This is a genomic window from Pedobacter sp. UC225_61 (assembly GCF_044452285.1).
Classification (GTDB): domain Bacteria; phylum Bacteroidota; class Bacteroidia; order Sphingobacteriales; family Sphingobacteriaceae; genus Pedobacter.
Window position 1 is genome coordinate 2,191,519 of sequence record NZ_JBIOAL010000001.1, and the last position, 461,373, is coordinate 2,652,891.

General features: G+C 34.8%; 377 protein-coding genes, 9 tRNA genes and 1 pseudogene (2 of these 387 cut by a window edge). 252 read left to right on the forward strand and 135 right to left on the reverse strand.

From position 1 onward, the window contains the following. Nucleotides 1-1,238, forward strand: partial view of a Glu/Leu/Phe/Val dehydrogenase gene (locus ACHMWN_RS10160; RefSeq protein WP_397300460.1) — the 3' portion only. The gene continues 184 nt to the left of window position 1, outside the view; the window shows 1,238 of its 1,422 coding nt (coding positions 185-1,422); its start codon lies beyond the left edge, outside the window; its stop codon occupies nt 1,236-1,238. Nucleotides 1,239-1,305: 67 nt separating this feature from the next. Here ACHMWN_RS10160 and ACHMWN_RS10165 read toward each other — a convergent pair whose 3' ends face one another. Further along, nucleotides 1,306-1,764, reverse strand: coding sequence for a hypothetical protein (locus ACHMWN_RS10165; protein WP_397300462.1), 459 nt, complete (start codon nt 1,762-1,764; stop codon nt 1,306-1,308). A gap of 150 nt (nt 1,765-1,914) precedes the next feature. Between ACHMWN_RS10165 and msrA the strand changes: the two genes are divergently transcribed. The 9 genes from msrA (at nt 1,915) to ACHMWN_RS10210 (ending at nt 8,854) form a co-directional block, all read left to right on the forward strand. Further along, nucleotides 1,915-2,553: a peptide-methionine (S)-S-oxide reductase MsrA gene (gene msrA / locus ACHMWN_RS10170; RefSeq protein WP_397300465.1), complete on the forward strand. Its 639-nt coding sequence runs from the start codon at nt 1,915-1,917 to the stop codon at nt 2,551-2,553. Nucleotides 2,554-2,723: 170 nt separating this feature from the next. After that, entirely contained in the window at nt 2,724-3,140 is a 417-nt protein-coding gene (locus ACHMWN_RS10175) for a cytochrome c maturation protein CcmE (RefSeq protein ID WP_173268499.1), read from the forward strand. Beyond that, on the forward strand, nt 3,140-5,611 hold the full coding sequence (locus ACHMWN_RS10180; RefSeq protein ID WP_397300468.1) for a heme lyase CcmF/NrfE family subunit: 2,472 nt from the start codon (nt 3,140-3,142) through the stop codon (nt 5,609-5,611). The genes ACHMWN_RS10175 and ACHMWN_RS10180 overlap by 1 nt, the downstream gene beginning before the upstream one ends. 1 nt (nt 5,612) lies before the next feature. Further along, nucleotides 5,613-6,371, forward strand: coding sequence for a Rossmann-like and DUF2520 domain-containing protein (locus tag ACHMWN_RS10185; protein WP_397300470.1), 759 nt, complete (start codon nt 5,613-5,615; stop codon nt 6,369-6,371). A gap of 42 nt (nt 6,372-6,413) precedes the next feature. Next, the gene (locus ACHMWN_RS10190) at nt 6,414-6,746 is read left to right on the forward strand and encodes a 2Fe-2S iron-sulfur cluster-binding protein (RefSeq protein ID WP_182920938.1); all 333 of its coding nucleotides are present in this window, start codon (nt 6,414-6,416) and stop codon (nt 6,744-6,746) included. A gap of 103 nt (nt 6,747-6,849) precedes the next feature. Then, nucleotides 6,850-7,095 (forward strand): Fe-S cluster assembly protein IscX, encoded by a 246-nt coding sequence (iscX, locus tag ACHMWN_RS10195; RefSeq protein ID WP_397300473.1) that lies wholly within the window; start codon nt 6,850-6,852, stop codon nt 7,093-7,095. A gap of 9 nt (nt 7,096-7,104) precedes the next feature. Continuing rightward, complete coding sequence (locus ACHMWN_RS10200) at nt 7,105-7,632, forward strand: KdsC family phosphatase (protein ID WP_397300476.1); 528 nt, start codon at nt 7,105-7,107, stop codon at nt 7,630-7,632. A gap of 166 nt (nt 7,633-7,798) precedes the next feature. Further along, nucleotides 7,799-8,209 carry a hypothetical protein gene (locus ACHMWN_RS10205; RefSeq protein WP_397300479.1) on the forward strand — a complete coding sequence of 137 codons (411 nt, stop codon included), beginning with the start codon at nt 7,799-7,801 and terminating at the stop codon, nt 8,207-8,209. 75 nt (nt 8,210-8,284) lie between these two features. Beyond that, entirely contained in the window at nt 8,285-8,854 is a 570-nt protein-coding gene (locus ACHMWN_RS10210; protein ID WP_397300482.1) for a Maf family protein, read from the forward strand. 6 nt (nt 8,855-8,860) lie between these two features. On the opposite strand, the gene ACHMWN_RS10215 is transcribed toward ACHMWN_RS10210, so the two are convergent. The 12 genes from ACHMWN_RS10215 to ACHMWN_RS10270 all read right to left on the reverse strand — a co-directional run bounded on the left by ACHMWN_RS10215 (nt 8,861) and on the right by ACHMWN_RS10270 (nt 19,786). Further along, on the reverse strand, nt 8,861-9,781 hold the full coding sequence (locus tag ACHMWN_RS10215) for an exopolyphosphatase (protein WP_397300485.1): 921 nt from the start codon (nt 9,779-9,781) through the stop codon (nt 8,861-8,863). After that, entirely contained in the window at nt 9,768-10,481 is a 714-nt protein-coding gene (locus tag ACHMWN_RS10220; protein WP_397300487.1) for an SDR family NAD(P)-dependent oxidoreductase, read from the reverse strand. The genes ACHMWN_RS10215 and ACHMWN_RS10220 overlap by 14 nt, the downstream gene beginning before the upstream one ends. Before the next feature lie 50 nt (nt 10,482-10,531). After that, nucleotides 10,532-11,521, reverse strand: a complete 990-nt coding sequence (locus ACHMWN_RS10225) for an ABC transporter permease (protein ID WP_397303567.1) — start codon at nt 11,519-11,521, stop codon at nt 10,532-10,534. After that, complete coding sequence (locus tag ACHMWN_RS10230; RefSeq protein WP_397300490.1) at nt 11,490-11,864, reverse strand: ABC transporter permease; 375 nt, start codon at nt 11,862-11,864, stop codon at nt 11,490-11,492. The genes ACHMWN_RS10225 and ACHMWN_RS10230 overlap by 32 nt, the downstream gene beginning before the upstream one ends. Further along, nucleotides 11,857-12,768, reverse strand: a complete 912-nt coding sequence (locus ACHMWN_RS10235; RefSeq protein ID WP_397300493.1) for an ABC transporter ATP-binding protein — start codon at nt 12,766-12,768, stop codon at nt 11,857-11,859. Before ACHMWN_RS10235 ends, ACHMWN_RS10230 begins: the two co-directional genes overlap by 8 nt. Before the next feature lie 322 nt (nt 12,769-13,090). Continuing rightward, complete coding sequence (locus tag ACHMWN_RS10240; protein ID WP_397300496.1) at nt 13,091-13,807, reverse strand: DUF72 domain-containing protein; 717 nt, start codon at nt 13,805-13,807, stop codon at nt 13,091-13,093. A gap of 97 nt (nt 13,808-13,904) precedes the next feature. Further along, on the reverse strand, nt 13,905-15,074 hold the full coding sequence (gene dnaJ, locus ACHMWN_RS10245) for a molecular chaperone DnaJ (RefSeq protein WP_397300499.1): 1,170 nt from the start codon (nt 15,072-15,074) through the stop codon (nt 13,905-13,907). A 2-nt stretch (nt 15,075-15,076) separates the two neighbouring features. Continuing rightward, complete coding sequence (locus ACHMWN_RS10250; RefSeq protein WP_397300502.1) at nt 15,077-15,658, reverse strand: nucleotide exchange factor GrpE; 582 nt, start codon at nt 15,656-15,658, stop codon at nt 15,077-15,079. 160 nt (nt 15,659-15,818) lie between these two features. Next, on the reverse strand, nt 15,819-16,502 hold the full coding sequence (locus tag ACHMWN_RS10255; protein ID WP_397300505.1) for a cell division ATP-binding protein FtsE: 684 nt from the start codon (nt 16,500-16,502) through the stop codon (nt 15,819-15,821). A gap of 2 nt (nt 16,503-16,504) precedes the next feature. After that, nucleotides 16,505-16,708, reverse strand: a complete 204-nt coding sequence (locus ACHMWN_RS10260; RefSeq protein WP_173268513.1) for a fructose-6-phosphate aldolase — start codon at nt 16,706-16,708, stop codon at nt 16,505-16,507. A 50-nt stretch (nt 16,709-16,758) separates the two neighbouring features. Next, nucleotides 16,759-18,669 (reverse strand): gliding motility-associated C-terminal domain-containing protein, encoded by a 1,911-nt coding sequence (locus ACHMWN_RS10265; protein WP_397300508.1) that lies wholly within the window; start codon nt 18,667-18,669, stop codon nt 16,759-16,761. A 97-nt stretch (nt 18,670-18,766) separates the two neighbouring features. After that, nucleotides 18,767-19,786, reverse strand: coding sequence for an acyl-CoA reductase (locus tag ACHMWN_RS10270; RefSeq protein WP_397300510.1), 1,020 nt, complete (start codon nt 19,784-19,786; stop codon nt 18,767-18,769). A gap of 77 nt (nt 19,787-19,863) precedes the next feature. Here ACHMWN_RS10270 and ACHMWN_RS10275 point away from each other — a divergent pair, with 77 nt between their 5' ends. Continuing rightward, entirely contained in the window at nt 19,864-20,214 is a 351-nt protein-coding gene (locus ACHMWN_RS10275; protein ID WP_397303570.1) for a 4Fe-4S dicluster domain-containing protein, read from the forward strand. 113 nt (nt 20,215-20,327) lie between these two features. Here ACHMWN_RS10275 and ACHMWN_RS10280 read toward each other — a convergent pair whose 3' ends face one another. Beyond that, nucleotides 20,328-20,771 carry a universal stress protein gene (locus ACHMWN_RS10280; RefSeq protein WP_397300512.1) on the reverse strand — a complete coding sequence of 148 codons (444 nt, stop codon included), beginning with the start codon at nt 20,769-20,771 and terminating at the stop codon, nt 20,328-20,330. Nucleotides 20,772-20,865: 94 nt separating this feature from the next. Between ACHMWN_RS10280 and ACHMWN_RS10285 the strand changes: the two genes are divergently transcribed. Beyond that, nucleotides 20,866-21,645, forward strand: coding sequence for an NlpC/P60 family protein (locus ACHMWN_RS10285; protein ID WP_397300514.1), 780 nt, complete (start codon nt 20,866-20,868; stop codon nt 21,643-21,645). 62 nt (nt 21,646-21,707) lie between these two features. Here the strand turns inward: ACHMWN_RS10285 and ACHMWN_RS10290 are convergent, their stop codons facing one another. From ACHMWN_RS10290 to hisG, 10 genes are all read right to left on the reverse strand, one after another. Next, nucleotides 21,708-22,349 carry a YceH family protein gene (locus ACHMWN_RS10290; protein ID WP_397300516.1) on the reverse strand — a complete coding sequence of 214 codons (642 nt, stop codon included), beginning with the start codon at nt 22,347-22,349 and terminating at the stop codon, nt 21,708-21,710. 53 nt (nt 22,350-22,402) lie between these two features. Continuing rightward, complete coding sequence (locus ACHMWN_RS10295; RefSeq protein WP_397300519.1) at nt 22,403-23,311, reverse strand: WD40 repeat domain-containing protein; 909 nt, start codon at nt 23,309-23,311, stop codon at nt 22,403-22,405. Between the two features lie 8 nt (nt 23,312-23,319). Then, nucleotides 23,320-23,907 (reverse strand): bifunctional phosphoribosyl-AMP cyclohydrolase/phosphoribosyl-ATP diphosphatase HisIE, encoded by a 588-nt coding sequence (gene hisIE, locus ACHMWN_RS10300; protein ID WP_397300522.1) that lies wholly within the window; start codon nt 23,905-23,907, stop codon nt 23,320-23,322. Further along, complete coding sequence (hisF, locus tag ACHMWN_RS10305; RefSeq protein ID WP_397300524.1) at nt 23,904-24,659, reverse strand: imidazole glycerol phosphate synthase subunit HisF; 756 nt, start codon at nt 24,657-24,659, stop codon at nt 23,904-23,906. Before hisF ends, hisIE begins: the two co-directional genes overlap by 4 nt. Before the next feature lie 94 nt (nt 24,660-24,753). Beyond that, a complete protein-coding gene (hisA, locus tag ACHMWN_RS10310) occupies nt 24,754-25,503 on the reverse strand; it encodes a 1-(5-phosphoribosyl)-5-[(5-phosphoribosylamino)methylideneamino]imidazole-4-carboxamide isomerase (protein WP_397300527.1) in 750 nt (249 codons plus the stop codon). Between the two features lies 1 nt (nt 25,504). Further along, nucleotides 25,505-26,098 (reverse strand): imidazole glycerol phosphate synthase subunit HisH, encoded by a 594-nt coding sequence (hisH, locus tag ACHMWN_RS10315; RefSeq protein ID WP_397300530.1) that lies wholly within the window; start codon nt 26,096-26,098, stop codon nt 25,505-25,507. A gap of 7 nt (nt 26,099-26,105) precedes the next feature. Further along, a complete protein-coding gene (gene hisB / locus ACHMWN_RS10320; RefSeq protein ID WP_397300532.1) occupies nt 26,106-27,239 on the reverse strand; it encodes a bifunctional histidinol-phosphatase/imidazoleglycerol-phosphate dehydratase HisB in 1,134 nt (377 codons plus the stop codon). Further along, a complete protein-coding gene (gene hisC / locus ACHMWN_RS10325) occupies nt 27,239-28,279 on the reverse strand; it encodes a histidinol-phosphate transaminase (RefSeq protein WP_397303573.1) in 1,041 nt (346 codons plus the stop codon). The genes hisB and hisC overlap by 1 nt, the downstream gene beginning before the upstream one ends. Nucleotides 28,280-28,380: 101 nt before the next feature. After that, complete coding sequence (gene hisD / locus ACHMWN_RS10330; protein WP_397300535.1) at nt 28,381-29,667, reverse strand: histidinol dehydrogenase; 1,287 nt, start codon at nt 29,665-29,667, stop codon at nt 28,381-28,383. A gap of 67 nt (nt 29,668-29,734) precedes the next feature. Beyond that, nucleotides 29,735-30,586, reverse strand: a complete 852-nt coding sequence (hisG, locus tag ACHMWN_RS10335; protein ID WP_397300538.1) for an ATP phosphoribosyltransferase — start codon at nt 30,584-30,586, stop codon at nt 29,735-29,737. A 270-nt stretch (nt 30,587-30,856) separates the two neighbouring features. On the opposite strand from hisG, the gene ACHMWN_RS10340 reads away from it, so the two are divergent. Then, nucleotides 30,857-32,434, forward strand: coding sequence for a L,D-transpeptidase family protein (locus tag ACHMWN_RS10340; RefSeq protein ID WP_397300541.1), 1,578 nt, complete (start codon nt 30,857-30,859; stop codon nt 32,432-32,434). A 39-nt stretch (nt 32,435-32,473) separates the two neighbouring features. Beyond that, entirely contained in the window at nt 32,474-34,009 is a 1,536-nt protein-coding gene (locus tag ACHMWN_RS10345) for a L,D-transpeptidase family protein (protein WP_397300543.1), read from the forward strand. A gap of 51 nt (nt 34,010-34,060) precedes the next feature. Here the strand turns inward: ACHMWN_RS10345 and ACHMWN_RS10350 are convergent, their stop codons facing one another. After that, complete coding sequence (locus ACHMWN_RS10350) at nt 34,061-34,852, reverse strand: murein L,D-transpeptidase catalytic domain family protein (protein ID WP_397300545.1); 792 nt, start codon at nt 34,850-34,852, stop codon at nt 34,061-34,063. A 285-nt stretch (nt 34,853-35,137) separates the two neighbouring features. Here ACHMWN_RS10350 and ACHMWN_RS10355 point away from each other — a divergent pair, with 285 nt between their 5' ends. The 13 genes from ACHMWN_RS10355 to ACHMWN_RS10415 all read left to right on the forward strand — a co-directional run bounded on the left by ACHMWN_RS10355 (nt 35,138) and on the right by ACHMWN_RS10415 (nt 48,719). Beyond that, nucleotides 35,138-35,977: a TlpA family protein disulfide reductase gene (locus ACHMWN_RS10355; protein ID WP_397300548.1), complete on the forward strand. Its 840-nt coding sequence runs from the start codon at nt 35,138-35,140 to the stop codon at nt 35,975-35,977. A 52-nt stretch (nt 35,978-36,029) separates the two neighbouring features. Beyond that, nucleotides 36,030-38,078 (forward strand): BatA domain-containing protein, encoded by a 2,049-nt coding sequence (locus ACHMWN_RS10360; protein WP_397300550.1) that lies wholly within the window; start codon nt 36,030-36,032, stop codon nt 38,076-38,078. Between the two features lie 41 nt (nt 38,079-38,119). Further along, nucleotides 38,120-39,382 (forward strand): dihydroorotase family protein, encoded by a 1,263-nt coding sequence (locus tag ACHMWN_RS10365; RefSeq protein WP_397300553.1) that lies wholly within the window; start codon nt 38,120-38,122, stop codon nt 39,380-39,382. Continuing rightward, on the forward strand, nt 39,375-40,049 hold the full coding sequence (locus tag ACHMWN_RS10370; protein WP_397300555.1) for a hypothetical protein: 675 nt from the start codon (nt 39,375-39,377) through the stop codon (nt 40,047-40,049). The genes ACHMWN_RS10365 and ACHMWN_RS10370 overlap by 8 nt, the downstream gene beginning before the upstream one ends. A 23-nt stretch (nt 40,050-40,072) precedes the next feature. Further along, nucleotides 40,073-40,627, forward strand: coding sequence for a DUF4199 domain-containing protein (locus tag ACHMWN_RS10375; RefSeq protein ID WP_397300558.1), 555 nt, complete (start codon nt 40,073-40,075; stop codon nt 40,625-40,627). Nucleotides 40,628-40,762: 135 nt separating this feature from the next. After that, the gene (locus ACHMWN_RS10380; protein WP_397300559.1) at nt 40,763-41,716 is read left to right on the forward strand and encodes a glycosyltransferase family 2 protein; all 954 of its coding nucleotides are present in this window, start codon (nt 40,763-40,765) and stop codon (nt 41,714-41,716) included. Between the two features lie 40 nt (nt 41,717-41,756). Continuing rightward, nucleotides 41,757-42,725 (forward strand): glycosyltransferase, encoded by a 969-nt coding sequence (locus ACHMWN_RS10385; protein ID WP_397300561.1) that lies wholly within the window; start codon nt 41,757-41,759, stop codon nt 42,723-42,725. After that, entirely contained in the window at nt 42,722-43,600 is an 879-nt protein-coding gene (locus ACHMWN_RS10390; RefSeq protein ID WP_397300563.1) for a hypothetical protein, read from the forward strand. The genes ACHMWN_RS10385 and ACHMWN_RS10390 overlap by 4 nt, the downstream gene beginning before the upstream one ends. Nucleotides 43,601-43,644: 44 nt before the next feature. Then, nucleotides 43,645-45,141, forward strand: coding sequence for a GH3 auxin-responsive promoter family protein (locus ACHMWN_RS10395; RefSeq protein WP_397300566.1), 1,497 nt, complete (start codon nt 43,645-43,647; stop codon nt 45,139-45,141). Nucleotides 45,142-45,151: 10 nt separating this feature from the next. After that, nucleotides 45,152-46,330, forward strand: coding sequence for a 1-deoxy-D-xylulose-5-phosphate reductoisomerase (locus ACHMWN_RS10400; protein WP_397300568.1), 1,179 nt, complete (start codon nt 45,152-45,154; stop codon nt 46,328-46,330). 7 nt (nt 46,331-46,337) lie between these two features. Continuing rightward, the gene (rseP, locus tag ACHMWN_RS10405; protein ID WP_397300570.1) at nt 46,338-47,729 is read left to right on the forward strand and encodes an RIP metalloprotease RseP; all 1,392 of its coding nucleotides are present in this window, start codon (nt 46,338-46,340) and stop codon (nt 47,727-47,729) included. 87 nt (nt 47,730-47,816) lie between these two features. Further along, nucleotides 47,817-48,344 (forward strand): Fe-S protein assembly co-chaperone HscB, encoded by a 528-nt coding sequence (gene hscB / locus ACHMWN_RS10410; RefSeq protein WP_397300572.1) that lies wholly within the window; start codon nt 47,817-47,819, stop codon nt 48,342-48,344. A gap of 45 nt (nt 48,345-48,389) precedes the next feature. Next, the gene (locus ACHMWN_RS10415) at nt 48,390-48,719 is read left to right on the forward strand and encodes a DUF3817 domain-containing protein (protein ID WP_397300574.1); all 330 of its coding nucleotides are present in this window, start codon (nt 48,390-48,392) and stop codon (nt 48,717-48,719) included. 4 nt (nt 48,720-48,723) lie between these two features. On the opposite strand, the gene ACHMWN_RS10420 is transcribed toward ACHMWN_RS10415, so the two are convergent. From ACHMWN_RS10420 to ACHMWN_RS10430, 3 genes are all read right to left on the reverse strand, one after another. Continuing rightward, nucleotides 48,724-49,500, reverse strand: a complete 777-nt coding sequence (locus ACHMWN_RS10420; RefSeq protein WP_397300576.1) for a sensor histidine kinase — start codon at nt 49,498-49,500, stop codon at nt 48,724-48,726. Further along, nucleotides 49,493-49,963: a hypothetical protein gene (locus ACHMWN_RS10425; protein ID WP_397300578.1), complete on the reverse strand. Its 471-nt coding sequence runs from the start codon at nt 49,961-49,963 to the stop codon at nt 49,493-49,495. The genes ACHMWN_RS10420 and ACHMWN_RS10425 overlap by 8 nt, the downstream gene beginning before the upstream one ends. Nucleotides 49,964-50,128: 165 nt before the next feature. Continuing rightward, on the reverse strand, nt 50,129-50,539 hold the full coding sequence (locus ACHMWN_RS10430; protein WP_397300580.1) for a hypothetical protein: 411 nt from the start codon (nt 50,537-50,539) through the stop codon (nt 50,129-50,131). Nucleotides 50,540-50,632: 93 nt separating this feature from the next. Between ACHMWN_RS10430 and ACHMWN_RS10435 the strand changes: the two genes are divergently transcribed. Together ACHMWN_RS10435 and ACHMWN_RS10440 are read left to right on the forward strand one after the other, a co-directional pair. Then, nucleotides 50,633-51,298: a response regulator gene (locus tag ACHMWN_RS10435; RefSeq protein WP_397300583.1), complete on the forward strand. Its 666-nt coding sequence runs from the start codon at nt 50,633-50,635 to the stop codon at nt 51,296-51,298. 277 nt (nt 51,299-51,575) lie between these two features. After that, nucleotides 51,576-52,262, forward strand: a complete 687-nt coding sequence (locus ACHMWN_RS10440; protein ID WP_397300584.1) for a hypothetical protein — start codon at nt 51,576-51,578, stop codon at nt 52,260-52,262. A gap of 8 nt (nt 52,263-52,270) precedes the next feature. Here the strand turns inward: ACHMWN_RS10440 and ACHMWN_RS10445 are convergent, their stop codons facing one another. Beyond that, nucleotides 52,271-53,845: a Na+/H+ antiporter gene (locus ACHMWN_RS10445; protein WP_397300586.1), complete on the reverse strand. Its 1,575-nt coding sequence runs from the start codon at nt 53,843-53,845 to the stop codon at nt 52,271-52,273. A gap of 284 nt (nt 53,846-54,129) precedes the next feature. On the opposite strand from ACHMWN_RS10445, the gene ACHMWN_RS10450 reads away from it, so the two are divergent. The 3 genes from ACHMWN_RS10450 to ACHMWN_RS10460 are packed head-to-tail and all read left to right on the forward strand — an operon-like array spanning nt 54,130 to nt 57,248. Then, on the forward strand, nt 54,130-55,122 hold the full coding sequence (locus tag ACHMWN_RS10450) for an ATP-binding protein (protein ID WP_397300588.1): 993 nt from the start codon (nt 54,130-54,132) through the stop codon (nt 55,120-55,122). Nucleotides 55,123-55,139: 17 nt separating this feature from the next. Continuing rightward, nucleotides 55,140-55,577, forward strand: coding sequence for a response regulator (locus ACHMWN_RS10455; protein ID WP_397300591.1), 438 nt, complete (start codon nt 55,140-55,142; stop codon nt 55,575-55,577). 39 nt (nt 55,578-55,616) lie between these two features. After that, the gene (locus tag ACHMWN_RS10460; RefSeq protein ID WP_397300593.1) at nt 55,617-57,248 is read left to right on the forward strand and encodes an ATP-binding protein; all 1,632 of its coding nucleotides are present in this window, start codon (nt 55,617-55,619) and stop codon (nt 57,246-57,248) included. A gap of 16 nt (nt 57,249-57,264) precedes the next feature. Here ACHMWN_RS10460 and ACHMWN_RS10465 read toward each other — a convergent pair whose 3' ends face one another. From ACHMWN_RS10465 to ACHMWN_RS10480, 4 genes are all read right to left on the reverse strand, one after another. After that, entirely contained in the window at nt 57,265-57,792 is a 528-nt protein-coding gene (locus tag ACHMWN_RS10465) for a DUF892 family protein (RefSeq protein WP_397300596.1), read from the reverse strand. Nucleotides 57,793-57,809: 17 nt separating this feature from the next. Further along, nucleotides 57,810-58,172, reverse strand: coding sequence for a response regulator (locus tag ACHMWN_RS10470; protein ID WP_397300599.1), 363 nt, complete (start codon nt 58,170-58,172; stop codon nt 57,810-57,812). 58 nt (nt 58,173-58,230) lie between these two features. Further along, on the reverse strand, nt 58,231-59,064 hold the full coding sequence (locus tag ACHMWN_RS10475) for a PAS domain S-box protein (protein WP_397300601.1): 834 nt from the start codon (nt 59,062-59,064) through the stop codon (nt 58,231-58,233). 252 nt (nt 59,065-59,316) lie between these two features. Further along, a tRNA-Leu gene (locus ACHMWN_RS10480) sits at nt 59,317-59,396 on the reverse strand. Nucleotides 59,397-59,620: 224 nt separating this feature from the next. Between ACHMWN_RS10480 and ACHMWN_RS10485 the strand changes: the two genes are divergently transcribed. Then, on the forward strand, nt 59,621-61,900 hold the full coding sequence (locus ACHMWN_RS10485; RefSeq protein WP_397300604.1) for a glycosyltransferase: 2,280 nt from the start codon (nt 59,621-59,623) through the stop codon (nt 61,898-61,900). A gap of 19 nt (nt 61,901-61,919) precedes the next feature. Here the strand turns inward: ACHMWN_RS10485 and ACHMWN_RS10490 are convergent, their stop codons facing one another. The 7 genes from ACHMWN_RS10490 to ACHMWN_RS10520 form a co-directional block, all read right to left on the reverse strand. Beyond that, nucleotides 61,920-63,389: a glycoside hydrolase family 130 protein gene (locus tag ACHMWN_RS10490; RefSeq protein WP_397303574.1), complete on the reverse strand. Its 1,470-nt coding sequence runs from the start codon at nt 63,387-63,389 to the stop codon at nt 61,920-61,922. A gap of 119 nt (nt 63,390-63,508) precedes the next feature. Next, nucleotides 63,509-64,240 (reverse strand): DNA-formamidopyrimidine glycosylase family protein, encoded by a 732-nt coding sequence (locus tag ACHMWN_RS10495; protein WP_397300607.1) that lies wholly within the window; start codon nt 64,238-64,240, stop codon nt 63,509-63,511. A gap of 9 nt (nt 64,241-64,249) precedes the next feature. Next, on the reverse strand, nt 64,250-64,426 hold the full coding sequence (locus ACHMWN_RS10500; RefSeq protein WP_397300609.1) for a hypothetical protein: 177 nt from the start codon (nt 64,424-64,426) through the stop codon (nt 64,250-64,252). A gap of 11 nt (nt 64,427-64,437) precedes the next feature. Then, the gene (locus tag ACHMWN_RS10505; protein WP_397300611.1) at nt 64,438-65,340 is read right to left on the reverse strand and encodes an SDR family oxidoreductase; all 903 of its coding nucleotides are present in this window, start codon (nt 65,338-65,340) and stop codon (nt 64,438-64,440) included. A gap of 85 nt (nt 65,341-65,425) precedes the next feature. Continuing rightward, nucleotides 65,426-66,196 (reverse strand): Ku protein, encoded by a 771-nt coding sequence (locus ACHMWN_RS10510; protein WP_397300613.1) that lies wholly within the window; start codon nt 66,194-66,196, stop codon nt 65,426-65,428. 71 nt (nt 66,197-66,267) lie between these two features. Then, entirely contained in the window at nt 66,268-66,390 is a 123-nt protein-coding gene (locus ACHMWN_RS10515) for a hypothetical protein (RefSeq protein ID WP_397303576.1), read from the reverse strand. Continuing rightward, on the reverse strand, nt 66,368-67,255 hold the full coding sequence (locus ACHMWN_RS10520) for a GlxA family transcriptional regulator (RefSeq protein ID WP_397300616.1): 888 nt from the start codon (nt 67,253-67,255) through the stop codon (nt 66,368-66,370). The genes ACHMWN_RS10515 and ACHMWN_RS10520 overlap by 23 nt, the downstream gene beginning before the upstream one ends. Before the next feature lie 149 nt (nt 67,256-67,404). On the opposite strand from ACHMWN_RS10520, the gene ACHMWN_RS10525 reads away from it, so the two are divergent. Together ACHMWN_RS10525 and ACHMWN_RS10530 are read left to right on the forward strand one after the other, a co-directional pair. Continuing rightward, on the forward strand, nt 67,405-67,815 hold the full coding sequence (locus tag ACHMWN_RS10525; protein WP_397300619.1) for a VOC family protein: 411 nt from the start codon (nt 67,405-67,407) through the stop codon (nt 67,813-67,815). Nucleotides 67,816-67,856: 41 nt separating this feature from the next. Continuing rightward, nucleotides 67,857-68,354 (forward strand): very short patch repair endonuclease, encoded by a 498-nt coding sequence (locus tag ACHMWN_RS10530; protein WP_397300622.1) that lies wholly within the window; start codon nt 67,857-67,859, stop codon nt 68,352-68,354. Nucleotides 68,355-68,381: 27 nt separating this feature from the next. Here the strand turns inward: ACHMWN_RS10530 and ACHMWN_RS10535 are convergent, their stop codons facing one another. Beyond that, nucleotides 68,382-68,825, reverse strand: coding sequence for a hypothetical protein (locus ACHMWN_RS10535; RefSeq protein ID WP_397300625.1), 444 nt, complete (start codon nt 68,823-68,825; stop codon nt 68,382-68,384). A 329-nt stretch (nt 68,826-69,154) separates the two neighbouring features. On the opposite strand from ACHMWN_RS10535, the gene ACHMWN_RS10540 reads away from it, so the two are divergent. The 8 genes from ACHMWN_RS10540 (at nt 69,155) to ACHMWN_RS10575 (ending at nt 80,061) form a co-directional block, all read left to right on the forward strand. Then, nucleotides 69,155-69,622: a hypothetical protein gene (locus ACHMWN_RS10540; RefSeq protein ID WP_397300627.1), complete on the forward strand. Its 468-nt coding sequence runs from the start codon at nt 69,155-69,157 to the stop codon at nt 69,620-69,622. A 320-nt stretch (nt 69,623-69,942) separates the two neighbouring features. After that, the gene (locus ACHMWN_RS10545; RefSeq protein WP_397300629.1) at nt 69,943-70,185 is read left to right on the forward strand and encodes a helix-turn-helix domain-containing protein; all 243 of its coding nucleotides are present in this window, start codon (nt 69,943-69,945) and stop codon (nt 70,183-70,185) included. Beyond that, nucleotides 70,175-71,737: a DNA cytosine methyltransferase gene (locus ACHMWN_RS10550; RefSeq protein ID WP_397300631.1), complete on the forward strand. Its 1,563-nt coding sequence runs from the start codon at nt 70,175-70,177 to the stop codon at nt 71,735-71,737. The genes ACHMWN_RS10545 and ACHMWN_RS10550 overlap by 11 nt, the downstream gene beginning before the upstream one ends. Nucleotides 71,738-71,747: 10 nt before the next feature. Next, a complete protein-coding gene (locus ACHMWN_RS10555) occupies nt 71,748-73,271 on the forward strand; it encodes an ATP-binding protein (protein WP_397300634.1) in 1,524 nt (507 codons plus the stop codon). Between the two features lies 1 nt (nt 73,272). Further along, nucleotides 73,273-76,251 (forward strand): Z1 domain-containing protein, encoded by a 2,979-nt coding sequence (locus tag ACHMWN_RS10560; RefSeq protein WP_397300636.1) that lies wholly within the window; start codon nt 73,273-73,275, stop codon nt 76,249-76,251. A gap of 2 nt (nt 76,252-76,253) precedes the next feature. Beyond that, nucleotides 76,254-77,219, forward strand: a complete 966-nt coding sequence (locus ACHMWN_RS10565) for a PD-(D/E)XK motif protein (RefSeq protein WP_397300637.1) — start codon at nt 76,254-76,256, stop codon at nt 77,217-77,219. Next, nucleotides 77,220-79,628 (forward strand): AIPR family protein, encoded by a 2,409-nt coding sequence (locus ACHMWN_RS10570; RefSeq protein WP_397300639.1) that lies wholly within the window; start codon nt 77,220-77,222, stop codon nt 79,626-79,628. It begins immediately after the preceding gene. 7 nt (nt 79,629-79,635) lie between these two features. Beyond that, nucleotides 79,636-80,061, forward strand: coding sequence for a hypothetical protein (locus tag ACHMWN_RS10575; protein ID WP_397300642.1), 426 nt, complete (start codon nt 79,636-79,638; stop codon nt 80,059-80,061). A 157-nt stretch (nt 80,062-80,218) separates the two neighbouring features. Here ACHMWN_RS10575 and ACHMWN_RS10580 read toward each other — a convergent pair whose 3' ends face one another. The 3 genes from ACHMWN_RS10580 to ACHMWN_RS10590 all read right to left on the reverse strand — a co-directional run bounded on the left by ACHMWN_RS10580 (nt 80,219) and on the right by ACHMWN_RS10590 (nt 83,423). After that, entirely contained in the window at nt 80,219-80,536 is a 318-nt protein-coding gene (locus ACHMWN_RS10580; protein ID WP_397300645.1) for an HPF/RaiA family ribosome-associated protein, read from the reverse strand. 175 nt (nt 80,537-80,711) lie between these two features. Next, nucleotides 80,712-82,487 (reverse strand): aminopeptidase P family protein, encoded by a 1,776-nt coding sequence (locus tag ACHMWN_RS10585; RefSeq protein WP_397300647.1) that lies wholly within the window; start codon nt 82,485-82,487, stop codon nt 80,712-80,714. 54 nt (nt 82,488-82,541) lie between these two features. Further along, entirely contained in the window at nt 82,542-83,423 is an 882-nt protein-coding gene (locus ACHMWN_RS10590; protein ID WP_397300649.1) for an AraC family transcriptional regulator, read from the reverse strand. Nucleotides 83,424-83,649: 226 nt separating this feature from the next. Here ACHMWN_RS10590 and ACHMWN_RS10595 point away from each other — a divergent pair, with 226 nt between their 5' ends. The 16 genes and pseudogenes from ACHMWN_RS10595 (at nt 83,650) to ACHMWN_RS10670 (ending at nt 102,532) form a co-directional block, all read left to right on the forward strand. Continuing rightward, the gene (locus ACHMWN_RS10595) at nt 83,650-84,567 is read left to right on the forward strand and encodes a dihydrodipicolinate synthase family protein (protein ID WP_397300652.1); all 918 of its coding nucleotides are present in this window, start codon (nt 83,650-83,652) and stop codon (nt 84,565-84,567) included. A gap of 4 nt (nt 84,568-84,571) precedes the next feature. After that, the gene (locus ACHMWN_RS10600; protein ID WP_397300654.1) at nt 84,572-86,056 is read left to right on the forward strand and encodes an aldehyde dehydrogenase (NADP(+)); all 1,485 of its coding nucleotides are present in this window, start codon (nt 84,572-84,574) and stop codon (nt 86,054-86,056) included. 29 nt (nt 86,057-86,085) lie between these two features. Next, a complete protein-coding gene (locus ACHMWN_RS10605) occupies nt 86,086-87,084 on the forward strand; it encodes a 4-hydroxyproline epimerase (RefSeq protein ID WP_397300657.1) in 999 nt (332 codons plus the stop codon). Nucleotides 87,085-87,186: 102 nt separating this feature from the next. Continuing rightward, a complete protein-coding gene (locus tag ACHMWN_RS10610; RefSeq protein ID WP_397300659.1) occupies nt 87,187-88,455 on the forward strand; it encodes an NAD(P)/FAD-dependent oxidoreductase in 1,269 nt (422 codons plus the stop codon). 344 nt (nt 88,456-88,799) lie between these two features. Beyond that, a complete protein-coding gene (locus ACHMWN_RS10615; RefSeq protein ID WP_397300661.1) occupies nt 88,800-90,026 on the forward strand; it encodes a sterol desaturase family protein in 1,227 nt (408 codons plus the stop codon). A 90-nt stretch (nt 90,027-90,116) separates the two neighbouring features. Beyond that, entirely contained in the window at nt 90,117-90,545 is a 429-nt protein-coding gene (locus ACHMWN_RS10620; RefSeq protein WP_397300664.1) for an RrF2 family transcriptional regulator, read from the forward strand. Nucleotides 90,546-90,692: 147 nt separating this feature from the next. Beyond that, on the forward strand, nt 90,693-92,786 hold the full coding sequence (locus ACHMWN_RS10625) for a HEPN domain-containing protein (RefSeq protein WP_397300667.1): 2,094 nt from the start codon (nt 90,693-90,695) through the stop codon (nt 92,784-92,786). After that, entirely contained in the window at nt 92,783-93,559 is a 777-nt protein-coding gene (cobA, locus tag ACHMWN_RS10630) for a uroporphyrinogen-III C-methyltransferase (protein ID WP_397300670.1), read from the forward strand. The genes ACHMWN_RS10625 and cobA (ACHMWN_RS10630) overlap by 4 nt, the downstream gene beginning before the upstream one ends. Continuing rightward, nucleotides 93,543-95,054: a TSUP family transporter gene (locus tag ACHMWN_RS10635; RefSeq protein ID WP_397300672.1), complete on the forward strand. Its 1,512-nt coding sequence runs from the start codon at nt 93,543-93,545 to the stop codon at nt 95,052-95,054. The genes cobA (ACHMWN_RS10630) and ACHMWN_RS10635 overlap by 17 nt, the downstream gene beginning before the upstream one ends. Before the next feature lies 1 nt (nt 95,055). Next, nucleotides 95,056-95,760, forward strand: a complete 705-nt coding sequence (locus ACHMWN_RS10640; RefSeq protein ID WP_397300674.1) for a phosphoadenylyl-sulfate reductase — start codon at nt 95,056-95,058, stop codon at nt 95,758-95,760. A 29-nt stretch (nt 95,761-95,789) separates the two neighbouring features. Then, nucleotides 95,790-96,695, forward strand: coding sequence for a sulfate adenylyltransferase subunit CysD (gene cysD, locus ACHMWN_RS10645; RefSeq protein ID WP_397300676.1), 906 nt, complete (start codon nt 95,790-95,792; stop codon nt 96,693-96,695). Nucleotides 96,696-96,786: 91 nt separating this feature from the next. Continuing rightward, nucleotides 96,787-98,037: a sulfate adenylyltransferase subunit 1 gene (locus tag ACHMWN_RS10650; protein WP_397300679.1), complete on the forward strand. Its 1,251-nt coding sequence runs from the start codon at nt 96,787-96,789 to the stop codon at nt 98,035-98,037. A gap of 134 nt (nt 98,038-98,171) precedes the next feature. After that, nucleotides 98,172-98,966 carry a uroporphyrinogen-III C-methyltransferase gene (gene cobA / locus ACHMWN_RS10655; RefSeq protein WP_397300681.1) on the forward strand — a complete coding sequence of 265 codons (795 nt, stop codon included), beginning with the start codon at nt 98,172-98,174 and terminating at the stop codon, nt 98,964-98,966. 194 nt (nt 98,967-99,160) lie between these two features. Continuing rightward, the gene (locus ACHMWN_RS10660; protein WP_397300684.1) at nt 99,161-100,567 is read left to right on the forward strand and encodes a glycogen synthase; all 1,407 of its coding nucleotides are present in this window, start codon (nt 99,161-99,163) and stop codon (nt 100,565-100,567) included. Between the two features lie 12 nt (nt 100,568-100,579). After that, a pseudogene (locus tag ACHMWN_RS10665) lies at nt 100,580-101,852 on the forward strand (glucose-1-phosphate adenylyltransferase). Between the two features lie 80 nt (nt 101,853-101,932). Beyond that, complete coding sequence (locus ACHMWN_RS10670; RefSeq protein ID WP_397300687.1) at nt 101,933-102,532, forward strand: CDP-alcohol phosphatidyltransferase family protein; 600 nt, start codon at nt 101,933-101,935, stop codon at nt 102,530-102,532. A gap of 8 nt (nt 102,533-102,540) precedes the next feature. Here ACHMWN_RS10670 and ACHMWN_RS10675 read toward each other — a convergent pair whose 3' ends face one another. Beyond that, nucleotides 102,541-103,899: a sensor histidine kinase gene (locus ACHMWN_RS10675; protein WP_397300690.1), complete on the reverse strand. Its 1,359-nt coding sequence runs from the start codon at nt 103,897-103,899 to the stop codon at nt 102,541-102,543. 75 nt (nt 103,900-103,974) lie between these two features. After that, the gene (locus ACHMWN_RS10680) at nt 103,975-105,345 is read right to left on the reverse strand and encodes a sigma-54-dependent transcriptional regulator (protein ID WP_397300691.1); all 1,371 of its coding nucleotides are present in this window, start codon (nt 105,343-105,345) and stop codon (nt 103,975-103,977) included. Between the two features lie 163 nt (nt 105,346-105,508). On the opposite strand from ACHMWN_RS10680, the gene ACHMWN_RS10685 reads away from it, so the two are divergent. The 16 genes from ACHMWN_RS10685 to ACHMWN_RS10760 all read left to right on the forward strand — a co-directional run bounded on the left by ACHMWN_RS10685 (nt 105,509) and on the right by ACHMWN_RS10760 (nt 131,730). After that, a complete protein-coding gene (locus ACHMWN_RS10685) occupies nt 105,509-106,753 on the forward strand; it encodes an efflux RND transporter periplasmic adaptor subunit (protein ID WP_397300694.1) in 1,245 nt (414 codons plus the stop codon). An 89-nt stretch (nt 106,754-106,842) separates the two neighbouring features. Beyond that, the gene (locus ACHMWN_RS10690) at nt 106,843-107,541 is read left to right on the forward strand and encodes an ABC transporter ATP-binding protein (protein ID WP_397300697.1); all 699 of its coding nucleotides are present in this window, start codon (nt 106,843-106,845) and stop codon (nt 107,539-107,541) included. A 45-nt stretch (nt 107,542-107,586) separates the two neighbouring features. Then, complete coding sequence (locus ACHMWN_RS10695; RefSeq protein ID WP_397300699.1) at nt 107,587-109,959, forward strand: ABC transporter permease; 2,373 nt, start codon at nt 107,587-107,589, stop codon at nt 109,957-109,959. Nucleotides 109,960-110,042: 83 nt separating this feature from the next. Beyond that, nucleotides 110,043-112,412 (forward strand): ABC transporter permease, encoded by a 2,370-nt coding sequence (locus ACHMWN_RS10700; protein ID WP_397300702.1) that lies wholly within the window; start codon nt 110,043-110,045, stop codon nt 112,410-112,412. Between the two features lie 15 nt (nt 112,413-112,427). Then, nucleotides 112,428-114,800 (forward strand): FtsX-like permease family protein, encoded by a 2,373-nt coding sequence (locus ACHMWN_RS10705; RefSeq protein ID WP_397300704.1) that lies wholly within the window; start codon nt 112,428-112,430, stop codon nt 114,798-114,800. A gap of 34 nt (nt 114,801-114,834) precedes the next feature. After that, on the forward strand, nt 114,835-117,231 hold the full coding sequence (locus ACHMWN_RS10710; protein ID WP_397300707.1) for an ABC transporter permease: 2,397 nt from the start codon (nt 114,835-114,837) through the stop codon (nt 117,229-117,231). A gap of 26 nt (nt 117,232-117,257) precedes the next feature. Beyond that, a complete protein-coding gene (locus ACHMWN_RS10715) occupies nt 117,258-117,941 on the forward strand; it encodes an ABC transporter ATP-binding protein (protein WP_397300709.1) in 684 nt (227 codons plus the stop codon). Nucleotides 117,942-117,988: 47 nt separating this feature from the next. Then, nucleotides 117,989-120,376 carry an ABC transporter permease gene (locus tag ACHMWN_RS10720; RefSeq protein WP_397300712.1) on the forward strand — a complete coding sequence of 796 codons (2,388 nt, stop codon included), beginning with the start codon at nt 117,989-117,991 and terminating at the stop codon, nt 120,374-120,376. Nucleotides 120,377-120,457: 81 nt separating this feature from the next. Then, entirely contained in the window at nt 120,458-122,878 is a 2,421-nt protein-coding gene (locus tag ACHMWN_RS10725; RefSeq protein WP_397300714.1) for an ABC transporter permease, read from the forward strand. 39 nt (nt 122,879-122,917) lie between these two features. Next, nucleotides 122,918-125,389, forward strand: coding sequence for an ABC transporter permease (locus ACHMWN_RS10730; RefSeq protein WP_397300717.1), 2,472 nt, complete (start codon nt 122,918-122,920; stop codon nt 125,387-125,389). Nucleotides 125,390-125,937: 548 nt separating this feature from the next. Next, nucleotides 125,938-126,741, forward strand: a complete 804-nt coding sequence (locus ACHMWN_RS10735; protein ID WP_397300719.1) for an ABC transporter substrate-binding protein — start codon at nt 125,938-125,940, stop codon at nt 126,739-126,741. A gap of 98 nt (nt 126,742-126,839) precedes the next feature. Next, nucleotides 126,840-126,921 (forward strand) — tRNA-Leu (locus ACHMWN_RS10740). Between the two features lie 141 nt (nt 126,922-127,062). Continuing rightward, nucleotides 127,063-128,409: a trigger factor gene (gene tig / locus ACHMWN_RS10745; RefSeq protein WP_397300722.1), complete on the forward strand. Its 1,347-nt coding sequence runs from the start codon at nt 127,063-127,065 to the stop codon at nt 128,407-128,409. Nucleotides 128,410-128,718: 309 nt separating this feature from the next. After that, the gene (clpP, locus tag ACHMWN_RS10750) at nt 128,719-129,405 is read left to right on the forward strand and encodes an ATP-dependent Clp endopeptidase proteolytic subunit ClpP (RefSeq protein WP_173268590.1); all 687 of its coding nucleotides are present in this window, start codon (nt 128,719-128,721) and stop codon (nt 129,403-129,405) included. Between the two features lie 86 nt (nt 129,406-129,491). After that, nucleotides 129,492-130,730, forward strand: coding sequence for an ATP-dependent Clp protease ATP-binding subunit ClpX (gene clpX, locus ACHMWN_RS10755; protein WP_397300726.1), 1,239 nt, complete (start codon nt 129,492-129,494; stop codon nt 130,728-130,730). 139 nt (nt 130,731-130,869) lie between these two features. Further along, nucleotides 130,870-131,730 (forward strand): AMP nucleosidase, encoded by an 861-nt coding sequence (locus ACHMWN_RS10760; protein ID WP_397300728.1) that lies wholly within the window; start codon nt 130,870-130,872, stop codon nt 131,728-131,730. Between the two features lie 84 nt (nt 131,731-131,814). Here the strand turns inward: ACHMWN_RS10760 and ACHMWN_RS10765 are convergent, their stop codons facing one another. From ACHMWN_RS10765 to ACHMWN_RS10805, 9 genes are all read right to left on the reverse strand, one after another. Continuing rightward, nucleotides 131,815-132,366 carry a nucleotidyltransferase family protein gene (locus ACHMWN_RS10765; protein WP_397300731.1) on the reverse strand — a complete coding sequence of 184 codons (552 nt, stop codon included), beginning with the start codon at nt 132,364-132,366 and terminating at the stop codon, nt 131,815-131,817. Nucleotides 132,367-132,444: 78 nt separating this feature from the next. Next, nucleotides 132,445-132,825, reverse strand: a complete 381-nt coding sequence (locus tag ACHMWN_RS10770; protein WP_397300734.1) for a hypothetical protein — start codon at nt 132,823-132,825, stop codon at nt 132,445-132,447. A 1-nt stretch (nt 132,826) separates the two neighbouring features. Beyond that, entirely contained in the window at nt 132,827-133,891 is a 1,065-nt protein-coding gene (locus tag ACHMWN_RS10775) for a tetratricopeptide repeat protein (RefSeq protein ID WP_397300736.1), read from the reverse strand. An 81-nt stretch (nt 133,892-133,972) separates the two neighbouring features. After that, nucleotides 133,973-134,491 (reverse strand): MepB family protein, encoded by a 519-nt coding sequence (locus ACHMWN_RS10780; protein WP_397300739.1) that lies wholly within the window; start codon nt 134,489-134,491, stop codon nt 133,973-133,975. A gap of 1 nt (nt 134,492) precedes the next feature. Then, nucleotides 134,493-134,831 (reverse strand): DHCW motif cupin fold protein, encoded by a 339-nt coding sequence (locus tag ACHMWN_RS10785; protein WP_397300741.1) that lies wholly within the window; start codon nt 134,829-134,831, stop codon nt 134,493-134,495. Nucleotides 134,832-134,859: 28 nt separating this feature from the next. Beyond that, nucleotides 134,860-135,360 carry a SixA phosphatase family protein gene (locus ACHMWN_RS10790; protein ID WP_397300744.1) on the reverse strand — a complete coding sequence of 167 codons (501 nt, stop codon included), beginning with the start codon at nt 135,358-135,360 and terminating at the stop codon, nt 134,860-134,862. Beyond that, entirely contained in the window at nt 135,353-136,387 is a 1,035-nt protein-coding gene (locus tag ACHMWN_RS10795; RefSeq protein ID WP_397300747.1) for a glycosyltransferase family 9 protein, read from the reverse strand. Before ACHMWN_RS10795 ends, ACHMWN_RS10790 begins: the two co-directional genes overlap by 8 nt. Continuing rightward, nucleotides 136,387-136,992, reverse strand: coding sequence for a DUF4254 domain-containing protein (locus tag ACHMWN_RS10800; protein ID WP_397300749.1), 606 nt, complete (start codon nt 136,990-136,992; stop codon nt 136,387-136,389). Before ACHMWN_RS10800 ends, ACHMWN_RS10795 begins: the two co-directional genes overlap by 1 nt. A gap of 1 nt (nt 136,993) precedes the next feature. Beyond that, nucleotides 136,994-138,679 (reverse strand): DNA polymerase/3'-5' exonuclease PolX, encoded by a 1,686-nt coding sequence (locus tag ACHMWN_RS10805; protein ID WP_397300752.1) that lies wholly within the window; start codon nt 138,677-138,679, stop codon nt 136,994-136,996. Between the two features lie 40 nt (nt 138,680-138,719). Here ACHMWN_RS10805 and ACHMWN_RS10810 point away from each other — a divergent pair, with 40 nt between their 5' ends. Beyond that, nucleotides 138,720-139,367 carry a hypothetical protein gene (locus tag ACHMWN_RS10810; protein ID WP_397300755.1) on the forward strand — a complete coding sequence of 216 codons (648 nt, stop codon included), beginning with the start codon at nt 138,720-138,722 and terminating at the stop codon, nt 139,365-139,367. Here ACHMWN_RS10810 and sppA read toward each other — a convergent pair whose 3' ends face one another. Then, a complete protein-coding gene (gene sppA, locus ACHMWN_RS10815; RefSeq protein ID WP_397300758.1) occupies nt 139,368-141,131 on the reverse strand; it encodes a signal peptide peptidase SppA in 1,764 nt (587 codons plus the stop codon). Between the two features lie 109 nt (nt 141,132-141,240). Here sppA and folK point away from each other — a divergent pair, with 109 nt between their 5' ends. Continuing rightward, complete coding sequence (folK, locus tag ACHMWN_RS10820; protein ID WP_397300760.1) at nt 141,241-141,753, forward strand: 2-amino-4-hydroxy-6-hydroxymethyldihydropteridine diphosphokinase; 513 nt, start codon at nt 141,241-141,243, stop codon at nt 141,751-141,753. Between the two features lie 17 nt (nt 141,754-141,770). Further along, nucleotides 141,771-142,148 carry an Hpt domain-containing protein gene (locus tag ACHMWN_RS10825; protein ID WP_397300763.1) on the forward strand — a complete coding sequence of 126 codons (378 nt, stop codon included), beginning with the start codon at nt 141,771-141,773 and terminating at the stop codon, nt 142,146-142,148. Here ACHMWN_RS10825 and pssA read toward each other — a convergent pair. Then, complete coding sequence (pssA, locus tag ACHMWN_RS10830) at nt 142,145-142,846, reverse strand: CDP-diacylglycerol--serine O-phosphatidyltransferase (RefSeq protein WP_397300764.1); 702 nt, start codon at nt 142,844-142,846, stop codon at nt 142,145-142,147. The two genes, ACHMWN_RS10825 and pssA, sit on opposite strands and share 4 nt — an antisense overlap. Before the next feature lie 92 nt (nt 142,847-142,938). After that, a complete protein-coding gene (gene rho / locus ACHMWN_RS10835) occupies nt 142,939-144,744 on the reverse strand; it encodes a transcription termination factor Rho (RefSeq protein ID WP_397300766.1) in 1,806 nt (601 codons plus the stop codon). A gap of 270 nt (nt 144,745-145,014) precedes the next feature. Between rho and pyrF the strand changes: the two genes are divergently transcribed. The 4 genes from pyrF (at nt 145,015) to ACHMWN_RS10855 (ending at nt 148,359) form a co-directional block, all read left to right on the forward strand. Further along, nucleotides 145,015-145,845: an orotidine-5'-phosphate decarboxylase gene (gene pyrF / locus ACHMWN_RS10840; RefSeq protein WP_397300768.1), complete on the forward strand. Its 831-nt coding sequence runs from the start codon at nt 145,015-145,017 to the stop codon at nt 145,843-145,845. Then, a complete protein-coding gene (locus tag ACHMWN_RS10845; protein ID WP_397300770.1) occupies nt 145,842-146,747 on the forward strand; it encodes a DMT family transporter in 906 nt (301 codons plus the stop codon). The genes pyrF and ACHMWN_RS10845 overlap by 4 nt, the downstream gene beginning before the upstream one ends. 108 nt (nt 146,748-146,855) lie before the next feature. Continuing rightward, the gene (locus ACHMWN_RS10850) at nt 146,856-148,136 is read left to right on the forward strand and encodes a DUF2851 family protein (RefSeq protein WP_397300773.1); all 1,281 of its coding nucleotides are present in this window, start codon (nt 146,856-146,858) and stop codon (nt 148,134-148,136) included. Between the two features lies 1 nt (nt 148,137). After that, nucleotides 148,138-148,359, forward strand: coding sequence for a PspC domain-containing protein (locus tag ACHMWN_RS10855; protein WP_173268611.1), 222 nt, complete (start codon nt 148,138-148,140; stop codon nt 148,357-148,359). 3 nt (nt 148,360-148,362) lie between these two features. On the opposite strand, the gene ACHMWN_RS10860 is transcribed toward ACHMWN_RS10855, so the two are convergent. Beyond that, nucleotides 148,363-149,019: an ankyrin repeat domain-containing protein gene (locus tag ACHMWN_RS10860; protein ID WP_397300775.1), complete on the reverse strand. Its 657-nt coding sequence runs from the start codon at nt 149,017-149,019 to the stop codon at nt 148,363-148,365. Between the two features lie 423 nt (nt 149,020-149,442). Here ACHMWN_RS10860 and ACHMWN_RS10865 point away from each other — a divergent pair, with 423 nt between their 5' ends. The 25 genes from ACHMWN_RS10865 to ACHMWN_RS10985 all read left to right on the forward strand — a co-directional run bounded on the left by ACHMWN_RS10865 (nt 149,443) and on the right by ACHMWN_RS10985 (nt 179,826). After that, nucleotides 149,443-151,884: a DNA translocase FtsK 4TM domain-containing protein gene (locus ACHMWN_RS10865; RefSeq protein WP_397300776.1), complete on the forward strand. Its 2,442-nt coding sequence runs from the start codon at nt 149,443-149,445 to the stop codon at nt 151,882-151,884. Nucleotides 151,885-151,941: 57 nt separating this feature from the next. Beyond that, complete coding sequence (locus tag ACHMWN_RS10870) at nt 151,942-152,592, forward strand: outer membrane lipoprotein carrier protein LolA (protein ID WP_397300777.1); 651 nt, start codon at nt 151,942-151,944, stop codon at nt 152,590-152,592. A 126-nt stretch (nt 152,593-152,718) separates the two neighbouring features. Beyond that, the gene (locus tag ACHMWN_RS10875) at nt 152,719-153,918 is read left to right on the forward strand and encodes a redoxin domain-containing protein (RefSeq protein ID WP_397300778.1); all 1,200 of its coding nucleotides are present in this window, start codon (nt 152,719-152,721) and stop codon (nt 153,916-153,918) included. 9 nt (nt 153,919-153,927) lie between these two features. After that, nucleotides 153,928-154,692: an MBL fold metallo-hydrolase gene (locus ACHMWN_RS10880; RefSeq protein WP_397300780.1), complete on the forward strand. Its 765-nt coding sequence runs from the start codon at nt 153,928-153,930 to the stop codon at nt 154,690-154,692. A 17-nt stretch (nt 154,693-154,709) separates the two neighbouring features. Next, nucleotides 154,710-154,793 (forward strand) — tRNA-Leu (locus ACHMWN_RS10885). Nucleotides 154,794-154,976: 183 nt separating this feature from the next. After that, nucleotides 154,977-156,683, forward strand: coding sequence for a PAS domain S-box protein (locus ACHMWN_RS10890; protein WP_397300782.1), 1,707 nt, complete (start codon nt 154,977-154,979; stop codon nt 156,681-156,683). A 120-nt stretch (nt 156,684-156,803) separates the two neighbouring features. Beyond that, nucleotides 156,804-157,691, forward strand: coding sequence for a serine hydrolase domain-containing protein (locus tag ACHMWN_RS10895; RefSeq protein ID WP_397300784.1), 888 nt, complete (start codon nt 156,804-156,806; stop codon nt 157,689-157,691). A 4-nt stretch (nt 157,692-157,695) separates the two neighbouring features. Further along, nucleotides 157,696-157,947, forward strand: coding sequence for a hypothetical protein (locus ACHMWN_RS10900; RefSeq protein WP_397300787.1), 252 nt, complete (start codon nt 157,696-157,698; stop codon nt 157,945-157,947). A 639-nt stretch (nt 157,948-158,586) separates the two neighbouring features. Then, the gene (locus ACHMWN_RS10905) at nt 158,587-159,951 is read left to right on the forward strand and encodes a glycoside hydrolase family 105 protein (RefSeq protein ID WP_397300790.1); all 1,365 of its coding nucleotides are present in this window, start codon (nt 158,587-158,589) and stop codon (nt 159,949-159,951) included. 13 nt (nt 159,952-159,964) lie between these two features. Continuing rightward, nucleotides 159,965-161,224, forward strand: a complete 1,260-nt coding sequence (locus tag ACHMWN_RS10910; RefSeq protein WP_397300791.1) for a DUF2264 domain-containing protein — start codon at nt 159,965-159,967, stop codon at nt 161,222-161,224. A 51-nt stretch (nt 161,225-161,275) separates the two neighbouring features. Next, on the forward strand, nt 161,276-163,594 hold the full coding sequence (locus ACHMWN_RS10915; protein ID WP_397300793.1) for a beta-galactosidase: 2,319 nt from the start codon (nt 161,276-161,278) through the stop codon (nt 163,592-163,594). Nucleotide 163,595: 1 nt separating this feature from the next. Next, complete coding sequence (locus ACHMWN_RS10920) at nt 163,596-164,795, forward strand: glycoside hydrolase family 27 protein (protein WP_397300795.1); 1,200 nt, start codon at nt 163,596-163,598, stop codon at nt 164,793-164,795. Between the two features lie 20 nt (nt 164,796-164,815). Then, the gene (locus tag ACHMWN_RS10925) at nt 164,816-166,324 is read left to right on the forward strand and encodes a M60 family metallopeptidase (protein WP_397300798.1); all 1,509 of its coding nucleotides are present in this window, start codon (nt 164,816-164,818) and stop codon (nt 166,322-166,324) included. Between the two features lie 131 nt (nt 166,325-166,455). Continuing rightward, entirely contained in the window at nt 166,456-168,693 is a 2,238-nt protein-coding gene (locus ACHMWN_RS10930) for a glycosyl hydrolase family 95 catalytic domain-containing protein (protein WP_397300800.1), read from the forward strand. A gap of 238 nt (nt 168,694-168,931) precedes the next feature. Continuing rightward, a complete protein-coding gene (locus tag ACHMWN_RS10935) occupies nt 168,932-169,426 on the forward strand; it encodes a DinB family protein (protein WP_397300803.1) in 495 nt (164 codons plus the stop codon). Between the two features lie 9 nt (nt 169,427-169,435). After that, nucleotides 169,436-169,948, forward strand: coding sequence for a DinB family protein (locus ACHMWN_RS10940; RefSeq protein ID WP_397300805.1), 513 nt, complete (start codon nt 169,436-169,438; stop codon nt 169,946-169,948). Nucleotides 169,949-170,047: 99 nt separating this feature from the next. Next, nucleotides 170,048-170,440, forward strand: a complete 393-nt coding sequence (locus ACHMWN_RS10945) for a DoxX family membrane protein (RefSeq protein ID WP_397300808.1) — start codon at nt 170,048-170,050, stop codon at nt 170,438-170,440. A gap of 84 nt (nt 170,441-170,524) precedes the next feature. Next, nucleotides 170,525-170,812 carry a hypothetical protein gene (locus tag ACHMWN_RS10950; protein WP_397300811.1) on the forward strand — a complete coding sequence of 96 codons (288 nt, stop codon included), beginning with the start codon at nt 170,525-170,527 and terminating at the stop codon, nt 170,810-170,812. Between the two features lie 95 nt (nt 170,813-170,907). Continuing rightward, nucleotides 170,908-171,342 (forward strand): DUF2147 domain-containing protein, encoded by a 435-nt coding sequence (locus tag ACHMWN_RS10955; RefSeq protein WP_397300813.1) that lies wholly within the window; start codon nt 170,908-170,910, stop codon nt 171,340-171,342. Nucleotides 171,343-171,385: 43 nt separating this feature from the next. Further along, entirely contained in the window at nt 171,386-172,399 is a 1,014-nt protein-coding gene (locus ACHMWN_RS10960) for a WD40/YVTN/BNR-like repeat-containing protein (protein WP_397300816.1), read from the forward strand. 159 nt (nt 172,400-172,558) lie between these two features. Beyond that, a complete protein-coding gene (locus ACHMWN_RS10965; protein ID WP_397300819.1) occupies nt 172,559-173,143 on the forward strand; it encodes a TetR/AcrR family transcriptional regulator in 585 nt (194 codons plus the stop codon). A 35-nt stretch (nt 173,144-173,178) separates the two neighbouring features. Further along, nucleotides 173,179-174,348: an efflux RND transporter periplasmic adaptor subunit gene (locus ACHMWN_RS10970; protein ID WP_397300822.1), complete on the forward strand. Its 1,170-nt coding sequence runs from the start codon at nt 173,179-173,181 to the stop codon at nt 174,346-174,348. 46 nt (nt 174,349-174,394) lie between these two features. Further along, nucleotides 174,395-177,568 carry an efflux RND transporter permease subunit gene (locus ACHMWN_RS10975; RefSeq protein ID WP_397300825.1) on the forward strand — a complete coding sequence of 1,058 codons (3,174 nt, stop codon included), beginning with the start codon at nt 174,395-174,397 and terminating at the stop codon, nt 177,566-177,568. 10 nt (nt 177,569-177,578) lie between these two features. Next, entirely contained in the window at nt 177,579-178,982 is a 1,404-nt protein-coding gene (locus tag ACHMWN_RS10980; RefSeq protein WP_397300828.1) for an efflux transporter outer membrane subunit, read from the forward strand. Nucleotides 178,983-179,325: 343 nt separating this feature from the next. Next, nucleotides 179,326-179,826 (forward strand): 2OG-Fe(II) oxygenase, encoded by a 501-nt coding sequence (locus ACHMWN_RS10985; RefSeq protein ID WP_397300830.1) that lies wholly within the window; start codon nt 179,326-179,328, stop codon nt 179,824-179,826. Here ACHMWN_RS10985 and ACHMWN_RS10990 read toward each other — a convergent pair. Further along, on the reverse strand, nt 179,823-180,551 hold the full coding sequence (locus ACHMWN_RS10990; protein WP_397300832.1) for a LytR/AlgR family response regulator transcription factor: 729 nt from the start codon (nt 180,549-180,551) through the stop codon (nt 179,823-179,825). The two genes, ACHMWN_RS10985 and ACHMWN_RS10990, sit on opposite strands and share 4 nt — an antisense overlap. After that, entirely contained in the window at nt 180,548-182,044 is a 1,497-nt protein-coding gene (locus tag ACHMWN_RS10995; RefSeq protein ID WP_397300835.1) for a sensor histidine kinase, read from the reverse strand. The genes ACHMWN_RS10990 and ACHMWN_RS10995 overlap by 4 nt, the downstream gene beginning before the upstream one ends. A gap of 212 nt (nt 182,045-182,256) precedes the next feature. Here ACHMWN_RS10995 and ACHMWN_RS11000 point away from each other — a divergent pair, with 212 nt between their 5' ends. The 5 genes from ACHMWN_RS11000 (at nt 182,257) to ACHMWN_RS11020 (ending at nt 191,038) form a co-directional block, all read left to right on the forward strand. Continuing rightward, entirely contained in the window at nt 182,257-183,153 is an 897-nt protein-coding gene (locus ACHMWN_RS11000; protein WP_397300838.1) for an ABC transporter ATP-binding protein, read from the forward strand. 5 nt (nt 183,154-183,158) lie between these two features. Then, nucleotides 183,159-186,671, forward strand: coding sequence for a M1 family aminopeptidase (locus ACHMWN_RS11005; protein WP_397300840.1), 3,513 nt, complete (start codon nt 183,159-183,161; stop codon nt 186,669-186,671). Between the two features lie 112 nt (nt 186,672-186,783). Further along, nucleotides 186,784-187,587 (forward strand): LuxR C-terminal-related transcriptional regulator, encoded by an 804-nt coding sequence (locus tag ACHMWN_RS11010; protein ID WP_397300842.1) that lies wholly within the window; start codon nt 186,784-186,786, stop codon nt 187,585-187,587. 138 nt (nt 187,588-187,725) lie between these two features. Beyond that, a complete protein-coding gene (locus tag ACHMWN_RS11015; RefSeq protein ID WP_397300844.1) occupies nt 187,726-188,493 on the forward strand; it encodes a metallophosphoesterase family protein in 768 nt (255 codons plus the stop codon). 100 nt (nt 188,494-188,593) lie between these two features. Further along, nucleotides 188,594-191,038 (forward strand): bifunctional YncE family protein/alkaline phosphatase family protein, encoded by a 2,445-nt coding sequence (locus tag ACHMWN_RS11020; protein ID WP_397300847.1) that lies wholly within the window; start codon nt 188,594-188,596, stop codon nt 191,036-191,038. 54 nt (nt 191,039-191,092) lie between these two features. Here the strand turns inward: ACHMWN_RS11020 and ACHMWN_RS11025 are convergent, their stop codons facing one another. The 4 genes from ACHMWN_RS11025 to ACHMWN_RS11040 form a co-directional block, all read right to left on the reverse strand. Further along, on the reverse strand, nt 191,093-191,521 hold the full coding sequence (locus ACHMWN_RS11025) for an SRPBCC family protein (RefSeq protein WP_397300849.1): 429 nt from the start codon (nt 191,519-191,521) through the stop codon (nt 191,093-191,095). Nucleotides 191,522-191,682: 161 nt separating this feature from the next. Further along, nucleotides 191,683-191,767, reverse strand: a tRNA-Leu gene (locus tag ACHMWN_RS11030). 54 nt (nt 191,768-191,821) lie between these two features. Continuing rightward, nucleotides 191,822-191,894 (reverse strand) — tRNA-Gly (locus tag ACHMWN_RS11035). Nucleotides 191,895-192,018: 124 nt separating this feature from the next. Next, on the reverse strand, nt 192,019-192,549 hold the full coding sequence (locus ACHMWN_RS11040) for a regulatory protein RecX (protein WP_397300852.1): 531 nt from the start codon (nt 192,547-192,549) through the stop codon (nt 192,019-192,021). A 17-nt stretch (nt 192,550-192,566) separates the two neighbouring features. On the opposite strand from ACHMWN_RS11040, the gene ACHMWN_RS11045 reads away from it, so the two are divergent. Further along, nucleotides 192,567-195,026 carry a bifunctional UDP-N-acetylmuramoyl-tripeptide:D-alanyl-D-alanine ligase/alanine racemase gene (locus tag ACHMWN_RS11045; protein ID WP_397300855.1) on the forward strand — a complete coding sequence of 820 codons (2,460 nt, stop codon included), beginning with the start codon at nt 192,567-192,569 and terminating at the stop codon, nt 195,024-195,026. A gap of 9 nt (nt 195,027-195,035) precedes the next feature. Then, the gene (locus ACHMWN_RS11050) at nt 195,036-195,626 is read left to right on the forward strand and encodes a DUF502 domain-containing protein (RefSeq protein WP_397300858.1); all 591 of its coding nucleotides are present in this window, start codon (nt 195,036-195,038) and stop codon (nt 195,624-195,626) included. A gap of 79 nt (nt 195,627-195,705) precedes the next feature. On the opposite strand, the gene ACHMWN_RS11055 is transcribed toward ACHMWN_RS11050, so the two are convergent. Both ACHMWN_RS11055 and ACHMWN_RS11060 read right to left on the reverse strand, forming a co-directional pair. Beyond that, nucleotides 195,706-196,413 carry a TIGR00730 family Rossman fold protein gene (locus ACHMWN_RS11055; protein WP_397300861.1) on the reverse strand — a complete coding sequence of 236 codons (708 nt, stop codon included), beginning with the start codon at nt 196,411-196,413 and terminating at the stop codon, nt 195,706-195,708. Between the two features lie 103 nt (nt 196,414-196,516). Further along, complete coding sequence (locus ACHMWN_RS11060; RefSeq protein WP_397300863.1) at nt 196,517-198,025, reverse strand: sodium:solute symporter; 1,509 nt, start codon at nt 198,023-198,025, stop codon at nt 196,517-196,519. 178 nt (nt 198,026-198,203) lie between these two features. Here ACHMWN_RS11060 and recR point away from each other — a divergent pair, with 178 nt between their 5' ends. From recR to trpA, 8 genes are all read left to right on the forward strand, one after another. Continuing rightward, on the forward strand, nt 198,204-198,821 hold the full coding sequence (recR, locus tag ACHMWN_RS11065; RefSeq protein WP_397300866.1) for a recombination mediator RecR: 618 nt from the start codon (nt 198,204-198,206) through the stop codon (nt 198,819-198,821). Nucleotides 198,822-198,827: 6 nt separating this feature from the next. Next, nucleotides 198,828-199,577 carry a phosphatidylinositol-specific phospholipase C/glycerophosphodiester phosphodiesterase family protein gene (locus ACHMWN_RS11070; protein WP_397300869.1) on the forward strand — a complete coding sequence of 250 codons (750 nt, stop codon included), beginning with the start codon at nt 198,828-198,830 and terminating at the stop codon, nt 199,575-199,577. Further along, nucleotides 199,577-200,392, forward strand: coding sequence for an SDR family oxidoreductase (locus ACHMWN_RS11075; protein ID WP_397300871.1), 816 nt, complete (start codon nt 199,577-199,579; stop codon nt 200,390-200,392). Before ACHMWN_RS11070 ends, ACHMWN_RS11075 begins: the two co-directional genes overlap by 1 nt. 20 nt (nt 200,393-200,412) lie before the next feature. Further along, the gene (locus ACHMWN_RS11080) at nt 200,413-201,234 is read left to right on the forward strand and encodes an alpha/beta hydrolase (RefSeq protein ID WP_397300873.1); all 822 of its coding nucleotides are present in this window, start codon (nt 200,413-200,415) and stop codon (nt 201,232-201,234) included. Nucleotides 201,235-201,456: 222 nt separating this feature from the next. Further along, a complete protein-coding gene (trpD, locus tag ACHMWN_RS11085; protein ID WP_397300876.1) occupies nt 201,457-202,449 on the forward strand; it encodes an anthranilate phosphoribosyltransferase in 993 nt (330 codons plus the stop codon). 2 nt (nt 202,450-202,451) lie between these two features. Continuing rightward, nucleotides 202,452-203,090, forward strand: a complete 639-nt coding sequence (locus ACHMWN_RS11090; RefSeq protein ID WP_397300878.1) for a phosphoribosylanthranilate isomerase — start codon at nt 202,452-202,454, stop codon at nt 203,088-203,090. A 22-nt stretch (nt 203,091-203,112) separates the two neighbouring features. Beyond that, on the forward strand, nt 203,113-204,294 hold the full coding sequence (gene trpB, locus ACHMWN_RS11095; RefSeq protein ID WP_397300880.1) for a tryptophan synthase subunit beta: 1,182 nt from the start codon (nt 203,113-203,115) through the stop codon (nt 204,292-204,294). A 105-nt stretch (nt 204,295-204,399) separates the two neighbouring features. Then, the gene (gene trpA / locus ACHMWN_RS11100) at nt 204,400-205,170 is read left to right on the forward strand and encodes a tryptophan synthase subunit alpha (RefSeq protein ID WP_397300883.1); all 771 of its coding nucleotides are present in this window, start codon (nt 204,400-204,402) and stop codon (nt 205,168-205,170) included. 97 nt (nt 205,171-205,267) lie between these two features. Here the strand turns inward: trpA and ACHMWN_RS11105 are convergent, their stop codons facing one another. The 5 genes from ACHMWN_RS11105 to nhaA all read right to left on the reverse strand — a co-directional run bounded on the left by ACHMWN_RS11105 (nt 205,268) and on the right by nhaA (nt 210,218). Then, nucleotides 205,268-205,762 (reverse strand): hypothetical protein, encoded by a 495-nt coding sequence (locus ACHMWN_RS11105; RefSeq protein ID WP_397300886.1) that lies wholly within the window; start codon nt 205,760-205,762, stop codon nt 205,268-205,270. A gap of 26 nt (nt 205,763-205,788) precedes the next feature. Then, on the reverse strand, nt 205,789-206,202 hold the full coding sequence (locus ACHMWN_RS11110; protein WP_397300889.1) for an OsmC family peroxiredoxin: 414 nt from the start codon (nt 206,200-206,202) through the stop codon (nt 205,789-205,791). Between the two features lie 84 nt (nt 206,203-206,286). After that, nucleotides 206,287-207,141 (reverse strand): helix-turn-helix domain-containing protein, encoded by an 855-nt coding sequence (locus tag ACHMWN_RS11115; protein WP_397300891.1) that lies wholly within the window; start codon nt 207,139-207,141, stop codon nt 206,287-206,289. Nucleotides 207,142-207,149: 8 nt separating this feature from the next. Beyond that, nucleotides 207,150-208,994 (reverse strand): glycoside hydrolase family 2 protein, encoded by a 1,845-nt coding sequence (locus ACHMWN_RS11120; protein ID WP_397300894.1) that lies wholly within the window; start codon nt 208,992-208,994, stop codon nt 207,150-207,152. Nucleotides 208,995-209,051: 57 nt separating this feature from the next. Beyond that, nucleotides 209,052-210,218, reverse strand: coding sequence for a Na+/H+ antiporter NhaA (gene nhaA, locus ACHMWN_RS11125; protein WP_397300896.1), 1,167 nt, complete (start codon nt 210,216-210,218; stop codon nt 209,052-209,054). A 107-nt stretch (nt 210,219-210,325) separates the two neighbouring features. Here nhaA and ACHMWN_RS11130 point away from each other — a divergent pair, with 107 nt between their 5' ends. After that, the gene (locus ACHMWN_RS11130; protein ID WP_397300899.1) at nt 210,326-210,616 is read left to right on the forward strand and encodes a hypothetical protein; all 291 of its coding nucleotides are present in this window, start codon (nt 210,326-210,328) and stop codon (nt 210,614-210,616) included. Nucleotides 210,617-210,723: 107 nt separating this feature from the next. Here the strand turns inward: ACHMWN_RS11130 and ACHMWN_RS11135 are convergent, their stop codons facing one another. The 3 genes from ACHMWN_RS11135 to ACHMWN_RS11145 all read right to left on the reverse strand — a co-directional run bounded on the left by ACHMWN_RS11135 (nt 210,724) and on the right by ACHMWN_RS11145 (nt 218,397). Beyond that, nucleotides 210,724-211,644: a PorP/SprF family type IX secretion system membrane protein gene (locus ACHMWN_RS11135; RefSeq protein WP_397300901.1), complete on the reverse strand. Its 921-nt coding sequence runs from the start codon at nt 211,642-211,644 to the stop codon at nt 210,724-210,726. A gap of 15 nt (nt 211,645-211,659) precedes the next feature. Next, a complete protein-coding gene (locus tag ACHMWN_RS11140) occupies nt 211,660-217,608 on the reverse strand; it encodes a lamin tail domain-containing protein (protein ID WP_397300902.1) in 5,949 nt (1,982 codons plus the stop codon). A gap of 168 nt (nt 217,609-217,776) precedes the next feature. After that, a complete protein-coding gene (locus ACHMWN_RS11145) occupies nt 217,777-218,397 on the reverse strand; it encodes an L-threonylcarbamoyladenylate synthase (protein ID WP_397300905.1) in 621 nt (206 codons plus the stop codon). Between the two features lie 111 nt (nt 218,398-218,508). Between ACHMWN_RS11145 and ACHMWN_RS11150 the strand changes: the two genes are divergently transcribed. Continuing rightward, the gene (locus ACHMWN_RS11150) at nt 218,509-220,149 is read left to right on the forward strand and encodes an FMN-binding glutamate synthase family protein (protein WP_397300907.1); all 1,641 of its coding nucleotides are present in this window, start codon (nt 218,509-218,511) and stop codon (nt 220,147-220,149) included. A gap of 161 nt (nt 220,150-220,310) precedes the next feature. Here the strand turns inward: ACHMWN_RS11150 and asnS are convergent, their stop codons facing one another. After that, nucleotides 220,311-221,747, reverse strand: coding sequence for an asparagine--tRNA ligase (gene asnS / locus ACHMWN_RS11155; RefSeq protein WP_397300910.1), 1,437 nt, complete (start codon nt 221,745-221,747; stop codon nt 220,311-220,313). Nucleotides 221,748-221,889: 142 nt separating this feature from the next. Here asnS and ACHMWN_RS11160 point away from each other — a divergent pair, with 142 nt between their 5' ends. Further along, nucleotides 221,890-223,200 carry a sensor histidine kinase gene (locus tag ACHMWN_RS11160; RefSeq protein ID WP_397300912.1) on the forward strand — a complete coding sequence of 437 codons (1,311 nt, stop codon included), beginning with the start codon at nt 221,890-221,892 and terminating at the stop codon, nt 223,198-223,200. Here ACHMWN_RS11160 and ACHMWN_RS11165 read toward each other — a convergent pair. The 6 genes from ACHMWN_RS11165 to ACHMWN_RS11190 form a co-directional block, all read right to left on the reverse strand. Then, complete coding sequence (locus ACHMWN_RS11165; RefSeq protein WP_397300914.1) at nt 223,193-224,392, reverse strand: ATP-binding protein; 1,200 nt, start codon at nt 224,390-224,392, stop codon at nt 223,193-223,195. The two genes, ACHMWN_RS11160 and ACHMWN_RS11165, sit on opposite strands and share 8 nt — an antisense overlap. 641 nt (nt 224,393-225,033) lie before the next feature. After that, complete coding sequence (sucC, locus tag ACHMWN_RS11170) at nt 225,034-226,227, reverse strand: ADP-forming succinate--CoA ligase subunit beta (protein ID WP_397300917.1); 1,194 nt, start codon at nt 226,225-226,227, stop codon at nt 225,034-225,036. A gap of 340 nt (nt 226,228-226,567) precedes the next feature. Next, on the reverse strand, nt 226,568-226,786 hold the full coding sequence (locus ACHMWN_RS11175; protein WP_397300919.1) for a hypothetical protein: 219 nt from the start codon (nt 226,784-226,786) through the stop codon (nt 226,568-226,570). 29 nt (nt 226,787-226,815) lie between these two features. Continuing rightward, nucleotides 226,816-227,328: a hypothetical protein gene (locus ACHMWN_RS11180; protein ID WP_397300921.1), complete on the reverse strand. Its 513-nt coding sequence runs from the start codon at nt 227,326-227,328 to the stop codon at nt 226,816-226,818. 411 nt (nt 227,329-227,739) lie between these two features. Next, a complete protein-coding gene (locus tag ACHMWN_RS11185) occupies nt 227,740-228,036 on the reverse strand; it encodes a winged helix-turn-helix domain-containing protein (RefSeq protein WP_397300924.1) in 297 nt (98 codons plus the stop codon). Further along, nucleotides 228,036-228,665, reverse strand: coding sequence for a hypothetical protein (locus tag ACHMWN_RS11190; protein ID WP_397300925.1), 630 nt, complete (start codon nt 228,663-228,665; stop codon nt 228,036-228,038). The genes ACHMWN_RS11185 and ACHMWN_RS11190 overlap by 1 nt, the downstream gene beginning before the upstream one ends. A 122-nt stretch (nt 228,666-228,787) precedes the next feature. Between ACHMWN_RS11190 and ACHMWN_RS11195 the strand changes: the two genes are divergently transcribed. Genes ACHMWN_RS11195 through ACHMWN_RS11210 form a run of 4 tightly spaced genes read left to right on the forward strand, consistent with a single transcriptional unit; the run spans nt 228,788 to nt 232,211 of the window. Beyond that, on the forward strand, nt 228,788-229,438 hold the full coding sequence (locus tag ACHMWN_RS11195) for an ABC transporter ATP-binding protein (protein WP_397300928.1): 651 nt from the start codon (nt 228,788-228,790) through the stop codon (nt 229,436-229,438). Between the two features lie 8 nt (nt 229,439-229,446). Then, nucleotides 229,447-229,938 carry a hypothetical protein gene (locus tag ACHMWN_RS11200; RefSeq protein WP_397300931.1) on the forward strand — a complete coding sequence of 164 codons (492 nt, stop codon included), beginning with the start codon at nt 229,447-229,449 and terminating at the stop codon, nt 229,936-229,938. Between the two features lie 12 nt (nt 229,939-229,950). Continuing rightward, nucleotides 229,951-230,559, forward strand: a complete 609-nt coding sequence (locus tag ACHMWN_RS11205) for an HAD hydrolase-like protein (RefSeq protein ID WP_397300934.1) — start codon at nt 229,951-229,953, stop codon at nt 230,557-230,559. Between the two features lie 35 nt (nt 230,560-230,594). Then, complete coding sequence (locus ACHMWN_RS11210) at nt 230,595-232,211, forward strand: S41 family peptidase (protein WP_397300937.1); 1,617 nt, start codon at nt 230,595-230,597, stop codon at nt 232,209-232,211. A 67-nt stretch (nt 232,212-232,278) separates the two neighbouring features. Here ACHMWN_RS11210 and ACHMWN_RS11215 read toward each other — a convergent pair whose 3' ends face one another. After that, on the reverse strand, nt 232,279-233,226 hold the full coding sequence (locus tag ACHMWN_RS11215) for a M28 family peptidase (RefSeq protein WP_397300940.1): 948 nt from the start codon (nt 233,224-233,226) through the stop codon (nt 232,279-232,281). Between the two features lie 146 nt (nt 233,227-233,372). Between ACHMWN_RS11215 and ACHMWN_RS11220 the strand changes: the two genes are divergently transcribed. After that, nucleotides 233,373-234,356 carry a potassium channel beta subunit family protein gene (locus ACHMWN_RS11220; RefSeq protein WP_397300942.1) on the forward strand — a complete coding sequence of 328 codons (984 nt, stop codon included), beginning with the start codon at nt 233,373-233,375 and terminating at the stop codon, nt 234,354-234,356. 49 nt (nt 234,357-234,405) lie between these two features. Here the strand turns inward: ACHMWN_RS11220 and ACHMWN_RS11225 are convergent, their stop codons facing one another. From ACHMWN_RS11225 to lpdA, 7 genes are all read right to left on the reverse strand, one after another. Beyond that, on the reverse strand, nt 234,406-235,191 hold the full coding sequence (locus tag ACHMWN_RS11225; RefSeq protein ID WP_397300945.1) for a PhzF family phenazine biosynthesis protein: 786 nt from the start codon (nt 235,189-235,191) through the stop codon (nt 234,406-234,408). Between the two features lie 113 nt (nt 235,192-235,304). Continuing rightward, nucleotides 235,305-236,753 (reverse strand): glyceraldehyde-3-phosphate dehydrogenase, encoded by a 1,449-nt coding sequence (locus ACHMWN_RS11230; protein ID WP_397300947.1) that lies wholly within the window; start codon nt 236,751-236,753, stop codon nt 235,305-235,307. A gap of 136 nt (nt 236,754-236,889) precedes the next feature. Next, nucleotides 236,890-237,750 (reverse strand): RNA polymerase sigma factor RpoD/SigA, encoded by an 861-nt coding sequence (locus ACHMWN_RS11235; protein WP_090992569.1) that lies wholly within the window; start codon nt 237,748-237,750, stop codon nt 236,890-236,892. A 259-nt stretch (nt 237,751-238,009) separates the two neighbouring features. Continuing rightward, a complete protein-coding gene (locus ACHMWN_RS11240; protein WP_397300950.1) occupies nt 238,010-238,618 on the reverse strand; it encodes a hypothetical protein in 609 nt (202 codons plus the stop codon). Continuing rightward, entirely contained in the window at nt 238,584-239,390 is an 807-nt protein-coding gene (locus tag ACHMWN_RS11245) for a metallophosphoesterase family protein (protein WP_397300952.1), read from the reverse strand. Before ACHMWN_RS11245 ends, ACHMWN_RS11240 begins: the two co-directional genes overlap by 35 nt. A gap of 44 nt (nt 239,391-239,434) precedes the next feature. Continuing rightward, nucleotides 239,435-240,274, reverse strand: a complete 840-nt coding sequence (locus ACHMWN_RS11250) for an MBL fold metallo-hydrolase (RefSeq protein ID WP_397300955.1) — start codon at nt 240,272-240,274, stop codon at nt 239,435-239,437. 107 nt (nt 240,275-240,381) lie between these two features. After that, nucleotides 240,382-241,770: a dihydrolipoyl dehydrogenase gene (gene lpdA, locus ACHMWN_RS11255; protein WP_397300958.1), complete on the reverse strand. Its 1,389-nt coding sequence runs from the start codon at nt 241,768-241,770 to the stop codon at nt 240,382-240,384. Nucleotides 241,771-242,099: 329 nt separating this feature from the next. Between lpdA and ACHMWN_RS11260 the strand changes: the two genes are divergently transcribed. The 3 genes from ACHMWN_RS11260 to ACHMWN_RS11270 all read left to right on the forward strand — a co-directional run bounded on the left by ACHMWN_RS11260 (nt 242,100) and on the right by ACHMWN_RS11270 (nt 247,055). Next, complete coding sequence (locus tag ACHMWN_RS11260; RefSeq protein WP_397300960.1) at nt 242,100-245,447, forward strand: TonB-dependent receptor domain-containing protein; 3,348 nt, start codon at nt 242,100-242,102, stop codon at nt 245,445-245,447. 61 nt (nt 245,448-245,508) lie between these two features. Next, the gene (locus ACHMWN_RS11265) at nt 245,509-246,090 is read left to right on the forward strand and encodes a hypothetical protein (RefSeq protein WP_397300963.1); all 582 of its coding nucleotides are present in this window, start codon (nt 245,509-245,511) and stop codon (nt 246,088-246,090) included. Nucleotides 246,091-246,203: 113 nt separating this feature from the next. Next, complete coding sequence (locus tag ACHMWN_RS11270) at nt 246,204-247,055, forward strand: dienelactone hydrolase family protein (protein ID WP_397300966.1); 852 nt, start codon at nt 246,204-246,206, stop codon at nt 247,053-247,055. A gap of 119 nt (nt 247,056-247,174) precedes the next feature. On the opposite strand, the gene ACHMWN_RS11275 is transcribed toward ACHMWN_RS11270, so the two are convergent. After that, nucleotides 247,175-248,356 carry an AIR synthase related protein gene (locus ACHMWN_RS11275; RefSeq protein ID WP_397300968.1) on the reverse strand — a complete coding sequence of 394 codons (1,182 nt, stop codon included), beginning with the start codon at nt 248,354-248,356 and terminating at the stop codon, nt 247,175-247,177. A gap of 268 nt (nt 248,357-248,624) precedes the next feature. Then, nucleotides 248,625-250,808, reverse strand: a complete 2,184-nt coding sequence (locus ACHMWN_RS11280; RefSeq protein ID WP_397300971.1) for a glutamine synthetase III — start codon at nt 250,806-250,808, stop codon at nt 248,625-248,627. A gap of 366 nt (nt 250,809-251,174) precedes the next feature. Here ACHMWN_RS11280 and ACHMWN_RS11285 point away from each other — a divergent pair, with 366 nt between their 5' ends. Further along, nucleotides 251,175-251,858: an energy transducer TonB gene (locus ACHMWN_RS11285; RefSeq protein ID WP_397300974.1), complete on the forward strand. Its 684-nt coding sequence runs from the start codon at nt 251,175-251,177 to the stop codon at nt 251,856-251,858. A gap of 58 nt (nt 251,859-251,916) precedes the next feature. On the opposite strand, the gene asnB is transcribed toward ACHMWN_RS11285, so the two are convergent. Together asnB and purL are read right to left on the reverse strand one after the other, a co-directional pair. Continuing rightward, nucleotides 251,917-253,758 carry an asparagine synthase (glutamine-hydrolyzing) gene (gene asnB / locus ACHMWN_RS11290; RefSeq protein WP_397300975.1) on the reverse strand — a complete coding sequence of 614 codons (1,842 nt, stop codon included), beginning with the start codon at nt 253,756-253,758 and terminating at the stop codon, nt 251,917-251,919. Between the two features lie 230 nt (nt 253,759-253,988). Beyond that, nucleotides 253,989-257,675: a phosphoribosylformylglycinamidine synthase gene (gene purL / locus ACHMWN_RS11295; protein ID WP_397300978.1), complete on the reverse strand. Its 3,687-nt coding sequence runs from the start codon at nt 257,673-257,675 to the stop codon at nt 253,989-253,991. A gap of 116 nt (nt 257,676-257,791) precedes the next feature. Between purL and ACHMWN_RS11300 the strand changes: the two genes are divergently transcribed. From ACHMWN_RS11300 to ACHMWN_RS11325, 6 genes are all read left to right on the forward strand, one after another. Continuing rightward, complete coding sequence (locus tag ACHMWN_RS11300; protein WP_397300980.1) at nt 257,792-258,175, forward strand: VOC family protein; 384 nt, start codon at nt 257,792-257,794, stop codon at nt 258,173-258,175. 141 nt (nt 258,176-258,316) lie between these two features. Continuing rightward, nucleotides 258,317-258,709 (forward strand): GIY-YIG nuclease family protein, encoded by a 393-nt coding sequence (locus ACHMWN_RS11305; protein ID WP_397300983.1) that lies wholly within the window; start codon nt 258,317-258,319, stop codon nt 258,707-258,709. Between the two features lie 286 nt (nt 258,710-258,995). Continuing rightward, entirely contained in the window at nt 258,996-259,697 is a 702-nt protein-coding gene (locus ACHMWN_RS11310) for a tRNA1(Val) (adenine(37)-N6)-methyltransferase (RefSeq protein WP_397300986.1), read from the forward strand. A 225-nt stretch (nt 259,698-259,922) separates the two neighbouring features. Beyond that, complete coding sequence (locus ACHMWN_RS11315; protein ID WP_397300989.1) at nt 259,923-260,414, forward strand: metallophosphoesterase family protein; 492 nt, start codon at nt 259,923-259,925, stop codon at nt 260,412-260,414. A gap of 24 nt (nt 260,415-260,438) precedes the next feature. Continuing rightward, a complete protein-coding gene (gene fbp / locus ACHMWN_RS11320) occupies nt 260,439-261,515 on the forward strand; it encodes a class 1 fructose-bisphosphatase (protein ID WP_397300991.1) in 1,077 nt (358 codons plus the stop codon). Nucleotides 261,516-261,624: 109 nt separating this feature from the next. Then, nucleotides 261,625-262,215: a hypothetical protein gene (locus ACHMWN_RS11325; RefSeq protein WP_397300993.1), complete on the forward strand. Its 591-nt coding sequence runs from the start codon at nt 261,625-261,627 to the stop codon at nt 262,213-262,215. Between the two features lie 71 nt (nt 262,216-262,286). On the opposite strand, the gene ACHMWN_RS11330 is transcribed toward ACHMWN_RS11325, so the two are convergent. After that, nucleotides 262,287-262,922 carry a DUF6266 family protein gene (locus ACHMWN_RS11330; protein WP_397300996.1) on the reverse strand — a complete coding sequence of 212 codons (636 nt, stop codon included), beginning with the start codon at nt 262,920-262,922 and terminating at the stop codon, nt 262,287-262,289. Between the two features lie 229 nt (nt 262,923-263,151). Further along, nucleotides 263,152-263,616 (reverse strand): ribonuclease HI, encoded by a 465-nt coding sequence (rnhA, locus tag ACHMWN_RS11335; RefSeq protein WP_397300999.1) that lies wholly within the window; start codon nt 263,614-263,616, stop codon nt 263,152-263,154. Nucleotides 263,617-263,794: 178 nt separating this feature from the next. Here rnhA and ACHMWN_RS11340 point away from each other — a divergent pair. The 4 genes from ACHMWN_RS11340 to ACHMWN_RS11355 all read left to right on the forward strand — a co-directional run bounded on the left by ACHMWN_RS11340 (nt 263,795) and on the right by ACHMWN_RS11355 (nt 266,577). Beyond that, nucleotides 263,795-263,868, forward strand: a tRNA-His gene (locus tag ACHMWN_RS11340). A 139-nt stretch (nt 263,869-264,007) separates the two neighbouring features. Continuing rightward, nucleotides 264,008-264,859 carry a chromate resistance protein ChrB domain-containing protein gene (locus ACHMWN_RS11345; RefSeq protein WP_397301002.1) on the forward strand — a complete coding sequence of 284 codons (852 nt, stop codon included), beginning with the start codon at nt 264,008-264,010 and terminating at the stop codon, nt 264,857-264,859. Between the two features lie 47 nt (nt 264,860-264,906). Next, nucleotides 264,907-265,401: a hypothetical protein gene (locus ACHMWN_RS11350; RefSeq protein WP_397301005.1), complete on the forward strand. Its 495-nt coding sequence runs from the start codon at nt 264,907-264,909 to the stop codon at nt 265,399-265,401. Between the two features lie 3 nt (nt 265,402-265,404). After that, nucleotides 265,405-266,577 (forward strand): chromate transporter, encoded by a 1,173-nt coding sequence (locus ACHMWN_RS11355; protein ID WP_397301008.1) that lies wholly within the window; start codon nt 265,405-265,407, stop codon nt 266,575-266,577. Nucleotides 266,578-266,645: 68 nt separating this feature from the next. On the opposite strand, the gene ACHMWN_RS11360 is transcribed toward ACHMWN_RS11355, so the two are convergent. Beyond that, complete coding sequence (locus ACHMWN_RS11360; protein ID WP_397301010.1) at nt 266,646-267,209, reverse strand: hypothetical protein; 564 nt, start codon at nt 267,207-267,209, stop codon at nt 266,646-266,648. Between the two features lie 268 nt (nt 267,210-267,477). Between ACHMWN_RS11360 and ACHMWN_RS11365 the strand changes: the two genes are divergently transcribed. The 14 genes from ACHMWN_RS11365 to ACHMWN_RS11430 all read left to right on the forward strand — a co-directional run bounded on the left by ACHMWN_RS11365 (nt 267,478) and on the right by ACHMWN_RS11430 (nt 287,053). Further along, nucleotides 267,478-269,076, forward strand: a complete 1,599-nt coding sequence (locus ACHMWN_RS11365) for a tetratricopeptide repeat protein (RefSeq protein ID WP_397301013.1) — start codon at nt 267,478-267,480, stop codon at nt 269,074-269,076. 229 nt (nt 269,077-269,305) lie between these two features. Beyond that, nucleotides 269,306-272,395 (forward strand): TonB-dependent receptor, encoded by a 3,090-nt coding sequence (locus tag ACHMWN_RS11370; protein ID WP_397301015.1) that lies wholly within the window; start codon nt 269,306-269,308, stop codon nt 272,393-272,395. A 39-nt stretch (nt 272,396-272,434) separates the two neighbouring features. Continuing rightward, nucleotides 272,435-273,052: a hypothetical protein gene (locus tag ACHMWN_RS11375; protein WP_397301016.1), complete on the forward strand. Its 618-nt coding sequence runs from the start codon at nt 272,435-272,437 to the stop codon at nt 273,050-273,052. Then, nucleotides 273,043-274,245, forward strand: coding sequence for a cytochrome-c peroxidase (locus tag ACHMWN_RS11380; RefSeq protein ID WP_397301018.1), 1,203 nt, complete (start codon nt 273,043-273,045; stop codon nt 274,243-274,245). Before ACHMWN_RS11375 ends, ACHMWN_RS11380 begins: the two co-directional genes overlap by 10 nt. 10 nt (nt 274,246-274,255) lie before the next feature. Beyond that, nucleotides 274,256-275,692: a purple acid phosphatase family protein gene (locus ACHMWN_RS11385; RefSeq protein ID WP_397301019.1), complete on the forward strand. Its 1,437-nt coding sequence runs from the start codon at nt 274,256-274,258 to the stop codon at nt 275,690-275,692. A gap of 137 nt (nt 275,693-275,829) precedes the next feature. After that, nucleotides 275,830-276,780: a phytase gene (locus ACHMWN_RS11390; protein WP_397301021.1), complete on the forward strand. Its 951-nt coding sequence runs from the start codon at nt 275,830-275,832 to the stop codon at nt 276,778-276,780. Nucleotides 276,781-276,874: 94 nt separating this feature from the next. After that, nucleotides 276,875-278,212, forward strand: coding sequence for a sigma-54-dependent transcriptional regulator (locus ACHMWN_RS11395; protein WP_397301023.1), 1,338 nt, complete (start codon nt 276,875-276,877; stop codon nt 278,210-278,212). 247 nt (nt 278,213-278,459) lie between these two features. Continuing rightward, nucleotides 278,460-278,537, forward strand: coding sequence for a potassium-transporting ATPase subunit F (locus ACHMWN_RS11400; RefSeq protein WP_397303579.1), 78 nt, complete (start codon nt 278,460-278,462; stop codon nt 278,535-278,537). A gap of 2 nt (nt 278,538-278,539) precedes the next feature. Continuing rightward, the gene (gene kdpA, locus ACHMWN_RS11405; protein ID WP_397301026.1) at nt 278,540-280,258 is read left to right on the forward strand and encodes a potassium-transporting ATPase subunit KdpA; all 1,719 of its coding nucleotides are present in this window, start codon (nt 278,540-278,542) and stop codon (nt 280,256-280,258) included. A gap of 8 nt (nt 280,259-280,266) precedes the next feature. Next, nucleotides 280,267-282,294: a potassium-transporting ATPase subunit KdpB gene (gene kdpB / locus ACHMWN_RS11410; protein ID WP_397301028.1), complete on the forward strand. Its 2,028-nt coding sequence runs from the start codon at nt 280,267-280,269 to the stop codon at nt 282,292-282,294. 95 nt (nt 282,295-282,389) lie between these two features. Then, complete coding sequence (kdpC, locus tag ACHMWN_RS11415) at nt 282,390-282,950, forward strand: potassium-transporting ATPase subunit KdpC (RefSeq protein ID WP_397301030.1); 561 nt, start codon at nt 282,390-282,392, stop codon at nt 282,948-282,950. A gap of 120 nt (nt 282,951-283,070) precedes the next feature. Beyond that, the gene (locus tag ACHMWN_RS11420; RefSeq protein WP_397301032.1) at nt 283,071-284,141 is read left to right on the forward strand and encodes a porin; all 1,071 of its coding nucleotides are present in this window, start codon (nt 283,071-283,073) and stop codon (nt 284,139-284,141) included. A 10-nt stretch (nt 284,142-284,151) separates the two neighbouring features. Beyond that, entirely contained in the window at nt 284,152-285,264 is a 1,113-nt protein-coding gene (locus ACHMWN_RS11425) for a sensor protein KdpD (RefSeq protein WP_397301034.1), read from the forward strand. A gap of 10 nt (nt 285,265-285,274) precedes the next feature. Continuing rightward, nucleotides 285,275-287,053: an ATP-binding protein gene (locus tag ACHMWN_RS11430; protein WP_397301035.1), complete on the forward strand. Its 1,779-nt coding sequence runs from the start codon at nt 285,275-285,277 to the stop codon at nt 287,051-287,053. 223 nt (nt 287,054-287,276) lie between these two features. Here the strand turns inward: ACHMWN_RS11430 and ACHMWN_RS11435 are convergent, their stop codons facing one another. Further along, nucleotides 287,277-287,846: a DUF1003 domain-containing protein gene (locus ACHMWN_RS11435; RefSeq protein ID WP_397301037.1), complete on the reverse strand. Its 570-nt coding sequence runs from the start codon at nt 287,844-287,846 to the stop codon at nt 287,277-287,279. Between the two features lie 540 nt (nt 287,847-288,386). On the opposite strand from ACHMWN_RS11435, the gene ACHMWN_RS11440 reads away from it, so the two are divergent. The 3 genes from ACHMWN_RS11440 (at nt 288,387) to ACHMWN_RS11450 (ending at nt 293,596) form a co-directional block, all read left to right on the forward strand. Further along, on the forward strand, nt 288,387-290,489 hold the full coding sequence (locus tag ACHMWN_RS11440; RefSeq protein WP_397301040.1) for an ice-binding family protein: 2,103 nt from the start codon (nt 288,387-288,389) through the stop codon (nt 290,487-290,489). Continuing rightward, nucleotides 290,489-292,489: an OmpA family protein gene (locus ACHMWN_RS11445; RefSeq protein WP_397301042.1), complete on the forward strand. Its 2,001-nt coding sequence runs from the start codon at nt 290,489-290,491 to the stop codon at nt 292,487-292,489. Before ACHMWN_RS11440 ends, ACHMWN_RS11445 begins: the two co-directional genes overlap by 1 nt. Nucleotides 292,490-292,771: 282 nt before the next feature. Beyond that, nucleotides 292,772-293,596 carry an SDR family NAD(P)-dependent oxidoreductase gene (locus tag ACHMWN_RS11450; RefSeq protein ID WP_397301043.1) on the forward strand — a complete coding sequence of 275 codons (825 nt, stop codon included), beginning with the start codon at nt 292,772-292,774 and terminating at the stop codon, nt 293,594-293,596. Between the two features lie 56 nt (nt 293,597-293,652). Here ACHMWN_RS11450 and ACHMWN_RS11455 read toward each other — a convergent pair whose 3' ends face one another. Continuing rightward, nucleotides 293,653-294,348: a DUF421 domain-containing protein gene (locus ACHMWN_RS11455; RefSeq protein WP_397301045.1), complete on the reverse strand. Its 696-nt coding sequence runs from the start codon at nt 294,346-294,348 to the stop codon at nt 293,653-293,655. A 283-nt stretch (nt 294,349-294,631) separates the two neighbouring features. Between ACHMWN_RS11455 and ACHMWN_RS11460 the strand changes: the two genes are divergently transcribed. After that, nucleotides 294,632-295,618 (forward strand): SDR family NAD(P)-dependent oxidoreductase, encoded by a 987-nt coding sequence (locus ACHMWN_RS11460; protein WP_397301048.1) that lies wholly within the window; start codon nt 294,632-294,634, stop codon nt 295,616-295,618. A gap of 37 nt (nt 295,619-295,655) precedes the next feature. Here the strand turns inward: ACHMWN_RS11460 and ACHMWN_RS11465 are convergent, their stop codons facing one another. From ACHMWN_RS11465 to ACHMWN_RS11480, 4 genes are all read right to left on the reverse strand, one after another. Then, nucleotides 295,656-296,687 (reverse strand): threonine aldolase family protein, encoded by a 1,032-nt coding sequence (locus ACHMWN_RS11465; RefSeq protein ID WP_397301051.1) that lies wholly within the window; start codon nt 296,685-296,687, stop codon nt 295,656-295,658. Next, nucleotides 296,684-297,919 (reverse strand): S41 family peptidase, encoded by a 1,236-nt coding sequence (locus tag ACHMWN_RS11470; RefSeq protein ID WP_397301054.1) that lies wholly within the window; start codon nt 297,917-297,919, stop codon nt 296,684-296,686. Before ACHMWN_RS11470 ends, ACHMWN_RS11465 begins: the two co-directional genes overlap by 4 nt. A gap of 79 nt (nt 297,920-297,998) precedes the next feature. Further along, nucleotides 297,999-298,787 (reverse strand): AraC family transcriptional regulator, encoded by a 789-nt coding sequence (locus ACHMWN_RS11475; RefSeq protein WP_397301055.1) that lies wholly within the window; start codon nt 298,785-298,787, stop codon nt 297,999-298,001. A gap of 55 nt (nt 298,788-298,842) precedes the next feature. After that, nucleotides 298,843-299,112 (reverse strand): DUF4242 domain-containing protein, encoded by a 270-nt coding sequence (locus ACHMWN_RS11480; protein ID WP_397301058.1) that lies wholly within the window; start codon nt 299,110-299,112, stop codon nt 298,843-298,845. Between the two features lie 241 nt (nt 299,113-299,353). Here ACHMWN_RS11480 and ACHMWN_RS11485 point away from each other — a divergent pair, with 241 nt between their 5' ends. Then, a complete protein-coding gene (locus ACHMWN_RS11485; RefSeq protein WP_397301060.1) occupies nt 299,354-300,202 on the forward strand; it encodes an NAD(P)-dependent oxidoreductase in 849 nt (282 codons plus the stop codon). 237 nt (nt 300,203-300,439) lie between these two features. After that, nucleotides 300,440-300,889, forward strand: coding sequence for an Hsp20/alpha crystallin family protein (locus ACHMWN_RS11490; protein ID WP_397301063.1), 450 nt, complete (start codon nt 300,440-300,442; stop codon nt 300,887-300,889). Nucleotides 300,890-301,000: 111 nt separating this feature from the next. On the opposite strand, the gene ACHMWN_RS11495 is transcribed toward ACHMWN_RS11490, so the two are convergent. Both ACHMWN_RS11495 and ACHMWN_RS11500 read right to left on the reverse strand, forming a co-directional pair. Further along, the gene (locus ACHMWN_RS11495) at nt 301,001-301,861 is read right to left on the reverse strand and encodes a hypothetical protein (RefSeq protein ID WP_397301064.1); all 861 of its coding nucleotides are present in this window, start codon (nt 301,859-301,861) and stop codon (nt 301,001-301,003) included. A 139-nt stretch (nt 301,862-302,000) separates the two neighbouring features. Continuing rightward, complete coding sequence (locus tag ACHMWN_RS11500; protein ID WP_397301067.1) at nt 302,001-302,825, reverse strand: hypothetical protein; 825 nt, start codon at nt 302,823-302,825, stop codon at nt 302,001-302,003. Between the two features lie 984 nt (nt 302,826-303,809). On the opposite strand from ACHMWN_RS11500, the gene ACHMWN_RS11505 reads away from it, so the two are divergent. From ACHMWN_RS11505 to ACHMWN_RS11565, 13 genes are all read left to right on the forward strand, one after another. Then, nucleotides 303,810-306,479, forward strand: a complete 2,670-nt coding sequence (locus ACHMWN_RS11505; protein ID WP_397301068.1) for a TonB-dependent receptor plug domain-containing protein — start codon at nt 303,810-303,812, stop codon at nt 306,477-306,479. 46 nt (nt 306,480-306,525) lie between these two features. Further along, nucleotides 306,526-306,843, forward strand: a complete 318-nt coding sequence (locus tag ACHMWN_RS11510; protein WP_397301069.1) for a hypothetical protein — start codon at nt 306,526-306,528, stop codon at nt 306,841-306,843. A gap of 10 nt (nt 306,844-306,853) precedes the next feature. Further along, nucleotides 306,854-308,422 carry a RagB/SusD family nutrient uptake outer membrane protein gene (locus tag ACHMWN_RS11515; protein WP_397301071.1) on the forward strand — a complete coding sequence of 523 codons (1,569 nt, stop codon included), beginning with the start codon at nt 306,854-306,856 and terminating at the stop codon, nt 308,420-308,422. 23 nt (nt 308,423-308,445) lie between these two features. Next, nucleotides 308,446-309,126: a hypothetical protein gene (locus tag ACHMWN_RS11520; protein ID WP_397301073.1), complete on the forward strand. Its 681-nt coding sequence runs from the start codon at nt 308,446-308,448 to the stop codon at nt 309,124-309,126. A gap of 11 nt (nt 309,127-309,137) precedes the next feature. After that, nucleotides 309,138-310,163, forward strand: a complete 1,026-nt coding sequence (locus tag ACHMWN_RS11525; protein ID WP_397301076.1) for a DUF5007 domain-containing protein — start codon at nt 309,138-309,140, stop codon at nt 310,161-310,163. A gap of 1 nt (nt 310,164) precedes the next feature. After that, nucleotides 310,165-313,374: a SusC/RagA family TonB-linked outer membrane protein gene (locus ACHMWN_RS11530; RefSeq protein ID WP_397301078.1), complete on the forward strand. Its 3,210-nt coding sequence runs from the start codon at nt 310,165-310,167 to the stop codon at nt 313,372-313,374. A 17-nt stretch (nt 313,375-313,391) separates the two neighbouring features. After that, the gene (locus ACHMWN_RS11535) at nt 313,392-314,900 is read left to right on the forward strand and encodes a RagB/SusD family nutrient uptake outer membrane protein (protein WP_397301080.1); all 1,509 of its coding nucleotides are present in this window, start codon (nt 313,392-313,394) and stop codon (nt 314,898-314,900) included. 67 nt (nt 314,901-314,967) lie between these two features. Further along, nucleotides 314,968-315,678: a fasciclin domain-containing protein gene (locus tag ACHMWN_RS11540; RefSeq protein WP_397301083.1), complete on the forward strand. Its 711-nt coding sequence runs from the start codon at nt 314,968-314,970 to the stop codon at nt 315,676-315,678. A gap of 28 nt (nt 315,679-315,706) precedes the next feature. Beyond that, nucleotides 315,707-317,410, forward strand: coding sequence for a DUF5008 domain-containing protein (locus tag ACHMWN_RS11545; RefSeq protein WP_397301085.1), 1,704 nt, complete (start codon nt 315,707-315,709; stop codon nt 317,408-317,410). Between the two features lie 18 nt (nt 317,411-317,428). Further along, the gene (locus ACHMWN_RS11550; protein ID WP_397301088.1) at nt 317,429-319,186 is read left to right on the forward strand and encodes a DUF4983 domain-containing protein; all 1,758 of its coding nucleotides are present in this window, start codon (nt 317,429-317,431) and stop codon (nt 319,184-319,186) included. Between the two features lie 8 nt (nt 319,187-319,194). Next, nucleotides 319,195-321,165, forward strand: a complete 1,971-nt coding sequence (locus ACHMWN_RS11555; protein WP_397301090.1) for a M60 family metallopeptidase — start codon at nt 319,195-319,197, stop codon at nt 321,163-321,165. Between the two features lie 25 nt (nt 321,166-321,190). Continuing rightward, nucleotides 321,191-322,879, forward strand: coding sequence for a LamG-like jellyroll fold domain-containing protein (locus ACHMWN_RS11560; protein ID WP_397301093.1), 1,689 nt, complete (start codon nt 321,191-321,193; stop codon nt 322,877-322,879). Between the two features lie 104 nt (nt 322,880-322,983). Continuing rightward, entirely contained in the window at nt 322,984-324,048 is a 1,065-nt protein-coding gene (locus ACHMWN_RS11565) for a phosphotransferase enzyme family protein (RefSeq protein WP_397301096.1), read from the forward strand. Between the two features lie 199 nt (nt 324,049-324,247). Here the strand turns inward: ACHMWN_RS11565 and ACHMWN_RS11570 are convergent, their stop codons facing one another. After that, on the reverse strand, nt 324,248-324,484 hold the full coding sequence (locus tag ACHMWN_RS11570) for a hypothetical protein (RefSeq protein WP_397301098.1): 237 nt from the start codon (nt 324,482-324,484) through the stop codon (nt 324,248-324,250). 520 nt (nt 324,485-325,004) lie between these two features. Here ACHMWN_RS11570 and ACHMWN_RS11575 point away from each other — a divergent pair. The 3 genes from ACHMWN_RS11575 to ACHMWN_RS11585 all read left to right on the forward strand — a co-directional run bounded on the left by ACHMWN_RS11575 (nt 325,005) and on the right by ACHMWN_RS11585 (nt 326,724). Then, a complete protein-coding gene (locus tag ACHMWN_RS11575) occupies nt 325,005-325,394 on the forward strand; it encodes a response regulator (RefSeq protein ID WP_397301100.1) in 390 nt (129 codons plus the stop codon). Between the two features lie 566 nt (nt 325,395-325,960). After that, the gene (locus ACHMWN_RS11580) at nt 325,961-326,389 is read left to right on the forward strand and encodes a nuclear transport factor 2 family protein (RefSeq protein ID WP_397301102.1); all 429 of its coding nucleotides are present in this window, start codon (nt 325,961-325,963) and stop codon (nt 326,387-326,389) included. 104 nt (nt 326,390-326,493) lie between these two features. Then, nucleotides 326,494-326,724 (forward strand): hypothetical protein, encoded by a 231-nt coding sequence (locus tag ACHMWN_RS11585; RefSeq protein WP_397301105.1) that lies wholly within the window; start codon nt 326,494-326,496, stop codon nt 326,722-326,724. Nucleotides 326,725-326,727: 3 nt separating this feature from the next. Here the strand turns inward: ACHMWN_RS11585 and ACHMWN_RS11590 are convergent, their stop codons facing one another. Further along, complete coding sequence (locus ACHMWN_RS11590; protein WP_397301107.1) at nt 326,728-327,744, reverse strand: LacI family DNA-binding transcriptional regulator; 1,017 nt, start codon at nt 327,742-327,744, stop codon at nt 326,728-326,730. Nucleotides 327,745-327,978: 234 nt separating this feature from the next. On the opposite strand from ACHMWN_RS11590, the gene ACHMWN_RS11595 reads away from it, so the two are divergent. The 21 genes from ACHMWN_RS11595 to ACHMWN_RS11695 all read left to right on the forward strand — a co-directional run bounded on the left by ACHMWN_RS11595 (nt 327,979) and on the right by ACHMWN_RS11695 (nt 357,672). Beyond that, complete coding sequence (locus ACHMWN_RS11595) at nt 327,979-331,161, forward strand: SusC/RagA family TonB-linked outer membrane protein (protein WP_397301109.1); 3,183 nt, start codon at nt 327,979-327,981, stop codon at nt 331,159-331,161. Nucleotides 331,162-331,182: 21 nt separating this feature from the next. After that, the gene (locus tag ACHMWN_RS11600; RefSeq protein ID WP_397301112.1) at nt 331,183-332,979 is read left to right on the forward strand and encodes a RagB/SusD family nutrient uptake outer membrane protein; all 1,797 of its coding nucleotides are present in this window, start codon (nt 331,183-331,185) and stop codon (nt 332,977-332,979) included. 10 nt (nt 332,980-332,989) lie between these two features. Next, nucleotides 332,990-334,543 (forward strand): DUF4957 domain-containing protein, encoded by a 1,554-nt coding sequence (locus ACHMWN_RS11605; RefSeq protein ID WP_397301115.1) that lies wholly within the window; start codon nt 332,990-332,992, stop codon nt 334,541-334,543. Nucleotides 334,544-334,700: 157 nt separating this feature from the next. Further along, nucleotides 334,701-335,438 carry a rhamnogalacturonan acetylesterase gene (locus ACHMWN_RS11610; protein ID WP_397301118.1) on the forward strand — a complete coding sequence of 246 codons (738 nt, stop codon included), beginning with the start codon at nt 334,701-334,703 and terminating at the stop codon, nt 335,436-335,438. A gap of 8 nt (nt 335,439-335,446) precedes the next feature. Further along, nucleotides 335,447-336,463 (forward strand): pectinesterase family protein, encoded by a 1,017-nt coding sequence (locus tag ACHMWN_RS11615; protein WP_397301120.1) that lies wholly within the window; start codon nt 335,447-335,449, stop codon nt 336,461-336,463. Between the two features lie 100 nt (nt 336,464-336,563). After that, nucleotides 336,564-337,511 (forward strand): pectinesterase family protein, encoded by a 948-nt coding sequence (locus tag ACHMWN_RS11620; protein WP_397301123.1) that lies wholly within the window; start codon nt 336,564-336,566, stop codon nt 337,509-337,511. Between the two features lie 87 nt (nt 337,512-337,598). Next, nucleotides 337,599-339,215 (forward strand): glycoside hydrolase 43 family protein, encoded by a 1,617-nt coding sequence (locus ACHMWN_RS11625; protein WP_397301125.1) that lies wholly within the window; start codon nt 337,599-337,601, stop codon nt 339,213-339,215. A 179-nt stretch (nt 339,216-339,394) separates the two neighbouring features. After that, a complete protein-coding gene (locus ACHMWN_RS11630; RefSeq protein WP_397301128.1) occupies nt 339,395-341,065 on the forward strand; it encodes a glycoside hydrolase family 28 protein in 1,671 nt (556 codons plus the stop codon). A 1-nt stretch (nt 341,066) separates the two neighbouring features. Continuing rightward, complete coding sequence (locus ACHMWN_RS11635) at nt 341,067-342,992, forward strand: glycoside hydrolase family 88 protein (RefSeq protein WP_397301131.1); 1,926 nt, start codon at nt 341,067-341,069, stop codon at nt 342,990-342,992. A 76-nt stretch (nt 342,993-343,068) separates the two neighbouring features. Beyond that, nucleotides 343,069-344,103, forward strand: coding sequence for a pectate lyase (gene pelA, locus ACHMWN_RS11640; protein WP_397301133.1), 1,035 nt, complete (start codon nt 343,069-343,071; stop codon nt 344,101-344,103). Nucleotides 344,104-344,131: 28 nt separating this feature from the next. Then, nucleotides 344,132-346,111, forward strand: a complete 1,980-nt coding sequence (locus ACHMWN_RS11645; RefSeq protein ID WP_397301136.1) for an alpha/beta hydrolase family protein — start codon at nt 344,132-344,134, stop codon at nt 346,109-346,111. 173 nt (nt 346,112-346,284) lie between these two features. Further along, nucleotides 346,285-347,799, forward strand: a complete 1,515-nt coding sequence (locus ACHMWN_RS11650; RefSeq protein WP_397301138.1) for a tagaturonate reductase — start codon at nt 346,285-346,287, stop codon at nt 347,797-347,799. Then, entirely contained in the window at nt 347,799-349,442 is a 1,644-nt protein-coding gene (locus ACHMWN_RS11655) for a UxaA family hydrolase (RefSeq protein WP_397301140.1), read from the forward strand. Before ACHMWN_RS11650 ends, ACHMWN_RS11655 begins: the two co-directional genes overlap by 1 nt. Before the next feature lie 96 nt (nt 349,443-349,538). Continuing rightward, nucleotides 349,539-350,369: a 5-dehydro-4-deoxy-D-glucuronate isomerase gene (gene kduI / locus ACHMWN_RS11660; RefSeq protein WP_397301143.1), complete on the forward strand. Its 831-nt coding sequence runs from the start codon at nt 349,539-349,541 to the stop codon at nt 350,367-350,369. Between the two features lie 90 nt (nt 350,370-350,459). Further along, nucleotides 350,460-351,272 carry an SDR family oxidoreductase gene (locus ACHMWN_RS11665; protein ID WP_397301146.1) on the forward strand — a complete coding sequence of 271 codons (813 nt, stop codon included), beginning with the start codon at nt 350,460-350,462 and terminating at the stop codon, nt 351,270-351,272. An 81-nt stretch (nt 351,273-351,353) separates the two neighbouring features. After that, nucleotides 351,354-352,754, forward strand: a complete 1,401-nt coding sequence (gene uxaC, locus ACHMWN_RS11670; protein ID WP_397301150.1) for a glucuronate isomerase — start codon at nt 351,354-351,356, stop codon at nt 352,752-352,754. 1 nt (nt 352,755) lies between these two features. After that, entirely contained in the window at nt 352,756-353,775 is a 1,020-nt protein-coding gene (locus tag ACHMWN_RS11675; RefSeq protein ID WP_397301152.1) for a PfkB family carbohydrate kinase, read from the forward strand. Then, nucleotides 353,765-354,427, forward strand: a complete 663-nt coding sequence (locus ACHMWN_RS11680; protein ID WP_397301155.1) for a bifunctional 4-hydroxy-2-oxoglutarate aldolase/2-dehydro-3-deoxy-phosphogluconate aldolase — start codon at nt 353,765-353,767, stop codon at nt 354,425-354,427. Before ACHMWN_RS11675 ends, ACHMWN_RS11680 begins: the two co-directional genes overlap by 11 nt. Nucleotides 354,428-354,467: 40 nt before the next feature. Beyond that, nucleotides 354,468-355,739 (forward strand): MFS transporter, encoded by a 1,272-nt coding sequence (locus tag ACHMWN_RS11685; protein ID WP_397301158.1) that lies wholly within the window; start codon nt 354,468-354,470, stop codon nt 355,737-355,739. A 40-nt stretch (nt 355,740-355,779) separates the two neighbouring features. Beyond that, nucleotides 355,780-356,043: a hypothetical protein gene (locus ACHMWN_RS11690; protein ID WP_397303619.1), complete on the forward strand. Its 264-nt coding sequence runs from the start codon at nt 355,780-355,782 to the stop codon at nt 356,041-356,043. 3 nt (nt 356,044-356,046) lie between these two features. Beyond that, nucleotides 356,047-357,672: an NADP-dependent glyceraldehyde-3-phosphate dehydrogenase gene (locus tag ACHMWN_RS11695; RefSeq protein ID WP_397301161.1), complete on the forward strand. Its 1,626-nt coding sequence runs from the start codon at nt 356,047-356,049 to the stop codon at nt 357,670-357,672. Between the two features lie 256 nt (nt 357,673-357,928). Here ACHMWN_RS11695 and ACHMWN_RS11700 read toward each other — a convergent pair whose 3' ends face one another. Beyond that, complete coding sequence (locus tag ACHMWN_RS11700; RefSeq protein WP_397301164.1) at nt 357,929-358,114, reverse strand: hypothetical protein; 186 nt, start codon at nt 358,112-358,114, stop codon at nt 357,929-357,931. Nucleotides 358,115-358,462: 348 nt separating this feature from the next. On the opposite strand from ACHMWN_RS11700, the gene ACHMWN_RS11705 reads away from it, so the two are divergent. The 5 genes from ACHMWN_RS11705 (at nt 358,463) to ACHMWN_RS11725 (ending at nt 362,489) form a co-directional block, all read left to right on the forward strand. After that, nucleotides 358,463-359,035 carry a UbiX family flavin prenyltransferase gene (locus tag ACHMWN_RS11705; RefSeq protein WP_397301166.1) on the forward strand — a complete coding sequence of 191 codons (573 nt, stop codon included), beginning with the start codon at nt 358,463-358,465 and terminating at the stop codon, nt 359,033-359,035. A gap of 66 nt (nt 359,036-359,101) precedes the next feature. Further along, nucleotides 359,102-360,421 carry a tRNA (N(6)-L-threonylcarbamoyladenosine(37)-C(2))-methylthiotransferase MtaB gene (mtaB, locus tag ACHMWN_RS11710; RefSeq protein ID WP_397301169.1) on the forward strand — a complete coding sequence of 440 codons (1,320 nt, stop codon included), beginning with the start codon at nt 359,102-359,104 and terminating at the stop codon, nt 360,419-360,421. A gap of 120 nt (nt 360,422-360,541) precedes the next feature. Further along, on the forward strand, nt 360,542-361,699 hold the full coding sequence (locus tag ACHMWN_RS11715; RefSeq protein WP_397301172.1) for a prolipoprotein diacylglyceryl transferase: 1,158 nt from the start codon (nt 360,542-360,544) through the stop codon (nt 361,697-361,699). A 2-nt stretch (nt 361,700-361,701) separates the two neighbouring features. Continuing rightward, nucleotides 361,702-362,229 (forward strand): inositol monophosphatase family protein, encoded by a 528-nt coding sequence (locus tag ACHMWN_RS11720; RefSeq protein ID WP_397301175.1) that lies wholly within the window; start codon nt 361,702-361,704, stop codon nt 362,227-362,229. Then, nucleotides 362,226-362,489, forward strand: a complete 264-nt coding sequence (locus tag ACHMWN_RS11725) for an inositol monophosphatase family protein (protein WP_397301178.1) — start codon at nt 362,226-362,228, stop codon at nt 362,487-362,489. Before ACHMWN_RS11720 ends, ACHMWN_RS11725 begins: the two co-directional genes overlap by 4 nt. Before the next feature lie 88 nt (nt 362,490-362,577). On the opposite strand, the gene ACHMWN_RS11730 is transcribed toward ACHMWN_RS11725, so the two are convergent. The 3 genes from ACHMWN_RS11730 to ACHMWN_RS11740 form a co-directional block, all read right to left on the reverse strand. Continuing rightward, nucleotides 362,578-363,129 carry a NifU family protein gene (locus tag ACHMWN_RS11730; protein WP_397301181.1) on the reverse strand — a complete coding sequence of 184 codons (552 nt, stop codon included), beginning with the start codon at nt 363,127-363,129 and terminating at the stop codon, nt 362,578-362,580. 117 nt (nt 363,130-363,246) lie between these two features. Beyond that, the gene (gene purB, locus ACHMWN_RS11735; protein ID WP_397301184.1) at nt 363,247-364,593 is read right to left on the reverse strand and encodes an adenylosuccinate lyase; all 1,347 of its coding nucleotides are present in this window, start codon (nt 364,591-364,593) and stop codon (nt 363,247-363,249) included. A 136-nt stretch (nt 364,594-364,729) separates the two neighbouring features. Further along, nucleotides 364,730-364,942: a hypothetical protein gene (locus ACHMWN_RS11740; RefSeq protein WP_173268726.1), complete on the reverse strand. Its 213-nt coding sequence runs from the start codon at nt 364,940-364,942 to the stop codon at nt 364,730-364,732. A gap of 439 nt (nt 364,943-365,381) precedes the next feature. Here ACHMWN_RS11740 and ACHMWN_RS11745 point away from each other — a divergent pair, with 439 nt between their 5' ends. From ACHMWN_RS11745 to ACHMWN_RS11765, 5 genes are all read left to right on the forward strand, one after another. Next, nucleotides 365,382-365,948, forward strand: coding sequence for an RNA polymerase sigma factor (locus ACHMWN_RS11745; RefSeq protein ID WP_397301188.1), 567 nt, complete (start codon nt 365,382-365,384; stop codon nt 365,946-365,948). 1 nt (nt 365,949) lies between these two features. Then, the gene (locus ACHMWN_RS11750) at nt 365,950-367,035 is read left to right on the forward strand and encodes a S1C family serine protease (protein ID WP_397301191.1); all 1,086 of its coding nucleotides are present in this window, start codon (nt 365,950-365,952) and stop codon (nt 367,033-367,035) included. A gap of 75 nt (nt 367,036-367,110) precedes the next feature. Continuing rightward, nucleotides 367,111-368,034, forward strand: coding sequence for a DUF72 domain-containing protein (locus ACHMWN_RS11755; RefSeq protein ID WP_397301194.1), 924 nt, complete (start codon nt 367,111-367,113; stop codon nt 368,032-368,034). A gap of 55 nt (nt 368,035-368,089) precedes the next feature. Next, on the forward strand, nt 368,090-368,725 hold the full coding sequence (locus ACHMWN_RS11760; RefSeq protein WP_397301197.1) for a peroxiredoxin: 636 nt from the start codon (nt 368,090-368,092) through the stop codon (nt 368,723-368,725). A gap of 86 nt (nt 368,726-368,811) precedes the next feature. Continuing rightward, entirely contained in the window at nt 368,812-369,009 is a 198-nt protein-coding gene (locus ACHMWN_RS11765; RefSeq protein WP_397301198.1) for a cold-shock protein, read from the forward strand. 53 nt (nt 369,010-369,062) lie between these two features. Here the strand turns inward: ACHMWN_RS11765 and ACHMWN_RS11770 are convergent, their stop codons facing one another. Genes ACHMWN_RS11770 through ACHMWN_RS11790 form a run of 5 tightly spaced genes read right to left on the reverse strand, consistent with a single transcriptional unit; the run spans nt 369,063 to nt 373,493 of the window. Then, entirely contained in the window at nt 369,063-370,241 is a 1,179-nt protein-coding gene (locus ACHMWN_RS11770; protein WP_397301200.1) for a hypothetical protein, read from the reverse strand. Between the two features lie 21 nt (nt 370,242-370,262). Then, the gene (locus ACHMWN_RS11775) at nt 370,263-371,537 is read right to left on the reverse strand and encodes an aspartate kinase (protein WP_397301202.1); all 1,275 of its coding nucleotides are present in this window, start codon (nt 371,535-371,537) and stop codon (nt 370,263-370,265) included. Continuing rightward, nucleotides 371,537-372,340: a DUF3298 domain-containing protein gene (locus ACHMWN_RS11780; protein ID WP_397301205.1), complete on the reverse strand. Its 804-nt coding sequence runs from the start codon at nt 372,338-372,340 to the stop codon at nt 371,537-371,539. Before ACHMWN_RS11780 ends, ACHMWN_RS11775 begins: the two co-directional genes overlap by 1 nt. Continuing rightward, on the reverse strand, nt 372,337-372,807 hold the full coding sequence (locus ACHMWN_RS11785; protein ID WP_397301207.1) for a GNAT family N-acetyltransferase: 471 nt from the start codon (nt 372,805-372,807) through the stop codon (nt 372,337-372,339). Before ACHMWN_RS11785 ends, ACHMWN_RS11780 begins: the two co-directional genes overlap by 4 nt. Then, nucleotides 372,807-373,493, reverse strand: a complete 687-nt coding sequence (locus tag ACHMWN_RS11790; RefSeq protein WP_397301210.1) for a YggS family pyridoxal phosphate-dependent enzyme — start codon at nt 373,491-373,493, stop codon at nt 372,807-372,809. Before ACHMWN_RS11790 ends, ACHMWN_RS11785 begins: the two co-directional genes overlap by 1 nt. A 72-nt stretch (nt 373,494-373,565) precedes the next feature. Here ACHMWN_RS11790 and ACHMWN_RS11795 point away from each other — a divergent pair, with 72 nt between their 5' ends. From ACHMWN_RS11795 to ACHMWN_RS11810, 4 genes are all read left to right on the forward strand, one after another. Then, a complete protein-coding gene (locus ACHMWN_RS11795; protein WP_397301212.1) occupies nt 373,566-374,033 on the forward strand; it encodes a DUF4296 domain-containing protein in 468 nt (155 codons plus the stop codon). A gap of 4 nt (nt 374,034-374,037) precedes the next feature. Continuing rightward, complete coding sequence (locus ACHMWN_RS11800; RefSeq protein WP_397301215.1) at nt 374,038-376,407, forward strand: endonuclease MutS2; 2,370 nt, start codon at nt 374,038-374,040, stop codon at nt 376,405-376,407. Between the two features lie 162 nt (nt 376,408-376,569). After that, the gene (locus tag ACHMWN_RS11805) at nt 376,570-377,268 is read left to right on the forward strand and encodes a CoA transferase subunit A (protein ID WP_397301217.1); all 699 of its coding nucleotides are present in this window, start codon (nt 376,570-376,572) and stop codon (nt 377,266-377,268) included. Nucleotide 377,269: 1 nt separating this feature from the next. Then, a complete protein-coding gene (locus tag ACHMWN_RS11810; protein WP_397301220.1) occupies nt 377,270-377,929 on the forward strand; it encodes a 3-oxoacid CoA-transferase subunit B in 660 nt (219 codons plus the stop codon). Between the two features lie 82 nt (nt 377,930-378,011). Here ACHMWN_RS11810 and ACHMWN_RS11815 read toward each other — a convergent pair whose 3' ends face one another. Together ACHMWN_RS11815 and ACHMWN_RS11820 are read right to left on the reverse strand one after the other, a co-directional pair. Beyond that, on the reverse strand, nt 378,012-378,650 hold the full coding sequence (locus ACHMWN_RS11815) for a uridine kinase (RefSeq protein ID WP_397301223.1): 639 nt from the start codon (nt 378,648-378,650) through the stop codon (nt 378,012-378,014). Further along, entirely contained in the window at nt 378,640-379,944 is a 1,305-nt protein-coding gene (locus ACHMWN_RS11820; protein WP_397301226.1) for a LysM peptidoglycan-binding domain-containing protein, read from the reverse strand. The genes ACHMWN_RS11815 and ACHMWN_RS11820 overlap by 11 nt, the downstream gene beginning before the upstream one ends. 174 nt (nt 379,945-380,118) lie before the next feature. Between ACHMWN_RS11820 and ACHMWN_RS11825 the strand changes: the two genes are divergently transcribed. Both ACHMWN_RS11825 and ACHMWN_RS11830 read left to right on the forward strand, forming a co-directional pair. Continuing rightward, nucleotides 380,119-380,598, forward strand: a complete 480-nt coding sequence (locus ACHMWN_RS11825; protein ID WP_397301228.1) for a Dps family protein — start codon at nt 380,119-380,121, stop codon at nt 380,596-380,598. A gap of 96 nt (nt 380,599-380,694) precedes the next feature. Beyond that, nucleotides 380,695-382,533, forward strand: a complete 1,839-nt coding sequence (locus ACHMWN_RS11830; RefSeq protein ID WP_397301231.1) for a UbiD family decarboxylase — start codon at nt 380,695-380,697, stop codon at nt 382,531-382,533. Nucleotides 382,534-382,587: 54 nt separating this feature from the next. Here the strand turns inward: ACHMWN_RS11830 and ACHMWN_RS11835 are convergent, their stop codons facing one another. Beyond that, on the reverse strand, nt 382,588-384,096 hold the full coding sequence (locus ACHMWN_RS11835; RefSeq protein ID WP_397301234.1) for an OmpP1/FadL family transporter: 1,509 nt from the start codon (nt 384,094-384,096) through the stop codon (nt 382,588-382,590). A gap of 18 nt (nt 384,097-384,114) precedes the next feature. Further along, nucleotides 384,115-385,038 carry a hypothetical protein gene (locus tag ACHMWN_RS11840; RefSeq protein ID WP_397301237.1) on the reverse strand — a complete coding sequence of 308 codons (924 nt, stop codon included), beginning with the start codon at nt 385,036-385,038 and terminating at the stop codon, nt 384,115-384,117. Between the two features lie 105 nt (nt 385,039-385,143). Between ACHMWN_RS11840 and proS the strand changes: the two genes are divergently transcribed. From proS to ACHMWN_RS11865, 5 genes are all read left to right on the forward strand, one after another. Continuing rightward, the gene (proS, locus tag ACHMWN_RS11845) at nt 385,144-386,616 is read left to right on the forward strand and encodes a proline--tRNA ligase (protein WP_397301239.1); all 1,473 of its coding nucleotides are present in this window, start codon (nt 385,144-385,146) and stop codon (nt 386,614-386,616) included. A 9-nt stretch (nt 386,617-386,625) separates the two neighbouring features. Then, nucleotides 386,626-387,318, forward strand: a complete 693-nt coding sequence (locus ACHMWN_RS11850; protein WP_397301242.1) for a hypothetical protein — start codon at nt 386,626-386,628, stop codon at nt 387,316-387,318. A 2-nt stretch (nt 387,319-387,320) separates the two neighbouring features. Next, nucleotides 387,321-388,460 (forward strand): cystathionine gamma-synthase, encoded by a 1,140-nt coding sequence (locus tag ACHMWN_RS11855; protein ID WP_397301244.1) that lies wholly within the window; start codon nt 387,321-387,323, stop codon nt 388,458-388,460. A 90-nt stretch (nt 388,461-388,550) separates the two neighbouring features. Continuing rightward, nucleotides 388,551-389,405, forward strand: coding sequence for a TIGR02757 family protein (locus tag ACHMWN_RS11860; RefSeq protein ID WP_397303582.1), 855 nt, complete (start codon nt 388,551-388,553; stop codon nt 389,403-389,405). 75 nt (nt 389,406-389,480) lie between these two features. Beyond that, nucleotides 389,481-389,996 carry a YdeI/OmpD-associated family protein gene (locus tag ACHMWN_RS11865; RefSeq protein ID WP_397301247.1) on the forward strand — a complete coding sequence of 172 codons (516 nt, stop codon included), beginning with the start codon at nt 389,481-389,483 and terminating at the stop codon, nt 389,994-389,996. Here the strand turns inward: ACHMWN_RS11865 and ACHMWN_RS11870 are convergent. From ACHMWN_RS11870 to ACHMWN_RS11900, 7 genes are all read right to left on the reverse strand, one after another. Continuing rightward, nucleotides 389,984-390,712: a polyprenol monophosphomannose synthase gene (locus ACHMWN_RS11870; RefSeq protein WP_397301250.1), complete on the reverse strand. Its 729-nt coding sequence runs from the start codon at nt 390,710-390,712 to the stop codon at nt 389,984-389,986. The genes ACHMWN_RS11865 and ACHMWN_RS11870 overlap by 13 nt on opposite strands. Before the next feature lie 108 nt (nt 390,713-390,820). After that, entirely contained in the window at nt 390,821-392,404 is a 1,584-nt protein-coding gene (locus ACHMWN_RS11875; RefSeq protein WP_397301252.1) for a peptide MFS transporter, read from the reverse strand. A 107-nt stretch (nt 392,405-392,511) separates the two neighbouring features. Further along, nucleotides 392,512-393,441, reverse strand: coding sequence for a hypothetical protein (locus tag ACHMWN_RS11880; RefSeq protein ID WP_397301255.1), 930 nt, complete (start codon nt 393,439-393,441; stop codon nt 392,512-392,514). A gap of 6 nt (nt 393,442-393,447) precedes the next feature. Beyond that, entirely contained in the window at nt 393,448-394,626 is a 1,179-nt protein-coding gene (locus tag ACHMWN_RS11885) for an acetyl-CoA C-acyltransferase (RefSeq protein ID WP_397301258.1), read from the reverse strand. Between the two features lie 680 nt (nt 394,627-395,306). Next, nucleotides 395,307-395,486 carry an Arc family DNA binding domain-containing protein gene (locus ACHMWN_RS11890; protein WP_397301261.1) on the reverse strand — a complete coding sequence of 60 codons (180 nt, stop codon included), beginning with the start codon at nt 395,484-395,486 and terminating at the stop codon, nt 395,307-395,309. Further along, a complete protein-coding gene (locus tag ACHMWN_RS11895) occupies nt 395,470-396,006 on the reverse strand; it encodes a hypothetical protein (RefSeq protein ID WP_397301263.1) in 537 nt (178 codons plus the stop codon). The genes ACHMWN_RS11890 and ACHMWN_RS11895 overlap by 17 nt, the downstream gene beginning before the upstream one ends. Continuing rightward, a complete protein-coding gene (locus ACHMWN_RS11900) occupies nt 396,006-396,863 on the reverse strand; it encodes an SPFH domain-containing protein (protein WP_397301266.1) in 858 nt (285 codons plus the stop codon). Before ACHMWN_RS11900 ends, ACHMWN_RS11895 begins: the two co-directional genes overlap by 1 nt. 235 nt (nt 396,864-397,098) lie before the next feature. On the opposite strand from ACHMWN_RS11900, the gene ACHMWN_RS11905 reads away from it, so the two are divergent. From ACHMWN_RS11905 to ACHMWN_RS11920, 4 genes are all read left to right on the forward strand, one after another. Continuing rightward, nucleotides 397,099-399,105: an HD family phosphohydrolase gene (locus ACHMWN_RS11905; protein ID WP_397303585.1), complete on the forward strand. Its 2,007-nt coding sequence runs from the start codon at nt 397,099-397,101 to the stop codon at nt 399,103-399,105. A gap of 64 nt (nt 399,106-399,169) precedes the next feature. Beyond that, nucleotides 399,170-399,256, forward strand: a tRNA-Ser gene (locus ACHMWN_RS11910). A 100-nt stretch (nt 399,257-399,356) separates the two neighbouring features. Beyond that, nucleotides 399,357-399,430, forward strand: a tRNA-Pro gene (locus ACHMWN_RS11915). A 54-nt stretch (nt 399,431-399,484) separates the two neighbouring features. Further along, nucleotides 399,485-399,558: transfer RNA gene (locus ACHMWN_RS11920), tRNA-Pro, on the forward strand. Between the two features lie 1,061 nt (nt 399,559-400,619). On the opposite strand, the gene ACHMWN_RS11925 is transcribed toward ACHMWN_RS11920, so the two are convergent. Both ACHMWN_RS11925 and ACHMWN_RS11930 read right to left on the reverse strand, forming a co-directional pair. After that, the gene (locus ACHMWN_RS11925) at nt 400,620-401,294 is read right to left on the reverse strand and encodes a LytR/AlgR family response regulator transcription factor (RefSeq protein ID WP_397301268.1); all 675 of its coding nucleotides are present in this window, start codon (nt 401,292-401,294) and stop codon (nt 400,620-400,622) included. Next, nucleotides 401,291-402,355, reverse strand: coding sequence for a sensor histidine kinase (locus ACHMWN_RS11930; RefSeq protein WP_397301270.1), 1,065 nt, complete (start codon nt 402,353-402,355; stop codon nt 401,291-401,293). The genes ACHMWN_RS11925 and ACHMWN_RS11930 overlap by 4 nt, the downstream gene beginning before the upstream one ends. 178 nt (nt 402,356-402,533) lie before the next feature. Here ACHMWN_RS11930 and ACHMWN_RS11935 point away from each other — a divergent pair, with 178 nt between their 5' ends. Next, nucleotides 402,534-403,715 (forward strand): redoxin family protein, encoded by a 1,182-nt coding sequence (locus tag ACHMWN_RS11935; RefSeq protein ID WP_397301272.1) that lies wholly within the window; start codon nt 402,534-402,536, stop codon nt 403,713-403,715. A gap of 101 nt (nt 403,716-403,816) precedes the next feature. On the opposite strand, the gene ACHMWN_RS11940 is transcribed toward ACHMWN_RS11935, so the two are convergent. Next, a complete protein-coding gene (locus tag ACHMWN_RS11940; protein WP_397301275.1) occupies nt 403,817-404,707 on the reverse strand; it encodes a winged helix-turn-helix domain-containing protein in 891 nt (296 codons plus the stop codon). Nucleotides 404,708-405,528: 821 nt separating this feature from the next. On the opposite strand from ACHMWN_RS11940, the gene ACHMWN_RS11945 reads away from it, so the two are divergent. Beyond that, complete coding sequence (locus ACHMWN_RS11945) at nt 405,529-406,086, forward strand: YceI family protein (RefSeq protein WP_397301277.1); 558 nt, start codon at nt 405,529-405,531, stop codon at nt 406,084-406,086. 928 nt (nt 406,087-407,014) lie between these two features. On the opposite strand, the gene ACHMWN_RS11950 is transcribed toward ACHMWN_RS11945, so the two are convergent. The 4 genes from ACHMWN_RS11950 to ACHMWN_RS11965 form a co-directional block, all read right to left on the reverse strand. Continuing rightward, nucleotides 407,015-408,115: an NADH:flavin oxidoreductase gene (locus tag ACHMWN_RS11950; RefSeq protein WP_397301280.1), complete on the reverse strand. Its 1,101-nt coding sequence runs from the start codon at nt 408,113-408,115 to the stop codon at nt 407,015-407,017. A 4-nt stretch (nt 408,116-408,119) separates the two neighbouring features. Continuing rightward, the gene (locus ACHMWN_RS11955) at nt 408,120-408,422 is read right to left on the reverse strand and encodes an ArsR/SmtB family transcription factor (protein WP_397301281.1); all 303 of its coding nucleotides are present in this window, start codon (nt 408,420-408,422) and stop codon (nt 408,120-408,122) included. A gap of 942 nt (nt 408,423-409,364) precedes the next feature. Continuing rightward, complete coding sequence (locus tag ACHMWN_RS11960) at nt 409,365-409,895, reverse strand: peptidoglycan-binding protein (protein WP_397301283.1); 531 nt, start codon at nt 409,893-409,895, stop codon at nt 409,365-409,367. Between the two features lie 732 nt (nt 409,896-410,627). After that, nucleotides 410,628-411,239 carry a DUF6266 family protein gene (locus ACHMWN_RS11965; protein ID WP_397301285.1) on the reverse strand — a complete coding sequence of 204 codons (612 nt, stop codon included), beginning with the start codon at nt 411,237-411,239 and terminating at the stop codon, nt 410,628-410,630. Nucleotides 411,240-411,646: 407 nt separating this feature from the next. On the opposite strand from ACHMWN_RS11965, the gene ACHMWN_RS11970 reads away from it, so the two are divergent. The 14 genes from ACHMWN_RS11970 to ACHMWN_RS12035 all read left to right on the forward strand — a co-directional run bounded on the left by ACHMWN_RS11970 (nt 411,647) and on the right by ACHMWN_RS12035 (nt 438,837). Continuing rightward, nucleotides 411,647-412,756 (forward strand): hypothetical protein, encoded by a 1,110-nt coding sequence (locus ACHMWN_RS11970; RefSeq protein ID WP_397301286.1) that lies wholly within the window; start codon nt 411,647-411,649, stop codon nt 412,754-412,756. A gap of 97 nt (nt 412,757-412,853) precedes the next feature. Beyond that, nucleotides 412,854-413,111 carry a helix-turn-helix domain-containing protein gene (locus ACHMWN_RS11975; protein WP_397301289.1) on the forward strand — a complete coding sequence of 86 codons (258 nt, stop codon included), beginning with the start codon at nt 412,854-412,856 and terminating at the stop codon, nt 413,109-413,111. A gap of 116 nt (nt 413,112-413,227) precedes the next feature. After that, the gene (locus tag ACHMWN_RS11980; RefSeq protein WP_397301291.1) at nt 413,228-416,047 is read left to right on the forward strand and encodes a type I restriction-modification enzyme R subunit C-terminal domain-containing protein; all 2,820 of its coding nucleotides are present in this window, start codon (nt 413,228-413,230) and stop codon (nt 416,045-416,047) included. Continuing rightward, on the forward strand, nt 416,047-417,993 hold the full coding sequence (locus ACHMWN_RS11985) for a restriction endonuclease subunit S (RefSeq protein WP_397301293.1): 1,947 nt from the start codon (nt 416,047-416,049) through the stop codon (nt 417,991-417,993). The genes ACHMWN_RS11980 and ACHMWN_RS11985 overlap by 1 nt, the downstream gene beginning before the upstream one ends. A gap of 11 nt (nt 417,994-418,004) precedes the next feature. After that, nucleotides 418,005-419,831 carry a DUF262 domain-containing protein gene (locus tag ACHMWN_RS11990; RefSeq protein WP_397301296.1) on the forward strand — a complete coding sequence of 609 codons (1,827 nt, stop codon included), beginning with the start codon at nt 418,005-418,007 and terminating at the stop codon, nt 419,829-419,831. Nucleotides 419,832-419,835: 4 nt separating this feature from the next. Next, nucleotides 419,836-421,368: an N-6 DNA methylase gene (locus tag ACHMWN_RS11995; protein WP_397301298.1), complete on the forward strand. Its 1,533-nt coding sequence runs from the start codon at nt 419,836-419,838 to the stop codon at nt 421,366-421,368. A 10-nt stretch (nt 421,369-421,378) separates the two neighbouring features. Next, complete coding sequence (locus ACHMWN_RS12000; RefSeq protein WP_397301301.1) at nt 421,379-421,675, forward strand: hypothetical protein; 297 nt, start codon at nt 421,379-421,381, stop codon at nt 421,673-421,675. 249 nt (nt 421,676-421,924) lie between these two features. Further along, nucleotides 421,925-423,766, forward strand: coding sequence for an ATP-binding protein (locus tag ACHMWN_RS12005; protein WP_397301303.1), 1,842 nt, complete (start codon nt 421,925-421,927; stop codon nt 423,764-423,766). 50 nt (nt 423,767-423,816) lie between these two features. Further along, nucleotides 423,817-424,509 carry a response regulator gene (locus tag ACHMWN_RS12010; RefSeq protein WP_397301305.1) on the forward strand — a complete coding sequence of 231 codons (693 nt, stop codon included), beginning with the start codon at nt 423,817-423,819 and terminating at the stop codon, nt 424,507-424,509. Between the two features lie 589 nt (nt 424,510-425,098). Then, nucleotides 425,099-433,636 carry a YDG domain-containing protein gene (locus ACHMWN_RS12015; protein WP_397301308.1) on the forward strand — a complete coding sequence of 2,846 codons (8,538 nt, stop codon included), beginning with the start codon at nt 425,099-425,101 and terminating at the stop codon, nt 433,634-433,636. A 13-nt stretch (nt 433,637-433,649) separates the two neighbouring features. After that, on the forward strand, nt 433,650-434,558 hold the full coding sequence (locus ACHMWN_RS12020) for a type IX secretion system membrane protein PorP/SprF (RefSeq protein WP_397301311.1): 909 nt from the start codon (nt 433,650-433,652) through the stop codon (nt 434,556-434,558). Nucleotides 434,559-434,778: 220 nt separating this feature from the next. Continuing rightward, on the forward strand, nt 434,779-437,478 hold the full coding sequence (locus tag ACHMWN_RS12025; RefSeq protein ID WP_397301313.1) for a PAS domain-containing protein: 2,700 nt from the start codon (nt 434,779-434,781) through the stop codon (nt 437,476-437,478). 140 nt (nt 437,479-437,618) lie between these two features. After that, nucleotides 437,619-438,089, forward strand: a complete 471-nt coding sequence (locus tag ACHMWN_RS12030) for a hypothetical protein (protein WP_397301315.1) — start codon at nt 437,619-437,621, stop codon at nt 438,087-438,089. A gap of 286 nt (nt 438,090-438,375) precedes the next feature. Further along, nucleotides 438,376-438,837, forward strand: a complete 462-nt coding sequence (locus ACHMWN_RS12035; RefSeq protein WP_372820465.1) for a MaoC family dehydratase — start codon at nt 438,376-438,378, stop codon at nt 438,835-438,837. Nucleotides 438,838-438,840: 3 nt separating this feature from the next. Here the strand turns inward: ACHMWN_RS12035 and ACHMWN_RS12040 are convergent, their stop codons facing one another. After that, on the reverse strand, nt 438,841-440,016 hold the full coding sequence (locus ACHMWN_RS12040; protein ID WP_397301318.1) for a chondroitinase-B domain-containing protein: 1,176 nt from the start codon (nt 440,014-440,016) through the stop codon (nt 438,841-438,843). 114 nt (nt 440,017-440,130) lie between these two features. On the opposite strand from ACHMWN_RS12040, the gene ACHMWN_RS12045 reads away from it, so the two are divergent. The 10 genes from ACHMWN_RS12045 to ACHMWN_RS12090 form a co-directional block, all read left to right on the forward strand. After that, nucleotides 440,131-442,056 carry a 7TM diverse intracellular signaling domain-containing protein gene (locus ACHMWN_RS12045; RefSeq protein ID WP_397301321.1) on the forward strand — a complete coding sequence of 642 codons (1,926 nt, stop codon included), beginning with the start codon at nt 440,131-440,133 and terminating at the stop codon, nt 442,054-442,056. Nucleotides 442,057-442,500: 444 nt separating this feature from the next. Beyond that, the gene (locus ACHMWN_RS12050) at nt 442,501-445,551 is read left to right on the forward strand and encodes a SusC/RagA family TonB-linked outer membrane protein (RefSeq protein WP_397301323.1); all 3,051 of its coding nucleotides are present in this window, start codon (nt 442,501-442,503) and stop codon (nt 445,549-445,551) included. A gap of 77 nt (nt 445,552-445,628) precedes the next feature. Then, a complete protein-coding gene (locus ACHMWN_RS12055; protein ID WP_397301326.1) occupies nt 445,629-447,293 on the forward strand; it encodes a RagB/SusD family nutrient uptake outer membrane protein in 1,665 nt (554 codons plus the stop codon). Between the two features lie 34 nt (nt 447,294-447,327). Continuing rightward, nucleotides 447,328-450,405 carry a SusC/RagA family TonB-linked outer membrane protein gene (locus ACHMWN_RS12060; protein WP_397301329.1) on the forward strand — a complete coding sequence of 1,026 codons (3,078 nt, stop codon included), beginning with the start codon at nt 447,328-447,330 and terminating at the stop codon, nt 450,403-450,405. 11 nt (nt 450,406-450,416) lie between these two features. Beyond that, on the forward strand, nt 450,417-452,165 hold the full coding sequence (locus ACHMWN_RS12065) for a RagB/SusD family nutrient uptake outer membrane protein (protein ID WP_397301332.1): 1,749 nt from the start codon (nt 450,417-450,419) through the stop codon (nt 452,163-452,165). Nucleotides 452,166-452,260: 95 nt separating this feature from the next. Next, a complete protein-coding gene (locus tag ACHMWN_RS12070; protein ID WP_397301334.1) occupies nt 452,261-454,090 on the forward strand; it encodes a glycoside hydrolase family 2 protein in 1,830 nt (609 codons plus the stop codon). A 34-nt stretch (nt 454,091-454,124) separates the two neighbouring features. Then, on the forward strand, nt 454,125-456,812 hold the full coding sequence (locus ACHMWN_RS12075) for a glycoside hydrolase family 2 TIM barrel-domain containing protein (RefSeq protein ID WP_397301336.1): 2,688 nt from the start codon (nt 454,125-454,127) through the stop codon (nt 456,810-456,812). Nucleotides 456,813-456,840: 28 nt separating this feature from the next. Further along, entirely contained in the window at nt 456,841-458,016 is a 1,176-nt protein-coding gene (locus ACHMWN_RS12080) for a DUF5009 domain-containing protein (protein ID WP_397301338.1), read from the forward strand. Between the two features lie 134 nt (nt 458,017-458,150). After that, the gene (locus ACHMWN_RS12085; RefSeq protein ID WP_397301340.1) at nt 458,151-460,610 is read left to right on the forward strand and encodes a glycoside hydrolase family 2 TIM barrel-domain containing protein; all 2,460 of its coding nucleotides are present in this window, start codon (nt 458,151-458,153) and stop codon (nt 460,608-460,610) included. A 1-nt stretch (nt 460,611) separates the two neighbouring features. Next, nucleotides 460,612-461,373, forward strand: the 5' portion of a protein-coding gene (locus ACHMWN_RS12090) for an alginate lyase family protein (RefSeq protein ID WP_397301342.1). Its footprint extends 399 nt past the window's final position; only the first 762 of its 1,161 coding nucleotides appear in the window; the start codon lies at nt 460,612-460,614; its stop codon lies beyond the right edge, outside the window.

Consider the following 461,373-nt stretch of genomic DNA (forward strand, 5'->3'; position numbering starts at 1 on the left):
TAGAACATTCTCATCACATGAGTCCAACTAAAGGCGGTATCCGTTATAGTGATATGGTTAATGAAGACGAAGTTATGGCACTTGCTGCTTTAATGACTTACAAATGTGCTATTGTTAATGTTCCTTTTGGTGGTGCCAAAGGCGGAATTTGTATCAATCCAAAAAATTATTCTGTTGCTGAGTTAGAAACAATTACGCGTCGTTATACAACAGAGTTGATTAAAAAGAATTTTATTGGTCCTGGCATTGATGTTCCCGCTCCTGATTATGGATCTGGTGAACGTGAAATGAGTTGGATTGCAGATACTTATATGACCATGAACCCAGGTTCTTTAGATGCTTTGGGTTGTGTAACTGGTAAACCAATTGCGTTACACGGGATTCGCGGTAGAAAAGAAGCAACCGGTCGTGGCGTAGCGTATGCAGTACGTGAGTGTGTAGCACATGCAGATGATATGGCTAAAATTGGCTTAAAAGCCGGTTTAGGTGATAAAAAAGTAATTGTACAAGGTTTAGGTAACGTGGGTTACCACTCTGCTAAATTTTTAGCAGAATTTGGCGCAACAATAGTTGGTGTTGCCGAATATGAAGGTGCAATTTACAATGCAAATGGTTTAAATATAGATGAGGTTTTTGCTCACCGTAAAAACACAGGTTCTATTTTAGGCTTCCCTGGAGCAACAGACTTTAAAAATTCTATGGAAGGTTTAGAGCAGCCATGTGATATTTTGGTTCCAGCAGCTTTAGAAAATCAAATTACAGCAACTAACGTTCGTAACATTAAAGCAAAAATTATTGCTGAAGGTGCAAACGGACCCTGCACTCCAGAAGCAGAAGAAATTTTTACTGAAATGGGCGGTATGATTATTCCAGATATGTATTGTAATGCAGGTGGTGTAACAGTTTCGTATTTCGAATGGTTAAAAAATCTTTCTCACGTTGCTTTTGGTCGTATGGAAAGTCGTTATGCGGAAAACTCTAATGCAAACTTGATTAATACATTAGAGAACTTAACAGGAAAGAAAATTCCGAATGAAAATCGTTTAATGATTGTTAAAGGTGCATCTGAAATGGAATTGGTAAACTCAGGATTAGAAGATACGATGATCCATTCTTACAGAGAAATTAGAGAAACTTTAATTAACAAACCAGAAGTTAAAACATTAAGAACAGCAGCTTTTGTAAATTCTATAGATAAAATTGCTATTTCTTACATGAACTTAGGTATTTGGCCATAGTTCAATATATTCTATATAAGAAAGCCCCGATTTATTGGGGCTTTTTTTATGTAGTTAGTTCATAGTTTTAAGTGATGATATGAAAAACACATGTTAATTGCAGGAGAATTGCGATGATAAGACAAATCATCCATCCGAAATACCATTGAAGCCCAACACGGCTTTTCTTAACTGCAATAAAATAAAAGATCAACATGGCAGCCACACAAATTATTAACGTTAATGCAAATTGTTGCCAATTAGAAAGCGGAAATAATGCAATAACATAATAGGAGAGTAGTGAAATAGAACCAATAAGACAAACCAAACTTATTCTTCTAATAAATTCGAATTTCTTTTTTCTTAAAAAAATTAAGGCAGCTACTATTTGAATGCCCCATTTTGCACCAGCAATACTTGTAGATAAGATCATTTGATTTGCATCAATATATAACAAATCGTTTTGACTAATAAATACAATACTGATGAACAGAGATATTAGAAAATAAAGAATCGCCAGACTAATATCTTTTTGAACGTTTTGCATTATTTATTAAAGTTACTTGATAAACAGGTCAATACATATACCTACTATTGGGTATTTATACTAAAAGAGCAATTCATTTATTATTTAATCATGACAATTAAGAAAAACTATTTTTAATTTCTAAGCGTATATTGTATAAAAATAATCAGCATGAAAAATCTAATCGCACTTTTATTTGTAACCGTATTTTTCTCTTGTACTAATGCAGATGAAAAAGTAAAAGCAGAAGTTCCAAAAATCTCAAAAACTCAACGAGTAGCAGTCTTTGCTGGCGGATGTTTTTGGGGGTTACAAGAAGGTTTTTCAGAATTAAAAGGGGTAATTAAAACAACAAGCGGTTACGCTGGCGGTACAACTAAAAATCCAACGTATGAAGATGTAAATACAGAAACAACAGGTCATGCAGAAGCTGTTCAAATTGTTTATGATCCTTCAGTAATCAGTTTTGCTCAATTATTAGATGTATTTTTTGTGGTGCATGATGGAACTCAATTAAACAGACAAGGTCCAGATATTGGTACAAGTTATCGTTCTATTGCTTTTTACAGCAATCCAGAAGAGAAAAAACAGATTGAAGCCGCTATCTTAAAAAGTAATCGTTCACAATTGCACCCAGGGCAAATTGTAACAGAAGTTAAGCCAATGGCAACTTTTTATCCGGCAGAAAAATACCATCAAAATTTTGTGAAACTTAATCCTAATCAAGGTTACGTAGTAAATGTCTGTGGACCCAAAATTCAAAAACTAAGAAAAGCCTTCCCTAATTTGTTAAAAGACGAGTTTAAATAGTTTTTTGGTTATTAGTTTTTTGGTTTTTTTGATAAGTTACCTAACAAATTAACCATCCGACCAACTAATTAACTAATAATATCAATTAATTGTCACGTTGTATATTACCAATAGCCTGCTACAGTAGTTTTTTTATCTTTGTGGTCTTGGATTTTTAATTTAAACCCCACATGAGAAAAAGTGCTATTATCGGTTTAATTACAATTGCCATTTGTATTGGCTTTCTAGTAAGTCTAAATGCAGATACTGATACCTATTCTAATTTTACAGAAGCTGCTTCTTCCAATAAAGAAGAACATGTAATGGGACATTGGGAAAAAAGCAAAGGCACACAATACGATGCACTTAAAGATCCAAACCATTTCGCTTTTTACATGAAAGATGAAAAAGGCAAAGTGAAAAAGGTGGTGCTAAATGGCACTAAACCACAAGATTTTGAACGTTCTGAGAAATTGGTTCTAATTGGTAAAATGGAAAATGATACCTTTTATGCAACCAAAATATTAATGAAATGCCCTTCTAAATACAATGATAATTTGGTTGAAATAAATCAAGACGGTCAAGTAAAACAATACAAGAAACCTTAATGGATATACAATTTATAGGAGAAAACCTCCTTCCAGGTAAAATTGGACAGTTTTTTATTGTTCTAGCGTTTGCTGCATCGCTACTATCAACTATCGCTTATTTCTTCGCGGTAAAAAACAAAAATTTAGAAGATAAATCTTGGGTTAAACTGGGTCGAATTGGTTTCTTAATTAATTTTGCAAGTGTTATTGGTATTGGGGTAACCTTGTTTTTCCTTATTTTAAATCATTATTTCGAGTATTATTACGTTTATCACCACTCCTCAAAAACACTTCCCGTATATTATATTGTTTCTGCTTTTTGGGAAGGTCAGGAAGGAAGTTTTTGGCTTTGGGCATTTTGGCAATCTGTTTTAGGTACCATTTTAATTTGGAGAGCAAAAACCTGGGAAAACGGTGTAATGACTGTAGTCGCATTTTCTCAAGTATTCTTAACTTCTATGTTATTAGGGGTTGAGATTTTCGGGCAACGTATTGGTAGTTCTCCATTTATTCTGTTAAGAGAAGCGGATGACTTAAAATCATTTGCACCTGTGATTTTTGCAGATCCAGAAAATTTTAGAAATTATTTAAAGTTTATCACCGATGGTAAAGGTTTAAATCCATTATTACAAAACTATTGGATGGTGATACATCCACCAACATTGTTTTTAGGTTTTGCAAGTATGGTAGTTCCTTTTGCCTATGGCATAGCTGCTTTATGGACAAGACGTTACAAAGAATTCGTTAAACCTGTATTGCCTTGGGTTTTATTTGCAGTAATGATTTTAGGTACTGGTATTATTATGGGTTCATTCTGGGCATATGAAGCACTAAACTTTGGTGGTTTTTGGGCTTGGGATCCAGTAGAAAATGCTTCGATAATTCCTTGGTTAACCTTAATTGGCGGATTACACGTAATTATCGCATACAAAAATACTGGTCATGCTTACTTCACTGCTATGGCTTTGGTATTAATTAGTTTCCTTTTAGTACTATATGCATCTTTCCTGACCAGAAGCGGTATTTTGGGAGATACTTCAGTACATGCATTTACCGATTTAGGGATGTTCGGTCATTTGATTGCCTATAACGTAATCTTTTTAATCATTGCAATTTATTTTGTAGCCACAAGGTGGAGTGAATTACCAATCACCCATAAAGATGAAGAAACTTATTCTCGTGAGTTTTGGATGTTTATTGGCGCTTTAGTACTTACAGTATCTTGTATTCATATTATTTTCGCCACTTCGGTACCAGTATTTAACAAAGCATTTGGTACAAACTATGCACCAATTAAAGATGCAATTAGGTTTTACAATCAATGGCAAGCGCCATTTGCCATATTAATTACCTTGATTTCTGGCTTCTCTCAATTTTTGAAATACAAAAGAACAGATCCACGTAAGTTTTATAGCAGTTTAATCTCATCAATCGTTTTTGCACTGGTTTTAACTGGCGGTTTTGCATGGTTAACCGGTGTTTATACTAATTTGATGTATATCTTCCTAACGTTCAGTTGTATTTTTGCAGTGCTATCTAATGCCAGATTATTATCTACAGCATTTGCTGGAAAAGGAAGCAAATTAGTTGGTTCTGCAGTAGCACACATTGGTTTTGCTATCTTATTATTAGGGGCCCTAGTGGCAGCTGCAACGAGTAATCCAATTTCTATAAATGAAACTAACTTTATCCCTGTTAAGGATTTCGAAAAAGCCGCTAAACCTGGAGAAAATATTATGCTGTATAAAAATGAGCCTAAGAAAATGGGCAAATATACAGTTACCTATATCAGTGATACCACTATTGCACCAAATACATATTACAAACTTAATTTTAAAGTAATTGATGCACAAAGTGGAAAAGTTAAAGAAGATTTTGAAGTAAATCCTAGTATCCAAGAAAACGGAAAAATGGGTCTAATTGCCTCTCCAGATACTAAACATTATGTAACATCTGATATTTACACACACATTACTAGTGCTGCTGTAAAAGAGGAAGAACATAGTGATCACGAAGGTCATTCTGAAGAAGAAAATTATAAAGCACCTAGAATTGTAAACTTAAGCGTTGGCGATACCATTCATGTAAGCAGCGGTGTGTTAACGGTAAAACCAATCAACAATAAACCTGTAGTTAGAGATTTAAAAATTGATGCTGGTGATTTAGCTGTTGGCTTACCGTTAGAAATTAATGTGAGCGGTAAAATTTATAAAACCGAACCTTTATTTTTAGTAAAAGGAAATAACACATTCGATTTTGCTAGAAAAATTGAAGAATTAGGATTGAGAATTAGATTTACCAAAATAATACCGGAGCAAGGAAAGTTTGAAGTGCAGATTTACGAAAAGCCACAACAAGCAAAAGATTGGTTGGTGTTCAAATCTATCGAATTTCCATACATCAACTTATATTGGATAGGGACAATTGTAATGGTAATCGGTTTCTTAATCTCTATTTTTAGAAGAAAGAAAGAACTGAAAGCGAATTAAAATGAAAGTTGTAATTGTAGGAGCTGGAAATGTTGCTACACATTTGGCTAAAGCATTGCTTGCGGCAAATGTGCAAATAGCACAAGTCTGGTCTTATCATTATGCAAATGCAAAACTGTTAGCAGATCAAGTACATGCAACTGCGATTGAAAACTTAGCAGTGCTTGATAAAACTGCTGATATCTGTTTAATTTCAGTTAAAGATGATGCGATTGCAGAAATAGCTCAACAGTTAATTGATTTTAAAGGTGTAATTGCACATACATCTGGCAGTGTTAATATTGATGTTTTAAGTGGTAGCGCAAACTACGGCGTATTTTATCCACTACAAACTTTCTCAAAGGATAAGGAATTAAGCTTTTCAACTGTTCCACTTTGTATAGAAGCAAACAATGACATTACTTTACAGCTTTTAAAAAAGCTGGCAAACCAATTGAGTAACCGTGTGGTGGAAATTGATAGTGAAAAACGTAAAATTTTGCATTTAGCAGCAGTATTTGCATGTAATTTTACTAATCATTTTTATGCATTAGCAGAAGAAGTTTTAACAGCGCATCAATTGGAATTTGATATTTTAAGACCATTAATTACCGAAACTGCGGCAAAAGTTCAACAGTCTTTGCCATTAACTGTGCAAACCGGTCCGGCAATTAGAAATGATGAACAAACGTTAAAAAAGCACGAAGAATTGTTGTTACAACAACCACAATTATTAGAAATATATAAAATAGTAAGTGAGAGCATTAAAAAAACCAGATAATTGCACAATTGCGGTTTTAGCTCCTTACTTTTGCAACTAATTATGAGTATTTTTAAATTAAAGATAAATTTTGAAGAACAAGGCAAAACGCCAATAGAACTACCCATTGCAGCTGGCGAAGATGTTTTAGACATTTGCTTGGATAATGGGATAGAACTACAGCACAATTGTGGTGGCGTTTGTGGATGCAGTACATGTCATATTTATGTGAACAAGGGCATGGACAATATTCAGGAAATATCAGATAAAGAAGAAGATTTTATTGATAGAGCGGTAAGACCGAGAATTACTTCGCGTTTAGCTTGCCAATGTATAGTTTTAGATGGCGATATCGAAGTAACTATACCAGATCAATCAGAATTTTTAGGACATTAAGTTAAGTCTAAAGTCTTTAGTAACAGTCTAAAGGCTTTTAGTCGAAAATTTTATAACTCCCGATAGTTATCGGGATCAACTTTTAGAACTTTACAATAGTAGTATGAACAACGATAAATTTGCATTACCGATTTACTGGAATGACCACGAAGATATAGCTCAAGAACTGTACGAAAAGTTTGGTGATGAATTTAACGAGGCTAAAATATACCGTATTAGATTTACAGAACTGTTAGATTGGGTACTTGCGCTACCTAATTTTAAAGGTACTCGTGAAGAAAGTAATGAAGGACATTTAGAGCAAATTCAATCTGCTTGGGTTTACGAATGGAGAGATAATCAAGATTAGTTAACTACAATGTTCCTAGAAAACCTAAAAAATATCACCACTTTTATTTTCGATGTAGACGGTGTTTTAACCGATGGAACTGTTATTGCATCAGAATCTGGAGATCTTTTGCGCACTTTTAATATTAAAGATGGTTATGCCCTGCAATTGGCATTAAAGAAAGGATATAACATTTGTATTATATCAGGAAGTGGTGGTGCTGCAACAACAAAACGTTTTGAAAATTTAGGATTGCCTGATGTTTTCTTAAAAGTAGTTGACAAGGTTGAGGTTTTTGAAACTTATCTAAAAGAAAAAAATATTTCACCTTCGCAGGTTTTATATATGGGCGATGATATGCCCGACTACTATGTAATGAAGTTAGTAGGCATTGCTACATGTCCACTTGATGCTATAGATGAGATTAAAAAAATCTCACATTATATCTCTCCAAAAAAAGGAGGGGAAGCTGCAGTTAGAGATGTAATTGAAAAGGTATTAAAAGTACAACAAAACTGGTTCGACCTTCATCCATCTGCTGCTGATTCGAGTAAATAAAAATTTATTTCATTGTCTCCTAAGTGTTTAAGATTGTTACAATTATTTGCTGACAATCAATTAAACTTTCTAATACTTTTACGTTCTAAGAAATACAAAAACATAAAGAACCAAGGGATTTTTATGCTTAAACATGAGATCTCAAAACACGTAAAACAAAAACAACATGAAAAAATTAGTATTATCATTAGTGCTTGTAGCAGGATTAGCATTCGCAGCAAATGCACAACAAGGTGGTCAAGGTGGTCAAGGTCGTCGTATGATGGCTCCAGAAGACAGAGTGAAACAATTAGATGAGAAAGTTAAATTAACTGATGATCAAAAAACGAAAGCAACAGCAGTTTATACTGAGGCTGCAGAAACTCAGAAAAAAATGCGTGAAGAGATGATGGCTGGTGGTGGCGATAGAGATGCGATGATGGCTAAAATGCAAAAAATGCAATCCGATCTTGACACTAAAGTAAATGCTATTTTAAACGATGATCAGAAAAAAGCCTACAAAACTTGGCAAGATGAAGTTAAAGCAGCAAGAGAAAAAATGATGAAAGAACGCCAACAAGGTGGCGGTGGTCAATAATTAAACCATCACATTTTATAAATAACGAAAGCGACTTATAGTCGCTTTTGTTATTTTAGCACAAATTTATACCACATGTACCAACAACAGCATCCTATAATTTTAGCCTCAAAATCACCACGTCGTCAAGAATTAATGAAATTGATTGGCTTAGAATTCACTATCGAGTTGAAAGAAGTAGACGAAAGCTATCCTAAAGGATTAAGCCCTGCACAAGTTGCTGTATATATTTCCGAACAAAAAGCGAAAGCATTTGGAAACGCTGAACATAAAATTGTAATTACTGCTGATACCATTGTAGCTTTAGATGGTGAAATTTTAGGTAAACCAAGCGATAAACCACATGCACAAGAAATGTTGCGCAAATTATCTGGTCGTACACACGAGGTGTATACTGGAGTAACCTTAATTAAAAATCATAAACTAGTATCATTTTATGATTTAACCAAAGTACATTGCAAAGAAGTAAGTGATGAAGAAATCGATTTCTATATTGATACTTACAAACCTTACGATAAAGCTGGTTCTTATGGTGTACAAGATTGGTGGGGATTGGTTATAGTAACACGTATAGAAGGCTCTTATACCAATGTGATGGGGTTGCCAACAGAAAAATTATATCAAGCGTTAAGCGATTTGGGATAATTTTTCCTAAAATTTTAAACTCTGTAAAACACCCATTTTTAAATCATAGGTGGAAAGTTTTATCTTTTTAATATCCAGCTCTTCTAAAATATAATTCGTTAACAAACTCGCCATAACAATCATATCTACACGAAGCGGAATTAACCCTTTCATGTTTGTACGTTCATCGTGATTAGCCTTAATTAAAGTATTAGCTAATTCAGTATACGCAGGTAAGGAAATGTTCGTCGTACTTATTTTAGCAATATCAATCTTAGGTGAAATCATACCTGCAAAGGTTTCAAATGCACCGGCTGAACCAATGAGTGTTTTAGGTTTATAAGCAGCACAAATTATTTTAAGCGCTTTTAATTCCTCATCTAAATGTTCTATTATTGATTGCTGATCAGCTTCATTAATCGGGTCAGATTTAAAGAAACGTTGCATCAATCTTGCTGCACCAATGTTATAACTCTTTTTCCAAACTAACGTCTCCTCATCACATAAAATAAATTCAGTACTACCTCCACCAATATCCATAATCAAAGATTTGCCTTTAATAGCTCCACTCCATTTTACACCTTCGTAAATATATTGTGCTTCCTCATCACCATCAATAATATCAATTTCAATATGAGCTTGTTTTTTTGCAGCCTCAACAAATTCTAATCCATTTTTCGCACTTCGAACACCAGAAGTAGCCGTTGCTTTAATAACATCAACTTCATGTTTATCCAGCTCTGCTCTAAATTCTTTCAAACATGTTATACCACGTTTAAATGCAGTAGGAATTATTAAATTATTGGTAGTAATATTTTCGCCTAATTTTACTGGCTGATTGGTTTTATAAATTACATGAAGTTCGTTTGCATGCTGTTCTGCAATTATTAAATGAAAAGTATTAGTTCCTAAATCTATTACAGCTAACTTCATATTATATTCTTTCATATAAATAACTGGGCATCAATTTTAAAAACCAAGCTATAATTCGCCAACGCTTAGTTATATAGATAACGTTCTTTTTGGTTTTAATTGCATTAAATATTTGTAAAGCTGCTTTTTCAGGGGTTGCCATCCAAAATTTTTCTTCAGCTTTTGCCATTGCAGTATCTACAAAACCTGGTCTTGCATCAGTTATTGAGATAGCTAATTTTTGTTTTCTTACTTTTTGCCTTAATCCTTCTAGGTAATTAATTTGATAAGCTTTACTGGCATTGTAAGCTGGAGCAATGCCACCGCCTCTTAAACCTGCAATAGAACTAATGACAGCAATTTGTCCAGTTTTTTGCTTTTCGAAATAATGAAAAGCCCAAATAACAACTTTATTAAACGCTTTCACATTCACATCAATGGTAGGCAATTCTAAATCTATGTTTAGATCTTTATTTAACTCCCCAATTCCAGCACTAAAAATTAATAGGTCTAACCCGTCTAATTGTTTAGTTAAAATCTGTAGATTTTCTTCTAAACCATTAGCTGTAACATCAAACGCTAAACTATAAAAGGTGTTAGGCTTTTCAGTATGCAGTTCGGCAAGTAGGTTTTCTCTACGACCAATTATACCAACTTTATATCCATTATCTGCTAATAGTAGAGCTAACGACTTTCCAATGCCAGAAGTTGCACCAACAATGATTGCTTTTTGCATATTAGATCTTAACGGCACAGATGCTCCGTATAAAAACTAGATAAAAAATGCTAGTTTTTATACGTAAACCATTTAAACATTTCTTTAAACGTAGTTTTCTTCCCGTACATTAAAATACCAACTCTATAAATTCTGCTTGCAATCCAAACCGTTCCTACAAAGCCAACTACTAAAATCACCATAGATAAAGCAAGTTCCCAATTTGGAACACCATACGGTAAGCGTACAACCATGGCAATAGGAGAGGTAAATGGTATCATCGAAAGCCAAAAGGCAACATTCCCATAAGGATCATTGGTAACCACACTTAACGATAAAGCATAACCCAATAATAATGGCATCATCACAGGCATCATAAACTGTTGGGTTTCCGTTTCACTATCAACCGCAGAACCAATAGCGGCATATAAAGCACTGTAAAACAAATATCCACCAATAAAGAAAAAGATAAATACCGAAACAATTTTACTAAAATCAAGTCCTGCTAAGCTCTTCTGAATATCCATCATAGGACCTTGTGCTGGCGATACTACTTGTGTTCCCGTTGTTACCTGACTTCCACTTTGTGCAGATGCGGCTATTTTTTTAACATCAGCTTTATCTACTAAAACAGTTACAGCAACCGTACTAATGGTAAGCGTTAGAACAATCCATAAAATAAACTGCGTTAAACCTACTAAAGCAATACCAATAATTTTGCCCATCATTAACTGAAAAGGCTTTACAGAAGAAATCATGACCTCAATAATTCTGCTTGTTTTTTCTTCAATAACTCCACGCATTACCTGTATGCCGTACAGCATAATGAACATAAACATTAATATCCCAGCTATAAACGCAATAATCGTACTTGCTCCAGCGCTACTTGATTCTTCTTTTCCAGTTTCAGCAATCTTTTTAGTTTCAATATCAACAGATGTTTTCAACTGATCCAAATCACTTTGTGCGATACCAGATTCTTTCAATTTTTGGTTGCGAATCAACTCTTCAATATCCCCAGAAATTCTACTATTTAAGGATAAACCAGCCTGTTTTTGCACCAAACAACTCAATGCCCTTTGGCGCTTTTAAATCAAACTCAGGTAAATACAACACGTAATCATAATCAGATTTTTTTAGCGATTTCTTCATCTCATCCAAATCCTTGTTTACATAATCGTATTCAATGTTTTTATCTGTGACCAATTTTTCCGTTAGCGTTTTATTAGTACTAACTACAGCTATTTTATCATGTGTATCTTTTATGCCTTTATAAGTGAAGTAACCAATTAAGCCATAAATTCCGGCAATTAAAAGTGGAGTTAAAAAAGTCATAATAATGAACGATTTTTTCTTCACTCTCGATAAATATTCCCTGCGTATAATTAGTAAAATCTTATTCATAATCTTGTCTTTTAACTTTGTCAATAAAAATATCGTTCATGGTTGGTATCACCTCATCTAATCGATGAATAGCAACATAAGGTAACAATAAACTAAGCACCTCATTAGCAGTTTTATCTTGCTGCAATTGCACTTTAATTAAAGTTTTTCCCTTAACATTTTCAGTTTGTAACACGTCAAATATTCCTTTAGCACTTACTACATTATACTCGCCTTCATATTCAATCCAGTACGTATTATTCCGATAAGTACCTTTAATTTCATCCACACTACCATCTAAAATCTTCTTAGATCTATCAATCAATGCAATATGATCACAAAGTTCCTCTACACTTTCCATTCTATGCGTAGAAAATATAAAAGTAGCTCCCTGTTTGTTCAATTCTAAAATTTCATTTTTAATAATATCAGCATTAACAGGGTCAAAGCCAGAGAAAGGTTCATCTAAAATAATCAACTCAGGTTGATGCAAAATGGTAGCTACAAATTGTACTTTCTGCTGCATACCTTTACTCAAATCTTCTACTTTTTTACTCCACCAGCCCGCCATCTCTAGCTTTTCGAACCAATATTTAATGCGTTTGGTAGCTTCAGCAGTGCTTAAACCTTTTAATTTAGATAAGTATAAAACCTGTTCGCCAATCTCCATTTTCTTGTACAAACCACGTTCTTCGGGCAAATACCCAATTTGAGAAATGTGTTCGGCATTTAACCGTTCGCCATTAAAAAGAACTTCGCCACTATCTGGTGCAGTAATCTGAGTAATAATTCTAATTAAAGAAGTTTTGCCAGCACCATTAGGTCCTAAAAGACCAAATATTTTACCTCTTTCTACTTCCAAGCTAACTTGGTCTAAGGCACGGTGCGTTGCATATTGTTTCACAATATTTTTTACGCTTAGCATTTTACGATGTTTGTTTTAGTTAGTAAATATAAGATGCTGGCCGGTTAAAAATGTTACGGTTATGAACAGTTTGTTTTAAACCTTCACTTATATGTTCTATTTTGTTAATAATCTTTAGAAAAACAAGGTCAGCATTCTATCGCAATTTCAATCCCGTTTTCCGTTACAATCTTTTTGTGTTAACATTCATCGTCATTTCGACCGTAGAGGAGAAATCTTTGGATTATGCACTCACATTCGAGATGGTTCACCACAAAAGTATTTTCACTTTAATCGGGTTTAGCATCTAAAGCAAGCAGTTCTTTTGAACATTTCAAATGTACTATTTAACAAGCTTTTGCAATTGCCTTGAATTGATTAAAGCACCAGTTCCCCAAGTATTATTGAAGTAAATAAAGACCTCTTCAGTTTCAGTAGGAACTTGTAGGACCAAATTTTTCATCACTTCTTCAGCATATTCCGATTTATATAGAACTGGTTTACCATGCAATCGATAATACACTGTAGGATTATTTTTCACTACACTATCAGATAATGCAGAAGGATAACTTTGTCCGCAAAAAATGATGTTATACTCAGCAAGTTTCGCATAAATTTCCTCATCCCACCAAGAAGCATGTCTAAACTCTACCACATTTTTGAAAGTTGGATCTAACAAATCAATTAATAACTGTAACCGTTCAGCAGTATAATTAAACTTTGGTGGAAACTGAAATAATACACATGCCAGTTTATCTGTTAAGCCATTACCTATTGCTAAATAAAAATCAGCCAATAGCTCTTTACAAATTATTAGTTGTTTGTAATGAGTAATTAACCGTGGCGCTTTAATCGTAAACACAAAATCAGCTGGACTTTCAGTATACCACTTCTCAAAAGATTTTTGAGTTGGCATTTTATAAAAAGTAGAATTAATTTCTATGGTATTAAAATGTTGACAATAAAATTTAAACCAATCTTTTTGTGCCAATCCTTTTGGATAGAAAACCTCTTTCCATTCACTATAATAAAACCCAGAACAACCAATACGCCAATTCATGTTAACTTAACAAAATTGGTTTTTAAATGTTTAGTATTACAAGAATAGACTAGGGGGAGGTTAAAAAAAATCCCAACCATTTGGTCGGGATTTTCTCTTATTCAAAATATTCTTTCATTTTATCAAAGAAACTCTTGTCGTTTTTACCAGGTTGCGGCTTAAAGTTTGGAGATTCTCTTAAACTCTCTAAAATGGCTCTTTCTTCACTACTTAACGCTTTAGGAGTCCAAATATTTACATGGATAATTTCATCACCTCTATGGTAAGAATTTATTTCAGGAATACCTTTTCCTTTTAAGCGCAATAGTTTTCCACTTTGCGTACCAGGCTCAATTTTAATTTTTGCCTTTCCATCAATAGTAGGCACTTCAGCACTATAACCCAAAGCAGCATCAACGATACTTACATGCAAATCGTACACAATATTATTGCCTTCGCGTTTTAATGTATCATGAGGTAATTCTTCAATCAAAATGATTAAATCGCCAGGAACACCACCATTCGGAGCAGCATTACCTTTGCCAGCCATGCTTAATTGCATACCTTCACTTACACCGGCAGGAATATTTATGGTAATTGTTTCTTCACCACGAGTAGTTCCTTCACCATGACAAACATTACATTTAGCTGTAATTTGTTGTCCACTACCATGACAAGTAGGGCAGGTTGCAGTAGTTTGCATCTGTCCTAAAATAGTATTAGTTACCCTACGAACTGCGCCGCTACCACCGCAAGTTTTACATGTACTTACAGACGATTTATCTTTCGCACCGCTACCATCGCAAGTTTTACAAGTGATTTGTTTATTAACTTTTATCTTTTTCTCAGCGCCATGAGCAATTTCTTCAAGTGTTAATTTAACCTTAATACGTAAATTACTACCCTTAGCTACTCTACGACCACCACTACGAGATTGTTGGCCACCACCAAAGAAACTATCAAATGGACTTCCGCCACCACTACCGAAAATATCGCCAAATTGGCTAAAGATATCTTCCATATTCATGCCGCCACCGCCATAGCCGCCGCCACCGCCTGCGCCGCCAACACCCGCATGACCATACTGATCGTAACGTTGTTTTTTCTCTGGGTTACTTAAAATCTCATATGCTTCTGCTGCTTCTTTAAATTTATCTTCTGCAACTTTGTCATCAGGGTTCTTATCCGGGTGATATTTAATAGCCAACTTGCGGTAAGCTTTCTTAATTTCCTCCGCCGATGCGTTTTTGGCTACGCCAAGTATATCGTAAAAATCTCTTTTGCTCATTGTTAACTACCTACTACCACCTTTGCAAAGCGAATTACTTTGTCATTTAGCGTATAACCTTTTTCTAATTCATCAACTACTTTACCTTTTAAATCATCAGATGGTGCAGGTATTTTAGTAATTGCTTCGTGTATATCTGTATCGAAAACAGTATGAATGCTTTCCATTTCTTTTAATCCTTTTTGACCTAAAATGTTCTTCAACTTAGTTTGCACTAACATAATACCATCACGAATGGCACTTACTTCTGTTGCATTTTCAGTCGCTTTAAGCGCACGTTCAAAATCATCTAAAACAGGCAATAAAGAAACCACTACATCTTTTCCAGCTGTTTGCAATAATTCTACGCGTTCTTTTTGTGTACGGCGTTTATAATTATCAAATTCTGCAAATAAGCGTAAATATTTATCGTTCAAAGCAGCATTTTCTTGCTGTAATTTTTCCTCTGCAGAAAGCTCTACTACAGGTTCTGTAGCTGCATTTTCTTCACTATGAGTTTCTTCGCTTTGTGCGTTTTCTATTTCTTGCTCTACCTCGTTATTTTTAATAACTGGTTCTTCTTCCTTTTTCTTCTTATTAAACATGTTGTATACTCGTGTTTTTCCCAAAGGGATTCCTTTGGATTGTTCAAACTCAAAAGTGTTGCCAATACCTAAAATCAGCCATGCTGTCAGTTTTAATTAGGTATGACTGAACAGAATGGCTGATTGACTGACAATGAATTTATGATGTTAATTTAATTGATTAAGCAATTTGTGCATCCTCATGTACAACCCCACCTTCACATTTAATAATTCGTGAAGGAAAAGTGCGGATGATATGATAATCGTGAGTTGCCATTAAAACAGCAGTTCCGCTTTGGCTAATTTGCTTTAACAACAACACAATTTCTTCAGATGTATCTGGATCTAAGTTTCCTGTTGGCTCATCGGCCAAAATAATTTCTGGATTATTTAACAATGCTCTAGCAATAACAACACGCTGTTGCTCACCCCCTGAAATTTCGTGAGGCATTTTTTTAATTTTAGAACGTAAACCAACTTTCTCCAAAACATCTTTAATGCGTTCGTTAATTAGGTTTTTATCATTCCAACCAGTTGCTTTTAAAACAAACTCTAAATTTTGCTCAACTGTTCTATCGCTTAACAACTGAAAATCTTGAAACACAATCCCTAGTTTTCTACGCAAGTAAGGCACATCCTTATCAGCTAGGTTTTTTAAATCGAAGCCTGCAATTGTACCACTACCATTTCCAATGTGTAAATCGCCATAAATTATTTTCAACAAACTACTTTTTCCAGAACCTGTTTGACCAATTAAAAAAACAAATTCGCCTTTGGCTATGTCTAAATTTACGTTTGATAAAACCAAGTGTTTTTGTTGAAAAACATCTACTTTTTGTAAGTTGATAACTATGTTTTCTGCCATGTTTAAATATCTAATTTGGTAACCTGTCCAAAAGGTAAATCATTTATAATGTTCATAATGTAAGGCAGCTTATCGCCAAAGCCTAATTTCTCTAAAGATTTATCAGGGCGATCTACTCTAAAATAAGCTAATAATGTAAACTTCTCATCCCTTAGCTGTACGTAATCGGGTATTTTGGCAATGCCTTTTACTTTTATGATATACATTTGCCCAAAAATAACATTTCTAGCTGATAATTGAATTGAAATAATCGATTTTATCTGGTTAATAAAACCCATCCAGAATATATCTTAAAATCTTCATTCAAATAAAGAGTATAGTAATAAACGCCTATTGGCAAATTTTTACCGTGAGATTTTCCATCCCATGGTTGTGGATTTGAACTTTCAAAAACCAACTGACCATTTCTGTTCACTACTTTTAATTTTGGATTAGTAAATGCAGCTATCGATGGAATATTCCAAGTATCATTAATTCCATCTCCATTGGGTGTAAATGTATTCGGTATTTCTATTTTTGGGTAAACTTTTACAAACACATCATCTGTGCTCACATTGCAATTAGAGTTTACAGTTAGTGTGTAGGTGATGTCATTTGGAGGGGTTGCAATTGGATTAAGTTTGGTTGGATCATCTAAATAATCAATAGGTGACCATAAATAGGTAATATTATCTCCTGTAGCATTCCCTTTTAATGTAACTGACTGACCAAGAAATAATTTTTTGTCTCCTCCAGCATTTGCTGATGCATTTTTTAAAACAGTAATAAGTATTTGTTTAGTAGTAAAGCAAGTGCCATTTGAAACTTTTACAGTATAAATTGTGGTTTGTTTTGGAGTTGCGATCGGGGTTGCACTATTTGGATTTGATAAACCATCTGTAGGAAGCCACGTATAGCTAGAACCACCACTCGCTTCTAATTCGAAGCTTTCGTTTTCGCATATTGTGGCGGTTGTAATATTAGTATAAGCAATAACTTGCGGTAAAACTTGCACCTGAGTTTGACTTGTATTAGAACAACCGGAAGCATTAAAAACGGTTACAGTATATATACCACTTGAGTTTGCGCTTACATTTGGTATAATTGGATTTTGAAACAGAGACGTAAATCCATTTGGTCCAGTCCAGCTAAAAGAAATACCCTGATCAACATTTAATTGAATAACTGAACCAACACAAGCTGCACCACTATTACTAGCAATAGGGTTTGGTTTCTCGTTTACGTGTATGGTTAAAATTGCCGAAGAAGTTCTACAATTTACAGAATTGATATTTGGTCGCTCCGCTACTGACAAACGATATTTATAGGTTCCAACAACAGCATTTGTAAAAGTTACGGTAGTTTGAGTTGTGTTTTCTCCAAGAATATCTATCCAAGTTGAACCATTAAACGATTGCCATTGATATACCGGATCGCTATATCCTGCAGAAACTTGTGCAGCAAGGTTGTAGGTTTTGCTTTGTCCAACGCATAAATCTGCATTTACACCAACGACATTATTAATTGAAGGCGTAATTGTTGGTCCACATGCTCTAAATGTGATATCGTCTAAAGCAATATCATTTCCATTACCGCCAGGACCGTTATTTATCATTTTTAAAACAATATCAGCATTGCTGGATGTAGTAAATGTAGTCGCATATTGTTTCCACGTAGCGGTTGTATTTTCTAAAATATCGCCAGTATCGTAGCTTTTTAAAACTGTCCCACTTATAGTTTCTATCTGAAAAGTAACATTAGGTTTAATACCAGAATAGTTTAAAATATTAATAATCCATGCGGCAAACTCATAAGTTGTACCCGGACATAAACCAGTAATAGTTGTTTGATAAAAAATACCTGGGTTATTAGATGCATTAACCACCATCATGTACCCATTTGCATCATTTGGCGTATGATTATTGATTTGAAACCAACCATTCCCACTGCTATGCATTCCGAAGGTGTTTTGTGAAATGGTGTAATCACCATCATTTGGTGTACCACCCACAAAATTATAATTAGTAGTTCCAAATGTTAAAGGAGAACCAAATGCATTAGCGCCTTTTCCAAAATCAATATTAATTACAGGATCTCCCAATGTGCCATTGCACACTTGAGCGTTAATTTCTGAAAAAGAAAAGAATAAAATAAGCGCAATAAAATACTTGCAAAATGTTGGTTTCAATTGCTATTAGATAAATTTTAAACAAAGTAGCAATTTTTTATAGTCTATTAGATATAGATCAACTTTGTTGTGTAAATGTTGTGGTAATTATAGGCTATTACAGTTTTTGCAAAAACTCAATTGTATTAACATTATCTGCATAATCCCAAAGTTTAGGACTTTGACTTTCACCAAATCCAATTTTTTCTTTGCTAATTTCCAATTGGACATTTGAAACTACACATTGAATTTGTTCATCTTGTGCATTTAATTTCGCTTCTACATCTTCGATAGAACTATATTCTTCGTAAAACAGAACTGCCAAAGGCGATACAAACGTTTCATCCTCTTTCACTAAAATAAAACCATTATCAAAATGTTTTACGCCGTTTACCAAATAAATGGATTTATTGTAATCGTAATTATTGTTGTATTTGAAATGATTAATAATTGGTTGATATTTTTCAATCGGCTCGAAGAAATTCTTCAAATCGTAATTTTCAGGAACATAAATTTTAGATACATTTCTACATCCTAAACCAAAATAATCAAAAACATCATAGCCTAAACTTTCTAATTCAGTTATACTTTCTTTACCATTTAAAACAGCAACACTATTTCTATTTTTACGGATGATGTTAGGGACTCTGCCAAAATAGTAATCAAAATAACGAGAAGTATTATTGCTGCCAGTGGCGATGATCGCATCAAAATCTTTTAATCGCTCTGCATATTCAATATGATTTTCGAGTGCTGGTTCAAAAGAAATTAATTGTTTTAATAAAGCAGGTAATAATTTATCATCAGATGATGACATTTTAATCATAGCAATATTTCCAGTCGCTAACACACAAATTACATCATGCAAGCCAACTAAAGGAATGTTGCCGGCTAAAATCAATCCCACTTTTTTAGGATCCTCATTAAGCTGAATGTGCTCAAACCATTGTTCTAAATCATGATCATTCAGCATATTACTTAAGGATTTAAGCGCTTTTTTTACTTCCTCTGGAGTAAACCATGCATTGCTATGGCTAACAGATTGTACTATTGCATTAAATTCTGAACTAGTGTTAACCATAAATTCGCTTAGCTTTTTTAATGCAATAATTAATTTTCCTTTGGTAAGTGATGACATATTTAGAACTATTATAAATGAATATGTGTTATATTTGCAGTGCAAAGTTAAACTTAGCAATAGATTTATACGAAGACATGGCGATTAAAATAACAGACGAATGTATTAATTGTGGAGCATGTGAGCCAGAATGCCCAAATAATGCAATATACGACGCAGGTACAGCCTGGAGATTTTCTGATGGTACTAATTTAGATGGTATTATTGATTTTGGTGGACAACAGATAGATGCTAGCGCTTCGCAAGAAGCTGTTTCAGATGAAGTTTACTATATAGTTTCTGATAAATGTACAGAATGCAAGGGTTTTCATGATGAGCCTCAATGTGCTGCGGTTTGCCCGGTTGATTGCTGCGTTGACGATGAAGATGTTCGTGAAACAGAAGAAGAATTATTAGCTAAAAAAGCTTGGTTACACCAAGAAGGATAGTTTAATTCACTATTTTCAATTAATTTATAATATAAAAGGAGATTTTTATTTAAATCTCCTTTTTTAATGCTCATTAATTTTCTGTCAATTGAGAATTGCAATTGAAAATTTAATTAATCCTTATTAGGTACAATTAAAACTGGGCAAGCAGCTTTTCTAGCCACGTGTTCTGCTACACTACCCATTAAAAAATGGTATAATCCAGATCGACCGTGTGTTCCAATTACAATTAACTCAGCGCCCCATTCCTCTGCTTGTTGAATAATGCCGTGGGTTGCTGTATCTAAGCTTGTTAAATAAGTAGTTGGAATTCCGTTTCCGTGTTTATATGATATTTCTTTAAGTAAAGTGTGACTATTTTCCTCGCTATTGTCATACATCTCCATAAAAACTGGTGCTAATGTAAAATCTGGATTTACAGTTGCTGGAGCAGGCTCTATAATATTCAAAAGCGCTACTTCTGCACCAAATTTTGTTGCCATTTCGTAGCCAGCTTTTGCTGCTTTTTCAGAACATGTACTGTTATCTACAGCAATTAATATTTTTTTGAAATTCATGGCTCAAGCATTTAAGTACATAAAAATAACAAATAAAAAATGTAAATGTTTATGTTGTGATGTTAATCACTATTTTTGGAAATACATTTTATATATGGATAATTACCACGTTTGTCGAATTGCTGTTGCGCCATTAAGAAAGGAACCATCTGATAGAAGTGAAATTGTATCTCAATTATTGTTTGGAGATAGAGTTAAGATTTTAGAGAAAACTGAAAAATGGTGTTTGATCAAAACTCATCATGATAATTATGAAGGTTGGATGGATTATAAGCAACTACAAAAGATTTCTGATTTGCAATTTGCAGCCGATAATGATCATGTTTACGTTACTCCAATTCAGTTGAATAACACTTTAATTGCAAACGATGGAAGTGCTTACTATTTAAGCCCTGGTAGTACATTGCCCTTTTACGAAGATGGATTTTGTTACTTAGGAGATGAAAAATTTGAGGTAAAATTTACGCCAATACATCCTGATAAAACAAATTTTAAGACAAAAGTTGAAAAAACGGCTAAGTTTTTTGAGAATTCTCCGTATTTATGGGGAGGTAGAACTTTGTTTGGTATAGATTGCTCTGGTTTTGTACAAGCTGTTTATAAATTAAATGGATTACAACTTAAAAGGGATGCTTCTCAACAGGCAGAACTAGGGGAGTTAGTTGATTTTCTAGCATCAGCTCAATTGGGAGATTTAGCTTTTTTTGATAACGAGGATGGGAAAATTACTCATGTAGGTTTAATGCTAAGCAATGATAAAATTATTCATGCTGCAGGAAAAGTAAGGATAGACCCAATTGATGATCAGGGGATTTATAATGCGGAATTAGGTAAATACACTCACAAATTGAGAATTATAAAGAGGTTCGTGTAAAAGTGCGAAAGTTTTTAGTCTAAGAGTCCGAATGATAATGTTTAAATCAAGGTGCTAAAGGCCTAGTCAGTCATTAACTTGGATAAATTTTCTTTCAGCTCGGCAAGTTCTTCTTCAACTTTTGTTAAACGTTCTTCTAAATCACTAGTAGATTTTGGACTTTCGTCTGCAATATATTCTTCTTCGAAAGTTTCGATATCACCAGCAAATAAATGCATGTAACGTTGCTCTTTCTGTCCTGGTTTACGAGGTAATTGTTTAATGTAAGCTGGTTCTTCGTTGGCTAATTTTTCTAAAACTTGTTGAACTTCTTCTAAAGTTTCAAATTCATATAATCTTCCGGAATTTGTATTGATTTCGCCAGGAGTTTGTGGTCCTCGTAAAAACAACAGGCACATTACTGCAACTTCCGAAGGTACAAGAGGAAATACGATAGCGAAGTTATGTTTGTATTTAATGCTTCTAATCGAGCCACCAGTTGCAGTAGAGATTAATCCGGCAATTTTTAAAGAATTGAGTGCAGTAGTTATCGTCGAATCATCATATTGAACAACTGGTTTACGAGATGTTTTTTGATTACAAGCAGCAGCTAACCCATTCAAAGTCATTGGGTAATAATCTGGCGTAGTTTTGCACTTCTCCATCAAAGCGCCTAAAATTCTTATTTGTGCTGCATCTAAAACTGGTAAATTTTTTGTGTCCATGAGGCCAAGATATAGTAATTCGTTAAAACTAAAAATAATTAGCTAATTTTCAACTAACCTTCCATCTCCCAAACCATCACTTTCCTGTCATCTCCTGTAGAAATCAAAAATTTTCCATCATTACTCCAACTAATCTTGTTGATAGAATGAGTGTGCCCAACTCCAGTTTTTTCTAAACTTAAAATTTTATAAAGTTTAAAGCTTTCAGCATCCCAAAGTTTAATGCTTTTATCTTGACTACTTGTAGCAAAATAGGGTAGCGATGGGTGAAAAACAATATTATAAATAGTAAATAAATGTGCAGCAACAGTTTGTGTCAACTCATAATTTGTGCCATGGACCAAACTCCATATGTTTAATTGCGCATCTCGGCTACCCGAAATTAAATATTTCCCAGTGGGATGATAAGCCAAAGAGGTTACACCGAATTTGTGACTTTCTAAAGTTTGCTTTAAACTATAATCGGCCAAATTGTAAATACGAATTAAATGATCTTTGCAACCAAGGGCGATTTCGGTTTCATCTGGAGAAATTGCAATACATCTAACGGTATCGTAAGCTACTTGAAAACGATAAATTTCAGTAAAATCTGTTAACGACCAAATGGCGACAGCACCGTCTTCTCCTGTAGTTAATAACTCATTTTTACTTTTGATAGTTTTTATATCAAAAATAGGCTTCGCATGTGCATTTACACGAGCTATAATTTTCTGTTCTATAAAATCATATACACTAAAGGCACCACTTCTTTCACCAATAAATAGTTTATTATTGTAATTGTGTAGCACATAAACAGAGCTTTGGACAGGCACTTTAACCATTACAAAAGCCATGTTTTTAAGCGACCACTCTACAACCCCTTTATCATTTCCAGCACTAAAAAATATACCATCTTTATCTGAAAATGCTAAAGCATACACAGGATTTTGATGACCAGAAAAGGTTTGTAAGTGTTTAAGCATGAATTCGACTATTTATGTCTTCTCTCTAAATTCTTAGCAATATGTTGAATGGATAGCCCTTTTTCTTTTAATAAAAATAGTAAGTGGAAAAGTAAATCTGATGCTTCTCCGATAAAATCTTCTTCAGTTTCTGCAAGCGCTGCAATAACAGTTTCAACTCCTTCTTCTCCAACTTTTTGCGCAATTTTATTTAAGCCTTTTTTGCGCATTTTATTGATGTATGAGTCCTCAATAGGATTTTCATAACGATCATTAATAATATTCTCTAATTCAAAAATGAAGTTCTGATTATAGTCTGTTTTAAAACAGCTTCTGCTGCCAGTATGGCAAGTTGGCCCAATAGGTTTTGCCTTTATAAGTATTGTATCGTTATCACAGTCGATATGAATAGATTTTACAAAAAGGAAATTTCCACTTTCTTCACCTTTAGTCCATAAACGGTTTTTAGAGCGAGAATAAAACGTTACTTTACCTTCATTTTGTGTTTTTTCAAATGCTTCTGTATTCATGTAGCCTAACATCAAAACTTCTAACGTTTGATCATCTTGTACTACAACAGGAACCAAACCGTCTCCTTTATCAAAATCTATTTTCATATCCTTACTGGGATGTTATTTCTTTTTAATTCTTGTTTCAAATCTGGGATTAATATTTCTCCATAATGAAATACAGATGCTGCCAATGCGGCATCAACTCCAGCTTTTTGGAAAACTTCTGTAAAATGTTCAGTGTTTCCCGCTCCACCAGATGCGATAATAGGAATATTAATCATCTTATTTATCTTTCCAAGTAAATCGCAATCAAAACCTTGCTTGGTACCGTCATGATCCATGGAGGTTAATAGAATTTCTCCAGCTCCTAAATCCTCGGCTTTCTTAATCCAACTTTCTGTTTCTAGCTCGGTAATTAATCGACCGCCGTTTAAATGGACAATGTTTTTGCCATTAATATGCTTGGTGTCGACTGCCAAAACCACAAATTGAACACCAAACGTTTTAGCTAAATCCGCAATTAATTGAGGATTTTTAACCGCCGCAGAATTGATGCTTATTTTGTCTGCACCTGCATTTAAAAGTGCTTCTGCATCAGCGATTTCAGTAATGCCGCCTCCAATTGTAAATGGAATGTTTAATTGTCTCGCAACAGATTTTACCATCTCAATCATCGTTTTACGACGTTCATGAGTGGCAGTAATATCTAAAAATACCAACTCATCTGCTCCTTGTTTTGCATATTGAGCTGCTAATTCAACTGGGTCGCCAGCATCACGTAAATCAACAAAGTTGATGCCTTTTACTGTACGGCCATCTTTTACATCAAGGCAAGGAATAATTCTTTTCGAAAGCATTTTATTATAGTTTCGTCAATGCGAGGAACCAAGCAATCCTAAAGGACTAAGCTATCGTTGAAAGATTGCTTCGTGCCTCGCAATGAGGTTAATTTTATATTGATGATAACGCTTTCAAATTCCACTCCTTAATTTCTTCAATAGAAATTCTGTTTTCATAAATCGCTTTGCCTACAACAACACTTCTGATGTCATATTGCGCTAATTCCTTGATGTCATCCATAGAACTTACTCCGCCAGATGCGATTAATTTAATGAAAGGAGAGTGATCAAGTAATTTCTTGTATAAATCTACAGCTGCACCTCCTAATTTTCCATCTTTATTAATATCAGTACATAAGAAGCGGAAGAAACCTAAAGCAAGACATTTATCAACGTAATCCATTAATTTTATCGGAGAACTTTCCATCCAACCAGAATATTTAATTACCTCGTCTAACACATCAATGGCAATTACAATTCTATTGGCATAGCCATCTTTTTTAACAAAAGCGGCACTCAATTCTGGTAAAAAATCTGGATTGCTAATGGCTTGTGTACCAACAATAACGCGATGAATTCCAGAATCTAATAAGTTGTTTACTTGCTGAATAGTTCGTATCCCACCACCGTATTGAACCCGCATATCGGTTTTTTTAATAATGTCGAATAATGCTTTTTGATTGCTAAAATCGCCTTTTGCTCCATTTAAATCAATAATATGAATAAAATCTGTACCGTTTGAGCGGTAGCGTTCTATCATTTCCTGAATGGAAACATCATATTCTGTTTTCTGGCTATAGTCGCCTTCACGTAAGCGGACAACTTTTCCATCTAAAATATCAATTGCAGGGATAATGTACATTTTATGAATTTATGTTTGAGAAGTTTTTCAATAAGTGTTCGCCTGCTTCGCCAGATTTTTCTGGGTGAAACTGAACGCCATAAAAATTATCTTTTTGTATTGCTGCCGAAAATTTGTTTCCATAATTAACAGATGCAATATCAAAAGTAGGGTTATATTCAATAAAATAAGAATGCACAAAATAAAACTGTGTACCCACAGAAACATCTTTAAATAATGAATTGTTTTTAAATTCCACAGTATTCCACCCCATGTGAGGAATTTTAATACCTAAATCTTTGTTAAAAAGTTTAGTTTTTAATGGAATGATATCCAATAAATTAGCGTCACCTTCTTCCGAATGTTGAGTAATTAACTGCATGCCAACGCAAATACCAAGTACAGGTTTTTTTAGGGATTTAATAGCAGTTACTAAACCAGTTTGTTCTAGCTTTTTCATTGCTGCACCAGCATGTCCAACTCCAGGAATAATAATGTGACTATAGTTATCTAAATCAGTTTCTAAATTTACCATGCCATAGACGATGTTTTGCCTTTCTAAAGCAGCAGTTAAAGAGAAAATATTTCCAGCTCCGTAATTAACTATTCCAATCATTTTTCAGTTATAATAACCCTTTTGTGCTCGGTAAAACTAATTTTTCAGCATCACGTTTAACCGCCATTTTAATTGCTTTTGCAAAAGCTTTAAAGATAGCTTCTATTTTGTGATGTTCGTTTTCGCCTTCTGCTTTAATGTTCAAATTACATTTAGCTGCATCGCTAAAGGATTTAAAAAAGTGAAAAAACATTTCTGTAGGTACATCGCCTACTTTTTCACGTTTAAAATCTGCGTCCCAAACAATCCAGTTTCTGCCACCAAAATCTATAGCAACTTGTGCCAAGCAATCATCCATTGGTAAACAAAAACCATAACGTTCTATACCTAATTTATTACCTAAAGCTTGTGCAAAAGCTTCACCTAAAGCAATTCCAGTATCTTCAATCGTATGATGTTCATCAATATGTAAATCGCCATTGGCAATAATATCTAAATCCATACTTCCATGTCTAGCAATTTGATCTAACATGTGATCGAAGAAATTTAGACCAGTTTTAATCGTTGCTTTACCAGTTCCATCTAGATCTAAATTAATCGTAATGTCAGTTTCATTCGTTTTGCGGACATGATTTACTTTTCTCGCCCCAGCTCTTAAAAAAGTGTAAACATCTTCCCATTTTTGAGTTTCTAAGGCAATTACATCTGTTAGCTCTTCAATTTTAGCCATTCCTTCAGCACTACCTAATGCATCATTCTGACGCAAGAAGATAGCTTTTGCACCTAAATTTTTTGCTAAAATCACATCATTTAATCTGTCGCCGATTACAAATGAATTTTTCAAATCGTAGTCTTCTCCCAAATATTTAGTCAACAAGCCTGTTTGAGGTTTGCGAGTAGGGGCATTGTCTTTTGCAAATGTTCTATCAATTATAATTTCACTAAAAACCACACCTTCATTTGCGAAAGTGTCAATCATAAAATTATGCACCGGCCAAAAATTTTCTTCAGGATTTGAAGGAGTACCCAAACCATCTTGATTAGTAACCATAACTAACTCAAAATCCAACTCTGTTGCAATTTTAGAAAGGTAATACAATGATCTTGGATAAAATTTTAACTTCGCAAAACTATCAACTTGTTCATCCGCAGGTTCGATGTTTAATGTGCCATCGCGATCTATAAACAATACTTTTCTCATTATAATTTTTCTAAAATATTTAATAATTGATTGTTTTCGTCAATTGTACCCACAGTAATTCTTAAGCAACCTTCGCAAAGTGATACTTTTGAACGATCACGAACTATTATTCCCTTATCTACCAGTAAATTATAGGTATTCAACGCATCTATCACCTCTACCAATATAAAATTAGCATCAGAAGGATAAACTTTTTTTACAAGCGTTAATTTGGCCAATTCAGTATTCAATCTTTCACGCTCTGAAACAGTTATTTTAATCCACTCATTTACTTGCTGAATATTATTTAAAGCTGCTAAGGCTAAATCTTGAGTAGCTTGGTTGATGTTATAAGGCGGTTTTACTTTATTTAGAATATCAATTACTGGGCGTGATGAAAACGCCATTCCTAAACGTAAAGCCGCTAATCCCCAAGCTTTAGAGAACGTTTGAAGGATGACTAGATTAGAATATTCAGTTAATTCTTGAATAAATGTTTTCTGTTTTGCGAAATTGATATAAGCTTCATCAATCACTACCAAGCCTTTAAAATTCGCTAAAATCGTCTCAATATCTGTTCTGTTAATTGAGTTCCCGGTAGGATTATTTGGTGAACAAATAAAAATTATTTTTGTATTTGCATCAATCGATTCTGCAATTTTCTCTAAATCTAATTGAAAATTAGGCAATAAATCAACCTTTCTAATTTCAACATCGTTGATATTTGCAGAAACTTCATACATCCCATAAGTGGGAGGAAGAATAATGACGTTGTCTTTTCCAGGATTGCAAAATGCCCTATATAATAAGTCAATGGCCTCATCACTACCGTTGCCTAAAAATGTATTTTCAATAGGTACACCTTTAATTTTGCTAATTGCATCTTTTAAATCTAGTTGCAATGGGTCAGGGTAGCGATTATAGTTTGCAGGTAATGGCGAACCAAAACTATTTTCATTTGCATCTAAAAATATGCTTGCTTGTCCTTTAAACTCATCTCTAGCAGTAGAATAAGGTTTAAGGGTTTTTATATTTTCTCTTTGTAAGTCTTTAATATCCATTTTATTCGTTTTTTCGTCATCTCTACCTTGTGGAGAGATATTTTTCATTTGTTTTAAACAGAGTTCAAAGATTTTTCGGCTTTTCTCGAAATGACGATCTATTATTTAATCAAATTCAATCGTATACTTATCGCATTTTTGTGTGCTTGTAAACCTTCTGCTTCAGCCAAAACCTCAACTGTGTTGCCAATGTTTTGTAAACCTTCGGCTGATAAATGCTGAAAAGTGATTTTTTTAAGGAAAGTATCGATTGAAACCCCTGAAAAGGCTTTAGCAAAACCGCTTGTAGGTAAAGTATGATTTGTGCCTGACGCGTAATCGCCAGCACTTTCTGGAGTTAAATTTCCCAAAAACACTGAGCCCGCATTCCTAATTAATGAAATAAGGGGCTCAAAATTTTCTGTAGCCAAGATTAAATGCTCAGGAGCATAAGTATTACTAAATTCCATTGCCTCATTTAAATTTTCGGTGTAGACGATGTAAGAATTCTCAATTGCTTTTTGAGCGATATTTTTTCTTGGTAAATCAAGTAATTGTTTTTCAATTGCTGAAATTACTTCACCACTAATTTTTTTTGAAGTTGTAACTAATACGGCTTGACTGTCAATTCCATGTTCAGCTTGTGCTAATAAATCAGCAGCAACAAATGCAGGATTTGCAGTTTCGTCCGCTACTACTAAAACCTCTGATGGGCCAGCTGGCATGTCAATAGCAACGGTGTTTTGAACTAGCTTTTTTGCCTCGGTTACATACCGATTTCCAGGCCCAAAAATCTTGTCAACTTTCGGTATAGTTTTAGTCCCAAATGCCATTGCTCCGATTGCTTGAGCGCCACCAACTAAATATACTTTTTCGATGTTTAGAAGTGTAGAAACATAAGCGATATACATATTGATTTTTCCATCACTTTGTGGAGGAGAACACACCACGATTTCTTTGCAACCGGCAATTTTCGCAGGAATGCCCAACATCAAAAAAGTGCTTGGTAAAACTGCTGTTCCCCCTGGGATATATAGCCCAACTTTTTCAATAGCTCTAGCTTCTCTCCAGCAATTTACACCAGGCATCGTCTCGATTTTTCCTTCAGTTTTTAGCTGCGCTTCGTGAAATTTATAGATGTTTTGATAAGCAACATCAATGGCATTTTTTACTTCTTTTGGGATTTGTTTTGCCAACTGGATTAGCTCATCTTTGCCGATAAAAAGTGATGATAATTTTACTTTGTCAAATTGTGCAGCGTAGGAGAGGAGTGCAGAATCGCCATCAGATTTCACAGTAGAAATGATACTTTGAACTCTCGAATAGACTAAAGTATCATCTTCCACCTTACGTGAACATAATTCCTCTATTTCTTGTTGAGTTAAATCTTTATAATCGTAGATTTTCAATGCTTTATGTTTTGTATTTAACTAATAGTTAATAAAAAATTACTTATTTTTAGCGTTTTAAGCTAAATTATGTAATGATTTTTTCAATTGGCATCACTACAATCCCTTGAGCACCTGCTAATTTTAATCCATTTATTTTTTCCCAGAAATCTTCTTCTGCAATTACAGAATGTACAGCGACCCAGCCTTCTTCAAACAATGGAACTACAGTAGGACTTTTTACTCCTGGTAATAAATCTACCACAGCTTGTAAGTTTTCTTTAGCTACATTTAATACCACATATTTTGTAGCTTTTGCTCTAAGTACAGATTGTATGCGTTGCAATAATTCTAATACTTCAGGATTTAATTCCACCCCTTTGCTAGCAATTAAAACAGCTTCAGAATCCATCACATTTTTGAATGCTTTTAGGCCGTTGCTTTTCAAAGTGCCACCTGTAGAAACGATGTCGAAAATCGCATCACTTAATCCTAAACCTGGACCAATTTCTACCGATCCAGAGATGTTTCTAATCTGGGCATCGACGTTATTTTCTGAAAGATATTTTTGTAAAATTACAGGGTAGGAAGTGGCAATTGCTTTGCCATTTAATTGTGCTAATTCGGTGATATTACTGGTGCTTTGAACAGCAATTTTTAGGGTGCATTTTCCAAAGCCTAGCTTCTGCAAATAAGACACATTTGCACCTGCTTCGATGATTACATTTTCTCCAACAATACCCAAATCTGCAATGCCATCTTGAACGTATTCTGGAATATCATCATCTCTTAAAAAAAGAATTTCTAGAGGGAAATTAGCTACGGTTGCTATTAATGAACTTTTGTAGTTTTCGAAAGAAAGACCACAATTTTTAAGAATTTCTACTGATTTTTCGTTTAACCTACCCGATTTTTGGATAGCGATTTTAAGTGTTTTCACTTTGTATAAAATTAGGAATAAGAATATTGAATCTGTTTAAAAACCGTTTTGCGTACAAAACATATATCTATCTATCGCCACAATGGCGATGATGTAAATGTACGTGATGGTTTAAAACTTGGATCATATATTGCTTTTCTTTCCGTAATTTTGGGCAGAAGATGATGCAAATATAGCTTTGTTAATGTGAAATCAAAAAAATATGGCATTTTATTTGAAGCAATCAATATAGTTACCTTAAGAAACTATCATCTAAATACTAATTATACTTTGAAGAAAACGCTCCTATTGATCCTTTCATGTTTGTTTTTGAACTCTTGTGGATGGTTTAAAGAAAAACCACAAATAGCCACTGTATTAGCAAAACATTTTGAAAATAAACTCTATTATAAATTCGATACGGCATTTTATAATCCCATTTTCAGTAAAAAAATGAACGAATTGAGCAGTAGTTTGTCCAATCCAAAAACTACAAAGGCTTTTTATGCCGCCCACGAAAATAACCCGTTACTAATTACACGATTTTATACCAATGGTGGTTTAGATACTTTAAAAAATTATATAGAAAGGAGCACTGCAGATGGTTTTAATCCAGAAGTATTTAAAATAAAAGACCTAACAGCTCTTCTGACAACATTAAATGAGAATAAATTTAAAAGTATTGAGGAAGTTTATCCACTTATTGCTGAATTAGAAATTAAAACTGCTGATGCTTTTTTAAAATACGCTAGTTTTATCAAATATGGAATTGTAAATCCTCGGAAAATATATAATCGCTATTACATTAATGTTCATCGTCCGGATAGTTTAAGAATGGATTCGCTCTTAAATACAACTGATATAATTTCTTCATTAAAAAATGCTCAACCAAAATCAAAAGGCTATTTAGACTTAAAAGCAATGTTAGCTTTTTATCGCGATAGCATTAAAAATGAAAATGATCCTGCAATAAGAACTATAAAGTTAAATATGGAGCGTTTGCGCTGGCAATTACCGGTGAAAACTGATGAGGTTGTGGCGGTAAATATTCCAGATTTTTCATTGACATGGTTTAATAAGCAAGATACCTTAGCTCATATGAAAGTATGTGTTGGTGGCAAAAGAGAAGCGACTTACACAGAAAAAATGAAACTGTTCTTAAAGTCTGGCAACTTAGATGATAAACCAAAGAATCACGAAACACCTCAATTGGTAAGTGTTTTTAATTCGATACAGGTAAATCCAATTTGGAATATTCCTGTAAGTATTGCACAAAGTGAGATCTATTGGATGGCAAGAAAAGACCCTTACTATTTATCAAATAGTAACATAAAAGTATATTACAAAGGAAAACAAGTGCTTGATCCAGATACTATTCAGTGGAATAAATATGCTAGAGAAAAATTGCCATTTACGTTTAAACAAGGCTCTGGAGAAGGAAATGCATTAGGGAAATTCAAATTTATTTTTGATAATAGTTCAAGCATTTATCTACACGATACGAACAACAAATATGGGTTCAAGTTAACCAATAGAGCAATTAGTCACGGTTGTGTACGGATAGAAGAACCATTAAAATTTGCACAATTAATGGTTAAAGATAAAAATCAATACGACGAATTAAGAATGGAAGTTAATTTGCCTCCAATTGATACAAACCGCAATAAAAGATATAGAAAAATATTAGCCAAAAAAGCAGATACACTAAATACTTTTCAACTCAAACCATCTTGGTTCTCTACTAGGAAAAATGTAGCTGTTGTAATTGGCTATTATACCGCTTGGGCAGAAAAAGGAAAAGTTCAATTTAGACCAGATGTTTATGAATATGATGGAATTCTTTGGGAGGCCATTAAAAAATTTATGTAAAATTTCAAACAAAAGAGGATGTAATTTTATTAGGTGTACATGACATCTAAAAATTATCCTAAATCTATCGCTCAAAAGTTGTTTTTATTGGGCGCATTATGTTTATTTATTTTACAATCTTGTAAGAAAAGCCACTCTGATATTGGCGCAGTAGTTTTTAAAGAAACTAGAAATAAAATCTTTAAAGATATAGAAACTGAAACCTTCGTTGAGAAATTCAAATCTACTTTTGAGAAACAAAAAAGCCAGTATAGAAACCCTAAGTTTTTAAAGGCATTTTATGAGGCTAATGATTTTGAACCGGTCATTTTAATGAAGAACTTACCTAAAGACAAGTTAAAAGAAGCAGTTGAGGTACTTAATAGTTCTGTTGATCATGGTTTAGATCCGGCTATATTCCGAACAAATGAATTAAACGAGCTAATTGAAAAAACATATAATAAAAAAGAGATCAAAACAGTTGATGAAGCCTACCAAGTCTTAATTGATTTAGAACTTTCTGCAGCAAATTCTCTTAGTAATTATAGTAATGCCTTGCAATTTGGAATAATTAGTCCTAGAAAGATTTATGCGCAATATTACACTGCAACAAAAAGGCCTGATAGCATTAGTTTTTTACAAATTTTTCAAACGAATGACATTAAAAACTTTTTGGACAGCATCCAGCCTAAAGAAAAACAATATTTGGCTTTACAAAAAGCATTAAAGGACAAAGTTGTTATTCCTGGAATAAGTCAGGAAGAAGCAGAAAGAGTTTTAAAAGTGAATTTAGAACGTTTAAGATGGAAAAATCTCCCTACAGAAGATAAATACGTTTGGGTAAATATCCCTGATTTTAAATTAGATGTGGTAGAAAATGGAAAATCTGTGTTAAATATGAAAGTTTGTGTAGGAGAAGGTAGAAATAAGAATAACACGGATAATTTAGTGGAGTACGACGAAAATGATCTCAAAAAAGACAGACCATTTAATAGAGAAACACCTCAGTTAAAAAGTATGATCCATAGTGTTCAGGTTAATCCGGTTTGGAATATCCCCGAAAGTATTGCTACAAATGAGATCTCAAAATATGCTGCTAAAGACCCTTATTATTTAGCAAATAACAATATTGATGTTTTTGATAATGGACAGCTTATAGAAGATCCAGAAACAATTGATTGGTCGGATGGAAATGTGGGTAAGAAATATTCATTTAAACAAAGACCTGGAGATGATAATTCTTTAGGTAAAATTAAATTCTTATTTAATAACGAGAGCAGTGTTTATTTACATGACACACCAGCAAAAGCACCTTTTACATATGAAATGAGAGCTGTTAGCCATGGATGTATAAGATTAGAAAAACCTTTAGAACTAGCGGAGGCCTTGTTTGGTCAGGGTGCTAAATATGATAAAATTAAAGCAGGAATGGAAAGTCCAAACCCTGTTGCAACTGACATCGGCTTGCCAAAACAAGTACCTGTATATTTAACTTATTTTACGTGCTGGGTTGATGAGGCAGGAAAACTCCAATTCAGAAAAGACGTATATGGATTAGATATTGTATTGTATACGTATTTACAACGATTGGCATAAAAAAAAAGGAGGAATTCAATTCCTCCTTTTCTATTTTTAATTTATAGATAATTAATCCATTAAATGTGTAGCTGAGTCTACAGCAAAATTTGCAGCTAGTGTTTCATCTAGATATTTAGATGAATATGTCTCAACACTTTTATTGATAAACAAAACAGTTTTATCTCCAATTGTATTAATTACTTCATCAGCAACTTCAGGTGCAACAGCTGGGCAACCTTGACTACGACCTAATCTGCCTAATGCGTTAATAGTTCCCTGGCTTACATAAGATGCACCGTGAACAACTATAGAACGACTTCTTGCAAGATCATTAAAGCCTTGATCCATTCCGTCCAATTTAAGCGATCTACCATGTATGCCTTTGTAAACCTCTCCAGTTACATAAAAGCCTAAACTACTAGTAAAAGAATCGTTCCTATTGGAGAAATTAATTGCAGCATCATCCCCACTTTTTTGTCCGTGTGCAACCCAAGTATTTAATAAAACTTCTTTTTTATCTAAATCAATAATGTACAGTCTCTTTTTTGTACTTAGTTGATCAAAATCAGCAATGCTTAAAATTGATTTATTTGAAAGCTGACCAGATTTTTTCAGATTGTAAAAACCTGTTAGAGCTTTTTCGAACACAGGAAAACTTAACCCTGCTTCTTTTAAATGAGCAGCGTTATACAAATCGTTAACGTGTTTAATGTAAATGCTATCCACCCCAGCAATCGTACTGCTTTTAACTACTTTACTTTTAATAGTGGGTTCTTTTTTCTTAACAGCTTTCCATCCTGTAATGGTAAGGCAAAATGCGATTGATAAAAATCCTGCGGTTCTTAAAATGTATTTTCTCATAATTTTCGGTATCTCGTTCACTAAAATCTAAGTATGAGTTTTTTATATAGGCGCTTATTTTATGTTTGAATTGTAATACAAATATACGCAATATTTTACTTCCAATAGTTATGAACTTCTATTATTGCCTTTTCATGACTAATTCAACTTATTGATTTAAAGCATTTTGAAGAAAATACTCCAAATAGGAGTTAAAGTTTTTGAGTTCAATTTTAATGGAAAGCTTTTTAAAGCTCTCTTCTCCTATATTTATAGTTATTTGCTATCTTGTATTAAAATAAAATTATGAGAACTGTTAAACTGTTACTTTCTTGCTTATTTGTGTTTTTAATCTCTTGCACTCAAGCGCCTAGAAAAACAGAGGTGCATAGGAAGAACGTAAAGAAGATAAAATCTCCCGAAAAAGCAAATGTTAGAATTGGTTTGCCAAAAATTGCTGAAGCAAATATTACTGTAAACTTTGGTAAATTTTGGGAGTATTATACAGGAAATATAGAATTACATAAAGATTTTGTTGCTTTTAATTCAAGTGGTAAGCCTATCAGTAAATTACAGTTCTTAAGCCAACTAAAATCGGGGTTATATTTTCCGTTAATTCTTAATTCAAAAGATGAGCAGTTAAATTATCAACTTGCTAAAATACCAGTAAAAGCAGATCCTAACATTTCAGCATATATGAAACAATTCGCACGCAATGAATTGATTTTCTTCAAAATGCAAGGAAAACCCATTCCACACTTTGATTTCACTGATATCAATGGAAAAAGATATACTTCTGAAAATACAAAAGGAAAAATTGTATTGTTCAAATGCTGGTTTATTGGCTGTGTTGCCTGTGTAAATGAAATGCCGGCATTAAATGAAATTGTAAAAAAGTATCAAGATAGGAAAGATATACTCTTTATTAGTTTAGCAATGGATAATAAATCAGCATTACAGCAATTCTTTAAGCGAGTAAAATTTGATTATGCTACAGTACCAAATCAAGAAAATTATATGGCTAAACAATTAAATGTGCAGGTCTATCCAACTCATTTTTTAATTAATAGAAAAGGAATTATGGTTAGAGCTTTGCCAGATGATATTCAATTAGATGAAGCATTGGCAAAGGAGATTGCAAAGTAAGTTTTATTTATCAATTCGCTAATTTCCATAATTTTTCTATCTTTGATTTTTAATGAATTTCCTGTATCCGGGCTTTCTTTTTGCACTTTTTGCGGTCGCTATTCCGATCATCATCCATTTATTCAATTTTCGAAAATTTAAAAAAGTTTATTTCAGCAATGTTGCTTTTTTGAAAGAAATTAAAGAGCAAAATTCTTCAAGAGAAAAACTGAAAAATCTACTTATTCTGTGCTGTCGGATACTAGCAATTGTGTTTTTGGTGTTTGCTTTTGCCCGTCCATTTTTGCCATCTGCTAGTAAAATCGATCAAAATAAAGGGAACAGCGTAAGTATTTACATTGATAATTCTTATAGCATGGATGCTGTAAATAAGGAGGGAAGTTTGCTTGATGAAGCCAAGCGCAAAGCAAAGGAAGTCATCAAAGCTTTTCAAATAAATGACAGGTTTCAGGTATTAACGAATGATTTTGAAGGTAAACACCAACGTTTAGTAAATGCGGATGAAGCGTTGCAAGCCATTGATGAAATTAAAATTTCTTCCGCAAGTAGAAAATTACAACAAGTATTGAATCGACAACAAAGTGTTTTTACAGGCGTAAGCAATCGATTTGCGTATGTAATCTCAGACTTTCAAAAAGGATTTTCTGGAGATGAACGTATAAAAACCGATGCAAATACGAATATATCTTTAGTTAAACTGAATGCTAATAATTTGCCAAATGTTGCAGTAGACAGCGTTTGGTTATTATCTCCAGTGCACCAAGCTAATACCACAGAAAAATTGGTGGTTCAACTACGCAATTATGGCGATGAGGTGGCTAAAAATATTCCGCTAAAACTGAATATAAATACACAGCAAAAAGCAATTAGTAGTTTAACAATTGAAGCGGGTAAAACAAAAAACGATACACTTTCATTTAGTGGTTTGGGTTTAGGCTGGCAAAAGGGGACAGTGAGTTTGAAAGATTTTCCATTAACTTTTGATGATGAACTTAATTTTAGCTTTAAAGTAAGTGCTGATCAAAAAGTAGTAAGTATAAACGCAAAGACAGACGAAAAATACATCAAAGCATTGTTTAGCGCTGATTCTTATTTTAAATTGACAGAAATGCCAGAAGCGAATATCAATTATTCAGCTTTGTCAAGTTATAGTTTAATAATAATAAATAGTTTAAAAAGCCCATCAAGTGGATTAGCACAAGAACTTAAATCCTATGTTTCAAATGGTGGTTCGGTAGTTATTTTTCCAAATTTAGATGCTGATAAAAATAATTATTCAGCATTTTTAACAGCCTTAAATCTTCCGGCAGCTGCCGAATTAAATACAACACCAACGAAAGTAAGCGGCATAGAATTAAAACATCCGCTATTTAAAGATGTATTTGAAACTTTACCTCAAAATCTAGATTTACCACAAGTAAACAGATATTTCAGCTTTGTGGAAAGTAATACTAGTAACAGGGAAAATTTATTGCATTTACCTGCTGGCAAATTGTTTTTTGCTCGATATCCTATTGGCAATGGCCAGATTTATTTATCAGCTACAGATTTATCAAACGAAGATAGTAATTTTGCAAAACATCCAGTTTTTGTGCCGTTAATGTATAAAATCGCTTTTGCAAGTGCTAAAGAACAACCTATTTATTATACGGCCATGAAAGATAATATGTTGGAAAGTCAAAAAATAAATGTAGGCGCCAACCAATCTTTAAAACTAGTAGCAGATAATTTTGAAGTGATCCCAGAATTACGTCAAGCGAATGGAAAAACGTTATTGTGTGTTGCAGATCAAGTTAAAAAAGCAGGCTTTTACAAAATTGAAAAAGGTGATTCGACTTTAGCAGTTGTTGCTTTTAATGATAACAGAACAGAATCAGATATGCACTATACTGCACAAGGAGATTTACAAAAATTGTTTGATAAACAGCAAGTCGCATTTTTAAATCCAAAATCCGATAACATTGCATCAGCTGTTGCCGCAAAAAATAATGGAACAGAGTTATGGAAACTTTGTCTAATTTTGACATTAGTTTTTTTAGCGATTGAAATACTATTAGTCCGATTTTATCATATCTCAAAACCGAGCTTGCGAGCTCATTGATACAAATAATTAATATATGCTAATCAATAACATAAAAATTCATGAACCTCTTAGTTAAGGGAATTACCATAGTCGATTCTAACAGCGAGTTTAATCAAAAAACCTGCGATGTACGCGTTGAACAAGGAAAAATTACCGAAATTTCAAAAAGTTTAACAGCAACCAAAGGCGAAAAAATGTTTGAAGGAAAAGGTGCTATACTTTCTCCTGGATTTTTCGATTTAAATTGTACCATCGGAGACCCAGGTTTAGAAACTAAAGAAGATATCGAAACCGGAACTGCAGCAGCAAAAGCTGGAGGATTTACTGGGTTGGCAGTTTTGCCAAGCACTAAGCCTGTCGTTCAATCTAAAGGCGAAGTAGAATATATCTTAAACAAAGCCAAAGGTAATTTGGTAGATGTGTTTCCAATTGGTGCAATTAGTCGTGATTTAGAAGGAAAAGAATTGGCCGAGCTTTTTGATATGAGAAATGCTGGTGCAGTTGCTTTTTCTGATGGGAGCAAAGCAATAAGCGATGATGGTTTTGTAAGTCGAGCTTTGCAATATTGTTTGGGTTTTAATGGCTTATTGATGCTTTATCCAGAAAATAAATCTATCGCTGGCAAAGCACAAATAAATGAAAGTAAAAATAACGTGTTGTTGGGCATGAAGGGCATTCCGGCATTGGCAGAAGAAATGCAGATTTCCAGAGATATATTTTTAGCAACTTATCATGATGCACCAATTCACATTAGCAATATTTCTACTGCTGGTTCGGTTGCGATTATAAAAAAAGCTAAAAAAGATGGTGTAAAAATTACGTGTGATGTTGCTGCTCATCAGCTGGTGTTTACAGAAGATTTGTTGAATGACTTTGATAGTAATTACAAAGTTAAACCCCCATTACGTAGCAAAGCAGATCAAAAAGTATTAATAGCTGGTTTAAAAGATGGAACTATTGATGCGATTTCTTCACAGCACCGTCCGCATGAAATAGAATTTAAAGATGTAGAATTTGAAATTGCAGCTTACGGAATTATTGCTTTGCAAACAGTTTTACCATTATTACTGCAAGCAGGTTTAGATACAGTTACAATTGCAGAAAAACTTTCAATCAATCCACGACGATTACTAAACTTGCCTGTTCCAACAGTTAAAGTAGGAGAAGATGCAAACTTTACAATTTATCATCCAACCCAGAAATGGGAATACAATTCGTCTAATAATGCCTCAAAATCAAACAATTCTCCTTTATTAGGTAAGACTTTAATAGGAAAAGTGCAGTTAATTTACAATAACAAACAATATCAAGTATATGAATAATAGTGTAGAACAAGCTTTGGTTGCATCTTTAGATCAATTTGCGGCAGCTAATAATATAGATTCAATTGCTATAGAACAACGTTTAATTGAGGTTTTTGGTAAGGATATGAATTTCTTAGAAAAAGTTGCAGAGTTTGATGAAGTTTTTGACGAACATCCAAAATTTGATGAACTAAGAGAAGTTTATTTCGATTTATTGATGATTAATTTCTTCACAAGCGATGTAAATAAATTAGAAGAAGATTACTTGGAATCGAAAGAATGGGAAAACATAGAGGAAGAAACCATAGAGCGTGGAACTGAGTTGTTGAACTTGTTATTGTACATTAATGAGTGCCATGACGAAGAAATTAAACCAGGTTTAGAAGACTTTTTAAAAGAGTTTTTATTAGTAGAAGAAGACGAGTTTCAAGATGAATTTCATATTTATGAAGATTTAATTAGTAATCAGCAACTAGCAGAAAGTAGTGTAGAAGATATTTGTACTAATGCAGATTTATTAGAATTAAGCGAAGAAATGGAAGAGCTTTTTGTGCCTTTCATGACATTCTTTTTGCAACCAAATACAAGTGAAATCATACAAAAAGAAATACTTAAATTTAGTAACAATAAGAGTTTTGATGTTGCAGTATATACTTTAATTACTAATTTTAATAAAAATAGATAAACCTAAAACTAAACTAAATAAAAATGGAACAACAATTATTACAAGAACAGAAAAAACCTAATGCGTTGGCATTTCAGGTTGCTATCAGCTTTGCTATTTACATCTTGATTCTTACCGTGGTAATGAGGATATTAAAAATTGATCCACAAGCATTAAATGTACCAGTTTATCAAACAATTTTATCAGTTTTATTAGCATGGGGTACTTTTATTTTTGCAATTTATTATGCTCAAAATAAGCATAAACAAGAATTAGGTGGTTTTATTACTTACGGGAGAGCATTCTCTACAGGTTTTAAAGTGGCAGCTTATGCAGGTTTATTCATCGGTATTTTAATGTTCATTTATTATCAGTTTGTAGATCCAGCTGCCATGACACAAATTATGGATAATGCTATTGCGAAAGCAGACGGTGATGAAAATAAAATAAAAGGCATAGAAATGATGTCTAAATACATGATTATTTTTACCGTTTTTGGCGCTGCAATTATGTATGCAGTTGTGGGATTGTTTATTAGTTTAATTACTGCAGCAATTGTTAAAAAAGATCGCCCTGTGGATTTTGATAACGCACAATAAAATTCATTAACATAAGTTTGTCAACGTGCAGGTTTTATCATATAATTTGATGAAATTTGCACGTTGTTTTTTAAGTGCATTTTGTTTTAAGTTAATTACCTAAATACTTGATGCCAAATACTCGATACACATTACATGGATATATCAGTTGTAGTACCTTTATATAACGAAGAAGAATCTTTACCAGAATTAATTGCTTGGATAGATAAAGTGATGGGCGAAAATAGTTTTTCGTATGAAGCTGTTTTTGTAGATGATGGCAGTACAGATACCTCTTGGGCTGTAATTGAAGAATTGAAAAAAACATACAATACCGTAAAAGCAATTAAATTCAGAAGAAATTACGGTAAATCTGCAGCGTTAAATGTAGCTTTTGAAGCCGCACAAGGGGATGTAATTATTACAATGGATGCTGATTTACAAGATAGTCCAGATGAAATTCCAGAATTGTATCGTCGTATAAAAGAGGAAAATTACGATATCGTTTCTGGTTGGAAAAAGAAACGTTACGATCCAATCACTAAAACCATTCCCACAAAATTATTTAATGCTGCAACACGTAAAATGAGCGGTATTCAATTAAATGATTTTAACTGCGGATTAAAAGCGTACCGAAAAGATGTAGTTAAAACCATAGAAGTATATGGTGAAATGCATCGTTATATCCCTGTAATTGCAAAATGGGCAGGTTTTAATAAAATAGGCGAGCAAGTTGTAGAACATAGAGCAAGGAAATACGGAACGACTAAATTTGGTTTCAGTAGGTTTGTAAATGGTTTTTTAGATTTGCTTTCTATTTTCTTTGTAGGTAAGTTTGGCAAACGTCCAATGCACTTTTTCGGTTCTTTAGGTGTGTTAAGTTTCCTTTTAGGAACAATTATGGCCTTGTGGATGATTGGTGTGAAGTTATATCACATTGCAGCTCATATCCCTTATAAGAGAGAAATCACAGATCAACCTTTATTTTATATTTCTTTAGTAGCAATTATTGTAGGTTCTCAAATGTTCTTAGCTGGATTTATTGCTGAACTTTTATCTCGTAACGCACCAGAAAGAAATCAATATTTAATAGAAAAAGAAATTATATAAGCTAAAAGCTCAAGCAGCTTCTAGCCCTCAGCTTAAGAACATGTTTTTTTCCATTATTATTCCACTTTACAATCGCCCACAAGAAATTGATGAGCTTTTAACAACCTTAACTGAGCAAACGTACACACAGTTTGAAGTATTGGTTATTGAAGATGGTTCTGTAAACGATGCAAAAAATATCGTAGCTTCTTATTCAGATAAACTAGATGTTAAATACTTTGTAAAGCCAAATGGAGGGCAAGGTTTTGCTCGTAATTTTGGCTTTGAGCGAGCCAAAGGCGATTATTTTATCATTTTCGACTCAGATTGTTTAATCCCTGAAGATTACTTAGAAATTGTTAAAAACTACCTTTTCGAACATCAGTTAGATGCTTATGGTGGTCCGGATGCTGCACACGAAACGTTCACGCCTGTTCAAAAAGCAATTAGCTACGCCATGACATCTCCATTTACAACTGGCGGGATTCGTGGTAATAAAAAACATATCGGACAGTTTCACCCACGTAGTTTTAACATGGGTGTTTCTAGAGAGGTTTACGAAAAAGTTGGCGGTTTTATCTTAACTCGTTTAGGAGAAGATATCGAATATAGCATTCGTATACATGAAAATGGATTTAAAATTGGATTAATACCAGCAGCAAAAGTTTTCCATAAACGAAGAACAAGTTTTAGTCAATTTTATAAACAATTGCATTTCTTTGGCAGAGCTCGAATTAATATTTACAAACATTTTCCAAAAGAGTTAAAGCTAATTCATTTTTCCCCAGCAGTAGCCACAATAGGAATGATTACAACAGTGCTTTTGAATATAATTTATCCACCTTTAGCTTATATTTTTGATTTCATTGTACTGCTTTACTTTTTGTTAATATTTTTTCACGCTTGGCAGGTTAACAAATCAATAAAAATTGCACTTTTGAGTGTTGTTGCATCATTTATACAGCTAACCGCTTATGGTTTAGGTTTTATACAAGATTTTTTTAAAAGAATAATAGTTAAACAATCATGATAGATTATTTAAAGGAAAGTACTTTCGCAGTAAAAGATGTAATTATGCAAGCGTGGAAAGTTACCCGTGATAACTATTTCTCAATTGCTACACTCTGTTTTTTAATATTTATTACTGCATTTACCTCGACATTTATGGCTTTTTTTATGGGCGAATTAAATATAGGTATTAGAGTTTTTATGCTACTCATTTTTATTATGAGTTATTGCGTAGTAGAGCTATGTCTAATTAAATATATTTTCAGATTGCTAGATCATCAAGAAGAAACAGACATAAAAATTATCGATACACTACCTACAAGAACTGAAATTATACGATTTCTTATCGGAACTGTTTATTTCGGACTAAGTATCTTTTTAGTAGGTATTTTATTAATGCCAGTTCTTTACATTTTAGATTTAATCTTAAAATTTGCAGTAAATCAAGGTCTGATTGATAATTTTACCTATGCAGGAAAAGTAATTGTAAACGTTGCAGTTGCAATTGCGATGTTAAGTATATTTTTCACATTTATTCGAATCATATTCTTTCCGTTTTTTATTATCGATAAACACAGCCCCCCATTCGAATCTCTTAAATTAAGTTTAGCTACAACAAAGGGTAATTTCATTAAATTACTATTTATATTATTAGGTTTGGTATTAGTCCAGGCAATTGTTTTTGGCTTTTTTTACATCGTAATTATGATGGGATTTCGTCTAATTAATTACTTTTTCGATTATGATATCAATCAATATATCTCTTTAATTGTTGTTATATTTAGTTCATTTGTTATTGTACCATTTAGTACAGCATTTTTTACTGTTGCTTATCGTAAAATAATGAACGAATACAGAGGCGATGAACACCCTGATATTATACATAACATCGTTTAATGCAGATTACATTCACAAGTTCTCTCATTTATTAAATTAACAACATGGGAATAAAAGCGGCACTAAGTAAACCATTTGCTGCATGGGTTGTAAAAGGCATCAATAAATGGAAAAGGGATGCATTAAAAGCACAAGATGATGTCTTTCATTCGCTTATCAAATCAGCAATGCCTACTGTTTTTGGTAAAGAGCACAACTTCAATTCCATTAAAAATTACGAAGATTTTAAAACAAATGTTCCGATACGAGATTATGAAGGTTTAAGACCTTACATAGATAGAGTAGTGTCAGGCGAAACAGATATACTTTGGAAAGGTAAACCAAAATATTTTGCAAAAACATCTGGTACTACCTCTGGCGTGAAATATATTCCCATTTCTAAACAATCAATGCCAGAACATATTAAAGCAGCTCGTAATGCTCTATTAACCTACATTCATGAAACTGGCAAAGCCGATTTTGTAAATGGTAAAATGATTTTTCTACAAGGAAGTCCGATTTTGACTAAAAAAAATGGAATTAATGTAGGTCGTTTATCTGGAATTGTGGCGCACTTAGTTCCCGCATATTTACAAAAGAACAGATTGCCATCGTATGCCACTAATTGTATCGAAGATTGGGAAGAAAAAGTAGAAGCAATTGTTGATGAAACGGTAAATGAAGATATGACACTCATTTCAGGTATTCCACCTTGGGTTCAAATGTATTTTGATAAGTTGAGCGAGAAAACAGGCGGAAAGAAAATCAAGAATATCTTTAAGAATTTTAGCCTATTTGTATACGGAGGAGTAAATTACGAACCTTATCGAGCTAAAATTGAAGCAAGTATTGGGCGAAAAGTCGATGCCATTGAAACCTATCCAGCATCTGAAGGTTTTATTGCTTATCAGGATACACAGGAAGATAAAAGTTTATTGCTTTTAGTTAAAGCAGGAATTTTCTACGAATTTATTCCAGCAGATGAATATTACAATGAAAACCCAACTCGTTTAAGTTTAGCGGAAATAGAGTTGGATAAAAACTATGCATTAATTTTAAATACAAATGCAGGTTTATGGGGTTATAGCATTGGTGATACGGTAAAGTTCGTTTCTAAAAATCCTTATAAGATTTTAGTTACTGGACGCGTTAAACACTTTATATCTGCATTTGGCGAACATGTAATTGGAGAGGAAGTAGAGCAAGCGATTTTATCTGTAGCAAATGAAGAAGGAATAGAAATTACAGAATTTACAGTGGCTCCACAAGTAAATCCACCTGCAGGTGAGCTCCCTTACCATGAGTGGTTTGTAGAGTTTGTGGATGTGCCAAAAGATATCAAAGTATTTAGCGAGAAAGTAGATCTTGCTTTGCAGCAAAAAAATATTTACTATTTTGACCTCATTGAAGGGAAAATCTTACAGAAGTTGATTATTCGTCCACTACAAAAAGATGCATTTGTGAATTATATGCGAGCAGAAGGTAAGCTGGGCGGACAAAATAAAGTACCTCGATTAAGTAACGATAGAAAGTTAGCAGAGGTTTTAGAAAAGTATATTTAGAAAAGGAAGTTTGAAAAACATATCAATATTAGGTTCTACAGGTTCTATTGGAACACAAGCGTTAGAAGTAGTTCGTGCAAATCCGAATTTGTATAAAGTTGATGCTTTAACTGCTCAAAATAATGCAGAGCTGTTAATTCAACAAGCCTTAGAATTTAAACCAGAATTAGTAGTAATTACTTGCGAAGATCATTATCAGAATGTAAAAGAAGCATTGCCCAATGTGAATGTATTATGTGGTGAAGATGCATTAATTGCTGCGGTTCAATTACCACAAACTCAATTTGTATTAACAGCAATTATGGGAGCTGTAGGTTTAAAACCAACAATTGCTGCTATTGAAGCTAAAAAAGATATCGGGCTTGCCAATAAAGAAACATTAGTAGTAGCTGGTGAACTAGTAATGCAATTGGCAAAGGAAAATGGAGTGAAAATAATTCCAGTTGATTCTGAGCATTCGGCTATATTTCAATGTTTGGTTGGTGAAGAAAATAATCCAATAGAAAAGATTTTTTTAACCGCTTCTGGCGGACCATTTAGAGGTAAAGATTTAGATTTTTTAGCGAACGTAACCAAAAAAGAAGCTTTAAAACATCCCAATTGGGTAATGGGTGCAAAAATCACTATCGATTCAGCTTCCCTTATGAATAAAGGATTGGAAGCAATAGAAGCAAAATGGTTATTCAATTTATCTGCAGAACAAATTGAAGTTGTAGTTCATCCACAATCTATTATTCATTCCATGGTGCAGTTTACAGATGGATCGATTAAAGCACAAATGGGTTTACCAGATATGAAATTGCCAATTCATTATGCATTAGCATATCCAAAAAGAGTAAAGAGCAATTTTGAACGGTTTAATTTTTTAAACTATCCAGAGCTCACATTTTCTGATGCAGATACAAAAAGTTTTCGTAACCTTGAGCTTGCCTTCGTGGCAATGAAAAAAGGCGGAAATATGCCTTGCGTCATTAATGCAGCAAATGAAGTTGTAGTAGAAGCTTTTTTAAAAGACCATATCGGCTTCTTAGAAATGAGCGTTGTGATAGAAGAATGTATGCAGAAAATGGATTTTATTGCCAAACCAACACTTAATAATTATTTAGAAACCGATAAGCAGACACGTATATTTGCAAGTCAACTCGTAACAAAACAAAGTTTAACAAATCTAAAATCAAAAACACACTAAATACTATATGAACGGACTGATTATGGCGGGCCAGCTTTTGCTGGGGTTATCGATACTAGTAATTTTACACGAATTAGGACATTTTTTAGCGGCACGTGCCTTCGGAATAAAAGTTGAAAAATTTTATCTTTTCTTTGACGCTTGGGGATTTAAACTCTTTAGTTTTAAAGTTGGTGATACAGAATATGGAATTGGATGGCTGCCTTTAGGGGGCTATGTGAAAATTTCTGGAATGATTGACGAATCTATGGATGTAGAGCAAATGGCATTACCTCCTGAACCTTGGGAATTCCGCTCAAAACCAGCTTGGCAACGTTTAATTGTCATGCTAGGCGGTATTATAGTAAATATTATTGTAGGTATTTTCATTTTCTGGATGCTTACATTTAAATACGGAGAAACTTATATTCCAAATGATAAGCTTGCTAATGGTGTACATCCAGGTATAATAGGACAAGAGATTGGCTTAAAAGATGGAGATAAGATCTTAGCCATTAATGGACAAAAAGTTATTCGTTTTGAAGAGTTAATTAGTTCTAAAGTTCTATTGAGCGGTCCGAAATTAACTATTTCTCGTGATGGTAAAGCAATTGACTTAAAAGTTCCTGAAACGGTTTTAAACAGCATTAGCAAACATGGAATCGAAGAATTTGTAGAGCCAAGAATTGTTGCTCAAAAAATATCACAAGTAGATAAGCCTACAACTGCAGTAGAATCTAAAGGATTGTTAAGCCGTTTATTTTCTAAAAAGGAACCAGCAAAAGTATATACACCTGCTTATGATGCAGGAATGAAAGTTGGTGACAGTGTAATTTCAGTTAATGGCAGACCTGTTCATTTTTTAAATGATTTTACAACAGAAGTGCAAAAATCTGCAGGAAAAACGATTACCATTAAAGTATTACGTAATGGTAATGTAATTGATTTAACTCCAAAGGTAACAGCAGAAGGTACGATAGGTATCGCAATAGCAAAAGCTAAATTACCAATTAGCCATGTCGATTATAATTTGTTTGAATCTTTCTCAGTAGGTACTTCTAAAGCATGGACAACTTTTGCTGATAATGGTAAAGGAATTTGGAAAATGATAACCGGTAAAGTGAGCGCTCGTAACATTAGTAGTCCAATTGGTATTGCTAAAGTATATGGTAGTGAGTTCGATTGGGCAAACTTTTGGCGCTTAACAGGCTTAATTTCTATGGCATTGGCCTTTATGAATTTATTACCAATTCCTGCTTTAGATGGCGGTCATGTGGTATTTTTAATAGTAGAAATGATTAAAGGAAAGCCACTAGGAGATAAATTTATGGAACGTGCTCAAGTAGTTGGTTTTGTAATTTTATTAAGTTTAATGGTATTTGCCTTTGGTAACGATATCCTTAAAATATTTGGTAAGTAAATCTTCCTGTTAAGATAAAAAGATAGCTACAGATGCGCAGATCATTAAAATCTGCGCATCTGTAGTTTAAATCATAATTTAAATAAAATGAATTATTTTGAACTTTACGATTTGCCAGTTAGTTTCAACCCCGATCAACAACTTGTAAAACAGAAGTTTTACGAATTGAGCAAGAAACATCATCCTGATTTTTATATTAATCAAAGTCAAGAAAAGCAAGATGAAGTTTTAGAACTTTCTACACTCAATAACAAAGCTTTCCAAGTATTAAAAGACCCACAAAAGCGCTTAAAGTATATCCTTAACTTAAAAGGAGAGTTAGTTGAGGGTGAAAATTACGCGTTGCCACAAAGCTTTTTGTTAGAAATGATGGAAGTAAACGAAGCTTTAATGGATTTAGAATTCGATCTTGACCCAGTAAAACTAGCTGAATTAAAGACTCAAACTGAGCAGATAGAACAAGAACTTACAGAAGAACTAAAAGCTTTAACACTAGTCTATGATACTGCTACAGAAGAAAATCAACAAAGTACATTAAAAGCAATTAAAGATATTTATTACCGCAATAAATACTTACATCGCATTAAAGAGAGTTTAACTCGCATGGCTTCTTAAATGCCCAAGGTTTGCTAAGTGTAAAAAAGCAAATCAACAATTTTTATGCAAGTGTCATTAATTACATTTGTAGCAAAGCCAAAAATCATGACTTCATTAAATATATTCAGAAAAGTAGCGGTAGCAGAAGGCATCTCTTACCTTTTATTGTTGTTTATCGCAATGCCATTAAAATACTGGGCAGATATGCCGTTAGCAGTAAAGTATACAGGTTGGGCACATGGTTTACTTTTCGTGTTGTACGCTGCAAGTTTGGTTTTAGCTTGGCAAGAAACAAAATGGAAATTTGGAAAAGCAGTCTTAATTTTTTTAGCTTCATTATTACCATTTGCTCCATTTGTAGTGGATAAAAAACTAGGAGAAGACCCTAATTAATCAATCAAATAGGGCAACTAATTTGCATTTTAAAGCCTTTATCTAAACTGGTTTCAAGTGTATAGGTAGCATTAATCATTTGTATTCTGCTAATAATGTTCTGCATGCCAATGCCTTTCTTTGCATCTAAAATGGCAACATCAAAACCTTTCCCATTATCGTGATAGCTAATTTCAAAACTGTTGTCTTGCTGCTTAAAGTAGATCTCAATTTTAGTAGCATTCGCATGTTTCAACGTATTTGCAATTAACTGAGTAATTACCCTAAATAATGCCAATTCTTCTTTCTCAGAAAGTAGCTTTTCTTCAGTATTTAATTCGTTAGCAAGAATAATTTCAATTTCTCCAGTTTTATTAATAAGTGAAGCAAAACCCTCAATAGAAGTATAAAGTCCAAACATAGCCAAGCCAGGAGGAGAAAGATCGTGAGCAATATTTCTTACATCCACAATCATTTTATCTATTAACTGTTTAGCAGGTAAAATAACTTCTTGGTCAGCCTCATTATATTGCCTCATTGCAGCATTTAACATCAGCTTAATAGCAGATAATGTTCCACCAACTTCATCATGCAAATCCTCTCCAATTCGTTTACGTTCTATTTCCTGAGAATCAATTACCGCACTAAGCAATTGTTTCTGTTGAGCAATTTCTGTTTCCTGAAACAATTTCCGCTGCTGCCAAACCATATTTTGATTTCTAATATACAGCACCAAGAAAAAAGTAACCAATATAAAAATGGCTAATACGCTATAAAAAATAAGTAAATAGATGTTATCCATCTTTTTTAATTAAGCTGAAACCTCTTGCCCAAGCTAAATACATTAACATAGACATAGCCCCATGAAAATACCAAATCATCAAGTTCAATCCTTTGTTTTTGGTTACAAAAGTAAAATAGTTAGACAAGATAAAAATGATGCAAACTACGGGGAAATAAACTAAAATGCCCATATTAAACCAACTACTTGGCTTTTCAATCCAGTTTTCTGTAAAACCACTTTTATACAGATAAAATAAGCAGAAAAAAGTAACTAATATAGCTTCCAGAGGTCTGGTATAGGTATTAAAGGTAAAAATGCTTTGTATAAAACTGAAATTTATAATGCATAATAAAGGAAAAAGTATAATAATATATAGAAGAACTTTTTTTAATAAAAGATCGGCAAACAATGTTCGGAAATAGCTTAAAATAAAAACAGCTTCTACAATTGTGTATAAATGCAACAAAGGCAAATTCTTCATTCTATACATGATGAGAATTATTGCAGCCAAGTTAATTAGACCAGAAGCCACCAAATAATATAAAAGAAGTCTAGGCCCAGCCTTTGCGGCTTTAAAATTAAGTACCCCAAAAAGTATAGGTATCAATATACTAAGGGGTACAATATAAGTTAAAAACATAATAGATTAAGGTACGTATAATGGACTTTCTGGATCACAAACATCAGGACAAGGTTTTGTGAAATCATATATTTCCGAATCATCACCAGGGTTACCTAAACCAGTATCTGTAGTAGGAATAATATCTTTTCCATTTTTGTCTACTGCAACAATTAATGCAGTTACATCATCATCTAATTGCTCGTCAGTTAATTTAACCGCAAAATAAGCTCTTACTCCTTGTAACTCGTTGGTAATATTTCCTGCCTCATCAACAGAAGAATATTTTTCTACAATCGCCATCAAATCATTAATAGGGATAAGAATTGCTCGAGGAATAGTAGATTCAGGAGCTTGTTTTGAAAGTTGCTCTCTAAAACGAGTAACTCTGGCAACAGCTGCCTTTAGCGGAATTGTGGGAACGTTAATTGGTTTCATGATTTTTTAAATTTTCACTAATCTAAAAAAAAATCAACATTGTATAACTTATAGCGCACAAATTTTATAATTTCAAGCTTTCAATCACGCTCAATGAACATCAATATTGCAATAGCCGACGATCAAAAACTTTTTAGAAGAGGAATGGCTGCGCTTGTCAGCACCTTCCAAAATATGTCGTTAATTTTCGAAGCCGAAAACGGTAAAGAATTGCTATCACATTGTGAAAGTGCTATTGTAAAACCCGATATTATTTTATTAGATCTTTCCATGCCCGAAATGAATGGATTAGATGCTTTAAAAATACTAAAAGAGAAATATCCAAAAATTGGCGTTATCGTGTTAACTATCCACGAAGCTGAAAATTTTATTCTTGCTACTGTACAAGCAGGTGCAAATGGCTATTTAGCTAAAAATGCAGAACCAGAAGAAGTAGAGCTGGCCATTAGAGAAGTGCATAAAAACGATTTCTATTTTACTGTTCCCATGTTAGAAACAATGAGGAAAGGCCTAACTCAAAAAACAAATACCGCTTCTTTAGAAAACATAAACAAATTAACCAACCGCGAAAAAGAAGTATTGCAATTAATCTGCAAACAGTTAAACAGTAGCGAGATTGCAGAAAAACTATTTCTTAGCACCCGCACAGTAGAGGGGCATAGAAATAATCTTTTAATAAAAACAGGTAGCCGCAATATAGCTGGCTTGGTTTTATATGCACTCAAGCATAAACTGTATTTAGATATAGCCACACAATAAATACGTCTATCCCGAAGATAATTTTTCGAAAGCACAAGCAGTAACATCTATTTAAGCAAGCCCTGCTATCCATTCCAATCTTTTTGAGTAAACGTTCACCTCATTTCGATTGTAGTTTGAGCTGAAAATAATCAGGTATTTCTACCTGATGCATGCGTATATATACCTGATTATCTCTTTCAGCAAAACTACGCTCTAAATTTTGCTGTTTATTCTGTCATTTAGCTTCGCTAAGCAACCAAACAATTGCTCAACAATAACTAATACCAATAAAGACATGGAATGTTCAGAGAAAATTAAAGCCTTACAAGAAAAAGCTGGTATTGAAGCAGATGGTATTGCCTCATCAAAAACATGGCTTACTATTTATTACTTATTATTTAACTCTTTACCCTATAATATTAATGTAAGTGCAATTATTAAAGCCATACAAGAAAAGATAGAAGTTAGAGCAGATGGTTACCCTTGGACTAGAACTTGGGATGCTTTATACCAATTATTAATTATTGACCAACAAAGTGAAGTAGTCGATGATTTAGAATCTATTAAACAACACAATGAAAAGGTACTTACCACTATGACAAAAGAAGTAGTGCCTTTTGCCAAAGAATTAATACAGCTTGCTACAGCTCAAGGCATTCATGTTCGGTTAATTAGTAATGGATCAGGCAAAACAAAAACAGCAAAAAACAATGAGAACTTTGGACTTACTTTTGGAATTGCAATAGTTGAAAGAAACTCGATAGGAGAGTTGGTAGATAAAGATCAATCGCCATTGTATGAGGAAGTAGCAAAGCTTGGAGAATTTATAGGACTTACCTGGACAAGAGATCTTAAAACATTTACCAGCCAACAACATTTTCAATTAAGACCAGCTTGGGCAGTTGCAATGAAAGAAAGCGACATGGTAAAAGAACTTGAAAGAAGAAAGGAACATAATCTCAACTTTCTCGCTTTTTTGTAAAACAACTACTATATAAATCGTAAGCGTTCTTCCTCTAAATCTAGGTGTAATAGATGTTTACGAATAATTTCTTCGTCCAATGTTTGCTCTTCCTCGTTTTTATCATGTAACCATTTTCTTTGCTGTTCCAAAATATCCAGATAGATTACCTTACAATCCTCAGCCATCACCTCATCATTAACGATCTCACTTTTATCTTCCCATTTCTTTGCCATTTGTTGCAATGCAGGGTGAGCATCTAATTGCTCACTATACTTATTTTTCAATAGCAACACAGCTTGTTCCGCAAGCTGTTTTTTTATGGTGTGATACACCTTATCTTCAGGTAAGGCATTGTCAAGATTAGGGATGATTAAGCGTCTAATTAAATAAGGTAAAGTTAATCCCTGCACCAATAAGGTTAACAGAATAACAATAAACGTAATAAATAAAATGAGGTTGCGCTGAGGAAAAGGGGTGCCATCACTAAGCTGTACTGGTATAGACAATGCTGCGGCTAAAGATACCACACCACGCATACCGGTCCATCCTAATACCAAAGGAACTTTATAACCTGGATTTCTTGAATCAGCTACAGTAATAAAATTTCGCATAATTAAAGTAACTAACACAGCACCATAAGCCGATAATATTCTCCCTACTATTAATACACCTGTAATGAGTATGCCGTAACCAATTGCCGTAGAAAGGCTTGTTTCTTCTAATCCTGCTATAATTTCTGGTAAGGCAAGACCAATTAACATAAATACCAAACCATTCAGCACAAAACAAAAACTTTCCCAAAAATTTATACCTCGCATTCTTGAAGTACTGTTTAAAAAAAGATGTCGCTTATTAGATAGCAATAGGCCACCACTCACTACCGCCAATACACCAGAACTGTGGGCCTCTTCTGCAGCAATATACATCACATAGGGCGCAACAATAGACAAAACGATATCTATATTCACATCTGTAGGTAAGTGTTTATGAGCCTTCATAAAAATCCAGGCTACTAATAAGCCAATACCAACACCACCTAATAGCATCCAGCTAAAACTTAGGGCAGCTTCATACCATATAAATTGACCTGTTGCTACAGCTATTAATGCAAAGCGAAAAATAAGGAGCGATGAAGCATCATTCAATAAACTTTCACCTTCTAAAATTGATGACATCCTTTTCGGTACTGTAACAAATTTTAAAATCGCACCAGCACTCACAGCATCTGGAGGTGATACAATGCCGCCCAATAAAAATCCTAAAGCCAAAGAAAAACCAGGAATGAAATGATTAGTTACAAATGCAACCGACATGGCACTAAGAAACACTACTACAAAAGCAAAGCTGCTAATAATCCTTCGCCAGCGCCACAATTCTTTCCATGATATAGCCCAAGAAGCTTCGTAGAGTAGCGGTGGCAAGAAAATAATAAAAATAAGCTCGGGGTTAATATGTATAGTAGGTATACCCGGTATAAAACTAATTAATAAGCCGGCTAGCACTAGCAATACTGGATAAGCTACTTTTATTCTTTTCGCCAACATAATTAGCAATAGAATGGCAACAATAAGACTTAGATAAAAAGGAAAGTGATCGAGCATTATTTTTAGTTTAAGCAAATATAAATTTCAACGTAATAAGCAGTAACTTATTTGTTAAACAATTTAATACAATTTTTTATAAACCGCTAAAGAAAATTAAGTTCAATTCTATTTATAAAACTTACAACAAGTCTTAATCCTACTAAGAAGATATATCACTCTTTTGCTCTAGAGTTCGCTTTATTATGTTAGCTTTAGAAACTTACAATAGGAAAGCATTCATTCTACTTCATTATCCTATACATAATTCGCACAATATAAAAAACAATCTTGTTTTTAAGGATATGAAAAATACCGATTCCGATCAGCTTGTCATTGCCAATAAGGAGCTAGCCTTTCAACTGCAAGAAAAGGAAAATAGGGCTGCAGAGCTCATTATCGCCAATAAAGAGCTTGCATTTCAAAATGAAGAAAAAGAGAATCGTGCAGCCGAACTTATTATTGCGAATAAAGAATTAGCTTTTCAGAACAAAGAAAAAGAAAAAAGGGCTGAGGAATTAAGTATTGCAAATAGGGAACTAAAAAATGCAGAAGATGATATTCGTAAACTAAATGACGAATTAGAACAAAAAGTAATTCAGCGCACTGCACAATTAGAATTAGCAAACAAAGAACTTGAAGCCTTTTCTTATTCTGTATCTCATGATTTACGTGCCCCAATTAGAGGGATTAACGGATACACTAGAATTTTGGTTGAAGATTATGCAGAAAAGTTAGATGCAGAAGGTGTGCAAATTCTGCAAGCTATTATAAATAACTCAAAAAAAATGGGCTTGCTGATTGATGACTTACTTGCATTCTCAAAATTGGGAAGAAAAGAGGTGGCATTTTCAGAAATTGATATGGCTGAATTGGTTGATGTAGTTAGAGAAGAGTTATTATTTGAAGAAGAAGGAAATACCCCCGAATTTAATATTGCTGTATTGCCACCAGCAAAGGGAGATAAATCACTTATAAAACAAGTATGGATTAACCTAATCACTAATGCAATTAAATATTCTAAGCATAAAGAAAAAATTACTGTTGAAATTGGTGCTTACACAAAAGATAATCTAATAGTGTATTATGTGAAAGATGAAGGTGCAGGGTTTGATATGCAATATTATGATAAGCTTTTTGGGGTTTTTCAGCGACTACATTCTCAAGAAGAATTTGAAGGAACGGGTATTGGTTTAGCTATCGTACAAAAAATAGTGCATCGCCATCACGGAAAGGTGTGGGCCGAATCAAAAGTAAATGAAGGAACTTGTTTCTCTTTTAGCTTAGAAAAAGTATAAATTTTAAAATTAAATACATGTATAATAACGTTGAAATTTTATTTGTTGAGGATAGTGCAGATGATGCTGTATTAACCATTAGAGCGCTAAAAAAAAGTGGCTTTACTCATAAACTACATCATGTTACAGACGGCGCATTAGCACTTGATTTTATTTATTGCAGAGGTGTTTATGCAGATAGAGATAAAAAAGATTATCCCAAACTTATATTGTTAGATGTAAAAATGCCAAAAGTATCGGGCATACAGGTGTTAGAAGCACTAAAATCAGACCCAGCGTTAAGATCTATTCCTGTGGTGATGCTTACCTCATCAAATGAAGGTCCAGATATAGAAAAATGCTTTGCTCTTGGTGCTAACAGTTATATCGTAAAACCAGTTGATAGCGACAATTTTTATCAAGCAATTAAGGAAATTGGATTGTATTGGATGATTTTAAACCAGCAATCTCATTAATCAACCCACAAATTTATAGTGAGGCAATTTGCATATAAAATGACACCAAATCTTAAAATACTTATTCTTGAAGACAATAAAACTGATGCAGATTTATTGCTTCGTGAGTTGAAGAAATCTGGATTGAATTTTATAGCTGAAATTGTTCAGTCAAGATTAGAATTTGAGCATGCGTTACATAATTTTAATCCAGATTTAATATTATCAGATTATTCCCTTCCTTCATTTGATGCAGTGACCGCATTTCGTATAAAGAAAGATAAACATCCACACATTCCTTTTATTATTGTTTCTGGAATTATTGGAGAGGAAAATGCTGTTGAGTTAATTAAAGATGGAGTTACAGATTATGTCTCCAAGCAAAAGTTATTTACGCTGTCAACAAAAATTAGTAGGGCTTTAAACGATACGAAGATAAGGCAAGAAAAAATTAGTATTGCTGAGAAATTAAGACTGCAAACTGTAGAGTTAATTAGCGCAAATAAGGAGTTAAAAATACAACAGCAGGAATTGCAAAAATCACACGATCTATTGATTGAACAGGAAGAAAAGGTTAAGATAATTAATCTTGAACTTTCAGAGCTGAACCAAGGATTGGAAATAAGAGTACTTAATCGAACAAAGGCATTGGCCGACAGCGAGAGTCGATTTCGTAATATGATGGAAACCATTCCTCAAATAGCTTGGACTAATACAATAGAAGGCGAAGTTATTTTTTACAATCAACGCTGGTACGATTATACAGGATTAGCAAAAGAACAAACTAAATTACAAGGATTTACTATAGCAATTCATCGCGACGATCTTAAAACTTGTTTCGCCCAGCTCAAATCAATCCTCCAAACTAGTGATGGAGGTGAATTCCAGGTTCGCGTAAAACGTGCAGATGGTCTTTATCGTTGGCATCTTATTCGCTTAATGCCGATTTTAGATGAGCAAGGGCAAATACAACTTTGGGTAGGAACAGCAACTGATATTCAAGAACTGAGGATAGTACAACAACAAAAGGACGATTTTATAAGCATTGCTAGTCATGAGCTTAAAACACCGATCACGAGCTTAAAAGCAACCCTTCAACTTTTAGATCGACTAAAAGAAAACCCTTCTTCAGCCATGCTGCCTAAACTTATTGTGCAGGCAAATAAAAGCTTAGGGAATGTTAATACGCTTATAGATGATTTATTAAACGCAAGTAGGGCTAATGCTGGTCAGTTACACATTAATCCACATTATTTTGTACTGGCTGATAGCATTGAAGAGTGTTGTCAGGCTATATGTTCAGATGAAGTTTTTACCATTAAAATAGAAGGCGATAAAGAGTTGCAAGTGTATGCAGATGCAATTAGAATTGATCAGATTGTGATTAATTTTATAAATAATGCAATAAAGTACGCACCAAAATCCAAAGAAATCCAAATCCGTATTGAACAGATAAGTGATATGGCCAAAGTATCAGTTATTGATAAAGGTCCTGGTATTCAGCCAGAAAAATTAGGCTATCTTTTTGATCGTTATTATCGTGTAGATAGTAGCGGAAGTCAATACACAGGCTTAGGGCTAGGCCTTTATATTTGCGCAGAAATCATTAAAAAACATAACGGGCAAATTGGCGCTGATAGTGAATTAGGAAAAGGCAGTACTTTTTGGTTCACACTGCCTCTTAAGTCATAGTCTAATCTATTCTTTTTTAAGTAGTAATGTATTTTGAAGAGATCAACAAAAGCAGTGTGCGGTCAGCTTTAGCCTCGTCATAGTTTTCCTTTAGCAATTGATTGATGTGTTTGTTTTTAAGCTTAACAGCGGCCATTTGCAGGATTTGAAAAGAGGCCATTTCAATACTTTCTATGTTTTGTAGATAAAAAATTATAGATAGGTCACGAAGCTCAGGTTCGCCCATCTGTTCATCAATTGCTTCAAAAGCATCTTGAATAAGACCAGTTAATCCGTGAATACTTCCTCTAGAAACCTCAGCGTCGAGAAGGGAATAGATAACTTCCATCCTTGCAATTTGTTTTTCTACATCATCAACAGTCTCATTAATTGCATTCTTTAAATCGGCAAATTCTACTTCGCTTGCAAGACTTGGGAGCTTGGAAACCAAATGCAACTTTGCACCGTAAATGCGATCAAGATGCTTGATGAAAAAAACTTTAAGCTTATCAGAACCAAGGTTGATTTTTTTCCAAGAGCGAGATTTATCAGGTTTTTCAGACATAGTAGCACGTTAGCCTACTAAGTTATAAATTCTTTCACTTTTTCAACAAGTTTATTTATTTCAAATGGTTTGCTCAGATAGCTGTTTGCACCACATGAATTAGCCCTTTGATGTATATCAGGCTCAGCAGAAACTAGTACTACAGGAATAGTAGTTAGTTCCATCTCGCGTTTAATTTCAGCGCAAATTTCATCTCCACTTTTAGAAAAGCCAATTATTGTAATATCTAGCAGGATAAGGTCTGGTCCAATGAGCTTTACCTCATTGGCAGTCACACCAGTATTTTTCACAATAACCTCAAATCCCTCTTCTTCAAAAATGATACTTAAGATAGAAAGAATATCCTCATCATCATCGATCACTAGTATGCGTTTACCCATTAGTATATGTATATGGTTAGATAATGTTTGTCAACAATCTCAATCTTTTACCAAACCCCTATAGCAACTCCGTCACGTGTATACCGTATACCTCGTAAAAAAGTCGGTTAAAGTGCCCTCTTGAATTATAACCAGCAATGTTTGAAATCTCTTTAACCGTACGGTACTTGCCAGATGCTATTGCTTCCCATGCCAGTTGTAGGCGAATTATTCTCACAAGCTTGTTGGGCGTAATGCCTAATATACTGTGCACTCGGCGGAATAACTGTCGCTGGCTAAGTGCCAATTCATTGCTAATTAGATGCAGATTGAGGTTTGCTTTTCCTACATGCTCGCGAACAATTTTTTCAAAACTATTCAGCCAGAGCTGATCGGATTGAGATGGTTCCTCAATGGATTTCTGGCTTTCATTTGTATTAAAAGCAACAAAAGTTCTATCCACACTAGGCTTCGGCTGCCTAAACCTAGAATGATGATCATCGTTGATCATTCCAAGTATTGAGGAAATTCGCTCGTACTCCTCTAGTTGTCTTCTATAAGTGATATCCTTTGCAATGGCAAAGATTAAGCTGTCCTTTTTAATCGGCACTAAAGTCCAACTCAACCAAACCACTATGCCATCCTTAGTAAGATATCTATTCTCAAAGTTTAACAACGAACGCCCCTCTAATAAAGCTTTATGTTTCTCAATTGTCCTTAATCTATCTTCAGGGTGAATGAAATCATTTATAGGTGAAGCAAATAATTCCTCCTCTGAATATCCAAGAGCCTTGCAAACTGCAGGGTTGATTTTCTTGAAATACCCATCAAATCCAGCAATGCAAAAAAGGTCGGGCGCAACTTCAAAAAAATAATCTAGGTCAAAGACCTTCTGAGGCTTTAACTTAACCACGGCATGTCTGGTTCATATTACTACGCGTTAAATAACTGTTAATTGTTGACATCATTGAAATACAAATTTTGTCTAAATTGTTTTCAATTAATTACTAATGCATTGATTATGTCAATTTTGCGAACACATTCGGCAATTCTGTGACTAGCTACAGTAATCTCAATCAGAAAGCCAAATTAACTAGCCGTGGCTTATTCGATTTAAGTAGATTTTAAATAAAAAAACCCTCTTCACTTTCGTAAAGAGGGGCAGTACCCAGCGCCGGAGTCGAACCGGCACGGTTTCCCACAGGTGTTTGAGACCAGCGCGTCTACCAATTCCGCCAGCTGGGCATTTGCTTATTCAGCGGGATGCAAATCTATCGATTACAAGACATATAAACAAACTATTTTTCTAAAATATTTATATGCTATATCAAGCATTTCTCCTTTTAGGAATACGATTTTATACTTAAAAGTACTAGAAACTAAAACAACATTGTTATATGGTTGTTAAACAATTGATCTCTCAATTTTTTTAGTTAGTTCTTAATTCTTAAAGCATAATTTCCTGAGATATGAAAATAGCATATATTTCTACTTACCCACCACGTGAATGTGGTTTAGCTACCTTTAACCATAACTTAATTAAGGCTATTTGTAGTAATTTTGATGATGAAAATCTGATAGAAACGAGTGTTGTTATTGCCATGAATAATGGTGATGACAAGGAGGAATATAATTATCCAAAAGAAGTAAAGTTTGTAATTAGGCAACATGTTCAAGAAGATTATAATGAGGCAGCAGCATTTATAAATGCTAGTGATGTTGACGCTTGTATTGTACAACACGAGTTTGGAATTTATGGAGGTGAAGATGGATTGTTTGTATTGCCTTTCTTAAATCAATTAGAAAAGCCCATCATTTCTATTTTACATACCGTTTTAAATTCACCTACTTTTTTGCAAAAAGCTATAATTAAAGAGGTTGCTAAAAAATCAGCTAAAGTGGTTGTAATGGGTGGCAAAGCAGTTGGGTTTTTAACTGATATTTATCACGTGCCTGAACAAAAAATTCAATTGATTATGCATGGAGTACCTGATTTAGAAGCTCCAACACTTAATCCTGTAAAGACATTACCTCAGTTAAAGGATAAAAAAATCTTATTGACATTTGGTTTGATTAGCAGAAATAAAGGTTTAGAAACTGTTGTAAAAGCATTGCCAGCCATTGTAAAAGAACATCCAAATGCTGTATATGTAATACTTGGCAATACGCATCCTGGAGTTGTAAAAAATTCCGGAGAAGAATACCGTGAATACCTTAAAAATTTGGCAGAAGAACTAAATGTAAGTCAGCACTTGGTGTTTATGAATAAGTTTGTAGAGGAGGAGGAGTTAATCAATTACCTATCTGCTGCGGATGTTTATATCACACCTTACTTTAACGAGGCTCAAATTACAAGTGGTACGCTGTCTTATGCTGTTGGTGCTGGAGCTGCGGTTGTTTCCACTCCTTATTGGCATGCACAAGAACTTTTAGCTGATAATCGTGGTCGTTTATTCAATTTTAAAGATCATGATGGATTAGCAACTATTGTTAATCAATTGTTGGATAATCCGGAAATGATGAACACATTAAAAAAGAATGCTTACACTTTCGGATTAAATACCAGGTGGCCTAAAATTGGCAAAACGTATATCTCTTTAATAGAAAAAGCAGTTAAACATCCAGATTATAGCGATAAGATTTTAAGTCAAATTATCGATCCAGGTTTAATGCCTGAATTTACTATCGATTATGTGAAACGCTTAACCGATGATACTGGGATTTTTCAGCATGCTAAATTCGGAATTCCAAATAGGAAGGAAGGCTATTGTGTTGATGATAACTCTAGGGCTATCATTATGGCTTTAATGGCATATAAAGAGAACAATAATGTTGAAGCTTTAGAACTTTTACCAATTTATTTGAGCTTCACCCATGATATGCAATTGGAAGATGGAAATTTTAGAAATTTCATGAGTTTCAATCGCCAATATTTGGATGAAGAAGGAACAGATGATTCATTTGGACGTACCATTTGGGCATTAGGCTACCTCATTCATGAAGCGCCAAACCGCTCTTATATTGAATTTGGAAGAGAACTATTCTTTAAAGCAGTGCCTCATTTTAAAAAGCTAACGCATTTAAGAGGGATATGTAATACCATAACTGGGTTAAGTTATTATTTACAATCACATCCTTATGATGAAATGATTTTAAATGAACTAAAAGCATTAACAGATAAAATAGTATCCGCTTATAAACTTACCAAAGGCGATGATTGGCATTGGTTTGAAGATAAATTAACGTATGACAATGCTATCTTCCCATTAGCGCTATTCCATTCGGCAGAAATTACTGGTAATGAAGAGGTAAAAGAAATTGCAAATGAATCATTAAATTATTTAGAAAAGTTAACATTCAATTTAAGTTCTTTTAGCCCAGTAGGAAATGATGGCTGGTATAATAGAGATCGTAAAGTGATGCCGATGTATGACCAACAAGCCATTGAAATCATGGCAATGGTTTTAATGTATCATCAAGCATTTATTGTAACTAAAGATGCCGCTTATATGAAGAAAATGTTTTCGAGTTACTTATGGTTTATGGGGGAAAACTCACTTCGAATTCCATTATATGATTCAGAAACTAAAGGTTGTGCAGATGGCCTACACCGTGGAGGTGTGAACAGAAATCAAGGTGCAGAAAGCACGTTAGCTTATTTAATATCTCACTTAACGGTTGTCAAGGCATTTAAATATGACCAACTCTTGAGTGGGGTTAAAGAACAAAAAAGTCTGGTTTTTAAATAAACCAGACTTTTTTTTATCATTAAGGTTTTGCAGATGCTTTTAATTTATCTAACAAGGCTCTTAACTCTACTGAAGCAAACGACGATGAATAATCTGACAAACCATAAGGAATAATCAGATGGTCATTGTTTATAATTGAGCCACAAGAATACACCACATTAGGTACATAGCCTTCACGTTCATCAGGATTTGGAATAAGTAGGGGTTCTTCTAATCTGCCAATTTCTATCGTAGGATCTTCAAGATCTAACAAGCAAGCACTTAAGCAATACCTGCGCATTGGTCCAACAGCATGTGTAATAATTAACCAACCGTCTTCAGTTTCAATTGGTGAGCCACAATTGCCTATTTGCACAAATTCCCAATTGTATTTAGGCTCTTGTAATTTAATAGGATTTTCCCACACGTTTATTTTATTCGAATACATGATGTAATTGTTTACTCCATCAATTCGGGATAACATGGCGTATTTACCATTTATTTTACGTGGGAAAAGTGCTAAATTTTTGTTTTGTGCGCCATCGCCAAATAAGGGGCCTACTGTAAAATCGTAAAAGTCTTTAGTTTTTAAGAGCTTAGGAATGATAATATGTCCATCGTATGCTGTATAGGTAGCGTAATAGGTAATAGAACCATCATCATTTATAAATTTAACGAATCGAGCATCTTCAATTCCTTTTCTTTCAAACTCAGAAATTGGGAAGATCACACGATCAGAAATATCAGTATCCATAGAGAAAATAATCTCATAATATGAATCCGATAGCCACAATACTTTCTCTAATTCGATATCTTTTGCTGGGTTTGGTTCTAAAAGCTGATTTTCTGCAATTACATTTTTCAGCGTAGCATAATCGAATTGGTCGGCTAATTTCTTGTCTAATTCATTTAATACATCTTCATTAATGAGCGCAATTAATCCTTTATCTAAAAAAAGCTTTTTGTTGTACGTGGCATTTCTTATAATTTCAGCTTCATCAATATAATTTCCTGAAGGGATAACCGTAATGTTATTATTTCTATCTATTAATGCTCTTCTAAATACAATGGACGAAATATGGCCTTCTCCAACTGCTCTAAAACTAATAATCAATCGTTTTTCACCTTCTTCCAAATTGCTTTGATCTGGATCTTCAATAATAGAAGGATTAAAAAAAGCTGCTGATTCTATAGAATATTCATGTGTAAAATAGGAACCAATTAAAAGACTGCGATGTGTGTCGAGCTCTTTATAATTAATATCCATCTTTTCGAACAAAGGCTTTAATTTTTTGCAATGCCTTGATAAAATCTTAGTAATGTTACGGTGTCGTTTAGAATATTCCTGCAAAAGAGGAGAAATGATATTAAAAACCTGTTCATCAGTTAATGTCATTACTTTGTTAATCACTTCTCTGCCACGCTCATCTCCATTAAAAAAAAATCTTGCAATTACTCTTTTAGGATCAGGGTAAACTTTTACATGTTTACGTTCTATTGGAAGTCTCATCATATAAATTGATTTTGCGCTCAGCTAATTAACGGTTAAAATTTAATCAATCGTACTTTCATCAAGTACATTAAGTTAATAAATATAACAATAAACGGTTGCTAATGTTTGTTTGGCAATTATTTTAGCGGCTGACACTTGGAACAATAAAACGTGCCTCTATTGGTTTTTCCTAATGTTTCTTTCGTAATGGGATGATTTTTTGGGCATAGTTTTTTACTATACACTAGCCAATGTTTTTTGAGTGTATACTCTTTTTTCCAATGAAGAAAATCAAAGCTATAGTTCCTCGCTTCTTTAATGAGTTCTTTTAATTTAGGTGTAGAAAGTGAACCCACAGTGCATAAAGGGTGTACGCCAATACGATATAACACTTCGTTTTTAATGATATTTCCTACACCTGCAAATGTATTTTGATCTAAGAGGATATCACAAACCAAAACATCTTCCTTTTCTTTTACTTTTTTAAGCGCTTTTGATGGGTTCCAATCATCCGATAGTACATCGGCTTCCCAATCGTAAACTTGATTGATATCTCCTTCAACAAATTGCAGTGAGCAGGTATAGAAATTCAATACATCGTTTTTAAAAACCAGACTAATTCTAGGCGTACTTGCTTTTTCCTCATTAATGCGATACGTACCAAACAACATGAAATGGATACGTAATGCAAAATCACTAAAGCATATTAAGAAATGTTTCCCCCAACTTTTAAATGAAATCACTTTTTGGTGAAGCACACGATCTTTATCTAATTTGGTATTGCCAGAAACCTCTATAATTTCAGCACCTTCTAAATGAAGATTTTCAATTAATTCTCTAAGTATAACAATAGACGGTCCCTCGGGCATATGACTTAATTAGAGCGTTTTCTTATTATTCTTCGCACTTTCTCCTGATTCATTTGGTGCATCTCCAGCTTGTCCATATTTAGGTGCAGCACCTTGTCCATTTTGATCAAAAGAAGCTTTGCCTTTGGCGTCACCACTTGTTTTCGGTTGCTCTTTATCTTTCGATTTTACAGTTGGCTTTTTCATAGTTCTTATATTTAAATTGTAATTCTTCCGCCAGTAACTGGTAGTGTAGCCCCAGAAATATAACTGGCATCATCTGATGCTAAAAACACATAAGCAGGGGCAACTTCAACCGGTTGGCCTGGTCGTCCCATTGGGGTATCCTTACCAAACTCTTCTGGATTAGGCATCGTAGATGGAATTAAAGGCGTCCAAATTGGGCCAGGTGCTACTGCATTTACACGAATTCCTTTACCACCAGTCAATAAAATTTGACTTAAGTTGGCCGTAAAGTTTTGAATAGCAGCTTTGGTAGCCGCATAAGGTAATAATACTAAGCTAGGATTATAGGCATTTACAGAGGTTGTATTGATAATGCTACTTCCTTTTTTCATGAAAGGTTCAGCCGCTTTACTTAAATAAAACATAGGATGAATATTCACGTCAAATGTTTTAACCCATTCTTCTGTAGGTATTTCCTGCAAGTTTTCTCTTCCCATTTGAAAAGCAGCATTATTTACTAAAATGTCTATTCGTCCAAATTCTTTTACTGCCCTATCTATAATTTTCTTGCAATGACTTTCTTTTCTGATATCTCCTTTAACCAAAATTGCTTTTTGTCCTGCCTCTTCCACCCACTTAGCAGAATCTTCCGCATCTTTAGTTTCTATATCGTCTAAGTAACTAATCAATACATCAGCACCTTCTCGGGCAAAGGCAATAGCAATGGCTTTTCCAATACCCGAATCACCACCTGTGATGATGGCTTTTTTACCTCTTAACTTGCCTGAACCCTTATATGATTCTTCTCCGTGATCAGCTAAAGGCTTCATTTGATCTTCCGTACCAGGAACTTCTTGTTTTTGCTTAGGGTAAGGGGGGGTAGGATATTTAGTGTCGGGCTTTTGAGGTGGTTTTTGTTTTTTTATCTTTTCCATAGGTGTAGTATTTGATAGCAAAACATCAACGGGGTTTTAAACTGGTTGACTATCTTTATTTTTAACAGTTTAAAAAAGCAATTGTTTAGGCTCTTTTTTTAGAACCCAAACTTTGCATCAATTGATCGTATAAATTATCACTCGTTGCTTTTTGTGGTTTCATTTTCTTAACAATGGCTCGTTTTCCTTTGGCTTTTGCTTTAATGATTTTTAAGAGTTCACTCGTATATTCATCTTTAAATGCAGCGATGTCAAATTTAGAACTGTATTGGTCTATTAAGGCTAAACCAACTTCCATTTCTTTCTTCGTGATCGTAACGTCAGTTACTTTCTTTATCTCCGCTAAACTTCTTATTTCTTCTTGAAACCTCATTTTAGTAATCACAATGACGTTATCCATAGGATGGATAACGCATAAGTTTTCTGTGCTTCGTAATACGAAACGACCAACTCCGGCTTTTTTAGATTTAATTAGTGCTTGTAACAGTAAGGCATAGGCTTTTGTACCTTGTTTTTCTGGTTCGGTATAGTATGAGGTTTCGTAATAAATAGGATTGATTTCTTTAATATCTACGAAGTTCTCTAATTCGATAATTTTGGTTTTTTCTGGAGCTGCTTCTGCGAAATCATGTTCATCTAAAACCACATACCTATCTTTTAAAAAATAGCCACGCACAATTTTATCGTACGGAACTTCTTTGCGACTATCTTCATTAATACGTTGAAACTTAATCTTCGCATGGTCGCGTTCATCCAGCATATCTAAATCTAGATTGCTATTTTGTACACCCGAATACAATTTAACGGGAATATTAACCAAGCCAAAACCGATGGCGCCTTTCCAAATAGATCTCATAGCATAACTTTTCTATATAAACAGCTATACTAGGGTATTGTTTGTAAGGTTAGTGTTGTTATTAAACTAGATTAGTTTAGTAAAACAGGTACTTTTTTGTGGTATTTATTTCTGTAATCGATAGGGGTGAGGCCTGTTATTTTCTTGAAAACATCTCTAAAGGCTTTGGTATCAGTATAGCCCACATCGAACATCACTTCTGTAATGTTTTTTCTGCTCGAATTCGAAACTTCGCTTTGCAGCTTCAATTTTCACTCGCTGTAAGTACTCAATTACGGTATTATTGGTTGCTTTTTTAAATCTGCGCTCAAAACTTCTTCTGCCTAAGGCTAACATTCCAGCTAACTGGTCTACCGTAATTTTGTCGTAGTAATTGTTATCTATAAATTCTTGTGCTTTTTTAATTTCAGGGTCTTCATGTTTTTTCTGTCCTTGAAACATCATAAATGCCAATTGACTTTCTCTATCAATATCAATAGCAAAGTATTTTGACGCTAAAATTGCCGTATCACGATCGGTGTATTTCTCTACTAAATACAGCAATAAATTCCAATACGAATTAGCTCCACCGCTAGAGTATAAGCCTTTTTCTTCAGTAATAATACTTCCATCTACCAATTCTACCGCCGGAAACATCTCTCTAAAATCTGTTGCCGATAACCAATGCGTAGAACACTTTTTCCCATCAAGCAAACCGGTAGACGCCAATAAAAAAGCCCCTATACATAAGGAAACTACCTCGGCACCTTTATGGTACTGTTCAATAATCCAAGGTTGTAAATCTTTATTTAATTCAATAGCCCGTTTCATATCGCCACTTAAGGCCGGAATGAAAATCAGGTCTGTTTTTGGAAGCTCATCAATGAGCAAATCGGTATGAACCGAGAAAAGATTGTTATTTAATTTTATTTCCCTTTTTAGCCCGACTAATTGAATGGTAAACATGGGCGCTTTGCCAGCTGCAGCTAAAAAATCATTTACAGCCGTAAACAAATATCTCGGATCTGCGATAGCTTCTATCACAGCCGTTTCGGGAACTAAAATTGTAACATGCTTCATTAAACAAATATAATTGATGTGTTTGTCGTAAACAACCCCTTCAATTGTCCTTTATGCACTATTTAGCTGATAAACGGAGCGATTATCTTTGGTAGACAATTGTATTTCGTTAGGGATATATTGAATTGTTAACATTTAGTACTCTACACATGGCACATATCTATTCATATCTAACATTTAGCGGTAATTGTCGCAAGGCGATGACCTTTTACCAGCACTGTCTTGGCGGAAACCTAAGTTTTCGAACGATTGGAGAAACACCTGTATCAGCTGAAATGACGGAAGAAATGAAAGGATATGTGGTGCAAGCTACGCTTACCAAAGAAGACTTGATTTTAGTAGGTACAGATTTAGTGGCAGATGAAGGTTTGACCAAAGGGAATGCCGTTTCATTACTACTCAATTGCAATTCGGAAGAAGAGTTGACTACCTATTATGCGAAACTTTCTGTTGGCGCTAAAGCTACACAAGCCATTGAGGTTAATTTTTGGGATACCTTGGTTGCTTCAGTAACCGATGTATTTGGAAATAACTGGTTGTTAAATTACAAGAGAAATTAGCTGCTAGTAAACAATTTAACCTCTAATTGAGTTTTAGAGGTATGGGAAGAAAATCCTATCCTATAGAGAAAGACATTATCAAAGTTCCTCGTTTCGAAGAAAGTGCTGGCTTTTATACCACCAAGCAACGCAGTAAAACGATGTCGAAGATTAAAGGGAAAAACACAGTTCCAGAATTACTATTGAGACGCTCGCTATGGGCAAAAAATATACGTTTTCGTACGCATAAAAAAGGCTTGCCAGGAAGACCAGATGTTATCATTGGTAAATATAAACTTGCTGTGTTTGTAGATGGAGATTTTTGGCATGGATACCAATGGGAACATAGAAAACCAAAGAATAACGCTGCATTTTGGATACCTAAAATAGAACGGAATAGGCAACGTGATAAATTTGTAAATGAAAGCCTTGCTTTAATGGGGTATACGGTAATGCGTTTTTGGGAGCACGAAATTAAAGAAAACTTATCCGCTTGTGTTAATCAGATTATGCTATATATAGAAACTGCAAGAGTGATTAAAGTACCAATTAAGGATTAAATAAAAAGAAGGTTACCAGAAATCAGCCTAAGCTATTATTCGTTTCTTAGCTATTACATAGGCACCCATGCCGCCGAAAGCTAACAGAATTACCCAAACATAATCGTCTAAAGGAACATTACATACGTCTAATGTATACCGAACATTGGAACCGTAACTCACGCCACTTTGGTTATTGCTTGGATTAACGTAGGTATTTACCCAGCATTGTCCACCCTGATCAATGAGATCGTTACTTTCAATATAATTACATTGCTCTCCTGGACTATAATCTATGTTATAATATTGACCATTTCTGTTGTAGACTTTGTAGGTGGTGCCATAAAAGCTTGTATTTCCCATGTATTGGGTATAAACAACATCTCCAACTCTACATCCGTATCCAGATATAGTACTTGTACCATGTGCAAATGAGGTATTGCCGAATAGAGTTAAAAGCGTTAAAATAAATAGTGATCTTAAAAATCTCATTAAAGGAACTGATTGTTATAACACTTATGCAATAGCTATGCCATTTGCACCATCAATTTGTATTATTTTAGATGTTTTGAGTTATGTGAAAATAACTAAATGTTTAAACATTAAATATTACCTTGAGCTTACACAAGATAAATATTTTGCTCAAAAAAAGTAAATAAAAATTTAATACGGGGAAAATTGGGTAATATTTGGTTTATTTTTCCCCATTATTACTTTCTTTAATTTGCAGATTAAAAGCAAATAGTAGTTTGATTACATGAATTGTAAACAATTTCTAAATAATCATGTAATTTTAAATTGTTAATCAAAATCTATTCCGAATGGTAAGATATACTTCATTTACCTACTTGATCGTAGTGGTATTCAGCATACTTATTGGCTGCAGACAAGAACAAACGATGGAAGAACAAATGGATACTAAACATACCGTTTGTTATATGGCAATTAGTCAGAGCGATACGGCATGGCTTAAAATTGATACATCTGGCAAACAAATTAAAGGTCTTTTGAATTTTAGCTATGCCAACGCGAAAAAATTTGAAGGGCAGTTTAAAGGAACAATCAATGGCGATACGTTAAAGGGCCATTATGATTTTAAAGTGAACAAAGTTGATAAATGGTATAGAAATCCTGTTGCTTTTCTTAAAAGGGACAATAAATTAACCATGGGCCTTGGCGAAATCTCTATGGTTTGGGGCTCTGCTTTTTTCGATGATAAAGTGCCTATCGATTATCAAAAGGGACGATTTGTTTTTGAGCAAACGAACTGTTCGAATGCTGCAAAGTAGTGTTGTACATTTCATAGCTCAAAAGAACAGTAAATTTTTCGAACTATGAGCTTAGTGATTTAGAATGTCCGAAATTGTCTGTGGATGTCCGAACATGTCAGTATAAAACTTATTTTCTCCTAGTGTTGTTCGAGGTTTACCCTAGGTTTGTTCTTCTCAAACCGCGTTTTGTAGGAGAAATGCAGGAGGATACTGGGAGGAATGTGGGAGGAATGAGGTGTGATTTTTTGAGTTTTTGTTGCAATAACCAACTTTTAATAACTTTATAAAGTTCACTTATATCCGATTGACTTATAGTCGAATTTCACATAGCTTGCAATGTGGACATCAAGAAAAAAATAGGCTCAAGGATCAAAGCATTACGCTTGATTAATAAACTCACTCAAGAGGCACTTGCCTTTAAGGCAGGGATTGATAAAACTTATGTAAATGAAGTGGAGAATGGCAAAAGAAATATTTCTATTGTCAATCTTGAAAAGATAATAGTTGCTTTAGATCAAGAGTTTAATACATTTTTTGATGATTTAGTATTCTCCAAAAATAGTCCGACTAATGGAGAATAAAAGGATTCCCATTATAGATTTATTTGCTGGACCAGGTGGTTTAGCTGAAGGATTTAGTTCTCTTGTTGATGATAAAAATAATAGGTTTTTTAATATTAAATTATCAATTGAAAAGGATAGCCATGCATGTGAGACATTAAAACTAAGATCTTTTGTTAGGCAATTTCCTTTCAAACAACTTCCTGAACAGTATTACGAATTCTTGCAAAAAAAAATAAGCATAGAGACGTTATATAAAACTTACCCCGATGAAACTGTAAAGGCAGAGGCAGAAGCATGGCAAGCTACATTAGGGGAAACCGCTGAAGAAGAAATCGATAAAAGAATAAGCGATGGACTTGAAGGTGAAAAAAACTGGGTTTTGATTGGCGGCCCACCTTGCCAAGCTTATTCTTTAGTAGGAAGGTCTAGGGTTGGGGGTATAGATAAAGATGATCATCGAGTTGAGCTTTATAAGGAATATTTAAGAATTATTGCTGTACATCAACCAGCTGTGTTTGTAATGGAAAATGTAAAAGGTCTTTTATCTGCAAAGGTTGATGACATCAAAATATTTGATAATATTCTAGCAGATTTAAAAGACCCATCAAGTATTTTTCCTGAAACAAAATCTATAAAATATAAAATTCATTCGCTTGTTAAGCCAACAGTAAAATTTGACACAGATTATTTAATCAAATCTGAAAAATATGGAATACCACAAAAAAGACATCGTGTGATTCTGTTGGGAATTAGAGAGGATATTGATGTTTTACCAACTTGTCTTGAAGAAACTGGAAATGTAAATTTAGGTATCACAATTGGTGATTTACCTAAAGTTAGAAGTGGTTTATATAGAGAGTTTGTTAGTTCAGAAGAAGTTTTTGTTAAAGGTATTTTAAAGAAAAAAAGGAATTATAAGCCAGTTCAAGATTCACAAGAAGCTTGGCTTAAGTTGATAATATGTTATGCTAATGAACTAAATAAATTATTGCCAGATAATTTTAGAGATAACACAAATCATCCTAAAACAATAGGTAGCGAATATTTACAAGAACAAACTTCCGTAGAAATTTGTCATCCTCTTCATGATTGGTTTACTGATAAAAAGATAGAAGGTACCATAAATCATCAATCTAGAGGCCATTTAACTTTAGACTTAAAGAGGTATTTGTTTTCAAGTTTATACACTAGGAAATTTAAGAAATTTCCAAGAATGGATGATTACAGAGCATATGGTGAAGACTTATTGCCAGATCATTTAAATGCAGAAAGTGGGAAGTTTAATGATCGATTTAGAGTTCAATTACCGAATGAACCAGCCACAACAATAACAAGTCATATATCAAAAGATGGGCATTATTTTATTCACTATGACCCAATTCAATGTAGAAGTTTAACTGTTAGGGAAGCCGCTAGGATACAAACATTTCCAGATAATTATTTTTTCTGTGGAAGTAGAACGCAGCAATTTCATCAAGTTGGAAATGCTGTACCGCCTTACTTGGCATTTCAAATTGCAGATGTAGTAAAAGACTTAATAATAAAAGCACTAATTAAGCCAAAAAATTAATACTCTCAAAATGAATGAACTTATAGAAAAGGATTTCGAATCAGCTACTCCATATCCAGAATATCTAATTAAATCAATTGCTGAGCAAGGATATTCTTTAGAAACTTCCTTGGCAGATCTAATTGACAATTCGGTCAGTGCAGGTGCTAATAGAATTGAAATTTTAATTAATACCGATAAAATTCCTTTCACTTTATTTCTGGTAGATGACGGAAATGGAATGGATGAAACCACATTAAAAAAATGTATGCAGTTTCCAAGTACATCGTTGGAAGCCGACAGAGAGTCAAAAGATCTAGGCAGATTTGGTCTTGGTATGAAAACCGCATCATTTGCTCAAACTAGAAAATTTACAGTTTTATCTAGACTTAATTCATCTAGTAGTTTTGCCGCTAGAACATGGGATGTAGAATATCTAAAGCTTAAAAAAGAATGGCGGATAATTAAAAATAGTTTAAGCGACATTAGTAATATTGTTTCAGAATACGAAGCATTAAGTAAAGGATTTTTAAATGAGTTTAAAAATTATATTCCTAAAACTATAATTGCTTGGCAAGGGCTTTACAAATTTGAAGATTATCTAGATGGAGAAGACAAAAGTAATTCATTAAAAACTCAAATAACCGAAACTACAACCGAATATCTTTCTCTAGTTTTCCATAGGTTTATGGAGCGTGCTCAAAACCCATTAATAATTCGAGTCAATAATATCTTAGTCAAGCCCTTTAATCCATTTCCTCCTGATCAACCAGATTTAAGGCTAATAGAGTCAAGGCAAAGAAGTATCAAATCTGACTTTATTAAGCTTGAAGGATTTGTCTTACCCTCTCGTAGCATCGAGGAATGTAAAGAGATTAATAATATCTGGACAACAAAAACAAAGGGGTTGCTTGATATGGAAGGTCTATATATTTACAGAGCTGATAGAATAATATTATTTGGTGGATGGAATGGCATAATAAGAAAATCTCCCCGACTACAATTAGCTGGACTCAGAGTTGAAGTAGGAAATAAGATTGACAATCTTCTTCACCTGAATGTAGCCAAGTCTCAAATATCTATACCATATGATCTAAAAATTGGCTTTTTAAAGTACATGTCAGATCTGAAGGAACAAGCTGAAAAGGAATATCATAATAGAGGCATTAGAAAATTTAGTTCAAAAAAAACTGATAGGCTACCACAGCTCTTTGATCGCAAAGCATCAAATAAGGGAGTGATTTTAGAAATTAATAATGACTATCCATTGGTTAAAATCATCATGGAAAATCTTGATAAAGAGCATAAAAAAACATTTGAAATCTTTAACAAGATGATTAATACCACTATTAACAAAATTAGGCAAGTACACCAAGACAAAACATATGTTGATATTGAAGTAAAAGCTGATAATGAGCCTTTATTAATAGATATAATTAATGGTCTCTTGAAGAACAATACAAGTAAAGAAATCATCAAACACTCCATTCTTCCCTCATTAGGATACAAGATGGAAACTATACCAAGCGAAATTATGAACCTTTTAGATAATTAAAATGGAAAACTTTGAGTGTGTAGAGATGGTAAAAACTCTTTTAAAGGGAAAAGCCAGTGAAAGAGAAAATATAACTATTTCATTTTTTAATGAGGTGAGAACTGAAATAGTTTCTATCCTTAAAATTTTGCCAGGCTATTCTTCTTTTGACGAAAATAGCTTAAATCACTTCTATGATATCGGTGTAAAGGAATTTCAGTCGATTAATCCTATCGAAATTGATCCATCTTATTCCTTAAATAAAAAAGGTTTCATAACATGGCTTACTGATAATAGAAAGACCGAATTAAAAGATGATTATATTAAAAGATATTTAGCTCATTTAAAAACAAAAGGTAGATCCGATAAGGTTCTTGAAGAAATCGCTAAGTCTAGTGAAAAAATACTTTCGAAACTTGGCGATCCTAAAGCAGATCATCCTTTTTACGTTAAGGGTTTGGTTGTTGGAAGTGTACAATCAGGGAAAACTGGAAATTTCAACGCTGTGATAAATAGAGCTATTGATGCTGGGTATAGTTTAATAATTGTTTTATCTGGTATTATGGAGGATTTAAGAAGCCAGACACAATTAAGAATCGAAGAAGACATTATAGGTGACGGAACATTAGATATTTCAAAAGATACTAAAGGAGATAAAGGGGTTGGGAAAATAAGAAAGTTCGGAGAATTAGGTGATAAAAATGTTGCTCAAGTCTATTCAATAACATCATACAAATCAGACTTCAAAAAGTCAGTTAAAGAAGCTGATTTTTCATTAAATCATAAAAACATTTTAGTTTGTAAAAAAAACACAGGTGTTTTAAAAAATTTATTGATCTGGCTTAGCGATTATTTAAGAGAAAATGCAGAAAAACATGATATACCTTTTCTAATAGTGGATGATGAAGCGGATAATGCATCTTTAAATAACTTAGGCAAAAAAGGAGCAGATTATGCAAGTATTATCAATGGACATATTAGAGCATTGCTGGACCTTTTCACCCGAAAAACCTACTTAGGTTATACGGCAACACCATTTGCAAATGTACTCCAAGATAGAAATAATACAAGCGCTCAAAAATGGCCAATAAATTATAAAATTGCTGGTAATACGGTCTATAAAGAATTTACTCAAGTTTCTAATATATTCCCAGATGATTTTATTGAGCTACTCAATAACCCAACAAACTATATTGGTGCTAAACAGATTTTTGAGACAGTTCTAGATGATAATCTAAAATTGCCGTTAGTAGAAATTGTGAGGGACTCAGATGTTGCTTTTCCAGCAAGAATAACTTTAGATGATGGAAAAGAGCGTGCAACTGCACGCAACGATCATTTCCCAGTTACCCTTCCGAAATCCCTAGAAGAAGCTACAGCTTGTTTTATTTTGAGTATTGCATTGAGATTAAGTAGAGTATCTGACATGTTAGATTCTGGGTTTTTGAATCCTCATCACACGATGTTAATCCACGTTTCTAGATTTATACCATGGCAAAATAAAACAAAAGACCTTATTATAACTTACATTGAGAAGTTGGAATCTAAATTGAACAATGAACTACCTAATAATAAACAGCTAATTTATGGTCAATTAGAAATAATTTGGAATAGATACTACTCAACCATCGTTTTAAACATCAAAAGCTACTTACCGGCAGGATATGTCGATGAATTTTTATCTCCAAAATCATATGAAGATATAAAGCCACATCTTATCGATGCAATTAGAGGTGTGGAAGTAAAAGCTATAAATAGTGAAACAGGCGATAAAGTTGTATATGCAAAAGATGCATCAGGTAATGGGAAAAAGATAATTGCTGTAGGAGGAAATAGATTATCTAGAGGATTTACATTGGAAGGGCTAACGGTTAATTATTTCATAAGAAATACTAATTTTTCCGATACTTTATTGCAAATGGGAAGATGGTTTGGATATAGACCCGGATACCTTGATGCATGTAAGATATTCACAACAATCGATGCTGTTAATAAATTCGATTCAACAACTAGGGCAATAGAAGAACTTGAGGCAGAGTTTATTAAAATGAATAGATTGGACAAATCTCCAGCAGAATTTGTTTTGAGAGTAAGAAAACACCCAGGTGCCTTGAAAATTACTCGCCCAGCTATATTGAAAGACACTAAAATTGTTAATTGGTCTTATCAAGACACACTAGTCCAAACAACAAAATTCAAAGTTAATAGTAGTCAACTATTAGAAAGTGCTTGGGATAGGCTAAGAGAATTCATCAGAGGTAATAATTTTACGGAAGATAAAGGCTTTTTAAAAACCGAATTATCAGCTCAAGATGTGATTGAGTTTCTAGAGTTACCCAACACATTTGAAGATTTTGAAATGCAATCCATAATTAAATTCATTCAATTATGTGTTCAAAAAAATAAACTGAAAAATTGGACAATCGCAATCAAAATAAAAGGAAACGGTAGAGTCTTGCGAAGTGATATTTCTGGACTTGATAGAGATATTGAATTATCAGTTAGATCTGGACCTCGAGAAGGTCATTTCCGAACGTTGTTTACAGATTTTGGAGTGTTTGCTGCTGCAGGAAAATCGGCCAATATTGTTTCAGCAGGATCTGATTTTGATCTATTATTATCAGAAGACCAAAAACAATCAGCTATAAACAAGTTTAAAATAGAAAGGCAGGAATATTTTAAGTCAAAAAATAAAATCCCAAAAAACGAGGATGTAACAATTCCCGAAAGAGTTTACAGGGAGGCGATGACTGATGATCAATGCTTGCTTAATATTTATCTTATGGACATCAAATCTGTCTTTCTGAGCAAAGACAATGATAAAGTTATGGATGACATGTTTATTAAAAATAATATCAATGAATGGACACCTTTAATTGGATATGCAATAGGGTTTCCAAAAATATCACCGGACCCAGGAGGAGAATATGTTCATGGTGGATATGATCTAGATATCGAGGTAGAAGAATGGGATCAAACACTGGACTCAACTGAAGAATAATAATGAATTTAGAAGCACTAGTAAACAAATGGTCAGCTTTTGAGCTTTCTTCATCAACCACATATAAATCTTTACGGATTGATTCTGTTTGTATGCCTGATCTATTTATTGGATTTGACAAAGATGAGAATAGGTGTTTAATACTTAAACTACCAACAAATTATCTTCCTGATTTTCAGTCCTCAATTAGGCAAAATCTGTCGCTCTATTTGTATAATGAAACGAAATGGATAGTTCTCTCCCTACTAGATGATAGTTTTAAAGACCTATTTAATGATCTGATTCTGTCAATATACAATAAGATATTTGAGCTTTCCGAACCCGACAGGTATGTATCAGAATTACTAAAGACTTATTACAAATGGAGTGAGTTTTTCCAAGAAAACTCAGGTAATTTATTATCCGATCAGCAAGTAAAAGGGGTTTTTGGAGAGCTGATAGTTTTAAAAAACTTATTAGAGTCTTCATTATCAAATGATATAAATGATATTTTAAACTCATGGAAAGGATTATATGATACTGGTCATGACTTTATTAATGAAAATCAAACCCTAGAGGTGAAAACAAAAGATTTGAATGCATCAACGATTAAGATATCCAGTGAGTATCAATTAGAACCAGAAATTGGAAAAGAGTTAGAACTATTGGTAGTTAATGTTTTAATGGAACCATTGATTGGAATTTCTTTGAAAGATCTTTTCATATCAATAAGAGAATACGTGATTGTGCACTTAGCAGATTATACACTTTTACTAAAAGCAATTTCTCAAAAGGGGCTAACTATAAAAAAAATGGAGGATTTTGATCATTTAAAATTCAAACCTGTTAATATTATTTCTTACAACTGTATGGCTGAAGATTTCCCCAAAATAATAAGATCATTTATACCAACATCCATAAATTCAGTTTCATATAAAGTGAATTTGAACGATCTACAATCATTTATTAAAACTGAAATAACACTTTAAATGGAAATTCAAGAGTATTTAAAATATCGTGCTGACTTATTAAATGAGGCAAAAGATGAGGATGGTTTTGTTACAGAATCCAATATTCTAGAACTTATATTACCTTCTTTGACTGATGCAAAGTTGATCGATTCAGATGACTATAATGAATGTTATTTTAATCACAAAAGCGATAATATAAAAATTAATGGCTTTAAGACGAATGAATCTCAAGAAAGATTGCAGTTATTTATTGTAAATGAAGACTCAATTAGTCTCAGTAATACGGAAAGTGATTTGTTCATATCCGTAAAATCATATTATGACAATATCTTTTTCAAAGCTACTAAGTTCATAAATAAATCAATTAAAAAGAATTTAGATGATGAGGTGCAAGATGCGAGTCCGGTCAAAGGCTTAATCAATTTTATATCTTCATCTCATCTTGGCCTATCTCAGATTGATGTCATTGAAATTTTTCAAATATCGTTAACTGCAACAGTAGAAAAGAGAGGAAATGAACCTCAGCCTAAAATGATTGAGTTTGAAGATGAAAATATCTCAGTTACAATCAACAATTTAGACCAGGGCCTTGTTAAGAAAAATATTGTTGTCTATAAAAGGTTAATTGATTTAAATTTTCTCTTTAATGTTCTGATATCACAAGGCAATCGAGAGTTGCTTGAGGTAGATTTCATGAAATTGTTTGATACTGGTATCGAGGCAATTCAGGCTGCTAATGAAGAACATTTCGAATCTTACCTATGCGTATTACCAGCTACAATATTAGAAGATTTATATAAGCGGTACAGCACTAGGATGCTTGAGAAAAATGTCAGGTCATTCCTTCAATTTAAGGGTGTTAACCAAGGAATTAAGGATACCATTAAAAAAACACCAGAATATTTTATTGCGTACAATAACGGCATTACCATCACTGCTGTGGGCGGTGATATACTCAAACATGAGAAAGGCTCAACTATTTTATCTCTAAAAGACTTTCAGATTGTTAATGGAGGACAAACAACAGCAACAATTTATTTCTCAAAAAAGGAAGGACTCGATATAAGTAAAATTAAGGTAATGGCTAAAATTAATATAGCCAAATATGATGATGAAGATAAATTAGATGACTTAATTTCAAACATTAGCAAGTTTTCAAATGCTCAATCGAAAGTAAGTAGTGCAGATTTGAGATCTAGAAATAGTCAGTTGATTAAACTAAAATCTGTTTCAGAAAGCACAATGACACCATCAGGCAGAAAGTGGTTTTTTGAAAGATTTAAAGGGGAATTCAATACTTTACTACGTAAAAATCCGAGAGCGAAAACAAAAATTGATAACGAATATCCAAAAAGACGCCGGTTTACTAAAGAAGAACTGGCTAAATATTACATGTCTTGGGGCTTACTGCCATATTTAGTTAAAAAAGGAGGTGATAAAATCTTCAAAGATTTTATTGATGCAATTTCAGATACAGAAAAAGGAATTAACGCTCCCGTTATAAATCGTGATTTCTATGAAGAAGTTGTAGCCAAAATAATCATTTTTAAAGAGTTAGAAGCAATTTATGGTGCAGGTAAAAATTCCATGGGGCAATTAAGATCAGCTGTAGTTCCATATTCAATAGCTGTATTATTTGCTAGCACAACAGGTTCCAAATCAAAAGATTCATTTGATCTAAGAAAAATTTGGCAAGATGAGCGTATTGACGACAACCTTATACAAATGTTAACAGAGCTAATGTCTTTAATGAATATCCTTATTAAACAATATTCTGAAAGTGAAGATTATGGAGAATATTCAAAAAGAAAGGAACTATGGGAAAGGATATTATCATCCAAAGAAATAGATAATTTCACAAACACAGCTAATTATTTAAAGGCCATTTCGAAGTATACTATATCTAAAGATGAACTTAAAAAGAGAGCATTAAAAAATTCTAAAGTAAAAGAAATTGATTTTAGTAATGTTTATGATAATGCAATGATATTTACTAGAACTGCAGGTTATTATAAAAAATTAGGGTTATTGCTTTCAGATGAATTGACTCAATCGCAAAGAAACAAACTCGATCATATAATCTATTCTATCAACAACAAACAAGATTTAGATTTTTCTTATTGTGAATTTGAAAAAGTGCTAACACAAAAGATAAGGGCCGAGAAACCAGAATTATTTGATTCTATTAATGTAGAAACTGATGAAACTTGGATAGATTCTTTAGACCATATAGTAAGTATTTACAACAAATGCATTGATGGCTCATTAGATATTGCATCGGAATTCCAAAAACATCGTGAAATCGCCAAAATTAAGGGAGCCAAATTTTACGCAGTATTTGATGAAATAAGTAAAGGGTTTATTAAAGGTGTATGTCCAACCATGAAACAAATTCAAAGTGTCGGAAACATCCAATTCATTAAATGAGTTAGTTATGATGAACCAAGTTTTGACAGCCATTAGATCTGTCGAAGAATATCAATACAGTGTCTGTAAATTCATTACAAAAAATGAGTCCACTCATACGCAATCTCATCAAGGTGGTCTTTGCATTAGTAAGAATTCGTATAAACTTTTATTTGATGAAAAGGGCAGTAAAGATGATAAGAAAACAAGAGATGCTTCGATTCTCTGGTATGACGGTATTAGGAGTATATGTAAGTTTTATTATTATGGTTCAAAGAATGAATATCGAATAACTAGATTGGATAGAAGATTTGAGATTGAAACTTTTATTATAATTGTCAAAATATCTGATGATGAATATTTGGGTTTTATTCTAACAAAAGAAATAGATGTGAAAAAATTCCTAGAGCATTTTAAATTGTTCAAGAATAATTTAAATAAATTAATTATCTAAACCTCAATAGCCATCTTTCCTAAAAACACTTTTCTCTTCATTTAAAAAATGGACTTCAATTACCAAATATGCGCAGGATGCCCATCAAAAAAAAAGACCGAATAACTCGGTCTTTGAATAGATATGTTTGTGATTCTAACTAGAATCAAGCAAATAATTAAACTTTCGCTTGCAATTTACTGATTACAGTAGTTAGCGCATGTTTTAATTTTTCAGTTGCACCTTTTAAAGCAAGGTCATACGTATCACCTAAATCGCTAGCTACAATAGGTGGTTTGCCATCAAATCTCGCTTCTAGCAAGCATTTTTTATCATTAATGCCACCCTTACTTCCATTTTCGTCGCTTAAGTGGACCTCTACACGACTGATGTGTTCGCTATATCTTTCTAAGTCTTTGGTTAGTTTCTCCGTAATTTGAGATTCGTATTCGTTGTGGATCGTTAAGTTTTTGTCGGCGTTGAGTTGAATAATCATAATGGTTCTATTTTATATTTCTAATAGAACGTTTAAAGCTTAGGGATGTTTGGCGTTTGAGCGCAGAAATTTGAAAGCCTAAAGCTAAAGGTTTCATTTCTAGGATATAAAATATCTTAGTGAAAATAAATTTACACTGAAACTATAAAATACTAATGGCTAATGAACTGATGATCTAAATCTCACTCGTCATCTTTCCTAAAAACACTTTTTCTTCCTCATTTAAAAATGGACTTAATTTCGCATAGACATTGGCATGGTAGGTATTTAGCCAATCGATGTGCGCTTTTTCTAAGAGTTCTTTTTTAACTAAGGTCGTATCAATTGGGGCTAGCGTTAAGGTTTCGAAAGCATAAAACTCATTAAATTCATTGGTTTGGTCGGCAATGGTTAACACCAGATTTTCAATACGGATCCCATATTTGCCAGAACGGTAAATGCCAGGTTCTATAGAAGTAATCATACCTAACTCTACAGGGATAGGAGTTGCCGTCGCATTAAACACTTGCGGTCCTTCGTGTACGTTTAAGAAATAGCCCACACCATGACCAGTTCCATGCCCGTAGTTCAAGGCATAGTCCCACATTGGTCTACGTGTAATGGCATCAATTTGATACCCACACGTTCCTTTTGGAAAACGAGTTTTACACCCTTCAATCATCGCTTTTAGCACTAGGGTATAATCAATTTTCTCTTCTTCGGTATTGTTTCCCATTGGGATCACACGTGTAATATCGGTAGTGCCATACCTATACTGACCACCAGAATCCACTAAAAATAAACCATCGGCTTGAATGGCTACATCACTTTCTGTTGAAGCGGCGTAGTGAGGTAAAGCGCCATGTGCTTTGTAACCTGCAATAGTATTGAAGCTCTCGCCGATAAAACCATCTTGATTGGCTCTAAATGCTTTCAATTCAGCAGCTGATGATAGTTCTGTTATTTCTATTTTACCAATATTATCCTGTATCCATTTTAAAAATTGGGTAATCGCAACACCGTCTTTAATCATTGCTTGACGGGTATTGGCAACTTCTATGTTGTTTTTTACTGCTTTTAACAGCGTAGAAGGATTGGTATCTAGAATACGTTGAACAGAAGCAGGGATCAGTTTATATAAGCCAAAACAATTACGCTTTGGGTCGACTAATATGGAGCTTTCGGCGGGTAAAAAGCGTAAGTCGTTTGCAATGTTATCGTAAGCTAAAATCTCTACACCACTTTGAGCTAAACTTGCTGTATCAGCGGCGCTTAGTTTATCGTGTTGAATGTATAAGGTAGCTTGATTTTCAGCAATCAATGCAAAACTTAACACCACTGGATTGTAACTTACATCTGCTCCGCGAATATTAAATAACCAAGCTAAGTCATCTAATGAGGAGATTAAATGGTAAGTCGCATTGTGCTGTTTTAAGGCTTGTCTAACTGCTGTAAGTTTAGCGCTAACCGACTGACCAATAAATTCATCTGCTACTAAAAATGCAGGGTTAGTAGGGAGTGCTGGTCTGTTTTCCCAAATTGGACTGAGGTAATCTTTATGTTGAAAATTGATGTGTTTGTAGGCTAATTCTTTGTGTAAAAGTTCTCCTAATAGGATAGACACTAATTTTTCATCGAAACCAACGGTGGCTCCTTTAGGTAAGGTTTGCCCAAGCCACTGGATATATTCTGGATTGCCCTGAATTTTAAGTTTGACTAACTCGAAACCACTATCTTTTAATTGCTCTTCTGCTTGTTCGAAATACCTGAAATCTGCCCATAAACCTGCAAAATCTTGTGTAATCACCACTGTACTTACCGAGCCTTTAAAGCCTGTTGTAAAGGCAATGCACTTGTAATGATCAGGTAAATATTCACTAATGTGAGGGTCTGCAGAAGGAATGATGTAAGCAGCTACGCCATCAGTTTTCATTTGTTGGCGAATGGCATTCAGTTTTTCAGGATAAGTCATGTGCAAATGTGAGAAAGAAATTAAGAAATGAAAAATTGTTTGAACATTTATTCGTCAAACCTTTAAGTTTTTAAAATATTGGTTGAGGTATGTTTTAGGCGCTTCGCCTTTTACCGATTTAAATACTCTGTTAAAATTGGTTACACTATTAAAACCACAGGTATAAACTACAGTTGCAATGTTTTCAAACTTACCACTGGTTAATTTCTTGCAGGCTTCGTTAATGCGTAATTCATTTAAGAAAGAGACGAACGTTTGTCGGGTATGTTTTTTAAAATACCTGCAAAATGCTTGCGGCGTCATGTGTGCTTCTGCAGCTACTTCATCTAAACTAATTTGTCGCTCGTAATGTTGCATCAAATAGTTAAATATGTTTCCAATACGAATACCCTCGCTTTCAGAAAAGCTAGCCATTTTTGCAGTAGATAAGGTTTCGCCTTGATTTCCAATTTGATACAAGGTTTGAAGTAGATCTAAAAACTTAATAATCACCTCTTGGTTTTTAGCGTACTGCACACTCAACATGCGTTGAATAATACTTTCTGTATGTGCTGTTGGGATTTTATAACCGTTTTGCTTTTGCTGTAAAAAGGAATGGAGCAATTGCATTTCGGGTAATGCCAAAATAGGCGCTAGTTTCCCATTGGGATCAAAGAATATCATTAAGGCTTGGATTTTTAAGTCGCTTCCTTCTTCAAAATATTCAGGATTACTTTTAAATAAATGAGGTTGATTGGCACCTAACAAATAAATATCATTCTTTCTAAACGCATGCATGTTATTGTCTACCACTAGGGTGCCTTCGCCCTCTTTTATCCAAATTAATTGCGCCTCTTTATGTCGGTGTAAGTAAGGGTAAAAGTGCTCCATATGATCTTCCTGCACAATAATTGTACGGTCTGGCGCAACAGGAATGGTAAACTGTAAAACTTTCATTTTATGAATTTAAGCTAATATTACCTTATTTAATCAATTAGAATAAATTTTTAGGTTAAAATAGGATAAATTAAGCAAATTATTTGCCTTGTTTAGCAATGGCTTGTTAATATTAGTGCATTAAAATGAAAAAAAGCAGTTAAAGTTAATATCCGTCTATTATTCATTAAATCTGGTTAAATACGGTATATCTTCTCACATTACATTTGATTAAAATTAATTGACTATGAAACATGTTGCTTGGCAAGGCGTTTATCCAGCGCTTTTAACACCTTTTACAGAAAACGATACCATTGATTATCCCTTATTCCAAAAAAACTTAGATGCTCAATTAGCAGCCGGTGTTGATGGAGTGATTATTTGTGGCTCTTTAGGAGAGGCTAGTACCTTAACAAAAGAAGAGAAAGCTGAATTTTTAACGTATACAGTTAAAGCCGTAAATGGTAAAGTACCTGTAATTATTAATGTAGCTGAACAAATCACAAGCGTAGCTGTTGCGATGGCGCAAGAAGCACAAGATTTGGGTGCAGATGGAATTATGTTATTGCCACCATTAAAGTATAAAGCAGACGATAACGAGGTGGTAACGTATTTTAAAGCAATTGCTTCCGCTATTCAAATTCCTATTTTGATTTATAATAATCCGGTAGATTATGGCATTAAAGTGTCTTTAGCAATGTTTGAAGAGTTGATGCCGTATGAAAACATTCAAGCCGTAAAAGAAAGCACGCGAGATTTGGCAAACGTAACCAATATGATCAATAAATTTGGCAACAGATTTAAGATTTTAGGTGGTGTTGATACCATTTCATTAGAGTGTTTGGTGTTAGGAGCGGATGGGTTAGTGGCTGGTTTAGTGGATGCTTTTCCAGCTGAAACAGTAGCTATTTATAGATTGGTAAAAGCGAAGCGATACGATGAAGCAGTAGCAATTTATAGATGGTTTATGCCGTTGTTAGAATTAGATATTCATCCTAAATTAGTACAGTATATAAAACTCGCTGCAACGGCTGTAGGTATTGGTTCTGAATATGTAAGAGCACCGAGACTTATGGTAAAAGGAGCAGAGCGAGAACGCGTAATGAAAATTATAAACGATGCTTTAGCAAATCGTCCGCAATTACCTGATTACTTAAATTTATAATACCATGTATAAAGACACCACACAGGCAGAGTTAGATAACGTGTTGGCAGGAGCTGTAAGTGCTTTCCATCAGTATAAAACCTATTCGTTGGCGCAACGTGCAAATTTTATGCGCACCATAGCTCAAGAGATCGAAGCCTTAGGTGATGAATTGATTCAAACTGCTATGTCGGAAACCAATTTGCCTGAAGCAAGATTGTTAGGCGAAAGAGCAAGAACACTATTTCAATTGACAAGTTATGCCGCTGCGGCAGAACAAGGTAATTGGTTAGAGGCAAGTATTGATACAGCTGTACCAGAAAAAACTCCACCTAAACCAGACTTGCGTAAAATGTTGGTTCCATTAGGTCCTGTGGTTGTATTTGGTGCTAGTAATTTTCCTTTTGCGTATTCAACTGCTGGCGGAGATACAGCTTGTGCATTTGCTGCGGGTTGCCCAGTTATTGTTAAAGCTCATCCAGCGCATGCTAAAACATCTACATTAATGGCAAATGCTATTTCAACTGCAGCTAAAAAGTGCAATATGCCTGATGGCATTTTTAGTCATGTATATGGTGCAGGATTTGAAGTTGGAGAATATTTAGCTAAACACGATGCGGTAAAAGCCATCGGTTTTACAGGTTCTTTTGGTGGTGGAAAAGCATTATTTGATTGGGCAAATCAACGTAAAAACCCTATTCCTGTTTTTGCAGAAATGGGGAGTGTTAATCCAATATTTATTTTACCTGAAAAAATAGAGGCAGAATCTGAAAGTTTGGCTAAGCAGATAGCAGGCTCTATTACCTTAGGAATGGGACAATTTTGTACCAATCCTGGCTTACTCATTACAATCAACAGCGAAAGTTTAGAGCGATTCATTCAACACCTAAAGAGAGAGTTAAAAAGTGTAAGTCCTGCAAAAATGTTGCATCAAGGCATTGCTGCAAATTATGCGGAGAAATTAACAAAGGCATTGGCGCAAAAAGGGGTGCAATTGATTTCTCAAACTGATGAGGAGATACACGATGGTAAAGGTTTAATTACGCTAGCAACGACAAATGGGAAGACCTTTTTAGAAAATCCAATTTTACACCAAGAGGTTTTTGGTCCATATTCTTTGATTATTCAATGTGCAGATGAGAAAGAATTACTGGCAGTTGCTAAAGCCTTAGAGGGGCAATTAACCGCGACCTTAATGGCTACATCAAACGACATTAGAGCGCATCAAGAATTGTTAAATTACATACAAGATATTTGCGGCCGTTTTATTTTGAACAATGTGCCAACTGGCGTGGATGTAAGTTTACCAATGCATCATGGTGGACCTTTTCCTGCAAGTACGGATAGTCGTTTTACGTCTGTAGGTGCTGATGGAATTAAACGTTTTGCTCGTCCATTGGCGTATCAAAACTGGGATGATGAGTTTTTGCCTGATGAATTGAAAAACGCAAATCCATTGCATATTTGGAGAACTGTAAATAACGAATTAACAAAGAATCAAATTAACTAATAATTAAAGCTCCTTTAGGAGTTTGGGGTATGAAGAAAACATTTAGTTGTATAGATGCTCACACTTGTGGAAATCCGGTAAGAGTAGTAGCAGGTGGCGGTCCGTTATTGGTAGGCAATAGCATGATGGAGCGTCGCTTACATTTCCTTAAGGAATACGATTGGATTCGAAAAGGCTTAATGTTTGAACCTCGTGGCCATGATATGATGAGTGGCAGTATCTTATATCCACCCATAGATTTGGCTAATGATATTGGCGTATTGTACATCGAAACCAGTGGTTGTTTGCCGATGTGTGGTCATGGTACAATTGGCACCGTAACGATTGCAATTGAGGAAGGATTAGTTATTCCTAAAGTACCTGGAAAGTTGCGTTTAGAAACTCCAGCAGGATTAGTTTTAGTAGAATACGTACAAGTTGATGGAAAAGTTAAGTCGGTAAAACTGATCAATATAAAGTCTTTTTTAGCTGCTGAGGGATTAACTGTAAACTGCCCTGATTTAGGCGAGTTAATAGTTGATGTGGCCTATGGTGGGAATTTTTATGCCATCGTTGATCCACAAAAAAACTTTAAAGGATTAGAAAATTATACGGCAGATCAATTGATTAGCTGGAGTAGAACATGTCGTAAGTTGATGAACGAGCAGTACACTTTTGTACATCCAGAAGATCCAAATATTAATGGGTTAAGTCACTTTTTGTGGGCTGGCGCTACAATCTCACCTGAGGCAACAGCAAGAAATGCTGTTTTTTATGGTGATAAAGCAATTGATCGTTCGCCTTGTGGTACAGGAACATCAGCCCGTATGGCACAATGGTTTGCCAAAGGGAAATTAAAAAAAGGTGATCGCTTTGTGCATGAAAGCATTATTGGTTCTCAATTTATCGGTACAATTGAAGAAGAAACGACGATTAATGGTCAACCAGCAATTGTGCCTGGTATAGAAGGCTGGGCGAAAGTGACGGGGTATAACACCATATTTATAGACGATGATGATCCGTATGCACATGGTTTTCAAGTAATTTAAGCCTCACCCCAACCCTCCACAAAGGGGGGAGTAGCAAATTCTCTTAATAACACCATTGTAAACTTGAGACATAGTTTAATGAACAATTGAACCAATGAACAAATGAACGAATTATCACCAACAAATAAAGGCAATATTACCATCATCGGCGCAGGAATTATAGGCTTGTGTGCTGCGTATTATCTTACGAAGCAAGGATTTAAAGTGACGCTCTTAGAACAAGGTGATTTACTCAATAACTGCTCTTCTGGCAATGCTGGTATGATTGTACCAAGTCACTTTGTACCCTTAGCTGCGCCTGGGATGATTAGTAAAGGCATAAAATGGATGTTTGATAGTAAAAGTCCTTTTTATGTGAAACCATCTTTAAATCCGAAACTGATTTCTTGGGGGTTAAAATTCTGGAAATACTCGAATCAACAACACGTAGATCGCGTTGCAGAACCGTTAAGAGATTTACATCTATTGAGTAAAGAATTGTACGATGAATTAGCTAAAGAACCTGAACTGAATTTCGGTTTAGAGAAAAAAGGCATTTTAATGCTATATAAAAACCAAGCTACAGGTGATGAAGAAATACATTTGGCTAAAAAAGCTCAGCAGTTAGGATTAGATGTTGCCATATTGAATGCCAAAGAAACACAAGCATTAGAACCTGATACTCAATTGGACATATTAGGATCAATACATTATCGTTGTGATGCACATTTATATCCCAACAATTTGGTAAAACAATTGATAGCCTATGTAAAAGCTAACGGCGCTGAAATCATTACTGATTGTAAGGTGAATGGCTTAGAAACAGTGAACGGAGAAATCAAAACTATTCATACCACAACAGGTGATTTTACTGCAGATACAGTCGTTATGACAGGCGGTTCGTGGTTGCCAGAGTTAGCGCAACAAGCGCATATGAATATTCCAATTATGCCGGGTAAAGGATATTCTTTTATGGTAAATCCGACTAACCCAATTCATCATCCAGCCTTATTGTTAGAAGCGAGAGTAGCAGTTACCCCAATGAATGGTCAGGTACGTTTTGGTGGAACGATGGAAATTGCGCCAATTAATTACAAAGTGAATATGAATAGGGTACAAGGCATTGTCAATTCTATACCTCAATATTATCCAGATTATCAGGTTCCTGTTCCTCAAATCGATAAAATATGGTATGGATTTAGACCTTGTTCGCCAGATGGTTTACCGTATATAGGTTATAGCAAAAAGTTAAAAAATCTAATTGTAGCTGGTGGGCATGGTATGATGGGGGTAAGTTTAGCACCTATTACTGGTAAATTGGTTTCAGAATTAGTAACGGATGCTAAGTTATCAACGGACATAAGTATTTATTCGCCAAACCGTTTTAATTAAGTTATATTTCTTTTCAAGAGTAGGCATCCCATCCTAGAGGTTGGTGTCTCGCCGATTTACTTAAGTTAGCGTTTAGGTTGATGAGAAAAGAATCGATAGAGAAGGCATTTTCAAAGATCTCTCCGCTACGGTCGAGATGACGTATTGTTTTTATATATCACAGTCAATTACTTCTTTAGGGTGGCGTGGAGGCTAGCTAAAATAAAGTCTATAATTTTAGTAGTCTTTATTAAAATATTGCTATGTTTGGAAAGTGTTGTAATTAAGCCCGTCAAATTTTCAGCTAATGCGAGTACAAAAAGATCAGATTCAAAAAAGTTTAGTTCACGTTAATCAATTATAAGATGGAACATATTAACTACTTAGCATTTGCCATTCCTGCCTTTTTTATCTTCTTGTATTTAGAATATGCTTTAGCGGTTCATTTAAAAAAAGAGCATTTATTTAAGTATGAAAGTTCGGTTTCTAATGTGAGTATTGGTATTGCAGAGCGATTATTAAATCTGTTTATCGCCGCTAGTTTCTATGATTTATTTAATTACATCTATAAAAATTATGCGGTGTTTAACATTCCGAATACATGGTGGGTTTGGGTGTTACTAATTTTAGCTACAGATTTAGTTTGGTATTGGTATCACCGATTAGGTCATCAAATTAATTTTTTATGGGCAGCGCATATTGTGCACCATCAAAGTGAAGAATTCAATGTAAGTGTCTCTGCAAGAATTACCACTTTTCAGGCGTTAATACGAAGTGTTTTTTGGTGTGCATTGCCCTTTGTTGGCTTTCACCCTGTGATGGTAATTACTATTTTAACTGTACACGGTGCATATTCTTTTTTTACCCACACGCAATTAATTGGTAAAATGGGTTGGCTAGAACATATTTTAATCACACCTTCTTTACACGGTATTCATCACGCTAGCGATGAAAAATATTTAGACAAGAATTATGGTGATGTTTTTGTTTTTTGGGATAAACTATTCGGAACTTTTCAAAAGGAAGAAGAGGCTCCAAAATATGGTTTAACACATCCTATTAAAAGCTATAATTTTTTATGGCAGCATTTCCATTATTATTTCGAAATAATAGAAGCTGCTAAAAGAGAAAATAGCTGGAGAAATAAATGGAAAGTAGTGTTTGGCCATCCATCTATGCTTAACCAAGATATTAGACCTCTTTTAGAAAAGCGATTTTTACAACATAAATCCAAGGATCAGTATCGATTTAAATTTAAAAAGTACCTTAATGGTCAACTTATAGTTTGTGTAGCATTTTTAACGTTTACAACTGCTTTTTTTACTTATTTAGGTTTGTCTGATAAGCTTTTTATCTTATTGTTTGTTTTGCTAACCTTAATTAATTGTGGCGCATTATTAGAACAGCGCAAGTGGATTTATTATTTGGAGTGCTTCCGATTAATACTTGCATTTGGTTATGTGTTTTTAAAGTTCGATTTATTAGGGCTAATCTTTATTCCAACATTGATTTTAATCCTTTTAGAAAGAGCATTTTTATTAAGTAATGTGTATCGAAATTGTGTACTTAAGTACGAAAAGGTAACTAATTGACTTAGGTTGAAATGCTCCAAGAAACATGTTGACGCCACTTCCGACGAATTTTTTTCAAAACTCACATTTAAATATTAGCTTTGTTTTTATATGCTATCCAAGAAAACAAAGTACGCTATAAAAGCGCTGGTAGTTTTAGGAAAAAACCTATCACAACCACCAATGCAAATCGCTCGTATCGCAGAGGAAGAGCATATTCCCAAAAAGTTTTTAGAGCAAATATTGCTAGATCTTCGCAATGCAGGATATTTATACAGTAAAAAAGGAGCTGGGGGCGGGTATAGTCTAAATAAAAACCCAGAGGACATTTACTTAGTAGATATTTTGCGTATTACAGATGGTCCAATTGCAATGGTCCCATGTGCCAGCTTGAAATTTTACCACAAATGTGAAGAATGCCACGATGAATTAACTTGCGGAATTCGTAAAGCATTTATTGATGTTAGGGATGCGAGCTTAAAGGTTTTAAGTGAAACCAGCATTGCTGATATTATCGAAAGAGAAAAACTCCCAGCCTAAATTAAATACTATTTATTCTTTTTAAAAATATTTAGAAATAAAGTCTACTATTTCTATGTACTTTATATATATTTGCCAAATCATTGTTTTGTTTTGCTCATGAATTGACGAAATAAAACAAATGATATTTGGTAAAACAATAATTTTATGCAGAGCTTTAGAACAGAATTAGAAAATCCTATTGTAGAAAAAGATATTATCGATCTTGAAAAGAAGATCAATGATTTTCGTTCTGGTAAAATTCATGACGAACGTTTTAGGAGTTTGCGCTTGGCTCGTGGTATTTACGGACAAAGACAGCCAGGTGTACAAATGGTTCGCATTAAATTGCCTTTTGGTAAAGTAACTTTTAAACAATTTCTTCGCATTGCGGATATTGCTGATGAGTATGGAAGTGGAAATTTGCACTTAACAACTCGTCAGGATATACAAATTCACTATGTGAGTTTAGATAGAACGCCAGAACTTTGGGCTAAATTAGAGCAAGACGATGTGACCATTAGAGAAGCCTGTGGGAATACCGTCCGAAATGTAACTTCATCGCCAACTTCGGGCATTGATCCAGAGGAGCCTTTTGATGTTTCACCTTACGCACATGCCGTATTTGCTTATTTCTTGCGTAATCCAATATGCCAAGAGATGGGAAGAAAAATTAAAATCTCATTTTCTTCTAGTGATAAAGATACCGCATTTAGCTATATCCACGATTTAGGTTTTATTCCTAAACTAAATGAAAAGGGCGAACGAGGTTTTAAAGTTTTATTTGCAGGTGGATTAGGTGCACAACCTTTTTTAGCAGCTGCAATAAACGAGTTTTTGCCAGAAGATCAGTTAATTCCATTTTCTGAATCGGTATTACGTGTTTTTGACCGTTATGGCGAACGTACCAATAGAAATAAAGCTCGCTTAAAATATTTAGTTCAAAAATTAGGACTTGAAGAGGTTTTACGTTTGGTTGAAGAAGAACAATTAGCCAATAAAGTAAAAACCTATAAAATAGATTTAACCACAGTTCCTCAACCTGTTTTACCAGTAAATCAAGATTATCCACCAGTAGAAATAGTAAACGAAAAGCATTACCAACATTGGTTGGCTACAAATGTATTCGAACAAAAACAGCGTGGATATTTCGGCGTATATGTAAAAGTGAAAGTGGGCGATATTAAAACTGATAAAGCTAGAATTTTTATAGATGCGATTAAACCGTACGTAGCAGATGAAATAAGAGTTACTCAAAATCAGGGTTTATTGTTAAAATTTGTGAATGAAAAGGCGTTGCCATCGTTATACAATGCATTATTCAACATCGGTTTTGCAAATGCAGGTTTTGATAGTTTAGCAGATATTACGACTTGTCCAGGTACCGATACCTGTAATTTAGGTATATCAAACAGCATGACTTTAGCGGAAGTTTTAGAGGAAGTGATTTATGAAGATTTCCCCGAGTTTATTTACGAGAAAAACATCAAAATAAAAATTAGTGGCTGTATGAATTCTTGTGGTCAGCATGGTTTGGCTGAAATTGGTTTTCACGGCAGCTCGGTAAAAGCAGAAGGCAAAGTAGTGCCGGCAGTACAAGTAATGTTGGGCGGTGGTACAGTTGGCGATGGAGTAGGTAGAGTAGCCGAACGTGTAATTAAGGTTCCATCAAAAAGAGCAACCCAAGTTTTACATTTTATTCTGAACGATTTTAAGGCTAATAATTTAGCGGATGAAAACTTTCATCAGTATTATGATAGAAAAGGAAAAGATCATTTTTACCAATTATTGAAGCCTTTGGCAGATTTAACGGCATTAAAAAATGAAGAGTTTGTGGATTGGGGACATGAAGAAGTTTTTCAAACTGCAATTGGTGTGGGAGAATGTGCGGGTGTGGTAATTGATTTGGTAGCGACCTTATTATTAGAAGCAGAAGAGAAATTTAGTTGGGCAAAACAGGCTTTAAATGAACAGGCATTTGCTGATGCAATTTACCATGCCTATAGTGTATTTGTGAGTGGAGCTAAAGCTTTATTACTCGATAAAGGCATTAATAGTAGCACACAAATTGGTGTAATTCGTGAATTTGAAAATCACTATGTAGCCACTGGAGAATTTAGTTTTGAGACCAGTTTTTCTGATTTGGTTTTACAGATTAACAAGAACGAACCATCCGCTGCATTTGCACAAGAATATCTTGCAGCTGCAAATCAATTTTTAGAACAAGTTAAAGCCGTTAGGGCAGGAGCATTATTATCATGATAGAGCGAAAAATTAATAAAGAACCAAAAATAACACTTTTAGGAGCCGGTCCTGGAGATCCAGAATTGTTAACCTTAAAGGGAGTAAAAGCCTTGCAAACTGCCGATGTGGTATTGTATGATGCCTTAACAAACGAAGCTTTACTAACTTATGCACCTAAAAATGCGATTAAAGTATACGTTGGTAAACGTTCTGGAGAGCATTCGTATTCGCAAAATTCGATTAATAAATTAATGATAGATTATGCTTTAAACTATGGCCATGTAGTAAGATTAAAAGGTGGTGATCCATTTGTTTTTGGTAGAGGTTACGAAGAACTAGATTATGCTGCTTCTTATAGCATTCCAGTAAGCGTTATTCCTGGTATTTCAAGCTCTATTGGAGTTCCTGGGTTGCAACAAATTCCAGTTACTCATCGTGGATTAAGCGAAAGTTTTTGGGTTATTACAGGCATGACGTCATCGGGTGAAATTTCAGAAGACATTTATCAAGCAGCTAACTCAAAAGCAACTGTACTTATATTGATGGGGTTAAAGAAACTACCTCAAATTGTAGAGATTTTTAAAGCTTCAGGTAAACATAATTTACCAGCTGCGGTAGTTCAAAATGGCTCATCTGAAGATGAAAAGCTGGTAGTTGGTACAGTTGATTCCATTTACGACATCGTTAAGAGAGAAAGAATTGAAGCGCCAGCCTTGTTAATTTTTGGAAAAGTAGTGTCACTTCATCCATCGTTTAAATCGCTAATTAAAAAGTATGCTGCCATTGCCTAATATACAAACTGATGGTGTAGCTTTTTCTCGAAAGGAAGAAGGAAATCAGCTGTTTCCAGTTTTTATAAAACTGAATCAGTTACGTACATTATTAATTGGTGCAGGTACTATTGGTTTAGAAAAGTTAAATGCGATCTTAAACAACAGTCAATATGCTAGAGTTACAGTGGTTGCCGCCGCAGTTTCTCCAGAGTTTCGCTTGTTTTTAGCAGATCATCCAAACATCAAATTAAAAGAAAAAAGCTTTGACGCAGATGATTTGAATAACATAGATATCGTATTTGCTGCAACTAATGATAATGACTTAAATGAAGAAATAAGATTTGCTGCACAAAATAGAGGTTTGCTAATTAATGTTGCTGACAAACCAGAATTATGTGATTTTTATCTAGGTTCTATTGTACAAAAAGGAGATTTGAAAATTGCAATTTCTACCAATGGGAAATCGCCAACCATAGCTAAACGTTTAAAACAGATTTTAAATGAGAGTTTGCCAGCAGAGTTAGATACAACCTTGCAAAACATGAGTGCTTTACGTCAAACCTTAAATGGAGATTTTGCTGTAAAAGTAAAAAAGCTGAATAAGGTTACGGAAAGCTTAATTAATCCGAAGAAAAGCTTTTTAGCTACCAACATTAATTGGTTAATATGGCTGTCCCTTGTGTTTTTATTAACTACCGTTGGTTTCACCTTGTGGAATACAGAACCTGAATTTCAATCGTTCTTGATTCACATTGATCCATTATTCTACTGGTTTTTAGGCGCCGGCTTTGTTTTTGCAATGATAGATGGCGCCATCGGAATGTCGTATGGTGTAACCTCTGCATCTTTCTCATTAGCAATGGGTTTGCCGCCAGCATCGGCAAGCATGGCTATTCATATTTCTGAGGTTTTAAGTAATGGTATAGCTGGCTGGATGCACTTTAGAATGGGAAATGTAAACTGGAAATTATTCAAATTATTAATTATTCCAGCGATAGTTGGTGCAGTTCTTGGCGCTTACTTATTATCGTCCTTAGAGCATTATAGTCAGTACACCAAACCTATTGTGGCTATTTATACGCTTGTTTTAGGTGGAATTATTTTAATGAAAGCCTTCAATATCAGAAGGAAAAGAGCAGAAAATAAAATAAAAAAGATTGGTGTTTTAGGTTTTTTCGGAGGATTTATTGATGCAGCATTTGGTGGTGGTTGGGGTTCAATTGTACTTTCATCATTAATTGCGGGTGGTCGACACCCTTTGTTTTCATTAGGAACCGTAAAAATTAGTCGTTTTTTTATTGCCACACTAAGTTCATTAACTTTTTTCACCATGTTAGGTGGTAGGTATTGGGAAGCAGTTCTAGGTTTAATTATAGGAAGTGCTTTAGCATCGCCAATTGCGGCAAAAGTATCTAATAAAATTTCTGCAAAAACCATTATGGTAGCCGTAGGTATTATTGTAATGTTGGTAAGTGCAAGAAGTGTAATTCTTTTCATTTTAAAATTGATTTAAGATGGAGCATTTAGAGAAAAATATAAAAGAAGAGTTAGCAGGTTTAACTACTATAGATAAGTTGTGGTATTTGGCTCGCAAATTTGAAGGAAAAATAGTGTTTAGTACTAGTTTTGGATGGGAAGATCAAGTGATAACGCATCTTATTTTTGCGAATAACATTCCGATTAAAGTATTTACGTTAGAAACAGGGCGTTTATTTCCAGAAACTTATTACGTGTGGAATAGAACGTTAGAAGTTTATCAGCAACCTATTCACGCTTATTATCCGCAAACAGATGTAGTGCAAAATATGGTCAACGCAAAAGGACCAAATAGTTTTTACGAATCGGTTGAAAACAGAAAAGAATGTTGCTATATCCGTAAAATAGAGCCCTTAAAGCGAGCACTTCGTGGTAATGAAATTTGGATTACAGGAATTAGAGCGGAACAAAGCCCAAATAGAGAAGACATGAAAGATGTGGAGTGGGATGAGGGTAATCAGCTCTTAAAATTTCATCCAATTTTTGAGTGGACTTTAGAAGAAGTAAAACAATACATTAAAGAAAACAACATTGTTTACAATACGCTTCATGATAAAGGTTTTCCGAGTATTGGTTGCGCACCATGTACACGAGCTGTACAACCAGGAGAAGATTTTAGAGCAGGCAGATGGTGGTGGGAAGATCAATCAAAAAAAGAGTGTGGGTTGCATCAAGCATCTTAAACCCGAAGTGAATTTTAGAACAAAGAGAAATGAGTAAATATAATTTGGATTATTTGGATGAATTGGAGGCCGAGGCTATACACATTTTACGTGAAGTAGCGGGGCAATTTGAGAAACCTGCATTGCTTTTTTCAGGCGGCAAGGATTCTATTACACTTGTACGTTTAGCTGAAAAAGCATTTAGACCTGGTAAATTTCCTTTTCCATTGGTACATATTGATACTGGACATAATTTCGAAGAAACAATTGAGTATCGTGATAAAATGATTGCTAGAATTGGCGAAAAATTAATTGTTGGTTCAGTACAAAAATCAATAGATGAAGGAAAAGTAATAGAACAAACTGGTAAAAATGCTAGCCGTAATGCACTACAAACCGTTACACTTTTAGATACGATTTTAGAAAACAAGTTTGATGCTTGTATAGGTGGCGCTCGGAGAGACGAAGAAAAAGCCAGAGCAAAAGAGCGTATTTTTTCAGTGAGAGATGAGTTTGGTCAATGGGATCCAAAACGTCAACGTCCAGAATTGTGGAACATTTACAACGGTAAAATTCATAAAGGTGAAAATGTCCGTGTTTTCCCGATAAGTAACTGGACAGAACTAGATGTTTGGAATTATATCCGCAGAGAAAACATTGAATTGCCAAGCATTTATTTTGCGCACCAACGCGATTGTATTACCAGAAACGGTCAGTTAATGGCAGCTTCTCCATTTTTAAATATGGATGAAGAAGATATTGTAGTGAATAAAAAAGTGCGTTTCCGTACAGTTGGAGACATGTCTTGTACGGCTGCAGTAGAATCGGATGCAGATTTAATCGACGATATTATTCAAGAGATCAGTGATTCTAAAATATCAGAACGCGGTGCTCGTATGGATGATAAAGTTTCTGAAGCCGCAATGGAAGACAGAAAAAAGGGAGGATATTTTTAATCTAGTTGGTTAGCTGTTTTGTTTGTTAATTGGTTAGAATCCATTTCCTTCCAAACAACCAAACAACTAATTATCTAAACAACCAACAATCATGAATATATTAAAATTTTTTACAGCAGGCAGTGTAGATGATGGTAAAAGTACCCTTATCGGACGCTTGTTATACGATACAGATTCCATCTTAGCAGATCAATTAGAAGCGTTACAAAACTCTAATCGAAAAAACGATGATGGAACAATAGATTTAGCCATTTTAACCGATGGACTAAGAGCGGAACGCGAACAAGGAATTACTATTGATGTGGCCTATAAGTACTTTCAGACCGAGAAGAGAAAATTTATTATAGCCGATACTCCGGGCCACATTCAATATACTAGAAACATGGTTACGGGTGCTTCTACAGCAAATTTAGCTATCATTTTAATTGATGCTAGAAACGGAGTTGTAGAGCAAACTATTCGTCATTCTTATTTGGTTTCCCTACTGGGAATTAAACACATTGTAGTGTGTATTAATAAAATGGATATGGTTGATTATAGTGAAACCATTTTTAATGCGATTATCAATAAATATAAAATACTAGCACAACAACTAAATTTAGAGAATGTAACTTATATTCCTGTAAGTGCATTAAAAGGTGATAATATTGTGCAACCTTCAGCTAATATGCATTGGTATGAAGGCGAAAGTTTGTTACATTTTTTAGAAGAAGTAGATACCGATCATCAAGAAGCTTTAACCCAAGCTCGTTTTCCAGTTCAATGGGTAATTAGACCTCAAACAGACGAATTACACGATTATAGAGGTTATGCTGGTCGTGTGTTAAGTGGTACGTTTAAAGTGAACGATAAAATAACAGTGCTGCCATCTGGAGCCAGCTCATCCATTAGTAAAATTGAATTTTTTGACAATGAATTAAAGGAGGCTATTGCTGGTCAATCGATTACTATTCATTTAAAAGATAATGTTGACATTAGTAGGGGAGACAGTATCGTAAATTCATCTGCTTTGCCACACGATACTAAGCTTATTGAGGCAGATTTATGTTGGATGGATAGCCGAGCATTAGATACTTCCTTAGTGTATTTAATTCAGCATAATAGCAAAACTACTAAATGTAAAATCAGTGAAATTTTGCACAAAGTGGATATCAACACACTAGAAAAACATAGTGCAGAAGAGTTTAAATTAAATGATATTGGCCGTGTAATTCTTAAAACTGCTGAAGCTTTATCTTTTGATCTTTACAATGAAAATCGCACAAATGGTTCAGCAATTTTGGTGGATAGCCGCACAAATTTAACAGTTGGTGCTTTAATGTTTAGGGCTGCTGTTGAGTAATCATTTAAGTAACTACTAATTTTAAAAATGTAAATACTTCATTTATAATGAATTGAAGTTATTTTAAAATAAATACTACTAGTTCTATAGATTTTATATAAATTTGTATTATTGATGTATTAATTTGTTGAGCAATGATAGTAAAAGAGATTCAAAAAACCACAGTTGAGCCAAAAATAACGTTGGTTGGCGCTGGTCCTGGAGATCCAGATTTGTTAACCTTGAAAGGCGTAAAAGCTTTAAAAACTGCAAATGTCGTTTTGTACGATGCTTTAGTAAATGAAGCTCTGTTAAATTATGCCCCAGAAAATGCCATTAAAGTTTATGTAGGTAAACGATCTGGTGATGAATCATTCTCACAAGAATTAGTGAACAAATTAATGATAGATTATGCTTTAAACTACGGACATGTGGTTCGACTTAAAAGCGGTGACCCATTTGTTTTTGCTCGTGGTTATGAAGAAATTGATGTTGCAGAATCATATAGCATACCAACCGAAATTGTTCCTGGCGTTTCAAGCGCATTGGGTGTGCCGGGTTTGCAAAAAATCCCAATGGTATATGGTACGCTTAGCGAAAGTTTTTGGGTAGTTACAGGTACAAATTCTGCTGGAGAAATATCACCAGATTTGTATGTTGCTGCAAAATCGAACGCGACTATTGTTGTATTAATGGGTATTGAAAAAATAAAAGAAATTACTTCAATATTTAAAACTGAAGGAAAAGATAATTTGCCAGTTGCTGTAATAGAAAACGGTTCTTCTGTTAAGGAGAATGTTGTGATTGGTGTGGTAGAAACGATAGAAGAACTTATTGCCGAAAAAAATATTAGTTCCCCTGCACTATTGGTATTTGGTAATGTAGTATCTCTGCATCCTCAATTTAATGCAATAAAAGAATTTTACGCTATTCTTGCACAAGAAGAATAGTAGGTTATTATGATTTAATACTTATTTTTTTGTTTTGTTGTGAAGGCTCTGGTAATTTATCGGGGCTTTTCCTTTTTGTATATTTTTGAGAAATTTCCTTTTTTCATATTAAATTTTCGAAAATTATTTTTTAGAAATGTTTGCAATACTCAATCTATTGCCTATTTTGACTAAGTTTTCTCAAAACTCTACTTATGGAAATTATACACTTCAGTGCAGAATGTTATCCGGTTGCTAAAGTCGGCGGATTAGGTGATGTTGTTGGAGCGCTACCTAAATATCAAAATAAGTTAAATCATGTTGCTAAGGTGGTGATGCCCGCCTATAATACTAAATTCTTGCATCAAAATGAATTTGAAGTGGTATATGATGGTTGGGTAAGATTGGGTTCTGCTAATTATCAAGCTAGAATATTTAGAGAGAAAACAAATAAACTTGGTTTCGATTTATTTTTAGTCCATATCGCCGATTTATTAGATCGAGATAAGGTGTATGGGTATGAAGATGATACAGAACGTTTCTTAGCTTTTCAAATTGCTGCATTAGATTGGATTGCACAATGGGAGCATAAACCAAACGTAATTCATTGTCATGATCATCATACAGGTTTAATTCCTTTTATGGTGGGGAATTGCCATAATTATCGCCATTTAAATCATATCCCTACTATTTTAACCATTCATAATGCTCAATACCAAGGTCAGTTTGGTTGGGATAAATTACACTATCTACCATCTTTTGATTTACGTAATGCCAATAAATTGGATTGGGATAATGCAATCAATCCATTAGCATCTGCCATAAAGTGTGCATGGAAAGTTACCACAGTTTCCCCAAGTTATTTAGAAGAAATTAGTCATAAAGCCAACGGATTGGAAAGTCTATTTGCGCAAGAACGCGGAAAATCGGTAGGAATTTTAAACGGCATCGATAATGAAGTTTGGAATCCTCAAAAAGATCCCATGCTAACTAAAGGATTTGCTGTTCGCACAGTAGATAATGGAAAAAAAGCAAACAAAGAGGCACTATGTAGTGTTTTTAATTTAGATCCAACAAAACCGCTTTATACATTTATTGGGCGATTAGTTGGTGAAAAAGGCGCAGATCTATTGCCAGAAATTTTTTATAATGCATTACAGCAAAGCGATGGTGAAATCAACATTTTGGTATTAGGTTCAGGAGAAACAGACGTGGAAGATAGATTGAATGCTTTAACCCATCAGTTCCCTGGAAAATATAACGCATATATAGGATACAATGAATCACTATCGCATCAAATTTATGCAGGAGCAGATTTCCTATTAATGCCATCGAGAGTAGAACCTTGTGGCTTAAACCAAATGTATGCACTGCGTTACGGCACAATTCCAATTGTAAGACGCATTGGCGGATTAAAAGATACGGTGATTGATATTGGTGATGGAGGATTTGGAATTTGCCATGATCAAACTAGTATTTGGGACGTAGGGCATGCCATTGGAAGGGCTTTTGATTTGTTTTTAGATCAGAAAAAAGTGAAAGAAATTCGTAAGTTTATCATGACTTTGGACCACTCTTGGGATAGAGCTGCTCAACAGTACATTGATGTATACCAAATGTAAAACTAATTAGATATGACCGACAAAGTATTGGGTGTAATTCTTGGTGGTGGCCAAGGATCAAGATTATCTCCACTAACACAAACCCGCTCAAAACCAGCTGTGCCAATAGGAGGTAAGTATCGTTTGGTGGATATTCCAATTTCAAATTGCATAAACTCTGGTATTCACCGTATGTTTGTGCTTACTCAATTTAACTCAGCTTCCCTAAATAAACACATTAAAAATACCTATCACTTTAGCCATTTTTCTAAGGCGTTTGTAGATATTTTAGCAGCAGAACAAACGCCAGAAAATCCAACTTGGTTTCAAGGTACAGCAGATGCAGTGAGACAATGTATGCATCACATTGTGAAATCATGAATTTGATTATATTCTGATATTATCTGGTGATCAATTGTATCAGATGGATTTTAGATCAATGTTGAAAGCACATATTGATAAAAAAGCAGAGATTTCCATCGCTACCATTCCTGTAAACGCTTCAGATGCTACTGAATTTGGGATTTTAAAAACAGATGAAGAAAGTTTTATCACTTCTTTTATCGAGAAGCCTAAAGCAGATTTACTACCAGATTGGACTTCTGAAACAAGTGATGAAATGAAAGGTGCAGGAAGAAATTACCTAGCCTCAATGGGTATTTACATTTTTAATCGTGATTTGCTGATTAAATTGTTGAATGAAAACCCCGAAGAGAAAGATTTTGGCAAAGAAATCATTCCGAGATCATTATTAAGTAATCATGTTTTAAGTTATCAATATGAAGGATATTGGACAGATATTGGTAATATTTCTTCGTTTTTTGAGGCTAACCTAGGCTTAACAGATGAGCTTCCTCAGTTTAATATGTTTGATAATGCACATACTATATTTACACGAGCAAGGATGTTACCACCATCAAAAGTATCAGGCACAACTTTAGAAAAAACGATTGTTTCTGAAGGGTGTATCATACAAGCTAGTAGAGTAGAAAGAGCAGTTTTGGGTATTCGGTCTAGAATTGGAAGGGGAACCACTATTGCAAATACTTACGTGATGGGCAGTGATCATTATCAAACGTTAGCAGAAATACAAGAAGCAACAGAGACTGGTCAACCATTATTAGGTATTGGTGACCGTTGTTATATTAATAATGCAATTGTAGATAAAAATTGTCGCATAGGAAATGATGTACGCATTAATGGAGGTACTCATTTAACTGAAGGCGATTATGGATTATACGTAGTGAAAGACGGTATTGTTGTGGTTAAAAAAGGTGCAACTATACCAAATGGAACTGTGATTTAATCATTCATTTATGAATAAATATTAAGCCTTTACTTAAAGTAAAGGCTTTTTTGTTATCTTGAGAAATCAATCATCCTTATATGAGCATCCCTTATTTGCTAATTCTGTTTAGATTTTTATTGGCACCGATCATATTATTCCTTTCTTATTTTATGACAGAGAGCGCTGCTTATATAGTTTTGGTGTTAATGTTTTTGGGCCTAATTTCTGATATTTTTGATGGAATTATAGCTAGGAAAATGAAAATTGATACCGAAAAAATGCGAAGGTTAGATAGTCAGACAGACTTAATTTTTTGGCTAAGTATAGCTGTAAGTTGTTATTTGATTTATCCAGAATTAATTAAAGAAAATTTAATTGGTGTGCTTGCAGTCGTACTAATTGAAGCACTTTGCTATGGTGTGAGTTTAATCAAATTTGGAAAAGAAACTTGTACTCATGCCTTTGTTTCTAAAATTTGGGGACTTACTTTGCTTGCGACTTTTACATGTTTATTAGGTTTTGCCTATGGCGGATGGATGATGAAAATCTGCATTATTTTGGGATTAATTTCACAATTGGATGTGATTTTAATCATCTTGTTTTTACCAAAATGGACGCATGATATTCCGAGTTTTTACCATGCTATCTTAATAAGAAAAGGAATTGAATTTAAGAAAAGCAAATATTTGAATAGCTAATCGCAATGCTATGCATAATTAAACACCAAAGAAAAAGTTGTTTGCTGATTTGGGATAGAGTTCACTTCTAAACTACCACGATGCATTTTCATGATATTACGGGTAATGGTTAGACCAATTCCAGAGCCATTTTTGCGTGTCGTATAAAAAGGAACAAATATTTTCTCAATATTACTTGCTTCTATTCCTTTTCCATTATCAATCACATCAACATAAACTTTATTGTGTGCTAAACGATAAGTAATTTCAATTAGTGGTTGTTCCACACCTTCTAATGCATATAAGCTATTGGTAATTAGGTTAATTAATGCTTGTTCAACTAGTTTAAAATCTACTTGCAATGAAATTTTAGATGAAGTTTGTAAAACTTGTAATTTAATGTGTTTAGCACTTACCATTGGCTGCATTAGCACTTTTACATGCTGCAAAATTTCACCAACACTATGCTGTTCAGCATTTGGAGTGGGTAATTCTGCAATTAATCGGTAATCTTTAACAAAATCTAGCAATCCCTCAGAACGCCGTTTAATGGTTTGTAAGGCTGGTTTTAGATCCTCTAAATCTTCATAATTTAAGCTGGTTTTATCGCTAATCATTTGGTTCACGGTAGAAGAAAGTGAACTAATAGGAGTGATGGAGTTTAAAATTTCATGAGAAATTACGCCAATTAAACGGTTCCAGGCTTCGGTTTCTTTTTGTTCAATTTCATCTTTAATATTTTGAAATGAAATGATTATATGATCAGCGCCATACAGATTAAGCGGAATAACTTCTATGGAAAGTTGGATAAATTTATCTTGTATTTTTAGTTCTAGAAAGCGTTTGCCACCTGTATTTATCTTTTCTATTTCTTCAGCAAAAATGGGTAAATGTTGTTCAAATCGATGCCAATAACTATATGCTGGAACATTTAATAAATTGCTTGCTGCCAAATTGAAAAATGAAATTTCAGATTTTTCTTTTTCGGTTTTATTCTTTTTAACCACAATTACACCAACAGGAACCTGCTCTAATATGGTTTTAATAAGCTGAAAAATTGCATCCTGCTCTAGCTGGATATCTTTGTGAATTTGAATAATCTCATTAAATGATTCATACAGTTCTGGGAAACTGCCTTTAGTAACTTTATTCTTGAAATTTAAGGTATGATCTCTTGTTTTAACAGCTAAAATAAAACGTTTAATATCCTCTCTAATTTGATTAATATAAAAATAGAGTGAAATAACGGTTCCCAATAAAATTAAACTTACACCTGTAATGGTAAACCATAATTGAGTACTGCGAACAAGATAAACCAATAATATGGCCAGCAAATTGATAAATAATAAGCGGCTTATTAAACGAAAGGTAAATCTTTGATAGAACATTGTTATAAAGTTATAAGACTAAGCTAAAAGATTAAAGCACAAAGAACAAGACTAAAATAAGCTTTCAGTTTTAGCTCAAAGTCCAAATTTCTCAATTCTACGATACAAAGCCGCACGGGTTAAACCTAATTCGGCAGCGGCTTTAGAAATATTACCTTTGTGCTTTTCTATTGCTTTATTTACCATCATTTTCTCCATTTCTTCTAAAGGCATATCGGCTTGTAATACGGATTGTTGACCAAATTTTTGCGGAGATAATTGCAAATCATTTTCATTAATTTCCAATCCATCTGCCATAATTATAGCTCTTTCTATCACATGTTGTAACTCGCGAATATTACCTGGCCAACTATAGCTAAGCATAATTTGCTCAGCCTTGTAAGTAATTTTTGTGATCGTTTTATGATATTTAGTACCAAATACTTGTAAAAAATGAGAAGCTAATAGCACAATATCATTGCCTCGTTGCCGTAAAGGTGGTAAAAGTAATTCTACAGTATTGATGCGAAATAATAAATCTTGTCTAAACGTACCTTTTGCAACCATTTCATTTAGGGGCATATTCGTCGCACTAATTAAACGTACGTCAATTTTTCTTTCTTTGTTTTCACCTAACCGTGTAACAGTGCGATTTTGTAAAACACTTAATAATTTCGCTTGTAATGGTAAAGAAAGATTACCAATCTCATCTAAGAAAATTGTTCCACCATCAGCCATTTCAAAACGGCCAGGTTTATCTTCCCTTGCATCTGTAAAAGCGCCTTTTGCATAACCAAATAGTTCACTTTCAAACAAGTTTTCATTTAAGGAACCTAAATCTACGTGCATAAAGATTTGCTTCCTTCTTAGTGAATTCTTATGTAATTCATATGCGAAAACTTGTTTACCGGTACCATTCTCCCCTAAAATTAAAACATTCGCATCTGTAGGTGCTACTTTTAATAAGGTTTTTTGGAGTTGTTGTACACTAGCATCATTACCCACAATATGCTCAAATTTTCGAGCCATATCGCCTTGTATGGAAGTATGAATTTTTTCTAATTTCTTAACTTTTTTATTTGATTGTCTTAATCGAGCAGCAGCTGAAAGCGTAGCATATAATTTTTCGTTCTCCCAAGGTTTGAGTATAAAATCTATTGCTCCCTTTTTAATAGCCTGAACTGCTAATTCTACGTTACCAAAAGCGGTCATCAAAATAACTACATAATCTTTGTCAATAGATAAGATATGTTCTAACCAATATAATCCTTCACGACCATCACTTGCACCTTTTTGGTAATTCATATCTAGTAAAATGATATCTACATCATTTTTACTTAGTAATACATTAATTTCTCGTGGCGATTTACACGTTAATATTTGATTAAAATGCTGCTTTAAAAAAAGTCTAGCACTTAATAGGATGTCATCGTCATCATCAATTACTAAAATATTGGCATCTATCATATTCAAAAATAATTGAAACTGTTCGATGGTGTACAACTACTGTTCGATATTGAACATTAAATTTTATATATTAATTTTAATTTATTGATTTACAGATAATTAAAATTTATTTCGCTCTTGGCATAAACTTGGCAAATGGCTTAACAATAATAGCAATATCTAAATGGACAAAGTAATACAGAAAAAGAAATTTAATAAGAAGTCAATATTAATTATAGTTGGCGTTGTGATTTTTATGGGCTTGGTAGCTTATGGATACAGTTTATCCTTAAATAAAGTATATAAAGCTGATGCTGATAAAATTACTATTAGTAAAGTACAATATGGAGATTTTGAAGATGTAGTGTTATTAAACGCTAGTGTAGTACCACTAACTTCAGTAATTGTAAGTTCTTCTGAAGGTGGAACAGTTGCTCAGATTTTTACTGAGAATGGTGCTACCGTTGTTGCAGGAACCCCATTATTGCGCATTGCAAATCCAAATGCACTATCTAATTATACCGCTAGCGAAACCAGTATTACTGAGCAAATTAATCAATTACGTAAGTTGAGATTAGACTTAGAGCAAAACCAACGAGTAATGAGCCAAGATATGATGGATATTGAAAATAGCTTAAGGACTGCTAGTCGAAAATATAAAATAGATAGCGCCTTGTTTTCAAAAAAGGTAATTACTAAAGAAGAATTCAATACATCAAGCCAAGATTATGAATATTATCAAGGTAGAAAAGCGCTGTTAAAGCAAGCAGTTAAACAAGAAAATCAAAGTCGTGTAATGCAATTACAGCAAATTGAGGTTTCCATTTCGAGAATGAACGAAAGTTTGCAAACAATTAGACAGAATATTGAGAATATGACGATTAAAGCACCAGTCTCTGGTCGTTTATCATCCTATGATCCTATCATCGGAAAATCGTATGGAGCCAATGAGATGCTTGGAAAAATTGATGTGTTGCAAGGATATAAATTACAAGCTGGGGTGGATGAATACTATCTAAACCGCGTAAAAGAAGGACAAACTGCTCAATGTGAATTTAATGGTAAAACGTATTCACTTACCGTTAGAAAGGTAATTCCTGAAATTATTTCGGGTCAGTTTCAAGTAGAGTTATCATTTGAAGGAAAATCGCCAGATGAGTTAAGGCGAGGATTATCAATGCAGGTAAAATTGACCTTATCCGACAATAGTAAATCACTTCTATTGGCCCAAGGACAGTTCTTCCAAAGTACTGGAGGAAGTTGGGTATTTGTTGTAAAAGATGGAAAAGCAACCAAAAGAAATGTGAAAATTGGGCGAAAAAACTATTTGTATTATGAAGTTTTAGAAGGATTACAAAAAGATGAGGACGTAATTACATCATCATACGATCAGTTTAATCAGTACGATGTGATAGAAATTAATAAATAAAAAAGAAAATTTAGGTTGGTTAAGCTCTGTATCAGGTGCGTTGATCGGAGCACCAACCTTTAAAAATATAAACCGATAAAATTACAACAATGATAAAAATTGAAAATCTGGAAAAAGTTTACAAAACCGAAGAAATCGAAACTACTGCGTTAAATGGAATTAATCTTCATGTAAAAGAAGGTGAATTTGTTTCTATTATGGGACCATCAGGTTGTGGGAAATCAACTTTGTTGAACGTAATGGGGCTTTTAGATAAGCCTGAAAGTGGTAGTTATAAATTTGTAGAAACGGAACTCCTAACCTTAAATGATAAAGAACGTTCAAATTTTAGAAAACGAAATATGGGTTTCGTATTTCAGAACTTCAACCTAATTGATGAGTTAACTGTATTTGAAAACATTGAATTGCCTTTAATTTATAATAAAGTCCCTGCAAGTGAACGCAAAAAATTAGTGAATGAAATTATTGGGCGAATGAATATTGTAAATCGTTCAGGTCATTTTCCACAACAATTATCAGGTGGTCAACAACAACGTGTTGCCGTTGCTCGTGCCTTGGTTACCAAACCAAAATTAGTTTTAGCTGATGAGCCAACAGGAAATTTGGATAGTACGCACGGTAATGAAGTAATGGAATTGCTTTGTGAGTTAAATGAAACTGGAACAACGATCGTAATGGTTACACACTCTAGTCATGATGCGAGTTTCTCGAACAGAATTATCAACCTAAAAGATGGGCATGTAATTTCTGAGAAAATTAACAAAGGAAGAACAGAAGAACTCATTTAGTTCATCACCATAACCAACTATTGCTTTTAACCAATTGGTATAAAAATGTTTAGACTCAACTTAAAAATCGCTTTGCGCAACTTGTGGAAGAATAAAACTTCTTCATTTATAAATTTAATAGGCTTAGCTATTGGTTTAGCTGCATGTTTAATGTTATTGGTATATGTTACTTACGAGTGGGGTTTCGATAAGCAAGCTAAAAATTCGGAAAATGTATATACTGTAATGACGAATATTCCTGATGATAGTGGGAACATTGCAAAAACATTTGAGGGTACAACAACTGCTTTAGGGCCATTATTGAAAGAAAGAGTGCCAGAAATTAAAAACCTGGCTAGAATGAATTACATCAAAAGAAGCTTAATTGCCAATGGTGAAAATGGGTTTAAAAAAGATGCGAAATTTGCTGAACCAAACATCTTAAAATTATTCGATTACGAATTTATAGCTGGAAACGCTGCTACAGCAATGCAAAATCCAAAATCGGTTATTCTTACCGAAACTATGGCTAAGATTTTATTTGGTACTGCAAATGCACTAAATAAAATAGTACGTTATCAAGACCAAGAAGACTTGACAGTTACTGGTGTAATTAAAGATATGCCAGATAATACATCTATGAAGTTTGATTTCTTAATGCCATGGGCATTTTATGAAATGGTGGATGCCGATGCTAAAACTTTGGGATGGGGTAATTATAGTTATGTAACGATGTTTTCTCTCGACCCTGGTGCTGATATTAATGTGGTTAATAAGAAAATTGAAGAAGCTGTTAAAGCAAATAATAAAACAACAGCGCAGCCATTTATGGCATTTCCGTATGCAAAACTTCATTTATATGGAAAATTTGAAAATGGAAAAAGTGTAGGTGGTGATATTGAACAAATATGGCTGTTTATGGGCTTAGCTTTTGGCATTCTACTTATCGCTTGTATCAATTTTATGAATATGGCTACGGCTAAATCAGAAAAAAGAGCGAAGGAAGTTGGGATAAAAAAGACCATTGGCGCAAATCGGGGCTCATTAATTATGCAGTTTTTAACTGAATCAATGGTACTTACTGTACTTGCCATTGTTTTAGCAATTGCATTGTTAGAAATTTTATTGCCAACTTTTAACCAAATGCTTCATATAAAATTAAGCATTGGGTATTTCAACACATCAAGTTGGATTGGAATTATTGCCATCGTTTTAGCAACAGGATTATTAGCGGGTAGTTATCCTGCATTTTATCTATCATCTTTTAATCCTATTCAAACATTAAAAAAGAAAATAAGCTCAAACTCTATTTTCTCAATTAGTTTAAGACAAGTATTGGTAGTGGGGCAATTTTGCTTTGCAATTATTCTAATTATTTCAACATTAGTAATTTATCGTCAAATCCAATACATTAAAAACAGACCGCTTGGTGTGGATATTAATGCACTTGTCGAAATCCCTCAAGATGGTCAATTACGTCCTCAATTTGAAGTATATAAAGAGAAATTATTAAGATCAGGCGCTATCACCAGCATTAATAAGTCGTCTACTAAATTAGCACATCATGGCTCAAACTTTATCGATGTGCGTTGGCCAGGCATGGTGCAAGAAAATAACCTCACCATGTTTAACAAGGTTGAAGCAGGTTATGATTTCATTAAAACCAATGGAGTAAAATTAATAAGTGGACGAGATTTCTCGGAGAAATTTGCTTCTGATACTGCAGCTGTTTTAATCAGTGCATCTGCTGCTAAAATAATGAATTTAAAAAATCCGGTCGGTCAAAACCTAACTATATTTGGAGATAAACGTACAATTGTAGGGGTTTTTGATGATTATGTCTTTGATTCTCCCTACAAATCAAATAACCCAATGATACTTTACTTTAATAATAAGTATACAAGTTTCATTACCATGAAGTTAAATCCTGCTAATAATTTGCAGCAAAATGTGGCAACAATTACAGCGATTACAAAAGAAATAAATCCAGCATATCCAGTAGAAATTAATTTTTTAGATCAAACCTATGCGACCTTATTAGAAAAGGAAAAAACATTGGGGATTTTATCTAACCTTTTCGGTGGACTTGCAATTTTTGTGTCTTGCTTAGGCTTATTTGGCTTAGTTGCATATAGTGCAGAACAACGTACTAAGGAATTTGGTGTGCGTAAAGTACTTGGTGCATCAGTTACTAATTTGATGCAATTGCTTTCGTTATCCTTTATCAAAATGATAGTTGTAGCAATTATTATTGCTGTTCCGCTAAGTTATTTTGCGATGGGAAAATGGCTATCAAATTTCGAATTCCATACCGAAATAAGCTGGTGGATTATGCTACTAGCAGCATTTGGAACTTTAATAATAGCATTGTTTACGGTAAGTTTTCAAGCCTATAAATCGGCTAAAGCCAATCCCGTTGATGCTTTAAAATATGAATAAAAGGTTGAAGATAAAGGTTGTAAGGCGTAAGGTTAACACGTCACAACCTTCTACCTTCCGCCTCACACCTTTAACCTTAAAATATGTTCAAATTAAATTTTAAAATCGCATTGCGAAACCTTTGGAAGAATAAAGGATTTTCGCTGATAAATATTGGTGGATTAGCGATTGGTTTAGCTAGTTGCATGATTTTGTTAATTTATGTAGCATATGAATGGAGTTACGATAAGCAGTTTACAAATAATGATAAAACCTATGTGGTTTATCAAAATGTAGTTGCAAGTGGTAAAACCTTTAGCTGGGCATGGACGCCTAATGTGATGGCAAATGAAGTCCAAGAAAAGATTCCCGGGGTTAAATACGCATCTCATTCTACTTACCCAAGACCAAGTTTAATTGCTGTTGGAGATAAAAGAATAAGCAGTAAAGTAGTCTTTACAGACCCAAACTTTATTAAAATACTAGATTATAAATTTATTAAAGGCAATCCTCAACAGGTTTTAAAAGATATAAACACAATCATCCTTACTAAATCTTTTGCGAAAAAGTTATTTGGGGATGAAGATCCTATAAATAAAACAGTAAAACTCGAAAATCAAGATATTTTAAAAGTTGAAGCAGTTATTGAGGATGCACCAGCTAATAGTAGCATCATCTTCGAATGTATCATGCCATGGGCCTTATTTGAAAAACGAGAATCTTGGGTAAAAGAGGGTAATTGGGGTAATAATATGTGTTTAACTCTTGTTCAGTTAAAAGATAACAAGTTCTTTGAAGCTGCAAATTCTTCAATGTACGGGATTTACAAACGCAATCAAAAAGATAATTTAGCAGTTGCTTTATTACATCCCCTAACAAAATGGCATTTATATGCTGATTTTGAAAACGGTAAATCTGTAGGTGGTAAAATAGATCAGCTTAAAATTTTCCTGCTGCTAGCGTTTTGTATATTGTTAATTGCCTGCGTAAACTTTATGAATCTGTCAACAGCCCGTTCTGATGGCAGGGCAAAAGAAGTTGGTGTTCGCAAAGCAATAGGTTCCAGTCGTAAATCATTGATCAGCCAATTTTTGCTAGAATCTGTTCTTTTAACTTTTATTTCTACAGTTTTAGCATTTATTCTGGTCGAAGTTAGCTTGCCATATTTTAACAATTTATTAAATATTAAGCTGACAATAGATTACAAAAATACTGGGTTTTGGTTGGCACTATTATCCTTAATGACTTTTACTGGTTTTATTGCAGGAAGTTACCCAGCATTATATTTATCTTCTTTTGAGCCTATAAAAGTACTGAAGGGTTTTAAAATTAAAACAGATTCCTCGGTTTCAGTGAGAAAAGTACTAGTAGTAGGTCAATTTGTTTTTGCTGCTTGTTTAATCGTTTGTACGGCAGTGATTTATCAACAACTTAATTACGTTAAAAATAAACCAATTGGTTATAATCAAGCAAATCTAGTTCAAATAGCAGTAGATGGAAAACTACACGAAGGTGCTAAACGTGATTTGCTTAAAGATCAACTTTTAAAATCTGGAGCAGTAACCGATGTTTCATCTTTTAGTTCAGATGTTACTGAAGGAGGAAATAACACAACGAATATTGAGTGGGAAGGGAAAAATCCTAAAGAAGTAATTTCATTTAACCATAGAGCAATAACTTATGATTTTATAAAAACTATCGGTACTAAATTAATTAGTGGTAGAGAATTTTCGCCAGCATTTAAAAACGATACGAATAACGTAATGCTTAATGAGGCTGCGGTGAAAATGATGGGATTAAAAAAACCACTCGGCGCTGTGATTACCTTTTGGGGCAATAAACTTACCAATATAGGTGTTGTTAAAGATTTTGTGGTAGAAAATGCCTATCAAAAAGTAGCTCCGATGATTTTTTATTTAGATAATCAAGATAATGCTACAGTTATGCTAGCACGTTTAAATCCAAATCAAAATATCAGTTCATCATTAGAAAAAATAGATGAACTGGTTAAAGGGATAGAGCCTAATTATCCAGTTAATCGAAAATTTGTAAATGAATCATTCGAAGTTAAATTCCAAGATGAAAAACTTTTAGGGACACTATCTAACTGGTTCGGTGGTTTTGCCATCTTTATTTCTTGCTTAGGTTTACTTGGTTTAGCTTTATTTATGGCAGAACAACGTAAAAAAGAAATTAGCATTCGTAAAGTTTTAGGAGCAAGTACAGGAAATATCCTCACGCTGTTAAATAAAGATTTTATAAAATTGGTAACCATCTCAAACGTAATCGCTTTTCCAATAGCTTATATCGTTATTAATAAATGGCTTTCTGCTTTCGAATACCGGGTGCCGATTTCATTCGTGCCTTTTGCATTGGCCATTGTAATATCAATCTTAATCGCAGTTTTAACAGTAAGCATCCAATCTATAAAAGTGGCCAAAGCAAACCCAATAGATGCACTTAAATACGAATAATTATACTTAAAAAAGATGTTCAAATTAAATCTAAAAATCGCATTACGAAACCTTTGGAAAAATAAAGGAATTACAGCAATAAATATTGGCGGATTAGCAATTGCCCTAGCAGCATTTATACTGGTAATGTTATATGCTGCTTATGAAACTAGCTTTGATAAGAAACTTCCAAATTATAAAAACATTTATTTGGTAGGTAGAATATACCCAGATTTTAAAACAAATTTTACTGCTCCACCATTAGCAAAAGCAATTAAACAAAATTTTGGTGAAGTAGAAAAAGCAGGCGTTACAAAAGCTGCGGGTTTCGAGTTTGCATTGTCAAAAGGTGCACAGGTTTTCTTTATGAAAAACTGCTTAATTCTCGATTATAATGCAGCGCAGATGTTTAATCTTCAACCAAGCGGAGGTTTAACCGAGCCACATGCAGATAATAGGTTGATGTATGTTAATAATGAGGGCATGAAAACCCTATTTCCTAATAAGAAAGATAACAAACCAGAAATTGTAGCAGTAGGCGGTAAATCATCTGGACAAACTGCAACTATAAGTGGTGCCATTTCAACTAATCCGCAATCTAATTTACTATATGATGGTGTAGCTATTGCTAAGGAATTAGATACTTACCTTAATTATGGATATAACAATTACAACACCTATATACAAGTAAAAGAAGGAACAGATATTGAAAACCTTCAAGCAAAAATAACAACCTTATATAGAAAAGAATTATTAAAAGGAGAAACCGATCAAACAACTATAAATGAAACTAAAGCAATAAGCATCTTTCTTGACCCTTTAAAAAATCTTCACCTTAAGCCAAAAGCAGGTAGTGATGCTAACTATAAAATATTAATTGCTATCTCAGTTTTAGGATTTTTGATTTTGGTTATTGCTGGTATCAATTTTACGAATTTAAGCATTGCCCAAGCGACTAAAAGAGCTAAGGAAGTTGGTGTTAAAAAGGTAATGGGTGCCTATCGTTTCCAATTAACTATTCAGTTTTTATTGGAAATCTTTATGCAATGTTTTATTGCCACCCTATTAGGATTAATATTAGCAGAGCTCGTATTACCTAAGTTTAATTCACTTTTTATGGTCAATTTAACCATATGGCGATTTGAAAATAACCTGTTTTGGCAATTAATTTTAGTATTACTCTTTATTACCATTGTAGCAGGACTATACCCATCAATGGTATTATCAAAATTCAATCCGGCAGCAGTTTTAAAAGGCAATTTCTCTACAACTAAAAAAAGCTATTGGTTAAGAAATGGGTTGTTGGTAATGCAATTTACTATTGCTGTAATTTTTATTATAGGATTGCTAACCATCAATTCTCAATTAAAATACATGCGTACAGAAGATGTTGGCTTTAATACCAATCAAGTAGTAAACATAAAAAACCTTACCTATTTCAATACAGCAAAAGATTTTGAACCACTGCGAGAAAAGATGTTAAAAATCGAAGGTATAAAATCGGCAACAGTAGCTTCAGAAATTCCTGTAGGCGCAGAAAATGGATCTAATAGTTATAGCATTGAAGGTAATGAAGCAAACATTGAGTTTCTAGATGTTGATTTTGATTACTTTGAAACGCTAAATATTAAATTAAAAGAAGGAAGGTTATTCTCAAAAATCTTTAATGCCGACACAGCGAATTCTGCAATTTTAAATGAAAGTGCGTTAGCAAAATACAACTTAAAAGATCCAATTGGAAAAGTAATTAGAGGTTGTAATACCGATTATAAAATTGTTGGCGTCATTAAAGATTTTAAAACACAAGGATTTCAAGAGGCTGTAAAACCAACAATATATGCCATGAAAAACCCATGTGGAAATAGTAAAACGCAAATTTTACTCAAAATAGAAGCACAACACATGGCAACCGCATTAGCAACTTTAAAGTCGCAATGGCCTACTATAAATAAAAAGGATGGTGAAAATTTTAGATACGAGTTTTTAGATGAGCTTTATGGTAAACTTTTCAAAAAACAAGAGCAACTACAATCGGTGTTTTTTGTAGCGGCACTAATTACTATTTTCATTGCTATACTGGGTTTATATGCCTTTGCAAAATACATCACCAATGGCAGAATAAAAGAAATCGCAGTACGAAAAATACTTGGTGCAGATAACCTGCAAATTTTTAAACTAATCAATACATCGTTTTTTGTAATGGTAATCATAGCCAATTTAATTGCTTGGCCACTAGCCTATATTTTAACAAAAAAGTGGTTGGAAACTTTCGCCTATCGAATTGATATGCCAGTACTTCCTTTCGTTTTAAGTGCGATGATAACCATTCTTTTAACAGTAATTACAGTAAGTATCCAAGCACAAAAGGCGGTAAAATCAAATCCTGTAGATGCTTTGAAATACGAATAATAAACCAAACAAACTATTTAACTACAATAACAAGATGTTTAAATTAAACCTAAAAATTGCCCTTAGAAATCTTTGGAAATATAAAGGATATACAGCAATAAACGTTTTCGGCCTTTCAATAGGCTTAGCTAGCTGTATTCTCATCTTTATTTTTGTGAGATATGAAACTAGCTACGACAAAGGTTTTGCAAATAGCGACCGCATTTACCGAGTGGTTAGTGAGTGGAAATATACAGATGGAAATGAGTTTTACTCTCAAGGAGTTCCACTTCCTATGGCTGCAGCATTACGTAATGATTTCTCTCAATTCGAAAAAGTAGCAGCCATACAACACGATGGTGGCACGATAAAAGTTAAAGCTGAAGCGGGTAGGTCAGAAATAAAGAAAGCTGGAGATGTATACTATGCAGAACCGAGTTTCTTCGAAATTTTCAAATATAAGTGGCTGTACGGAAATCCAAATCAATCTTTGAGTGCACCAAATCAGGTAGTATTAACAGAAGAAACAGCCATTACTTATTTTGGAGGTTGGCAAAAAGCGCTAGGGAAAAGTATCAACCTTGATAATAAAACAGATTTTAAAGTTACAGGTATAATTAAGGAAAATGGACCTAATAGCAGTTTTCCTCTTAATATTGTATTTAGTTATGCAACCTACCAAAGTAGAAATTTAAAAGAATGGAATTCGGTATCTTCAAATTCAGAGTGTTACACATTGCTTAAACCTGGTGTTACCACTAATCAAGTTACTGGCCAACTTCAACAATTTATTAAAAAATACGAACATGATCCTAATGCACCAGGGCAAGTCGGACATCAGCTCCAACCTTTAAATGATATCCATCATAACGATAAATATGGAAACTTTGCAGATGTAACTACACCATACAAACAGCTATGGGGTATAAGTATTATTGGGCTTTTCTTGCTACTTACCGCTTGTATCAACTTTATTAATTTAGCAACTGCACAAGCTATAAGCCGCTCAAAAGAAGTAGGTGTGCGTAAAGTAATGGGCAGTCGACGTAAACAATTAATTACACAATTTTTAAGCGAAACCTCATTAATTACATTAATTGCATTGTTAATTGCATGTGTATTAACCGAGTTGGCACTTCCGGGAATGGAAAGTCTATTCGGGGCAAATGTTAGCTTCGAATTGTTTAGCCACCCCATCGTTTTTGTTTTCTTATTAGCTATGTTAATCCTGGTAAGTTTTCTTGCAGGATTGTACCCAGCACTAGTAATGTCTGGTTTTAGCCCAGCATTAGCAATTAAAAACAGAGTAAGCACTGCAAATGCAGGAGGAGTAGGTTTACGTAAAACCTTAGTAGTGGTGCAATTTGCAATTACCGCAATACTCATTGTAAGTACTTTAATAATTATCAGACAGATGAGTTACATCCGAGATAAATCATTAGGATTCAATACAAAAGCCATTGCCATTATTGATATACCAAGAGACAGTATTAGTCAATTAAAATTTGAAACGATTAAAACCCAAATCCTTGCAAAAAAAGGAGTAAAAAATGTATCGTTCAATAGCGCTGCCCCTTCATCTCAAAACAACAATGAAACAAGTTTTACGTACAACAACTCTAAAACTGCCGATTTTCAAGTAAATATAAAAGTAGCCGACGAAAAATATTTCGATACGTTTGGCTTATCCATTGTGGCAGGTAGGCCATTGGCTAAAAGTGACACTATTAAAGAATTCGTAGTTAACGAAACCCTCCTTAAAAAACTAAACGTAAAAAACCCTAATGAGGCCATAGGTAAAATTATGGGCTTAAATGGTGCTAAAGGGCCAATTGTTGGAGTAGTAAAAGACTTTAATAATTACTCACTACATGATGCCATAGCCCCAATAGCTATTTTCTCTCGTAAGAGTAGATACAATGCAATTGCCGTAAAACTCGAAGCAAAAGATCTGGTAAACACCATGAAAGAGATTGAAGGAACTTTTAATGCTAACTTCCCAAATAATGTATTTGATTCTAAATTCTTAGATGATGAAATCACAAACTATTACCACACAGAACAAGTAATGGGCACCTTATTCAAGGTTTTTGCAGGTGTAGTCATCTTCATTTCGTTTATTGGTTTGTTTGGACTAATCTCATTCGTTGCAACACAAAGAACGCGTGAAATCGCTATTCGTAAAGTCTTAGGCGCATCAAATATGGAGCTCATTAAAATGCTAAACAGCTCATTTATGTGGATGGTTTTAATAGCCAATATGATCGCATGGCCAGTGGCTTATATCTTCGTAAAAGAATGGTTGTCAGGTTTCCAATATCGAATAGAGTTAAATGTTTGGCCATTTATAGTCGCTATGATTATTTCAATGACAATTACTTTAATTACAGTAACATTAAGATCGTATAGAGCAGCCAAAGCAAATACAATTGATGCCTTGAAATACGAATAGACATTAATACGTAAAATCCAAAGAAAATGATCGAATTAAAAAACATAGAAAAATATTACGCCAATAAAGGTGTAAAAAGCTACATCCTTCGCCATGTAACAACCAGTATAAAACAGGGTGAATTTGTTTCCATTATGGGCCCATCTGGCGCTGGAAAATCAACCTTGTTAAATATTTTGGGAATGCTTGAAGAACCAACCTATGGCGAATATCATTTTATGGGAGAAGATGTAACTGCTATGAATGAGCGCAAAAGAATAGAGCTGTACCGCCATCACATTGGTTTTGTATTCCAAGCCTATCATTTAATTGATGAAATGACAGTTGCCGAAAATATTGAAGCACCATTATTATACAAGAAAATTCCTGGAGCAGAACGTAAAAGCCGCATAGCGGATGTGTTGGATAGATTTAACATCGTAGCTAAAAAAGATTTATTCCCTAACCAACTTTCTGGCGGACAGCAACAATTAGTTGGTATTGCAAGAGCTTTGGTAGCACAGCCTTCCATAATTTTAGCTGATGAACCAACGGGGAATTTGCAGTCTGCACAAGCAGAACAGATCATGGATTTATTTAAAAAATTAAATCAAGAAGAAAATATCACTATTCTTCAAGTAACGCACTCAGAAAAAAATGCACAATACGGAAATAGAATATTAACCATCGAAGACGGAGTAATTAAAGAAGACGTTTCGGTAAACAGCTAATAAAGTGAACTAACCAACCAAACATCCAACAAACTAAACAACCAGCTATGTTCAAACTCAACCTAAAAATCGCTTGGCGAAATATCTGGAATAATAAATTAACATCGTTAATTAAGCTTGTTGGATTAATTGTGGGTTTGAGTACGGTTGTACTTTTAGTGGCTTATGTAATGTTCGAACTTTCCTTTGATCAGCATAACACAAACGTTAATCAGATTTATCGTTTGCAATCTATCAATAGCAAGAATCAAAAGGAAGAAATTAGTTTGCCATCTGGTTTAGCAGATATGTTAATAAATGAGTTCCCAGAAGTGAGCAAGGGAATAATGATGGGAGGCAAGGAAGTAAAAGTTAAAGTAGGTGAGAATTTTTTTAAGGAGAGATTGTTAAGTACTGAAAATGCTTTCTTCGAGATGTTTACGGCTCCATTAATTATTGGCGATGTTAAAAATGCATTAAAGCAACCGAATACACTCATCATTTCTGAAAGTTTAGCGAAAACTGCTTTTCCAAAGGGTAATGCAATTGGTCAACGTATGAATATGTCCAATGATCAAAATGTGTATCAAGTAATCGGGATAATGAAAGATTTGCCAAAAAATTCGCATTTTAAGGCAGATTTGATAACTAGAGAAGGCTCTCAAAAGTTAGATTGGGGAGCTTATTCGCCAGTTCCGCAATATATACAATTAAAAAAAGGAGTTTCACCAGCCGCTTTTGAACAAAAGATGAAAACGGTGTATCAAAAATATAATTTTCCAAAAAATATTAAAATAACCTTAATGCCTTTAAGTAAAATTCACTTGTATTCGCATACAGAGAGTGAGATGGAGGCAAATAGTGATATTAAATACATTTATATTTTCACTACAGTAGCATTTTTTATTTTACTTATTGCAATTGTAAACTTCATCAATCTTACCATAGCTGCATCTATAAAAAGAGGGAAAGAAATAGGAGTTAAGAAGGTATTAGGTGCCTCTACAAAGCAATTGAAATTACAATTTTTGAGTGAGAGCTACCTGTATTTTATTTTAGCGGCATTATTTGTCTTAATTTTGACACATGATTTAATACCTTTTTTTGGTGCTAAACTAGGTATCGATATTTCACTTTCAGGAGTGCTAAATTTTAAAACCGCCATCATATCCGTATTAATTATTATTGTTGCAGGTTTTGTTGCAGGTCTGTATCCAGCCATTATTCTTTCTAAACTTATGCCCGTAAAAACCCTTAAAGGATATACAGGTCATACACCAGGCAAATTTGGTTTTAAAAAGGCTTTAATGGTTTTTCAATTTTCTATATCAGCATTTTTAATCGTATGCACACTAGCAATTTACGCTCAATTAAATTTTATTAGGGATAAAAAATTGGGTTTCGATAAAGATCAGGTTTTGGTATCACCTTTTACTATATTCAGAGGAAATTACATCAATTTTAAAGAAGAAGTTCAGCATTTAGCAGATGTAAAAGGGTTTAGTATGTCCACTTTTAACATAGGTGAAACCTACGGTGGTGGTGCTTCTTGGACAAATAACAAAGATACCGCCACTTATACAATCGATTTTATTGGTGCAGATATAAACTTCCTAAAAACACTGAATATCAAAGTCCTAAAAGGAAGAACATTTTCTCCAAAATTTGGGGGAGACCTAGTTGATTATGATAAGTATATGGAACTCCCAGGTGAAGAAATTCAAAAAATAACTGCGCAAAGGCCAATGTTAGTGAATGAAGCAGCTGTTAAAAGATTCAATCTTACGCATCCAATAGATACCGTATTGAAAGAGGGCGGTTTAAGAGGTAGAATTATTGGAGTAGTAAGCGATTTTAACGGTATGTCATTACATCAGCAAATTACCCCATTAGCAATTAAATTAACACCAAGTAGAGATGCTGGTTACATATATATAAAAATAAATTCAAGTAACATATCTTCAACTAAGGCAAAAATAGAACAGTTATGGAAGAAATATTTTCCAAACATCCCTCCCGATTTACAGTTTGTTGATACCCGGTTACAACAGCTTTATCAATCAGAAATGAGATTAGGCACTGTATTTATAACATTTGCTAGTATCGCTATCTTTTTATGTTGTATAGGTTTGTTTGGAATGGTGTTTTTTGAGCTAGAACAACGAACCAAAGAAATTGCTATTCGCAAAATATTAGGTGCTTCAGTTAAAGATTTATTAACCTTATTGAATAGCAGTTTTTTCAAAGTAGTTATTGTAGCAAATTTATTAATATGGCCAGCATCATATTACATGCTTAAAGAATGGTTAAACAGTTTTTACTATCGTATAGAGTTGTCTTATATGCCTTTTGTAATTACGTTGGGAATTTGTTTAGTGCTTACCATAATTACAGTTTCATTACAAGCGCTAAAAACCATTAAAAAATCACCAGTTAAAGCTTTAAAATACGAATGATAATAAGAATTAAGTTAATAGCTAACAATTTTTATTTATCAACCTAGCCAACCAAAAAACCAATAAACCAAATAACAAACTATGTTCAAACTTAATTTAAAAATCGCACTGCGTAATTTATTTAAAAACAAAGTTTATGCAGCAATAAATATTGGAGGGTTAGCACTTGGATTAACCGCCTTTGTGCTTTTGTTGTTGTTTGTAAATCACGAATCAAATTATGATAAATGGAGCCCTGAACTAAAAAATGTATATCAAGTTAGGGAATACCATGATTTTTTTACACCAGATAATAAACAGTATTGGCAGCAGATAAATGAATCAAGAATTGCCGGAGTGTTAAAAGAAAAGGTACCTCAATTCAAATATGTAACCAAAGCAAGTAAAGGTTGGGGAGACGGGTATTCGATAAAAATTGATAGAAATGCTCCTGTGATCGTGAAGGATATTGTTGATGCAGATTCACTATTCTTCAAGGTGTTTCCTTATCAATTCGTTAATGGAGACGGATTAACAGCCCTCAATGCACCTCACACTATTGTTTTAAAGCAAAGCATAGCTATTCAGTTATTTGGCACTGATAAAGTAGTTGGTAAACAGTTAAAGTTAGTAAGATGGAGAAGCGACGAAGGAAACTTGATGACTGTTACCGGTGTGGTTAAAGATCCATCTACTTCAGAGAGTTTAGCATTTAATGCCATTATACATACTGGAGAAAGAGAAAAAGATCCAGACCAAATTGGTAACTCAAATTATACTGGAATTTACGTTAAAACAGAAAAAAAAATAGACACCAACGTGTTAAACAGAACACTGTTAAATGTATACATAGATTATAAAAAAGCACTACTAAAAGCCAGAGGTGAAACTTTCAACGATTTTTATAAGGCAAAAAGCAGAAAACCAGGCTTAAAAGCACTTCCATTAAGTAAGGTATATTCAACCCCGTCATTTTCAGAAAATTGGTTAGATAAAATAAAACCCATTATCGCACTTTCTATCTTTTTGCTAATTATTTCGGTCATCAACTTTGTAAATTTAGCTACAGCCCAATCTGTTCAGCGTGCTAAAGAAGTTGGCGTAAAAAAGGTATTAGGAGCCTACAAAAAGCAGTTAGTACTGCAGTTTTTAATCGAATCAGCCATCCAAACACTTACCGCTTTATTTGTAACCATTATATTAGTAGAGTTATTATTGCCCTCATTTAGCAGGCATTTCGATGTGCAACTTAGCTTTTGGCATAGCAATCATCTACTCCCTATTATAGCTCAATTAGTTGGCTTATTTATATTCATCACCTTCTTAGCAGGTTTTTATCCAGCAATAATCTTAGCCAAATACAATCCTGTTAAAGTATTAAAAGGTAATTACGAAAGTGGTTTTAGTGGCATGGCTTTAAGAAACGGTTTAGTGGTGTTACAATTTATAATTGCCGTAACCTTTATAATTGGCATTGGTGTAATGTACAAGCAAAACAATTACATGGCTAATAAAGATTTAGGTTTCGATAGAGATAAACTGATTAATATATCTACAAACTACGATACCGACGATCCCTTTGTAGAAAGTGTGAAGCGAATTGCTGGAGTAAAATATGTGGCAACCACCACACAAGTAATGGGCAATACATTCAATACACCTAGAGAAATCACCTATAACAATCAAAAGTTTGATATAAATACAGTAACAGTTACCATGGATGCATTTCCTGCACTGGGAGTAAAACTAGTAAGCGGAAGAATTTTTGCCAAAGAATATGCACAGGATACCATTAACACAGTCGTTTTAAACCAATCGGCAGCAAATTTATTAGGCAAAAATGTAGTAGGCAAAACGTTTAATAACGGTCCTGGCACTTCATCATTTCAAATTGTTGGTGTAATTAAAGACTACAACAACGAAAGTTTCGAAAAAGCAGTGCTACCAACCATCTATAAGGTTACCCACTTAGGCGGCTCTTCAAACACTAACAATTTACTAGTTCGTTTTGATAACGACCATTATCAATCGGCAATAAAAACAATAGCAGCAGAATGGAGGAAAGTATATCCAGATTTTCCAATGATGTATACATCGGTAGAAGATTCCTTTCAAAAAGAACTAAAACCATCCCTTCGATTAATGCAAATAGTAGTCCTTTTTAGCATTATTTCTGTAATCTTATCACTACTTGGTTTGTTCGCCCTTTCTACGTTCATGGCAAAAAGAAGAACCAAAGAAATAGCCATTCGTAAAATATTAGGTGCATCGAATTTAGAGCTCATCAACATGTTAAACCGATCATTTCTAATCTTAGTGATTATCGCAAATTTAATTAGTTGGCCAATTGCCTTTATTTTAACACGTAAATGGCTAGAAGGATTTGCCTATAGAATTGATATGCCGTTTTGGCCTTTTGCAATAGCAACAATAACATCAATAGTGATAGCAGTATTTACAGTGAGTTTGCAAGCTAGAAAAGCCGCAGTAAATAATCCAGTAGATGCTTTAAAATACGAGTAAAGATGTAAACCAAACAACCAACAAACTAACCAACTAAATATGTTCAAACTTAACCTCAAAATCGCTTGGCGAAGTCTTTGGAAAAACAAAGCATATAGCGCCATTAATATTTTTGGCTTAGCAGCTGGCTTAGCCGGATTTATGATTATCCTATTGTATATTAATAAAGAAACAGGATACGATAAGTGGAATCCAGATTTGAAGAGAACGTATATTGTAGCAGCAGATTTCACTAAAAATGGTTCAGAAAACAAAGGATCTAAAATAAAAGGACTGCTTTCTACAGTAATTAGTGAACAAATTCCTGAAGCAGAAGCGGTAAGTATTGGGAACATAAATGGAAGAAAAGAAGAAGTTAGAGTTAAAAAAGAAGATAAAGAAAATAACACATTACTCGAATCTGCCAGCGTAGATAGTAATTTCTTCAAGGTTTACCCATTAGAAGCAGTATATGGTAAAATGGAAGATGTTTATCTAGGTGAAACTTTCATTGCCATTAGTTATACCGCTGCCGAAAAATTGTTTGGAACAGCAGATGTAGTAAACAAAGTGCTATTCAATAATAGGGGAGTAAATTTTCCAGAAGTTCCGTTAGTAATAAAGGCAGTTTGGGACGATAGAAAACAACCTTCGTCATTCGGTTTCGATTTAATTTTTAAAGAAAACCTTGAGGAGTACGGTAATCAATTAGCAATGACACCTTTTACCACCATTTTTAAATTAAAAGATGGAGTAGATCAAAAGAAAACTATCCAAAAAATTAATGATGCCTATATTATCGCCTTCGCAAAAATGCAAAGCGGAAATAGTGATGCTAATTTTAACCCCACAAAAAGTCAAGCCCTTAAAATTTTAAATGAAAAAGAAGGAATTACTGCCATTAAATTAATTACAGAACCCATTTCTAACCTTAACTTAAGTAGTTTTTACACCACTAACCCTAAGCAAACTACAATTTACATTTTATGTGCGCTAGCCTCTTTTCTTATTATCATTTCTTGCATTAATTACACAAACCTAGCTTTAGTATTAGCACAAACAAGAGCTAAAGAAGTAGGCGTAAAAAAAGTTTTAGGAGCGTTTAAATCAAGTTTAATCCAACAATTTTTTGCTGAAACAGGCATTCAGTGCGTCATCTCATTTTTATTAGCATTAATTTTTGCCGAATTGCTTTTGCCTCAAGTCAATCAAATTTTATCAGATAATTTAACGTTGTTTAGCTCTGCTGATATTTGGTTAATTCTTGGCCAAGTAACCCTTATTTTAATCGGTATTATGTTTTTATCTGGAGCATATCCAGCTATGGTTTTAGCGGGGTTTTTACCAGCAAAAGTGTTAAAAGGAAATTTCTCTACATCAGCTCATATTGGGAGTTTAAGAAAAGTACTAGTAGTTTTTCAATTTACAGTAGCTATTGCTTTGGTAATAAGTTTTGGGGTAATCTATGCTCAATTAAACTTCATGAAACAGAAAGATCTGGGTTTAATGAAAAACCAACTCATGTCCATCCGAGTAGCAAAATATGAAACAAGACATTTAAATCCCGCAGGCTTTGAAGGAATTAAGAACAGATTATTGGCTATAAAAGGTGTAGAAGACGTAACAAGAGCCACCGAACAACCAATTAACGATTCTGGTTTTTCAGATGATATTTCCTTTAACAACACAACTCTAAGCGTAGAATCTAGATACGTTGATCCAAACTATCTTGAAACCATTGGAGCAAAAATAGTTCAAGGCAGATCCTATAATTATACGTTATTAGCTACAGATTCCGTACAGAGCATTATAATAAATGAAACCGCATTTAAACAACTAGGGCTATCAAAAAACGACAATCAAATTGCCATAGATAGAAACGGCGAAAAAGTAAAAGTTAATGTTGTTGGTGTGGTTAAGGACATTCAGGCTTACGGTTTTGACCAAGCAATCGTACCAACTGTTTATTTAGTAAATGATTATCCAACACATTGGAGAGCCAATGTTATTTTTCGTTTAAGTACACAAAATTTACAACAAACAACTGCCGATATTAAAGCCGCTTGGGCAGTTATAGACCCTGGTGCGCAACCAAAATTCGTTTATGCAGATGAAGTTTTTGCAAAAATGAATAACAGTTACGAAATCAGCGAAAAAATAATCTTTTCTTTCGGCATGGTAACACTTATCGTGTCAATTTTCGGATTAATTGGATTTGCTGCATTCAACGCTAAAATGAGAATAAAAGAAATTGCAGTGCGAAGAATTTTAGGTGCCACAACTACTTCCTTACTTAAATTACTCAATTTAGATTTTGTAAAGTTGGTAGTAGTTTCTATGCTATTAGCAGATATTTTAGCATATATCTATATGCAAAAATGGTTCAATGGCTTTGCGTACCGCATTAATATGCCATTTGGTATTTTTATAATAGTTAACCTATCCATTATTCTCCTAACCATTTTAACCGTGAGCTTACAAAGTATCAGAGCAGTTAACGAGAATCCTGTAAAAGCACTTAAATACGAATAAGTAATGTAAGCAAGCAGTTGAAGTTGGAAATCAAGTGCTTTATAATTTAAACTATTTAACCACCATCTGAAAGTATACAACTACTAACTACCATTTTAATTCTTTAACCAGATATAATGGGCCAAGCAAAAAAAATAATGGATTTTTTGAATCTAAAAGCCTCATATTTTTTTATAAATTATCTAGAAAAACATAGTAAGATTTTATCATTTAATCTTTGCTTTACTCAGTTTTTTTTAAGCAAAAACTAATGTAGGCAATGTGAAATAAATTAAGGTTAGGTTCGAGTCTCCCTTATGTTAAGTCCGCATTAAGTCCGCGTATAGTCCGCATTATTTCAGAAAAATGCGGACTCACTGCGGATTTATTATGGCTTTAATATCACCTTGACACAAAGCACACCTTAAGGCAAAAAATAATGTTCCCTTTTTGTTTAATTTTAACCAAGGAGTTCTTGATAATCAATTTGCCTTTGAGCTTTTAACACAGCAATTGCAAGTATGCAACTATAAGCCATAAGTATGCAACTAAACCCATAACTTTGCCAAATGCAAAGAACCTTCACAGATCAGCTTGGCAACGAAATAATAATCAATTATCCACCTAAAAGGATTGTTTCCATTGTACCATCACAAACTGAATTGTTGTTTGATTTGGGTTTAGATGAAGAAGTGATCGGTATAACTAAGTTTTGCATTCATCCAATAGAAAAATTTGCAGCTAAAACTAAAATAGGTGGAACAAAAAAACTCCTTATAGAAAAAATAAGAGATCTAAAACCAGATCTAATTATCGGTAATAAAGAAGAAAATACACAGCGTGAAATAGAAGAATTAATGCAGGAATTTCCCGTTTGGATGAGCGATATTCATAATTTAGAAGAAGCTATGAAAACCATTACCGAAATAGGAGAGTTGGTCAACCGAGAACCTGAAGCAGCTTATTTAAATCACCTAATTCATGCTGGCTTCACAGATTTACAAACCTTAGCAGTTACCAAAAACATTCATCAAAGCGTAGCCTATTTAATTTGGAAAGATCCCTATATGTTTGCCGGTCAACATACATTTATTGATGATATTCTACGGAAAATTGGCTTAAACAATGTAATAGTGCGAAGTAGATACCCCGAACTAAATATCTCGGAACTCGCAACCCACAACCCGCAAATCGTATTTCTTTCTTCAGAACCCTATCCCTTTAAAGAAAAACATATCAAAGAAATTGAATCGGCTTTGCCAAATGCAAAAGTTAAACTAGTAGATGGAGAAATGTTTTCATGGTATGGAAGTAGGCTAGTTAAAGCAGTAAATTATCTTTTTCATTTACAAGATGACTTGATAATTAGCTAATTAGCAAACTGAGTAATTGGCTAATAAAAATAATTGAGCCTTACTTTTTGATTATTGATGCAAAACGCTATCTTTGCAATCCAAAATAAGTCCTAACTGCGGATGTGGCGTAATTGGTAGCCGCACCAGACTTAGGATCTGGCGCTTCACGGCGTGGGGGTTCGAGTCCCTTCATCCGCACAAACAAATGAAGCCGTTCCGATGTAAGTCAGAACGGTTTTAATTTTATAAAGACATTGATAAGAAATTAAATGTAAATCGATGTGCATTTTGAGCTTAAATAATAGATCTCAAATCATATCTCCATACTCAAATTAAGAAATGAACATCACACAGGAAAAAGTTGACGATTTAAATGCAGTAGTAAAAATTACTATCGCACCTGAAGATTATAGTCCAAGAGTAGAAAAAGCACTTAAAGAGCAAGCAAAAAAAGCAAATCTACCTGGTTTTCGTAAAGGAATGGTTCCAGTTGCCCACATGAAAAGAATGTATGGCAAAAGCATTTTAGTTGAAGAAATCAACAACATGTTAAGCGAAAATTTATCTAAACATTTAACAGATAACAAAGTTGAAGTTTTAGGTCAACCCTTACCAGTAATGGATGACACTAAAGAATTTAAGTGGGATAATACAGACGAATTTGAATTTAACTACGAATTAGGTTTAGCACCAAAGGTAGATGTTGAAATTACATCAAAAGATAAATTCACAGCATACAATGTAAAAGCTGATAACGAAACATTAGAAGCTCGCATCAAAAACATCCGTAAAAGCTATGGCAAAATGACAAATCCTGAAGTTTCGGCAGAAGGAGATGTACTTTATGCTGATTTGGCACAACTTTCTCCAGATGGAGCAATTTTTGAAGGGGGAATTACAAGCACAGGCTCTATTCGATTAGATTTAATAACTGATAAAAAGATTTTAAAATCGTTAATAGGTGTAAAGAAAGATGATGTGTTAGAATTAGACATCCAAAAGGCTTTTGATAACAATGAAACAGTAATTGCAAAATTGTTAAACATTGGCGAAGAGGATGCAAAAGATTTAAAATCGAAATTTCAAGTAACGGTTAAAAATGTAAATCGTTTAGAAGAATCAGATTTAAATCAAGAGTTCTTTGATAAAATATTTGGTGCGGGAGTAGTAACTGATGAAGCTGGTTTTAGAGCTAAAATTACTGAAGAAATTGAAAGCATGTTTAAGCAAGATGCAGATCGTAAATTACAAAACGATATTTACACGCAATTGACTGAGCAAACTAAAATGCAGTTACCTGATGAATTTTTACGTAAATGGTTAAAAGCTACAAACGAAAAATTAACAGACGAAGAGTTAGAGCAAGGTTACGCTGATTTTGCAAAGAACCTTAAATGGACTTTGATTGAAAATAAAATCATTACAGATAACGAAATTAAAATTGACTATAAAGATGTTTTCGAAACTGCTAAGCAACGTTTAGATGCACAGTTTAGAATGTATAGTCCACAACCAATGCCAGAAGATCAGTTAGCACAATACACAACTACCTTCTTGCAAGAAAAAGAAAATGCAAATCGTATTTTCGATGAGGTTAAAGCATTAAAAGTGTTCGAATACATACAATCGATAGCAACTTTAGACAAAAAAGACATTGATTATAACAAGTTTATAGCATTGAAATAATTTAGGTATAAGTCGTCATGCTGAATTTATTTCAGCACCTTCTTTGCAGGAAAGACCCTGAAATAAATTCAGGGTGACGGAACTTTAAGATAATATCTTTTTAAGAGCAGCTTTTTAGCTGCTCTTGCTTTATCTAATTGACTGGTTAATCACCGTCAGCTTACTCAAATGCTAGCTTTAAAAGAAGATTGCATATAACTGACCAATATTTGTTCATTTATTCGAAGATTTAAATAATTTAGCATTAACGATAATCGTTTTTAGTACACCAAATTAGATAAAGCATTTAAAAGAAATATTTCACATATTATGAAGATAGATAAAGAAGAATTTAGAAAATACGCAGTTAAACATCATAGAATTAACGGATTAAATGTTGACCGTTATATTGGAGCAACTAACAATTCGCCAAAATCAATGACACCTTACATCATTGAAGAACGTCAATTGAACGTAGCACAAATGGACGTTTTCTCACGTTTAATGATGGATCGTATCATTTTTTTAGGAGATGCAATTTATGATCAAAATGCAAATATCATTCAAGCTCAATTGTTGTTCTTACAATCAACAGATGCCAACCGTGATATTCAAATTTACATCAATTCGCCAGGTGGTTCGGTATATGCAGGTTTAGGTATTTATGATACCATGCAATACATCACACCAGATGTGGCAACAATTTGTACAGGTATGGCAGCATCAATGGGTGCAGTTTTATTGGTAGCAGGAGCAAAAGGTAAACGTGCTGCATTAACACATTCAAGAGTAATGATTCACCAACCATCTGGTGGCGCACAAGGTGTGGCTTCAGATATGGAGATTAACCTGAGAGAGATGTTAAAATTGAAAAAAGAATTATACGATATCATTTCAACTCATTCAGGACAAAGCTACGAATGGGTAGAAAAAGCTTCTGATCGTGATTACTGGATGAAAGCTGATGAAGCTAAAAGTTTTGGTATGATTGATGAAGTTTTAGGATCTACGAAATAAAAATAGTTGCGGGTTGCGAGTTATAGTTGAAGGTTTAGGCTTTCAAACGCACAACACGCAACATACAACTCACAACAAAAAAGAAAATGGCTAAACAAAATAAAGAATCACGTTGCTCTTTTTGTAACTCCCCAAAGCAAGAAACTTTAATGCTTATTGAGGGGTTAGACGCATATATTTGCGACAAATGTGTAACGCAGGCTAATGTTTTACTTGCCCAAGAATTAGGTAATAAAAAAAGTAAGGCATTCGACGAATCGTTTAGGTTGTTAAAGCCCGCTGAAATTAAAGCACATATCGATCAATATGTTATTGGTCAGGACGATGCTAAAAAAGTACTTTCTGTAGCGGTTTACAATCATTACAAACGCTTAAGTCAAAAAATTGATAAAGATGAAGTAGAGATTGAAAAATCTAACATTATGTTAGTTGGTGAAACCGGAACAGGAAAAACATTATTAGCTAAAACTATTGCCAAAATTCTACATGTACCTTTTTGTATAGTAGATGCCACTGTTTTAACCGAAGCTGGTTATGTTGGAGAAGATGTAGAAAGTATTTTAACGCGTTTATTGCAAGCTGCAGATTACGATGTAGCATCTGCAGAACGTGGCATTGTTTATATTGATGAGGTGGATAAAGTTGCCCGTAAGAGTGATAATCCATCCATTACTAGAGATGTATCTGGAGAAGGTGTACAACAAGCGTTACTTAAAATTTTAGAGGGGACAATTGTAAACGTACCACCACAAGGTGGAAGAAAACATCCTGACCAGAAAATGATACCTGTAAACACCAACAATATTTTATTTATTTGCGGTGGTGCATTTGATGGAATTGAACGTAAAATTGCAAATCGTTTGCGTACACAAGCAGTTGGGTATAAGGTTAAAAAAGATGATGTAGATTTAGATTTAAAGAACCTATACAAATACATTACGCCGCAAGATTTAAAAGCTTTTGGGCTAATACCGGAATTAATTGGTCGTGTGCCAGTTTTAACACACCTTAATCCGTTAGATATACAAGCATTACGAAACATTTTAACAGAGCCTAAAAACTCTCTATTAAGACAATACACGAAGTTATTTGAATATGAAAATGTAAATCTTCAATTTGATGACGAAGTATTGGATTTCATTGTAAATAAAGCAATGGAATATAAGCTAGGAGCGAGAGGATTAAGATCAATTTGCGAAGCAATTATGTTAGATGCAATGTACGATACCCCATCTGATGAAAGTGTAAAAGAATTACATATTACATTGGATTACGCGATAGAGAAATTTGAAAAGGCCGATTTTAAAAAGCTAAAAGCTGCATAAAATTTAATCCTCTAGAAAATCTAGGGGATTTTTTTTAACTTACAAACTACGTCATGCTGAATTTATTTCAGCATCTGTTTAACAGGGTACTGAAACAAGTTCAGGGAGACGATTTATTGATATAAAAAGGAGTACATATATGAACGAAGAAAAAGACGTAAAAAAAGACGCAATAGTTGGTAAAATAAAGAAAGTAAAAGAAGTAGAAACTCCGGTAAAATCAGGCTTAAAATCTAAAGACGATATCGTAAAAAATTGGTTGCCGCGTTATACCGGCCGACCATTAGAAGATTTTGGCAAATATATTTTATTAACCAATTTCAGTAAATACTTAACTATGTTTTCTGAATGGAATGATAATGCACCAATTATGGGCTTAGATAAGCCAATGCAAAGTTGTACAGCCAATGGAATTACCATTATTAACTTTGGTATGGGCAGCCCCCTTGCTGCTACTATGATGGATTTATTAACTGCAATAACACCAAAAGCGGTTTTGTTTTTAGGGAAATGTGGTGGCTTAAAAAAGAAAAATCAATTAGGGGATTTGATCTTACCAATTGCAGCCATTAGAGGAGAAGGAACATCAAATGATTATTTGCCAGCAGAAGTACCTGCATTGCCATCATTTGCTTTACAAAAAGCGATTTCTACAACAATTAGAGACCATTCTAGAGATTATTGGACAGGAACATGTTATACTACAAACCGCAGAGTTTGGGAGCACGATAAAGAATTTAAAAAGTACTTAAAAACTTTACGTGCAATGGCTGTAGATATGGAAACAGCTACCATTTTCACTACAGGTTTTGCTAATAAAATTCCAACTGGTGCATTGTTATTAGTTTCAGATCAGCCAATGATACCAGAAGGTGTAAAAACTGCAGAAAGTGATAGCTCTGTAACCACAAATTACGTAGAAAGTCACCTTAAAATAGGAATTGATTCGCTTAAACAATTAATTAATGGTGGATTAACAGTTAAACACCTTAAGTTTTAAGAAACAATTATTTCTAGATGATATAAACCTACAATAGAGAAACTTAGAAATAAGTTTCTTTTTTTTTATGGATATATTAAGCGCTTAACTTATTTGCGAATGAATTACTAATTTATTCCACTTGTTTTTCCATTTTTTATCCTCAATTCTATGTTGATAGGTATCTAAATTAAAATTAGGTGTAGGCCTAACCTGTAAATTAAATAAATCATCCAATCCATAAGGAGCAATGTGTTGAATTTGCACTTCTTTATCCAATTTTATTGCAATTGCGGTAGCAGTTTCTGGCCAAAATGAAATAGCATGCTTACAGTCAATATATGGCGCATGACCATTCCTTAAATGCATTAATGCCTGGTTTTTAACTGACCAATTAATTGTAGTATTTATTAGCTTAAGCTTTTCTTCAATTAGTAAATCCTCTTGTTTGTCTAGTTTATTACAATCGAAATAAATAACATCAACATCATTAAGTGCCGTTGGTCCCATTTGATGTTTAACATCCCAAATTTTATTTCTTACAAATCCAGCACCTACCCAGCAATCGTTTAAACCTAAATTCCTAATAATGCTTAAAATATTCATCATCCACTTATCTGAAGTTATAATTTCATTAAATTCTTTATTAAAATTCATTTCTATTTAATTCGATTATCATTTACTTATAGCTGATGATGCTTTGTCTTTGATACTTCTTTAAATTTTAAGAAGTTGCTAATTAGCTTTTTTCTTTTTAGGTTTTGGAATTTTTCCAATCCGAGGATCATTATTCTTAATCATCTCACAGATCTTAATTGCTTGTTCTTCAAAATAATCATCAGCAGAAGATAAGATTTGCCATCCAGTTTCTCCATCTCCTAATAAGGGAATAGACGTTATTGATGGCAAATCTTTTCTTAAACTTTCATGATGATCTTTACTCGTTGCAATCCAGATCCCATTACTTTCTAGAGCTTGGGGCTTATCTCGCAATGCCAATACAATTTTATGGTGTACATAAAGTGTTGACACTCCAAACATAGATTTGATTTCTATCTCTAATGGATACAGATAATCAAGTACAAAGTCGAATGGAAGTTTCTTGCCTAAGCTCATTCTATTTTGGCCATTTAAAATTAGAAGACCAAGTCGCAAATTCGTTAAGCTTAGGCTGATTATCTTGAAAATATTTTGTTACTTCTGGTTTTTTTAAGGAAGCAAAAACAACATGAGCAAACATTTCCGAATAGCCTTTTTCTTTAAGCTCTAAAAAATAGGGTACATAATAATCCCATAAAAAGCCATAATTTTCTTTTTTACTTGTTGCAAGAGCAGCACAAACAATGTCGAATTTTCTAGTAAAACGTTGAATTTCTGTTTCATTCTTAAAATCTGCTCCATTATCTAATGCAGCTGCCATTGATAACATCAAAAAAGTAGTGCTAAACGTATTTTCTTTAGGCTTTTCGCCTTTTTTAGAATCAGTTAATAAGCTTGAAGGAATAGAAATATTTACATTTTTATCGCCATTTGTAGTTACGCCACCTTTCATTATTTCTTGAACTTGCGTAAAATTTGATGATGCTCTACTACTTATTGGTTCAAGCGTAAAAAATCTCCAATAAGCAAGAAGAGCTCCAATCGCATTATTTTGCTCTTTTAATGTTAACCCCATTACATGGTGAGAACCTGGATGATTTGGATTGAGGGTAGCCGCTTTTTGTAAAGATAATAGCGCTTCTTCGCTTTTCTTTAAAGTACGCAATGTTACCGCTTTGTTGAAATATAACATCTGATAAGTAGGAAATAATCTAATTCCTGCATCATAAGCAGCAACTGATTCAACAGATTTATTCACCATATCGAGTGCATTACCGTATGTAACGTACAATGTTTGGAGCTCATTGCCAGTTTTATGCTTTGCTAAAGCAATTTCAGATACTTTAATGCATTCTTCATATTTTTTTTGAGCGAGTAAGCTGAATGCCTTTTCAGTTAAAGCAAATAAATTATCCTTATCAAGTGCTAAAGCCTTATCATATTTTGCAATGGCATTATCATACTCAGCCTTATCATGGAATGCAATTCCTTCATCAACAATTTTTTCTGCTTCAACTTTATTTTGTGCAAATGAAGTAGTCCACAATAGTGGAAGTAAGAGTGTTAAAATAAATTTTTTCATAAAAAGTTTTTTAAGATGATGCAGAAAATTATCAGTTTTCACAAATTATTTAATTCTCGCTTATCTCCTTAAAAATAATATTTATAAAAGTAATTGTAGCAAGGATTTCAATAATTGACAAATATTTTTATGATTGTCGTTTGAGTTCGGAATCTCAAGAAAATAATTTAATTGCCATTCCTGTGTATTTTGAGCTTGTTTATTAATAGTTACATCCCAAGGTGGATAAACTCTAATTCCTCTTTTCCCTTTCTTTTTGTTACTAGAAACTATTCCTTTTTCTAATAAAATGGATTTTGGAAAGATAAATTGTCCGAATAAATTGTTGTTTTTTGTGCTTATGATAATTAAGTCAAAATCATCATCAATATGAAAAGGTTCAGTTTGTCCAGTATGGTTTCTTTTCCAAATCGTAACAAACTGACCAATTTTAGTGGGTGTTATTTTTGCAGTTCTATGTAGAATTAATTTTCCATTCATTTGAAAACTACAAGCGTCATATTCTATACTTTCTTTCTCTAGTTTTAAATCAGTAAAATCTAAAGCGCAAGTATCGTATACTAGATTTTTTACAAGAAATAGAAACTTGGGAATGCCCATCTTATTTTAAAAAATCACCATCGATGATTAATAATTTAACTCCATTCTTGGATATCGAACGATGAGAACTTAAATTGTCAGAAACAATATAACTCATCCCTTTGGTTAAGATAAATACATCGCCATTTTCAAGTTCACTACTAAACTCTCCTTCCAAACAATGCACTATATGTCCTTTCTTACACCAGTGATCTGCTAAATAACCTGCAGAATATTCTACTAAACGAACGCGAATACCTTCAAATTGAAGCGTTTGCCAATATGAAATTCCAGTTTCTCCTTGATGTTCTGTTTTTTCTATTTTGTTCCAATCTATGGATTGGAAGGGAATATTACTCATTATTTGCTTGAGTTAAGGAATGAAGCATTTAATCATCCAAACTCTTCGGATAATCGAATAGCAAAACTTTTCCTGTATTAGCGCTTATTTCTTCCCAATCATCAAATGGAAATTCTATCAGGACCACACTACACGTAGGCATATTGTAAATATGAGCATTGCTTAAATAGTTTGCGAAATCTGTTAAACCTGGATTATGTCCAAATAGGGCAATTTGGTTCAATTCATCATCTAAATTAGTAACAACTGACAAAAGTGTTTTTACATTTGCTTCATAAATTTCAGATTTTTGTCTAATATCATCAGATGGAATTTGCCAAGCTTTTGCAAAATAGTTGGCTGTAGTTAATGCTCTTAATGCTGGACTGCTAACTATTAATTCGGGCAAAATTTGTTGGTTAACTAAGCGTTGCGCCATTTCTGGTGCATTAGTATGGCCTCTTTTATTTAAAGGTCGATCAAAATCATGTAAGCTTGCATCACCCCAATCAGATTTTGCATGTCGAACTAGTAGTAATTGTTTAGCCATTTTCTACCCTTTCTTTTACTTTATTTAAAACGCTTTCTGGACTAATAAGGTCTATACAAGGGAAAACACCACACAAGCAAGGTTTGTTTCCATAAATAGAATTTGGTCTGTTAGGGTGATCAATTTGGATGCAATCGGTTATAGATTGGCCATAACCTAAAAATCCAGCATATGGATGCGTTGGCCCCCAAATAGAAACTACTGGTATACCCATTAAAGATGCCATATGCATTCCGGCTGAATCCATGCTTAGCATTACATCAAGATTAGCGATAATATCAAGTTCTTCTCTTAAGGTAAATTTACCAATTAAATTTTTAACATTTTTAAATTGATTTTTCCAGCCCTCAGCAATTGCTTTTTCTTCATTTCCACCACCAAAAATAAAGATTTCGAAACCTAAGCTATCTAAACCTTGGATAACTTTTTCCATTTTATTATAGGAATAAACCTTAAAAATATGTTGTGCAAAAGGTGAAATGCCAATTCTTTTTACATTTTTCGCTAATAATAATTGCTCAGCAGTTGCTGGCATTTTTTTAACTAACCTAACTAACTGATGGCTCAATTTCAGGTTAAAGCCTAAAGCTCTGAAAACATCTGCATAACGTTCTACAGTTTGTTTTAAAGGTTTTAAAATTTTGTTTTCTGACCGAGTTAATTCTCTTTTTTCTAACCTACCTTTATCTATTCGTTCAATTTTGTAAGCGCCTAAACGGAAAAGAGTGGAAAGTATTCTGCTTCGTAAATTGTCGTGTAAATCTGCTATTGCTGTAGGCTTGTATTTGCGTAATTCGTTATACAATTTATATAATCCTAAAATACCCTTATGTAAAGTTTTAGGTTCAATAGCATGAAAGGTTAGCTTTTCTATTTCATCAAAAAAAGGTTTAAAAGCAGCACGACTTACCATGACCAACTTAACCTCTGGATTCTGAACTGAAAATTCTCGTAAAACCGATGCTACCATAGCAACATCGCCCATGGCAGAAAAACGTAAAACGATGATTTTACCTTTTAAAGGCATTATTTAGAATTGTTGTAGAGTATAGGATTTAAACTTGGATCGTTATACATTTTCATTTGTTTATACACCTTCATGTACTTTTTGCCTGCTTCAATATCAGCCAATAATTCATCAATACTAGTGGATAAATCTGTTCTTTGTGCTAATAAGGTGTTTAATTTTTGTAAGCAATTTTGGCGATGTTCTTCTGTTGCAGTAGGTCTTTCGGCCTCTTCTTGCATATGATATATCTTAAGCGCCAAAATAGATAAACGGTCTATTGCCCAAGCGGGACTTTCAGTGTTCACTTTTGCATCAGGTAAAGGTGTTATGCTTTTATATAAGTCTAAAAAATAACCGTCAATAAATTCAACCATATCGGTACGTATCTGATTTTGTGCATCAATCCGTCTTTTCCAATTTAAACCTTCAACAGGATCAATTTCTGGATTTCTAACTACATCTTCCATGTGCCATTGTGCGGTATCAATCCAGTTTTTTAGATAGAGTAAATGGGCCAAACTAGAAGTATCATGTGGGCTAACGGCTACCTGATCGATATTATCAAACTTGTGATAATCAATAATGGATTGGTTGAAAATTGTATTGGCTAATTCACTTATCATCTCACAAAGATATTTTTTTTTGATTAAAGTAATCGGTAATCTCTGCTAAAGAAAAAGCATTTAAGCATTTTTGTGGTGTTAATCCTCCTTTACGAGCTACCATAACACCAAATCGCATGTCATGAAAGCCTTCTTTACGGTGAGCATCGGGATTAATTGAAAGTAAAACACCTTTTTCTAATGCATAATGATGCCAACGCCAATCTAAATCTAATCGTAGTGGATTTGCATTAATTTCAATAACTACATTATTAGCAGCACATGCATCAATTACTTTTTTGTAATCAATTTCGTACCCTTTACGGCTCAATAATAATCTCCCAGTTGGGTGACCTAAAATAGTGGTATATGGGTTTTCTATAGCTTTAATTAATCTAGCAGTAGCTTTTTCCTCACCCATTCGTAAATTACTATGAACAGATGCTACTACAAAATCGAATGTTGCCAAGGTATCGTCGCTGTAATCTAAAGAGCCATCGTTTAAAATATCGCTTTCAATTCCTTTAAGAATTTTAAAAGGAGCAAGTTTTATATTCAACTCATCAATTTGTTGGTGTTGGGCATAAACGCGTTGCTCATTTAATCCTTTGGCATAAAATGCAGATTTAGAATGGTCGCAAATACCTAAATATTCTAGTTTTAAATCGTCTTTACAGTACACTGCCATTTCCTCTAGCGTATGCACACCATCGCTCCAATCAGAGTGATTATGTAGACTTCCTTTTAAATCGGCGTAAGTAATTAAATTTGGTAATTGATGTTTTTTAGCTAGCTCAATTTCGTCTAAACTCTCACGTAATTCAGGTTCAATGAAATCTAATCCAGCTTTTGTGTAAATTTCTTCTTCACTTTCAAACGGCCCATTTCCAGCTAATTTTAAAACTTTATTCACATGATTTTCATTTCCAGTCATCTTAAAATACTGAAAATAAAAATCAGATTTTTGTACAATTGACAAACTAATTTGCAAACCACTTTCTGTATAGGCTGTAAATGTATTTACTCCGTCGTTTTTAAAGGCTAAAAGTTTAAATGAATGAACTTTTTCTACCAAACTAGCTGCATCATCAGTTCCAATAATAATTACTGCTTCTTCTATAATTTCTACACAACGTCTAAATCCTCCAGCAATGCCGAGTAAAGGCAAAGTGTCAACCTTGTTTAGCCAAAGCAATAGTTCAGTATATAGTTGAGTGATAATTCCTTCGACATGTGCATACAGAAATTTACCATTGGCAGCCATTCTGAACTCAATCTTTTGTTTAATTTCTTCTTGAGTTTTTAGTCCGAAACCTTTGGCTTCAATTAAACGGTTTTCGTTGCAAGCGTAATACAATTCACCAACATTTTCTATTTTCAGATCGTGCCAAATAATACCTACTTTTCTTGCCCCAATACCTTTTATACTTAACATTACTACCACACCTGGTGGGATTTGTTGCAAACTATCTTCTAGTTCTTGTATAGTTCCAGTTTCTATTAGTTCGATAATTTTCGCTGCGATACTTTTGCCAATCCCATCAATTTTATCAATCTCTTCAAAAGGTTTTTTGGCAATTGGAAAAGGAAGTTTGTCTATTTTAAATGCTGCATTAGCTATAGATCTGATTTTAAAAGGATTTTCATCGTTCAACTCCATTAGTTGCGAAAAAAGCCTTAATGTACGCGATATGGTTTTGTTTTCCATTGTTGTAAAATTATAAAACTAAAACCTTAAAATTAAATTTATGAACACAATAAGGGAGTTATTTTGTTTTTTAAGGATGAAACTTAAATATCTCTTAATTCCTTGCATAGCAATACTTTTTTCATGCAATTCAAATTCTAATTCAATCAAGTTAAATGCTGATAGTTTAGAAACGGATAGTGTAAAAGCAAAATTTTTGGTGACACCTGGTAAATCTATTGGTCGAATTTATTTAGGACAAAATGTGAATGAATTAGATAGTATTTTAGGTAAACCAGATGCCGGAGATGCGGCAATGGGAAAGGCCTGGGGTATTTGGTATGGTAAAAAGAATACTAATTACGGAAGAAATGAAATTGCAGTTTACTCTTCTTATATTGATAGTACAATGACTGGAAAAGACGTGAAGCAAATTAGAGTAAATTCAAGTAAATTCACAACAATTACCGGTTTAAATACCGAGAACTCCCTTGCTAATTTTACAGAAAAATATAAAGACTTTAAGAAAGTTGCAACGTATGTAAATGATGGAATAGGAGATACAATTTTAGTATATGATTCGAAATCAAATGGAATTGCTGTAGAATTTATTAGAGATATAAGTAGGGCAGTTATTGTTCATAAAAAAGGGGAGGCAGTTAATGAAACCTATCTCACCCTTTATCCCGAATGGAAAAAATTAGATTAACTATTTTATTTTAATTTCATAATCCATTCTAGCTTGAACACCAGAATTTACAATTGCTTTTTGCATTTGCTTGAAGAGTAGATAGTTTTCCCCTAGTTCTTTTTTAGTGTAATGTATACTGATATTTTCTTTTGCGCTAGCTAAAAAGCCTTTCAATGGATCTATTTTTTCAGGATATTCGACTACTTTAAAATCTGATAATTTAGCTTTCTTAGCTGCTGCCTTTATCGCATCGTTAAAACTACCCAAACGATCTGCTAATCCGTTTTTTACAGCATCTGTTCCAATCCAAACATGACCGCCACCAATGCTATCCACTTGTGCCTTTGTTTTTTTACGACCATCAGCTACGCGAGTAATAAAACTATCGTATACGTGGTTTACATCGGTTTGAATAATAAATCGTTCTCCAGCAGTTAATGGACGATTTACACTCATAATATCAGCGTATTTGCCAGTTTTAACTCCATCAAACGTAATTCCTAATTTATTATTTAATAGGTTTTGGAAGTTAGGAATAATACCAAACACACCGATTGAACCTGTAATGGTATTCGGCTGAACGAAAATACTATCAGCTGCACAACCAATGTAATATCCACCAGATGCGGCCACATCGCCAAAAGAAGCAATAACTGGCTTCACTTTTTTGCTTAAAACAACTTCTCTCCAAATCACGTCAGATGCTAATGCACTACCACCACCTGAGTTTACACGTAAAACAATGGCTTTGATATCATCATCAAAACGAGCTTTTCTAATTGCTCTAGAAATACGCTCAGAACCAATTTGTTGATCAGAACCTTCGCCACCAACAATATCTCCGTTGGCATAAATAACTGCTATTTGATTTTTGCCTGAAGTTACTTCTGCTGGTAAATTGGCAATATAATCGTTAATGCTAACGGTATTTAAGTTGCTTTTTTTGTCTTTACCCGTAATATTTTTTAATTCATTTAAAATTTCATCCTTATAACGCAAACCATCTACCATTTTATAAGTTAAAGCGTCTTTTGGAAGCTGTATTTTATAATCGTTAGCTAACATGAAAAGACTATCTGTACTGATATGTCTAGTTTCTGAAATTCCATTTAAAAAAGTTTGATATAAGCCACCTACATATGCCGTTACTTGTTGTCGATTATAGTCGCTCATTTTAGTAGTAATAAAAGGCTCAACTGCGCTCTTATAATTACCAACTCTTATAATTTGAGCTTCAATGCCTAATTTGTCTAATGCGCCTTTAAAAAACGTAAGTTCAGAGCTAAAACCTTTGAATTCTAATGCGCCTTGAGGATTTAGATACACTTTATTTGCTGCTGAAGCTAAATAATAAGCACCTTGACTATAAATCTCGCTATAGGCAATGACTGGTTTTTTACTTTTCTTAAAATCTAATATTGCGTTTCTTACTTCAAGCATGGTAGCCATACCTGAATTTGGAGCGCTTACATTAATATATACACATTCTATGTTATCATCAGTTTTTGCTGCTTTTAATGCTTTAATAACATCATAAAAGCCAATGCTTTTTTCTTCACCGCCAACAAATTTGTCAATTATTGAATTTTCTGGAGTACGTTCTGTAATTGCCTGATCTAAATCTAAAAAGAGAACAGAATTATTTTTAACAACTACTGCTTTTTCTTCACCCATAGAGGCTACAAAACCCATAATAATAAAAAAGAACAATAAAGTTATAATGAAGGTTGAAATTACAATTCCAACTACTGTTGCAAAAACATATTTAAAAAATTCTCTCATGTGCTAGGTAAATATTTAATTTGTAAAGATATAAAACGGATTGGGCATCTTATAGTAAATTTATGCCGCCATTGGTAAATTATAAAAATTGATTTTTTAATAAAAAGTTTTGAAAAAAACCGCAAATATGCATTTAGATATAAATAGAACTTATTTGTTACTCGGTAGTAATTTGGGCGACCGTGAATTATATCTAGAAAGGGCAATACAATTGATTTCGGAGAAGGTTGGTGTTGTGATTGTTAAATCTTCTGTTTATGAAACTGAACCTTGGGGCAATGCAAATCAGCCAGGTTTTTTAAATTTAGCTTTAGGAGTCGATACACAATTATCGCCTTTAGGATTGCTACAAACAGTGTTAGAAATTGAAAAAACGCTAGGACGAATTAGACATGAGAAATGGGGATCGAGATTAATTGATATCGATATTATTTTATATGGCGATGAAATTATTACAATTGATAATCAACTTCAAATTCCACATGCTGAAATGCAAAATAGAAAATTTGTATTAGAACCCTTGACTGAAATTGCACCGAATTTAATTCATCCCGTTTTTGGGAAAACTATAAGAGAAATATTAACTACTTTAACAGACAGTTTATCAGTATCAAAAAGATAATTATTAGCTTTACATAAATGATTGATTACCAAAAGAACAACCAGCCCCTTAATTTATCTTATTTAAGAGATATGTCTGGCGATAGTGCCGACTTTATGATTGAAATGTTAGATGTTTTTCAAAAGCAAACGCCACTTTATTTGGCAGATTTAGAAAAAGCAATTGAAGCTAAAGATTGGAAAACAACATCTGAATGTGCACATAAAATGAAACCTACTTTTTATTATGTAGGTAGAGAAGATGTTAGAGATCATATCCAAGAAATTGAACGCAACGCTCGTGAGTTGAAAGAAATTGAGCATATTCCAACAGCTTTTCAGGAAGTAAAAGATTTTATGGGCGTGTTGTACAAGCAACTAGACGATGCAAAAGTTGAATTGCAAAAACAACTTTAAGAGATACTTTTTTTAGATTTTAAGCTCTCATTCTTAAAATGTAGAATTGATAACGCTATATAAAGTACTAGCACAAACGGTACTGCAGCAAACTGTAAAAAAGTAATCAGCAACGCTGATAAAATGAGGAAAATAAATTTGAATTTATTTTTCGCCCATGTCATGTTGCTAAACTTTAGCGAAAATATTTTGATTTCACTTACTAATAGGAAACTAGTTATAGCAACAATTGCTAATAGCAAAATTGTAGAACCTATAACCGTTGGATAATCTTTTGCTATAAAAGGTAGGGAAACAATAAATAATGTATTCATTGGTGTGTTCAATCCAATAAATTCTTCTGTTTGTCTTTCGTCTATGTTAAATTTTGCTAAACGTAAAGCGGAAAAAACAGTAATAATAAAGCCAAAATAAGGTAAATATTCAGAACTGTAATCACTAACTTTTAACAGTTGAAACATGACTACGCCTGGCAAAAAGCCAAAGCTAATCATGTCTGCAAGGGAATCTAGTTCTTTTCCAATTGCTGATTTTACATGTAGCAAACGAGCAACCATTCCATCAAAAAAATCGAAAATACCAGAAAGTAAAACGAAATAAGCGGCGATTTCTAGTTCACCTTTAAAAGCGAAAACAATCCCTACACAACCAGAAAATAGATTGGCGCAGGTAATAACATTAGGGATGTGTTTTTTCATTTTTGAAAGATTTAGAGTGTAAGGTTTTGGGCTTAAGGTTTGTAAGGCAATAGAAATATACCTTCTGCCTACCTTAAACCTTTTACCTCAAATTATCCGTTCATTCCCATTAAAAATTCTTCGTTGGTTTTGGTGCCTTTTATCTGCGCTTGTACCAACTCCATCGCTTCTTGAGAATTCATATCTGCTAAGTGATTACGTAAAACCCAAACACGTTGCAGGTTTTCTCTATCTAACAATAGATCATCTCTACGCGTACTTGATGCAGTGATATCGATAGCAGGGAAAATACGTTTGTTAGATAATTTACGATCCAACTGAAGCTCCATGTTACCAGTACCTTTAAATTCTTCGAAAATTACCTCATCCATTTTAGAGCCTGTATCTGTTAAAGCAGTTGCTAAAATAGTTAATGAACCACCTTTTTCAATATTACGAGCAGCACCAAAGAAACGTTTTGGTTTGTGTAATGCATTTGCATCGACACCACCTGATAATATTTTACCAGATGCTGGTGCAGTTGTATTATACGCTCTCGCTAAACGAGTAATCGAATCTAAAAGGATAACCACATCATGACCACATTCTACCAAACGTTTAGATTTCTCTAATACAATATTGGCAATTTTCACATGGCGTTCTGCTGGCTCATCAAAAGTAGAAGCAATAACTTCTGCTCTTACACTACGAGCCATATCGGTAACCTCTTCCGGACGTTCATCAATTAACAGAATAATTAAATAAACTTCTGGGTGATTTTTAGCAATCGCGTTAGCAACTTCTTTTAATAAATTGGTTTTACCAGTTTTTGGCTGTGCCACAATTAAACCACGTTGCCCTTTACCTATTGGGGTGAACAAATCCATGATGCGTGTAGAGTAATTAGACGCATCAGTAAATAAGTTTAATTTTTCTGTAGGGAAGAGAGGAGTAAGGTAATCAAAAGGAACGCGGTCACGCACATCAGCAGGGATACGGCCATTGATGCTTACTACTTTTACCAAAGGGAAATATTTTTCACCTTCTTTTGGTGGACGAATACTTCCATTAACGGTATCGCCAGTTTTTAAACCAAATAATTTAATTTGTGATTGCGATACATAAATATCATCTGGTGAAGATAAATAATTGTAATCTGCCGAACGCAAAAAGCCATATCCATCTGGCATAATTTCTAAAACACCTTCGTTAGTAATGGTATTATCAAAATCAAGATTGGAATAGCTGGTCTCGTTTTGTTTATGATTTCCGCCGTTTTGATTTGGGTTATTTTGCCCTTTTTGCGGACGGTTATTGTTATTGTCTTCTCTTGGAGCTCTTTCTTCTCTAGCTGGTTTTTCTTCACCAACTGCAACTTCTTTAGCAGCTCTTGCTTCTCTTGGCAACCTGTCTTTTTTATTTTGTTGATTAGGATTAGATTGAGCAGGTTTATTTGCTTGATTTTGCAATTTTTCTGCAATGGTTTCTAAACGTTCCGGATCATTTACAAAATCTGGAGGTAAAGTAACTACTGGCGGTTCAACTTCAGCAATTTCAATTGTTGGTTCAGTTTCAGGTTTACGCGTTTGCGGTTCATCAAATAATGTTATCCTTTCGCGTTCTGGTTGTTGTAGCTGAGTACTTTTGTCATCTTTAGAGATACGAGCTCTCTTTTTTGCCAATGGTTTATCAGAAGCAGCAGTATTTTCTTTAACCACTTTAGGTTTAGTAGCGGTTACAATTGGTCTTGCAGTTTCTGTTACTACCTCAGCAGTTGTGCTTTTGCTTGCTTGTTGCTGTAGAATTTGTTCAATCAGGTCGTTTTTACGCAAATCATCTGCGTTATTTATGCCTTCATTTTTTGCTAACTCACGTAATTCTGCAGTAAGCTTTTCAGTTAATTCTGTTTTATTAAACATTTATATGTGTTTGTCGAGAAATTTAAATTGGGTTTATCAAAAGAATATAACGGAAAAATGCCTTTAAAAACATTTATAGAACAATATTGGTTGAGATTTTTCTGGGATATTCAGATAAACATTCGGAAATTATGGCACAATTGTATGTATTTGAAAATTAATAACCAACTAAAATTGAAAATTGTTTAAAAAAAGTTTTGTTTGTGCAAATATAGTAGCCCTAAAAATCGTTAAAAATTGACATCTTTGTGCACCAATTCTCCCATTAAAATGAACAAGGAACAGCTTTTTGAGCAGATACAAAAGAAAAAATCTTTTTTATGTATTGGTCTAGATCCAGTGCTAGATAAATTACCAAAGCATTTGTTAAAGTACAACGATCCAATTTTAGAGTTTAACAAACAGTTAATTGATGCTACTCATGATCTTTGCATTGCCTATAAGCCAAACACTGCATTTTATGAAAGTAGGGGAGTTAAAGGTTGGGAAACATTGGTAAATACTTGGAAGCACTTTCCAAAAGATGTTTTTACCATTGCTGATGCGAAACGAGGAGATATTGGTAATACATCTGCTATGTATGCTGAAGCTTTTTTTAACGAAGAAAGTTCGCAAATGAGCTTCGATTCCATTACTGTAGCGCCGTATATGGGTAAAGATTCAGTTTCTCCTTTTTTAGATCATCCAAATAAATGGGTTATCCTTTTAGCGTTAACTTCCAATACAGGAAGTCAAGATTTTCAAATTAAGGAAAGTGATGATCAAAAACTATATGAACAAGTAATCACCACTTCGCAAAAATGGGCAACTAGTAACCAAATGATGTACGTTGTTGGTGCAACAAAACCTGAAGAGTTTCAAAATATACGCCGATTGGCGCCTGACCACTTTTTATTAGTTCCAGGAATTGGTGCACAGGGTGGAAGCTTATCGGCAGTTTGCCAAAATGGTTTAAACTCACAATGTGGATTATTAGTGAATTCGGCTAGAAATATAATTTATGCTAGCGACGGTTTAGATTTCGCCGAAAAAGCAAGAGAAGAGGCATTGGTTTTACAACAAGAAATGGAGCAAATTTTAATAACCGCCAACTTAATATGAAATCAAAACCCGATTTCAAGTTAATTGTAGCGTTACTTGCCGTAGCAATTGTTTGGGGTACCACCTATTTAGGTATTCGAATTGCTGTGCAAACTATACCGCCTTGGTTTGTAACTGCCATGCGTCAAACTATCGCATCACTTATTTTATTAATCGTTTTATTACGTAAACAAGAATTAAAATGGATTGGCTGGCCGGCTTTTAGACGACAAATGCTACTCTCTATTTTGATGATTGTAATTGCGAATGGAATGACAACCGTAGCCGAACAGAGTATTCCTAGTGGATTAACTTCATTGCTAAATGCACTATCACCAATTATAGTTTTTATTGGAAGTGTACTAATAGGATTGCAAAAACCAAGTTTAAAAGGCTTTGTTGGGGTAACTATTGGATTTTTAGGGGTAGCTTTTATTTTTAGGGATGGGCTAAGTGATTTATTAGATCCTAATTATAAAACAGGAATTATGTTTTTAGCGGTGGCTATTTTGGGCTGGGCAAGTGGAACGATTTACACTAAAAAATACACACATAAAAGCTCAAATATATTCCTTGATTTATTTTATCAATTTGTTTTTTCGGCCGTAGTTCAGCTTGTTTTAGCATTGTTTTTTTCAGAAAAAATACAACCAAGTACATGGAGCGTTGAAAGCCTTTCGGCAGTGGTATATTTAGGTTTGTTTGGATCTGTTATTGGTTATTTTTGTTATAACTATGCGCTTAAAAAAGTAACTGCAACTGAGGTTTCAATACTTTCTTATTTTAATACCATTATTGCCATATTTTTAGGGTGGCTTGTTTTGGATGAAGTAATTACATTTGATTTACTTATCGCAACCGCACTTATTATTAGCGGAGTTTTTATTACTAATTATAAGAAAAATCAAGAAGGAACTGTTTAGGTAATCTCGTTAAAAGTAATTTCATTAATTAATACTATATTTTTAATATCTACTAGTTAAATTTTGTAATAAAGTATTCCAAATACATTTTATTGCATAATTTCATTCATGAACTTTCCTGAAGAATTTTTGCATTTTATTTGGCAATTTAGATTATATGGTGCCCAAAAATTGTACACTACACATGGTGAAGCCATTGAAATTATACAACAGGGTATTTTAAATAAAAATGCAGGGCCAGATTTCAATAATGTCAAGCTAAAAATAAATACCACCACATGGGTTGGGAATGTAGAAATTCATCTTAAATCATCAGATTGGTTAATGCATAAACATGAACTTGACAGTGCTTATGAAAATGTAATTCTGCATGTAGTTTATGAAGACGATGTCCCTGTTTATCGAAAAGATGGGACTTTATTACCTGTTCTTTTGCTAAAAGGACTTTTCCCATCGCATTTGTTAAATAATTATGAACAGCTAATTACTTCAGCAAATAATTTCCCATGTGAAAAACAAATTCACGAAGTGGATGAGTTTCAAGTCAATGGATTTCTATCTCGTGTTTTGGTAGAACGATTGGAGCAAAAATCTACAGAAGTTAAAGAGAAATTAAACGTTTTAAAAGGTGATTGGGACGAAACATTTTATCATTTTATGGCCAAAAACTTTGGCTTTAAATTAAATGCTATCCCGATGGAAATATTGGCTCAATCTTTACCGCAACACCTATTTGCTAAGCATAAAGATAATCCTTTACAAATTGAAGCCTTAATTTTTGGTCAAGCAGGGTTTTTAAATCAATACTTTGAAGAGGAGTATCCACAACAACTCAAAAGAGAATATCAGTTTTTACAAAAGAAATATAACCTCATGCCAATAGATATTTCGCTCTGGAAATTCATGCGAACTCGACCTCAAAACTTTCCAACCTTAAGGTTAGCTCAATTTGCGGCACTTATTGTAAATTCTAATCATTTGTTCTCTAAAATTTTACTGATTAAAAATCACCGAGATTTACAGCAAATCTTCGAAAATTTACCTGTTCATCCATTTTGGAAAACGCATTACCATTTTAATAAACAAACTGAAGATGTTGGATTGCAATTAGGCCAAAAATCAATACATAATATCCTTATTAATACATTGAGCTTATTTCTTTTTACCTATGGGAAAATAATGGATCAATACAAATTGATTAACAGGTCGTTCGCATTATTAGAAAATTTATCTGCAGAAAATAATGCAATTATAAAACAATATACATCTGCAGGAGTTAATATTAAAAATGCATTTAACTCACAAGCAATATTACAATTGAAAAAAGCATACTGTAATGAAAAAAAATGCTTAAATTGTGTTATTGGAATTAAAATTTTAAAACAATAAGATGTTTCAACGTATTGTTACCTTTTTCGAACAGCAAAGCTTTGGGGTTTCTACTTATTTGGCGAATAAGTTTAACATGAGTACAAGTAAAGTACGTTTATTCTTTATTTACTCATCTTTTTTGGCGGTAGGATTTCCAATTCTATTTTACATTTTAGCAGCCATAGTTTTAGACATTAGAAACTATATGAAAAAAGTGAGGTTAAGAGTTTGGGATATTTAAGAATTAATCCTCAGGCATCAAAATCTCAGCAATTTCATGAAATCCCTTATCCTCAGCTAAATCGGCTGGTAATTTACCTCCTTCCATGCGCAAAGAAACTTCTGCGCCATGTTCTAACAATAAAATAATCAGCTCAATATTGCCCAATTGTGCCGCAGAATGTAAAGGTGCAACACCAGATTTTTGACAAACATTTGGATAAGCTCCTGCATCTAATAACATTTTTGTAATGTTAAAGTTATTTGCAGCTACCGCAGAATGAATTGGGAAAACATTAAAACCATTTTTGCTGGGAACATTTACTTCTGCACCTTTTAAGACCAAAAACCGAGCAATATCTTCATGTCCAAAATAACAAGCTAATCCCAAAGGTGTAAAACCATCTACAGAATGTGAGTTTATGCTTTGAGGATTTTTAAAAATCAACAATGTCACGTCGTCAAATTTTCCTAACGCACACGCTTCAAACAAGTCTAATTCTTGAACAAATTCTGCAATTACATTCGCTATTTCTTGTTTTTTATAATAACAAGCCAACAAAACTGGAGATATTTGATGAGAAGTAGTTTTAGTTGCCAACTCTGGTTTTTGTGTAAGCAAGGCTGTAACTTCTTCTATTTGATCATTTTCTATAAGCGTTTCGAGATGCGTAATATCCATTTTTAGATAGCTTTAAAACCAATATGTTAAATTAACAAAAATAAATTGAGATTTTAAGACGAAAAAAATCCTGCTCAATAAAAATCAAGCAGGATTAACCTAAAACAAAACTATTCAAACCGATATTATTCAGCTTTTAATTATGACAGTTGTTTTTACAGAAAGTTTAATACTGCTTAATAAATTTTAAAAAAGGCTTTTGGCAATTCAAAATAATTTGTTTAAATCGTATTCGTTTTATACATCACAAACAAGTATATGTTTTATATTTGTTGATTAATATAGTAAACGAAAGATGTCTGTAAAGGGGAATCAATTTAGGTCAAATTCATTTAAACAAGATACTGAACCATCTAAAATTGGTCAGAAACAAACTACAAGTAAGGCACCCGAGCTAAGGCAGATATTTTACCTTCCTTTGATTTGCAAAATGGCAGATTTGTAAAAATCGTAGGACTTTTCTTCGTAATTATTTCTATTTATTTTTTAGTTGCTTTTACTTCTTATTTATTTACTTGGCAGGAAGATCAAAGCTATGTAATTGATGCAAATGGCGGTTGGAGTAATTTGTTTAAAACTGTTGATGAACTAAAAAATAATGGAGTAGATGCGCCAGTAGTCCAAAATTGGTTGGGTAAAATCGGCGCTTTATTGTCACATCAGTTTATATACGAGTGGTTTGGAGTTGCTTCATTCCTGTTTATTTTTGTGTTTTTTGTAATAGGGTATCGTTTATTATTCAAGGTTAAAATATTTGCAATTGAGAAAGTATTAGGATATAGCTTTTTCTTTTTATTGTTCATTTCTTTAGCTTTCGGTTTTGGACATTCATTTTTTAAAGATACACCACACTTTTTAGAAGGGGAATTTGGATATTGGACTAATAAATTATTGGTCGCCCAAATTGGACAAGCAGGTGTCGGTGGGCTAATTGTCTTTTTAGGTTTAACTATTTTAATTATTGCGTATAACATCGATTTTAAAATCACAAAACGAACTAAAGAAGTTTATTTAGAAAATGAAGTTCCTGATTATGTGAATGATATTAGAGCCGATGAAGCGAAAAATAAAGAAGAAGAACTAGCAGCAATACCAGTTGAATTTAATATAAACGATAGATTTAAAAACGAACCTAAAAAAGATCAAAATATTGTTTTAACACCTAATCGCTTTGAGAAAAGAGAAGAGGATGAAGAAGACATCATAGCAGCTCCACTAGGTACAAACGTGTTATTAACGCCAATGGCTGCTGCAGCGGCCACACCATTAGAAGTTGCACCAGAACCAGCTTTTAGTGTAGAGAAAAGTGAAGATGAAGTAAAAGCAGATGGATTAGTAGAACAGTTTGGTAATTACGATGAGAAATTAGATTTATCAGGTTACCAGCACCCACATTTAGATTTGTTAGAAAACTACGGCACAAATAAAATTTCGGTAAATGCCGAAGAATTAGAAGCCAATAAAAACAAAATTGTAGAGACCTTAAATCATTACAATATTGAAATTGATAAAATTAAAGCTACAATAGGTCCAACAGTAACTTTGTACGAAATTATTCCAGCCCCTGGAGTTCGTATTTCAAAAATCAAAAACCTAGAAGACGATATTGCATTGAGTTTAGCCGCATTGGGTATTCGTATTATTGCTCCAATGCCTGGTAAAGGTACAATTGGTATAGAAGTACCAAATCAACATCCAGAAATGGTGTCGATGCGGAGCATTTTAAACACAGAAAAATGGGCAACAAATACCATGGATTTACCAATTGCTTTAGGTAAAACAATTAGTAATGAGGTCTTTATTGCAGATTTAGCTAAAATGCCACACTTATTAGTGGCTGGAGCAACTGGCCAAGGTAAGTCGGTTGGTATTAATGCTATTTTAGTTTCGTTATTATTTAAAAAACATCCAGCGCAGCTGAAATTTGTATTGGTAGACCCGAAAAAAGTAGAGTTAACTTTATTCAATCGAATTGAAAGACACTTTTTAGCCAAATTACCTGGTGAAGCGGATGCTATTATCACAGATACTAAAAAAGTTGTAAATACCTTAAATTCATTGTGTATAGAAATGGATCAGCGTTATGATTTATTAAAAGATGCACAAGTAAGAAACCTAAAAGAATACAACGATAAATTTATTAAACGTAAGCTTAACCCTAATAATGGACACCGCTTTTTACCTTTCATTGTTTTGGTGGTAGATGAGTTTGCCGATTTAATGATGACAGCTGGTAAAGAAGTAGAAGCACCAATTGCTCGTTTAGCACAATTAGCTCGAGCCATCGGTATTCATTTGGTTTTAGCCACACAACGCCCATCTGTAAATATCATTACAGGTACTATTAAAGCCAATTTCCCTGCGAGGTTAGCGTTTAGAGTGCTTTCAAAAATAGACTCAAGAACTATTTTAGATAGTGGTGGTGCCGATCAATTAATTGGTAGAGGAGATATGCTTTTATCAACAGGTAGCGACTTAATAAGGCTACAGTGTGCTTTTGTTGATACACCTGAAGTAGATCGTATTTCTGAATTTATTGGCAACCAACGCGGCTATCCTGATGCATATCAATTGCCAGAATATATAGATGAAAATGCAGAATCTACCAGAGGTGATTTTGACCCTGATGATAGAGATCCATTGTTTGAAGAGGCGGCGCAATTGATTGTGACACACCAACAGGGCTCTACTTCGTTAATTCAACGTAAAATGAAATTAGGGTATAATAGAGCTGGTAGAATTATTGATCAGTTAGAAGCCGCAGGAGTTGTTGGCCCTTTTGAAGGTAGTAAAGCTAGAGAAGTTTTATTACCTGATCAGTACGCTTTGGAACAGTTCTTGAATACTCTAAATAACAAACAATAGATGTATAGCGCTGCTAACCAGTCAATGAAGTGTTGTTAGCGGTTAATTAAAGAAAACATGAAAAAGATAATAGTAGGATTAGTAATGGTAAGTGCATTTAGTTTTACGGCAAATGCACAAACAGATGCGAAAGCAAAAGCGATTTTAGCTGAGGTAAGTAAAAAATATCGTTCGTACGATGTCGTGAAAACTGATTTCACATTTACGTTGAACAATGCACAAGCTAAAGTTAAAGAAACTCAACAAGGTACTTTATATGTAAAAGCAAATGCTAATAAATATAAAGTAGCAATGACTAATCAGGATTTGATTAGCGATGGGAAAGTGCAATGGACTTATCTTAAAAGCGATAAAGAAGTACAAATATCTAATGTAGATAATAGTGGAGATGCTATCAATCCTGCAAAGATATTTACGATTTATGAGAAAGGATTTAAATATTTATATACTGGCGAAAACAAGGTTGGCACTAAGGTGTATCAAATGATAGATTTATCTCCAACGGATGCTAAAAAATCTGTATTTAAAATTCGTTTAAGTATAGATAAAGCGTCTAAACAAATCGCTAATGTGGTTATTTTCGAGAAGAATGGAAATACGTACACCTATAACGTTAAAACCTTTTCACCTAATGTAAAAGTACCAGAGACTACTTTTGCTTTTGATGCCAAAAAATATCCTGGTGTTGAAGTGGTAGACTTAAGATAATTTTATTCTCCGGATACTATAGGGTTTACATGTTAAAAGGGTTTGGACACTTGTTCAAACCCTTTTTATTTTAATCATTTTTAGGTATAATTGCTGAAGCCCCATCTTTAATTGCTTAATCATTACATGAAAAAAATAGGATTGTTATTAATTGTCGCTTTATACTGTTTATCCGCCAATTCGCAAAACACAATATTTACGATAAACGGCACAATAAACGGCAAAAATGAAGGCTACATCTATCTTAGCTATACAGATAAAAATGGACAACCAAAAACTGATAGCAGCGCAATTACTAACCAATCTTTCCTATTTAAAGGAGAAATTAACGAACCGCAGAGTGTTTCTTTAAGAAGTTCTTTAAGGATAAGGAATATGGATGATCCTAATTTTGCAACGTTCTTTATAGAACCAAGCAATATGAAACTAGAGATTACCCAAGGTGATTATAAGAATTTTATTCTAAGGGGCTCAAAAACACAAGAAGAACTTAATGAGTTAACCAAACTCAAGGCACCAATTAATACAGAATTAAAAAAATATACTGATGCTTATAAGTTTGCAAATGATGCATATATCAAAGCAGTACAAGCAAAATTACCGCAAGACCAACAAGATGCACTTCATAAAAAAGCAAATGATATTAGAGATCAATTCGCACCTTTTACTGCAAGAAAGAATTTAGTTGATTATGCATTTATATCAAAAAACCCGAATTCATACATCTCTGTCTATTTTTTAAGATTTAAGCTATCGGGTTTGCCGTTAGATTCTATTCAGCTATTTTATAATGCGTTTACACCAAAGATTAAAGAAAGTGCTTTTGGGAAACAGATTTCAGCAGAAATTGAAAAGCTTAAAAAAGGATCCCCTGGAGCAATAGCAACAATTTTTACCAGCACAGATATCAATGGACAGCCTTTAAGTTTAGCTGATTTTAAAGGTAAATATGTGCTGCTCGATTTTTGGGCTAGTTGGTGTGTACCTTGTCGAGAAGGTAATCCACACTTGAAAACTTTGTATACTACCTATAAAGACAAGGGATTTGAAATAATTGGAATTTCTGATGATGATACAAAACCTGAGAATTGGAGAAATGCGGTTAACCAAGATCAAATTGGAATTTGGAAACATGTTTTGAGAGGACTAAAGCGAACTTCAACTGGTTTTGACAGAACAAATGATATCAGTGAAAACTTTGGTATTTATACCTTGCCTACTAAAATCTTGATTGATAAAGACGGTAAAATTATTGGTCGTTATGGAGAGGGTGAAGTTGATGTAGTTGCAATGGATAAAAAATTAGCAGAAGTCTTAGGCAAATAATCACTTATTTTGAAAATCACATTTTTAGGTACAGGTACATCACAAGGCATTCCAGTAATTGGATGCAATTGTTCTGTATGCCAATCTTCAGATAAACGTGATAAAAGATTACGAGTTTCAGTGTTGATAGAAACTGGAGATAAAATTATAGTAATTGATAGCGGCCCTGATTTTAGGTACCAAATGCTGAGGGCAGGAGTAAAAGATTTAGATGCTATTTTGTTTACTCATGAGCATAAAGATCATGTTGCAGGTTTGGATGACATCAGACCTTTTAATTATATTCTTAAAAAGAAAATAGATATTTATGCAACTGAAAGAGTACAAGAAGCTTTAAAAAGAGAGTTTTCCTATATTTTTGCCGATACCAAATACCATGGTTTACCACAAATAAATCTACATACAGTAACGGATAAGCCTTTTAAGATAGGCGAAACTAGTATCACACCAATTGAAGTTTTACACTATAAATTACCTGTTCTTGGCTATAGATTTAAGGATTTTACTTATATCACCGATGCTAAAACAATTTCTGAAGAGTCGTTATCGAAAATAAAAGGCAGTAAATATTTAGTGATCAATGCCTTGCAAAAGGAAGATCACATTTCTCATTTTACATTAAATGAAGCAATTGCTTTCGCAAATAAAGCAGGGGCTGAAACAACCTATTTCACACATATGAGCCATAACTTAGGCTTACATGTTGATATTGAAAAGGAATTACCAGCTCACATCAAATTAGCTTATGATGGTTTGAGTTTTGAACTAGATTGATATATTTGCAACCGCTTACCCAGGTGGCGAAATTGGTAGACGCACCAGCTTGAGGGGCTGGCGCCCTTATGGGTGTGGGAGTTCGAATCTCCTCTTGGGTACAACAGAAACCTTCTCATTTGAGGAGGTTTTTTTGTTTAATAGCATAGACTAAATCCTATTCGGTCTTTTAATTAGATCATCTGATTCATCTTTTTTATTGACTTAATCCTATTTTCTTTCGATAATTTCTGGAACATTCACTACCTTACAAGTGAGACCCGCCATCCTTTCAATCGCCAAATATGAATAATACCGATCTATATAGTCTTTTTGAATTATGTCCTGTGCCAATGTGGGTTTTTGAAGTGAAGAGTTTACGTTTTTTAGACGTAAATGTTGCTGCAACATTAGAGTACGGTTATACAAAAGAAGAATTCCTCTCAATGGATATTATGGCTATTCGGCCAGCAGAAGACGTGCAAGAGGTGAAAAATATCGTAGAAGCCAATTCAAAAACAGGAGCTTTTTTTAGGAATGTATTTCGACATCTGACTAAGAAAGGAAAGTTGATCTATGTACAAATAGCTAGTAATGCGATTATCTACCAAGGTATTCCTGCTAGAGTAGTACTAGCAATGAATGTGACCGAAAAGTTTGAAGTACAACAGGCACTTCTTACCAACGAAAGGCGCTTTAAAGCACTTGTTCAAGACGGTTCGGACATGATCACTATTATTGATAGAGAATTTAGATATAGTTACGTTAGCCCTGCTTCGCAAAGAGTATTTGGTGTCGTACCAGAATTTTTTATAGGAAAGAAGGCATTTGATTTTATCCATAAAGATGACATAGCGAAAGTAGAGCAAGAAGCAGTAGAGATATGGGATAAAAAGACCATTCAATTGTCGCCATATCGTTATAAAGATGCAAAAGGCGGATGGTTGTGGATAGAAACGAAAGCCACTAACCTTTTTGATGATCCTGCAGTAACAGGAATAGTTTGTACCTCTAAAGATATTACGGAAAGAATAATAGCTGATCAGCGAGTTGCAGAAAACGTAGAACGGTTTAATATCGTTTCCAAGGCTACAAGTGATGTGATCTGGGACTGTGACATCCTAAAAGGAACTATTCTATGGAATAGGGCGATTGATGGGATTCTAAAGTATCCTTTGAAAGAGCGAACTAGCCTCGATTGGTGGAAAGAGCACATTCACCCTCAAGATCGTGAAAGGGTATCAGTAAAGCTTGATGAACATATATCCAATGGGATTTCCAGATGGATGGATGAATATAGGTTTCTCTGTGGAGACGGAACGTATAAGAATATATTTGATAGGGGATTTGTAATGGTTGATGAGGCTGGTAAAGCCTATAGAATGATTGGAGCAATGCAGGATATTACTGATCGGAAAAGAGAAGAGGAGTGGTCTAAGCTCTTGGAATCAGTGGTTGTAAATACATCAGATGGAGTGCTTATAACAGATGCATCCAATTCCTCTCCAAAAATTATTTACGTCAATCAAGCAATGGTAAAAATGTCTGGTTATTCTAGAGAAGAATTAATAGGTAGTTCTCCTGATGTTCTTCACGGTAATAACACTAGTCAAATGGAACTTTTAAAACTAAAGTCAGCTATCGAAACTCGTACTTCCGCAAAGGTTGAATTAATTAATTATACTAAAAATGGTGAGCAATATGATGTTAGTGTAAGCCTCACGCCAATTTTCGGCGAGAATGGTCAACTTATGAGGTGGATTAGCATTCAGCGTGATGTTAGTGAGCAACGTAGATATGTGGAGCAAATCGAGGATAAAAACAGAAAGCTTCAGGATATTAGCTGGTTACAGTCGCATGTAGTACGGACACCTCTCGCCAGAATAATGTCTCTAGTAGAATTGATGGAGAATACAGAAGCTAACCCTAAGCAACTTGAACTTTTAGCTCATATGAGAACTTCAGCCGATGAACTGGATAAAATCATAAAAGAGATTGCCAATAATCATTAATACAAGGAAATCCTGCTAATCGTGAAGGGTTTTTGGTTTCTATCCTTGTAACATTTAAACGATATCGTTTGACCATTTACCCAAAATGTTTAAGTTTATTAAACTAATTTATACGTAATGATGAAAACAATTTCCCCTTATTTTTTAACCTTCCTATTCGTAGTTTCATTCTTTTTTGAGGGTTTTAGTCAAGTTGAAAAAGCAGAAACCGATATACAGCAAATCATGAAGCAACTTGAAGTTGTGGGCATGAGTGTAGCTGTTGTAAAAAAGGGTGAAATTATATACACGCATTCTTTTGGGTTAAAGAATATCGAGCAAAATACTCCGCTTAAAGATCAAGATATTTTCAGAATTGCATCTATATCTAAATCTTTCTCGGCAACATCTATCATGCAATTGGTGGCAGCTGGTAAACTTTCTTTAAATGATGATATGAGTAAGCTTGTGGGGTTTAAAATAAGAAATCCAAAGTTTCCAGAAACTGTAATTACACTTAAAATGGCCATGTCACATCGCTCAAGTTTAAATGATAGCGAAGGCTATTTAAATCTTGATGTGATTAATCCCGACAAAAATCCGAATTGGGCTAAATGTTATAGTGATTATGAACCCGGTACAGGTTATGCTTATTGCAATTTAAACTATAACTTAATTGGAACTATTATCGAAAAGCAATCAGGGGAGCGTTTTGATACCTATGTAAAGAACCATATTTTAAAACCATTAAATTTAAACGCAGGGTACTGTGTCGATTCATTGGATAATAATTTGTTTACAACCCTGTATGAATACAATGGGAAAACAAAGCAATTTACTGCTTCACCAACAGCCTATGCACCGCGTAGAGAAGAAATAAAAAACTATGTTATGGGATACAGTACACCAGTTTTTTCACCAACTGGTGGAATGAAAATTTCTGCAACCGATTTGGCAAAGTACATGACCATGCACATGTATTACGGGAATTACAAAGGCAAGAAAATCATTTCAAAAAAAGTATGCTAAAATTATGCAGACTAAAATATCTGATGAAGAAGGATATGGCTTAGCTATTCGCACAGTTGATGATTTAATTCCTGGTAAAGTAATGAAAGGTCATACTGGATCAGCATATGGTTTATACAGTGCCATGTTTTTTCAACCCGAGGATAAATTTGGTTTTGTAGTGATCACAAATGGTTGCAACCCGATTTATACCGATGGGATGAATAATGTTTTAAAACAAACAATGGTTGTGCTGTATAACAATTTCATCAAATAGTTTTTTTGCTTCGAAAGAAATTTCTTGTGCACTTAAGGAAACAGCTGTATAAACTGTTTCCTTTTTTATGGCAATAATTAATCCTATGTGCACTACTATTCGTATCTTTAAACAATCCCTTCAAGTGACAAACAATCTTGTCAAAATTCAAAACATTTTTAAAGGCTTACTGCGACGTTATGGCGACATTACGGCGACCTTACCGCGACTTTTGCTTTAGTCTAGTTCGAGAATACTTCAACTCTGCTTCGTCTGATGATTAGGTTTTGTTGCAGTGATGATGCTCGAAATTTAAATTATCTGAACAAAGGACGACTATGACACGAACTTGGTACAACGAGATTAATAATTAGGTAGTTTGGTGTGTGTATAAATCTGGCCTTGTAATTTTTATTACACAAACGTTTGATTTTAGGTAAATTTAATTTAATAATGTGAGCTGATAATTGAAAAATGCTTCTTGTATAACATTGAATTACAACAGCTAATATAAATTGATACCCTTAATTGGCAATCTTACTCAACTTGTAAAAGATTGAATGTTTCAATTGTAGAAAAAAACAAACGTTTGTGTTGTGATTAAATCTTATAAAAGAAATTACATGTTTAATTTGGAAGCTCCTAACCGAACTAAACCAAATGATTAAACGAACAATTTTATTTCTTTTAAGTGTGTTTTCTATTCATGTAGCACATGCTCAAAATCAATCGAATGCATTAAATGGCGACTCTATTTTCTATCAAATGAAAAAAGTGGCCGACTGGCAATGGAAAAATTTAGAAACAGTAGGATGGAAAAATCCAAAAAAAGACTGGACCAGTGGTGCAATGTATACCGGCATGATGGCTTGGGCTAAATTAGCTAATGATGAAACCTATTATCACAAATTAATTAAGGTAGGAGAAGACAATACATGGCAGATAGGGAAGTACCGTCATTTTGCAGACGATTATTGCGTAGGTCAATTGTATTCTCAATTGTATACTATTTATAAAGAGCCAAAGTACATTGCCGATTTTAAAGCATTAGCAGATACCATTACCCAATTGCCACATACCGAAGGCTTAGAGTGGAAAAAAAATATTCATTTAAGAGAATGGGCTTGGTGCGATGCCTTGTTTATGGGCCCACCAGCATTGGGTTATTTAACCGAAGCAACCGGAGATGCCAAATACGTAGATAAATCTGTTGAGTTATGGAATAAAACAACCGAATACCTTTATGATAAAGAAGAGCATTTATATTATAGAGATAGTCGTTATTTTAATAAGAAAGAAAAAAATGGAGCCAAAGTATTTTGGAGCCGTGGTAACGGATGGGTAATAGGTGGTTTAGTAAGAGTACTTTCTGTACTGCCAAAAAATCATCCAGAACGTAAAAAGTTAGAAAGTTTGTTTATTGATATGTCTACTAAATTAGCCTCAATACAGCAAACAGATGGCAGCTGGCATGCAAGTTTATTAGATCCTGAAAGTTACCCCTCAAAAGAAACCAGTGGTACAGGATTTATCTGTTATGCGATGGCATGGGGCATTAACAATGGATTGATTTCTGAGAAAAAATACCTTCCTATAGTGAGTAAAGCTTGGTTAGCCTTAACTACTTCTGTACATCCAGATGGAAAATTAGGCTTTGTACAAGCACAAGGTGCTGCACCAGATAAAGTAGGTTATGAAGATACCGATGTATATGGCGTAGGTGCTTTCCTTTTAGCAGGTAGTGAAATGCTTCCTCTATACTTGAATCACAAAAATAATGTATTAATTAAAACAGTTTACAACGGAACGGCTACCACAAAACAACAGGTTATAGCATTAAAATGGACAGCTATAACTAATAAAATAAAAAATGCCAATCAGAAAAAAGTGGTAGTTAGAGATGGTGCAACTCATGCTTTAATTCCTTCTACTATTGTGTATAAAGGTAAAAAACCACAGGTATTAAAGTTTACTGTTGACATCTCTGCAGGCACTAATCGATTTTTTGAAATCAGTACTAAATAAAGAACCACATAACATGAATAAACTTAAACATGTGTTTTTAACGGCATTAATTTTTGTTAGCGCAACCGTTGTTACTCAAGCACAATCTCAAAAGAAAACCAAGCAAAATCCTATAGTTACTGGTGTTCAAGATCGTGAGTATTGGGTAAATTTACTATACAAAATATCTTCCCCGGTCATCTTAAATCTTTCAAATAGCACCTTAAAAAAGAATATGCCATTAGAAGTACCTCCAGGTCAAAAGCCAGACTTCTTTAAAAAGGTGACTTATCTTGAAGCTGTTGGTCGTACGATGGCGGGCGTTGCGCCATGGTTAGCATTGCCAGATGATGATACGAAAGAAGGTCAGATGCGTAAAACGCTACGTACTGCACTTTTAAAAGGTATCGCAAATGCTGTTGATCCAGCAAATCCAGATTATTTAAATTTTAGAACTGAAAGTCAGCCAATAGTTGACGCAGCTTATATGGCTCAAGCATTTTTAAGAGCACCAAAAGCCTTGTGGGAACCATTAGATGCGGTAACCAAAGCAAGAATTGCGGAAGAATTTAAAGCGTTACGCACACGTTCAGGAGCATATAACAATTGGTTACTTTTTGCAGGAATAAATGAAGTTTTCTTATTGAGTATTGGCGAACAAGCAGATCCAGTACGCATAGAATTTGCAAAAAGAAAAATCTTAGAATGGTATCAAGGAGATGGATGGTACAGTGATGGCCCTAGTTTTAGTATGGATTATTATAACTCTTATGTAATTCATCCAATGTTAGTTGATTTTTTTAAAGTACTGGCGGATAAAAAAAGAGTTCCTATAGAAATGTACGATACTGCTGTAAAACGCATGACTCGTTATTCAGAATTTTCTGAACGAATGATTAGTCCAGAGGGTACTTACCCTGCAATGGGGAGATCTGTAACCTACCGTACCGCAGTTTTCCAAGCTTTAGGACAAGTAGCGCTGATGAACAAATTGCCTTCGCAAATTAGCCCAGCACAAGTGCGTAGTGGTGTAACTATTGTAATGCATCGCATGTTCGATCAATGCACTAATTTCGATAAGGATGGTTGGTTAGTTTTAGGTTTTTGCGGTTCACAACCAGGCATTGCAGATGTATATACCTCTACTGGTAGTTTGTACATGGCAACTCTAGGGTTTTTACCATTAGGTTTACCAGCTGATAATGCGTTTTGGACAGCACCTGCAGAAGATTGGACCGCAAAAAAAGCTTGGAGTGGACAGCCATTTAAAAAGGATTACCATGTGGAATACTAAATCACATAATTGCCTGCTGTCTTTTCTTAACAATAAACACTTTATTGCATAATGAAGAATTTTAAACTAGTACTCATCGCGTTTGCACTATTTCTTAATAGCGAAGTAAAAGCCCAACAAGCGAAAACCTTTGCTATAGGTACCGAGCATTTTGAGCTTAATGGTAAACCGTATGTAATTCGCTGCGGTGAAATGCACTTTGCTCGTATCCCAAAAGCCGAATGGCGTGATCGTTTAAAAATGGCCAAAGCAATGGGCTTAAACACAGTTTGTGCGTATCTTTTTTGGAACATGCATGAAAATCAAAAAGATCAGTTTACATGGAGCGGTCAGGCGGATGCCAAAACCTTTTGCAAAATAGCACAAGAAGAAGGGTTATATGTGGTTTTAAGACCCGGACCTTATTCATGTGCAGAATGGGAGTTTGGTGGGTTTCCGTGGTGGTTATTAAAAGATAAATCGATTAAATTACGTACACAACATCCGTATTTCTTAGAGCGGAGCAAAAAATACTTAATGGCAGTTGGTAAAGAATTGGCTCCTTTACAGATTAATAAAGGCGGCAATATTTTAATGGTTCAGGTAGAAAATGAATACGGCAGTTATGGCAACGATAAAGCGTACATGAACATTATTAAAGCTGATTTACAAGAAGCTGGATTTACTGTTCCTTTATTTCATTGCGATGGACCCTCTCAATTAAAAGCAGATCATCCTGACGGTTTATTTGCTGTTGTAAACTTTGGTAGCAACCCAGAAGCAAATTTTAAAGCATTGAGAGCAATTCAGCCTACTGGACCATTAATGAGCGGAGAATATTATCCAGGATGGTTTGATAGTTGGGGTCGCCCACACCATACCGGCGATACTAAAAGAATTGTAAATGAATTGAAATACATGTTAGATCAAAAAGCATCTTTCAGTATTTATATGGTACATGGAGGTACAACTTTTGGCACGTATAGCGGTGCAAATGCACCACCGTATTTACCACAAACGAGTAGCTACGATTATGATGCTCCGATTGATGAAGCAGGAAATCCAACAGCAAAGTTTTATGCATTACGAGAATTATTTAGCCAGTATTTACAGGAAGGAGAAACTTTACCTGAAGTTCCGGCAAAACATAAATTCCAAACCTTAGCGCCTGTTAAATTCACAGCCTTTGCTAGTTTAAATCAGAATTTACCAAAACCTGTGTTAAGTGATACCACTATGTTGATGGAAGATTTGAATCAAGATTTTGGTTGTGTGCTCTATAAATCTACTCTCCCGGCAGGTGCAAAAACGACGTTAACTTTTGATGAAATTCACGATTACGCATTGGTTTATATCGATAACAAGTTAATAGGAAGTTTAGATAGAAGAAAAAGTAAATACAGTTTAGAAATTCCTGCACGGGTAAAAGCCGCACAACTTTCTGTTTTAGTAGAAGCGACTGGTCGTGTAAATTACGGTGGACATATGCACGATAGAAAGGGTATTCATGGACGTGTATTTTTAGTTGGCACGAACAAAAAAACTGAAATCAAAAATTGGAAAAACTATCCAATTCGCCTAGGAGATGTGACTATTCCAGTTAACTATCAAGCTTATGCTAAACAAAAACCAGAAGCAGGTTTTTACAAAGGCACTTTTACGGTAAACACTATCGAAGACACCTATTTGGATGTAAGTAAATGGAATAAAGGCTTGGTTTGGGTAAACGGACATTGCTTAAGTCGTTTTTGGAGTATTGGACCAACACAAACCATGCTTGTACCAGAAAGCTGGTTAAAAAAAGGAGCTAACGAAGTAATTGTTTTTGATTTATACGGTTCGGCAAAACCAACATTAACATTCTTAGATCATCCAATATTAGACCAAGTAAATGAGCCACAGCCAGAAAAACATAGAAATGCTACCCAAAAGTGGGATGCAACCAATTTAACAGCTTGGGCTGAAGGTGCTTTCGAAAATAATAATAAATGGCAAACCGTTACTGCAAAGCCAACTTTAGCAAGATACTTGGCTGTAGAAGCACTTTCAGAACAAAAAGGTCAGCCGTTTACCACCATTGCCGAAATTAATGTATACGATAAAAATGGCAATGAAATACCTCGAACCAATTGGAAAGTTGTATTTGCAGATAGTGAAGAAATAGGTGGAGAAGATGGAAGTGCGGTAAATGTTTTCGACTTGCAGTTTACAAGCGTTTGGCACACCGAATGGGAAAATCGTTCGCCAAAACCACCTCATCAATTGGTATTAGATTTAGGCAAAAACTACGAAATAGGCAGCATTAAACTCTTACCAAGACAAGATAATGCCAACGGGCGAATTAAAGAATACAAAATCTATGTATCAACCACTTTATTTAAAGGATTGTAACATGAAGATAAAGTTAATCATCGCTCTGCTTTTAGTACATACAATTGCTTTTGCGCAAGAAGTAAAATTAGCCCCAACACCACCAATGGGATGGATGAGTTGGAACATTATGTCAGAAAATCCGAATGAAAAGGATATCAAGGAAATGGCCGATGCTATGGTTGCAAGCGGAATGGTAAAAGCTGGTTATCACTATATTTTCTTAGATGATTGTTGGCAAGGTGGTCGTGATAACAAAAACAACATCATCGCTGATCCTAAAAAGTTCCCGTCAGGAATTAAATCACTATCAGATTATTTACATAGTAAAAGCATGAAATTAGGTATTTATTCTGATGCTGCGCCATTAACATGTGGAGGTTTTACCGCTAGTTTTAATTTCGAAAATCAAGATGCCAAAACATTTGCATCTTGGGGAGTAGATTATTTGAAATACGATTATTGCAATGCACCTGAAGATGTTGCCACAGCAAAAATTCGTTATGGAAAAATGGCTCAAGCTTTACGCAACTCAGGTAGAGAGATTTTATTAGGAATTTGTGAATGGGGTCCACGTGAGCCTTGGAATTGGGGTGCAGAAGTTGGTGGGCAAAGCTGGCGAACTACTTACGATATTAGAGATAAATGGATAGATATTGAAGGGAAAGGAGGCGTTGGAATTTACAATGTGGTTGATAAAAATGCTGGATTAGCGCAATACTCTGGGCCAGGGAAATGGAATGATGGCGATATGCTGGTAGCGGGTTTGCACGGTGTAAAAGGTCCATCATCTGCTTTTAATGGTAAAGGTTGCACACAGGCAGAATACCAAAGCCAGATGAGTTTATATGCCATGCTTAATTCACCATTGTATGCAAGCTGCGACATTCGTAAAATGGATGATGAAGCAAAAACTATTTTCACAAATGAGGAAGTGATTGCCTTAAATCAAGATGCATTAGGCAAACAAGCTGAACGTAAACTAAAGAATGAAATTTGGGATGTTTTCGTTCGTCCTTTAGCCAATGGCGATTATGCGATCGCCATTCTAAACAAAGCTGGTGATACACAAAATGCTAAAATAAACTTCGCTGATTTAGGTCTAAACGATACATACGAAATCAGAGATTTGTGGCAGCATAAAGTAACAGGAAAAGGTAACAAATGGGTTGGTCAGGTAGCACCACATGAAACCAAAGTTTTTCGATTAAAGAAAATATAAAACGCACATAAAACACACAAATGAAACACGTATTTACATTCGCATTATTGGCTATAGGATTAACTACCTTTGCCCAAAATGCAACAAAAGATCCCGCAACGGTGTTAATTACACCGCAACAAACGCTTTCTAAAAATGATACTGTTTTTAGAAAAGAAATTTCAAAATGGAGTGATCAGGTTTTAAAAAGTACGGATTACAAAAACATTAAAGCACAACCTTCATCAGCCAATTTCCCAGGTTCAGTTAAAGAAGGGTACAAATTTGTAAGTCAGCCTGTAGCTATTACCCATCAAAAAATTGCCGATAGTTTAGTGTCTGTCGTATCAACTTTAGGTTATTCTGGATACGACAGTGATGTGATGTACAGTACAGGTTTATATGCTGCTGCTGGTGAATATATAGAAGTTGATGTGCCAAAAGGTACAAATGTTGACGATTTATCAGTGCAAATTGGTGCACATAGCGATAGATTAAACTATTGGGTTGCTGGTAAGGAAGACTGGCGTCGTATGCCTATCATCACCAAAAAACAAAAACTGGTAATTGGTAAAAACTATTTAACATCCCCATTTGGCGGATTGATTTACATTGATATTAAACCAAAAGGAGAAAGTAGAAGTATTGATTTTAAAATCAGTCATGCGGTTACAGCACCACTTTTTATATTGGGTAAAACTTCGCAAAGCGATTGGCAAGCGCAGTTAAAAAGCAATAAAGCACCTTGGGGCGAAATGGCAACACAAAATATAATCTTAACATTACCAGATAGTGTTTTGCAAACCATTAAAAACCCTGATGAAGTAATGAAATTGTGGGACTTAATTGTTGGTGGAGAAATGGAATTAGCGCAAATGCCTTTGCCATTTTACAGAGCACAACGTTTAGTGCCAGATGAGCAAATTGGTGGCGGTTATATGCATAGTGGTTATCCAATTATGATCCATCATTCGCCAAGTAAACACCTATTATCGACAGAAATTATGGCTGACCCATCTTTATTGATGAAACCAAATGGTGGAGGAGCTAACTGGGGCTTTTTCCACGAAATTGGGCATAACATGCAAAACTTAAATTGGGTTTTTGGCGGTACAACAGAAGTGAGTAATAACTTTTTCTCTTTATACATGTTCGATAGATTGATTGGAGGCCGAGACAATGCACATTCAGCTATTTCTAATGCAAATACCCAAAAGCAAATGAAAAAATACTTTGCAGAAGGTCCGAGTTATGATAAATGGAAAAGCGATCCTTTTCTAGGCTTAATTATGTTCCGTCAAATGCAAGAAGGTTTTGGATGGGAAAGCTTTAAATCTTTCTTTATCGCTTATCAAAAAATGGGAGCTACCATTGGCAGGTTAAACGATCAGCAAAAACGAGATTTATGGGTTAAAACTTATTCGAATATTGTAAAAAGAAACTTAGCACCATTTTGGAATACGTGGGGTGTAACAATTAGCAATGCAACTACTAAAGAATTATCAGTTTATCCGCAATGGAAACCGTATAATTTTCCTCCACAGAATTAGTTAATTGAACTCGTCATTGCGAGGCACGAAGCAATCTTAAAGCTATGGTACATCCTAAAGGTGTTGTAAGATTAATTCGTGACTAGCAATGACGAAACGCTTTATAAATGATTCTTTTATAAATAAAAACGATGAAAAAAATAACCCTCATTCTACTCATCAGCTTTGCTTACCACCTTAGCTTTGCGCAAAATCTAAGTAAATACAACCTTAGCTTTGATCAATTAGCAACAAAATGGGATGAAGCTATGCCCTTGGGCAATGGCATGTTGGGCGCTTTAGTTTGGGGTAAGAATGATAAATTACGTCTTTCATTAGATAGAGCAGATTTATGGGACGAACGCAAGGCACAACCAAATCTCAATACCTATAACTGGAAATGGGTGCAAAATCAGGTGGATAAAAAGGAATATGGCATTGTTCAGAAAACATTAGATGATCCCTATCACCAAACCACACCCACTAAAATTCCAGCAGCGGCAATCGAATTTAATATTAGTGGTTTAGGTAAAGTACTATCAAACGTCTTGGATATAAAAACTGCATTAAATACCGTGAAATTTCAAAATGGTGTCGTATTTAACTGTTATATCCACGCGACGAGAAATGAAGGTTTTTTCGGATTTGAGAACCTGAGAAATACAGCTATTTTAACCGAATTAATTGTTCATAATTATGCAGGAAATGAAAAAATAGCGAATGATAATAGCCATTCTGGAGAAGGTCTTCAAAAGTTAGGTTATGCCAAAGGCGATGTAACCAAAACAACAAATACCATCCGTTACAGACAACCAATGACTGATGGACATTTTTACGAAGTATTAATCGTATGGCAAAAAATAAACAATCGTATTATAGGGTCATGGACAGTAACTAAAGATGCTGCGGCAATAATTCCACCTATTTCAGCAACAGCTAAAGAACCAACTGGGTGGGATACACATATCAAATGGTGGGCAAATTTTTGGAGCAAATCTTCCATTTCTATTCCCGATGAATTGGTGCAAAAACAATATTATTTAGAGCAATACAAATTAGGTGCTGTAGCAAGAAAAGGAGCGCCAGCCATTACTTTACAAGCAGTATGGACAGCCGATAATGGCAATTTACCACCTTGGAAAGGAGATTTTCATAACGATTTAAATACCCAATTGAGTTATTGGCCAACCTATACTTCAAACCATTTAGCAGAAGGTAAAACCTTTACCGATTGGCTGTGGAAAGTTAGGGGCGAGAGCGAAAAATATACGAAAGCCTATTTTGGTGTAACTGGTTTAAATATACCGGGCGTTGTCACATTAAACGGTTATCCAATGGGAGGATGGATACAATATTCAATGAGCCCAACAGTAGGCGCTTGGTGTTCACAACATTTTTATTGGCAGTGGAAATACAGTATGGATAAGCAATTTTTAAACGAGCAAGCCTATCCTTACATTACGCAATCGGCCACATTTTTAGAGAACATTACTTTTTTAAAAGATGGAGTGCGAATGTTGCCCCTAAGTTCTAGTCCTGAGTATAACGATAATTCTATCACTGCTTGGTTTAAAAATTGGAGCAATTTCGATTTAGGTTTAGCTAAGTTTTTATTTAAAGCTGCAAAAGAAGTTTCACTAGCCAAAGGCGATAAAAAAGGTGCAGCACACTGGCAAACTATCGCTAATCAACTGCCAGATTATGAAGTCAACGAAACAGGATTTACAATTGCGCCTGGTCAAAACCTTACTTCATCTCATCGCCACATGTCGCAATATATGGCTATCTATCCACTAGCATTGTTAGATTATAACAAACCTGAAGATAAAGCTCGCATTGATAATTCGTATAAACAATTAGAAGCCAAAGGAACAAGAGCTTGGTGCGGGTATTCTTTCAGTTGGATGGCATCTTTATATGCGAGAGCTTACCAAGCAGATAAAGCACTTAAACAATTGCAAATCTTTGCTTCAAACTTCTGTTCACCAAATAGTTTCCACTTAAATGGAGATCAAAAAGGTGGGCAATATTCTGGTTTTACCTATCGTCCGTTTACATTAGAAGGAAATTTTGCTTTTGCCCAAGGTGTAAATGAATTATTGTTACAAAGCAGAAATGGCTATATCGAAGTTTTTCCAGCGATACCAAGTACGTGGAAAGAGTGTTCTTTTAAAGATTTAAGAACAGAAGGTGCATTTTTAATCAGTGCCAGTTATAAAAATAGCAAGACCGATAATATTACAATTTTTGCTGAGCAAGGCGGAGAATTAAACCTAAAATTGCCTAAAGGGAATTTTACCGTTGCAGGAAAGCAGGTTAAAACTATTAATGGAATTGTTAATTTAACTACCAAAAAAGGAGAAAAAGTAGTTTTCCTAAACAAAGAGTAAAAAATAAATCTCAATCCTGCTCGCATCCCAACTTGAGCCAATAGCTATCGGATGAGAATCGTAATGCATTAGCAAGTTTTTTACGCATACGATTCCCGTTCTCACGGGAAAGACGAGTTTAACGTGAATTCTAGGGGCATATAATCTTGTCTTAATTGCCCCCTAACGTTGACTTTTTTACCAACCATTTTTCAATTTAAGTTGTCATATCTTAGTATAACCTTAAATCAATTAAAAAATGGAAATCAAACCAGTAAGCAATCGCCTATTCGCTCTTATCGTATTGTACGATATGCATACCACCTATTTCGGTAATGCAATTGATGGCATTTCTAATGAAGATGCACATCAGCGTTTAAACACAAAAGCTAATCACATTGCATGGATTAGTGGAAGTTTAGTACAAGGAAGGTACGAATTAGCTGATTTATTAGGATTAGATCTTAAACAAACAGCCCACGAACTTTTTGCAAATTTCAAAGGAATTCAAGATCATGAAACTTATCCAGCATTAGCTGATTTTAAAAAAGATTGGGAAAAAATTACTCCAATTTTAAGAGAGAAACTCATGCAAGTTACCGATGAAGAATTGGATAAAATATTAGAATTTCCCGATATGAGTTTCCCTTTGTTTGAAATGATCTCTTTTACAATTTATCGGGAGGCAAATTGCATTGGCCAAATCGCATTATGGCGTAGGTTATTAAATTATGATGCAATGAAATACATGTAATTATAAGTTATGATGAAAACAATGCAAGTTCAAGATGATTTAAACAATACCTTTTCTGATTTGGAAAAAGCAATTTCATTAATTGACCAAGAAAATTTTAATACAATTCCTTTTCCAAATAGCTGGACAGCTGGCCAAGTAGTGCAACATATTATATTAGCTAGTGGGGGTTTTGCAGAAATTCTAAATGCAACTGTTAAACCTAGCGATAGGGCTGCAGATGAATTAATTCCTAGAATTAAAACTGATTTTCTAAACTTTGGTATAAAAATGAAATCTCCTGATTTTATCTTACCCGATGACAAAACGTACACTAAAGATGAATTATTGAACACTATACAGGGAATTAAAACTAGTATTAGTAAAGAAATAGAAACGTTAGATCTTACCCAACTTTGCTTAGCTTTCGAATTACCAGTCTATGGATTTTTGACACGATTGGAAGCTATCTATTTTGTGATTTATCATACGCAAAGACATGTACATCAATTAAATAACATAGCACTTCAATGGGCTGATTGAAATTAAAACCTAAAGAAATAGTGAAAATTTTCGGTTTAAAAAATCAAGATAATTTTTAAAAAATGAATTATCTTGTAGTAAACTTAAAAACCAAATAATATGAAAATTGCAATTATCATTGTTAGAAGCCTATTAGGCTTAATGTTTGTTTTTGCTGCCGTTGTTGTTCTTTTTAAAATTCCAATGGAGCAACCACCAATGACACCTGGCGCAACAGCTTTTATGACTGGATTGATGTCTGGAAATTATTTTATGACGTTATTAAAAGTTATTGAATTGATTTGTGGCATTTTACTGCTTATTAATTTTTGGGCACCCTTGGCAACCGTGGTATTATTTCCAATTACGGTAAATATTCTGTGTTTCCATGCATTTCTTGACGAGCCTAAAAATTTGCCAAGTGCCTTATTTTTAATCGTAGCAAATCTGTTTTTAGCCTATGCCTATCGTAAAAACTATGCTGGGTTGTTACTATCTAAACCTATTCAATAAATTTCGCTACAAAATTGTAACGTTTCGCCTGTCGGTGGTCTAAATAGTAGAAAGGATGATCGGCAGGTTAATAAAAATTAAATCATGGTTGAGGTTTTTAAAACAGATGTAGCAAATTGTGAGGATGCCAAATGGTTGATTGCTCAGCTACATGAAAACTTTAATGATCATTTGGCAAACTTTGATTTAGAGGATTGCGACTTAATTCTCAGGATCGAATGCCCTAACGGTTCAGTAAATGCTGAATCAATTATCAAATTCTTAAAAGAAAGAGGATTTGAGGCAGAAGTCTTACTAGATGATTTAGAGCCTACAACGAATGTAAGCGCTCATTTTTCTGCACTACAAAGTGCAGGCTTTTCCGAAAAATAATCTCATTGCAGCATCATTTTCTAGTTTGAACTAATACGTAAATTTTATTTTCAAATCCTATTCGTTAACTTTATGAACAGTTAAAAGCTATTCCTATGTTCAAGAATCTATGTCTATTGTTCGTATTTGCTAGTTGTACGCTCTCCGTTTTTGCACAAAAAAAAGACGATATTTTAGGTAAATGGGTTAATCCTTCGGGCGAAGGACAAGTTGAGATCTATAAAAAAGGCGATAAATATAACGGCAAATTAGTTTGGATTAAAGACCCAAATGATGATAATGGCAAACCGAAATTGGATATAAAAAACCCAAATTCGAGTTTACGCTCAAGACCTGTGATGGGATTAGAGATTTTAAAGAATTTTGTTTTTGAGGATGGAAAATGGACGGATGGAACAATTTATGATCCTAAAACAGGTAAAACGTATAGCTGTAATTTATCATTAAAAGAAAATGGACAACTAAACATCAGAGGATATATTGGTATTTCGATAATTGGTAGATCTGAAAGTTGGAAAAGAGTAAAATAACTTTCCTACCTTCAATTGTTTAGTTCAAATTAATAAAGCTATTATGAAAAACATTTTCTGGTTCTTTTTACTTTTCTCTACCACCAGCTTTGCGCAAAGTTATACGCTAAAACCGTTAACATCTGGAAAAAATACAAGCATGCGTGGTTTATCAATCGTATCTGATTCCGTAGCGTGGGTGAGTGGAAGTAATGGACAAGTTGGAAAAAGTTTAGATGGTGGTAAAACTTGGGAATGGACTCAACCAAAAGGATATGAAAAATTAGATTTTAGAGATATTGAAGCCTTTGATCAATTGAAAGCAATTGTGGTAAATGCAGGTTCTCCGGCCTATATTCTTTCTACCATTGACGGAGGAAAGAGCTGGAGAGAAGTTTATAAAAATACTGATTCGGCTATATTTTTAGATGGAATGGGTTTTTGGGATGAACAACAAGGAATTATATTTGGCGACCCGATTAACAATAAAATGCAACTTTTAAAAACTACGGATGGTGGTTTAACTTGGCAAAATATTTCAGGAAACTTGAAAAAAGAGTTAAAGGTTGGAGAAGCAGGTTTTGCTGCAAGCGGAACAACCATTAGAACCACTACAGATGGTAAAGTGTGGATTGCTAGTGGAGGTTCTACATCTAAAATCTATTACTCGAGCAATTATGGTCATAAATGGAAAGTATATGATTGCCCAATTATACAAGGTGAAAGTAGCACAGGACCATTTTCAATTGCATTTTACGATGCAAAAAAAGGGATCGCAGTAGGTGGCAATTACTTAAAAGATAAAGAAAGTATAAACAACGCAGTACTCACTACCAATGGTGGTAAAACATGGTCTAAACCACAAAAATCTGTGAGCGGTTATCGCTCTGCGGTAGAATATATTACAGATCAATTGTGCTTTGCAACAGGTTCTTCTGGTACCGATGTTTCTACGGATGGTGGTAAAAACTGGACTAATATTTCATCATTAAATTTTAATGCTCTTCAAAAAGCAAAAAAAGGTAATTTAATTCTGTTAACAGGAAACAGAGGAAGCATTTATCAATTAACTTGGTAGAAATAATCATAAAGTCATTGCTTCGTTCCTCGCAATGACGTAACTCATACGTATTATCAATCCTTTGTCATAAATCAGCTACTTTTTTGATAGAAAGAGCATGTATTTATTTATATATCTACTTTTGTCGTTTAACAAAAATGTTAAACACAATTGTAAATGGCACAGAGAGATACAGGAACAGAGCAATTAATTAAAGATACCGCTAAGCGGATTTTCTTTTCTGAGGGAAAATTACATGCTACTACACAAGATATTGCAGATGCAGCTGGTGTAAATAGAACGCTAGTTAATTACTACTTTAGATCACGCGATATTCTTTTTGAACAGGTTGCAGAGGAAGCTAGGGCAGAAATGTCGGCGCAATTGGAATCAGTTTTTTCAGCTAAACTAGAATTTAAAGAAAAAGTACATCGATTGATTACAGTTTTTATGGATCAAGCTATTAAATTTCCTTACAGAGAAATGTATGTAGTTACGGAATCTAAGCGTACAGAGAGAGCCGTTCCAGATGAAAAGCGGAATAGAATTCGAAAATTTCTAGCAGAAATAAAAGAGGAAATGGAACTTGGCCGAATTAAAAAAATGGACCCTAGACATTTTTTAATGAATTTATTTTCCTTAATGGCATATCCATTAATTACTACCTGCATAAATAAATCACTTTACAATATTAACGATAAAGAATACCTGAAATTAATGAAAGAGCGTAAGCAATTAATTTTCGAAATGATATATCAATAATTAAAAACAGAAACACAAAAGCAACACCATATAACATGAAAACAACAATCCGACTATCAATTATTCTATTTTTAGGAGCTATACTTGCTTCTTGCGGCGGCAAGGATGAGAAGGCGGCACAAGCAGCTGCAGCAGCAGGTGAACCCCAACCATACCCTGTATTTGCAGTAAATACACAGAGTACAACATTAGATTCTGATTACCCTGCAACAATAGAGGGAATTGAGAATGTAGATATCAGACCAAAAGTTGATGGATTTATTGAAAGAATTTATGTAGATGAAGGTGCTGTTGTAAGAAAAGGACAATTGTTATTTACCATTAATGCTCCACAATACGAACAACAAGTTAGAACTGCCAGTGCTGCTATTAGTAGTGCAGAAGCGGATGTGAATGCGGCCCAACTACAAGTAAATAAAACTAAGCCACTTGTAGATAAGGATATCATTAGTAAATATGAATTGGAATCTGCTCAATTAACATTACAAAGTAGAAGAGCAGCATTAGCACAAGCAAAAGCAGCTTTAGTAAACGCAAAAGTTAATTTAGGTTATACGAGAATTACAAGTCCGGTAGATGGAGTAGTTGGTAGTTTGCCATTTAAAACCGGTAGTTTAGTAAGTGGCACAAGTGCTCAGCCATTAACTACCATTTCTAATACGTCTAAAGTTTACGCTTACTTTTCGTTAAACGAAAAGCAATTACTTGATTTTTCAACGATTTATAAAGGGAAAAATTTAACTGAGCAAATGAAAAATATCCCTGCTGTTAGTTTAATCCTTGCAGATGGAACAGTATATGCTCAAAATGGGAAAATAGAATCTATAAATGGACAGATCAATACAACAACTGGTTCTGCTAGTTTAAGAGCTACTTTTCCTAATGCAAATTCGATATTAAAAAATGGTGCAAGTGCAATGGTTCGCATTCCTCAGCACATTAGCGATGTAATTTTAATCCCTCAAAAATCTACAACAGATTTACAAGGAAAGAAATTTGTATATCTATTAGGAGATTCGGCTAAAGTAGTTAATACACCTGTAGAAGTGATGGAAATTACAAAAGGCAAATTTTATGTAGTAACAAAAGGTTTAAAAGCTGGAGATAAAGTGGTTTTAGAAGGTTTTCAATCTTTAAAAGAAGGAACGAAAATTAAGCCTCAAGAATTAAACACTGACTCTGTATATGCGGAAATTAAAAAATAAGACTGTCTAAATCTAAAATCAAAATCGTACATCGTAAATATAAATTATGTTTAAGAAATTTATAGATAGACCAGTTTTATCAACTGTAATATCAATTATCATTGTAATATTAGGTATACTGGGGCTCATCACTTTACCCGTTTCTCAATATCCTGAAATTGCACCGCCAACTGTACAAGTTTCTGCATCTTATCAAGGTGCAAATGCAGATGTGGTGATGAATAGTGTGGTTATTCCACTCGAAGAACAAATAAATGGGGTGGAAGACATGACTTACATGACTTCTTCTGCCAGTAACGATGGTACTGCAACCATAACCGTAAACTTTAAACTAGGTACAAACCCAGATTTAGCGGCTGTAAACGTACAAAACCGAGTGGCTAGAGCAAGCAGTTTACTACCTGCAGAGGTGACACGTTCTGGTGTAGTTACTGCAAAAAGACAAGCAAGTAATGTGTTGATTTTTGGTATTTATAGTGATGATCCATCGTATGACCAGAAATTTTTACAGAACTATGCAAACATCAATATCATTCCTCAAATTAAACGTATCAACGGAGTAGGAGATGCAAGTGCATTTGGACAAATGGATTATACCATGCGTTTATGGCTTAAGCCAGATGTAATGGCAACTTATGGTTTGGTGCCAAATGATGTAAGCGTTGCTTTAGCAGAACAAAATATTGAAGCTGCACCAGGACAATTTGGTGAGCAAGGTGAGCAATCATTTCAATATACTTTAAAATATACAGGTAGATTAAAAGACGAAACAGCATTTAGTAACATCATTATTAGAACTGGTGCTAATGGACAGGTTCTTCGTTTAAAAGATATCGCAAGAATTGAGCTTGGCGCATTAAGTTATGGAAGCTCTGTTAAGTTTGATGGTAAACCTGCTTTGGGTATTGCAATTAATCAAACTGCAGGTTCTAATGCAAAAGAAGTAATTGAAAACTCAATTAAAGCGCTAGATGAAGCGCAAAAATCTTTTCCTAAAGGAGTTCATTATACTACATTAATTAACGTTAACGATTTCTTAGATGCCTCTATCGAGAAAGTATTGCACACCTTAATAGAAGCCTTTATTTTGGTGTTCTTGGTTGTGTTTATTTTCTTACAAGATTTCCGTTCTACTTTAATTCCTGCTATTTCTGTACCAGTGGCGATTATTGGTACTTTCTTCTTTTTAAGTCTATTCGGGTTTACCATTAACTTATTAACGCTTTTTGCATTAGTACTGGCAATTGGTATTGTGGTAGATGATGCCATTGTAGTCGTCGAGGCAGTACACGCCAAGTTGGATCATGGGTATAAATCTGCCAAAAAAGCAACAATAGATGCGATGGATGATATTAGTGGCGCTATTGTTTCGATTACTTTAGTAATGGCTGCGGTATTTATTCCAGTAAGTTTCATTCAAGGTTCATCAGGAGTATTCTACAAACAATTCGGTTTAACATTAGCTATTGCGATTATTTTATCGGCAATTAATGCGTTAACATTAAGTCCGGCATTGTGTGCTTTATTATTAAAACCACATGCAGAAGATCATGAAAAACCTAAAAACTTCTTACAGCGTTTTTATGTAGGTTTTAATACCTCATTCGATTTAATGACGAATAGGTATAAAAGATCAGTTAGCTTTTTGTCTCGTAAAAAGTGGGTAGCTATTGCTGGTATCTTAGCTTTCGTAGGCATATTAATTTGGACGATGAATACTACTCCAAAAGGATTTGTACCTAATGAAGATTTAGGAACAATCATGTCTGATATTTCATTACCAGCAGGAACATCACAAGAAGAAACCGCAGTTGTAATTACACAAATTGATGAGATCGTTCACACTATACCAGAAGTTAAAAATTCACTAAGAATTGTAGGTAGAAGTATGATTAGTGGTAGTGGAAGTTCATATGGAATGGTAATTTCTCGTTTAAAGCCATGGGATCAACGTAAACGCGATGTGAAAGCGATTATAGGCGAACTATTTGCGAAAACGGCGAAAATAAAAGGAGCAAAAATCATTTTCTTCGCACCACCTACCATTCAAGGTTTTGGTACAAGTGGGGGTTTTGAATTCCAGTTACAAGATAAAACAGGTGGAGAAATTAAAAAATTCACAGAGGTTGGAAATACATTTTTAGCAGCATTGAGTAAACGACCAGAAATTCAATATGCATCCACTTCTTTTAACCCAAATTTTCCTCAATATCAAATTGATGTGAATGTGGCAAAAGTTAAGCAAGCTGGTTTAACTGTAACTGATGTGCTAGGCGTTTTACAAGGTTATTACGGCGGTGTTTACGCATCAAACTTTAATAAGTATGGCAAACAGTTTAGGGTAATGTATCAAGCAGATGCACCTTACCGTGCCAATGAGCAGACATTAAACAGCATTTATGTGCGTAACAATACAGGTAGTATGGCTCCAATCACTGAGTTCATTACTCTTGAAAGAGTTTACGGCCCACAAGCAATTTCTCGTTTTAATTTGTATACATCACTTGCAGTAACAGGAGCGCCAAAGCCAGGTTTTAGTTCTGGAGATGCGCTTAAAGCAGTACAAGAAGAGGCTGCATTACACTTGCCAGCTGGTTATGGCTATGAATTTTCAGGCTTATCTAGGGAAGAAATGGCAGGTGGCAATCAGACCATTTTTATCTTCTTACTCTGTGTAATTTTCGTTTATTTCTTGCTTTGTGCGCAATACGAAAGCTATATTTTGCCTTTAGCAGTTTTAATCTCTTTGCCAATAGGTTTAGCCGGTGTATTTATTTTCGATAAGATTTTTGGAGTGGATAATAACATCTACACCCAAATTACACTGATTATGCTGGTTGGTTTGTTAGCTAAAAATGCCATCTTAATTGTAGAGTATGCTGTAGATAGAAGAAGAAGAGGAATGAGTATTGTTAATGCTGCAATTGAAGGTGCAACAGCTCGTTTGCGCCCAATTTTAATGACATCTTTTGCATTTATATTAGGATTATTACCACTTATGCTTTCGGCAGGAGTAGGGGCAGCTGGAAATAAATCAATTGGTACAGGTGCCGTAGGAGGAATGTTAATTGGTACTATTTTCGGAATTTTTGTAATCCCTGCATTATTTATCATTTTCCAAACCTTACAAGAAAAAGTAAGCAATAAATCTCCTTTTATAGAAGGTGCGGATCTAGAACCAAAATTAGAATTTCCGGAAGTTGATAACCGTGAACATTAATAGTAAACACATGAAATTAAGATATAAACATTCATTTCTCATCATCGGCTTTGTTGTATTAACTTTAAGCGCTTGCGTAACTCAAAAATACGAACGCCCAAAAGTTGTAACCCAAGATTTGTACCGTGATCAGAATACAACAGATACCGCAACACTAGCAAATTTACCTTGGCAAAACTTGTTTACAGATGCTAATTTGCAAACGTTAATTCAACAAGGTTTAAATGAAAATTTAGACTTAAAACAAGCAATTGAACGCATTAAAATTGCACAAGCAACTTTACAACAAAGTAAATCGGCTTTCTTACCAAGTTTGCAAGGTGATGTTTCTGTAACGGATGCAAAGCAATCTAAGGCGGCATTAAATTTTCCAGCAGGAGTAAACATCAATCTAGAAACACAAACTTATAGAGCGCAGTTAAGTACAAGTTGGGAAGCTGATATTTGGGGTAAATTAAGTAGTGCAAAACGTTCTGCCTATGCAACTTTATTACAAACTGATGCTGCAAAAAGAGCGGTTCAAACGCAATTAATTGCAAACATTGCGAACACGTATTACAATTTATTGGCTTTAGATAAACAATTAGCAATTACGTTGCAAACTATAAAAAGCAGAACAAATAATGTAGCAACCATGAAAGCTTTGAAAGAAGGAGCTAAAGTTAATGGAGCTGCAGTTGTGCAAAGCGAAGCAAATTTATACGCTGCAGAGGTTACCATACCAGATTTAAAAAGAAGCATTAGAGAAACCGAAAATGCCTTAAACATTTTGTTGGCTAGAGCACCAGGAAGCATTCTTCGTTCTGATTTAGATAGTCAATCTGCATATGGCAATTTAGAAACTGGAATTTCTGCTCAATTATTGCAAAACAGACCAGACGTACAGGCTGCGGAATTTAGCTTTAGAGCTGCTTTTGAAAATACGAATGTAGCTAAGACTTATTTCTATCCTGCTTTAACGTTAACTGCAAGCGGTGGTTTATCTAGCTTGCAATTGAAGGACTTCTTTAACAATTCTGTGTTTTATAATTTAATTGGAGGATTAACCCAGCCAATTTTTGCGAAAGGACAAAATAAAGCTCGTTTAACTACGGCGCAAGCACAACAGCAGCAAGCATTTTATACATTTCAACAAACACTTTTAACAAGTGGTCAAGAGGTTTCTAATGCATTATATGCATATCAGACCGCGACAGAAAAAGAGACCACCAGAGCGAAGCAAATCGCTTCTTTAACTAAAGCAGTAGACTTTACTCAAGAATTATTGCGTTACAGTTCAGCAACGAATTATACTGATGTTTTAACTTCTGAACAAAGTTTATTAGCTGCTCAATTAAGTGGTGTAAGCGATAAATTGCAAAAATTACAAGCTGTAGTTAATTTATACCGTGCCTTAGGTGGGGGTTGGAAATAAGAATTTTCATTTAATTTGTTTTCGGAAGAGGTTCGTAGAGATACGGACCTTTTTTATTTTAGAAATGGTTGTAGTGTAGTGAGGTTTTAAGGTAATCGCATGGTGCTGGATGCTAGGTTTCTTTCTGACAGTGCTAGGTTTCTTTTTGACAATGCTAAGTTTCTTCTAACACTGCTAGGTTTCTTTATACAACTTAACCATTTATTAAGACTACCTTACCAATCGGCGATTTGCCAAATAAATCCATTTTATTGGAAAAATTTTTAATGCCCTAATCGATAGTTTTATTGAAAGTAAAGTAGGCATAGCCAACAATTTTTTAAGTGTTGAACTTGCTGCACAGTTGAAAAGTAATTTAATTGGTTTATACAACGACAAATCAATGGTTTCTGCTGGCATTGGGAATGAAACTATAATCATTCATAATAAGTTGGTAAGAAGTGATGTGATTTATTGGCTAGATCGTAAACATAATAATAAACATGAAAATGACTTTTTCGATTTGATGGATGATTTTGTGATTTATTTAAATAGAACATGCTATACTGGTATTACAGGCTATGAATTTCATTATACCTTGTACGAGAAAGGAAGTTTCTACAAAAAACACATCGACCAATTTCAGCAAAATGGAAGTAGAGCCTATTCAATGGTGATGTATTTAAATGCAGATTGGCAACAAAATGATGGTGGAGAATTGTGCATTCATCATCTTAATAACTTGCAAAATATATCGCCTGTAAATGGAAAATCTGTCTTTTTTAAAAGCAACGAATTGGAACATGAAGTTTTGGTAACTCATCAACCAAGAATGAGTATTACAGGGTGGTTAAAAACTAACTAATCTTCAATATCAAGCAAATGCTTAATAACAGACTTGTAATTTTTGCCTACAGGGATTTGTTGATTATTCTTTAGAAAAATCATGTTTCCTTCCATGTAATGGACAAATTTTTTATTGATAATAAAAGATTTATGGATCCGAATAAACACTTCCGAAGGTAATTGTTCTTCAAAACTACTCAGCGTTCTTGGCGTTAGTAAGAAATTCAAATCGCCCCAAACTTTCACATAATTTCCTAAACTTTCTAAGTAATAAATATCGTTTAACTTAATCAATACATGTTTTTTATCTGATTTGATAGAAATCTGTTGATTATTATTAATAGGAGATGATGAAGAACTGCTAGATTTAATGGACTGATTTTTTAAATTGTGGCTTTCCAACGCTCGGTTAACCGCTTTTAAAAACCGATCAAATCGAAAAGGTTTTAAGAGATAATCGCATACAGCTAAATCAAAACTTTCTAATGCATATTCTTCGTATGCCGAAGTGATTATGACCAAAGGTTTATGTTGTAGCGTTCTCAAAAAGTCTAAACCATTTAATTTGGGCATTCTTATATCTAGAAATATCAAATCTATTTCATTGCTGCTTAAAAACTCAAGGCCTTCAGTTGCTCGATAACATTGTCCGCAAATCTCTAAAAAATGGATATCCTTACTGTATTCTAAAATCACCTCATGAGCTAAGGGCTCGTCATCTATAATTAAACAGCGTAAACTCATGATAATTTTAAATGTAGGTCTGCTTTAAAAATAGCATTATTCGAAGTGATTTCAAATGAATAAGCGTTTGGATACAGCAATTCTAAACGTTTTTTCAAATTATTAAGTCCGATTCCCGGCTTTTTATCAGTTTTATATAATTCAACAGAGTTTTCACAACTAAAGGTAAGTTCCTGCTGGGTGCAACTTAACGATAAACTCAAAAAAGCAGTTTCTTCTGCAGGTTCAATTCCATGTTTAAATGCGTTTTCTAGCAAAACAATAAGCAATAAAGGCGCAAATTGTACATCCTCATTGAGGATATGCTTTTCGAACTTTAAACTTAAAGGTTTTTTTAAGCGGATTTGTTGTAAGGCTATGTAATCTTCTAAATAATTGATTTCTTGAGTAATGGTAACCCTTTCTTCCTGCCCTTTGTAAATGGTATAGCGCATTAGTTCTGATAATCGCAAAATGCTTTCTGAGGTTTTCTCAGATTTCTGTAAACTCAATGCATATAAATTATTCAAGGTATTGAAAAAGAAATGTGGGTTTAATTGTTGCTTTAATAAATCTAATTCGGTTTGCGATTTTTCTTTCTGTAGAGAGAGGATATGTGTGTTTTGTGCACCCCATTGGATCGCCAATACAATAGGTAAACTTAATGCAATTATCGCCATGGCACCAAAACCATTTTCTAATAAAAAAGGGTTGAGCGAAAAAATATCTCTTCCAAAAATCTGATTTATAGGCAATAAAGTTAATAACTGCCCAACTATTGGATATAAAATGGCAATACAGACTAAAGCACTTAAAATATATAAAATGAGACCTTTTTGTTTTAATATTTTCGAAACTAACAATCTACTATTCACTAGAAAAAATAGATAACCACATAGATACATGAATAAAAATTGAAACGTAAAGCTTACAAAGGTCCAAAAATGAGTGATCAGCTTTGCTGGTGTAAACACAAAACCAATTAACAATTGCTCTTTTGTGTCAAAATTTGGATTGCCAATACTTGATACCGCCATAGCCGAGATAACAATAGACAATAAAACAATACTAAGTAGAACTGCATTTTCAAGGCCTATTTTCTTAATCCATTTAATGTGTTGTACCTTTTTTAAGTAGTAATAATTAGCAACTAAAATCAATTCTAAGGATACACTTGCTAAGGCTGTACCTATAAAGAGCGAAGAATCATAATTTGGATATAATAAAATGCAAACATCAGTAACAATAGGTAGGCAAATTAAAAAACAAGTTGTCCAATAGGCTAAAAACTGACGGTGAGTAAGATTGGTTATGAGAGTTGATTTATACCACGAAAAAATAAACCCTGGTAATTGAATTGGAAGAAATACGACTAAAGCTCTTAAAAATGATTTCCAACTCTCTGCATCTTTTTCTTGAACCTGAAAGATTCCTATCCATAGCCATAAACCAACAAAAGCCAAAAACTCTGCATGTTTAAGTAGGAAATTAGATAAGCTAAAGGATTTATTCATGGTGTTAAAATAATAAAAGAACAACAAATAGATTAATGGATAAAATTTAAGTGATGAAAGGTAGTTTATTCATGACAAAAGGATTTTTTATAAGAATTGAACATTTATAGTTCATGTAAACAACGTTCATCATCATTTTCGTTTCCTTCATCACATATATTTATGTAGTGCAAGTCTGTCTGCTAATTTGCATCCATCTTATTCAAAATAACATGGCAAGACTTACTATACAAAACCTTAGCAAAAGCTATACGAATGGTGTGAAAGCATTAGATAATGTGTCATTAAGCATTTCTAATGGAATGTTTGGTTTACTTGGGCCTAACGGAGCAGGTAAATCATCATTAATGCGCACCTTGGCGACTTTACAATTGCCAGATACTGGAAAAATATTTTTTGATGGAAACGATGTGCTTGAAAATCCACAACAAATGCGTACACAGCTTGGTTATTTGCCACAGGATTTTGGCGTGTATCCTAAAATATCAGCTGCCGAGTTACTGAATCACATGGCAATTTTAAAAGGATTGCAACATAAAAGTGAACGAAAAGAACAGGTATTGGCTTTGCTGCAACAAACAAACTTGTACGAAGTAAGAAAACGTTCAGTAAGTACTTTTTCTGGTGGGATGAGACAACGATTTGGTATTGCGCAGGCATTGTTGGGTAATCCGCAATTAATTATTGTTGATGAACCAACGGCTGGTTTAGACCCGCTAGAACGTAACCGTTTTCATGATTTGTTAAATGAAATAGGCGAGCAAAAAGTAGTGATGCTTTCTACACACATTGTAGAGGATGTGAATGATCTTTGTCCAGAAATGGCGGTTTTAGCAAATGGAAAACTCATTTTACAAGGTAAACCAGCAGATTTAACTTCAAAATTAAAAGGTCTGGTTTGGCATAAGGAAATAGAAAAATCAACATTGGGTGAATACACATCAGCATACAATGTAATTTCTACTCGAATAATTGCAGGTAAAATACAATTATATGTATTGGCAGATAATTGTCCAAGTGTAGGCTTCGAACCATTTTACCCAGGATTAGAAGAAGTTTATTTTGCTGCTTTATTTGGCGTTCAAACTAAGGAGGGAGCAGCATGTTAAAGTCTATGTTAAAATTTGAACTTAAATATCATTTTAGTCAGATTTCTTTTAGTATAGCAGCACTTTTGTTTTTTATATTAGGTTGTTTTTCTGCTATTCAAGGAGGTTTTGGCGGTAGCGAAGTTCACAAAAACTCGCCATATGTAATTACTAATATTGTTGCGTTATTTTCTTTGTTCTCGATATTTGCAGGTACTTTATTTAGTGCGAACGTAGTATTAAGAGACAATATTTATAAAATGGAGTCTGTAATATTTACAACTTCTGTTAAACGTTTTCCTTATTTTCTGGTTAGATTTTTAGGCTTACTAATTACCGTATTGTCCTTACTTGTACTAACTGTTTTAGGAATTTATATAGGTAGTTTTTTTGTAGATCATGAAAACCTAGGTGCCTCTAATCTCTTTAATTACCTACAGCCACTTTTTGTATTTGGTTTTCCAAACGTGCTTTTTGCCACAAGCTTAATTTTTTGCACAGCCATATTAACTAAAAATGTTCGAGCAATTTATGCTGCAGGTGTATTGCTATATATTTTATACATGGCAGCCTCTATTTTAGGCAATTCTCCATTATTAGCAACCTCAACACCAAGAGCGGAAACTTCAACTATTTTACCATTTTTAATAGACCCATTTGGCTTAGCATCTTTCTTTAGTGATACACGTAGCTGGTCAGATGTACAGCGAAATCAACAATTATTTCCAGTAAAAGAAGTGTTTTTAGCTAATCGATTGCTTTGGTTATCAGTTAGTGCGTTAGTGATTACCATAAGTTATCGGTTTTTTAATTTCAGAATACAAAACCAAAGTCAATCCAAACAAAAAGATAAAACTCAAAAACAGATTAAACTAATTCCGTTTAGACATTTCAACGTTCTTCCTGTTGGATTTAACTACAACTTTTCTACTTTCAAATCGCAATTTAAATTAGAAGTAGTTTCCTTATTTAAGCACATCCCTTTTATGGTGATGCTTTTACTCTGGATATTTATTTTCTCTGTAGAATTAAAAGATTCCATTTTATATGGGCCTTATGGTATTAAGTTTTATCCAACAACTGGCGCTATAATAGAAGAAATGAGGTCGATGAAATTTAGCCTAGTGTTACTTATTTTTTATGCTGCCGAATTAATTGCCAGAGAAAGAACAACGAATATCCAATCGTTAATTTATAGTACACCCGTTAAAAATTCGACATTGTGGGCAGCAAAATGTTTAACTCTTGGTGTTTTGGTTATAGTTTTAGTAACAGCGAATATTGGAATTGGTATTGCTTTACAAGTGTTTAATGGTTATTTAGATATCGAATTACCTAAATATCTTTCTTTATATTATTACAGCGCATTTCCGTTATTCTTGTTCATTATTCTTATTGTTTTTATTCAAAACTTAACAGCAAATAAATACTTAGGGATGATGTTAAGTATGGTGGTGGTGTTTGCGATTGTCTTTGCATCAAGACTAGGCATAGAACATTTTCTATTAAGATTTGCAACCTTACCCGACCTCCAATTCTCTTACTTCAACGGTTTCGGACATTACGCTAAAGCTTTTAATTGGTATACGTTATATTGGTTTGGTTTTGCAGGTATTCTTTCAGTTTTAACAATAGGAATGTGGCAAAGTAGTATTCAATTCACATTTTTAGAACGTTTAAAATCAATTCCAAAATCCATTTACAAATCAAAATTTGTAGTATTAACAGCAACATTAATTTGGATTTCTTGTGGTGCATTTATCTATCAGCAAACTAATATTGTAGGGAAATATAAAAACAAAAAAACACAGCTTAATTGGAGTATTAACTACGAGAAAAAATATAAACCGTTTGCTAAACTTCCTCAACCAACTATAAAGGCAATTAAAATACAAGTAGATTTATTTACAGATCAAAGTAAGTATACTGTAAAGGGAAGTTATCTTTTAAAAAATGAAACCAACCATCCAATTATTAAACTGTTGGTTTATGTAAGGCAAACAGTAAATCATTTCGAAATCTCTGTGCCAAATGCTACGAAACACGAAGTAGATGCAGAATTTAATCAACAGTTTATAGATTTAAAAACTCCATTAGAGCCTGGGGCAGAACTAAATATGGATTTCTCATTGGAAGTAATACGATCTGGTTTTGTGCCTTTTGATCCTGAAAACACAGTAGTTTCAAATGGAAGTTATATCGAATTAGAAAAATTTGTTCCTCAGTTTGGGTATAATGAAAGTATAGAAATAGACGACAACAGGTTAAGGAAAAATGCAGGATTGTCGTCTTACACTACTTCGAATTCTTACGATAGTACGTATCATTTGATAGATCTAGAAACGACTATTTCTACCGCACCAAACCAACACGTAGTTACTGTGGGTACTTTACAAAAATCATGGTTAGCCAATAATCGGCGCTATTTTAATTATAAAACAACAACACCAATTAATTTTATGTTTGCATTGAGTTCGGCGAGTTATCAAGTTAAAAAAGAGCAATATAAAGGGGTAACATTAAGCGTGTATTATCAATTAGGACATGAGTATAATGTGAAAACCATGTTCAGCGCAATAAAAGATGCATTGGATTATGGAAATAAGAATTTCAGTCCTTATCCATTAAAGGAATTTACCCTTGCCGAAATTCCTCAATATAAAGGAGCAGCAACGGCTTATCCTGGATTAATTTTTAACGCTGAAAGATTAAACTTTTTAACCAATTTCAGTGATAAGAATAAAGTAGATCAAAGTTATGCCATTACCGCACATGAAGTTGCGCATCAATGGTGGGCAAACATTCTAAGCCCAGCATATGGTAAAGGTTATGCCATGCTCACAGAATCGCTAGCCAAATACACAGAAGCTATTCTTTTAGAAAAAAAATATGGTAAAATGTATCTAAGCAATTATTTAAGAGACGATAATAACATGTATTTCTTATACCATAATCCTAATATGCCAGAGGCTCCATTAGCACAAACCATGGGGCAAAACCAAGTTCATTATCAAAAAGGCGGATTAGTGATGTACGCTACAAAAGAAATTTTAGGCAAAAAAACCGTTAACCAAGCGTTGAGTAATTTAATCGCAAAACATACAAACCCAAATCCAAGAGCTAAAACTCAAGATTTAATTGGAGCATTCTATCAACTTGCACCAGCAAATCAAAAGAAGTTTATCGACGATAGCTTTAATCAAGTGGTAAATTATCAGATGAAGGTTAAAGTTTTATCCTGCAAAGCCCTAGATAACGGAAAGTTTAGCATTGATTTACAAATAAATATAGGCGAGAATAAACAAGGAGTAGATAAATTGCTTCCACCAGATATGGATGTAGACCTTGCCTTTTTTAACAAACCGCAAATAGATTGGGATAGAAATACTAAACCTTTTTACCTAAAAAAGCACCGCTTTAATCAATTAGAAACAAACCTCACTATTGTGGCAAATCAAAAACCCAAAACAGTTGCTTTAGATCCTTATGCTTATCTATTGGACGAAAATTTAGCAGATAACATGCAAGAGATTAAATAAGTTACAGGCTTTAACCCTAAATAATTGAAGGTTAAAGCCTGTCTTTTTTCTGCTAAATTTATCTTAAATTTATCCTTAAGATAAGCCTATAAAGAGCGGAAGATTTTAAAGCATGGAAATAAAGCAATACAAAGAATTATTAACATACTGGCATCAATTTACATACTTTACGAATCGTGTAATTGGTAAAAAATCTACAATCTTAGCTAAAACTACTTTCGATTTAGATGAACATCTTAAATTGTATCATTGCATTGATAACTTTTTTTATGTTTTAGCAGATAGCGTTAATCATACTATTGTTAAAGTAGGCGGTGGGATAGAAAGCCTAACTGGTTATCAACCATCAGATTTTGAAGGAAAAGGATATTACAGTACTTTAAAAACCCATTCAATTTGGGAATTGTTAAAAATCACCAAAGGCGGAGTAAAATATTTCGAATATCTTTTTAGTAGACCAGCAGAAGACCGAAAGTATATTAAAGTGAATTATACATTTGAGTTAAAAAGAAAAGATGGCAGAAGATTTCAATGCATGAATCAAAGCATTCCTGTCTTATTTAACGATGATATGGAACCCATTTATTTTCTAAATATCATCACAGACATCAGCCTAATAAAAACAGATAAAAACGTACTGCATTACATTATAGATAGCTCTGATATTCAAAACATCAAAAGAATTGATATCAACGTTGCCATCAATTTACCAATTAACGATGATGAACTAATTTCTAAAGCCGAAAAAAGAGTATTAAGACTTATAGCAGATGGGTTAAGCAGTAAGCAAATAGCCAGCGAACTATTTCTTAGTCAACATACCATAAATACCCACAGAAGAAATATGTTAGAAAAATTAAATTGCACTTCTTCAAGCGAAATGATTAAAAAGGGCATTTTAAATGGTTGGTTATAACATGCTTGATTAAAGTTGCTGCTTTTTAGTATTATATTTAAGTATAATTAACTTAATCATAACATAAATGCTGTTTTAATTAAAAGCTAGAATCCTACTATTGGCTTTTCTTTGTTAGCACTTTAAATCATTCTTAGAATGGCAAACAGACGTTTTTTTATTAAAAGCAGCGTAGCCAGTTTAGCAATCGCTAGCCTCTCTCCGGTAGTTACCGCATTGGCGGATGCCAGTCATAATGCAGTAACAAAATCAAAGCAAAGACCTAAACTACGCTTCGCCATCGCATCTGATGGACATTATGGGCAACCAAATACAAACTACAAAAAAGACCATGAAAACATAGTTCGTTGGTTAAATGAAGCACATGATCAAAACCCATTAAACTTTGTAATTATAAATGGTGATTTAGTTCACGATAGACCAGATTTATTAGCGGAAGTTAAGAAAGAACATTACGATAAATTAAAAGTCCCATTTTACGCTCTTCCTGGAAATCATGATCATGCTGATGCTGCGATTTGGAAAACTGTTTTTGGTTACGAAGATAATTTCTCTTTCGAAAAAAATGGGGTAGGCTTTGTACTAGCCAATACTTCAGATACAAAAGGAGCTTATCTATGTCCTAACAAAGATTTTTTAAAGAGAGAGCTTGATAAATTTAATACACTTCAAACGGTATTTGTGGTTTTACATATTCCACCGCACTTTTGGGTACCCGAAAGCCCATTTGTAGAGTGCCCAGATACCATTAAGTTAATGCATAGCTATCCAAATGTAAAGGCTGTATTTCATGGGCACGATCATAGCCTCGATTCTGTTTTTTACACTGAAAAATTACCACATTTCTTCGAATTCCCACATAGGCGGAAATTGGGGCACCGAATATCGTGGTTATCGAATAGTTGAAGTAGATGAAAATAATAAAATTAGCACGTATCAAGTAAACGCTAGCCAAAATCCAACATTAAACTCAACTAAATTCTAAATCAATCTGAGTTCTATTAATATGAAAAAATCATCAATCATACTCTTTATACTAACCTTTATAACAACACCTATCTTTGCTCAATGGCCTGGAAAAGTTGCAGAAACTAATCAAATATTATTGCCAAATGGATGGAAATTAAGCCCAGCTGGGCGTTCTTTGCAATTAGGAGATTTGCCATTAAACATGCAAATAAGTTCATCAGGTAAGTATTTGGCAGTTACTAATAACGGACAAAGTACGCAGTCACTTCAATTAATTGATCCTAAAACAGAAAAAATTCTCGATGAACGTATACTCACTAAATCTTGGTACGGTTTAGCTTTCAGCAAAGATGAGCAGCACATTTACGCGTCTGGCGGAAACGATAATTGGATCCTAGATTTCCAAATAAAAAATAACAAACTAGCAAAAAGTGATACCATTAAATTAGGTCCAATTTGGCCAAAAGGCAAAATAAGTCCAGCTGGTATTGCTGTTAATAAAAGCAACACTAAATTATATACTGTAACCAAAGAAGATAGCAGTCTTTATATTATTAACCCCACCAAAAGAGAAATACAAAAAAGAATACAGTTACCAGCAATAGCATATAGTTGTGTTCTTTCTGCTGATGAAAGTAAACTATATATTTCCCTATGGGGAGGCCGTTCAGTTGCTGTAATTAACACGAGTGCAGAAACAATCACTCAAACAATCCACGTGGGCGATCATCCTAACGAACTTTTATTGACCAAAAACAGCAGCTATTTATTTGTAGCAAATGCCAATGATAACACCGTTTCTGTTATCAACACCACCACCAATAAAGTAATAGAAACCATAGCAACTACACTTTACGCAACACAATTAACAGGTTCTACTACCAACGGATTAGCGTTAAGCTCAAATGAAAAGACATTATACATCGCCAATGCAGATAATAATTGCTTAGCCGTATTCGATGTTTCGGAACCAGGAGAAAGTAAAAGTCAAGGTTTTATCCCAGTAGGATGGTACCCAACGAATGTAAAAACATTAGGCTCTAAAATAATAGTGACTAATGGCAAAGGAAATACTTCTTTAGCCAACCCACAAGGACCACAACCAATTTCTAAAGCAGATAATAGTGGTTACCAAATGGGCAGCACTGCAAATAACAGATTACAATACATCGCAGGTTTGTTTAAAGGCACGCTGTCTTCTATTGATGCCATAAAACCAGAACAATTAAAAGCATACACTAAACAAGTTTATGCCAATACACCATTTAACGATAAAAAAACAATTGAAGCAGACGGAGAAAAAGGAAATCCAATCCCGAGAAAACAAGGAGGAAAATCGCCTATTAAACATGTGTTTTATATCATTAAAGAAAACCGTACCTACGATCAAGTATTAGGTGATCTCCCACAAGGTAATGGAGATACGTCTTTGGTACTTTTCGGAAGAAAAATAACGCCAAATCAACATGCTTTTGCTGAAAATTATGTTTTGCTTGATAATTTTTATGTAGATGCAGAAGTTAGCGCCGATGGGCATAATTGGAGCATGGCAGCTTATGCAACAGATGTTGTAGAGAAAACATGGCCAACAAGCTATGGCGGTCGTGGTGGTTCAACTAGTTACGAAGGTGGTCGACCAGTTACCTACCCAAAAGGAGGCTTTATTTGGGATTATTGCCAACGAGCAGGGGTTACGTATCGCAGTTATGGTGAGTTTGGTGATTATGCAAAGGCAAACATCAAATCACTTCAAGGTCACATGTGCCCAAATTCTCCAGGCTTTGATATGGATATAACTGATCAGGTTAGAGTAGATGCATGGCAGCATGATTTCGATTCATTACTAGTTGCAGGTACAGTTCCTCAATTTAATACGCTACGTATATCAAATGATCATACTAGTGGACAGAAAAAAGGTAAAATATCACCACAAGCTGCCGTTGCAGATAACGACTTAGCCGTTGGACGCATTCTCGAACATCTATCACATAGTCCAATTTGGAAAGAATCAGTTGTTTTTATTTTAGAGGATGACGCTCAAAATGGGCCAGACCACGTAGATGCACATCGTTCTCCAGCTTATGTAGTAGGTCCATATGTAAAACGAAATAAAGTAGTGCACACCATGTATTCAACCTCTGGCTTTTTAAGAACTATGGAATTGATTTTAGGTTTACCACCAATGAGCCAGTATGATGCAGCTGCAATGCCCTTGTTCGAATGCTTTACAAGTACACCAGATTTTACTCCATATACTTTAAAACGGCCTTTGATAGATTTAAATACCCGGAATGTTGCTGTAAACGAAAGTAGTAAAAAATCAGAATTCTTCAATTTCGCAAAAGAAGATTCAGTGCCAGATTTAGAGCTAAGTGAAGTGGTATGGAAATCGGTAAAAGGAGAAAATTCAATTATGCCAGCTCCTAAAAGAAGCGCTTTCGTTATTTTAGAAAAAAAGAAAAAAGATACCGACGATAAATAAAATAATTAAAAGGGATTATCATAGACAATCTGTGTTAATCCCTTTTATCTGTGGCTACACATTCGCCTCAGCGTATTTCTTAAAACTATCTAAAATTGCTTGCCAGCCCCCACGTTGCATTTCTAAAGAATTCATATCCTCAGGTTCAAACGTCTCTATAATTTCAGTTGTATTCCCCACACTTTTAAAAGTAACGCTTACTTTTCTGCCATCGGCAATGGTGTATTCAATTAAGCTGGGTTCAATTACGTTGGTGTATACACCTTCAAAATCAAAGCTAAAACTACCATCTTTAGCAGCCATCGTAGTTTTAAAGGGACTATTTGTACGCAACTCGCCTTCAGCATAAGGAGCATGCCAATCATCAGAAGCAAAAGCCCATTGTGTAATATGTTCAGGTTTTCCCCAAAATTCCCAAACTCGTTCTATTGGAGCATTTACTACGCTCTCTATAGTAATTGTTGTCTTATTTGCTGTTTCCATGTTTAAGGTTTTAAATTAATAAGATAAAGGTAAAGCAACATTTTTAAACCCGTTAAGGGTAAATACGACAAATTTAGGGTGTGATTGTTTCTTGCAAAGCAATACTAATTAGAAACAAAAAAAGCTATCATTTCTGATAGCTTTTTAGTCGATTTTGTTTGTACTCGGAGCGGGAATCGAACCCGCACGCCTGTTGAGGGCACAGGATTTTAAGTCCTGCGTGTCTACCAGTTCCACCATCCGAGCTTAAAAGCTGATAAAGCTTTTAAAATAAATGCCTCCTGGTAGGAAGGCATTTAGAGCGAAAGACGAGATTCGAACTCGCGACCCCGACCTTGGCAAGGTCGTGCTCTACCAACTGAGCTACTTTCGCATTTTTAACACCATCCGATGTTTCCCTATTAGCAAGTGAATTTTTAAAAATCCTCTTTCCGTTTGGGAATGCAAATATAAACAGATTTATATTCCCGTCAAGAAATATTTTATAATAAATTTCACTATACAGTTAAGTTATTGGCTTTCAGTACATCAAAAATTAAATCATTTTCAAAACCTTTGCTTTGAAGGTACGTAATGAGCTTATATTTCCTTTTTACAGGTTCTTTTTCACTTAACACCCTTAGTTTTTTTTCTGCAGTTGCTAGTAAATTTGCTAAGTATTTATCACCATCAATACTACTTAATGCTTTTTGAATCAATTTATCAGGTACTTTTTTAAGCTTTAAGCCTTGTTTAATTTTTATTCTTCCCCATTTTTTGATGTTTACTTTGCCCGAAACATAAGCCATTGCAAATCTTTCTTCATTAATAAAGTTGGTTGTAATCAGTTCAGAAATTAAATCTTCAACCTCGTTTTGATGTAAACCGTATTCATACAATTTATTGCGGACTTCCTGCTGAGAACGCTCTTGATAAGCACACCAACTTTCTGCTTTAAGAAGAGCGGTTTTTTTATCTAAAATGAGTGGCTTATCTTTATGGGTATTCATAATTAATTGTTGAAATTCGTAAAAAATAACAGCAATCATGCATTTTTCTTTTTATAATGAGCGAAGAAATTAATTCCATTCAACATATTGTCCAAATATTAAAAGCAAAGGCAATTTTACCTCAGCCTGAAACTGTAATTAGAAAGCTTTTAACAGATAGTAGAACTGTAATTGATCCGGAAGGTTCTTTATTTTTTGCAGTAAAAGCACAACGTGATGGCCATGAATTTATAAGTAATGCGTATGAAAGCGGAATTAGAAATTTTGTAATATCTGATTCAGGTTATATGCAAAAATACATGGATGCTAATTTTTTGCAAGTAAACGATGTACTTCAAGCTTTACAAGAATTAGCTACGTACAAAAGAAAAGCTAATGATTTAAAAGTAATAGGTATCACAGGTAGTAATGGAAAAACCATTGTTAAAGAATGGCTATATCAATTATTAGCATCTGATTATAACATAATTCGTAGCCCTAAAAGTTTTAACTCACAAATTGGTGTGCCATTATCGGTTTGGCAAATTGAACCAGAACATACTTTAGGCATTTTTGAAGCAGGAATTTCTACAAAAGGGGAGATGGAAGCCTTGGCCGCTATCATTACTCCAACCATTGGTGTACTAACAAATATTGGAGAAGCACATGCCGAAGGTTTTGAAAATAAAACAGAGAAATTAACCGAAAAACTCAAACTATTTAAAGACGTTGAACTCTTTGTTTATGCCCCTGAATACGTTACCGAACTAAATGCAACTGATTTGCCTGGAAAAACAAAATTTTCTTGGAGTACAACTCAACCCGCAGATTTACATGTTTCTTTTATAGAACCAATTGAAGGCAAAAATTATATTAGGGCGACTTATCAGGATAGGGAAATAGAGTGTTTAATTCCTTTTAGCGATAAAGCTTCGGTAGAAAATGGAATTATTTGTTGGGCAACTTTACTTGCTATGGGTTATACGCCCGAAGAAGCAGATCTGCGTTTAGAGAAATTAACGCAAGTAAGTATGCGTTTAGAATTAATTAATGGTATAGAAAATTGCTCCATTATAGATGATTCATATAGCGCTGATATTTCTTCCTTAGCCATTGCATTAGATTTTTTAAACCTGCAGAACCAACATCCCAAGAAAACATTAATCCTTTCTGATATTTATGAAACAGGAAAGAATAATGAGGTTTTGTATACAGAAATTTCAGCTTTGCTAGAGCAGAAAAACTTAAATCGTTTAATTGGTATTGGTCCAAATATTTCGGCTTTTGCCAATTTATTTAAAATTGAATCATCATTTTATGAAAGCACACAAGCTTTTATAGAACAACTTCCAGGCATTCATTTTGCAAATGAAACTATTTTAGTGAAAGGTGCTCGTCGATTTGAATTTGGCAGAATAAGCAAGTTGCTTACTCAAAAAATACACGATACGGTTTTAGAAATTAATTTAAATGCCTTAGCATCCAACTTGCAATTTTATCGTTCTAAATTAAAATCTGGAGTAAAAGTGATGGCGATGGTTAAGGCTTTTTCTTACGGAAGTGGAAGTTTTGAAATCGCTAATTTATTGCAATACCAAAAAGTAGATTATTTGGCGGTTGCTTATGCAGATGAAGGCATCGCCCTGCGAAAAGCTGGAATTACTTTGCCAATTATGGTGATGAGTCCAGAGCCATCAGCTTTTGAAGCAATGGTTAAACATAAATTAGAACCAGAAATATACAATACAAGCATTTTAAAAAGTTTTCTGAATTTTTTACCAGAGTTCGAAGTGGATTTTCCAATACATTTAAAATTAGATACAGGAATGCATCGACTTGGTTTTGAAAAAACAGATTTGCCAGAATTAATGGATGTTTTAAAAAGCACCACTAAACTTAAAGTGATTTCCATTTTTACGCATTTAGTTGCGAGTGATAGTGCACAACACGATGGGTTTACTAGGCATCAATTAGATGAATTTTCATCATTATACACCACCATAACCAACTTGATTAATTATTATCCTTTAAAACATGCATTAAACACATCTGGTATTACTCGTTGGCCAGATGCACAATTAGATATGGTACGAATTGGCATTGGTTTATATGGTTTTGATAGTGCGTTAGATCACAATGCTGGCTTGCAAACCGTAGCTATTTTAAAAACAACGGTTACTCAGGTTAAAGTACTAAAGCCCGGAGAAACGGTAGGTTATAGCCGTAAAGGTGTTTTGCCAAATGGCGGAAAAATTGCGACTGTAAAAATCGGTTACGCTGATGGCTATAATCGAAATTTTGGTAATGGAGTAGGTAAAATGCTCATTAATGGAAAATTGGTTCCAACCATTGGCTCTATTTGTATGGACATGTGTATGCTTGATATAACTGGTTTAAATGTGAAAACTGGGGATGAAGTAATCGTATTTAATCATCAACAAACTATAGTTGATTTGGCGGGCCAAATTAATACCATTCCATATGAAATCTTAACCAATATCTCACAAAGAGTAAAACGCGTATATTTTTATGAGTAACTTTGCAGTATGAATAGGATAGGAAAGGCGATATTAAATTATCTGATTAAAGGATTATTGATTGTTGTGCCAGTTGCCTTAAGCATTTTTATTGTAGTTTGGGCGGTTACAACGGTAGATAGCTGGCTGAATGTAAATAACATTCTAGGTGTAAATCCAATTACTGGAGCAAATAGAAACATTCCAGGTTTAGGCTTAGGCTTAGTTATATTTATCATTTTAATTGCAGGTATTTTTGTAACCAATTTTGTAACTGAACCGATGTACAATTGGTTTCAGCGCATATTGAATCGGTTACCCTTACTTAATTTCATTTTTTCTTCCATTAAAGATTTAACTGAGGCTTTTGTTGGCGATGAAAAGAAATTCAATAATCCGGTGTTAGTAGAAGTTGAAGGAGGAATGAAAAGAATAGGGTTTTTAACCCAAAGTGATTTATCAAAGTTAAATTTGCCGGGAGACGTTGTTGTTTATTTTCCTTTCTCTTATTCTTTTGCAGGACAAGTTTACATTGTAAGTAAAGAAAAAATAAAACCTTTAAAAATGACAGCTGCCGAAGCAATGAAGTTAGTTGTGAGCGGTGGAGTAAGTCATTTCTAGTAGAAAATATAAAATCATTATAAAATAAAAAAGAGCCGAAATTATTCGGCTCTTTTTCGTTGAAAGATATGTGTAATCTTTAAAAATTCGGTTTCAATACATATTTATCATAGAATCTAAAGATGTGTTCTGCTGCATCTTCGGCAGTATCAACTAATCTAAATAAATTCAAATCTTCTGCATGTATATTATGCTCTTTTTCTAACATAGTTGATTTAATCCAATCAACCAATCCACCCCAGTAAGCTTTACCTACTAAAACAATTGGGAAACGAGCAACTTTACCAGTTTGAATTAAAGTTATCGCTTCAAACAATTCATCCATCGTACCCATTCCGCCAGGTAAAACAATAAACCCTTGAGAGTATTTCATGAACATTACCTTTCTAATAAAAAAGTAATCAAACTCTAATAACTTATTATGATCGATGTATTTATTATGGAACTGTTCAAAAGGCAAATCGATATTTAAACCTACAGATTTACCGCCATTCATGTGAGCTCCTTTATTACCAGCTTCCATAATACCAGGTCCACCACCAGTAATTACACCATACCCACGCTCTGTCAATAAACGACCGCATTCTACAGCCATTTCATAATATGGATTAGTTTCTGCAGTACGAGCAGAACCAAAAATACTTACACATGGCCCAATTTTAGCCAATTTCTCAAAACCATCTACAAACTCTGCCATGATTTTAAAAATCTGCCAGCTATCTGTTACTTTTATTTCTTGCCAATCTTTATTTGCAAAAGCACTTCTTATCTTTTCTTCACTTGTCATTCTTAGATATATTATGTGTTGTTCATTGGTTCATTAGCATCATTTGTTCAGTGGTGTGATGATTAGACGTTCTATACAAATGAACTAGTTAAATTGAACCAATTTAAAATTTAGTTTGTTGATCTGTTTTCTTGCTGATCAGTAATAAGCCTACAAATGTAATCAATCCGTTTACTAATATCAGTTCTACGCTAAAAACATAACCTCCCAATAACGTTTTTGAATATTCATTTAAAAAATAACACACCGCCGGAGAAAGTACACATACAAGTGGAACAAATTTATCATGAACACCACGGTTTTTAACGAATAATCCGAATGAATATAATCCTAAAAGCGGACCATAGGTGTAAGAAGCTACTTTAAAAATACCTTTTACGACAGATTCGTCATTCACTGCATTGAATAAAATTATAACGAAAAACATCAGTAGAGAGAATCCAACATGTACTAAATGTCTTTGTTTAACTGACTTTTCATTGTTCACATTTTCTTTTTTATCCATGCCTAAGAAATCTACACAGAATGATGTTGTTAAGGCAGTTAACGCACTATCAGTAGTGGCGAAAGTTGCGGCAGTTAATCCCAACATAAATACAATGGCCGGAATGGTAGCCAAATGATTTAAGGCAATTTCAGGAAATAAAAAGTCGGTACGAGGTTTTCCAGTTAGGTGATCTAATGGAATTTCTATTCCATTTTTTGTAGCATAAACATATAATAAAGCGCCAACACTTAAAAAGAAAATATTTAAGATTACAAATACACCGGTAAAGGTAAACATGTTCTTTTGAGCTTCCTTAATAGTACCCATACTAAGATTTTTTTGCATTAAATCTTGGTCTAAACCTGTCATGGCGATTGTTACAAAAATTCCACCTAACAATGCCTTACTAATATGGAAACCATTGGTCAGGAAATCTTCATAAAAGAATATTTTAGAATAACCACTATTTTTAATGGTTTCAAATGCTTGAGGAATGCTTAAATCTAAACTATTGCAAATAAAATAAATAGTTAAGAAAACCGATAATACCAAGAAAAAGGTCTGCAAAGTATCGGTTATAATGATTGTTTTTAAACCTCCTTTAAATGTATAAGACCAAATTAAACCTAAAGAAATTAGTACAGTAGCCCAAAAAGGAATGCCATAGCTATCAAAAATGAAACGTTGCAAAACAATAACTACCAAATACAGTCTAAATGCAGAACCAATTGTACGGCTAATTAAAAAGATGGAAGCTGCAGTTTTATAGCTATAATAACCTAAACGCTGTTCTATGTAACTATAAATTGAAGTTAACTTCATTCTATAGTAAAGAGGAAGCAGTACTGTGGCAATAATAATAAAGCCAATTGCGTTTCCTAAAACAAACTGAAAGTACTGAAACTGGTTCCCGGTAGGAGCACCAACTTCTCCAGGAACGGAAATAAAAGTTACTCCAGATAAAGCTGTTCCAATCATTCCGAAGGCAACTAAATACCATTTAGAATTTCTATTGGCAATAAAAAAAGTCGAGTTGTCAGAAGATTTTCTTGATGTAGCGAACGCGATAATAATTAAAAGGACAAAATATCCGATTAAGAAACAAAGTAATATGGTTGGACTCATAATTTATATTTAGCTTCTAAATGTAAGAATTTACAATTTTAAATCAATTGCTTGGTTAAAAATAATTAAACGATAGTGTAATAGTCCATCAAATTCTAAGCTATGTTGATCGTTAAATCTTTTTGTAATATTTCATATCTTGGCTATCAATCCACACCATTTTAATTAAATTTGTAAAATGAACTTTTCTTCTCAGCTGCTTGAAGATGCAGTAAACGAATTTGCAAAATTACCAGGTGTGGGCCAAAAAACTGCACTGCGTTTGGTTTTACATTTATTGGGGAAAGAGCAAGAAGAAGTTTCTCACTTTGGCAATACCTTAATTAGACTAAAAGAAGAAATTAAACATTGTAGTGTTTGTCATAACATATCCGATCATCATACTTGTAGTATTTGTACGGCTGTAAAACGCGAAAAGGAAATTATTTGCGTAGTAGAAGATACCCGTGATGTGATGGCAATAGAAAATACCAATCAATTTTTTGGTGTGTACCATGTTTTAGGAGGATTAATTTCTCCAATGGATGGTATTGGTCCATCAGATTTATTTATTGATAGCCTAGTACAACGTGTAGCTACAACACCAGTAAAAGAAATTATTTTAGCTTTAAGTGCAAATATGGAAGGAGATACTACGCTGTTTTACCTTCATAAAAGATTAAAAGATTTCCAAATTCCTATCACCACAATTGCCCGTGGTATCGCCTTTGGCGGAGAATTAGAATATGCTGATGAAATTACTTTAGGCCGTTCTATTTTGACTAGAATTCCTTATGAAGGCTCTTTTATTAAATAAAATTGGATGAAGAAATTAACTGGTTTTACAGTATTAGTATTACTCGCTATCTCGAGCTTTGCGCAGATTAAAATACATTCTCATAATGATTATACTCATGCTCAACCTTTAACAGAAGCGTACTCCAATCAAGCATATGAAATTGAAGCTGATGTTTTTCTAATCAAGGATTCGCTGATTGTTGCACATAGTAAAAAGGATAAAAACCTAACTAGAACGATTGGTGCGATGTATTTGTCGCCGATTGCCCAATTGCAAAAAGATAAAGGCAAAAAGTATAGTTTCCGTTTAATGATTGATATTAAGGATAATTGGGATTTAACGTATCCCGCATTGCGAAAAGAAATAGAAAAATATGGGGCTGTCTTTAATAGAAGTAAGTATAAAAATGCTATTCAAATTGTAATTAGCGGGAATAGACCTTCAGATTCAACTTTCCGCACATATCCTAAATGGCTATTTTTTGATGGCTTACCAAACATCAGTTATTCGAAAGAAGATTTGAAACGCGTAACTATGATTAGCGATAATTTTGTAACCTATTCAAAATGGGGAGGAAATGGTGAAATTCCGACAGAAGATAAAATTAAGCTGAAGGCAGTTATAGAAAAAGCACACAAACTGAATAAACCAATTCGTTTTTGGGGAGCACCTGATACAAAAGAATGTTGGCAGCAATTACGTGATTTAGGCGTAGATATTATAAATACAGATAAAATAAGCGAGTGTAAAGCTTACTTTGAACAACGTAAATAATGGATTTTAAGAATAAAGTAGTCATCATTACTGGCGCCTCATCGGGTATTGGTAAAGCATTAGCAGAAGAATTAGCAAAACGTGGCGCAAATTTAGTTTTAGGTGCTCGTCAGTACGTAACACTCTGTGAAATTACAGCAGAGCTGGAAAAGAACTTTCAAATTAAAGCATTAGCTGTGCAAGCTGATGTGAGTAAAGAAGAAGATTGTGCTGAATTAGTTAAACAAGCCATCAATACATTTGGTAGAGTTGATGTACTCATTAATAACGCTGGACTTTCCATGCGTGCTTTGTTTAAAGATTTAGATTTATCGGTAATCAAAAACTTAATGGATGTGAATTTCTGGGGGACTGTATATTGCACAAAATATGCTTTACCAGAGATTTTGAAAACCAAAGGTACCATTGTTGGCGTATCTTCTATTGCAGGATATAGAGGCTTACCAGGAAGAACGGGTTATTCATCTTCAAAATTTGCTATGAATGGTTTTATGGAATCTTTACGTACTGAATTATTAAAAACAGGTGTACATGTAATGGTTGCTTGTCCAGGTTTTACAACATCAAATATCCGTGTTGCAGCATTAGCAAAAGATGGGATGGCGCATGGCGAAACAAGTATGGAGGAAGGGAAAATGATGACAGCCGAAGAAGTAGCGATTAGAATTAGTGATGGAATTACAGCTAGAAAACGCACTTTAATTATGACCGGGCAAGGTAAATTGGCAGTTTGGATGAATAAGCTTTTTCCTGCATTCACCGATAAAAAAGTATTTGAACTTTTTGCTAAAGAGAAAAATCCATTGATAAAATAATGCGCTTTAAATTAATACTTATGATTTTCGCTTTCCTCGGTCAGATTTTTACTGGCTCTGCCCAAATACGTGTCGAAAAAAATATTAATTATGCAGGCAATACCGACGAAGCAAATACTTTAAATATTTACCATAAAAAAGGAGAACTGCAAAACCAAGATGTAATTGTTTTTATTCATGGAGGTTCTTGGAGCAGCGGTAAGAAAGAAACCTATTGGTGGTTGGGTAGAAATTTAGCAAAAAATAATATCGTAACTGCCGTAATTAATTATCCTTTAGCGCCAAATGCAACCTATAAAGAAATGGCTTTAGCAAGTGCAAAAGCAGTGAAATGGGTTAAGGATAGTATTATAAATTATGGAGGGAATCCAAATCGTATTTTTGTGATGGGGCATTCTGCAGGTGGACATTTATGCGAACTAATTAATGCAGATCCACAATTTTTTGCGGCTGTTGGAATCTCAAATCCAATAAAAGGTGTGATATTAAATGATGCTTTTGGATTAGATATGGACGAATACTTAACTAAAGCAGCAAGAGATGAAAACTACGCCGATTTTATTAGAACGTTTAGTGCTGAACAAAAGACCTGGCAGTTAGGTTCACCTTTGTTTTATATAAAGAATAGTACAAATCCTCATCTTATTTTTTATGGCACTAAAACGTATGAAGCAATACAGCTTCAGTCTGAACGAATTTACAAAACACTTCAATCTCAAAATGTGCCTGTAAAACTAGAAATAATTGAAGGTAAGAAGCATGTAGGCATGATTAGTCAGATGGTTTTTGGTAGCAACCGATTATATAAAAGTATTATAGAATTTTTGAAGGAAACAAAATAACCTATGTTAATCTAATTCTATATTCTTAATTAATTTGAAGAAAGATTTTGTAAATACTAAAAACTATTCCATATTTGTGGCAGAATGATACAGATAAACGTAAATAAAAACTGGTGGTGGCATAACGCAATAGCGTGATGTAACCTTTTTTTGTACGTTTTATTTTTTATAAAAATATAGTAAAGGTTGCTTGTAAAAGGCAACCTTTTTTGTTTTATACCCATGAAGAAAATACTTAACCACTTATTCGAAAACAAAACCTTTAGCAGAGGAGAAGCACAAAAAATTCTGACCTCAATTTCTTTGGGAGAGTTTAATAGTTCGCAAATTGCAGCATTTATTACGGCCTATGGTATGAGAAATATTACTGTAGAAGAATTGCAAGGCTTCCGCGATTCGATGTTAGATTTATGCTTAAAAATTAATTTCTCTGACTACGAACTAGTAGATCTTTGCGGTACAGGTGGCGATGGGAAAGACACCTTTAATATCTCTACTTTAGCATCCTTCGTTGTAGCAGGTGCAGGTCATAAAGTAGCTAAACATGGTAATTATGGAGTTTCTTCGGGCTGCGGATCAAGTAACGTAATGGAATACTTAGGCTATAGGTTTACCAATGATGAAGCTAAACTAAAACGTAGTTTAGACCAAGCTGGTATTTGTTTTTTACATGCACCATTGTTTAATCCAGCTATGAAAACTGTAGCGCCGATACGAAAAGAATTAGGTGTGAAAACTTTCTTCAATATGCTAGGGCCAATGGTAAATCCGGCACAACCGAAAAACCAAATTGTTGGTGTTTTTAGCTTAGAGTTAGCACGTTTATATGCCTATTTATATCAACAAACTGATAAAAATTATACGATAATTCATGCAGTAGATGGATTTGATGAAGTTTCTTTAACCTGCGATTTTAAAACTTTTAGTAAAAAAGGAGAAGCATTACATAAAATATCAGATTTAGGCTTCGAAGAAATTAGCGAAAAAGAAATTCAAGGTGGTAATGCAGTTGAATCATCTGCAGCTATTTTTACCAATATATTAAGTGGAAAGGGCACTGATGCGCAAACTAACGTGGTTTTATGTAATGCTGCTTTGGCAATTCAAACCATAAAACAAGGTAGTAGCTTCGCTGATTGCTTTTACGAAGCAGAAGAATCGTTAATGAATAAAAAAGCGTTGAATAGTTTTACAAAATTGATAGCTGTTAATTAAAGATGAGGTTGAAAATAAAAGTTTGCGGAATGACACAAGCAGCTAATATTGCTACCGTTGCAGAATTGCATCCAGACTATTTGGGTTTTATTTTCTATCCAAAATCCCCGCGTTTAATAAGTGAGGTGACAGTAGAGCTTATTAAATATATACCCTCAACGATAAAGACAACAGGAGTTTTTGTAAATGAAGGGCTAGAAGTTGTTAAAGCTTATATATTCAGATGCAACTTAAAAGCAGTGCAATTACATGGAAATGAAAGCGTAAGTTATTGCGAAGAAATAAAATCTACTGGCGTGGAAGTAATTAAAGCTTTTGGAGTGGATGAAAACTTCGATTTCTCTTTATTACAAGCTTACTTAAATGTAGTTGATTATTTCTTATTCGATACACAAACACCAGCTCATGGAGGTTCTGGCAAAGTATTCGATTGGAAATTATTAGAGAAATACTCATTTGACACGCCTTACTTTTTAAGCGGAGGCATTGATTTATCACACGCAACAACACTAAAAGAAATAAATGATCCAAGGCTTTATACTATAGATGTAAATAGCAAATTTGAACTAGAGCCAGGATTGAAAAACGTAGAGAAATTAAAAGAATTTTTTGCAGCAATGCATTCATTACCGTTGGCTTAACCACGGCTAGAAAATAATAATTATGAACTATTTTGTAAACGAGAAAGGTTATTACGGAGATTTCGGTGGAGCATATATTCCGGAAATGCTATATCCAAATGTTGAAGAGTTAAGACAACAGTATTTGTCAATTATTCACGAAGAAAGCTTCCAGCAAGAATTTAAAGCTTTGCTTAAAGATTATGTTGGCCGCCCATCGCCATTGTATTTGGCTAAACGTTTGTCTGAAAAGTATGGCGCAAATATTTTCTTAAAACGAGAGGATTTAAACCATACAGGTGCGCACAAAATAAATAACACCATCGGACAAATTTTACTAGCTGAGCGCTTGGGCAAAAAACGTATCATTGCAGAAACTGGCGCAGGTCAGCATGGCGTAGCAACCGCAACAGTTTGTGCGTTACGCGGTTTAGAATGTGTGGTATACATGGGAGAAGTGGACATTAAACGTCAAGCACCAAACGTGGCACGAATGAAAATGTTAGGCGCAAAAGTTGTTCCAGCAACATCAGGTAGTAAAACCTTAAAAGATGCCACTAATGAAGCCATGAGGGATTGGATTAACAACCCTGTTGATACACATTATATCATTGGTTCAGTAGTTGGTCCACATCCTTATCCAGATATGGTTTCTATTTTTCAATCCATAATTTCCGAAGAAACAAAAAAACAATTACTGGAGCAAACTGGCAAAGATCAGCCCGATTATGTAATGGCTTGTGTAGGCGGAGGTAGTAATGCAGCTGGTATGTTTTACCATTTTATCAACGATGAAAATGTAAAGCTAATCGCTGTAGAAGCTGGGGGTAAAGGTGTTAATTCTGGTTTATCTGCCGCAACAACCTATTTAGGTAAAGAAGGTGTTTTGCATGGTAGTAGAAGTATTTTAATGCAAACACCAGATGGACAAGTAGTAGAACCGCATTCGGTTTCTGCAGGACTAGATTATCCAGGTATTGGCCCACAACACGCACATTTATTTAAAACTGGCCGTGGAGAATATGTTTCAATTACCGATGATGAATCGCTAAATGCAGGTTTATTATTAACTCAATTAGAAGGAATTATCCCAGCTATTGAAAGTGCTCATGCCTTAGCCTATTTAGAATACATGAAATTTAAAGGAGACGAAAACGTAGTCGTTTGTTTATCCGGTAGGGGAGACAAAGACATGGAAACATATATGCAATATTTTGGATTGTAAAACCGTCATGCTGAATTTATTTCAGCATCTTTTTAGCAAGGCTCTGAAACAAGTTCAGAGTGACGCACCAATGAACAATGAACAATTGAACAAATAAACCACACAATGAACCGATTACAACAACTCTTCCAAAATAAAAAGAAGGATATTCTCTCAATTTATTATACCGCAGGATATCCGAATTTAAATAACACCTTGCAAATTGCTGAGGCTTTAGAAAAATCTGGTGCAGACTTCTTAGAAATTGGGTTTCCCTATTCAGATCCTGTTGCTGATGGACCAATTATACAGGCTAGCAGCAAACAAGCTTTAGATAATGGCATGACGTTGCATTTGCTTTTCGAGCAATTAAAAGACCTCCGAAAAACCGTATCTATCCCTATTTTATTAATGGGTTATGTGAATCCAGTCTTACAATTTGGAGTAGAAAATTTCTGTAAAGCTTGTGCAGAAATAGGAGTAGATGGCTGTATTATTCCAGATTTGCCAATGTATGAATATGAAGAATTGTATCGACCTGCGTTTGAAGCCAACGGAATTAGCAACATCTTTTTAGTTACACCACAAACTTCAGAAGAACGCATTCGCAAAATAGATAAATTGAGTAATGCATTTATTTATCTTCTATCATCAGCGGCAACTACAGGTAAAAATCTTGATGTTTCAGCAAATGCCAGAACTTATTTTGCCCGCATACAAGAGATGAAACTAAATAATCCATTGATGATTGGTTTTGGTATTTCTGATAAACAAACATTTGATGCAGCTAACGAATATGCGAGTGGAGCAATTATAGGAAGTGCTTTTGTAAAATGTTTAGCTAATGGCGATGTAGAAGAAAATGTAAAAACGTTTATGAAGGAGTTTAAGGGTTAGTTTATTAGTTCAATTGTTCATTCTAATTGAAAATCCCTGCCCAATTTCAACTTGAACAAGGATTTTTATTCCAAAATAATGTAAACTCCTCTATTTTTTATGGATTAACTGTTAGATTAATTCTCTTTTGCTTTAAGAACTGAAGAACAGAACCTACAATAAACAATATCAAAAGAATCAGCAATGTTTTTCCTATCAATGGGTCGCTAATATCTTTTGCCAATGGATGTTTAAGAGGAACACGAGTTAAGGTCTCATTAACTGTAGGAATCAAGGATAGAAAAAAGCTAAATGAAAGACAAAAATTTTCAAAATGTCGACTTCTATTGTTGCCTATCTTTTTTAAATAAAGAAAATAGGCAACGAGAACTAAAACAAGAATTAAGATAGAAAAAACATGCCCTGGATTAAAGCCGCCATGTTTTGAAATGCCTAATGCTGTTAATGCAGTAACTACTGTACAATAGAAATATATTTTTCCTGATAATACAGCTAAATTGATTTTACCAAATTTTATATACGATACAATTGCTGATACAATGGCGATTATGCCAATGAGTGTATGAAATATGCCTAAATTGGATAGTCCCATAATTTTAATTTTTAAAATTTGTTGAATTAAGCTAAATGAGCTTCTGAGCTGATCGGGATATTTAAAACTTTAGAGATCAGACAATTCTGCTCTGCACTTTTAGTGATGGCTTCAAAATCTTCTGCACTAACATTAGGAATTGTGCCAGTAATAGTAAGATGTACACCTGTAATAGATAAACCCTCCATTGTAACTGCAGCCTCAGTATCCAATGCTATCGCATTTAATCCTTTTTCTGTTAATGCTGCACTAACAGCCATGGTAAAACACCCTGCATGTGCAGCAGCCAACAACTCTTCTGGATTAGTGCCTGTTTCTCCCTCTGCAAAACGAGTTTTAAAACTGTAGTTTGTTTGGTTTAAAATACCACTTTGTGTTGTTAATTCGCCTTTACCTTCTTTTAAGTTACCTTGCCAATGTGCTTTTGCGTTACGTTTCATTTTTTTTAAGTTTAAATTGTTTGTCGTTATTGACAAGACAAAAGTAACTCTGAACGAAGCAAGGTATTTTGTGGATTAGTCCAATTATTTGTCAATTTGGTTCAATCGATATTTGCTTGGAGTAGTGTTGTATTTATCACGAAAACTTTTGGTAAAATTTGATAAATCATTAAATCCACATTCAAATGCTATATCTGAGATGCCCTTATTCGATAATAACAATAAATCTGTTGATTTTTCTAAACGTTTAGTTTTGATATAGCTAGCAGGTGTGTCATTATAAATTTTTGCAAATTCCCGCTTAAAAGATGATAAACTAAGATTACAATAATCAGCAAGTTCTTCAATAGATACAGCCGTAAAAAGATTTGCCTCTATTATTTGTTTGAAAGAATAAATAGTGGGTGAAAATAATTGAGATAATATCATCTGTATTGCTTCGGCATGATTAGTTTGCGAAAGCAGAATAATTATTTCCTTTAATTTTAAAATTAAAATATCTTCATTAACCAATGTTGGATTTTTAAAATAAAACAGAAGCCCTTCTATATATTTCTGAATTAAAAAATCATTATTAATCCTTTCACTTGTTTTATTTGAAATCTCATTTTTAGGTTTCTGCAATAATGTTGGCATCTCCCTGTCGTAAATTTTCTTTAAAATGCCAGGATGAAAATGTACAATTACAACTTTATTGTTAGCTGTTTCATTAGTACTACTCATCGTATTTCCAACGGTTCTACAATTAAGTAAAACAGATTCTTTTACGGGTATGCCTAACTCTTTTTCATCAATTTTGTAGTGCATTTCGTTTTCCAACATATAATGAAAACAAGCATTATCTGCCACTGGAAACGTTACATTAAAAGGTGGCTTTAACACTAGTATTTCTAATAATGTCTTACCAAATAAATCATATTGTTTATGATCAACTACCATTACTCATCTTATTTCATTTTTACTAATGAGGGATTATACACTTTTGTATTTGATTTAAAAAGTTGCGCCAATGGAACTTTTGTTACTTTCCTATCATACGTAATTAATCCATTAACCTCAACTTCCACATCTGTAGTTTGTGTATAAACTGCAGCAGAAAGTCCCAATGGGATAAGTTCTGTTAAACGTGTGGTAAATAAGTCGTATTTGGCAAATAATTCATCAGCAGTTTTAAAACTTTGATAGCCCCAATTGTTCTTCTGTTGCCAGGTGTTTCCTTCTATTGGAAGTCCCAAGCCGCCATATTCGCCTAACACCAATATGCTTGTCTTTCCAAATAAATCTGGTCTTGGCATACCAGGTTGTGGGTAACTATGGATATCAGTAAAATGACCTGTGTTAAAAAAATTCCCTCCACTAGCGCTGTTTACTAACCTTGAAGGATCTTTTTTCATTGTCCACTCGGTAATTTCAATCGTTTTAAACTGCCCCCAAGCCTCGTTAAAAGGCACCCACACTACAATTGATGGAAAATTATGTAGTGCCTCGATTATTGCATTCCATTCCTTTTTATAGTAGCCTTCAGATTCTGCTGTCCGGTTTTTTTCACTTTCATTATTAATTGTTCCAGGATTTGGGTTCCATCCATTTCCTAAATCACCACTTGGCATATCTTGCCATAACAACATTCCAACTTTATCACAATAATTATAATATCTGGCTGATTCTACTTTAATATGTTTCCTAATCATATTAAAGCCCATTTTCTTCAGTTCATCTACATCAAATTTCATCGCCTCTTCTGTAGGAGGAGTATATAATCCATCTGGCCACCACCCTTGGTCTAACGGACCGAACTGAAATAAAAACTGATTATTTAGCAATATTCGTTTAATTCCTTTGATATCTGTTCCGACAGAAATTTTTCGCATGGCGAAATAACTGGTTACCTGATCTATTGCTTTATTATTTCTAATTAAACTAATGCGTAAATCGTATAAAAATGGGTTTGTTGGCGACCATAATTTCTCATTATTTAGTTTAAGCACAATAGCATCTGCAGTTGCTGAAGTACTTTCTGCAATCACTTGATTTCCCTCTAAAACTTCAACTTTAAATTTATCGGTAGGTTGCGTAGTAGTAAATGTTCCCGAAACCGTTATGGTATGCGCATCAATATCAGGTATTTGTTTTGTGGCAACTATATAACTTTCGGGTACAGCTTCTAACCAAACCGTTTGCCAAATACCTGTAACTGGCGTATACCATATACCGTGTGGTTTTTTTACCTGCTTACCTCTAGGTTGAGGTCCCTCATCTGTTGGATCCCATACACGAATTTTAATTTCTTGTGCAGCTCCCTTTTTTAAGGCCGAAGTGATATTGAAACTAAACGGATCATATCCACCTTCGTGAATACCTACACTTTTACCATTTATAAAAACTTCTGTTTGCCAATCTACCGCTCCAAAATGTAATAAAACTTGTTTTCCTTGCAGAGCTGATGAAATAGCAATTTCATTTTTATACCAAAGAACACTGTCTTTACCTACAGTCTTTTGAACACCAGATAGCGCTGATTCCACTGCAAATGGAACTAAAATCTTTCCCTCAAATCGTGTTGGGGTTTCTTTTTTTGGAACAATGGCATAATCCCATAAACCATTTAAGTTTTGCCAATTGTTGCTTCGTACCAATTGTGGTCTGGGATATTCTGGTAATGGCGAATTAGGATTTACCTGTATTGCCCAAGGTGTTAAAATCTTATCAGTTTTGAGTTTCCATTGAGTTTGCGCATGTAATTGTATAATTAACAATGCAAAAATCCCTGCTAAAATGGTTTTTATCTTCATGGTGGTATTTGGTTAGTCAGAACTAATATAGTTTATTTTATAGCATATAAATTAACGTTAACTATGAGCTTTAGTCTTTCCAATTCCTTTTAGGTAAATAAAGCCAGTAACACCAGCTAAAACCGAAGCACATAAAATAGCAAATTTAGCTTCCGAAATATGCTCAGCATCATTAAAAGATAGCAAGGCAATAAATATCGACATGGTAAATCCTATACCTGCTAACATACCTACACCAATTACATGTTTCCATTTTGCACCAGAGGGAAGTTTTGCCAATTTAATTTTTACAGCCAGCCATGAAAACAAAGAAACTCCTATTGTTTTGCCAACAAATAACCCTACAATGATACCTAAGCCAACTGGTGATGCTAAGCCATTCACCATTTCTTTTTGAAAAGTAATGTTGGTATTTGCCAACGCAAAAATTGGCATGATTAAATAGTTTACAGGAATAGTTAACGCATGTTCTAATTTTTCTAATGGAGATTCAATTGCTGTGTTGTTAGTTGGAATGGTAAATGCCAATAGCACACCAGCAATGGTAGCATGTATACCCGAATGATGTACAAAATACCACAGAAAAATGCCTGGAATTAAGTAAAACCACAAGGATTTGACTTTGAAATAGTTTAATGCCAATAGCAATGCAAAAATACCAGTAGCCATAGCTAAATAATTCCAATGTATCTGTGCAGTATAAAAAATAGCAATAACTAAAATAGCACCTAAATCATCGGCTATTGCCAAAGCGGCCAGAAATATTTTTAAGGAGGCAGGAACACTTTTTCCTAATAGTGCAATAATAGCTAATGCAAAAGCGATATCAGTTGCCATTGGAATGCCCCAACCCGAAGCAGTTGCTTCACCTTTGTTAAAAAAGAAATAAATTAAAGCAGGGATAATCATCCCGCCTAATGCGGCTAAAACTGGTAAGGATGCCTTTTTAATACTTGATAATTCACCTTCTATAAGTTCTCTTTTAATCTCTAAGCCCACTAAAAGGAAGAAGATTGCCATTAAGCCATCATTTATCCATGCTGAAACACTATAAATAACAGGAGCAAAGCCGATGTTTTGAGTTAAGAAGGAAGAAAAACCATCGCGATAGCTGGTATTGGCAATAATAAGGGAGATGACAACACAACATAATAAAATAATACCACCATTTTTTTCGGAGGTAAAAAATTTTTTAAAACTAGAATGGTTTATTTTTGCTGGCATGGCTAAAAATAATCAAAACGTTTGAGATAATAGAATGATTTGCATGACGATTGGTTCATTACAAGATAAGGCCTTTAACGATGGATTTAGGTTTTTTTCGAAGACAAATGCAAATCTTCTTACAGTCGAAGGGCTTTTACTGTAACGCAAAGCCCTTCGACTTCAACGCAAAGCTCTTCGACTGTAACGCAAAGCCCTTCGACTTCAACGCAAAGCTCTTCGACTGTAACGCAAAGCCCTTCGACTTCAACGCAAAGCGCTTCGACTTCAACGCAAAGCCCTTCGACTTCAACGCAAAGCCCTTCGACTTTAACGCAAAGCCCTTCGACTTGAACGCAAAGCTCTTCGACTTCAACGCAAAGCCTTCCGACTTGAACGCAAAGTCATTTTCTCGTTAGGTTAAATCGTATAAAAAAAAGTCCCCTAAGAGAACTTAGAGGACTTTAATGTAGAGAGAGCCTTCGACAAGCTCAGGATGACAAAATGTATAATAAGATGATAATTATTACTTAAATAACGTTGCTTTTAAGCTAATTTCAAAAGTACCATTAGCAGAACCTTGTAGGGCAGAGGTTTCGGTAGTATAAAAACCCATAATAGCTAAAGATGATTTGTAGTTCATGCCTGCACCAAATGATGCGCTTTTGCTACTGTGGTACATTCCCATTAAAAACACTTTATTGGTGAAATTGAAGTTTGCCCCTGCATCCCAAATGTTATCATAACCTTTAATGCCTCTATACGCAATTTTAGGTTCAATTTCTATGGCATTAGCTCCTGTTCCTGTATTTATTTTATAACTCACAGCTGCATAAAACAAAGAACGATCTACATCATTTTCTTCTTCTTGTTTTATAAAACTTCTAATGTTAGGGATTACGCCTTCTACATTTAAAGTTTTACTGGTATAAGCGGCACCAAAATCTCCATCAAATAATGAACCTTTATTGTTAAACTGAGCGATAGAAGGATCGGTCATGTCGCCATTTACACCACTGTAATCTACACGTTCATTCATAATTCCTATAGACGCACCAAAGTTTAATTTTTGATCGTCATTGTTTAATGGTAAATGATAGGCATAAGTTGCCATTGCTTTGGTACGTTGCAAAGAACCTGCTTTTTCGTTGTATACATTAACACCTAAGCCTACTTTATTCAGTTTATAATCTGCTGTAATGGATTGCGTATTTGGAGAACCTGGGATATTACTCCATTGCTTACGGTAATTCAAGTTTACATTTAAACCATCAGTTAATCCAGCATATGCTGGATTGATTTGATATTGGTTTAAAAAATACTGCGAACTTAAAGGGTTAAGCTGTGCGTTTGCCTTAGTAGTAAATAGTGCTGTTAAAGCTGTTGTTAGTAGAAGTAAACAAACTGTATGTTTAAATTGGCTATCTATTTTATAATTGAATTTCATGTGATTTAATGCAGTTTAGTTTCTTACAATAGTGATATAACCTTTAAATGGAGCGATGTTGGTGCCAAAATCTATCGTGTAATAATAAGTGTCAGATGCTAGTGGAATTCCGTTAAACGTTCCGTCCCATTGGTTATCATATCCCTTTTTAGTATACACTGTTCTTCCTGATCTATCGAAAATCTTAACTGTATTATTAGGGTAATAATCTATGTTTTGAATGATAAATTTATCGTTCTTGCCATCGCCATTAGGTGTTAAAATGTTAAGTGCTGTGATTTGATAATCGTCTGAAACCTGAATGGTAATTGATTGAACACTTGTACAACCTGAAGCATTTGTACCTGTAACCGTATAGGTAGTTGTTTGTTTGGGTCTAACTGTTAGGGAAGCAGTACCTTGTCCAGCAATAATAGCTGTACTTGGCGACCAGGTGTAACTTACGGCACCGCTTGCTGATAGTATTACAGACGTACCTTTAGAAATAGTGATGCCATTATTGCTTGCTACATTAATAACAGGTAAAGCGTTGATAGTTACTGTTGCTGTACCAGTTTGCGCTTGACTTCCATAGGCATCGGCTACGCTTACTAAAGCATATATAAATGTACCTGCTACATTTGTTGGTACATTTAAAGCTACACTGTTAGCTGTTGATGTAATTGTTCTGTTGCTACTTCCGTTTACGGTATACGTAAATGTATATGGGGCTGTTCCTACAGAACCGGTAAAGGTAACCACAGGTGATGTACCGTTAATACAAACTGGAGCAGTACTAGAAATTGTTGCAACTGGCAATGGACGAATAGTAATTGTTGCTGTACCAGGTTGCGCTTGTCCGCAATTGGCGTCGGCTACACTAACTAAGTTGTAAGCAAAAGTACCAACAACATTGGTTGGAGCTGCTACAGTTATACTGTTGCCAGTTGTGGTAGTTACTGTTTTATTTGCACCCCCATTAATGTTATAGGTAAAGGTATATGGAGCAGTTCCGTTTGCACCTGTAAATGTAATTACTGGGGCAGTTGCATTTGCGGGAACAGCTGTAGTACCACTAATTGTAGCGGTCGCTAAACCATTTACGGTTAACTTAAAGGTTTTGCTTGTGGTATTGATTCCTCCAAAATCTGTATTGCCATTATCTGTAACGGTTACAGTAATGTTAGCAACTCCACTCACATTGTTTTTTAAATGATAGGTGAGGGTTCCCTTATCAGTTCCATTAGGTGCAACTGTTAAGATATCAAATAAATTTGCGTTATCTGAAGTAACCGATAAGGTGGTTGTTTGTGAGGTTTCTGCACCGGCAGATATTCCTGTTAAGCCTACATTTTGGTTCACTGAAGTATAACATATCGCCTGATTTGCAATAGCTGCTAAAGTTGGTTCGTCGTTACCAAATAAATACCTCGATCTAATTGGATAATGATCCGTTGTAGTAGTGTTGTAATTGGTCACTAAGTTTTTAACCGCGTCTAATACTTCGGCTGTTCCAGGTACATAATTCGCATTTAAAGCTTTAGTGATAATTACATTGTCAATAACCGTTGGAAAACCTGCTGTTGATTGTTTTCCTGCTAAGCTTAAAGGCAGGGTAATGGGGAAGTAGTTTGTAGGGTCATTGATAAAATCTGAATATGAAGTTCCAGTACCAGCAGGCATTGGCGCAATTGTTTTATCAGGATCTAATACATCGTTATAATCACCTAAAATTAATACTTTTTTGCCAGCAAGGTTTGCGTCTATCCAGTTTTTAAATTGAAGATTTCCACCTTTTCTACGATTATAAGCATCAATTTGATCGGAAACAGGACCTGTATTTGCTTTTGCATGAATTTCTATAAACGTAACGATGTCTTTTTTACCGTTGATGGTTACCTCAGCTTCCATGGCAAAAGGAAAACGACCCGATGACCAGTTTTTATACGGCGTTCCATCTGCGCTTGTACTTGCGATGGCGGGATTATAAGTGTCTTGCAGTACACCATAGGTTCTAATTGGTTTAATTAGATCAGTACGGTACATAAAAGCCAATTTCTGTGCTAATGGATAATCTACATCTGTTTTATTATCTGCATAAGAACCAAACTCGCTAAAGATGACATTATATCCCGCTGGTAAAACTGTATTTCTAAATAAAGTGGTATCTACAACTTCGGCGAAGCCATAAATATCTGCATTAATATTATTTACAACTGTTTTCACATTTGCAGCTTGTTGGGTATCATTTGATGGGTCTTGTGCTGGACTACCAAACCATTCGATGTTCCAATTCACAACTTCTAACGTGTTAGCGATATCAAATGTATTGCCAGATAAGGCTACATTTTTACCAGAAGAACCATTTGTTGCAATAGTTACATTACCTGCATATGTTGAATTTGCTGCTGTTGGCGAAAACTTAGCATACACTGTTTGTGAAGTATTATTGATGGTTGCTTTGGTATACGTTAAGCTGGCGCCAAAATTACCACCACTTGTTTTTGATATGGTGAAATTAGCTGGAGCGGTTAAGGTAACATCATCTGTTAGATTACCTGCTGAAAAACCAAATGTTTTTTCTGTTGAAGTAGTGCCTACTGCTTGGAAACCAAAGTTTAAACTAGAAGGCGAAGCAGTAATATCTACTGGTGGAACAGTAGCAGAATTAGTTACTGCAAAATCATCAATTGTCCAACGGCTAGCCGACGAAGTAGTAGAGGTATATACAAAAGCGACATATACTGGGGTAGCTTTGTATGCCGATAAATCTATAAAATCAGATTTTGTCCAAGTATCTGAAGCAGTTTCAGGGAATTTGCCATCAATAGCTGTCCAAGTTGCCAAGTTAGGGTTTCCTGTTCCAGTATAATTAGTGGATACTTTAAGTTGTAATTTATCACCTGCAAATGCTGATCTTGTCCAGAAAGACAATACCGCGTAATTCATAGCTGATAGATTTAAAGCAGGAGAAATTAACCAATCTTCATTTAGAATATTACCACTTGAAAAACCATTAATTTGTAAGGCATTACCTATGCTCGCTTTACCTGCTGGATCTGTACCATCGTGACCAAAAGTAGTGGTACAACCCCAAGTTTGTGGACCAGTTACACTATATTGATAAAAGCCATCTGATAAAGCAGGACTTCCTACAGTAGTACAATTTTCGAAACTGAAAGCGGTTTGATTCGGATCTATACCTGGACCTGTTAGTGCAACATTCATTGTAGTAGCACCAGCGCTTGCATTTGAAATTGAACCCGTTGCGTTACCAGCAACTGTTGGGGTAAAATTAACATACACTGTTGGATTAGCCGCTATTTCTGCTGTGCTAAAACTTACTGAATTAGAATACACTAAATTGTTTTTAGAAATTGAAAATGGTGCGCTTACTGAAACCGTAGTGGTGTTTGTTAAATTGCCACCACTTAATACATATGTTTTAGCAGGTGATGTTGTGCCCACAGCTTGGTTGGCAAATGCTAAACTTGTTGGTGTGATGGTTAAATAAGGTCCACTAGTTGAAGCCGGTTCTGTAACTGTTGAGTTTTGAGGATTTGGTGCTGTTGCTACAAAATCTGTTGAGTTTTCATCACTATCAAAACCATTCCCTAGAAATTCTTCTGATCCACCAGTACCTAAAGTAATTGCGGTAGAAGTTGAGCTTGCCTTCCTTTCTAAAGAAGTTGAGTTTGTAATGACTACTGCTGGAGCGGTCCCTTCATAGCCGTTTGCTGTAGGACCGAAACCAACTTTATCAACAATTGCTGATCCAGTTGGATTTGCACCTGTTTGGGCTGCTGATAAATTACTTAAAAGAACTTTGCCAGTTGTACCAGATAAATTAAGCGTACCTATTTTATCAGGCGTTGGTAAGTTTAAGGTTCCATTTGCGCCTGCTGCTTCTTGAATTAAATAAAAACTTTTAGGTGCAATACTACCAGATAAAACGGTTGCTTGCCATGCTCCAGTCCCCGTAGCACTTGCATATTGTACTGACCAATTCGTTAAATCTACAGTTGAATTAGTTGGATTATATAATTCAATGAAATCATTTTTATACGTAGCGCCAGAGTTTCCACCACCACCATAAACTTCACTAATCACTACATGATTTGCGCCAGTTGGTTCTATCACTAATGAGTTTTGAGGGTTTGGTGCCTGTACTACAAAGTCTGCATTGTTATTATCAGTATCTTGTCCATTTCCGGCAAATTCTTCTGAGCCTCCAACTGTTAAGGTTGTTGCGGTAGAAGTTGAGCTTGCTTTACGTTCGATAGAAGTAGAATTTGATATTACTGGAGTTGGAGCGCCTTCAAAACCAGAGGCTGTAGGACCAAAACCAACCTTATCAATTACAGCAGCACTAGATGGATTTGCACCATTTAAAGCTGTAACCGCATTACTTAGAATAACTTTTCCTGTAGTGCCAGAAAGTGCTAGAGTTCCAGTTGCATCGGGTGTTGGTAGATTTATTGTTCCATTTGCACCTGCAGCTTCTTGTACAAGATAAAATCCTTTTGCAGGAATGCTTCCGGTTAATGGCGTAACTGCCCAGTTTCCTGTACCTGTTGCACTTAAATATTGTACTGACCAACCGGTTAAATCTACGGCTGCATTGCTAGGGTTATATAATTCGATAAAATCATTTTTATAGGTTGCACCTGCATTTCCACCACCTCCATACACTTCACTAATTACTACATGAACAGGTGGTGCAGGAGGAGCAGTTCCCGTTCCAGTAAGTGCAACACTTGCCGAAACTGCATTTGTACTTACATTTAAAGCATTATCGTTTGCAACAGCTGCACTTGTTGGACTAAAGCGAACGTAAACGGTTGGACTTGCTGCTACCTCTACAGTAGTATAAGTTAGAGAAGAGGTAAAAGTAGTATTGTCTTTAGAAACTGTAAAAGGAGCTGTGGTACTTACTGTTACATCATTTGTTAAACCAGTTCCGCTTAAGATGTAATTCTGAGAAGTTGAATTTGTCCCAACGTTTTGGGTTCCAAAATCAAGTGAAGTTTTGCTTGCATTAACTGTTCCAGCAATTCCTGTTCCATCTACAGCTACATTAACTTGTGTTGCGCCATTGCTAGTATTGGTTATATTGCCAGTTGCACTTCCGCCCGCAGTAGGGGTAAAATTAACATATACCGTAGGGTTTGCAGCTATTTCTGCCGTGCTAAAGCTTATCGAATTGGAATAGACAAGATTATTTTTAGAAACTGTAAACGGTGCTAAAGCGGTTACGGTTACGTTTGAAGTTAAATTCGAACCACTTAATACATAAGTTTGAGAAGTTGTACTGCCCACATTTTGACTACCAAAAGCTAAAGTGGTTGGGGTAGCATTTAATGTTGGTGTATTTGTAGCTGCATTGGTAACAGTACCACCAATAGCAAAACCACTTGCACCAGACGAACTAGAAGTAAATCCCCATCCTCCAGTAGTTGTTTGTCCGCTAGCGTAATAACGTAATGTTACTGTTGTGCCTTCTGCAACGTTTTGCAAAGCAGAAATAGCAGCTAAATTTACTGTACTTAATGTTAAAGATGTTGAAGTTATTGGTGAACCAATTAAAGTAAAAGTTGTTCCATCTAAACTATATGCAAATTGTGATGTTACTCCTGGAGTATTAAAGAAACTTGTTGTTCCTGCAAATTTCGCATCAATACTGGTTAAAGAAAGTTGCTTTCCAGCAGCTGGAGCTAATGCAACTTGAAAATAATCAGTATTTGCTGTAGAAATACCTTCATTTTTAAAACCTTGTGTTCTGAAAGAGTTTGCACCAGCACTTGCTGCGGCTCCACTTCCACGAGTTAAAATAGGTGCAGCTGCAAGACCTACATCATAGGTGTTTGCTGTTGAGGTTGCTAATTGATTTTGCCCAGTAAAATCCCAGTTGGCAATTTGTGCACAAACGTTAGTAGGCAAATAAAGACTGATAGCAAAAAGAAAAAGGAGTAAAAGTTTTCTCATATAATTTATTTAAAAAACAAATGTATACGCAAAAACAATATTTCAAAGTTAAGTTATTGTTAAATATTCATTTTGTGGAAAACTAAATATAATCTTCTGTTAATTTTATCGTTATCAGAATTTTCTGAAACTATTAGTTAACTTTTTAGCTTGTAATAATAAGTTGGCTTAAAAGAAATCTTCAATATTTCCCTTGCCTTCACGAATAATTTCAAAATCACCTGAGGTACAATCAATAACTGTAGACGCTTCATTGTCGCCATATCCACCATCAATTACAGCATCAACTTGCTCTTGATATTTTTCATAAATTAATTCTGGGTCGGTAGAATATTCAATCAATTCATCATCATCTTTTATAGAGGTAGAAATGATCGGATTGCCTAGTTTTTCAACAATTGCCCTTGCTATATCGTTATCAGGCACACGAATACCCACTGTTTTTTTATTAGAACTTAATAATTTTGGTACATTATTATTTGCGTTAAAAATAAAAGTAAAAGGTCCTGGCAATGCTTTTTTTAATACTCGAAAAGTTACTGTGTCTATTGGCTTAATGAAATCAGAAATGTGTCGTAAATCTGAGCAAATGAATGAGAAATTAGCCTTTTCTGGTTTTATCCCGCGAATGCGACAAATTTTTTCAATTGCTTTTTGATTCGTAATATCGCAACCTAATCCATAAACAGTATCCGTTGGGTAAATAATTAAACCACCTTTTTTTAATATTTCAACAACTTGTTCAATTGCTTTTGGATTTGGGTTTTCTGGATAAATCTTGATTAGCATATGTAAAAATAACAAAATTAGGTGCGAGTTGTTTACAACATTAGATTAATATTACTTAAAGAGATAGGTTTTTGCTTATTTTTGATAGTTATCTGAGCTAAATAATTAAATATGAGAAAAGCATTTATAGCCATTGCCGCATTTTTAGTAGCCTTAACTATTATGTTAGGATTGTATCATCCATTTTTATGGTGGATTTTTATTTTTACTGGACCATTTGTTATTCTGGGTATTTACGATTTATATCAACCTAAACATAGTATTGTTCGAAATTACCCTGTTTTTGGGCGATTGAGATATTTTATGGAAGAATTGAGGCCGAAAATCTATCAATATTTTGTAGAGAGTGATACCAATGGAAAACCATTTAATAGATTAAATCGCTCATTAATTTACCAAAGAGCAAAAAAAGATAATGATACCATTCCGTTCGGAACACAATTAGATGTTTATGAGAACGGTTATGAGTGGTTAAGCCATAGTATTGCAGCAATTAGTCACCATGAGTTGGATGTTAATCCGCGTGTAATGATTGGCGGACCAGATTGCAAACAACCTTATTCTGCTAGTATTTATAATATATCTGCCATGAGTTTTGGTTCTTTAAGTCAGAATGCAATTTTGGCTTTAAATGGTGGTGCTAAAATGGGAAATTTTGCTCATAACACAGGAGAAGGCGGTATAAGTGATTACCATGCTGGCCCAGGTGGAGATTTAATTTGGCAAATAGGAACAGGATATTTCGGTTGCAGACATCATGATGGTTCATTTAATTATGAAGCTTTTGCTGAGCGTTCGCAAACTGAAAATGTAAAAATGATCGAAATAAAACTTTCTCAAGGTGCAAAACCTGGTCATGGTGGTATTTTGCCAGCAAAGAAAGTAACACCAGAAATTGCTAGAATACGTCTGGTAAAAGAAGGTTACGATGTGATTTCTCCTCCAGCACATGCTGCATTTTCTACTCCATTAGAAATGATGGATTTTGTAAAGAAACTGAGAGAATTATCTAACGGAAAACCTATTGGATTTAAATTGTGTATTGGCAGAAGAAGTGAGTTTTTTGCCATTTGCAAAGCAATGATAGAAACAGGAATTTATGTAGATTTTATCACTGTTGATGGGGGAGAAGGTGGAACAGGAGCGGCGCCTCAAGAATTTTCTAACGCTGTAGGAATGCCTTTGCGTGAAGGAGTTGCTTTTGTGTATGATGTTTTGAGTGGATTTAATTTGAAGAAACACATTAAAATTATCGCTTCTGGTAAAATTTCTTCAGGATTTGATTTAGTTAAAAACATTGCCCTTGGTGCAGATTTATGTAATTCGGCTAGAGGGATGATGTTTGCTTTAGGCTGCATTCAGGCATTAGAATGTAACAGTAATACCTGCCCAACAGGAGTTGCAACCCAAGATGAAAGTTTAATGAAAGGTTTAGTGGTTGAAGATAAAACAGTAAGGGTATTTAATTTCCACAGATTAACGGTTCAAAGTGCGGTAGAATTATTGGGCGCTGCAGGTTTACGACATCCTTATCAATTAACTAGAGCCTATATCAACCGAAGAATTGGTCAGAATGTAATGCAATCTTACATGGAAACTTTTCCTTATATCCCAGAGGGAAGTTTAACTCAAACACCATATCCATCTCAACATGAATTAGGAATGGCTTTAAGTACATCGGCTAGTTTTGCACCTACAGATTATAAAGTTTCTGCAGTGGATTATCAAAATGCAAGTGCGCATAGTAGTTAAAAAAGATTACGTCACCCTGAATTTATTTCAGGGTCTTTCATGCTAAAAAGATGCTGAAATAAATTCAGCATGACGAATAGTAAATAAAAAAGTCGCTTAACATTTGCTAAGCGACTTTTTTACAGACTGTATCTTTCGGACTTTCTATCTTTCCTACTACTTTAAAATTCAGCGCTTTTTGGAAATCTTGGGAAAGCGATTACATCTCTAATATTTGTCATTCCGGTTACGAATAAAACTAAACGTTCGAAACCTAAACCAAAACCTGCATGTGGTGCAGATCCAAAACGACGTGTATCTAAATACCACCATAATTCTTCTTGTGGAATATTCATTTCTTGCATACGTTTTGTTAGCATATCCATACGTTCTTCACGTTGCGAACCACCAATCATTTCGCCAATACCAGGAAATAAAATATCCATTGCGGCAACAGTTTTTCCATCATCATTCATACGCATGTAAAACGATTTGATATCTTTTGGATAATCTGTTAAAATTACTGGTTTTTTAAAGTGTTTTTCTACTAAATAACGCTCATGTTCACTTTGTAAATCAGCCCCCCATTCATCAATTAAATACTTAAACTGCTTTTTCTGATTTGGTTTTGAGTGCTTTAATATTTGTATTGCTTCGGTATATGTTAAACGTTCGAAATCATTTGCTAAGCAGAAATTTAATTTTTCAATTAACGATAATTCACTTCTTTCTTGTTGTGGCTTAGATTTTTCTTCGTCTAATAAACGGTCATTTAAAAATGCTAATTCGTCTTTGCAGTTTTCTAAAGCATAGCTGATGATATATTTCATCATATCTTCAGCCAATTGCATATTGTTTTCTAAATCTGCAAAGGCGATTTCTGGCTCAATCATCCAAAATTCTGCTAGATGGCGAGTAGTATTTGAGTTTTCAGCTCTGAAAGTCGGGCCAAAAGTATAAATCTGGCCAAAAGCCATTGCTGCTAATTCACCTTCTAGTTGACCAGAAACAGTTAAATTAGTTGCACGACCAAAAAAATCAGCTGAAAAATCTACTTTTCCATCATCAGTTCTTGGCGTTTTATCAAAATCTAATGTGGTTACTTTAAACATTTCGCCCGCACCTTCTGCATCACTTGCTGTAATTACAGGAGTATGCATGTATACAAATCCTCTTTCGTTGTAAAACTGATGAATGGCAAACGCTAAGGCATGGCGAATTTTAAATACGGCGTTAAACGTATTGGTACGGAAACGTAAATGTGCTTTTTCTCTTAAAAACTCTAAACTATGTTTTTTAGGTTGCAAGGGATATTCTTCTGCATTGCTATCTCCTAAAATTTCAATCGAATTTGCTTTAATATCTACTTTCTGTCCCTTTCCTAAAGATTCCACTAAAATTCCTTTCACAGCAATAGCCGCTCCAGTAGTAATTCGTTTCAATAAATCTTCATTTGTATTCGCAAAATCAACAACAATTTGAATATTTCCCATGCAAGAACCATCGTTCAATGCTATAAACTGATTGTTGCGAAAAGTACGCACCCAACCCATTACGGTAACTTCTGTATCAAATGCTGTTGAATTCAGCAAGTCTATTATTTTCTCTCTCTTGATCATGCTCAGTAACTTTATAAAAGCGTCAAAAATAAGGATTTAATCATTAATTTCCTTATTTCTTTGTGCTTACTTTAATTAAAATCAATTTTTATTTTTCATTTTAATCGTTATGTTTGTTACATAAACTACTTGTTCGTTAATTGTGTTATATCTAGGAAAACAGCTAACTAGTAGAAGATTTATCGGTGATCCTAAATTATTTTCTTTAGAAGAGAGGATATTCAATACAGTTTCCCTTTTTGTCTTCATTTCAATGTGTTTTGAAATTCCATTTAACCTTTATATGGGTTTAATGGTTTCCGCTTTCCTTTCCATATTTGGATTAATTTTTTGTGCTGCTCTTTATTATTTATCGCGTTTTAAAAGAAAATCAAAATTAGGAATTAACCTTTTTTGTTTGTTGTGTAATGCGGCTATAACAGGTAGCTATTTTTATAATTCTGGTATCAACGGCCCAAACTTCTTAATGTTTTTACTGGTCTTTTTCTTGAGTGTATCTATTATACCGAAGAAAAATTTCAAGATATGGCTGCCACTTAATCTTCTTTTAGTTTTATCAATCATAGTTATTGAATATGTATATCCTGAACTAATTCCAAATGTTTATACGGATGAGTTGAGCAAGACAATTGATTTTAGTTTTACATATATTATAGTTGGCGGTTTAATTTATTTGGTAGTTAGTTATATCCGTAAAAATTATGACTATGAACGTGTTTCTGCATTAGAAAAAAATATCGCTATAGAAGAGCAAAAAAAAGAACTTGAACGTCTAAATTCTGAGAAGGATAAACTTTTTTCTATCGTTTCACATGATATAAGAATGCCATTAAATTCTATACAAGGGTATTTGGAAATGTTATCCGAACATGATCTTGATGAATATGAAAAAGAATATTTAAAGCAACAATTATTGCAGTTAACCCGCGATACCTCTGACATGGTATTAAATATTTTATCGTGGTCTAAAACCCAGATGGAAGGTTCGTATGTTGAATTGGAGCAGTTAAATGTTAGCGAAGCATTAAAAGCCGGGCTTAATATTGAAAAAAATGCTGCTAAAAGAAAAGGAGTAGATCTTGTGATAAAAACAGATGATAATTTAACTATTCTTGCTGATAAAAATATGCTTCAGTTGGTAATTCGTAATTTGGTAAACAATGCAATTAAATTTACTCAAAATGGTGGTTTAATTACCTTAACTACACAAAGAAAAGGAGAAGATTGCTGTATTTCTATTAAAGACAATGGGTTAGGTATCGAACCAGAACAACAAGAAAACCTTTTCAAGCTTAAAGCAATATCAACTTATGGTACTAATAATGAAAGAGGAATTGGATTAGGGTTATTGTTGTGTAAAGAATTTACTGATTTGCAAGGCGGAAAAATATGGTTTGAACGTAACACAGATAAAGGCTCTAGCTTTTTCCTTTCGTTCAAATTGGCTAATTAATTGGCAAAGAAATATAGAATGATGCTCCTTTGTTCTTGCCTTCACTTTCTGCCCAAACCTTACCTTTATGGAGCTCAATTAGCATTTTAACTATAGATAAACCTAAGCCATTTGAATGCTCTCTAGCTGTTGGTATGGCACTTAGTTTAGCAAATTTTGTAAATAATTTCCCCATGTCTTCTTCTGACAATCCTTGACCTTGATCTTTAAATTCAATAATTAATTGATCATTAGCTGTATTTACATTAATTATGATTTCGGTATTTGCATTTGCATATTTTAAGGCATTACTTAGCAAATTTTCAAAAGCATCTTGTAACCTTGTCAAATCTGCCCAAATAACAGTTGTACAATTACATACTATTTTAATATTTTGATTTTTTTGAATGGCTAAAAGCTCAAAATTCTTTTTGACTAATGTTAATAATTGGAAAACATCAACCTCTTGAAGATTTAATCTGAATTCTCCATTTTCTACTTGTGATAATTCGAGTATATTATTTAAACTGCTTAGCATTCCATTTGCAGCATTTTTTATCCGATCAGCAAAGTTTGCTACAATTTTTGGATCATCTGCCTTCTTTTTAATTAACTCTGCAGAGAGTGCAATAGTCGTGTTAGGATTTTTTAGATCATGAACAATTCTGTTCATCATGTCAGTTTGTGTTCGCAAAGCTTTTCGAGTAGATAACCGCAACTCTAGTTCATCCATAACAATAGATGATAATGTTTCCAGCATCTTTAATTGTTGTCGTGTTACTTTCTTTGGTTCGGTATCTAGTACACAAACTGTACCTAGTTGTAAACCTTCCATGGTTCTAAGTGGAGCCCCAGCATAAAATCTAATCCCGTTCTCCATTACTACAAAAGGGTTGCTTGCTAATTCTGGAACGGTAAGTACATTTTCAAATAGAGTAACATCCTCATTTAAGATAGCAATTGAACAAAAACTATCTTTTCTGTCCACTTCTGTAGCTTCTAATGGACTAATATTGGTTTTGAAAAAAACACGTTCACGATCTACAAAAGTTACTTGAGCAATTGGCGAATTGAAAATCTGTGCTGCTAAAATAGCTATTTTGTCAAAAGCATCTTCTGCTGGAGTATCTAAGATATCGTAAGTATGAAGTTTCTGAATACGCTCATTATCGTTAGCAGGAATTATAGATGATGGTATTTGAAAATCATTCATTCTTAGTTGCCATTTTGTAATTAACAAATATAGCTTAATAAGCTATAATAATAAGAACTCTAATTTCTTTTAATTTTTTATAAAATTGATTAAAATTTAACAAAATTTATATTTTAAATAGTTTTTTTTAAAATTATACTGTTATTTTATAGTTAAATTCATTTTATTAGTATATTTTTTAGATAAAACTTGGTTTTTTTATTTTTTTATATGTTTTTAAAGCAATTTTTTGATTAATTACAGTAATTACTAATTATTTTATGTTTTTTATTTAATATTTAATGAAAAAAATAAAAATAATTAATAAAAATTTGAATTTTTAATCAAAAAAATATTTATATTTGTCCTGTTCATACAAAAAAGTACATTTATATTTGGTTTGATTAAAGCTCTGGTTGGATGACCAGAGCTTTTTCATTTAACTTAAGACGCTATAAAAACTCTTCAAATAGGAGTAGAGTTTAAAATCTGAATAGAAACTAACAACTAACTTAAAACTATAGACAAAAAGACCAGTTCGATTTTCGACTGGTCTTTTAAATCTTAAGATATTTGATTAGTAATTCTTCATATTTAAATTTTGTTCAAATAAAAAAACCAGCTGATTGCTCAACTGGTTTCAAATAAAATATATTTTCTGATTAGCTCGCTAATACTTTAGTTACTAAATCAGCAGCTTCTTTTAATGCAATTGCAGAATAAACTTTTAAACCGGAATCGTCAATTAATTTTTTAGCTTCAACAGCATTCGTTCCTTGCAAACGACAAATAATTGGAACTGGCACATCACCAATTTCATTATATGCATCAATTACACCTTGTGCAACTCTATCGCAACGTACAATGCCACCAAAAATATTAATGAAAATTGCTTTTACGTTCGGGTCTTTTAAAATGATATTAAAACCAGCTTTAACAGTAGTAGCATTTGCAGTTCCACCAACATCTAAGAAGTTTGCAGGTTCACCACCAGCAATTTTAATAATATCCATTGTAGCCATTGCTAAACCAGCACCATTAACCATACAGCCAACGTTTCCATCTAATTTAACGTAGTTCAAATTGCTTTCGCTAGCTTCAACATCTGTTGGATCTTCCTCTAATTTATCACGCATTGCTGCATAATCAGGATGACGGAATAATGCGTTCTCATCTAAATCAACTTTAGCATCAACTGCAATAATTTTATCATCACTAGTTTTTAATACTGGGTTGATTTCAAACATAGATGAATCAGTAGCATCATAAGCTTTATAAAGAGCAGTAATAAATTTCACCATTTCTTTATGTGCACCACCGCTTAAACCTAAATTAAAAGCAATTTTACGAGCTTGGAAACCTTGTAAGCCAACTTTTGGATCAATTTCTTCTTTAAAAATTAAATGAGGAGTGTGTTCTGCAACTTCCTCTATATCCATACCACCTTCGGTACTATACATGATGATGTTAGTTCCGTTAGCACGGTTTAACAAAACAGAAACATAAAATTCCTTAGTTTCAGAAGCGCCTGGATAATATACATCCTGAGCAACTAAAATTTTGTTAACTTTTTTACCTTCAGCACCAGTTTGAGGAGTAACTAATTGCATACCCAAAATATCGGTAGCACGTTGTTTCACTTCATCTAAGTTTTTAGCTAGCTTAACGCCTCCGCCTTTACCTCTACCACCAGCATGAATTTGTGCTTTAATCACAACCCAGTCAGAGTTATAGTCAGTTTTCATTTTCTTAGCTGCTTCTACAGCCTGATCAACAGTATCAGCAACAATGCCTTCTTGTACAGCAACGCCAAAACTTTTTAAAATTTGCTTACCTTGATATTCGTGGATATTCATCTGTTTGTAATTTTGTTTTTATCTGTCAGATGGAGCCTAAGTGGTTAAAAAAATTATTTTAATCACAATCGGTTCATTTGCTCAAAAATTTGCTCAAATCTACGAATCTAAAAGCTTTATACAAAGCGGAAATGCATTTTAGCGCAAAGTATTTGATGTAAGCTAAAAACAAACAGGGTTACGGGTAAAAACCATTTATTTTTCTATTTAAAAAGCAACGATAAAAGCTTTTTTAGTTGACAATTCCACTTTTCGCTTTACTCGCTTAGTACCTTAGCTTTGTGTACGCTAGATTTGGTTTTAGCGATTAAAGTCTTTGAAAATTAAGATGGTGTATTAATCATATGCCTAAAACTTCTTCACCATTTCTTATTTTAAATGCTATAGATTTTTCTGGCCTTAACTTTTTAATTGTCTTTTTAAATTTGGCTTTCATTTTCATCCAGTACTTATAAAAGTTTACATGTCCAGCTTTAAATAATTTACGATGTGCAAACCAAACTACCAGTAGTGTAGAAAAGTAAAAGCAAGTGTAAAAATAATAAGTGAGATATCTCATCAGAGCGTTTTTATCATTATAAAGCAAGCTCAATCTTTCTGTCTGAAAAGTAATATGTGCGGCTTCTCAATTAAAATATCTGTACAAATCTGTTTTAATAATTTGCATTCTGTAGCATCTTTTAAGCATTGGTAAAATATTTGAGCAGTACTTTCAACTGTAATTACGGCAATTGTCCAAAACTCCATATGCGTATTTAAACCTCTTATTTTTCTAAATAAGCTATCACCCCAATCTTTCTTTATTCGCTGTTCACCAATAAGATCTAAGTATTTTCCTAGGTTATTTCCATGTTTTTGTTCTTCAAGAATAAATAATTTAATGGTTGGAGTGTAATGACGATCATTCAGTTGTTTCGCATGTTTAGTTGCTGCATTTATTAAATTAGTTCCTTCAGATGTTTCACCTAACTGCCAAGCTTGCAAAGATTTTAAAATTTTTTCTCTTTCAGTTTGGTTTAAACTAGGTTTAATACTCCAATCTATTCTTTTGTTTTTAAGGTTTTGGGTAAAATAATTTAGCCAATACAATGAATTATGCATGATTTAAGTATTTAGTGATCTAGCTATCAAAATATTTATTTTATAGTTTATCAATTTCTATTTATCTAAAAAGTAGAGAGCCAGCCATAAATAAAGAAAGACAATAGGGATATTGATCAACAATAGTCCTATAGCTTTAATAATTTCAATTCTATTTTGTGGATTACAAGTAAGGGTAACTATAAGAATAAGCAGCATGATTAGGTTTATCCCTATTGCAATTGATAAATACAAGTAACCATAAGTTAAGATGGGAATGTAATGTGTTATAATAAACGCCAATAACAATAACGTCCCAATAATGAATGAATACTTGAAGCAAAACTTTGCAGCTGTAATAATTTTTATACTGTTGTCTTTTCTCATTACTTTTAAAAGTACTTTGAATTTCAAAGTAATTGAGTAAAAAAATTATATTCCCTTAATCATTTTCTCTAAAGCATCTAAATGTGCTTTAAATGCTTGTTTTCCTAAATCAGTAATAAAATAGGTAGTATTTGTTTTTTTGCCGATAAATGCTTTTTGAACTTTTAGATAATCAGCCTGTTCTAATGTGTTTAAGTGAGAGGCTAAGTTTCCATCAGTTAATTCAAGCATTTGTTTTAATTCGTTAAAACTGACAGAATTATTTACAATAAGTATGGACATTACACCAAGCCTTATTCGACTATCGAATATTTTATTAAGGGCTTCAATTGGATTTACCATTATTTTGTCCTTTCATATTTAAAGTACATCAATAGGCCATAAAAGATGTGTAGTACACCGAAACCAAATGCCCAAAAATATAATCCATATCCAATATTAAACATAGCGATGATACCTAAAATAACTTCACAAATGCCTAAAAAACGAATATCAGTATAAGTGTATTTACTTGCATTTATTAATGCTAAGCCATAAAATATTAAACAAGCTGGTGCAATAAAACCAGTTGTATTCCCATTAAATAATAACGCAATTATAAAAAATCCCCCAGCAACTAAGGGGATAGCCAAATTGATCAATAAGGTTTTAATTGTTTTATCCCAAAACGGAAGGTTTTTCTTTTTACTTTGACGAAGTGTGAATAAAAATCCGCCAGCAACTGCAATAACTAATACGCTAAAACCTATTTTAATTAAATTAGCTTCAATTTCAAAATCAGCATCAATGCCATAGCCATAACTGCCATTGTTATATTTTGTCAGCTCCAAATGGGCTAAATAAGCACCAACTAAACCTGTTAACCCAGCAAATACACCAGATAAACCGCTTAAAGAGATAAATCTAGATGAGCGATCCATCATTTTTCTAATGTCGCTCAAGGCATTCAATTGTTCTTCCTGATTGCTCATATTAAAAGTGCTTTGTTTTTCAAAGCTACTTAAGAAAATTAATAAAACAAAATTTTTTAAAGAGATTAGTTCATACTTTATGGTCAATGGACTATTAGCCAATTTTTATTTAAGTTTGTACCATGCTAAAGGCCACAGGAATAAAAAAAGCGTACGGAAATCTGCCTATTTTAAAAGGGGTAGATTTTGAAGTTGCCAAAGGAGAGATTGTAAGTATTATTGGAGCTTCTGGGGCAGGGAAAAGTACTTTGCTACATATTTTAGGCAGTTTGGATAAACCTGATGAGGGTGCTGTAGAATTAAAAGGAACAAAAATCAATAAACTATCGGGCGAATTATTAAGTGTTTTTCGAAATAAAAATATCGGTTTTATATTTCAGTTTCATCACCTTTTACCAGAGTTTACGGCTTTAGAAAATATTTGTATTCCTGCTTTTATCGCAAAAAAGAGTAAAAAGGAAGCAGAAAAAAAGGCTTATGAGTTATTAGCTCTCTTAGGATTAAGTGAACGAGCACATCATAAACCTAATCAATTGTCTGGAGGAGAACAACAACGTATAGCAGTAGCTAGAGCATTAGTTAATGACCCTGCAATTATTTTAGCAGATGAACCTTCTGGTAATTTAGATTCGGCAAATGCCAATGCCTTACATCAGTTGTTTATTAACTTACGTGATAATTTTGAACAAACTTTCGTTATCGTAACTCACAACGAAGATCTTGCGAAAATTAGCGATAGGGTAGTAACAATGAAGGATGGTTTTATCATATAGATCGTATTTTGAAGATATTAATTACTGGAGGTAAATCCGCTACGGCACTCAAATTAGTAAAGGCATTTGATGCCTATCAAGCTGTACTCGCTGATTATGGTGAGGTGCCATCTTTTATATCTAAAGCATATTCATTAATTAGTTTGGGAGCAAAAAATGAAGATACATTGGCACATACCCTTTTAAATAAATGCTTAGATGAGGGAATAGATTTACTGTTGCCAATCCATCATTTTGAAATAGAAGCTGTAGCTAAAGCAAAAACTTTATTTAATGAATTTAACATTCAAATTTTATTGCCAAATAGAGAAGAATTAGATCACTACTTTAATATCGAAAATATTTGTAAATCAGATGATTGGGCTATTTTTAAGGATGGAGAAATCGTTTTTACTAGTAATAATGATGCTATTTCTAACGATACCAATCAAAAAAACTTAAATGGCGCATTTTATCTTATAAAAGATGATAAAACAAAATTTAAGTTAGTAACAATTTAATCAGTTCATTCCATGGCTTTTGAAGAATATATTAAAGATAAAAAGGCTTTTATTTTAGGTTTGGATAATGTTCTATATCCAGAAAAGGATTACTTATTACAAGTTTATTATCTATTTACTGAATTTATAGAGTACACTGAACAGATAGGTGCAGCAGAAATTATTACATTTATGAAAGCTGAATTCATAGATCATGGTGCTAAAAACATATTTGAAAAAACTGCTGCAAAATTTAATATACCAGAAAAATATAAAATAAATTTTGAGTTATTGCATGAAAATGCTCGTTTGCCTCTAAAACTGCTTTTATATCACCAAGTACTTGCATTCTTACAAGAAGTAGTATTAGAAAGAAAAGAGGTTTTTTTATTGATTGATGGAGAACCCTTACAGGAAGTAAATAAAATAAAACAGATGGAATGGCATGGTTTGGAACAATATCTTAAAGTTTATTTTTCTCAAGAATTTGAGCCAAAACCCTCTTCAAAAAGCATAGAATTTATACTCGATAAGCATAGTTTAAATAAGAGTGAGATTTTAATGGTCGGAAATACAGTAGACGATAAGGATTTCGCACTCAATTTTGGTGTAGATTATTTAACTATTACGAAACTATTGTAAATTTTTACGTTAATTAGTACTGTAATCTATTGAAAATGAAAATAAAACTACTTGTTAGTGTACTCGCAATTTCTATTTTAACTATAACTGGTTGTAAAAAATCTAAGGTAACACCAACTCCAACTCCTGATCCTCCTGTAGTTCCTACCACAGCTACGAGAGCTGAATTATCGAAAGATTCTATCTTTTTATATGCTAAAGAAATATACTATTGGAATGATGCATTACCAACTTATCAGGTTTTTAATCCACGAAGTTATACCAATGCAAGCACAGATTTAGGCAATTATAATAATGAGCTTTTTGCGATAACCAGATATAAAATTAATCCAAATACAGGTTTATCATACGAATACTATGCAGCCGACCCAACAGATACTAAATATTCATACATACAAGATATTACAACTAAAAATCCATCTGGATTTGTAGGAAGCCAAAAAAGCTCTGTTGATTTGGAAGGAAATGGAAATGATTTTGGTATAAGATTAGGGTTTTATGGTTCAAATGCAAGTTATGCCATTTATGCAACGGCTATTTATCAAGGTTCTCCAGCAGCAACAACAGGATTTTTACGTGGGGATAAGATAACAAAAATAAATGGTGCTGAGTATGGGACGAATTTTCCCTCTCAAATTTCTGCAATAGAAACCGCATTAAATGGAACTACAATTAAGCTAGAAGGAATTAATAGTGCAGGTAATAATTTTAATATCACCTTAACTAAAGCAGTATTTAAAAGCAGCCCAATATATAAAACAAAAATATTAACAGCAGGTACTAGAAAAATAGGTTATTTAGCGTATGCTAGATTTTCTACGTTAACTAATTCTCAACCAGAGTTTGATGCTGCATTTGCAAACTTTGCTAATGCTGGAGTTACGGATTTAATTGTTGATTTAAGATATAATGGCGGAGGATACATTGAAACAGCGGAGTATCTAATTAATCTAATAGCCCCTTCAAGTTTAAGTGGCTCAGTTATGTTTACGGAGCATTATAATGCGACTATGCAGAATAATCAAGCCACAATTCTAAAAAACCAACCTTTATTGGATAGAAATAATAAAGTTCAATATTCCAATGGGAAAATTGTAAATCTCTACGATTACATGACTGACCCATATTCTGTAGCAAATAACACCTCAAAATTTGCTAAAAAAGGCCCCTTAAATAGTGTGGCAAATGTTGTTTTTATTGTTTCAGGAAGCACTGCTTCAGCGAGTGAATTGGTTATTAATAGCTTAAAACCTCATGTAAATGTGAAATTGGTTGGTCTTACTACATATGGCAAACCTGTTGGGTTTTTTCCGGTTACAATCGAGAATAAATATGATGTATACTTTTCATTGTTCGAAACTAAAAACTCTTTAGGTCAAGGTGGTTATTATACTGGAATTGCTCCTGATGTTTCAGCATCAGAGGTGCCAGCAAATACAGTAATGTATGATTTTGGCAATGTAAATGATAATTACTTAAAATTAGCTCTTAATGCTTTAAATCTTGGTGCTCCAGTAACTGGCCAAGCCAAGGCATTGTCAGCTATTAAAGAAAAAAGTTTAGCGGTACAATCATCTGAAGTGATTAATTCTGATCTAAATAACAATGAGTTTAAAGGAATGATTGAAAATAGAACTAGAAGAAAAAATTAATCATTCCTTCGTAGCTATAAATAAAAAAGGCCGCATATAGCGACCTTTTTTATTTATAGTAATTAGATTACTGTTTTTTCATTTGCAACCGTTCCCTAAAAATTGCTTTTATATCACGTTGCTTATCAATATTTATAATGACTTCTTGAATAGCATTTGCTGCATCAATAAAGAAAGTCTTGTTAATGTTTTGGTATTCATCTGTTGCTTTGTGATAATCTTTATGGTCTTCAACTCCAAAATAAAGAAACGGAATATTTTTCGCATTAAAAGCACCTTGATCACTCTGGTTTGTCCAGTCATCATGACCAAGTTTAGGATCATCATGACCCATTAATAATTTTAAATTAGGATTTGTTGTAACTAGAAATGGTTTCAATTCTGGATATTTAAAAGTTCCTGCTACATACAATTCTTGTTTATCGTTATGACTAATCATATCCATATTAATATTCAATTTGATTTTATCCAGCGCAACTGGAGGATTTGCAACAAATGCTTTTGCACCTTGTAAACCCATTTCTTCTCCATCAAATAAGGCAAAGATTAAAGTGTTATTTGGTTTGTTTTTAGAAAAATATTTAGCAAACTGTAATAATCCAGCTGTGCCAGATGCATTATCATCTGCACCATTATAAACCTCGTTCTTAATCACTCCAATGTGATCATAATGTGCAGAAATCACAATTACATTATCACTTTTACCAGGAATGTATGAGATTAGATTTTTGCCTTGAACTGAAGCTGCACCATTACGACCTTTAATTTCAAAACTTTGCTCATAACTACTTTGACCTGGATATGGTTTCAATCCTATTTCTTTTAAGCGACCAATTAAATATGTTCTAGCCATTTCTGCACCTTTAGTTCCAGTTTTTCGACCTTCATAACTATCTAAAGAAAGTGTTTCTACATCTTTAAGTAACTGCTCGCCAGTTTTAGGAATATTTTGATTGGTTTTAACTGTACTACAGCTGAATAAGAATGCTAGTGAAATTAAAAGTAATTTTTTCATTCGATTTTGTATTTGTTTTAAAAATAAAGGTAAAGATATTGTCTGATAAAATAAGAGTGTAAGTTTTGTAAAAACTTAATGAACTCACAGGATGTTGTATTTTAAATCTTAATTTGGAACATAATTTTAAATTAATATAGACGAAAATGGAATATAGACGTTTAGGAAAATCAGGCTTGCAAGTAAGTGCACTCTCTTTAGGAAGTTGGTTAACTTTTGGAAATCAAATTAGTGACAAAGTTGCAGATGAATTAATGGGAATTGCTTATGATGCAGGTGTGAATTTTTTCGATAATGCAGAAGGGTACGCAGAAGGAAAATCAGAAGAAGTAATGGGAAAGATTTTAAAATCGCAGAAATGGGAAAGAGAATCTTTTATAGTATCTAGTAAAGTGTTTTTTGGAACAGAAAATAAAGGGCCAAATAGAGTTGGCTTGTCACGTAAACATGTAATTGAAGCATGTAATGCAGCTTTGAAAAGGCTACAGGTTGATTATTTAGATCTTTATTTTTGCCATAGGCCAGATAAACAAACTCCAATTGAAGAAACTGTTTGGGCGATGAATACGCTTTTGCAACAAGGTAAAATTTTATATTGGGGTACATCAGAATGGAGTGCTGCAGAAATTATGGAAGCAATTGTAGTGGCTAAGCAATACAATTTGATCGGTCCAACAATGGAGCAGCCTCAATACAATTTAATAGAACGCAATAAATTAGAGAACGAATACCTTCATCTATTTAAAGAACATGGTTTAGGCACTACTATTTGGTCGCCATTGGCTTCTGGATTATTATCTGGAAAATATACTACAGGTGATACTAAAAATACTCGATTGGATTTGAAAGGAATGGATTGGCTAAAAGATAGAGTAATGGCAGAAGAGAAAATGAAAAAAGTTGTTGAACTTCAAAAATTAGCTGATAAAATGAATTTGCCATTAGCTAAATTATCACTCGCATGGTGCCTTAAAAATCCTAATGTAAGTACAATGATTTTGGGTGCATCTAAAGCAACACAGCTGAAAGAAAATTTAACAGTTTTAGAGGTAGTTCCTTTGTTAACCGATAAAGTAATGGCTAATATTGATGAAATTATGGGAACAAAACCTGTATTGCCACCATTTTAATAATGTATCATCCTGAGCTTGTTAACATGATAAACTCAGGATGATAATCTTAAATGTAGATTTCTCCTTTAAGGTAAGTTATAGCTTTTCCAGCCATTAAAACGCGATCATCTTTTAAAGTGCACCACAATTCTCCTCTGCGTTCTGATACTTGGTAAGCATGCAATTCATTCTTGCCTAATTTTTCTGCCCAATAGGGGATTAAATTACAATGAGCAGATCCAGTAACCGGATCTTCGTTTATACCAGCTGCAGGAGCGAAAAATCTTGAAACGAAATCACTTTTGTCACCTTTTGCTGTTACTGTAATCGCAAATGTATCCACATTTAGTAGCGCATTAAAATCTGGTTTTAAGCTGGCTATTTCTGCTTCAGTTTGGTAGACAACTACATAATCTCGAAGCTTTAAAACTTCAACAGCGTTGATATTTCCTAAAGCTAATAATAAACCATCTGGCGCCTCACTGATTTGTAAAGGTCGTGATGGGAAATCTAATGTATATAAATTATTGGCTTTACTTACGGATAATGTACCAGCTTTGAGCGTATGGAAATGGATAACATCTTTTGCATATCCCAATTCCGTAAATAAGATATGCGCTGTTGCTAACGTAGCATGACCGCATAAATCAATTTCTACTTCGGGTGTAAACCAACGCAATTCAAAATGTTCACCTTGAGGAACGAAAAAAGCTGTTTCAGCTAAATTATTTTCTGCTGCAATTTTTTGCATTAAAGGTGCCGAAAGCCATTCTGTTAGAGGAACAATCGCAGCTGGATTTCCGCCAAAAAGTTGATCAGTAAAAGCATCAACCTGATAAATTTGAAGTTTCATGTAAATTGGTTTATGCTCAAATTTACAAATAGTTTTGTCATTCAGGGAGTAACAAAAAATCCCTATAAGTAATTTTATAGGGATTCTTCGTTGCTCAGAATGAAAATAGTTGATTAATAATATGTCAATCTAACTACGCCTGCTAGTCTTTTTGCTAAACGAATAACTTGACGCGTGTATCCATATTCATTATCGTACCAAGCATATAAAACAATAGATTTATTATCGCGAGAAATAATGGTTGCAGGCCCGTCAATAATAGATGCATGACTATTGCCAATTAAATCACTGCTTACCAACTCATTAGAGACAGAATATTCCAATTGTTCTGATAAATCTCCAAATAATGAAGCTTGTTTTAAAACAGTTTCAACTTCTTCTTTTGAGGTAATTTTATCAAGTGATAAATTTAAAATAGCTAATGAAACATTTGGTGTTGGTACACGAACTGCATTTCCTGTAAGTTTTCCAGCTAAATGAGGGATTACTTTTGCCACTGCTTTATCTGCACCTGTTTCTGTAATTACTAAATTTAATGCTGCAGAACGACCTCTACGGTATTTTTTATGGTAATTATCTAATAAATTTTGATCGTTAGTATAAGAATGTACTGTTTCAATATGACCTTTGTCAATACCAAAAGCTGTATCAATTACTTTTAATACTGGAATAATAGCATTTGTAGTACATGATGCATTTGAGAAAATAGTTTCAGTTTGATAATCGAAATCGCCATCATTTATTCCTGTAACTATATTAGGAATATCGCCTTTGGCAGGTGCAGTTAATAATACTTTACTAATTCCCTTTGCATTTAAATGTCTTCCTAATCCTTCGCGATCACGGAAAACACCCGTATTATCAATTAACAAAGCATCTTCAATGCCGTAAGCCGTATAATCTGCATCTTCAGGATTTTTAGCTACAATAAGGTAAATAGTTTGCCCATTTATAATCAGTGCTTTATTTTCAAAATCTTCTATAATAGTACCATTAAAAGGACCGTGAATAGAATCTGTACGCAATAATTCCGCTCTTTTTATCAATTCCTCATCACTATACGTACGAGTTACTATAGCTCTTAGACGTAATTGCTCTCCTTTTCCAGCTTGTACAATTAATTCTCTAGCAGCGATTCTGCCAATTCTTCCAAAACCATATAAAACAACATCTTTCGGTTTTAAGCTAATCTTGTCCTTTCCAATGTGTTTACTGAGTTTGCTAATTACAAAATCACGCATTGTAGAGTGCTTATTGTTTTCATCTAGCCATTCTGCTGCTAAACGACCCACATCAACGCGAGAAGGGGCTAAGCTGCATTTTGCAATAGTAGAAGCCAATTCAAGAGTTTCGTAAATAGAAATATCTTTACCACTTACGTCTTTTGCGTATTGGTGATAAGCGAGTATTTCACTACTACCAACATCGAATAAAGGTTTTCGAAAAAGAACGAGTTCGATCGATCTGTCAAACCATAATTGTCCTACAACACTGATTAATTCAAGCGCTTTTTTTTCTTTTTCAATCCAGCTTTGAAACTCTGATTGATACTTATTTAACATACAAGAAAATTTATTTGATTAGAATGGCACAAAAGTAAAAAAGATCGGGTGAGTACCCAATCTTTTTCTATTTATTTTCTAGTAAAAATCTATGCTACAAGGTGTTTAAAACACACTAAGTAGTCATTTTTAAGGATTATCCTAAGTAAGATTTTAAGATTTTACTACGTGAAGTATGACGTAAACGTTGTAAAGCCTTGTCCTTAATTTGACGAACACGTTCACGAGTTAAGTTAAATTTCTCGCCAATTTCTTCTAATGAAAGTGGATGATTTGTGCTTAAGCCAAAGAATAAAACAATGATTTCACGTTCACGCTCTGTTAAAGTAGATAAAGAACGTTTAATTTCTTCAGAAAGTGATTCGTTAATTAAGTTGCTGTCTGTATTTGGTTCGTGATTTTCAAGTACATCTAATAATGTATTTTCTTCACCTTGTACAAATGGCGCATCCATAGAAACGTGGCGACCAGAATTACTTAATGTATCAGATATTTTATCAACTGTTGTTTCTAAAATATCTGCCAATTCTTCAGGTGAAGGTTCACGCTCAAATTCTTGCTCTAATTTAGAGAAAGCTTTACTGATTTTACTTAATGAACCAACTTGATTAAGTGGCAAACGTACAATACGACTTTGTTCTGCAATTGCTTGCAAAATTGACTGTCGAATCCACCAAACAGCATATGAAATGAATTTAAAACCTTTAGTTTCATCAAAGCGTTTTGCTGCTTTAATTAGACCTAAGTTTCCTTCGTTAATTAAATCACCTAATGTTAAACCTTGATTTTGATATTGTTTAGCAACAGATACAACGAAACGTAAGTTAGTTTTAGTTAAACGTTCTAAAGCTGCTTGGTCACCTTCACGTATCTTACGAGCTAATATTACTTCTTCTTCTGCGGTAATTAAATCTACTTTTCCAATCTCGTGCAAGTATTTGTCTAACGATTGACTTTCGCGGTTGGTGATGGATTGGGTAATTTTGAGTTGTCTCATCTATGTGTTTTAGTCCTGTGTGTTAATTTCGATTCTGCAAAAGTATGAATTTTTGTACAGAATGAAAGGGTAAATTGCTGAAAATGTTACGCTTTACGACACATTTTTTAACAAATACTTAACTACAAAAATCATTCCAAATTATATTTGGCAGTGTTTCATAATGGGATTAATTTTAGTTTAATAGGTATTAAAATTAATCGTATTTTATTAGATTAGTAGTATCTATTGAACAAACAATGTATTGTAATTTGATTTCTCAAAAATTTGCTTTTACTCCATATCCTAATTTAAATATTTCATAAAAAGGAGTGCTCTTTCTGTTTTTAAACCAACTAATAGCATATAAGTCATTTGTATTTGCTTCTGCATATAAGCTTATTGATTTGATTTTAGATTCCTTACTTGTCAAAATCTTTATCTCAGAGCCAGCTCCCATATGTATTCTAAATGCTGACGACCAAAAATAATAGTCTTTCCTATATTGTGGTTTCTCGAATTTAAAATCAAAGTTTTGCCCTAGTGTATAGGAAGTGAAAATGACTGGATTTATAGGATGAATAATAAATTTGTCTTTTATATTGATTGAAAATGGTTTGTAGTCATATTTTATAGCAATAATGGTTAATTGACCTCCTAAATCTTCAGGAACATATCCAATGTGAAAACTTAAAGCCGTTTTTTCTTTAAAAAAATTATAACCAACACCAGCACTTAGAAAGCCAATACTGCCGGCATATTGCAAGTTAATATGGTCTGGCTCTAACCTTTGTAAAAATGTTTTTTGAGCGAAGGATTCCTGGGAAAAACAGAGTGATAGGGCTATGATAATTCTAAAAATTAATTTCTTGCGCAGTAATTTGTCCATTTTTAATTTCAACTAATGTATAAGCTCTGTTTACAATGGCATTGGTGATGATAAATGGTATGCCAACTCCATCTTTATAATAAAACTCCAACTTGCTGTGTCTATGAGAATGTATAGAAGCTAATAAACCAGGCGTTTGATTAAGCAAATTCTCATAAGGTACAACTAGTTTTGGATCAAAATCGGCGTCGGTAGGAGGAACGTGAGATATAGCTACTAAGTTTGAAATTCCAGCCTCTATTTTTAAATTGCTTTTTAACCATGTTAAATTTGGTGTAGATCCATTAAAGTCATATTCTCTACCATTTGTGTCATGACAAACGAATTTAATTCCAGCGTAGTTGAAAGTGAAGTTTAATTGACCAAACATTCTTTCATAAACAGCTCTTCCGTTAGCTACCAGATCATGGTTGCCAATAACACTGATAAATGGAACATGGAGATTGCTGTAAAGTTTATAAATGCCATCAAATTCAAGCAATAAGCCAAAATCAGATATATCCCCATTTAAAATAACAAAGTCGATATCATTACGTTGGTTAATCTGATCTACAAAAATTCTAGTTTCTTCATAACTTCTTTGCGTATCACCTGAGATAATAACTTTTATAGGGGTTCCAGCTGCTTTTTGGGAGAGTAAAGCAATTTGTTTGGCATTAACATCCGTTGCCGTATTTCTATTAAATACCTGATTAGGACTGTACTCATCAGAATTACAGCTTAATGATAAAATAGAAATAAAGAAAATACAATAGGGTAAGAGTTTTTTCATAGGATTTAAACAATTATTCGCCTTAAATGTTCGGAAATAATTACTTAAATATCTGTTAGTTTAAACGTTTCTTTTAGTCTAACGCCTTTTTCTGTTTGTTGCACGGTACAACATTCATGTATAGGGTCATGTTCTAAGAAAAGAATATATTCATTAGTTACTGCCTCTTCCAAAAACTCTTTTTTTTCTTTTAATGTTTGTAATGGAAACATATCGTACGCCATTACATAAGGAAGAGGAATATGTCCAACTGATGGCAATAAATCTGCCATATAAACGATGGTTTTATCTTTATAGTTTAACTGTGGTAACATCATCGCATCAGTATGCCCATACGCAAAGCGGATTTTAATATCTTCATGAAAAACAACGCCGTTTTGCGAAGGAATAAATCTTAATTGTCCACTTTCTTGAATAGGGAGGATATTTTCTTTTAAAAAAGATGCTTTTTCTCTTGCATTTGGATGTATTGCCCAATCCCAATGTTGCTGATTTGTCCAATAAAGTGCATTTTTAAACGCAGGGCGAAGTTTATCGCCAACTTTTTCAATTGATCCACCACAATGATCAAAATGGAGATGTGTTAAAAATACGTCAGTAATATCATCTCTATTAAAACCATGTGCAGCTAAAGATTTATCTAAGGTGTCATCGCCATGCAAAAAATAATGACCTAAAAACTTTTCATCTTGCTTATTTCCAATACCATTGTCTACCAAAATGAGTTTACTTCCATCTTCAATTAATAAACAACGCATTGCCCAGCTACATAAATTGTTTGCATCTGCAGGATTACTTTTTTGCCAAATAGATTTTGGTACAACTCCAAACATTGCACCACCATCTAGTTTAAAAAAGCCTGTATTTATGGTGTAGAGTTTCATCTGATTTACGATTTAGATTGACAAATTACGATTTTATATTAGCTGTAAACTAAAATTGGCTAATTGACTTAACAATTAACCAATTTTACAATTTCAACAATTATTTTTTATAAATGAATTACCTCACCATAAGCGTCAGCCGCAGCTTCCATAATTGCCTCACTCATAGTAGGATGTGGATGTACAGCTTTAATCATTTCATGGCCAGTAGTTTCTAATTTACGAGCAACTACAATTTCAGCAATCATTTCAGTTACATTAGCGCCAATCATGTGTGCACCTAATAATTCACCGTATTTCGCATCAAAAATTAATTTCACAAAACCATCTTTAGCACCAGCTGCACTTGCTTTACCTGAAGCTGAAAATGGAAATTTCCCGATTTTTAATTCATAACCAGCTGCTTTAGCCGCTTTTTCAGTATATCCAACAGAAGCAATTTCTGGTGTACAATACGTACAGCCAGGAATGTTATTATAATCTAAGGGTTCAACATGTTGACCTGCAATTTTCTCTACACAAATAATGCCTTCTGCAGATGCTACGTGAGCTAAGGATTGACCTCCAACTACATCCCCAATGGCATAATATCCTTTTACAGAAGTATTGTAAAACTCGTCAGTAACGATTTTACCTTTTTCTGTTTTAATGCCTGTTTCTTCTAAACCAATGTTCTCGATATTTGCTACAACACCAGCAGCAGAAAGAACGATATCACATTCAATAGTTTGCATTCCTGCAGCAGTTTTAACTTGAACTTTGCATCCACTGCCACTAGTATCAACAGATTCAACACTTGAAGACGTCATGATTTCAATTCCAGTTTTTTTCAAACTACGTAGCAATTGTTTAGAAACATCTTCATCTTCTACAGGAACAACGTTTTCCATGAATTCTACAATGGTAACTTTTGTGCCCATTGTTGCATAGAAATAAGCAAACTCAACTCCAATAGCACCAGAGCCTACAACTACCATAGATTTTGGTTGCTCAGGTAAAACCATTGCCTGGCGATAACCGATTATTTTTTTGCCGTCTTGTTTCAGGTTTGGTAATTCTCTAGAACGTGCACCTGTTGCAATAACAATATTTTTAGCTGTTAATTCTTGTTGGGTTCCATCAGCAGCTTTAACATCAACTTTATTACCAGGTTTAACTTTAGCTGTACCCATAATTACGTCAATTTTATTCTTTTTCATTAAAAATTGAACGCCTTTACTCATGCCATCAGCAACACCACGACTACGTTTAATTACAGCAGCAAAATCAGCTGTTGATTCTGGAGCATTAATTCCATAATCAGCAGCATGGTTAATATATTCGAATACTTGTGCACTTTTTAATAAAGCTTTGGTTGGTATGCATCCCCAGTTAAGGCAGATGCCGCCTAAAGATTCTCTTTCTACAATTGCAGTTTTTAAACCCAATTGAGAAGCTCTTATTGCAGTAACATATCCACCAGGACCGCTGCCTATAACAATTAAATCGTAGTTCATATCTTTTTAAAGGAAAATTAACTTAAACAATGCGTCAAAATTAAAAAAAATGTTGATTAAAATTACGTTAAAGATGTTACACACTACAATTTGACAATTCTAAGTTTTGTAATCATTATTATTAGCTTATATAAGTTAAAACACATAAATATCAAGCGATTGATAAAGTGCTAGTTAGACCTTTTAATCTTTATGTTAAGTGTTGATAAGTTTTGCGATAATTAATAATTATTTAACATTGGAAATAAGAATCAGAATGAAATAAATATTTACATTTGCAGCGATATTTTAACATATCTTAACAAAAACAAAAAAATAATTAAAAGAGTATGAAGAAATCTTTACTATTAAAAGTTGTAGTAATTGTTTTTGCCTTTGTTGGTTTCATCTCTGTTGCTAACGCACAGATAACTACATCGTCAATGACAGGTACAATTAAAGACTCAAAAGAGACTTTACCAGGTGCCAGCATTAAAGCTACACACACGCCAACCGGAACGGTTTATGGTGTTATTACAAATGCTGATGGTCGTTATACCATTGGTAATATGCGTGTAGGTGGGCCTTACACCATTGAAGTTAGCTTTGTAGGTTACAAGCCACAAAGATTTGATGATGTTACCCTTAAATTAGGTGAACCATTTGTTTTAAATGTAACATTAGCTGATAATAGCTCTACTTTAGCTACAGTTAATATTATAGGTACAGCTTCTAACCCAATTATGAACTCTAATAAAAGTGGAGCAAATACAGTTGTTAGTAGGGCACAAATTCAATCATTACCAAGTATTTCTCGTAGTGTAAACGATATTACTCGTTTAACACCTCAATCAAATAGTAATAATGGTATTGGTGGTGGTAACTATCGTTCTAACAACTTTTCTGTAGATGGTGCTAACTACAATAACCAATTTGGTATTGGAGCTAACATTCCTGCAGGTGGTTCTCCTATCTCTATTGATGCATTAGAGCAAATCTCTATCAATGTAACTCCTTATGATGTTCGTCAAACAGGTTTTACTGGTGGTTCTGTAAACGCAGTAACACGTTCAGGTGGTAACAAGTTTTTTGGAAATGTTTTCTACACTATGCGTGGTGATGATCAACAAGGTCGTAAAATTGGTGATTACACTATCCAAAATTTACAAAAGCTAGATGAGAAAAACTATGGTGCTAGTTTCGGTGGTCCAATCATTAAAGATAAATTATTCTTTTTTGTAAACTACGAAAAGAAATTAACTAAAGCTCCAGGTTCAACTAGAATTGCTGCTACACCTTCTCTTCCGTATGGTTCTATTTCAACAGTTACTAGAACAACTGCAGATTTTATGAACACTGTTAGTGGCTATTTGAATGCGAAATATGGTTATCAAACAGGCCCTTATCAAAACTATGAAAATGTAAGTGAGAATGAAAAAATGTTCGCTCGTTTAGATTGGAATATTTCTAAAAGTCATCGCTTCAGTATTCGTTATAACCAAGTTGAAAGTCAGAGTCCAAGTCCTGCAAGTACCTCTGTTAGTGGTTCTGCTGTTACTGGTTCTTTAGGGTATGGAAACGTTAGATCGGGTAATACTCAAACAGCAGGTTTACCATTCTTTAATTCTAACTATTATCAAGCAGCTAACCTATACTCGGCAACTGCTGAGTTAAACTCATCTTTTGGCAGTAAATTTACCAATACATTACGTGCAGCTTATTCTCATCAAAATGACCCAAGAAACTCTGATAGTGCTCCATTCCCTTTAGTTGATATCTTAGATGGTACTCAATCATCAACAAGTGCAGGTAACGTATTAACAACTTTTGGTTACGAAGCATTTACATATGGAAATTTAAGAGATGTAACTTCTTATACATATAGTGATGATTTAGGAATTGCTTTAGGTAAACACAATTTAACTTTAGGTTTACAAGCAGAATTTAGCAAAACTAAAAATGGTTTTCAACGTTTTGGAACAGGTTTTTACACGTTCAAATCATGGGATGATTTCGTAAATGATGCTAGACCATTACAATATTCAGTTACTTATCCATTAACTCCAGATGGTTCACAAGCATTCCCTTCATTTAAGTTTGCTCAATACTCTGCTTACTTACAAGATGAATTTACAATTTCTGATCGTTTAAAAGTAACTGCTGGTATTAGATTTGAACAAGCAACTTATCCAAGTGTTAACGAAATCAAAACTCATCCACTAGTTGCGGCTCAAACTTTTGCTAACGGAGAAACAGTTAATACTGGTGAATTACCAGATAATAAAATTACTTATTCTCCACGTATTGGTTTTAACTGGGATGTAAATGGAGATCGTTCTTTACAAATTAGAGGTGGTTCAGGTATCTTTACTGGTAGAGTTCCATTTGTGTGGATTGTATCTCAATCTGGTGATGCTGGTTTGATCCAATATACTCAGTCATATTCAGGTGCAACTACTCCATTCTTTAATCCAAGTATCGCACCAAACTTAGTAGGTCCTAAAGGTGTTGCAGGTACTACTATGCCAAGTACTATTAGTGCAATGTCTAAAGATTTAAAATTCCCTCAAACTTGGAAATCAAGTTTAGCTTTAGATGTTAAATTACCTGGAGGTATCATTGGTACCTTAGAAGGCATTTATGGTAAAGATTTAAATGCAGCAGTTGCCGTTAACGTTAACTTAAAAGATCCAGCATCATTAAATATTGCCGGTTATCCTGATAATAGACCATTCTATTCTAGTTCTGTAACTACAAGACAAGCTGTGAATACAACTTCGGCTGGTGTTATTTCTGCAACAGGTACGCAGGTTAATAACGTTATTAAAATGAAAAATGCCAAAGGTGGTTATAATTGGAGTGCAACCGCTCAATTAACTAAAAACTTTACGAACGGCTTAGGTATAATGGCAGCATATACACGTACAGATCAACGTAACTTTGGTGATGGTAGTGGTGACCAATTGTTAAACTTATGGTCAATTCCTCAAACTTCAACAAATCCTAATATTCCAACTTTAAGTTATTCATCTAACTTAAATCCAGATCGTGTAATTGCATCAGTTTCTTACAAAAAAGAATTCTATAAAAACTTTGCAACGTCAATTTCATTGTTTTATGAAGGTTCTCAACAAGGTAGATTCTCTTATGTTTATTCAGCAGATTTCAACCGTGATGGACAAACAAATGATTTAATCTATATTCCAAGAGATCCATCTGAAATTACTTTCGTTAACATCCCAGCTGGTGGTGGTACAACTGGTTATGCTAAGCCATATACTGCACAAGAGCAAAGTGATATTTTCTTTGCTTACATTGATCAAGATAAATACTTAAGTAAACACAAAGGTGAATATGCAACTCGTAATGGTGCTACTTCTCCTTGGAGAAACCAAGTAGATTTCAGGTTAACGCAAGAAATCTTCAAAAACGTTGGTGCTAGCAAAAATTCAGTTCAATTCTCAGTTGATATTTTCAATGTGGGGAACATGTTGAATAAAGATTGGGGTAATTTAAACTTTGTTAACAATGCTTCAATTTTAGTTCCTCAAAACGTAAGCTCTATTAATGAGACTACCAAACCTACATTTAAATTAAACAACGCAAATGGCGATATAGTTAGAAGCACTTTTGGTACTTCTCAAACTATTTCATCAACATTCTACATGCAGTTTGGTTTACGTTATAACTTCAACTAATAATTAATATCCTGAATAGAAAATTTAAATTTTTTTATTCAGGATTAAATAAAATATTTATATGAAAAATTTAATTACAAAATTCGCACTTTTAGCAGTATTGGCTGGGTCAATTTCTTCTTGTGAAAAGTCACCATTAGAAGAGGTAGAAGTTACAGGTACTGGTGCAACAACAATTGAATTGGCAAGAGGTGCAGCTTTATCTGCTACTGGTACTACAGGTACAAGTGTTGTTACACTTAATTATGTTGTTGGTGAAAAACTTTTTCCATCAAAAGTAATTCCTAAATTGATAGTATATTATTTAACAAATACAAAAACTGGCAATACATCAGTTAGTTCTTCAGTTAGAACTCCTCTTTTTACAGCAACTAATGTTGCTTTAGCCCCTACTTCAACTCCAGGTCCTGAAGCTCCAGTAGTAACTGCAATTGGTTCTTATGGTAATGCAAGTAATATTGTTTGGGGACTTAAATACACATTTAATTTAAGCCAATTAGGTACAGGCCTTCTTGCAGTAAGTAATGGAGCTGTTTCTAGCACAAGAAGTACAAGTATAATTATTGTTGCTCAAGATGCAGGTGGTGTTACTTTAGCTGAGTACACTACAGTAATCTCAGAATTTGGATTGAGAACAATTTAAAATTTAAATAGAAATTTTAAATCCCGCTAGCCTTAATTGGTAGCGGGATTTTTTTTGGACTTCAAATCAGCAACAATTTGTATCTTGTAATATATAAACCTAATCCCTTTACCATGGATCAAAAAATTATCACACTTTACGATTCGTATACTCATAGTCAACTAAGTAGAAAAGAGTTTATGAAAAAGTTGGCTATCCTAACAGGCAGTACAGCTTTAGCTTTAACTGTTTTGCCCTTATTGGAAAATAATTATGTTGCTGCCGCTTCATTTAATAGTGAAGATATAGTAAGTGAAAATATAACCTATCCAGGTGTAGATGGTGATATGAAAGCTGTTTTAGCGCAACCAAAAGATAAAAAGAAATTAGGTTGTGTGTTGGTCATACATGAGAACAGGGGGCTTAATCCACATATTATTGATGTAACCAAAAGAATAGCCGCTGAGGGTTTCTTAGCACTAGGTGTTGATGCCCTTTCGCCTTTTGGCGGTACACCTGCTGATGAAGATAAAGGCAGAGAGTTAATTGGGAAATTGGATCCTGAAAAAAATATCCAAAACTATTTAAAGGGTTTAGCATATTTAAGAGATCATAAAAATGGAAATGGAAAAACTGCTTGTGTTGGTTTTTGTTGGGGTGGGGGAATGGCAAGTAAGTTAGCTGTAAACGACCCTAAATTACAAGCTGCCGTTGCCTATTATGGAGCTCAACCTAAAGCTGAAGAGGTAGCTAAAATTAAAGCGAGTGTAATGTTGCACTATGGTGGATTGGATGAACGCATCAATGCTGGAATTCCTGCTTATGAAGCTGCGTTAAAGCAAAATAATATAGATTATAAAATTTATATATATGATGGTGTAAACCATGCGTTTAATAACAATACTTCACCAACAAGATACAATGAAGCTGCAGCTAAATTGGCTTGGCAAAGAACAATTGATTTGTTTAAAACGAAAATTGGGTAATGCTCATACTCGTCATTCAATCGTGTAGAAAAATCTTTATGTTGAAAAAACCTGAAAGGTGTATTAGTATTCTTTAAGATTTCTCTATTTCACTTCGCTACAATCGAGATGACGAATAATTAATTGTAAACAAATGTTCCAAATTCACTGGTTAGTGTAACTTGTTTTTGATTTCCTTTTTCAACTCTACCAATTATTTGTGCATCAATATTAAAGCTTTTAGAAATGGCAATAATGTCTTCGGCAATCGCTTTTGGGACATAAATTTCCATTCTGTGACCCATATTAAATACTTTATACATTTCTTTCCAATCAGTACCAGATTGTTCTTGTATCAATTTAAATAACGGAGGAATAGGGAAGAGGCTATCTTTAATTACATGGACATCATCATTAATGAAATGCAATACCTTAGTTTGTGCACCACCACTGCAATGAACTAAACCATGAATATCTTTTCGATATGCATCTAAAACTTTTTTAATAACAGGTGCATAGGTACGTGTAGGAGATAAAACTAATTTCCCAGCTGTAATGCTATTTTGTTCGTCAAGCAGAACTTCGTCAGTTAATTTTTTACCGCCTGAGAATACCATATCTAAAGGTACAGCCGGATCAAAACTTTCTGGATATGTAGTGGCTATAGATTTCTCAAACACATCGTGACGAGCAGAGGTTAGTCCGTTAGAGCCCATTCCACCATTGTATTCGGTTTCATAAGTAGATTGACCATAAGAAGCCAAGCCTACAATGACATCACCATCCTGAATAGTATGATTGCTGATAATTTCATCACGTTTAATGCGACAAGTAACTGTCGAGTCTACAATAATAGTACGGACCAAATCGCCAACATCAGCAGTTTCTCCACCAGTAGAATAAATAGAAATTCCTAATGCTCTTAAGTCTGCTAAAATTTCTTCAGTTCCATTAATTATAGCAGCAATAACTTCTCCTGGAATTAGATTTTTATTACGTCCGATGGTTGAGGATAGCAAGATGTTTTCAGTGGCGCCAACACAAATTAAATCATCTAAATTCATGATGATAGCATCTTGTGCGATACCTTTCCAAACAGAAATATCACCAGTTTCTTTCCAATAGGTGTAGGCTAATGAAGATTTAGTTCCAGCACCATCGGCATGCATAATGTTGCAATAGGTTTCATCATTACCCAAAATATCTGGAATAATTTTACAAAATGCCTGTGGGAAAATGCCTTTATCAATGTTTTTGATAGCAGCATGTACGTCTTCTTTTGATGCAGAAACACCACGCTGGTTATACCTGTTATCGCTCATATTGCTTGCAAAGATAAGTTTTTAAGCTGAAAGACTAAAGCTGAAGACCAAAGAAATAAGTTAGCTAACCACAAATAATAGAATGAAAGCGGATTAATTAAAAAGAGGCTAACTTGCTCGTCCTTTCGAGCGAAGCCGAGAAATCTTTAGACTTTCTATTTTAAAGATCTCTCCGTTTCGCTGTGCTTCAGTCGAGATGACGATAGTTATAAAAAAAGCGTTCAAATTTTACATTTGAACGCTTTTTAGTATTAAAACTGAAAAAAAACTATTTTAAGAAAAGTAATTCTCTGAATTTAGGCAATGGCCAAACGCTATCGTCAACAATTTGCTCTAATTTATCAGTGTGGTAACGAATAGTATCAAAATAAACTTTCACTTTCTCATCGTAACCAATTGCTTTATCACGGCTATCTTCAATTGCATTTGTTTTCTTACGTTCTTCTAACATCGCATCGATATTAGTTTTAACAATATTAATGTGCTCAGATAGTTTGCTGATAATTGCCAACGGAGTAGCAATTGCTTCTTTGCTTAAACCAAGCTCTTTTAATCCTTTTGCATTTTCTATCAATACATTTTGATAAGCAATAGCAGCAGGCAAAATTTGGCTGTTTGCTACATCACCCATTACACGAGCTTCAATTTGTAATTTTCTGAAGAAACTCTCTAATAAAATCTCATGACGAGCGTGTAATTCGCGTTTACTAAAGATATTTGTTTTTGTAAATAATTCAGTGGTTTTTTCACTTACATAAGCATCAAGTGCTTTTGGAGTAGTTTTAATGTTTGATAAACCACGTTTTGCAGCTTCATCAGCCCATTCTTGGCTATAGCCATTTCCTTCAAAACGAATATCTTTAGATTCTTTGATGTATTTTTTGATAACCGTTAATAAAGCAAGGTCTTTTTTATCGCCTTTTTTGATTAATTTATCTACATCAGCTTTAAACTTCACTAATTGATCTGCAACGATTGCATTTAAAACAGTCATTGGAGCAGATGAATTAGCAGAAGAACCAACTGCTCTTAATTCGAATTTGTTACCTGTAAATGCAAATGGAGAAGTACGGTTACGATCTGTATTATCTAATGTGATTTGAGGGATTTTAGGAATACCTAACCATAAACCATTGTCTTCTTTAATTTTTTTGCTGATACGAGAGTGCTCAATCTCATCTAAAATCTCATCCAATTGCTGACCTAAGAAGATAGAGATAATTGCTGGTGGAGCTTCGTTAGCACCTAAACGGTGATCGTTGCTTACAGAAGTAATACTTGCTCTTAATAAATCTGCATGTTCGTGAACAGCTTTAATGGTATTTACGAAAAATGCTAAGAACATCAAATTGTTTTTAGGTGTTTTTCCTGGAGCTAATAAGTTCTTGCCAGTATCTGTAATTAACGACCAGTTGTTGTGTTTGCCGGAACCGTTAATGCCTGCATATGGTTTCTCGTGTAATAAAACTTTGAAGTTATGACGACGAGCTACTTTTTCCATTAAATCCATTAACAATTGATTGTGATCAATCGCTAAGTTGATTTCTTCATAAATAGGCGCACATTCAAATTGTGAAGGAGCAACCTCATTATGACGAGTTTTTAATGGAATGCCTAATTTTAATGCTTCGTTTTCGAAATCTACCATGTAAGCAAAAACACGCTCAGGGATAGAACCAAAATAATGATCTTCTAATTGTTGACCTTTAGCAGACATGTGTCCGAATAACGTACGACCAGTCATTACTAAATCTGGACGAGCATTAAATAACGCAAGATCTACTAAGAAATATTCTTGCTCAATACCTAATGAAGCAGTTACTTTAGTAATGCTTTTATCGAAATATTGACACACATCAACAGCCGCTTTATCCATAGCTGCTAATGCTTTTAATAGAGGTGCTTTATAATCTAATGATTCTCCTGTATATGAAATAAATACGGTTGGAATACAAAGTGTTTTTCCAGCTTTGCTTTCCATGATAAATGCAGGAGAAGAAGGATCCCAAGCGGTGTAACCACGAGCTTCGAATGTATTACGAATACCGCCGTTAGGGAAACTTGAAGCATCTGGTTCTTGTTGAACTAACGCACTGCCAGCAAATTTTTCAATTGCTCCGTCGCCGCTAGGCTCAAAAAATGAATCATGTTTCTCTGCTGTAGATCCAGTTAAAGGTTGAAACCAATGTGTATAATGAGTAGCTCCTTTACCCATTGCCCAAGTTTTCATTGCAGAGGCAATCTGATTTGCATCGTCTTGGTTAATTAATTCTCCTTGACCTATTGTAGAAATTAATTTTTCATAAACTTCTTTAGATAAGAAGTCTCTCATTTTTTTCTTATCAAAAACATTCGAACCAAAAAATTCAGAAATTTTCGATGATGGTGCATGAACTTCTGGTGAAATTCTATTTTGCGCCTCTTTTAGAGCAATTGTTCTTAGACTTTTCATTAGTTTGTTTAAATTTTATCCAAAAATATAATTTTTAATCTATTTTTTCAATCAATTTTAAATTATTGTCCTGATTTTTTTGACTTTTTTAGTTAAATCCTGATTTTTTTGTTGAAAATGTAAAAAATGTTTAAAAATACACCTCAAAAATATTTTTATTAAAACTTATGGAATACTTCTACACCTATCATCATAGTTAAAAAACTTACAACTATGTTTAACAACTCATCAAATTTATATGGTAGCGAGTGGCTCGCTCTCGTATTTAGTAACAGAAACAAAAATTATGGAGCTTATGAACTAAGATCTCAGTCTTCATCAATTTTAACAAAGTCTTTGTTTATCGCCGGTACCGTTTTTATTTCCATGTTTGTTATCCCTATGGTATATGCATATTTTAAACCTGCTCCAGAAGTATTAACAACTAGAGTGATTGAGATTGCAAATCCTGAGGCTATTCATCAACTAAAAAAGGAAGAGCCTAAAAAAGAAGAACCAATTAAAAAGGCAGAGCCGATTAAACAGCAAGTTGCCGCTAAAAGCGTAAGTATAAGTGTAAAAGTAGTGAAGAATCCGGTTGATGATACACCGCCACCAACCACTGCGCAAATACAAACTTCAATTGTAAGTAGCACTTCCCAAGATGGAGCTGAGGGCAAAGCAAATGCTGAACCTATAGCTAATACTGGCGGCAATGGTTTGGGTACAGCGCCAGAAGGAACAACTGATAATAACATATATGTGGACGGAGTTGAAAAATTTCCAGAATTCCCTGGTGGAATGGCTGCTTGGACTAAATTTATTCAGAAAAACTTAAGATATCCTTATATGGCACAAGATGCTGGAATTCAAGGAAAAGTGTTTTTAAATTTCGTAGTAGAGAAAGATGGATCTATTACAGATGTAACTGTGAGCAGAGGAATAGGCTACGGTTGTGACGATGAAGCAGTACGTGTTATTAAAAAATCACCAAGATGGATAGCTGGAAGACAGAATAACCAAACGGTTAGAGTTCGTTATAGCATGCCTATCAGCTATATGTTAAATTAATGCCGAAGTTTAATACTAATTTTAAAGCGATGAACACATGTTTATCGCTTTTTTTATGTTAAGCCATCCATTTTTGATACCACATTTGAAATTGCAGTAGCAGCCATACTTTTTGTGCATTATAAGCGGTCGAATTTGCATAAAAAGCAGATTTAATCCTTAAAACCTCTTCATTATTTAATAAGTTATGCTGATTTAAGCTTTTTGGAGATAAATAAGTTTCTATTAATGGTTTAAATGTTGTTTTTAACCAAGAAGCTAATGGAATAACAAATCCTTTTTTAGGTTTATGCATTAAACTTTTAGGAATGTATTTATTAGTAATCTTTTTAAGCAAGTATTTCTGTTCACCATCTTTAATAAACCACTTAGAATCAAGTGTAGTTAAATAAGCTATTAAATCGGTTTTTAACAATGCATCTCTATTGTCAATGCCAAAATGCATAAAGCATTTATCGCTCATAGAAAGAATGTTGTTTGGTAAATAATCGTGTAAATCGTGAATTAAAAGATCCTTTATGTTTTGTGCTTTATTTTTAGAACGCGTAGAGAAAGTATAATTGCTACTTAAAAGTCTATTAATTTCGTTTGTGGTAAAGCATGCATTAATTGCTAAATACTTATTTAATAAACCATCAGCCTCTAAAACCTCTTTCATTTTTGGCTGAGTTTTTTTTAAGAAACTAATAAAGGCATTTTTTAAAAACGATGGAATGCGTTTATGAGCTAGTTCATCTAATTTAATTGTTTTAGCATAGGTTCTATAACCCCCAAATAATTCATCGCCGCCTTCTGCACCTAATAAAACTTTTACTTCTTTATTTGCTTTTTCTGCAATAAAAAGCAGCGGAAGTACACCGCTATCTCCAATAGGTTCATCAAAAATAGTGGGTAAATTTTTAACAATATTTAAAGCCTCATCTTTATCAAGGTAATATTCGTGATGATTGGTTTTTAAATATTCAGCAATTTTACTGGCTTGCGGTGCTTCATCTAGCTTTTCATTTTTAAAACCAACCGTAAACGTTTTTATGCGTTTGGTTTGATTTTTTTGCAAAATAGCAGCTACGGTAGAGCTATCGTACCCTCCACCTAATAAAACGCCCACGGGCACATCGGCTACATTTCTTTTTAAAATGGCTTCGGTTAAATGCTCTTCTATTTTTTCTAAAATCTGGTCTTCAGTTTCTACTTCAGGTTTTTCAATGGGGGCGAAATTTAACTTAAGCAAACTATCGTAACTATTTCCACTGTGTATATCTACGGTAGTAAAGGTTCCTTTTTTAAATTTAAAGATATGCTCGTAAATCGTTTCATCGTTTGTGAAATATCCATACCTCAAGAAAGCCGCTAATGCATTTTTATTAATATTTTTTTGAGCAACATTGTAGGCAAATAATGCACCAATTTCTGAGGCAAATATGTAGCAGCCTTTATTTTTATAATAGTATATAGGTTTGGCTCCAATTTCATCCCTAGCAATAATCAGCTGATTTAACTTTCGATCTATTAACGCAAAAGCGAAAGAACCATCTAACTTCTCAAATGATTTTGTACCCCATTTTTTATAGCTTTCTAGTATAACTTCCGTATCGGTTAAGGTAGAAAATATTACACCATATTTAATTAAAGTTTCCCTTAGCTCTAAATAATTATAAATAGCGCCGTTAAATGTAATGCTGTAATTTCCGCAAGCTGTGGTTAAGGGTTGTAATGCTTTTTTACTTAAATCTATAGTGGCCAAGCGCTCATTAGCTATGCCTAATGTATAATGTTCTTTTTGATCGAAAATAAAACCACTACCATTACCACCCCTATGGATTAAAATTTCAGATGCTTTTTTAAGATTAGCTTCACTTATGCTATGGTTATGATCAATAAATCCCGTTATTCCACACATAAGGTTAATTAGAGTTTGAGCATAATTGCTCCTTGCTTTTTGTTGATATTTGGTTACCCCTTATAAAATTCAGTAATCAATTCATTCAAAAATTGATGAATGCATCTTATAAAGTTTTGTAGGATTGTTAGTCCAAACTTACAAATATTGAGCCAATATTAACTAAATGATTAAGTATAACAATGACCCGATATAAAAAAAGCTATCCGTAGTATGGATAGCTTTTAATTTTATTTACTGTGTTGTTCTACCCATTTTCTAGCATTTACAAAAGCTTCCATCCAAGGAGAAACTTCATCTTTTCTTCCTTTTGGATAGTTTGCCCAATGCCATTGGAATAACGAACGTTCAATATGCGGCATCATCACTAAATGTCTACCTGTTTCATCACATAACATTGCCGTATGGTAATCAGATCCGTTAGGTGCTGCAGGATAAGTTTCATACGCATATTTAGAAACAATTTGATACTTATCCTCACTGTATGGCAATTGAAATCTTCCTTCGCCATGCGATACCCAAACACCCAATGTGCTACCTGCCAACGTAGATAGCATTACAGATTTGTTTTCTTGTATCGTTAACGAAGTAAAGATACTTTCGTGTTTACCGCTTTTGTTGTGCAACATTTTTGGCTTCTCTGCATGGTCTTTATTAATTAAGCCTAGCTCTACAAATAGTTGACAACCGTTACATACACCAACGGACAATGTATCTTCACGATTAAAGAAGTTCTCTAAAGCAATTCTAGCTTTTTCATTGTACATAAATGCACCAGCCCAACCTTTTGCCGATCCTAATACATCAGAGTTAGAGAAACCGCCAACTGCACCAATAAATTTAATGTCTTCCAAGGTTTCTCTGCCTGCAATCAAATCAGTCATGTGTACATCTTTCACGTCAAAGCCTGCTAAATACATCGCATTGGCTAATTCACGTTCAGAGTTACTTCCTTTTTCACGAATAATAGCTGCTTTTGGTCTTGGCTTAGTGGTATCAAATACAGGTTTCTTTCCATCAAATTGACTTGGGAAAGTATACTTTAATACATGGTTTTTATAGTTGTCAAAACGTTCTTTCGCTAAACCGTTTCCAGTTTGTTTGCTATCTAATAAATAAGAAGTTTTAAACCATACATCACGCAAATGATCAATATCAAAAGAGAAATGGTCAGCTGCATTTTTTAGTTCTAGCGTAGCTGATGACGTTACGTTCCCTATTTTATGGAAGCTGATGTTATTTGCCTGGAAAACACTTTCTACAGCAGCATCTGCTTGGAAAACGATACCAATATTTTCAGCGAATAATAATTTTATGCTATCGGCTTCGCTTAAAGATGATAGATCTAAAGATGCACCTAAATCGCGATCAGCAAAACATAGCTCTAATAACGTAGTAATTAAACCACCGCTACCAACATCATGTCCTGCTTGTATTTTATCTTCTTTAATTAACTGTTGAATAGTATTAAAAGCAGTTTTAAACTTTGCAGCATCTTTAACATCAGGAGTTACGTTGCCAATTTTATTTAAAATTTGAGCAAATGACGAACCACCTAGTTTATAGGTGTCATTACTTAAGTTGATGTAATAAATGTTACCACCATCTTTTTGTAAAACAGGCTCAACTACTTTCGTGATATCATCACAATTACCACCTGCAGAAATAATTACCGTTCCTGGCGCAATTACATCACCATCTTTGTATTTCTGTTTCATTGAAAGCGAATCTTTTCCTGTCGGAATATTGATTCCAAGTTCAATAGCAAAATCAGAACATGCTTTAACTGCTTCGTATAATCTAGCATCTTCGCCTTCATTTTTACATGCCCACATCCAGTTTGCTGATAAAGAAACAGATGTTAAGCCATCTTTTAATGGTGCCCAAACGATATTCGATAACGCTTCTGCAATAGCAATTCTACTTCCTGCTCCTGCATCAATTAAAGCAGATAGGGGAGCATGACCAACTGAAGTGGCAATTCCTTCCTTTCCTTGAAAATCTAAAGCCATCACACCACAATTGTTTAATGGCAATTGCAATGGACCAGCGCATTGCTGTTTTGCTACTCTACCACCAACGCATCTATCCACCTTATTGGTTAACCAATCTTTGCTGGCAACAGCCTCTAATTGTAAAACTTGCGCTAAATAAGTAGTTAACTGCGTTTTATCGTAAGCTACCGCTTGATATTTTCGATCAATGGTTTGATCTTCCATTACCACTTTCGGAGAACTACCAAACATATCTGCTAAAGCTAAATCCATTGGTTTAGCACCAGAAGTAGCAGATTCGAAAGTAAAACGATGGTTGCCTGTAACTTTTCCGACCGTATACATTGGCGAACGTTCACGGTCAGCAATTTTTTGTAACGTTTCAATATGGTCATTGCCAATCACTAAACCCATTCGTTCTTGTGATTCGTTGCCGATAATTTCTTTTGCAGAAAGGGTAGGGTCACCTACCGGAAGTTTATCTAAATTAATTAATCCGCCAGTTTCTTCCACCAATTCAGAAAGACAGTTTAAATGTCCACCTGCGCCATGATCGTGAATAGAAATAATCGAATTGTGATCACTTTCTACCATGCCACGAACTGCATTTGCAGCACGTTTTTGCATTTCTGGGTTAGAACGTTGTATCGCATTTAATTCGATTCCTGTTCCATGTTCACCTGTATCGGCAGATGAAACTGCTGCGCCACCCATTCCAATTCTATAATTTTCACCACCAAGAATAACAATGTTATCACCTTCTTGTGGTTTTTTCTTTTGTGCTTGACTCGCCTTTCCGTAACCTACACCACCAGCAAGCATAATTACTTTATCAAATCCTAATTTGCGGTCGTTTTCTTCGTGTTCAAACGTTAAAACTGAACCTGTAATTAGTGGTTGACCAAATTTATTGCCAAAATCAGTAGCTCCGTTAGATGCTTTGATTAAAATATCCATTGGCGTTTGATACAGCCATTTTCTCTCTTCTACACCTTTTTCCCAAGGTCGGCCTTCTTCCAAACGAGATAAAGCTGTCATGTAAACCGCAGTTCCAGCTAAAGGCAAAGAACCTTGTCCGCCAGCCAAACGATCTCTAATTTCGCCACCAGAGCCAGTTGCCGCACCATTAAATGGTTCAACAGTTGTTGGGAAATTATGTGTTTCAGCTTTTAATGAAATTACCGATTGGAAATCGCTTGTGGTATAGTAATCAGGTTCGTCGGCACGTTTAGGTGCAAATTGTTGCACCACCGGACCCTTAATAAAAGCAACGTTGTCTTTATAGGCAGAAACAATACCATTTGGATTTGCTTCTGAAGTTTTACGAATTAATTTGAATAGGGAAGTAGGCTGTTCTACACCGTCAATGACAAACTTGCCATTAAAAATTTTATGCCTACAATGCTCAGAGTTTACTTGAGAAAAACCAAAAACTTCCGAGTCCGTTAACGGACGTTCTAACTTTTTAGCTAATGAATTTAAATACTCAACTTCTTCATCGCTCAAAGAAAGTCCTTCTTGCTTATTGTAAGCTGCAATATCAGTAATTTCTAAAATTGGCTCAGGTTTAATATGTATAGTGTACACATCTTGAGCTAAACCCTCATATTTTTGAGAAAGCATGGGATCGTATGCTGAAAAATCTTCTGCTACTTTTTTAAATTCTTCTATTCTGATAATGCCAGCAATGCTCATGTTCTGCGTAATTTCTACGGCATTGGTGCTCCATGGTGTTATCATCGCAGCACGAGGACCAACAAAAAAACCGCTTAACGCAGTCTCATTTTGTTTTTTGGCACCGCCGAATAACCATTCAAGTTTTGTAACATCAGTTGCTGAAAGGGGCTGTTCTGTTTGAAGAACAAAAACCTCGTCGGATTGACTTAAGAAGAAATGAATCATGCTTGTTTTTTGAAGACGCAAATTTAGGGTTAAAATTTTAAAAATGCCAGTTAAACGAGGGATAATATTACCTACTTTTGAACAATTAATGTAATAATTAAGGGGTTTTCCACATTAGAAATTATTAGACTTATCAAATGTTCAATCGTATTCATCACATTGCCATTATTTGTACAAATTACGAAGTTTCTAAAGACTTTTATGTCAATAAATTAGGTTTTGAAGTGTTGGCAGAAGTATATCGGGCAGAGCGTAAATCGTATAAATTAGATTTAGCTGTAAATGGGGTGTATCAACTTGAACTTTTCTCTTTTGAAAATCCAGTAGCCAGACCATCACGGCCAGAAGCTGCGGGCTTAAGGCATTTAGCTTTTGAAGTTGACCATGTGGAAGAAACAAGTTTAATGCTTAACGAAAAAGGAATACTAACCGAACCCATTCGGGTAGATGAATTTACAGGTAAGAAATTTACTTTTTTTACTGATCCAGATGGTTTGCCCTTAGAGATTTATCAGAAATAGTAAGATTTCTGATTTCGATTTTTTTGTGATCTGTCATTCCGACTTTGGAGGAATCTATCTTAAGCATATAGACAGATCCTTCGCTATGCTCAGGATGACAAAGGGAAGAGATCTCCGTTCACCTCAGACACAATAGGAAAGATGATTACAATTATGCCTTGTTATGTTTTTGTCATTCCGACTTTGGAGGAATCTATTAGAAAGAATGTAAAAAAATTATTAAATTGTTCGATGCGAGATCATAATTATTTTGTTTACATATTGACTAATTACAATAAAACGGTTCTTTATACAGGTGTTACCAATGACTTAGCCATCAGAATTGAACAACATAAAAATGGAGATAATAGATATTCTTTCACAAAAAAATATAAGTGTTTTTATTTAGTTAACTTTGAACGATATCAATATATTAACGATGCAATTGATCGTGAAAAAGAAATAAAAGGTTGGACTAGGGCTAAAAAAGACAAATTAATTGAAAGTGAGAATAAAGAATGGAGAATTCTTAATGAGGAAATAATGGATGATTAAAACGCGTCGTTTATACGCTTTGATATTCCATTTTGTCATTCCGACTTTGGAGGAATCTATTGATAAAGTAAGTAGACAGATCCTTCGCTACGCTCAGGATGACAAAGTGCGATAGGTAGTTGTTTAACCTAAGGAATACGAAACACTTTTTCATTCCATTTGTCATTCCGACTTTAGAGAATCTATTGATAAAGCATGTAGGCAGATCCTTCACTACGCTCAGGATGACAAAAGAAGGAGGATGATAACAAAACAAAAACATTAAATTTGAAAGTCTATTACATATATGAGTATTTTCAAGTTTAAACAGTTTGAAGTTGATCAACGTGGCTGTGCCATGAAGATAAATACAGATGGCGTTTTATTAGCGGCACTAGCAGAAAGCAATTCCCCTAAAAGGATTTTAGATATTGGCACTGGAACTGGGGTAATTGCCTTAATGTTAGCTCAACGCTTTAATCATGCCCATCTAGAAGCCGTAGAGATTGATGAAGAAGCCTCAAAAACAGCAGATCGGAATTTTAAGTCATCAATTTTTAGCGATAGATTAACCATAAACCATAGGGCAATTGAACAATATAGTACTATTGATAAATTTGATTTAATAGTTTCTAATCCACCTTACTTTGTAAATGATTTAAAGAATTTAGAAGAAAAGAAAGGAATTGCTAGACACACAAACGAGGAGTTTTTTAACGATTTGCTGGTAAAAGTAAATTCTCTATTAACTGAAAATGGAAGCTTTTGGTTTGTATTGCCAATTAAACAAGCAGAACTATTAATTAAAAATGCAGCAAAGTGTGGTTTATTCATTTCAAAACAAATTCATTTACATTCTGATGAAAACAAACCTGAATTTAGACGGATTGTTTGCTTAAAAAGTGTTGACGCCACACCAATTCATGAACATTTTTACATCTACGAAAGCGAAAAGGTATATACCAAAGCATATAAAGATTTACTAAAAGATTTCTTTTTGGGCTATTAGAGCCTTTAAATTTCTTAATATAAGTACTCTGTTCTTTTAACATTAAGGGATTAAGAAAATCTTTCAAGCGCAATTTCTTAAAGCTTAACTTCTTAATGTTTTAAATCATGGCCTGATCCAATAGCTATCGGATGACAAAATTGCTTAACAAAAAGATTATCGCACAAGCCCCAATTAACGTAAATTTGGCTAATTCATTATATTAAGAATAGTTTATTAGTTCCAATGAAAAAAATAGGTTTACTTTCTGATACGCATGGTTTTTTAGATGATGCTGTGTTTAAATATTTCGATGAATGTGATGAAATATGGCATGCTGGAGATTTTGGTAGTGGCGTAGCAGAGCCTTTAGCGGCATTTAAACCTTTGCGTGGTGTTTATGGAAATATTGATGGTAAAGACATTCGGTCAACCTATCCTGAAAATTTACGGTTTATGTGTGAGGATGTTGATGTTTGGATGACGCACATCGGTGGCTATCCCAATCATTATGCTCCACAAGTAAAAGCAGAAATATACACTAAGCCGCCCATGTTGTTTATAAGCGGTCACTCACATATTTTAAAAGTAATTTTTGACGAGAAAATAAAATGTTTACATATTAACCCCGGTGCGGCTGGAAAACATGGCTGGCATAAAGTAAGAACTTTGATTCGTTTTTGCATTTCAGCAGAAAAAATACATACCTTAGAGGCCATAGAATTAGGGAATAGATAACGTAAAAAATACACTAAGTAAAATATGTCGGGTATAAAAACATTAGGTCAGTTCATTATTGAAAAACAATTAGATTTCCCATACGCAAAAGGTGAGCTTTCGAGATTATTAAGAGACATTGGTATCGCTTCGAAAATTGTAAATAGAGAAGTAAATAAAGCAGGCTTAGTAGATATTTTAGGTGATGCAGGCACGACAAACATACAAGGTGAAGGACAGAAAAAGTTAGATGTATATGCAAATGAGCAATTTATATCGGCCTTAACCAGTGGCGGAGAATGCTGTATTGTAGCTACCGAAGAAGAAGATGAATTTGTACCAATTGATTCGCCAGTCTCTAAAAATGCCAAATATATTGTGTGTATCGATCCTTTAGATGGATCATCCAATATAGATTGCAATGTGGCAGTTGGTACTATTTTTTCAATTTACCGCAGAAAATCTGTAGAAGGAATGGCTACTTTGGCTGATGTTTTACAAAAAGGAACCGAACAGGTTGCGGCGGGTTATGTAATTTACGGATCATCCACCATGTTGGTGTATACCACTGGAAAAGGTGTGAATGGCTTTACCTTAGACCCATCTATTGGTGAATTTTGTTTATCGCACCCTAACATGAAAATACCAGAAGATGGAATTATTTATTCTATAAATGAAGGTAATTATGTCCATTTTCCAGATGGGGTAAAGAAATACCTAAAATATGCTCAGGTAGAAGATTTAGCAACTAAAAGACCCTATACCTCCCGTTACATTGGTTCTATGGTGGCCGATATTCATCGTAATTTAATAAAAGGAGGCATTTATATCTATCCAACTACAGCGGCTTCGCCAAATGGAAAGTTAAGACTATTGTACGAATGTAACCCAATGGCTTTTATTATTGAGCAAGCTGGTGGTATAGCATCTGATGGATTAAATCGTATTTTAGACATCGAACCAACAGAATTACATCAACGTACCTCTATATTTATTGGTTCGGCAAAAATGGTAAAAATGGCAGAGGCGCTAATGGCCGAACATTCGCCAGTTCACAGTTTGTCGAATGAAAACTCAGAAGAGAAATTACAGCAAATGGGTGTAATCGGAGGGATAGATTAGGTTAATTTATGCCATCCGCTTTCAAATAATTTTTAGATTGCAGTTTATTCAACCTAATAACTAGGAAAAAGGATTTGCAGTCTTATCTTTGCAAAAAAAAAGTAATTGGATGAAAAATACAGAGGAATTTCCAGCATTAGCTTATATCGTTAAAACGTTAACGAAAGCAATTGCCGATTCGAAAGTGGAGCAAAAATCAGCAACAACATATACCGTTAAGGATGGAAATGATGAGATTGTTTTGGAGCAAACATCAGGTGTCAATGGGATTGCTACTGCAATAGTTATCACCGATAAAAGGAATATTATATTCAGCGAAGACTTATTAGAAACCTTACAGGACATTCACACTACTGTAAAAGGTGATGATGCACTTAAAGCTTCTTTAAAAGATACCACTATAATTATCAATGGATTAGATATTGAAACCGACTTTGTATTTCAAGCAGTTAAAGATTTTTTAGATCAGGTAAGCAATAGCTATGAGTTTGTGCAAACTGTTGAAACCAATGTGACTAAACTAGGAGCAGGCTTTAAGTTTGGTAAACATATTTTTAGATTAAACATTACAAACGAACCCAATGCCATTACCTTAGAACCAAGATTTGTTGCTTCTTTTGATGCGGGTATTCAGAAAACGATTACCGACGACATTACTAAAGTTCAGCTTGCTGTAAATAAGATGTTTAAGCAATCGTAATAACGTTTTTTTTAACATAAAAGCCCTATGCTGTTTTAATTAACGTATAGGGTTTTTTTAAGCTTAAGAAATTAACTCGTCACATTGCCTAAGTATTGGCTGTCTGATTGAGAAGTACGGTCGGCAGCCACGAAACCGATGTATACATGAAATTCGACAGCTGAAAAATGAGCGTCTAGCTCGATTTTTAATTCGCCATCTTTTCTAAAAGCGCCATTGAATATTCTCGTAGTTGCAATTTTATGTAAGGGATCATACACCAATAGCATCAGCTGATCCGCTTCATCCTCATAATTTACGTCAGCTACATCCCAAGTAATGCGCAATTCTGGATCATTCCATGCCATAGCAGGATGTGTAGCTGGAGGCAATACGCCACCACTAATTTTAAATAGGGTAGGGTCTATGTCGAAATTACCATCAGCATCATGTACTAAAACTTCTCGTCTGGTGTAAGCTAGGGCAGCACGAAAGCCTCCTGTTTTGGTATAATAATTAGCAAAACCAACTTTTAGCAAATCCTTTAGAGGCTGAAGGTAAGCTTGTACCATGCTCAACTTTTTCTGATTTTTCAGTTCGTTTGCCGTGAAATGAGTTCTTTTTTTAGGTAATGACCGAATGATGCATCCATCATCGTTAATTACACCCACCACTGTACCCACTTTGCCAGAGAAGCCGCCTAAAATTCCATTGATTAATCTTGCCATACACGATTTGATTTAATCAAATGTAGGTGGGAGTTAGCACTAAAGCAACTTAGATGATGTTATAAAATGTTAATAATTAGATGTTTACACATATATAACAAGGTCAGCAATCTTGTTTACACCCTGTTATCACCTTGTTTGCACCCTGTGAACTGCTAGTTAAAATTAGATGTGTAAACACATAATGCTCTTTAAAAAAGATTGAATTATTTTTAAAAAAGATTTTTAATTAAGCCAGTTTTCGTTCTGCTTCGAAAAAAGCGTCAATAGCAAGTTCACTTTTGTTTTGTGAAGCTGCTACCGCTAAGCGGTCACAACGTTCATTTTCTGGGTGATCGTTATGACCTTTAATCCAGATGAATTTAATGGTATGTAAGTTATGAAGATTGAGGTATTGAATCCATAAGTCTTTGTTCTTTTTGTCTTTAAAGCCTTTTTTTACCCAACTAAATACCCAACCTTTTTCAACAGAATCAACTACATATTTTGAATCGGAATAAATGGTAACCTGTTGACCTGGTTTTTTGATGGCTTTTAAACCTTCTATCACTGCCAGTAATTCCATTCGGTTATTGGTGGTTAACCGAAAGCCACCACTCAATTCTTTATAATGTGCGCCAGCACGTAAAATTACTCCATAACCACCTGGGCCAGGGTTGCCACTTGCTGCACCGTCTGTATAAATTTCTATCATAAACTAACCCAAAGCTAGCTTTTTATCGGGTATAATTCATTCATTACACTCTTTTCGGTAAAATATTTAACTGGAAACGATTGGTTTTTAAAACGTTAAAATAAAGATGGATTGAAATTTTTAAAAAAATTTGATTAGCTTATTAAAAGTCGTACTTTTGTTGCTCTGAAAAAACACGGTGGTTGTAGCTCAGTTGGTTAGAGTATTGGTTTGTGGTGCCGAGGGTCGTGGGTTCGAGCCCCATCAGCCACCCAGAGTTTTGAAAGCAGTTCTGAAAAGAGCTGCTTTTTTTGTTGAATATGGTTTAAAGGGCAACACTGCACTGATTTCAAAAATGAAGAATGTAGAAGAATTAGATTCTTAACTTTACATTTTGAAACTTCGAAACGCTATGAAATGGATTACTCGTGAACATCCAAAGATAGACCGAATTGCTTGCCCATGGCTTATCAAACGGTTTATTGATGTCGATGCTGAAATTATATACATACCATTTGATCAAGTGATTGCTAAGGCTAAGGAACTAAATGCTGTGCCCTTTGACTTGCCGGGAGTAGAATATAGCCACTATGAAGATCAATGTACCTTTGACTATTTTTTAAAAAAGCACAAACTAAAAGATGATGCATTAGACCGCTTGGCAGCAATTATACGGGGAGCGGATACAGATCGATTGGATTTTGCACCTCAAGCAGCTGGGCTGTCGGCCATCTTCCTCGGACTTTCCCAGAATATCAAAGATGACCATGAACTTTTGGAAATTGGTATGAAAATTTATGATGGGCTGTACACTTGGGCAAAGTATCTGTTCGACCAAAAACATACCCAGGCCCCTGTCGAACAATTACTGCTTGATGTTTATCATAAATACCTTAAAGCGGGAATGAAAAAGGCACCAGCGTGGACTATGGAACTTAGGGAAATGATACAGGACCAGATGGATACCAATATGTCCATAAGTCTAAGGCAGGCCTCAGATGAATTGGAAATCAATCCAGCTTACCTTTCAAGAGAGTTTTCAAAATACTTCGACAACTTGTCCTTTGGAGATTATATCCGCAAGATGCGGATCGATAAGGCGATTGTGCTGCTTGAAACAACAACTTATCCTTTGACCGAGATTGCCTACCTGACCGGGTTTTCAGACCAGAGCCATTTTACAAGGATATTTAAAAAACAAACTGGTGAAAATCCTTCGGCCTATAGAAAAATTTCCAGGAAAGGTAAAAAGGATACCAAATAGTTAATTCGGTTCTATTTTATCCTATTTCTCCTAGGTAGTTTTAGGTCATGAAGAAATACGCTATCTTGGTTATCATTTTAAGCACTTACTTTACCGTTTCCGCTCAGGAAAACTATCCTAAGATTGCAGGTTATGCCGGTATTGTGCACCCTATTACCACTTTCAGCCCCGCTGGCAACGATCTTAACTTTGATGGTCACTATGTGGTCGGTATGCCAATTGGTATTAATCTATGGAAAAGCAAAAAAATAGGATTTTCTTTTGAGGTAGTTTCCTATGTGAGGGTAGAAAATGGTACTAGCAAAATGTCGAACCTGCTTATTCACCCGGGTGTGCTCGTTTCTCTTGGCAGTGGTTTTACTTTTGCTGGTCGTCTTGCATTTGAAACTTCTGGACGATATGGATTTACACCCGTGCTAAATAAGGTTGTTATTAAGAATAAGGCTAGCAGTTTTTTCATTGCCCTTCCGGTTCCATTAAGGTTTGGAAATGATAAACCGTTTTCTACTACAGTCGCCTTTCAATTTGGTATAGCTTTTTAGATTATGGAAAAAGAAAAATTACCATATAGACTGAGTGATCTGGTCATCTATTTCTTAAAGCTTGGCACGTGGGGCTTTGGAGGCCCTATTGCATTGGTAGGTTATATGAATACCGATCTTGTAGAAAATAAAAAATGGATTAGTGAAGAAGAATATAAAGAAGGTTTGGCACTAGCGCAACTAGCACCTGGGCCATTGGCAGCCCAGCTTGGTATTTATATCGGTTTTGTACATTATAGGTTTCTTGGAGCAACACTAGTTGGGTTTGCTTTTGTGCTACCATCTTTTATCATGGTTGTGCTATTGGGAATGGCGTATAAGCTTTATAGTGGCTTGCCATGGATGCTCGCTGTATTTTATGGGGTAAGTGCCGCAGTGATTGGAATTATTACAATCAGTGCCTATCGGTTGACCATTAAGTCGGTAGGCAAGCTTAATTTTGTAGATTTTAAGGGCAAATGGCTCTTGTGGTTTTTTTATATTGTAGGTATCGCTGTCACTGTAATTATCCAAAAGGAAGATATTCTGCTTTTTACTGCTTGCGGTATAATCTATATGCTTGTAAAGGTGCCACCCAGTTGGGTAAAGAAACCTAATACACTTCCTTCAATTCTTATTGTCGGGACTGGATTTTGGCACTATGAGGGAAAGACACTTCAAGAAATTGGATGGTTTTTTCTAAAGGCTGGAGCTTTGGTGTTCGGTAGCGGTTTGGCCATTGTTCCCTTCCTACACGGAGGTGTTGTTGAACAGTTCGGTTGGCTGAATGAACAGGAATTTGTTGATTCGGTAGCTGTTGCTATGATTACTCCAGGGCCAGTAGTAATTACTGTAGCATTTATAGGATATCTTGTAGCGGGTTTTCCTGGAGCCTGTGTTGCAGCATTTGCAACTTTTTTACCCTGTTACCTTTTTACTATAGCACTTGCACCTTCATTTAAGAAAATCGCTAAGAATGCAAGCATCAAAGCATTTGTTGATGGGATCACATCAGTTGTGGTGGGCGCACTTGTAGGGGCGGTTCTAGTGATAGGACATCGTAGCATTATTGACATCCCTACAGCGCTCATTGCAGCCATCAGTATTTATGCGTTAATTTATACCAAGAAATTAAAGGAACCTCATATCATTGCCATATCAGCATTACTGGGTATTATAATCAAACTACTTTTATGAAAAGAGGAGATTTTTAAAAACAGGAGAATTGGCGAGTGCAGATTAATTCTTCCAAAAGTTGATGCTAGTTATTCAATGCTGTCGATGAACCATTTACCTTTTCTTTGCGATAAACCAAATACCAAAAAATCTTTAGAGACAAACGTAAACCTTACTTTGTTTTTAGTTAAACGAATACTTGTTCCTTTATTAAGCAGTTTAAGATTGCTTTCATAATCTTGGGTTAATAACACCATATCCATATCAAACCCTTCTGGCGGACCTTCAGTTTGCTTTATGTTTAACAAATTAGTGTTGCAAAGACTAATATAATGTTCAATCGAGTTCAAGAATTTAGTGCTTAAAAAACCACTCTTTTTTAACTCTGCAAGGTATAAAGTTACGTTTGCTTTATTCACATAGTATGGTTTTGTAGGGGCTTGCTGCTGATTTACTAGCTGAATTTGGTTGAGTCTTTGTATATTTTTACTATACCAAAACAGAAAAGAACGTACTGTATGTTCTGGTGTCTCAGCCACTAAATTTTGGACTTTATTTGGCTCCTTTTGTATTTTGCCTGTGGTTATAGCAGTATGCTGTTTATTAAATAGCGTAGAAAAAGATAAGGTGATGATTAGGATGGTATTTTTCATAGAAGGTATTTTTGATGAATAGATTAATTAACCTTGCGAAATTATGCATAGCAGTATTAACAGCATATAGCCTTTTAGGATGATTCACTTCTGTATTTGATATAATAGCACAAAAGTCACATTGGACTTTGGTATAGCAGGAAGAGGGCATTCTACAGGTTACCACAACTTTTCAATATGATAATATAAACTTAATGACTAGTTGTTAGGACGTTTGCAAATTTGGATTTCTATAGGATTCAATTTGAATGCGCTTATCAATTTAATCATGTATACATATTACTTACGTTATCTCTTTATTGGGGCATTGGTGTGCCTCAATTATCAGTTTGTATTAGCACAGAATAACAGCGAGACTTTTGTATCTACGCATCCCGATAAAACTGCCTATGCAAGTATTAAGGGATTACTTGATACGGCTTTGTCTCATAATGATTCTTATGCAGCAGGCATTTATTACCAGCAGATTGGAGATATTTTTTTTAAGGAAGGTGTAATGCCTCAAGCATTAGCCTATTATTTCAAAGCAAATAGTGCTTTTCTTACAAAAACCTTTAGTATAGAAAATGCTACCAACTTAAATAAGATTGGGAGGGTTTATTATAAAACATCGCGTTTAACGAATGCGATGCAAACTTTCAACAAATCTTTAGGCATTTGTAATCGGATTAATTATGCACGTGGAAATGCAGAGGCAGATAAATACATTGCCCAGATTTTTGAAAAAATGGGACGTCTTGATAGTGCGCACTACTATTTGGAACGGGCACTGATCGCCTATAAAAAGCTGCATAACAAAGAGCAGGTATCTTTTACTTATTCAAAAATTGGGGGGATTTATGAAGATGAATTGAGATTTGCTGAAGCATTACCTTATTTTTTTAAAGCTTTAGATCTTTATCGTACTAACAAATCAGTAGAAGGTAAGGCTGGTTTGCTGAATAATATTGGTGATGTGTATCGGAAAATGTCAAATTATAAAACGGCTTTGCGCTATACAAAACAAGCTGAGCAGCTGGCTTTACAGTTAAATGATTTTCAACAGATGAGCAGTGCCCACAGAGATTTAGCCAAAACCTATGAAATGGTTGGTCGTTTTGACAGTGCTTATTATTACAGCGAAAAGGCTCGTTCTGCCTATGCCAAAAGTTTCAATAGTGAAACAGATAAAAAGCTGAACCTTTTGCAAACCTTATTTGATGTAGAACAAAAGAATAAAGAGATTTCTCGTTTAGAAAAGGATCAATTCAATAATCGGGTTTTTATTTTTTTAGCAGGCTTAGTGGTGGTATTAATAGCCATTTCTGGTTACAGCATTGTGAGCAAACAACGGCTTAAAAGTAAAGATGAAAAAATTATTCATGATAATATCCATCAGAATATTGAACTGGAATTGAATAATAAGTTGCTTCAGGAGCAGCATCTGAAAGCACAATTGGAGCTTCAAAGTAAAGAATTGAGTAGTCATATTCTACTCATCATTCAAAAAAATCAGTTTTTGGAACTTTTAAAGCAAGAAGTTGCCTCTATAATTAAAGACGATAAACGAGACAACAGAAGAGAATTGAAACAACTAATTGCCACAATTGATGAAAATACGAATCAGGATAAAAACTGGGAGGATTTTCGGATCATTTATGAAAATGTACATCATCAATTTTTTGATAAACTCTTAGCCTATGAAGAATCATTGTCGGCTACCGACCTCAGATTTTTAGCGCTATTGAAGATGAATTTGCATGGAGCAGAGTTGGCAACTCTACTTGGGATTTCCCAAAACAGTTTAAGAACGGTTCGGTATAGAGTTAAAAAGAAACTTAGACTTACAGAACAAGATAGTCTGACTCAATTTATTCAACAATTTTAGGCGAAAACAATGAATTCACAATCTGATAACATAAACTTAATGGCTAAAAAAGTATGTATAATGTGTTGTTTTATAAGTGCTTAACTATTGGTGTAGTCGTATTGTTTACACGTTTTTCGGTCTTGTAGTCATTTTGAAACTCCTAGAAATTTGAGGATGATTTTTAAGCGCTAATCTTTGGCAAAGAATAACAAAAAGTAAAAAAATCAAACTTAATTCTCAAAACAACATGAAAAAATTAGTACTCCCTATTATCTTACTTTTACTCCCGTTTCTCGGGTTTGCACAAAGCCTGGTTACGGGAAGAATTATTGACGAAAATAAGCTTAGTTTGCCTGGCGCAACGGTTAGGCTTACCGAATTATCGAGAGGGACAATATCAGATCAAAATGGTAATTACTCTTTGGTAGGTATCCCAGAAGGAGTTTATAGTTTGGTAGTGGGTTACATTGGTTATAACCCATCTAAACAGCAAATCACGATCAAGAAAGATCAAAACTTGGTGATTGACATTACACTTGCGCTGTCTAAAGAACATGCATTGAAAACGGTAGTGGTAACAGGAAACAGCAGCGCCACTTTGAAAGCGCTCAATCAGCAAAAGAATTCCGACAGGATTGTTAATGTTATTTCTGCAGATCAAGTAGGTAGATTTCCTGATCCAAATATTGGAGACGCGTTGAAACGTGTGCCAGGTATTTATGTTCAGATGGATCAAGGAGAAGCATCCTTGGTCAGCATTAGAGGAACAGATCCTTCTAAAAGCACAATTAGCATTAACGGTTCTAACATTGCTGGTACTGGCGAAAATAGAGCAGTTGGCATCAGTGCAATACCAGCAGACATGGTACAATCTGTAGAGGTAACTAAAGCAATTACCCCTGATATGGATGGCGATGCAATTGGTGGTGTAGTTAACTTAATAACTAGAAAGGCTCCTTATGCAAAGTTGTTGTCTTTTACAGCAGGTTCTGGTTACAGTGATATCGTTCAGAAACCAACTTACAATGGAAGTGTAGTGTATGGCAATCGATTTTTTAAAGATAAAAAATTGGGTGTTATGGCTTCTGGCTCATTTTATCAACAGTTTTTAGGATCAGATGATCACCAAACTACATGGGAGGATGTGAAGTGGGTTAATCAACAGACTTATTTTATGCCTAAGTTTTTGAATATGGTGCAAAATAATTTAGAGCGGATGCGCCAAAGTTATACCGTTGGTTTAGACTATAAGTTTAATGCGAAGAACACCATTACCGTTACGGGTATTTACAACAAGTACAACGACTGGAGAAAGATTTCTACGTTGAAGGTAGATGACCTTGGTGCAGAATATCCTAAGAATTGGCAACGTGCTGCGGGATGGGAAGGTGTTGGTAAAAAGATTACGGATGCCAACAATGATTATATTGATGATGTGAGCAAACAGCCCTACCTCAATGTAAACAACGACCCCAAAAATCCAGTATACCAGCCAGAATTAGAAAGGCACATTGAGGGTGGTTTGAATAATCGCAATGCAAGTCAGACCATTCAAAAAATTATGAATGTAGGTATGGAAGGAGAACATTTGTTAGGTAAGGTAAAATTAAACTGGAAAGGATCTTTTTTAAAGAACGTAACTAACAAACCAGATGTAATTGAACTTGAATTAGAAAGTGAAAATGAAAAAAGTGTACAAATGGATTATACTAATTCGAGGTTCATTAAGGCAGATCATGGTTTCGAAATTGAGAACATCTTAACAAATCTTGTCGGTAAACCATCTAATAGAGTTGACTCTGCTGATACCTGGTATATGGATAATTTTACTGGAACGGATAAAAGAGCAAGTACCAAACAATATTTAGCACAAGTAGACCTTAGCATCCCTCTTAAAACTGGAAAGTTTAGTAATGTGTTGAAGTTTGGAGGAAAATACCGCGGATTGAACCTGAGCAACGAAACTACAAAACGTGTACGTTGGACACCACAGATAGATCCTGCTTTACGTGCTCAGTACAATGCAGAATTAGCTGCAGGTCGCAAACCAAAGCTAGCTGATTACATTGGATGGGCTCCTTTCTGGTCTGGATTTGCTAACAACTCTACAAATATTAGTAAAACCCTCAACATCAATTCAAATTATAATGTGGGTAATGCAGGCTCATCGGCATGGATTTCAAACTTGAACAAAAGTTATACAGGCGATACAGAAGACTTTATGCTAAATAGGGTATATCAAGACGTATTAGGAAATAACTATACTGGAGATGAAAGTGTAGCTGCAGGTTACATTATGAGTACCCAAAATATTGGCGACAAATTATCACTAATAGTTGGTGGTCGTGTAGAAAGAAGTGTAGTTCAGTACGAAGGGTACAATTACAACGTGAGAGCTGATTTTATTCCTGCCAAACAATTAACTAAGTCTGACTTCTTGAACTTTATGCCTGCATTTTTGGCTAAGTATACGCCAAACAAAGACTTTGTGTATCGCTTTGCCTTTACTAGAACCATTTCAAGACCAGATTATAAAGATATTTCTCCTTACATCAATGTAAATGTGAAAGACAAATTGATTAAACAAGGAAATTCTGATATTCAACCCACTCTTTCTAATAATTTTGACTTATTAGGTGAGTTTTACACCGGTAATACAGGATTGATTTCTGCTGGAGTGTACTTAAAGAACATTAAAAACTACCGTATACTTTCTAGAGATTTGGTTCCTTTTAGCCAAGTAGAAAGTATTGTCGAATCTCCAGAGTCATTACTTGCCCAAGGTGCAAATCCTACAACAGTAGCTTCTTACAAAACGGATTACGATAAATTAAAAGCTGCAAATGGCAACTTAGAACGTACTATGCCTGGTAATGGTGGTACTGCAAATATTTTAGGTGCAGAATTTTCATTTCAAAGGGGATTAACTTTCTTGCCTGGTTTGCTTAGAAACCTAACGATTTATTCAAATTATACACATAATTTTATTTTTGTAAAGAAAGGTGATCCTAAACTTCCTGGAACGGCAAAAGATATCTTGAACCTATCGCTAGCATATGAGGTGAAACGCTTTAACGCTCGTATATCTTACAATAACACCTCTGCCTTTATTACCATTCTTGGTACTACCAACAAAGGAGACGTGTATTACGATAAGGCAAATTATTTAGATGCAAATGTTAACTTTTTCATCACCCCAAGATTATCAATTTATGGGTCTGCAAATAATCTGTTAAATCAAGATCAAAGACGTTACCAGTATCAAGAAGAATATACGTATTCGTCATTGTACACAGGAGCAACTGCAACCTTAGGTTTAAAATTAAATGTTTACTAGCTAACAAAGGCTGGCTAACACCAGCCATTGTTTTGAAATATGAATAGGAAGGTTTTTATCTCACTCATCGCACTTATTAGTTGCATCGTTTTTTCATCGAGTATCTTACTTCAAAAATCAGATATTGGTGCGACTGCTGCAATTGTATATTTTGATCATCAGTCTAAAGAATTCAGCAAGAGTACTGATACTTTGGTTGAAATGATCAAAAGAATCAACAGTGATTCTACGAGTGTGATTAAGGCAAGAACTGCATTGCTAAAATGTAGGTTACAATTTAAAAAAATCTCCTTTTTTACTTCCTATTTTTTTCCTAGTGAAACAGCCATGTACAATGCAGCGCCAAAATATGAGGTAGAAGAACCAGAGCTAGAACTGGTTGAGCCTATGGGGCTGCAACAATTAGAGGCATTATTGTATGAAAAAAATGTACAAGCGCATCAAGAAGAATTAGTGATGCAAGCGCAAGCTTTAACTACTTCAGCTAATGATCTTAGCACATTATTGTATGGTTTTAAGGCAAGCGATGAACAGGTATTAGAAAGCTTACGGTTAGAATTGATAAGGATTATTTCCCTTTACATTTCAGGATATGATGCGCCTCTGCTTAAAAGCGGAATAGACGAATCCAAAAGAGCATGCAAAGTATGGAAATAGTATTAGCTCCATACCTCGCCTATAAGGAAGAGGATGGGAAGGAATTGGCTAATACGTTATCAAACGGCATCCAATACCTTAACAACAGCACAACTTTTGATGACTTTGATAGGATGCAATACTTGGTTAAGTATGCATTGCCTTTACAACAACAATTAGGAGTATTCATCAAGAAACTGGGACTTGAATTAAATACTACCCTATACCTTAATTATAATGCATCAAATGTTTTTAGTCCTGATTTCTTAAAAAGTTTTGATTCTATTCCTCCTCAAAAAAGAAAAGAGCTAGCATTAATTGGTAAGGCTCTATTCTTTGATTCGAAACTTTCGGGCAATGGATTGGTCAGCTGTTCATCTTGTCATCAATCTGAAAACTACTTCGCTGACGGAAAAATAGTTAGCGCCTCTCTAGATAAAACTCAGCCCTTGAGGCGAAATACACCATCGCTTCATTATTCAAGTTATCAGCAGTCGCAGTTTTGGGATGGAAGAGCCAAAACAATGACAGCACAAATAAAAGATGTGCTCTTTAATCCCTTAGAAATGGGTGGTCATCAATCTGCTATCCTAAAATATGTTATGGGCAATGTAAAATACAGTGCTATACTAGCGAGTTTATTTCCAGATACACATAACAATGATGAAGATATGAATCATATCGCGTTAGCATTATCTGCCTATGTTACCACGTTAAATCCGATGAATTCCGCTTTCGATCAGTACATGGCAGGAGACAAAAAGGCCATGACTGCTACCCAGGTTAAGGGCTTTAATCTTTTTATGGGTAAGGCGCAATGTGGAAGCTGTCACTTTTTACCTTATTTCAATTCATTGGTACCGCCATTTTATGACAGGTCTGAAGTAGAGGTATTGGGAACTCCGAAAACTGATAATCTTACCCACCCAGAAGTAGATGATGATATGGGACGTTTTGATCTCTATAAAATTAGGTATTATAAACAAGCGTTTAAAACGCCAACGGTAAGGAACACAGAAAAAACAGGTCCATATATGCATAATGGTGCTTTTAGTTCACTAGAAAGTGTCATAGATTTCTACAACAAAGGTGGTGCAAATGGATTAGGCTTGGCAACACCCGATCAAACATTAGCCTCAAAACCTTTGAATCTTACAAAACCCGAAATAGCTGCCATTATTCAATTTATAAACTCATTAACAGATAAAAACTAAATTTTAAACAATGAAAATAATCAAATTAGTATCCCTTTTGTTGACAGCCACTCCAATGCTGCTTTTCGCTCAAGTTGATACCGTTAAAAAAACTGCTCCTAAAGTTAAAGCAGTAAGTCCATTCCAAGCAGAACTGATTAGAGGACCTTATTTGCAAGTTGCAACGCCAAACAGTATGACGATTAGATGGAGAACAAATGTGCTGGATAGAAGTAAAGTGGTGTATGGTTCGGTACCAAACAAACTTGAGATGCAGGCAACAGATTCAACGTTGACCTCAGAGCATATTGTAAAGCTATCTGGATTAAAACCGCTGACCAAATACTATTATGCTATTGGTAACCTAAGTAATAATCCTATTGAAGGGGATACCAGCAATTACTTTTATACACTTCCTGAAAAGGGGAGTGAAACTCTGATTAGAGTAGCGGGTTTTGGAGATGCTGGTAATAACTCGATCAACCAAAGGAAAGTAAGAGACGAGGTGGTAAAATATTTGGGTAATAATTATCTAAATGCTTGGATATTAATGGGCGATAACGCTTATTCTGATGGAACAGATGCAGAATTTCAGGCCAAGTTTTTTAATAATTACCAAGGAACATTATTAAATAAATATCCATTGTTTCCAGTGCCAGGAAATCATGATTACCACGATTATCAATCAGCTTCAGTAACAGATCAATTTAAAATAGCTTATTTCCAAAATTTCTCAGTTCCTACAAAAGGAGAAGCAGGAGGAACAGCATCCAATACAAAGTCTTATTATTCTTATGATATTGGAAATGTTCATTTCTTAGCCTTAGATTCGTATGGGCCAGACAATACTGGAAAGCATATCTACGATCAAATGGGTGAGCAGGCTGAATGGGTTAAAAAAGATTTGCAGGCAAATACCAATAAACAATGGGTAGTGGCCTATTGGCATCACCCTCCATACACCATGGGTTCACATAATTCTGATACAGAAAGTTTATTGGTGAAAATTAGAGAGAATTTCATCAAGATTTTAGAAGATGAAGGTGTGGATTTGATCCTTTGTGGACATAGCCATGTGTATGAACGTTCGAAATTAATGAAGGGGTATTATGGTAAGGAAGCAGATTTTGATGCAACAAAGTACAATTTGAGCAACTCTACGGCATTATATGACGGTAGTAAAAACTCTGCACCCTATTTAAAAAGTAAAACTAACACCAAAGGTACCGTGTATGTGGTTAGCGGTTCGGCTGGTGCGCAGGGAGGACATAAAGAAACATGGCCACATGATGCCATGTATTATTCAAATAATGAAGTTGGTGGTGCAGTTATGCTAGAAATTCAAGGTAATCAATTAGATTTAAAATGGATACAATCTGATGGTAAGATAGGTGATCATTTTACGATGATGAAAGACGTAAGCAAAGCTGATGAAAAACTGTTAAAACAAGATAAAAAGCTAAAATAACACACTAACAATCGGACGCTTTAGGGTGTCCGATTTTTTAAAATCATGTATGAATATCACTCACCGAATCTTTTTTAATAGGATCAATTCTTTTTAGTCTTAGTTGTAGCAAAGTTCCGGTTGGAATCGTTAAACCATTGTATGTTACTGACCCCGTACAATTTGATACAGATGATCCTGCGATATGGATTAATCCTTTAGACTCTTCAAAATCATTAATCATAGGCACCGATAAAGATGAAAATGGCGGCCTATATGTTTTCGATCTAAAAGGAAAAATTATCAAAGAAAAAACCATTACTGGTTTAAAAAGACCTGATAATGTAGATATTGCCTATGGAATGCTGTTAAATGGTAAAAAAGTTGACATTGCAGTTGTTACCGAAAGGATGACACATAAGCTAAGGATATACTCGTTACCAGATATGAAAGCTGTTGATAATGGCGGAATTCCAGTATACGAAGGAGAAAAGGGCGTTATGTTTAGAGATTTGATGGGTATTGCTTTGTATACGACAAAAAATGGAGAAATCTATGCAATTCCTGGAAGGAAGACAGGGCCAAAAGATGGCACTTACCTTTGGCAATATTTGTTGCAAGATAATGGAAAAGGACAGGTTATGGCTGTATTGAAAAGAAAGTTTGGCAATTACAGCGGCATAAAAGAAATAGAAGCCATTGCGGTAGATAATGAATTAGGCTATGTGTATTATGCTGATGAACAATTTGGGGTGCGTAAATACCATGCAGATCCTGCAAAAGGAAATAAAGAACTAGCGGTGTTTGCTAAAGAAGGTTATACCGAAGATCATGAAGGGATAAGTATCTACAAAACAACTGCTAACACGGGCTATATTTTAGTATCTGATCAAAGTGCTAATCAATTTAAAGTGTATAGTAGGGAAGGTGTAAATAAGTTAATTAGCACTGTTAATGTATCTACCAACCAAAGCGATGGTTCTGACATTTATTCGGGTGCATTGAATGCTGATTTTAAGCATGGTCTATTTGTAGCTATGAGTGATGATAGAACTTTTCAACTATACAGATGGGAAGACATAGCGGGAAAAGTACTAAAAGTGAATTGAAAGCAATTTAACGCTATAAACACCAGGTGTTTTACGAAAGACACTGATGCAATATTAAATGTTTATCGTTAATATTGTGCTGTTAATTCTATCCATGATTACTACTATACTCATTATTGATGATGAAATTAAAATCCGAAGCCTATTGGCAAGGATTATCGAACTAGAAGGATTTTCAGTTTTACAAGCCGCTAATGCAAAAGAAGGATTAAAATTATTGCAAACGCAGGATGTATTGGTAGTTGTAAGCGATGTGAAATTGCCAGATGCAAATGGCGTTGAACTTGTAAAACAAATTAAAGGTATAAAACCTTTTGTCGAAATAATTAACCTAACCGCATACGGTACCATTGCCGATGGTGTACTGGCCATAAAAAATGGTGCTTTTGATTACTTAACAAAGGGAGATGATAACGATAAGATCATACCGCTAGTTTATAAAGCCGTGGCAAAGGCAGAGCTTCAGCTTAGGGTATATGAATTGGAGTATAAAATTTCTGGAAAGTATAGCTTTGCAAATATCCTAGGCAATTCAAAAGCAATTAAAGAAGCAATCGCATTAGCTGAAAAAGTAGCAGTAACAGATACTACGGTTTTGTTATTAGGAGAAACAGGAACGGGAAAAGAAGTGTTTGCGCAAGCAATTCATTATGGAAGTTCGAGAAAACAAAAGCCTTTTGTTGCATTAAACTGTAGTGGGTTTAGTCCCGAATTATTAGAGAGTGAACTATTTGGCTATAAAGCTGGTGCATTTACTGGAGCGAATAAAGATAAAAAAGGATTGTTGGAAGAGGCAAACGGGGGCACACTTTTCTTAGATGAAATTGGCGAAATGAGCCTTGATCTCCAGGCTAAACTATTGCGGGTATTAGAAAATCAATCATTTATCAAAGTAGGTTCGACTACCACAAGCCAGGTCAATGTTAGGATATTAGCGGCCACCAATCGTGATCTTAAGGAACAGGCTGATACTGGTCACTTCAGGCTAGACCTTTATTATCGCTTATCTGTGTTTGTAATCAATCTTCCTTCTTTAAGAGAGCGCAAGGCGGATATTAGCTTGTTGGCAGGATATTATTTAAAGGAATTTGCTAGAAAAGTAAATAGGCCTAATTTAAAAATGGATGAAAAATTACTTGCCATATTCGATAAACATAACTGGAAAGGAAACGTAAGGGAACTCAAAAATGTAATCGAAAGATTAGTTATTTTAAATGATGGAGAAATTATCGGCACTTCGCAACTCCCAAATGAGTTTTTTATAGATTCCCCAAATGCAAATACATTCGATTTGCAAACTATAGAAAAACAACATATTCAAAAAGTATTAGCACATACAAAAGGTAATAAAACAGAAACTGCCCGCTTATTGAACATAGGGCTCACTACATTGTATAGAAAAATTGAGGAATATCAGTTAGCTGATTTATAGCTTTCCGTTTTCCATTTTGATAAAGACCCTTCCATTTTGGTAGGGTTTTTTTATGCTTAAAATTTTGCTCAATTATTTAATGTATTAATAATCAAATTAATACTTCGCTATTAGCCCTGTTGGATTAAGAATTGGTACGGTGGGTGAAAATTTAAATCACATGTACATAATTGTCTTATTTCTCACCCTCCTTATCTTTTGCTGGATCATTTACAGATCCATCGATTGGTTCGAAAACATCTAACCCATGCTAACATTATTTATCATCTCAATTGCAGTATTCCTTTACATGGTGTACGTGCTAATCAAACCAGAAAAATTCTAAAAATGAATACAGAATTCTTGGGCATCATTGCCACCTTCCTGCTTACTCTTGTAATCGCCATCCCATTAGGTAAATATCTGGCTAAGGTATTTGCAGGAGAAAAAGTTTGGACGGACTTTTTAAAACCACTTGAAAGCGGAATATATAAGCTTTCAGGCATCAATCCTAAAGAACAAATGGATTGGAAACAGCATTTAAAAGTTTTAGTACTCATCAATACAGTATGGTTGGTTTATGGCTTTTTTATACTGTTGTATCAAGATAAGCTGCCATTTAATCCTGATGGAAATCCAGGAATGCCAGCAGACCTTGCCTTTAACACTATCATCAGTTTTGTGGCTAATTGTAACCTACAACATTATTCTGGAGAAAGCGGTGTAAGCTATCTTTCACAACAATATGTACTGATGTTTTTGCAATTTGTTAGTGCAGCTACTGGGATTGCTGCTGCTGTGGTATTATTTAAAGCTTTTAGAGATAAGACAACCACAACACTGGGTAATTTCTGGGAGTTTTTTGTAAAGGCCATTACCAGATTATTATTGCCACTTTCCATTGTTGTGGCTTTATTATTAACTTTTAACGGAACCCCTGCAAGCTACGATGGAAAAGATCAATTTATTTCGCTTCAAGGCGATACCGTACACGTTTCCCGAGGTCCAGCTGCGCAGATGATTGCTATTAAACATTTAGGAACAAATGGTGGTGGCTACTTCGGAGCAAACTCCGCACATCCATTTGAAAACCCGAACTACTTTACCAATATGGTGGAGATGATAGCACAAACCATTATCCCAATTGCTATGGTCATCTGTTTTGGCTATTTCATTCGGAGAAGAAAATTAGGGTGGATGATCTTTGGAGTAATGACCATTGGGATGTTGTTGCTGATGATTCCTAGCCTAACCTCAGAGTTAGGTGGTAATCCAGCACTAGAGAAACTTGGCATAGCGCAAACTACAGGCGCAATGGAAGGAAAGGAAGTAAGGATTGGCCCAGCGGCTACAACCTATTGGAGTACGTTAACCACCATTATTTCTACAGGTTCTGTGAACGGAATGCATGACAGCACAATGCCATTAACAGGTTTATGGCAATTGTTGGGCATGATGATTAATGGCTTGTATGGGGGTTGTGGTGTAGGGATTTTAAACTATTTTATTTATCTCATTATCGCAGTCTTTATTTCGGGACTGATGGTTGGACGGACGCCAGAATTTCTAGGTCACAAAGTGGAAGCACGAGAAGTAAAAATTGCGGCAATTATTACGTTGCTAAGTCCATTTTTGATTTTGGCAGGAACAGCTTTAGCTTCTTACATTTTTACTACTAACGGCGATGCCGCTTGGGCAGTTCAACCGAAAAACTGGCTTAATAATCCAAGTTTCCACGGTTTTTCAGAAATGTTGTATGAAGTTACGTCATCAAATGCAAACAATGGTTCTGGTTTTGAAGGTTTAGGCGATAATAACATGTTCTGGAATGTGTTGACTGGTGTTGTTATTTTTCTTGGTCGTTTTCTTCCGATCATCGGACCACTGGCAATTGCAGGGTTATTGGCAAAAAAGAAATACATTCCAGAATCTGCAGGTACCTTAAAGACAGATACGCTAACGTTTAGCCTGATGACGTTTGCCGTAATCTTAGTGCTGAATGCACTATCCTATTTCCCTGCCTTGGCGCTTGGTCCAATTGCAGAATATTTCACAATGCTTAAGTAGATTTTAAAATGAAATCAAATAAATTATTCGAGCCTGCACTAGTGCAAAAAGCGCTCAAACAATCTTTCATCAAATTAGATCCAAGGGTAATGATTAAAAACCCAGTCATGTTCACTGTTGAAATTGGTACTTTGGTAATGGCCTATGTTACTGTTTATTCCATCTCGAACAATGGACAAGGTTCTTCACTCTATAATTTCTGTATCTTTTTGGTGTTGTTGTTAACTGTATTGTTCGCCAATTTCGCTGAAGCAATTGCAGAGGCGAGGGGAAAAGCACAAGCTGATAGCCTACGTAAAACAAGAGAAGAAACACCAGCCAAAGTAGTTTTAGCGAATGGAAGTTATGAAATCCGCTCTTCTAATACCTTGAAAAAAGGAGATGTATTTATCTGTGAAACTGGAGATATTATTCCGACAGATGGAGAAATTATAGAGGGCATTGCTACCATTGACGAGTCTGCAATAACAGGAGAATCTGCCCCTATGATTAGAGAATCGGGAGGTGACAAATCATCAGTTACCGGAGGTACAAAAGTATTATCTGATGAAATAAAAGTAAAGGTAACCACTCAACCAGGCGAAAGTTTTTTGGATAAAATGATTGCTTTGGTTGAAGGTGCATCTCGCCAGAAAACTCCAAACGAAATTGCATTGACTATTCTATTGGCAAGTTTCACCCTCGTATTTATCATCGTTTGTATTACCTTAAAACCATTTGCCGATTATGCCAACACACCCATTACTATTGCTGCATTGATTTCGTTGTTTGTATGTTTAATTCCAACCACAATTGGTGGATTGCTTTCAGCGATTGGTATAGCTGGTATGGACAGAGCATTAAGAGCAAACGTAATTACCAAGTCAGGAAAAGCAGTTGAAACAGCGGGCGATATTGATGTATTGCTATTAGATAAAACAGGAACAATTACTATTGGTAACCGTAAGGCAACAAATTTTTATCCAACCAATGGTGTAAATAATAAGCAATTTATTGACGCCTGTGTATTAAGTTCTTTAGCCGATGAAACCCCAGAAGGCAAATCGATTATAGAATTGGCCAATGGCGATGCTGGAGCTATTTTAGAAACTGCACCTATCGGATCAGAGTTTATCAAGTTTACTGCAGAAACCCGTTCAAGTGGTTTAAATACCGATGACGGAAGAAGGATTAGAAAAGGTGCATTTGATTCGATTAGAAACATCGTTCAACAGGCTGGAAATGTTTTCCCTTCAGATATTGAAGAAAAAGTAAAACAGATTGCTTCGAATGGAGGAACACCTTTAGTGGTGTCTGAAAATGAAAAAGCATTGGGAGTAATCGAATTACAGGATATCATTAAACCTGGCATTAATGAGAGATTTGAACGCTTACGAAAAATGGGCGTAAAAACTGTAATGGTTACAGGCGACAATCCATTAACTGCTAAATACATTGCCGAAAAAGCAGGAGTAGATGATTTTATCGCAGAAGCAAAACCTGAAGATAAAATGAACTACATTAAAGATGAACAGGCTTTGGGCAAATTAGTAGCCATGATGGGTGACGGCACAAATGATGCTCCTGCATTGGCACAAGCTGATGTTGGTGTAGCCATGAATAGTGGAACACAGGCTGCAAAAGAGGCAGGCAACATGGTTGATTTAGACAATGACCCAACCAAACTAATTGAAATTGTAGAAATAGGTAAACAACTATTAATTACAAGGGGAACATTAACCACTTTTTCGATAGCCAATGACGTAGCCAAATATTTTGCCATAGTTCCTGCATTGTTCATTGCTTCTATCCCTGCTTTGCAAAGCTTAAACATTATGGGCTTGCATACACCAGAAAGCGCAATTATGTCTGCGGTAATCTTTAATGCGCTTATTATTCCAATCCTGATTCCATTAGCACTTAAAGGTGTTGCCTATAAACCTATTGGTGCAACGGCATTATTAAGAAGAAACCTTTTCATCTATGGAATTGGAGGAGTTGTAGCGCCATTCATCGGCATCAAACTTATCGACTTAGTTGTAGGCTTATTTGTATAAATATTAAACTGTCACGTTGAGCTTGTTGAAACGCAAATATAAGTCCTTCCACAGGCTCAGGACGACAAATAAAAATCAGTATAACCATCAAAAACATGAAAATTATCATTCAATCTATTCGCTTAACACTTGTATTAGTAGTGTTGTTATGCGTAATCTATCCAATCAGCATTGCTCTAGCTGGGAAATTTAGTAAAGGAAACGGAAGCGGAGAAAAGATCACCAAAAACGGAAAAGTCATCGGCTATGCCTTATTGGGCCAATCCTTTAACAAACCTGAATATTTCTGGGGAAGACCATCTGCAGTTGCGTATAATGCAGCAGGTTCGGCAGGTTCTAACAAAGGCCCATCAAATCCCGATTACTTAAAGGAAGTTTCAAATAGGGTCGATACGTTATTGAAATACAATCCGACTATTAAAAAAGGAGATCTTCCAGCGGATATGGTTACTGCTTCTGGAAGTGGATTAGACCCAGACATTTCTGAACAGGGCGCAATCATACAGATCAAAAGAGTTGCGGCTTATCGCAAAATCGATGAGAGAAAAGTTGCAGAACTGGTTGTCGAAAATACTAAAGCTCCATTTCTTGGCCTTTTTGGACCAAATACCGTTAACGTGCTCAAGTTGAATTTGGCTTTGGACGAACTTAAGTAAGTGCATCATTGCGAGGAATGAAGCAATCTTAAAGCAAATGCATAACCCTTTGAAAGTAGATTGCTTCGCAAAGCTCACAATGACGAGAAGAGTAATCACAAATCAATAATCATGTAAAAAATGAAAAAGTTAATATTAATCGCTGTAATCTTATTTACAGTTTCAAACATAAAAGCTCGAAAATCCCCTAAAATCAAGGTGTCTGGATATTTGGAAACCTATTACGGTTATGATTTCAATAATCCAGCTGACAATAATCGACCATCATTTATTTACTCCCATAATAGGCATAATGAAGTAAACTTAAACCTAGGATATATCAAGGCAAATTATGATTTGGGGAAAGTAAGAGCAAATATTGCTATTATGACTGGAACTTATGCAAATACCAATCTTTCAGCAGAACCTGGTGTGCTAAAAAATATTTATGAGGCCAATGCAGGTTTAAAATTGAGTAATACAGCAAACCTCTGGCTTGATGCGGGAATTTTTTCATCCCATATTGGTTTTGAAAGTGCCATAAGTAAAGATTGCTGGGTATTAACACGAGGAATTTCTTCAGAGAATACTCCGTATTATGAAGCAGGAGCTAAACTAACCTATAGTACAGCTGATGGAAAATTAACTGCAACCGCACTCTATTTAAATGGATGGCAGAAAATCAAAAGGCTTGATGGAAACAGTAAACCTGCAGGTGGTTTACAATTGACGTTTAAACCTACAGCTAAACTGTCCTTAAATTATAGCAATTACTTGGGTACAGAAGGTGTGAATGCAGTGCGTGTAACTAGATTTTATCATAACATTTATGCTGTTGGACAATTATCAGATCATTTTGGATTAACTGCTGGATTTGATTACGCGACACAACAAAAACTAAAAGGTTCAACTACTAAAAGCGAAGTTTTGTCTCCTGTGTTGATAGCCCAATATAAATTCGATCCAAAATGGGCTGTAGCAGGTAGAGCCGAATATTACGAAGATAAAGACGGGATTTTCATCGCTACTGGCACACCTAATGGATTTAAAACGATGGGGTATTCCTTAAATATTGACTATTCGCCCATTAGCAACGCAGTAGTTAGACTTGAAGGAAAAGTTTACGATAGTAAAGACAAAATCTTTGTAAGAGATGTAAATGCTGTAAATGGTAACGCAGTAATAACGACAAGTATAGCAATGTCTTTTTAAACACAAAGCAATGGAAGATGTAAGGAATTTTTTGAATTTGGTGAAGAAAAACCGAAGGGGCAAGCTCAAAATTTATATTGGTATGAGTGCTGGAGTGGGTAAAACCTACCGTATGCTACAAGAAGCCCATGCACTGTTGAAAAGTGATATAGACATCAGGATCGGTTACATCGAAACCCATTTTAGGGAAGAAACGCACAATCTACTAGAAGGTGTACCAATCATTCCAAGAAAAAAGATTTTTTACAAAGGCAAGGAAGTAGAAGAAATGGATGTGCAGGGCATTATCAATGCACATCCTGAAATTGTTATTGTTGACGAACTGGCGCATACCAATGCAGAAGGAAGCAAGAACGAAAAGCGATGGCAGGATGTATTCGATATTTTAGCTGCGGGTATCAATGTAATTTCTGCCGTAAACATCCAACATTTAGAAAGTATAAATGAAGAAATAGAAGAGATTACAGGAATTCAAGTTACAGAAAGGATTCCTGATAAGATATTGGAATTGGCAGATGAGATTGTAAACATCGATCTGACCGCAGATGAACTTTTAACTCGTTTGAAAGAAGGAAAGATTTATAAAGAAAACAAAATTGAACAGGCCTTAAACAATTTCTTTAAACCTGAAAAGATATTGCAGTTAAGGGAAATGGCACTAAAAGAAGTTGCGCATCAGGTTGAACGCAAAGTAAACAAAGAAGTGCCTAAGCAGATTAAATTGAGGAATGAACGCTTTTTGGCTTGCATTTCTTCTAATCCAGATACGGCCAAAGTAGTCATTAGAAAAACAGCAAGACTGGCATCGTATTACCATTCGCACTGGATTGTACTGTATGTGCAAAGTAGTAATGAATATGCCGATCGCATAAAACTTGATAAGCAGCGACATTTAATTAACAACCTGAAATTGGCCACAGAACTTGGAGCAGAAGTGATTAAGATTAAAAACGATGCAATTACACAAACTATAATTAACATGGTAGAAGAAAAAGAAATCACCACAATTTGTATTGGAAAGCCACATTTTAATCTCTTTCAATTGATTTTGAGTACAAGTGTATTCAATCAGTTATTAAAAGCGATGGCTAAACGAGATACAGATCTGGTAATCTTATCTTAAATTTACAGTGATGAAAATCAAGACAAAACTTAGACTCGGCTTCAGCTTCCTGTTTCTGATCATTATCAGCTTCGGTGGAATTTCAATGTATCAAATCAATCGCATTGCTGAACATGCAAAGGTCGTATTAAAAGACAATTATAAGTCTTTGGTGTATGTAAATGAAATACGCACTATTCTGGACGAACAAAACGGAAAAATTAGTAGTTCGAATAGTGCAAAAATTAAAATTTCTTTACGCTTAGAAGAAAAAAACATTACCGAAAATGGTGAAAAGCTAGCGGTAGCTACGCTGAAAAACGCGTTTAATTTAGCATTGAATGCTGCTGATGAAAAGGAGTACGCAAAATCAATAGCGCAAATGAGGGCACAACTAAGAACAATTGATGAGCTAAATATGAATGCTATTGTAAGAAAAAATACAAAAGCACAACAGGCAACAGAAAAAGCTACAATTTATTTGGGTGTAACAGCTTTTGTGTCGTTCTTAATCTTATTTAGTTTTATAGTCAATTTTCCAGGCTTTATTGCCAATCCATTACGTGAACTATTAGATGGCATAAGAGAGATTAGTCGAAAAAATTACCAACAACGTCTCCATTTTGAAGGAAGTGATGAATTTGGAGAATTGGCTTCTGCATTTAACAAAATGGCACTTGAGCTAAAAAATTGGGACAATACCAATGTTGCTAAGCTTAAATCAGAAAAGAAACGTATTGAAACCATAATTGAGCAGATGCAGGATGCCATTATAGGTGCAAATGAAAAACAAGAAATTCTTTTCTTTAATAAGGTTGCAGGAGAGTTGTTAAATCTAGCTCCAACTGATGCCGTAGGTAAGGATATTAATGAACTGGCTAAAAGAAATGAATTACTACAAACTATTCTATTGCCGAAAGCTAGCGAAGAGCCTTTGAAAATTTTTGCTGATGGAAAAGAATCATTTTTTTTGTTAGAAAAGAGAGAAATAACTGCACCAAATCTCGACGATCAATCAGAAGGAATTGTTACTTCGCTTAAATCTGCAGGTCAGGTATATGTATTAAAAAATATCACCAAATTTAAAGAGCTAGATGAGGCGAAGACTAATTTCATAGCAACCGTATCACATGAACTTAAAACACCGCTATCTTCTATAAAAATGAGCTTAAAACTGCTTAATGATGAACGTGTAGGTAATATGAACCAAGAACAGTTACAGCTTATTGGCCATATTCAAGAGGATAGTGAACGTTTATTAAAGATAACTGGAGAACTTTTAGACTTGGCTCAAGTAGAAACTGGTAACCTACAATTGAATATGGTGATTTCCGATCCAATGGATATTGTGAATATTGCAATGGACGCTGTTCGTTTCCAAGCGGAACAAAAGGACATTACACTAGAACTGATAGGCGCTAATAACCAACTGCCTAATGTAAATGCAGACGTTCAGAAAACAGCATGGGTATTGGTTAACTTTCTTTCTAATGCTTTAAGATACAGTAGTATAAAATCTAAAATTACTTTAGAAGTTAAAGTAGATACTAGTTTTATTGAGTTTTCTGTACGTGATTTTGGTAAAGGGATTAAAGAACAATACCAGAAAAAATTGTTCGATAGGTATTATCAAGTACCTACCGATGGGCAGAACAAATCAGGATCTGGTTTGGGACTTGCCATTTCTAAAGACTTTATTGAAGCAGAAAAGGGAAGGATTTGGGTAGAAAGTTCATTAGGAGAGGGAAGTAGATTTTGCTTTACACTTCCAATTGCTAGCAATGAAATAGGGATACTAGTTAAAAATTAAGCTCCTTTAGCTTAAATCTAAAGTCTCAATACGTTTGAAATTTTTAACGCCAACCACCCCCAATTTTAAAAGTAGTTCTGAAAAGAGCTTTGTTTTTACAGAATGTTAAGGGTATGGCAGTTAGAATTGAAACATCATCGTTAATAAAATTTCTAGTAACTAAAATGCTGAGGCCGAAATGGTTTAGTTTTCCAAGTAATTACAGTTATAAGTTGAATTACTTTTAGTCGTTTTCTTCTTGCTGTTTTCGCTGTTCTTGGTGAAGTTTCTCGGTATCCAATTGTTTTATCATGCTCTTAAGTTCCGGATCATCGTGCGCTATGCCCAACTTTTCATGAATCTTCAAGAGCATTTGCAGCACCTTTGTAATTTCTTTTTCAGAATGTAAGTTGACTTCAAATTCTACTTGCTGAGCAATCTTTTCAAGTCTCGCCTGGCGTTTTTGACTAATCAGTACCATGACCGAAAGAAAGATCGCAAAAGCCGACAGAATCATTTCCAGTTCGGGATAGGGAAAGCGGTCAAAGGACTTTAGACCTGAGATCCATTGTTCATTCCACGCAATCCATCCTAAAACAAAGACTAGATAGATGAGCAAAAAGGCTAAGCTACCAAAGGTCTTGGTTATAAACTCGGAAACAGTATCCCTAGATGTTTTGGCAATGGTAGTTTTCTTTTGATCTTTTTTTATTATTTGCCATACATGTTTACCGATAAGTAAAATTTTCAATTCTGATGACCACTGTGATCGCTTATTAACAAGTCTTAAAATGGAATATTTGAGCGCTATCATTCATTTTTAAGTGTAGTTTACATAACAATTCTATCCATATATTGTTGTAAAAGGAAATAGAAATGTTATGGGAATGATGTAAATATGGGTTAAAACCAGATTATGTGTGGCCTAAACTTTGGTTACTAGGAATTAAGGTTTTAAGGAACGAACCTATTTTATGAACCAGGTTTTTCTAAAAACTGGCTTATGCAATCAATACCAAAACCAAAGTAAGCTAATATTGGAGCGGAATAAGATTTAATTTAGTTCAAATCTTACACTAATTCCTATAAACAGAGCATAAATCAATGCTTGTTATGTTGAAAAAATGACTGTTGATTTTTCTGCTTATTCTTAATTAAGAGCCAAGGCTTGGTAGCAAACGTAACATTAGGTTTAATATTACATGTTACAACTTGTTATTCTAAGAATTCCTAATTTGGTGGCATCTGCTTTGCAAGTATCAATTTAAATATGGCTTAATTATAGGATTCTGAATATAATCAACAATAACTGTTATTGTTAAGCCCACTTCCACAAAATTTAACAACATTTATAATGAAAACAAAAACTACTCCAACAGAGGGCATTACCCTGTTGCGCCCTGTCCTGCGCTATGTTAAAACGGCTAGTTATCTTCTTTCGGTAATTGCATTAGCAGCTATGATAATTGTAGGCTGTAAAAAAGATGATTTTAAAGATGAATTGGTGGGCTTGTGTCCAGTGATCACTTCCACAGATCCAATGGATAAGGCTGTAGATGTGGTATTGGATAAACTGATTACCATTACCTTTAATACCAATATGGATGCCGCCTCTATTAACGGCACCACCTTTACTATTAAACAAGCGGGTACATTGGTTTCCGGAAAAATTTCTCCAACTGCAGATTTAAAAGTGTATACGTTTAAACCTGACGTACCACTTATTCCATTTGCAGTGTACACAGGAACTGTTACAGCAGCTGCAAAAGATACATTTAATACAGCCATGTTAAAAGATTATACATGGACCTTTACAAGCATTCCATTAATTACATTATCAGCTAGTCCAACGGTTGGTGGAGTAGTAGTAGGTGCTGGTCAATTTGCACAGGGTTCTACCGCAACTGTTTCGGCAACACCGAATATAGGTTTCACCTTTACGAATTGGACAGAAAACGGAGTAATCGTTTCTACAAGTTCCAATTATCAATTTGTGGTAGCTGGAAATAAAGTATTGGTAGCTAATTTTGCTCCAATTCCAATAGGTAGTTTTGCTGTTAATTTATCATCTAATCCTGTCGCAGGAGGTATTAACAGTGGATCGGGATCGTATACAATAGGTTCAACTGTAACAGCAACGGCGGCAGCAAATGCTGGATATACATTTATGAACTGGACGGAAAATGGAACTGTTGTAGCTACAAGTGCGAGCTTCCAATTTGTAATTACAGGCAATAGAACCCTAGTAGCAAATTATAAAGCGGTTCCTGCAGCTCAATTTGCAGTTATCTTAGCATCTAACCCTGCAAGTGGCGGTACTACAGATGGAGAAGGCTCTTACCCAAGTGGTACATCAGTTACCATTATAGCGACAAAAAATATAGGGTATACCTTTGTAAACTGGATTGACAAAGCAAACGGATCAGTTGTTTCTACAAGCGCAAGTTATACATTCGCACTAGCTGCAAATAGAAGCTTTATAGCAAATTTCATTCTTAATACCTATACGTTAAATATTACTGCTGTTAATGGTACAGTTGTTAAAACGCCAAATTCAGCAACCTATAACCATGGTACAAATGTGGTACTAACAGCTACTGCTAATCCAGGCTTTGTCTTTACATCTTGGTCTGTAGATGCAACTGGTTCTACAAATCCTTTAACTGTGGCTATGACGGCTAATAAAAACATTACCGCCAACTTTACAGCAGTAGCTCCACTTAATATTTTAGGTAGTGCTGCTCTATTTGGTGCATTTGGTGGTAACGCTGGTGTGACCAACATGGGCTTAAATACCGTAATTAATAATGGAAGCATTGGTACAACTGCTGCTTCTACCTTAATTACTGGTTTTCATGATGGTACTACGGCAGATATCTATACAGAAACACCTTTAAACAAGGGTAACGTAACAGGTAGAATATATACTGCACCACCAGCGCCAGGAAATGCAACTTCATTTTTAATAGCATCTCAGGGATTAGCAGATGCAATAGTGGCTTACAATAGTATTTCGCCAGCGTCTAAACCAGGAGGAATTGATCCAGGAGCTGGAGAACTTGGTGGATTAACTTTAGCACCTGGTATCTATAAATCAGCTAGTGGAACATTTAAAATCACCAATGGCAATCTTACACTAGATGCAAAAGGTGATCCAAATGCAGAGTGGATTTTCCAAACCGCTGCAGGTTTAACGGTAGGTGTTGCTGGTCCAGCAGGAGCTAGAAGTGTAACAATGATTAATGGCGGATTAGCTAAAAACGTATACTGGTATGTGGGTAGTGCAGCAGTAATTAATGCCGCTGGTGGTGGTATTATGACTGGTAACATTATCTCTACAGCAGGTGTTACTTTTTCTACAGCAGGTAATGCAGTACAAACTGTACTTAACGGAAGAGCAATCTCAACAGTAGCATCGGTAACTATGGTAAACACTACTATTAATGTACCGCAATAATGTTAGCTATTCAATCAACTGTAAAGAAAAGCAGTCCAATTAATTTATCACTTAAAAAAAGAACTATGTTATCCTTAAATAAAAATATCTTAAAAACACTAGCATGCTGTTTAATACTAGTGTTAATACACACTACAGTCAACGCCCAAACTACAGCACCAAAGTGGTGGTTTGGAGCTGCTGGCGGTGCTAATGCCAACTTTTACGATGGCACTACACAACGTCTAAATAACAGCTTGATTGTGCCTAGCGCTTTTCATAAAGGAAACGGAATTAAACCATTCGCATCTGTATTGGTCGAATATCGTCCTACACCAATATGGGGTGGTACACTTAACGTAGGTTACGATGGCAGAGGCGGAAAGTTTGATGATGTAGTTGCGCCATGTAACTGCCCAGCAACTTTAGAAACCAATGTAAGTTACCTTACTGTTGAACCAACCTTACGTGTAAACCCTTGGGGTGGTAATCTGTATTTCTTTACTGGACCTAGGTTTGCTTTTAATTTGCAAAAGGATTTTGACTACACGCAACTTAAGCAACCTAATACCTCAGCAGAATTAAGCGAAGTGCGTAAAAGTGTAATTTCGGCACAAGTTGGTGCAGGTTATGATATCAATATGTCTTCTCCAACAAGCACTAGTAAGTTCGTAATTTCGCCGTTTGTTTCATTTCAACCTTATTTCGGACAAGACGTAAGAAGTATCGAAAGCTGGTCTGTTACAACAGTAAGAGCAGGTATTGCTTTGAAATTTGGTAAAGCTAAAGCTATTGCTCAACAAGAAGCAGTAGTAACACCTGTGCAACCTGCAGAGGTTAGTTTTAGTGTAAGAGCACCTAAAGCTGTAGTGATAAAACGCAATGTAAGTGAAACTTTACCTTTGCTTAATTATGTTTTCTTTGATGAAGGATCAACGTCAATTCCATCACGTTACGTGGTTTTATCGCCTACACAAGCCGCAACATTTAAACAAGAAGATTTACAACAAGAGCCTTCAGTAAACATGAATGTGCGTTCGCAAAGACAATTAAATGTGTACTATAATGTACTTAACATTTTAGGCGATCGTATGCGAGCAAATCCAGACGTTTATATTACCCTAAGCGGAGCTTCATTGGCAGGTCCTAAAGAAGGAAATGTATTTGCTACAGAAATTAAAAAATATTTAGTAGATGTATTCGGTGTCAACCAAAATAGAATAGCTACCAATGGTAGAACAAAACCTGAAAATCCGTCAGAACAAGTAGGTGGCAAAAGAGAACTTAATCTATTAAGAGAAGGCGATCGTAGGGTAGACATTCAAAGTAATTCTAGTGCATTAATGATGGAATTAGGATCTGGAATGAAACCGATCCACATTAATACCACCCAAGCTAACGGTACAGATGGTGATGTTATTTTTTACGTAGGTAAAGCAAAAGAAGTGTTAAGTTCTTACACCATCGACGTAACCAACCCAAGTGGATTAACTAAACAATATGGTCCATTTACTAAAAATGAAGAGCATATTGCTGGTAATACCATTTTAGCAAATAGCACTCCTGGTACTTATAAAGTAGTAATGACAGGTAAAACCAAAATGGGTAACGTCATAAAAAAAGAAAGTACATTAGAAATGTTGGGTACCCAAGAGCAAACAGAAAATGGTTTACGTTATAGTATCTTGTATAATTTTAACAAAGCCAATACCATTGCAACCTATGCTAAATTCCTTACGGATGAAGTAGCTCCTTTAATCAGCGATAATTCAACAGTTGTTATTCATGGCCATACCGATATTATTGGAAGCGAAGCTTACAACCTTGAACTATCTAAAAAAAGAGCGCAAGAAACGCAACAACTTTTAGAAGCTGCATTGGCTAAAGCTGGAAAAAGAAACGTTAAGTTTGAGACCACTGGTTTTGGCGAAGCTGAAGATCGTTCTCCTTTCGAAAATGATAAACCAGAAGAACGTTTTTACAACAGAACAGTTGTGATAGATATTAACACGGTCAAATAATTACCATCTGGATATGTTTGCGCTTAAACATATCCAGATATTTGCATAGTTATTGGAAATTTTTACTATACATTTCCCAAGTTTTAAAAGGTCAAAATCTTACTGATTTTGGCCTTTTTTTGCTATAATTAGCTTTTGTCGTGTAGATTATGATATTTATTTTACAAAATAACTTTTTCAAAAGTCTTATTCTTAAGCATTATCATAATTTTTTAATGTCTGGTACGATTTGCTGTTTATCGTACTTCTAGACTTTTTTCATTTCTTAGAGCGGCACGGTTTATGGGCAAAATTAAGATCAATTTAAAGAATATGGATTTAAAATTAATTCACAAGAAAGCGCTAGTCACTGGTTCTACGGCAGGTATAGGTTATACTATTGCACTTCAGCTAGCCAAAGAAGGTGCACAAGTAATCGTTAATGGCCGCACAGAGGAAAGGATAGCTAAAGCTGTTGAACAGATAAAACTCGAAAGTGGTAATGAAGACGTCAGCGGAATCGTTGCAGATTTTGAAAATGCAGATTCTATAAAAAATCTGATCAGTCAAGTACCCGAGCTAGATATTTTGATAAATAATGTCGCTATTTTTGAGCCTAAAGCATTCGCAGACATCACTGATGAGGATTGGCTTCGATTTTATGAGATAAACGTACTAAGTGGTATTCGATTGGCTCGTGCATACTTCGGAAAAATGCTGACTAACGGTTGGGGAAGGATCATTTTTATCTCCAGCGAATTTGCCATACAGATTCCAGAGGAAATGATACATTATGGCATGACTAAGACTGCCCAGTTGGCAGTTGCCCGTGGTCTTGCTGAACTGACTAAAGGTACTGCAGTAACGGTAAACTCTGTATTGCCAGGACCTACTTTATCAGAGGGAGTAGGCGGTTTCATAGATCAGCTGGCAAAAGACCAAAGTAAGACTAATACAGAGGTAGAAGCAGATTTTTTCAAAACGATGCGACCAACTTCCATTATACAACGTTTCCTTACCACAACTGAGGTGGCTAGTATGGTTACCTATTTAGCTAGCCCGCTTGCTTCCGCTACTAATGGTGCTGCAATAAGAGCCGAAGGAGGTTTATTGAAAGGAGCCGTTTAAGAGTTAACCAATATGAGCAATCAATTCAATTAGATGTGATAATATAATGCCATTTATTACCTTATTCTCAATGAATTGATTGCTTTTACCCATTCATCGTGCTTGCACTTTTGGCATGCATGTTTTAGTTTTTTGCTCACCTGTTCTACATTGCCACAAAAACAACACGCATATTTACCTGCTGTTTTAATCTCACAAGCTCCAGATTCAAATGTGGTGGGTAAAATGGGTAATCCGTACTTAACTTTTTCGTCTGGCGCAAAAAATACACTAATGTTGCCAGAGGTTTCTAGTATAGCTGTGGAAATTTGTCCGAGATGTGAGACTCCTTGCTGTCTTAATTCAGAGAAAAATTCATCATGTGCCAAGGTTTCTTTACTAAAATTCTCAAATGAAAACTCACCATTTTCTATTAGATAGGTAGCCTTTCCCTCTACTAGATCATCTATTTTTGTGCTTTTAGCAGTAAGGTATGTAGTTAATCTATAGCAACCAACAATGATAGCGAAAATAACCACCGGAACCGTTAGTCCAACTTCTTTATAAAACATAGGGTCTCCTGCAGCAGAACCAAGTGAAATTATAACTACCAATTCAAAAATTGATAGCTGTTTTACACCACGTTTGCCCAACAAGCGCAAACCGAAAAGTATGATCAAGTACATGATGAAAGTACGAAGACCGATTTCAAAAAGAAACTGCCAATCCTCTTCACCAAAAAGAAACTTACTCCAGTCTATTGCTAATAACATGATGCCATATTTTGTTTAATCTGATTACTAAACTTCAATTACAAGGTTTTTGTTTTATTGTATAATGAGCTATAAGTATTGTATCATCAGTGGAGCTACCATCCAAAGTATAATTTACTTTTATTACTCTGCTTTGTATTGTTTTGCCTATTCCCACTTAACTTATCCATTAATTTTAAAAGCTTAATCGTGTTGTTTAAAGACTTCATAAAATAACTACTTTGTATACAAACATTTCTAAGTGCATTAATGTTGAAATATAAATATTTAGATTATCAGACCTATGGAAAAAGAGATACAGTTTGCAAAACCCTTAGCAAACAAAACGGTAATAATTACAGGTGCATCTAGCGGAGTAGGCCTTGCAACTGCAGAAGCATTTGCAAAAGTAGGGTGTAATTTGATATTAGCCGCTAGGGGAGAGCTAGCACTTTATATGGCTGTTGAGCGCTGTAAAGATCTTGGTGCAAGTGTAGTTGGCATTCCGACTGATGTTTCTGAATACGAGCAAGTAAAAAACCTAGCCAAACATGCATTAGATCTTACTGGTAAGATTGATTTCTGGGTGAACAATGCAGGGGTAATGGCAAGCGGGAAATTTGAAGAAATACCAATCGAGGTGAGCCATCAAGTAGTGAAGACTAATCTTTTTGGTTACCTAAATGGAGCCCATGTAGTGCTTCCAATTTTCAAGGCGCAAGGTTATGGCGTATTGATCAACAATGTTTCCATCGGTGGTTTTATGCCAGCACCCTATAGTGCGGTGTATTCGGCTACTAAATTCGGCATAAAGGGAATGATGGAATGTTTGCAAGGCGAGGTTTCAGGTGAGAGAAATATTCACATTTGCAATCTTTACCCTCAAATCCAAAGATCTACTGGAAATATGCATTCGGCCAAATTTTCAGGACTTGATTTTAAGATTCCGCCCTTTGCCGCTGATCCAAAAGATACCGCTGCACAGCTGTTGAATCTAGCCATCAAACCTAGCAAGAACAAGTTTCCAGATTTTACATCATGGGGATTAAAAACAATTCACAGCCTTTTCCCTAACCTATTGGTCAATACTGCCTCTGCTGGTATGCGCATATTAATGAAAGTGAAGTATGGAGAACCTACTTCCGGAAATATATTGGAACCTTCAAAACCTCCTCATCAAATCTATGGAGAGACCTTACTACTCATACCTTCCAAGCAAGCCAAAATTGCACTAGGAATAGGATTCATTTTAGGGATTGGACTTTTACTGCTTTCTGACAAGCGCAGCTAACTGAGATTGGTAAACTAGAATATTCTATCACTTTTACTTAACTGTGTAAGTTTATACTAAAGGCTAATAACTCGACAAATTCAATCACTTCCTGCTTAGTATTGCTAAAGGAAAAAACAAGCCTAGCGTATTCTTTTTGCTCATCCCAATAATAAAAATTGGCATGATTCCGTAAATTCAAATATAGCCACTTAGGCAAATTCAAGAATACTACATTTGACTGCACTGGATAAACAACTTTCACACCATCTATCGATTTTACCTTTTCTTCAAAATAGTTTGCCAATTTGTTAGTATGATTAGCAATTTCCATCCATAAATTATTCTCGAATAGTTTGGTGAATTGAATAGCAATAAATCTATTCTTTGAAGCTAGTTGCATGCTCCTTTTGTGCATAAACCAAAAAGGATTGGATTGTTCAGGTTTGAAAAAAATGACAGCCTCTCCAAACATCATCCCAATCTTTGTGCCGCCAAGTGTTAAGGCGTCTATTCCAATTTCAGTACTTAGTTCTCGTAAGGAAATGCCCAAGCTTACAGCCGCATTAAAAAAACGAGCGCCATCAATATGTAACAACAGATTGTGGGTTTTACAAAATGCTTTAATCGCTTGAAGTTCTGTGATGGAATACACCGTTCCATGTTCCGTAGGTTGGGTGATACTAACTACTCCAGGCTGAGGGTGATGTAAGTCGCCACTTCTTTTTACATGTTTGCTTAATGAACCAACGCTGATCTTTCCTCGTTCAGATTCTACTGGATATAACCTACAACCCATAAAGGCTTCAGGGGCAGTAAATTCATCTACATAGCAGTGTGCTACATCAGAACAAAAAATAGAATGGTGCTTTTGGGCAAGACACCCAAGTGCAAAATTATTTGCACCAGTACCGTTGAAGGTAAAGTGAACTTGGATGTTCTCTCCGAATTCTTGCTTAAGGAATTCAATAGCCTTGGCAGTATCTGGATCTTTCCCATAGGAAGGTGAAAAACCTTTATTAGCCTCCAGCATTGCCTGCATGATACTTGGATGAACATGATCATAATTTTCGCTGGAAAAGTTGATCATTTACTTTTTTGTTTAAGAAAATTTATAGCAGTTTGCAAAATTAGGTCTTCACCAGTTTTTTGCTTGGCTATGGGTACTATAATTGTTGGTTTATAAAGCTCACGTGGCATTCCGTTAATATGATATAATCGTTCAGTAGAAATGTTGAAACCAATTTTTGTATTAGGCATTTTGAAACTTTCAACTGCGCCATTTAACCTCGCTAGCTCAGTACCAATAACCGTAGCTCTTTTCATGCCATCAAAAGCGATAGTAATTCCTTCACTAATACTTCCTGTCCAGTGGTTAGCAAGAATAACCACTGGCCTCGTGTAAGTAATACCTCTTGGAGATACAATTTCTACCCAAGATCGCTTGATTCCTGTTTCTTTTTCCTCTGCATATAGCTCATGTTTTTGATAAAATTGCTCCTTTGCAATGAACCGACCAAGTATAGCTCTAGCCACACTCGTATTACCACCGCTGGCTGTTTCTCTTAAATCGATAATCAATGCTTTTTTTTGAAGAGATGCATTCAGCACACTGTCAAATTTTGATATCAATTGGTTATCGTACAAAAAATTGTTGACTTTGATATATCCAATACCATTGATAGTGGACGATTGCAGCATGGCGGGATATTCGATATGCTCAAGCAGCATACCATCTTGGTCTGGAAAAAAATCATGTAAACCTGTTGTAGTTTTCAGCGTGATCTTCCTTTTATTACTATGATTACCAGCCAGCGCTAAACGCAGGGCGAAGTTCCTTGCTTCTTGAGTATTACTATGTGGAAGGTAAGATAATATAGCTTCTGCTATCTTAACATCGTCTATTGCCACAACTTCCATTCCTGCCCTAATGCCTACCTTTTCTGCACCCATCCCTATTCTTACTTCATCTATTATTGGTTTGTTATCCCGATAGGATGCCCACATGTCGGCGCTGGTGGGTACTAATCTACTTGAAGTTGGTGTGTTAGTATTTAGCGAGCAATGATGGTCGTATAATTCATTCATAGCTTTTTCAAGGATGTGAACAAAACTATTTCGAGTGGTCACTGTATCGATTTGCAATTGATAAATCGGTCTTAAGCTATTCCAGTCAATGTTTTTTTTACTAAAATAGGAATAGTTATCGTTGATGGTATTCCAGAAATAATCAAAATCCGTTTTGTATTGCTGAGTAGTAGTAGTTTGTGTAAAGGCTGTTAATGTCGGTAGACAGCAGATCAGGAAAAATAGCTTTTTCATTAGTTTGAAACTTGTTTTAAGAGGTTTGATGTTTCAAAGGTAACTCACATCCAATTCGAGCTGTTGGAAGATATTGCAACTAGCGGTTCGTGCTGTAGGCTATTGGAGAAATGCCAGTAAATTTCTTGAAGTAATTACAATAATGGGCCGCATCATAAAAGCCCAGCTCAATTGCTATACTTAACAGTTCTTGGCCTTCTTTTAGCATCGATTTGCTTTTCTCAATGCGTTTTAATATAAAATAGTTGTTAGGCGTAAGACCTGTTTGGAACTTGAATAGCCGAATAAACTTAAATTTATCAATGCCAAATCGCTTGGCTGCCTCCTGTAAGGAAAATTTATTTAGACTCTGTTCTGCAAGAAATTCATCAAATAAGGATTGAATCTTAGTGTCTTGCACTTCTGCTAATTCATTTCCGTGTCTTAATGCGAGTTGAAAGAGTACTTGCTTGAGTTCTTCTTCGTAGTTTGGTAGGGCATGCGCTTGGTCAATCGCAACGGCAAGTTGGTGTAGAATTGTAAACAGTTCCTGATCATAGATCACTTTTTGGTTAAAGAAGATTGATTTGTTTTGGTTGCAATATTCAAGAAAATCTTGACTTACATAAAAGGTGAAAAAAGAAACACTTCCATTCTTATCAAAAGGATTGGAATGGATTTCTTGAGGATTTGTAATGAGTATGGTGCCACTTGGAGCAACAATTAGGCTATTATCTAACCTGGTGTTAAAAGAACCATCGTAGATTAAGGTAATGTTATAAGTTGGATGAAAATGTGAAGGAAAAGAACTGTTATAGTCCTTTACCGATAGTGCTTCAAGTCCTTCACCGATCGGCAACTTATAATATTTAGAGGGTGTGACCTTCATCGATCTAATTTACAATTAATTTAAGGCGCTGCAAAACAGGCGCCTTAAACACTACTTATTTTGTGGTTGGGTCTATCACTACTCTCACTTCAGCAATAGCAGTAATTGGAAAGTTGCCTTTTTGAGCATGTTCTCGTATTACTTCTTCACTTTCTGCAATATGGATACAGTAGATTTTGTTTTCAGTAACAAAGGACTGGATCCAATGGTAAGGTTTTCCAAGTTGGTCAACTACCGCACATGAGGTTTCAGAAATGGAAGCCAAATCTTCTGCTGATAATTTTCCCGCTCCTGGCAATTCTCTTTCGATGACAAATTTTTTCATTTTTATTAAGTTTAATGATAGGTGCATGGGTTATATACATGCATCCACAAAAGTAACCTGCAACAGTAAAGCCGCATTGGAAAATATTGCAACCAAAAATAGAATGATAAATTTTCAGCTCTATAAAAGAGAGATAATGTAGAAATTATAATTAACTCAATAACTAAAATCCAAGAATTTTGTTGTTATAGGTGTGAACGATTTAGAGGTTCACTATCTTTATCAAAAAAATAATTATAGAATGAAAGCATTTTTAGGGATGGGCCTTTTAGGTTCAAATTTTGTTAAAGCAATGCTCGCTAAGGGAGATCAGGTTCAGGTATGGAACAGAACCCCATCAAAAGCAAAGGCACTTGAAAACGATGGGGCAATAGTTTTCGAGAATATCATAGAAGCGGTAAAAGATGCAAACCTTATTCACCTTACTTTAAAGGATGACGATACTGTAAATGAAGTATTAGCTGCTGCAAGCAAGGGGTTTAAGCAAGGTGTAATCATTATAGATCATACAACAACATCGGCAAAAGGCGCTATTCAACGTACCAAAGAGTGGAAATCTAAAGGATTCACTTACCTACATGCGCCCGTATTTATGGGTCCACCCAATGCATTAGAGAGTAGTGGTAGTATGCTCGTATCAGGCGATCAGCAGGTAATTACTAACGTAGAAGTGGAGCTTTCGAAAATGACCGGCAAGCTAATTAATCTTGGTTCAGAGGAAGGAAAGGCAGCAGGATTAAAACTTGTTGGCAATTCTTTTTTGTTAGCGATGACTACGGGGCTATCTGATACTTTATCACTAGCAAAAGCTCAAGGTATTCCATCTAGTGATGTGGCTCAATTGTTTAGTACTTGGAATCCAGGTGCAGGAATGCCTGCAAGGTTAGGCAGAATTCTAGAAGGAAATTTTAACAATCCATCATGGGAACTAGACATGGCTCGTAAGGATGCAGGATTAATGATGAAAGCTGCAGAAGAGGGGAATACAAAGTTGACAGTTATTCCTGCAATAGCTAAAGAAATGGACAACTGGATCGCAAAAGGACATGGCAGTCAGGATTGGAGTATTATCGCTAAGGATAACCTGTAACGACTAGTCACAAGTAACAAAGATTTTCTAAGGTTCCTTCTTAGGTAGATCTTTGTTACTTCCCTGAAATTTTGACAATCTAAACTGAAAAATTTTCATTTCTGCTGAAAAAATTTCAGCAGAAATGTTTCCTTAACGCATTGGCACATCACTTGTTCTTAATTTTTTGGGAAAGGTTCCCGATTTTAATTAATCATAGTTTTAATCATTAAAAACAAAATTAAGGAGGAAAAACCAATGACACTGGTTAAATTCAATTCAGACAAATCAAACAATAATCAAAGAGGTTTGGTTCCATCGTTCGGTGATGTATTTGATTCAATCTTCACTGACAGTTTCTTTACACGAGCAGACATGAGTTTGGTACCTGCTGTGAATATTAGTGAAACTGCCGACAATTTCCATGTAGAACTTGCCGCACCAGGTCTTACTAAAGAAGATTTTAAGATCAACCTAGAACGCAGGATGTTGACCATTTCGGTGCAAAAGGAACAGTCAAACGAACAAGAACACAAAAATTATTCAAGGAAAGAGTTTAGTTATAGCTCGTTCACTCGTTCATTTACATTGCCAGATAGTGCCGATGAAAATGGTATCATGGCAAAATATACTGATGGTGTGCTTTGTGTGGATATCCCAAAAAGGGAAGAAGCTAAACATATCACTCGTCAAATAGCAATTAGCTAAGTAAAATGTAATGAAAAGAAAGGGCTGCTCATTTGAGCAGCCCTTTTTTGTTAATTATTATTGTTTTTCGTAGGTAAATACGGTAGTTTGCTTAGGGTTATGAAAGATTAATTATTTTCCAAAAATTTCATAATACCGATTAAAATTAATGCCATTTGTACCTCTCCACGCTCCATAAGGTAATGGTATGTTAGAACGATGAGATGTTCTAACATTTTTTAGCGCATGAGAAATGTCCATTTGGGTGGTAAATTCATCGTACTTTGATTGAATAAAATCATTCTCAAGAATACCACATTCTGCTAGTGTTTGTAATATCCCGTATCTTTTATCTCGATCAGCATCAGGAATTACACTATTTTTTGCTATTCTTTTCTCTAACTCCCATGGAACTTCTTTATGATCACTTGCTAAAATAACTTCTAAAAGTTCTGCAGCTTTTTGGTTATCAGCTTGATTTCTTTGAACAGTATCAAATTTTCTAATCTCCTCTAAATCAATTAGAAAGTTAATTGGGTCTTGGTTAGTTGATTCCCCCCTGTAATAGGTATATAGCTGGTAAGTTTTGTCAATTGATTGTTTCTTTGGAAGCCCGCAGATTGTACAGTGCGTGTCTCCTATAAAAGCATGTGGTTTTAAGTTTTTAATATACGTAAAGCTCATCAATGGCTGACGACCGCGTAATAGTTCACCAGTTAGCCCTTTTAGAAAAAGTGAGGCAACATATTCTAATGTGACCTTACTATCGTATTGAAAGGTTAATAATCTTTCAAGTGCATTATCGTGCTCAAAGGTTTCAAATCTGTTAGGAATTAGCCCCCTGCTTTCTAATAAATCAAATTCACTTCTTGAGCAAGTAGGTTTAATAATCCGCTCAATTCTTTGTCGCTTTGCGTTAAATATACCCTCTTCCTCTATGTATATTTTTCTAAGAATAGATTGTATTTTCTTTTCGATTTCTATTTCTTTCACCTGATGTAATTTAAGTTCATTATCAGTTAGATTTCTTAGATGAATTGTTCAATTATTCAAAGTTAGTGATGCGGTATATGTTAAAAAATCATCTTTTAGGGTAGGTTTTGCAATATTGAGTTACTCCCAATTGCCTATTCTAAATTGATTCGTAGATATAACAAGTTTTTGATTTTACACCAACTTGATATGGATAAGTTGTTTCTACTGAAATCACTCTTCCTTTTGTGTCTGTTTTATAATGTTGGATAAATTTGCCAGTGATGTCAGATGTATAAGCAAAATCCCTAGTTAGCAAAGTGCTTGGTTTAACCGCCCCAGGAATAAAAATGGCAGAAGGATCTGCGATATCACCAAAAAATTCGGTTGCAAATCTTTCTTCAGGAAGACCAGGTTGTTTATTAGTGCCAGTTAAAATTGTATTCTTTCCATTGTTTTTGTAATCATAAGTACTTTCCATTACGATTTCACCAACTCCGTTGCTGATAGAATAGCTAGATAAATGCTTACCAGAATAACGGTAAGTATAGCTGAAATTTAAGGTTGAGATAGGCTGATTTGGGTTTTGAATGTTCATTGTAGAAAGCGTGTAGTTAGTAAGCTGATTAGCTGTATAGCTATATTGATAGATAATCAGGTTTTTCTTATCGTATTGATTTTCTACAACGGTTTTAATAAGACGACCTTGCTTGTCATAATTAAATGTTCTAATACAGCTAAGTTTTCTATTTTTCGATTTAAGATCCGTGGTATATTGTAATGTTCGCTTTAATTTCTCGTCGTCGCCATACTGAAGTACTGTGATACTACCCATAGAGGTGACAATTTGAGTAAGACGAGAACCTGCATAAGATTGGTTATTTAATGTAGTTGTGTGAATTTCTGATTTGCGAAAAATATTCTTTTTGCACGATGAAAATATTGCAGCGGTTGCCAATAGACAATAAATGGCTTTTTGTTTCATTTTAAAGGGATTGAATGTTTGTTTAGAAGTTGGACGATTTTGTTAACTATTTATAAAACAAAGGTATAGCTGTCTAAACATTTAAAAAATCATCTTTAAGGTGTGTTTTTTTATAACCTAATACCTATTCTTAAAGCTAGCTCACTCTTATGGGTGATTTTTTGGATGAGATGTTTCTTAAAAAGAAAATCATCACCCTCATTTATCCGTATTTTATGATTAGGAAGGAGGTCTTTTTCACAAATGGTGGTGAGCAATTATTATGAGTATTAAGATGAGTTGATTTAATGAATTTTCGCTTATAATAAGCCTAAACCCCACATAGAATAACTTAAAAACAACTAAAGTAATTACATTAATTTTTTAAGAAACAAACGTTTGCATTCAGTTTGTTAAATCTTGTTTTTAGTTATGATTTTAACTAACAGTTAAAACCAGTTAAAGAACTAGAAATAAGCTGTTTTCAAAGATTAAGATTAATGATAAACGGAAATTTTTTCGCTGCTATTATTTCTAACTAGAATAGGGCCTAAAAATGATTGGAATTCAATCATTCTCAAGCCATTTACACCTCTATAATTTTTTTAACAAAACGTTTTTTAAACAAACGTTTGCGCTATGAAAAATAAAAAACTGTGCTTTTTGAATATATACCTTGCGTTAACAAACTAGCAACGAACAAGCCGATACTTTAGTACAGCATAACTAAAAAAGAAATTTATAGCTAATAAATAAAAGAGACACAACACACAAATGAAGCCTCTAACCAAGGTGGAATAAACACAAATTAACCGTTCTTACTGCATCTCTTTTTGCAGTAAGAATTTTTTAACCAAACCTAAACCCAACCCAAATGATCAAAAATTTTACGCTGTGTTCCCAGACACTATTGTCTTTAAAAATCTCAAGTAGATACAATTTGTTGCTAATCTTTTAGCAATTACATTTTCATCTGAAATACTAAAACTTAATAAAACTAATCAAATGGTTAAAATTATTACAAGTATGTTATGTGCTTTGTTGTTATCTTTTTTTGGTTTTCCTAACGCTCAGGCTAAGGCCTATGTAGAGGTAAATTCATTAAAAAGTACTTTAACAAATCTATCGCATTTAGAAAGTAAACAAGTTGTTGCTATTGATACCAACAAAAAACGTAAGCTGGCTAAAGATTCTATTGCTGCAGATACTATTCTAGGTAAGAACACAGCATTCAATCATCAATTTAAAATTAATAGAGATTCACTTCGCGTTTCATCTTCACGAGGTGTACCTAATCTTTCCTTACAACAAATGTTAAAAGGAAATGTTGCTGGTTTATACGTTCAGGAAACTACTGGAGAACCTGGTACAGAACAAAGTATGATCATTCAAGGAACTTCGGCTCCAATTTTCACAAAAAAAGATATTTACAATGTACAACCTGCTGTTTATTTAAATGGCGTGCATTTGGTACAGGATAATCCATTTGCTTACGATGTACAGAAGTACGATTATAACAGAATAGGGCCTGCAACAAACTTACTTGCCAACATTGATATCGATAATATCCAATCTATTGAAGTATTAAAGGATCCGATTTCTTTAGCAAAGTTAGGCCCTAATGCAGCTAATGGTGCAATTTGGATTACCACTAAGGCTGCAAAGAGTGGTTTAAGAGAAATTAGTTTAAATTCATATGTAGGTATAGTGCCTGCAAATAATGTACAAACTGTAAATGGTGTATTTGAAAATAACTTTCGTACACCCTTCTACAAAAAATACGCAACTCCAGCTAATTACGATAATTACGCTAGTTTCTTAAGAGACTCTACCAATCTTGATTATTTCGGTAAATCAAATTGGAATGATTTGTACTATAAAAACGCAAATATTTATGGAGTTAACTTGGGCATTACTGGTGGTAATGAGCGTGCAAATTTTAGATTTTATGGAACAGCCGTTAAAAATGCAAGTAACGCTGATGAAACTTCCTTAAATAAATACAACGCCTATTTTGCTATTAACATGATGCCATTTAAATGGATGACTGTATCTAGTTTCTTAAATGCAGCTAGAATGGATAGAAATAGAAATAAAAGTTTACGCGACCGTTTTGCAGAGGTAAGATACTTGCCAGATTTTTCTAATCCATTATCGCCAAATAAAGACAACTACCAATTGTTTTTAAATGAATATTCGAAAGTTGTGGACGATAACAGAAATAACTTATTGAATGGTTCACTTGCCTTAAACTTACGATTAATGCCTCAATTAAACTTTAATACTGCAGTTGTATTTGATTATAACGAAGGGTTAAGAGATGCATTTTATCCAACAACGTTGATGGATGGGGTGAATTATGTATCAGGATTTTTCGGTTTTAATCAGCGCTTTGGTTTAAATAACTTATTATCCTATTCGTATGATTTAAACAAAGATCATTCTTTCAAATTTGAATTAGGTCAATCTTTACAAGGAGATGCATATAAATACAATTATGCTCGTGGATATAATGGAAACAGTGATTTCATTAAAATTAATGTTGTAAAAGGAGATATTAAAAATACTGATCCAGGATACCTGAATGCAATTGAGAATTTTTATTTGTTTAGGTATTCTGATAAGATGAAAAACAGTTTAGTTTCATTTTTCGGTACGGTAAAATATAACTACAAAGATTTAGTAAGCTTAGGTGCTGTTGTAAGAAGAGACGGTTCTTCAAATGGGCAACCAAACAGTCGTTGGATTACTACACCTGCATTTAGTGCTGATTGGAACTTGAAAAATCAGTTGTTAAGCAAAAACAAATTTTTTAACGAATTAACCATCGGTGCATTTTGGGCTAGATCTGCTAAAATATTTTTAGATGATCGTTTTGGAGCTGGGCCTCAATACCGTACTGAGTATGGATGGAATGAAGAACCAACAATACCAACATTTGGTGGTTTTCAAGGAATTTCTCGTTCATATAATACTGGTTGGGTAGGCTATGGTGTAACCTTGCCGTATTCAGATCGCTTAAATATTTCAGCATCATCAACCATGTTAAATAATAAATTGAGTGCTGCGGTTACTTTTTACAATAGAGATGATAAAAATCAATTACTAAATATTCCTTTATCAGCAGAAAGTGGTTATGCCAGCATTTATAAAAATGGAATGGAGATTAACAATACAGGTGTTGATTTAACGCTTACAGCCAATGTTCTTCAAAATGAAAAAGCATTTAGTTGGACAACTGCTGTTAATTTAAATTATAACAAAAACAAATTAACTGCATTGCCAGGTGGATTAGATGAATTGGTAATTGGCGATAATAAGTTAAAAGTAGGACAATCTGTAGGTTCATATTGGTTATATACTAACAATGGCATATACAATACAGCTGCTGAAGTTCCATCTAATTCGGGCGGAAAAAAACTAACATTTAACGGATTAGCACTTAAAGCTGGTGATCCGAAATGGGTAGACTACAATGGTGATTTTAACATTACCGATGCAGATAAACAATTTGTTGGAGATAGAATGCCAAAAGTAACTGGTGGATGGATAAACGATTTCAGTTATAAAAACTTTGATTTGAATTTCCACTTCTTCTTTGCTCTTGGTCAGAAAGCAATTAACCAGTTTGATGCAGGTAGATATGATTTCGTAAATAGAGAAGTCTGCAAGTGATATCAATTCTGTTAAAGAGATTACTTCTTGGCAAACGAGTGATAACTTGAAAAGTTACCCAATATATAATGTTTGGAGTAATGTTATTCCGTACCGTGAAGATCAAGATTTGTTCTTAGAAAATGCTTCATATGTAAAGCTTCGTTCAGTAACGCTTGGCTACGATTTATCTAAAGCAAAATTTATTTCTAACGCGAAATTAGGTTTTAGAAGAGCTTATTTATACGTAACAGGAAGTAATTTATTAACGATCACGAATTTTTCAGGAACAGATCCGGAGCTAATCAATTATAATGGTAATTACGATGGTACCAGCTTACCTATTGCCAGAACTTTCACATTAGGTTTAAAATTAGATTTATAAGAGGGCAATTATGATATCAATAAAATATAAAGGCGTTAAATTAAATAGATTTTTAATTGCGCTGTTATTAACCACGCTCGTTACCGTTCATTTTTCATGTAAGAAAATCCTCGATGTTCAATCTACAAGGTTAGCAGCGGAAGAAAATTTATGGAAAAATCAAGAGGATGCGAAAGGTGCATTAATAGGAATGTACACCTTAATGCGTACTGCTATGGTTGCAGATAATACCCATTGGTTAATGGGAGATTTAAGACAAGGAGATTTTGTTTCTACTAATCGTGCTGATTTAAAGGCTATTATCGATGGTCAATTAAACGCATCCTATCCAATATTAAATAACATTACCAACTGGAGAAGATTTTATTCAGTTATCAATGCAGCTAGTCTATTTATCGAGCGTTCGCGTGAAATTGTAGCAAAAGATCCTCGTTATACACCAATTAATAATCAAGTAGATGTTGCTCAGGCTAGAGCAATGAGAGCATTTGCATATTTTTATATGGTTCGTATTTGGGGTGATGTTCCTTTGTTAATCACTTCTCACGATGGTGATTTTAATACTCATCCACGTACATCTAAAGATAAAGTTTTAGCTTTTGCTACTTCAGAATTGTTATCAGCTGTTAAAGTATTGCCATTTAGATACGGCGGTTCAGATCCAATTTTCCCAGGTCTATATTATGGTAGTAGTTGGCCAACATGGAATGGTGTATTGCTTACAAAATTATCGGCTTATGCTATTTTAGCACATATTGCAGCATGGCAAGGCAATTATTTAGATTGCGAAGTTTATACAAAATTCTTTGTAGATAATACTTCACAACTAAATGGTGATGGTAGTTTTGGTGTGAAATACATTACTACAGATGAGCTTACAGAAAACGTTAATGGTTATAGTCCATTTGCATTTAAAAGAGCTGTACAAATTGTAGGCTTTGGTTTCGAATATGGAAATGGAGAAGCTACAGCTAATGGTCACTTAGAGCAGCTAACACTAGCAAAACCATTAATTTTAAAAGAATTCCCAGAAATTTATGTGCCAAAGGATACCATTAGAAGAGCATTTACTGATCCTAAAGATTTACGCTTTAGTGTTGATCCATTAACTAATCTTTATCGTACTAACTACTTCACAAATTATGCTAGTGAGCGTCCTTTGTTTAGTAAAATAAAGGTAGTAGGTGCTGCACAAACTAGTGGAAATCTCGCCTTTTTCACATCAGCAGTATTGTTTACCAGAATTGAGGAAGTTACATTATTAAGAGCAGAAGCTTTAGCAGTTTTGGGCTTACGTAATGATGCTATTAATGCATTAAATCAGGCAGCTGCATTAAGAGGGACATCTCCATATTTATCAAATTCAACAGCAGATTTAGTAGATGCAATTTTTGCAGAGCGAAGAAGAGAGCTAATGGGTGAAGGCTGGCGCTGGTACGATTTGATTAGATATAACAAAATCAAAAAAAATAATGCAGCATTTAACACTTTGATTGCTAATGATGGTATTTATTGGCCGGTATCAAGAGATATCTTAAATGCCAACCCTCAAATTAAACAAAATCCTTATTGGAATTAGTGGTATAAATCATTCAAAATAAGATGATAAATAGAAATAGAAAATTTTTGCAGTGGCCAGTTTTAATATTGGTTTTAATAGGCATGACCTTTACTGCATGTAAAAAGGACTCGGAGTTTTACGATTATGAAAATAATGTAAAAGAGTTTAATGGCACTGTGATGCAATATTTGGAGGCTCAACCGCCAAGTACATTTGATTCACTCTTGCTAGTTTTAAATAGATTACCTGATTTAAAAGATAGTTTAAGTAACAAAAGTATCACCTTTTTTGCACCTACTAATGCCAGCTTTCAAGCGGCAATTAAAAATCTAAATATTTTAAGAAAAGATCAAGGCAAAACGCCTTTGTATTTAAAAGATTGTGATGTGAATCAATTAGATATTTTAATGTGTAGATATATAGTAAGAGGTAGCAGAACAACTGATGCTTACATTCCATTTGCTGATGGTGCATTATATACGAGTGTTAAATATGAGTATCCAATGCACATTCAATACGATAGATTAAATGCATCTGGTTTTGTTGGTGGTGGCCCACAATCTATCATTTATAGTGATCCAAAAGGTAACATTTTCGAAAAGTATTGGCAAAGAACAACAACCAATGCTTTAAATATTAAAGCTAAAAATGGAGTGATTAATATTTTGGCAACACTGCATGATTATGGGTTTAACGAATTTGTAAGTAGGGTTAATAATTAAGATTTAAAGTAATGAACAATAAAAAATATTTATCATTAATAGGCTTGATGCTTTTAAGCATCCTATTTATTACCGCTTGTAAAAAGAATATACCAGATGAAAGACTTTCTTTAGGTAAAGATTCACAGTTTACAACTACGCTTTATCAACCAATCTTAGGGCGAAATACCTTGTTTTCTGACAACTTCTTTGTAGGAAGCTCTTCTTTGCCTCTCAATTTTAAAATTGTAAACATGCGTAGGTTCACTGGAGAGCCAGCTCCAGAATTATCAGAATATTTCCCTGTTCAAGTATGGAAATCTGCTTACGATGGAACGGAGAAATCAATAGCAGAAATTGAAGCAAAACGCAAAATTGAAAATCATCAATTATTTGAAATTCGCGAGCATTCTGGTCAGTTCTTAATGTGGAATAAAGCGAACTCTAATTTTGTAAAAGTACAACCAGATTCAGGTTATGTGTTTGATGTAGAAGTTTCTAACTCTGGTGGTCGTAGATATTACAAAGATTTGAAATTGCGTCCTTTTAAAGAACGCCCTTTTGAACCTTCATACAATAACCTAACAACAGGCCAAGGAACCAATACAGGCGTATTTCCGTCAATAATGGGCGGCATAAGAGGTGAAAAAACAGGAAGATTTTTAAATCCTTTAGATATAGAAGTTCAGTTTAAAAAGAACAATGCTCCTGGAAACTCACTTTCTTTCAAGTTTGTAGATACATTACAACAAGTCATTAATCCGAATAAGTTTGCTGCTACAGATTGGTCAAATTTAGTTCATGGTTTTAACATGGTGAAAAACAATGACTCTGTAAAATTTGATGTTGCATATCCAATTCCACTTGCAGCATTTCCAACAAAATATACAACCTCAACAGGGCAATTGGCTAAAGCATATTTTAGATACGATCGTCAAGGCTTTGGAAACGTTAGAGAAAGCGCTTTGATAGGGATGGACTTTAGCATTTTCGAACAAGGCAATTGGACAATTATATTTTGGTTTAAAACGGAACGTCCAAAATTCATAAATGATTAATATGAAAAACCTGAAAGAAATTAATTTATTGAATATGAGATATATTTACATAATTGCCTTACTATTCCTGTGCTTAGGCTTCAATCATGATTTAAGCGCACAAACACCAACCAAAAAGACGGTTACTGGTACTGTTTCCGATAATCAAGGGGGTATTCCAAGTGTGAATATCTTATTAGATAGAAGAGCAATAGGAACTACTAACTCAGATGGTGAATTTGCAGTTTCTGTACCGGATAATGCCATATTAGAATTCTCTTATATTGGCTATAAAAGTGTTAAGGTAAGTGTTGCAGGAAAAACAAAGCTAACTATTAAATTAGAAAGCGATAATAACAATTTAAAGCAAGTAACCATATCAGGTTACGTAAACAAAACCAAAGAAACTTCTGTTGGTTCGAGTGTTAAAATTTCGGGTAAAGATTTACAAGCAGTACCTGTAGCAAGTGTTACAGATATGTTGCAAGGTAAAGTTGCCGGTCTAAACATTCAACAAAATACAGGTTCGCCTGGTATGAGAGGATCAATGGCTATTCGTGGATTATCTAGTACTAGTATTTCTGGTTCTGGTAACGAAGCATATTTACAGCCTACATCACCTTTATTTGTAGTAGATGGAGTTCCGGTAGATGACAATCAAAACTTTAGCTATGGTTTTCAATCTGCGGGTCCAGGTGTAAGTCCAATTTCATTAATCCCTCAACAAGATGTAGAAAGTATAGAAGTATTAAAAGATGCTTCAGCAACTGCTTTATACGGTTCTCGTGGTGCCTATGGGGTTATCTTAATCACTACTAAGAGAGGTAATTCTAAAATTCCAGTAATTACGTATAATGGTCAGTTCTTTGTAAGTGCTGTGCCTAAATTACGTTCAGTTATTGGTGGTGTTGATGAACGTAGTTTACGTATTGCTCAAATTTTAGCCAGTGATACTAGTTATTATCATGCATTAGGGTTAATTAACGGAACTTCATTTATTGCTGATAGTTTAAATGCCTACTATAACAATTCAACAAATTGGCAATCTTATTTTTATAGAACTACTTATAATCAAACACATAATTTAAATATTGCAGGTGGTGATGTAGCCTTCAACTATAAAGTAAACTTCGGCTATTTTAAACAAAAAGGTATTCAAGAAAATACAGGTTTTGATAGATCTACCTTGAGAATGAACATGCAATACATGCCTAATCAGAAGTTTAAACTGTATGCAACTATTAATGGGGCATTAGGTAAGCAGCAGAAGGGTAGTGGTAATGGGTTATTTAACACAGGCATTGCTACAGGAGGTGCTTCGTCATCATTGCTGCCATCGCCCTCCCAGTATTCGGCAATCAACTCTGTACTAGGAGCAGTAACTACCGACAACGATAATAAAACAGTCGATTTAACGAATACACTTGAGTTAAAATACGAGTTTATTAAAAACTTAAGCTTAACCTCAAACTTCAATTATACTTTTAATACAGGTACTGAAGATAATTTCTTACCAGCTTCTATTAATGGAGATCGTTCTTCTTTATTCGCTTACAATAGCGTAAAAAATGCAGTTTACAATAGAAATTTATTGCAATATGTATTTACGCTTAAAGATAAAAACGGAGATGATGCTCATAACTTCTTAGCCTATGTATTTAACGAAATGAGTTCGTCTAATTTTAAGGCAGATGTAATACAAAATAATAAAGTTGTAAACGATTATTTAAGAGGCCCTATTGTTGGTGTTGATGATTACCTTACTTCATTAGGCGGTACACTTGATAACTTTGCTCAATCTCGTTCTGTGGCATTTGCTGGAAGTTTTCAATATAACTACAAACGTAGATATGTGCTAGATGGTTCTTATCGCTTAGATGGTAATTCATCAAACGGTCCTGATGCGGGCTATACCAAAAGTCCATCTATAGGTGTTCGTTGGAACATTAATAATGAGTCTTTTATGGCTAGTCAAGTTGAAAAATGGTTAGACTATGCTTCAATTCGATTAAGTTACGGTACGGTATTACAACCAAGTGGTAATGTTTACGATGTTTATGGGAGGTACTTGAATCTAGGTAACTACAATGGCACACAAACCGTAGGTATTTCAAACGGTAGATCGCCAAACACTAATTTACAGCCAGCAAAAAATACAACCTTAAACTTTGCATTTGATTTTGGTGTATTAAAAAATAGAATAACAGGTACTTTTGAGGCATACTATAAACAAACCGATAATTTGTTTGGCACCAAAGTATTAGCTAATACAAGTGGTTTTGGCGAAGTAACCACAAATGAAGAAGCGCTAGTAAACATAGGTTACGAAGGTACCTTAACAGGAAGCCTTTTACCTAATTCAAGTAAAGCAAGATTGACTGTAAGTGTAAATGGTGCGATTAATCATGATTATTTAGCTGCTTTACCAAATGGAGTACGCCAAAGTATAAGATTTGATCCTACTACAGGTCAGGCAATTTTAAAATCAGTAGGTTCAAATGCACTTGCAAACTTTATTTACAATACTAAAGGTGTATATGCCAATACAGGCGATGTACCCGTAGATCCTTTAACAGGCTTAAGATATAGAGCTCGTAACAGCGATGGAACTTTAGGTGGAGTATTAAATTATTTTAAAGCAGGAGATCCTAGATATACAGATGTAAACGGTGATTATATACTTGATGAATATGACTTAGTTAACGCAGGTAATTCTCAAATCCGTTTTAGTGGAGGTGTAACTGTAGATTTTAGATATAAAAACTTCAGTATGCAAGTGCAAGGTACTGGGATTTTAGGAAGAGATATCTTAAACAACGCTTTAGCTTCGCAATTCCAAGCATTTAATAATCCTTTGGCATTAAGTGGTTTAGTTCCTTTAAGTGAATATGACATTTGGAAAAGCGTTGGTCAAAATGCAGTTTATCCAAACCCATACGATTATTTAAGAAGTGGTATTATCAACCCCTATCGTTTTGCTCAAACTTTATTTCAAGAAGATGGATCTTATTTTAAATTAAACTACATCTCATTGGGTTATACGTTAAATCAAAAATTCACCAATCGTTACGGAATGAATAGAGTAGTGTTGGGTGGTACAGTAAATAATGTGTTTATGTTAACTAATTATTCTGGTCCAAATCCAGAGAATGTAACTGCATTAGGTAGAGATTATTCAGGTGGTTATCCAAACCCAAGAACGTTCGTATTTAATTTAAACATCGAGTTTTAATTTTTCAATCATTGATAATGAAAAAATATACAATAATACTTTTAGCAATCTTAACGCTTTCGAGCACTGGTTGTAAAAAATTCCTAAATATTGTGCCAACAGATGCATTATCTGGTAACAATTTTTGGCAAACTCAAAAGGATGTAGAAACCTTTACCAATGGTTTATACGCGAAATTTAGAAGTAAAGTAAGCGCAGGCTTTATGACTGTGGGAGATTTACGTTCGGCGCCAATTTCTACTACAGATGGCACTTATGGTCTTTACCTTTCTAACAATGACCTATACGGTTTGGAAGCTTTTTCTTCACCAACTGCTACAAATCCTCCTAGAACTCAATGGACAATGGGATGGACATTTAGAAACATGACAATGTGGAAACCATTCTACGACATCATTGCTTCAGCAAATCTGTTGTATAAGCAAGTAGATGAAGCACCTGCAGGAGTTTTAAGCACAACTGAAGTTAAAAAATATAAAGCAGAAGCTGTCTTTATGCGTAACCTGTGCTATTTTTTCTTAGTTCGCTTGTATGGTGACGTGCCTTACAATACGAATGCATTAACTACAGGAGCCTTACCTAGAATGCCCATGGTACAGGTATTAAATAAATGCATTGCTGACATGGAAGCTGTTAAGGGAGATTTACCATGGACGTATGCAAATCCATCGATGGTTGGTGTAAGGGCCATGAGGGGTGGCGCTATCGCTTTATTAATGCACATGAACATGTGGGCTGCTGCTTTTGATGCAGAAGCTAATAAACAAAAATACTACACTGCTGTAAAACAATTAGGCTTAGAAATTAGCAGTTCTACAGATTATGCATTAATGCCTTATAATCAAGAAGATAATAAGAGGTTATTTAAGGGTCGTACAAAAGAAAGTTTGTTTGAAGTATATCAAAGCTTTAATAACGGCGAGAAATTTTCTGCATACGCTAATTTAGGTTATGTATTAAGTCATTATCCATATTTAGGAGCAACCACTTTTACAACGAGTAGAGGATATTATCAAAAAACTTGGATGGATAAACTCTATAGTGATGGGGCACCTGATGTTAGAAAAGATCTTTGGTTTGAAAACAGGACTATAAATAATAATACATTTCAATTTAAAAAGTTTGCTAATACCTATGTAAGTGGTATTACGGTGCAAAATGATGATGATATCATTATTTTTCGCTTATCCGATGCTTATTTGCTAACTGCAGAAGCACTTGCCAATTTAGGTGAAGATACCGATGCGCAAGTGTACTTGAATAAAGTAAGACAGCGTGCTAATGCTACGGTTATTTCTTCTACTGGCGATCAATTAAAAGATGACATATATCTTGAACGTGTTAGAGAATTTATGGGTGAAGGCCAGTACTACTATGATTTAGTAAGAACAAAAAGAATATGCGACATTAAATATTGTCCAGCTCCAATTAGTGTAGGTGCCTTTAATGCAGGTGCTTGGACATGGAAAATTGATGAATCTGCATTCATAGAGAACCCAGGTATGACTTTAAATTATTGGAGATAAAAATGAAAAATAAACTAACTATAAAGGCAATCATTTTATTTGTTGTAAGCATCACTTTGTTTACAGCTTGCCAAAAGAAAAATACTTTTTTGATAGTGGAACAACAAAAGGCACCTATAATGGGAGCATTTTGGCCTATCTAAAATCAAAACCAGTATACTTTGATACCTTAACCCGAGTAATTGAAATTGCTGGAATGAATGACGTGTTGGATAAACAAAACGTAACCTTTTTTGCGCCAACAAGCTCATCAATTTATAAGTCAGTAAAAGGTCTTAATGCTTATCTCAGACAAAATGGTAGAGATACCGTAGCTAAACTAGAGCAAATTAAGCCAGAAGCTTGGAAAGAACTATTATCCCAATACATATTTAAAGGAAGTAATAAACTTAAAGACTATCCTCAAATCGATACCTTGAACATGGCTGCGTTCCCAGGCCAAGGTTACACCTCAATGAGTGGTAGAACCATGAACATTGGTGTACGTTTTAACGATGCTGTAGTGATGGAGGATGGTGTAGAAAAGTCAAGAGTAAAATATGCAGGATATCGTCAACTGTATATTGCATATATACCAAATTACGCAGATCCTAAAGCAGGCTTAATTAACATCCCAGTAGCGAGTTCAGACATCGCACCAACTAATGGAATTGTACATGTGCTTACACAGGAAGCAAATTATCTGGGTGCTTGGAAAAGCAAGCACAACTTTGGTTTTAGTACCAACTTGTTTATTAATACCGTTCAATCATATGGTATTCTTCCTGTAACTCCTTAATTATTAATAGATTAATTATAAAGAAACTATGTTTAATAATTACAAAAATATAACCCGTTTAAGTTCAGCTTTACTACTGCTGCTGACTTTGACTATTTATTCTTGCAAAAAGAAAGATGTGATTGGTGAAGATCCATATGCTGGTGGGAAACAACCGCTAGGTATTAAATTTGATAATACCCTACCTGATCCGTCATTAGCTACTCAAGGTTCAGAAGTAACCGTTTTCGTAAGAGGGGTAAAGAAATACGAAAATGACTATAAACTCTATGTAAATGAAATTCAAGCAACAGTATTGAATTTAACAGATAGTACAATTCGTATTGTAGTGCCAGCAAATGCAAGTACAGGTGGTTTATCTATCGTTACCAAAGAACAAACTTTCTTTGGTCCAGTGCTTAATATTGATGGAAAAGTAAGTATAGATAATTCTTTCCAAACTAATGGAGCTAGCTATCGCGATAATAACTCCAACATTGTTACTTCAACAATATTCGATATTGCTACATTACCAAATGGTAACTCTTTCGTAGTTGGTGGATTTAATAATTTTGATAACCGTTGGACAGAAAAGATACCAAATGGATCTATAGCGCAAATTGATGGAAATGGGACTTATGTTGCTCCAGTAGCTAATGATGCTGCTGTTAATTTTGGTAAAGGAGCTAATGGTGTATTAACTACTATAACTCGTTTAACCACTGGTAATAACAACGGTAAATATATTGTCTCTGGTAGTTTTAGTAGCTTCAATTCTACGCGTCCAAATCGCTTTAATATCAATGGTATAACTAGATTAAACAGTAATGGAACACTGGATAGTACAGTTATTGATGTAATTAATCCTACACCAAACAATTTAACTAAAAATAGAGATACAGTACCAAGCTTTAATGGCGGGGTTGATGGTTTTATTAGAAAATCATTTGTTTTTGGTAACCGTTTATATATAGTAGGTGATTTCACCAATTATGTGAGACGTTTTTACGAAAGATCTACCTACGATACTAAGGTATTGGATGTGGTGAAAATGAGACAAATGGCTTGTTTAAAAATTAATGAAGCCAATCCAGTTGATGAGGGAGATTTAGATTTAAGTTTCCATTATAATCCTACAACCAAACAGAGTCCAGTTGCCGGCAATGGTGGTATAAATGATGCAATACAACAGCCAGATGGGAAATTAATCTTAGTAGGTGCATTTACTACATTCAATGGTCAACCAGCTAACCATATTGTTCGTATTAATTTAGATGGATCTGTCGATCTGAGCTTTAGTGTTGGCAATGGAGCAGATGATGACATTGCTTCTATTACATACAATGCAACTACCAATAAAATTCTAATTACCGGCTTATTTAAAAATTTTAATGGAAGTCCAAAACAAGGAGTGGCCATGCTTGAACCGAATGGAAGTTTAACACCTACTTTCAATTTTGGCACAATTACCTTAGGAGTACCAAACTTTGCTGGTCAGTTAAATAGCGGTAAAATTATTGTTTCAGGTAGCTTTAAAACCTATAACGGCATAATTCGTCAAGGCTTTATGATTTTAAATGCCGATGGATCTTTAGCACCTGGTTATAACAACACTGGTCAGTTTTTAGGCAATATCTCTAAAATCGTTGAAACAACTTCTGGTGCAAATACCAAAGTTACATTGATAGGTTACATTTCAAGGTTTGATAATAAAGCCTTTAGAAGTATCCTTCGAATTATATTAAAACCTTAACGCTTAAAATATTAGATTATGAAAACACTACATAAAAAGCAAAAATTAATAGTGAATAGCTTAGGTTTTATGAGCCTGTTATTGGTGCTATTTTTTATTTCTTCTTGTAATAAGGATTTTCCCAACACCTTAAGAGAAGACTATCCAAATGATACTACTAATTTAAAAGAAGGCAAGCGTAAAGTATTATACATCATATTAGATGGTGTAAGAGGAAACGCAGTAAGCTCAATATTACCCACAAACATCACATTGTTAGCTCGTAATTCTATCTATACATATGATGGATTGACTGATTATCAAACCAATACAACAACAAATGCTGCGGCTTGGGCTAATATGACTACAGGAGTAAATGATGCGAAACATAAAATTATCTCAGAGAATTTCGCGGGAAACGATTTGGCTAATTATCCTACATTATTTACCAGATTTAAAGCCTCAAATCCAAAATATAGAACTGTATCTATAGCAGCTAGTGCTGCATTTAATTCAAATTTAGCAGTTGATGCCACAGAAAAACAAACACTAGGTACAGATTTGGCAGTAAAGGATGCTTTAATCGCTGAACTAAAAACTAAAGAAGCTGATTTAATTGTCGCTCAATTCCATGCTGCAGAAACAGAAGGTGCTGCAAATGGGTATGAAACCACAAATACGGCTTATACTACAGCCATTACTACATTAGATGGGTACATTGGAAATATTATTTCTGAATTAAAAGCTAGACCTAGTTTTGCAAAAGAAAATTGGTTAGTAGTTATCGCATCTAATAAGGGAGGGGCTGCTACACCTGCTCCAGGTACTGGGGATACTGGCGCTTATGGCGATCCTACTAGGAATAATTTTATTATTTATTACAATCCTAAATTTTCAACTCAACCTCTGTCAAGACCAGATGCCAATTCATTCCCTTATGTTGGTTTTGGACCAAGATTCGTTGCTACAACTACTTCTGCAGGCTTTGCAAAGTTAAGTAACACTACCCTTGGTAATTTCGGCTCAGGTGCTACTGCTCCAGAATATACATTTATGTTTAAAATGAGAGATGATGCAACCTCAAATAACTCTTATCCTTGCTTTTTAGGTAAAAGAGCAAATTTTAATAGTGTTGATGCTTTGGGATGGACATTTCTTTTCGGTTCTGATGACTATCAGTTGGATTGGGGAGGTACACCTCGTCCTGGGGGTGGTAAAGTGCGTGATGGGGTTTGGCACAGCATAGCTTTTAAGATTTTTAATTTAGGAGGCAAAAGATACCTTAACTTATTTACCGATGGCGTTAAGAAGACAGCAAATTTAGACATTACAGGAAAAAGTATAGATAACACTACACCAATTCAAGTTGGGGCAATACAAGCAGTAAATAGCTTTGAGTTAACTAATATCATTGTAAAGGATATTGCCTTATATAATATAGCAATGACAGATGATGAGCTGATTGCAAACATGAGGAAACAAATCACAACAACCAGCCCTTATTTTGCTAATTTATTAGGATGGTGGCCTGGAAATGAAACCACTGGAACAACAATAGCAGACATGTCTGGAAAGAATAACAATTTTACAGCTAATACTACTGTAACTAGAGCTTCTTTTGAAGATTTGTCTCCAAATATCAGCCCTCTAATTACTCCTTCTAGTTATAGAGTAGTCATCAACAGTGTTGATATTCCTATACAAATTTACCAATGGATGGGCATTGCTCCTCCAGCCAATTGGAACTTAGATGGTAAAGTTTGGAAATTATTATATACAGACGTTCGCAATAACTAATTAAAACTATGAACAGAAAAAGACTTATAAAATTAACCACGATTATAGCAATCGTATGTAGTATAACCGCCTGTAAAAAATACGGTATCGAAGTACCAGATGGTTACGATGACGCTTCTGGCAATAAAGCCGATGTAACAGTAGACACCAATATGAAGAACATCGATCGCTCTGGCTATGCTAAAGCTCGTTTGTTCCCAGGTTTAGTAGATCAGGCAGAACCTCGTATACAGAACCAAGAGTTTACGTTAGATTTAAATTTCGAAAATCAAACAGCAGAAAACTTACGTATACAAGCGGCACCAGAGCCACAATATAGTACTGGCTACTATGCAGCACCTGGAGAATTGATTAAAATCATTGTACCAGCTGGCGTTAATGGTTTAAGTATGCAAATTGGCGGCCATACAGACAATTTATCTGGCAAAGTCCCTTTGCTACGCGATCCTATCATTTATAACATAAAAGCTTTATATCCAGGTGTTAATTATATGCGTAATATTTATGGCGGTACCATTTATATTAACGCTAGGTTTGCAATTGCACAGCCTGTAAAATTCGTTATTTCAGGGGCTGTTGTATCTCCAGATTTTATTTTAGGTCAAACTAATGATGCAGACTGGGTAACTAAAGTAAAAGCATCAAATGTGCCTTGGTTAGAATTTAGAACCAAACGCGTTATCTTCTTAATACCAAGAGATAAAGTATTAGCTACATTCAGTTCAAGCGAACCATTGAATAATCCAACAGCCGTAATGACCAAATGGAATGAGGTTTTTGACCTTGACTATAATGCATGGATGGGATTATCAGATAATGCACCTGATCAAAGAGATAGAAGTCCACAAGGACCATGGAGAGGAGTATTGGATATTCAGCTTACAAATGGATATGGTCACTCAGGTACGCCATTTGTGGGTACAAATGATAATGAATGGTTTAAAGGATTTACCAGTCTTAAAGGCGTTACTACTAGTGCCGGTATGTGGGGATGTTACCACGAATTTGGCCATAACTGTCAACAAGTTAATGTTTGGAGCTGGAGTACATTAGGTGAAACCACCAATAATTTATTCAGTTTTAAAGTAGCCAACCGCATAGGTGCTAATTATAACGTGTTACACCCATCAGTTAATAGTGGTTTTCCATTGGCTATAGCATGGGCAACTGGTACTACCACAACTGCAACAACAATAAGTACTGGTATTAAAAATTTCGATAATACTGCAGATGCGGTATTGGGTAATGATCCATTTATGCGTATTACACCTTTTGTACAACTTTTTGACACATATGGTTACGGAGGAATGACTAAATTATATACTGAGGCTCGTCATGTACAACGTTTATCAAATAATGATATTGATAAACATGATTTTACCTATGAGAAATTATCAGATTATGCTCAGTTAGATTTATCTGCATTTTTTGATGCTTGGGGTATTAACATTAGTAAGCAAATGGTGACTAAAGTTTCAGCAAAATATCCGCTAATGACTAAACAGGTTTGGACATATAATCCATTAACTAAAACCGGTGGTACAGCTGCTATAGCGCCAACAATTTTACAGATAAGTTCTTCACAATCTAACGAAGGTTCACCTGCAGCTATGTTAGATAATAATAGCGCAACCTATTGGCATTCGCAATATTCGCCAGCACCAACTGCTGCACAATCTTATCCTTTTACTATTATTTATAGTCAGAATGTAAGAACACCAATAAAAGGAATGTATTTCTTCCCAAGAAATTCTACAGCGCAACGGGTAAAAGATGTAGAGATATTAATTAGTGATGATAATGTGAACTTTACCAGTATAGGTACAACTCAAATTCCTAATACTTTTGCTCGTTATGAATATATATTTCCTGGAGGTGTAGTTGCACCACGTTTTATTAAAGTCTTACTCAAAAATAGTTGGGTAACAACAAATACAACACTAGCCGCAATGGCCGAATTAGGTGTAATTAAACCATAAATTAAGTTGATAAAATTGTAAACAGATGAAAATTAATTATAAAAAAGCTGTATTATTTAGCACTTTGATTACAACGATAGTTACAGGTTTTATTAGCTGTAAAAAATACGATAATCCGCCACCGGTTTTCGAAGAACCAATCACTAGAAGCACAGTACAGCGAAAAGTAATTGTAATTAGTATTGATGGCTTAACTGGGTCTGAATTAAAAACAATGGCACCACCAGCTATTGAAGATTTGAGAAAAACATCAAAATATACATACGATGTAATTCGTGGTTCAGTAGCTAACGATGTAGCATCTTGGGCATCTATGGTAAATGGCGTAAGCTATAGCAAACATCTCATAAAAAATGACGATTTTTTGCCTACTCCAAAAGAAAATTCACACGAAGCGCCTGGAGTTTTTAGAAATACATTTGATTATATCTTACAATATAAATCGTTAAAAACTGCGATTGTATCACCATGGGCAAATCTTCGTAATTATTTAAAGATTGCAGATCTAGCACCAATTGTAAGTACAGATCTTGCAGTAAAAGATTCGACGATCAACATCTTAAATACTCAAGCACAATTAGGCGCTATCGTAGTTAATTTTAGAGATGTAGAGGCAGCAGGTGCAAATGGTGGCTTTGTAGCAAGCAATGTTAATTACAAAAATGCAGTATTGAAAGCTGATGAGTACGTAGGGAATATTGTAACTGCAATAAAAGCAAGAAAAAGTTATGCAAATGAAGATTGGTTGGTTATTGTGACCACAAATCATGGTGGAAGTAATGATGATCCAAAAGCTGGATTTCTAATCGCCTCTAATAAAAACTTAAAACAAGAAGAGGTTAAAAAGAGTGGATTTAACACAATTTTGTTTAAAGGCGCAACTGTTTTAGCTCAAGTTATGAACGATAACGGATTATATGATCCAGGGGAAACAAAAGATTTTACAGTTCAAATGCAAGTGAAATTTAATTCACAAACTTCTTATCCTGGTTTCCTTTCTAAAGGTACTTCTATGATAGGTTCATCAATAACTGGATGGATGTTTAGAGAAGGTGGGGCAGGTGTTTCTGCTGCAATTGGTGGTACTCTAAATGGTGGTTCAGGAAAAGTAGAATATAGTGCAGGCAATGCCGCCGATTTAGCTTGGCATACCATTACACTTACCGTAAAAATGGATAATTCAACGACCAGAACGTTAACAACATACCTTGATGGAGTACAAGTAACAACAGCAAATATATTATCAAGAAAAAGTTTAAGCACGAATGAAAAGCTAACTATTGGATATAAAAATGTAGATAACGGTGGGACTGCATTATCTTTCCAAGGTGCTGATTTATGTTATTTTAATACTGCCCTTGATGCCGCAACAATTTTAGCCAATAAAAATTTAAAGGATATGACCCAGCATCCAAAGTATGCGAATTTAATAGGCTATTGGCCAATAGATGAGGGTGCGGAAGGAATTTTAAATAACAAAGCACCTGGAGGATATAACATGGAATTGAGTGGGCCTTATACATGGGTATCGCTTGGTACCGATGTTCCAGGTACAGTTACTCCTGATCCAAATGCAAAGGGAAAATCAATTTTGTTAACTCCTACAACAGTTGGAGCTACTATGTTATATTGGTTAAACATCAACATTTTACCAGAATTTGGTATGGATGGTAACCCTTTCTTAAATCAATTTGAAATCGAGTTCTTAAAATAATAGTTTTAATTGGTTGTTTATTCCCTTTGCTGCTTTGGTGGCAAAGGGTTTAACATACTCCTACTATAGTTTGCTCAATCACACGTTTATACTACAAAATTAATATGTTTCAAGAAATCTTAGCTAGCTATGGTTTGCAATTCGAAGATTATAAAATAGAGCTTCATGGCTCTGGACTAATTAACTATACCTGGAAAATTTCGGGTATTGAAAATGACTACCTCTTACAAAAAATAAATACGAATGTTTTTAAGGAACCAACCCAAATAGATGAAAATCTGTTGGAGTTGAGGAAATTTCTAGATCAATATTCGCCAGATTATTTATTTGTATCTCCATTACCCAACTTAAAAAACGAAACGATGGTGGTTTTTAATGAAGGGTATTACCGAATATTTCCTTTTATTAAAAACTCTAAATCGGCTGATTATGTAAAGTATGCAGATGAAGCGTACCAAGCAGCAAAACAATTTGGTCAGTTTGCCAAAGAATTGGATGGATTCGATACTAGTAAACTGCAGTACACACTTGTAGATTTTCATAATCTTTCACTTCGTGTAGAGCAATTTAAAAGCGCATTGGAAAATGCAAATCCAGATCGATTAAAACAAGCTGCGGTTGAAATAGAGGAGCTAATAAATCTTGATTACATTGCGAAAAAATATCAAGAGCTTATCCAGAATAGAAAACTTAAAGAAAGAGTAGTTCATCACGATACGAAAATTAACAATGTTTTACTTCACGATCAAACAGGGGAAGGGATTTGTGTAATAGATTTGGATACTGTAATGCCCGGTTATTACATCAGCGATGTTGGAGATATGATGAGGACTTACTTATCTGAAGCAAATGAAGAGGAAAAAGATTTAACTAAAGTTGCGGTAAGAGAAGAAATGTTTTTTGCCATTTATCGTGGTTATATGGAAGAAATGGGTGAAGCTTTGTCGGCTTCAGAAAAAGAACAGTTTATTTTTAGCGGTAAGTTTATGATTTATATGCAAGCATTACGGTTTTTAACTGATTTCTTAAATGATGATATCTATTATCATACTTCCTATACTGACCATAATTTAGTTAGAGCAAAAAATCAAATCCAGCTTTTGAAATCATATTTATCTTCAGAACATGTCTTTGAGAAGATTTTTCAAGAAAATTCAATTATAATGTAAACCATTTATGAGTTTATTAATATAGTTGAAGCGCTATAAACAATTTAAATAAGAATATGGTGAGATAATTGAAACAAATCATCATTTTTTAAATTTTTTGAACTTAAAACAACAAAGCCAATCGAAGATTGGCTTTGTTGTTTATTTATGATTTGAGCTGAGCGCATTAATTTGTTTAAACAAATTAAAAAGGATAAAACTATTTTCTTTTAAGAGCTAAGTAAGTGCTAATAGCACCTATTGCTGCAAATGCAAACCAAACATCGCCGTGTAAAGGCAAATTTTTATTTTCATAACCTACTTCATCTTTAACTTGTAAAGTTGTGGTTGGTTTGCTTTTAACTACTAAAGTATTGTTTACACTATGGCTTGATACCGCTGTAATAGCTAAAGCCAAAAAAACAACACAGATAAATAAAAATCTTAAATATTTCATTATGCACTTGATTACACTAATTATTAGACAATAGCGATGCCATATCAGCCGCTATGTTGCTTAAGACAATTTAAAACCATCAAATTAGATGTTTAGCCATGTATTTTTAATAAAATATTGAAAAACTCACGGTAGAATTGAAGTGTGGGAGTTTTATAACATTAGGTAAAATTGGGGAATTGTGGGGAAAACACTTCTTTATTTGCGACGAATGATTAAGTAGATTTAAAAATTGGGGAATGGGATTTAATTCCACAGTTTCAGAAAAATCACCTCATTTTGGGGAAATAGTTCTACAAATAGTTTGAATACTACACAACTAATCAATTTATAAAACAAATTTACTTCTCTTAAAAATCTCTATTTTATGATTGTACTGTGAACAAATAAAAAATTATATACATTCTATTCATCGAAATTAGAACTAAAAATAATATGGCTTTTGTTTTGTCAGTATAAATTGAAATGCGTTGATATTGTTTATTTAAAGTATAAACCGAAAGGCAACAAAATAGTATTGATGGAGCAAAGGAATAGGATAATGGTGGTAGATGATAACCTCATCGACCAGATGATCACTGCGCATGTGTTGAAAAATATCAATGCTAATGGAGAAATAATGGTAATGGAGAATGCCACGAAAGCTCTTGAATATCTTTATGAACACCAAAATAATCCATCGGCAATGCCATCACTTATAGTGCTTGATTTGGATATGCCAGGACTAAATGGATTGGGATTTCTAGAGAAATTTAAAGGGTTTAGAGAAGAAGTGAAAAGTATTTGTCGTATTGTAGTACTTACTGCTTCAGAAATCCAAGCAGATATTGAACATATTCAAGCACACCCCGATGTATGCAAGCTCATTTTAAAACCCTTAGATAAAAATGCATTTGCACCAATTATATAGAATTTTTTAAGTTAAGCTCCTCATAATTTTTTGTAGAAACCCCTTATGTCTAAGGGGTTTTTTATTGAGAAACTTTATGATAATTATTTTATGGACTAAACAAAAAACTTGAGGGACTTATAGCTAAAGTTTTCATATACTTTACAAATTACCTAGACAACCTATTAAAGTTTGCCATTTATCCTTGCTTTTCACCCATTTCCTGCTTTATTCTTAAACCTAGTTTATACTGTAAATAAACAGGGTTAAGTCGAGTCATCTTAATAGCAAGTCCGCATCTAGTCCGCATCTAGTCCGCATTAATGAATAAAAAGGCGGACTAAGTGCGGATTTAATATGGTTTAAACAATAACTTAACACGAAGGAAAACCTTAAGAGGAAAAACAATGCTCTCGGTTTGTTTAACTTGTAAATTGGGTCGTTCGTATTGGAAATTCAATTAGTGGAACTTAGGGGCAGATGGTTTAAAGTTTTTGCTTGAGCTGGATAATTCTTAATTCCACATTCTTATATTTTTAAAAATGCTGTTAAAAGCTGTATATTGGTACAAATTCTAGTAAAAAAATATGAAAAAGTACATCCTTCTCCTTTTATTAGCAAGCGCAAATGTTATGGTTAAAGCTCAAACTACCGAAGAAAAAAAAGTTTTATCTGCTGTAGAAAATTTCAGGTTAGCATTAATTAGTGGAGAAAAATTAGCTTTGGAAAATAGTGCTGCAGATGATTTGAGCTACGGGCATTCTAGTGGGAAAATACAAGATAAAGTAGCATTTGTTGAAGCAATTGTAAGTGGTGCATCAGATTTTGTGAGTATAGAATTTAAAAATCAAACGGTAAAAGTTACAGGTAAAACTGCATTGGTACGTCATGAGTTGCATGCAAAGACTAATGATGGGGGTAAACCAGGAGAAGTACATTTAGGGATTCTTTTAGTGTGGCAAAAACATGGTGGAGCGTGGAAATTACTTGGCAGACAAGCATATAAATTGCCATAACATCAATTTTCTTTTGGTTAAGCCAATTTCAATGTTAAGTTAATGTTAACAAAAAATAACGTTAACTTCATATACACTTAACATTGGCGTTTTACTTTTAACGTATGAATTATCCAGTGTTTATATTCCATGAATTAGTACTTAGGTTTTCTGATATCAATAGAGGAATTGGAAAGTACATCTCTGCCACCATAGATAATGGGGAGTGTTTAATAAATACCACAACAGGGCATATCAAAGTAGCATTGTCTATGTTGGAGAAACAATACAATAATCCCAAGTTAATATCTCAAGAAGAATTACAGCAATTGGCCAGTGGTTTTGAAATAGGATAAGTCTTAACTATTTCTTACAAATAAACTGGTATCTAGTACTTTTTTCTCAAACTCTTCTACTGGATATTTTGCTTCAATTAATTGCAAAAGCATTTGTGTGGCCAACTGACCAATTTCAAAAGCTGGTTGTCGCACAGAAGTTAAGGAAGGATTAAACAAATCCAGTACATCAGAATTACTAAATCCAGCGATAGCCATATCATTGGGAACGCTTATGTTTAGATTTTTGAAAACACTTAAGCATCCCGTACTTAATCTATCACCAGCTACAAAAATGGCATCTGGTTTTTCTTCCAACGCCATCAATTCTTTAATGGCATTCTCAGTTTCTTCGTAAATCATTCCACCATGTGGACAATGTTTAATATAAGATGGATTGACCGCTATGTTATTTGCTTTTAAGGCTCCTTCATACCCTTTTAAGCGTTCTATACTAATTGATAATTGAGTTGAACTTGTTAAATGAGCAATGCGTTTGTAGCCTGATTTTATTAAATGACTGGTTGCCTCAAAAGCACCTTTTTCATTATTTGCTATTACTTTATGCGTTTCAATTTCATCCGCTACGCGATCGAAAAAAACAATGGGTAAACCTTTTTCGTGTAAATATTTGAGATGTGAAATGTCGTTAGTTTGAGAAGATAAAGAAACCAATAATCCATCTACAGATCTAGAAGCTAAGTGCTGTACATTGATTACTTCACGATCATAAGACTCGTGAGTTTGAGTAAGAATAACATGATAACCTCTATCGTAAGCAATAGATTCAATCCCGTTAATTGCTTGAGAAAAATAACTATTAGCCACCTCACTCACAATAACTCCAATAGATTTACTTCGGCGTTCTTTTAAACTTAATGCAATTGGGTTGGGTTGATAATTGATCTCTTTAGCGTAGGCTAAAACAATTTGTTTGGTTGCAGCACTTATTTCATGTGTATCTCTTAATGCTCTAGAAACAGTAGAGGTGGATAAGCCTAAGGCCTTTGCTATATCTTTAATGGTTACGGGCTCAAACATGTTTAAACGCTATATTTTGACTGGTAGAAGGAATAAAAAGCTAAGTTAATAATAGTACTATTTCTTTATGATTTTAAATATAACTTTTTAGATTGAATTTTTGGCAACGTTGTCGGGAACGATTGCACAAATTTAGTATCCTGTACTGTTATACTTTATAAAAAAAACAATGTAGACTTGTTAATAGAAGACTTTATACGTCATCTATAACCAACCAAAATATAACCTAATTGTATGAAAAAAATTTTACTGTTCTTTTGTGTGCTTGCTATGGGCATAAATATAGCTAAAGCACAAACAAGACAAATTACAGGGAAGGTAACCGATAAGGCAAATAAACTGTCAATACCTGGTGCTTCTGTTATCGTAAAGGGTACATCAACCGTAGCAAGTACTGATGCAAATGGCCAATTCGTAATTAATGTCCCAGCAACTGGGAGTGTTGTTTTACAAGCTAAATATTTAGGTTTTAAAACGCTTGAAGTAACTGTTGGCAATGAAACCAAAGTAAATTTTGCCTTGGAAGAAGATGTTTCAAATTTAAATGAAGTTGTCATTAATGTGGGTTATGGAACAGTTCGTAAAAAAGACTTAACTGGAGCCGTATCATCAATTAGCGCAGATGTAATTGCAGCTGCACCAGTATCGTCGGCTCTTGAAGCTATTCAAGGTCGTTTACCAGGTATTACCATAGCCTCAACAGAAGGTTCGCCAGATGCTCAAATGAATGTTAGGGTAAGAGGTGGTGCATCTATTACGAGCGATAATACGCCATTGTATATTGTAGATGGTTTTCCAGTTACATCAATTTCAGACATTGCTCCACAAGATATTGAAAGCATTGATATTTTGAAAGATGCATCTTCAGCTGCAATTTATGGTTCAAGGGGTGCAAATGGTGTTGTACTATTAACCACAAAAAGTGGCAAGTCTGGTAAAACAAGTATTAGCTATAATATTTTTGCAGGTACCAGAGAGTTGGCAAATAAGTTAAATGTACTTACGCCATTAGACTATGTTACTTGGCAATACGAAAGATCATTGTTGGATAAATCTCCTACTGATTACACTCAGTATTTTGGAAACTATCAGGATATGGATTTATATGCTAATGTACAACCAAACGATTGGCAAGATATCATTTTTGGTCGTACCGGTACAACCATTAACAATAACCTAAGTATTAGCGGAGGTAGTGATAAAACAAAATATACCTTAAGCTATAGCTTTGTGAAAGATAAAGCAATTATGCAACTATCTGATTTTAAGAGACAAAATATTAATTTTAAGCTAAATCATAAATTGTATGATAGGCTAACATTAGATTTTGGAGTTCGTTATGCTGATACTAAGACAAATGGTGGTGGAGCGAATGAGCAGAACGAAAAATCTTCAGCAGATTCTCGTTTAAGAAATGTGATGTTATATCCGCCTTTTCCTGTGCCTGGCTTAACGGCATCAACAGAAACGAATGATGAGTTTAATTTGTATCATCCGCTTACTTCCATTACTGATAACAATCAATCTATTCATCGAAAAAGTTATAATATTAATGGAGCTGTTACTTATGAGATCATTGATAATTTGAAATTACGTTCTGAAGTAGGTTATGATGGAATTAGAAATGACCAGGATCGTTTTTATGGCTTAACAACCTATTACGTTAAAAATCTTTCTGATTATCCTAATTTCCCTGTTCTAAATTCTATGAACACCAATAGAAACGCTTTCAGAAATACCAATACTTTGAATTACAGTTTTAGCAAAATTCTAAATAAAGACCATAACCTTAATGTGCTATTGGGACATGAGTATTTGAAGGAAGAGCAGAATAATTTACAGAATGAAGTTCGTGGTTTCCCAAAGACATTTGCATTTGAACAAACTCGGGTACTTACCACCCAAGGTAAGGCATCTCTAATCGATAATAGTTATCTAGCTGATAATAAACTACTTTCGTTTTTTGGTAGAGCTAACTATGATTTTAAAGGTAAATATTTAATTAGTGCCACCTTAAGGGCAGACGGTTCGTCTAAGTTTGCCTCAGGGAATCAATGGGGGTATTTCCCTTCAGTTTCTGGAGCATGGAGAATTTCTCAAGAAGATTTCATGAAAGATACAAAATCTTGGTTAGCAGATTTAAAATTAAGGGCAAGTTATGGTGCTGCAGGTAATAACAACATTCCGACTGGTCAAATGACTCAATCTTTTTTAAACTCTAATACAGTTTGGATAAATGGTTCTAGTAATTTCTGGGCAGCCTCAAAAACCATGGCCAACCCAGATCTGAAGTGGGAAACAAACGTTACCAGAAATATCGGTTTAGATTTTGCGCTGCTTGATTCGAGAATTACAGGAACGATAGATGCCTATTTAAATAAAACTAAAGATTTGCTGCTCGCGGTGCAAACTCCTGGAACGGGCTATGATATACAGTTTCGTAATGTAGGTCAAACAGAAAACAAAGGCTTAGAATTTTCTGTAAACTGGAATGCCATTAAAAAGACAAATTTCGATCTTTCTGTAAATGCCAATATTAGTTTCAATAGAAATAAGGTAATATCGTTAGGTCCTCTTAAAAACCTAAATGGTACTGCGGGTTGGGCATCAACTGAGATTGGTATAGATTATTTAGTAGAAACAGGCGCATCAATTGGTCGTATTTATGGCTATAAAAATGCAGGTAGATATGAGGTTTCAGATTTTTCTGGATACAACGCTGCAACAGACACTTGGACATTGAAATCTGGTATTGTTGATGGTAAAGAGTTTTTAGGTACAATTCGCCCGGGTACAATGAAAATTGAAGACATTTCTGGTGATGGAAAGATTGATTTATCAGACAGATCTGTTATCGGTAATACGAATCCGTTAAATACAGGTGGTTTCTCCCTAAATTCTAGAATTTATAATTTTGATATTGGTGCCTATTTTAATTGGAGTTACGGAAATGATGTTTACAATGCCAATAAAATCGAGTACACATCGAGTAGTAAATATAGTTCGAGAAATATGATTGATATTATGGCTACTGGCAAACGTTGGACAAATCTTCGTGCCGACGGTACAATTAGTAATGACGCAACAGAATTAGCCGCAATGAATGCAAATACTACATTATGGTCTCCATATATGAAATCCTTTGTATTAAGTGATTGGGCAGTAGAAGATGGTTCTTTCTTAAGATTATCTACTATTACATTGGGTTATACACTCCCAGCTAAAATCTCGGAGAAATTGAAAATGAAAAAACTAAGAGTCTATGCATCAGGTTATAACTTGTGGCTGTGGACTAATTATACTGGCTTTGATCCAGAAGTATCTACGAGAAGAAATACACCGTTAACACCAGGTGTAGATTATTCTGCTTACCCAAGAAGTAAATCATTCATTTTTGGATTAAACGTTAATTTTTAGGATAATATTTAAATAAATAATATGAAAAGGATAATATATATACTATTTGTGTTTGCAGGACTTGCTGCCATGAGTAGTTGTAAAAAAGCGTTAGATTCACCTGCAAAGTCTTCTTTAGACGAATCTGTTATTTTTTCAACACCTGGTTTAGCAGAAGGAGCAATTACAGGAGTTTTACAATCATTTGGGGAAACCAACTCCTATAGAGGTCGTTTTTTAGTTTACTATGGAGTAAATAATGATACTGAGGTATATAATTCATTAAAAACTACCGGTGATGATAAAGCTAGATTGAGTAATTACAATACCAACGTAAATAATAGCCAAATGAATACCTTGGACAATGCTTACGCTAAGTTTTATGAAGGTATAGAAAGGGCAAATTTGGCTATAAGAGGAATTAGAACGTATGGCAAGATTGAAAGTAACCCACAAATGGCACAAATCTTAGGTCAGATCTTAACCTTAAGAGCGGTTGTATATAATGATTTAATTAAAGGTTGGGGCGATGTGCCAGCGAGATTTGAACCAGTAACTACTGAGACAAGCTATTTGCCTAGAAGTGATAGAGATGTTATTTATAAACAGTTGTTGGCAGATTTAAATGAAGCTGCAGGCTACCTTCCTTGGCCAAATGAAAATGCAAGTACCAATAGTGTTGAAAAAGTAAATAAAGCATTTGCTAAAGGCCTAAGAGCTCGTTTAGCTTTAGCTGCAGGTGGTTATGCACAACGTTTGGATGGAACTGTTAGGCTCAGTACAGATCCAGAATTATCTCACGATAAAATGTATGCCATTGCTAAAAAAGAATGTTTGGAAATCATTGCTAGTGGCAAATTAAAATTGCTTGGATATGAAGAAATTTTCAGAAAATTAAATGAAGAAACAGGAGCAGCTGGTTTAGAATCGATGTGGGAAATTCCTTTTAGTGAAGGTAGAGGTAGGGTGATTTTCGATTTAGGTGTAAAACACGCAAAGACTGATCAATATACAGGTCAAAATAAAGGTGGTACAAATGGCCCTAATCCAATTATGTTATACGAATATGAGAAAGAAGATGTGCGTAGAGACGTGAGTATTGTTCCTTATGGATGGGATGGTGGTGATGGAACTAAGGGAGCGGCACAAGTTCCTTCTTCGTTAAATGCTTTATATTTTGGTAAGTATCGTTACGAATGGATGAAACGTAGAGTTACATCTACCAATGATGATGGTTTAAACTGGATGTATATGCGTTATGCGGATGTAATTTTAATGGCAGCAGAAGCAGTGAATGATATTGATGGTCCAGCAGCAGCAGCGCCATACTTGAAAATGATTCGCGATCGTGCTTATCCAACAGCACCTGCAAAAGTTACCACTTTTATGGCAGCTGCAACAGCATCTAAAAAAGATTTCTTTGATGCGATTGTAAACGAAAGAGCATTAGAATTTACTGGCGAAATGTTAAGAAAAGCAGATTTAATTCGCTGGAACTTGTTAGATACTAAATTGGCAGAGGCCAAAACCAAATTACAGCAATTAGATAGTAGAACTGGGAAGTATGCAAATCTTCCTGCTAAAATCTATTATAAAACTTTAGCCAACGGAGAAACTGTTGAAATTTATGGTTTAAACTTTGGTGATACTGATGCCATTGGGGCAGCGGCTGGTTATACAGCAAATAAGGCATGGACACTTGGGCCAAGTACAGATATAATTAAATATTGGGATGCTTTATATGTTAAGCAGCCAAATTTGCAACAGTACTGGCCAATTTGGCAAGTCTTTTTAGATGCATCCAACGGAATGTTGAATAATAAACCACTAAACTTATAATTGCTATTTTATGAAAAGAAATAAATTATATATCAGCATTTTCTTTCTGACTACCCTTATAGGTTTCTCAGCTTGTAAAGATGGTATGATGGATGAAATTACAAAGCTAGAGGTTGATAGAGCTTTTTCTCCTGTAGGCCTAACAGCTGTTGTAGTTAATAAAACAGGAGTCAAATTATCTTGGAGTGCTATTCCTAATGCAAAAACATACACGATAGAAGTTTTTGAAAATGCAGATTTTTCAGGTACGGCACTTAAAACGATTAAAGACATTACTTTTTTGCAGGTTCCATATACTGTGACTGGATTGATAGGGGAAACACAATATTACATTCGTGTTAAGTCGGTAGGAGATGGTATTGCTGAATCAAAATGGGTTAGTGCAAGTGTTAAAACCGATCCAGAGCAAATATTCCAACCAGTAAGCCAATCTAAAATTGCCGCTACTACTGTAATTTTGAACTGGAAAGCAGGAGAAACGGCAACATCAATAACGTTAATGCCTGGGAATATTACTCGTGCAGTTACCCCTGCAGAAGTTGCAGCAGGTGAAGCGACCATAACTGGTTTAACGGGGGAAACAGCGTATACTGCTAAGTTGCTTGCAGGAACTAAAGTGAGAGGTACTGCTACATTTACAACCCTTTTTGATTTTAGCACGGCAACAATGGTTACACCTGCAGATAATCTTGCTACAATAATAGGTAATGCTAGTTCAGGCGCTGTGTTAGGGCTTGCACCTGGTACATATACAATTAATGCAGATGTTGTAGTTTCAAAAAATATAAGCATTAGAGGTACAAATATTGCCGATAAACCAATCATTAGTGGATTAATATTGAGGTTAAAAAGCAATGCTGCCTTAACCTTAAAAGATGTAGTGCTTGATGGAACTGGATCATTAAGTGGTAATCAAGCTATTATTTATGATGAAGATAATACTGCTTATGGCAATTTACTAGTAGAAAATACTGTAATAAAGAATTATGTAAAAGGGCTATTATATGTGAATACAAAATCACAGATTGAATCAGTAACCTATAAAGGAAACGTAATTAGTAGCATTGATGGTAATGGTGGTGATATTTTCGATTTTAGAAATGGTATCGCCAAAACGTTTACATTTACAAATAATACTGTTTATAATTCTGCTATCAGAGATTTCTTTAGAATGGATGCCGGGGGTTCAACGAATTTCCCTGCGGTAAATTCAGTAATAACCGTTTCAAATAATACTTTCAATGCAGTTGCAAATACGGCAGCAGGAAGACTACTTTATATTCGATTAGCTAAACATGATATTTTCTTTTCAAAAAATATTGTTGCAAATACCGTTGGAATCATTACAAATCAAGCGGCAACGAATATCGTAGCAGCAAACTTTACTCAAAACAATTATTTTAATGCACCAACTTATTTAGCGGGTACTGTTTCAGGAGTAAAATACGATACTGGAACATCTACAAGCCTAAATCCAGGATTTACATCTCCTGCTACGGGTAATTTTACCATTAGCGAGAGTACATTAATAGCAAATGGAATAGGTGATCCAAGATGGAGATAAACCTTATTTGAATAGTAAAAGGGCAGATTAATCTGCCCTTTTTTATGGAAGATAATTGGCAACGTTTGCATAATTAATTATCAAAAATGATGTGAATTTAAGTAATTTGCTTTCCTAGAAACTCAAACTAATAATTGAATTTAAAACCAATTTTAACATGTATAAAAATCTGTTGGTAGGACTGGGGATTGTTTTAATGTCATTTATCGTTGTTAAAAAAGAACCTATTACACTTTACATTATAGGCGATTCCACAGCTGCGAATAAACAACCAAAAGCTTTTCCAGAAACTGGATGGGGAATGGAATTACAGCCCTATTTTGATAACAATGTTAAAGTTGATAATCGAGCTTTAAATGGAAGAAGTACAAAATCTTTTCTCAATGAAAAAAGATGGGAAGCTATTTTAACAACTTTAAAAGAAGGCGATTACGTATTAATTGAGTTTGGACATAATGATGAAAAAATAAATAAACCAGAAATTGGAACCTCACTAACTGAATTTAAAATCAATTTGATTAAATACATACAAGAAACTCAAGCAAAAAAGGCAAACCCAATTTTATTAACTCCAATTGCTCGTCGAAATTTTAAAAATGGAGTTTTAGCAGATACACATAAAGGTTACCCAGCTATAGTGCGGAAACTAGCAGATTCATTGCATATACCACTAATTGATATGGAACGTAAAACAGCAAAAGTACTGGTTGAGTTAGGAGATGAACCTTCAAAGAAGTTATTTAATTATGTAGATTCTGGAAATGTTAATTATCCTTTAGGAAAAAAGGATGATACGCACTTAAGTCCATATGGAGCGAAAATTGTGGCTGGTTTAGTAGCTGAAGGCGTTAAAGAAACTAAAACAGATTTGGGCAAATATGTGATAAAAAAATAAATTCATTTATGAGACTGTTTTTAAAGTTATCAATCATTTCAGTTAGTACACTTTTAGCTTTTCAGCCAGTTAAAAAATCAGGTGGTGTTGTTTTAGTTGAAGATTCTACAATTTCAAAATCCAATGCCAATACTCAATATGATATTACTGTCGCCCAAGATGGAACTGGCAATTACAAAACAGTTCAAGAAGCGATTAATGCTGTGCCCGATTTCAGAAAAGTAACCACTACAATCTTTATTAAAAATGGAATTTACAAAGAGAAATTAAATCTTTCTGCTTCTAAGCAACTGGTTAAAATGATTGGTGAAAGTGTAGAAAAAACCATTTTAACTTATGATGATTGGGCACAACGGAAAAATACATTTGGTGAAGAAAAAGGAACATCTGGTTCTGCTAGCTTTTATATTTATGGACCACAATTTTCAGCAGAAAATATAACTTTTCAAAACACTGTTGGCCCAGTTGGACAGGCAGTTGCCTTATTTGTGGCTGGTGATAAGGCTAAATTTGTTAATTGTAGAATGTTGGGCTTTCAAGATACTTTGTATACCTATGGCTATGCAAGTCGCCAATATTATTACAAATGTTATATTGAAGGTACAGTTGATTTTATTTTTGGTTCATCTACCGCTGTGTTTGAGGAGTGTGAGATATTTTGCAAAAGTGCAGGTTATATTACCGCTTCTTCATCTCCAGACACCTCAAAATATGGGTATGTTTTTCTAAATAGTAAAATTTTAGGAGACGCTCCTGCAAACTCTTACTATTTAGGTCGACCGTGGCGACCATTTGCTAAAGCTGTTTTTATCAATTGTGATTTAGGTAAAATGATTAAGGGAGAAGGTTGGGATAATTGGGCAAAGGAAAGCAATGAAAAAACGGCATTTTATGCGGAATACAATAATACAGGGCCTGGTGCAAATCCTAAAGCTAGAGTAGTCTGGTCGCATCAATTAAATGAAATTACTGTAAAAGAATATACGTTGGATAAAGTTCTTAATGGCTGGAATCCAAAGGAGTAGCCGCTGATGCGCAGATTAAATAATATATGAACTTGTTTCAACATCTTCCTGCAAATAAGACCCTGAAATAAATTCAGGGTGACGTGAATAAAACAAAGAAATGAAAACAATACTAACTTGCCTTTTTATCTTCATTACGTTATCCGCAAATGCGCAAACCTATCCGAAATCTTTTACAGTAGCTAAAGATGGTAGCGGAGATTTTAAGACCATACAGGAAGCGGTAAATGCAGTGCGAGATTTATCTGAAGTGCAGGTGCCAATTTATATTAAAAATGGAATTTATAAGGAGAAATTAATTATTCCATCTCAAAAATCTAAAATTTCATTAATCGGCGAAAATAAAGAACAAACAATCATCACTTTTGATGATTATTCAGGGAGAAATGGAATTAATACTTATACATCGCATACTGTTTTAGTGCAAGGAAATGATTTTAAGGCAGAAAATATAACGTTTGAAAACTCAGCAGGTCCAGTTGGACAAGCTGTAGCATTACATGTTGAAGCAGATCGAGTGGTGATTAAAAACTGCAAAATTTTAGGAAATCAAGATACACTTTTCCCATCAGCAGATACTAGCAGACAATACTATATGGACTGCTATATAGAAGGTACAACAGACTTTATATTTGGCGCTGCTACCGTAATTTTTGAGCGTTGTCATATTCACAGCAAAAAAAATTCGTACATCACAGCAGCATCAACTACTCAAGCTCAACCATTCGGTTTTGTGTTTTTAGATTGCAAGCTTACCGCCGATCCAGCATTTCAAAAAGTGTATTTAGGTAGACCTTGGAGACCTTATGCCAAAACGGTTTTTATCCGAACAGAAATGGGTGGGCATATATTGCCAGAGGGATGGCATGTGTGGAATGAAAATAAAAATCATGAAACTACCTTTTACGCAGAATACGGTTCTTTTGGGCCTGGTTTTGTAAAAGATAGTAGAGTAAATTGGTCTAAACAGCTCACCAAAAAGGAAGTAAAGCAATATACACTAGCAACTATTTTTAAAGGAAATGCAGCGTGGATTCCCTCTAATTAATTTTGTCATTCCGAGTTTACGAGGAATCTAATTATTCTATTAGATCCTTCACTACCTTCTGGATGACAAATCATAAGAAAATAATAAATGAAGAAATTAATCACCATTTTAATCACTTTCTCTACGCTAATTGTTAGTGCTCAAAATCCAATTTCTAAAGTTTGGGTACCTGATTTAGGTAATGGAAGTTATAAAAACCCTGTGATAGATGCTGACTATTCTGACCCAGATGTGGTGAGAGTAGGTGATGATTTCTATTTAGTAGCTTCAAGTTTTGATGCTGTTCCTGGTTTACCAATTTTACATTCTAAAGATTTAGTAAATTGGACAATTATCGGCCATGCCTTAAAAAGACAACCACCTTTTGAGCATTTTGCCAAAACCCAACATGGAAATGGTGTTTGGGCACCTGCTATCCGTTACCACAATGGAGAGTTCTATATTTATTATCCTGATCCAGATTTTGGAATTTACTTAATAAAAGCTACGAAACCTGCTGGCCCATGGTCTGAACCTATTTTAGTAGAAGCAGGGAAAGGCTTAATCGATCCATGTCCCCTTTGGGATGAAGATGGAAAAGTGTATTTAGTTCATGCTTATGCTGGTAGCAGAGCGGGAATTAAAAGTATTATCGTCGTTAAAAAAATGAATGCCGCAGGTGATAAAATTATCGATGAAGGAAAACTGGTATATGATGGGCATGAACTAGATCCAACCATAGAAGGCCCTAAGTTCTATAAACGTAATGGTTTCTATTACATTTTTGCACCAGCTGGTGGAGTAAGTACAGGTTGGCAATTGGTATTACGATCAAAAAATGTCTATGGTCCTTATGAGCGTAAAGTGGTTATGGATCAAGGAAAGTCTCCAATAAATGGACCACATCAAGGTGCATGGGTAAATACGCCATTGGGCGAAGATTGGTTTTTGCATTTTCAGGATAAAGAAGCGTACGGCAGAGTTGTGCATTTACAGCCTATGAAATGGATAAATAATTGGCCTGTAATTGGAACTGATGTAGATGGCGATGGAATTGGAGAACCTATTTTAAGGTATAAAAAGCCTTCAATTACTAAACCAGTCGCAATAGCCACACCAGCAGAAAGTGATGAGTTTAACGGAATAAATTTAGGTTTACAATGGCAATGGCAAGCAAATCCTTCTGCTACATGGTCTTTTTTAAATCCAGCAAAAGGTTCGTTACGTTTGTATGCTGTTAAAATGCCAGATAGCGCTAAGAATTATTGGGATGTACCTAATTTACTCTTACAAAAATTTCCGACTGAGAAATTTACAGTAGTTACAAAATTAACTTTTACTCCAAATACCAAATTAGAAAATGAAAAAGCTGGGCTAATTGTAACTGGTTTAAGTTATGCTAATCTTGCTATTAAAAGTAAAAAAGATGGGAATTATTTAGTTTACACCACTTGCAAAGCAGCAGATAAAGGCAAGTCAGAAAACGAAGAAATATTGATTAAATTAAATTCTTCAACTATTTATTTGAGTGTAGCCATAACTCAAGGATCAAAATGTCAGTTTAGTTATAGTTTTGATGGCGATAAATTCACAAATGTAAATGACATTTTTCAGGCTGAGCCTGGCAAATGGATAGGCGCTAAAGTGGGTTTGTTTTCCGTTAGAGAACAACAAATAAATGATGCTGGATATGCAGATTTTGATTGGTTTAGAATAGAGAAGTAAAGTTGTATAGCATACATCTGTTTTCAAATTTTCAGACTTATAACTACTCCATATCACTTACAACCCAAATTGGTATCGATTGCATAGTTATTTTCTGTCATTTTGTTTTATTCCTGTCTAAAACTATGTAGACTTGTTAGTATTAAGCTCCACAAACCAATATAAATTGTTGTACGAACATGAAAAAAATAGGTTATACTATCGCTTTCCTCATATTTAATGCCTCATTCTTTGCTAATGCCCAATCTGGTGTTAAACCAAATTATTCATTTAGTAACCTTCCAGTTGTTGCTAAAACTTCATTTAAAACTGACACGTTTAGTATTGTAAAATATGGTGCTAAAAGCGATGGTTTGACGTTAAATACAAAAGCTATTAATGATGCTATTAATGCTTGTGCTAAAAAAGGTGGTGGTGTAGTTGTCGTTCCAAAAGGATTATGGTTAAGTGGGCCAATTGAATTAAAAAGCAATGTAAATTTACATCTCCAAAAAAATGCTATTCTTCAGTTTACAAAAGATTTTGATCAATATCCATTAGTAGCAGGCAATTGGGAAGGTTTACCACAAATGCGAAATCAATCGCCAATTTCTGCTACTAAACAACAAAATATTGCGATTACCGGTTACGGAATTATTGATGGAGGTGGTGATGCTTGGCGAATGGTTAAAAAAGATAAATTAACTGAAAGTCAATGGAAAAAATTAATAGCATCTGGTGGGTTGACCAGCGAGGATAAAAAAACATGGTATCCTTCGGAGAAAACATTTAAAGGTGCATCGTTAAAAAATCCAGGAGAAATTACAACAGATAAAACAGCAGATTTTTATGCGTCAATTAAAGACTTTTTACGTCCAAATTTATTGGTGCTTACTTCTTGCAAAAAAATATTACTAGAAGGAGTTACTTTTCAAAACTCACCTGCTTGGAATCTTCATCCGCTGATGTGTGAAGATTTAACAGTTAGAAATGTATATGTTAAAAACCCATGGTATGCACAAAATGGCGATGGTATTGACATAGAATCATGTAAAAATGTATTAATTGAAGGAAGTACTTTTGATGTAGGTGATGATGGAATTTGCATCAAGTCTGGCCGTGATGCAGCAGGTAGGAAACGCGGAATGCCGACGGAAAATGTAATTATTCGCAATAGCACTGTTTATCATGCACATGGTGGATTTGTAATTGGAAGTGAAATGTCTGGCGGAGCAAAAAATATCTTTGTATCCGATTGTTCATTTATTGGAACTGATATTGGTCTTCGCTTTAAAACAACTCGAGGTAGAGGTGGAGTTGTAGAGAAAATATTCGTTAAAAACATCAATATGAAAGATATTGTAGGTGAAGCAGTGCTATTCGATATGTATTATGCTGCAGTAGATCCTGTTCCTTTAACTGGCGAAAAAAGAGACGCACCTAAAATTCAATTAGTGCCAGTAACCGAAGAAACTCCAGTTTTTAGAGATTTTCATATTAGTAACATGGTGTGCGATGGCGCTTCAAAAGCAATCTTTATTAGAGGTTTACCAGAATTGAGCATTAGCAACATCACTATTGATAATTTTAGCGTTAAAGCTACTGAAGGTATTGATATTCAAGAAGCTAAAAATGTAAGTTTAAGTCAAATAAATTTGGTAGTTGATAAAGCTAATCCATTAATTAATATCCAAAATGGAAATAACATCAATTTTTCGACTATAAATTACAATACAGCACAATTGCTTTTCCGCATCAGTGGTGATAGAAATAGCGCTATTAAAACATCTGGTTTAGATGCTGCAAAAGCAACAAATAAAACCGAATTTCTAGCAGGAGCAACTGAGAAATCATTAGAGATTAACAAATAGTATGAAAGCATCCATTTTTAAATATTTAAGCGTAGCAACTTTCGTAGCTCTAACTTTACAGGTAAAGGCACAACAACCTTTATCACAACAAATGGCTAGCACAGTAATGGAAATTTGGAAAGATTCATTAAATCTTGATCCAGCAAATCCAAAACCTGTAAAATGGGCATACGATCAAGGGGTGATTTTAGAAGGAATAAATGGTATTTGGAAAAGAACTGGAAACGGGGAATATTTTAAATACATGCAAAAAAGCATGGATTTTTTTGTAACTAAAGAAGGAACAATCAACCGCTATAAACTAACTGACTATAACATTGATAATATTAAGAACGGCCGTTCGCTACTCACACTATATAAAGTAACCGGGCAGCAAAAATATTTTAAAGCCGCCACTTTGTTATGGGATCAATTGCAACAACAACCTCGGACAAAAGAAGGAGGATTTTGGCATAAGAAAGTTTATCCAAATCAAATGTGGTTAGATGGTTTATATATGGGTGAACCTTTTTATGCAGAATACGCAGCAATAATTAAAAACGAAAAAGCATTCGATGACATCGCAAACCAGTTTATTTGGATGGAAAAAAATGCAAGAGATGTTAAAACGGGTTTACTATACCACGGTTGGGATGAATCTAAAACTGAACAATGGGCCAATAAAACGACTGGTAAATCTCCTAATTTTTGGGCTAGGGCAATGGGTTGGTATGGCATGGCATTAGTTGATGTACTAGATAATTTTCCGAAAAACCATCCTAAACGTGCAGCGTTATTAGCTATTTTAAATCGATATGCAGTGGCAGTACAAAAAGTGCAAGATCAAAAATCTGGCTTGTGGTACGATATCTTAAATCAGCCAAATGGCAAAGGAAATTATCATGAGGCATCAGCAGCAAATATGTTCGTGTACACCTTCGCAAAAGCTGTGCGCATGGGTTATTTACCTGCGTCGTACTTCGCAGTTGCGGATAAAGGATATAAAGGCATTAAAACTAAATTTATTGAACAGGCATCGGTAGGAAAAATTAATTTAAAAGGAACAGTAAGCGTTTCGGGCTTGGGTGGAAAACCTTATCGAGATGGCAGTTATTCGTATTATTTGAGTGAGAAAGTAATTACCAATGACCCAAAAGGTGTTGGTGCATTTTTGTTGGCTGCTAACGAGATGGAAATTGCTGCTTTACCAAAACCTGGCTTGGGTAAAACGGTAACGTTAGATTCTTATTTCAATAATGAAACTAAAGCAGACCAAAGTAATAACACCATTTCTTGGCATTACAAGTGGGAAGAATTGGCAAATGGCGGTTTTTCTTTTTGGGGAGATCAATTCAATAATGCAGGTTTTAAAACCAATACCTTATATCAAGCACCAACAGCAGCGAACTTAAAAAATTCGTCGGTTTATATTATTGTAGATCCAGATTTTGAAAAGGAAAATCCAAAACCAAATTTTGTAGAAAACACTCATATTAAAGCAATTACTGAATGGGTAAAAGCTGGCGGTGTTTTGGTATTAATGGCAAATGATGCACCAAATTGCGAGTTAGATCATTTTAATGAATTGGCAATAAAATTCGGTGTACAGTTCAATAAAGATAGTAAAGGAACAGTTCCAGTTCCTTCTAATTTTGAAACTGCAAAAGTAGTGGTTCCTGTTGGGAATGAGATTTTTAAACACTCAACCAATCTTTTTATTAAAGAATATAGTAGTTTAAAACTTTCGGGCAATGCGAAATCGATTTTAAAGGATAAAGATGGCGATAATGTAATGTCGGTTACTAAATATGGAAAAGGAACTGTTTTTATGATTGGAGATCCATGGTTATACAATGAATATGTAGACGGTAGAAAATTACCAGCAAGCTACGATAACTTAAAAGCAGCAGCTGATTTAATGAATTGGTTAGCTAAACAAGTAAAATAGTCATAAAACGAATATAGAAAGTTATTGCCTACCAAGTCGTAATTGCGAGGTACGAAGCAATCTTAAAACGATAAACATGAAGAATAAATTAATACTAGTTTACGCATTTATCTGTATGATTTTTTGCTCTTGTGCAACTGCACAAACTGGTCAGTCTTCTATTAAAACAGATTCTACAGCAGAGAAAATGTTGATTTATCAGTTAAGCAATGGTGCTTGGCCAAAACAATTGGAAGATGGTAGTGTAGTAAAATATGAAACTCCACTTAACGATGCATTGATGGCTAAAATTAAAGCCACAACAGATAAACATGCTACAATTGATAATAAGGCTACAAGTAGAGAAATTAATGCCTTAGTAAAAGCTTATAAAACAACAAACAATAAAGCATATTTAATAGCAGCACAAAGAGGAATAGATTACCTGTTAAAGGCGCAATATGCAAATGGTGGTTGGCCACAATACTATCCAGATAAAAGTATTTATAGAGCCGAAATAACGTATAATGACGATGCTATTGTAAATGTGTTAAACATCATGCAAGATATTGCAACACAAGCAAACGATTTTGAAGTTGTTGACAAAAGTTACGTTAGCAAAGCTGAAAATGCCGTAAAACGAGGTATAGATTGCATTTTAAAAACGCAGGTTTTACAAAATGGAAAACCAACGATTTGGGCTGCACAATACGATCAAAATACATTAAAACCAGCTAAGGCTAGAAATTTTGAACCAGCATCCTTAAGTACATCAGAATTTGTTGGAATTGTTCGATTTTTGATGCGATTTAAAAATCCATCACTTGAGATAAAAAATGCAATTTCTAACGCAATCAATTGGTTTGAAGCAACAAAAATCAAAGGGTATAAGTTTGAGAAATTCCCTGATGGAAAGGATAGAGGTTTAATTGCTGATCCAACTGCTGTTATCTGGGCTAGATTTTACGATTTTCAAACCAATAAACCCATATTTGGCGATAGAGATAATTCAATAAAAGATAATGTAGCTGATATTAGTTTCGAACGCAGAAACGGTTATGCTTGGTACGGGGCATGGCCTAACAATCTTCTAAATAAAGAATATCCCAAATGGTTAAAGGCTAATCCCTAAGTTTTTACAAAATGCTAAGAAATCAATTATGATTAAAAATTTAGCTACTTTCATGTTATTTCAGTGCTTAATTTGTACAGTTTTTGCTCAAAAATCAACTATACTCGACTGGAAAACTGATGTAAGTTTAAACACTTATCTAGTTCAGCAATTGCATTCGCAATACGATAAAAGAAAAATTGCATTTAATAAAGCATTAACTTCTAAAACAAATACGATTGCGTATATCCAATCGGTAAGACAAAAAGTTAAAACAATTTTAGGTGCATTACCTCAAAAAGCAAATTTAAATCCACAAATAACGGGAGCAATTCAAAAATCTGGTTATCGTATTGAGAAAGTTGTTTACCAGAGTTTTAAAAACCATCATATCACGGCAAATTTGTATATCCCAGAGGGAAAGGGAAAATTCCCTGCTGTTTTGCTTTTTTGTGGGCATGAAGATTTAGCTAAAGCGACCGAATCGTATCAACAAACAGCCATTCTTTTTGCTAAAAATGGTTTTATGGTTTTTGTAATCGATCCAATTTCTCAAAGCGAAAGAGTTCAGTTAACAGACGAAACTGGAAAAGCGCTTACTCGTGGCTCAACTACTGAGCATACCTTGTTAAATTTATCCTCAAATCTTTTAGGAACTTCTGTTGCAGCGTATGAATTATTAGATAATGTGTGCGCATTAGATTATTTAGAGACTAGACCAGAAATTGATAAAAACAAAATTGGATGTATTGGTAATAGTGGAGGCGCAATGCAAGCTATTTACTTTGCAGGCTTTGATGATCGAGTTAAAATTATTGCGCCATGCAGTTATTTGGCAAGTAGAGAACGAACTTTAGAGATGACTGGCGCTGCGGATGGTTGTGCGCAAATTCCAGGAGAGGGAAATGCACAGTTAGAAATGAGCGATTATCTGATCGCAGCTGCACCTAAACCGATCTTAGTTTTAGCAGGACGATATGATTTTATAGATTATAATGCAACATTGCAATCAGTTGAAGAATTAAAGAAAGTGTATCAAAGTTTAGCATCACCAGAAAAATTATCACTTTTTACGTATGACGATGGACATGGAATTTCAAAACCTAAGCGAGAAGCAGCAGTACAGTGGTTTAGGAAATGGTTTTATAACGATGCAAAGCCAGTTCAGGAATTGAATTTAGAAACCTTAACAGATAAAGATTTATTTGCAAGTGCAAATGGAAAAGTAAATACAAGCTATCCTGATGAAGTAACTATTGCTGAAAAAAATCTTCAACTATTTAATGAAAAAACTGAACAAAGAAGATTATTTGCCCAACAATCCATTGAACAAAGAAAGCAGAAAATCAGAGAATTACTAGGAATAACGTCGACTAATGAAAAATTAGAAATAGAAAAAGTTGGAAAAGGAAAAATTGGTCACTTTGATACTGAGTTTGATAAAATTATTCTTCGCAAAAAGAATGAAGTACCATTACCAATTCGGATGTATTATCCATCAGTCAACGCAAAGAAAATAGTAATTTGGTTAAGTGACGATACAAAGAAACGAGATAGTATTATTTCACAATCTTTAGCTGAAAAAAACGATGTAATTATAGTAGCTGTTGACCTTCGTGGAACTGGAGAAACTAAAGATAAACCGGAATTAAACGACCCGAAATATTTCAATAAGGAATATCGCAATGCGATGTTAGCGTTGCATATAGGAAAACCTCTTATCGGACAACGCATTACCGATGTATTAAGCATAATGGAATTTTTAAATAGGAAAGTAGATTTAAATGAATTGCCAATAGAAATCAATTCCATCGGATTAGTTGGTTTGCCAGCTTTACATGCTGCATTTTTAAACCCTAAAATCGGTAAAATCAATTTATATCAATGTATTTCAACCTATCAAGATATCTTAAATCAGCCTTTGGCAAAAGATAGATATGGAGTTGTAATTAACAACGTACTTAACTATTACGATATTCCAAATTTAATAAATTGGATGGGTACAGAAAAAGTGAAGTTCTATCCTTAAACACACCATATTTTTTTGCAACGTTCTCGGGAACGATTGCGCAAATATTTGCATCCAAATAGGGTTTTTACTAGCAATTAATAAGTATAATTGCTTTAACCAATATGCTTTGAAAGGGCATTGCCGTCTTTTTGTGAACAAATTTTAAAATTGAAAAGCAGTATTCATTAGAAATGATTTTATCTCAAGAAAATCTAAATTTAATCAATCCTAAAAATGTGGTTGTACCTGAGGAGAGCACCTTTGAACTTCCAGAAAAGGTACTTCAGTTTGGAACTGGTGTTTTACTACGTGGTCTACCAGATTATTTCATAGATAAAGCAAATCGCCAAGGAATTTTTAATGGCCGAATTGCAGTTGTAAAATCAACAAGCGGATCAACAACCGAGTTTGATTCTCAAAATTCTTTATATACACTTTGCGTACGCGGATTGGAAAATGGTCAGCCAGTATCAGAAAATATTATTTCATCAGCAATAAGTAGAGTTATTTCTGCTGAAGAAAACTGGCAAGAAATCTTAAGCATCGCAAAATCGAAAGATTTGAAAGTAATCGTTTCTAATACTACAGAAGTAGGCATAACACTTGTAAACGAAAGCATCAGTTTAAATCCACCAACTTCTTTCCCAGCCAAGGTTTTAGCTGTACTGTACGAAAGATTTAAAGCTTTTAATGGTTCAAAAGAAAGTGGCTTAGTTATTATTGCCACAGAGTTAATTCCAGATAACGGAATTAAATTGGCATCAATTGTATTGCAACTTGCTAAATTTAATCAACTAGAAGCCAATTTTGTAGCATGGGTGGTTTCATCAAATACTTTTTGTAATTCATTAGTAGATAGAATTGTTCCAGGTAAACCAGACGCAATAACGTTAGCTGGTTTACAAGGTGAACTAGGGTATACCGATAATTTATTGTCAATGGCAGAACCCTACCGTTTATGGGCTATTGAGGGCGATGAAAAAGTAGCAAACGTTTTAGAATTTGCAAAAGTAGATGCAGGAGTTGTAATTGCCAACGACATAGAAATTTATAGAGAATTAAAAGTTCGCTTATTAAATGGAACACATACGTTAAGTTCTGGTATTGCTTTTCTATCAGGTATTGATACAGTTAAAAATGCAATGACCAACGACCATCTCAAAACGTATATAGAAGATTTGATGGCTACAGAAATCGGTCCGGCTGTACCGTATGAGGTTACTGAAGAACAAAAAACAACATTTGCAAGTACCGTAAAAGATCGTTTTGCAAATCCTTCCATAGAGCATTTGTGGATTAATATCACTTTTCAATACACCATGAAAATGAAAATTCGCATTTTGCCATTGTTATTGAATTATTACAAATTATTTAATAAAGTTCCAGAACATATCGCCTTTGGCTTTGCTGCTTATTTAGTATTTATGAAAGTCGACCATAGGGAGGGGAGCAAATTTTACGGATCATACCAAGGGTTAGAATACCTTATTACAGATAATAATGCTAAATATTTTTACGATCAATTATCTGTAAATATCACTAATTATGCAACAAGCGTATTGAATGATGTAGATTTTTGGGGTACAGATTTAAACTTATTACCAGGATTTACAAAATCGGTGAAAGAAAAGTACAATAGAATAGTAGCTGGCGAAATACCACAATCTTTAGAAGAATTAACCACTTCAAAAATAAATGTACTGTAATGAAGAATAAGGTTTTAAAAATTCATCCAAAAGATAATGTGCTTATCGCATTAGCCGATTTAAAAGCTGGTGAACTAATAAATTATCAAGGTGATACGTATACCTTGATAGATGAAATTCATGCAAAGCATAAGTTCTACACCAAAGATATGAATGCTGGTGATGAAGTTTTTATGTATGGAACTTTAGTGGGTAAAACACAATACTCATTAAAGGCAGGTACATTAATGACTGTTGAAAATCTAAAACATGCAACAGCACCCTACCAATATCGTCCTTACAATTACGAATGGAAAGCACCAGATGTTTCGAAATTTGCAAATCGCACATTTAATGGATATCATCGCCAAAATGGCAAAGTTGGAACAGCAAACTATTGGCTATTTATCCCTACTGTTTTCTGCGAAAATCGCAATTTAGACGTTATTAGAGAAGCTTTACACAATGAATTAGGCTACGCGGTAACCGCAAAATATAAAGCATACACACACCAACTAGTAGAGGCTTTTAAAGAAGGAACTGATATCTCGACTTTTGAAACACCACTTTCTTTTGAAAATACTAGAAACAATAGAGTTTTTAAAAATATAGATGGTATTAAGTTTTTAAACCATCAAGGAGGATGTGGAGGAACAAGACAAGATGCAGCAGTACTTAGTAAATTATTAGCTGCTTACGCCGATCACCCAAATGTGGCAGGAATTACCGTAATCAGTTTAGGTTGCCAAAATTTGCAAGTGCAGGATTTCCTAGCAGATTTAAAAGACAGAAATCCAAGCTTTGATAAACCTTTATATATTTTCGAACAACAAAAATCGCAAAGCGAAGAAAGTATGATTGCCGAGGCAATTAAAAAAACCTTTGGAGGTTTAGTGGAGGCGAATAAAATAGAACGTACACCAGCACCACTAAGTAAATTAAATATAGGCGTTAAATGTGGTGGTAGCGATGGTTTTAGCGGTATATCTGCTAATCCTGCAGTCGGTTATTGTTCAGATTTATTGGTTGGCTTAGGAGCAACGGTTTTATTAGCAGAATTTCCTGAATTATGTGGAGCAGAGCAAAATATCATTGATCGAACCAAAGACCAAGCTGCAGCGCAGAAATTTATTAAGTTAATGAGTGCGTATAATCAGGCAGCAGAAAATGCAGGCTCAGGTTTCGACATGAATCCTTCTCCCGGAAATATAAAAGATGGATTAATTACAGATGCCATCAAAAGTAATGGTGCAGCAAAAAAAGGTGGAACATCGCCAATTGTTGATGTTTTAGATTATACAGAGCCAGCTACAAAAAGTGGTTTAAACTTAGTTTGCACACCTGGAAATGATGTGGAGGCAACTACAGGTAAGGCCGCAAGTGGGGCAACATTAATTTTATTTACTACAGGTTTGGGTACACCAACAGGAAATCCAATTTGCCCTGTAATTAAAGTAGCAACCAATAATGCCTTAACAAATCGCATGGGCGATATTATTGATATCAATACAGGTTCAGTAATAGAAGGCGAAAAAACCATCGAAGAAATGGGAGAAGATATTTTAGAATATTGTATTAAAGCAGCCAGTGGTGAAGTAATTCCCAAAGCTGTTTTGCTAAATCAAGATGATTTTATTCCTTGGAAAAGAGGAGTATCTTTATAATACACAACTCGTCATTGCGAGGCACGAAGCAATCTTAAAGCACCTAATAAGGTAAAAATTGCTTCATTATCTTTCAACAACGAAAAACACAATAAAATGAAGATTATACAACACGTACACTCAGAAGATTTTAAGACTTACGGAACTGAGAAAATCAGAGAAAGATTTTTGTTAGATGGGCTAAAAGAGAAAGACAAAGCCAACTTTGTATATTCTCATTACGATAGAATGGTTACTGGTTTAATTACACCAACAACCACAGTTGTGCCTTTAGGTACATATGATATTTTACGTGCTGATTTCTTTTTAGAAAGACGAGAAATGGGCGTAATTAACGTTGGTGGTGCAGGAACAATTGAAGCCGATGGCACAACGTACAACTTAGCAAAACTAGATTGTTTATACCTGGGTAAAGGGGTAAAAGACGTAAAGTTCAGCAGTGCTGATGCTAATAATCCAGCTGTATTTTATATTTTATCAGCGCCAGCTCATGCAACCTATCCAACAACCTATTTGCAAAATGCCGATGCTTTTTCTGCACAATTAGGAAGTGTAGAAACTGCTAACGAACGCAAAATTATGCGTTACATCCATAAAGATGGCATTCAAAGTTGCCAATTGGTAATGGGTTTAACTAATCTTTCAACAGGTAGTGTTTGGAATACTATTCCACCACACACCCACGATCGCAGAATGGAAGTTTATTTCTATTTTGATGTAGATGAAGAGCATAGAGTTTTCCATTATATGGGTGAACCACAAGAAACACGTCACATCATTGTAGCTAATCACGAAGCAGTATTATCTCCAACTTGGAGCATTCACGCTGGTAGCGGCACAAAAAATTACAGTTTTATTTGGGGTATGGCAGGTGAAAACCTTGACTATGCTGACATGGATACATTTGGAGTAAAAGAACTTAAATAAAGTCAATTAGTCTATTTCGTCATTGCGAGGAACGAAGCAATCTAAAAGCGAAATAAATAATTCACTTGTGCTAAAAATATTTAAATAATAATGGAACAATCATTTTCTTTAGAAGGTAAAGTAATCGTAGTAACAGGCGGAACAGGGATTTTAGGTAATTCATTCGTTAACGCTATTGTAGAAGCAGGCGGAGCAGTTGGTATTTTAGGCAGAAATGCTGAAATCGCAAACCAAAGAGCAGATGCAATTAATAAAAATGGTGGAAAAGCAATTGCTTTAATTGCTGATGCGATGGATGAAACACAACTAATTGCTGCAAGAGAAAAAGTTATTGCAGCTTTTGGTAAAATAGATGGTTTAGTAAACGCTGCGGGTGGCAATATGCCAGATGGAGTTTTACAACCAGATGAAGACATTTTTAGCATGAAAATGGATGGAATGAAAAAAGTGTTAGACCTTAATTTATGGGGAACACTAATTCCAACTCAAATTTTTGGAGAAGCCATTGCTAAAACTGGAAGAGGAAGTATTGTAAATATTTCTTCCATGAATTCTAAAAAAGCAGTAACCAAAGTATTAGGTTATAACATGGGTAAAGCTGCAGTAGATTGTTATACACAATGGTTTGCAGTAGAATTAGCAAATCGTTATGGCGATAAAATTAGAATGAATGCATTAGCTCCAGGCTTTTTCTTAACCGAGCAAAATCGCAATTTGTTAACTACACCAGATGGTTTTACATCCCGTGGTCAATCAGTAATTAAACAAACTCCCTTTAAACGTTTTGGAGATCCAGATGAATTAAAAGGCGCTTTAGTTTGGTTATTGAGTGATGCATCTCAATTTGTAACCGGAGCTATGATTTGCGTAGATGGTGGTTTCTCTATTTTTAGTGGAGTATAATTAAATCGTCATTGCGAGGAACGAAGCAATCTCATTCGAAGAACTAAAACGAAAAATATAAATTTAAAAATATATCACCCAGTGAAAGATTTTTTAGACGAAAACTTTTTATTGCAAACCAAAACAGCACAAACGCTGTATCATGAGTTTGCAAAGCAGATGCCAGTAATTGATTACCATAATCATTTAATGCCTGATCAAATTGCAGAAGACAAAAACTTTGATAATATAACTCAAGTATGGTTATATGGTGATCATTATAAATGGAGAGCGATGCGTGCAAACGGCGTGGATGAATATTATATCACTGGAGCAGCATCAGATTGGGAGAAATTCGAAAAATGGGCAGAAACAGTTCCGTATACACTAAGAAATCCTTTATACCACTGGACACATTTAGAATTACAACGATATTTCGACATTCACGAAGTTTTATCTTCCGCAAATGCGAAAAAAATATACGACGAATGTAACGCTAAATTACAAACCGCAGCATACAGCGTACAAGGTTTATTGCGTAAAATGAACGTAAAAACGTTATGTACAACCGACGATCCTTTAGATAGTTTAATATATCATCAGCAAATTGCAGCTAACAAAGTTGATATTAAAGTTTTACCAGCGTTTAGACCAGATAAAGCAATGAATGCTGATGACGTGGCAGGTTTAAACATGTACATAGATAAATTAGCTACCTTAACAGGAACAACAATCGCTGATTATGATACCTATTTATCAGCTTTAAAATCTCGTCACGATTACTTTGCAGAAAATGGAGCATCAGTTTCAGATCACGGTTTAGAGCAAATTTATGCGGAAGATTATACCGAAGCAGAAGTAAAAGCTATCTTCCTTAAAATAAGAAATAACGAAACGATCAGCTTAGCAGAAAATTTGAAATTCAAATCAGCTATGCTTTTCAATTTTGCATTATGGGATCACGAAAAAGGATGGGTTCAACAATTCCACTTGGGTGCCTTAAGAAACAATAACGATCGTTTATTATCATCTTTAGGTCCAGATACAGGTTTCGATTCAATTGGAGATTTCCCACAAGGAAAATCATTGTCTAAGTTTTTAAATAAATTAGATCTGAACAATAAATTGGCAAAAACTATACTCTATAACTTAAATCCGGCAGATAACGAATTAATGGCAACAATGATTGGTAATTATCAAGACGGAACAGTTGCTGGTAAAGTGCAATGGGGTTCTGGTTGGTGGTTTTTAGATCAAAAACAAGGAATGATCAATCAAATTAATGCTTTATCTAACTTAGGCCTATTGAGCCAATTTGTTGGGATGTTAACCGATTCTAGAAGTTTCCTTTCTTATCCTCGTCACGAATATTTTAGACGTATTTTATGTGATTTATTCGGTACAGATGTTGAAAATGGAGAATTACCTTACGATAAAGCTTGGCTTGGAAAAGTAATTCAAGACATTTGTTACAACAATGCTAAAACCTATTTCAATTTCTAATATGGGCAAAGTTTTAAGTTTTGGTGAACTTTTATTACGTATCTGTCCAGATGGCGATGGTGAGTGGCTGGCGGAAAATAAACTGCCTTTTTATGTTGGTGGTGCAGAACTAAATGTTGCAACAGCATTGGCATTATGGAATATTCCTTCAGCTTATTTCACAGCTTTGCCAGAAAACTTCATGTCCGAGCAAATTATCGGTTACATGGATAATTGCAAAATCGACACTTCAAAAATTCATCACGGAGGAGATAGAATAGGGTTATATTACCTACCAAAAGGAAAAGACTTAAAAAATGCCGGTGTAATTTACGATAGAGCAAATTCTGCTTTCGCGATGTTGCAAACAGGAACAATCAACTGGGATAAAGTTCTAGATGGAGTTAAGTGGTTTCACTTCAGCGCCATTTGTCCGGCCTTAAATCAGGCAGCAGCCGATGTTTGCCTAGAAGCGGTTAAAGCTGCAAGTGCAAAAGGAATTACCATATCCATTGACTTAAATTACCGTGCCAAATTATGGCAATACGGTAAACAGCCGTCAGAAATTATTCCTCAATTAGCTCAATATTGCGATTTGATTATGGGTAATATTTGGGCAGCAGAAAAAATGTTAAGCATTAGCTTGCCAGAGTTTATTCACGAAACGAGCGATAAAAACGTGTATCTTGAACAAGCAAAGGCTACCTCTCAGGAAATCATTAAAAGTTATCCAAAATGTAAATCGGTAGCCAATACTTTCCGTTTCGATTATAAACAAGGCATAAAATATTACACTACATTGTATACAGATAATGAACTAACTGTATCAAAAGAATATAGTTCAGAAAAGATTTTAGATAAAGTAGGTAGCGGAGATTGTTTCATGGCAGGATTGATTTATGGATTTTACCACAAAAACAATTCATCAGAAACCTTAAACTTCGCTACTGCAGCAGCATTTAATAAATTATTTATACCAAGCGATTGTACTACAGCAACAATTGAACAGGTTAACCAGACATTAAAAGAAAATGAAGACTAAAGAAGCAGCTATACAGGCCATTAAAAACCAAGGTTTATTGCCTCTTTTTTACTACGAAGATGCGCAGGTAAGTTTAGATATAGTACGCACTTTATACCGTGCAGGAGTTCGTGTTTTCGAATACACAAATAGAGGTAAAGCTGCGCTAGAGAATTTCAAATTCATTAAGGAAGCCTTAAAAACCGAAATGCAAGATTTATTCTTGGGTATTGGTACAATTAAAAATACCGAAGAAGCGAAAGACTTTTTAGCAGCTGGAGCAGATTTTATTGTTTGTCCGGTTGTAGATTTAGAAGTTGGAAAACTAACTCACAATGCTGGTTTATTATGGATTCCAGGATGCATGACCCCAACAGAAATTAATATAGCTCATCAATTCGGAGCAGGAATTATCAAATTGTTTCCGGCAAATATTTTAGGCCCTGCATATTTATCATCAATAAAAGAGCTTTTTCAAGGTCAATCATTTGTACCAACAGGCGGAGTAGAAATTGAAGAGAAAAATATTGATACCTGGTTTAAAGCAGGTGTTTGTGCAGTAGGGATGGGTAGCAAATTAGTAAGTAAACAAATTTTAGAAAATAAAGATTACGATACCTTGTTTTCATTAACCACGAAAACATTCGAAATCATAAATAAAGTAAAACCTTAAACAAAAACACACTAATCAACCAAAATATAAACCTAAAATTATGAACCAAGTTAAAATTGGCAATTACAGATGGACTATTTGCGCCCTTTTGTTTTTTGCAACAACAGTAAACTACCTTGATAGACAAGTACTCAGTTTATTAAAACCAACTTTAGAAGAGCAATTTGGATGGTCAAATAGTGATTATGCAGATATTGCCGCTATTTTTCAATTTACCTATGCAATTTCCATGCTTTTTGCTGGTCGTTTTGTAGATAAATTAGGTACAAAATGGGGTTACGGAATCGCCATTATTATTTGGTCAATTGGAGCAATAATTCACGCATATTCTATTTCTATAGGTACAGGTATTGCATCAATTTTAACAACTTTTGGTATCGCAGCATTACCCGTATCTATATTAGGTTTCATGTTTTCTCGAGCTGTTTTAGCCATAGGCGAATCAGGAAATTTTCCAGCAGCCATTAAAGCAACGGCAGAATACCACCCTAAAAAAGAACGTTCATTTGCAACTGGAATTTTTAACTCTGGTGCTAACGTAGGTGCCATTTTAGCGCCTATTACTGTTCCATGGATAGCCACAAACTGGGGTTGGGAAAGAGCATTTGAGTTAGTTGGTGCAGTAGGTTTTTTATGGCTATTCTTTTGGTTAGTCTTTTATGAATCTCCAGAGAAACAAAAAAGAATATCTGCAGAAGAATTAGCTTACATCAATAGTGATGAAGATGAAGTTGCAGATAAAGCAAACGTTGATAAAGTATCGTGGTTTAAATTATTAGGCTACAAACAAACATGGGCATTTACATTTGGTAAATTCATGACAGATGGCGTTTGGTGGTTTTTCTTATTCTGGTTACCTGGTTATTTAAAAGATCAATACGCCATGACTGGTTCTGATATTATGCTTCCTTTGGCTGTTTTGTATAGTATGACGATGATTGGAAGTATTGGCGGAGGTTGGTTGCCTAAATATTTTGTTGATAAAGGTTATGCCGTTTACGATGGTAGAATGAAAGCCATGTTTGCAATAGCCCTTTTCCCTTTAGTAGTTTTATTAGCACAACCTTTAGGTCATTATTCATTCTGGATCCCGGTAATTTTAATAGGTATTGGAGCTTCAGCACATCAAGCATGGTCTGCAAATATTTTTACCACAGTATCAGATATGTTTCCTAAAAGAGCAATTGGTTCTGTTGTAGGTATTGGTGGTATGGCTGGGGGTATTGGTGGTGTGTTAGTAACTAAAGTAGGCGGTTGGATTTTTGATAATTATGCCCATAAAGGAATTCTCAGAATCCTTCAGCAAGTTTAATGAGTTGGGTAATAATGTATTTGTAAACCAGATCACCTCAATGGATTTAGCCAGTAAATATGGAGATAAAATCAACTTGAATGTCATGGCATTGAGTAAACTTCCAGTTGAAGTTGCAGACAAATTAAAATCAATTGATGCTAATCTATTTAATCAGCTTTTGGAAATTCAAAAACCATTAGTTCAATCAAATATGACTGTTGCTTACACCATAATGTTTGCGTTTTGTGCCGTTGCCTATCTAATTGCATGGGTTGTAATGAAATCATTAGTTCCTAAATACAAAAAAATTACCGACCTATAAATTATGAGCTTTCAAGAAGAATTGAATTCACTCTTTTTAACTGAAGAGCAGATTCCAGACGCCTTTAAACTGGCGGAAGAAGTAAACCAACGTGAATACCTATCAAATGGAAAAATGTTACCATGGAATGGAGATGTTCACACCGTTTTATCACCTATTTGCATTAAAACTGCTAAAGGTTTAGAACGAAAAATAATTGGTACTTATCCACTATGTGATAAAGAAGAGGCTAATGCAGCTTTAGATGCAGCAGTAACAGCCTATAACAATGGTAGGGGCGAGTGGCCAACAATGAATGTAGCCCAAAGAATTGAATGCGTAGAGAAATTTACGCATCAAATTATCGAGAAAAAGCAAGAGGTTGTAAAATTAATTATGTGGGAAATTGGCAAAACATTTGCCGATTCAACTAAGGAATTTGATCGTACAATCGAATACATACAAGCTACAATTGACGCCTTAAAAGACTTAGATCGTCAATCTGCAGGTTTTACAATGGAACAAGGAATTGTAGCTCAAATTCGCCGTTCTCCATTAGGCGTAGTATTATGCATGGGCCCTTTCAATTACCCATTAAATGAAACATTTACAACGTTAATCCCAGCCTTAATTATGGGAAATACAATTCTATTTAAACCACCTAAACACGGCACATTATTATTTTATCCCTTATTAGAGGCATTTAAAAACTGTTTTCCAAAAGGCGTAGTAAATACCATTTACGGACGAGGCAATAAAATCATTCCTGGTTTAATGGAATCTGGAAAAATAAATGTGTTAACATTAATTGGTTCGAGTAAAGTTGCCAACGAGTTAAAAAAAATGCACCCTAAAGTAAATCGTTTACGTGCTATTTTAGGCTTAGATGCAAAAAATGCAGCAATTATTACGGCAAAGGCCGATTTAAAATTAGCAGTACAAGAAACCGTTTTAGGTTCACTTTCTTTCAACGGACAGAGATGTACAGCATTAAAAATCATTTTTGTACACCGTAGCTTAGCAGATGAGTTTTTAAAACAATTAGCTGAAGCAGTAGGCAAATTGAAATTTGGCATGCCTTGGGTAGATGGGGTTTCTTTAACACCACTACCAGAGCCTCATAAACCAGCATATTTAAAAGAATGTTTAGATGATGCGATTTCAAAAGGAGCAAAAATCATAAATGAAAATGGAGGTGCAACCAACGAATCATTTGTATATCCTGCAATTGTTTATCCAGTTAATGCCGACATGAAACTATATACTGAAGAACAATTTGGACCAGTTGTTCCAGTCGTTCCTTTTGATGATTTAGAAGAAACGATAGAATATTTAATCGAATCAACACACGGCCAACAAGTAAGTATCTTTAGTAACGATGATCAAGAAGTAGCAGCATTAATAGATCCTTTAGTAAATCAGGTGAGTAGAGTAAACATCAACTGTCAATGCCAACGCGGACCAGACGTTTTCCCTTTTACAGGAAGAAAAGATAGTGCAGAAGGTACGTTATCAGTAGTAGATGCTTTGCGATCGTTTTCTATTCGCTCTTTAGTTGCTACAAAACTAAACGATAACAATAAACACTTACTAAATGAGATTATTGATAGTCACAGCTCTAATTTTTTAAGTACAAAATATCTGTTTTAATGCCCTTAAAAGATCATTTAGTGCATATTTAAATTTTAATTGTGTCACAATTACACTATAATGAAAAAAAGCCTGTATAAACTTTCTTTTATTTGCAAATTTAGTTACATTTGAGCTTACCCTTTCGGGGGTATGTTTTTCATAGGTAGATGTAGGGTCAAGAATTTATTCTTGGCCCTTTTTTATTTCCAATTATTTTGTCATTACGATAAACGAGGAAACGCTATGTTTAAATCCAACTTTGATCTACCCTTTGCTAACTAAAGCATTTTAATATACTGCCTAACCTGCTCACTGCATTGCTTGAACTGCTCACTGCACCGCTTGAACTGCTCACTGCATTGCTTGAACTGCTCACTGCACCGCTTGAACTGCTCACTGCATTGCTTGGACTGCTCACTGCACCGCTTGAACTGCTTACTGCACCGCTTGAACTACTCACCGCACCTATTTTTCCTATTTACAACCTTTCCAAAACCACAACCCAGCGCCAAGTACTAGGACCGGCCTTGTAGCATCCCGAAGGAGAAAGCATTCAAACTTGTGCAAACACGTTCAAAAACCACTCCCCAAGACAGAAAGCAGTTCAATCCTTCATTGAACCTTTTTCTGTCGCCCCGAAAGTTTGGATAGCTTAATCCGAGAGATGATACACAGCCTTGATCTTTTGTTTCTTTTCTATCAAGAGAAAAGAAAGAGCCATGGCGGCGGCGAGCTAAGAAAGGATCAATCGTCAAGATGACAATATCAATAATGAATAAAAGATTACTTCGTATCTTTACCCCACATTATGATCAAAAAGAAAAAAATCATCGTTGCAATCACTGGAGCTAGTGGCTCCATTTACGCTAAACTTTTACTAGATAATTTACTAAAATTATCAGCTCAAATAGAAAATGTAGGTGTAGTAATGTCAGATAATGCAAAAGAAGTATGGCGTTTCGAATTAGGCAATGAAGAGTACGATAATTATCCTTTTACTTTTTATCATAAAATGGATTTCAATGCACCATTCGCATCAGGTTCTGCCAAATTTGATACAATGATTATCATTCCATGCTCAATGGGTACATTAGGGCGTATTGCTCATGGCATATCTAACGACTTAATTTCAAGAGCAGCAGATGTAATTTTAAAAGAACGTCGTAAATTAATTGCAGTAGTTAGAGATACACCATTTAGTTTAATCCACATTAATAATCTTAAAACAGTAACAGAAGCTGGCGGTATTATTTGCCCCGCAAACCCATCATTCTATAGTTTACCCAAAACGATTGAAGATGTAGCACAAACAGTCGTTAACCGCGTAATCGATTTAGCAGGCTTAGAACAAGATAGCTACCGTTGGAACGAGGGCAGTTAGTCTACTCATTGTCATTGTACATCGTAAATCTAAAATCGTCAATCAATTTTGTATCTTTGCACCTCCATGAAAAAAGTTGCATTTTATACACTTGGCTGTAAGCTAAATTTCTCAGAAACCTCAACCATTGGTCGTTTGTTTACCGATGCAGGTTACTCGGTAGTAGAATTTACCGACTCAGCAGATGTATATGTAATTAATACCTGTTCAGTAACTGAACATGCTGATAAAAAATGCAGAAAAGTAGTTAAAGAAGCACTTAAATACTCGCCAAATGCCTATGTAACCATTGTAGGTTGCTACGCACAATTGAAACCCACAGAAATTGCCGAAATAGAAGGCGTGGATATGGTTTTAGGTGCCGCTGAAAAGTTTAGAATTGTTGAATTCATCTCAGATTTAACTAAAAATTCTAAAGCTGTTGTTCATCAACAAAACATAGAGAAAGTAAACCATAATTTTATTGCAGCTTATTCAATTGGCGATAGAACTCGTACTTTTTTAAAAGTCCAAGATGGTTGCGATTATCCGTGTACATATTGTACAATTCCTTTGGCACGCGGTGGAAGTAGAAGTGATACCATTGAAAATGTAGTTAATCGTGCTACACAAATTGCACAAAGTGGAGTAAAAGAAATCGTATTAACAGGTGTAAACCTTGGCGATTTTGGTATTCGTGATGGACAAAGAGAAGATAAGTTTTTTGACCTTGTTAAAGCATTAGATGAAGTTGAAGGAATAGAACGTATTCGTATTTCTTCAATCGAACCAAACTTATTGAGCAATGAAATCATAGAGTTTGTAGCTACTTCAAAACGTTTTGTACCACATTTTCATATTCCTTTACAATCAGGTTCTAATAAAATATTAGGCTTGATGAAAAGACGCTACCAACGCGAATTATATACCGAACGAGTAGCGAAAATTAAAGCAGTTATGCCAAATTGTTGCATAGGAGTCGATGTAATTGTCGGTTTCCCAGGCGAAACACATGATGACTTTTTAGATACCTATCAGTTTTTAAACGAATTGGATATTTCTTATCTACATGTATTTACCTATTCAGAACGTGAACAAACAGAAGCTGCAGAAATGAAAGGTAAAGTTGCAGGTAGTACACGTTTCGATAGGAATAAAATGTTACACATTCTTTCTGATAAAAAAAGAAGAGCATTTTACGAATCTCAAATTGGTTCAACAGGACAAGTCTTATTCGAAGACGATCAAAAAAATGGCTTTATGCATGGCTTTACCAAAAACTATGTAAAAGTTAGAGCTAAATACGATCCTGTAATGGTAAACGAGCTTAAAAACGTTAAACTACTGTCGTTGTTAGCAGATGGAGAAGTTGAAGTAGCTGAAGCCGAAGAAATTTTAGTGCATTAGAAAAAACCTCTTTTCCTTTAGCTAAAAATGAAAATCTTAGATACAAAAGTCTTTTAACTCACCTCAATACTTTCTTTATCCTTTCATCTTTCTTTCCTATCTTCGCTTAAACTAAGATTTATGTTTCCTACCGTTTCACACTTTCTATCTTATCTTTTTGGCATCGATGTGCCACTTCCATTCAATACTTTTGGCGTTTTTGTAGCACTTGCGTTTGTAGCTGGTTATTGGGCCTTTACAAAAGAATTAAAACGTAAAGAGGAATTAGGAATTCTACATCCTACAAAAAGAAATGTAGTTGTTGGTGAGCCAGCTTCTACCTTTGAACTTATTTCAAATGGTTTCTTTGGCTTTTTAATAGGTTACAAATTAATCTACGCACTCATAAACTATAAATTATTCGTTAACGATGCACAAACTGTATTACTTTCTACAAAAGGAAATCTATTAGGTGGTATAGCATTAGCAGCCTTGTTTGCATATTGGGCATATAAGGAAAAAGATAAAGTAAAATTAACTAAACCAAAAACAGTAGAAGTTACAGTTCATCCGCATGAATTAATGAGCCACATGGTTGTATGGGCAGCGATATGGGGTTTTTTAGGTGCAAAAATTTTCGATAATCTTGAACATTGGGATAGCTTTATAAAAGATCCAATTGGTGGTTTACTTTCTTTTAGTGGATTAACATTTTATGGAGGTTTAATTTGTGGTGGTGCAGCTGTAATTTACATTGCTCGCAAAAATGGAATAAAGCCATTACACATGCTTGATGTTGGTGGACCTGGAATGATGCTAGCGTATAGCGTTGGTCGTATAGGTTGTCATTTATCTGGAGATGGAGACTGGGGAATTCCAAACTTAAACCCTAAACCATTTACATGGTTGCCAGATTGGTTATGGGCATATACCTATCCCAATAACGTAGCTACAGAAGGTAACCACATCGCAGGTTGCATTGGCAAATATTGTAACGAATTAGCACAACCAGTATATCCAACACCAATTTACGAAGTAGTTATGGCCTTCATACTCTTCTTAATTTTATGGAAAATCCGCAAACGCATAAATATACCAGGTGTGATGTTTGGTATTTACATGATCTTAAATGGAATTGAACGTTTCTGTATTGAATTGATTAGAGTAAATAGCAAACTAGGAACGATTGGAGGATTTTCCTTTACACAAGCCGAACTTATTTCTGCTATATTATTTGTAGGAGGATGGTGTTTGATAGCATATTCAGTAAAGAATAAGGAAAAATTGGCGAAATACTAATGATGAATTACGAATTATTATGTTCAAAAGTTATTGCTATTACACGCTTAACAGGTAATTTTATACGCAAGGAAGCGATGGCTTTTGATTCAAAAGCAATTGAATATAAAGGATTAAACGACTTAGTTTCTTACGTAGATAAAAACGCAGAAAAGCTTTTGGTAAAAAATTTAACAAAGTTGATGCCAGATGCTGGCTTTATTACTGAAGAAGAGACCGTTAACACAAAAGGAAAAACCTACACTTGGATAATTGATCCTTTAGATGGAACTACAAACTTTATTCATGGTATACCTACATATTCTATTAGCATTGCTTTATATGAAGAAGATAAGCCCGTAATTGGAGTAGTATATGAAATTAATAGAGGAGAAATGTTCTTCACGTTTAAAGGCGGTGCAGCTTATTTAAACAATAAGGAAATTCGTGTTTCCGAAAGTACAAATCTATCACAATGCCTTTTAGCAACTGGATTCCATATTATCAATTTGATAAACAAGCACAATACATTCATCTTTTTACAGATATGATGCAGAAATGCCACGGATTAAGACGGATTGGTTCTGCTGCAGTAGATCTTGCTTATGTAGCCTGCGGCAGATTTGACGCTTACTTTGAGTACAATTTAAACTCGTACGATGTCGCTGCAGGAGCTTATCTAGTGCAACAAGCAGGCGGGAAGATCATGAATTTTGCAGGCGGAGATGAGTTTTTAGAAACAAGAGAAGTTTTAGCAACCAATAGTAAAATCACTGATGAGATTTTAGATACAATTAGAAAGTATTTCTAATTACGTTAGTATAAGATGCAAAAAAGTCCAAACTTACGCTTGGACTCTTTTTTGTTTCATCATATCAATGAACCATTGAACTAATATTTTATAATGCCATCGAAACTACTTCCTTAACTTCAGGAACCATGCGTTGTAACAAATTCTGAATACCAGATTTTAATGTAATAGTAGATGATGGACAACCACTGCAAGAACCTCTTAATTCTACAGTTACGACACCTTCATCAAATGATTTGTAACTAATTGCTCCGCCATCTTGTTCAACAGCAGGACGTACATAATCATGTAATATTTGCTGGATTTTAACCTCTAATTCCGTTCCTTCAAAAGCAGGAGTTTCTTCACTCGTATTTTCTTTTATTTTAAGTTCAGATTCTACAGCACCTTTAACAAATTCTTTTAAAATAGCCTCTATATCACTCCAGTCTGCATCTTCAGTTTTAGTAATCGTTACAAAGTTGCTTGCAAAAAATACACCACTTACAAAGTTAAATTTGAACAATTCTTTAGCAAAAGGAGAGTGTTCAGCACTTTCTCTAGTTGCAAAATCTTCACTGCCATTAATTAAAAGTTTATTAACCATAAACTTCATGGTAGCAGGATTTGGTGTTTGCTCTGTATATACGTTAATAGTCATGTCTTTAAATTTATGCTACAAAAATAATTAATTCTAATTCTAAATAATAGATAGTAGATGTCTATTTTAGGTCATTTATAACGGAAGCTGCATCTTTTGATTAGGGATTGGGTGAGATTAAAATACCCCAGTATAATTAAATGGCGTAATTTGCTTCAATTCTGCTTTAATGCTATCATTTACATCTAATTCATCAATGAATGCAGACATAGTTTGTGCAGTAATCTTTTGGTTAGTACGTGTTAATGCTTTTAAAGCTTCATAAGGGTTTGGATAAGCCTCACGTCGCAATACCGTTTGGATAGCTTCAGCAACAACAGCCCAGTTATTTTCTAAATCTGCCGCAATAGCCTCATTGTTCAATATAATTTTATTCAACCCTTTTAACGTAGAACTGATAGCAATAGTGGTATGTGCCATAGGAACACCCACATTTCTTAATACAGTAGAATCAGTTAAGTCTCTTTGTAAACGAGAAATTGGCAATTTAGCAGCGAAAAATTCAAATAAAGCATTTGCTATTCCAGCGTTTCCCTCTGCATTTTCAAAGTCAATAGGGTTTATTTTATGCGGCATAGCGGAAGAACCAACTTCACCCTCTTTAATTTTTTGTTTAAAATAATTTTTAGAAATGTAAGCCCAAATATCTCTATCTAAATCGATAATGATATTGTTGATCCGCTTCAATGCATCACATTGTGCTGCAAACTGATCGTAATGTTCTATTTGTGTCGTATACTGAGCACGATTTAATCCTAAAATCTCATTTACAAAGTTATTTGAGAAATCAACCCAATTAATTTTTGGATAGGCGATATGATGTGCATTAAAATTTCCTGTTGCTCCGCCAAATTTGGCGCTATTAGGAATATTCTTTAAATTTTGTAATTGGATGTTCAAACGTTCTGCAAAAACCATAAACTCTTTACCCAATTTGGTTGGCGATGCAGGTTGCCCATGTGTGTGTGCTAATAATGGCACGTCGTTCCATTCTTGTGCTAAACCCTTTATTTTTTCAATAAGTTCTATAATGGCTGGATAATAGCTTTCTTCTAACGCAAGTTTGAAAGTATAAGGAATGGCTGTGTTATTAATATCTTGAGAAGTTAATCCGAAGTGGATAAATTCTTTATAAGGTTGTAAGTTAAGTTCATCAAACTTTGTTTTAATGAAATACTCTACAGCTTTTACGTCATGATTGGTAATGCTTTCTGTATCTTTTACTTGTTGTGCATCAACATCATTAAAATTTTGATGAATAGTTCTAAGCTTTGGATAAAGTGTAGTATTAAATTGCTCTAATCCCGGTATTTTAGCTTCACACAATGCGATAAAATATTCGATTTCTACAAAAACACGATATTTTATTAAAGCATATTCAGAAAAATAATCAGCAAGTTTTGCAGTGGTTTTTCTATAACGACCATCTACTGGAGAAATGGCTTGAAGCGGAGATAAGTTCATTTGAATGAGGAAATTGATTTCAGCCGCAAAGGTAACATTTATCAAGCATTTATGATAGCTTAAAAGCCGATAAAATCCCTAGAATCAAAAAAGTCCCAGCAAATTGCCAGGACTTTTTTGTAAGTTTTACTATTGACTAGTGAACAGCTTTAGTTGAATCTACTGCTGCTTTAGCTGAATCTACTGCTGCTTTAGCTGTATCTACTGCTGCTTTAGCTGAATCTACTGCCATGTTAGCTGAATCGATAGCTGCTGAATCAGTTGCATCTGCTTTTTTCTCTGAATTACAAGCTGCTACTCCTAAAGATAATGCTAAAGCTAAAAAGCCAAATTTGAATAAGTTTTTCATTTTAATTTTCTGTTTAAATAATTAATTAATTTACATGTTAATACCGCAAAGGTAAAAAGGTAACCCGCAAATGTGAAATAAAGTTAAAATTATTTTTAAAATGGTTGTTTTGATAGATTAGACAATCATTTTGTAAAACATATTTCTTTCACAAGCTATCATTAATGCTTGTTTTTTCAAAAAGTAACCCTTAGTTTTGAAATTTATTTTATTTTTTTTGAAAGGTTACTATTTCCTGTTTTATAGTATTAAAAGTTAAAGTGGTTTCAAAATAGAAAAGATCAAAAGATTGAAATAAAAATTGTGCTAAAATGTAGATTTATGCCATTTTAATGGATTTCAGATGAAGAAAATTCTCAATTAGAAAGTCATAATTACAGCAAAAAATATTTTTTTTGTCTATCATTGGGTTACCATTCACGTTTAAATGTATTAATTGGTGAGTATTAAGTTAAGCAGTTCAGTTCCAACAGATAGAGAAGTAGTATTAGGTATACTTAACAACTCAGAAGAAGCATTAAATAAGTTGTATGCGGGTTATTATCCGATGGTTTTACAATTTATTTTAAATAATAATGGTGGTGAAGATGATGCGAAAGATGTTTATCAAGAAGCAATTATTGTTTTATATAATAAAATTAAAGGCGGCAATTTTGAGCTTAGCAGTAAGTTAAAAACATATTTGTATTCGGTTAGCCGAAGAATTTGGTTGAAAAAACTTACTCAACAAAGCAAAAAAACAAACAATATAGCCGACTTTGAGGATGTTCTAACTGTTGATGAAGATGTGGAGCATCATGAACAAAAGGATATACAGTTTGACAAGATGAAAGTAGCCTTGGAAAGTTTAGGCGAACCTTGTAAAACGATTATTGAAGATTTTTACATACATAGTTTATCTATGCATGATATTTGTGAAAAGTTTGGTTATACCAATACTGATAATGCTAAAACACAGAAATATAAGTGTTTGCAAAGGTTAAAAAAGTTATTTTTTCAATCATAAAATGAGGAACGAGATAGAATTAGAAGCGATTATTGAAGATTATCTGAATGGTAAACTTAACTCTGATGAGCAAAAGGCTTTTGAGCAATTGAGAAATAATGACCCAATTGTTGATCATAAAGTAGTTGCGCATAATGTTTTTTTAGAATCGATGAAGCAATATGCTGACATTTTGGTGTTGAAAGAACAAATGGATGCAGCTCATCATCAACTAGATGTTGCTGCTATTAGTGCAAAAGTAAAACCACACTCATCTAAAATTGTTAGAATTTGGCGTAATAATAGATCTGCAATTGCAATTGCAGCTTCATTTTTGATTTTAGCAATGGTGATGTTGTATTCTATACAAAACCAATCTAAGCAAGATGGTAGTTTTGAAGCCTTAAATAGAGAAGTTAGTCAGATTAAGCGTTCTCAGAATAATTTAATTAGAAATATTAACACCAAAGTGCAGAATACGAACATAGCGCCTGCAAAATTTGGTGGTTCTGGATTTGCAATTTCAAGCAACGGCTACATTTTAACTAACTATCATGTAATTAAAGATGCAGATTCCATCTATGTGCAAAACAGCAAAGGAACTTCATTTAAAGCAAAAAGATTTTATACTGATCCAGTTAATGATATTGCCATTTTAAAAATAAATGATTCCTCTTTTGATCAATTGGGCTCACTTCCATACAGTATTAAAAAAGCTGGAGCTGGTATTGGTGAAGTTGTGTATACCTTGGGTTATCCAAAAGATGATGTCGTACTGGGCGATGGTTACATTAGTTCTAAAACAGGTTTAAACGGAGATACTTTGGCTTATCAAGTTGCTATTCCGGTAAACCCAGGTAATAGTGGTGGTCCGTTATTAGATAATGCGGGTAATATTGTTGGTGTAATTAATGGTAAAGAAAATAAGACAGATGGTGCTGCATTTGCAGTAAAGTCAAGATATATTGTTGAAGCAGTAAATTCTATTCCACAAGATTCATTGAATAAAAGAATTCCTTATGGAAAAAGAAGTCAATTGCAAGGTTTAAAACGTAATAAGCAAGTAGAAAAAATGCAAGATTATGTTTTTATGATTAAAGTGTATTAATATTCCCAAAATATTAAATTTGAAGCCCCGAACTTTTAGTGAGTTTCGGGGTTTTTTACTTATAAAATAATTAAGATGGAATTTGGAAGAGTTACAGAAGCAGAAATTAATACCATTGATTTTACGTTACCACCAGATGGTGAACAAACTGCTATTACTTTACAGCATTTGAAACCTTCAGCAAAACCGTCTTATTATGTTGGCTGTGCGAAATGGGGTAGAAAAGAATGGAAAGATCTTATTTATCCGAAGAAAACGAAAGAAGCGGATTTTTTAGGTGAATATGTAAAACATTTTAATTCGATTGAATTGAATGCAGTTTTTTATAGCATTCCAAAAGAGGACCAAATTTTAAAATGGAAAGACCAAGTTGCTGCTAATACCAAAGTCGATTTCATATTCTGTCCTAAATTTTCTAGAACAATAACGCATATTAAAAGGCTAAAAGATGCTGATTTTTTAACAGATGAATACATTAAAGCAATTTCTGCTTTTGGCGAATATTTAGGCCCCTGCTTTTTACAGGTTAGCGATAATTTTGGTCCAAATAACATTGATACATTAGAAAACTACCTAAAAAAATTGCCTAATGATTTAAAAGTCTTTGTAGAGGTTAGGCATAAGGATTGGTTTATCGGCGATGCCAAAAAACAACTTTTTGCTTTATTAGCGAAACTCAATAAAGGTGCAGCTATTACAGATGCAAGTGGCCGAAGAGATTGTCTACATATGGAATTGCCTACTCCCAAAGCTTTTATTCGGTTTGTAGGCAATGGTGGAAAATATTTAAGTTCTGATAAAGCTAGGGTAGACGAGTGGGTAATAAGAATTAAACACTGGTTAGATCATGGTTTGCAAAGTGTATATTTCTTTTTGCATCAGCACGATGAAGCCGATACACCGTTAATTGCAGATTATACCATTCAAGAATTTAATAAACATTTGGGTAGTGATTTGTCACGAATAAATTTTATTACACAAAATAATCTACTGTTTTAATAGACTTTTTGTAACTTCAATTATTATATCATTTATTATTTAAAAACAATTCAATATGAGTTTGAGACTAGGAGATACAGCACCAAATTTTAAGGCAACAACATCCATCGGTGAAATAGATTTTTACGAACATTTAGGTGATAGTTGGGGCGTTTTATTTTCACATCCAGCAGATTACACCCCAGTTTGTACGACTGAATTAGGACGTACGGCATCATTAAAATCGGAATTTGATAAAAGAAATGTTAAGGTGTTAGCATTAAGTGTTGATTCAGCAGAATCACATAAAGGATGGATTAGCGATATTAATGAAACTCAAAATACCAACGTAGATTTTGCAATTATTGCAGATCAGGATAAGAAAATTGCTGACTTATACGATATGATTCATCCAAATGCTTCTGAAACAATGACGGTTCGTTCGTTATTTATCATTTCTCCTGATAAAAAAATAAAACTAATGATTACATATCCTGCATCTACAGGAAGAAATTTTACAGAAGTTTTAAGGGTAATAGATTCTTTGCAATTAACGGCAAATTATAGTGTTGCAACACCTGCAGATTGGAAAGATGGAGAGGATGTAATTGTAATGAATAGTATCAAGACGGAAGATATTCCAGCTAAATTTCCAAAGGGCCATACAGTTATAAAACCTTATTTAAGAACTACTCCTCAGCCAAACAAGTAATTTTAACTTTTTTTTAATTTAAAAATTTTTGTAATTAACTTTAAATCAGTTACTATTAAAAAAACATCAATACAATTTACAATTTTATGAATACTGGAAAAGTTAAATGGTTTAATACCCAAAAAGGTTATGGATTTATAATTTATGACGGAAATAAAGAGATTTTTGTTCACTTTAAGGATGTAGTAGGGGGGATAGATAGTATTAAAGAGAATGACGAAGTTGAATTTGAAACTATAGAAGGAAAAAAAGGATTACAGGCTGTGAATGTTAAGAAAATGTAGTTTTAATAAACATCAAAATATAAAGCTTTGCGGATTTGCAAAGCTTTTTTTATTTAATAATGCTGAATAATTTTAGCTTTAATTACTAAATAACCATTATTAGTCTGAGTAAACAAGATAAAATCATCATGACTTGAAGTGATTTTATATTTTTTAGCCAAATTCTCAGCTTTTTCAGGGAAATTTCGAACAATAACATTTCCTTTTAGATTTTTTTCCTTTTTTAGTTCATTTAAGTTTAATAGTGATTTGATTTCGAAAATTCTACCTAAAAATTCTGATTTTATTTCTTCGCTAAAGTATAATTGAGTTTGTGAATGCAGTTTTTTCAATCCAAATCTTTCGGCTATCAAATTAAATGCGCCACTTTTTAATAAAGCTACATCAGGTTCGTATATATATCCAATAGGTACAGAGTTCGCAATTTCGGTAGTCAATCGTAAATCACTTATTGGAAAAGAGAAGGTTTTTGTAGAAGTGTTTAAAGTGACACAAACAATTTTTGTTTCACCTATAAATTCCTTATCAATTACCCAAAGCAATTCTTTGCACTCATTTTTTACGCTTACGATATGAATTTCGCTTACATTTTGTAATTCGCTTAAGCCTGCAGAAATATCAAGTAATGGAGCTGCTTTAATAATTATTCGTTGTGCTTTCCCCAAAAAAAGAGCTAAATGCTCAGTTACATCTGGTGTACAATCTTTAAGTTTAAACACCTTATTACTATAACTTCGCCTTGCGGGGTCAATATAAATCGTATTAAATTTAGCATTGCTTTTTTTGAGGAATTCAATTCCATCTTCTGCAATAAAGATGATATTACTTATTTCTAATATTTTTGCATTATGGGCTGTAATTTCAGACAATTCAGCATTAATTTCACAACTATAAACTTCATTTATTTTTTTCGAAAAGAAATAGCTATCCACTCCAAACCCTGCAGTAAGATCAATTAATGTATTTCCTACGGCTAAATTAGCTTTGTAAGCGGCTGTGGTTTCAGATGAACATTGTTCTATAGAGAGTAAAACTGGATAATAGATCTTTTCATGATTAAACCATTTGGGAAGTTTGTGAATTGATTTTTTCTTAGCTGAAATTTGTCCAGCTAATTCCGCAGAACTTACATTTTTAAACAAGGATTTTGACAGCGCAATCTTATTTACATCCGAATTAATATGCTCAGTAATATAGCGTTGAACCTCATTGTTTAAAATATTTTCATTCATTTTAAATTAAATAAAGCCCCTTTAGGGGTTTGGGGTTTTATCTTTCATTACAATTTGACAAGTATGTCTGCTTTTTACCTCTAGTAAAACATCCTTGTTAACGGTAACTCTATCAATAGTTTGCTGATTGTAATAACGAATAGTTACAAGCTCTAATCCTTTGTTGTACTTCACTTTAAAGGTTTCAGATAAATCTGCAATTAATTGTTTAATCTTTGCCTCATCATCGTCTACACTTACAGAAAAACTAATGGCAGAATTAAGCATTGTATTCACTTTTACCTTGTTTTTATGTAAGATATTGAAAATATGGCTTAAGTTTTCCTCAATGATAAAAGAAAAATCCTTAGGGAATATGGAAATTAAAACCTGATTTACTTTAAAAATAAAAGAGGGAACAGGTAAAGGTGTTGCTACTTCAGTAATAGCTGTTCCTACAGTTTCTGGTTGTAAGAAAGAGCGAACATATAATGGAATACCTTTATTTTGAATAGGTTTTATCGTTTTTGGATGAATTACTGTTGCACCATAGTATGTGAGTTCTATTGCATCGTGATACGATAATTGAGGTATTTTTTCGGTTTCATCGAACCATTTCGGATCTGCATTTAAAACACCAGGTACATCTTTCCAAATTGTCATTGATTCTGCATTTAAACAGGCGCAAAAAATAGCAGCCGAATAATCAGAACCTTCTCTGCCCAAAGTACTGGTAAAGTTTTCGCTAGTACCACCAATAAAACCTTGTGTTACCACAATTCCTTTATCTAAATAAGTAGGTAAATGTTTCTGAATTTCTTGTTCTGTTTTATCCCAAATTACATTTGCATCGCGGTAATTATTATCTGTTTTGATATAACTTCTAGCATCAGCCCAAATAGTGAAACTGCCAATTAAATTTAAATATGCCGCTACAATTTTGGTAGAAACTAATTCTCCAATCGAAACAATTTGATCGTACAAATAATCAGCGCTATCACTTGCTTCTTCTTCCAACAGCCATTCTATTTCTACAAAAGTATTTGCTACATCGTCATAGATCGGGTTTTTATGGTCTATGAACAACGTTGAAATAATATTGAAATGATAAGCTTTTATTTCTTCAAATAATTCAAATGCTTTTTCTTCACCTTTAACATAAGCCCAAGTTAATTCCTCTAATTTATTGGTCATTTTTCCCATGGCAGAAATTACAACCAACAAATTAGTTGATGGATAGCCTTGCACAATTTTGGCCAAATTTTTAACAGCTTCTGCGTCTTTTACAGAAGCTCCTCCGAATTTAAATACTTGCATTAATTTGTTTCTGTTAAAATGGTATTTGGCTTAGTAATGCCTTTTAAAGTTGAAAATGGGATAACTAATTTTGTTATTCCCTCCGAATATGGTTTAATTTCATAAGGATTATATAAAAACACCAAGCCTTTATTATTTACATAAAAATTCTCTGGCAAATCAAATTTGTCATCACGGAAAAAATATTTACCACTTAGGGGTTCAGCAGGTGTCAATTTTTCATCTTTTCTAAAAATAACTTCGGCAATGCTAACTAATTTTTCACGTTGATTTTTTTTTATTAAAGAATCTAATGTTAATGCAGTATTAGTTTTTGGATTATAATTTAAATATGAAAAACTGGTATTTGGATGAGCTCCACCTGAATAATCGGAATTTATGTATTGCAAAGCGATGTAATTGTTAGTTTGATGAAGTACATTAATGTCAATCATTAAGCACCAAGCCTGAGCGCTTGTTACATTTTTTGATTGAAAATTATCATATCCTTTTACAAAACTAGTTGCAATATCTTGATATGAGGTAGCTTTTTCATCTTCGCTGATATAGTTAAAAACTTGTCTTAAAATGTAATTGTTTAAGGTTTCGTTTTTAAATACTGGATAGGATATAACTGCTTTTGTGGTATCAGTAGCTTTAAAATCAGTTTTAACCACATTTTTACTATAAACTTTAACAGAATCATAAGTAAAAGTTAATGTATCAACGGCAGCAACTTCACCTTTGCTACTATCTTTATTTTTTTCGTTTCCACAGGCTGAAAAAACGCAAATTCCAATAAAAAATAAGACTAATCTTTTCATACTAAGTTTTTTGTTTGCTCTTTCGAGAATGAAGCATTTAACCAACCGCTTTCAATATCAGCAGTATATTTATTATAGAAATTTATAGCCGGTTCATTCCAATCTAAAACCTGCCAAACCATACCGTTATAATTTCCATTTTTTGCTTCTTCAATTACTTTTTCAAATAATAACTTACCAACTCCTTTTCCTCTACAAGCATCAGTTACCAAGAAATCTTCTAAGTACAAACGGCAACCTTTCCATGTTGAATATCTGGTATAAAATAAAGCAAAACCTATAATTAACCCATTTTCTTCCGCAACAAATGCTTTCCAAACTGGTTTTTGTCCAAAACCTGCATCAATAAATTCAGCTAATGTAACTGTAACTTCTTCGGGCGCTTTTTCGTAAACAGCTAATTCATTAATTAATTCTAATAATCTTGTGCAATCTTCTTTAACTGCTACTCTAATAGTTACATTCATTAGGCTTTCCAATGTTTAATTACTCTTTTTCCAAATATATTACTTCCAATTCTTACCATAGTACTGCCTTGTTCAATTGCCAATTTATAGTCAGATGACATACCCATTGAAATTTCTTTAAAACTATCCTCTTTTCTAAAGAAACTCAATTTTATTCCATCAAAAAGCACTTTTAACTCATGAAATTCTGCTTTGGTTTGTCCTTCCAATGCTGTATTGGTTGCGATACCCATTAAGCCTACAATCCGAACATTTTTTAATGTTTCAAATTCTTCAGATCGTAAAAGCTCAATCACTTCGTCAAATCCTAAACCGAACTTGGTATCCTCATCAGCTATGTAAATTTGCAATAAACAATCTATTATTCTGTTGTTTTTTGCAGCTTGCTTATCAATCTCTTTCAATAATTTAAGACTATCAACCGATTCTATTAATTTTATGAAAGGAGCAATGTATTTTACTTTATTACTTTGCAAATGGCCTATTAGATGCCATTCAATGTCCTGTGGCAATTGAGCTTGTTTTTCTACCATCTCTTGCACTAAATTCTCTCCAAAAACTCTTTGTCCAGCATTATAAGCTTCAAGTACGGCATCTGCCGGATGATTTTTAGAAACCGCCACCAACTTAACGTCAGCTTGATCTAATTCATTTTTATATTTTAATAAGTTATCTGCAATGCTCATTTATCAGTATTTTTGGTAAAATTAATAACCTTAGCGCAATTTGGCTAAGAAATAAGAAAGGTTTTATTAATAATGAAAAGATTTTTTGTCATCCTTATACTTTGTGCCTTGTTTTATGCTTGTAAGCCTGGTATTCCAAAAGACATTATCCAGCCAGATAAAATGGAGAAAGTATTGCATGATATTCACATTGTAGATGGGTATTCTACATCTTTTGCAAATCCAGATAGCTCTAAAAAGATTATTTCTTCACTATATAAGGGTATTTATAAAAAATTTGGAATAGATTCTGCTTTGTACAATCAGAGTTTAGATTATTATTATAAGCATCCAGATGTGATGAAAAAAATGTACGATAACATTAGTTTAAATTTGAATAAAGAAAAGGAAGATTTTTCAAAAATGATTGCATTAGAAAACATTAAAACTTCGCTATCTGGTGCCGCATTGCTAGCTCCACCAGCAAAATCTTTAGATTCAACTTTTAAAATGGGTACTAATCCATTAAAAATGTATACAATCGATTATCCAGTTCAATAAGTATATGCTGTATCCTGAAAATTGCCAAGAAAGGTTGGGCTTTAATGAAGTTCGACAAATGGTTCATCAACATTGTTTAAGTACAATGGGCCAAGCATTGGTTAATAAAATGCAGGTGATGACGAAATATGACCAAATAAATAAGTTTCTTCGTCAAACAAATGAATTTAAAAGTATTTTAGAAAATCAGGAACCTTTACAAATCAGTACATTTTTCGATATTAAGGTGCTTGCTGATAAAATTAGAGTAGAAGGTACGTATTTAATGGAGGATGAGCTTTTCCAGATTTATGCATCCTTACAAACGGTTTTTTCTGTAATCAGATTTTTTGATGAACGAAAAGAAATATATCCTAATCTCGAAGCTCTTTTTGAACACTTACCAATAGAAAAAAATATTCTTAAAAAGATAGAAGCTATTTTAGATCCAAAAGGTAAAATAAAGCCAAATGCTTCTTCAGAATTACAAGAAATTACTGCATCAATTGCCAAAAGCGAACAAGAAGTTCGTAAAAGAATGGATTCCATTTACAAAATGGCTGTTAGTAAAAACTGGGTTGCTGATGGTAGTTTGACCGTTCGTGATGGTAGAATTTGTATTCCAATTTTAGCGGAAAACAAAAGAAAATTGAAAGGATTTATTCATGATGAATCTGCAAGTGGACAAACTGTTTATTTAGAACCTGAAGAAGTTTTTACGTTAAATAATAAACTTCGCGATTTAGAATTTGATAAACGTAGAGAAATCATTAAGATTTTAATAGCGTTAACGACTGAATTAAGGCCTTATACGCCACTTTTATTGTCGTATCATGGTTTCTTAACTAAACTGGATTTTGTAAGAGCAAAAGCACTTTTTGCAATTGATATTCAGGCAAATATGCCTGTATTGTTAAAAGAGGCTAAAACAAAGTTGATAAACGCAAAACACCCATTGTTGTTATTATCTTTTGCAGCAGAAAAGAAAACAGTAGTCCCTTTAAATATTCATATGAATGAAAATTTAAGGATTGTTTTAGTTTCTGGGCCAAATGCTGGAGGTAAATCAGTTTGCATGAAAACAGTTGGTTTGCTACAAATGATGTTGCAAACGGGTTTACTAGTTCCTGTTGATGAAGCTAGCGAAATGGGAATATTTGATCAGATTTTTGCAGATATTGGTGATGATCAATCTATCGAATCTGATTTGAGTACATACAGTGCTCACTTAACAAAAATGCGCTATTTTGTTGAACATGCTTCGCCAAAAACATTAGTTTTAATTGATGAGTTTGGAACTGGAACTGATCCTCAATTTGGTGGCCCAATGGCTGAAGCGGTTTTAGAAGTTTTAAATTCAAAGAAAGTTCGAGGTGTAATTACTACACATTATTCTAATTTAAAATTATTTGCGGGCAACACTAATGGATTAGAAAATGCTTCGATGCTATTTGATAATAGCAAAATGAAACCGCTATATATTTTAGATTTAGGTAAACCTGGAAGTTCTTACGCTTTCGAAATTGCTCAAAATATTGGTTTGCAAAAAGAAGTTTTAGCACTAGCCAAACAAAAAACAGGCACAAATCAGAATAGTATTGATAGTTTACTGGTTGATTTAGAAAAAGAGAAAAGGCAAATTCATGAAACTAAAATCAATTTAGCAAATCAACAAAACAAGGTTAAAAACTTAGTTGCAGAGAATGAAAAACTAAAGCTCTTTTTAGAGGAAAATAAGAAAATTTTAATCAAAGAAGCAAAATTAGAAGCTCAAAACATCATCCGCGATGCGAATAAACTGGTAGAAAATACTATAGCTCAAATAAAAGAAAAACAAGCAGATAAGCTTGTAACAAAAGAATTAAGACAAAATCTGCAAAAAAGCTTAGCTAAAAACGAAGTTAAAGAAGAGCGTAAACCTGTTATTAAAATTGATAATTCTGCAATTGAAATTGGAGATTGGGTGCAACTTATCAATACAGAAACAAGCGGCCAAGTTTTAGAAATTAATCGCGATAATTTAGTGTTAGCATTAGGCGATTTGCGTTCGGTAGTAAAAAGAAATAGAGTTCAAAAAATCAGCAATCGCCAAGCGAAAAAAGTGGTACAAAGCAATTCATTTTCTGGTAGAATATCTGATGCGATTACCAACTTTAAACCTGAATTGGATTTACGCGGAATGCGTGGAGAAAATGCTGTACAAGAAGTAGAAAATTATTTGGATAAAGCTATTATGTTGGGTTTTCCATCTATTAAACTAATTCATGGTAAAGGTGATGGCATTTTAAGAAAACTGATTAGGGAACATCTCAAAAAATACAAAGAGGTTACGCATTTAGAAGATGAACACGCAGATAGAGGAGGAGATGGAATTACGTATGTTCATTTAAAATAATTTAGAACGTAAATAAGATACAATATTTCTATAATCTGCTTAATTCCTTACAATTGACGATTTTTGTGCAGGTATCTTAGTGTAAAATGTACAATGCAATAATCGGTTAATGCATTTGGAAAAGGCCCAATAACTTTATAATTTAGCCATAAAACAGAGTATATGATTAATAAAGTTGTAGCTGGTGCTGATGAAGCAATTAAAGATATTTGTGATGGACAAACCTTAATGCTTGGTGGTTTTGGTTTGTGCGGTATTCCCGAAAACTGCATTGCTGCATTGGTAAAAAGTGGTGTCAAAAACCTAACCTGTATTGCGAATAACGCTGGTGTAGATGATTTTGGAATAGGCTTACTTTTACAAACCCGTCAGGTTAAAAAAATGATTTCTTCATATGTAGGAGAAAATATTGAATTCGAACGCCAATTATTAAGTGGAGAGTTAGAAGTTGAACTAATACCTCAAGGAACATTGGCAACACGTTGTTTAGCTTCGGGTTATGGCATGCCAGCCATATTTACTCCAGCAGGAGTAGGGACTGAAGTTGCAGAAGGTAAGGAAGTAAGAAATTTTAACGGTAAAGATTATTTAATGGAATATGCTTTTGAGGCAGATTTTGCATTGGTAAAAGCTTGGAAAGGCGATACCGCTGGTAATTTAATTTTCCGATCTACTAGTCGAAATTTTAATCCTGTAATGGCAATGGCTGGTAAAACTACAATAGCTGAAGTAGAAGAATTAGTAGAAGCAGGTCAATTAGACCCCGATCAAATTCATACACCTGGTGTATATGTTCATCGTATTTTTCAGGGAAATAATTACGAGAAAAGAATAGAACAAAGAACAGTTAGAGCCAAATAAAATGCTGGATAAAAACGGAATTGCGAAACGTATCGCAAAAGAAATAAAAGATGGTTATTATGTGAATTTGGGGATTGGTATCCCTACGTTGGTTGCTAATTATGTCCCAAGTGATATTAATATCGTTTTACAATCAGAGAATGGATTATTGGGTATGGGACCATTTCCTTTTGAAGGAGAAGAAGACCCGGATTTAATAAATGCAGGAAAACAGACTATCACAACTTTGCCAGGATCTTCAATATTCGACTCCGCAATGAGTTTTGGTATGATTAGAGCTCAAAAAATAGATTTAACAATTTTAGGCGCAATGGAAGTTTCAGAAAACGGGGATATTGCCAACTGGAAAATACCTGGTAAAATGGTTAAAGGTATGGGTGGTGCAATGGATTTAGTGGCTTCTGCTAAGAATATCATTGTGGCTATGCAACATGTAAACAAAGCAGGAGAAAGCAAATTATTACCTAATTGTACGCTGCCCTTAACAGGAATAAAGTGTATTAAGAAAATAGTGACAGAACTAGCAGTGCTTGATGTGTTGCCGGAGGGAGGATTTAAACTAATAGAAAGAGCACCAGGTGTAAGTGTAGACTTTATTAGAAATGCTACACTAGGTAAGCTTTACGCTGATGATAATGTGCCAGAAATGAGAATTGATTAATTAGATTGAAAGCCGCAGATTCGCAGATTTATCTTTACTAGGTATAAAATAATAATCTGCGAACTTGCGGTTAAATATTACGCTACTTGCAAAACTTCGCCTTTAATTCGTCCGAAATTTCTTCAGTAATTCTGATAATATCATCAGGTGTATCATTGTTATTTACCACTATTTTATTGCAATTTTCGCGATAGGGTAATAAAAATTCATTATATGCAGGCACAACGTGATTATTCCACTTGTAAAGTACATCATCTTCAGGATACCCTCTTTCCATTCCATCACGTTTAATACGACGCTCTAACGCTACTTTTTCATCGGCTTCTATAAATATGCGAAGATCTAATAGTTCAGCTATTGCTTTAAAATGAAGAATGAAAAGTCCTTCTACAATAAGAATTGGAGCAGGATTGATTTCTAAAATCTTTACTACGGCTAATGGATTGTTAAAATTGTACTCTTTCTTATAAACAACATCACCTTTAATTAATTTCTTAATGTCTATTAGAAATTGTTCGTCATCAATGGTAGATGGTAAATCGAAATTGTATAATTTATTTTCTTCTTGTGTCATTTCACCTGCTGGGATGTAATAATCATCCTGAGATAAAAGTGTGACTTCATCATTTTTAAAGTGATGTAAAAAACTATTTAGAAAAAATGTTTTACCAGAACCGCTACCACCTGCAATACCGATTATTAATGGAGTTTTATTGTTCATTTTCCTGAGCGCCGTAGGTTATATTACAAAAAAAGCGTTTATCTAAAGCACCAACAGCATCTGCTACTGCTTTTGTCATTACAATGATAACATCTTTTGTCGATTCATTCTCTGTAAATTTACCAACAACTTTTGCGAAAGTTGATCGGTTGCTCATTGGGTTAGTGATTTTAACAATAGTGCCAACTGGAGCTGTACGATGTAAAATTAGCATTTTGCTAGGATCTAAATCTTGATCTGAAATCCATACTGCCGTACCTTTTTCTTCTATTTGAGTAAGACCATATCTACTTGGTGCATATTTTAAAGAAGGATCTTTTATCGTATTTGAATTTTCTCCAACATTTTCATCTTCTATAGTTTCAGTTACTTGCTTAGCACCAATTATCTTTAATTTTTGCCCTACAGTTAACTCATTAGAAGGTAAGCCGTTCAATGTTTTAAGTTGATAAGTAGTTAACCCATATTTTTTTGCAATAGTGTAAATTGTTTCACCTGTAATAACCGTATGTTCAAAACCACCAGTTGCATTACTATTTTGTGTTTCATTAACTGGTTTTTGATAACTTTTTGGTGTTGGAGTAGGAACTACTTTTTCAACTGCTACATCAGAATTAGTAGCAATAGCTGATGGGATTTTTAACACCTGACCAATTTGTAAATTGCTTGATGAAAGTCCATTTAATCTTTTAATTTCATCAACAGTTGTACCATATTTTTCTGCCAATAAATTTAAATTTTCTTTGGGTTTAACAGCATGTTCTATCGTTGTTGAGTTATCGCTACTAGCTAATGCAGGTTTAGAAACTACGGGAGCAGTCGCAATAGCAGTTTCTTGAACAATTGTATTTCCATTTGCAGGGATTTTTAAAACTTGACCAATTTGAAGATTGATTGAAGTTAAATTATTAACTCTCTTAATTTCACTTACAGTGGTTCCATATTTTTCTGCAAGCATATTTAGGTTATCCTTTGCTTTAACCACATGCTCAATAATATCGGTATTAGTTACAGCTGTTGAGGTAGCAGTTGCTGTAAATGGAATGTTAGTTGGAACTTTAAGAATAACACCAATTTGCAAAAACTTACTGTCATTGTAAGTCATTACATCTTTATAATTTACATTGTACTTTCTAGAAATAGAGTAATAAGTTTCCTTAGCTTCAACTTTATGGATAATTAATTTTTTTCCGTTATTGTTTTCAACTCCAATCGAATCTACTTTGGTGTTAGCGTATGAGATAGAAATGCTGAGCGAAAAAGTGGCTAGTAATAGTATGTATATTTTATGCATTAATTTCTTGAAATATTTGGAACGACAATTATACGAATAATATATTTTACGTTATTAACGTATGTAAAACGATATTATGACATATCTATTGTTTAAAAATCTTAAATTTAACAAACCATTTTTAACACGGTTTGTTGTTGATACTCAAACAAAAAAACTCTAAAATAAAATACCATGGACGCAAAAGAAATCAGTTTAAATGAAAAAGAAGTAAAACCTGTAGTAGATATGCTAAATGATTATTTAGCTAATTATCATATTCATTATCAAAAGTTAAGAGGTTGCCATTGGAATGTGAAAGGCCAGAATTTTTTCACTTTACATATCAAATTCGAAGAATTATATACAAATGCTCAACTTACAATTGATGAGATTGCAGAACGTGTATTGACCTTGGGTAAACCACCTCACAGTCGTTTTTCTGATTATATTAAAGAATCAACAATTAAAGAAGTGAACACAATTGGCATGGATGACATGACCATGGTTGAAACTGTTTTGGATGATATGTCGAAATTAATTGAACTAGAAAGAGATTTATTAGAAGCAACAGATAAAGCTGGGGATGATGGCAGTAACGATATGGTAAACCGCTTTATGCAATTTAAAGAGAAAACAACGTGGATGTTGCGTTCTTTCTTAGGTAAAAAGTAATTTATAAAAAACATAATAAGCCACAGATAGGTAGAATTAAATCTGCAAATCTGTGGCTTTTTTGTGTTAGAGCTTTCTAAATATTTATCTTTGACCATGGGTTACAAAAATTTAGCCGAGTGCGTTGCAGATCTTGAAAAAAATGGACATTTAATTCGAATTAAAGAAGAAGTAGATCCATATTTAGAAATGGCGGCTATTCATTTACGTGTATATGAAAACCAAGGCCCAGCTTTATTATTTGAGAATGTAAAAGGAAGCAAATTTCCAGCAGTTTCCAATCTTTTTGGTACATTAGAGCGCTCAAAATTTATGTTTCGTGATAGCTTACCAAAAGTAGAACAGCTAGTCGCTTTACGATCAGATCCAATCAAAGCATTAAAAAATCCCATTAAATCTGCTGGTTCCGCTTTAACAGCTTTATCGGCTTTGCCTTTAAAACAATCGTTATTTAAAAATACTTTTCAAAAAACTACCATTAGCAGTTTACCTCAAATAGTAAATTGGCCAATGGATGGTGGTCCGTTTATTACTATGCCCCAAGTTTTTACTGAAGATATTGATCGGCCAGGGGTAATGCATGGTAATTTAGGGATGTATCGTATTCAATTAGCAGGTAATAAATATGTAACAGATAAAGAAATTGGTTTGCATTATCAAATTCATAGAGGTATTGGTGTTCATCAAACTAAAGCAAATGCTAAAGGGCTACCGTTAAAAGTAAGCATATTTGTAGGTGGTCCACCTTCTCATCCATTGGCAGCAGTTATGCCTTTACCAGAAGGATTGTCTGAGCTTACTTTTGCTGGTGCATTAGGCAATCGCCGATTCCGTTATTTTTATGATGATGAAGGTTTTTGTATTTCAGCCGATGCTGATTTTGTAATTACAGGTACGGTTTATCCTCAAGAAAATAAACCAGAAGGTCCATTTGGAGATCATTTAGGCTATTATAGTTTAACTCATCCATTTCCTTTAATGAAAGTACATAATGTGTATCATAAAAAAGATGCAATATGGAGCTTTACTGTAGTTGGTCGACCACCGCAAGAGGACACTAGTTTTGGTGCTTTAATTCATGAAATTACAGGTTCGGCAATTCCTCAAGAAGTTCCAGGATTAAAAGAAGTGAATGCTGTTGACGCTGCAGGTGTACACCCATTGTTGTTTGCAATTGGAAGTGAACGTTATACACCATTTTTAAAAGAACGCAAGCCACAAGAAATATTAACCATCGCAAATCATATTTTAGGGAAAAATCAGCTCAGCTTAGCAAAATATTTATTCATTGCTGCAAGAGAAGATAATGAGAATTTAAGTACAACTAATATTGCTTTATTTCTTCAGCATATGCTGGAAAGAATTGATTTAAAAAAGGATTTACATTTTTACACCAACACCACTATCGATACCTTAGATTATTCTGGAGATGGGTTAAATTCTGGTTCAAAGATCGTTTTTGCGGCTGCTGGTGCCAAGAAAAGAAATTTATTAGAAAAATTACCAGCTGATTTTAGTTTACCGGAAGGAAATACAAACTATAAGATAGTTATGCCGGGTATTTTAGCTGTAACAGGAAATAAATATGAAAACGGAATAGCAAGTAAACAAGAAATAAATATCCTAAAGGAACATCTCAAATCACAAAATCTTTCTGATTTACCGCTACTAGTTTTATGTGATGATGCTGAATTTACTGCCGCCAACATTAACAATTTGGTTTGGGTAACTTTTACAAGAAGCAATCCAGCTTCAGACATAGATGGTGTAAATGATTTCACGATAAATAAACATTGGGGATGCGAAGGGCCATTGATTATAGATGCTCGTAAAAAACCTCATCATGCACCAGAATTAATTAAAGATCCTGAAATTGAAAAGCTGGTAGATAAACTAGCAGAAAAGGGTAGTTCTTTATATGGGATTATTTACTAAACAAAAAGCCATCTAGCATTACCTAAATGGCTTTTTTATTGAATTGAATTTCTCTTAAAATCTCAAGCCTATAGTTAATAAAACGTTGTTTTTTGTGTTTTTAACAGCTGCAAGAGGTTCACTCGCATTATTTAATGTGTAAGGACTAAAACTATTTTCAACTTCTACTCTTTGATAAGCTAAGTCGATGTAATAGTTGTTTACACGATATCCTAAACCACCACTGTACATTTTAGTATCGAAAAAGCCATCGTTATCACTTTTATATGGGCTTCCATTTAGGCCATAACCAGCTCTTAAACTTATATTATTAAGTTTATATTCTGCTCCAACTCTATAATTAACGGCACTTTTATAATTATTTCTAACGTCAGTATTGTTATCACTAATCAAGCCTCTATCAGCGCTATTATCAGTAGAGAATCGAATGCTTGCGTAATCAACAAAGTCAACATCAGCAGAAATAATAGCTTGTCCACCAATAATATAGCTTGCACCAAAAGATCCCTTTAATGGTGTACGTAAGTTGTAGGTGAAATCATACGTTTTACTTGCAGTAGTTCCTCTAATTGTTCCTCTATTATCAAGACCTTCGGTATAAGTATCATCAATAATAAACCATGTTGGACTTTGTATTGTTGCCCCTAATCTAAGTCCCTCTGCTGCTCTAAAAATTACTCCTAATCGACCATTTACTCCTGAGCCTTTTGTTGTTTGGCTTTGGTTAAATAACAATTTATAATTAATATTAGCTCCAGTTAAATTACCACCAGCATCATATTCTCTAGCTTTTCCACTTTCTTCATATTGGGCATCACTATTATATTTTAAATCAACTAGGCCAATACTAGCACCAATATAAAATTGATTTGATACGTTCACTGCTCCTGAAAAATTAAATTCAGAAATAGAACCACTTCTTACTTCATTTTTGCGTTGCATATTTGGGCTAGCTGTTTCTGCAAAAGTTTCAGGGTAGTAATTATTTGCAGGACTATCATAGCTAATCAAATAATTATCATATGCCATTCTTTCTAAACTCCCGGTTGCTAAATTATTAGGCGTTGTACTTCCGCCAAGTTCAGCAAAGTAATCTGCTATTGAATTTTTATTGTTAGATCCACCGTAATTTAATTCTCCACTATAATCGTTGGTTCTATTGTATCCTAATCCAAATACAGCACTAATTAATCCTTTTTTAGTATCCTGTCCTTTTTGTTTGTAAGCTGGCATGAAAAATACAGCGCCAATTTGATTTACATTTAATTCACTTTTGTCTGTATTGGTATTTTGACCAAGGTAATTTGCATTCATACCAGTTTGATTAAACTCTGGTGTTAAGCTAAACTCAGATTTAGTAAATAAACCCAACCCTGCAGGATTTCCACCTAAAGAGCTTATATCTCCACCAACGCCAACTTGAGCATTACCCATTGCTTTAAAACGAGCCGTACTTCCATAGTTTGTTTGAGAAAAACGAAGCGCATCGCTCGCATATTGAGCGTAGGTATTACTGGTGGTAGCTACTATAGCTACCACTAACAGTGTTATAATTTTTTTCATGTGTTCAGTTAATTTAGATTATCTACCCCCACCTCTTGTTGGTCTACCACCGCCACCACTGCTTCCGCCGCCAGAGCTTTCAGATCTACCACCACTACTTGATGGAGGTGGAGAGCTTTGTTGTGGAGGAGGGTTGTAAGTTGGTTCAGGTCTAGAAGGCGCTTCGCTAGTTCTAGTTGGTCTAGCTGATGATTCTGTACTTCTGCTAGGTCTACCATCACTTGTGCTGCTTGGACGAGTAGTACTTCCATTATTTGTTGGATTATACATTTCGGATCTGCTTCTTGTAACTGTAGTATTGTTTCCACTATTTGCTCTAGTAGGTGGGCCAACTTGATTTCCACCACCATAATAGCCACTTCCATTTCCTCTTCCTACGCCGTTTTCACTTCCTCGGCTTGGTCTAGCACCATAATTTGGACTATTGTTGTTTCTGCCCGCATAATAACCGCCACCGTAGTAACCGCCAGCGTAACCACCATAATACCCTGTGCCATAGTAGTTATAGTTTGAATATATTCCCCAATATGGATTATAATATGGGCTTCCAAAATAGCTGTAATAATATGGGCTATACCAATTATTATAACCATAATTAAAGCCACCATAATAGCCGTAAGGGCTATAATAAGAACTGTAACCGTAATAATTGTAATATGGATCGTAATATGGTCTATAAGGATTTCCGTAATAAAATCTATCTATACGAGAAGAATAATCCATGTCATAGTATGGATCTGTTTTTCCGTAATAGTCGCTTGTTGTATTGTCTTTTTGTGTACTTTGAACTGGCTCAGAAACTTTGTATTCCTTAGCTTGTGCAGTTGTGTTGTACACATCATCCTGAATGGCATTGTTTTGTGCCAATTTAGGAGTAGAGCAGGAGGTAACCAACAAGGCAGTTACCGCTAGCATACCGGTGAGTAAATGATTAGGTTTCATGATATGTGTGTTTTGTTTGTGTGTGCAATCAAATTGTAGCTATAAATTTATAGCTTTGTAAACGATATTACAAGAAATTTAACACAAAAAACGTTCCAAATAGTTATGAGTAAAGGTATTACAAGCAAAAATGACGATTATTCTCAGTGGTATAACGATATTGTTATAAAAGCCGACTTAGCCGAGCATTCATCGGTTAAAGGATGTATGGTAATTAAGCCATATGGTTATTCAATTTGGGAGAAAATGCAGGCGGTTTTAGATCAGAAATTTAAAGATACTGGCCATAGCAATGCTTACTTTCCTTTGTTTATTCCTAAATCATATTTTTCTAAAGAAGCAGCACATGTTGAAGGTTTTGCAACCGAATGCGCAGTTGTCACTCATTATCGTTTAAAGAATGATGGTAATGGTAATATCATTGTAGATGAAACGGCGAAACTTGAAGAAGAATTAATAGTTCGTCCAACTTCTGAAACGATTATTTGGAATACTTACAGAGGCTGGATTGAATCATATCGCGATTTACCTTTGTTAATTAATCAATGGGCAAACGTGGTACGTTGGGAAATGAGAACTCGCTTGTTTTTACGTACTACTGAGTTTTTATGGCAAGAGGGACATACCGCACACGCTACTTCACAAGAGGCTATTGAGGAAACGGAGAGAATGCTAGATGTATATGCTGATTTTGCAGAAAACTGGATGGCTGTACCCGTTGTAAAAGGTAAAAAAACACCAACAGAACGTTTTGCAGGTGCTTTAGATACCTATTGTATTGAAGCGTTAATGCAAGATGGAAAAGCATTACAAGCAGGAACATCTCACTTTTTAGGTCAAAATTTTGCTAAAGCATTTGATGTAAAATTTACCAATAAAGAAGGAAAATTAGAGCACGTTTGGGCAACATCTTGGGGAGTTTCAACACGTTTAATGGGAGCCTTAGTAATGGCACATAGTGATGATGCTGGTTTGGTGTTACCTCCAAAATTAGCACCAATTCAAGTAGTTATTGTGCCTATTTATAAAGGAGATGAAGATTTAGCTAAAATATCAACCTTTGTTCATGAACTTACTTCTAAATTAAAAGGATTAGGTATTTCGGTAAAATACGACAGCAGAGATAGTCAGCGACCAGGGTTTAAGTTTGCAGAATACGAGTTAAAAGGAGTTCCAGTTCGTTTGGCAATTGGTGGTAGAGATATGGAAAATAAAACAGTAGAATTAGCTCGTAGAGATACGAAGGAAAAATTCACAGTGCCACAAGAAGGATTAGATATTTACATTTCAAAGCTATTGGAAGAAATTCAGGAGAATATTTACAATAGAGCTCATCAGTTTAGAGAAGAACACATTACAGAAGCAAATTCTTATCAGGAGTTTAAAGAATTATTAGATACAAAGACAGGTTTTATTTCTGCACATTGGGATGGAACAGCAGAGACTGAAAAGCAAATTAAAGAGGAAACTAAAGCAACTATTAGATGTATTCCTTTAAACAATAAGCAAGAAGATGGTGTTTGTATCTTGACTGGTAAACCATCTACACAAAGAGTGTTGTTTGCAAGAGCGTATTAAAAACATTTTATGCAGGACGAAAATTATAGAGAAATACTTGGTAAACTAGAAAGTAAAGCCTCCTTAAAACAGGCAATTTACCGAAGTACAGCTGAAGTTTTTGGTTTGACTAAAACCATTCTTTCTAAAATTGCAGCAAAACTACATAACGATTATACCCATAAAGATCCTTCTGTGGAAGTAAATTATCGAGAGAATAACCAGTTTGAAGCGCAATTGAAATTCTCTGGAGATATGCTAATGTTATCTATGCACAGCAATGTGTTTAATTTTGATGAAGGCCATTCTATTTTTCAAACTAGTTACGTGAAAGCGGATGAAAGCTTGAGCTACTGTGGTGTAATCTATATTCATAATTTTTTAGCAGATTCTATTAAATACAATCGCTTGGCAGATGAGGGATCTTTGATTGCTCGTATCTTAGTAAATAAAGAAAAGCACTTTATGGTAGAAGGAGATGGAGCATTAGGGTTTTTATATGAAGATTTTGAAGCTAATCTACTAACGGAAGAAAAGTTAACGGATATTTTAGAAAGATCAATTCTTTTGTGTTTAAATACAGATTTATTGCTTCCCCCATTTGCACAGATTAAAGATGTAACCTTACATCAAAAACAAACATTAGTAGCCGCGAGTGGATATCCAACAGGAAAACGCTTAGGTTATTTATTTAACTCAGAAATACAGCAAAACAATATATAGACATGAAATTTGCAACAAAAGCTATCCATGCTGGTCAAGAGCCAGATCCAACAACTGGTGCAGTAATGACACCAATTTATCAGACTTCTACTTACTGGCAAAAGTCACCAGGTGAGCATAAGGGTTACGAGTATTCGAGAGGTACAAACCCAACACGTAAGGCTTTAGAAGATTGTTTAGCTGCGCTGGAAAACTGTAAGTACGGATTAGCATTTAGCAGTGGAATGGGCGCTACTGATGCAGTGTTACGCTTATTAAAGCCTGGCGATGAAGTGATTACAGGTAATGATTTATACGGAGGTTCATATCGTATTTTCACAAAAGTATATGAGAAGTATGGCATTAAATTTCACTTTCTAGATTTATCTAAACCAGAAAATATCATTCCTTATATTAACGAGAATACCAAATTGGTTTGGATAGAAACCCCTACAAACCCCACTATGCGTATTATTGATATAGAGGGTGTAGCTAAAATCACCAAAAAGAACAATATATTACTAACAGTTGATAATACTTTTGCTTCGCCATATTTACAAAATCCAATTGATTTAGGTGCCGATATCGTAATGCATTCGGTTACAAAATACATTGGTGGTCACTCTGATGTGGTGATGGGTGCATTACTTACCAATAACGAGCAATTGTACAAAGATTTATTCTTTGTATATAATGCGTGTGGCGCAACACCAGGTCCACAAGATGCTTTTCTAGTTTTAAGAGGAATTAAAACCTTGCATTTACGCATGAAAGCACATTGTGAAAATGGAGAGAAGATAGCTCATTATCTGAAAAAACATCCTAAAATTGATAAAATTTATTGGCCAGGTTTCGAAGATCATCCTAATCACGATGTCGCTAAAAAACAAATGCGTGGTTTTGGAGGAATGGTTTCAATTACGTTAAAAGATGCAGATTTAAAGGAAACATTCAGAGTAGCATCTCGTTTTAAAGTGTTTTCATTAGCAGAATCTTTAGGTGGAGTAGAATCATTAATTAATCATCCAGTAAGCATGACGCATGGTTCTATCCCAAAAGAAGAACGTGAAAAAGTAGGTGTGACTGATAATTTATTGCGTTTAAGTGTAGGAGTAGAGGATATTGACGATTTGTTAGCCGATTTAGATCAAGCACTTTCGTAAGCCGTCACCCTGAATTTATTTCAGGGTCTGTTAAATTAGTAATATTAGAAAGATGCTGAACTAAATCCAGCATGACGAATGAATCATAAAATGGAATTTAACGAGTTAAAGGATTTTTTAGATTTTAAAGTTGATCAATATAACCGGCCAAACTTTATAACAAACGATCCAATTTCTATTCCACATCAGTATTCCAAGAAGCAAGATATTGAAATTGCCGCATTCTTTGCGGCAATTTTAGCTTGGGGTCAACGTAAAACCATTATTAATAAGTGCAATGAACTTTTTTTAAGAATGGATAACCAACCGTATCAGTTTATGTTAAATCATAGCGATACGGACCTAAAAAGATTGCTAGGTTTTAAACATCGCACTTTTAACGATACAGATTTATTGTATTTTGTTTCTTTTTTTAAATACCATTACTCACAATCCAATAGTTTAGAAACGGCTTTTTTACCTCAACAAACTATTAATCCAAATTATTTACCAGAAATAAGCAATACCGATGTAGAGTTATATTCGTCTTCATGTATGTTAACGGAATTTACGATTGACGGTTTTACAGCAGAAAAAGCCTTAAATCATTTTAGAGCTTATTTTTTTAGCTTACCTGATTTCCCACTACGAACCATTAAACACATTTCTTCGCCATTGCAAAAATCTACATGTAAACGTTTAAATATGTTTTTAAGATGGATGGTCCGTAAAGATAAGTGTGGTGTAGATTTCGGAATTTGGAATACAATTCCCACTTCAGAATTAATTTGCCCATGCGATGTCCATGTAGATAGAGTAGCAAGAAGATTAGGTTTAATTAATCGAAAACAAACCGATTGGCAAACTGCTGTAGAACTTACGGCTAAGCTTAAGGAATTCAATGTAAACGACCCTGTGAAATATGATTTTGCACTTTTTGGTTTAGGGGTTGAAGAGAAGTTTTAGTAAGCATTAACAAATTAAGTATATAAACTTAATTCTCTCCTTGCCTTAATGTTTCAATCTTTTTTAATTTAGCGTATGGTAAACTTTAAAGCAGAAATAGAAAAATTTGATGCCATGGGCGAAAAAACGGGTTGGAGTTACGTCTTTGTACCTCAAGCAATTGCCGATCAAATTAAACCAAATGAAAAAAGAAGTTTTAGAGTAAAGGGAACACTAGATAACGTTGAAGTAAGCGGAATTGGTTTATTACCAATGGGCGAAGGAGATTTTATTATTGCATTAAAAACATCCTTAAGAAAACAATTAAAAAAAGAAGCAGGTGCTGTAGTAGAATTAAAGTTAAGCTTTGATGCTGATTTTAAAATTGAAATGCCAGATGACCTTGAAATTTGTTTTGCAGATGAAGAAGCCTTACTTCAACAATTTTTATCCATGCCAAAATCCCATCAGAATTATTTTATCAATTGGCTAAATACAGCTAAAACTGAGACCACTCGAACGAAACGAATTGTAATGATTGTAAATGCAATGGCTAAGAAATACAATTTCGGAGAAATGATACGGGCGACGAAAAACGATCAACGCTTATAAGTACGAAACCAACTATTTATTTTCATTTGTATCACACCTAAAAAGGCTTCTCTAAAAATACGAGTACTCATTTTCGATGTTCCTTCAGTTCTATCCGTAAAAATAATAGGAACTTCCACTACGTTAAAACCGTATTTGATGGCGGTAAATTTCATCTCAATTTGGAAAGCATAACCCACAAATTTGATTTTATCCATTGGAATGGTTTCCAATACTTTACGACGATAGCACTTGAAACCTGCAGTCGCATCTTGTATAGTAATTCCTGTAATAAATCGCACATATATAGAAGCAAAGTACGACATTAAAACTCTACCCATTGGCCAATTAACTACATTTACACCCTTCACATATCTTGATCCGATGGCTAAATCAGCACCATTTACACAAGCTTCATGTAGTCTGATAAGATCTTTTGGATTATGAGAAAAATCGGCATCCATCTCGAAAACATATTCATATGCTCTCTCTAACGCCCATTTAAACCCATGAATATAAGCTGTACCCAAACCAAGTTTGCCTGCACGTTGTTCTAGATGTAATTGGGTTGGGAATTCTAATTGTAGTCCCTTTACAATATCTGCAGTTCCATCTGGAGATCCGTCATCTATAATCAATAAATCAAAAACATAATCTAAAGAAAAAACTTTACGAATAATTTTTTCAATGTTTTCTTTTTCGTTATACGTTGGAATAATGACTAAGCTATCGGACACTGGTAATTTTAGATTTTAGAACTGCAATTTGATTTGGCGAAATTAGCTATTAAAAACTAAAAGCCCGAAATTCTTTACGGGCTTTTAGTTAAATCATGTTAAATTCTATTAATGAACACCATGCATCCATTTTTTTAATATTGGATTTAACAAGAATAAAATTAGTCCTGCTATTATTGGGATTACAGTTAATATCACAAAGAAAATAGATATTGAATATTGTGCATTAATTTTATCAATTAATCCGCTAGTTACGCCTGCTAATTTGTTACCAATAGCAGTACAAGTAAACCAAACCCCAAACATTAGTCCAACTAGCCTAGCTGGTGTCAATTTACTCACGTAAGATAATCCAACTGGAGATACACAAAGTTCGCCAACAGTGTGGAAGAAATATGCAAAGATTAACCAAAACATGCTTACTTGAGCAAAATTTGCTCCTTTAGGGATATTCATACCTCCGTAGGCAAGGCCAGCAAAACCTAAACCAACAAAAATTAACCCAAAACCAAATTTGATTGGTCCACTGGGATTAAATTTAGTTTCCCATAATTTAGAAAAGAAAGGCGCTAACGAGACGATAAAGAAAGAGTTCAAAATACCGAACCATGAGGCAGGAACTTCAGTATTTATCGCGGTAAATTCTTTTTGAACTTTCCAAATAGCTAAACCCCAGATAATAACAAAACTAATTGCAGTAAATAATATTGTTAATGGATATTTAGTTGATATTTTTTTGGCGAGAGCAATTAGTACAATCGAAACAGCAATTAACGGGAAGATAGTAAGTATGGCATCAACCCACTTAAAAATTATTGCTGGGTTTCCAGATAAAATCCTTAAAGTGTAATCCTTTGCAAAGATGGTCATTGATCCACCTGCTTGCTCAAATATCATCCAAAAGAAAATAGTAAAAATTGATAGAATTCCAACTACCCATAATCTTTGATTAATCGCTTTTTTAGGTAAAGTTTCATTCTGGTCTGATTTATCGTTTTGTGCCTGCGTGGTTTTGCCACCTAATTTACCAAATAGCTTTTGTGCGAAATAAAACTGCAACATGCCAAAGAACATAAAAACTCCTGCCAATCCGAAGCCCCAATGCCAACCTACTTTTTCACCAACATAACCACACATTAAAATTCCCAAGAAAGCACCAGAGTTAATGCCCATGTAGAAAATGGTATATGCTGCGTCTTTTTTATCGCTAATTGCAGGGTAGAGTTGACCAACAATAGAAGAGATATTTGGTTTAAATAATCCATTACCTGTAATTAATAATACTAGACCGATATAGAAAAAATTTTGACTCACACCTTCCAAAGCCATAGAGGCATGTCCTAAGGTCATAATCAGGGCACCTAGTATAATTGCCTTTTTATATCCAGTTACTTTGTCGGCAATGTAGCCCCCTAAAATAGGTGTTAGATATACCAATCCAGTGTACCATCCATATAAAGATGAAGCATCTTCTCTAGACCATGCCCATCCGTTTTTACTTGCTTCACTAACCAAAAAAAGCACCAATAGTGCTCGCATGCCATAATAACTAAATCTTTCCCACATTTCGGTAAAGAAGAGCACAAATAGTCCGACAGGATGGTTAATAATTTTTTGTGTTTCTACACCGTTTTCTTGTAGGTGTAAATCAAGTGCCTGATCTTGGCTTAGGCTAGTTGTTTTATTTGCCATCTTAAACGTTTAAATTGTATAGTTTTTTAATTTGTGTGTAATTTTCAATTTGCAAGATAAGTACATGTACGCATAGTAACAAATTTTAAAATGCGCTAAATATAGCCTTAGTGAATAGATTTTGTAACAATAGTAGATGCTTTTACTGGTTTCCCATAAAAATCGTCATTTGGAGAAGGATCATTTTTTAATTCTACATCCTCAACCAATGATAATTTGCCCCAAGTTAACTTATATCCATCAAAACTTAAGTCAGAACCATAATACTCAAAATTATTAATCATTTTAGAGTCGTATGGAGCTAAATGATCAAATACAATCATGTTGGTTTTTGCATCAACCGTTAAAGTCATGGAGTTAAGCTTGTTGTATTCAAAAACAACTCTGTTTTTTAACGCACCGTTTTTAACTGTTTCGAAAATGTTCTTTCCAAAAACGGCTTCATTCTTATCAAAAGATAACACTTCAATCACTTTTTTGGTCGTTTTCTGATCATTTCCTTTCCAACCTAAAAGGATAAAATAAGGCTGTTTTCCATTCACAATCACAGGAATCATTTCGTAATAACGTGCACCAAACCAATTTTTTCCATTGGTAATAGCGTTTGGATCGGCAATAGTAGGGGTGCCGTCTGCTAATGGAATTAAATTTAAACTTCCATTGGTTGTTCCGAGCTGAATGGTACCATAATAACGATAAGTACCTTGGTCAGTCGGAACAAACCAAGTAATAATGCGAAAAGAATTGTCTGGAGATTTTAAGATAGAAACACGTTTTAAAGAATCAAAGTTGTACTTAAATGAGTTATTAACTTTTAACGCCACAACTAGTTTTTTAACAAACTGTGCATTCTTTTCAAAACGAGTAAGGTCGTCTTTAGCTGCAAAAGTAGCTTCGCTTAGCACAACTAGGGAATCTTGGTAAACATCTAATGTTGGATTATTGTTCAGATTGTAGGTGTGTTGTGCGCTTGATTTTGAACACCACACACTTACCAAAACGAAGAGGAATAGATGACCTATAAAAGCTTTAAGCATAGTTTGTTAACGCAAGTTTTCGATAACTATTGCACTAGCACCGCCGCCGCCATTACAAATACCAGCAACGCCAATTTTACCTTTATTTTGATTTAAAACTGAAAGTAAGGTAACCACTATTCTAGCACCGGAAGCACCTAGTGGATGACCAATAGCAACTGCACCGCCATTTACATTTACAGTATCTTCTTTTAAGCCCATTTCTTGATTATTAGCTAAAGAAACCACAGCAAACGCCTCATTAATCTCGAAGTAATCAACATCTGCGACAGTTAAATTAGCTCTGCTCAGTGCTAAAGGAATTGCTTTAGATGGGGCAGTGGTAAACCATTCTGGAGCTTGTTGTGCATCAGCGTAAGCTAAAATTTTAGCTAGCGGTTTAATCCCCATTTCTTTAGCTTTATCTGCACTCATTAAAACTAAAGCTGCAGCACCATCATTTAAAGTCGATGCATTTGCAGCCGTAACTGTTCCATCTTTTTTAAATACAGGTTTTAAGCTAGGTATTTTATCAAATTTTACAGCAAAAGGTTCTTCATCGTTACTAAATAAAGTGATATCACCTTTACGATCTTTTAGTTCTACTGGAATAATTTCATCGCTGAATTTGCCCGTTGCTTGAGCTGCCTGTGCCTTTTTGTACGATTCTGTGGCAAAGTTATCTTGTGCTTCCCGAGTAATGTTACAGGTTTCGGCACACAGTTCTGCTGCAGAACCCATGTGATAGTCATTATAAACATCCCACAAACCATCTTTTATCAAGCCATCAGTTAGCTGACCATGGCCCAAGCGATAGCCATTACGAGCTTTATCTAAATAGTATGGTACATTACTCATGCTTTCCATACCCCCAGCTACAACAATATTATTTTGTCCAAGGGCTATACTTTGTGCGGCTAACATAATAGCTTTCGTACCCGATGCGCAAACTTTATTAATGGTAGTGGCAGGTAAATCTGGTAAGCCTGCAAATTTTGCGGCTTGTGTGGCTGGTGCTTGCCCTAAATTTGCAGATAGCACATTGCCCATATAAACTTCTTGAATATTCTCTGGTTTTAAACCTGCTTTTTCTACAGCTGCTTTGATGGCGAAGCCACCTAATTGGGTTGCAGAGAAACTGGCTAATGAGCCGCCAAAACTGCCAACAGGCGTTCTGATTGCAGCTACAATCACTACATCTTTCATATGATATTTTTTAATATTTGGTGGCGCAATTTAGGTATTTGACCCCGAATTTTTGCATGAAAAATTGCTTTTTACTTAGTAGAAATGGTTTTTGTGATGTAAACCTGACCGATAACGTAATGCCTCATCTTCAAAGAACTGAAATGATGAAGGATTTTAGCTTAGGGAACTTATGCGATATAAGAAGAACATGCTATTTATTTCAGCACCATCATAATGATCTTCCACAGTTCCAAAGAGTGTAGGGCCGACAGGAACGGCGGGCCATGCGTAAGCCCAGAGCGTGGAAGCATCGTTCCTGACTTGATCTTTTGCATACTTTTCCATCAAGGGAAAAGTTTGATGCCACCGCGGCAAAGAGTGGAACGATGAAGGATATTTCGGCAGGTGGGACACTAGCCAATAGTGACAGAGTTTTAACTTAAGAAACTTGATGAGATAAGAAGAGCTTGCTACTTGTTTCAGCACGATCAAATTGATTTTGCACAGTCCAAAGAGCGTAGGACAGACAGCAACGGCGTGCCATGGGTTAGCCTAGAGCGTGGAAGCTTCGTTCCTGTCTTGATCTTTTGCATAATTCCCATCAAGGGGAATTTTGATGCCCCCGCGGCAAAGAGCGGACAATTAAGTGTTTTAACTATTTTTCATTCAGAAAACACGTTATTTAAGAACTGATATTGTTACTCTTCAGAACTTGGTTTTTTACCTTTAACTTTCTTCTTTGCCTTAATAGCTTCGCTCAATAAGTATTCAATTTGTCCATTCGTACTACGAAATTCATTAGCCGCCCATTGCTCTATTTCCTTCAATAAAGCTTGATTTATTCTTAACACAAATGCTTTTTTATCTTTCTCTGACATCGCTTTCTATAGCTCCTATGTGGTATTGATGTTTTAAATTAATGAGAAAAAGTGCTAGCTCCTCTGGATTAGTGATGCTAAAAAGTAACTTTTTGTTAGTGCTCAATTCTAATTGTAAACCTGTGGTGTTGTCGTTAAAAATATAGGCTTTATCGTTAAATTTAAACCACAGGCGATGTTTAACTCCCCATCCACCATATTCGCCTAATGCATCGTATTTTCGAAGGTAAATTTTAGTGATTTTAGTCCAAGAGATATCTCTTTTTTTTGTAAATGGCCAATATTGATACCTCAGTCCACATTGATCGATGACTAGGGTAAGCGAGTTTTTAGTAATGAAATAAATAAGGACATGAGGCAATAACAAAGCCCAAATAGGAGCGAAATAACTTGCTTTTAAATCATGTAAAGTTATTCCGCCCTTATCTAAAAATAAAATACTTCCAACTATAATGGTTTCTATACCCAATAGCACATATAACCACCATAATTTTAACTTTTGTACTTCTTTAAATTCCATTAATTGTATAATGTACCAGTGTTTACAACAGGTTGCACATGTCTATCTCCGCAAAGCACCACTAAAAGATTGCTTACCATTGCAGCTTTACGCTCTTCGTCTAATTCTACAATACCTTTTTGCGATAATTTTTCTAAAGCCATTTCCACCATACCAACTGCACCCTCAACAATTAATCGTCTAGCTGCAATAACGGCTGTTGCTTGTTGACGCTGTAACATCGCACTTGCAATTTCTTGTGCATAGGCTAAGTGAGAAATACGGGCTTCAATTACTTCAATTCCAGCTCTAGAAAGACGCTCATTTAATTCTTCCTCTAAAAGCACACTTACTTTTTCAGCACCATCTTTTAAGGTAATCTCTGCACTTTCGTCTTCCATATTGTCGTATGCAAAGCTATTCGCTAAATGTCGAACTGCAGCTTCGCTTTGTATGTTAACATATTGCAAGTAATTTTCTACAGCAAAAGTAGCTTTGGCAGTTTCTTTAACTTGCCATACAATTACGGCTGCAATTTCTATCGGATTACCCATTTTGTCATTCACTTTCAATTGCTGTCCGTTTAAGTTACGAGCACGAAGTGATAATTTACTTTTAGAGGTGAAAGGATTTACCCAAAAGAAACCATCAGATTTCACTGTGCCAACATATTGCCCAAATAGGGTTAGTACCTTTGATTCGTTAGGGTTCACAATAATTAATCCTGGCATAACCAGCAAAAAATCAAGTGTTAAAATGATACTGCCAAAAACAAAACTTTCTGCTGCAAAACAAAATATCGCAGTTGCTAATAGTCCTAAAAATAAAACTAATGCTAAATACCCAGATGGTGGGTTAATGATTTTTTCTTGATACATGATTGATATTAATTTGATATCATAAAGTGAAACATAATAGTTGATATAAACAAATAAAATCGTGAAAATATTTAGGGTAAATCAATCTCGCTCAAAGGCTAATAAAACATTTATAAGCTATTGAAAAAAAATAATCTTAATTTTGGGTAAATCAATCTGTACTATTTTGGCCAAAATCAGAAAAAATCCTAAAGTACTTTATCGTAAATATTCATCTAACATTAAATATGTGATGATGGTGGTGTGCGTTTTCGTCATTACATTGTACCTACCCAAACAACCGCGATTTAGATATGAATTTGAGAAGGGTAAAACGTGGATGAATAAAGATTTAATTTCTCCTTTTAGTTTTGCCATTTTAAAAACTTCCCCTCAGGTAGTAACAGATAAAAAAGAGGCATTGAATAATGTTTTGCCCATTTATAAATACGATGAAGATGTTTTTAAAGGACAAAGTGATGCCTTTTTAAATGAATTTGATGTAAAATGGAAGTCTAATGCCTTTGCAGAAAACGAAAAGGAAGGTGCCAAACAAACTGCTTATAAAATGCTAGAGTTTGTGTACAAGAAGGGTATCATCGGATTAACGGCTAAACATCAAAAAGATGGAAAACATTATGATTTTTCATTGCTGACCAATAATGTTGCTGTAAAAAGTAATTCTCAAGACGTTTTCACAACAGAAAGTGCATTAGATTTTTTTAAAAACAACTATAAGTCAATTAATTCAAGAGTTAAAGATGCAGTAATAGATTTGGTCGAAAGTCATTTAAAACCTAATATAATTTTTGATGAAGAATTAACATTAACCGTTCAAAACAGTACCATCAATAGTCTTTCCACCACAAAGGGTATGGTACAAAAAGGAGAATTGATCGTTGCAAAAGGAAGTATTATTGACGATGAAGTGTATCAAAAACTCTTGTCTTATAAGGATGCCTATGAGGCCCAAACCAAAAGCATAGGTGACAATAGATTAGTTTATTTAGGTCAAGTATTGTTAGTGGGCTTTATCATTACCTTACTCATGGTATTTCTGTTTTTATTCAGAAAAGATATTTTCGCGGATAACCGTCAACTTTCATTGATTTTACTGGTCATTACCTCCATGCTCCTGGCGCTTACCTGGGCCATTAAAGTCAATTTACCGAGCTTATACTATATTCCTTTTTGTATTGTTCCAATAATCATCAGGATATTATTTGATACCCGTTTAGCACTCAATTTGCACTTGCTAGTCATCCTAATCGCAGGGTTTTTTGTTCCCAACAGCTTTGAATTTGTGTTTTATCAAACTACGGCGGGTATGGTTGCGATCTATAGCATTAAAAATCTAATTAAGAGAGAACAATTATTAATGTCTGCCTCGTTTATTTTGGCAGCTTATTTTGTTTCTTTTGTAGGTATTGCATTGTTAAGAGAAGGTTCATTTAAACAAATAGAATGGATGAATTTCTTACCATTCATCTTTAGTGTGTTGCTTTCATTATTGGCATATCCATTAATTTATGCATTTGAACGCGTATTCGGAATTACATCAGATGTTGCCCTGATAGAACTGACCAATACCAATAATAAATTATTGAGAGAGCTCGCATTCAAAGCACCAGGAACATTCCAACACTCGCTACAAGTGGCTAATCTTGCAGAAGCAGCTATTTTTAAGATTGGGGGGAATTCATTGTTGGTAAGGGCAGGGGCTTTGTATCACGATATCGGTAAAATGGAAAATCCACAGTACTTTATCGAAAATCAGAATACATCAACTAGCCCCCACGATAAATTGCCGTATGAACAAAGCGCTCAAATTATCATTAAGCATGTGCATAAAGGGATTGAGATTACTCGTAAACATAAATTACCAGAGAATGTGATAGATTTTATTAGAACGCATCATGGCAATACACGAGTAGATTATTTTTATCAATCCTTTTTAAAGAATTCACCAGAGAAATTTGTGGATGAGAATATTTTCCGTTACCCAGGGCCAATTCCTTTTTCTAAGGAAACAGGAGTTTTAATGTTGGCAGATTCGGTAGAAGCAGCGTCAAGAAGTTTAAAAAATCCAGATGCTCAAAGCATAAATGACTTGGTTGAAAGGATAATTAACTACAAACTGGAGCAAGATCAATTAGATAATTGCGATTTAACATTAAAAGATTTAGAAACTATAAAGCTGATATTCAAGACAATGCTCATGAGCATTTATCATGTGAGGATAGATTATTTACAAACAACGTAATTTTTTTTTGTAAACATCAATGAATTGCTATATTTGCAACCTCAAAACGGATATTTTGATAATCGGAGGGATGCCTGAGTGGCCGAAAGGAACAGTTTGCTAAACTGTCGTACTGGCAACGGTACCGAGGGTTCGAATCCCTCTTCCTCCGCACAAATTTAAAAGTCAAATGAATCGGTTTTAAAATTTTAAAACCGTTACTTTGCAATCCCTTCGCAAAAGGGTCAATAACAAAGGTGATACTAGTTTTTCGGGGTGTAGCGTAGCCCGGTATCGCGCCTGCTTTGGGAGCAGGAGGTCGTAGGTTCGAATCCTGCCACCCCGACAAAAAGTATGATTCCACTTTCAAAAAAGGGTCAACAAAAGGTGATACCAAGTTCGGGATGTAGCGTAGCCCGGTATCGCGCCTGCTTTGGGAGCAGGAGGTCGTAGGTTCGAATCCTGCCATCCCGACACACAGAAGCCCTCTTGATGCAAATCGAGAGGGCTTTTTGTTTTCAAGACGCGAAAGCCAAAACCTTTTTATATGTAACTTTGCAAGAGCTACTCCTTTTTTCCTAACCACAATCAAATTGCTCATAGCACAGTCCCAAGAGCGTAGGGCAGACAGGAACGGCGGGCCATGTGTAAGCCCAGAGCGTGGAAGCATCGTTCCTGACTTGATCTTTTGCATACTTTTCCATCAAGGGAAAAGTTTGATGCCCTCCGCGGCAAAGTGCGGACAAGAACAAGGTTGTTTTCTGTATGACTAGCCGATAGGCAATACTAATACTCTTCCTGCACAATCAAAGTGATTTAGCATAGGTCCAAAGAGCGTATGGCAGACAGGAACGGCGGGCCATGCGTTAGCCTAGAGCGTGGAAGCTTCGTTCCTGACTTGATCTTTTGCATACTTTTCCATCAAGGGAAAAGTTTGATGCCCTCCGCGGCAAAGAGCGGACAAGAACAAGGTTGTTTTCTGCATGACTAGCCGATAGGCAATACTAATACTCTTCCTACACAATCAAAAAGTTCTTGCACAGTCCAAAGAGCGTATGGCAGACAGGAACGGCGGGCCATGCGTTAGCCTAGAGCGTGGAAGCTTCGTTCCTGACTTGATCTTTTGCATACTTTTCCATCAAGGGAAAAGTTTGATGCCCTCCGCGGCAAAGAGCGGACAAGAACAAGGTTGTTTTCTGCATGACTAGCCGATAGGCAATACTAATACTCTTCCTGCACAACCAAAGTGATTTAGTACAGGTCCAAAGAGCGTAGGTTAGACAGGAACGGCGGGCCATGCGCTAGCCCAGAGCGTGGAAGCATCGTTACTGACTTGATCTTTTGCCTACTTTTCCATCAAGGGAAAAGTTTGATGCCACCCGCGGCAAAGAGCGGATAAACACCGTTCTATAAATGTGGGAGCTTACATGATCTTTTGCATAATTTACATCAACGGAAATTTTGTTACCACCGCGGCAAAAAGAGGATAACTGAAGGTTTTAACCCATAAGAGTTATGAATGTATTTCGGTAAGTTCAACTAATTAAACTCAAATTCGTCTTATACAGTTTTCCGATAGGAATAATCTCATCCCCAATCTGTAGAGTGGATTTACCAATGCTCCCAATTTTGCTTTTATTAACCAGGTATGACCGATGTATTCTAACGAATTTCTCTACAGGTAAAATTTCAATTAGATTTTTCATAGTCATATGCGTCATATATCGTCCACTTTGAGTATGTAACAATATGTAATCCTTTATAGATTGTGCATATAAAATAGCTAGATGATCTACTTTCATTAATTTCCCAGACACTTTAAAATAGGTATAATTCCGTATTTCATTAAGTGGTGTGGGTTGTAGTTTAAAAAGCTTTGCAAGGCTTTTGTCAAAGCGCTCTTGGGTAATTGGCTTAAGCAGATAATCAACAGCCTCTAAATCATAACTTGCAACAGCATATTCAGAAAAAGCGGTGGTAAAGATTACTGCTGGAGGATTTTTAAGAGATTTTAAAAAGTCAATTCCATTTACACCCGGCATTTTAACATCTAAAAATAGCAGATCAATTTGTTGTTGATGCAATATTTCAAATGCTTCAAAAGCAGTGCTACATTTCTTAACCAAGTTTAGCTGATCATTGGCATATACATAACCTTCTAAAATATCTTGCGCCAATGGTTCATCATCAACAATTAAACAATTTATCATTTCATTTCTAAGGTTAAGCTTACTTGATAAATTTTTCCATCATTCTGTATTTCCAATTTATGATTTTTCGGATAGAGGATCGCTAATCTTTTTTTAACATTTACCAATCCAATTCCGTCTGTATGTTGATTTGTTTTTGCAATGCTGTTCTTCACCTCTAGTATTAACTCTTCTCCAGTTTTACAAATAACAATGTTTACAAAACCTTCCTTTTCTTCTTCCTGAATGCCATGCTTAAACGCATTTTCTATAAATGGCAATAGTAACAACGGACTTATCTTGCTTTCATCATCTATGCCTTGCCTATCAAAACTAATCGAAATGGTAGATCGGTAGCGAATATGCTCAACTTCAACATAGTTTTTAATAAATTCGGTTTCATCCTTTAATGAAACCCATTTCTCATCGGCTTTGTACAAAATATAGCGCATCATTTCGGCGAGCTTAGCTACTAACGGTGCAGTAGCCTTATCTTGCTTCAATGCTAAACTATAAATATTATTCAAGGTATTAAAAAAGAAATGTGGCTGCAATTGTGCTTTTAAATAGGTTAATTCAGAAATGAGTTGTTGTTCTTTGAGTGTTTTTAACTGCTCGTTTTGCTTAGCGGAATGAATAAAATAAGCTAAAAAGCTAACCCCACACAGTTGTCCAATCATATAACTAAGCGTAAATCCTAACCGTTTTAAGTGATACCATTTTAGGGCGTCGTTTCTTATTTTATCAGAAAGAAACTCAAGATTTGAAATCAATACATATGTAGCCTTTTTATAAAAAAAATGAAATACTAAAAACAGCACAATAGTGACCAAAAAGGCCCAGAACTTATCTTTTTTTAAACTATACTGTAATGCACGATAAAATAACAGAAATGCAATGATGTTAAAAGTGCCATAAACCAAAGAAAATTCCACTTCTTGAATTGAAATCCCAGTATACTGATTTTCCCAGAAATTATATTCGAAACTAGAAAGTAAGCTTATGCCATAAAAATAAACCAAAAAGAAAATGATCTCTATTTTAGCGTACTTGGAAAGTTTAAAAGTAATGGCTGGCGGCATAGCAGCAAGGTAAAAATTATTTAGTAATCCGAATTTAGTTATCCTACCTTTTCGACTAAATCATATTTTTTTTCGACTAAAGTAGATTTTCCCCGTCGGTCGAATTAATGTAAGCTTTAGTCTAAATCAAAAAAAAGAGAACTTTCAAAGATTTACTTTTGAGTATAAATCTCAATCCATGAAACAGAATAGAACTTCAACTATCATTTTCGCACTCCTCATTTGTTCACTTCCTGCAATAGCGCAAACGCCCAATATAACTGATCATATTCTAATTTTCAACCAAGTGAATGAAAAGCTTGCCAGTTTGAAAACGGTAAAATATCAGTATTCAAGAGAATTTAATTATCCATCAGAAGGATATATTAGTAAAGCTGAAGGCGAAATGTATATAGATTTTGCTAAAGAAAATGACCTCGCAGGCATGAGATTTCAATATGAGGATACCCAAAGCTTTACGATCTTCAATAATGCCGAGCTATTTAATGGCAACAAAAAGAAACAAACACTAACAGTAACTCCAATAAAAGCCCAAAAAAATCTTGAGGGCAGATCTCCGCTTTACAATTCTATCGTAACACTAAGAAATGTGCTTCCCCTCATCATTAAAGATAAAAGTATTCAAAAGTCGGTTGCTGATACCTTAATTGATACTAAACGGTATCATGTGCTGCAGTTCTTTCTGCAAAACAAACTTTTTTCATACCTAGGGTTTGATTTTTCAAAAGTTACCAAGGAGCTTACATTTAACTATCGGATTATTGTAGATAAAAGTACCCTGTTGCCGTTAACTATTCTACAAACTACTGTTAGCACTCAAGATCTAAATCGAACTGACTTTACAGCAATTAATACGAACCCTGCAGCTGTGGCAGAAAGCTCATGGTTTTATTCTAGCTATTTAAACAACTACGCTATTGAAACTCCGAAAGTTCCGGTTGTGCCTATAAAAGTGGGTGAGATAGCCCCCGACTGGGAATTAACAAATTATGCCACCAACGAAAAAGAAACGCTTGCACAGCATAAAGGCAAACTAATTTTAGTAGAATTCTGGATCAAGAACTGTAGCTACTGTATTGAAGCTGCTCCTAAGCTAAATGGTCTTACTAATTTATATGGCAAGAAAGATTTCAAGATATTGGCCATAAATACAGAAGATAATAAGTACAATATTGGTGTATTTGTAGATAAGCATCCGGTTAACTACTCAATTTTATATGGAGATGACCCATCTGTAACTAAAAAATATGGTGTAGCTGGCTTTCCTCAAGTTGCGCTGATTGCTAAAAATGGCACAATCCTCTACTCCGGAGGGCTTGACATAGCCGCATTAAAACTGCTAATCGATAAAAACTTGTAGCCCCTATTTCTTTAAGCTGCCTAGGACGATCAACACTATGTAGCAGGTATTACCCGTGTCGAATTGATGAAATACATCAGTATTACGTGCAGCGATTCTTCTTAAACGTTAATCTCAAGCTTATAACCTTTCCCCCGTACCACTACAATTTGAACATTCGGATCAACTTCCAATTTCTTTCTCAATTTTGAGATAAACATATCCAAACTGCGACCTACAATAACCCCTTCATCTTCCCAAATCTCCTTTTGTAATCGACTTCTTTCGATGGTCTCGTTGGGGCGTAAAGCGAAAATGCGCAATACCCGCGTTTCGGTTTTGGTTAAATCCAATGAATTTCCGTCTATCAGGAGCATTCTATTCTTCCTATCGAATACCATTGACCCTAAAGTGAAGCGGTCAGCATGCTGATCATTCTCAGGCAAAGTTTTTTTCGGTTTAGCTCTCAAAAAGATAAAGCCAACAAAAGCTAACAGTGACAAACCTCCCAAGAAATACTCATTCTTTGCTAGCGCTATCCCTCTTGGCTTAAATTTAATGTTGATTGTATAACAAGTTTTGGGTTGCTTTCTTCCTATACAAGCTACAATATCATCTTTTCTATTTTTAGAAATCGCGTATCCATACACTACACTATCCATTTTACAGTTCAGCACATTAACCACATAATCACTTGTGAGTGGGTCTTTGATCAGCAAATTTCTAATCGTATTGACCAATACCACTGGCTGAAAGGTAAGGTCGTTCTCAAAGCTGATCTGGTATTCATTATCGGCAATCTTTTTTATGGGCATCACTCTCGATGTACTATCGCCCGACTGCAACAAGAGTTCATCGCCAATCTTGCGGAGCAAAACTTCTCTTCTTGAACTATCGAAATCGTTCTTATCCTCCATACGGAAAGCTACACAGGTAACAACGATGAATATACATACGATCGAACCGAATAAGTATTTACGTTTTCCAGAAGGGAAATTTCGACGATTAAACATGTGTCAAGTTTTAATTTACAAAGTTTACATTTTTATTTACAATCCAAATTCGCTGTTTAGAGGTTACCCAAGTACTTTCGCTGCAGCTGCAATTCATCAAATGAGCCGTGCAACAAATGTCAATATTAACTATAAATTATGAAATACGTACATCAATAATGCTGAGTTGTGGTAGTGAGACACCAGGCGATAGGGTAAGGGTTTACTTTTAATAAACCTTGTCATTCCGACTTTGGAGGAATCTATAGAACTATTGCATGACAGATCCTTCGCTGCGCTCAGGATGACAAAAAGAGTCCCCAAGAGCGTAGGGCCGACAGGAACGGCGGGCCATGCGTAGCCCAGAGCGTGGAAGCATCGTTCCTGGCTTGATCTTTTGCATACTTTTCCATCAAGGGAAATTCAGTTGCCCCGCGGCAAAGAGCGGAAATGATGGAGGGTTTAGCATCGTTATAGCTTGATCTTTTCCATAATTCCCATCAAGGGAAATTTTGTTGCCCTCTGCGGCAAAGAGCGGATATGAATAAGGTTTTTAATTTAGAAACCTTGAGTAGGAAATAAGAAAGGTAGCTCGCTTCTATCTCATTCTTAGCAGATCAAATTGTTCTTTGCACATTCCAAAGAGCGTAGGGCCGACAGGAACGGCGGGCCATGCGTAGGGCTGAAGCGTGGAAGCATCGTTCCTGGCTTGATCTTTTGCTTACTTTTCCATCAAGGGAAAAGTCAGTTGCCCCCCGCGGCAAAGAGCGGAACAACTAGAGGGTTTTAACTCGATAGGCAAATTATGTAATCATTTAACATTAACCATATCATTTAAAAACATGAACTACAAACCAACCACCATCAACCTCCTCCTCATCACATCATTACTCTTCGCTTGTGGCAGACCAGTAAAAGATGAAAAGAAAGATAGTAATACTGAATCAGTAAACCCCGTAACCTTACACGTTGGAGATGAAAAATACTGGAGCGTAGACACAAAAGAAAGTGTGGTAGGCTGGAAAGGCGCTATGCAAATTGGTGCAAATGCGCACACAGGTTACGTCTATATCTCAAAAGGAGAATTGAAGCTAGAGAATGATAAATTGGTAGGCGGTACAGTAGAGGTCGACATGAATACCATAGAAGATCATAACCATGGGAAAAGCAATGGATTGATTAACCATTTAAAAAACCCTGATTTTTTTGATGTCAAGAATTTCCCTACCGCAACGATCACCATTACCGACGTTGCCCCAATTAATGAGGAAACGATAAAAATTACAGCAAACCTCAGCATTAAAGGCATCACACGATCCGTTACTTTTGCAGTCAACCTAAAAGTGAAGAATGGAATTGCAAATGCCAATGGCAAGCTCATCATCGACCGAACAGAGTGAGGTATCAGCTATAAATCAGGAAAGTTCTTGGAGAACTTAGCAGATAAAACCATTTCCGATTCCATCGAATTCGATATTAAAATCGTCGCAAAGAAATAATTAATACACTTGTCATTCCGACTTTGGAAGAATCTTTTAGAACTATTGCATGACAGATCCTTCATTGCGCTCAGGATGACAAAAGGAGGTAAGGAGCGGAACGATGAAGGGTTTTAACTTTAGAATACTAACACCCTTTCCGCACAATCAAACTGTTCTTAGCACAGGTCCAAAAAGCGTAGGGCCGACAGGAACGGCGGGCCATGCGTTAGCCTAGAGCGTGGAAGCTTCGTTCCTGGCTTGATCTTTTGCTTACTTTTCCATCAAGGGAAAAGTCAGTTGCCTCCGCGGCAAAGAGCGGAAAGATGATAGATATTTCGGCAGATGAAACACCAGTCGATCGGAAATGTATTAGAACTACTACATGACAGATCCTTCACTACGCTCAGGATGACAAAAGGAGGTAAGGAGCGGAACGATGAAGGGTTTTAACTTTAGAATACTAACACCCTTCCCGCACAATCAAATTGTTCTTAGCACAGTCCAAAGAGCGTAAGGCAGACAGGAACGGCGGGCCATGCGTAAGCCCAGAGCGTGGAAGCATCGTTCCTGACTTGATCTTTTGCTTACTTTTCCATCAAGGGAAAAGTCAGTTGCCTCCGCGGCAAAGAGCGGACACGATGAAAGGCTTAGCTTCATTCCTGACTTGAACTTTTTCATAATTCCCATCAAGGGAAATTCACTTGCCCCCGCGGCAAAGAGCGGAAATGAATAAGTTATTTCGACAGGTGACACACCAGCCGATAGGCAACGTTAACGTATTCCTAATTGAACGAAAAAAGCCCCTTTCTACTTTTGCAAAAAGGGGCTTTTGTGAGTTTAAGAAAAATTATACCAATTCCATTAACGCTTCTTTACTGAAACCTCTCAATTCTTCTGCACGATTATTTTTAATTTTTTCTACCCAGTCTGCGTCTGCTAACAATGGGCGACCAACGGCAACTAAATCAAAATCACCGCGATCCATTCTGCGAACCAGTTCATCTAAGGGACTAGGTTGAGAACTTTGACCAGCAAAAGCACCAAAAAAGTCGCCATCTAAACCAACAGAGCCAACAGAAATAGTGGCTTTGCCTGTTATTTTCTTAGCCCAGCCTGCAAAATTTAAATCAGAACCTTCAAATTCTGGCTCCCAGAAACGACGTTGCGAACAATGGAAAATATCAATTCCAGCATCTGCTAAAGGCGTTAACCATTGCTCCATTTCATTTTCATTTTTAGCCAACTTAAAATCATATGCAGAGGGTTTAAACTGCGATAAACGAATAATTAAGGCAAAATCTTCACCAACACGTTTACGTACTTCTTTAATTACCTCCACACCAAAACGTGTACGCTCAGCCAAGGTTTTTCCACCATAAATATCGGTACGCGTATTCGTAGCATCCCAAAAAAACTGATCGATTAAATATTGGTGCGCACCATGGATCTCTACCGTATCAAAACCTAAAGCTTTTGCATCGGCAGCTGCCTTACCGAAAGCTGCAATAGTATCAGCAATTGCCGAATCTGTCATGGCTACCCCGTTTTCAAATCCTGGACTATTAAAAGATGATGGGCCTTCAAATGGAGCACTTGGTAACCAACCAGAAGCATGATTTGCGTGAATGCCCTGATGCCATATTTGGGGACCCATTTGCCCTCCCGCTGTATGAACAGCGTTGATTACTTTTTGCCAACCAGCCAATGCCTCATGGCCATAAAAATGGGGGATGTTCGGATCTGCAGATGAAGACGGGCGATCAATAACTGTTCCTTCAGATAAGATTAACCCTACCTCACCAGCAGCTCTTTTTGCATAATATGCAGCAACATCGTCAGTAGGCACACCACCTGGAGAAAAAGATCTCGTCATTGGGGCCATTACGATTCTATTTTTTGTGTTTAATGTTTTTAAGCTAAATGGCTTAAATAAACTAGTTGTATTCATATGTTTATAATTCTGTATTGATGATTTTACTTAAATTTTCTAACCCTTTTTTATTGCGTTTGTAGTACGTCCATTGTCCAACTCGGGTAGCGCAAACCAAATCTGCTCTCTGTAAAATAGAAAGGTATTCGGAAATGGTACTTTGAGATAAGCCCGCTTTTAGTTGGATTTGGCCAACACAAACCCCAATATTCTCAAAATCTACTGGTGAATGATCTGGAAAATTCTCGGCAGGCGCTTTAAGCCAACTCAAAATCTGTAATCGTGTTTTGTTAGATAAGGCTTTAAATATTTCTACTTGATCCATACTGCAAATGTATATCGACTTTTCCCGATATACCAATGAAAAGATCAAACTTTACACTAAAATGTAAAATGTAGTACCAACTTGCCGCACTATCAAATTGTTCTTTGCACAGTTCCAAAGAGCGTAGGGCCGACAGGAACGGCGGGCCATGCGTAAGCCCAGAGCGTGGAAGCATCGTTCCTGGCTTGATCTTTTGCTTACTTTTCCATCAAGGGAAAAGTCAGTTGCCCTCCGCGGCAAAGAGCGGATATGATTAAGGTGCTCGGCGGGTGGACACCAGTCGATAGAAAACTGTTGCATGACAGATCCTTCGCTACGCTCAGGATGACAAAAAGAGGCAAATACTGTAACGATAAAGGGTTTTAGCTTAGAGAACTGATGCGATAAGAATGACTTGCTATTTATTCAGCACTATCAAACTGTTCTTTGCACAGGTCCAAAAAGCGTAGGGCCGACAGGAACGGCGGGCCATGCGTAAGCCCAGAGCGTGGAAGCATCGTTCCTGGCTTGATCTTTTGCTTACTTTTCCATCAAGGGAAAAGTCAGTTGCCCCGCGGCAAAGAGCAGATATGATTAAGGTGCTCGGCGGGTGGACACCAGTCGATAGAAAACTGTTGCATGACAGATCCTTCGCTACGCTCAGGATGACAGATAGCCAAATCATGATTAACAATAAAAGGTGGCCACTAATTTTTGTACAATCAAACTGTTCTTTGCACAGGTCCAAAAAGCGTAGGGCAGACAGGAACGGCGGGCTATGCGTAAGCCCAGAGCGTGGAAGCATCGTTCCTGGCTTGATCTTTTGCATACTTTTCCATCAAGGGAAAAGTTTGTTGCCCCCGCGGCAAAGAGCGGATATGACTAAGGGTTTTTATTAAACATATGAAACACCATCAGATAACAAAAAACCCTCTCCAATTAAGGTGAGGGTTTTTTATTAAACTACTTTACTGGCAACCACCTCGCATACACCGCAATCAACCTCCGATGTCGCCATTTCCGATACACCCCATCACCATCACTACTTCCATTTCCATTGGTATTCCCTTCAATAGAAATTACCCAATCGCTGTGTGTACGTTCTATCAAACCACAATGCACAATGCGTCTTTTTTCAGCCGAATACAAACCTAACACATCCCCCGGTTGGGGCGACTTTGTTTGTCTCCCGATGGGAAATAAAGCAGGGGACCATGCCGTTTGCGGCTGTCGGTATCCTGCCCGACCAAAAACCCAGCTTACAAAAGCAGCACACCAAGAGTTGCCCTCTTTTAAATGGGTATACGCTAAATATTGTTTAACCTGTGCACCATGATTATTTAAGCCGGTTTCTTTCACACCCAATTGTGAAGTAGCAATAGCCACCACTTCCTGTTGCGCTGTGGGTTGCCTTAGCAAATGGCGATTAGGCATCCCGTTGCCGAGAGCACCAATACAGCATAAAAGGCCAAATATAATACGTGTTGTTGCCATGGCGTAAGTGAGGTTAAAGTGGTGAACTGATTTTCTGCGACTAGTAAGGTAAAATGTAGGTACGCCCGTTTGCTCATGAGCAGGGCGCAACTCAGTACCAGCAACCAGCACACCAGCGCTACTACAATCAGTTGTAAAATGCCAGCATCAAGTACCCCCGCTAGGGGATAAAAGAAGTGAATCAATTTGGGGGTAACTAGCCATACCGTGGCCAATACCAGAAATAGCCATTTCAACAAGGCTATGTTTTTGAAGAGTGTAGGTACTCTTTGTAAGATTGTGTTCATTGTTTTTTAGTTGAGGGAATGCGAAGCAAACCCAGGTGAATAGTATATTAGTTTTTGTGAATTCGATTAAGACAACTTCGAATAGCAAACACATTGTTTGTGCTTAAACATTGATTTTTGAGACACATTTATGGTTCTGTCGCTTCGCGGACAAACTTTATTCATTAGGAAGTTGTTTTTTAATGGTAATCATGCTTTCGCAAGCTCAGGTTTCCTGTAGATGAAAAAGTATGCAAAAACTCCACGGCTGCGCCCTGTTCTATTAAAGTCAGAAGCTGAGCAAATTTCTGCATCCCGAACAGGCCAAGGCCGATTTTAGTAGCACAAAAGGATCTGCTTAGGCCTTAGAAGTTGCTTAAATAGCGAAATGCTTATCCAAATTCACATAATAATCGGCGGCGCTACGCCATTCATGTAGCCCTAGCCACCGCCGATTATCCTGTTATTACAACACCGTTACTGTGCCTAAATACACACTAGTAGCTGCGTTCTTGCCATTGGCCGATAGATACCCCATGTAGCAATGCACCACATCGTTGGTAAATTCGGCTGGAACAACTATAGCAGCAGCACCCACTAATCTGGTAAAGGAAAGATCAGTTACGTACAGCTTTTTAGTCGCGTTATAGATGAGTAAAATGGCTTTATCATCTATTGCACTTAGGGTAGTGCCTGCATTGTTTTCCCACACAAAATCTACCACGCCAGCATTTGTAGCTGTTACAGCGGCATTTTTTGCACCTAGCAACTCACCTTTAGAAATGACTACTTTCGTAAAGTCGAGGTCTAAATTGGGCATGATCCCCGTTACCGCTTCCTGAATGTGGTAGGCTGTGGCTAAATTAAACTTCGACTTGTTGCCTTGAGCTGTTCCAAAGGCTTGCTCTAAAATGCCTTTAATTGGCGATAGAAATCCAATCGTTAGCGCAAATTTAATGCGTTGCTCTGCCTGAATTTCGGTTGGCATTTTGTTGCTCTTTTTAGGTAAGCTGCGCATTACGTCTAAGTTTCTCCAACTAGAACCAATCACGTTGCCTATTTTTCCTGAGAAATCCACCTAGGATTCCTTTTTTAAATGTTCCCATTTTTCTTTGTTTTTTAAAGGGTTATAAAATCTGTTAAACTTCGAGTGTCGACAACGAATGTTCAACGAAAGTAGGGCGGCTAAAACGGATAAAAAAGTGTTTGGCGCTGCATGTCCGAAGATGTCCGAAGATGTCTGGTTTAGTCAGTGAAAAAGTAGAGTTCTCCTAGACTTCGCCTAGGTTTGTTCTGGTATTGTTCTGCTCAAACGCGGTTTTCTAGGAGAAATGTAGGAGCAATCTGGGAGCAGACTAGGAGGTAGCGATATGTTAAAATATGTTAGATTCCTGGAGCCTGTGTGAAAAAAAATCAATTATTGAGTAGTTTAGGTGTAAAGCCCTCATCCCAGCTTTTAAGTACGACCATCTAGATGAGGGGTTAATGAAGGAACAATTAAGAGAAATGACGGTGTTGATACAGCAATCAACACAACCGGATGTAAATTATGCTGATCTTGCCTTGCAGGTTAAAGAACGTTGTCTCCAGGTATTGGAGCTGCTGACTGCAAAAGTATTGGAAAGTGATTCTGCAGCTCAAACTACGCCGTATATCTGTCAGGTGCACCTTACTTTAGTAGGGATGTGCAATACGCTATACGAATTGCCGCAACCTATAAGCGCAACCGCATTGCTCATCACACCGTTGCAACAGGTGATTGATACCATAGAGCAGCACCATTCAGGTAAGCTGGATGCACAAAGTACCGTGAGTCATGTCAAACTAAAAAGTTTACAGCATACCCTCGAGGCTAAGAAAAAAGCGCTGATGGTGTATTTCAGGAAGCATCGGGTAGCAAAGAAATTAATACTCCTGTTGGCGAAATACCAGCAGTCGATCCAGAAAATGCAAGAAATGTCGCATGCGCAGTACCAGTACATCCATAGGGTGTTAACGGAATTGGAAGCAATACAATTTAAACACGCACAACTAAGCAGTAGCCATCACCTCATTTTACTGCTTATCCGACTTAATTTTAACCATTTGCCCTTTATGGTGTATTGCAAAAGTTTGCATACGAAAGAATTGGATCAGGCAACTTGTAAAATAGCCAAGCTAAATGTGTTGAAGGCACAATTAAAAACCATTCGCTTAATTCACCCGAAACCGGGCTATGCCTTAGAAGCAGCATCTGCCAGTGTAATTGAGGTATTGAGTGCCTGGATTGTAGAAGAGCGAATTTGTATGGAAATGACACAGGAGATTGAACCGCTTGAAACGATGCGCCACACCGATAGCGAAAAAATAGCCTTGAACTTATCGGTAGATCAGTTGGCCTTATTGATCAAATTGTTTAAAGAGCAAGAAATCTTTAAAGACATTGAACCTTCTAAATTATTAAAATTTTTCATCAGCAATTATACCACGGTAAAGGGGAAAGACATCTCTTTTGAAAGTTTACGAAACAAGTATTACAATGCCGAAAGCAGTACCGTTAGCCATGTAAAAGGCAAATTAATAAACATGATCAACGCCTTAAATAAGCTCAAATAGGACTAAACATATCTGAGGAGTTGCAGGTGATAGTGCAACCCGTGTAACCTGTGAGGCCGTTAGTAATCATTTCTATTTGTGGTCTAAATACGAGCATATGGAAGACTTAACCATACAAGAACAGTTACAGCAAATGCTGTTCATGCAACAACACATCATGATCCTACTAGAACACTTACATGGCCATGCAGGGAACGATGACGAATGGTTGGATAACAACGACCTCTGCCGCCAATTAAAAATAACAGAGCGTACCCTCTATCGTTGGCGCAAGCAAGGGCTCATTAAACCGGTAGTGATTGGTGGTAAATGTTATTACCATAAAAAGATGATGGAACGGTTGGAGAAGGGGTGATTGTGTTATTTAGTTAAAAAGGTAGATATTAATTCGTGTTTAGTAGGAGATTACACTAATTCTTAACATATTTAATTATTATATTGCAAGCCAACTAAACTCAGAATAAAAAATTAATGCCTAACGAACTCAATCAAAATCCCGAACAACAAGCTCGCGATAAGATAGATGCTATGCTACGTTTAGCAGGATGGAACGTTCAATCCAAAAGGGATATTGATTTTAGTGTGGGTGTGGGAGTTGCGGTTAGAGAGTACCAAACGAGCGTTGGCCCTGCTGATTACATTCTATTTGTCAATCAAAAACCTTTAGGATTAATAGAGGCTAAAAGAGAAGATGAAGGCCATCGTTTGACGGTGGTAGAAGAGCAATCAAAAGAGTATGCTCTTGCGAAGTTAAAAGCATTAGTAAATGCCGAACCGATTAAATATGTTTACGAAAGCACTGGTATAGTTACTCGTTTTACGGATTACACAGACCCAAAGCCAAGAGGGAGAAATGTTTTTAGCTTTCATAAGCCGGAAACTTTATTGGAATGGAGCAAACGGGGAAAAAGTTTAAGAGGAAGGTTTGCGGATTATCCTGTCTTAGATGAAACAGGTTTACGTCCAGCGCAGATTATTGCTATTAATAATTTAGAGAAATCTTTTAAAGGCAACCGTCCGAAAGCTTTAATACAAATGGCGACAGGTGCAGGTAAAACCTTTACCGCCGCTACATTAATTTACCGCTTACTAAAATTTGCAAAGGCTAAACGAATTTTGTTTTTAGTCGATACCAAAAACTTAGGTGAACAGGCTGAGCAGGAGTTCAGAGCGTACCAACCGCAGGATGATAACCGCAAGTTTACAGAACTGTACAATGTGCAGCGATTGACTTCCAGTTATATCGCCGATGAAAGTCAGGTGTGTATTTCTACCATTCAGCGGATGTATTCTATTTTGCAGGGCGAGGAAATGGATGAGGACGAAGATGTAGTCAATCCCAATGAAAATTCTTCTTGGATAGAAAAACAGTTGGCAAAAAAAGATGCTATTCCGGTTGCTTACAATCCAAAAGTGCCCATTGAGCAATTTGATTTTATTATTATTGATGAATGCCACCGTTCTATTTATAACCTTTGGAAACAGGTTTTAGATTATTACGATGCTTTTTTGGTGGGCTTAACCGCAACGCCTGATAAAAGAACCTTTGGTTTCTTTAATGAAAATGTAGTGAGCCAATATACTTACGAAGAATCGGTGATTGATGGCGTGAACGTTCCTTACGATGTTTATCTTATTGAAACCGATATTTCCACCAAAGGAGCTTTGATAGAAAAAGGCTGGTTTGTGGACAGAAGAGATAAGCTTTCAAGAGCTAAACGTTGGCAACAGGAAGATGAAGACACCGCTTATCTGCGCAATGATTTAGATAAAAAAGTAGTCAACATCAGCCAAATCAGAACGATTATTACGGCTTATAAAGACGCGTTGAGAAAAGATATTTTCCCGAATCGTTTTGATGAAAATGGCGAGTATGAAGTGCCTAAAACTTTGGTCTTTGCCAAAACCGACAGCCACGCTGATGACATCATCAACATCATCAGAGAAGTATTTGATGAAGGCAATGATTTCTGTAAAAAGGTAACCTATAAAATTGAAGAAGACCCAAAATCGGTGCTGAACCGTTTCAGGAACGACTATTATCCCCGTATTGCCGTTACGGTAGATATGATTGCGACCGGAACCGATGTAAAACCTTTGGAGGTCTTGCTGTTTATGCGGGATGTAAGAAGCATCAATTATTTTGAACAAATGAAAGGACGTGGTACCCGTACCATTTCTGCCGATAAATTAAAACTGGTCACCAAAACTGCCGATGCTAAAACACATTTCGTGATTGTAGATGCAGTGGGCGCCACAAAATCTAAAAAGACCGACAGCCGTCCGCTGGAACGTGCGCCAACCATTCCCTTAAAAGATTTGTTGCAGGCCGTTACAATGGGTGTGCAGGAAGAAGATGTGTATCTTTCTTTGGCTAACCGACTCATCCGTTTGGAAAAACAACTGACAGATGCCGAAAAAGAGAAAATACAGGAACTAGCAAAAGGAAAAAGCTTAAAACAGATGACTCGCGAACTGATTGAAGCTTTTGATGCTGATGTGATTGCCGATAAAGCAAATGCCATCATTGCACAAATCCCGATGGATGAACGTACGCCTGCAAAAGAAGAACAAGCCAGAGCAGAAGCGCAGGAAGCATTGCTGAAAACAGCATCTTTAACTTTTAACGGCAAGCTGAACGACCATATCGATAATGTGCGCAAACAGCACGACCAAATTATCGACCATATCAATCTGGATGAAGTGACAAAAGCAGAATGGGACACTGAATCTGTGGATAAAGCCAAAGCCTTGATTAACGATTTCAGTGAGTACCTGAAAGCTAATAAGGACGAAATACATGCGCTGAGTATTTTCTACGACCAGCCTTACAACCGCCGCAACATTACTTTTAAAATGATAAAAGAAGTAATGGATAAACTGAAACTGGAAAAACCGCTGTTGGCTCCGGCTCACGTTTGGAGTGCTTATGCAGGTATAGAAGAAGTGAAAAGCGATTGCCCGAAAGATGAACTGACGGCATTGGTTTCTTTGATTAGAAAAGTGTGTGGCATAGATGAAGAACTGAAACCTTTTGATAAAACCATTGACGAAAATTTTAAGCGTTGGATTTTTGCACAAAATGCCGGACAGCACAACCGCTTTAGCACCGAGCAAATGGAATGGCTGCGAATGATAAAAGACCACATTGTAAGTTCGTACCATATTGAGCTGGATGATTTAGATTATAACCCGTTTGACAGCAAAGGCGGAAGAGGAAAGATGTACCAATTATTTGGTAACGAGATGGATAGTATTATTAATGAATTAAATGAAGCGTTAGCTGCATAATGAGAGAAGATTGGGAAATTGTACAATTAGGAAGTTTGGCGGATTATTATAATGGAAGAGCATTTAAGCCAAGTGAATGGAAAACGAAAGGTAAAGAGATTATAAGAATTCAAAATTTAAATAATCCTAAAGCACCTTATAATTACACAGAAGAACTATATGAAGATAGATATAAAATTCAACACGAAGATTTATTATATGCATGGTCAGCTTCTTTAGGAGTATATCTTTGGAAAGGTCAGGATGCGTGGTTAAACCAACATATTTTTAAAGTAGTTGAAAAGCCTTGTACAGTTAAATTATACCTATTTTATTTACTGGATAAGATTACAGTAGAGCTTTACGCTAAGGCGCATGGCTCAGGAATGGTTCACGTTACAAAAGGAAAATTTGATGCCACACTAGTACCACTTCCACCCCTTCCCGAACAACGAGCCATTGTTAAAAAATTAGAAAGTTTATTTAGCAGTTTAGATGCCGGTATTGCCGATTTAAAAAAAACACAACAGCAATTAAAAATTTACAGACAAGCGGTTTTGAGAAAATCGTTGGATGCCAAGAAAAGAGTTTCAATTTCTGAATTAATACAAAATTTAAGTCAAGGTTGGAGTCCTAAATGTTTAAGTGAAAATGTAGAAAATGATGAAGAATGGGCTGTAATAAAAACAACGGCAATTCAACACGGTGAATTTCTTCCTTATGAAAATAAAAAATTACCAAAAGATTTAGAGCCAAGAGAACAGCATCAAATCGAAGTTGGAGATATACTAATAACCCGAGCTGGACCAAGAATTAGAGTTGGGGTTTGTTGCTTAGTAAGAAAAACTAAGCTTAAGCTTATAAATTGTGATAAAGTTTATCGAATAAAATTAAAAGATACTGTGGTTTTGCCAGAGTATTTTGAACTTGTATTGAATAGTCCAGATTATCTTAAATTAATAAATGACATTAAAACTGGTAGTAGTGATAGTGGATTGAATTTAACTCAAGATAGATTTTTAAAATTAGAAATTCCTTTGCCCTCAATTAAAGAACAAATTGAAATAATTAAACAAATCGAATCCCGTTTATCCGTTTGTGATTCCATAGAACAAAACATCAAAGAAAGTTTAGAAAAAGCAGAAGCCTTGCGCCAAAGCATTCTTAAAAAAGCATTTGAAGGTAATTTGTTAACTGCACAAGAATTGGCAGAATGTAAACAAGCTGCAGATTATGAACCTGCAAGTATGTTGCTGGAGCGAATAAAAGCGGAGCAGAACAAAGCAACAACTAAACCAAGTAAAAAGAAAGCGGTTCAACCTTTAGTTGTGGCTAAAACAGAAACTCCGGTTGCAAAAATATCAGCAGATATTCACGCAGGTTTAATAGCCAAAGTGATTAAAATTCACGAGGAAAATCCTACATCAATAGATAATTTAAGTCACATCAAATGTGAGAAGATCGCCCATTTGGTTGAATATCATTTACAGATTCCTTTGGGCAGACAGCCTGTAAAAGATGCTGCAGGTCCGGATGATTATCCGCACTTAAAGAGCGTTGAATCTCGGGCTAAGAAAGCAGGTTTTTTTAATATAGTAAAGAAACCTATAGGCTATTCCTATTCATCAGCAAATAATTCAGATAAAGTTATTGATAAATTCCAATCAACACTTTCAGATAAAAAGAATAAACAATTAAATGATTTAATTACGTTGTTTCTAAATTTCGATTTAGAAGTCTCAGAAATTATTGCCACCACTTACGCAGGATGGAACAATCTTATTCTTAATGGAAATTCAAATCCATCAGATGAAGAAATTGTATATGAATCAAGAGAAAACTGGTCAGAACGAAAGTTAAAGATTGCAAGAGAACGCTTTTTCAAAGCGATTGATTGGATGCGCAAAAATGAAATAGTACCAACAGGTTATGGGGCGGTGGTTCCTTTTCCGAAAAAGAAGAAGTAAACTAAAATATTATGAATGTTGTACCAAAAGATTTTACATTACATGCATTGTTACATAATCCTAATGAGCAATTTTTAATTCCTTCATATCAAAGAAGATACGCTTGGAGGTATCCACAACAAGCAGCGCTATTTAGAGACATTGATATGTTATTAGATAATGATGGTCATCTATTCGGAATGCTGATACTGCATACTGGCATATATAAAGGTGGACTTAATACGGTTGATATTGTAGATGGTCAGCAAAGATTAACAACAACCACAATTTTGCTTAAAGCTGTCATGGATAAATTTAAAGAATTAAATTTTGAGTTTGAAGCCACGCAAATCGCTCAATTATTATATTGTGGAGACTACAATAAAAAAGAAAAAAGAAAATTAGTATTGGGTGATTTAGACGAGCCAGATATGGACTTTTTGTTTAAAAATAATTTAGATAAAATTAAAAATCATAGAATTCTTGAAGCACATCAAACTTTTAAAGATTTCATTGATGACGGTATCACAGAAGAAGGGACAGATTGGTTGCTACAATATTTTCATAAATTTGTACACACTGCAAAAATCATCAGATTAGATGTTCCTTTAGCAAAAGATGCTTACAAATTATTTGAAACCATTAATAATAGAGGTTTACGATTATCATCAACGGATATTTTAAAGAACTTCATCTTAGGTCATACAGCAAAGATAGATGATGAAACTTTAGCGAAATCAAAGGAACTATGGGCAGAATTAATCACAAATTTAGATGGTATTAACTCTGATGACTTTTTTAGGCAATACGTTTCTAGTCTTTATACACGAAAAATTTCTAAAACAAAATTGATTGAAGAATTCAAGAAGCATTATTTTAAAAATGTAAAAGATGTTGAAAAGCTCGGAGAGTACATGTACAATTATGGTGTCATTGAAGAAGAATCTATGGATGATGAAAATAGTGATGAAGAAAGTACAAAAATAGAAGATACTGTTGAGCTAAATAGAGAAAAAGCAGAAATTAAAGAAAAGTCAACGAGAGTTTCAGTACCAGATTATCTTCAAAATATTGTAAATGCAAGTAAATGTTATAATAAAATAATATTTGCAAAATTTGAAGATAAAAAAATTAATCAGTTGTTACTTGATTTAAAGTCAATTAAATCATTTCCATCCTATATATATTTGATGCATTTTCTACAATTTGAGCATATTGACAGAAAAGATAAATTAAAAGTTTTGAGAATGATTGCTGCTTTAATGTTAAGAAGACACGTTGTAGGAAGAAGTACTGCATATAACGATGATATCTTTGCAAATTTATTAAGATTAGAAAATGATAAAGATAATTATTTGGATAAAATCAAAGAATCTTTATTAGAAGATTATCCAGATGACGAAGAGTTTGAAGATCGTTTTGCAGTTCACGAATTGAAAGAACGAGTAATTGATCGAGCACGTTATATTTTAACTCAAATAGAATACCATACAACTGGTAATACTAAAGAACTTTCAATTAGTGGAACAGAGGATGTCCATGTAGAACATATTATTCCGAAAACTATAAACACACAGAAATCTAAAAAGGAATTTGGAGACTGGATGGAATATTTACCTGGTAAGGTAACTTTAGAGCATAAGAAAAGAGTAAATAGAATAGGTAATATGACATTGTTCTCTGGCATATTAAATATTAAAGTAAGTAATAATCCATTTTTAGACAAAAGGAAAGAATATAAAAATTCTAATATCCAGTTGACAAAAAAACTTTGTGAATACAAATATTTCAAGTTCAAAGATTTGGATAACAGAGGAAAGGAATTAGCAAAAATTGCTAAAGAAATCTGGAAATTTTAAGATCATGACAGAAGCAGCAATAGTATCAAAAATATGGAACTTGGCGAATGTAATGCGCCACGATGGAGTTGGTTATGGAGATTATCTTGAACAGATCACCTATCTGTTATTTCTTAAAATGGTGGATGAATTAAATAAACCACCCTATAGTAGAAATCTAAAATTACCACGACTTAAAGATGTAGAAGGTAAAGAAGTAGAAGGAGCCGAAGTTTGTTCGTGGGAGAATTTAACTTCAAAGAACGGTGCAGAACTGGAGTCTTTTTACATTCAGGCATTGCGTTCACTCGGTACAGAAAAAGGGATGTTGGGGCAAATCTATGTAAAGAGCCAGAATAAAATACAGGACCCATCTAACCTGCAGCGTATCATCACCATGATTGGCAAAGAAGACTGGAGTATGATGGGCGCCGACGTGAAAGGAACCATTTATGAAGGTTTGTTGGAAAAGAATGCAGAAGATACCAAATCTGGAGCAGGACAGTATTTTACCCCTAGAGCTTTAATCAGAACGATGGTAGCCTGTGTACAGCCAAAACCTATGAAAACGGTGATCGACCCAGCTTGTGGTTCGGGCGGTTTCTTTTTAGCCGCTTATGATTGGCTGACTGAAAACAATAAATTAGACAAAGACGAAAAGGTATTTTTAAAAAACAGCACATTTCACGGCAATGAAATTGTGGCGAGTACTCGCCGTATGTGCTTGATGAATTTATATCTCCACGGTATAGGTGAGATAGATGCAGAACCATTAGTTAAATCAAATGATGCACTGATTGCAGCTGAGAGCCAAACCTACGATTATGTGTTGGCTAATCCGCCTTTTGGTAAAAAAAGTGGTATGACTGTGACCAACGAAGACGGCGATATTGAGAAAGAAGACATCAGTTATAACCGTCAGGATTTTTGGGAAACTACCAGTAACAAACAACTGAACTTTTTGCAACACATCAAATCTTTGATGAAAATTAATGGTGAAGCAGCAGTTGTATTACCCGACAACGTTTTGTTCGAAGGCGGAGCCGGAGAGGAAATCAGAAAGCAATTATTAAAAACAACAGAACTGCATACTATTCTACGTTTGCCAACAGGTATTTTCTATGCCAATGGTGTAAAGGCGAATGTGTTGTTCTTCAATAACAAACCCGCCAATAAAGAGGCGTGGACAAAAGAAGTTTGGTTTTATGATTATAGAACCAACGTTCATCACACCCTAAAGAAAAAGCCTTTAGCAGAATCTGACTTATCAGATTTTGTAAAATGCTACAATTCTTCGAACATCAATAAACGTAAAGAAACCTGGAGCGAAGAAAATCCCGACGGTCGCTGGAGAAAATACAGTTATGATGAAATCATTGCCCGTGATAAAACCAGTCTGGATATCTTTTGGGTCAAAGACCAAAGCTTAACCGATTTGGACAATTTGCCTGACCCCGATGTCTTGGCATTGGAAATTATTGATAATATTGAGGCAGGTTTAGCAAGTTTTAGAGAGATAGTAGGGGAGTTGGAAAAGAATGAAGAGGTTACATCTTAACTTATTAGCAATGTATACAAAGACACATCCTGCAATTAGTTTTGCTGAATTTCGGGCATTGGTAATACCATTAAAAGGTTTTAAAAGTTTAACCGGTAAAGAGTATGCAGTATTAGGAATACAAGAAAACGAAATGCATTTCATACGAAAATCTACCAATAAAAAATGGTCAATGAATTTAGAAAGTGTTCACCATGCTTATTTAGCGCTTACTGATTTCAAAACAGAAAATTTTAGACCATATGTACCCCGAACCCATTCGCCCGCTTTAGGACTGCTATTGCATCTTGATTTATTAAAAAGGTAGATTATCATAAATGTTAGAAAAAGCCTGCCCAACCCCTTGCTTAGTTTCAATAAAGTATGTGCTTTCTGAAAATGTTATTAGGTATACAAAACTAAAAACTAGATTAGCTCAACCTTGAAAATTATCGCTATCATAAATTCTGCTTGTATACCATCCACAATCGGGTAAAAAAAATAAAGTTTCCTTCAATTAATAGAACTTTTTGCGATCCAAAATTTCTTTTTTATCTTTAAAATTTAGCTGGAATACTTGAAAAATATCTGTTTATCCCTTATTTGTGCCTTTATTTTCTCTTTTGCCCATGGCCAAGTGCCTAAAAATGGGTATGCTAAAGGTAAGGCCTTAGATTCTATTTGGTCTGCTTACCGTTTTAAAAAAGAGCAGCGAGAAAACATCGTTCAACAACTCCTAAAGCAGTACCAAGAAACCAATGACAAGGAACTAAAGGCATTTGCCGAATTGTTACAGTTTGCTGGTAAGTTGAAAAAGGAGGTTAATTTAGCCGAAACATTTATCACTAAGATTGAAAAGAAATACCAACCATTTCCAAATACAAAGGCAAGGGCTTATCAAATTATTGGGTACCATTATTTTGTAGGCGACAATAACTACGAAAGGGCTTTCGATTTCTATTTGCAGTTGGAAAAAACGGTTGACTTGTATGGGCCAACAACAATTACCGATTATTCGAATTACTGTGCCGAAATTGCTTCGGCCTATTATAAGTTTAAAAATTATAAAAAAGCGGTAGAATTAGGCAAAATGGGCGTGAAGTATGCTAGCGACAAGTGGGACTTTTATAACACTATTGGCTTATGTTATCTAGAATTGGGACAGCCTGATTCGGCACTATTTTACTTGAAACAAGCCGTGAATGAAAGCAAACTTAAAAAGAAGCAAGATATTTACCGAACCATCTCATTAGGCAATATGGGCAATGCCTATTACCTGCAAAAAAAGTTCGATTTGGCTAAGCCCTTATTAAAGATCGATTTGAAAGGGGCACTCCGTATTGATGATAAAGGTTTGGCGGTTGGGTCTGCAATTCCTTTGGCCGATATTTATTTGAACGAGAAAAACTTTAAGGCTGCGGCAGACTTGCTTCAAATGGCTAGGGATTACATTGCGCAGAGTAAACAGTTTCATCGGCTAGAGAAATTTTATCCCATACGTAGCAAGTATTATGAACTGCAGGGCAACACGAAGTTGGCTTTTGCAGATCGAGATTCGGCAATGAAGGCCATTAGACGAAACGATTCTGTGTTTAATAGTTTGTTGGTAATGCGGGCCCAGCAGCGTACCGATATGGCAAAAGTTGCTGAGGAAAAGAATAAATTAGAGAATTATAGGAGAATTTCGCAACTGCGTTTTTGGGCAGTATGTATTATTTTGGTGCTGATTGCCGTAGGGGTAGTGGTAGTGATTCGGTATAAAAGTCGTTTGGAAAAAGATAGAAAGCAAATTGAAGAGCTAAACAAGATGCTCGTTTTGAGGCAGCGGTTGAGTGCAGATATGCACGATGACATTGGAAGTATGTTGAGTAGTATATCGCTGTATACACACTCTTTACTCATGCTGCCTCAACCTGATCCGCACAAAATAACGTTAGAAAAAATAAAGAAGAAAGCCCAAAATATACAGGAGAGTGTAAATGATATTATTTGGAGTGTAAACCCCGACATGGATGAGGTTACACAGGTAGTAGCTCGAATGCGTAGTTTTGGCGCAGATATGACCGAACATGCTCGAAAAGCGTTTGAGTTTACAGTTGATGAGGAAGTAATGCACTTACAGATGGACATGTCTTTACGTCGTAATTTGTATTTGATTTACAAAGAAGTAATGAACAATGCGGTTAAATATAGCCAAGCCCAGCAAATTAGTGTGAAGTTGGTGTATACCGATGCGCAGTTTAGCATGGATGTGGTAGATGATGGTGTTGGGTTTGTGCAAACTAAGAGTCGTAAAGGAAATGGCTTAATTAATATGCAACGTAGGGCAGCCGAAATGAAAGGGAAATTACACGTTTTTAGTGGTATAGGGAAAGGAACTCATGTTAACCTAGTTTTTCCATTGGTTGCGCATAGCTAAATTTAGCTATTGTTCAGTTTTTAGAATTCGCTAATTTTGATTTTTAATACATGGGTGGCGATCTAATGCTTTGCCCCACTAAACACACCTTAAACCTTACCGTATTGGGAAAGAAACGAATTATTATTTTTGATGATGATGATGCACGAAGAGATAGCCTTTCGATGTTGCTAAACATGTGCCCTGATATGGAATGTGTGGGTGCATTTGAGAATGCAGCCAATGCCTCGAAACAGGTAAAAGCAACCCAGCCAGATCTAATATTAATGGACATGGATATGCCTTTGGTAAATGGCGTGGATGGTACGCGTGACATCAAGGCAAATTACCCCAATTTGCCCATTATTATACAAACTGTTTTAGATGATGACCACCATATTTTTGAGGCCATTAAAGCTGGAGCAGATGGGTATCTATTAAAAACAACTGCTCCTGAAAAATTCTTAGAACAGTTGCGTGAAGCCTTAGAAGGTGGAGCACCAATGACGGGTACTGTGGCCATTAAGGTATTGCAATTTTTTAGAAAGGAGCCTCAAAATTTAGTGTATAACTTGAGTAATCGCGAAAAAAGCATCTTGAAGTTACTGGTAGAAGGACATAGTTATAAGATGATTGCTGTGAAGAGCGATATAGCTTATTTTACGGTATGTAATCACATTAAAAAAATATACGATAAGTTGCATGTGAATAGTGCCACCGAAGCAGTCAGCTTAGCTATTCAACAAAGATTGGTTAACTCTTAACTTGTTTTCTATCTCACCTTACACTCCACAACAATGCTGTTGCGATAAACTTAGGTAGTCTTTTTTATTGACAAAGCCTGATGAATTCTTAGCCAGCGCTACACTAGCGCAAATGGATGGGTAACTGAAAAATCTTAACATAGAGGGTTAGTTAATGTGTTTAACAAAAATAGCTATAATTAGCTATTGCGGTGTTTTGATATTTGTTTTTTATTTGTGTGGGTAGTTGGAAAAGTTCATCCACCTAAAATTAACACATATAATTAACGAACTCAAATAGCTCATTATCCCGTGAAAAAGGTGAGCCTTTTTTACTAAAGCTTTCATTTATGGAATCTAAATTAACACTACACTCATTCTTGTTTTTTGCTACAGCATTAACAACTCAATTCAGGAACAATTTCTCTGGGACTTTGCTCCAAGTTTAGGTATTTAATCCTGTTTCTTGCAATTATTGCTATCAACACGCATCATAACTCAATTCATAGTGGAAGTACAATGAACCCTCTACTTTAACAAACTACGGTCATCTACATGCTTACATTAAAAGCAGCATAAAACTCTCCTTATTTACCAAACTCTAAGCTTTATGAAATTTAAATTATTAACGCTACTTACGTTTGTACTCTTTACAAACCACGCTGCGGCACAACAGATTATCTTTGATTTTGAGGCCAATGTTACTGGTATTACCACCAATGCATTGCCAACCAATCAAAGTAAAAATGTGACCCAGCTCAAGAACGGCTATACCCTCAAAGTGGCCACCGGAAATAGTTATTTATGGGCTGGTGTAACTACTGGTACGCAGATGACAGGATCACAATGTGTAACAACGGATTGGAGTATTTGGGAAAATTCGATTACGTATTCGTTGGCAGATGGGTCGAGCTTCGATCTTAACTCCATGCAGCTCCTTGACATGAACGCTGAAGGAGAAACACTCATCTTCACAACGAGTAAGGGTTCGGTAAATTTTGTAATGCCTAGTGACATAAGCTTTGGTATAAAGACTTTTACCCCTTCAAATCCGAAACTACAGGGAATTACATCCTTCACCATCACATCCTCAGATGCTCAGTTCTTCTTAGCTTTTGACGAGATCGCCATAGGCAATATCGTTGCACCAGCCAATACTGCGCCTACAAACATTTCATTAAGTGCAACGGCTATTAATGAGAATGTCACAGCTGCTTCTACGGTAGGCACCTTATCGGCTACCGATACCCAAGGAGGTACCATGGCCTATACACTAGTATCTGGAACAGGTGATACGAATAATGCTGCTTTCACCCTAACCAGTGGAGGTTCACTTTCAATCAATGCTAGTCCTGATTTCGAAACCAAATCGAGTTATTCGATACGTGTTCGAGTTACAGATGCAGGAGGGTTAACTTTTGAGAAAGCATTCACCATTACCATCAATAACGTAAACGAAGCCCCGACAGCTTATACAGATAGATATACTTTAAATAATGGAGCCACCCTTAACGTGAGTTCGCCCAATGTACTGACTAACGATACCGACCCAGAAAACAATGGCATGACAGCGGTGTTGGTTACAGGGCCAACAAATGGTACGCTTACCCTAAATGCCGATGGTAAATTCACGTATGTACATAACGGCTCGGCTACAACTTCCGATTCATTTACCTATAAAGCGAGTGATGGAAATTTACAGAGTAGTCCTGCAACAGTTGTTCTAACCATTAATGCTGCAGTTGTAACTGTAAGCTCGATCAATAGGGTGGAAGCAGCAGTAACAAATGCAACTACTGTTAACTATACCGTTACTTTCTCTACTGCCGTGAGCGGAGTAGATGCAACTGATTTTACCTTAACTAAAACCGGTTCGGCTAATGGCGCTATCGGTACACCAACAGGTTCGGGTACCACGTGGACGGTTCCAATTACCACTGTTACAGGTGCTGGTACGTTACGCCTTGACTTTACAGGGACTACTGGTGTTACGCCAAATGTGAGCGCTACCTATACTGCAGGTCAAGTGTATACGATTGATCAGGTTGCTCCGACATTAACAGCTGGTTCTTATTATTCGAACAATGGCTCAGCAATTCAATATGCGAAAGTTGGGGATGTAGTTACACTTGCTCTAGGCTTTAGTGAGGCCCTTCAATCGAATGACATTACTATTGCAGGACATGCAGTGACGGCTACGGGATCTAATGGAAATAAAAATTGGACAGCTACCTATACCTTAGCTGCAGGCGATACGGAAGGTAATGTGCCATGGACATTTTCAGCTACTGATCTGGCTGGAAATGTAAGGGCACAATCCAATACAGACTTTGGTACATTTTTGGTTTTTGACAAAACAGGTCCTGCAATTAACATCACGCCAACGGCAACTATAGTTGCTCCTGGTGCTAATGCAGCCTTTACCATAGCATACGTTGACGCTAACTTTAGCAGTTCAACACTTACATCGAGCAACATTAGCGTGAGTGCTACAGGTACAGCGGCCTATACCTCTTTATCTTTAACAGGAAATGGTTCAACCTATACCGCAACATTAAATGGGGTAAGCGGATATGGTACATTGAGTATTTCAATCGCGGCGGGTACGGCGAGAGATATTCCTGGCAATACTGCTGGAGCTAGCGCTGCTTCTCCAACCGTTCTTATTGCATCAAATAATGCAGATTTATCGGCATTAACTACAACTGCAACTGGCTTAGCTCCAACATTTGGTGCAAGCACAGTAGCCTACACCGCAACTGTGCCCTATGCAACTACATCTACCACCGTTACAGCCAGTAAGGCACATGCTGGCGCAACGCTACAAGTTAGTGTAAATGGAGGTAGCTATGAAACCTTAACCAGTGGTACTGCATCTAATGCGTTAGCATTGAACGTTGGGTCGAACACCATCACTATATTAGTTACCGCTCAAAATGGAATAACGAACAAAGTATATACCCTAACTGTCACCAGAGTAAACTCAGCGCCTACTAATGTGGCCTTAAGCGCATCTGCAATTAACGAGAATGTGGCTGCGAATTCGACAGTTGGTGCATTAAGTACCACAGACCCCGATGTAGGTAACACCTTTACCTACGCGTTGGTGGCTGGAACTGGCGATACAGATAATGCAGCATTCACCATCAGTGGAAGCAACTTAAACATCAATGCTTCACCAGATTTTGAAACTAAATCGAGTTACTCGGTACGCATCAGAACCACAGATCAAAGTGGATTAAGCTTTGAGAAAGTATTTGCTATTACGATTAATAATTTAAACGAAACGCCAACTGATATTGTATTGAGCACAACCTCAATTAATGAGAACATGGCAGCAGGACCTTTCGGTTTGCTGTCTTCAACGGATGCGGATGCTTCAAATACCTTTACCTATACCTTGGTAGCTGGTACGGGCGATACAGATAACGCATTGTTCTCTATTTTCGCTACAAGTTTAAGGATTACTACGTCACCTAATTTTGAAAGCAAAAGCAGCTATTCAGTTCGGGTGCGTACAACAGATCAAGGAGGCTTAAGCTTTGAGAAAGTGTTCACCATTAACGTGGTTAATGTAAACGAAGCACCAACGGACATTGCTTTAAGTGCTACCTCAATTAACGAGAATGTGGCTGCAAATTCAACAGTTGGCACATTGAGCTCATTCGATCCTGATGCTTCGAATACTTTTACGTATACGTTGGTTTCGGGTACTGGAAGTACGAACAATGCTGCCTTCACGATTAGTGGCAATACCTTAAAAATTACTGATTCGCCTGATTTCGAAAATCAAAATAGTTTCAGCATTCGTGTACGTACCACAGATCAAGGTGGATTAAGCTTTGAAAAGGTAGTTAACATTACCATTAACAATGTGAACGAAGCACCAACTGATATTTTCCTAACCCAAACAACGCTAGCAGAAAATGTAGCTGCAAACACTACGGTGGCTACGTTAAGCCCTGGTGATCCAGATCCTGCAGGTAGCCATAGCTATACATTAGTGTCAGGAACAGGGGATACCGATAATGTCTCATTTAACATCAGTGGCACGAGCTTACGTTTCACGGGTGTGCCAGATTATGAAACAAAAAATAGTTATTCCATCCGTTTACGCGTTACCGACCAAGATGCATTAACCTATGAAAAGGTAGTTACCCTTACGGTTACTAACGTAAACGAAGCACCAACAAATATCGCGTTAAGCGCTTCATCTATCAATGAAAATGTGGCAGCAAATTCAACAGTAGGTACGTTGAGCACTACAGATGTGGATGCTGCAAACACCTTCACCTATACCTTAGTAAGCGGGGCTGGTGATACCGATAACGCTGCTTTCAACATCAGCGGAAGCAGTTTAAGAATAAGCGCTTCACCAGATTTTGAAACCAAATCAAGTTACTCGATCAGAATAAGAACAACAGACCAAGGTAGCTTAAGCTTTGAGAAAGTACTGACCATTACCATTAACAATGTGAACGAGGTACCGACAGATCTTGCATTGAGCGCTACAGCTATCAATGAAAATGTGGCCGCCAATGCTACAGTTGGAGCGTTAACCACCACAGATGTGGATGCTGCTAATACGTTCACCTATAGCCTGGTGTCAGGCACTGGTGATACCGATAATGCGGCTTTCAGTATTAGCGGTAGCAACTTAAGAATTACGGCTTCACCTAATTTTGAAACCAAAAGTAGCTATTCAGTAAGGGTTCGTACAACGGACCAAGGTGGCTTAACGTTTGAGAAAGTTTTTGCCATTACCATTAACAACCTAAACGAAGCACCAACGGATCTCGCTTTAAACGCCTCTTCAATTAATGAAAATGTAGCAGCGAACTCAACTGTTGGAACCTTATCGTCAACCGATGCTGATGCGGCAAATACCTTCACCTATACCTTAGTAAGTGGAGCAGGCGATACGGATAACGCAGCCTTCAACATCAGCGGAAGCAATTTAAGAATTACAGCTTCACCTGATTTTGAAACAAAAAACAGTTATTCGATAAGAATTAAAACTGCAGATCAAGGTGGCTTAAGCTTTGAGAAAACAGTTACCATTACCATCAATAATGTAAACGAGGCGCCAACCAATATCGCTTTAAGTGCTTCATCCATCAGCGAGAACGTAGCGACCAACTCAACCGTTGGAACGCTTTCTTCAACGGATGTTGATGCAGCAAATACCTTCACCTATACCCTGGTAGCTGGAGCAGGCGATACGGATAATGCGGCCTTCAACATCAGTGGAAACAGCTTAAGAATTTCGGCTTCTCCTGATTTTGAAACGAAGAACAGTTACTCGATTAGAGTGCGTACCACAGATCAAGGTGGGTTAATGTTCGAAAAGGTATTGAGCATTGCAGTAAGCGATGTTACGGAATTGGTATTCACCACCACCACATTGAACACTGCAACAGTAGCAACCAGCTTCTCGCAACAAATTAATGTAACGGTTGGTGCAAGTCCATATGCATTTGCAGTAACAGCGGGTGCATTACCAGCAGGATTAACGTTATCTACCACTGGCTTATTAAGTGGTACACCAACAGCGGGAGGTAATTTTAACTTTACGGTTACTGCGACAGATCAAAACAGTGTATGCGCATCATACGCCTATAGTTTACCTGTAGGAGCGCCGACCTTGGCGTTAACTGCAGCATTACCTAACGGGACAGTGAATGCAGCCTATACACAAACCCTAGCAACCACAGGCGGAACAGCCCCATATACCTATGCCATTACTGCAGGTGCATTGCCATCGGGATTAACGTTATCGGCTGCTGGCGCACTAAGCGGAACACCAACAGTAGGGGGTACATTTAACTTCACGGTTAAAACAACCGATGCCTCTACCGGTACTGGTCCATACAACACAACCAAAGCCTATGCACTTGTTATAGATCCTACGGCACAGACCATTACATTTAACGCAACCCGTACCGTAACCTATGGTGATGCTGATTTCGATCCAGCTGCTACAAGTACGAATTCGGGCATTAACATTACCTACTCGAGTAGTGATCCAACACTTGCGACGATTGTGAATGGTAAAGTACATATTCTAAAAGCAGGTATAGTGACCATTTCTGCAGATCAGGCAGCAAATGCATCTTATACTGCTGCAGTTCAAAAACAACAGACGTTAACCATTAGTCCTAAAACGTTAACAGTTGCCTTGACTGGAACTGTTAGCAAAACCTATAATAACAGTACATCAGCTACGCTAGCAGCCAACAACTTCTCCATCACGGGTAAAGTAGGTGCGGATGAGTTAAGCATTGCACTTCCAGTAACAGCTACCTACAACAACAAAACCATAGGCACTGGCAAATTGGTCAATGTAAGTGGTTTAACACTTGCGGGTGCTCAGCAAGCCAATTATCAACTTGCTTCAACCACTGCAAATGCAGCTATTGGTGTGATCTTAGTAAAACCAATTACAGCTACGCTGAATGCTGCGCCAGTAGTAACCAAAGTGTACGACAGAACTACAGGAGCAACGCTGGTTGCACAGAATTATAGTTTAGCAGGCATAGAAAGTGGCGATGACGTTGCAGTAAGTGGTACAGCAACATACGATAATGCTAGTGTTGGAACGGCAAAGGTAATTACCGCAACGAGCTTGGTATTAAGTGGAGCAGATAAAGACAATTATGACTTAACTACGGTTTCGGCAAGTACAACAGGTACCATTACGGCCAAACCGATAACTGTTGCTTTAAATGCAACGCCAGTGATTACTAAGGTTTACGATGGTTTAACCAATGCTGCTCTTGCAGTTGGTAACTATACGTTAACAGGTGTGCAACCTGGAGATGTGGTTACTGTAACTGGAACAACGAATTACGATAACAAAACGGTTGGCACAGGCAAAACCATTACGGCAAACACGTTCGTACTGGCAGGTGCAAACAAAGACAATTATAGTTTAACAACCACTACGGCAACAACAACCGGAGTAATAACCGCTAAACCAATTACCTTAGCCTTAACTGCAACGCCAGCAATTACGAAGGTATACGATGCTAGTAACTCGGCAACACTGGTAGCAGGTAATTACAGTTTAACAGGGGTAACAGGTAGTGACGATGTAGCAGTGACAGGAACGGCTACCTACAACAACAAAACTGTTGGAACAGCGAAAGTGGTGACTGCGAATAGCTTCGTGCTAAGTGGAGCAGATAAGGACAATTATAACTTAACCACCACCACAGCAAACACTACGGGAGACATTACAGGTAAACCGATTACAGTCGCTTTAAATGCAGCACCTGCAATTACCAAAGTGTACGATGGAAATACCAGCGCTTCATTAGTTGCTGGCAATTACAGCTTAACAGGAGTACAGGTTGGCGATGTAGTTACGGTGACTGGAACAACAGCTTACGCTACAAGAACTGCTGGAACAGGGAAAACGGTAACGGCAACTGATTTTGTACTTGCTGGAGCAGATAAAGATAATTACAGTGTAGTCACTACCACAGCAACGACTACTGGAGCGATTACGACTAAACCAATTACACTAGCTTTAACTGCTGTACCAGCCATTACCAAAGTGTACAATGGAAATAATTCGGCTACACTGGTAGCTGGCAATTACAACCTGACTGGTGTGGTAGGAAGTGATGTAGTAACCGTTACAGGAACCACTACCTACGATAATGCAACAGCCAATACAGGTAAAACCATTACGGCAAGTGCTTTTGTATTGGGTGGAAGTGATAAGGATAATTATAACTTAACCACTACTACAGCAACAAGCACAGGTACCATTACAAAAGCTGCTTTAGTGATTACTGCCGACAATAAAACTAGGGTACAAAATACACCAGACCCTACCTTTACGGCAACATATACTGGCTTTGTAAACGCAGAAACCTCTGCAGTACTTACTACCCAACCTACATTCACTACTACAGCAACACTTTCTTCATTGCAGGGCGATTATCCAATCGTTCCAGCAGGAGCTGCTGCTCAGAATTACAGCATTAGTTATGTGAATGGTACGTTAACAGTTACACCAGGTGCGCCGAAAACCATTTCGCTAGCACAAGCTACCTTGTTTGAAAATAGACCGGCTGGCACATTAACAGGTACATTAAGCAGTACTTCAGATGATCCAAATGCAACATTTACCTACACCTTAGTTAGTGGAACTGGAGATACCGATAATAGCTTGTTTGCTATTGCTGGAGCGCAATTGAATACCGCTTCTTCATTGAATTACGAGCAGAAAGCGAGCTATAGCGTTAGAGTTCGCAGTACAACCCAATACGGATTAAGCTTGGATCGAGTGTTAACAATCGCCTTGAGTGATGTGAACGAACAGCCTACCTTAACGGATATCGCTAACCAAACACTGTGCGCAGATGGCGATAGAAAAACCATCAATTTAGCAGGCATCAGTGCTGGACCAGATGCAGGTCAGACCACTAGCTTAACTGTGGTGAGTACAAATGCTTCCTTATTTAGCGAACTAGCCGTAACCAATGCCGGTGTACTTACCTATAAAACAGCAAACGGACAAAGTGGATCGGCTACGGTAACCGTAACTGTAAAAGACAATGGGGGTACTGCTAACGGTGGTGTAGATAGCTATAGCCGTAGCTTTATCCTCACGGTTAATCCGCTTCCAGTGGCCAACATTACACCTGATGGGGGTAAAATCACTTTATCAAAAGGTGAAACATTAACACTTAAGGCAAGTGGAGGCGCAACCTATAATTGGGTAAATGCTGCGGGTATTATTGGCCCAAGAAATAGCGACGTGCTGACCATTAGACCAGAAGCTACAACCACCTATACTGTGGAAGTAATTTCTGCAAGCGGATGTAGCGTGACTAAATCAATTACCATTACCGTAAACGAAGATTTTGTAGTAGTTAAAGGAACAAACCTATTAACACCAAATGGCGATGGTAAAAACGATCGATTTGTCATCAAAAACATCGATATGTACCCTAACAATACCGTTAGAATCTACGATCGTGCTGGAAGGTTATTGTTTAGCAAGGTTAATTATACGGATGAGTTCGATGGAACTTTCCAAGGTTCACCATTAGCGGAAGATACGTATTACTACATCGTAGATTTTGGGCCTACTAAACTTAAGCTTAAAGGATTTATAACTATTGTAAGAGATTAACCTCAAAAAGAAGATGAAAACATATAAAAAAATCATATACACTATCCTAACAGTTTCATTGCTATTGGCTGTTAACAACCAAAAGGTAATGGCACAGCTCCATCCATTGGGCATGCAATATTACAGCAACCAATACCTTGGCAATCCGGCAATGGCGGGTATGAATGACGGCATTAGCATAAATGGAGGACACCGCCAACAATGGAGTGGTATTCCTGGTGCGCCAACTACACAAGCACTCACCGCAGAATATGGTAAGAACAGGGTAGGGCTTGGTTTAAATTTGAATAACGATGCGGCAGGACTATTGAAGCGCACACGTGTAGCGGCTACGTATGCCTATCACCTTCCTTTAAGTGACAATCAAAAACTACACTTTGGAATTTCATTAGGTATGATGTACGAAAGGGTAGAAAATGAAATGATTGATGGTGATCCCACCGATGGAAGTTTGGATCGCTTTGCAAGAAAGGAAAACTATGTGGATGGTGATTTCGGGATGGCGTATACGTCTAACGGACTAACCATTCAAGGTGCAATTCCCAATCTACAACAGTTTATTAAAAAAGAAACCAATTTAAAATCGGTAGATAAATCAACATTCCTGGCTGCAATAAGTTACCACTGGAACCTTGATCCTCAAAACAGTGCGTCACTTGAGCCAAAGGTTACATTTAGAGGAGTGAAAGGTTACCACAACATAGTTGATGTTGGTGTTAATCTGGGTCTTGTGGAAGATAAAGTGAGCATCATGGGTGTGTACCATAGTTCTAAAAGCGCTACTTTCGGTTTGGGATCAACGTATAAATCTTTTTTCTTAATGGGCATGTATACCACAGAAACTGCCGCACTGAGATCTTACGTGAATGGAGAATTTGAATTGTCATTAGGCTATAGATTTTCTAAAAACACAAAGAAATAAATCGACCAATTTAAGAAATAGCCACAGGATAAGCCGATATAGTGTGCTTAACCTGTGGCTATTTTTATGGGATAAATTGCTAAAAAATTGCGGGCTTAAAATCAGCAATCCCTATCTAGTTTTAAGCTGCCTCATTAATTGCTCATTGTAGAGCTTTTAGCTCTATTCCCCACTTTCGTTTTGGAGGTAAATAGTTTATCTTAGTTTTTTATCTCTACTCATGAATTTTAAAGACGACTCCAATCTAAGGGCCATAGTGGATAGTGCCCCAATCGGAATCTGTATCCTAGATGCTGACACTTTTGTAGCAGAAATGCTCAATGAAAAGTTTTTGGAAATTGCTGGAAAACCACGCGAAGCCATTCTAGGGAAATGGTATTGGGAATCTTTTGCAGAAGCACGTATCTATTTTGAAGAAGCCATGAGAGGAGTAGTTACCTCAGGGGAAGCTTTTTATGCAGATGAGGTAGAACTCATGTTGGTTCGCCATGGGAAAGAGGAATATATTTTTGTAACTTTTGTATATGCCCCTGTTAATACTGAAGATGGCAAAGTGAGTAAGCTTGCGGTTTGGGTATTGGAAAATACAAATCAGGTGCGTGAGCGAGAAAAGATAGCAGCACAAAAACTAGCGGCAGAGAAAGAACGTGATCGTCTATACGATTTTTTCAATCAAGCACCAGCAGGGATTTGTGTGTTGAATGGCGAAGAATTTATTTACGAACTCGTCAATCCAATTTACCAATCGCTGCTTAATGGAAGAGAATTGCTAGGAAGGCCTATGTTCGATGCCATACCCGAACTAAAAGGAACTGAACTAGAGGGTGTGTTAAACGATGTGTATAGGACAGGAAAAGTAGCAGAATTTAAGGAAATGCTCATTCCCATTGCCGAATTTGAAGGTGGCCCCTTACAGGATCGGTACTTTACCTTTACCTACATACCAAGATTTGACACTGCTGATGTAGTAGATGGCGTATTTGTATTTGCGTACGAAATGACAGAAATTTTGCAGAGCAAATTCAAATCTGAACAAGCGAGTGATAATCTGGAGCAGATCATCAACATGTTACCAGCTTCGGTAGTTGTGATCAGGGGATATGACCTCATTGTAGAAATGATTAACAATTCAAACCTCGACTACTGGAAAAAAACGAAAGCCGAAGTAATTGGAAAACCATTCTTAGAAATCTTACCTGATCTTGCCGACCAACCTTTTGCAAGTCAGTTGCGCCATGTAATGGCCACAGGGGAAATTATTGATGTGAAAGAAAGTCCGGTGTTATTTACCATGGCCGATGGCTCTGTTCGCGAAACCTTTGTGGATTATACCTATCAACCTTTATCAGATCTTGATGGAAATAGAACTGGTGTATTGGTGATGTCTTTTGAAATTACAGATCGAGTACTATCGCATCGATTACAAGAAAAATATGCAAAAGAATTAGCGGAAGCCAATGCACAGCTACATGTAGTAAACGATGAGCTTGCTCGTAGTGAGTCTAGGTTTAAATACCTTATTAAGGAAGCACCAGTTGCCATTGGGGTATTACAGGGAAGTGAACAACTAGTCGAATCTGCTAATACCAAGCTATTGGAGGTATGGGGTAAAACGACTGCTATTTTAGGCTTACCACTGCATAAAGCACTTCCCGAATTAGAAGGACAACCCTTTCTTTCCATATTAGATGAAGTGTATACCTCTGGGGTTCCATTTACAGCAAATGAAATAAGAGCGTTATTGGAACACAATGGGGAATTGAAAGAACTATTTTTTAATGTAGTGTACCAGCCAGTAGCTAATTCTTCAGGGTCAACAGCTGATATTTTGGTAGTAGCAGTTGATGTGAGTGAACAGGTGAGAAATCGTAGACAAGTGGAACATGCCGAGCATACCCTTCGACTGGCACTAGAGGCAGCTAGTGTAGGTACATGGTATATCCATTCAGAAACGCGAGAACTCATCGCCTCAGACCGAATGAAAGAATTATTTGGATTTTACCCAGAGGATGAAATGACGCTTCCTCTTGCTTTTGAAGGGATTCCTGATGAGTTTCGTGAAACAGTGAAAGAAGCTATGGAAATTGCAATTACAAAGGGCGAAAACTACGATGTTTCCCATAAAGTGATTGGATTTAGGGATAAAAAAGTTAGGTGGGTGAGGGCATTGGGCAACTTAAGGTTAGATCTTTCTGGTGAATTTTCTGCCTTTACAGGAGTAGTCATGGATATTACCGATCAAATGGAAGATGAACTCCGCAAAAACGATTTCATTGGAATGGTAAGTCATGAACTAAAAACTCCACTTACTTCTTTAAATGGCCATTTGCAATTTTTACAGCGTAAAGCAAGTAAGGGAAGTATAACTACAGCTAGCTCTTTTGAGCAACCGCTAAAACAGGTTCGACAAATGACAGAGATGATTGCCGCATTTCTAAATGTATCCAGATTAGAATCAGGAAAGATCCATATTGAAAAAACCTCTTTTGATATGACTGAACTTATTCGTGAAATAGAGGTAGAGCACTTGGTCTATTCTACATCACATAAGATTGTACTCAGTTTGTGTGATAAGGTTATCGTGAATGCCGACAAACCCAAAATAGCTCAAGTCATTAATAACTTGGTCAGCAATGCGGTTAAATATTCTCCAAATGGAACAAAAATTGATGTCACCTGTGTAGTGCGTAACGGAAAGGTTAAAGTAGGGATTTTAGATCAAGGAATGGGTATTCGAGAACAAGATCTTCCACGGCTTTTCGAAAGGTACTATCGAGTAGAAAACCACAATAACAATGTCTCTGGCTTTGGAATAGGGTTGTACCTCAGCGCCGAAATTATAGAAAGACACCAAGGTAAAATTTGGGCAGAGAGTGAGTTTGGCAACGGATCGGCTTTTTATTTTGAATTGCCCTTATAAAACGGTAACAAAGGACTTAATTTTAGGGTATTGTAGTTTTAGTAAAGGCTTTGGTGTTAATATCAATTTACATGTTGATAAGAAAATTTGACCTTCCCTGTAAATAATTTAAACTTCGTAGCTTAAAACCTCACAATAAAATGGAAGATCTAAATGCGTTAAGCCAGGTGGCTGAATTTCACAAAACCTTTAAACACCCTATACTAGAGCAAGCAACCATTCCAGCAGAGAGAAGTCAGCTGCGAATTGATCTACTAGCCGAAGAATTAGAAGAGTTAAAAGAAGCAGTTAATCAGGGTAACCTAGTGGAGGTTGCAGATGCTTTGTGTGATTTGCAATATGTATTAGCAGGTGCAGTATTAGAGTTTGGATTAGGAGCACAATTTAAGTCGCTTTTTGATGAGGTACACCGTTCGAATATGAGTAAGGCCTGCAAAACGGTTGAAGAGGCAAATGAAACCATTGCACATTATAAAGCAAATGGAAATGTAGATGCCTATTACAAAGAAGTCGATTCGTTGTTCCTAGTGTACCGTAATGGAGATCATAAAACATTGAAATCAATTAATTACTCGCCAGCAGATTTAAAAGGATTGTTGGTTAGATCTTAGTTATAGTTGTTAGTCTGAGCTTGTTGAAGACTATTACCCTTTATATACGGTTTGTCATTCCGACTTTGGAGGAATCTATTAGACCATTTGATAATAGATCCTTCGCTACGCTCAGGATGACAAAGTGCTCAGACCTTGTCATTCCGACTTTGGAGGAATCTATTGGATAATTTGGTAATAGACCTTCGTTACGCTCAGTATGACAAATGATACTAGAAATTTATAACGGTTTGTAAACAAAATGTAATTTAAAGTGTTACTTTAGCCTATCAGCAAACCAATATATATGTTAATAGTTAACAATTACGAAGAATTCGAATCTCATTTAGGCAAGGAACTAGGTATCTCTCAATGGCATACCATTACACAACAACAAATTAATTTGTTTTCTGATGCTACACTTGATCATCAATGGATCCATACCGATCCAGAAAGATCAGCGATTGACAGTCCGTTTAAGAAAACCATTGCACATGGTTATTTAACGTTATCACTTATCCCATACTTATGGAAACAGATTGCAGATATCCGTAACATTAAAATGGAGATTAATTACGGGATTGAAAGTTTCAAATTTGGTCAAGCCGTAGTGGTAGATAGTGAAGTGCGCTTAAAAGCAAAGCTAAAAAGCATTGCAAATTTACGTGGCATTACCAAAGTTTCGATTGAAGCAGAATTAGAGATTAAAGATCAACCGAAACCTGCGTACACAGGAGCCGTACAATTCCTGTATCACTTTAATCCTTAACATTTATTGGGTTACTACTTGATTTTTGGTCGTAGAAAACGTATTGCCTGAAATTTTATTATCAAAAGGAGCTACATCTTGCATAACACGAGAAGGATATCTCTTGGTATCAAATTTCCCTGTCCAATCGGCATTTTTACTATCTCCCACTAAAATGCCTGTGGTAGCATTGGAAATGCGATTATTGGTCACCGTGCAGTTGCTTGCTGCGATGTAAAAGCCAGTGTCTTCTTTTCCCTTGGCCATGCCATACATTAATCGAATCGCTGTTTTGATGTTGTTGATTTTGTTGTTCGTAATGGTATGACCAGTGCCGTTAATTCGGATGCCACCAGTGCCACCTTCAAACACATTGTCGGAAATGATACAATCGTGTCCGCCACGCATTACTAATTCCCCATCATTGGCTTCAAAATAGTTCTTTACATAACTGTTACGACTGCTTTTATTGCTAATCACTTCATTCTCTCCGTCGCAATGAATAAATCGATTAGAGCGAACGATAGCGTTTGCTTCTTTTGTCCCTAATAAAATAGGATCTTGACCAATTTGGACACATTCGCCGCCGTTACCGTTTGCCCAGCTTACTCTCTTTTTGTCTGTAAATACGTTGTTTTCTATTAACGTAAACTGTGGGCAGCTGTCTTTGGTAATCTTTACCTGTACATCTTGATTATCTACGTTGCCACTAAACGTACAGTTATCTACTTGATTGGCTGTTCCATTACCTGAAATAATGACTAAAGGCATAAATTGACCTTTAACCGCATTCGTAGTAAACCTACAATCAGTCAACCTGCAATTGCTAGTAGTGTTAAATTCTACCATTAAACCAGATGCACCTTTCGCCTTAAGTAAGGTGCACGCATTAAACGTAATCCCGCTTAAGGTCGTGAACTCACCAGTGAAGTAAAATAAGGTTTCGTTTACTTCTCCAGAGAATATGACTTTGCCGGGCGTTTCTGCCATAATTAAGACAGGCTTTGCTTTTGTGCCTTTAGTAGGAACTGTTAAGTTCCAATTGGTATAGTTGCCATTGGCGATGATGATACGATCGCCAGGAACCACTTTTGGTAATATCGCTTTAAATTCTTCTTCAGATTTTATGGTATAAGTAGTAGCAAGACTGGTTTGAGCTAATAAAATAAGGACGAAAAGGGATAACGCTAGTTTTTTCATGTATTTTAATTGTTTAATGATCTATTACTGATAGAAATATTAATTTATTGTTAATATATTTAAGCCTTACTAAAATCAACCAATTTTGTCGAACGCTAATTTATTCATTAGTTAATGAGGTTAAAAACATTAATTAAAGCTTGCATTTTCATTTTATTCCTAATTCACATTCCTGAACTGTATGCGCAGCAACCGGTTGAATTAAGTGATGAATCTAAAGAACACTTTTTTGTTAATAAAGAAATTGTGTGTTTAGAAGATCCGAGTGGTAAACTTACCATTAATGACGTTAGGAGCACAGCGTATGCCAATAAATTTATTGCAAATAAGAATTATTATCCAAAAAATTACAATCGTTCCTCAGCCTATTGGTACCGTGTAAAGGTTAAGTTCACGAAAGACTTGGGCCATTCGGCGATATTTGAGTTTTTTGATCAGATTACCGACCATATCGAATCCTATTTGCCAGATGAAACGGGTAGGTATATTAAAAGTGTAGCCGGAGCAGATTTAAACTTCCCTCAGCGTTCCTTTCATCATAAAAACTTTGAGTTTTTAATTAACGATATTAAAAAAGGAGAATACTACTATTATTTCAGGGTAAAGTCTAAAGATCAGGTTAACGTTATTATTGTATTTAGAACCGTTGAACGCTTTATAGGCTATGCCTTGTCTGAATATATTGTATTTGGTTTTTTTTACGGGATGATTGTGATTTTTAGCTTTCACAATCTGTTAATGTTTCTTGCAGTAAGAAGAAGACAGTACCTGTTTTACATTCTTTATATTTTAAGTGTTGGTTTATACGAGATGTCGACAGATGGGATTGCCTTTCAATATTTGTGGCCAAATCATCCCGTTTGGAATGAATATGCCTATGGAGTGGCTTTATTCTTTTTAAGTTCTTTTGGCTTAATTTTCACCAAAGAGCTATTACATGTAAAGATTAAGGTGCCAACGGTAAATAAGTTGATTAACCTTTTATTGGGTATTCGTTTCTTATTTTTCTTAACCTGTTTATTCTATAACCCTGATTGGTTTAAATACAAGTTTTTAGAATTTATTCCCTTATCACTTTGCTTTTCTACCGGTATTTACATTTGGTGGAAGAAAAAGTACGGGCCAGCCCGCTTCTTTGTATTGGGTTACTCTTTCTTATTTCTAGGCTTCATTATTAAAGTTGTACATATATTAGGCTGGTCGAGGTTCTTTATTGGAAATGTAATTGGCTATTATAGTTTAAGTTTTGGATTTCTGTTAGAAATGGTTTTCCTATCCTTTGCCATAGGTGATCAAGTGCGCATTTTAAGACGAAAAAAAGAGACTGCTCGAAAACAAATCATGAAACAAATGCAAGTGAATGCGGAATTAAAAGATAGCATTAACAGAGATTTGGAGATTAAAGTGGCTGAACGCACCAAAGAAGTGCAGCTTAAATCGAAAGAGCTACACGAGCAAAATGTAACCATTGAACATCAAAATGAGGAGTTATTGGCCATCAACTCATTGTTGGCACAACAGGCGGAAGAAATTTCGCGAATGAATATCCTTTTAGAAAAGGATAATATCACCTTAAAAACCAATATAGAAAAGGTAACTGATGCCCGTTTAAATGCGACGGATTTAGATTTTGACGAGTTTAGTTTAAAGTATCCAGATCGCGATTCGTGCTATAAGTTTTTAGCAGACATGAAATGGGAGCATGGCTATGCGTGTATCAAATGCAAAAATACGAGTTATTGTAATGGTAAGGTTCCTTTTAACCGCAGGTGTACTAAATGTGCATATGAAGAATCGGTATTGCATCAAACTATCTTCGAAAATAACCGTATTCCTATCAATAAAGCTTTTTACCTGGTATACTTGATGTACAACCATAAGGGCGCCATTTCTTCTCATAAGTTATCAGAAAAGCTGGGAATTAGACAAAGTACCTGCTGGACTTATGCATCTAAGATCAAAAAAGTAATGGAAGAGCGTAAAAAAGATTTAAAAGGTGTAGGTAAGTCTGGCTGGAGTAAACTCATTTTAGAGAAATAAGTGCTAAAAATATCTGTTTAGCTACTCTAAACAACGATTGTTGATAAAATTTACCTTCTTTTTTTAATGCGCACAAAGCGTATCAATTCCTAATTTTATTGTTTGATAATCGCACACTAAATCAATTAGTTAGTGATTTTTAGTGATGCGCATTAAGCGTATCAAAATTAATATAACTTATTAAATATCAGCTATTTATGACAATTTTTATTTGTAAATCTGAATAGTATTCGTCTATATTTACCCCACCAAATTTTTTGGTATTACTAAAATCAACCAATTGTAAACTGTATGAGGAAAATTCTACTAAAAAGAATTTTGCGGAAAATTTCTATAACACTGCTCTGGTGTTCTATTCTGCAAATCAATGCTTCGACTACTTACGCAAAAAGTAGTACAACAATCAATTATTCAACATTAAACACTGCTTTTCGAGCGAACGGCATGTTCACTATCAATTCATCAGCAGCTTTTGCCGATGTTTCTGGGGTAGTAAAAGATGCGAGTGGAAACCCGATACCAGGGGTAGGTGTTAAAGTTAAAGGCACGCAAAATGCCATAAGTACCGATGGAGAGGGGAAATTTACCTTAAGAAATGTAGCGGTGGGTGCGGTATTAGAGTTTGCTAGTATTGGTATGAAATCGCAGGAAGTTGTTTACAATGGACAATCGAGCATTCAAGTCACTTTGTTAGAGGATCCTAAAGGTCTGAATGAGGTTATTATCACAGCGTATGGCGGTACTCAAAAAAGATCAAGTGTAACTGCTGCTATTTCTCAAATTAGTGCTAGTGAGGTGATGAAATCGCCAACACCAAATCCAACAAATGCCTTGATTGGTAAGTTACCAGGCTTAATTGCGATACAAACAAGTGGTCAACCTGGAGCAGATGCTTCTTTACTTCGAGTGCGTGGTATTTCTACCTTAAATGGTGCAAATGCAGGAGCTATTGTTGTGGTGGATGGGATTGAACGCCCTAGTTTTTCTGATGTAGATCCAAATGAGATTGAAACGGTAACTGTTTTGAAAGATGCGGCTTCAACAGCAGTATATGGTTTAAAGGGTGCAAACGGTGTAATTGTAATTACAACGAAAGCTGGTAAAATTGGCAAACCAAGAGTAACCTATACAGGTAACTATGCAGCACAAACCTATACAGGTTTAGCCATTGGTTTACCTTCTTATGAGAATGCTACATTATTAAATCTATCGTACCGTAACGATGGTAAAACAGCTCCATTTACAGATGCAGAAATTCAAAAGTTTGCAGATAAATCAGATCCAATCGGTTATCCTGATGTACAATGGTTTGATTTCTTAACTAAGAAGTATTATTCTCAAACACAACACAATATTCAAATTAACGGTGGTACTAAAATCGCTAAGTATTTTGTGTCGGCAGGGTATTCTTTCCAAGATGGTATTTTCAAGAAATTCCCATCGCCATATGGTATTAATACGGTACCGAATTACAATAGATATAACTTCCGTTCAAACGTAGATTTAACCTTAAACAAAGATTTTACAGTTGGGATTAAATTAGGCGGTCGTTTCGCAACCCGTTACCAACCTTCTGGTTTATTGTCTTCATCTGCCTTCTCATACGATACGATTGAAGGGATGATTTCTCGTATTTTACAAGTGCCAGCCTATGCATATCCGGTAACATTGCCTGATGGTAGAATTACAGCGAACCCTAACGTAGGTACTAACATTTGGAATCCATATGCGGTATTAACACGTTTTGGAACACGTAATGACGATACAAATACGATAGAAAGTACATTTAACGCTAATTATAAATTAGACTTCATTACGAAAGGTTTAGCTTTTAAAGGAAACTTTGCATATGATTCATACTACCTTAACGTAGAAAGAAGAAATGCGAACTGGGCAGCCTACGTATACAATCCACAAACGGGTACTGCAACTTTATCAGGCGATACGAGAAATCGTGATGAGCCTTTAGGTGCTATTCAAGATGGTGGAGTAACCACAGGAACTACTACTACTAATCTTCAAGCAGGCTTTACTTATGCACGAGTGTTTGGTAAACATAACATTAGTGCATTAGCCTTAGGAACTCGCCAATTAATTAAAGGAGTGGGTACTACTACTTTTCAAGCTCCACCAAGAGCAGCACAAGGTGTAGTTGGAAACGTAGATTATAATTATGATGATCGTTATTTTTTCGGTGCAAGTGCAACTTACAATGGCTCTGAAAACTTTGCAGCTGGATTAAGGTATGGATTTTTCCCAGCATTCTCTGCAGGATATACCTTATCTAACGAACATTTTTGGAAAAAAAATAATGTATTAACGTATTTGAAATTTAGGGGAAGTTATGGTTTAGTAGGTAACGATCAAGGTATTGGACGTTTCTTATTCTTAACTTCTTATAATCCTACTGGTCCAACAGTTCCATTTGGTAACCCGAACTCAATTACTAACTGGCCAACCATCAATCTTCCAGATGCCAACTTAGGTAATGCAGAATTAACATGGGAAACAGGAACCAAAAGAAACATTGGTATGGAAGCTCGTATGTTTAAAGATCAATTTAAATTAACAGTAGATCTATTTGATGAAACTCGTAAGGACATTTTATTGGATCCATTAAGTGGTTCAGCATTGTTCGGTCACGTGTATCCAAAACTTAACAGAGGTGTGGTATACAACAAAGGGTATGAGGTCGAAATAGATTACCAAGGTAAAATTGGTAATGTGAGCCTGGGTATTAATGGACAAGTTGGTTATGCAAAAAACAGAATTATTGAAAACGATGAACCGGAGGGTTTGCCTAAATCGCAAATTAGAAAAGGAACATCTGTTGGTCAGTTTTTTGGCTATGTAAATGACGGATTTTATCAGTCGGCTGCCGATATTGCAGCTTCACCTAAACAACAAGGTTTTAATCCAATTCCTGGAGATTTAAAATTTAAGGACTTAGATGGTGATGGTACCATTACTACACTAGATCAACAAGCGATTGGTTATACTAGTAATCCAGAGTATATCTACAGTTTCACGCCTCGCTTTAGTTACAAAGCATTTAGTTTATCTGTGATGTTTCAAGGAGCAGCTCACGTAAGTTCAAATGTGATTTTAAGTGAGCAGAATAATGGCCAGCAGATGTACGAATTCATGTTAAACTCATGGACACCTGCTACTGCAGCTACGGCAACTTGGCCAGCGTTACACTCTAGAGGTACTGCATCGTTAAATTACTCGAGTAATGACTTTACGCTTCAAAATGCAGCTTATTTGAAGCTTAGAAACGTAGAAATGTCTTACAACTTACCAAAATCGTGGATGGAAACATTGAAGATTGCAAGCGCACGAGTGTATTTGAATGGTCAGAACTTGTACACATGGACTAAGTTTAAGATGTATGTAGATCCAGAAAATTTAAACGTGGTAAACCAGGCTTTCCCATTACAAGCACTTTACCCAAGTTCGAGAGTTTATAATATCGGTTTACAAGTTAATTTTTAAAAATGATGAGAAACTATAAAATATATACAGCAGTTGTTTTAATAACGCTCTGTCTCGTTTCCTGCAAAAAAGATTTCTTGGAAAGAACACCAGGAGTAGCTTTGAGTGATGACGAAATTTTTGCAGATCCTGCTTTAGCAGCGAAATATGCAGATAATGCCTATAACTATACCATCACTAAATATGTGCGTTTTAATGATCACCGTGGATGCGTTGCACAAGCATCTGATGAAGCTGTTTCTGGAAACTCAGAAGGTACAGTAACCTCATTAAACCGTGGTTTGTACCATGAACATTCTACACAAGCGAGTTTAAACGATATCGGCGATATTTGGAAAAGAATGTATGCAGGTATTGCGATTAACAATAAAGTGCTTGCAAAATTACCGACTATACCACCTGCACCAGATGCAACAGTTTCGGTTTTCGATCCAAAAAGAGTAGAAGGTGAAATGCGTTTCCTTCGTGCAATGTCGTACTTTGAACTCACTAAACGTTTTGGTGGTGTTCCAATAATAGACAAAGTATATGAAGTTAATGATGATATCAATATTCCACGTTCATCATTTGATCAGGTTACTGCATTTATTTTAAGTGATTTAGAAATTGCAATTAAAAAACTTGGTGAAGAAGGAACGTATACTGCATCGAATTATGGTCGACCAACAGTTGGTGCAGCTCAGGCGTTAAAAGCTCGTGTTTTATTGTATGCAGCAAGTCCTTTAAACAATCCATCAGGTGATAAAGCAAAATGGAAAGCAGCAGCAGATGCCGCATTGGTGTTAATGGATGGCAGATATGCGTTACAAGCTACTTACGGTGATATCTTAAATGTGCCAAGCTCACCAGAGTACATCATGATTAGAATTAAAGGCAATACGCCTTTAGCAGGTGAAATGATGCAAGATTTCTCGATGTCGCCAGGTTCTGGAGGTGCGCAAGGACAAATGAACCCTACGCAAAACCATGTGGACATGTATGAAATGGCAAATGGTAAAGCAATTACAGATGCTACTTCAGGTTATGATCCAACAAAACCGTATGCAGGTAGAGATCCTCGTTTTTATAACAATATTATTTATAATGATTTGCCTTGGCAAGGTGGTAAGATAGAAATGTGGGCTTTCCCAACTTTAGATGCTCAAGGTAAGCCAATCACTTTGTACGGTAAGGATTGGAACCCAGGCAACATTACCTATACCGCTACTCGTTATTACTGCAAAAAATACTGGCCAGAAGTGTATAGAACTGTCGGTGGAAGTACAACCTTGTTAAATTATATCTACTTCCGTTATGCAGAGGTATTATTAAATTATGCAGAGGCTCAAAATGAAGCAGCTTATGTAGTTGATGATCCTACTGTGTATAAAGCATTGGATGATATTCGTAAGCGTGGTGGTATCCAATTGGGCGCAAATGGTCATTATGGATTAAAATCTGGAATGACACAATTAGAGATGCGTGAGGCGATTAGACATGAACGTGCTATCGAATTAGCGTTTGAAGATCACCGTTGGTATGATATTATGCGTTGGAAAATCGGTTCTGCTACGATTGGCGTGCCAATGAAAGGGATGGATGTGATTAAAAATACAAACGGAAGCTTTACGTATACACCGTTTGTTTTAGGCGCTAGTTTCCAAAAAACATGGACTGAAAAACAAAACCTTTACCCGATTCCAAGAACTGAAATCTATAAAAGTAAAGGAGTGCTTAGTCAAAACCCAGGTTGGGAAAATTAGTAATCAATATAACGCTAAAAGATTTTATTCAATTATGAAATTATCAAAATCAAAATATATAGTATGCCTGCTGTTTTTATGGATGGCTGTACTAAATGTTTACGGGCAAAAGCCTGATGAACAAATCACGGTAAAAGGACGAGTAACCGATCAGGATAAAAAACCATTACCTGGCGTATCTATCTCTATACAAGAAGACAAAAAAAATAGAACAGTAAATACAGATGCCAATGGAGTATACACTATTGAAACAACCACTAGTGATGTATTGGTATTTAAAATGGTTGGATATGGTACAATATTGAAGGCAGCCGGTGAAATAAATGACGGAGAAGTGATGCTGACAAAATCATTAGTGGATGCAGGGGATGATGACCTAGTTTACATTCCTTTCGGTGTGAGAAAGAAAAGGGAGGTGACAGCTACCATTAGCACGATCTCTGGGCGTAATTTGCCTCAAATACCTTCATCTTCCTTAACCAATGTATTTACAGGGAGACTTCCAGGATTATCAATTTATCCAAGTGGTTCTCAACAACCTGGTTATGATGCATCTAGCTTCTTAATCCGTGGTCGTTCATCTTACAATAGCAATCAAGAACCTTTAGTTTTGGTAGATGGAATTGAGCGTAATTTTGCTGCAATGGACTTAGGTGAGATAGAAAGCGTAAGTGTACTTAAAGATGCTGCATCATTAGCTTGGTATGGTATGTATGCTGCAAATGGTGTAATTTATGTGAAAACTAGACGTGGAAGCGCAACATCAACTAAAGTTACTTTTGATGCTCAGGCTGGTTTACAAGCACCCTTGCAAATCGCTCAACCTTTAGATTCATATACATACGCCACTTTGTATAATGAAGCATCAATTAATAGTGGAGGAACTGCAGTATATAGCCCAGCCGTATTACAAGCTTATCAGGATGGTTCTGATCCTTATAAATATCCAAACAATAATTTTGTTAGAGATTTCACCAAAAATGTAGCACCAACACAACGTTACGTAGCTACGGTGACAGGTGGTAATGCATTTTTAAAATACTATACTTTATTAAGTGCATACCAACAAGGTGGTTTTTATAAAGGTGGTCATAATGAAACCTATGATGCCAATACTAATTTTAATAGGTATAATTTAAGAACAAATCTTGATTTACACGTGAACAAAAATCTAGATGTTGCCTTAGATATCGGCGGAAGAATTACCAATTTAACTTTCCCTAATCAAGGAACTGCTGCATTTTTAAATGCTGTTTATTCTACTCCTCCAAACGCTTTTCCAGTGCTTAATCCTGATGGATCTTATGGTGGAACTTCAATTTTTCCAGCTAGTAATCCAAAGGCAATGTTAGAAGCTAGAGGTGCTAGTACAGATTTAGTGCGTAATATGATTGCTACTATTAGTGCTAGACAAAAAATGGATGGTATTTTAAAAGGATTAGCTGCTGAAGTATTTTATGCGTATGATATTGCTGGTGGTTATCGTTCGGGTTTTACACAAAATTATGCAACCTTTGAATCTAATGGTGCAGGTGGGTATTTACCAGCCTATGGTACTGCCGCTAAGGTTGATTATCAAGGAAATTCATTTTCTGGTAACGCTAAGAAAAGTGAATTTTGGGCTGGTTTAGATTACAATAGAACGTTTGGAAATCACGACTTTAAATTTAGCTCAAGAGTTTCAAGACAAGTGTATTCTGTTTTCGGAAACTTGGATACCAAACGTGAAGGTATCTCCAACCGTTTAACCTATGGCTTTAAACAACGTTATTTTGTAGATTTAACAGCTGGTTATTCAGGCTCAGAAAACTTTGCAGTAGGTCAACGATTTGGATTTTTCCCTGCAGCATCTGCTGGATGGATTATCTCAGATGAGGATTTCATGAAAGGAACACGTTCATTCCTTGACTTATTGAAAATTAGAGGTTCATATGGCCTAGTAGGTAATGATGCAATCGGGAATGCTAGAAGATTTGCGTTTAACGATTTCTTTTCTAGAAGCACAACTGGATATACTTTTGGTACAGGCTATACAGGTGTAGGTGGTACTGCACAATTAGCATTAGGTAATCCTTACCTAACTTGGGAAAAAGCATACAAAACAAGTGTAGGCTTTGATGCTAAACTATTTAAACAAGCATTCTCTATTAGTGCTGACTATTTCTATGAAATTAGAAAAGACTTAGCCACTGGCTCTCAATTGCCAAGTACATTAGGTCAATCTTTAGTATATGTAAATGAAGGAGAAGCTTCTTATAAAGGATTTGAAACTGGCCTTAACTACAACAAGAAGTTAGGTAACGTAGACTTAAACATTTTTGGAAATTACACCTATCAAAAAAGTAAAATCTTAAAAATTAATGAGGCGGCTAATTTACCAGCTTATCAAAAATCAGTTGGTCACCCAATTACAAGTGTTATTAGTCCGGCTGCAACAGCTAATACTGCTGCAGGTTATATCAGTAGCATGTATAAATCGATGGGAATTTTTCAATCTCAAGCAGAAATAGATGCAGCTCCAAAACAGTTATTATCTAAAGATGTAAAACCTGGTGATATTAGATATATAGATCAAAATGGTGATGGAATCATTAATGGTTTAGATATCGTTAAAACAGATTACAACTTTGTACCTAGTTCAGTTTTCGGTCTTGGTGCATCAGTTGCTGTAAAAAACTTTGATTTAAATTTCTTATTTCAAGGAACTGTAGGTAGCTCGGTTACGATTAACCAATTGGTAAATGCTGGAAACACAAATAATGGTTTCTTAAATCAATTTAGTGTAGATAGATGGACACCAACTAATACGTCAGCTCCTTATCCTAGATTATTAATTGCCGATCGTGGTAATAATACGGTAAACTCTGATTTCTGGATCCGTTCTAGTGATTATGTAAGATTGAAAAACGTAGAGTTAGGGTATTCGCTATCTGATCGTTTTGTTAAAAAGTTAAAATTATCTCAATTGAGATTTTACGTGAGTGGATTAAACTTACTAACGTTTAGCAAATTGAACGATTTAAATATCGATCCAGAATTACCAGAATTTGGTTTTAACTCCTCATATCCGTATATGAAAATTTATTCATTCGGTGTTAATTTGAAATTTTAATTATGATGAAGATGAAAAAATATATATGCTATATATTCCTTGCTGCGATGTTGATCTCGCAAGGTTGTGAAAAAGATAGCTTTCTTCAAGATGGGTCTTTTAGTGGTGACAATAACGTTACTGAAGCTCAACTTTGGGCAAACCCAGATTATGCTAGGAACTTTTTAAATAATATTTATGCTACACTTTCTGATCGCTACAATTTAGATGGGGACGGTGGTATATTAGCATCAGGTTCTGATGAGGCTGTAAATTCTAACTCAAACGGCGGAATAAATGTGTTAACGAATGGTACATGGAGTCCGGTAAAAACATTTGACGATGTATATGCCAACATGTATTCAGGTATTCGTAAAGCGAATATGTTTATTGAAAAAGCACCAACAAGCCCCTTTATTATATTGGATGAGTTAATCCCTGCCAACGTGCCAGCAAATCAAACTTATGAATTGCAATTGGCTCGTTTAGTTGGACAAGCCTATTTCTTAAAAGCATTTTTTGAATTTGAGTTATTGAAACGTTATGGCAGTTTTGTGATTGTAAATAAAACCTTAACTGTTAATGATGAGCTAGATGTGCCTCGTAATACATTTGATGAATGTGTTGCTCAGATATCTAAAGATTGTGAAGAAGCTATCTCTAGATTGCCTTTATCACCTACTGAATGGAGAGCAACAGATAAAGGGCGAGCAACAGGTACTGCAGCAATGGCATTGAAAGCTAGATTGTTATTATATGCAGCTAGTCCACAATACAATCCAACTAATGATTTAACAAAATGGCAAGCAGCTGCTGATGCAGCCAAAAGAGTAATGGATACGGGTAAACATGGTATTTACAGTTCTTATCCAAATATTTGGTTATGGAATACGGCTGGTGCATTTAATAATGAAGTTATTTTTGCAACTTCTGCAAACGCTACTGTTGCAATAGAGCAAAATAATGCACCGGTAAGTTATGATGCAGCAAATGGTCGTACAAACCCAACTCAAGAAATGGTTGATGCTTATGAAATGAAAACTACAGGTAGACCAATTACTGATGGCACGTCTGGATATAGTGCGACTGCACCATATACCAATCGCGATCCTAGACTTGGTTTTTCAGTTATGTTTAATACCGCATCTGTACAACCAGCTGTTGCTGCTTATAAATTCAAAAACAAAGATGTAGAAACATTTGTGGGTGGCAAAGATGGTTTAGGTTTAAATGTGAACGCAACTAAAACAGGGTATTATATGCGTAAGTACCTAAGTGAAAGTGCATCATGGGCTGGTACAACAACCACTATCCGCAGGCCATGGATTTTCTTCAGGTATGCAGAAGTATTGTTAAACTATGCAGAAGCATTAAACGAGGCACAAGGAACAGTTGCCGCGACACAAGTATTGGCTGCAGTAAATTTAATTCGCAATAGAAGTGGAGTTGCAATGCCTCTTTTGCAAACTACAAATCCAGCGGCTAATGGATATGTTGCACTTGACAAAGGCGAAATACGTAAACGTATTCGCAATGAACGTAGAGTAGAGTTAGCTTTTGAAGAACACCGTTTCTTTGATGTTCGTCGTTGGAAAGAAGGAGAAACTACATTTAATGGTCCAGTAAGTGGAATGAAAATAGTGCCAGTTACTGCAACTACATTCACATACACCAAGTTTACAGTTGAAAACAGATCATTTACTGCTAGAAACTATTTGTATCCAATTTCTCAGAATGAATTAAATAGAGCAACTAAACTAGGTCAAAACACAGGATACTAGTCCAGTCAAATAAACACAATAATAGTCGGGACCAATTGCCGACTATTATTGTGTTTCTAAAATCAATCTGCCTTTAGATACACAAAAACTATACTATGTTAAAATTAAACTATAGACTACTTATACTTTGCCTTTTCTTATTTTTTAGTAGCACTTACGCACAAGTTAGTTCTATACAAAATATCCAATCGCGTAAAATACTTAGCTTAAACGGTAAATGGAATTACATTGTAGATCCTTACGAAAATGGATTTTATGATTATAGGCACGACCCATTTGATCAATCCAAATCAGGTTCGGGTGGTTTTTATGATGATAAAGTTCAAAAGGATAAAACAGAGTTAATTGAATATAATTTTGATTTATCTCCGCAAATGAATGTACCAGGCGACTGGAATTCTCAGTCTGAAAAATTAGAACTGTACGAAGGAACGGTTTGGTTGAGACGTAAGTTCACTACACAACCGGAGAAAGATAAAAGATACTTTGTTTACTTCGGAGCGGTAAATTATGAAGCTCATGTGTATTTAAATGGAAAAAAACTAGGCATACACAAAGGTGGATTTACACCCTTTCAATTTGAAGTTACTGGAAAATTAAAAGCTGGTGAAAACTCTTTAGTTGTTAAGGCAGATAACACCAGAAAACCTGATGAAATACCAACTATCAATACCGATTGGTGGAATTATGGTGGAATTACACGTGATGTTTTCCTAACCGAATTACCTCAACACTACATTAACGATTATAAACTTCAGTTAGTAAAAGGAAGTACAAATACTATAAATTTTTCTGTAAAACTAGCAGATTCTACTGCTGGACAAAACATTACGGTTTCGATTCCTGAGTTGAAGCTCGAAAAAACATTTACTACAAATGGAGAAGGTAAAATTGATCAGCAATTTACATGGAATAAGATCAGCTTATGGTCTCCAGAAAATCCAAAATTATATGCAGTGACTATAAAAACTGCAATTGAAAATATTCAAGATAAAATAGGTTTTAGAACCATAGCTGTTCAGGGGACAAATATTTTATTAAATGGAAAATCTGTTTTTTTAAGAGGAATATCTATCCACGATGAAAATCCATTATTAGCTGGACGATTAAGATCAGAAGGTGATATGAGAATGCTATTGCAATGGGCAAAAGATATGAATTGTAACTATGTACGTTTAGCGCATTATCCTCACAATGAAGAAATGGTACGTTTAGCGGACGAAATGGGTTTATTGGTTTGGGCTGAAGTTCCGGTGTACTGGACGATCTCTTGGACAAACCCTGCTACTTATGCAAATGCAAAACAACAACTAACGGATTTAATTATTCGCGATAAAAATCGTGCAAGTGTAATTGTTTGGTCTATTGGTAATGAAACGCCTTTAAGCGACCCTCGCTTTCAGTTTATGAGCAATTTGGCCGAAACTGCTAGGTCTTTAGACGATACAAGGTTAGTAGCTGCCGCTTTAGAAGTACACAGAGATGGTAAAACCATTATTCTAAATGATCCACTAGGAGAGAAGATAGATTTAGTAAGTTTTAATGAGTATGCGGGTTGGTATTGGGGTGGAACGCCAAGTGAAATTACTAGCTATAAATTTGATATTAAATACAATAAGCCAGTTGTTATTACAGAATTTGGTGGTGACGCATTAGGCGGTTTTCATGCAGATGAGAATACACGTTGGAGTGAAGAATACCAAGAAGCATTATACAAAAACCAACTCATTCTATTAGGTAAAATTGATGCTTTAAGAGGAATGACACCGTGGATTTTAACAGATTTTAGATCGCCAAGAAGACAACATCCAGTCTATCAAAATTTCTGGAATCGTAAAGGGTTAATTTCTGAAACGGGGAAAAAGAAAAAAGCATTTTTTGTGCTTCAAAATTTTTATAATCAAATGCAACTTAAATACAAATAACACATTACATATCACTAGGTTTATTACGCTTCGTATGCTGCTACCCATAACAAACAAAATTTATTCGCTTAGTAAACCTATCCTTTTAGTGTTAACTGTAGTTTGTATAACACAATATGTTTTTGGTCAAAGTACAGGCCGGAAAGTCATTAACATTAATCAAGGTTGGAGTTTTCATAAAGAGAATAGTTCAATAATAACTCAAGTAACTATTCCACATACGTGGAATGCTATCGATGTGATGGACGATGAACCTGGTTATTACCGTGGTATTGGATGGTATAAGAAGAAACTAGCACTTAAATCGGAGTGGAAAAACAAAAAGATTTCGCTTTATTTTGAAGGTGCTAATCAGGAAACAACAGTATACTTGAATGGTAAAAAAGTGGGGAGCCACATTGGTGGATATACAGCTTTTACAGTTCCATTAAGTGGTTTAAAATTTAATGGAACAGATGAAATAACAGTAAAAGTTGACAATAGTTTTAATGAAAATATAGCTCCATTGACAGCTGATTTCACCTTTTTTGGAGGAATGTATCGCAATGTTTCCTTAGTAGTTTTAAACCCTATTCATTTTGAAGATAATCAATATGCTTCGAAAGGAGTTTATGTACACACCACTAACGTTTCTAAAACAACTGCTGAGGTTATTGTAAATGGAAATCTGATGAATTCATCAGCCAATACTGATTTAACAATTCGTACTATTTTAACAGACGCGACAGGAAAAAAGATAAATGAAGCGAAAGCTGCAGTTCGATCAACTTTAAATAAACGCATTCCGTTTACACTTTCTGCGATTAAGGTGAGTAATCCAATATTATGGTCGCCAGAAAAACCTTACTTATACCAAGCAATAACGCAATTAGTGAACAAAGCCGGTAAAGTTTTAGATGAAGTTAAAGTACCTGTTGGTTTACGTTTCTTCAGTTTTGATGCTGACAAAGGTTTTTTCTTAAATGGAATGCCGTATAAATTGATAGGGACTAGTCGCCACCAAGATTTTGCGGGCATGGGTAATGCGGTTCCAACGGCTTTACAAGTAAAAGATGTTGAATTATTGAAAGATATGGGTGGTAATTTTTTACGTGTCGCACATTATCCTCAAGACCAAGCGGTGTTAGATGCTTGTGATCGTATGGGTATTTTGGCTTCTGTAGAAATTCCTATAGTGAATGAAATTACCGAAAGTAAGGCTTTTTATACGAACTGTAAAACGATGCAGTTAGAAATGATTAAGCAGAATTACAATCATCCAAGTGTTATTATTTGGGCGTATATGAATGAAGTTTTGTTGAGAATGAAGTTCGGTAATGAGCCTGAAAGAAAATTAAAATACCTAGCTAACATTGAAAAGTTGGCGCAAAGTTTAGAAGATTTAACAAGAAAAACAGATCCCACTAGATACACAATGATGTCTAATCATGGTGATGTAAATGGGTATATCAAAGCTGGCTTAGTTAAAATCCCAATGTTAGTAGGATGGAACCTTTACCAAGGTTGGTATGGTGGGAAATCGGAAGATTTTGGGCCTAACTTGGATAAAATACATCAACAAATACCTGATAAACCACTTTTAGTTACAGAATTTGGCGCAGATATAGATCCTAGAATACATTCTTTTGCTCCTGTTCGGTTTGATAAAAGCTTAGAATATGGTATGCTGTATCATCAAATATACATTGCAGCCATTTTAAAAAGACCTTTTGTAGCTGGGGCTGCAGTTTGGAATTTGGCAGATTTTAATTCTGAAACTCGTGATGAAACCATGCCTCACATTAACAATAAAGGTTTATTAACGTTAGATCGTCAACCTAAAAACACTTATTATTTGTACAAAGCTAATTTTCAAACTAAACCTTATCTTAAAATAGGAGATGGCTCTTGGAAAGTAAGGGGAGGCATTGCAACCTCAAATGAGCATACATTAACTCAACCTTTGCAAGTAATTAGTAATACCGATACAGTTGAGCTTTTTGTAAACGGTAAAAGCTTAGGCAAAAAAGGGGTAAATGAACGAGTAAGTAATTGGGATGTTTCATTTAACAATGGTAAGAATGAAATTAAAGCAGTTTCTTTTGCTGGTAGAGTGAAATTGGAAGATGTAACTACGCTAAATTTCAATTTACAACCTTTAGCACTCACTAATCTCGAAACACCATTTACAGCAATGAATATCCTTTTAGGTAGTCAAAGACAGTTTGTAGATGAGCAAAAACACGAAATATGGTTGCCTAGTCAGTCCTACAAACCAGGTTCTTGGGGAAGTGTTGGTGGTGAAGCTTTCAAAATAAAAAATAGCAGTCGTCAAAGTTATGGTTCTGATAAAAACATAAGAGGAACTTTTAACGATCCTATCTATCAAACTCAATTAATTGGTTTAGAGAGTTATCAACTAGATGTACCTAAAGGGAAATATGAGGTTACCATGCATTTTGCAGAGTTAATGGGAAATGGAATTCAGTCGGTTTTACCGTATAATTTAGATAGTTTAATTGCAGTAAATAAAGAAGTGCCACCTCAACGTGTTTTTGATGTGTATTTGAACGATAAGTTGGTTATAAAGAATATAAACTTGGCAGCTACGTATGGTGTTGCAAATAGTGTCCAGAAAAAATTTGAATGTAGTGTTGCAGATGATAAGGGCATACAAATCTTATTTAAAAGTATAAAAGGTAAAGCTGTTTTAAATGCTTTACAAGTAAAGAAAATAAATTAATTCACTCTCAAGCCCTTAACAACCAGTCATGAAACAATTACCAAAAAGGATTTTATCAATTGATGTATTAAGGGCAATCACTATGTTTTTGATGATTTTTGTGAATGATGTTGCTGGTGTAGACCGCATTCCGAAATGGATAGAACATACCGCTGCAGATTTTGATGGAATGGGCTTTTCGGACATTATATTTCCTGCTTTTTTGTTTATTGTGGGTTTGTCTTTACCATTTGCAATTCAAGGAAGAATAAAGAAAGGCGATTCCTATTTGTCTATTGTGGCTTACATCGTTTTAAGAGCCTTAGCCTTAATTGTAATGGGATTTTTTCATGTAAACATGGAAAGTTACAATGGTGAGTCAGCAGTGCTAAGTTATCCAGTTTTTATGATTGTACTAACTGTTGGTTTCTTCCTCATTTGGCTAGATTATCCAACTCAATTCGCTAAAACTTGGAAATATACCTTAATTACTATCGGAGTTTTAATCGTTGCCACCATGGCTTATTTATACAAAGGTGGTAGTGCCGAGCATCCCAAAGGGATGGAGCCAGAATGGTGGGGTATTTTAGGAATTATTGGTTGGGCTTATTTATTTGCAGCCCTAGTGTATTTAATTACCAAAGGGAAAATGGCCTTTTTATTGCCTGCATTTATCTTATTTGCGCTAATTAATGTGACTACCCACATGGATTTACTCCATGTAGATTTATGGATGATTGGCGATGCATCATCCATTACCTTGATGTTGGGTGGTGCTGTAATTTCTACACTTTATACTGTATTAATTAGCAAAGGCAAAGACAAAACGTTATGGCTTTCTTTAGCTGCTTCGGGTGTTTTAGCTATTTTATTCGGTTTTATAATTCGTCCTTATGCTGGCGGAATTTCAAAAATTTACGCTACACCGGCATGGGTTTTTATTTGCATGGGCATTACCATTTTAGTATTCGAGTTGCTGGTGTATGTGATAGATATTAAGGATAAGAAAAACTGGTTTAGCTTAATTAAACCAGCCGGAACTAGTACATTAACCTGTTACTTAATCCCTTATATTTTATATTCATTATTTAGTTTGATAGATTTTAATTATCCCCACTATTTTAATTACGGTATTGGTGGAATAATAAGATCGTTTTTTATTGCCTTTTTGGTGATAAGAATTGTAGCCTTTATGGAGAAAAAAAGTATTCGTTTAAAAGTATAAATAGCTAGTTGACGTCTTGTTTTGGGAATATAATTTAGATAAAAAAGGGTATTTGCTTGACCAGATTACCAAGAGTTTCAAATAAATTTACTTCATCAGATAAAAAAGAGTAGTATACAAAAGGAATTAAAATTATGTTGAAAAAAGTAAGTGTTATTGTATTGTTTTTTTTGAGTGTGAGCCAAGTAATGCAGGCGCAAACCTCAAAGCGATTAATTAACAATTGGGAATTTGTAAAACAAGATTTAGGTGGAGTTTGGGAAGCGGTGAGACCTGTTAAAGTAGGTAACCCTGAAGAACTTCCATTTTGGCAAAAAGTAAGTTTGCCACATTGTTTTAATGCCACAGATGCGGTAGATCCAGATGTAAATTATTACCAAGGTCCAGGTTGGTACCGCACAAGCATTGACGTTGAAAATCCATATGAAAATGGTAGAACGGTATTGCATTTTGAAGGTGCTGGGCAAAAAACCGCAGTTTACATTTACAATATCAAAGTTGCAGAACATGTTGGTGGCTACGATGAGTGGACTGCAGACATTACCGATGCTGTAGCTAAATTTAAAAAGACTGAGGTTTTTAAAACACAATTTAAAGGCAAAATTCCTCTAGTTGTTCGTTGCGATAACTCTAGAGATTTGGAAATGATCCCATCCAATTTATCAGATTTTAATGTATATGGTGGAATTTATCGTTACCTAAATTTAGTATATACTCCCCAACTTTCAGTTGATAAATTGTTTGCAAAAGCATCTATAAATGATCCAGTGGGTTATGGAAAATTAACGGTAACCGCTCGATTAAATAATCCTAATCAGGTAAAAAATGCCCGAGTAAAAATTTATGTGACTGATCCAAACGGAATAGGAATTGCAGATTTCACGAGAGATATTGCCACATTTAAAGGTGATTCGTTGCTGTGGGATTGGAATTTAAGGGCTCCTAAATTATGGTCTCCTGATGTACCTCAACAATATACCGTTAGAATGGATATCATTGCTGGCGGTCAAACTTCAACTAGTACACAAAAAGTTGGTTTCAGAAAATTTGAGTTTGTTAAAAAAGGCCCTTTCATGTTAAATGGTAAGCGATTGTTATTGCGTGGAACGCATAGACATGAAGACCATGCAGGTGTTGGTGCTGCCATGACAGAAGAAATGATAACCGCAGAAATCAAATTAATGAAAGAAATGGGTGTGAATTTCATTCGCTTAGGTCATTACCAACAATCTAGAATTGTGCTTGATCTGTGTGATAGCTTAGGAATTTTAGTGTGGGAAGAAATTCCATGGTGCAGAGGTGGTTTAGGCGGACCAATTTATCAAGCGCAAGCTAAAAGAATGCTAACTAATATGATCGAACAGCATTACAATCACCCATCAATTATTATTTGGGGGTTAGGAAATGAAAACGATTGGCCAGGAGATTTTACAGAGTTTGATCAAGAAAAGATTAGAACTTTTATGAAAGAACTAAATCAACTTTCACATCAGTTAGATCCATCAAGAAGCACAGCTATAAGAAGATGTGATTTTTGTAGAGATATTGTGGACGTATATTCTCCATCAATTTGGGCAGGTTGGTACCGTGGATATTATACCGAATATAAAGATGTTTCTTTAGAAGAATTTAATAAGTCTGAACGATTTTTGCATGTAGAATGGGGCGGAGATAGTCATGCTCGTAGACATTCGGAAAATCCAGATAATGCCTTAAGTAAAATTAAAAAAGGTGGTGGCGCTGATGAAAGAGCAGGAGACGCTTCCTTATACGGTGGTGCCGCTAGAGTAAGTAAAGATGGCGATTGGAGCGAAAGTTACATCGCAAACTTAATTGATTGGCATTTAAAAGAACAAGAAACAATGCCATGGTTAAGCGGTACAGCATATTGGCCGTTTAAAGATTTTTCTACACCCATTAGACCAGAAAACCCAGTTCCTTATGTGAATCAGAAAGGTGTAATTGAAAGAGATTTTACTAAAAAAGAGGCATTCTATATTTTTCAATCGTATTGGACAACTACGCCAATGGTTCACTTATATGGACATACATGGCCTATTCGTTGGGGAGAACCAGGCGAAGAGAAAATGGTTAAAGTGTATTCTAATTGTGATGAAGCCGAATTATTTGTGAATGGAAAGAGCTTTGGCGTAAGAAAAAGAGATAGTCAGAATTTCCCTGCAGCAGGTTTGCGTTGGCAAGTTCCAATGAATAAAGGTACTTACACGTTTAAAGTGGTTGCTAAAAAAGGTAAAGTTGTAGTTACCGATGAAATTACGCAAGAATATCAAACTGAAAAATGGGATAAACCAGCTAAAATGACCTTGCAAAAAATTGAAGAGAAAGACGGAATAGCAACTTTAGAAGTAAAAGTGTTCGATGCTAAAAATGTATTTTGTTTAGATGCAATCAATTTGGTGTCTTTCAATTTAATAGGTGATGGAGAATTAATTAGAGATCAAGGAACTTCTACAGGGTCGGCAAAAGTGCAATTATACAACGGTAGAGCAATTATAAAAATGAAAACGAATAATGCCAAAAGTGTAATTTCAGTTCAATCTAAAGGATTACTAACTGTATTTTTAAATCAATAAAATGAAAAGAATAGGTTTAAGCTTTGTATGCTCTTTATGTATGTTTGCCTGTTTTGCGCAAGGAAACATCAAGCAACAAACAATTGCTGTGTTAAAACAACAAATTTTAGCAGAGGCAGATTGGGCAATGAAACAAAGTCCAGTTACCATTACAGCAGAAAGTTCGCCAAGAAGTGCAGGTGGAAAACACGATTTCTTTTCAGAAGCAGATTACTTTTGGCCAAACCCCTTCAATCCAGACGGGCCATACATTAACCGTGATGGAGAAACCAATCCAAATAACTTTGTAGCGCACCGCAAAGCGATGATTAGGTTCAGTACCATCATTGGCGCTTTAGCATCTGCTTATCACCTTACACACGATGAAAAATATGTAAAACAAGCGGTTGTACATTTAAAAGCTTGGTTTGTCAATCCAGAAACGATAATGAATCCGAATTTATCATTTGCACAAGCAGTGAAAGGTTCGTCAACCGGAAGAAGTTGGGGCATTATCGATACCATCCATTTTATGGAAGTAGCACAGGGTGTTTTGGTAATGGAAAAGGCGAAATCATTTGATGCAAAAAGCTTAACTGCCATTAAAAAATGGTTCGCTGATTATATGTTGTGGTTAAATACCAGTAAGAATGGAGTGGCTGAAAAGACATCTCAAAATAACCATAGTGCCTGTTGGGTAATGCAAGTAGCCTCATTTGCTAAACTCTGTAACGATCAACCAATGCTAGATTCATTGCGGTTGCGGTATAAAACTATTTTATTG

Excerpts from the sequence above, each read along its gene's own strand:
- ACHMWN_RS10165 (WP_397300462.1), bottom strand. The coding sequence starts at position 1,764 with ATGCAAAACGTTCAAAAAGATATTAGTCTGGCGATTCTTTATTTTCTA.
- msrA (WP_397300465.1), top strand. The coding sequence starts at position 1,915 with ATGAAAAATCTAATCGCACTTTTATTTGTAACCGTATTTTTCTCTTGT.
- ACHMWN_RS10175 (WP_173268499.1), top strand. The coding sequence starts at position 2,724 with ATGAGAAAAAGTGCTATTATCGGTTTAATTACAATTGCCATTTGTATT.
- ACHMWN_RS10180 (WP_397300468.1), top strand. The coding sequence starts at position 3,140 with ATGGATATACAATTTATAGGAGAAAACCTCCTTCCAGGTAAAATTGGA.
- ACHMWN_RS10185 (WP_397300470.1), top strand. The coding sequence starts at position 5,613 with ATGAAAGTTGTAATTGTAGGAGCTGGAAATGTTGCTACACATTTGGCT.
- ACHMWN_RS10190 (WP_182920938.1), top strand. The coding sequence starts at position 6,414 with ATGAGTATTTTTAAATTAAAGATAAATTTTGAAGAACAAGGCAAAACG.
- iscX (WP_397300473.1), top strand. The coding sequence starts at position 6,850 with ATGAACAACGATAAATTTGCATTACCGATTTACTGGAATGACCACGAA.
- ACHMWN_RS10200 (WP_397300476.1), top strand. The coding sequence starts at position 7,105 with ATGTTCCTAGAAAACCTAAAAAATATCACCACTTTTATTTTCGATGTA.
- ACHMWN_RS10205 (WP_397300479.1), top strand. The coding sequence starts at position 7,799 with ATGAAAAAATTAGTATTATCATTAGTGCTTGTAGCAGGATTAGCATTC.
- ACHMWN_RS10210 (WP_397300482.1), top strand. The coding sequence starts at position 8,285 with ATGTACCAACAACAGCATCCTATAATTTTAGCCTCAAAATCACCACGT.
- ACHMWN_RS10215 (WP_397300485.1), bottom strand. The coding sequence starts at position 9,781 with ATGAAAGAATATAATATGAAGTTAGCTGTAATAGATTTAGGAACTAAT.
- ACHMWN_RS10220 (WP_397300487.1), bottom strand. The coding sequence starts at position 10,481 with ATGCAAAAAGCAATCATTGTTGGTGCAACTTCTGGCATTGGAAAGTCG.
- ACHMWN_RS10230 (WP_397300490.1), bottom strand. The coding sequence starts at position 11,864 with ATGAATAAGATTTTACTAATTATACGCAGGGAATATTTATCGAGAGTG.
- ACHMWN_RS10235 (WP_397300493.1), bottom strand. The coding sequence starts at position 12,768 with ATGCTAAGCGTAAAAAATATTGTGAAACAATATGCAACGCACCGTGCC.
- ACHMWN_RS10240 (WP_397300496.1), bottom strand. The coding sequence starts at position 13,807 with ATGAATTGGCGTATTGGTTGTTCTGGGTTTTATTATAGTGAATGGAAA.
- dnaJ (WP_397300499.1), bottom strand. The coding sequence starts at position 15,074 with ATGAGCAAAAGAGATTTTTACGATATACTTGGCGTAGCCAAAAACGCA.
- ACHMWN_RS10250 (WP_397300502.1), bottom strand. The coding sequence starts at position 15,658 with ATGTTTAATAAGAAGAAAAAGGAAGAAGAACCAGTTATTAAAAATAAC.
- ACHMWN_RS10255 (WP_397300505.1), bottom strand. The coding sequence starts at position 16,502 with ATGGCAGAAAACATAGTTATCAACTTACAAAAAGTAGATGTTTTTCAA.
- ACHMWN_RS10260 (WP_173268513.1), bottom strand. The coding sequence starts at position 16,708 with ATGTATATCATAAAAGTAAAAGGCATTGCCAAAATACCCGATTACGTA.
- ACHMWN_RS10270 (WP_397300510.1), bottom strand. The coding sequence starts at position 19,786 with ATGTCATCACTTACCAAAGGAAAATTAATTATTGCATTAAAAAAGCTA.
- ACHMWN_RS10275 (WP_397303570.1), top strand. The coding sequence starts at position 19,864 with ATGGCGATTAAAATAACAGACGAATGTATTAATTGTGGAGCATGTGAG.
- ACHMWN_RS10280 (WP_397300512.1), bottom strand. The coding sequence starts at position 20,771 with ATGAATTTCAAAAAAATATTAATTGCTGTAGATAACAGTACATGTTCT.
- ACHMWN_RS10285 (WP_397300514.1), top strand. The coding sequence starts at position 20,866 with ATGGATAATTACCACGTTTGTCGAATTGCTGTTGCGCCATTAAGAAAG.
- ACHMWN_RS10290 (WP_397300516.1), bottom strand. The coding sequence starts at position 22,349 with ATGGACACAAAAAATTTACCAGTTTTAGATGCAGCACAAATAAGAATT.
- ACHMWN_RS10295 (WP_397300519.1), bottom strand. The coding sequence starts at position 23,311 with ATGCTTAAACACTTACAAACCTTTTCTGGTCATCAAAATCCTGTGTAT.
- hisIE (WP_397300522.1), bottom strand. The coding sequence starts at position 23,907 with ATGAAAATAGATTTTGATAAAGGAGACGGTTTGGTTCCTGTTGTAGTA.
- hisF (WP_397300524.1), bottom strand. The coding sequence starts at position 24,659 with ATGCTTTCGAAAAGAATTATTCCTTGCCTTGATGTAAAAGATGGCCGT.
- hisA (WP_397300527.1), bottom strand. The coding sequence starts at position 25,503 with ATGTACATTATCCCTGCAATTGATATTTTAGATGGAAAAGTTGTCCGC.
- hisH (WP_397300530.1), bottom strand. The coding sequence starts at position 26,098 with ATGATTGGAATAGTTAATTACGGAGCTGGAAATATTTTCTCTTTAACT.
- hisB (WP_397300532.1), bottom strand. The coding sequence starts at position 27,239 with ATGAGAAAAGTATTGTTTATAGATCGCGATGGCACATTAAACATCGAA.
- hisC (WP_397303573.1), bottom strand. The coding sequence starts at position 28,279 with ATGGATATTAAAGACTTACAAAGAGAAAATATAAAAACCCTTAAACCT.
- ACHMWN_RS10345 (WP_397300543.1), top strand. The coding sequence starts at position 32,474 with ATGACATCTAAAAATTATCCTAAATCTATCGCTCAAAAGTTGTTTTTA.
- ACHMWN_RS10350 (WP_397300545.1), bottom strand. The coding sequence starts at position 34,852 with ATGAGAAAATACATTTTAAGAACCGCAGGATTTTTATCAATCGCATTT.
- ACHMWN_RS10355 (WP_397300548.1), top strand. The coding sequence starts at position 35,138 with ATGAGAACTGTTAAACTGTTACTTTCTTGCTTATTTGTGTTTTTAATC.
- ACHMWN_RS10360 (WP_397300550.1), top strand. The coding sequence starts at position 36,030 with ATGAATTTCCTGTATCCGGGCTTTCTTTTTGCACTTTTTGCGGTCGCT.
- ACHMWN_RS10365 (WP_397300553.1), top strand. The coding sequence starts at position 38,120 with ATGAACCTCTTAGTTAAGGGAATTACCATAGTCGATTCTAACAGCGAG.
- ACHMWN_RS10370 (WP_397300555.1), top strand. The coding sequence starts at position 39,375 with ATGAATAATAGTGTAGAACAAGCTTTGGTTGCATCTTTAGATCAATTT.
- ACHMWN_RS10375 (WP_397300558.1), top strand. The coding sequence starts at position 40,073 with ATGGAACAACAATTATTACAAGAACAGAAAAAACCTAATGCGTTGGCA.
- ACHMWN_RS10380 (WP_397300559.1), top strand. The coding sequence starts at position 40,763 with ATGGATATATCAGTTGTAGTACCTTTATATAACGAAGAAGAATCTTTA.
- ACHMWN_RS10385 (WP_397300561.1), top strand. The coding sequence starts at position 41,757 with ATGTTTTTTTCCATTATTATTCCACTTTACAATCGCCCACAAGAAATT.
- ACHMWN_RS10390 (WP_397300563.1), top strand. The coding sequence starts at position 42,722 with ATGATAGATTATTTAAAGGAAAGTACTTTCGCAGTAAAAGATGTAATT.
- ACHMWN_RS10395 (WP_397300566.1), top strand. The coding sequence starts at position 43,645 with ATGGGAATAAAAGCGGCACTAAGTAAACCATTTGCTGCATGGGTTGTA.
- rseP (WP_397300570.1), top strand. The coding sequence starts at position 46,338 with ATGAACGGACTGATTATGGCGGGCCAGCTTTTGCTGGGGTTATCGATA.
- hscB (WP_397300572.1), top strand. The coding sequence starts at position 47,817 with ATGAATTATTTTGAACTTTACGATTTGCCAGTTAGTTTCAACCCCGAT.
- ACHMWN_RS10415 (WP_397300574.1), top strand. The coding sequence starts at position 48,390 with ATGCAAGTGTCATTAATTACATTTGTAGCAAAGCCAAAAATCATGACT.
- ACHMWN_RS10420 (WP_397300576.1), bottom strand. The coding sequence starts at position 49,500 with ATGGATAACATCTATTTACTTATTTTTTATAGCGTATTAGCCATTTTT.
- ACHMWN_RS10425 (WP_397300578.1), bottom strand. The coding sequence starts at position 49,963 with ATGAAGAATTTGCCTTTGTTGCATTTATACACAATTGTAGAAGCTGTT.
- ACHMWN_RS10430 (WP_397300580.1), bottom strand. The coding sequence starts at position 50,539 with ATGAAACCAATTAACGTTCCCACAATTCCGCTAAAGGCAGCTGTTGCC.
- ACHMWN_RS10435 (WP_397300583.1), top strand. The coding sequence starts at position 50,633 with ATGAACATCAATATTGCAATAGCCGACGATCAAAAACTTTTTAGAAGA.
- ACHMWN_RS10440 (WP_397300584.1), top strand. The coding sequence starts at position 51,576 with ATGGAATGTTCAGAGAAAATTAAAGCCTTACAAGAAAAAGCTGGTATT.
- ACHMWN_RS10445 (WP_397300586.1), bottom strand. The coding sequence starts at position 53,845 with ATGCTCGATCACTTTCCTTTTTATCTAAGTCTTATTGTTGCCATTCTA.
- ACHMWN_RS10450 (WP_397300588.1), top strand. The coding sequence starts at position 54,130 with ATGAAAAATACCGATTCCGATCAGCTTGTCATTGCCAATAAGGAGCTA.
- ACHMWN_RS10455 (WP_397300591.1), top strand. The coding sequence starts at position 55,140 with ATGTATAATAACGTTGAAATTTTATTTGTTGAGGATAGTGCAGATGAT.
- ACHMWN_RS10460 (WP_397300593.1), top strand. The coding sequence starts at position 55,617 with ATGACACCAAATCTTAAAATACTTATTCTTGAAGACAATAAAACTGAT.
- ACHMWN_RS10465 (WP_397300596.1), bottom strand. The coding sequence starts at position 57,792 with ATGTCTGAAAAACCTGATAAATCTCGCTCTTGGAAAAAAATCAACCTT.
- ACHMWN_RS10470 (WP_397300599.1), bottom strand. The coding sequence starts at position 58,172 with ATGGGTAAACGCATACTAGTGATCGATGATGATGAGGATATTCTTTCT.
- ACHMWN_RS10485 (WP_397300604.1), top strand. The coding sequence starts at position 59,621 with ATGAAAATAGCATATATTTCTACTTACCCACCACGTGAATGTGGTTTA.
- ACHMWN_RS10490 (WP_397303574.1), bottom strand. The coding sequence starts at position 63,389 with ATGAGACTTCCAATAGAACGTAAACATGTAAAAGTTTACCCTGATCCT.
- ACHMWN_RS10495 (WP_397300607.1), bottom strand. The coding sequence starts at position 64,240 with ATGCCCGAGGGACCGTCTATTGTTATACTTAGAGAATTAATTGAAAAT.
- ACHMWN_RS10500 (WP_397300609.1), bottom strand. The coding sequence starts at position 64,426 with ATGAAAAAGCCAACTGTAAAATCGAAAGATAAAGAGCAACCGAAAACA.
- ACHMWN_RS10505 (WP_397300611.1), bottom strand. The coding sequence starts at position 65,340 with ATGGAAAAGATAAAAAAACAAAAACCACCTCAAAAGCCCGACACTAAA.
- ACHMWN_RS10510 (WP_397300613.1), bottom strand. The coding sequence starts at position 66,196 with ATGAGATCTATTTGGAAAGGCGCCATCGGTTTTGGCTTGGTTAATATT.
- ACHMWN_RS10515 (WP_397303576.1), bottom strand. The coding sequence starts at position 66,390 with ATGTTCGATGTGGGCTATACTGATACCAAAGCCTTTAGAGATGTTTTC.
- ACHMWN_RS10520 (WP_397300616.1), bottom strand. The coding sequence starts at position 67,255 with ATGAAGCATGTTACAATTTTAGTTCCCGAAACGGCTGTGATAGAAGCT.
- ACHMWN_RS10525 (WP_397300619.1), top strand. The coding sequence starts at position 67,405 with ATGGCACATATCTATTCATATCTAACATTTAGCGGTAATTGTCGCAAG.
- ACHMWN_RS10530 (WP_397300622.1), top strand. The coding sequence starts at position 67,857 with ATGGGAAGAAAATCCTATCCTATAGAGAAAGACATTATCAAAGTTCCT.
- ACHMWN_RS10535 (WP_397300625.1), bottom strand. The coding sequence starts at position 68,825 with ATGAGATTTTTAAGATCACTATTTATTTTAACGCTTTTAACTCTATTC.
- ACHMWN_RS10540 (WP_397300627.1), top strand. The coding sequence starts at position 69,155 with ATGGTAAGATATACTTCATTTACCTACTTGATCGTAGTGGTATTCAGC.
- ACHMWN_RS10550 (WP_397300631.1), top strand. The coding sequence starts at position 70,175 with ATGGAGAATAAAAGGATTCCCATTATAGATTTATTTGCTGGACCAGGT.
- ACHMWN_RS10555 (WP_397300634.1), top strand. The coding sequence starts at position 71,748 with ATGAATGAACTTATAGAAAAGGATTTCGAATCAGCTACTCCATATCCA.
- ACHMWN_RS10560 (WP_397300636.1), top strand. The coding sequence starts at position 73,273 with ATGGAAAACTTTGAGTGTGTAGAGATGGTAAAAACTCTTTTAAAGGGA.
- ACHMWN_RS10565 (WP_397300637.1), top strand. The coding sequence starts at position 76,254 with ATGAATTTAGAAGCACTAGTAAACAAATGGTCAGCTTTTGAGCTTTCT.
- ACHMWN_RS10570 (WP_397300639.1), top strand. The coding sequence starts at position 77,220 with ATGGAAATTCAAGAGTATTTAAAATATCGTGCTGACTTATTAAATGAG.
- ACHMWN_RS10575 (WP_397300642.1), top strand. The coding sequence starts at position 79,636 with ATGATGAACCAAGTTTTGACAGCCATTAGATCTGTCGAAGAATATCAA.
- ACHMWN_RS10580 (WP_397300645.1), bottom strand. The coding sequence starts at position 80,536 with ATGATTATTCAACTCAACGCCGACAAAAACTTAACGATCCACAACGAA.
- ACHMWN_RS10585 (WP_397300647.1), bottom strand. The coding sequence starts at position 82,487 with ATGACTTATCCTGAAAAACTGAATGCCATTCGCCAACAAATGAAAACT.
- ACHMWN_RS10590 (WP_397300649.1), bottom strand. The coding sequence starts at position 83,423 with ATGAAAGTTTTACAGTTTACCATTCCTGTTGCGCCAGACCGTACAATT.
- ACHMWN_RS10595 (WP_397300652.1), top strand. The coding sequence starts at position 83,650 with ATGAAACATGTTGCTTGGCAAGGCGTTTATCCAGCGCTTTTAACACCT.
- ACHMWN_RS10600 (WP_397300654.1), top strand. The coding sequence starts at position 84,572 with ATGTATAAAGACACCACACAGGCAGAGTTAGATAACGTGTTGGCAGGA.
- ACHMWN_RS10605 (WP_397300657.1), top strand. The coding sequence starts at position 86,086 with ATGAAGAAAACATTTAGTTGTATAGATGCTCACACTTGTGGAAATCCG.
- ACHMWN_RS10610 (WP_397300659.1), top strand. The coding sequence starts at position 87,187 with ATGAACGAATTATCACCAACAAATAAAGGCAATATTACCATCATCGGC.
- ACHMWN_RS10615 (WP_397300661.1), top strand. The coding sequence starts at position 88,800 with ATGGAACATATTAACTACTTAGCATTTGCCATTCCTGCCTTTTTTATC.
- ACHMWN_RS10620 (WP_397300664.1), top strand. The coding sequence starts at position 90,117 with ATGCTATCCAAGAAAACAAAGTACGCTATAAAAGCGCTGGTAGTTTTA.
- ACHMWN_RS10625 (WP_397300667.1), top strand. The coding sequence starts at position 90,693 with ATGCAGAGCTTTAGAACAGAATTAGAAAATCCTATTGTAGAAAAAGAT.
- cobA (WP_397300670.1), top strand. The coding sequence starts at position 92,783 with ATGATAGAGCGAAAAATTAATAAAGAACCAAAAATAACACTTTTAGGA.
- ACHMWN_RS10635 (WP_397300672.1), top strand. The coding sequence starts at position 93,543 with ATGCTGCCATTGCCTAATATACAAACTGATGGTGTAGCTTTTTCTCGA.
- ACHMWN_RS10640 (WP_397300674.1), top strand. The coding sequence starts at position 95,056 with ATGGAGCATTTAGAGAAAAATATAAAAGAAGAGTTAGCAGGTTTAACT.
- cysD (WP_397300676.1), top strand. The coding sequence starts at position 95,790 with ATGAGTAAATATAATTTGGATTATTTGGATGAATTGGAGGCCGAGGCT.
- ACHMWN_RS10650 (WP_397300679.1), top strand. The coding sequence starts at position 96,787 with ATGAATATATTAAAATTTTTTACAGCAGGCAGTGTAGATGATGGTAAA.
- cobA (WP_397300681.1), top strand. The coding sequence starts at position 98,172 with ATGATAGTAAAAGAGATTCAAAAAACCACAGTTGAGCCAAAAATAACG.
- ACHMWN_RS10660 (WP_397300684.1), top strand. The coding sequence starts at position 99,161 with ATGGAAATTATACACTTCAGTGCAGAATGTTATCCGGTTGCTAAAGTC.
- ACHMWN_RS10670 (WP_397300687.1), top strand. The coding sequence starts at position 101,933 with ATGAGCATCCCTTATTTGCTAATTCTGTTTAGATTTTTATTGGCACCG.
- ACHMWN_RS10675 (WP_397300690.1), bottom strand. The coding sequence starts at position 103,899 with ATGTTCTATCAAAGATTTACCTTTCGTTTAATAAGCCGCTTATTATTT.
- ACHMWN_RS10680 (WP_397300691.1), bottom strand. The coding sequence starts at position 105,345 with ATGATAGATGCCAATATTTTAGTAATTGATGATGACGATGACATCCTA.
- ACHMWN_RS10685 (WP_397300694.1), top strand. The coding sequence starts at position 105,509 with ATGGACAAAGTAATACAGAAAAAGAAATTTAATAAGAAGTCAATATTA.
- ACHMWN_RS10690 (WP_397300697.1), top strand. The coding sequence starts at position 106,843 with ATGATAAAAATTGAAAATCTGGAAAAAGTTTACAAAACCGAAGAAATC.
- ACHMWN_RS10695 (WP_397300699.1), top strand. The coding sequence starts at position 107,587 with ATGTTTAGACTCAACTTAAAAATCGCTTTGCGCAACTTGTGGAAGAAT.
- ACHMWN_RS10700 (WP_397300702.1), top strand. The coding sequence starts at position 110,043 with ATGTTCAAATTAAATTTTAAAATCGCATTGCGAAACCTTTGGAAGAAT.
- ACHMWN_RS10705 (WP_397300704.1), top strand. The coding sequence starts at position 112,428 with ATGTTCAAATTAAATCTAAAAATCGCATTACGAAACCTTTGGAAAAAT.
- ACHMWN_RS10710 (WP_397300707.1), top strand. The coding sequence starts at position 114,835 with ATGTTTAAATTAAACCTAAAAATTGCCCTTAGAAATCTTTGGAAATAT.
- ACHMWN_RS10715 (WP_397300709.1), top strand. The coding sequence starts at position 117,258 with ATGATCGAATTAAAAAACATAGAAAAATATTACGCCAATAAAGGTGTA.
- ACHMWN_RS10720 (WP_397300712.1), top strand. The coding sequence starts at position 117,989 with ATGTTCAAACTCAACCTAAAAATCGCTTGGCGAAATATCTGGAATAAT.
- ACHMWN_RS10725 (WP_397300714.1), top strand. The coding sequence starts at position 120,458 with ATGTTCAAACTTAATTTAAAAATCGCACTGCGTAATTTATTTAAAAAC.
- ACHMWN_RS10730 (WP_397300717.1), top strand. The coding sequence starts at position 122,918 with ATGTTCAAACTTAACCTCAAAATCGCTTGGCGAAGTCTTTGGAAAAAC.
- ACHMWN_RS10735 (WP_397300719.1), top strand. The coding sequence starts at position 125,938 with ATGCAAAGAACCTTCACAGATCAGCTTGGCAACGAAATAATAATCAAT.
- tig (WP_397300722.1), top strand. The coding sequence starts at position 127,063 with ATGAACATCACACAGGAAAAAGTTGACGATTTAAATGCAGTAGTAAAA.
- clpP (WP_173268590.1), top strand. The coding sequence starts at position 128,719 with ATGAAGATAGATAAAGAAGAATTTAGAAAATACGCAGTTAAACATCAT.
- clpX (WP_397300726.1), top strand. The coding sequence starts at position 129,492 with ATGGCTAAACAAAATAAAGAATCACGTTGCTCTTTTTGTAACTCCCCA.
- ACHMWN_RS10760 (WP_397300728.1), top strand. The coding sequence starts at position 130,870 with ATGAACGAAGAAAAAGACGTAAAAAAAGACGCAATAGTTGGTAAAATA.
- ACHMWN_RS10765 (WP_397300731.1), bottom strand. The coding sequence starts at position 132,366 with ATGAATTTTAATAAAGAATTTAATGAAATTATAACTTCAGATAAGTGG.
- ACHMWN_RS10770 (WP_397300734.1), bottom strand. The coding sequence starts at position 132,825 with ATGAGCTTAGGCAAGAAACTTCCATTCGACTTTGTACTTGATTATCTG.
- ACHMWN_RS10775 (WP_397300736.1), bottom strand. The coding sequence starts at position 133,891 with ATGAAAAAATTTATTTTAACACTCTTACTTCCACTATTGTGGACTACT.
- ACHMWN_RS10780 (WP_397300739.1), bottom strand. The coding sequence starts at position 134,491 with ATGGGCATTCCCAAGTTTCTATTTCTTGTAAAAAATCTAGTATACGAT.
- ACHMWN_RS10785 (WP_397300741.1), bottom strand. The coding sequence starts at position 134,831 with ATGAGTAATATTCCCTTCCAATCCATAGATTGGAACAAAATAGAAAAA.
- ACHMWN_RS10790 (WP_397300744.1), bottom strand. The coding sequence starts at position 135,360 with ATGGCTAAACAATTACTACTAGTTCGACATGCAAAATCTGATTGGGGT.
- ACHMWN_RS10795 (WP_397300747.1), bottom strand. The coding sequence starts at position 136,387 with ATGCCTTTAAAAGGTAAAATCATCGTTTTACGTTTTTCTGCCATGGGC.
- ACHMWN_RS10800 (WP_397300749.1), bottom strand. The coding sequence starts at position 136,992 with ATGATAAGTGAATTAGCCAATACAATTTTCAACCAATCCATTATTGAT.
- ACHMWN_RS10805 (WP_397300752.1), bottom strand. The coding sequence starts at position 138,679 with ATGGAAAACAAAACCATATCGCGTACATTAAGGCTTTTTTCGCAACTA.
- ACHMWN_RS10810 (WP_397300755.1), top strand. The coding sequence starts at position 138,720 with ATGAACACAATAAGGGAGTTATTTTGTTTTTTAAGGATGAAACTTAAA.
- sppA (WP_397300758.1), bottom strand. The coding sequence starts at position 141,131 with ATGAGAGAATTTTTTAAATATGTTTTTGCAACAGTAGTTGGAATTGTA.
- ACHMWN_RS10825 (WP_397300763.1), top strand. The coding sequence starts at position 141,771 with ATGATTGATTACCAAAAGAACAACCAGCCCCTTAATTTATCTTATTTA.
- pssA (WP_397300764.1), bottom strand. The coding sequence starts at position 142,846 with ATGAAAAAACACATCCCTAATGTTATTACCTGCGCCAATCTATTTTCT.
- rho (WP_397300766.1), bottom strand. The coding sequence starts at position 144,744 with ATGTTTAATAAAACAGAATTAACTGAAAAGCTTACTGCAGAATTACGT.
- pyrF (WP_397300768.1), top strand. The coding sequence starts at position 145,015 with ATGAACAAGGAACAGCTTTTTGAGCAGATACAAAAGAAAAAATCTTTT.
- ACHMWN_RS10845 (WP_397300770.1), top strand. The coding sequence starts at position 145,842 with ATGAAATCAAAACCCGATTTCAAGTTAATTGTAGCGTTACTTGCCGTA.
- ACHMWN_RS10850 (WP_397300773.1), top strand. The coding sequence starts at position 146,856 with ATGAACTTTCCTGAAGAATTTTTGCATTTTATTTGGCAATTTAGATTA.
- ACHMWN_RS10855 (WP_173268611.1), top strand. The coding sequence starts at position 148,138 with ATGTTTCAACGTATTGTTACCTTTTTCGAACAGCAAAGCTTTGGGGTT.
- ACHMWN_RS10860 (WP_397300775.1), bottom strand. The coding sequence starts at position 149,019 with ATGGATATTACGCATCTCGAAACGCTTATAGAAAATGATCAAATAGAA.
- ACHMWN_RS10870 (WP_397300777.1), top strand. The coding sequence starts at position 151,942 with ATGAAAAAGATAATAGTAGGATTAGTAATGGTAAGTGCATTTAGTTTT.
- ACHMWN_RS10875 (WP_397300778.1), top strand. The coding sequence starts at position 152,719 with ATGAAAAAAATAGGATTGTTATTAATTGTCGCTTTATACTGTTTATCC.
- ACHMWN_RS10890 (WP_397300782.1), top strand. The coding sequence starts at position 154,977 with ATGAATAATACCGATCTATATAGTCTTTTTGAATTATGTCCTGTGCCA.
- ACHMWN_RS10895 (WP_397300784.1), top strand. The coding sequence starts at position 156,804 with ATGAAAACAATTTCCCCTTATTTTTTAACCTTCCTATTCGTAGTTTCA.
- ACHMWN_RS10900 (WP_397300787.1), top strand. The coding sequence starts at position 157,696 with ATGCAGACTAAAATATCTGATGAAGAAGGATATGGCTTAGCTATTCGC.
- ACHMWN_RS10905 (WP_397300790.1), top strand. The coding sequence starts at position 158,587 with ATGATTAAACGAACAATTTTATTTCTTTTAAGTGTGTTTTCTATTCAT.
- ACHMWN_RS10910 (WP_397300791.1), top strand. The coding sequence starts at position 159,965 with ATGAATAAACTTAAACATGTGTTTTTAACGGCATTAATTTTTGTTAGC.
- ACHMWN_RS10915 (WP_397300793.1), top strand. The coding sequence starts at position 161,276 with ATGAAGAATTTTAAACTAGTACTCATCGCGTTTGCACTATTTCTTAAT.
- ACHMWN_RS10920 (WP_397300795.1), top strand. The coding sequence starts at position 163,596 with ATGAAGATAAAGTTAATCATCGCTCTGCTTTTAGTACATACAATTGCT.
- ACHMWN_RS10925 (WP_397300798.1), top strand. The coding sequence starts at position 164,816 with ATGAAACACGTATTTACATTCGCATTATTGGCTATAGGATTAACTACC.
- ACHMWN_RS10930 (WP_397300800.1), top strand. The coding sequence starts at position 166,456 with ATGAAAAAAATAACCCTCATTCTACTCATCAGCTTTGCTTACCACCTT.
- ACHMWN_RS10935 (WP_397300803.1), top strand. The coding sequence starts at position 168,932 with ATGGAAATCAAACCAGTAAGCAATCGCCTATTCGCTCTTATCGTATTG.
- ACHMWN_RS10940 (WP_397300805.1), top strand. The coding sequence starts at position 169,436 with ATGATGAAAACAATGCAAGTTCAAGATGATTTAAACAATACCTTTTCT.
- ACHMWN_RS10945 (WP_397300808.1), top strand. The coding sequence starts at position 170,048 with ATGAAAATTGCAATTATCATTGTTAGAAGCCTATTAGGCTTAATGTTT.
- ACHMWN_RS10950 (WP_397300811.1), top strand. The coding sequence starts at position 170,525 with ATGGTTGAGGTTTTTAAAACAGATGTAGCAAATTGTGAGGATGCCAAA.
- ACHMWN_RS10955 (WP_397300813.1), top strand. The coding sequence starts at position 170,908 with ATGTTCAAGAATCTATGTCTATTGTTCGTATTTGCTAGTTGTACGCTC.
- ACHMWN_RS10960 (WP_397300816.1), top strand. The coding sequence starts at position 171,386 with ATGAAAAACATTTTCTGGTTCTTTTTACTTTTCTCTACCACCAGCTTT.
- ACHMWN_RS10965 (WP_397300819.1), top strand. The coding sequence starts at position 172,559 with ATGGCACAGAGAGATACAGGAACAGAGCAATTAATTAAAGATACCGCT.
- ACHMWN_RS10970 (WP_397300822.1), top strand. The coding sequence starts at position 173,179 with ATGAAAACAACAATCCGACTATCAATTATTCTATTTTTAGGAGCTATA.
- ACHMWN_RS10975 (WP_397300825.1), top strand. The coding sequence starts at position 174,395 with ATGTTTAAGAAATTTATAGATAGACCAGTTTTATCAACTGTAATATCA.
- ACHMWN_RS10980 (WP_397300828.1), top strand. The coding sequence starts at position 177,579 with ATGAAATTAAGATATAAACATTCATTTCTCATCATCGGCTTTGTTGTA.
- ACHMWN_RS10990 (WP_397300832.1), bottom strand. The coding sequence starts at position 180,551 with ATGAGTTTACGCTGTTTAATTATAGATGACGAGCCCTTAGCTCATGAG.
- ACHMWN_RS10995 (WP_397300835.1), bottom strand. The coding sequence starts at position 182,044 with ATGAATAAATCCTTTAGCTTATCTAATTTCCTACTTAAACATGCAGAG.
- ACHMWN_RS11000 (WP_397300838.1), top strand. The coding sequence starts at position 182,257 with ATGGCAAGACTTACTATACAAAACCTTAGCAAAAGCTATACGAATGGT.
- ACHMWN_RS11005 (WP_397300840.1), top strand. The coding sequence starts at position 183,159 with ATGTTAAAATTTGAACTTAAATATCATTTTAGTCAGATTTCTTTTAGT.
- ACHMWN_RS11010 (WP_397300842.1), top strand. The coding sequence starts at position 186,784 with ATGGAAATAAAGCAATACAAAGAATTATTAACATACTGGCATCAATTT.
- ACHMWN_RS11015 (WP_397300844.1), top strand. The coding sequence starts at position 187,726 with ATGGCAAACAGACGTTTTTTTATTAAAAGCAGCGTAGCCAGTTTAGCA.
- ACHMWN_RS11020 (WP_397300847.1), top strand. The coding sequence starts at position 188,594 with ATGAAAAAATCATCAATCATACTCTTTATACTAACCTTTATAACAACA.
- ACHMWN_RS11025 (WP_397300849.1), bottom strand. The coding sequence starts at position 191,521 with ATGGAAACAGCAAATAAGACAACAATTACTATAGAGAGCGTAGTAAAT.
- ACHMWN_RS11040 (WP_397300852.1), bottom strand. The coding sequence starts at position 192,549 with ATGATTGCTGTTATTTTTTACGAATTTCAACAATTAATTATGAATACC.
- ACHMWN_RS11045 (WP_397300855.1), top strand. The coding sequence starts at position 192,567 with ATGAGCGAAGAAATTAATTCCATTCAACATATTGTCCAAATATTAAAA.
- ACHMWN_RS11050 (WP_397300858.1), top strand. The coding sequence starts at position 195,036 with ATGAATAGGATAGGAAAGGCGATATTAAATTATCTGATTAAAGGATTA.
- ACHMWN_RS11055 (WP_397300861.1), bottom strand. The coding sequence starts at position 196,413 with ATGACAAGTGAAGAAAAGATAAGAAGTGCTTTTGCAAATAAAGATTGG.
- ACHMWN_RS11060 (WP_397300863.1), bottom strand. The coding sequence starts at position 198,025 with ATGAGTCCAACCATATTACTTTGTTTCTTAATCGGATATTTTGTCCTT.
- recR (WP_397300866.1), top strand. The coding sequence starts at position 198,204 with ATGAACTTTTCTTCTCAGCTGCTTGAAGATGCAGTAAACGAATTTGCA.
- ACHMWN_RS11070 (WP_397300869.1), top strand. The coding sequence starts at position 198,828 with ATGAAGAAATTAACTGGTTTTACAGTATTAGTATTACTCGCTATCTCG.
- ACHMWN_RS11075 (WP_397300871.1), top strand. The coding sequence starts at position 199,577 with ATGGATTTTAAGAATAAAGTAGTCATCATTACTGGCGCCTCATCGGGT.
- ACHMWN_RS11080 (WP_397300873.1), top strand. The coding sequence starts at position 200,413 with ATGATTTTCGCTTTCCTCGGTCAGATTTTTACTGGCTCTGCCCAAATA.
- trpD (WP_397300876.1), top strand. The coding sequence starts at position 201,457 with ATGAAGAAAATACTTAACCACTTATTCGAAAACAAAACCTTTAGCAGA.
- ACHMWN_RS11090 (WP_397300878.1), top strand. The coding sequence starts at position 202,452 with ATGAGGTTGAAAATAAAAGTTTGCGGAATGACACAAGCAGCTAATATT.
- trpB (WP_397300880.1), top strand. The coding sequence starts at position 203,113 with ATGAACTATTTTGTAAACGAGAAAGGTTATTACGGAGATTTCGGTGGA.
- trpA (WP_397300883.1), top strand. The coding sequence starts at position 204,400 with ATGAACCGATTACAACAACTCTTCCAAAATAAAAAGAAGGATATTCTC.
- ACHMWN_RS11105 (WP_397300886.1), bottom strand. The coding sequence starts at position 205,762 with ATGGGACTATCCAATTTAGGCATATTTCATACACTCATTGGCATAATC.
- ACHMWN_RS11110 (WP_397300889.1), bottom strand. The coding sequence starts at position 206,202 with ATGAAACGTAACGCAAAAGCACATTGGCAAGGTAACTTAAAAGAAGGT.
- ACHMWN_RS11115 (WP_397300891.1), bottom strand. The coding sequence starts at position 207,141 with ATGGTAGTTGATCATAAACAATATGATTTATTTGGTAAGACATTATTA.
- ACHMWN_RS11120 (WP_397300894.1), bottom strand. The coding sequence starts at position 208,994 with ATGAAGATAAAAACCATTTTAGCAGGGATTTTTGCATTGTTAATTATA.
- nhaA (WP_397300896.1), bottom strand. The coding sequence starts at position 210,218 with ATGCCAGCAAAAATAAACCATTCTAGTTTTAAAAAATTTTTTACCTCC.
- ACHMWN_RS11130 (WP_397300899.1), top strand. The coding sequence starts at position 210,326 with ATGCAAATCTTCTTACAGTCGAAGGGCTTTTACTGTAACGCAAAGCCC.
- ACHMWN_RS11135 (WP_397300901.1), bottom strand. The coding sequence starts at position 211,644 with ATGAAATTCAATTATAAAATAGATAGCCAATTTAAACATACAGTTTGT.
- ACHMWN_RS11140 (WP_397300902.1), bottom strand. The coding sequence starts at position 217,608 with ATGAGAAAACTTTTACTCCTTTTTCTTTTTGCTATCAGTCTTTATTTG.
- ACHMWN_RS11145 (WP_397300905.1), bottom strand. The coding sequence starts at position 218,397 with ATGCTAATCAAGATTTATCCAGAAAACCCAAATCCAAAAGCAATTGAA.
- ACHMWN_RS11150 (WP_397300907.1), top strand. The coding sequence starts at position 218,509 with ATGAGAAAAGCATTTATAGCCATTGCCGCATTTTTAGTAGCCTTAACT.
- asnS (WP_397300910.1), bottom strand. The coding sequence starts at position 221,747 with ATGATCAAGAGAGAGAAAATAATAGACTTGCTGAATTCAACAGCATTT.
- ACHMWN_RS11165 (WP_397300914.1), bottom strand. The coding sequence starts at position 224,392 with ATGAATGATTTTCAAATACCATCATCTATAATTCCTGCTAACGATAAT.
- sucC (WP_397300917.1), bottom strand. The coding sequence starts at position 226,227 with ATGAATATCCACGAATATCAAGGTAAGCAAATTTTAAAAAGTTTTGGC.
- ACHMWN_RS11175 (WP_397300919.1), bottom strand. The coding sequence starts at position 226,786 with ATGAGATATCTCACTTATTATTTTTACACTTGCTTTTACTTTTCTACA.
- ACHMWN_RS11180 (WP_397300921.1), bottom strand. The coding sequence starts at position 227,328 with ATGCATAATTCATTGTATTGGCTAAATTATTTTACCCAAAACCTTAAA.
- ACHMWN_RS11185 (WP_397300924.1), bottom strand. The coding sequence starts at position 228,036 with ATGGTAAATCCAATTGAAGCCCTTAATAAAATATTCGATAGTCGAATA.
- ACHMWN_RS11190 (WP_397300925.1), bottom strand. The coding sequence starts at position 228,665 with ATGAGCAATCAGGAAGAACAATTGAATGCCTTGAGCGACATTAGAAAA.
- ACHMWN_RS11195 (WP_397300928.1), top strand. The coding sequence starts at position 228,788 with ATGCTAAAGGCCACAGGAATAAAAAAAGCGTACGGAAATCTGCCTATT.
- ACHMWN_RS11205 (WP_397300934.1), top strand. The coding sequence starts at position 229,951 with ATGGCTTTTGAAGAATATATTAAAGATAAAAAGGCTTTTATTTTAGGT.
- ACHMWN_RS11210 (WP_397300937.1), top strand. The coding sequence starts at position 230,595 with ATGAAAATAAAACTACTTGTTAGTGTACTCGCAATTTCTATTTTAACT.
- ACHMWN_RS11215 (WP_397300940.1), bottom strand. The coding sequence starts at position 233,226 with ATGAAAAAATTACTTTTAATTTCACTAGCATTCTTATTCAGCTGTAGT.
- ACHMWN_RS11220 (WP_397300942.1), top strand. The coding sequence starts at position 233,373 with ATGGAATATAGACGTTTAGGAAAATCAGGCTTGCAAGTAAGTGCACTC.
- ACHMWN_RS11225 (WP_397300945.1), bottom strand. The coding sequence starts at position 235,191 with ATGAAACTTCAAATTTATCAGGTTGATGCTTTTACTGATCAACTTTTT.
- ACHMWN_RS11230 (WP_397300947.1), bottom strand. The coding sequence starts at position 236,753 with ATGTTAAATAAGTATCAATCAGAGTTTCAAAGCTGGATTGAAAAAGAA.
- ACHMWN_RS11235 (WP_090992569.1), bottom strand. The coding sequence starts at position 237,750 with ATGAGACAACTCAAAATTACCCAATCCATCACCAACCGCGAAAGTCAA.
- ACHMWN_RS11240 (WP_397300950.1), bottom strand. The coding sequence starts at position 238,618 with ATGGACAAATTACTGCGCAAGAAATTAATTTTTAGAATTATCATAGCC.
- ACHMWN_RS11245 (WP_397300952.1), bottom strand. The coding sequence starts at position 239,390 with ATGAAAAAACTCTTACCCTATTGTATTTTCTTTATTTCTATTTTATCA.
- ACHMWN_RS11250 (WP_397300955.1), bottom strand. The coding sequence starts at position 240,274 with ATGAAACTCTACACCATAAATACAGGCTTTTTTAAACTAGATGGTGGT.
- lpdA (WP_397300958.1), bottom strand. The coding sequence starts at position 241,770 with ATGAACTACGATTTAATTGTTATAGGCAGCGGTCCTGGTGGATATGTT.
- ACHMWN_RS11260 (WP_397300960.1), top strand. The coding sequence starts at position 242,100 with ATGAAGAAATCTTTACTATTAAAAGTTGTAGTAATTGTTTTTGCCTTT.
- ACHMWN_RS11265 (WP_397300963.1), top strand. The coding sequence starts at position 245,509 with ATGAAAAATTTAATTACAAAATTCGCACTTTTAGCAGTATTGGCTGGG.
- ACHMWN_RS11270 (WP_397300966.1), top strand. The coding sequence starts at position 246,204 with ATGGATCAAAAAATTATCACACTTTACGATTCGTATACTCATAGTCAA.
- ACHMWN_RS11275 (WP_397300968.1), bottom strand. The coding sequence starts at position 248,356 with ATGAGCGATAACAGGTATAACCAGCGTGGTGTTTCTGCATCAAAAGAA.
- ACHMWN_RS11280 (WP_397300971.1), bottom strand. The coding sequence starts at position 250,808 with ATGAAAAGTCTAAGAACAATTGCTCTAAAAGAGGCGCAAAATAGAATT.
- ACHMWN_RS11285 (WP_397300974.1), top strand. The coding sequence starts at position 251,175 with ATGTTTGTTATCCCTATGGTATATGCATATTTTAAACCTGCTCCAGAA.
- asnB (WP_397300975.1), bottom strand. The coding sequence starts at position 253,758 with ATGTGTGGAATAACGGGATTTATTGATCATAACCATAGCATAAGTGAA.
- ACHMWN_RS11300 (WP_397300980.1), top strand. The coding sequence starts at position 257,792 with ATGTTCAATCGTATTCATCACATTGCCATTATTTGTACAAATTACGAA.
- ACHMWN_RS11305 (WP_397300983.1), top strand. The coding sequence starts at position 258,317 with ATGATTACAATTATGCCTTGTTATGTTTTTGTCATTCCGACTTTGGAG.
- ACHMWN_RS11310 (WP_397300986.1), top strand. The coding sequence starts at position 258,996 with ATGAGTATTTTCAAGTTTAAACAGTTTGAAGTTGATCAACGTGGCTGT.
- ACHMWN_RS11315 (WP_397300989.1), top strand. The coding sequence starts at position 259,923 with ATGAAAAAAATAGGTTTACTTTCTGATACGCATGGTTTTTTAGATGAT.
- fbp (WP_397300991.1), top strand. The coding sequence starts at position 260,439 with ATGTCGGGTATAAAAACATTAGGTCAGTTCATTATTGAAAAACAATTA.
- ACHMWN_RS11325 (WP_397300993.1), top strand. The coding sequence starts at position 261,625 with ATGAAAAATACAGAGGAATTTCCAGCATTAGCTTATATCGTTAAAACG.
- ACHMWN_RS11330 (WP_397300996.1), bottom strand. The coding sequence starts at position 262,922 with ATGGCAAGATTAATCAATGGAATTTTAGGCGGCTTCTCTGGCAAAGTG.
- rnhA (WP_397300999.1), bottom strand. The coding sequence starts at position 263,616 with ATGATAGAAATTTATACAGACGGTGCAGCAAGTGGCAACCCTGGCCCA.
- ACHMWN_RS11345 (WP_397301002.1), top strand. The coding sequence starts at position 264,008 with ATGAAATGGATTACTCGTGAACATCCAAAGATAGACCGAATTGCTTGC.
- ACHMWN_RS11350 (WP_397301005.1), top strand. The coding sequence starts at position 264,907 with ATGAAGAAATACGCTATCTTGGTTATCATTTTAAGCACTTACTTTACC.
- ACHMWN_RS11355 (WP_397301008.1), top strand. The coding sequence starts at position 265,405 with ATGGAAAAAGAAAAATTACCATATAGACTGAGTGATCTGGTCATCTAT.
- ACHMWN_RS11360 (WP_397301010.1), bottom strand. The coding sequence starts at position 267,209 with ATGAAAAATACCATCCTAATCATCACCTTATCTTTTTCTACGCTATTT.
- ACHMWN_RS11365 (WP_397301013.1), top strand. The coding sequence starts at position 267,478 with ATGTATACATATTACTTACGTTATCTCTTTATTGGGGCATTGGTGTGC.
- ACHMWN_RS11370 (WP_397301015.1), top strand. The coding sequence starts at position 269,306 with ATGAAAAAATTAGTACTCCCTATTATCTTACTTTTACTCCCGTTTCTC.
- ACHMWN_RS11375 (WP_397301016.1), top strand. The coding sequence starts at position 272,435 with ATGAATAGGAAGGTTTTTATCTCACTCATCGCACTTATTAGTTGCATC.
- ACHMWN_RS11380 (WP_397301018.1), top strand. The coding sequence starts at position 273,043 with ATGGAAATAGTATTAGCTCCATACCTCGCCTATAAGGAAGAGGATGGG.
- ACHMWN_RS11385 (WP_397301019.1), top strand. The coding sequence starts at position 274,256 with ATGAAAATAATCAAATTAGTATCCCTTTTGTTGACAGCCACTCCAATG.
- ACHMWN_RS11395 (WP_397301023.1), top strand. The coding sequence starts at position 276,875 with ATGATTACTACTATACTCATTATTGATGATGAAATTAAAATCCGAAGC.
- ACHMWN_RS11400 (WP_397303579.1), top strand. The coding sequence starts at position 278,460 with ATGCTAACATTATTTATCATCTCAATTGCAGTATTCCTTTACATGGTG.
- kdpA (WP_397301026.1), top strand. The coding sequence starts at position 278,540 with ATGAATACAGAATTCTTGGGCATCATTGCCACCTTCCTGCTTACTCTT.
- kdpB (WP_397301028.1), top strand. The coding sequence starts at position 280,267 with ATGAAATCAAATAAATTATTCGAGCCTGCACTAGTGCAAAAAGCGCTC.
- kdpC (WP_397301030.1), top strand. The coding sequence starts at position 282,390 with ATGAAAATTATCATTCAATCTATTCGCTTAACACTTGTATTAGTAGTG.
- ACHMWN_RS11420 (WP_397301032.1), top strand. The coding sequence starts at position 283,071 with ATGAAAAAGTTAATATTAATCGCTGTAATCTTATTTACAGTTTCAAAC.
- ACHMWN_RS11425 (WP_397301034.1), top strand. The coding sequence starts at position 284,152 with ATGGAAGATGTAAGGAATTTTTTGAATTTGGTGAAGAAAAACCGAAGG.
- ACHMWN_RS11430 (WP_397301035.1), top strand. The coding sequence starts at position 285,275 with ATGAAAATCAAGACAAAACTTAGACTCGGCTTCAGCTTCCTGTTTCTG.
- ACHMWN_RS11435 (WP_397301037.1), bottom strand. The coding sequence starts at position 287,846 with ATGATAGCGCTCAAATATTCCATTTTAAGACTTGTTAATAAGCGATCA.
- ACHMWN_RS11440 (WP_397301040.1), top strand. The coding sequence starts at position 288,387 with ATGAAAACAAAAACTACTCCAACAGAGGGCATTACCCTGTTGCGCCCT.
- ACHMWN_RS11445 (WP_397301042.1), top strand. The coding sequence starts at position 290,489 with ATGTTAGCTATTCAATCAACTGTAAAGAAAAGCAGTCCAATTAATTTA.
- ACHMWN_RS11450 (WP_397301043.1), top strand. The coding sequence starts at position 292,772 with ATGGGCAAAATTAAGATCAATTTAAAGAATATGGATTTAAAATTAATT.
- ACHMWN_RS11455 (WP_397301045.1), bottom strand. The coding sequence starts at position 294,348 with ATGTTATTAGCAATAGACTGGAGTAAGTTTCTTTTTGGTGAAGAGGAT.
- ACHMWN_RS11460 (WP_397301048.1), top strand. The coding sequence starts at position 294,632 with ATGGAAAAAGAGATACAGTTTGCAAAACCCTTAGCAAACAAAACGGTA.
- ACHMWN_RS11465 (WP_397301051.1), bottom strand. The coding sequence starts at position 296,687 with ATGATCAACTTTTCCAGCGAAAATTATGATCATGTTCATCCAAGTATC.
- ACHMWN_RS11470 (WP_397301054.1), bottom strand. The coding sequence starts at position 297,919 with ATGAAAAAGCTATTTTTCCTGATCTGCTGTCTACCGACATTAACAGCC.
- ACHMWN_RS11475 (WP_397301055.1), bottom strand. The coding sequence starts at position 298,787 with ATGAAGGTCACACCCTCTAAATATTATAAGTTGCCGATCGGTGAAGGA.
- ACHMWN_RS11480 (WP_397301058.1), bottom strand. The coding sequence starts at position 299,112 with ATGAAAAAATTTGTCATCGAAAGAGAATTGCCAGGAGCGGGAAAATTA.
- ACHMWN_RS11485 (WP_397301060.1), top strand. The coding sequence starts at position 299,354 with ATGAAAGCATTTTTAGGGATGGGCCTTTTAGGTTCAAATTTTGTTAAA.
- ACHMWN_RS11490 (WP_397301063.1), top strand. The coding sequence starts at position 300,440 with ATGACACTGGTTAAATTCAATTCAGACAAATCAAACAATAATCAAAGA.
- ACHMWN_RS11500 (WP_397301067.1), bottom strand. The coding sequence starts at position 302,825 with ATGAAACAAAAAGCCATTTATTGTCTATTGGCAACCGCTGCAATATTT.
- ACHMWN_RS11505 (WP_397301068.1), top strand. The coding sequence starts at position 303,810 with ATGGTTAAAATTATTACAAGTATGTTATGTGCTTTGTTGTTATCTTTT.
- ACHMWN_RS11515 (WP_397301071.1), top strand. The coding sequence starts at position 306,854 with ATGATATCAATAAAATATAAAGGCGTTAAATTAAATAGATTTTTAATT.
- ACHMWN_RS11520 (WP_397301073.1), top strand. The coding sequence starts at position 308,446 with ATGATAAATAGAAATAGAAAATTTTTGCAGTGGCCAGTTTTAATATTG.
- ACHMWN_RS11525 (WP_397301076.1), top strand. The coding sequence starts at position 309,138 with ATGAACAATAAAAAATATTTATCATTAATAGGCTTGATGCTTTTAAGC.
- ACHMWN_RS11530 (WP_397301078.1), top strand. The coding sequence starts at position 310,165 with ATGAAAAACCTGAAAGAAATTAATTTATTGAATATGAGATATATTTAC.
- ACHMWN_RS11535 (WP_397301080.1), top strand. The coding sequence starts at position 313,392 with ATGAAAAAATATACAATAATACTTTTAGCAATCTTAACGCTTTCGAGC.
- ACHMWN_RS11545 (WP_397301085.1), top strand. The coding sequence starts at position 315,707 with ATGTTTAATAATTACAAAAATATAACCCGTTTAAGTTCAGCTTTACTA.
- ACHMWN_RS11550 (WP_397301088.1), top strand. The coding sequence starts at position 317,429 with ATGAAAACACTACATAAAAAGCAAAAATTAATAGTGAATAGCTTAGGT.
- ACHMWN_RS11555 (WP_397301090.1), top strand. The coding sequence starts at position 319,195 with ATGAACAGAAAAAGACTTATAAAATTAACCACGATTATAGCAATCGTA.
- ACHMWN_RS11560 (WP_397301093.1), top strand. The coding sequence starts at position 321,191 with ATGAAAATTAATTATAAAAAAGCTGTATTATTTAGCACTTTGATTACA.
- ACHMWN_RS11565 (WP_397301096.1), top strand. The coding sequence starts at position 322,984 with ATGTTTCAAGAAATCTTAGCTAGCTATGGTTTGCAATTCGAAGATTAT.
- ACHMWN_RS11570 (WP_397301098.1), bottom strand. The coding sequence starts at position 324,484 with ATGAAATATTTAAGATTTTTATTTATCTGTGTTGTTTTTTTGGCTTTA.
- ACHMWN_RS11575 (WP_397301100.1), top strand. The coding sequence starts at position 325,005 with ATGGAGCAAAGGAATAGGATAATGGTGGTAGATGATAACCTCATCGAC.
- ACHMWN_RS11580 (WP_397301102.1), top strand. The coding sequence starts at position 325,961 with ATGAAAAAGTACATCCTTCTCCTTTTATTAGCAAGCGCAAATGTTATG.
- ACHMWN_RS11585 (WP_397301105.1), top strand. The coding sequence starts at position 326,494 with ATGAATTATCCAGTGTTTATATTCCATGAATTAGTACTTAGGTTTTCT.
- ACHMWN_RS11590 (WP_397301107.1), bottom strand. The coding sequence starts at position 327,744 with ATGTTTGAGCCCGTAACCATTAAAGATATAGCAAAGGCCTTAGGCTTA.
- ACHMWN_RS11595 (WP_397301109.1), top strand. The coding sequence starts at position 327,979 with ATGAAAAAAATTTTACTGTTCTTTTGTGTGCTTGCTATGGGCATAAAT.
- ACHMWN_RS11600 (WP_397301112.1), top strand. The coding sequence starts at position 331,183 with ATGAAAAGGATAATATATATACTATTTGTGTTTGCAGGACTTGCTGCC.
- ACHMWN_RS11605 (WP_397301115.1), top strand. The coding sequence starts at position 332,990 with ATGAAAAGAAATAAATTATATATCAGCATTTTCTTTCTGACTACCCTT.
- ACHMWN_RS11610 (WP_397301118.1), top strand. The coding sequence starts at position 334,701 with ATGTATAAAAATCTGTTGGTAGGACTGGGGATTGTTTTAATGTCATTT.
- ACHMWN_RS11615 (WP_397301120.1), top strand. The coding sequence starts at position 335,447 with ATGAGACTGTTTTTAAAGTTATCAATCATTTCAGTTAGTACACTTTTA.
- ACHMWN_RS11620 (WP_397301123.1), top strand. The coding sequence starts at position 336,564 with ATGAAAACAATACTAACTTGCCTTTTTATCTTCATTACGTTATCCGCA.
- ACHMWN_RS11625 (WP_397301125.1), top strand. The coding sequence starts at position 337,599 with ATGAAGAAATTAATCACCATTTTAATCACTTTCTCTACGCTAATTGTT.
- ACHMWN_RS11630 (WP_397301128.1), top strand. The coding sequence starts at position 339,395 with ATGAAAAAAATAGGTTATACTATCGCTTTCCTCATATTTAATGCCTCA.
- ACHMWN_RS11635 (WP_397301131.1), top strand. The coding sequence starts at position 341,067 with ATGAAAGCATCCATTTTTAAATATTTAAGCGTAGCAACTTTCGTAGCT.
- pelA (WP_397301133.1), top strand. The coding sequence starts at position 343,069 with ATGAAGAATAAATTAATACTAGTTTACGCATTTATCTGTATGATTTTT.
- ACHMWN_RS11645 (WP_397301136.1), top strand. The coding sequence starts at position 344,132 with ATGATTAAAAATTTAGCTACTTTCATGTTATTTCAGTGCTTAATTTGT.
- ACHMWN_RS11650 (WP_397301138.1), top strand. The coding sequence starts at position 346,285 with ATGATTTTATCTCAAGAAAATCTAAATTTAATCAATCCTAAAAATGTG.
- ACHMWN_RS11655 (WP_397301140.1), top strand. The coding sequence starts at position 347,799 with ATGAAGAATAAGGTTTTAAAAATTCATCCAAAAGATAATGTGCTTATC.
- kduI (WP_397301143.1), top strand. The coding sequence starts at position 349,539 with ATGAAGATTATACAACACGTACACTCAGAAGATTTTAAGACTTACGGA.
- ACHMWN_RS11665 (WP_397301146.1), top strand. The coding sequence starts at position 350,460 with ATGGAACAATCATTTTCTTTAGAAGGTAAAGTAATCGTAGTAACAGGC.
- ACHMWN_RS11675 (WP_397301152.1), top strand. The coding sequence starts at position 352,756 with ATGGGCAAAGTTTTAAGTTTTGGTGAACTTTTATTACGTATCTGTCCA.
- ACHMWN_RS11680 (WP_397301155.1), top strand. The coding sequence starts at position 353,765 with ATGAAGACTAAAGAAGCAGCTATACAGGCCATTAAAAACCAAGGTTTA.
- ACHMWN_RS11685 (WP_397301158.1), top strand. The coding sequence starts at position 354,468 with ATGAACCAAGTTAAAATTGGCAATTACAGATGGACTATTTGCGCCCTT.
- ACHMWN_RS11690 (WP_397303619.1), top strand. The coding sequence starts at position 355,780 with ATGGATTTAGCCAGTAAATATGGAGATAAAATCAACTTGAATGTCATG.
- ACHMWN_RS11695 (WP_397301161.1), top strand. The coding sequence starts at position 356,047 with ATGAGCTTTCAAGAAGAATTGAATTCACTCTTTTTAACTGAAGAGCAG.
- ACHMWN_RS11705 (WP_397301166.1), top strand. The coding sequence starts at position 358,463 with ATGATCAAAAAGAAAAAAATCATCGTTGCAATCACTGGAGCTAGTGGC.
- mtaB (WP_397301169.1), top strand. The coding sequence starts at position 359,102 with ATGAAAAAAGTTGCATTTTATACACTTGGCTGTAAGCTAAATTTCTCA.
- ACHMWN_RS11715 (WP_397301172.1), top strand. The coding sequence starts at position 360,542 with ATGTTTCCTACCGTTTCACACTTTCTATCTTATCTTTTTGGCATCGAT.
- ACHMWN_RS11720 (WP_397301175.1), top strand. The coding sequence starts at position 361,702 with ATGAATTACGAATTATTATGTTCAAAAGTTATTGCTATTACACGCTTA.
- ACHMWN_RS11725 (WP_397301178.1), top strand. The coding sequence starts at position 362,226 with ATGATGCAGAAATGCCACGGATTAAGACGGATTGGTTCTGCTGCAGTA.
- ACHMWN_RS11730 (WP_397301181.1), bottom strand. The coding sequence starts at position 363,129 with ATGACTATTAACGTATATACAGAGCAAACACCAAATCCTGCTACCATG.
- purB (WP_397301184.1), bottom strand. The coding sequence starts at position 364,593 with ATGAACTTATCTCCGCTTCAAGCCATTTCTCCAGTAGATGGTCGTTAT.
- ACHMWN_RS11740 (WP_173268726.1), bottom strand. The coding sequence starts at position 364,942 with ATGAAAAACTTATTCAAATTTGGCTTTTTAGCTTTAGCATTATCTTTA.
- ACHMWN_RS11750 (WP_397301191.1), top strand. The coding sequence starts at position 365,950 with ATGAGGAACGAGATAGAATTAGAAGCGATTATTGAAGATTATCTGAAT.
- ACHMWN_RS11755 (WP_397301194.1), top strand. The coding sequence starts at position 367,111 with ATGGAATTTGGAAGAGTTACAGAAGCAGAAATTAATACCATTGATTTT.
- ACHMWN_RS11760 (WP_397301197.1), top strand. The coding sequence starts at position 368,090 with ATGAGTTTGAGACTAGGAGATACAGCACCAAATTTTAAGGCAACAACA.
- ACHMWN_RS11765 (WP_397301198.1), top strand. The coding sequence starts at position 368,812 with ATGAATACTGGAAAAGTTAAATGGTTTAATACCCAAAAAGGTTATGGA.
- ACHMWN_RS11770 (WP_397301200.1), bottom strand. The coding sequence starts at position 370,241 with ATGAATGAAAATATTTTAAACAATGAGGTTCAACGCTATATTACTGAG.
- ACHMWN_RS11775 (WP_397301202.1), bottom strand. The coding sequence starts at position 371,537 with ATGCAAGTATTTAAATTCGGAGGAGCTTCTGTAAAAGACGCAGAAGCT.
- ACHMWN_RS11780 (WP_397301205.1), bottom strand. The coding sequence starts at position 372,340 with ATGAAAAGATTAGTCTTATTTTTTATTGGAATTTGCGTTTTTTCAGCC.
- ACHMWN_RS11785 (WP_397301207.1), bottom strand. The coding sequence starts at position 372,807 with ATGAATGTAACTATTAGAGTAGCAGTTAAAGAAGATTGCACAAGATTA.
- ACHMWN_RS11790 (WP_397301210.1), bottom strand. The coding sequence starts at position 373,493 with ATGAGCATTGCAGATAACTTATTAAAATATAAAAATGAATTAGATCAA.
- ACHMWN_RS11795 (WP_397301212.1), top strand. The coding sequence starts at position 373,566 with ATGAAAAGATTTTTTGTCATCCTTATACTTTGTGCCTTGTTTTATGCT.
- ACHMWN_RS11800 (WP_397301215.1), top strand. The coding sequence starts at position 374,038 with ATGCTGTATCCTGAAAATTGCCAAGAAAGGTTGGGCTTTAATGAAGTT.
- ACHMWN_RS11805 (WP_397301217.1), top strand. The coding sequence starts at position 376,570 with ATGATTAATAAAGTTGTAGCTGGTGCTGATGAAGCAATTAAAGATATT.
- ACHMWN_RS11810 (WP_397301220.1), top strand. The coding sequence starts at position 377,270 with ATGCTGGATAAAAACGGAATTGCGAAACGTATCGCAAAAGAAATAAAA.
- ACHMWN_RS11815 (WP_397301223.1), bottom strand. The coding sequence starts at position 378,650 with ATGAACAATAAAACTCCATTAATAATCGGTATTGCAGGTGGTAGCGGT.
- ACHMWN_RS11820 (WP_397301226.1), bottom strand. The coding sequence starts at position 379,944 with ATGCATAAAATATACATACTATTACTAGCCACTTTTTCGCTCAGCATT.
- ACHMWN_RS11825 (WP_397301228.1), top strand. The coding sequence starts at position 380,119 with ATGGACGCAAAAGAAATCAGTTTAAATGAAAAAGAAGTAAAACCTGTA.
- ACHMWN_RS11830 (WP_397301231.1), top strand. The coding sequence starts at position 380,695 with ATGGGTTACAAAAATTTAGCCGAGTGCGTTGCAGATCTTGAAAAAAAT.
- ACHMWN_RS11835 (WP_397301234.1), bottom strand. The coding sequence starts at position 384,096 with ATGAAAAAAATTATAACACTGTTAGTGGTAGCTATAGTAGCTACCACC.
- ACHMWN_RS11840 (WP_397301237.1), bottom strand. The coding sequence starts at position 385,038 with ATGAAACCTAATCATTTACTCACCGGTATGCTAGCGGTAACTGCCTTG.
- proS (WP_397301239.1), top strand. The coding sequence starts at position 385,144 with ATGAGTAAAGGTATTACAAGCAAAAATGACGATTATTCTCAGTGGTAT.
- ACHMWN_RS11850 (WP_397301242.1), top strand. The coding sequence starts at position 386,626 with ATGCAGGACGAAAATTATAGAGAAATACTTGGTAAACTAGAAAGTAAA.
- ACHMWN_RS11855 (WP_397301244.1), top strand. The coding sequence starts at position 387,321 with ATGAAATTTGCAACAAAAGCTATCCATGCTGGTCAAGAGCCAGATCCA.
- ACHMWN_RS11860 (WP_397303582.1), top strand. The coding sequence starts at position 388,551 with ATGGAATTTAACGAGTTAAAGGATTTTTTAGATTTTAAAGTTGATCAA.
- ACHMWN_RS11865 (WP_397301247.1), top strand. The coding sequence starts at position 389,481 with ATGGTAAACTTTAAAGCAGAAATAGAAAAATTTGATGCCATGGGCGAA.
- ACHMWN_RS11875 (WP_397301252.1), bottom strand. The coding sequence starts at position 392,404 with ATGGCAAATAAAACAACTAGCCTAAGCCAAGATCAGGCACTTGATTTA.
- ACHMWN_RS11880 (WP_397301255.1), bottom strand. The coding sequence starts at position 393,441 with ATGCTTAAAGCTTTTATAGGTCATCTATTCCTCTTCGTTTTGGTAAGT.
- ACHMWN_RS11885 (WP_397301258.1), bottom strand. The coding sequence starts at position 394,626 with ATGAAAGATGTAGTGATTGTAGCTGCAATCAGAACGCCTGTTGGCAGT.
- ACHMWN_RS11890 (WP_397301261.1), bottom strand. The coding sequence starts at position 395,486 with ATGTCAGAGAAAGATAAAAAAGCATTTGTGTTAAGAATAAATCAAGCT.
- ACHMWN_RS11895 (WP_397301263.1), bottom strand. The coding sequence starts at position 396,006 with ATGGAATTTAAAGAAGTACAAAAGTTAAAATTATGGTGGTTATATGTG.
- ACHMWN_RS11900 (WP_397301266.1), bottom strand. The coding sequence starts at position 396,863 with ATGTATCAAGAAAAAATCATTAACCCACCATCTGGGTATTTAGCATTA.
- ACHMWN_RS11905 (WP_397303585.1), top strand. The coding sequence starts at position 397,099 with ATGGTGGTGTGCGTTTTCGTCATTACATTGTACCTACCCAAACAACCG.
- ACHMWN_RS11925 (WP_397301268.1), bottom strand. The coding sequence starts at position 401,294 with ATGATAAATTGTTTAATTGTTGATGATGAACCATTGGCGCAAGATATT.
- ACHMWN_RS11930 (WP_397301270.1), bottom strand. The coding sequence starts at position 402,355 with ATGCCGCCAGCCATTACTTTTAAACTTTCCAAGTACGCTAAAATAGAG.
- ACHMWN_RS11935 (WP_397301272.1), top strand. The coding sequence starts at position 402,534 with ATGAAACAGAATAGAACTTCAACTATCATTTTCGCACTCCTCATTTGT.
- ACHMWN_RS11940 (WP_397301275.1), bottom strand. The coding sequence starts at position 404,707 with ATGTTTAATCGTCGAAATTTCCCTTCTGGAAAACGTAAATACTTATTC.
- ACHMWN_RS11945 (WP_397301277.1), top strand. The coding sequence starts at position 405,529 with ATGAACTACAAACCAACCACCATCAACCTCCTCCTCATCACATCATTA.
- ACHMWN_RS11950 (WP_397301280.1), bottom strand. The coding sequence starts at position 408,115 with ATGAATACAACTAGTTTATTTAAGCCATTTAGCTTAAAAACATTAAAC.
- ACHMWN_RS11955 (WP_397301281.1), bottom strand. The coding sequence starts at position 408,422 with ATGGATCAAGTAGAAATATTTAAAGCCTTATCTAACAAAACACGATTA.
- ACHMWN_RS11960 (WP_397301283.1), bottom strand. The coding sequence starts at position 409,895 with ATGGCAACAACACGTATTATATTTGGCCTTTTATGCTGTATTGGTGCT.
- ACHMWN_RS11970 (WP_397301286.1), top strand. The coding sequence starts at position 411,647 with ATGAAGGAACAATTAAGAGAAATGACGGTGTTGATACAGCAATCAACA.
- ACHMWN_RS11975 (WP_397301289.1), top strand. The coding sequence starts at position 412,854 with ATGGAAGACTTAACCATACAAGAACAGTTACAGCAAATGCTGTTCATG.
- ACHMWN_RS11980 (WP_397301291.1), top strand. The coding sequence starts at position 413,228 with ATGCCTAACGAACTCAATCAAAATCCCGAACAACAAGCTCGCGATAAG.
- ACHMWN_RS11985 (WP_397301293.1), top strand. The coding sequence starts at position 416,047 with ATGAGAGAAGATTGGGAAATTGTACAATTAGGAAGTTTGGCGGATTAT.
- ACHMWN_RS11990 (WP_397301296.1), top strand. The coding sequence starts at position 418,005 with ATGAATGTTGTACCAAAAGATTTTACATTACATGCATTGTTACATAAT.
- ACHMWN_RS11995 (WP_397301298.1), top strand. The coding sequence starts at position 419,836 with ATGACAGAAGCAGCAATAGTATCAAAAATATGGAACTTGGCGAATGTA.
- ACHMWN_RS12000 (WP_397301301.1), top strand. The coding sequence starts at position 421,379 with ATGTATACAAAGACACATCCTGCAATTAGTTTTGCTGAATTTCGGGCA.
- ACHMWN_RS12010 (WP_397301305.1), top strand. The coding sequence starts at position 423,817 with ATGGGTGGCGATCTAATGCTTTGCCCCACTAAACACACCTTAAACCTT.
- ACHMWN_RS12015 (WP_397301308.1), top strand. The coding sequence starts at position 425,099 with ATGAAATTTAAATTATTAACGCTACTTACGTTTGTACTCTTTACAAAC.
- ACHMWN_RS12020 (WP_397301311.1), top strand. The coding sequence starts at position 433,650 with ATGAAAACATATAAAAAAATCATATACACTATCCTAACAGTTTCATTG.
- ACHMWN_RS12025 (WP_397301313.1), top strand. The coding sequence starts at position 434,779 with ATGAATTTTAAAGACGACTCCAATCTAAGGGCCATAGTGGATAGTGCC.
- ACHMWN_RS12030 (WP_397301315.1), top strand. The coding sequence starts at position 437,619 with ATGGAAGATCTAAATGCGTTAAGCCAGGTGGCTGAATTTCACAAAACC.
- ACHMWN_RS12035 (WP_372820465.1), top strand. The coding sequence starts at position 438,376 with ATGTTAATAGTTAACAATTACGAAGAATTCGAATCTCATTTAGGCAAG.
- ACHMWN_RS12040 (WP_397301318.1), bottom strand. The coding sequence starts at position 440,016 with ATGAAAAAACTAGCGTTATCCCTTTTCGTCCTTATTTTATTAGCTCAA.
- ACHMWN_RS12045 (WP_397301321.1), top strand. The coding sequence starts at position 440,131 with ATGAGGTTAAAAACATTAATTAAAGCTTGCATTTTCATTTTATTCCTA.
- ACHMWN_RS12050 (WP_397301323.1), top strand. The coding sequence starts at position 442,501 with ATGTTCACTATCAATTCATCAGCAGCTTTTGCCGATGTTTCTGGGGTA.
- ACHMWN_RS12060 (WP_397301329.1), top strand. The coding sequence starts at position 447,328 with ATGAAATTATCAAAATCAAAATATATAGTATGCCTGCTGTTTTTATGG.
- ACHMWN_RS12065 (WP_397301332.1), top strand. The coding sequence starts at position 450,417 with ATGAAAAAATATATATGCTATATATTCCTTGCTGCGATGTTGATCTCG.
- ACHMWN_RS12070 (WP_397301334.1), top strand. The coding sequence starts at position 452,261 with ATGTTAAAATTAAACTATAGACTACTTATACTTTGCCTTTTCTTATTT.
- ACHMWN_RS12075 (WP_397301336.1), top strand. The coding sequence starts at position 454,125 with ATGCTGCTACCCATAACAAACAAAATTTATTCGCTTAGTAAACCTATC.
- ACHMWN_RS12080 (WP_397301338.1), top strand. The coding sequence starts at position 456,841 with ATGAAACAATTACCAAAAAGGATTTTATCAATTGATGTATTAAGGGCA.
- ACHMWN_RS12085 (WP_397301340.1), top strand. The coding sequence starts at position 458,151 with ATGTTGAAAAAAGTAAGTGTTATTGTATTGTTTTTTTTGAGTGTGAGC.